393 protein-coding genes, 6 tRNA genes, 2 other RNA genes and 7 riboswitches (1 of these 408 cut by a window edge) are annotated in these 459,704 nt (G+C 62.7%); of the genes, 191 read left to right on the forward strand and 210 right to left on the reverse strand.

What is annotated here, in order from left to right; translation table 11 throughout:
* Positions 1-17 precede the first annotated feature (17 nt).
* Positions 18-1,703, reverse strand: a complete 1,686-nt coding sequence (locus tag L4X63_RS01035; protein ID WP_250676729.1) for a radical SAM protein — start codon at positions 1,701-1,703, stop codon at positions 18-20.
* Between the two features lie 271 nt (positions 1,704-1,974).
* Between L4X63_RS01035 and L4X63_RS01040 the strand changes: the two genes are divergently transcribed.
* Positions 1,975-3,285 carry an NCS2 family permease gene (locus L4X63_RS01040; RefSeq protein WP_250676730.1) on the forward strand — a complete coding sequence of 437 codons (1,311 nt, stop codon included), beginning with the start codon at positions 1,975-1,977 and terminating at the stop codon, positions 3,283-3,285.
* Here L4X63_RS01040 and L4X63_RS01045 read toward each other — a convergent pair.
* On the reverse strand, positions 3,282-4,172 hold the full coding sequence (locus L4X63_RS01045) for a DUF6599 family protein (protein ID WP_250676731.1): 891 nt from the start codon (positions 4,170-4,172) through the stop codon (positions 3,282-3,284). The two genes, L4X63_RS01040 and L4X63_RS01045, sit on opposite strands and share 4 nt — an antisense overlap.
* Positions 4,173-4,281: 109 nt before the next feature.
* On the opposite strand from L4X63_RS01045, the gene L4X63_RS23825 reads away from it, so the two are divergent.
* Together L4X63_RS23825 and L4X63_RS01050 are read left to right on the forward strand one after the other, a co-directional pair.
* Positions 4,282-4,470, forward strand: coding sequence for a type II toxin-antitoxin system HicA family toxin (locus L4X63_RS23825; RefSeq protein ID WP_350339155.1), 189 nt, complete (start codon positions 4,282-4,284; stop codon positions 4,468-4,470).
* 2 nt (positions 4,471-4,472) lie between these two features.
* Entirely contained in the window at positions 4,473-4,874 is a 402-nt protein-coding gene (locus L4X63_RS01050) for a type II toxin-antitoxin system HicB family antitoxin (protein WP_250676732.1), read from the forward strand.
* 3 nt (positions 4,875-4,877) lie between these two features.
* Here L4X63_RS01050 and L4X63_RS01055 read toward each other — a convergent pair whose 3' ends face one another.
* The gene (locus L4X63_RS01055; protein WP_250676733.1) at positions 4,878-6,056 is read right to left on the reverse strand and encodes an aldo/keto reductase; all 1,179 of its coding nucleotides are present in this window, start codon (positions 6,054-6,056) and stop codon (positions 4,878-4,880) included.
* A gap of 271 nt (positions 6,057-6,327) precedes the next feature.
* Between L4X63_RS01055 and L4X63_RS01060 the strand changes: the two genes are divergently transcribed.
* The 3 genes from L4X63_RS01060 to L4X63_RS01070 all read left to right on the forward strand — a co-directional run bounded on the left by L4X63_RS01060 (position 6,328) and on the right by L4X63_RS01070 (position 8,631).
* A complete protein-coding gene (locus L4X63_RS01060) occupies positions 6,328-6,651 on the forward strand; it encodes a YkgJ family cysteine cluster protein (RefSeq protein WP_250676734.1) in 324 nt (107 codons plus the stop codon).
* Between the two features lie 124 nt (positions 6,652-6,775).
* A complete protein-coding gene (locus L4X63_RS01065) occupies positions 6,776-7,813 on the forward strand; it encodes an aldo/keto reductase (RefSeq protein WP_250676735.1) in 1,038 nt (345 codons plus the stop codon).
* A gap of 47 nt (positions 7,814-7,860) precedes the next feature.
* Complete coding sequence (locus L4X63_RS01070; protein WP_250676736.1) at positions 7,861-8,631, forward strand: TIGR01458 family HAD-type hydrolase; 771 nt, start codon at positions 7,861-7,863, stop codon at positions 8,629-8,631.
* Between the two features lie 190 nt (positions 8,632-8,821).
* Here L4X63_RS01070 and L4X63_RS01075 read toward each other — a convergent pair whose 3' ends face one another.
* Complete coding sequence (locus L4X63_RS01075) at positions 8,822-9,658, reverse strand: hypothetical protein (protein WP_250676737.1); 837 nt, start codon at positions 9,656-9,658, stop codon at positions 8,822-8,824.
* A gap of 299 nt (positions 9,659-9,957) precedes the next feature.
* Here L4X63_RS01075 and L4X63_RS01080 point away from each other — a divergent pair, with 299 nt between their 5' ends.
* On the forward strand, positions 9,958-10,395 hold the full coding sequence (locus tag L4X63_RS01080) for a bacteriohemerythrin (protein ID WP_250676738.1): 438 nt from the start codon (positions 9,958-9,960) through the stop codon (positions 10,393-10,395).
* Positions 10,396-10,643: 248 nt separating this feature from the next.
* Here L4X63_RS01080 and L4X63_RS01085 read toward each other — a convergent pair whose 3' ends face one another.
* A complete protein-coding gene (locus L4X63_RS01085; protein ID WP_250676739.1) occupies positions 10,644-11,681 on the reverse strand; it encodes a hypothetical protein in 1,038 nt (345 codons plus the stop codon).
* A gap of 283 nt (positions 11,682-11,964) precedes the next feature.
* Between L4X63_RS01085 and L4X63_RS01090 the strand changes: the two genes are divergently transcribed.
* The 3 genes from L4X63_RS01090 to L4X63_RS01100 all read left to right on the forward strand — a co-directional run bounded on the left by L4X63_RS01090 (position 11,965) and on the right by L4X63_RS01100 (position 14,973).
* On the forward strand, positions 11,965-12,996 hold the full coding sequence (locus L4X63_RS01090) for a hypothetical protein (protein ID WP_250676740.1): 1,032 nt from the start codon (positions 11,965-11,967) through the stop codon (positions 12,994-12,996).
* Between the two features lie 42 nt (positions 12,997-13,038).
* Positions 13,039-14,325, forward strand: a complete 1,287-nt coding sequence (locus tag L4X63_RS01095) for an OmpA family protein (RefSeq protein WP_250676741.1) — start codon at positions 13,039-13,041, stop codon at positions 14,323-14,325.
* 273 nt (positions 14,326-14,598) lie between these two features.
* Positions 14,599-14,973, forward strand: coding sequence for a pyridoxamine 5'-phosphate oxidase family protein (locus L4X63_RS01100; RefSeq protein WP_284694434.1), 375 nt, complete (start codon positions 14,599-14,601; stop codon positions 14,971-14,973).
* Between the two features lie 38 nt (positions 14,974-15,011).
* On the opposite strand, the gene L4X63_RS01105 is transcribed toward L4X63_RS01100, so the two are convergent.
* From L4X63_RS01105 to L4X63_RS01120, 4 genes are all read right to left on the reverse strand, one after another.
* Positions 15,012-15,746: a DUF2459 domain-containing protein gene (locus L4X63_RS01105; RefSeq protein ID WP_350339156.1), complete on the reverse strand. Its 735-nt coding sequence runs from the start codon at positions 15,744-15,746 to the stop codon at positions 15,012-15,014.
* Between the two features lie 99 nt (positions 15,747-15,845).
* On the reverse strand, positions 15,846-19,304 hold the full coding sequence (locus tag L4X63_RS01110; RefSeq protein WP_250676743.1) for an SbcC/MukB-like Walker B domain-containing protein: 3,459 nt from the start codon (positions 19,302-19,304) through the stop codon (positions 15,846-15,848).
* Positions 19,291-19,926 carry a DUF4194 domain-containing protein gene (locus tag L4X63_RS01115; protein ID WP_250676744.1) on the reverse strand — a complete coding sequence of 212 codons (636 nt, stop codon included), beginning with the start codon at positions 19,924-19,926 and terminating at the stop codon, positions 19,291-19,293. Before L4X63_RS01115 ends, L4X63_RS01110 begins: the two co-directional genes overlap by 14 nt.
* Positions 19,927-20,363: 437 nt before the next feature.
* Positions 20,364-21,785, reverse strand: a complete 1,422-nt coding sequence (locus tag L4X63_RS01120) for a Wadjet anti-phage system protein JetA family protein (protein WP_250676745.1) — start codon at positions 21,783-21,785, stop codon at positions 20,364-20,366.
* 275 nt (positions 21,786-22,060) lie between these two features.
* Here L4X63_RS01120 and L4X63_RS23555 point away from each other — a divergent pair, with 275 nt between their 5' ends.
* Together L4X63_RS23555 and L4X63_RS01130 are read left to right on the forward strand one after the other, a co-directional pair.
* Complete coding sequence (locus L4X63_RS23555) at positions 22,061-23,284, forward strand: hypothetical protein (protein WP_284694435.1); 1,224 nt, start codon at positions 22,061-22,063, stop codon at positions 23,282-23,284.
* Between the two features lie 150 nt (positions 23,285-23,434).
* A complete protein-coding gene (locus tag L4X63_RS01130) occupies positions 23,435-24,106 on the forward strand; it encodes a fibronectin type III domain-containing protein (protein WP_250676746.1) in 672 nt (223 codons plus the stop codon).
* Between the two features lie 809 nt (positions 24,107-24,915).
* On the opposite strand, the gene L4X63_RS01135 is transcribed toward L4X63_RS01130, so the two are convergent.
* The 8 genes from L4X63_RS01135 to L4X63_RS01170 form a co-directional block, all read right to left on the reverse strand.
* Positions 24,916-26,097 (reverse strand): iron-containing alcohol dehydrogenase, encoded by a 1,182-nt coding sequence (locus L4X63_RS01135; protein WP_250676747.1) that lies wholly within the window; start codon positions 26,095-26,097, stop codon positions 24,916-24,918.
* A gap of 168 nt (positions 26,098-26,265) precedes the next feature.
* Positions 26,266-27,162, reverse strand: a complete 897-nt coding sequence (locus L4X63_RS01140; protein WP_250676748.1) for an AraC family transcriptional regulator — start codon at positions 27,160-27,162, stop codon at positions 26,266-26,268.
* A 179-nt stretch (positions 27,163-27,341) separates the two neighbouring features.
* Entirely contained in the window at positions 27,342-28,256 is a 915-nt protein-coding gene (locus L4X63_RS01145; RefSeq protein WP_250676749.1) for an AlkA N-terminal domain-containing protein, read from the reverse strand.
* A 156-nt stretch (positions 28,257-28,412) separates the two neighbouring features.
* Entirely contained in the window at positions 28,413-28,766 is a 354-nt protein-coding gene (mazF, locus tag L4X63_RS01150) for an endoribonuclease MazF (RefSeq protein ID WP_250676750.1), read from the reverse strand.
* On the reverse strand, positions 28,760-28,999 hold the full coding sequence (locus L4X63_RS01155; protein WP_250676751.1) for an AbrB/MazE/SpoVT family DNA-binding domain-containing protein: 240 nt from the start codon (positions 28,997-28,999) through the stop codon (positions 28,760-28,762). The genes mazF and L4X63_RS01155 overlap by 7 nt, the downstream gene beginning before the upstream one ends.
* 925 nt (positions 29,000-29,924) lie before the next feature.
* Positions 29,925-30,098: a hypothetical protein gene (locus L4X63_RS01160; protein ID WP_250676752.1), complete on the reverse strand. Its 174-nt coding sequence runs from the start codon at positions 30,096-30,098 to the stop codon at positions 29,925-29,927.
* A gap of 151 nt (positions 30,099-30,249) precedes the next feature.
* Positions 30,250-30,987 (reverse strand): general stress protein, encoded by a 738-nt coding sequence (locus tag L4X63_RS01165; RefSeq protein ID WP_250676753.1) that lies wholly within the window; start codon positions 30,985-30,987, stop codon positions 30,250-30,252.
* Between the two features lie 1,024 nt (positions 30,988-32,011).
* Positions 32,012-33,550 (reverse strand): sigma 54-interacting transcriptional regulator, encoded by a 1,539-nt coding sequence (locus L4X63_RS01170; RefSeq protein WP_250676754.1) that lies wholly within the window; start codon positions 33,548-33,550, stop codon positions 32,012-32,014.
* A gap of 235 nt (positions 33,551-33,785) precedes the next feature.
* Here L4X63_RS01170 and L4X63_RS01175 point away from each other — a divergent pair, with 235 nt between their 5' ends.
* The 6 genes from L4X63_RS01175 (at position 33,786) to L4X63_RS01200 (ending at position 41,396) form a co-directional block, all read left to right on the forward strand.
* The gene (locus L4X63_RS01175; RefSeq protein WP_250676755.1) at positions 33,786-34,784 is read left to right on the forward strand and encodes a SphA family protein; all 999 of its coding nucleotides are present in this window, start codon (positions 33,786-33,788) and stop codon (positions 34,782-34,784) included.
* Positions 34,785-34,816: 32 nt separating this feature from the next.
* On the forward strand, positions 34,817-35,449 hold the full coding sequence (locus L4X63_RS01180; protein ID WP_250676756.1) for an FMN-dependent NADH-azoreductase: 633 nt from the start codon (positions 34,817-34,819) through the stop codon (positions 35,447-35,449).
* Positions 35,450-35,490: 41 nt separating this feature from the next.
* Positions 35,491-35,688, forward strand: coding sequence for a hypothetical protein (locus tag L4X63_RS01185; RefSeq protein WP_250676757.1), 198 nt, complete (start codon positions 35,491-35,493; stop codon positions 35,686-35,688).
* Positions 35,689-36,018: 330 nt separating this feature from the next.
* Positions 36,019-36,759: a transcriptional repressor LexA gene (lexA, locus tag L4X63_RS01190; protein ID WP_250676758.1), complete on the forward strand. Its 741-nt coding sequence runs from the start codon at positions 36,019-36,021 to the stop codon at positions 36,757-36,759.
* Complete coding sequence (locus L4X63_RS23830) at positions 36,735-37,988, forward strand: DNA polymerase Y family protein (RefSeq protein ID WP_250676759.1); 1,254 nt, start codon at positions 36,735-36,737, stop codon at positions 37,986-37,988. Before lexA ends, L4X63_RS23830 begins: the two co-directional genes overlap by 25 nt.
* A gap of 420 nt (positions 37,989-38,408) precedes the next feature.
* On the forward strand, positions 38,409-41,396 hold the full coding sequence (locus L4X63_RS01200) for a DNA polymerase III subunit alpha (RefSeq protein WP_250676760.1): 2,988 nt from the start codon (positions 38,409-38,411) through the stop codon (positions 41,394-41,396).
* Positions 41,397-41,416: 20 nt separating this feature from the next.
* Here L4X63_RS01200 and L4X63_RS01205 read toward each other — a convergent pair whose 3' ends face one another.
* From L4X63_RS01205 to L4X63_RS01325, 25 genes are all read right to left on the reverse strand, one after another.
* Entirely contained in the window at positions 41,417-42,223 is an 807-nt protein-coding gene (locus L4X63_RS01205; protein WP_250676761.1) for a tetratricopeptide repeat protein, read from the reverse strand.
* Positions 42,224-42,514: 291 nt separating this feature from the next.
* Positions 42,515-44,992 (reverse strand): hybrid sensor histidine kinase/response regulator, encoded by a 2,478-nt coding sequence (locus L4X63_RS01210; RefSeq protein ID WP_250676762.1) that lies wholly within the window; start codon positions 44,990-44,992, stop codon positions 42,515-42,517.
* A 225-nt stretch (positions 44,993-45,217) separates the two neighbouring features.
* Positions 45,218-46,375, reverse strand: a complete 1,158-nt coding sequence (ftsZ, locus tag L4X63_RS01215) for a cell division protein FtsZ (protein WP_250676763.1) — start codon at positions 46,373-46,375, stop codon at positions 45,218-45,220.
* A gap of 161 nt (positions 46,376-46,536) precedes the next feature.
* Positions 46,537-47,772, reverse strand: a complete 1,236-nt coding sequence (gene ftsA, locus L4X63_RS01220) for a cell division protein FtsA (RefSeq protein WP_250676764.1) — start codon at positions 47,770-47,772, stop codon at positions 46,537-46,539.
* A 9-nt stretch (positions 47,773-47,781) separates the two neighbouring features.
* Complete coding sequence (locus L4X63_RS01225) at positions 47,782-48,609, reverse strand: cell division protein FtsQ/DivIB (protein ID WP_250676765.1); 828 nt, start codon at positions 48,607-48,609, stop codon at positions 47,782-47,784.
* Between the two features lie 180 nt (positions 48,610-48,789).
* Entirely contained in the window at positions 48,790-49,707 is a 918-nt protein-coding gene (locus L4X63_RS01230; protein ID WP_250676766.1) for a D-alanine--D-alanine ligase, read from the reverse strand.
* 189 nt (positions 49,708-49,896) lie between these two features.
* Positions 49,897-50,796: a UDP-N-acetylmuramate dehydrogenase gene (gene murB, locus L4X63_RS01235; RefSeq protein ID WP_250677865.1), complete on the reverse strand. Its 900-nt coding sequence runs from the start codon at positions 50,794-50,796 to the stop codon at positions 49,897-49,899.
* An 8-nt stretch (positions 50,797-50,804) separates the two neighbouring features.
* The gene (murC, locus tag L4X63_RS01240) at positions 50,805-52,190 is read right to left on the reverse strand and encodes a UDP-N-acetylmuramate--L-alanine ligase (RefSeq protein WP_250676767.1); all 1,386 of its coding nucleotides are present in this window, start codon (positions 52,188-52,190) and stop codon (positions 50,805-50,807) included.
* Between the two features lie 177 nt (positions 52,191-52,367).
* Positions 52,368-53,465 (reverse strand): undecaprenyldiphospho-muramoylpentapeptide beta-N-acetylglucosaminyltransferase, encoded by a 1,098-nt coding sequence (gene murG / locus L4X63_RS01245; protein WP_250676768.1) that lies wholly within the window; start codon positions 53,463-53,465, stop codon positions 52,368-52,370.
* Entirely contained in the window at positions 53,462-54,529 is a 1,068-nt protein-coding gene (gene ftsW, locus L4X63_RS01250) for a putative lipid II flippase FtsW (RefSeq protein WP_250677866.1), read from the reverse strand. The genes murG and ftsW overlap by 4 nt, the downstream gene beginning before the upstream one ends.
* 32 nt (positions 54,530-54,561) lie before the next feature.
* The gene (gene murD / locus L4X63_RS01255; RefSeq protein ID WP_250676769.1) at positions 54,562-55,926 is read right to left on the reverse strand and encodes a UDP-N-acetylmuramoyl-L-alanine--D-glutamate ligase; all 1,365 of its coding nucleotides are present in this window, start codon (positions 55,924-55,926) and stop codon (positions 54,562-54,564) included.
* A 113-nt stretch (positions 55,927-56,039) separates the two neighbouring features.
* Positions 56,040-57,131, reverse strand: coding sequence for a phospho-N-acetylmuramoyl-pentapeptide-transferase (gene mraY, locus L4X63_RS01260; RefSeq protein ID WP_250676770.1), 1,092 nt, complete (start codon positions 57,129-57,131; stop codon positions 56,040-56,042).
* On the reverse strand, positions 57,131-58,543 hold the full coding sequence (locus L4X63_RS01265) for a UDP-N-acetylmuramoyl-tripeptide--D-alanyl-D-alanine ligase (RefSeq protein WP_250676771.1): 1,413 nt from the start codon (positions 58,541-58,543) through the stop codon (positions 57,131-57,133). Before L4X63_RS01265 ends, mraY begins: the two co-directional genes overlap by 1 nt.
* A 151-nt stretch (positions 58,544-58,694) precedes the next feature.
* Positions 58,695-60,209 (reverse strand): UDP-N-acetylmuramoyl-L-alanyl-D-glutamate--2,6-diaminopimelate ligase, encoded by a 1,515-nt coding sequence (locus tag L4X63_RS01270; RefSeq protein ID WP_250676772.1) that lies wholly within the window; start codon positions 60,207-60,209, stop codon positions 58,695-58,697.
* A gap of 15 nt (positions 60,210-60,224) precedes the next feature.
* On the reverse strand, positions 60,225-62,189 hold the full coding sequence (locus L4X63_RS01275; protein WP_250676773.1) for a PASTA domain-containing penicillin-binding protein: 1,965 nt from the start codon (positions 62,187-62,189) through the stop codon (positions 60,225-60,227).
* Positions 62,186-62,521, reverse strand: coding sequence for a cell division protein FtsL (ftsL, locus tag L4X63_RS01280; RefSeq protein ID WP_250676774.1), 336 nt, complete (start codon positions 62,519-62,521; stop codon positions 62,186-62,188). The genes L4X63_RS01275 and ftsL overlap by 4 nt, the downstream gene beginning before the upstream one ends.
* A gap of 12 nt (positions 62,522-62,533) precedes the next feature.
* On the reverse strand, positions 62,534-63,475 hold the full coding sequence (gene rsmH / locus L4X63_RS01285; RefSeq protein ID WP_250676775.1) for a 16S rRNA (cytosine(1402)-N(4))-methyltransferase RsmH: 942 nt from the start codon (positions 63,473-63,475) through the stop codon (positions 62,534-62,536).
* Complete coding sequence (gene mraZ, locus L4X63_RS01290; RefSeq protein WP_250676776.1) at positions 63,476-63,958, reverse strand: division/cell wall cluster transcriptional repressor MraZ; 483 nt, start codon at positions 63,956-63,958, stop codon at positions 63,476-63,478.
* A 431-nt stretch (positions 63,959-64,389) separates the two neighbouring features.
* Positions 64,390-64,713 (reverse strand): hypothetical protein, encoded by a 324-nt coding sequence (locus tag L4X63_RS01295; protein WP_250676777.1) that lies wholly within the window; start codon positions 64,711-64,713, stop codon positions 64,390-64,392.
* A gap of 34 nt (positions 64,714-64,747) precedes the next feature.
* Positions 64,748-65,251, reverse strand: a complete 504-nt coding sequence (locus L4X63_RS01300) for a hypothetical protein (protein WP_250676778.1) — start codon at positions 65,249-65,251, stop codon at positions 64,748-64,750.
* 87 nt (positions 65,252-65,338) lie between these two features.
* An RNA gene (gene rnpB, locus L4X63_RS01305) (RNase P RNA component class A) lies at positions 65,339-65,750 on the reverse strand.
* 38 nt (positions 65,751-65,788) lie between these two features.
* Entirely contained in the window at positions 65,789-66,505 is a 717-nt protein-coding gene (locus L4X63_RS01310; protein WP_250676779.1) for a zinc ribbon domain-containing protein, read from the reverse strand.
* 42 nt (positions 66,506-66,547) lie between these two features.
* Positions 66,548-67,666: a Nif3-like dinuclear metal center hexameric protein gene (locus L4X63_RS01315; protein WP_250676780.1), complete on the reverse strand. Its 1,119-nt coding sequence runs from the start codon at positions 67,664-67,666 to the stop codon at positions 66,548-66,550.
* Between the two features lie 121 nt (positions 67,667-67,787).
* Positions 67,788-67,864: transfer RNA gene (locus L4X63_RS01320), tRNA-Ile, on the reverse strand.
* A 167-nt stretch (positions 67,865-68,031) separates the two neighbouring features.
* Complete coding sequence (locus L4X63_RS01325) at positions 68,032-69,162, reverse strand: THUMP domain-containing class I SAM-dependent RNA methyltransferase (RefSeq protein WP_250676781.1); 1,131 nt, start codon at positions 69,160-69,162, stop codon at positions 68,032-68,034.
* A gap of 235 nt (positions 69,163-69,397) precedes the next feature.
* Here L4X63_RS01325 and sucC (L4X63_RS01330) point away from each other — a divergent pair, with 235 nt between their 5' ends.
* Both sucC (L4X63_RS01330) and sucD (L4X63_RS01335) read left to right on the forward strand, forming a co-directional pair.
* The gene (gene sucC / locus L4X63_RS01330; protein WP_250676782.1) at positions 69,398-70,558 is read left to right on the forward strand and encodes an ADP-forming succinate--CoA ligase subunit beta; all 1,161 of its coding nucleotides are present in this window, start codon (positions 69,398-69,400) and stop codon (positions 70,556-70,558) included.
* Between the two features lie 93 nt (positions 70,559-70,651).
* The gene (gene sucD / locus L4X63_RS01335; protein ID WP_250676783.1) at positions 70,652-71,536 is read left to right on the forward strand and encodes a succinate--CoA ligase subunit alpha; all 885 of its coding nucleotides are present in this window, start codon (positions 70,652-70,654) and stop codon (positions 71,534-71,536) included.
* Positions 71,537-71,671: 135 nt separating this feature from the next.
* Here the strand turns inward: sucD (L4X63_RS01335) and L4X63_RS01340 are convergent, their stop codons facing one another.
* A complete protein-coding gene (locus tag L4X63_RS01340) occupies positions 71,672-72,208 on the reverse strand; it encodes a DUF4337 domain-containing protein (protein WP_250676784.1) in 537 nt (178 codons plus the stop codon).
* Between the two features lie 268 nt (positions 72,209-72,476).
* Between L4X63_RS01340 and L4X63_RS01345 the strand changes: the two genes are divergently transcribed.
* Positions 72,477-73,790 carry a GGDEF domain-containing response regulator gene (locus L4X63_RS01345; protein ID WP_250676785.1) on the forward strand — a complete coding sequence of 438 codons (1,314 nt, stop codon included), beginning with the start codon at positions 72,477-72,479 and terminating at the stop codon, positions 73,788-73,790.
* 120 nt (positions 73,791-73,910) lie between these two features.
* Here L4X63_RS01345 and L4X63_RS01350 read toward each other — a convergent pair whose 3' ends face one another.
* The 5 genes from L4X63_RS01350 to L4X63_RS01370 form a co-directional block, all read right to left on the reverse strand.
* Positions 73,911-74,678, reverse strand: coding sequence for an outer membrane protein assembly factor BamD (locus L4X63_RS01350; RefSeq protein WP_250676786.1), 768 nt, complete (start codon positions 74,676-74,678; stop codon positions 73,911-73,913).
* A 33-nt stretch (positions 74,679-74,711) separates the two neighbouring features.
* Positions 74,712-76,517 carry a translational GTPase TypA gene (gene typA / locus L4X63_RS01355; protein ID WP_250676787.1) on the reverse strand — a complete coding sequence of 602 codons (1,806 nt, stop codon included), beginning with the start codon at positions 76,515-76,517 and terminating at the stop codon, positions 74,712-74,714.
* A gap of 102 nt (positions 76,518-76,619) precedes the next feature.
* On the reverse strand, positions 76,620-77,348 hold the full coding sequence (locus L4X63_RS01360) for a tetratricopeptide repeat protein (protein WP_250676788.1): 729 nt from the start codon (positions 77,346-77,348) through the stop codon (positions 76,620-76,622).
* A gap of 57 nt (positions 77,349-77,405) precedes the next feature.
* Entirely contained in the window at positions 77,406-78,866 is a 1,461-nt protein-coding gene (locus L4X63_RS01365) for a LysM peptidoglycan-binding domain-containing protein (protein ID WP_250676789.1), read from the reverse strand.
* A 414-nt stretch (positions 78,867-79,280) separates the two neighbouring features.
* Positions 79,281-80,408 (reverse strand): DUF362 domain-containing protein, encoded by a 1,128-nt coding sequence (locus L4X63_RS01370; RefSeq protein ID WP_250676790.1) that lies wholly within the window; start codon positions 80,406-80,408, stop codon positions 79,281-79,283.
* Between the two features lie 86 nt (positions 80,409-80,494).
* Here L4X63_RS01370 and xerC point away from each other — a divergent pair, with 86 nt between their 5' ends.
* On the forward strand, positions 80,495-81,364 hold the full coding sequence (gene xerC / locus L4X63_RS01375) for a tyrosine recombinase XerC (protein ID WP_250676791.1): 870 nt from the start codon (positions 80,495-80,497) through the stop codon (positions 81,362-81,364).
* Between the two features lie 153 nt (positions 81,365-81,517).
* Here the strand turns inward: xerC and L4X63_RS01380 are convergent, their stop codons facing one another.
* The 3 genes from L4X63_RS01380 to L4X63_RS01390 form a co-directional block, all read right to left on the reverse strand.
* The gene (locus L4X63_RS01380; protein ID WP_250676792.1) at positions 81,518-82,189 is read right to left on the reverse strand and encodes a fibronectin type III domain-containing protein; all 672 of its coding nucleotides are present in this window, start codon (positions 82,187-82,189) and stop codon (positions 81,518-81,520) included.
* An 875-nt stretch (positions 82,190-83,064) separates the two neighbouring features.
* The gene (scpC, locus tag L4X63_RS01385) at positions 83,065-84,660 is read right to left on the reverse strand and encodes a succinyl-CoA:acetate CoA-transferase ScpC (protein WP_250676793.1); all 1,596 of its coding nucleotides are present in this window, start codon (positions 84,658-84,660) and stop codon (positions 83,065-83,067) included.
* A 557-nt stretch (positions 84,661-85,217) separates the two neighbouring features.
* Positions 85,218-87,302, reverse strand: a complete 2,085-nt coding sequence (locus tag L4X63_RS01390) for a methyl-accepting chemotaxis protein (protein WP_350339157.1) — start codon at positions 87,300-87,302, stop codon at positions 85,218-85,220.
* A 238-nt stretch (positions 87,303-87,540) separates the two neighbouring features.
* Here L4X63_RS01390 and L4X63_RS01395 point away from each other — a divergent pair, with 238 nt between their 5' ends.
* Positions 87,541-87,981: a PAS domain-containing protein gene (locus tag L4X63_RS01395; RefSeq protein ID WP_250676795.1), complete on the forward strand. Its 441-nt coding sequence runs from the start codon at positions 87,541-87,543 to the stop codon at positions 87,979-87,981.
* Positions 87,982-88,043: 62 nt separating this feature from the next.
* On the opposite strand, the gene bfr is transcribed toward L4X63_RS01395, so the two are convergent.
* From bfr to L4X63_RS01440, 9 genes are all read right to left on the reverse strand, one after another.
* Positions 88,044-88,508 carry a bacterioferritin gene (gene bfr, locus L4X63_RS01400; RefSeq protein ID WP_250676796.1) on the reverse strand — a complete coding sequence of 155 codons (465 nt, stop codon included), beginning with the start codon at positions 88,506-88,508 and terminating at the stop codon, positions 88,044-88,046.
* 454 nt (positions 88,509-88,962) lie between these two features.
* Entirely contained in the window at positions 88,963-89,814 is an 852-nt protein-coding gene (locus L4X63_RS01405) for a rhomboid family intramembrane serine protease (protein WP_250676797.1), read from the reverse strand.
* A 29-nt stretch (positions 89,815-89,843) separates the two neighbouring features.
* Positions 89,844-91,130 (reverse strand): dihydrolipoamide acetyltransferase family protein, encoded by a 1,287-nt coding sequence (locus L4X63_RS01410; RefSeq protein ID WP_250676798.1) that lies wholly within the window; start codon positions 91,128-91,130, stop codon positions 89,844-89,846.
* Positions 91,131-91,237: 107 nt separating this feature from the next.
* Positions 91,238-92,200, reverse strand: a complete 963-nt coding sequence (locus tag L4X63_RS01415; protein ID WP_250676799.1) for an alpha-ketoacid dehydrogenase subunit beta — start codon at positions 92,198-92,200, stop codon at positions 91,238-91,240.
* Between the two features lies 1 nt (position 92,201).
* Positions 92,202-93,257 carry a pyruvate dehydrogenase (acetyl-transferring) E1 component subunit alpha gene (gene pdhA, locus L4X63_RS01420; protein WP_250676800.1) on the reverse strand — a complete coding sequence of 352 codons (1,056 nt, stop codon included), beginning with the start codon at positions 93,255-93,257 and terminating at the stop codon, positions 92,202-92,204.
* A gap of 130 nt (positions 93,258-93,387) precedes the next feature.
* Positions 93,388-94,071 carry a TVP38/TMEM64 family protein gene (locus tag L4X63_RS01425; RefSeq protein ID WP_250676801.1) on the reverse strand — a complete coding sequence of 228 codons (684 nt, stop codon included), beginning with the start codon at positions 94,069-94,071 and terminating at the stop codon, positions 93,388-93,390.
* A 13-nt stretch (positions 94,072-94,084) separates the two neighbouring features.
* The gene (locus tag L4X63_RS01430) at positions 94,085-95,599 is read right to left on the reverse strand and encodes a mercuric reductase (protein WP_250676802.1); all 1,515 of its coding nucleotides are present in this window, start codon (positions 95,597-95,599) and stop codon (positions 94,085-94,087) included.
* A gap of 364 nt (positions 95,600-95,963) precedes the next feature.
* Positions 95,964-96,539: a hypothetical protein gene (locus tag L4X63_RS01435; RefSeq protein ID WP_250676803.1), complete on the reverse strand. Its 576-nt coding sequence runs from the start codon at positions 96,537-96,539 to the stop codon at positions 95,964-95,966.
* A 21-nt stretch (positions 96,540-96,560) separates the two neighbouring features.
* Positions 96,561-97,256, reverse strand: coding sequence for an outer membrane protein (locus tag L4X63_RS01440; RefSeq protein ID WP_250676804.1), 696 nt, complete (start codon positions 97,254-97,256; stop codon positions 96,561-96,563).
* A 719-nt stretch (positions 97,257-97,975) separates the two neighbouring features.
* On the opposite strand from L4X63_RS01440, the gene L4X63_RS01445 reads away from it, so the two are divergent.
* Positions 97,976-100,462, forward strand: coding sequence for a sensor domain-containing protein (locus tag L4X63_RS01445; protein ID WP_250676805.1), 2,487 nt, complete (start codon positions 97,976-97,978; stop codon positions 100,460-100,462).
* A 189-nt stretch (positions 100,463-100,651) separates the two neighbouring features.
* On the opposite strand, the gene L4X63_RS01450 is transcribed toward L4X63_RS01445, so the two are convergent.
* The 4 genes from L4X63_RS01450 to L4X63_RS01465 form a co-directional block, all read right to left on the reverse strand.
* On the reverse strand, positions 100,652-101,557 hold the full coding sequence (locus L4X63_RS01450) for a hypothetical protein (RefSeq protein WP_250676806.1): 906 nt from the start codon (positions 101,555-101,557) through the stop codon (positions 100,652-100,654).
* A gap of 116 nt (positions 101,558-101,673) precedes the next feature.
* Entirely contained in the window at positions 101,674-101,823 is a 150-nt protein-coding gene (locus L4X63_RS01455) for a lmo0937 family membrane protein (protein WP_250676807.1), read from the reverse strand.
* Positions 101,824-101,941: 118 nt separating this feature from the next.
* The gene (locus L4X63_RS01460; RefSeq protein ID WP_250676808.1) at positions 101,942-102,133 is read right to left on the reverse strand and encodes a Thivi_2564 family membrane protein; all 192 of its coding nucleotides are present in this window, start codon (positions 102,131-102,133) and stop codon (positions 101,942-101,944) included.
* Positions 102,134-102,282: 149 nt separating this feature from the next.
* Positions 102,283-102,480 carry a CsbD family protein gene (locus L4X63_RS01465; protein ID WP_284694438.1) on the reverse strand — a complete coding sequence of 66 codons (198 nt, stop codon included), beginning with the start codon at positions 102,478-102,480 and terminating at the stop codon, positions 102,283-102,285.
* A 293-nt stretch (positions 102,481-102,773) separates the two neighbouring features.
* On the opposite strand from L4X63_RS01465, the gene L4X63_RS01470 reads away from it, so the two are divergent.
* Positions 102,774-102,989 (forward strand): hypothetical protein, encoded by a 216-nt coding sequence (locus L4X63_RS01470; RefSeq protein WP_250676810.1) that lies wholly within the window; start codon positions 102,774-102,776, stop codon positions 102,987-102,989.
* Between the two features lie 139 nt (positions 102,990-103,128).
* On the opposite strand, the gene L4X63_RS01475 is transcribed toward L4X63_RS01470, so the two are convergent.
* The 3 genes from L4X63_RS01475 to L4X63_RS01485 form a co-directional block, all read right to left on the reverse strand.
* Positions 103,129-104,379, reverse strand: a complete 1,251-nt coding sequence (locus tag L4X63_RS01475) for a diguanylate cyclase (protein ID WP_250676811.1) — start codon at positions 104,377-104,379, stop codon at positions 103,129-103,131.
* A 114-nt stretch (positions 104,380-104,493) separates the two neighbouring features.
* Positions 104,494-104,575, reverse strand: a riboswitch (cyclic di-GMP riboswitch).
* A 276-nt stretch (positions 104,576-104,851) separates the two neighbouring features.
* Positions 104,852-105,415 (reverse strand): outer membrane protein assembly factor BamD, encoded by a 564-nt coding sequence (locus tag L4X63_RS01480; RefSeq protein WP_250676812.1) that lies wholly within the window; start codon positions 105,413-105,415, stop codon positions 104,852-104,854.
* 90 nt (positions 105,416-105,505) lie between these two features.
* Entirely contained in the window at positions 105,506-106,408 is a 903-nt protein-coding gene (locus L4X63_RS01485) for a DMT family transporter (RefSeq protein ID WP_250676813.1), read from the reverse strand.
* A 394-nt stretch (positions 106,409-106,802) separates the two neighbouring features.
* On the opposite strand from L4X63_RS01485, the gene L4X63_RS01490 reads away from it, so the two are divergent.
* The 6 genes from L4X63_RS01490 (at position 106,803) to L4X63_RS01515 (ending at position 112,299) form a co-directional block, all read left to right on the forward strand.
* Positions 106,803-107,543, forward strand: coding sequence for a basic amino acid ABC transporter substrate-binding protein (locus tag L4X63_RS01490; RefSeq protein WP_250676814.1), 741 nt, complete (start codon positions 106,803-106,805; stop codon positions 107,541-107,543).
* A gap of 124 nt (positions 107,544-107,667) precedes the next feature.
* Positions 107,668-108,453, forward strand: a complete 786-nt coding sequence (locus L4X63_RS01495; RefSeq protein WP_250676815.1) for an amino acid ABC transporter permease — start codon at positions 107,668-107,670, stop codon at positions 108,451-108,453.
* Positions 108,440-109,186: an amino acid ABC transporter ATP-binding protein gene (locus tag L4X63_RS01500; RefSeq protein WP_284694439.1), complete on the forward strand. Its 747-nt coding sequence runs from the start codon at positions 108,440-108,442 to the stop codon at positions 109,184-109,186. Before L4X63_RS01495 ends, L4X63_RS01500 begins: the two co-directional genes overlap by 14 nt.
* Positions 109,187-109,248: 62 nt before the next feature.
* Positions 109,249-110,688, forward strand: a complete 1,440-nt coding sequence (locus tag L4X63_RS01505) for a hypothetical protein (protein WP_250676816.1) — start codon at positions 109,249-109,251, stop codon at positions 110,686-110,688.
* Positions 110,689-110,749: 61 nt separating this feature from the next.
* Positions 110,750-111,043 (forward strand): coiled-coil domain-containing protein, encoded by a 294-nt coding sequence (locus L4X63_RS01510; protein WP_250676817.1) that lies wholly within the window; start codon positions 110,750-110,752, stop codon positions 111,041-111,043.
* Between the two features lie 80 nt (positions 111,044-111,123).
* Positions 111,124-112,299, forward strand: a complete 1,176-nt coding sequence (locus L4X63_RS01515) for an ABC transporter substrate-binding protein (protein WP_250676818.1) — start codon at positions 111,124-111,126, stop codon at positions 112,297-112,299.
* Between the two features lie 238 nt (positions 112,300-112,537).
* Here L4X63_RS01515 and L4X63_RS01520 read toward each other — a convergent pair whose 3' ends face one another.
* Entirely contained in the window at positions 112,538-113,254 is a 717-nt protein-coding gene (locus L4X63_RS01520) for a FadR/GntR family transcriptional regulator (protein WP_250676819.1), read from the reverse strand.
* Positions 113,255-113,435: 181 nt separating this feature from the next.
* Here L4X63_RS01520 and pruA point away from each other — a divergent pair, with 181 nt between their 5' ends.
* The 10 genes from pruA to L4X63_RS01570 all read left to right on the forward strand — a co-directional run bounded on the left by pruA (position 113,436) and on the right by L4X63_RS01570 (position 124,835).
* On the forward strand, positions 113,436-116,429 hold the full coding sequence (pruA, locus tag L4X63_RS01525; RefSeq protein ID WP_250676820.1) for an L-glutamate gamma-semialdehyde dehydrogenase: 2,994 nt from the start codon (positions 113,436-113,438) through the stop codon (positions 116,427-116,429).
* A 260-nt stretch (positions 116,430-116,689) separates the two neighbouring features.
* On the forward strand, positions 116,690-117,481 hold the full coding sequence (locus L4X63_RS01530; RefSeq protein ID WP_250676821.1) for an amino acid ABC transporter substrate-binding protein: 792 nt from the start codon (positions 116,690-116,692) through the stop codon (positions 117,479-117,481).
* A gap of 82 nt (positions 117,482-117,563) precedes the next feature.
* Positions 117,564-118,595, forward strand: coding sequence for an amino acid ABC transporter permease (locus L4X63_RS01535; protein WP_250676822.1), 1,032 nt, complete (start codon positions 117,564-117,566; stop codon positions 118,593-118,595).
* Positions 118,582-119,358 (forward strand): amino acid ABC transporter ATP-binding protein, encoded by a 777-nt coding sequence (locus L4X63_RS01540; RefSeq protein WP_250676823.1) that lies wholly within the window; start codon positions 118,582-118,584, stop codon positions 119,356-119,358. Before L4X63_RS01535 ends, L4X63_RS01540 begins: the two co-directional genes overlap by 14 nt.
* Before the next feature lie 417 nt (positions 119,359-119,775).
* Positions 119,776-120,651 (forward strand): branched-chain amino acid ABC transporter permease, encoded by an 876-nt coding sequence (locus L4X63_RS01545; RefSeq protein WP_250676824.1) that lies wholly within the window; start codon positions 119,776-119,778, stop codon positions 120,649-120,651.
* Positions 120,652-120,656: 5 nt separating this feature from the next.
* On the forward strand, positions 120,657-121,586 hold the full coding sequence (locus tag L4X63_RS01550) for a branched-chain amino acid ABC transporter permease (protein ID WP_250676825.1): 930 nt from the start codon (positions 120,657-120,659) through the stop codon (positions 121,584-121,586).
* 39 nt (positions 121,587-121,625) lie between these two features.
* On the forward strand, positions 121,626-122,399 hold the full coding sequence (locus L4X63_RS01555) for an ABC transporter ATP-binding protein (RefSeq protein ID WP_250676826.1): 774 nt from the start codon (positions 121,626-121,628) through the stop codon (positions 122,397-122,399).
* A 195-nt stretch (positions 122,400-122,594) separates the two neighbouring features.
* Positions 122,595-123,299: an ABC transporter ATP-binding protein gene (locus tag L4X63_RS01560; protein WP_250676827.1), complete on the forward strand. Its 705-nt coding sequence runs from the start codon at positions 122,595-122,597 to the stop codon at positions 123,297-123,299.
* The gene (locus tag L4X63_RS01565) at positions 123,292-124,233 is read left to right on the forward strand and encodes a DMT family transporter (protein ID WP_250676828.1); all 942 of its coding nucleotides are present in this window, start codon (positions 123,292-123,294) and stop codon (positions 124,231-124,233) included. Before L4X63_RS01560 ends, L4X63_RS01565 begins: the two co-directional genes overlap by 8 nt.
* Positions 124,230-124,835 carry a MarC family protein gene (locus L4X63_RS01570; RefSeq protein ID WP_250676829.1) on the forward strand — a complete coding sequence of 202 codons (606 nt, stop codon included), beginning with the start codon at positions 124,230-124,232 and terminating at the stop codon, positions 124,833-124,835. Before L4X63_RS01565 ends, L4X63_RS01570 begins: the two co-directional genes overlap by 4 nt.
* A gap of 164 nt (positions 124,836-124,999) precedes the next feature.
* On the opposite strand, the gene L4X63_RS01575 is transcribed toward L4X63_RS01570, so the two are convergent.
* Positions 125,000-126,442, reverse strand: a complete 1,443-nt coding sequence (locus L4X63_RS01575) for an aminotransferase-like domain-containing protein (protein ID WP_250676830.1) — start codon at positions 126,440-126,442, stop codon at positions 125,000-125,002.
* Positions 126,443-126,643: 201 nt separating this feature from the next.
* Between L4X63_RS01575 and L4X63_RS01580 the strand changes: the two genes are divergently transcribed.
* Genes L4X63_RS01580 through L4X63_RS01600 form a run of 5 tightly spaced genes read left to right on the forward strand, consistent with a single transcriptional unit; the run spans position 126,644 to position 129,442 of the window.
* Positions 126,644-126,916, forward strand: a complete 273-nt coding sequence (locus L4X63_RS01580) for a DUF2917 domain-containing protein (RefSeq protein ID WP_250676831.1) — start codon at positions 126,644-126,646, stop codon at positions 126,914-126,916.
* Between the two features lie 43 nt (positions 126,917-126,959).
* Positions 126,960-127,448: a YbaK/EbsC family protein gene (locus L4X63_RS01585; RefSeq protein ID WP_250676832.1), complete on the forward strand. Its 489-nt coding sequence runs from the start codon at positions 126,960-126,962 to the stop codon at positions 127,446-127,448.
* On the forward strand, positions 127,445-128,392 hold the full coding sequence (gene rarD, locus L4X63_RS01590; protein WP_250676833.1) for an EamA family transporter RarD: 948 nt from the start codon (positions 127,445-127,447) through the stop codon (positions 128,390-128,392). The genes L4X63_RS01585 and rarD overlap by 4 nt, the downstream gene beginning before the upstream one ends.
* Complete coding sequence (locus L4X63_RS01595; protein ID WP_250676834.1) at positions 128,389-129,126, forward strand: AzlC family ABC transporter permease; 738 nt, start codon at positions 128,389-128,391, stop codon at positions 129,124-129,126. The genes rarD and L4X63_RS01595 overlap by 4 nt, the downstream gene beginning before the upstream one ends.
* Entirely contained in the window at positions 129,119-129,442 is a 324-nt protein-coding gene (locus tag L4X63_RS01600; protein WP_250676835.1) for an AzlD domain-containing protein, read from the forward strand. Before L4X63_RS01595 ends, L4X63_RS01600 begins: the two co-directional genes overlap by 8 nt.
* A gap of 92 nt (positions 129,443-129,534) precedes the next feature.
* On the opposite strand, the gene L4X63_RS01605 is transcribed toward L4X63_RS01600, so the two are convergent.
* The 3 genes from L4X63_RS01605 to L4X63_RS01615 form a co-directional block, all read right to left on the reverse strand.
* Positions 129,535-130,335, reverse strand: a complete 801-nt coding sequence (locus L4X63_RS01605) for an ABC transporter ATP-binding protein (RefSeq protein ID WP_250676836.1) — start codon at positions 130,333-130,335, stop codon at positions 129,535-129,537.
* Positions 130,328-131,236, reverse strand: a complete 909-nt coding sequence (locus L4X63_RS01610; RefSeq protein ID WP_250676837.1) for an ABC transporter permease — start codon at positions 131,234-131,236, stop codon at positions 130,328-130,330. The genes L4X63_RS01605 and L4X63_RS01610 overlap by 8 nt, the downstream gene beginning before the upstream one ends.
* 91 nt (positions 131,237-131,327) lie before the next feature.
* Positions 131,328-132,317, reverse strand: a complete 990-nt coding sequence (locus L4X63_RS01615; protein WP_250676838.1) for an ABC transporter substrate-binding protein — start codon at positions 132,315-132,317, stop codon at positions 131,328-131,330.
* Positions 132,318-132,680: 363 nt separating this feature from the next.
* Here L4X63_RS01615 and L4X63_RS01620 point away from each other — a divergent pair, with 363 nt between their 5' ends.
* Positions 132,681-133,055, forward strand: a complete 375-nt coding sequence (locus L4X63_RS01620) for a hypothetical protein (RefSeq protein ID WP_250676839.1) — start codon at positions 132,681-132,683, stop codon at positions 133,053-133,055.
* Between the two features lie 996 nt (positions 133,056-134,051).
* Here the strand turns inward: L4X63_RS01620 and L4X63_RS01625 are convergent.
* The 8 genes from L4X63_RS01625 to L4X63_RS01660 form a co-directional block, all read right to left on the reverse strand.
* Positions 134,052-134,146: transfer RNA gene (locus L4X63_RS01625), tRNA-Ser, on the reverse strand.
* Positions 134,147-134,236: 90 nt separating this feature from the next.
* Positions 134,237-134,470: a CDGSH iron-sulfur domain-containing protein gene (locus tag L4X63_RS01630; protein WP_250676840.1), complete on the reverse strand. Its 234-nt coding sequence runs from the start codon at positions 134,468-134,470 to the stop codon at positions 134,237-134,239.
* 82 nt (positions 134,471-134,552) lie between these two features.
* Positions 134,553-134,720, reverse strand: coding sequence for a hypothetical protein (locus L4X63_RS01635; RefSeq protein ID WP_250676841.1), 168 nt, complete (start codon positions 134,718-134,720; stop codon positions 134,553-134,555).
* A 53-nt stretch (positions 134,721-134,773) separates the two neighbouring features.
* Positions 134,774-135,817 (reverse strand): 2-oxoacid:ferredoxin oxidoreductase subunit beta, encoded by a 1,044-nt coding sequence (locus tag L4X63_RS01640; RefSeq protein ID WP_250676842.1) that lies wholly within the window; start codon positions 135,815-135,817, stop codon positions 134,774-134,776.
* Positions 135,814-137,661 (reverse strand): 2-oxoacid:acceptor oxidoreductase subunit alpha, encoded by a 1,848-nt coding sequence (locus tag L4X63_RS01645; RefSeq protein ID WP_250676843.1) that lies wholly within the window; start codon positions 137,659-137,661, stop codon positions 135,814-135,816. Before L4X63_RS01645 ends, L4X63_RS01640 begins: the two co-directional genes overlap by 4 nt.
* An 88-nt stretch (positions 137,662-137,749) precedes the next feature.
* Complete coding sequence (locus L4X63_RS01650; RefSeq protein WP_250676844.1) at positions 137,750-138,352, reverse strand: nitroreductase family protein; 603 nt, start codon at positions 138,350-138,352, stop codon at positions 137,750-137,752.
* Positions 138,353-138,393: 41 nt separating this feature from the next.
* A complete protein-coding gene (locus L4X63_RS01655) occupies positions 138,394-139,017 on the reverse strand; it encodes a YceI family protein (protein ID WP_250676845.1) in 624 nt (207 codons plus the stop codon).
* Between the two features lie 43 nt (positions 139,018-139,060).
* On the reverse strand, positions 139,061-139,762 hold the full coding sequence (locus tag L4X63_RS01660; protein WP_250676846.1) for an FMN-dependent NADH-azoreductase: 702 nt from the start codon (positions 139,760-139,762) through the stop codon (positions 139,061-139,063).
* 165 nt (positions 139,763-139,927) lie between these two features.
* Between L4X63_RS01660 and L4X63_RS01665 the strand changes: the two genes are divergently transcribed.
* Positions 139,928-141,457: a sigma-54-dependent Fis family transcriptional regulator gene (locus L4X63_RS01665; RefSeq protein ID WP_250676847.1), complete on the forward strand. Its 1,530-nt coding sequence runs from the start codon at positions 139,928-139,930 to the stop codon at positions 141,455-141,457.
* 246 nt (positions 141,458-141,703) lie between these two features.
* On the opposite strand, the gene L4X63_RS01670 is transcribed toward L4X63_RS01665, so the two are convergent.
* Both L4X63_RS01670 and L4X63_RS01675 read right to left on the reverse strand, forming a co-directional pair.
* Positions 141,704-141,779 (reverse strand) — tRNA-Phe (locus tag L4X63_RS01670).
* Between the two features lie 197 nt (positions 141,780-141,976).
* On the reverse strand, positions 141,977-142,540 hold the full coding sequence (locus L4X63_RS01675; RefSeq protein WP_250676848.1) for an elongation factor P: 564 nt from the start codon (positions 142,538-142,540) through the stop codon (positions 141,977-141,979).
* Positions 142,541-142,624: 84 nt separating this feature from the next.
* Here L4X63_RS01675 and L4X63_RS01680 point away from each other — a divergent pair, with 84 nt between their 5' ends.
* Positions 142,625-142,822, forward strand: a complete 198-nt coding sequence (locus L4X63_RS01680; RefSeq protein ID WP_250676849.1) for an RNA-binding S4 domain-containing protein — start codon at positions 142,625-142,627, stop codon at positions 142,820-142,822.
* Between the two features lie 2 nt (positions 142,823-142,824).
* Here L4X63_RS01680 and L4X63_RS01685 read toward each other — a convergent pair whose 3' ends face one another.
* Complete coding sequence (locus tag L4X63_RS01685) at positions 142,825-143,193, reverse strand: translation initiation factor Sui1 (protein WP_250676850.1); 369 nt, start codon at positions 143,191-143,193, stop codon at positions 142,825-142,827.
* A gap of 263 nt (positions 143,194-143,456) precedes the next feature.
* A complete protein-coding gene (locus L4X63_RS01690; protein ID WP_250676851.1) occupies positions 143,457-144,548 on the reverse strand; it encodes a ribonuclease Z in 1,092 nt (363 codons plus the stop codon).
* Between the two features lie 100 nt (positions 144,549-144,648).
* On the opposite strand from L4X63_RS01690, the gene L4X63_RS01695 reads away from it, so the two are divergent.
* On the forward strand, positions 144,649-144,981 hold the full coding sequence (locus tag L4X63_RS01695) for a cupin domain-containing protein (protein WP_250676852.1): 333 nt from the start codon (positions 144,649-144,651) through the stop codon (positions 144,979-144,981).
* 143 nt (positions 144,982-145,124) lie between these two features.
* Here the strand turns inward: L4X63_RS01695 and hemB are convergent, their stop codons facing one another.
* From hemB to L4X63_RS01725, 6 genes are all read right to left on the reverse strand, one after another.
* A complete protein-coding gene (gene hemB, locus L4X63_RS01700) occupies positions 145,125-146,144 on the reverse strand; it encodes a porphobilinogen synthase (RefSeq protein ID WP_250676853.1) in 1,020 nt (339 codons plus the stop codon).
* Positions 146,145-146,375: 231 nt separating this feature from the next.
* Positions 146,376-147,920, reverse strand: coding sequence for a uroporphyrinogen-III C-methyltransferase (cobA, locus tag L4X63_RS01705; protein WP_250676854.1), 1,545 nt, complete (start codon positions 147,918-147,920; stop codon positions 146,376-146,378).
* A 275-nt stretch (positions 147,921-148,195) separates the two neighbouring features.
* Positions 148,196-149,152, reverse strand: coding sequence for a hydroxymethylbilane synthase (gene hemC / locus L4X63_RS01710; RefSeq protein ID WP_250677868.1), 957 nt, complete (start codon positions 149,150-149,152; stop codon positions 148,196-148,198).
* 51 nt (positions 149,153-149,203) lie between these two features.
* Positions 149,204-150,505, reverse strand: a complete 1,302-nt coding sequence (gene hemA, locus L4X63_RS01715; protein ID WP_250676855.1) for a glutamyl-tRNA reductase — start codon at positions 150,503-150,505, stop codon at positions 149,204-149,206.
* 55 nt (positions 150,506-150,560) lie between these two features.
* Entirely contained in the window at positions 150,561-151,376 is an 816-nt protein-coding gene (ccsB, locus tag L4X63_RS01720; RefSeq protein ID WP_250676856.1) for a c-type cytochrome biogenesis protein CcsB, read from the reverse strand.
* Positions 151,373-152,047, reverse strand: a complete 675-nt coding sequence (locus tag L4X63_RS01725; protein ID WP_250676857.1) for a precorrin-2 dehydrogenase/sirohydrochlorin ferrochelatase family protein — start codon at positions 152,045-152,047, stop codon at positions 151,373-151,375. Before L4X63_RS01725 ends, ccsB begins: the two co-directional genes overlap by 4 nt.
* Positions 152,048-152,394: 347 nt before the next feature.
* Between L4X63_RS01725 and trxA the strand changes: the two genes are divergently transcribed.
* Both trxA and L4X63_RS01735 read left to right on the forward strand, forming a co-directional pair.
* Entirely contained in the window at positions 152,395-152,724 is a 330-nt protein-coding gene (gene trxA, locus L4X63_RS01730; protein WP_250676858.1) for a thioredoxin, read from the forward strand.
* 1 nt (position 152,725) lies between these two features.
* Positions 152,726-153,253 carry a TlpA family protein disulfide reductase gene (locus L4X63_RS01735; protein WP_250676859.1) on the forward strand — a complete coding sequence of 176 codons (528 nt, stop codon included), beginning with the start codon at positions 152,726-152,728 and terminating at the stop codon, positions 153,251-153,253.
* A 127-nt stretch (positions 153,254-153,380) separates the two neighbouring features.
* Here L4X63_RS01735 and lipA read toward each other — a convergent pair whose 3' ends face one another.
* The 7 genes from lipA to gcvT all read right to left on the reverse strand — a co-directional run bounded on the left by lipA (position 153,381) and on the right by gcvT (position 160,229).
* On the reverse strand, positions 153,381-154,262 hold the full coding sequence (gene lipA / locus L4X63_RS01740) for a lipoyl synthase (protein ID WP_284694440.1): 882 nt from the start codon (positions 154,260-154,262) through the stop codon (positions 153,381-153,383).
* 6 nt (positions 154,263-154,268) lie between these two features.
* Positions 154,269-154,883 (reverse strand): hypothetical protein, encoded by a 615-nt coding sequence (locus L4X63_RS01745; protein ID WP_250676860.1) that lies wholly within the window; start codon positions 154,881-154,883, stop codon positions 154,269-154,271.
* Positions 154,880-155,722 carry a lipoate--protein ligase family protein gene (locus tag L4X63_RS01750; RefSeq protein WP_350339158.1) on the reverse strand — a complete coding sequence of 281 codons (843 nt, stop codon included), beginning with the start codon at positions 155,720-155,722 and terminating at the stop codon, positions 154,880-154,882. Before L4X63_RS01750 ends, L4X63_RS01745 begins: the two co-directional genes overlap by 4 nt.
* Positions 155,723-155,897: 175 nt before the next feature.
* Positions 155,898-157,337, reverse strand: a complete 1,440-nt coding sequence (gcvPB, locus tag L4X63_RS01755) for an aminomethyl-transferring glycine dehydrogenase subunit GcvPB (RefSeq protein WP_250676861.1) — start codon at positions 157,335-157,337, stop codon at positions 155,898-155,900.
* Positions 157,328-158,665: an aminomethyl-transferring glycine dehydrogenase subunit GcvPA gene (gene gcvPA, locus L4X63_RS01760; RefSeq protein ID WP_250676862.1), complete on the reverse strand. Its 1,338-nt coding sequence runs from the start codon at positions 158,663-158,665 to the stop codon at positions 157,328-157,330. Before gcvPA ends, gcvPB begins: the two co-directional genes overlap by 10 nt.
* A complete protein-coding gene (gcvH, locus tag L4X63_RS01765) occupies positions 158,665-159,039 on the reverse strand; it encodes a glycine cleavage system protein GcvH (RefSeq protein WP_250676863.1) in 375 nt (124 codons plus the stop codon). The genes gcvPA and gcvH overlap by 1 nt, the downstream gene beginning before the upstream one ends.
* Positions 159,040-159,137: 98 nt before the next feature.
* Positions 159,138-160,229: a glycine cleavage system aminomethyltransferase GcvT gene (gene gcvT, locus L4X63_RS01770; RefSeq protein WP_250676864.1), complete on the reverse strand. Its 1,092-nt coding sequence runs from the start codon at positions 160,227-160,229 to the stop codon at positions 159,138-159,140.
* Between the two features lie 172 nt (positions 160,230-160,401).
* On the opposite strand from gcvT, the gene L4X63_RS01775 reads away from it, so the two are divergent.
* The 5 genes from L4X63_RS01775 to L4X63_RS01795 all read left to right on the forward strand — a co-directional run bounded on the left by L4X63_RS01775 (position 160,402) and on the right by L4X63_RS01795 (position 163,604).
* On the forward strand, positions 160,402-160,740 hold the full coding sequence (locus L4X63_RS01775) for a hypothetical protein (RefSeq protein WP_250676865.1): 339 nt from the start codon (positions 160,402-160,404) through the stop codon (positions 160,738-160,740).
* Positions 160,741-160,747: 7 nt separating this feature from the next.
* Positions 160,748-161,731 carry a 2-hydroxyacyl-CoA dehydratase family protein gene (locus L4X63_RS01780; protein WP_250676866.1) on the forward strand — a complete coding sequence of 328 codons (984 nt, stop codon included), beginning with the start codon at positions 160,748-160,750 and terminating at the stop codon, positions 161,729-161,731.
* Positions 161,732-161,848: 117 nt separating this feature from the next.
* Positions 161,849-162,619, forward strand: a complete 771-nt coding sequence (locus L4X63_RS01785; protein ID WP_250676867.1) for an acyl-CoA dehydratase activase — start codon at positions 161,849-161,851, stop codon at positions 162,617-162,619.
* A 100-nt stretch (positions 162,620-162,719) separates the two neighbouring features.
* On the forward strand, positions 162,720-163,016 hold the full coding sequence (locus L4X63_RS01790; protein WP_250676868.1) for a cytochrome C: 297 nt from the start codon (positions 162,720-162,722) through the stop codon (positions 163,014-163,016).
* A gap of 3 nt (positions 163,017-163,019) precedes the next feature.
* Positions 163,020-163,604: a putative metallopeptidase gene (locus L4X63_RS01795; protein WP_250676869.1), complete on the forward strand. Its 585-nt coding sequence runs from the start codon at positions 163,020-163,022 to the stop codon at positions 163,602-163,604.
* Between the two features lie 176 nt (positions 163,605-163,780).
* Here L4X63_RS01795 and mobB read toward each other — a convergent pair whose 3' ends face one another.
* Both mobB and L4X63_RS01805 read right to left on the reverse strand, forming a co-directional pair.
* The gene (mobB, locus tag L4X63_RS01800) at positions 163,781-164,281 is read right to left on the reverse strand and encodes a molybdopterin-guanine dinucleotide biosynthesis protein B (RefSeq protein ID WP_250676870.1); all 501 of its coding nucleotides are present in this window, start codon (positions 164,279-164,281) and stop codon (positions 163,781-163,783) included.
* A gap of 38 nt (positions 164,282-164,319) precedes the next feature.
* Positions 164,320-164,973, reverse strand: coding sequence for a cation efflux transmembrane domain-containing protein (locus L4X63_RS01805; protein ID WP_250676871.1), 654 nt, complete (start codon positions 164,971-164,973; stop codon positions 164,320-164,322).
* Between the two features lie 189 nt (positions 164,974-165,162).
* On the opposite strand from L4X63_RS01805, the gene L4X63_RS01810 reads away from it, so the two are divergent.
* Both L4X63_RS01810 and L4X63_RS01815 read left to right on the forward strand, forming a co-directional pair.
* A tRNA-Asn gene (locus L4X63_RS01810) sits at positions 165,163-165,238 on the forward strand.
* 69 nt (positions 165,239-165,307) lie between these two features.
* Positions 165,308-165,384 (forward strand) — tRNA-Arg (locus L4X63_RS01815).
* Positions 165,385-165,452: 68 nt separating this feature from the next.
* Here the strand turns inward: L4X63_RS01815 and L4X63_RS01820 are convergent.
* Positions 165,453-165,698: a hypothetical protein gene (locus L4X63_RS01820; RefSeq protein ID WP_250676872.1), complete on the reverse strand. Its 246-nt coding sequence runs from the start codon at positions 165,696-165,698 to the stop codon at positions 165,453-165,455.
* A gap of 358 nt (positions 165,699-166,056) precedes the next feature.
* Between L4X63_RS01820 and L4X63_RS01825 the strand changes: the two genes are divergently transcribed.
* Both L4X63_RS01825 and L4X63_RS01830 read left to right on the forward strand, forming a co-directional pair.
* The gene (locus L4X63_RS01825) at positions 166,057-166,866 is read left to right on the forward strand and encodes a ParB/RepB/Spo0J family partition protein (RefSeq protein WP_250676873.1); all 810 of its coding nucleotides are present in this window, start codon (positions 166,057-166,059) and stop codon (positions 166,864-166,866) included.
* Positions 166,867-167,193: 327 nt separating this feature from the next.
* A complete protein-coding gene (locus tag L4X63_RS01830; protein ID WP_250676874.1) occupies positions 167,194-169,158 on the forward strand; it encodes a GNAT family N-acetyltransferase in 1,965 nt (654 codons plus the stop codon).
* A gap of 178 nt (positions 169,159-169,336) precedes the next feature.
* Here the strand turns inward: L4X63_RS01830 and L4X63_RS01835 are convergent, their stop codons facing one another.
* On the reverse strand, positions 169,337-171,547 hold the full coding sequence (locus tag L4X63_RS01835; protein ID WP_250676875.1) for a hypothetical protein: 2,211 nt from the start codon (positions 171,545-171,547) through the stop codon (positions 169,337-169,339).
* Positions 171,548-171,582: 35 nt separating this feature from the next.
* Positions 171,583-172,308, reverse strand: a complete 726-nt coding sequence (locus L4X63_RS01840) for a hypothetical protein (RefSeq protein WP_250676876.1) — start codon at positions 172,306-172,308, stop codon at positions 171,583-171,585.
* A gap of 187 nt (positions 172,309-172,495) precedes the next feature.
* On the opposite strand from L4X63_RS01840, the gene L4X63_RS01845 reads away from it, so the two are divergent.
* Positions 172,496-172,978, forward strand: a complete 483-nt coding sequence (locus tag L4X63_RS01845; RefSeq protein ID WP_250676877.1) for a nucleoside 2-deoxyribosyltransferase — start codon at positions 172,496-172,498, stop codon at positions 172,976-172,978.
* 30 nt (positions 172,979-173,008) lie between these two features.
* Here the strand turns inward: L4X63_RS01845 and L4X63_RS01850 are convergent, their stop codons facing one another.
* The 4 genes from L4X63_RS01850 to L4X63_RS01865 all read right to left on the reverse strand — a co-directional run bounded on the left by L4X63_RS01850 (position 173,009) and on the right by L4X63_RS01865 (position 180,109).
* A complete protein-coding gene (locus L4X63_RS01850; RefSeq protein WP_250676878.1) occupies positions 173,009-173,875 on the reverse strand; it encodes a laminin B domain-containing protein in 867 nt (288 codons plus the stop codon).
* A gap of 270 nt (positions 173,876-174,145) precedes the next feature.
* The gene (locus tag L4X63_RS01855) at positions 174,146-175,549 is read right to left on the reverse strand and encodes an alginate export family protein (RefSeq protein WP_250676879.1); all 1,404 of its coding nucleotides are present in this window, start codon (positions 175,547-175,549) and stop codon (positions 174,146-174,148) included.
* Between the two features lie 193 nt (positions 175,550-175,742).
* Positions 175,743-179,117 carry an acyl-[ACP]--phospholipid O-acyltransferase gene (locus L4X63_RS01860; protein ID WP_250676880.1) on the reverse strand — a complete coding sequence of 1,125 codons (3,375 nt, stop codon included), beginning with the start codon at positions 179,115-179,117 and terminating at the stop codon, positions 175,743-175,745.
* Complete coding sequence (locus L4X63_RS01865) at positions 179,114-180,109, reverse strand: amidohydrolase family protein (RefSeq protein WP_250676881.1); 996 nt, start codon at positions 180,107-180,109, stop codon at positions 179,114-179,116. The genes L4X63_RS01860 and L4X63_RS01865 overlap by 4 nt, the downstream gene beginning before the upstream one ends.
* 214 nt (positions 180,110-180,323) lie before the next feature.
* On the opposite strand from L4X63_RS01865, the gene L4X63_RS01870 reads away from it, so the two are divergent.
* Positions 180,324-181,775: a sigma 54-interacting transcriptional regulator gene (locus L4X63_RS01870; protein ID WP_250676882.1), complete on the forward strand. Its 1,452-nt coding sequence runs from the start codon at positions 180,324-180,326 to the stop codon at positions 181,773-181,775.
* Positions 181,776-181,831: 56 nt separating this feature from the next.
* Here L4X63_RS01870 and L4X63_RS01875 read toward each other — a convergent pair whose 3' ends face one another.
* The 4 genes from L4X63_RS01875 to L4X63_RS01890 form a co-directional block, all read right to left on the reverse strand.
* On the reverse strand, positions 181,832-183,157 hold the full coding sequence (locus L4X63_RS01875) for a PDC sensor domain-containing protein (protein ID WP_250676883.1): 1,326 nt from the start codon (positions 183,155-183,157) through the stop codon (positions 181,832-181,834).
* Between the two features lie 242 nt (positions 183,158-183,399).
* Entirely contained in the window at positions 183,400-183,579 is a 180-nt protein-coding gene (locus L4X63_RS01880; RefSeq protein WP_250676884.1) for a hypothetical protein, read from the reverse strand.
* 92 nt (positions 183,580-183,671) lie between these two features.
* Complete coding sequence (locus L4X63_RS01885; protein ID WP_250676885.1) at positions 183,672-185,768, reverse strand: methyl-accepting chemotaxis protein; 2,097 nt, start codon at positions 185,766-185,768, stop codon at positions 183,672-183,674.
* A 340-nt stretch (positions 185,769-186,108) separates the two neighbouring features.
* Positions 186,109-187,116: an aldo/keto reductase gene (locus L4X63_RS01890; protein WP_250676886.1), complete on the reverse strand. Its 1,008-nt coding sequence runs from the start codon at positions 187,114-187,116 to the stop codon at positions 186,109-186,111.
* Between the two features lie 415 nt (positions 187,117-187,531).
* On the opposite strand from L4X63_RS01890, the gene ric reads away from it, so the two are divergent.
* Both ric and L4X63_RS01900 read left to right on the forward strand, forming a co-directional pair.
* Positions 187,532-188,251 (forward strand): iron-sulfur cluster repair di-iron protein, encoded by a 720-nt coding sequence (gene ric, locus L4X63_RS01895; protein WP_250676887.1) that lies wholly within the window; start codon positions 187,532-187,534, stop codon positions 188,249-188,251.
* 393 nt (positions 188,252-188,644) lie between these two features.
* A complete protein-coding gene (locus L4X63_RS01900; protein ID WP_250676888.1) occupies positions 188,645-189,682 on the forward strand; it encodes a cytochrome-c peroxidase in 1,038 nt (345 codons plus the stop codon).
* 440 nt (positions 189,683-190,122) lie between these two features.
* On the opposite strand, the gene L4X63_RS01905 is transcribed toward L4X63_RS01900, so the two are convergent.
* Entirely contained in the window at positions 190,123-193,005 is a 2,883-nt protein-coding gene (locus L4X63_RS01905; RefSeq protein WP_250676889.1) for a PAS domain S-box protein, read from the reverse strand.
* A 381-nt stretch (positions 193,006-193,386) separates the two neighbouring features.
* On the opposite strand from L4X63_RS01905, the gene dacB reads away from it, so the two are divergent.
* From dacB to L4X63_RS01925, 4 genes are all read left to right on the forward strand, one after another.
* Positions 193,387-194,844, forward strand: a complete 1,458-nt coding sequence (gene dacB / locus L4X63_RS01910; RefSeq protein WP_250676890.1) for a D-alanyl-D-alanine carboxypeptidase/D-alanyl-D-alanine endopeptidase — start codon at positions 193,387-193,389, stop codon at positions 194,842-194,844.
* A gap of 130 nt (positions 194,845-194,974) precedes the next feature.
* Positions 194,975-195,199 carry a hypothetical protein gene (locus tag L4X63_RS01915; RefSeq protein ID WP_250676891.1) on the forward strand — a complete coding sequence of 75 codons (225 nt, stop codon included), beginning with the start codon at positions 194,975-194,977 and terminating at the stop codon, positions 195,197-195,199.
* Between the two features lie 112 nt (positions 195,200-195,311).
* Positions 195,312-196,079 carry a hypothetical protein gene (locus L4X63_RS01920; protein ID WP_250676892.1) on the forward strand — a complete coding sequence of 256 codons (768 nt, stop codon included), beginning with the start codon at positions 195,312-195,314 and terminating at the stop codon, positions 196,077-196,079.
* A gap of 383 nt (positions 196,080-196,462) precedes the next feature.
* Positions 196,463-198,922, forward strand: coding sequence for a hybrid sensor histidine kinase/response regulator family protein (locus tag L4X63_RS01925; protein WP_250676893.1), 2,460 nt, complete (start codon positions 196,463-196,465; stop codon positions 198,920-198,922).
* 135 nt (positions 198,923-199,057) lie between these two features.
* Here the strand turns inward: L4X63_RS01925 and L4X63_RS01930 are convergent, their stop codons facing one another.
* Positions 199,058-199,276 carry a dodecin gene (locus tag L4X63_RS01930; RefSeq protein WP_250676894.1) on the reverse strand — a complete coding sequence of 73 codons (219 nt, stop codon included), beginning with the start codon at positions 199,274-199,276 and terminating at the stop codon, positions 199,058-199,060.
* A gap of 433 nt (positions 199,277-199,709) precedes the next feature.
* On the opposite strand from L4X63_RS01930, the gene L4X63_RS01935 reads away from it, so the two are divergent.
* A complete protein-coding gene (locus L4X63_RS01935; protein ID WP_250676895.1) occupies positions 199,710-199,898 on the forward strand; it encodes a hypothetical protein in 189 nt (62 codons plus the stop codon).
* 52 nt (positions 199,899-199,950) lie between these two features.
* On the opposite strand, the gene L4X63_RS01940 is transcribed toward L4X63_RS01935, so the two are convergent.
* Positions 199,951-202,236, reverse strand: a complete 2,286-nt coding sequence (locus L4X63_RS01940) for a GAF domain-containing protein (protein ID WP_250676896.1) — start codon at positions 202,234-202,236, stop codon at positions 199,951-199,953.
* A 101-nt stretch (positions 202,237-202,337) separates the two neighbouring features.
* On the reverse strand, positions 202,338-202,682 hold the full coding sequence (locus tag L4X63_RS01945; RefSeq protein WP_250676897.1) for a GlpM family protein: 345 nt from the start codon (positions 202,680-202,682) through the stop codon (positions 202,338-202,340).
* Positions 202,683-202,940: 258 nt separating this feature from the next.
* On the opposite strand from L4X63_RS01945, the gene L4X63_RS01950 reads away from it, so the two are divergent.
* The 3 genes from L4X63_RS01950 to L4X63_RS01960 all read left to right on the forward strand — a co-directional run bounded on the left by L4X63_RS01950 (position 202,941) and on the right by L4X63_RS01960 (position 204,836).
* Positions 202,941-204,080 (forward strand): OmpA family protein, encoded by a 1,140-nt coding sequence (locus L4X63_RS01950; RefSeq protein WP_250676898.1) that lies wholly within the window; start codon positions 202,941-202,943, stop codon positions 204,078-204,080.
* 160 nt (positions 204,081-204,240) lie between these two features.
* Positions 204,241-204,519, forward strand: coding sequence for a type II toxin-antitoxin system RelE/ParE family toxin (locus L4X63_RS01955; RefSeq protein WP_250676899.1), 279 nt, complete (start codon positions 204,241-204,243; stop codon positions 204,517-204,519).
* An 11-nt stretch (positions 204,520-204,530) separates the two neighbouring features.
* Positions 204,531-204,836, forward strand: a complete 306-nt coding sequence (locus tag L4X63_RS01960) for a HigA family addiction module antitoxin (protein ID WP_250676900.1) — start codon at positions 204,531-204,533, stop codon at positions 204,834-204,836.
* A gap of 171 nt (positions 204,837-205,007) precedes the next feature.
* Here the strand turns inward: L4X63_RS01960 and L4X63_RS01965 are convergent, their stop codons facing one another.
* Complete coding sequence (locus tag L4X63_RS01965; RefSeq protein ID WP_250676901.1) at positions 205,008-205,988, reverse strand: DUF4382 domain-containing protein; 981 nt, start codon at positions 205,986-205,988, stop codon at positions 205,008-205,010.
* A 402-nt stretch (positions 205,989-206,390) separates the two neighbouring features.
* On the opposite strand from L4X63_RS01965, the gene L4X63_RS01970 reads away from it, so the two are divergent.
* Complete coding sequence (locus L4X63_RS01970) at positions 206,391-207,431, forward strand: lysozyme inhibitor LprI family protein (RefSeq protein WP_250676902.1); 1,041 nt, start codon at positions 206,391-206,393, stop codon at positions 207,429-207,431.
* A 96-nt stretch (positions 207,432-207,527) separates the two neighbouring features.
* Here L4X63_RS01970 and L4X63_RS01975 read toward each other — a convergent pair whose 3' ends face one another.
* Entirely contained in the window at positions 207,528-208,256 is a 729-nt protein-coding gene (locus L4X63_RS01975; RefSeq protein ID WP_250676903.1) for a PilZ domain-containing protein, read from the reverse strand.
* Positions 208,257-208,294: 38 nt separating this feature from the next.
* Entirely contained in the window at positions 208,295-208,690 is a 396-nt protein-coding gene (locus tag L4X63_RS01980) for a response regulator (protein WP_250676904.1), read from the reverse strand.
* A gap of 368 nt (positions 208,691-209,058) precedes the next feature.
* Here L4X63_RS01980 and L4X63_RS01985 point away from each other — a divergent pair, with 368 nt between their 5' ends.
* Positions 209,059-209,355: an MTH1187 family thiamine-binding protein gene (locus L4X63_RS01985; RefSeq protein ID WP_250676905.1), complete on the forward strand. Its 297-nt coding sequence runs from the start codon at positions 209,059-209,061 to the stop codon at positions 209,353-209,355.
* 16 nt (positions 209,356-209,371) lie between these two features.
* On the opposite strand, the gene L4X63_RS01990 is transcribed toward L4X63_RS01985, so the two are convergent.
* From L4X63_RS01990 to L4X63_RS02000, 3 genes are all read right to left on the reverse strand, one after another.
* Positions 209,372-209,767: an FKBP-type peptidyl-prolyl cis-trans isomerase gene (locus L4X63_RS01990; RefSeq protein WP_250676906.1), complete on the reverse strand. Its 396-nt coding sequence runs from the start codon at positions 209,765-209,767 to the stop codon at positions 209,372-209,374.
* A gap of 119 nt (positions 209,768-209,886) precedes the next feature.
* Positions 209,887-210,792, reverse strand: a complete 906-nt coding sequence (locus L4X63_RS01995) for an ROK family protein (RefSeq protein ID WP_250676907.1) — start codon at positions 210,790-210,792, stop codon at positions 209,887-209,889.
* Positions 210,793-210,833: 41 nt separating this feature from the next.
* On the reverse strand, positions 210,834-211,607 hold the full coding sequence (locus tag L4X63_RS02000) for a Smr/MutS family protein (protein WP_250676908.1): 774 nt from the start codon (positions 211,605-211,607) through the stop codon (positions 210,834-210,836).
* Positions 211,608-211,738: 131 nt separating this feature from the next.
* Here L4X63_RS02000 and L4X63_RS02005 point away from each other — a divergent pair, with 131 nt between their 5' ends.
* On the forward strand, positions 211,739-213,652 hold the full coding sequence (locus L4X63_RS02005) for a GspE/PulE family protein (protein ID WP_250676909.1): 1,914 nt from the start codon (positions 211,739-211,741) through the stop codon (positions 213,650-213,652).
* 38 nt (positions 213,653-213,690) lie between these two features.
* Positions 213,691-214,542, forward strand: coding sequence for an HDOD domain-containing protein (locus L4X63_RS02010; RefSeq protein ID WP_250676910.1), 852 nt, complete (start codon positions 213,691-213,693; stop codon positions 214,540-214,542).
* A gap of 60 nt (positions 214,543-214,602) precedes the next feature.
* On the opposite strand, the gene L4X63_RS02015 is transcribed toward L4X63_RS02010, so the two are convergent.
* From L4X63_RS02015 to L4X63_RS02025, 3 genes are all read right to left on the reverse strand, one after another.
* Positions 214,603-215,583 carry a PilZ-like domain-containing protein gene (locus L4X63_RS02015; RefSeq protein ID WP_250676911.1) on the reverse strand — a complete coding sequence of 327 codons (981 nt, stop codon included), beginning with the start codon at positions 215,581-215,583 and terminating at the stop codon, positions 214,603-214,605.
* Between the two features lie 382 nt (positions 215,584-215,965).
* A complete protein-coding gene (gene polA, locus L4X63_RS02020; protein WP_250676912.1) occupies positions 215,966-218,644 on the reverse strand; it encodes a DNA polymerase I in 2,679 nt (892 codons plus the stop codon).
* Entirely contained in the window at positions 218,641-218,817 is a 177-nt protein-coding gene (locus tag L4X63_RS02025) for a DUF4177 domain-containing protein (protein ID WP_250676913.1), read from the reverse strand. The genes polA and L4X63_RS02025 overlap by 4 nt, the downstream gene beginning before the upstream one ends.
* Before the next feature lie 183 nt (positions 218,818-219,000).
* On the opposite strand from L4X63_RS02025, the gene L4X63_RS02030 reads away from it, so the two are divergent.
* A complete protein-coding gene (locus tag L4X63_RS02030) occupies positions 219,001-219,174 on the forward strand; it encodes a hypothetical protein (protein WP_250676914.1) in 174 nt (57 codons plus the stop codon).
* Positions 219,175-219,268: 94 nt separating this feature from the next.
* Positions 219,269-219,679, forward strand: a complete 411-nt coding sequence (locus L4X63_RS02035; RefSeq protein ID WP_250677871.1) for an Hsp20/alpha crystallin family protein — start codon at positions 219,269-219,271, stop codon at positions 219,677-219,679.
* A 13-nt stretch (positions 219,680-219,692) separates the two neighbouring features.
* Here the strand turns inward: L4X63_RS02035 and larE are convergent, their stop codons facing one another.
* The 3 genes from larE to L4X63_RS02050 form a co-directional block, all read right to left on the reverse strand.
* On the reverse strand, positions 219,693-220,499 hold the full coding sequence (gene larE, locus L4X63_RS02040) for an ATP-dependent sacrificial sulfur transferase LarE (RefSeq protein WP_250676915.1): 807 nt from the start codon (positions 220,497-220,499) through the stop codon (positions 219,693-219,695).
* Between the two features lie 183 nt (positions 220,500-220,682).
* On the reverse strand, positions 220,683-221,141 hold the full coding sequence (locus L4X63_RS02045; protein ID WP_250676916.1) for an RrF2 family transcriptional regulator: 459 nt from the start codon (positions 221,139-221,141) through the stop codon (positions 220,683-220,685).
* 117 nt (positions 221,142-221,258) lie between these two features.
* Positions 221,259-221,468 (reverse strand): hypothetical protein, encoded by a 210-nt coding sequence (locus L4X63_RS02050; protein WP_250676917.1) that lies wholly within the window; start codon positions 221,466-221,468, stop codon positions 221,259-221,261.
* Positions 221,469-221,606: 138 nt separating this feature from the next.
* Here L4X63_RS02050 and dapF point away from each other — a divergent pair, with 138 nt between their 5' ends.
* From dapF to metX, 9 genes are all read left to right on the forward strand, one after another.
* On the forward strand, positions 221,607-222,443 hold the full coding sequence (gene dapF, locus L4X63_RS02055; RefSeq protein WP_250676918.1) for a diaminopimelate epimerase: 837 nt from the start codon (positions 221,607-221,609) through the stop codon (positions 222,441-222,443).
* Positions 222,444-222,525: 82 nt separating this feature from the next.
* On the forward strand, positions 222,526-222,942 hold the full coding sequence (locus L4X63_RS02060; RefSeq protein ID WP_250676919.1) for an HIT family protein: 417 nt from the start codon (positions 222,526-222,528) through the stop codon (positions 222,940-222,942).
* Positions 222,943-222,947: 5 nt separating this feature from the next.
* Positions 222,948-223,793, forward strand: a complete 846-nt coding sequence (locus tag L4X63_RS02065) for a deoxyribonuclease IV (protein ID WP_250676920.1) — start codon at positions 222,948-222,950, stop codon at positions 223,791-223,793.
* A gap of 25 nt (positions 223,794-223,818) precedes the next feature.
* Entirely contained in the window at positions 223,819-224,337 is a 519-nt protein-coding gene (locus L4X63_RS02070; RefSeq protein WP_250676921.1) for an O-acetyl-ADP-ribose deacetylase, read from the forward strand.
* Positions 224,334-224,795, forward strand: a complete 462-nt coding sequence (gene dtd / locus L4X63_RS02075) for a D-aminoacyl-tRNA deacylase (RefSeq protein ID WP_250676922.1) — start codon at positions 224,334-224,336, stop codon at positions 224,793-224,795. The genes L4X63_RS02070 and dtd overlap by 4 nt, the downstream gene beginning before the upstream one ends.
* Before the next feature lie 35 nt (positions 224,796-224,830).
* Positions 224,831-225,685, forward strand: coding sequence for a TIGR02757 family protein (locus L4X63_RS02080; RefSeq protein WP_250676923.1), 855 nt, complete (start codon positions 224,831-224,833; stop codon positions 225,683-225,685).
* A 154-nt stretch (positions 225,686-225,839) separates the two neighbouring features.
* Complete coding sequence (locus L4X63_RS02085) at positions 225,840-226,703, forward strand: NAD(P)-dependent oxidoreductase (RefSeq protein ID WP_250676924.1); 864 nt, start codon at positions 225,840-225,842, stop codon at positions 226,701-226,703.
* Positions 226,700-226,870, forward strand: coding sequence for a hypothetical protein (locus tag L4X63_RS02090; RefSeq protein ID WP_250676925.1), 171 nt, complete (start codon positions 226,700-226,702; stop codon positions 226,868-226,870). Before L4X63_RS02085 ends, L4X63_RS02090 begins: the two co-directional genes overlap by 4 nt.
* A gap of 73 nt (positions 226,871-226,943) precedes the next feature.
* Positions 226,944-227,045, forward strand: a riboswitch (SAM riboswitch).
* A 138-nt stretch (positions 227,046-227,183) separates the two neighbouring features.
* A complete protein-coding gene (metX, locus tag L4X63_RS02095; protein WP_250676926.1) occupies positions 227,184-228,287 on the forward strand; it encodes a homoserine O-acetyltransferase MetX in 1,104 nt (367 codons plus the stop codon).
* A 99-nt stretch (positions 228,288-228,386) separates the two neighbouring features.
* Here the strand turns inward: metX and L4X63_RS02100 are convergent, their stop codons facing one another.
* Positions 228,387-229,598 carry an acetate kinase gene (locus L4X63_RS02100; RefSeq protein ID WP_250676927.1) on the reverse strand — a complete coding sequence of 404 codons (1,212 nt, stop codon included), beginning with the start codon at positions 229,596-229,598 and terminating at the stop codon, positions 228,387-228,389.
* An 88-nt stretch (positions 229,599-229,686) separates the two neighbouring features.
* Positions 229,687-230,616 carry a polysaccharide deacetylase family protein gene (locus L4X63_RS02105; protein ID WP_250676928.1) on the reverse strand — a complete coding sequence of 310 codons (930 nt, stop codon included), beginning with the start codon at positions 230,614-230,616 and terminating at the stop codon, positions 229,687-229,689.
* Positions 230,617-230,875: 259 nt separating this feature from the next.
* Here L4X63_RS02105 and L4X63_RS02110 point away from each other — a divergent pair, with 259 nt between their 5' ends.
* Together L4X63_RS02110 and L4X63_RS02115 are read left to right on the forward strand one after the other, a co-directional pair.
* On the forward strand, positions 230,876-231,679 hold the full coding sequence (locus tag L4X63_RS02110) for an alpha/beta fold hydrolase (protein ID WP_250676929.1): 804 nt from the start codon (positions 230,876-230,878) through the stop codon (positions 231,677-231,679).
* On the forward strand, positions 231,676-232,971 hold the full coding sequence (locus tag L4X63_RS02115) for a DNA recombination protein RmuC (RefSeq protein WP_250676930.1): 1,296 nt from the start codon (positions 231,676-231,678) through the stop codon (positions 232,969-232,971). Before L4X63_RS02110 ends, L4X63_RS02115 begins: the two co-directional genes overlap by 4 nt.
* Before the next feature lie 47 nt (positions 232,972-233,018).
* Here L4X63_RS02115 and L4X63_RS02120 read toward each other — a convergent pair whose 3' ends face one another.
* Complete coding sequence (locus tag L4X63_RS02120; protein ID WP_250676931.1) at positions 233,019-234,035, reverse strand: GPMC system family 4 glycosyltransferase; 1,017 nt, start codon at positions 234,033-234,035, stop codon at positions 233,019-233,021.
* A 190-nt stretch (positions 234,036-234,225) separates the two neighbouring features.
* On the opposite strand from L4X63_RS02120, the gene L4X63_RS02125 reads away from it, so the two are divergent.
* The 3 genes from L4X63_RS02125 (at position 234,226) to L4X63_RS02135 (ending at position 239,963) form a co-directional block, all read left to right on the forward strand.
* Positions 234,226-234,981, forward strand: coding sequence for a GPMC system MBL fold metallohydrolase (locus L4X63_RS02125; RefSeq protein WP_250676932.1), 756 nt, complete (start codon positions 234,226-234,228; stop codon positions 234,979-234,981).
* Positions 234,982-235,031: 50 nt separating this feature from the next.
* Positions 235,032-236,876, forward strand: coding sequence for a TIGR04442 family protein (locus L4X63_RS02130; RefSeq protein ID WP_250676933.1), 1,845 nt, complete (start codon positions 235,032-235,034; stop codon positions 236,874-236,876).
* Between the two features lie 300 nt (positions 236,877-237,176).
* Positions 237,177-239,963, forward strand: coding sequence for a GPMC system transcriptional regulator (locus L4X63_RS02135; RefSeq protein WP_250676934.1), 2,787 nt, complete (start codon positions 237,177-237,179; stop codon positions 239,961-239,963).
* Between the two features lie 18 nt (positions 239,964-239,981).
* Here L4X63_RS02135 and L4X63_RS02140 read toward each other — a convergent pair whose 3' ends face one another.
* The 4 genes from L4X63_RS02140 to L4X63_RS02155 form a co-directional block, all read right to left on the reverse strand.
* Entirely contained in the window at positions 239,982-240,635 is a 654-nt protein-coding gene (locus L4X63_RS02140; RefSeq protein WP_250676935.1) for a dihydrofolate reductase family protein, read from the reverse strand.
* 156 nt (positions 240,636-240,791) lie between these two features.
* On the reverse strand, positions 240,792-242,039 hold the full coding sequence (locus L4X63_RS02145) for a M23 family metallopeptidase (RefSeq protein WP_250676936.1): 1,248 nt from the start codon (positions 242,037-242,039) through the stop codon (positions 240,792-240,794).
* 46 nt (positions 242,040-242,085) lie between these two features.
* A complete protein-coding gene (locus L4X63_RS02150) occupies positions 242,086-242,538 on the reverse strand; it encodes a hypothetical protein (protein ID WP_250676937.1) in 453 nt (150 codons plus the stop codon).
* Between the two features lie 169 nt (positions 242,539-242,707).
* Positions 242,708-244,057 (reverse strand): serpin family protein, encoded by a 1,350-nt coding sequence (locus tag L4X63_RS02155; protein WP_250676938.1) that lies wholly within the window; start codon positions 244,055-244,057, stop codon positions 242,708-242,710.
* Between the two features lie 485 nt (positions 244,058-244,542).
* On the opposite strand from L4X63_RS02155, the gene L4X63_RS02160 reads away from it, so the two are divergent.
* The 3 genes from L4X63_RS02160 (at position 244,543) to L4X63_RS02170 (ending at position 248,548) form a co-directional block, all read left to right on the forward strand.
* Positions 244,543-246,039 carry a FlgO family outer membrane protein gene (locus L4X63_RS02160; protein WP_250676939.1) on the forward strand — a complete coding sequence of 499 codons (1,497 nt, stop codon included), beginning with the start codon at positions 244,543-244,545 and terminating at the stop codon, positions 246,037-246,039.
* Between the two features lie 482 nt (positions 246,040-246,521).
* On the forward strand, positions 246,522-247,730 hold the full coding sequence (locus tag L4X63_RS02165; protein WP_284694441.1) for a FlgO family outer membrane protein: 1,209 nt from the start codon (positions 246,522-246,524) through the stop codon (positions 247,728-247,730).
* An 86-nt stretch (positions 247,731-247,816) separates the two neighbouring features.
* On the forward strand, positions 247,817-248,548 hold the full coding sequence (locus L4X63_RS02170) for a hypothetical protein (protein ID WP_250676941.1): 732 nt from the start codon (positions 247,817-247,819) through the stop codon (positions 248,546-248,548).
* An 84-nt stretch (positions 248,549-248,632) separates the two neighbouring features.
* On the opposite strand, the gene L4X63_RS02175 is transcribed toward L4X63_RS02170, so the two are convergent.
* Positions 248,633-249,391: a response regulator gene (locus L4X63_RS02175; protein ID WP_250676942.1), complete on the reverse strand. Its 759-nt coding sequence runs from the start codon at positions 249,389-249,391 to the stop codon at positions 248,633-248,635.
* 117 nt (positions 249,392-249,508) lie between these two features.
* Between L4X63_RS02175 and L4X63_RS02180 the strand changes: the two genes are divergently transcribed.
* Entirely contained in the window at positions 249,509-250,615 is a 1,107-nt protein-coding gene (locus tag L4X63_RS02180; RefSeq protein WP_250676943.1) for a DUF362 domain-containing protein, read from the forward strand.
* Between the two features lie 501 nt (positions 250,616-251,116).
* Here the strand turns inward: L4X63_RS02180 and L4X63_RS02185 are convergent.
* The 9 genes from L4X63_RS02185 to murI all read right to left on the reverse strand — a co-directional run bounded on the left by L4X63_RS02185 (position 251,117) and on the right by murI (position 261,457).
* Complete coding sequence (locus L4X63_RS02185) at positions 251,117-252,487, reverse strand: sigma-54-dependent transcriptional regulator (protein ID WP_250676944.1); 1,371 nt, start codon at positions 252,485-252,487, stop codon at positions 251,117-251,119.
* A 24-nt stretch (positions 252,488-252,511) separates the two neighbouring features.
* Complete coding sequence (locus L4X63_RS02190) at positions 252,512-254,050, reverse strand: sensor histidine kinase (protein ID WP_250676945.1); 1,539 nt, start codon at positions 254,048-254,050, stop codon at positions 252,512-252,514.
* A gap of 101 nt (positions 254,051-254,151) precedes the next feature.
* On the reverse strand, positions 254,152-254,832 hold the full coding sequence (locus L4X63_RS02195; RefSeq protein ID WP_250676946.1) for a type II secretion system protein: 681 nt from the start codon (positions 254,830-254,832) through the stop codon (positions 254,152-254,154).
* Positions 254,829-255,761, reverse strand: coding sequence for a transketolase family protein (locus L4X63_RS02200; RefSeq protein WP_250676947.1), 933 nt, complete (start codon positions 255,759-255,761; stop codon positions 254,829-254,831). Before L4X63_RS02200 ends, L4X63_RS02195 begins: the two co-directional genes overlap by 4 nt.
* A gap of 17 nt (positions 255,762-255,778) precedes the next feature.
* Positions 255,779-256,603, reverse strand: a complete 825-nt coding sequence (locus L4X63_RS02205) for a transketolase (RefSeq protein ID WP_250676948.1) — start codon at positions 256,601-256,603, stop codon at positions 255,779-255,781.
* Between the two features lie 22 nt (positions 256,604-256,625).
* A complete protein-coding gene (locus L4X63_RS24005) occupies positions 256,626-257,243 on the reverse strand; it encodes a RomY N-terminal domain-containing regulatory protein (RefSeq protein WP_250676949.1) in 618 nt (205 codons plus the stop codon).
* A gap of 111 nt (positions 257,244-257,354) precedes the next feature.
* The gene (locus L4X63_RS02215) at positions 257,355-259,760 is read right to left on the reverse strand and encodes a homocysteine S-methyltransferase family protein (RefSeq protein WP_284694492.1); all 2,406 of its coding nucleotides are present in this window, start codon (positions 259,758-259,760) and stop codon (positions 257,355-257,357) included.
* 316 nt (positions 259,761-260,076) lie between these two features.
* Positions 260,077-260,634, reverse strand: coding sequence for a GerMN domain-containing protein (locus tag L4X63_RS02220; RefSeq protein WP_250676951.1), 558 nt, complete (start codon positions 260,632-260,634; stop codon positions 260,077-260,079).
* Positions 260,618-261,457 carry a glutamate racemase gene (murI, locus tag L4X63_RS02225; protein ID WP_250676952.1) on the reverse strand — a complete coding sequence of 280 codons (840 nt, stop codon included), beginning with the start codon at positions 261,455-261,457 and terminating at the stop codon, positions 260,618-260,620. The genes L4X63_RS02220 and murI overlap by 17 nt, the downstream gene beginning before the upstream one ends.
* A gap of 493 nt (positions 261,458-261,950) precedes the next feature.
* Between murI and L4X63_RS02230 the strand changes: the two genes are divergently transcribed.
* Positions 261,951-265,397 (forward strand): pyruvate carboxylase, encoded by a 3,447-nt coding sequence (locus L4X63_RS02230; RefSeq protein ID WP_250676953.1) that lies wholly within the window; start codon positions 261,951-261,953, stop codon positions 265,395-265,397.
* Positions 265,398-266,002: 605 nt separating this feature from the next.
* Here L4X63_RS02230 and L4X63_RS02235 read toward each other — a convergent pair.
* A complete protein-coding gene (locus tag L4X63_RS02235) occupies positions 266,003-267,301 on the reverse strand; it encodes a nitrite/sulfite reductase (protein WP_250676954.1) in 1,299 nt (432 codons plus the stop codon).
* A 214-nt stretch (positions 267,302-267,515) separates the two neighbouring features.
* Here L4X63_RS02235 and L4X63_RS02240 point away from each other — a divergent pair, with 214 nt between their 5' ends.
* The 5 genes from L4X63_RS02240 to L4X63_RS02260 all read left to right on the forward strand — a co-directional run bounded on the left by L4X63_RS02240 (position 267,516) and on the right by L4X63_RS02260 (position 274,357).
* A complete protein-coding gene (locus L4X63_RS02240) occupies positions 267,516-268,769 on the forward strand; it encodes a sensor histidine kinase (RefSeq protein ID WP_250676955.1) in 1,254 nt (417 codons plus the stop codon).
* 104 nt (positions 268,770-268,873) lie between these two features.
* A complete protein-coding gene (locus L4X63_RS02245; protein ID WP_250676956.1) occupies positions 268,874-271,342 on the forward strand; it encodes a PAS domain S-box protein in 2,469 nt (822 codons plus the stop codon).
* On the forward strand, positions 271,339-272,106 hold the full coding sequence (locus L4X63_RS02250; protein ID WP_250676957.1) for a response regulator: 768 nt from the start codon (positions 271,339-271,341) through the stop codon (positions 272,104-272,106). Before L4X63_RS02245 ends, L4X63_RS02250 begins: the two co-directional genes overlap by 4 nt.
* On the forward strand, positions 272,103-273,656 hold the full coding sequence (nosR, locus tag L4X63_RS02255; protein ID WP_250676958.1) for a response regulator c-di-GMP phosphodiesterase, NosR family: 1,554 nt from the start codon (positions 272,103-272,105) through the stop codon (positions 273,654-273,656). The genes L4X63_RS02250 and nosR overlap by 4 nt, the downstream gene beginning before the upstream one ends.
* Before the next feature lie 128 nt (positions 273,657-273,784).
* Positions 273,785-274,357: a response regulator gene (locus tag L4X63_RS02260; RefSeq protein ID WP_250676959.1), complete on the forward strand. Its 573-nt coding sequence runs from the start codon at positions 273,785-273,787 to the stop codon at positions 274,355-274,357.
* A gap of 13 nt (positions 274,358-274,370) precedes the next feature.
* Here the strand turns inward: L4X63_RS02260 and L4X63_RS02265 are convergent, their stop codons facing one another.
* A complete protein-coding gene (locus L4X63_RS02265; RefSeq protein WP_250676960.1) occupies positions 274,371-275,339 on the reverse strand; it encodes a CopD family protein in 969 nt (322 codons plus the stop codon).
* 213 nt (positions 275,340-275,552) lie between these two features.
* Between L4X63_RS02265 and pepN the strand changes: the two genes are divergently transcribed.
* Positions 275,553-278,198 (forward strand): aminopeptidase N, encoded by a 2,646-nt coding sequence (pepN, locus tag L4X63_RS02270; RefSeq protein WP_250676961.1) that lies wholly within the window; start codon positions 275,553-275,555, stop codon positions 278,196-278,198.
* A 172-nt stretch (positions 278,199-278,370) separates the two neighbouring features.
* Here pepN and L4X63_RS02275 read toward each other — a convergent pair whose 3' ends face one another.
* A complete protein-coding gene (locus L4X63_RS02275) occupies positions 278,371-278,511 on the reverse strand; it encodes a hypothetical protein (protein ID WP_250676962.1) in 141 nt (46 codons plus the stop codon).
* Between the two features lie 882 nt (positions 278,512-279,393).
* On the opposite strand from L4X63_RS02275, the gene L4X63_RS02280 reads away from it, so the two are divergent.
* Positions 279,394-280,068 carry a hypothetical protein gene (locus tag L4X63_RS02280; RefSeq protein WP_250676963.1) on the forward strand — a complete coding sequence of 225 codons (675 nt, stop codon included), beginning with the start codon at positions 279,394-279,396 and terminating at the stop codon, positions 280,066-280,068.
* Between the two features lie 66 nt (positions 280,069-280,134).
* Here L4X63_RS02280 and L4X63_RS02285 read toward each other — a convergent pair whose 3' ends face one another.
* From L4X63_RS02285 to L4X63_RS02305, 5 genes are all read right to left on the reverse strand, one after another.
* Entirely contained in the window at positions 280,135-280,638 is a 504-nt protein-coding gene (locus tag L4X63_RS02285; RefSeq protein WP_250676964.1) for an EVE domain-containing protein, read from the reverse strand.
* The gene (polX, locus tag L4X63_RS02290) at positions 280,635-282,359 is read right to left on the reverse strand and encodes a DNA polymerase/3'-5' exonuclease PolX (protein WP_250676965.1); all 1,725 of its coding nucleotides are present in this window, start codon (positions 282,357-282,359) and stop codon (positions 280,635-280,637) included. The genes L4X63_RS02285 and polX overlap by 4 nt, the downstream gene beginning before the upstream one ends.
* A 21-nt stretch (positions 282,360-282,380) precedes the next feature.
* Positions 282,381-283,007 carry a peptide-methionine (S)-S-oxide reductase MsrA gene (gene msrA, locus L4X63_RS02295; RefSeq protein WP_250676966.1) on the reverse strand — a complete coding sequence of 209 codons (627 nt, stop codon included), beginning with the start codon at positions 283,005-283,007 and terminating at the stop codon, positions 282,381-282,383.
* A gap of 138 nt (positions 283,008-283,145) precedes the next feature.
* Positions 283,146-283,700: a peptide-methionine (R)-S-oxide reductase MsrB gene (msrB, locus tag L4X63_RS02300; protein WP_250676967.1), complete on the reverse strand. Its 555-nt coding sequence runs from the start codon at positions 283,698-283,700 to the stop codon at positions 283,146-283,148.
* A gap of 53 nt (positions 283,701-283,753) precedes the next feature.
* Positions 283,754-284,203 (reverse strand): hypothetical protein, encoded by a 450-nt coding sequence (locus tag L4X63_RS02305; protein WP_250676968.1) that lies wholly within the window; start codon positions 284,201-284,203, stop codon positions 283,754-283,756.
* A 233-nt stretch (positions 284,204-284,436) separates the two neighbouring features.
* On the opposite strand from L4X63_RS02305, the gene L4X63_RS02310 reads away from it, so the two are divergent.
* Both L4X63_RS02310 and L4X63_RS02315 read left to right on the forward strand, forming a co-directional pair.
* Positions 284,437-284,883: a hypothetical protein gene (locus L4X63_RS02310; RefSeq protein WP_250676969.1), complete on the forward strand. Its 447-nt coding sequence runs from the start codon at positions 284,437-284,439 to the stop codon at positions 284,881-284,883.
* Positions 284,884-284,906: 23 nt separating this feature from the next.
* Positions 284,907-285,239, forward strand: a complete 333-nt coding sequence (locus L4X63_RS02315) for a hypothetical protein (protein WP_250676970.1) — start codon at positions 284,907-284,909, stop codon at positions 285,237-285,239.
* A 101-nt stretch (positions 285,240-285,340) separates the two neighbouring features.
* Here the strand turns inward: L4X63_RS02315 and L4X63_RS02320 are convergent, their stop codons facing one another.
* Positions 285,341-286,966 (reverse strand): methyl-accepting chemotaxis protein, encoded by a 1,626-nt coding sequence (locus tag L4X63_RS02320; protein WP_250676971.1) that lies wholly within the window; start codon positions 286,964-286,966, stop codon positions 285,341-285,343.
* A 363-nt stretch (positions 286,967-287,329) separates the two neighbouring features.
* Between L4X63_RS02320 and L4X63_RS02325 the strand changes: the two genes are divergently transcribed.
* The 12 genes from L4X63_RS02325 (at position 287,330) to L4X63_RS02380 (ending at position 302,758) form a co-directional block, all read left to right on the forward strand.
* Positions 287,330-289,153 carry a transporter substrate-binding domain-containing protein gene (locus L4X63_RS02325; protein WP_250676972.1) on the forward strand — a complete coding sequence of 608 codons (1,824 nt, stop codon included), beginning with the start codon at positions 287,330-287,332 and terminating at the stop codon, positions 289,151-289,153.
* Positions 289,150-290,547, forward strand: coding sequence for a sigma-54-dependent transcriptional regulator (locus L4X63_RS02330; RefSeq protein ID WP_250676973.1), 1,398 nt, complete (start codon positions 289,150-289,152; stop codon positions 290,545-290,547). Before L4X63_RS02325 ends, L4X63_RS02330 begins: the two co-directional genes overlap by 4 nt.
* 675 nt (positions 290,548-291,222) lie before the next feature.
* Positions 291,223-291,576, forward strand: a complete 354-nt coding sequence (locus L4X63_RS02335; protein WP_250676974.1) for a hypothetical protein — start codon at positions 291,223-291,225, stop codon at positions 291,574-291,576.
* 192 nt (positions 291,577-291,768) lie between these two features.
* Positions 291,769-292,704 carry a protein translocase subunit SecF gene (secF, locus tag L4X63_RS02340; protein WP_250676975.1) on the forward strand — a complete coding sequence of 312 codons (936 nt, stop codon included), beginning with the start codon at positions 291,769-291,771 and terminating at the stop codon, positions 292,702-292,704.
* A gap of 114 nt (positions 292,705-292,818) precedes the next feature.
* On the forward strand, positions 292,819-292,971 hold the full coding sequence (locus tag L4X63_RS02345) for a hypothetical protein (RefSeq protein WP_250676976.1): 153 nt from the start codon (positions 292,819-292,821) through the stop codon (positions 292,969-292,971).
* 123 nt (positions 292,972-293,094) lie between these two features.
* The gene (locus L4X63_RS02350) at positions 293,095-293,889 is read left to right on the forward strand and encodes a rod shape-determining protein (protein ID WP_250676977.1); all 795 of its coding nucleotides are present in this window, start codon (positions 293,095-293,097) and stop codon (positions 293,887-293,889) included.
* Positions 293,890-294,167: 278 nt separating this feature from the next.
* Positions 294,168-295,637, forward strand: coding sequence for a C4-dicarboxylate transporter DctA (gene dctA, locus L4X63_RS02355; RefSeq protein WP_284694442.1), 1,470 nt, complete (start codon positions 294,168-294,170; stop codon positions 295,635-295,637).
* 534 nt (positions 295,638-296,171) lie between these two features.
* Entirely contained in the window at positions 296,172-297,482 is a 1,311-nt protein-coding gene (locus L4X63_RS02360; protein ID WP_250676978.1) for a dicarboxylate/amino acid:cation symporter, read from the forward strand.
* A gap of 312 nt (positions 297,483-297,794) precedes the next feature.
* Positions 297,795-298,964, forward strand: a complete 1,170-nt coding sequence (gene sucC, locus L4X63_RS02365; protein ID WP_250676979.1) for an ADP-forming succinate--CoA ligase subunit beta — start codon at positions 297,795-297,797, stop codon at positions 298,962-298,964.
* 10 nt (positions 298,965-298,974) lie between these two features.
* Positions 298,975-299,850 carry a succinate--CoA ligase subunit alpha gene (sucD, locus tag L4X63_RS02370; RefSeq protein ID WP_250676980.1) on the forward strand — a complete coding sequence of 292 codons (876 nt, stop codon included), beginning with the start codon at positions 298,975-298,977 and terminating at the stop codon, positions 299,848-299,850.
* 395 nt (positions 299,851-300,245) lie between these two features.
* The gene (locus L4X63_RS02375) at positions 300,246-300,401 is read left to right on the forward strand and encodes a DUF6290 family protein (protein ID WP_250676981.1); all 156 of its coding nucleotides are present in this window, start codon (positions 300,246-300,248) and stop codon (positions 300,399-300,401) included.
* Between the two features lie 350 nt (positions 300,402-300,751).
* Positions 300,752-302,758, forward strand: coding sequence for a methyl-accepting chemotaxis protein (locus L4X63_RS02380; protein ID WP_250676982.1), 2,007 nt, complete (start codon positions 300,752-300,754; stop codon positions 302,756-302,758).
* Between the two features lie 69 nt (positions 302,759-302,827).
* Here L4X63_RS02380 and L4X63_RS02385 read toward each other — a convergent pair whose 3' ends face one another.
* The 8 genes from L4X63_RS02385 to L4X63_RS02415 all read right to left on the reverse strand — a co-directional run bounded on the left by L4X63_RS02385 (position 302,828) and on the right by L4X63_RS02415 (position 313,465).
* Positions 302,828-304,141 (reverse strand): DUF4403 family protein, encoded by a 1,314-nt coding sequence (locus L4X63_RS02385; protein ID WP_250676983.1) that lies wholly within the window; start codon positions 304,139-304,141, stop codon positions 302,828-302,830.
* Positions 304,142-304,383: 242 nt separating this feature from the next.
* A complete protein-coding gene (locus L4X63_RS23570; RefSeq protein ID WP_284694443.1) occupies positions 304,384-304,512 on the reverse strand; it encodes a hypothetical protein in 129 nt (42 codons plus the stop codon).
* 129 nt (positions 304,513-304,641) lie between these two features.
* On the reverse strand, positions 304,642-304,851 hold the full coding sequence (locus L4X63_RS02390; RefSeq protein WP_250676984.1) for a hypothetical protein: 210 nt from the start codon (positions 304,849-304,851) through the stop codon (positions 304,642-304,644).
* A 72-nt stretch (positions 304,852-304,923) separates the two neighbouring features.
* A complete protein-coding gene (locus tag L4X63_RS02395; protein ID WP_250676985.1) occupies positions 304,924-305,748 on the reverse strand; it encodes an epoxyqueuosine reductase in 825 nt (274 codons plus the stop codon).
* A gap of 209 nt (positions 305,749-305,957) precedes the next feature.
* Positions 305,958-308,252, reverse strand: a complete 2,295-nt coding sequence (locus L4X63_RS02400) for a serine protein kinase PrkA (protein ID WP_250676986.1) — start codon at positions 308,250-308,252, stop codon at positions 305,958-305,960.
* Between the two features lie 14 nt (positions 308,253-308,266).
* Complete coding sequence (locus tag L4X63_RS02405) at positions 308,267-309,886, reverse strand: SpoVR family protein (RefSeq protein ID WP_250676987.1); 1,620 nt, start codon at positions 309,884-309,886, stop codon at positions 308,267-308,269.
* 141 nt (positions 309,887-310,027) lie between these two features.
* A complete protein-coding gene (locus tag L4X63_RS02410) occupies positions 310,028-311,392 on the reverse strand; it encodes a DUF444 family protein (RefSeq protein ID WP_250676988.1) in 1,365 nt (454 codons plus the stop codon).
* Between the two features lie 15 nt (positions 311,393-311,407).
* Complete coding sequence (locus tag L4X63_RS02415; RefSeq protein WP_250676989.1) at positions 311,408-313,465, reverse strand: serine protein kinase PrkA; 2,058 nt, start codon at positions 313,463-313,465, stop codon at positions 311,408-311,410.
* A gap of 313 nt (positions 313,466-313,778) precedes the next feature.
* Here L4X63_RS02415 and L4X63_RS02420 point away from each other — a divergent pair, with 313 nt between their 5' ends.
* Complete coding sequence (locus L4X63_RS02420) at positions 313,779-314,411, forward strand: hypothetical protein (RefSeq protein ID WP_250676990.1); 633 nt, start codon at positions 313,779-313,781, stop codon at positions 314,409-314,411.
* A 2-nt stretch (positions 314,412-314,413) separates the two neighbouring features.
* On the opposite strand, the gene L4X63_RS02425 is transcribed toward L4X63_RS02420, so the two are convergent.
* The 6 genes from L4X63_RS02425 to L4X63_RS02450 form a co-directional block, all read right to left on the reverse strand.
* Positions 314,414-315,847: an HD-GYP domain-containing protein gene (locus L4X63_RS02425; RefSeq protein WP_250676991.1), complete on the reverse strand. Its 1,434-nt coding sequence runs from the start codon at positions 315,845-315,847 to the stop codon at positions 314,414-314,416.
* A complete protein-coding gene (locus L4X63_RS02430; RefSeq protein WP_250676992.1) occupies positions 315,848-317,578 on the reverse strand; it encodes a HEAT repeat domain-containing protein in 1,731 nt (576 codons plus the stop codon).
* A 264-nt stretch (positions 317,579-317,842) separates the two neighbouring features.
* Complete coding sequence (gene groL / locus L4X63_RS02435) at positions 317,843-319,486, reverse strand: chaperonin GroEL (protein ID WP_250676993.1); 1,644 nt, start codon at positions 319,484-319,486, stop codon at positions 317,843-317,845.
* Between the two features lie 71 nt (positions 319,487-319,557).
* Complete coding sequence (gene groES, locus L4X63_RS02440) at positions 319,558-319,845, reverse strand: co-chaperone GroES (RefSeq protein WP_250676994.1); 288 nt, start codon at positions 319,843-319,845, stop codon at positions 319,558-319,560.
* Positions 319,846-320,338: 493 nt separating this feature from the next.
* Positions 320,339-320,611, reverse strand: a complete 273-nt coding sequence (locus L4X63_RS02445; RefSeq protein ID WP_250676995.1) for a DUF507 family protein — start codon at positions 320,609-320,611, stop codon at positions 320,339-320,341.
* 79 nt (positions 320,612-320,690) lie between these two features.
* Entirely contained in the window at positions 320,691-320,975 is a 285-nt protein-coding gene (locus tag L4X63_RS02450) for a DUF507 family protein (protein WP_250676996.1), read from the reverse strand.
* Between the two features lie 193 nt (positions 320,976-321,168).
* Between L4X63_RS02450 and ssrS the strand changes: the two genes are divergently transcribed.
* The 7 genes from ssrS (at position 321,169) to L4X63_RS02480 (ending at position 326,801) form a co-directional block, all read left to right on the forward strand.
* A non-coding RNA gene (gene ssrS, locus L4X63_RS24010) (6S RNA) lies at positions 321,169-321,348 on the forward strand.
* Between the two features lie 136 nt (positions 321,349-321,484).
* Positions 321,485-321,850 (forward strand): hypothetical protein, encoded by a 366-nt coding sequence (locus tag L4X63_RS02455; protein WP_250676997.1) that lies wholly within the window; start codon positions 321,485-321,487, stop codon positions 321,848-321,850.
* 168 nt (positions 321,851-322,018) lie between these two features.
* Entirely contained in the window at positions 322,019-322,594 is a 576-nt protein-coding gene (locus tag L4X63_RS02460; protein ID WP_250676998.1) for a flavodoxin family protein, read from the forward strand.
* The gene (locus L4X63_RS02465) at positions 322,591-323,625 is read left to right on the forward strand and encodes a ribonuclease Z (RefSeq protein WP_250676999.1); all 1,035 of its coding nucleotides are present in this window, start codon (positions 322,591-322,593) and stop codon (positions 323,623-323,625) included. Before L4X63_RS02460 ends, L4X63_RS02465 begins: the two co-directional genes overlap by 4 nt.
* Before the next feature lie 150 nt (positions 323,626-323,775).
* Positions 323,776-323,894: riboswitch (molybdenum cofactor riboswitch) on the forward strand.
* A gap of 107 nt (positions 323,895-324,001) precedes the next feature.
* Positions 324,002-324,529, forward strand: coding sequence for a hypothetical protein (locus L4X63_RS02470; protein ID WP_250677000.1), 528 nt, complete (start codon positions 324,002-324,004; stop codon positions 324,527-324,529).
* Positions 324,530-324,648, forward strand: a riboswitch (molybdenum cofactor riboswitch).
* An 82-nt stretch (positions 324,649-324,730) separates the two neighbouring features.
* Positions 324,731-326,098, forward strand: a complete 1,368-nt coding sequence (locus L4X63_RS02475) for an ABC transporter ATP-binding protein (protein ID WP_250677001.1) — start codon at positions 324,731-324,733, stop codon at positions 326,096-326,098.
* Complete coding sequence (locus L4X63_RS02480) at positions 326,085-326,801, forward strand: energy-coupling factor transporter transmembrane component T family protein (protein ID WP_250677002.1); 717 nt, start codon at positions 326,085-326,087, stop codon at positions 326,799-326,801. Before L4X63_RS02475 ends, L4X63_RS02480 begins: the two co-directional genes overlap by 14 nt.
* 68 nt (positions 326,802-326,869) lie before the next feature.
* Here the strand turns inward: L4X63_RS02480 and L4X63_RS02485 are convergent, their stop codons facing one another.
* From L4X63_RS02485 to L4X63_RS02505, 5 genes are all read right to left on the reverse strand, one after another.
* Complete coding sequence (locus L4X63_RS02485) at positions 326,870-328,237, reverse strand: DegQ family serine endoprotease (protein WP_250677003.1); 1,368 nt, start codon at positions 328,235-328,237, stop codon at positions 326,870-326,872.
* A gap of 716 nt (positions 328,238-328,953) precedes the next feature.
* A complete protein-coding gene (locus tag L4X63_RS02490; RefSeq protein ID WP_250677004.1) occupies positions 328,954-329,643 on the reverse strand; it encodes a hypothetical protein in 690 nt (229 codons plus the stop codon).
* 272 nt (positions 329,644-329,915) lie between these two features.
* Positions 329,916-330,296: a hypothetical protein gene (locus L4X63_RS02495; RefSeq protein WP_250677005.1), complete on the reverse strand. Its 381-nt coding sequence runs from the start codon at positions 330,294-330,296 to the stop codon at positions 329,916-329,918.
* Positions 330,297-331,275: 979 nt separating this feature from the next.
* Positions 331,276-331,950, reverse strand: a complete 675-nt coding sequence (locus L4X63_RS02500; RefSeq protein WP_250677006.1) for a response regulator transcription factor — start codon at positions 331,948-331,950, stop codon at positions 331,276-331,278.
* Between the two features lie 50 nt (positions 331,951-332,000).
* Entirely contained in the window at positions 332,001-332,807 is an 807-nt protein-coding gene (locus L4X63_RS02505; RefSeq protein WP_250677007.1) for a pyruvate, water dikinase regulatory protein, read from the reverse strand.
* Positions 332,808-333,083: 276 nt separating this feature from the next.
* On the opposite strand from L4X63_RS02505, the gene prmA reads away from it, so the two are divergent.
* Positions 333,084-334,001, forward strand: coding sequence for a 50S ribosomal protein L11 methyltransferase (gene prmA / locus L4X63_RS02510; RefSeq protein ID WP_250677008.1), 918 nt, complete (start codon positions 333,084-333,086; stop codon positions 333,999-334,001).
* Position 334,002: 1 nt separating this feature from the next.
* Positions 334,003-334,746: a 16S rRNA (uracil(1498)-N(3))-methyltransferase gene (locus tag L4X63_RS02515; protein WP_250677009.1), complete on the forward strand. Its 744-nt coding sequence runs from the start codon at positions 334,003-334,005 to the stop codon at positions 334,744-334,746.
* Between the two features lie 76 nt (positions 334,747-334,822).
* Here L4X63_RS02515 and L4X63_RS02520 read toward each other — a convergent pair whose 3' ends face one another.
* The 8 genes from L4X63_RS02520 to L4X63_RS02555 form a co-directional block, all read right to left on the reverse strand.
* Positions 334,823-335,158: a hypothetical protein gene (locus tag L4X63_RS02520; RefSeq protein WP_250677010.1), complete on the reverse strand. Its 336-nt coding sequence runs from the start codon at positions 335,156-335,158 to the stop codon at positions 334,823-334,825.
* A 317-nt stretch (positions 335,159-335,475) separates the two neighbouring features.
* Positions 335,476-336,588: a ribonuclease D gene (locus tag L4X63_RS02525; RefSeq protein WP_250677873.1), complete on the reverse strand. Its 1,113-nt coding sequence runs from the start codon at positions 336,586-336,588 to the stop codon at positions 335,476-335,478.
* A 181-nt stretch (positions 336,589-336,769) separates the two neighbouring features.
* Positions 336,770-337,819, reverse strand: a complete 1,050-nt coding sequence (gene hisC, locus L4X63_RS02530) for a histidinol-phosphate transaminase (protein WP_250677011.1) — start codon at positions 337,817-337,819, stop codon at positions 336,770-336,772.
* Between the two features lie 235 nt (positions 337,820-338,054).
* Positions 338,055-339,119, reverse strand: coding sequence for a cyclic dehypoxanthinyl futalosine synthase (gene mqnC / locus L4X63_RS02535; protein WP_250677012.1), 1,065 nt, complete (start codon positions 339,117-339,119; stop codon positions 338,055-338,057).
* A 142-nt stretch (positions 339,120-339,261) separates the two neighbouring features.
* Positions 339,262-340,338 (reverse strand): aminofutalosine synthase MqnE, encoded by a 1,077-nt coding sequence (gene mqnE / locus L4X63_RS02540; RefSeq protein WP_250677013.1) that lies wholly within the window; start codon positions 340,336-340,338, stop codon positions 339,262-339,264.
* Between the two features lie 167 nt (positions 340,339-340,505).
* The gene (locus L4X63_RS02545) at positions 340,506-341,117 is read right to left on the reverse strand and encodes a UbiX family flavin prenyltransferase (RefSeq protein ID WP_250677014.1); all 612 of its coding nucleotides are present in this window, start codon (positions 341,115-341,117) and stop codon (positions 340,506-340,508) included.
* The gene (locus L4X63_RS02550) at positions 341,114-341,983 is read right to left on the reverse strand and encodes a 4-hydroxybenzoate octaprenyltransferase (RefSeq protein WP_250677015.1); all 870 of its coding nucleotides are present in this window, start codon (positions 341,981-341,983) and stop codon (positions 341,114-341,116) included. The genes L4X63_RS02545 and L4X63_RS02550 overlap by 4 nt, the downstream gene beginning before the upstream one ends.
* Positions 341,984-342,029: 46 nt before the next feature.
* Complete coding sequence (locus L4X63_RS02555; RefSeq protein ID WP_250677016.1) at positions 342,030-343,370, reverse strand: UbiD family decarboxylase; 1,341 nt, start codon at positions 343,368-343,370, stop codon at positions 342,030-342,032.
* 311 nt (positions 343,371-343,681) lie between these two features.
* On the opposite strand from L4X63_RS02555, the gene L4X63_RS02560 reads away from it, so the two are divergent.
* The 8 genes from L4X63_RS02560 to L4X63_RS02595 all read left to right on the forward strand — a co-directional run bounded on the left by L4X63_RS02560 (position 343,682) and on the right by L4X63_RS02595 (position 363,526).
* Positions 343,682-344,518: a c-type cytochrome gene (locus L4X63_RS02560; protein WP_250677017.1), complete on the forward strand. Its 837-nt coding sequence runs from the start codon at positions 343,682-343,684 to the stop codon at positions 344,516-344,518.
* A 617-nt stretch (positions 344,519-345,135) separates the two neighbouring features.
* Positions 345,136-345,213: riboswitch (cyclic di-GMP riboswitch) on the forward strand.
* A gap of 142 nt (positions 345,214-345,355) precedes the next feature.
* A complete protein-coding gene (locus L4X63_RS02565) occupies positions 345,356-346,822 on the forward strand; it encodes a hypothetical protein (RefSeq protein ID WP_250677018.1) in 1,467 nt (488 codons plus the stop codon).
* Between the two features lie 53 nt (positions 346,823-346,875).
* A complete protein-coding gene (locus L4X63_RS02570; protein WP_250677019.1) occupies positions 346,876-347,355 on the forward strand; it encodes a hypothetical protein in 480 nt (159 codons plus the stop codon).
* Positions 347,356-347,476: 121 nt separating this feature from the next.
* The gene (locus L4X63_RS02575; RefSeq protein ID WP_250677020.1) at positions 347,477-348,940 is read left to right on the forward strand and encodes a hypothetical protein; all 1,464 of its coding nucleotides are present in this window, start codon (positions 347,477-347,479) and stop codon (positions 348,938-348,940) included.
* A 164-nt stretch (positions 348,941-349,104) separates the two neighbouring features.
* The gene (locus tag L4X63_RS02580) at positions 349,105-350,406 is read left to right on the forward strand and encodes a hypothetical protein (protein WP_250677021.1); all 1,302 of its coding nucleotides are present in this window, start codon (positions 349,105-349,107) and stop codon (positions 350,404-350,406) included.
* Between the two features lie 18 nt (positions 350,407-350,424).
* Positions 350,425-357,006 (forward strand): OmpA family protein, encoded by a 6,582-nt coding sequence (locus L4X63_RS02585; protein WP_250677022.1) that lies wholly within the window; start codon positions 350,425-350,427, stop codon positions 357,004-357,006.
* Between the two features lie 67 nt (positions 357,007-357,073).
* Entirely contained in the window at positions 357,074-363,283 is a 6,210-nt protein-coding gene (locus tag L4X63_RS02590; protein ID WP_250677023.1) for a beta strand repeat-containing protein, read from the forward strand.
* 166 nt (positions 363,284-363,449) lie between these two features.
* Positions 363,450-363,526 (forward strand) — tRNA-Pro (locus L4X63_RS02595).
* A gap of 359 nt (positions 363,527-363,885) precedes the next feature.
* Here the strand turns inward: L4X63_RS02595 and L4X63_RS02600 are convergent.
* Entirely contained in the window at positions 363,886-364,203 is a 318-nt protein-coding gene (locus L4X63_RS02600; protein ID WP_250677024.1) for a winged helix-turn-helix transcriptional regulator, read from the reverse strand.
* 199 nt (positions 364,204-364,402) lie between these two features.
* Between L4X63_RS02600 and L4X63_RS02605 the strand changes: the two genes are divergently transcribed.
* The 13 genes from L4X63_RS02605 (at position 364,403) to L4X63_RS02665 (ending at position 375,791) form a co-directional block, all read left to right on the forward strand.
* The gene (locus L4X63_RS02605; RefSeq protein ID WP_250677025.1) at positions 364,403-364,720 is read left to right on the forward strand and encodes a hypothetical protein; all 318 of its coding nucleotides are present in this window, start codon (positions 364,403-364,405) and stop codon (positions 364,718-364,720) included.
* 154 nt (positions 364,721-364,874) lie between these two features.
* On the forward strand, positions 364,875-365,693 hold the full coding sequence (locus L4X63_RS02610) for a TIM barrel protein (RefSeq protein WP_250677026.1): 819 nt from the start codon (positions 364,875-364,877) through the stop codon (positions 365,691-365,693).
* Positions 365,694-366,085: 392 nt separating this feature from the next.
* A complete protein-coding gene (locus L4X63_RS02615) occupies positions 366,086-367,396 on the forward strand; it encodes a hypothetical protein (protein ID WP_250677027.1) in 1,311 nt (436 codons plus the stop codon).
* On the forward strand, positions 367,393-368,847 hold the full coding sequence (locus L4X63_RS02620) for a flagellar assembly protein T N-terminal domain-containing protein (RefSeq protein ID WP_250677028.1): 1,455 nt from the start codon (positions 367,393-367,395) through the stop codon (positions 368,845-368,847). Before L4X63_RS02615 ends, L4X63_RS02620 begins: the two co-directional genes overlap by 4 nt.
* A 76-nt stretch (positions 368,848-368,923) precedes the next feature.
* The gene (locus tag L4X63_RS02625) at positions 368,924-369,631 is read left to right on the forward strand and encodes a hypothetical protein (RefSeq protein WP_250677029.1); all 708 of its coding nucleotides are present in this window, start codon (positions 368,924-368,926) and stop codon (positions 369,629-369,631) included.
* Positions 369,632-369,682: 51 nt separating this feature from the next.
* Positions 369,683-370,315, forward strand: coding sequence for a hypothetical protein (locus L4X63_RS02630; protein WP_250677030.1), 633 nt, complete (start codon positions 369,683-369,685; stop codon positions 370,313-370,315).
* 60 nt (positions 370,316-370,375) lie between these two features.
* Positions 370,376-371,050 (forward strand): hypothetical protein, encoded by a 675-nt coding sequence (locus L4X63_RS02635; protein ID WP_250677031.1) that lies wholly within the window; start codon positions 370,376-370,378, stop codon positions 371,048-371,050.
* A 2-nt stretch (positions 371,051-371,052) separates the two neighbouring features.
* Positions 371,053-371,223: a hypothetical protein gene (locus tag L4X63_RS02640; RefSeq protein WP_250677032.1), complete on the forward strand. Its 171-nt coding sequence runs from the start codon at positions 371,053-371,055 to the stop codon at positions 371,221-371,223.
* Positions 371,224-371,258: 35 nt separating this feature from the next.
* A complete protein-coding gene (locus L4X63_RS02645) occupies positions 371,259-371,618 on the forward strand; it encodes a hypothetical protein (protein WP_250677033.1) in 360 nt (119 codons plus the stop codon).
* Positions 371,619-371,705: 87 nt separating this feature from the next.
* Complete coding sequence (locus L4X63_RS02650) at positions 371,706-372,251, forward strand: hypothetical protein (RefSeq protein WP_250677034.1); 546 nt, start codon at positions 371,706-371,708, stop codon at positions 372,249-372,251.
* 817 nt (positions 372,252-373,068) lie between these two features.
* Positions 373,069-374,085 (forward strand): GlxA family transcriptional regulator, encoded by a 1,017-nt coding sequence (locus L4X63_RS02655; RefSeq protein WP_250677035.1) that lies wholly within the window; start codon positions 373,069-373,071, stop codon positions 374,083-374,085.
* Complete coding sequence (locus L4X63_RS02660) at positions 374,082-374,354, forward strand: DUF2917 domain-containing protein (RefSeq protein WP_250677036.1); 273 nt, start codon at positions 374,082-374,084, stop codon at positions 374,352-374,354. The genes L4X63_RS02655 and L4X63_RS02660 overlap by 4 nt, the downstream gene beginning before the upstream one ends.
* A gap of 276 nt (positions 374,355-374,630) precedes the next feature.
* On the forward strand, positions 374,631-375,791 hold the full coding sequence (locus L4X63_RS02665) for a hypothetical protein (RefSeq protein ID WP_250677037.1): 1,161 nt from the start codon (positions 374,631-374,633) through the stop codon (positions 375,789-375,791).
* Between the two features lie 24 nt (positions 375,792-375,815).
* Here L4X63_RS02665 and pdxR read toward each other — a convergent pair whose 3' ends face one another.
* Positions 375,816-377,216 carry a MocR-like pyridoxine biosynthesis transcription factor PdxR gene (gene pdxR / locus L4X63_RS02670; RefSeq protein WP_250677038.1) on the reverse strand — a complete coding sequence of 467 codons (1,401 nt, stop codon included), beginning with the start codon at positions 377,214-377,216 and terminating at the stop codon, positions 375,816-375,818.
* Between the two features lie 271 nt (positions 377,217-377,487).
* On the opposite strand from pdxR, the gene L4X63_RS02675 reads away from it, so the two are divergent.
* The 5 genes from L4X63_RS02675 to L4X63_RS02695 all read left to right on the forward strand — a co-directional run bounded on the left by L4X63_RS02675 (position 377,488) and on the right by L4X63_RS02695 (position 381,234).
* The gene (locus L4X63_RS02675; protein WP_250677039.1) at positions 377,488-377,826 is read left to right on the forward strand and encodes a tRNA-binding protein; all 339 of its coding nucleotides are present in this window, start codon (positions 377,488-377,490) and stop codon (positions 377,824-377,826) included.
* Positions 377,827-377,912: 86 nt separating this feature from the next.
* A riboswitch (cyclic di-GMP riboswitch) is annotated at positions 377,913-377,989 on the forward strand.
* A gap of 122 nt (positions 377,990-378,111) precedes the next feature.
* Complete coding sequence (locus L4X63_RS02680; protein ID WP_250677040.1) at positions 378,112-378,702, forward strand: outer membrane beta-barrel protein; 591 nt, start codon at positions 378,112-378,114, stop codon at positions 378,700-378,702.
* Between the two features lie 18 nt (positions 378,703-378,720).
* Complete coding sequence (locus tag L4X63_RS02685; protein ID WP_250677041.1) at positions 378,721-379,035, forward strand: hypothetical protein; 315 nt, start codon at positions 378,721-378,723, stop codon at positions 379,033-379,035.
* Between the two features lie 455 nt (positions 379,036-379,490).
* A complete protein-coding gene (locus tag L4X63_RS02690; RefSeq protein WP_250677042.1) occupies positions 379,491-380,297 on the forward strand; it encodes a ParB/RepB/Spo0J family partition protein in 807 nt (268 codons plus the stop codon).
* A 172-nt stretch (positions 380,298-380,469) separates the two neighbouring features.
* Positions 380,470-381,234, forward strand: a complete 765-nt coding sequence (locus L4X63_RS02695; RefSeq protein WP_250677043.1) for a glycosyltransferase family 2 protein — start codon at positions 380,470-380,472, stop codon at positions 381,232-381,234.
* Between the two features lie 111 nt (positions 381,235-381,345).
* On the opposite strand, the gene L4X63_RS02700 is transcribed toward L4X63_RS02695, so the two are convergent.
* Together L4X63_RS02700 and L4X63_RS02705 are read right to left on the reverse strand one after the other, a co-directional pair.
* On the reverse strand, positions 381,346-384,555 hold the full coding sequence (locus L4X63_RS02700; protein ID WP_250677044.1) for a cache domain-containing protein: 3,210 nt from the start codon (positions 384,553-384,555) through the stop codon (positions 381,346-381,348).
* Positions 384,556-384,922: 367 nt separating this feature from the next.
* Positions 384,923-387,358 carry an Ig-like domain-containing protein gene (locus L4X63_RS02705; protein ID WP_250677045.1) on the reverse strand — a complete coding sequence of 812 codons (2,436 nt, stop codon included), beginning with the start codon at positions 387,356-387,358 and terminating at the stop codon, positions 384,923-384,925.
* Positions 387,359-387,459: 101 nt separating this feature from the next.
* Positions 387,460-387,592: riboswitch (cyclic di-GMP riboswitch) on the reverse strand.
* A 385-nt stretch (positions 387,593-387,977) separates the two neighbouring features.
* Here L4X63_RS02705 and L4X63_RS02710 point away from each other — a divergent pair.
* Positions 387,978-388,586, forward strand: a complete 609-nt coding sequence (locus L4X63_RS02710; RefSeq protein ID WP_250677046.1) for an OmpW/AlkL family protein — start codon at positions 387,978-387,980, stop codon at positions 388,584-388,586.
* A gap of 97 nt (positions 388,587-388,683) precedes the next feature.
* Here the strand turns inward: L4X63_RS02710 and L4X63_RS02715 are convergent, their stop codons facing one another.
* Entirely contained in the window at positions 388,684-389,322 is a 639-nt protein-coding gene (locus tag L4X63_RS02715) for a hypothetical protein (protein ID WP_250677047.1), read from the reverse strand.
* A 382-nt stretch (positions 389,323-389,704) separates the two neighbouring features.
* Here L4X63_RS02715 and L4X63_RS02720 point away from each other — a divergent pair, with 382 nt between their 5' ends.
* The 5 genes from L4X63_RS02720 (at position 389,705) to L4X63_RS02740 (ending at position 396,346) form a co-directional block, all read left to right on the forward strand.
* A complete protein-coding gene (locus L4X63_RS02720; protein WP_250677048.1) occupies positions 389,705-390,922 on the forward strand; it encodes a cache domain-containing protein in 1,218 nt (405 codons plus the stop codon).
* Positions 390,923-391,068: 146 nt separating this feature from the next.
* Entirely contained in the window at positions 391,069-391,929 is an 861-nt protein-coding gene (locus L4X63_RS02725; protein WP_250677049.1) for a phosphate/phosphite/phosphonate ABC transporter substrate-binding protein, read from the forward strand.
* A gap of 6 nt (positions 391,930-391,935) precedes the next feature.
* Positions 391,936-394,527, forward strand: a complete 2,592-nt coding sequence (locus L4X63_RS02730) for an ATP-binding protein (protein ID WP_250677050.1) — start codon at positions 391,936-391,938, stop codon at positions 394,525-394,527.
* 122 nt (positions 394,528-394,649) lie between these two features.
* Positions 394,650-395,123, forward strand: coding sequence for a hypothetical protein (locus L4X63_RS02735; RefSeq protein ID WP_250677051.1), 474 nt, complete (start codon positions 394,650-394,652; stop codon positions 395,121-395,123).
* 2 nt (positions 395,124-395,125) lie between these two features.
* Positions 395,126-396,346 (forward strand): YbfB/YjiJ family MFS transporter, encoded by a 1,221-nt coding sequence (locus L4X63_RS02740; protein ID WP_250677052.1) that lies wholly within the window; start codon positions 395,126-395,128, stop codon positions 396,344-396,346.
* A 147-nt stretch (positions 396,347-396,493) separates the two neighbouring features.
* Here L4X63_RS02740 and L4X63_RS02745 read toward each other — a convergent pair whose 3' ends face one another.
* On the reverse strand, positions 396,494-398,359 hold the full coding sequence (locus tag L4X63_RS02745; protein ID WP_250677053.1) for a PAS domain-containing sensor histidine kinase: 1,866 nt from the start codon (positions 398,357-398,359) through the stop codon (positions 396,494-396,496).
* A gap of 233 nt (positions 398,360-398,592) precedes the next feature.
* Here L4X63_RS02745 and L4X63_RS02750 point away from each other — a divergent pair, with 233 nt between their 5' ends.
* On the forward strand, positions 398,593-399,528 hold the full coding sequence (locus L4X63_RS02750; protein WP_250677054.1) for an HhH-GPD family protein: 936 nt from the start codon (positions 398,593-398,595) through the stop codon (positions 399,526-399,528).
* 92 nt (positions 399,529-399,620) lie between these two features.
* Here the strand turns inward: L4X63_RS02750 and L4X63_RS02755 are convergent, their stop codons facing one another.
* Positions 399,621-400,532 (reverse strand): GGDEF domain-containing protein, encoded by a 912-nt coding sequence (locus tag L4X63_RS02755; RefSeq protein WP_250677055.1) that lies wholly within the window; start codon positions 400,530-400,532, stop codon positions 399,621-399,623.
* Positions 400,533-400,811: 279 nt separating this feature from the next.
* Here L4X63_RS02755 and L4X63_RS02760 point away from each other — a divergent pair, with 279 nt between their 5' ends.
* Entirely contained in the window at positions 400,812-402,326 is a 1,515-nt protein-coding gene (locus tag L4X63_RS02760) for a sensor histidine kinase (RefSeq protein WP_250677056.1), read from the forward strand.
* Here the strand turns inward: L4X63_RS02760 and L4X63_RS02765 are convergent.
* Both L4X63_RS02765 and mscL read right to left on the reverse strand, forming a co-directional pair.
* On the reverse strand, positions 402,304-402,894 hold the full coding sequence (locus L4X63_RS02765) for an HD domain-containing protein (RefSeq protein ID WP_250677057.1): 591 nt from the start codon (positions 402,892-402,894) through the stop codon (positions 402,304-402,306). The genes L4X63_RS02760 and L4X63_RS02765 overlap by 23 nt on opposite strands.
* Positions 402,895-402,898: 4 nt before the next feature.
* On the reverse strand, positions 402,899-403,288 hold the full coding sequence (gene mscL, locus L4X63_RS02770) for a large-conductance mechanosensitive channel protein MscL (RefSeq protein WP_502799897.1): 390 nt from the start codon (positions 403,286-403,288) through the stop codon (positions 402,899-402,901).
* A gap of 266 nt (positions 403,289-403,554) precedes the next feature.
* Here mscL and L4X63_RS02775 point away from each other — a divergent pair, with 266 nt between their 5' ends.
* From L4X63_RS02775 to L4X63_RS02785, 3 genes are all read left to right on the forward strand, one after another.
* Complete coding sequence (locus tag L4X63_RS02775; protein WP_250677059.1) at positions 403,555-403,926, forward strand: VOC family protein; 372 nt, start codon at positions 403,555-403,557, stop codon at positions 403,924-403,926.
* A gap of 92 nt (positions 403,927-404,018) precedes the next feature.
* Positions 404,019-405,269: a BamA/TamA family outer membrane protein gene (locus L4X63_RS02780; protein ID WP_250677060.1), complete on the forward strand. Its 1,251-nt coding sequence runs from the start codon at positions 404,019-404,021 to the stop codon at positions 405,267-405,269.
* 235 nt (positions 405,270-405,504) lie between these two features.
* Positions 405,505-405,822 carry a hypothetical protein gene (locus L4X63_RS02785; protein ID WP_250677061.1) on the forward strand — a complete coding sequence of 106 codons (318 nt, stop codon included), beginning with the start codon at positions 405,505-405,507 and terminating at the stop codon, positions 405,820-405,822.
* 219 nt (positions 405,823-406,041) lie between these two features.
* Here the strand turns inward: L4X63_RS02785 and L4X63_RS02790 are convergent, their stop codons facing one another.
* The gene (locus L4X63_RS02790) at positions 406,042-407,670 is read right to left on the reverse strand and encodes a methyl-accepting chemotaxis protein (RefSeq protein ID WP_250677062.1); all 1,629 of its coding nucleotides are present in this window, start codon (positions 407,668-407,670) and stop codon (positions 406,042-406,044) included.
* A 214-nt stretch (positions 407,671-407,884) separates the two neighbouring features.
* Positions 407,885-409,393 (reverse strand): tetratricopeptide repeat protein, encoded by a 1,509-nt coding sequence (locus L4X63_RS02795; protein ID WP_250677063.1) that lies wholly within the window; start codon positions 409,391-409,393, stop codon positions 407,885-407,887.
* A gap of 228 nt (positions 409,394-409,621) precedes the next feature.
* Here L4X63_RS02795 and L4X63_RS02800 point away from each other — a divergent pair, with 228 nt between their 5' ends.
* From L4X63_RS02800 to L4X63_RS02820, 5 genes are all read left to right on the forward strand, one after another.
* Positions 409,622-410,581: an HD-GYP domain-containing protein gene (locus tag L4X63_RS02800; protein ID WP_250677064.1), complete on the forward strand. Its 960-nt coding sequence runs from the start codon at positions 409,622-409,624 to the stop codon at positions 410,579-410,581.
* Between the two features lie 225 nt (positions 410,582-410,806).
* A complete protein-coding gene (locus L4X63_RS02805; RefSeq protein WP_250677065.1) occupies positions 410,807-412,165 on the forward strand; it encodes a B12-binding domain-containing radical SAM protein in 1,359 nt (452 codons plus the stop codon).
* Positions 412,165-412,776: a TetR/AcrR family transcriptional regulator gene (locus L4X63_RS02810; RefSeq protein WP_250677066.1), complete on the forward strand. Its 612-nt coding sequence runs from the start codon at positions 412,165-412,167 to the stop codon at positions 412,774-412,776. Before L4X63_RS02805 ends, L4X63_RS02810 begins: the two co-directional genes overlap by 1 nt.
* Positions 412,777-413,117: 341 nt before the next feature.
* Positions 413,118-417,035, forward strand: a complete 3,918-nt coding sequence (locus tag L4X63_RS02815; RefSeq protein ID WP_250677067.1) for an ATP-binding protein — start codon at positions 413,118-413,120, stop codon at positions 417,033-417,035.
* A gap of 7 nt (positions 417,036-417,042) precedes the next feature.
* Positions 417,043-417,669, forward strand: coding sequence for a response regulator (locus tag L4X63_RS02820; RefSeq protein WP_250677068.1), 627 nt, complete (start codon positions 417,043-417,045; stop codon positions 417,667-417,669).
* A 29-nt stretch (positions 417,670-417,698) separates the two neighbouring features.
* Here L4X63_RS02820 and L4X63_RS02825 read toward each other — a convergent pair whose 3' ends face one another.
* Positions 417,699-418,457 carry a hypothetical protein gene (locus tag L4X63_RS02825; protein WP_250677069.1) on the reverse strand — a complete coding sequence of 253 codons (759 nt, stop codon included), beginning with the start codon at positions 418,455-418,457 and terminating at the stop codon, positions 417,699-417,701.
* Positions 418,458-419,163: 706 nt separating this feature from the next.
* Here L4X63_RS02825 and L4X63_RS02830 point away from each other — a divergent pair.
* From L4X63_RS02830 to L4X63_RS02845, 4 genes are read left to right on the forward strand one after another with little or no spacing between them, the layout of a single operon-like run.
* A complete protein-coding gene (locus L4X63_RS02830; protein WP_250677070.1) occupies positions 419,164-419,538 on the forward strand; it encodes a hypothetical protein in 375 nt (124 codons plus the stop codon).
* Positions 419,539-419,549: 11 nt separating this feature from the next.
* Entirely contained in the window at positions 419,550-420,617 is a 1,068-nt protein-coding gene (locus tag L4X63_RS02835; RefSeq protein WP_250677071.1) for a formylglycine-generating enzyme family protein, read from the forward strand.
* A gap of 9 nt (positions 420,618-420,626) precedes the next feature.
* Complete coding sequence (locus L4X63_RS02840) at positions 420,627-421,793, forward strand: caspase family protein (protein ID WP_250677072.1); 1,167 nt, start codon at positions 420,627-420,629, stop codon at positions 421,791-421,793.
* Positions 421,794-421,842: 49 nt separating this feature from the next.
* On the forward strand, positions 421,843-424,191 hold the full coding sequence (locus L4X63_RS02845; RefSeq protein ID WP_250677073.1) for an OmpA family protein: 2,349 nt from the start codon (positions 421,843-421,845) through the stop codon (positions 424,189-424,191).
* A 161-nt stretch (positions 424,192-424,352) separates the two neighbouring features.
* Here the strand turns inward: L4X63_RS02845 and L4X63_RS02850 are convergent, their stop codons facing one another.
* Positions 424,353-425,120, reverse strand: coding sequence for a hypothetical protein (locus L4X63_RS02850; protein ID WP_250677074.1), 768 nt, complete (start codon positions 425,118-425,120; stop codon positions 424,353-424,355).
* Between the two features lie 212 nt (positions 425,121-425,332).
* On the opposite strand from L4X63_RS02850, the gene L4X63_RS02855 reads away from it, so the two are divergent.
* Complete coding sequence (locus L4X63_RS02855; RefSeq protein WP_250677075.1) at positions 425,333-427,036, forward strand: methyl-accepting chemotaxis protein; 1,704 nt, start codon at positions 425,333-425,335, stop codon at positions 427,034-427,036.
* 222 nt (positions 427,037-427,258) lie between these two features.
* On the opposite strand, the gene L4X63_RS02860 is transcribed toward L4X63_RS02855, so the two are convergent.
* A complete protein-coding gene (locus L4X63_RS02860; protein ID WP_250677076.1) occupies positions 427,259-429,841 on the reverse strand; it encodes a sigma 54-interacting transcriptional regulator in 2,583 nt (860 codons plus the stop codon).
* A gap of 553 nt (positions 429,842-430,394) precedes the next feature.
* Between L4X63_RS02860 and L4X63_RS02865 the strand changes: the two genes are divergently transcribed.
* The 6 genes from L4X63_RS02865 to L4X63_RS02890 all read left to right on the forward strand — a co-directional run bounded on the left by L4X63_RS02865 (position 430,395) and on the right by L4X63_RS02890 (position 434,754).
* A complete protein-coding gene (locus L4X63_RS02865) occupies positions 430,395-430,925 on the forward strand; it encodes a DUF4870 family protein (protein ID WP_250677077.1) in 531 nt (176 codons plus the stop codon).
* A gap of 222 nt (positions 430,926-431,147) precedes the next feature.
* A complete protein-coding gene (locus L4X63_RS02870) occupies positions 431,148-432,701 on the forward strand; it encodes an acyl-CoA carboxylase subunit beta (RefSeq protein ID WP_250677078.1) in 1,554 nt (517 codons plus the stop codon).
* Positions 432,702-432,711: 10 nt separating this feature from the next.
* Complete coding sequence (locus L4X63_RS02875; protein WP_250677079.1) at positions 432,712-432,984, forward strand: OadG family protein; 273 nt, start codon at positions 432,712-432,714, stop codon at positions 432,982-432,984.
* Positions 432,985-433,002: 18 nt separating this feature from the next.
* Entirely contained in the window at positions 433,003-433,422 is a 420-nt protein-coding gene (locus L4X63_RS02880) for a biotin/lipoyl-containing protein (RefSeq protein WP_250677080.1), read from the forward strand.
* Positions 433,423-433,432: 10 nt separating this feature from the next.
* Positions 433,433-433,594, forward strand: a complete 162-nt coding sequence (locus L4X63_RS02885; RefSeq protein WP_250677081.1) for a hypothetical protein — start codon at positions 433,433-433,435, stop codon at positions 433,592-433,594.
* A gap of 29 nt (positions 433,595-433,623) precedes the next feature.
* Positions 433,624-434,754, forward strand: a complete 1,131-nt coding sequence (locus L4X63_RS02890; protein ID WP_250677082.1) for a sodium ion-translocating decarboxylase subunit beta — start codon at positions 433,624-433,626, stop codon at positions 434,752-434,754.
* Between the two features lie 64 nt (positions 434,755-434,818).
* Here the strand turns inward: L4X63_RS02890 and L4X63_RS02895 are convergent, their stop codons facing one another.
* Together L4X63_RS02895 and L4X63_RS02900 are read right to left on the reverse strand one after the other, a co-directional pair.
* Positions 434,819-435,037: a hypothetical protein gene (locus L4X63_RS02895; RefSeq protein WP_250677083.1), complete on the reverse strand. Its 219-nt coding sequence runs from the start codon at positions 435,035-435,037 to the stop codon at positions 434,819-434,821.
* A gap of 259 nt (positions 435,038-435,296) precedes the next feature.
* The gene (locus L4X63_RS02900) at positions 435,297-435,731 is read right to left on the reverse strand and encodes a hypothetical protein (RefSeq protein ID WP_250677084.1); all 435 of its coding nucleotides are present in this window, start codon (positions 435,729-435,731) and stop codon (positions 435,297-435,299) included.
* Between the two features lie 183 nt (positions 435,732-435,914).
* Here L4X63_RS02900 and L4X63_RS02905 point away from each other — a divergent pair, with 183 nt between their 5' ends.
* A complete protein-coding gene (locus L4X63_RS02905; RefSeq protein ID WP_250677085.1) occupies positions 435,915-436,079 on the forward strand; it encodes a hypothetical protein in 165 nt (54 codons plus the stop codon).
* The gene (gdhA, locus tag L4X63_RS02910) at positions 436,063-437,412 is read left to right on the forward strand and encodes an NADP-specific glutamate dehydrogenase (RefSeq protein WP_250677086.1); all 1,350 of its coding nucleotides are present in this window, start codon (positions 436,063-436,065) and stop codon (positions 437,410-437,412) included. Before L4X63_RS02905 ends, gdhA begins: the two co-directional genes overlap by 17 nt.
* A 98-nt stretch (positions 437,413-437,510) precedes the next feature.
* Here the strand turns inward: gdhA and L4X63_RS02915 are convergent, their stop codons facing one another.
* A complete protein-coding gene (locus L4X63_RS02915) occupies positions 437,511-438,479 on the reverse strand; it encodes a DMT family transporter (RefSeq protein ID WP_250677087.1) in 969 nt (322 codons plus the stop codon).
* Between the two features lie 137 nt (positions 438,480-438,616).
* The gene (locus tag L4X63_RS02920) at positions 438,617-439,744 is read right to left on the reverse strand and encodes an acyltransferase family protein (protein WP_250677088.1); all 1,128 of its coding nucleotides are present in this window, start codon (positions 439,742-439,744) and stop codon (positions 438,617-438,619) included.
* Positions 439,745-440,178: 434 nt separating this feature from the next.
* Between L4X63_RS02920 and L4X63_RS02925 the strand changes: the two genes are divergently transcribed.
* Positions 440,179-441,390 carry a radical SAM protein gene (locus L4X63_RS02925; protein WP_250677089.1) on the forward strand — a complete coding sequence of 404 codons (1,212 nt, stop codon included), beginning with the start codon at positions 440,179-440,181 and terminating at the stop codon, positions 441,388-441,390.
* 30 nt (positions 441,391-441,420) lie between these two features.
* The gene (locus L4X63_RS02930; protein ID WP_250677090.1) at positions 441,421-441,843 is read left to right on the forward strand and encodes a hypothetical protein; all 423 of its coding nucleotides are present in this window, start codon (positions 441,421-441,423) and stop codon (positions 441,841-441,843) included.
* 189 nt (positions 441,844-442,032) lie between these two features.
* On the opposite strand, the gene L4X63_RS02935 is transcribed toward L4X63_RS02930, so the two are convergent.
* The 3 genes from L4X63_RS02935 to L4X63_RS02945 all read right to left on the reverse strand — a co-directional run bounded on the left by L4X63_RS02935 (position 442,033) and on the right by L4X63_RS02945 (position 443,799).
* A complete protein-coding gene (locus tag L4X63_RS02935) occupies positions 442,033-442,293 on the reverse strand; it encodes a hypothetical protein (protein WP_250677091.1) in 261 nt (86 codons plus the stop codon).
* 116 nt (positions 442,294-442,409) lie between these two features.
* Complete coding sequence (locus L4X63_RS02940) at positions 442,410-443,225, reverse strand: hypothetical protein (RefSeq protein ID WP_250677092.1); 816 nt, start codon at positions 443,223-443,225, stop codon at positions 442,410-442,412.
* A complete protein-coding gene (locus L4X63_RS02945) occupies positions 443,218-443,799 on the reverse strand; it encodes an HDIG domain-containing metalloprotein (RefSeq protein WP_250677093.1) in 582 nt (193 codons plus the stop codon). The genes L4X63_RS02940 and L4X63_RS02945 overlap by 8 nt, the downstream gene beginning before the upstream one ends.
* 306 nt (positions 443,800-444,105) lie before the next feature.
* Between L4X63_RS02945 and L4X63_RS02950 the strand changes: the two genes are divergently transcribed.
* The gene (locus L4X63_RS02950; RefSeq protein WP_250677094.1) at positions 444,106-445,047 is read left to right on the forward strand and encodes a DUF1207 domain-containing protein; all 942 of its coding nucleotides are present in this window, start codon (positions 444,106-444,108) and stop codon (positions 445,045-445,047) included.
* Between the two features lie 79 nt (positions 445,048-445,126).
* On the opposite strand, the gene L4X63_RS02955 is transcribed toward L4X63_RS02950, so the two are convergent.
* The 3 genes from L4X63_RS02955 to L4X63_RS02965 are packed head-to-tail and all read right to left on the reverse strand — an operon-like array spanning position 445,127 to position 447,674.
* Positions 445,127-445,813 (reverse strand): response regulator transcription factor, encoded by a 687-nt coding sequence (locus tag L4X63_RS02955; RefSeq protein ID WP_250677095.1) that lies wholly within the window; start codon positions 445,811-445,813, stop codon positions 445,127-445,129.
* Positions 445,810-446,961 carry a sensor histidine kinase gene (locus L4X63_RS02960; RefSeq protein ID WP_250677096.1) on the reverse strand — a complete coding sequence of 384 codons (1,152 nt, stop codon included), beginning with the start codon at positions 446,959-446,961 and terminating at the stop codon, positions 445,810-445,812. Before L4X63_RS02960 ends, L4X63_RS02955 begins: the two co-directional genes overlap by 4 nt.
* A 50-nt stretch (positions 446,962-447,011) precedes the next feature.
* Positions 447,012-447,674: a hypothetical protein gene (locus L4X63_RS02965; protein WP_250677097.1), complete on the reverse strand. Its 663-nt coding sequence runs from the start codon at positions 447,672-447,674 to the stop codon at positions 447,012-447,014.
* 294 nt (positions 447,675-447,968) lie between these two features.
* On the opposite strand from L4X63_RS02965, the gene L4X63_RS02970 reads away from it, so the two are divergent.
* Entirely contained in the window at positions 447,969-448,430 is a 462-nt protein-coding gene (locus L4X63_RS02970; RefSeq protein ID WP_250677098.1) for a hypothetical protein, read from the forward strand.
* Here L4X63_RS02970 and L4X63_RS02975 read toward each other — a convergent pair.
* The 4 genes from L4X63_RS02975 to L4X63_RS02990 form a co-directional block, all read right to left on the reverse strand.
* Positions 448,427-448,897, reverse strand: coding sequence for a hypothetical protein (locus tag L4X63_RS02975; protein WP_250677099.1), 471 nt, complete (start codon positions 448,895-448,897; stop codon positions 448,427-448,429). The genes L4X63_RS02970 and L4X63_RS02975 overlap by 4 nt on opposite strands.
* Before the next feature lie 85 nt (positions 448,898-448,982).
* Positions 448,983-450,650, reverse strand: a complete 1,668-nt coding sequence (locus L4X63_RS02980) for a response regulator (RefSeq protein WP_250677100.1) — start codon at positions 450,648-450,650, stop codon at positions 448,983-448,985.
* A 73-nt stretch (positions 450,651-450,723) separates the two neighbouring features.
* On the reverse strand, positions 450,724-451,086 hold the full coding sequence (locus L4X63_RS02985; RefSeq protein WP_250677101.1) for a response regulator: 363 nt from the start codon (positions 451,084-451,086) through the stop codon (positions 450,724-450,726).
* Positions 451,087-451,089: 3 nt separating this feature from the next.
* A complete protein-coding gene (locus L4X63_RS02990) occupies positions 451,090-452,844 on the reverse strand; it encodes an ATP-binding protein (protein ID WP_250677102.1) in 1,755 nt (584 codons plus the stop codon).
* A 334-nt stretch (positions 452,845-453,178) separates the two neighbouring features.
* Here L4X63_RS02990 and L4X63_RS02995 point away from each other — a divergent pair, with 334 nt between their 5' ends.
* Complete coding sequence (locus tag L4X63_RS02995) at positions 453,179-453,943, forward strand: cytochrome C (RefSeq protein WP_250677103.1); 765 nt, start codon at positions 453,179-453,181, stop codon at positions 453,941-453,943.
* 91 nt (positions 453,944-454,034) lie between these two features.
* On the opposite strand, the gene L4X63_RS03000 is transcribed toward L4X63_RS02995, so the two are convergent.
* The 3 genes from L4X63_RS03000 to L4X63_RS03010 form a co-directional block, all read right to left on the reverse strand.
* Positions 454,035-454,547 (reverse strand): hypothetical protein, encoded by a 513-nt coding sequence (locus L4X63_RS03000; protein WP_250677104.1) that lies wholly within the window; start codon positions 454,545-454,547, stop codon positions 454,035-454,037.
* Positions 454,548-454,667: 120 nt separating this feature from the next.
* Complete coding sequence (locus L4X63_RS03005; protein WP_250677105.1) at positions 454,668-455,078, reverse strand: response regulator; 411 nt, start codon at positions 455,076-455,078, stop codon at positions 454,668-454,670.
* Between the two features lie 152 nt (positions 455,079-455,230).
* Entirely contained in the window at positions 455,231-456,874 is a 1,644-nt protein-coding gene (locus tag L4X63_RS03010; protein WP_250677106.1) for a methyl-accepting chemotaxis protein, read from the reverse strand.
* Between the two features lie 552 nt (positions 456,875-457,426).
* Between L4X63_RS03010 and L4X63_RS03015 the strand changes: the two genes are divergently transcribed.
* Together L4X63_RS03015 and L4X63_RS03020 are read left to right on the forward strand one after the other, a co-directional pair.
* Positions 457,427-457,906, forward strand: coding sequence for a 4Fe-4S dicluster domain-containing protein (locus L4X63_RS03015; protein WP_250677107.1), 480 nt, complete (start codon positions 457,427-457,429; stop codon positions 457,904-457,906).
* Position 457,907: 1 nt separating this feature from the next.
* Positions 457,908-459,704, forward strand: the 5' portion of a protein-coding gene (locus tag L4X63_RS03020; protein ID WP_250677108.1) for an aldehyde ferredoxin oxidoreductase family protein. It continues 9 nt past the right edge of the window; only the first 1,797 of its 1,806 coding nucleotides appear in the window; its start codon is at positions 457,908-457,910; the stop codon falls past the right edge of the window.

The following is a 459,704-nucleotide window of genomic DNA, read 5'->3' on the forward strand; positions in this document are numbered from 1 at the left end:
CACCAGGGCAGAGGTATCTACTGGATATTTTCTTCCGGAAGGCCGAAGGCGCGGCGGTACTCCCTTTCCAGCCTGCCTACGTCCCCCCCCTCGATGAAGCCCCACGGCAGCGGCTCATCCAGGGGGATGTCGCGGTACACCACACTGTCGGTGTCGATCCCCACCTCCCGGGCCGCCGCCTTCCAGTTCCCCAACCGGTCGGCCGCCACCAAAAGCGGGGCCAGCCTGCGGTCCCCACGCGACAGGAGCGCCTGCAGATAGGCTTCACGCGGGCTCTCGATCTGGAGCTTCACGTTGGAGAGCCGTCCGAGCGCCTTCTGCAGATACTTCCACTTCTTCTCCACCGACCTGATCTCTTCCATCCCGCACCACTGGAACGGCGTGAACGGCTTCGGGATGAAGGGATTGACGGAGAGCTGGATCTCGCCAAGCCGCTTGTTGGCTTTGGCGGCGGCCACCACCCGCTCCCGGATCCTGCCGACCAGAGCCACCAGTTCATCGAGGTCCTCCACCGTCTCGGTGGGAAGGCCGATGATGAAGTAGAGCTTCAGGTTCAGGATGTCGTGACCGGTCAATAGGTCGCAGGCGGCGAGGATCTGCTCCTCGTCGATTCCCTTCCTGATCAGGTCGCGAAGCCGCTGCGAGCCCCCCTCCGGGGCCAGGGCGACGCTCTTTTGGCCGCTGGCCTTCAGGGCCTCGATCATCCGGTGGTCGAGGTGGTCGATGCGGAACGAGGAGACGGAAAACTTCCCTCCCCCCTCCACGATCTCTACCGCGAGATCCCCGATCCCCTGGTAATCGGAGACGGCGGCGGCAACGAGACCGACCTTTCTTCCCTCCTCCACCCCCTTCATGACCTCAGCGCGGACCGACTCCTTGGACCGGGTGCGATAGGGGAGGTAGATGAACCCGGCCGCACAGAACCGGCAGCCTCGCGGGCAGCCGCGGGAGAGCTCCACCAGGTGCATGCCGGAAAACTCGGTGGCCTCGGTATGGATCTCGGTGACGGTGGGGCGGTCGTCAAGGTGCGCCTCCCAGACCCGGCTGACCGCCTTGGGGGCATCCGCTTCCGGGTTCATCGAGACAAGGGCGCTCCCCTGGTAGACGGGACGGTAGAGGGAGGGGACGTACACGCCGGGAATCCCGGCGGCCTGCCGCAGCAGTTCGTGACGCGACTCCGCCCCTTCTTTCATCAAATCGAGCAGCGCGGGGAGCATCGGTTCCGCCTCGCCGACGCATACCAGGTCGAGCAAGGGAGCCACCGGCTCGGGATTGAGGAAGAGGGCCGCCCCGCCGCCGATGATGAGCGGCTGCAACGGGGAACGATCCTCCGCCATGGGAGCCATACCGGACAGCCTGAAGATGGTGGGGATGGCGAGGTAATCGCTTTCGAAGGAGACCGAGAAGGCCAGGACGTCGAAGGAGGAGAGCGGACGCTGGGACTCGAGGGAGAGGAGGGTTCCGCCGGTACGGAGGAGCTCATCGAGCTCGTCGTGGTCCGGGAGAAACGCGCGGTCGCAGACTACCTCTGGGTAGTCGTTCATCATGGCGTAGACCGCCTGGAAGCCGAGGTTGCTCATGCCGGCGTGGTAGCGGTTGGGATAGACCAGGCAGCAGGAAAGCCTCCCGCCGCGGTTCCCCAGCCCGCCTCCGCTCTCGCCGGCCAGGATGGTGCGTCTTTTTTCTATGCTCTTGCGCGACATCGGGTGAGAGTACCATCTTTTGCCCGGCAGCGACAACCCAATCCTTTTCAGGATTTATCAGCGAGGTGACGACAGCCTGAGGTCTCCCCCTTTGCGAAGGGGGACAGGGGGGATTTTAGCCAGGACCGGCCTTTCATTGAAGGCGGACTTCCCCCACCCCCTACCCCCCTCCCTCAAGGGGAGGGGGAAGTGTTGGCTGCCTAATGGGTTGAAATCGCCGGCGGTGTCTGCTAGGTTGCTTCCGATGTCAGCAGGCAAAGAAGGAGGCTTCATGAACAGCATCGCGGCATTCTTCAAGTTCGACCATCACGGGACCACCTTCCGCCGTGAGACGGTGGCCGGCCTCACCACCTTCCTCACCATGGCCTACATCATCATCGTCAACCCGGCCATCCTCGAAAACGGCGGCATCCCCCGCGGCCCCTCCACCACGGCCACCATCCTCGCCTCCGTGTTCGGCACCGTCATCATGGCGCTCTTCGCCAACCGGCCGTTCGCCATCGCGCCCTACATGAGCGAGAACGCCTTCATCGCCTTCGTGGTGGTCAAGGTCATGGGGTATTCGTGGCAGACGGCGCTGGCGGCGGTCTTCTTCGCCGGGGTCATCTTCACCCTGCTCACCCTCTTGAAGGTGCGGAGCTGGCTCGCCGAGGCCATCCCCTTATCGCTAAAGTGCGCCTTCGCCACCGGCATCGGGCTCTTCCTCACCTTTATCGGCCTCAACGAGACCGGGATCGTCACCCTCGGCATCCCCGGCGCTCCCGTCAAGCTCGGAAGCCTCGCTCAACCTCCGGTGCTCCTGGCGGTGGCGGGGCTCCTCTTCACGGTGATCCTGATGTCCCGGCGCATCCCCGGCGCCATGATGATCGGGATCGTGGCGACCACCATCGGCTCCATCGCCCTCAAGGTCACCCCCCTTCCCAAGGCGTACGTGAGCCTCCCCCCCGATCTCTCCCCGATCCTGTTGAAGCTCGATCTCCACGGGGCGCTGCAGCCGGCCTTCTTCCCGATCGTGCTCACCATCTTCATCATGGCCTTCCTCGACACGGTGGGAACCCTCCTCGGGCTCTCCATGCGGGCCGACCTCTTGGACGAGAACGGCAACCTCCCGGAAATCGAGAAACCGATGATGGCGGACGCCCTGGCGACCATGGTGGCCCCGCTTCTGGGGACGACGACTACCGGCGCCTACATCGAGTCGGCGGCCGGCATCGAGGAAGGCGGGAGGACCGGCTTCGCCTCGCTGGTGACCGCCCTCTTCTTCCTGCTGGCGCTTTTCCTCGCCCCGCTCTTCACCCTGGTGCCGCCGCACGCCTACGGGATCGCCCTCATCGTCATCGGCTCCTTCATGCTGGAGCCGCTCACCAGGGTCGATTTCAACGACCTCACCGAGCTGATCCCCGCCTTTTTGACCATCGTGCTGATGGTCTTCACCTACAACATCGGGGTGGGAATGACCGCCGGTTTCATAAGCTATCCGCTGATGAAGGCGGCGACCGGCCGGGTGAGGGAAGTGAAGAGCGGCGTCTGGGTGCTGGCGCTCCTGTCGCTATCCTATTTCCTGTTCGGCGTGAAGAGTTAGCGGACGAGCCTCGCGCGGATTTTCCCCATCAGCGGGAATCCGGCGGCGGTTTTATTGAGCCTCACCAGGCCGAAGACATACGGGCCCCGCTGCTCGGCCAGCATGTTTCCGTAGAGGGGATCGGTCCCGGTCAGGGTCGCGCCGAAGCGGTCCTCCCCGTAGAGGACCATGCTGCCGCTGTTTCTCAGGTAGGCCCGGTAGTTGCCAAAGGCGGCAACCGCGTCGGTCACCGAGTCGGTCAGCACGATGTAGACCCGGGCCGGTTCTCCCCCGACCATGACGTCCGCGACCAGTCCCCTCGGGAAAAAGTCGTAGCCGAGAAGGCTCGTCGCCTTGTACTGAACGCTCCCCTTCACCACCTCGGGAAGATCGAGCAGCTTGGTTTCCTTGGGCGCCCCCGTAGCGGGGGGAAGCAGGCGGGAGACCTCCCTGGCGCAGGCCTCCAGCGGCCCCTTGCCGGTTTCGGGGGTACCGGTCGACTGGAGCCGGACAAAGTAGCGGTCCTGGTAGAAGAAGAGCTGGCTCTCGGTCACGGCCCCATCGCTGCCGGTCTTGACCGTCTCGGCCCCTTCCGGGCGGTATCCGGAGAACATCCCGAAGGCATCGAGCGCAGACCCCATCCTGTAGACGTCGACGTCGAAGCCCTGCTCCTTATTGACGTAGCGCCCGTAGGAAAGGAACTCGAATCCGTAAGGAAAGAAGATCTCAGCCTCGCCGTCGATGCGGTCGGAGAGCGTCTCCCGGCCGTAGACAGCCGGCCTCCCCTCCAGCGACCACCCCGCCCCGCAGGCAGGCTTCGGCAGAAGCCGCGCCGGGTCATCCGCAGCAAGTGCAACAGATGCCAGTAAATGTCCCGCCACGGCCACCACCATCAAGCGTCCTATCATACCAGTATCGACTTTCATACCTCTCCATCTGCGGTTATTACCTAGGGCATTCGCCAAAGCGTCGCGGTGCTCGTTGACAGCGTGTGTATCAGTGTGTATAAAATGGGTCATGACCAGCAAAGAACTTATCAGACGCCTTGAAGCCGAAGGCTGGTACTGCGTGGGCGGCAAGGGAGACCACCAAAAGTACAAACACCCGTCCAAGCCTGGTCATGTCGTAGTCCCGCACCCACGAAAAGAAATACCGACCGGAACCTTGCGGAACATTTACCGCCAAGCCGGTTGGGAGTGGAGGTAGCCATGTTGTATCCCGCGTATATCCACCTTGGTGATGAGGAACACGCCCACGGTGTCACCATCCCGGATTTCCCCGGTTGTTTTTCAGCAGCCGACGAGTGGGCCGACCTGCCACGGATGATCCAGGAGGCCGCGGAGGTTTATTTTGACGGTGAAGATATTCCCGTTCCCGCGCCAACCTCCTTGGAGAAGCTGGCCGCCAATCCCGATTACCAGGGGGGGGTCTGGCTTTTAGTTGATATCGACCTGGCTAAGCTAAAGGTCAAGGCAAGGCGGGTGAATATCACACTGTCGGAAAAATTGCTGTACGAAATCGACGAGTATGCAGAGCAGAACCATATGTCCCGTTCTGGGCTACTCGCGCAGGCGGCAGATCAATTTATTCACCGAAAACCCTTGGCATGAATCTCATCCTAAAAGTCCCCTCGCCCGTTCCATCTTGGCCGCAATGTCGAGCCCGTTGATGCAGCGCGCCTGGCAGCTGCCGCAGTCGAGGCAGGCGGCAGCATCGGCGCCGGGGCGGATCTCGCGGTAGGTCGACCGCGCCAGGTCGTGGTCGCCGTACCCCCCTTCCGCGTACATGAGCGCGCGGTTTACGTTACTGATCTCGACCCCGGCCGGGCACCCCGCCTGGCAGGAGCCGCACATGGTGCAGTAAATTCCCTCCACCGCCTCGGCGTAGCGCTCGAGCCGCCGCCTATCCGCGTAGGTGAACTTCATCCCCATCACCGCGATGTTCTCCCTCAGCTGGGCGAGATCCTTCATCCCGGGGATCGCCACCGAGACATCGGGGTTTTGCAGCACCCACTTGAGCGCCGCCTGGTGCGGAGTGATGCTGCCGAGGGAGGCGGTCCGGTAGCCTCCCGCCTGGGTCTTCATGGCGATGATGCCGATTCCCGCCTTGGCCGCCCGGGAAATGGCCAGCCCCACCTCGGGAGGGGTTTTGAAGTTGTAAGAAACCAGGCAGGTGTCGAAGAAACTCTCCCGGTCGTCCACCAGCGCGTTCAGCACCTCGGCCTGGTTGGTGTGGGTGGTCACTCCGCAAAACCTCACCTTCCCCTGCTTCTTCAGCTCCAGGAGCGCCTCCCGCGTTTCAGGAATGAAGATCCGCTGCTTGTTGGTCAGGTTGTGCAACTGGATGACGTCGATGTAGTCCGTTTTGAGCGCCCGGAGACTCGCCTCCACGTCCTGGATGATCCCCACCTTGGAGCGGGAGTCGGGGAGCGTCTTGGTGGCGAGGAAGATCTTGTCCCGCCGCCCCTTGATCGCCTTGGCCACGATGGCCTCGTTGTTCCCCCCCATGTACTTGCGGGCGGTATCGACGTAGTTGACGCCGTGCTCCAGGGCCACCCGGATCACCTCCGGCTCGGGCGTGAGCATGGCGCCGAAGCTGACCACGGTCACCTTGAGCCCGGTCCGGCCCAAGGTGCGGTAGACGGGAGCCGGAAACTCCGCGGGAGCGGTCCCGGCGTACTGCTGCACGACCTCGGCCAGCGCCTTGCCGCCCAAAAGCGCCGAGGTGGTCCCCACCATCCCCGCCGCGATGAAAGTCCTCCTGCCGATCCCCCTGCCGTTTCTGTCAGCCATGATAATGCCTCCTGTCATGCTCACACGGCGATAGCCGTCTCACATTGGAAAGATTACCTACTCCAACAGCGCGTCCGTCCGGCCAATCCTGATCAATGCTACGACCTTATAGCACGAATTCCAGCAGGCAAAGCCTTTTTTCTAAGCCATTCCTCGTGTGATTTCATTGAAAATTCCTCCCCTTTTGCAGTATAGTCCCCTCATCCTCCGATCCGCCCAGGTCACCGTGTTTCCCTGTCATTGAACGTGCTGTCATAGAGGGGGTGTGGCTATGTTATTTCCCAGGCGTGAGAAAGAAGTCCGGCATGGAATACTGCTGGAGAATCCGGTTGACGACCCAGCCTGTTGCCGCGGCTGCGACGGGATCTGCTGCCGCTCCTTCCCGAGCGTGGAGCTCACCTGGGAGGAATACGAGCAACTCCAGGCCCTGGGCGCCACCCGCCTCGAATTCGCCCTCTACGGCCCGCCGAGGCTCATGATCGAAAACGGCTGCGAATTCCAGGTGGGAAGCCGCTGCGGCATCTACCTCCACCGCCCCGCCATCTGCCGCCATTTCATCTGCCGGACCGATGGCGGCGGCGCCTCCTCAGCCTAACCATCCGGACCCAAGCACCCTTTTCGGCGCCGGGCTGCGGACGCCCTCCTGGCCGGTATACTTCCAGATGTGAAGCGAAACGGCCCTCTCCGGTGGATCGCCACCGGAAGAAAAGGAGGAGCGGATGCAATACAACAGACTGGGAAATACCGGCCTCATCGTGTCGCGGCTGGCGTTCGGCGCCATGACCTTCGGCTCGGCGGCCGAGGGGGACTTCAGGTCGGTCTACAAGGTGGAGCAGACCCTGGCCGATCACCTGGTGGGAACCTGCCTCGACGCCGGCATCAATTTCTTCGACACCGCCGACGCCTATGCGGGCGGGGACTCCGAGATCATCCTGGGCGCCGCCCTCGGCTCCCGCCGCAAGGAGGTGGTGATCTCGACCAAGGCGGGCTTCCGCAGCGGCGAAGCCCTCATCGACCAAGGTCTCTCCCGCCATCACCTGATGGCCTCCATCGAGGGGAGCCTCAAGCGGCTCGGCACCGACTACATCGACCTCTTCAGCGTCCATCGCATCGATCCCCACACACCTTTGGAAGAGACTATCGAGGCGCTGACCGACATCGTCCGGCAGGGGAAGGCGCGCTACACCGGCTTTTCCAACTGGCCTGCCTGGATGGCCGCCAAGGCGATCGGGCTGCAACAGGGGCGGGGATGGCCCCGTTTCCAGGCGGCACAGCTTTTCTATTCGCTGGTCGGTCGGGACGTCGAGCGGGAACTGGTCCCCCTTCTGGAGGATTGCCAGGTGGGGATGGTGGTCTGGAGCCCGCTGGCCGGGGGCTTCCTCTCCGGGAAGTACACCCGCGACAATCCGGGGGGCGGCGGGGGAAGGCTCTCCGGATTCGACATCATCCCCTTCGACCGCGATAAGGGGTACCAGCTGATCGACGTCCTGCGCGAGATCGCCGAGGCTCACCTGACCACGGTGGCCGCGGTCTCCCTGGCGTGGCTCCTCACCAAGCGCTGCGTGGCGAGTATCCTGGTGGGAGCGAGCAAGCTCGCCCAGTTGCACGAAAACCTGAAGGCCGCCTCGCTGGTCCTTTCCGCCGAGGAACTGGCCCGCCTGAACCAGCTCACCGAGATCCCCAAGGCCTACCCGGAGTGGATGATCCCGATCATGAGCGATGCGCGGGTTACCGGCGCTCTTGCGGGAGAAGGGTGACCCGGGCGGCCAGGCTGTTCAACCTAACGAGCCCACCGGAGGCAGACATGATAAAAGGAGTACTTCTCGATCTCAGCGGCACCATACACCTCGGCCCGAATCCCTTGCCGGGAGCGGTCGCTGCGGTAGGCTCCCTCGAAAAGCGGGGGATACCGGTCCGTTTCGTCACCAACACCTCCCGCAGGACACGCGACACCCTTTACCGCGATCTCAACGAAATGGGTTTCAACATCCCTCGCGAGCACATCTTCACCGCACCGCTCGCGGTCCGGCGCTACCTGGAGTTGCACAGCCTGCGCCCCTACCTGCTGGTCCACCCCAACCTCTTTGCCGATTTCCAGGGGATCCCCCGGGAGAACCCCAATGCCGTCGTGGTGGGGGATGCCGAGGACGATTTCAGCTATGAAAAGATGAACGAGGCCTTCCGGCTGCTCAAGCAGGGGGCCAAGCTCCTCGCGACCGGCCGCACCCGCTACTTCGAGGGAAAGGACGGGCTGGAGTTGGACGCCGGTCCCTACGTCGCGGCCCTGGAGTACGCCGCCCAGATGAGCGCGGTGGTCCTCGGCAAACCGTCCGCGGATTTCTTCCTGGAGGCGGCCGAAGAGCTGGGGCTTCACCCCTCGGAGTGCGTGATGATCGGGGACGATCCGGAAACGGACGTGGCCGCCGCGGTACGGGCGGGACTGCACGGGATACTGGTCAAGACGGGGAAATACCGGGAGGGGGATGAGAAGCTCGTAGGCGATGGCGGGATGGTGGCGAGGGACGTGGTCGCCGCCATCGAGTGGGTGCTGGATCGGGTCGGACGAAAACCTTAGAACGCGGATGACGCGGATTGAGCGGATTTACGCGGATAAGGCAAAAACTTTAAAGGGGGAACCCGAAAGCTTTATCCGCGGAGATCCGCGTCATACGCGAAAATCGGCGTTCAAACGGTCTTGACGTAAAAAAAGCCGCCCGGGGAGATTCCCATGGGCGGCTTTCCTTTTCACAGCTGCCGAATGCGGCCTAGAAGAGGTAGTAGAGCGAGAAGCCGAGGCGGACGCCGTCGACGTCCTTCACCTTGACACCGGTCTCCTTGTCGGAGGCATCGGTAGCCCAGACGTAAGCGACGCTCGGGATCAGGTAGAAGTTGTGAGCGACCTGGACGTAGGTGGCGGCTTCGAGGTCGAAGTCTTCGTTAGCGGTCACCTTGCTGGTGGCGGTGTTGAAGTTCGCATCGAACTTGGCGTCGAGGGTGAAGGTGTGGTTGATCTCCTTCTCCACGCCGAGGGTCAGGGTGTGGGTGTCCTGCTCACCGTTGTTCCTGATGGTGGCGCGGTAGATGGCGTACGGGGTGTGGTGGTGGTTCACCTTGCAGCTGGCGGCCAGGAACGGGCTCACGTCGGTGGTGCCGGTGCCGCCGGAACCCTTGCCGGCGGTGTCGAATTTCAGGCCGAGGCCGCCGACCACCGCGTAGCGCTCCTCCTCGCCGCCCAGCAGGTGGAACTTCCCTTCCAGGGCGAAGTCGCCGAAGCCGTCGCGCTGCTCCAGCTCGGGATTCAGGCCGGGCATCTCGACCTTGGCGCGCTCGTTGAAGAGGTAGGGAATGGAAGCGGACATTTCAAAGCCGGGGACGATGCCGACGCCGACGGAGTAGAGGGATTCGGTGGTGTTGTAGTAGACCTTGCCGGTCCCGTCTAAGGGGCTTGCGACGTTGCCTGCGGCATGGGTGTACTCGAGGGTTGCCTGAGCTTCCACCTGTTTAGGGTCGAGGATATCGGTTACCAGCAGCTTGTGTTCCGCGCGCGCGGCGGTAGCTGTCATCATCACGAGGCCGAAGACAGCAAGGAAAATCTTCTTCATTGAACTTTTTCCTCCAGGATTGAAATGGTGAAGCAAAGAGTTCATTAATACATCAAATTCACATTAAAGGCAACCCCGGATACCCTTCATGCTCACCCCGACCGGTAAAGAGATGTGGGGTTGTCGATGCGGAAGGCAGTCAGTTTCAGGAGTCCTTACCTTCAGACAGAAGAACGCTAACCAGCGGCAAAGAATGACATAACCAAGTGAAATTCCTACAGTGCCTTGACAAAGAGAGTGGCAGACGGCAACCTTTCAGGATAGAGCAGCATATCTTCATTCATTCGGCAGGGCCCGTCATGGCAATGATAAAGTGGAATTTTGCTTTCGTGGTTGGTATTGAAGAGGTCGACCGGCATCACCGGCATCTGGTGGACCTGCTGAACAAAGGGTATAGCCAGTTGAATGACGATGCTTCGCCGCCCGACCTTCGGCCACTCCTCATCGAGCTCGTTGACTACGCGAACTATCACTTCGCCTGTGAGGAGGGATGGATGGCGTCCGCCGGTTATCCCGACCTGCCAAGGCATAGAAAAGAGCACGCGCTCTTTACCGAGAGAGTACTGGCTCTCACGAGACGCCACCAGGAAGAAAAAGAGGTCACCCTTGAAACCCTGAACTTCATCCACAACTGGATCACCCACCACATCCTCGAGGTCGACGTAGAGTTCGCCGACTTCGTCAAAGTCTGGAACCTCACCAACAAGATACAGACCCATACCCTTACCGCCGGCTGACCCCAGCCTTTCGCCGCATCATACCGGCCGATGCAGCCCCAGATCACCTCCGCAGGGGAGTGGGGATGGGCGTACCCGGCCGCCCCCCCTCTCTTGGCCCACCTTACACGGCCTTTCTCCTTTCCGGCTCTTCCCCCTCCATGAACTTGGCAGTCGTCAACTCGCGGCAGCCGGTCAACTCGTTGAACAGGCTCCGCTAGTGGATCATCGCCTGCCGCAGGTCCTCGGTCGAGGCATTCCCCGGCCGCTCACCAAAGCGGCGGTACCGCCTGTTCCGTGAAGACGGGATCCGGTCCCTTCCTTCCGTTGCCGTCGCGGCTGGAGAGCGTGAGCAAGGAGAGGTACGGTCTGGCGGCCGGGTCGTAGACGACCGTGATCCTTCCCCCTTTTCCCGGGGCGCCGGGGAACCCGTCGCGGCCATCCCTGCCGTCCCTGCCGCTCGATCCGCTCGGCCATCCCGAGCCGCCGGAGCCTCCCCTGCCGCCACGCCCTCCGCGTCCTCCGGCACCTCCCGAGCCCCCTTCCGCCTTTACCGTCAGCGAGCCCCCCACCGGGTCGACCAGGAAATATTCGTCCCGCCCCTTCCCGCTGACCTCGGCCTGCAGCAGTGGATTGCCGCCGGACCTGAGGGTGAGGAGAACCCGTACCGGCCCGGCATCCTCGCCCGCGCCGCCGTCATCGCCGTCCCCGCCGTCGGTTCCGTCCGATCCGTCTCCCCCGGGGGAGGGATTCTCGAGATCGGTCGATCCGCTCATCCCGCTGGTGCCGTCAATGCCGTTGGAGCCGTCCATCCCGGACCGCCCATTCCTCCCCGAGAAATTGGCGGCGAAGTCGTGGTCATAGCGGAGAAAGACGTCCAGCTTGGTGAAAATCCAGGGATGGGAGGGGGCGGTCACCGTGAGAGACGGGAAGGCGGTATCGGTGACCCGGGGATCGGCCGGCATGGTGACCATCCCCTTCCGGTTCGCCGCCATGAGGGCTGGGGTGACGACGAGATCATCCCACAGGACCTTCCCGTTACCCGCCCCCTCGGTGAGGAGAATCTTCCCCGCAGTATCGGTGACCGCAACCACCAAAGGGGTGGTCTGGCCGGGATACATGGCCGGGCCCTGAGGGAGCCACGCCTCCATCCTCTCTACCGGGACCTTCTCCAGGCGGACCCGGCTCCCCATCCAGACCCGCAGGCTCGTGCAGCCGCCCAGCATCAGGACCAGCGCCGCAAGGAGCACCGCCCCGGCGGCGGCCGCCACCCTGTTCCACCCGGATCCCCTCACCCTTTCGTCCATGGCCCCCTCCCCCCAAAGCAGTATTAACATTCTCATACCGCCTGACTGTGCAGGCAGTGTGCATGAAATGTGGAATTACCAACGGCATGGGAATAGGTCAGCGCTATCGCCGACAGTAGCTTTCTTTGCCGCACCGGCATTGACATGTCACTTAGGCGAAGTAGATTAATAGAATCCATTCAGCAACTGGCTTTAACGGGGATCCAGATAGGATCCTGCGCAATCCAATGAGCAAGGGTGGCCTTACTGTCCGGCTCGCCACTCTGTGCGGTGGGATGATCCGATGGACCATACACTCCGGAGAGGAACCATCCTCCTCGTCTTTGTCTTTACCGTCGTGCTGCTGATACTGCCGCCCCTCCCGATACCGGTTGCGCAGGCCGGCGAGTTCACCTTCCTCACCGAACATCCCGGCAAGGCAACCGCGACGGTAACCGTGGCCAACCAGCCGCAAAAACTGCTGAGCCGTCAGGATGCCGCCGCCTACAAGCGGAACCTGGAAAGACTGCGGGATCTCATCCTCAAGCAGCCCGTATTCCAGCCCCCCCTCGGGGTGGAGGTGATCGGCTACTTCCGCCCCAACGACTCCCTTCCCGCCTCCACCAAACTTCCGGTTCCCGGCTTCGGCTACCTCCGTTTCCACTTCTACCACCTCGCCCCCAAGACGGGGAAACCGGTCCGCATCTGCTGCACCACCGACGAGATCTACGCCTCCATCAACGACCCCGGCCAGGGATTCGACGGCATCGGGGGGCAGAGCGGGTTCGCCACCAAGGCGATCTACGAGCCGCAAAAGGTGGGAGAGATGGCGGGCTTCCCGGTCTACCGGATGGACGGCGGCGACGAGCTCGTGCTCCTCACCCGCCAGGGGGTGGTCCCGTGGATACCGGTGACCCGGGAGGAGTACGTCTCGGTCTATCTCAAATACTGGCAGTCGATGGCCAAGGAGACCCCGCAGGAGACCGTGTTCCTCCCGCAGATCGTCGGCAGGCACCAGACCGCCCTGGACCGGATGACGCCGGAGGAGCGGAAGATGCAGGCGCGCCAGCTGACCTGGGACCCGTACGAGCCGACCCTCGCACCGGCAGGAAGCGAAGAGGGGCGGCCGCTGGTGCGGATCAACCCGGCCTGGTACGACCCGTCCCTGCCACGCTCCGCGTTCCAGCTGATCGCGCTCCGCTTCTGCTACAGCGGCAACCTCGACCACGACGCCCCCGGCAAGACCGTCCACGGCGATATCAGCCCCTTCCGGGTATGGCAGTCCCTGCACACCTCGGACTGGGGGGAGATCGGCAAGGCAGTGACCGGCAAATAACAAAAAACGGCCCAAGAACTAATTCAAGTAAGGGGGATAGCCATGAAACGACAGCTACTGCTGGGAGGAGTACTCCTGTTGGCCGGCGCGGGGATCTGCTATGCCGACTGGCTGAGCGACACGATCCAGGGGGCCGGGAAGAGACTCGGCAACCGTGCGGTGAACGACGCAGGCAACAGCGCCTACGACTCGGCCAAGGGGGCCGTAAAAGGGGACAAGAAGGGGACGGCGCCCAACGCCAAGCAACCCCAGCAGGGGGGGCAGCAGCAGATGCTCCAGCAGCAGGGGACGGCCGTTCCGCCGGGGGATCTCTCCATCGAAGAGGCGGAAAGGGTCCTCACCAAGTTCGACTTCGTCCCCGGTGACCAGATGATCTTCCACGACGACTTCGCCGAGACGGAGGTGGGCGAGTTCCCCCGCAAGTGGACGCTCGACGGGCCGAAGCAGGGGAACAACAACACGGTCGACGTCGTCGAGTACCAGGGGAAACATTTCCTCCGTTCGGTTCCCGGCACCGGCGGGATGCCCCCTGCGACCCAGTACCTGCGGCTGGACCAGAAGGGAGACTTCCCGGAGAAGTTCACCATCGAGTTCGACGCGGTCCTCTCGTCGGTCAACAACTCGCCGGTCTACTACGTCATGTACCGGGTCCTCTTCGTGCCCGCCGACAAGAAGATCGACCTCTGGAGACGGGGGAGCCCCGCCGCCATCCAGATCTCCGGCCAGGACAACGTCTCCGCCAACACCATGACCAAGGTAAAGCTCAACGACGGTAGGGTGCACCATGTCTCGATCAGCGTGAACGGCACCTTCGTCAAGGCCTACGTCGACAACCAGCGGGTGATCAACGACCCGGACGGGGTGAAGCGTCCCATCAAGCAGCTCGGCCTGCAGATGTCCACCCCCAACAATTTCAAGGCCGAGAACGTGATGTTCACCAATTTCAGGCTGGCGGCCGGCGGCAAGGAGATCAAGTCGGCGCTGGACACCGACGGCAGGATCGTCACCCACGGCATCCTGTTCGACACCGGCAAATCCTCCATCAAGGGTGAATCACTCCCGACCCTCAAGATGATCCTGGGGCTATTGAACGAGGATCCGGAGCTCAAGTTCTCCATCGAGGGGCACACCGACAACCAGGGGAACAAGAAGATCAACCAGCCGCTCTCCGAGGAGCGCGCAGCGGCGGTCAGGTCGTGGCTGGAAGGAAAGGGGATCGACTCCGGCCGCCTGAAGCACTCCGGCTTCGGCGACGGCAAGCCGATCGACAGCAACAAGAGCCCGGAAGGAAGGGCCAACAACCGGCGGGTCGAATTCGTGAAGTTCTGAGGCTGCCGCAAAGAAGGCCGCCCCCATCGCCGGGGCGGCCTTCTTCTTTTACCGTCCGGCACCGTTTAGCCTTGGCCGCCCCCTCTGCCCCCATATTTTATTTCGTAACTGTACCTTTTAATGGGGACACATCTCGTCTATGCTCAATGAGTGGCAAGCTGTCCCGAACGCACCTGACTCCCTACCGCGGAGGGAGTTGCCGCTAGAGGCGCTACACCGCCGTAGATCCGCGATGAACGAACCGGTCAACCGATGCAAAGAGAGAGGAGAAGTATGATGATTCCCGAGAAGCTGCTGGAAATTCTGAAACAGGATGGCATCGTCGCCATCGCGACCCTGGGGGAAGACGGGCCGCACATGGTCAACACCTGGAACAGCTACGTCAAGATCACCGAAGAGGGGCGGTTGCTGATCCCCGCCGGCTACATGAACCGCACCGAAGCGAACGTCGCCTCCAACCCCAACATTCTCATCACCCTCGGGAGCAGCAAAGTGCAGGGCCTGCACGGACCGGGCGCCGGGTTCCTCATCAAGGGGAAGGCGAGCTTCGAAACCTCCGGCCCGGACTTCGACCTCCTGAAGTCCAAGTTCAGCTGGGTCCGCGCCGCGCTGGCCATCGATCCCGACTCCATCACCCAGACCTGGTAGCCCCCCCTAGCGTGGGCACCAAGTGCCCACTCCATAACCTACGGACCGGGTTGTCCGAAAGCCGGTGAGTGATGCAAACTCACCGGCGGCCGCAACCGCAGGTACTCTTTCTTCGCCTCCCTGACTTGCCTCATCACCCCGGCGGCCCGCAGGGTGAAGCCAGTGTCCATCGGAACCCCTCCGCTCTGAAGCACCTTTGCCGTCCAGGTGTTGCAGGTGTCGAAGATCACGTAATATCCAAGCGCCTCGAAAAACCTCCCCGCCCCACGAGCGCCGTCCTTGAGGGGATACGGCCTGTTCCCCCCGTCCAGCTTGAAGCTCGCGCGCAACCTCTCCCTCATCCGCTCCAAACCGGTTTCCGACACGTTGAGCTCCACGATCTCGCTTCCGCTAAACGATTGAGCCGGAGAGACCGGAACGGTAAAGACATGCATGACGCTGGGATTCCGCCAGAATACCGTCTTCAAGAAGATCCACGTGGAGACCTTTTCCGCCTGGTAGAATTCCGCCTCGCCCCAGCCGAACTCGTAGTACCTCCCCGGCGACAGATACTCTTTCACGAAGCCGAGCTCCTGCCCCAGGTCATCCGCCGACACAACGATCCCCGTGTGCCATCCGTGCGCTACCACATAAATTGTGCGCTCCTGGGCCTTCGATGCCGGCAGATATTTCCACGTCTTACCGCCCGTGCACCCGGCGAACACCATCATCAAGGCGGCTGCCATCAGCACCCGCCATTTTTGCCGCAGCAAATCTTTTCGTGCAGTAACCATGGTCCGTGCCCCCGCGGCTTCCCAGGTGAGGTCCCAAGGTAAAAGAATGCCAGAAAGGGCGGATTTTTAAATCGCTTGCCTACGCCTCCCAATCCCGGCTTACCGGGCGGCGATCCCCACCGCCGACTCGGCCTCCCCGCCCGGGTAGCCGAGGGTTTCGGGCTGTTCCGCCTGCGGCACGAAGTAGGGGTTGTCCGACCTTAAAAGGCGCTGCCCCTCCTCGGTCGGGTACTCCACCTCGAGATCGACGTTACCCCCGTCACGGAAGATCCGGACGATGGTGCTCATGTTCTCCGACATGATGCCGTACTTCTCGTCGGGGGCGGCGAGGATCACCTGCAGGTGGATGTCCTTCAAGAACGTGAGGCAGTTGGAACAGTTCTCCAGGTCGAGCTTGTTGAAGGCCTCGTCGAAGAGCGCCAGCGCCACCCCTCCCCGCCCCTTCCCGGCCGCCGTGGACCCGATCCGGTAAGCGGAGGCGAGCGACGCCCCGATGGCCACGTAGAAGGGCGCCTGGTTCTCGCCGCCGGAGCCCTTCTGGATCCGCTGCTTGAGCGAAGTCTTCTGGGTCCCGTCCCTGTCGAACATGGTGAAGTCGAAGACCAGGTAGTTCCGGTAATCTTCCAGATGCTTGGAATGATTCTCGTCCTTGAGCGCCTCGGCGATATCCTCGATGGCCTCGCGGTGCGGCGAGGTGGGATCGTTGGCCAGATCGAAGAGTCCGCCCACGTTGGCCTGGCTGGCGGCGTCGAGCGATGCGATGTAGGAGAGGATCTTCTCGTACTGCGGATTGTTCTTCCATTTGAACTGGTAGATCTCGTCGTGGAAGGGGCGCTTCTTCAGATGGCGGTTAAGGTCGGTGACGAGCGACTTCACCTTTTCCAGCCGGGCGTTGAGGTTGACCACAAATTTGGCCCGGAAGGCAATCTCCGCCTCGTACAGTGCGCGCGAGGCTTTTTCCCGGTACTCCGCCAGCGACGTGTCTTCCAGGGACTTCTTCATCAGCCGCACGGCATGGGAGACTTCCTCGAAAGCACCGTCTCCCGCCGGAGGGAGATCCTCGGAGGTCTGCAGGTAGCGGTTGCAGTGCTCCCGGAACTGCCCCCGGGCCTTCTCCTCGGTGCGCCCGATACGGTCGGCAGCCTGTCGCGCCTCCTGCTCGGCATGATCGATCAGGGCGTTGTAGTCCCAAGCGAACTTCTCCCGCAGCCGGTCCATGACATCCATCGCCTCGGCGGCGGCGAAGTGGCGGCTGTGGCTGCAGTTGTCCCGCTCCTTGCCGAAATGATCGAGCATCCGTTCCTTGGCCTCGAGGTCGCTCTTGAGCTTGGCGACGGCATTTTGCAGCTCGACCGTCTTCCGCTTCAGCGCTTCGCGCCCCTTCTTGGTCTCCTCGATCGTCTTCTCCAGGGCGGCAATGGCCCCCTTGAGCCCCTTGTCCTCGTGCTGGGTAAGATCCTGGATCTCCTGCCTGAGCTGCTCCAGCAGCCCCTGCCCTTCGTCCCGCACCCGGGAGAGTTCCTGGAGGCTCAGGGGAAACTCCTTCAGCGCCTGCACCTTCCCCAGCGCCTGGCGCAGCCCGAAGAGGACCTCGACGTTCTTCTGGAGTGCTTCGCGGTCCAGGTTTTTCTCCCGCGCCTCCTCCTGGATCCGTTCCAGGAGCTGCTCCCTGGACTGGCGCCCGAGAATGGAATCGACCGGCCGCATGGCGGTGGTGGCCCCGCCGGTATAGAGCATGAGGTCGGCGGTGGCGGCGCGGTCGTGCTTGATGAGATCCTGCTCCGTCTCCACCCGCATCACGTTGCCCAAGTGACGGTTCACGTATGCCCGCGCATGGTCGTTATCGGTGGTCACCAGCTCCGCCAGCGAACCCGGCAGCGCCTTGTTGAGCCAGCGGGCACTCTTGGTGGTGTCGACCACCCGCTGTCCCTTGTTGAACTGCCGCCCTTCGCGCCGGTAGACCCGGATGGCATCGGTCGCCTGCGCAGGATCGACGATCAGCGCCTCGCGGTGCGCACCGAGACAGCTCTCGATCGCGTTTCGCCAGCGCGGGTCGGACACGTCCACCAGGTCGCACAGCGGCGTGGAGGGTATCTTGAACTCCGCCAAAAGATCGCAGAGGCTTTCCGTTTCGTCGCTGATCGCCTTGCCAACCTTCAGCTTGGCGGCCCGCTTGGCGAGTTCGGTCACCTGGCGGTCGATGTCGACCAGGCGGGAACCGAAGGCGCTGCTGGTCTTCTCCAGGGACGGCAGGTGCTCGTCGATGGCGGCCAGCAAAGAAGAGATCGCCGCATCCGCCGCTGCCGGATCCGGCGGCCACAGCGACTCCATGATCCCCTCTCCTGCATTGGCCAGAGCGTTGCCGTCACGGATGGCCCGGGCAAGCGGCGCCGGGGCGGCCTCGATAAGCTCCTTTCGCTCGGGAAGCGCCTTGAGCGTTTTCCGCACCCCGGCGAGCGCCTTGAGGGATTCCGCCGTCTCCCGCTCCGAGCGCTCCAGGTCGAGCTCGAGCTTCTTTTTGCGGTGCTCGATGTCGGAGTTGGCGAGCAGTGCCCTCTTCTCGGCCAGCGTGCCGATGCCGGCCTCGATCTTCTGGTCGAGGCGCTCCTCGTCCTGCGCGAGCTCCTCCAGTTGCGATTCGGCCGCCTCCAGCGACTCCTGCTGGGGCCCCATGAGGTCCATGATGCGGTCGACCTGGGCCGAGTGGCCGATCCAGGTGAAGGCCGCCTTGGCCTTGTGCGCCTTGATCGCAGCATCGCAGGTGGCGGTGATGGCGGAGAGATTCTCGATCCGGGCCCCCACCTCGTCGGCCTTGGTGCTCATGTCCCGGTAGTTCTTCAGCGCACGGCGCAGATCCCCCAGCTTGAGCGACTCGTCCTCCTCCAGGATGAACTTCCGGACGAATTCGGTGGTGTCGGTGATGGGGGAGAAGACGATGGCGTTTTTCAGGTTCTTGAGGATCGTCTCGTCGTCGTTGGGATACCCCTTGTCCTCGCTCAACTGGGCGAAGAGCTCCTTGGTGAAGCGCCCCGCCTGGGTCGGGAAGGAAACGGTGCCGGGAAAGCGCCTGCTGAAGGAGAGCTTCACCTCGCTCCAGGGGATGGTCTCCCGCCCCTGCGGCGTCGAGCGGACGAAGTCGCCGATACCGACCGACAGGCCGGGAACGATGAAGCGCCCGTCGACCCTCTCGTCGGGGTCGGAAAGGGTGGCGCTAAAGGCAAGCCCCACGCAGGTCTCTTCGCCGGTCTCCTCGTCGACAAACCCGAGGGCGAGGTAGGTGGTCGCCTGCTCGCGGGGACGGATCGAGGCGGAGAGGTTGGGATCGTCCACCACGCCGAGGCAGTACTCGCGGATGCTCCTCCGGCTCCGCTCGCCGGCTCCGGCGTTCAACATCACGCGGTTCTTGTTGGCGCCGGTCAAAACGGTCTGCACCGCGTCGAGGATGGAGGATTTGCCGGAGGCGTTGGGGCCGACGATCGCCATGTTCCCGCGCACCGGGATCTCCACCGCGGAAAGGAGATACCACTGCACCAGTACGATCTTGTTAAGCTTCTTCATCTGCGCTCTCCCCAGTTTCCTCGCTCTCCTCCCCGTCAGCCTCCGCTTCGCCCCCCGAGATCATCGACTCTAACTGCCCGATGTACCCTTCCGTGGTGACCAGGCGCACGGCGGGACGTATCTGCAGGGAGATCACCCGGTCCTGCTCGTCCTCGACCTCGATGATCCCGAAGCGGCAGAAGGTGCGCAGGATCTCGCGCAGGCGCACGAGCCCCGGGCGCTCGCGGCGGACCAGGGTCTGGTACCGGTTGAGGAGAGCCTCGGTCTCGGTGAACACCGAGCCCTGGCGCGCCTCGAACTTCTCCACCCCCTCCTCGTAGAGAAGGCGCAGGCAAAGGAGAAGCAGCGACTCTTCCTGGGCCAGTTGCACGACCCGCGCGCCGTCTTGCGGCAGTATCCCGACCAGCCCGTAATCCTGGTCGTACACGAGCCTGCGGTTGAGGGCATCGAAGAGGTTGGTGAAATAGGGTATGTGCCCGATCACCCGGTGGTAGTGCTTCTTGTCCCGGCTTTGATCGGCATAGAGAAACTGCCGTTCCAGAAGGACCGAGGCCGTCTGGCGCATGTCGGCCGCTTGCAGATCGGCCTCCGCATCCAACAGTCTCTTCAATTCGTTAAGCATCCCATCTCCTTGCACAACTACTGGGATTCGACAAGTGTCGAAACAAACACATCTGCTGCCGAGTCACAATCTGCCGCTCAGCCAACTTTCCGCCAGCCAAAACACTCCGCGCCGGGACTATGCCCGGCCCGGCGCCCCCCCCTTTGCGAAGGTTCTTCGAAGAATTCCGGGGGGAATCAGGTCCCCCCCTTGTCAAAGGGGGGGACAGGGGGGGATTTGCCGTTCAGATTCGAGAGGCAAATCCCCCTAAATCCCCCTTTAACAAGGGGGACTTTCACATCTCCCCGTAATTCTTCGATGCCCCCTTGCGCAAAGGCGGGCTTGTCCGCCGTAGCCTTGCGCGAAGGCGGAACAGGGGGGATTTTAGCCGCCGCTAGCCGCGGGGCGGTGGGCGCAGATTGCGGAGGGGCACCCAATTCGACAAAACTCGAAATGAATTATTTCCGCCTCCGCACCACGAAGCCGCCACATTCGAGCCACCGGTTGCGGCACGGCTCGCCGGTCGGGGCGACTTCGTACCGGGCCGCGAAGGCGAACCCTTTGCCGCCGAGCTTCGACAGATGTCTCACGTGGGTGAAGGCGACGTAATCCTCCACCGTCTCGATCTCCATCTCCTGCGCTTCCACCTGGTCCTTCGTTGCAAGGTGCCGCTCGAGGTAGGCGGCCACCTTCTCCGGCGTCACCCTCCGGCGGGCCATGTACAGGGTGAGCGCCCGGCTCTTGGCGATGACCTCCGCGGAGACCGCCGCCTCGCGCAGGACCTGCCCCGACAGCGGTGAACGGCGCCGCGCGACGAACCGGACACTGTTGGGGGAGAGGAGCGGGTGGCTCATCAGGGTCGGGGGTGAGGGGAACTCTGCATCCCAGCCGAGCCCTTTTTCTTCCGCCGCACCGACCGCTTCCAGGATGGCGGCGATCCGGTTGCGCATCCCCGGCGTCGTCTTGTCGAGGTAGCGCACCGTTTCGGCGACCCGGTCTTCGAGGCGGGCGCGGAACTGGTCGATCTTGGCCAGCCGCCGGTCCACCAGCTCGAACGAGCGCACGAGGTACTGGATGTCGTCCATCACCCGCATGAGCGACCTGGTATCGGTTTCGCCGTAGCGCTCGGCGTAGTGCTTCGCGATGGCCACCGCGGTATCGTACTTTCCCTGCAGCACGCGCAGGTGCTGGAGGATCCTCGTGCGGAAGCGGAAGGGATTGTTCTCCGACTGCAGGGTCTTGTAGTCGGCGATCAGGATATTGGTGACGAAGTCGTCGAAGAAGGTGGCGAAGATGTCGCGCGGCGAACGGCTGGCGATGATCTGGGACTGGATGTCCTTCAGCCCGTAGATGATGCTGGTCAGGTGGCTCGTGAACTTGCGGGTGTTGTCGACCGCCTCGATGAGGAGCTGCCCCATCTCTTCCGGGTTGCCGATGGCGGCCTCGATCTGGACGAGGATCCCGAGCACGGTGCCGCCGTAGCTCTTCTTCTCGTTGTGGGAGATGGAGATGAGCGCAGCAAGCAGCGAGCTGACGATGGGAGGCATGACCACCGTCTTGTTGTACCCTTCCTGGTCTTCCTCGAGCCAGCCGGTCCTGATCAGCCGGTGATAGAGATAGTCCGCGCAGCGCGGGACGGTAGGGAACTGTTCGATCTCCTCCGTATCCTCCGCGCTCTCCGCGACCCACTGCAGACGTTCGATCCGCCCAAGGGTTTCCTGTATCTCGGCGATCACGGCATCGCGGCGCGGAAAGAAATCCTCAGCCTCGTTCTCGTCGAAGAAAACGGGATACAAAGCCAGCAGCACATCCTCGTAGAGATGCCGGTTCGGGCCAGCCAGCGGTCTGAAAATGTCGTCGGGAAGTTTCTTGAAAAGCATCGGCCATTGACTCGGAGAAAAAGCGGATACGGCCGGCAAGACCGCGGTGTACAGCGGTTCACATTGACCTAACATCGCCTCAAAGTCAAGGCGTCAGAGATCTTTCAAGGGATAATCGGCCCAAGCTCACAACAAGTAAGGGCGCTGAGTCAGTTCCCGGTGTCAGAGCATTTCCATTGAGCCGCAATAGTGCCTGAAGTGATAAAATTGACATACACATAGAGTACGATCTGCGCCGATCCGGATATAAGAATCACAGCTCCGCGAGGTGATCCATGACAGAAGAAGAGACTATTCGTGACGAGCATACCGGCGCCCTCCTCCCGGCGGCCTTTCCACTCCAGGGAGCAAAGCGCTGGTACCTTATCTTCACTGCCGCCAAGGGCGTGCTCTTGGCGGCGCTTATCCTTTCCACCGTTTCCATCGTGGCCGTCCCGGCCCCATCGTTTGCCGAAGTGTCGGTGGGGATTTCGGTCAGCTTCGCACCGCCGGCGCTGCCGGTCTACGTCCAGCCACCCCCCCCCGCCCCGGACTACATCTGGGTTCCGGGATACTGGGCCTGGGATCCGGACTACGGCTACTACTGGGTGCCCGGCACCTGGGTACCCGCCCCCTACCCCGGCTGGCTATGGACTCCCGGCTACTGGGGGTGGGGCAACGGGATCTATATCTGGAACGAAGGGTATTGGGGCCCGGTGGTAGGCTACTACGGAGGGATCAACTACGGCTGCGGCTATAACGGGTATGGCTACTACGGTGGATACTGGCGGGGAAGACATTTCTACTATAACCGCGCCGTGAACAACGTAGGGTCGAACGTCACGACCGTCTACCGAAGCCCCGTCCAGCGCAGCACGGCCCGGCAGGTGAGCTTCAGCGGCGGCGAGCGGGGGGTGCATGTACGCCCGACATCGGCCCAGCTGGCGGCAGCCAGGGGGCGGGGCTCCGGCCCCATCACTCCGCAACGGGAGCACAGCCAGGCGGCCCGCCGCGATCCGGGGCTGCGTGCCTCGGCCAACCATGGCCGTCCCGGCATTGCCGCCACGGTGAGACCGGGTGCCCTGAGCGGTCCGGGAGTGGTCCCGGCGAAACGGGCAGGCGCGCCGTACCGGGCTCCCGCCGCACATCAACCCGGCGGACGGGAGAAAGTTCAGGGAGGAGCCCCGGCAGAACGGGCCCGCCACGAGCCCGCTCCGCCTAACCGCCAGCAGGCGGCGCCTCGCCACGAACGGCCGGGCGCAACGACATACCGCCCGCCGGCAGAACCGCGCCGCGAAGAGCGGGCCCCGCGGGAGTTCGCCCCACCACCGGTTCAGCGCCGGGAACCGCCGGCCGTCCGGGAATTCCGCCCTCCGGAACGCGCCCCCGCCCGGGAGATGCCGCGCATGGCTCCCCCGCCAATGGGCGGGCCCGCCGAACCGCGCGGGGCGCCTCGTGAAGCGCCTCCGGCACCGCACGGCGGAGGAGGCCCCCGCGAGGAGGGTGGTCACGTAAGATGATGGGAAGCTGAAGATGACACGACAGCCGCCGGGGCCCATTCCCCCACCGCAGGGAGGGCCCCGGGAACATTCTCACCATGGGGACTTGACAGCAGAACGGCAGCGATTATATTAGATTGCGTTAACCATCTCATCCAAAGGGGGTGTCGCATGCCGTTACCGATCAACCCGATCAGCGTCTTTGACACCAGTTTCCTCAACTACCCGCATCTCCAACTCGCTAGCCACATCATGGGTATCGGCGAGGCATTCTCGGTCCATAAGTATTATCAGGAGATGCCCCCGGGGGTTCCCCACGGAGCCGAAATCAAGGATATCGGCACCCGTTACCATGAACTGACCTACGCGGTAATGGCCGGTACTTTCGGCAGGAAAAGCGAGCGCGACGCGCTTCGCGTGAAAGCTGTGCTGGCCACCACGCTGGCGCTGAACTGGGCGGGGATGAGATACCTGATGGAAAAGGACTTCGAATACGTCAGTAACCTCGGGGTAGACCACAAGAAAGATCCCGCCCCGAGGAGCACCGCTCCTGTCATGCTGCCCGCTCCCTCCAAAGTCTCCCTGGAGCAGGACCCCATGACCGGTGCCTTGCGTTATCTGATCGGAAGGGTAAAAGGAGCCGCCGCCTACCACGTCCAGGCCTGCCTGGGGGACCCCAACGACGAGGCCGCGTGGACCCTGGAGTGGCAGTTCACCAAGATCAAAGGAGGGGTCAGCCTGAATGGGCTCGAGCCCGGGAAAGTCTACTACGTCCGCGTCAGGTGCCTCGGCCATGCCGGCCTCGGTCCCTGGTCCACCTATGTCCACCTCATGGTTACCTGAAACTGTTCTCCCCCCTCCCGTGCCAGGGGAGGGGGGAGCTGTTTCACCCGCGCCTGGATCTTTCCCTTCAACCTCCCCCCCCACCGTTACCACCGTAAGAACAGGTTCAGCCCAACACTATCCTATGATCGGTGCGTAAAATCGCCCTCCGCCGAAACAGTACGAACTTGCCAAAAGATCTTCGTTATCCCCCTCCACGCAACCACCCGTAATAACAGATTTGAAATGGGACAACGAAGATCCCGGAAGATTTTCGCTGTTCCTGCCGCCAATCGCTTATCGTTCCCCGGCATATTGCAGGCCCCGGCGGGATACCATTAAACCGGCGGGTGGACCGATCTCCGAGCTGGCAGATTGGCCAGAGTGCCCATCACGGTTCTTAGCTTTGGGGAGATGCGAAGAGAGGCGGGAAATTCCGATGGATGGGAAAATAATAGCTTTGGCTGTTCAGAAAGATGGGGGACTCAGGAGTTATCGGCATACGGCCGCAAGAAGTCCGTCGCGCGGGAAGGAAAAAACGCCAACGAGCCGGGAGATCCAGCATGATGCACCGCAAAGTCTCCACCGGAAGGTCGAAAAAGAATTGCGCCGCGGAATGGAAAACAGCGGTCTTGTCTCTCCCCAGGGAACCGGTCCCGGCTGTTTCAGGATTCGCGAACGGAGGACAGCTTCCTTGGTGCTCTTCCCCTGGGGGGAAACCTGTACCAGCCGCTTTCCGGCGGACCACCGGTGGTAGGTCTCCCGCTCGATTAACCGTTCCCCCCTGGACCAGGGGGGAACGGTTCGAAAGCTCGTCTTCCGGAGGATAATCAGAAAGCGGCCCGCAGAATCTGTAGGACCTCGTCTTTGCCGAGCGGCGTCAGTATGCCGACATTGCCGTCCTCCACGGCTTTTCCGGCGATGAGGTCGAGGTCTTCTTCCCTGACCCCGGCTTCGCGCAGGCTGGCCGGCATCTTGATGGCGCCGTAGAAAGCTTCCAGTTTCTGCACCCCTGCCTCCGCGGCCTTGGCATCGTCCTCCTCGCGGAGATCCATGACATTGCGGGCGAATCTCGCGAAGAGCGGCAGGTATGCGGGAGCCGAAGCCATGGTGTGGCGCATCCAGGCGGGGGTCAAAAGTGCCAGGGTTACGCCGTGGGTCATGTCGTACTTGCTGGAGAGCTCGTGCCCCATGCTGTGCAGCGGGAAGGCGGACATCGGCTTGCCGAGCAACAGCTGGAAGCCTGCCAGCGCCATCGAGCTTGCCCACATGATATTGGCACGGGCGTCATAGTCCTCCGGGTTCGCCAGGATCTTCGGGGCCTCCTCCAGCACCGACTTCATAAAGCCTTCGTTCATGCGGTCCTGGACGTTGGCGCCAGACTCGGGGGTGAAGTACTGCTCCATGAGATGGCAGAGGATGTCGGCGACGCCGGCCATCGAATGGTACTCGGGCACGGTATAGGTGTACTCCGGATCGAGGATGGAGAACTTCGGATTCACCAGCGGGTGCATGAGCACCTTTTTCTTGTGGTCCTTGCCGACGGTGATGACCGCCCCCATATCCATCTCCGAACCGGTCCCCGCCATAGTCAGCACGGTGGCCAAGGGGGCCGCGGCTTTGAGGTCTGCCCCCGGCCCGCCACGAAAGAGGTCGTTGACCGGGCCGTCATACTTCACCCCGGCGGCGATCACCTTGCAGGCATCCAGCGTCGATCCGCCTCCCACTGCCAGGATGAAATCGCAGCCGTTGGTGCGGTAGATCTCGATTCCTTCCTCCACGCTTTCGACCCGCGGGTTCGGCTGGATTCCGCTCAACTCCACGTGAGCGAGGCCGGCTTGGGCGAGCTGATCGAGGATGGCCCCGTAGATGCCGTTTTGCTTGATGCTGCCGCCGCCATAGGCGAGCAGCACCTTGGAGCCGCCATGGGCCTTGATGGTATCGCCGAGAATGTTGATCTGCCCCTTGCCGAAGTAGGCGGTGGTGGGAATGCTGTAAATGAAATTTTCCACGTTCGTGCTCCTTCACTGTTGTTGGTTTCGATGGTTGGAGCGTACACCCGGTGCAGAAAAAGGAGGTAGTTCGATCCTGCCTGATGTTTGCCTGATCCTCCGGAAGCTAAAAAGGGGACCGGCACCCGAGGTGCCGATCCCCTTTTGTCAGGGAGGTCCTACTGACGTTCAGGCGGCGGCAGATGTCTGGCGCAGCCTGTTGATATCTCTCAAGGGAGGGGCACCGAAGAGGCGGCCGTATTCGCGGCAAAACTGCGACGCGCTCTCGTAACCGACATTGAATGCCGCGGTAGTTGCATCGAGGCGTTCGGTCAGCATCAAGCGCCGCGCCTCGTTCAAACGCAGCATTTTCTGGTACTGCAACGGGCTCATGGCCGTCAGGGTCCGGAAGTGATGATGGAACGTGGAGGTGCTCATGTTGACTTTGGTCGCCAGGTCATCGATGCGCAGAGGCGAGGTGAAGTTCCCCTTCAGCCAATCGATCGCCCGCGCAATCTGGTTGCCCTGGCTTCCCGTCGAAGCTATCTGACGCAACCGGTCCCCCTGATCGCCTACCAGCAGACGGTAGATGATTTCCTTCTGGATGACCGGCGAAAGGATGGGGATATCCGTCTCGTCGTCGAGGAGGTCGATCAAGCGCTGGAAGGCATTGACCAACGGCCCGGTGACCTCCCCGGTTGCCATGCCACGGCTCGAGCGCTGGGCGCGTGGCTGGGGGAGGCTCGAGTCGAGCATCAGCTGGGAAACCTCGCGCAGATCGAGTGTCAACCGAAGACCCAGGTACGGCTTTTCCGGGCTCGCCTCGATGATCTGAACGAGAGTGGGGAGATGGACGGCCGTGATCAGGAAGTGGTTCGCGTCGTAGACGAACGAGTCGTCACCGAGTTGCACCCGTTTGGCCCCTTGCGCGACGAGGCAGACACTCGGCTCGTACATACCACTTATCGGCTCCGTCGGCTCCACCCGTCTGAAAAGGGAGAGCCCGGGGACCGCCGTTGACTGCAACTCCCCTTGTTCGGTCCATCGTGCAATGCTTTTCCCTAAAGCTTCCATCGCATTTTCCATGACACCCTTTCACTCCCCGCCAAATCCAGCAAGTTCGCGCCCTGCTTCTGCGTCACATCTTACTTGCCGCCATACACTCTTTCAACGGTTTATCAGGCTTTCGGAGTATCGGGCAAAAATTCCGCAGGATCGAGATATCCGCCCTCCTCTGCCCAGCCCACCTCGCTACATTGTGAGAGTTAGTGAGAGTTCCACAGATTTACCGTTGCATAACTTCGCCAGGGACGCCACGTTTCTGCCAGGGCCAGAATTTCTTTTGGTGTACGGGGCTCCAGCGCTTTGGTAACTCCGAAATCCGTATGAGGAAATGCGTCGGACCACCCCAGTGCCCGCATGGCGATGTACTGCGCTGTCCAGGGGCCGATGCCGGGGATTGCCATCAGTTTCTTTATCTCGGTTTCGGGCCGGGCACCGAAGCGAAGATCGACTTCTCTCCGGACAACCGCCTCGGCCAGCTTCAAGATCGTTCGCGCCCGTACTCCTGTGATGCCCAACGGTCCCAAACGATTTTCGATTGGGCCATCCAAAGCCATGATCGCTTCGGGCGACGGGAAGATGCGGGTGAGATGGTCTACTCCGGTATCAAATGGAGTGCCATAGGCGTCGACCAGCCTTGCTGCCAGTGTGCGAGCCGCTTTCACGGTGATTTGCTGTCCCAGAACTGCCCGCACCGCCATTTCGAAGGGATCGAAACAGCCGGGCAAGCGCGTGCCCAAGATGCAGAGGCCGGGGCGGATCGTGTTCATGGAGGCAAGAGCCTCATAGACCGCATATGGCTCGCAGTGCAAGTCGAACAGATGACGAATCCGGGCCAGCAACGGGGTCAATACCGGCAGTAAGGCGGGGCTACAAGATACGGATAGAACGTTACGTTGTTGCAGGAAACCTACTCGGACCCATCCGCGAACCGGCCGTTTCCCTCTGGTAGCCAAGGTTACCGTGCGAAGATATTCCCCATCCACGGCACTCTCCACCCCAGGTATGGCCCGCAGGGCAAGAAAGTTCAGCATCTGCTGCCACTGATACGGCGGGCGGTAGCTCAACTGAAGAGTTATAGGCGACTTCAGAATAATTTCGAGGTTTGTTTTTTCCACTGTCCCAGCCCCGCTCCCACAGTTACCTATTCCCTCCACCATTATGGCCTCATTTCCCATACAGCAAAGGCCGTTGTCCCACCGGGGGCAATGGCCTTTGATTTTCCTCGTTCAATCTGCCCACTCTGTTTGGATCACCCTGGACAGGGTGAATTTTCAGTGACCGTCCTCAAGAATTGCCACTATATTTCCGACGACCTCCTCCAAGGCTTCTAGCGAAGCAGATCCTTTTTTCTCGGCTCTTCTTATTCGCCAATCGAGGCTTTTCACCTGATCGGACAGTATCACGCCCTGAACGTTGACGGCCCCCTCGACAGCCACTTCGAATGGGTACCCTTTGACCTGGTTGGTTATTGGACAACAGAGCATCAGCCCCGTTATTGCATTGTAACGAGCCGGAGAAAGCACAAAGGCAGGTCGCCGGCCTGCCTGTTCATGACCGGCCTGAGGATCGAAATCCAGCCAGACCACGTCACCTTTCTCAGGGACATACGTTATTTTCTTCACCACCGCTCCCTCCCGACCGGTTGACCGGTTTCGACTTCTGAGTGGAGGTTATCTTCGGTAATGTTGGCCAGCAGGCTGTCCAGGGAAACTTTTTTCCTGACCGGCTTGATGACGATGCAGTTTTCTTCTCTGACGATCTCAATGGGAGAATTCGCTTCGATCCCGCATTCATCTGCCAATGCCTTCGGCAATCGTACCGCCAAACTGTTCCCCCATTTTTGAGCTTTAACCAGCATAGAAATGCCTCCTCATGCTTTGTTGCATAAACATTAGCATGGTATCGACAATGTATCAACTGACAGTATCATCGCATCCTTATCTTGTCCTACTACCGATTAACTCATATTTCGACAACACCATCATCACGGGGTAAAACACATACGCCGATCCAAGAGCCAATGATGAGAAATCGGGGGCTTAGCACCTCACGGTTTGGAATCCATACGGAGACGGGGACAGGGAAGGATACGGACTCAGCCTCAAAAGTTTACGTTTTCGGCTGTGTAGCCGGGGATCAGCGCTGGACGTGATTATCGCTGACCAACAATAGGAGGGACAATCAATGCGCCAAAAATTCATTCGCATCGCTGAAACGTGTACATTAGCAATTCTTACTGTCACCAGCCTTTTCAGTGCAGCTTGGGCCGGACCTCCTCCGCCTCCTGTTATTGCCGCTCAGATTCCAGCAACTCCGGTTGGTGGACCCGCAATTTCCATCGCTACAGCAGCAGGTATCGCAGCTTATGGCCTGTGGAGATCGCGTAGGTGATAGAAACCACAGAGGTTCTTACGACTTGTAAGTTCAAGGGCTCCGGGGTCAGGTTCCACATTCGGATACTCTTCTAGTTTTGAGAGAGAAATTTCGCTTGTTCAATAGTCCAAAAGTCGAACCTGACCCGAAGGATTACCCTGGTCCCACCGAACGGCCCTTCCCATGGGAGTTCCTCCTGTCCTTGCCATAGGTAATCCATTCGGGCTGGCCCATACCGTGCCCCAGGGGATAGTGAGGCTGCAATATGGTGAAATCGGTGGCAGCGCAACTGAAGGGAAAAGGGAAGGTCGTGCGGGGGGGAGTCACGATACAGTAGTGATCGATCCTAGAACGGTGCAGGCCGTCTCGGCCTGGCTCACTCCCCCCTGCAGTTCCTCACCTCTCGCATGCTAGAAAAGCATAAGGGCTAGAAGTACGGCAAAGGTTACCACTATCAGGGCAAGGTTTATCCGGTTGTCCATCTGCGCAGATAAGCCGGCGGGTCCGTTACCTATGGTGTGACTTTCATGGTCTTCCCTTTGCTGCTCCTGCTTTTCGTTGGGATTGTCGTAGATATTCAGCATAGTATCTCCAATGCGGCTAAGTGATACGCTCCCGCAGCCGCTACGCTCTCAGTGATGCCTCCGGGTTTTTATCCCCGCCAAAGCCCTCTCTGCCGCCCCTGGTTGAACGCTCGGGCTGGCGACGGCAGGCTCCGGTTTCAGGATGCTGTAATTACCGCTTCTGTAATTTGACATCCTGGAGTTCCCGCTGCTGGGCCTCGAATCGCAGGATGTCGCGCTCTCCGAAGATATTTGCCGAGGGCAGCGACACCTCTGTACCGACGAATTGCTGTACGTGCCTTCCTGCGAGGTCAGCTGCCACCTCCTCCCTATCTTTAAAAACTTCTGCGCGTTCCAATTGTTCACTCAAGGTATCATGTGCCAGCGGCTCGTATTCCGGAGAGACCCGCGGTCTTACCGACTGTTCAAGAGACCCCGCTTCTGCCGTCCGTCCCCGTCCAAACCCAAAAATACCGTGTCCGTCCTCGACGGCACCGTGGCGCTGGATGATCTCGGCGGTCTCTTCGGCCCGGTCGTTGTTAACTACCACGGTCAGCAGATAGCCGCCGCGACCGATCCTCTCTGAATAGTAGCGGGCGTCTGATTCAGATATACCTAGGTCAGTTAGTGCCGCTATATCCCCGCGGCCCACATGGACGCCGGTCTCGCGAGCATTCCCCCTCCCCACCAGACGCACCACATCCTGCTGGACGTTAACCTGTTCTTCATTCCCTTTTACTTTTTCGAAGTCTGTCTCCTCTTCTTCCGACCAAACGTGATGCTCAACGTTGCCAGACCTAAGGGTAATAGCGTCCTGTTGCACGCCACAGTTTATGAGGTCATTTATGGCAAACTGGGCTTCGTTTCTGGTTTTAAACAAGCCCACGACTGTTTTCATCCAGGTCTTCATAGTAGCCTCCTCTTTCACCGGGTCTCCATAAGGCTATCGGTGTTCACCGTACTTACCACTACGCCCGTGCCGTGCTCGTCATCGCGCCACCACCCGGAAAAGAGCAGCAGCAAAACGAATCCTTCACTTCACGGCTTAATTGCTTCCATATATAACTATATCATTTGCTGAATTTTCTTGCATTGGCAGCTTGAGATCGGGCAATTCCCCTGTTTGACCAAACTGAAGTTAGCGGATCAGCTTTCCACCCCAGAGGCCCCAGTGGCACGAGATCGCGTCCGACGCCTGATGCTGATCATGGGCATCGAGTCCTTGGCGCTGGGCATCAAAAAAGGGGGACAGGCTACTTTCTAAAAAAGCAGCCTGTCCCCCTTTCCGGCTCTACGCATCATTGATTGCAAGGGCAGCGTCACAGCCCCCAGATCCGCTCCGCCCACCATTCGCCCGAGGAGCAACTCAACGAACTCAACAACGTCCCCCTCCCCGTCCCCTGCTTGCCTTTTTCACTGTCCCAGTCCGCTCCTATGGTTAATTCATCCCTCCACCATTATGGCCTCATTTCCTATACAGCAAAGGCCATTGTCCCACCTGAGGGGCAATGGCCTTTGACATGGTTTGTTATTGAACGACAGAGCATCGGCTGTGCTTTCGAATCGTATTCCTCATCAACGCTCCTTCCCGACCGGTCGCACCGGAATTGACTTCAGAGTGGAGGTTATCCTCGGTAATGTTAGCCAGCAGATTGTCGAGAGAAACTATTTTCGAGACCGGCCTTATGACCATGCAGTTTTCTCCTCTGAAGATCTGATTGGCGAACGCCCTTCGATCCCGCATCCATCTGCCAGCGGAAGGCTGAAGGGGGCCGGGCTTAAAAACGGGCAACTCTACGCCCCAACTTGCAAACTTCAAAGCATGGCCCCATAGTCTCCCCCGCAAAATTGCGACGCACTCTCGTGGCCCACGTTGAACGCTGCCGTTGTTGCATCGACGCGCTCAGCCAGTCGTGGTTGTGCCCCCCCCCGCCTTACCCTTTTTTGCGCCCGTAATTAACTCCGAGTTTGTTCATTCGCGCCCTAAGCGTATTCGGGTTGATTCCGAGCAATTCCGCCGCGCCTCCAGGACCGTGTACCTTCCCCTTGGTCATTTCCAGAACCTTGGCAATGTGCAGCGACATCGCTTCATCAAGATCTAATGGGCCTCCGGTGCTCTCACCCATAACCGTTTCCACTTTGCCCCTACCTGTAATCGGCCCCATGGAATCGAACTTTAGTTGACCTCCCTGATGCCGGATCAGTTCCCTTTCCACCAGGTTTTCCAACTCCCGGACGTTCCCCGGCCAACTGTAGTTCACGAGCCTCTCCAAGGCGCCTGGCGCAATGGCTGGGGGGGTGGCAATCCCGAGCTCCCGGCTCTTGAGTGCAACGAAATGCCGGGTCAGTGCCGGGACGTCTTCCTTTCGCTGTCTCAAAGGAGGCACGATAATAGGAAAGACGTTCAGCCTGAACCACAAGTCTTCCCGAAACTGGTTTTCCGAGACCATGGTTTCGAGATTGCGGTGGGTGGCTGCAATTACCCGGATATCTACCGGTATCGGTTTGTCCCCGCCCACCCGTTCGACTTCCCGGTTCTGAAGCACACGCAATAGCCGGACTTGTGCCTGGGACGGCAGTTCACCAATCTCGTCGAGAAAGATGGTGCCTCCCGCGGCACGCTCGAAGCGCCCACGCTTTTCGGTTACCGCTCCGGTGAAAGCGCCCTTTTCGTGGCCGAACAACTCGCTGTCGATCAGGCTTTCCGGGATGGCACCGCAGTTCACCTTGATGAAGGGACCGTCCTTGCGCGGCGAAGCGAAATGGATCGCGTTGGCGATCACTTCCTTGCCGGTTCCCGTCTCCCCGAGCAGTAGCACGGTATTGGAAAGCGGCGCCACCTGCCGGACCATCTCCATGACGTTGCGCAGTCCCGAGTTCCCGCCGATCACCTCGTCCCCCGCCCGAGAGAGGAGCTCCCTATTCAAGAACTGGTTGTCGTCGAGGAGAATGTCCCGGTAACGGAGTACCTCTCGATAGGAGAGTGCGTTGGCCAGCGCCAGCGCAAAAGGCTCCGCCACCATCGAGAGCAGCTCGGCATGACTCTGCTCGTATTTACCTTCCCCGTACGCCCGCAAAACCAACATCCCCACCAGTTCGCCCTCGACCCGCAGCGGAAGGGCCAGGTCGGATTTCCCCCCCATCTTGACGAGCGAGACAATCGCTCCGGCAGGGCCGCTTGCCGTCCGGGCATCGATAATTTGGGGGCCGGTCAGGGTTCTTGCCCATTCCCACACCCCTTCCGGCAGCGGCACGATCTCTTCGGCACGCTCGCCATCGCTCTTGGCGAAATGCACGATGCGCCGGATCGCCCCGAGTTGGCTATCCAGAATGTCGAGGTACACCTCGTCCAGCGGGAAATGATCCTGCAGGTAGTCGGAAGCCCGTTTCACGGCAACCCCGATATCCAGACTGCTGCACACCTTGAGGGTTACCGTTCTGAAAAATTCATCCCTGTTCACATCCGTGACCATTTGCGCCTCGTCGTTGTATCGCGATATTTGGCAATTTACCACATTTAACAAACACATCGACAGCTATTTTGCGATATTTGGTGAATTTCAGCCACCCCCCTCACGCAACATACTGAATTTAATGCAATATAACCCTTGGCACGAATGTCGCTAATCATGGCACAGGAGGTCGTAGTGAGATTTCCGGTTGGCGCCCTCGAGGCTGCCTACGATTACGAAGAAAAGGGGTAGTTGTATGAAAAATGAAGCGAATAAGGAAATCAGCACGGCAGGAAAAACCTCTCGCAGGAAAAGCAGCCCCGCCACCGCGGTCAAGATGGTTTTCGCCGTCCTCGCCGGGATGGGGCTCCTTTTCTGCGCCGGCCCCGCGCCGGCAGCTGACGTCGTCTCGCTGCCGACGGTGAACCTGGGAGATACGAGCTTCCAAGACGGCATCGCTTTCCCTGGATGGCTCGTGGAAGAGACCATGAACTATTACCACGCAGGACAGATCAACGACCACGATGGCAACAAGCTTTCGGGCTCGAATAAGGTCACTGCCGTGAGTGCCACCACCCACATTGCCTATATTTCTAACTTGCAGCTGCTTGGCGGCTTCTATGGGGCCGAAGTCCTTCTCCCGTTAGCCGATGTGGATGTCGACACCAGCCTAGGAGCGAAGGACCGGAACCGGGGAATCGGAGACCTCATTGTCAGCCCCTTCATTCTGCAGTGGACCGACAACAAACTTTTCAGCATGCCGTACTTTCACAGATTTGTCTTCGACATCACGCTGCCGACCGGCGACTACGACCGCAACCGGGCCGTAAACATCGGGACCAACCTGGTCAGCATCGATCCCTACTATGCGTTCACAATCATGCCTACCGACAAGCTTGAGGTTAGCGCCCGCCTCCACTATCTCTGGAACTCGGAGAATGACAAGCCGTTTGCGGGGCTTGGTGCGGGGACCGTGCAACCGGGTCAGGCATTCCACGCCAACTACGCGGCATCGTACGAAATAGTCAAGGGAGTGCGGCTCGGGGTCAACGGCTACGTCCTGCAGCAGCTGACCGCGGACAAGGTCGACGGCCGCAGCCAGGCGAATTCCGAGGAACGGATTTTCGGCATCGGGCCGGGTCTCCAGTTGGCTGGTGACGGACTGTCGCTCTATCTCAACAGCTACTTTGAGACCGGAGCCGAAAATCGCCCGGAAGGGATCAAGGCCATATTCCGGCTTTCCAAGGCCTTTTAACAACGAGAACTCACCACAAAGAGGAGAACGTCATGGCAACCTTACTCTATGTCACCTGCAACCTGAAACCCGCAGAGGTCTCGCGCAGCCTCTCGGTCGGCAAGGAATTCCTGGACGAATACCTGAAACATAACCCCGATGACGAAGTGCATTTTCTCGACCTTTATCGTGACAACATACAGCGAATCGATGCCGACGTCTTAAGCGGCTGGGGGAAGATGCGCAACGGCGAAAGCTTCGCCTCACTCTCAGCCGACGAACAGCGCAAGATCAGCCGTATCACGAGACACGCGGATCAGTTCGTCGCCGCCGACAAGTACGTGTTCGTGACTCCCATGTTCAACCTGGGCTTTCCCGCCGAACTGAAAACGTACATCGACAACGTCTGTGTCGTCGGCAAGACCTTCGTCTATACGGAGGCAGGCGCACAGGGGCTCCTACGCGGCAGGGGGAAGAAGTGCCTGCACATCCACTCAAACGGTGGGTTTCATTTCGGCAAGGCGGAAGACCATTCGGTCCCGTATCTGCGAGAGATCATGAATTTCATGGGAATCGACGACTTTCATCCCATCGTCATCGAAGGGGTGGACGCCTTCCCGGACCGGGCGAACGAAATCCAGGAGCTCGCGAGGAACCAGGCGGTCGAACTGGCGAAGGACTTCTGACAGCGATACGACGCGGCAACCCGCGGCAAAAGGACAACCGGATGAACAGCGCATTGAAGAACGGAATCGTCGGCGGCATCATGGGGTTTGTCATGAGCTTCCTGCTCAACTACCTGGTCATCCCGTTTTCCGGGACCGAGATGGCCAATGCCGTCGGCAATGGGATGAGTGGTCTGATGAGCGGATTCATGGGGGGCTTCATCGCGATCCTGGTCCACGTAAGGACTGCAGGCCAGTGACTTATCCCTCTCGAGCAGGCAGATACGCAGGAACCACGGGGCGCCGACAAGGCGCCCCGAATTATCATGGAGCTACCACGGCAACAAGAGACAACAGGGCATGAAAATACTGGTATTTGTGACATTAATTAGCTGGTTTTGCATCGCTTTGATCGCTTTGTTTCACAAAAAGGAATGAACCGGGGCCGGATCATGGATGGGGAGAAGATTGCCACAAATCTGCTGTTCGGCATGAATGCTTTGTCCAATAACTCCTCCTTTAGGCCCTCTTGACTTACGACAAACTTACGAGTATTGTTGCCGGGCGAAGAAAGTTTGGCGGGAGGGAAGATGACGCCTAAGCAGAGGAAGGTGCTGGAGTTTATCCTGGAGTTTCAGCAGCGGCAGGGGTACCAGCCGTCTCAGCAGGAAATAGCCAAGGGGTGCGGGTTCGAGTCGCTGGGGACGGTGCAGCATTACCTGCGGATACTGGAGAGGGACGGGTTTCTTTCCCGACAGTGGAACGCGAAGAGGGGACTTAGGCTGACGGTGGCGGAAGGGCAAGAGGGAAATCCCCCCTGGCCCCCCTTTGCCAAAGGGGGGGAGTATGAGGCGGCCTTTAACAAGGGGGGGACGTCCGGGCACCGGGGGACGCTCGGGCCGGAGATCGAGATACTGCGGGCGGCGGCGCATACGGAGCTGCCGCTGATCGGGATCGTGGCGGCGGGGAGGCCGGTGGAGGCGTACCAGATGGCGGACGCCATCGAGGTGCCGTCGGCCATGGCGGGACCGGGGAACGTGGTGTACGAGGTCCGCGGCGATTCCATGGTGGAGATGGGAATCATGAACGGGGATTACGTGGCGGTCCACCCGCAGGCGGTGGCCGAAAACGGCCAGACGGTGATCGCGGAGGTCAACGGTTCGATCACCATCAAGACGTACTTCAGGAAGGGGGACGTGATCGAACTGCGCCCCGCCAACGTGGCGATGCAGCCAATCATCGTAACCGAGGTCGACGATTTCCGGATTCGAGGGGTGCTGGTCGGCTCCATGAGGTTTTACCGCAAGTGGACAGGGAAATCCTCCATATAACCATTCCCGCCTTCCCCATCGCGCTTGCGCGCGTCGTGCATTCCCACCTGCGCGGCCGGCCGGTGGCGGTCGCTCCGCTCAACTCGGAACGCGCGCTCATACAGTGTGCCTCGCATGAGGCTGTTTCCGACGGCGTCCATCCCGGCACCTCCATCTTCCAGGCCCGCAAGACGTGCCCCTCGCTCATCGTCATCGCGCCCGATCCGCACCTGAGCGCCAAAGGGAGCCAAGGGCTCATGGAACTGTCGTCGGAATACACCCCGGTGGTGGAACCGGGGGCCGGGAGGGTCTTCCTGGACGTCACCGCGTCGCGCAGGCTCTTCGGACCGGCACGGGACGTGGCGGCCAGGCTGGAGAAGTCGATCGCGTCGCGCCTTAGCCTGGAGGCGATGGCCGGGACCGGGATCAACAAGCTCGTATCGCGGGTGGCGGCGGACGTCATGGAGGAACCGGGGGTGTACGACGTCTTCCATGGGGCAGAGAGGTACTTCCTCGCTCCCTTCCCGGTGTCCGTCCTGCCGGGGGTGGGGGAGTCCCGCCAGGCGCTTCTGTTCCGGGACCTCAACCTTCAAGTGGTGGAACAGGTGGCGTCCCTCTCCGTTCCGCAACTGCGGCTGGCGGTGGGACCGTTCGCCCCCCTTCTTCACGATCGCGCCTGCGGGATCGACCGCTCTCCGGTGCAGCCCCCACGCATGAGTACGGAGATCGTGGAGGAAGGGCTTTTGGACCAGGAGGAGAACGACGACGCGGTGCTCTTGTGCGAACTGCTGCGACTGGTGGAAGGATGCGGGGTGAGGCTGCGGCGGATGGGTAAGGGGGCGAGGAAGATCGCCCTCTCGGTGATGTACGCCGACGGGGTGGCGGAGCAGGGAAAGAAGATCCTCCCCGAGCCGGTTTCGCTCGACCTGCTGCTTCTGCACGAGGTGGAGGAGCTGTTCTTCGCCACCTGCAAGAGGAGGCAGCGCGTGCGCGGGTTGCGGCTCACCTGCGATCAGGTTGCCGAGCAGGCGGGGCAGATGGATCTCTTCACGGCCATGACGCAGCAGAGTCTCTGCAAGAAGCAGTCGGACTTGCAGAGTACGCTGGATGCGTTGAGGGAGAAGCACGGAAACGAGATCGTCCGATGGGGGAAAGGGGTGGCCGCTCATAGGGAGAGGGTGACGCTGAGCGAGAAGATAGCGGCGTGGGACGCGGAAGCGAATAAATATATGACAGTGACCAAACAATAGAACGCGGATGACGCGGATTGGGCGGATTTTCGCGGATAAACCTTTTAAGGCAATGGAACACGGATGACACGGATTTTACGGATAAAGGCGGATCAAGCGGTAAGGCATAAGCTTTTTTAGGGGAAAGGCAAAAAGACCAGCGGCGAAATCCCCCCTGTCCCCCCTTCGCAAAGGGGGGGACGTTACCTCCGAAAATTGTCACGGGTTACGAACGGGTTTGGGGGTGGGGTTAACTTGAAAAGGCTTTATCTGTGTAAATCCGTTCAATCAGATTTGATCCGTGTTCTATTGCCTTGTTTTTGCCTTACCCCAAAAAGGTTGATCCGTGTTCCATGCCTTTGGTTGTTAAGGTTTTATCCGCGTTGATCCGCTCAATCCGCGTCATCCGCGTTCCATCGCCTTTGACTTGATAGGTTTTCCATGTTCGTCCACCTCCATGTCCATTCTTCTCTCTCTCCCAACTGGGGCATCCACCCTCCCGAGAGGCTCTGCGCGTCGGCGGCAGCGATGGGGTTTCCGGCCATCGCCATCACGGACCGCAACGGCCTCTACGGCGTGCCGCGCTTCATCGATGCTGCCCGGGAGGCTGGGATCTCTCCCATCATTGGCACGGAGGCGGTCACCACCGATAACCGGGCGGTGCTTCTCGCCCGCAACCAGGAGGGGTACGCGAACATCTCCCGGCTCATCTCGGAGCTTCACTGCCGGAAGGGGTTCGACCTCCCCTCGGCAATCGCCGAGTTCCGGCAGGGGATCGTCATCCTCTCGGACGATGCCAGGCTTCTCTCCTCGCTCAAGAAGGATTCCGCCGACGGCCTCTTCGTCGAGCTCTCCCCCGGGCACGCGCTCCACCGCGCGCTCTCGCTCTCCCGCGAAATGCGGCTGCCGCCGGTCGCTACTTCGCGCGCTCTCCTTCTGCGCAAGGATGACTTCCACCTGCACCGGGTGCTTCGCGCCATCGATCTCAACACCAAGCTCTCCCGGCTCGCGCCCGAGGCGACTGCCTGCGACTCCGACTACCTCTACCCGGCCGCCCGCATCGCCGAATTCTTCCCCCACTGCCCGGAGGCGGTATCCAACTCTCTCAAGGTGGCGGATCTCTGCCGCTACGACTGGGATTTCTCCAGCACCATCTTCCCCGCCTTCCGCGACTTCGCCAACGGCACGGCGTTCGACGAGCTGACCCGCCGCGCCCGCGCAGGGGCCCTCTGGCGTTACGGCGCCATCGACGAGAAGGTGGAGGGCCGGCTGGGCAAGGAGCTCTCCATCATCCGCGACAAGGGGTTCGCCCACTATTTCCTGGTGGTGGAGGAGATCTCCAAGCAGTCGCAGCGGACCTGCGGCCGGGGGAGCGCGGCGGCCTCGCTGGTCGCCTACTGCCTCGGCATCACCCACGTCGATCCGATCAAGCACAACCTCTTCTTCGAGCGCTTCCTCAACGAGGGGAGAAGCGATCCTCCCGACATCGACATGGACTTTCCGTGGGACGAACGGGACGACATCCTCGACTTCGCCTTCGCCCGCTACGGGGCCAAGCGCGCCGCCATGGTCTCCAATCACGTGGGATTCAAGGGGCGCTCGGCGCTGCGCGAGGTGGCCAAGGTCTACGGGCTCCCCGACTACGAGATCAAGGAGATGACGGAAAGGATCTCCAGCTTCTGGAAGGCCGAGCAGAGCGCCGCGGCCATCGGCGGCCATCCGCTGTTCAAGGATGAAAGGCTTTCGCAAGACTGGGTGGAGATCGTCGCCACCGCGCAAAGGCTGAGCGGGCAGCTTCGCCACCTCTCCCTGCACTGCGGCGGGCTGGTCATCGTCCCGGACGAGATCCGCAAGTATGTGCCGGTGGAGATCTCGCGCAAGGGGCTGCCGTTCATCCAGTGGGAGAAGGACCAGACCGAGGATGCGGGGCTCGTGAAGATCGACATCCTCGGCAACCGCTCTCTCGCGGTGGTGCGCGACGCCATGGCCGCAGCCAAGGTGAATTACGGTATCGAGATCGATTACCCGTCCTGGCGCCCGCTCGACGACGGGAAGACCTGCGAGCAGCTCCGCTCCGGGGGTACCATCGGCTGCTTCTACCTGGAATCCCCCTCCATCCGCCTGCTGATGCGCAAGATCTGGAGCCCGACGGCACCCGCAGCTACCTTCAATTACGACCTCTTCGAGGTGCTCGTGCAGGCCTCCTCCATCATCCGCCCCGCCGCCAACAGCTTCATCCAGGAGTACGTGGCGAGGATGCAGGGGAAATCGTGGGCGCACCTCCACCCGCTTTTGGAGAGCGTGCTCGGCGAAACGCTGGGAATCGCCATCTACCAGGAGCAGATTACCCAGATCGCCATGGAACTGGCCGGCTTCTCCGCCAGCGAAGGGGATCAGCTGCGGAAGGTGATCACCAAGAAGCACCGGGAGAAGAAGCTGGCCGATTTCCGGGCCAAGTTCTACTCGGGAGCGGCGGCCAAAGGGGTCGAACAGCTGGTACTCGAGGCGATCTGGGACCAGATCCTCTCCTTCTCGGGCTACTCGTTCTGCAAACCCCACTCGGCAAGCTACGCCCACTTGAGCGCCAAGGCCGCCTATCTCAAGGCCCACTTCCCGGCCGAGTTCATGGGGGCGGTCATTTCCAACCAAGGGGGGTACTACTCTCCCTTTGCCTACCTGTCGGAAAGCAGGCGCATGGGGATCGCCGTGCTTCCTCCCGACATCAATGCGAGCGAGCAGCGCTATACCGCGAAAGATATGAATCTGCGGATCGGGCTGATGCAGGTCGACGGGCTCACCACCGGCTGCGTCGAGAAGCTTTTGAAAGAGAGAGCGGAGCGGGGGGCATTCGCTTCGTTTGCGGATTTCCAGCGGCGGGTGGCGGCGGGGAGGAGCGATGTCGAGCGGCTGATCAAGGCGGGGTGTTTCGACTCGCTGGAGGGGATCGGGAGGCGGCCGGCGCTCATCTGGGAACTGCTGCACCACCAGCAGCAATCGACCGGCTTTCTCTTCGAGCAGAAGACCGAGCTGCCGCAGGCGCAGGCATACGACGAGAAGACGGTGCTGAGACAGGAGGTGGAGACCCTCGGCTTCCTGGTTTCCCGGCACCCGCTCACTCTCTACCGGGAACAGTGGCTGAAGCACCGGCCGGTCAAAGGCACGGATCTCATCCGCCACGCCGGTAAGTGGGTCACCATGGTCGGGTGGTGGATCACCACCAAGATGGTGGAGGACAAGCACGGCCGCCCCATGGAGTTCGTCTCCTTCGAGGACGTCACCGCCATCTACGACGCGACCTTCTTCCCGGACGTCTACGCAAGGTTCTGCCGTAAGCTCTCGCAGCGACGGCCATACCTATTGAAAGGGATCGTCGAGGAAGAGTTCGGGGTGGCGACGCTGAGGGTCAAGTGGGTAGGTTTCCTCGATTGACGCCGCACCCCGATCCTCCTTCACCGTGAATTCGCCCGCCAGCCGTGTTCCATCAGGAAGCGCTGGGCCGGGGTGTATTTCATCGCGGCGGCGGCCTTGATCAGGGCTTGCCCCAGGAACTCGGTCTCCGGTGTCTCGCCAAGGCGCGCTCCCTGCCAATAGAGGAACTTCGGATCCTGCGCGTCGGTACTCTTCATCGCCGCCTGAAGAAATCCTTCGGCGGTTTCGAGACAACGGGGAACTCCCTGCCCGACCGCATAGAGGCAGGCAAGCCGGATCTGGGACTTGAAGTGGCCGTACTCTGCGGCCCTGCGATACCAGTAGGCGGCTTCGAAGGGGTTGTGGTGCCCGGCATCGCGGTCGTAGATGTAGGCCAGGTAATACATAGCCGCCGTCTCGCCATCGAAAACGACCTCGTAGAGGAGATCCAAGGCACGCTCGATGTCTTTCTGGCAGTGCTCGCCGAAGATGAAGAGCTCGGCGAGCGCTATGACACTGGCGGCATGTCCACCCTGCCACGCGCTCTCGAGAAGCTCGACGGCCCGAGGGACGTCGTGGGGAACGCCTGTGCCCTGGAGGTGAAGCAGGCCCAGTTCGTGTTGCGCCCGCGCCCGTCCCGCTTTGGCGGCGGTGGCCAGATAACCTGCCGCCTTCTCCGGGTCCCACGCCCCCCCTTCACCCATCAGGTGCAGAAGTCCCAATGCCTCCGCCCGCTCCGCCTCGAGGTCGGATACGCCGGCGGAAGCCTTCTTGGACACGTGCTTTATGCGTAACTCCTTGGCTTTTTGCCTGAAGTCTATGACGTTATGTCTGGTAGCGTCTGTCATTTGAACACCCTCCGAAGCACAGATTGCCACCCTACTGTCAGTAAGGGTCGTGCCTCGAAAGGTTACAACTACCATGCCAGAGATCTAATAGGACTATCATGATCCTATAAGGCCGCAACCAGACATGAAATTGGAATTAGAGAGCAATTAGAGGGGGATCGGTGAGGCGGAAAGCGAGTGATGAAGGGGTGTCCCGAAAAGCGTCAGTTGTCCCGAAACGGGCCGGAAACGGATAAAAAGGTCAGCAGCATTGCTGCCGGAACGGGCAAAGCGTCAGGATCGGCAGGAGCTTCAGGCGGCCAGGACCTCCCGCACCTTCTTGAGCAGCTCCTGCGGTGTGCTCGGTTTGGGAAGGAAATTCCCCTTGGCGAAGGTCACCCCCTTCCGGTCCACATCGTTCGGGGTGTAACCGCTGGTGAAGAGGACTTTGGTCCGCGGGTTCTTCCTCGCGATGGCGGCGTAGGCGTCTTTGCCGTTCATCTTCGGCATGACCACGTCCATGATGATGAGATCGACGCTCTCCCGGTGCTCGAGGAAGCGGTTGACGGCATCCTCCCCGTCCACCGCCTCGATGACCCGGTAACCGTTACTGGACAAGACCTCCGAAGTCAGCCTGCGGACTTCCGGCGCGTCTTCGGCGACCAGCACCGTCTCGCTCCCCGTGTAGCGGACGTTATCGACGACATCGGCAACGGCCCGGTCTACGTCCTTGCTGAGAATGGGGAGGTAGACGTCGAAGATGGTACCGACTCCCGGCTCGCTCGTCACGTGGATGAAACCGTCGTGCTGCTGGACGATGCCGTACACGATGGCCATCCCGAGCCCGGTTCCCTTGCCGACCTCTTTGGTGGTGAAAAACGGCTCGAAGATGCGCGCTTTGGTGTCGGCGTCCATGCCGGCGCCGGTGTCCGCTACCGAGAGCATGGCATAGCGTCCCGCCTTGCCGGCGCCCCGTTTTTTGACCAGCTCCGGAGTCAGCTCGGCCACCGAGGTGCTGATGCTGAGCCGGCCGGATCCGGCGATGGCGTCCCGTGCGTTGGCGACCAGGTTCATCAGGACCTGCTCGATCTGTCCCGGGTCCGCCAGGATGGGGAGCCGTTGCCGGGAGAGTTCGATGTCCAGCTCGATCTCGGCGGTGATCAGCCGCCTCAGCAGCTTGTTGATGTTCTCGACCACGTGGTTGAGCTCGACCGCCCGGGGATCTTTCACCTGTTTCCGGCTGAAGGCCAGGAGCCCCTCGGTGAGGTTGGAGGCCCGGTCGGCTGCGAGCTGCACCTGCTCGAGATATTTCGCCGCGGGATGATCGGGGCCGACGCTCCCCTCTGAAAGGTTGGCAAAGCCGATGATGACGGTGAGGAGGTTGTTGAAATCGTGCGCGATCCCTCCCGCCAGCTGCCCCACGGCCTCCATCTTCTGGGAATGGCGCAGCTGCTCCGCCATCCGCCGCTCCCGCTCCACGTACATGGCGTTGCGGACGCTCATCCCGATCACCGGGGCGATCCCCATCAGAAGGTTCAGGTCGCTTTGCACGAGGAGCCGTTTTGTCCTCACGTTGTCCACCGCCAGCACGCCGAGGGATTCCCCCTCGTAGACGATGGGGCAGCAGATGAAGGACTGGGCCTCCATCATTTCGGTGAAGGCGGCGCTGCGGGCGGAGTGGTGGGCGCCGGTCTCGGCCAGGTCGTTGACCAGCACCGGACGCTGCTCCCGGAAGGTCCGGACGAGGACCCCGTTGGAAGCCGGATCGAGCTTGAAGGGAGTCTCCCGCAGGAGGTCGAGCTGGTCGCCGCGATAGCCGAAACCGGTCCGGAAGGTCAGCTCGGACTGGCTCTCGTCGGCCAGCAGGATGAGGCAGCGGTCGTAGCGGAGGCGGTTTTCCAGCGCCTTGATCACGCTCTCCAGTACCTCGTCGATATCGCTCTGCCTGCTGATCGCCTGGCCGACCTCGTTGACCATGCGGGCATTGTTGTAGTTGGACTCCACCTGCTCGACCAGGTGCTCCGACGATTCCCTCAACTCCAGCAGGGCCCCGGTCAATTCCCTCCTTTCCAGGAGTTCCGCGGCATAGGAAGCTCCCAGGAACGCCAGCACCAGCAATGAGGAAAGCGCCGCCACCATCTGGGTGGAGACGAAGAGGGGCGAAGCGGCGGCCGAGAACAGCAGCAGCGGCGTCAGGCGGTTTCTCACCGTGCGGATGCGCACGTAGGCCGGCTTGTTCCAGGTCACGATATAGCGGCAGCAGTCTCCCCCCCTGAACATGCACTCGGGGTGTTCGACCTTGGGGAGGCCGAAGTTGAAGACCAGCGGGACCGCCTCCAGGAAGCCGAGCCGGTTTTCGCACTGGTAGGCACGCTCCTGGACTCCCTTCACCGGTTGCGCGGTGATCTCGTAGGTGGTATCCGCCAGGCGCTGCGAGGTGTAGAGAGAGGAGCGGGTCAACTTGGGAACGGAGCGGGCGATGCCGTTGAAGACCACGGCGGGGCTGACCATGCCGAGGAGGCACTTGGCGCCCACGCCGAGGCAATCGAGCGAGGCTGCGAAGCGCCCGGCTTCCCGGGAGATGTCGTGGCCGATCAGCGTCTTCAGCTTCTCGTGGAAGAGGTCGATCTGGCGCTGGGTAAACCAGTGCCCTTCGTCGCCGACCTCGTGCGTGGTCATACCGGCGTAGCTCAACAGTTCTTCGACGTCAATGTACCGGTATTTACGCCTGATGAGCGTCACGAAGGTGTTGACGATCCTGCTGTTGTAGAGCTGCGGACTGGCTGGCATTAAAGAGGCGCTCCGTTTCGGTGCGGGGGACGGCACCTTCTGGTGCCTGTCTCCTTCCCTATCGGAGAAAATGGTCTCCTCTTTAATGGAAAAGCGGGAATTGAAGGACAGGGGGAGGGTATTCGGAGTACATGGCGGCGGAAAGGAAAGGGGAAGAGCCGAACTAAGAAAAGCCCGGCGCCGTTGACGGGCCGGGCTTTTCAGTGGGGGGCGGAAGGGGTACTGCTAGTCGACCGACTTCCTGAGGAAGGTCGGGATGTCGTACTGGTCCTCGTCGTCCATCAGGAAGGCGTTGCGCTGGGAACGGATCTGGGTGTCGCGCTGATGCTTCTCGCGGATGAAGGTCGGGATCTCGCGGTCGACCTCCCGCTGCTTGGCCACGGCGGAGACGTTCTTCAGCTCGTGACGCCCCTTCTCGAGGTCGAAACGGTCGCCGAAGCCGGTGGCGATGGCGGTGATCTTGATGGTCTCGCCGAGGCTTTCGTCGATGACCAGACCGATGATGATGTTGGCGTCCTCGTGGACCTTCTCGTGGATGATCTTGCTGGCGGCGTCGAACTCGTCCATGGTCATGGAGGCGGAGCCGGAGATGTTGACCAGCACGCCCTTGGCGCCGGAGATGTCGATGTCCTCGAGCAGCGGGCTGGAGATGGCGCGCACGGCGGCGTCGATGGCGCGGTTCTCGCCGTTGCCGAGACCGATACCCATCATGGCCATGCCGCGTTCGCTCATGATCGACTTCACGTCGGCGAAGTCGACGTTGATCAGGCCGGACTGGGTGATCAGGTCGGAGATGCCCTGGACCGCCTGACGGAGTACGTCGTCGGAGGGTTTGAAGGCGTCGAGGATGGACATGGACTTCCCGGCCAGGCCGAGCAGACGGTCGTTGGGGATGACGATCAGGGAGTCGACGTGCTTCTTGAGCTCCTTGATACCGTCCTCACCCTTGGTCAGACGCTGACGCCCCTCGCGGGTGAACGGCTTGGTCACCACGCCGACGGTCAGGGCACCCTGCTCGCGGGCCACTTCGGCGATGATCGGGGCGGCACCGGTACCGGTACCGCCGCCCATGCCGGCGGCGATGAAGATCATGTCGGCACCCTTGAGTGCCTCGGTAAGCTTGTCTTTGTCTTCAAGAGCGGCATCGCGCCCGACGTTCGGGTTGGCACCCGCGCCAAGGCCCTTGGTAAGCTCGGTCCCGATCTGGATTTTTACCTGCGCTTTCGACATCCTGAGTGCCTGGGCGTCGGTGTTGGCGACGATAAAATCGACGCCGGCGATGCCGACCGCCATCATGGTGTTGACCGCGTTTCCGCCGGATCCACCAACCCCGATTACCTTAATTTTCGCGCTTTGATCGATGCTCTCATCGAAGTGAAACATGTCGCCTCCCCCTCCTTTTTCGTGCCCCCCGGCCGAAGTTTAAATTAACCGCCTTTATACTACGTTTTGTTTTTCATTGGAAGCCGAAAATGCACTGAGAGATAACTTTTCGGCCTCCCGTTTCGCCAGTCATTCCGAGCTAGTGGCCCGGTTGGCGGCTTCTAGAAGAACTCGCCAAACCAGTCCTTCATTCGCCTACTTACCCGGCGGAAGACGGTTTCGTCGCTCTGCTGGGTGGGGAATTCATGTACCCCGACGTTCTTGCTGCCGTACACCACGAGCCCCACGCCGGTTGCATAGACCGGGGAGTTGACCACGTCCGTCAAACCGCCGATTTTCTGGGGGAGTCCGCGGCGGACCGGGAGGTTGAAAATCTGCTCCGCGAGCTCCGGCATCCCCTCGAGGATGGTGCTGCCGCCGGTGATGACCACGCCGGAGGCGATCATGTCCTCGAGGCCGCTCTTGACGATCTCGCGGTTGACCAGGGTGAAGATCTCCTCGACGCGCGGCTCGAGGATCTCGCACAAGAGCTGGCGGGAAAGGACCCGCGGCTTGCGGCCGCCGACGCTCGGGACCTCGATGGTCTCGTCTTTGCCGACCATGGTGGAGAGGCAGCAGCCGTACTTCTGCTTGATCCTTTCGGCCTCGGCCATCGGGGTGCGCAGCCCCACCGCGATGTCGTTGGTCAGGTGGTTCCCGCCAAGCGACAGGACCGAGGTGTGCTTGATGGCGCCGTCCACGAAGATGGCGATGTCGGTGGTGCCGCCGCCGATGTCGACCAGGGCCACGCCGAGCTCCTTCTCGTCGGCCGAGAGCACCGCCTCGGAGGAGGAGAGCTGCTCGAGGACGATGTCGGCCACCTCGAGGCCGGCCCGGTTGCAGGACTTGACGATGTTCTGGGCGCTCGCCACCGCGCCGGTGACGATGTGGACCTTGGCCTCCAGCCGGACGCCGCTCATCCCGAGCGGTTCGCGGATGCCGTCCTGGTCGTCGATGATGAATTCCTGGGGGAGGATATGGATGACCTCGCGGTCCATCGGGATGGCGATCGCCTTGGCGGCCTCGATGACCCTTTTCACGTCCTCGGGGGAGACTTCACGGTTCTTGATGGCGATGACACCCTGGGAATTGAACCCCTTGATGTGCCCTCCCGCGATGCCGGCGTAGACCGACTTGATCTCGCATCCGGCCATCAGCTCGGCCTCTTCGACCGCCTTCTTGATGGCCGACACCGTGCTCTCGATGTTGATGACCACCCCTTTGCGGAGCCCCTTGGAGGGGCTGGTGCCGATGCCGACGATGTCGAGACCGTCTTCGGTCAGGTTGCCCACGATGGCGCAAATCTTGGTGGTGCCGATGTCGAGTCCTACGATCAGGTTGTCTCTTCTGCCGGACATAACTCCCCCCTATACCTTTTTAACTATTATTTTGTCTGTGTAATCCAGATCGATGTAGTCGAGCGCCTGCATCTGGGGCTTCAGGTTCGCGTAGATGGTGGAGAAGCGGGCCAGCTTCTCGTCGAAGTCCCCTTTGCCCAGCTTGATGGGAATTCCCCCCGCCATGGTGAAGAGGGTGAACCCGTACCCCTTGTCGTAGTGGATCTCGGAAACGTCCTCCATCCCGAAGCCTTTCCCCTTTCTCAGGGTGTCGACCAGCTTGAGGGCGCTCGCGAACGCCTCGTGGCTTCCGGAGGGATCCTTCTCGAGATCCTCCTCGGCGACGCCGGTGATCAGCGGGTAATCGAGGCGGTCCCCCTCCGCCAGCTGCTTGAAAAGGTTACCCTTGGCATCCAGGTAATAGAGGCAGCCGACGTTGGCCACCGCAGCGGCGGAGCGCTCGGTAAGCGCGATGGAGATGGTGTGGGGGAAGTAGCGGCGGACCTGGACCCTCTCGATCCACGGGTTCTTGGAGAGCCGCTCCACGACCCCTTTGAGCCTGACCGCGAGCATGGAATCTCCCGGCTTGATCCCGGCCATGGCGACGACCTCGTCGCGGGAGAGTTTCTTGGTCGGCGAGACCTCGATGGTTTCCAGCCGGAAGGGGGTGATGCGCGAGACCGTCCGGTAGGCTTTCACCCCTCCGAAACCGAGCAGGCCGCAGATGGCCACGGCGCCGATCCCCCTGGAAAGCCAGGTGATGATCGGGCGCCAGTTGACCGGCTTGCGCTGCTTGGGCGCCTTCTTCACCCGGTTGTGGGCTACTTGGCGCGGCTTTTTTGTATGCAGATCACGCATCCGGACACCGTTCGAGGTTAACGATCAATACAGTTCAATGACTTCATTCAAAGCGGCTTTTGCCGCATAAAAACCAATCCGGTTTCCCGCTTGTTCCCCAGAGAGTGGGACCAGAGACCGGCCCCCGGGCCGACCCCCTCGGCCCTGCCTCCCTGGGGAGGCGGAAGGAGAAGCAAGGGGTTAGATTTTCAGCGAGGCCGACAGGACGATCTTCTCGACCAAATACTGAAAACTTATACCGGCCCCGCCGGCGATCTCCGGCAGCAGGCTCAGGTCGGTCATACCCGGCAGGGTGTTGACCTCAAGGATGTAGCAGTCGCCGCTCTCGGTGACCAGGAAGTCGCCCCTGCTGTAGCAGTCGCAGGCGAGGCAGGCGTGGGCCTTTTCTCCGGCCCTCAGTACCTTCTCGTAGGTCGCCTCGGGGAGCCGGGCGGGGAGAATGTGCTCGGCCATCCCGGCGGTGTACTTGGCCTCGAAATCGTAGAACTCCCGCTTGGGAACGATCTCGATGGCCCCCAGAGCCCTCCCGTCCAGGATCCCCACCTGGACCTCGCGCCCGGCGATGAACGTCTCGACCAGGATCTCGGAGTCGTACTTGAATGCCTCCTCGAGGGCGGCCGCCATCTGGGAGAGCTCCTTCACGATGCTGACCCCGACCGAGGAGCCTTCCTGGGAGGGTTTCACCACCACCGGGAGCGGGAAGCTCAGGTTGAGCGGCTCGCCCCGCCGGAGCACCTGGTACGGTGCGACGGAAAGCCCGGCTGCGGAGAAGACGGTCTTGGAGAAGATCTTGTTGATGGCGAGGGCGCTGGCCAGCACGCCGGAACCGGTGTAGGGAATGCCCATCAGCTCGAGGAGCCCCTGGACGGAGCCGTCCTCGCCGAAGCGGCCATGGAGGGCTATGAAGGCTATCTCGATCCCCTCGGCGGCCACCCGGCCCGCCAGGTCGCGGCCGACGTCGATGCCGACCGCACGGTACCCGAGCGAGTTCAGGGCCCTGAGCACCGCCTGCCCGCTCGAAAGCGAGACCTCGCGCTCGGCGGAAAGCCCACCCATCAATACACCGATCTTCTTATGTTTCATATCCTCGACGGTCATCGTCAGGCCCTTTCCCCTTTCACATTCATGGTCAAACTCGTTATCTGCCCCTTCATGGCATCCCCCTCCCCTTGAGGGAGGGGCAGGGGGGTGGGGGAAGTTGCCACATCGTGCCGAAGCCGACCTCCCCCCCACCCTACCCCTCCCCCTCAAGGGGGGAGGGAACTGGATGCGGAGGAATTGCCTTGGCTATCCTTCCCCGATAATGCGTACTTCCTCTTCCAGATCCACCCCCGACTGCTCCTTGACCCTCACCTTCACCAGGGCCGCCAGGGCCAGGAGATCGGCAGCCTTGGCGCCGCCGCGGTTCACGAGGAAGTTCGTGTGAACCTCGGAGACCTGGGCCCCTCCCACCGTGGTACCTCTAAGCCCCGCCTGCTCGATCAGCCGCCAGGCCTGGGTCCCCGGGGGATTCTTGAAGAAGGAACCGGCACTCGGGAAGCCGACCCGCTGCGACTTGCCCCGGATGTGGAGGTAGGAGGACATGGTTTCCTCGATCACCCTCCGTTCGGCCGGCTCCATCCTGAGCTTGGCGCCTACCACGATCTCCCGCGGGTCCAGCTTCAGGTAACGGTAGCCGAACTCCAGCTCACCAGCCTTCCTGACCTTGAGCTCCCCTTCGAGGAGGGTGGTCAGCGTCTCCACCCGCTGCAGGGTCTCCCATCCGTGCGCCCCGGCGTTCATGGCTACCGCCCCGCCGAAGGTGCCGGGGATGCCGCAGAGGAATTCCACCCCGGAGAGGCAGTGCTCGGCGGCGATCCGGCAGAGCATGGCGTTGAAGACCCCGGCCTCCACTTCGAGCCGGGCTCCCGGCATCGGTTTCACCGCGTCGAGCGCCTTGAGAGAGATCACGCATCCCCTGATACCGCCGTCGCGGACCAGCAGGTTGAACCCGGCACCCACCACCGTGTAGGGGATGGACGCCTCTTCCATCTTGGCCACCGCCCACCTGAGATCGGGAAGATCGGCCGGCTCGATGTAGAGATCGGCGGGGCCGCCGACCCGCAGGCCGGTATGCTGCGCCATCGGCTCATCCCAGCGGACCTCGCCGCGGAACTCGGCCGCGATGGCTTTGAGCTGTTCGCGCAGCACCAGGCCTATCCCTCGGCGCCGCCGGAGAGCCGCTTCAGCATGGTCTCCCCTACCTGCCAGACGTTACCGGCCCCAAGCGTCAGCAGGATGTCGCCCGGCTGCAGCATCTGCTCCAGGTGGTCGCAGAGCTGGTCGCGGTCGGAGATCCAGGAGACCTCGCGGTGACCGTGACGGCGGACTCTTCCGGCCAGGTTTTCGGCGTTGACCCCCTCGATCGGCGCCTCGCCGGCCGGGTAGATGTCGGTCAGGATCAGCACGTCGGCGTCGTGGAAGGCCTTCACGAACTCCTCGAAGAGCTCCTTGGTCCTCGTGTAACGATGCGGCTGGAAGACCACCACCAGCCGGCGCTCGCTCCATCCCGACTTGGCGGCGGCCAGGGTGGCGCGGATCTCGGTCGGGTGGTGACCGTAATCGTCCACCACCATGATGCCGTTGACCTCCCCCTTGAGGTGGAAGCGGCGCCCGACGCCGCCGAAGGACGCGAACCCTTCCCGGATCACGTCGAACGGGATGTCCAGCTCGCGGGCGACCGCGATGGAGGCCAGCGCATTGAGGACGTTGTGGGCTCCCGGCATGTGGAAGGTGATCTCGCCGAGCCGCACACCCTTGTGGTGGGCGACGAAGCTCGTGGTGAAACCGGAGAGTTTAACGTCGGTGGCGCGGTAATCGGCCTGGGCGGAGAGCCCGTAGCTCGTGAAGCGCTTCTTGACCCGCGGGAGGATGTCCGCCACGTTGCCGTTGTCCAGGCAGAGGACCGCCAGCCCGTAGAAGGGGATCTTGTTGATGAACTCGACGAAGGTGTCCTTGATCTCGTCGATCCCGCTGTAGAAGTCGAGGTGGTCGGCGTCGATGTTGGTCACGATGGCAATGGTCGGGGAAAGGAGGAGGAAGGAGCCGTCCGACTCGTCCGCCTCGGCGACCAGGAACTGCCCCTGCCCGAGCCGCGCGTTGGTCCCGAGCGAATTGAGCCGCCCGCCGATCACGATGGTCGGATCGATCCCCCCCTTGGAAAGGAGGGTAGCCACCAGGGAGGTGGTGGTGGTCTTACCGTGGGTGCCGGCGACCGCGATCCCGTACTTCATCCGCATCAGTTCGGCCAGCATCTCGGCGCGGGGGATGACCGGGATCAGCTTCTCGTGGGCCTCGATCACCTCGGGGTTGTCGTCATGGACGGCGCTGGAGATGACCACCACGTCGACGTTGGCGACGTTTTCGCGGGTGTGCCCGTAGAAGATCTCGCCCCCCAGCCCGGCCAGGCGCTCGGTGATCTCGGAGGAGCGGAGGTCGGAACCGGAGACCTTGTAGCCGAGGTTCAAAAGGACCTCGGCGATGCCGCTCATCCCGATCCCGCCGATCCCCACAAAATGTATTTTTTCGATTTTTCCGTACACGGAATATCCTTTCGTTTGCTCGTCTTTGCCCCGCAGCAGGTCCCCCCCTTTGCGAAGGGGGGACAGGGGGGATTTCACTATCCTCTACCAACTCTTCAAGCTGCCCGCCTTTTCCTACCGGCCGGCTTCCCCCACCCTCTCGCCCCCTCCCTCCGGGGGAGGGGGAAGGAGGGCAGGTTACTTCATCCGCTTCGCCAGGTTCACCTTCTCCATCATGGCAGCCACGATGGCCTGGGCGGCGTCCAGCTGGGCCAGCGAGCGGGCGTTACGCTCCACCTCGGCGAGCCCCTCCGGGTTCCCCATGTGGGAGACGATCTCCTTGGCCAGCACCTCGCCGGAGAGGTCTTCCTCCAGGATCATGAAGCCTGCGCCCCGGTTGATGAGCGACTCGGCATTCTTTCTCTGGTGGTCGTCCGCCGCGTGGGGGAACGGTATGAAGATGCAGGCCTTGCCGCAGGCGGTGACCTCGGCGATGGTGGTTGCCCCCGCCCGGCAGATTACCAGGTCCGCGGCGCCGTAGGCGGCCGACATGTCGTCGATGAAGGGGAGCACCTCGGCCTGGAAACCGGCCGCCTGGTACCCCGCCCGCACCTCCTCGACATCCTTTTGCCCGGTCTGGTGGACGATCTTCAGCCGCTCCTTCATCCCCGCCAGAAACGGCAGCGAGTCGATCAGGGTGGTGTTGATCCGGTGCGCCCCGGCGCTCCCGCCGAAGACCAGCAGGCTGAAGTGGTCCCCCTCGGCCGGGATCCGCTCGTGGAAGCTCCAGAGGATCTCCTTGCGGATCGGGTTGCCGGTCAAAAGCGTGCTCCCCTCGGGGAAGAAGGCCGCCGATTCCGGCATCGAGATGTAGATACCGTCGGCGATCCGCCCGAGCACCTTGTTGGTGATCCCCGGGAAGGCGTTCTGCTCGTGAATGAAACGGGGGATCCCCATCCCGCGGGCAGCCAGCACAAGCGGAGCCGAGGCATAGCCGCCGACGCCGAGCACGAGATCCGGACGGAACTCCTTCAGGATCTTGCGCGACTGCGCGTACCCGAAGAGAAGGCGTCCCGCGCTCAAGAGCTTCCTGGTGGTACCGAGCCCCTTCATCCCGCTGGCGCTGATGGTGGCGAGCGTGTACCCAAGCTTGGGAAGCATGCGCGCCTCGATGCCGTGGTTGGTCCCCACGAAGAGGACCTCGTTCTCCGGCGCCCGGGCCAGGAACTCCTCGGCCACCGCGATCCCCGGGAACAGATGCCCGCCGGTCCCTCCTCCCGCTACGATCAGTCTCATGCCTGCCCCCTCATGCTGGTTGATACGTTAAGGAGGATGCCGATCGCGCAGAGCGAGATGATGAGCGAGCTTCCGCCGTAGCTTAGGAAGGGGAGCGCCAGACCTTTGGTCGGGAGCATCCCGGTAACCACCGCCATGTTGATGAAGGCCTCCAGGCCGATCAGGATGGCGATCCCGAAGGCCAGGAAGCGCCCGAAGTTATCCTCGGCCGCGATGGCGACCCGGATCGAGCGCTGTACCAGCAACAGAAACATCGAGGCGATGACGATCACCCCGATGAAGCCCAGCTCCTCGCCGCAGACCGAGAGTATGAAGTCCGTGTGCGCCTCGGGAAGGTAGAAAAGCTTCTGCTTCCCTTCGCCCAGCCCCTGCCCGAAGATCCCTCCGGTTCCCAGGGCCAGCCAGGACTGGATGATCTGGAACCCGGTGTCGGTCGGATCGTTCCAGGGATTCATGAAGGCAGTGATCCTCCGCATCCGGTAGGCCTCGGTGAAGACCAGGTAGCAGATCCCCGGCAGGGCCACGAGCCCCATCCCGAGGATGTACTGGAGGCGGGTCCCGGCGGCGAAGAGCATCACGATGGCCACCGTCGCCATGGTCATGGCGGCCCCCATGTCGTGCTGCTTCAAGAGGACCGCGATGAAGATCCCCAGGATCAGGAGGTACGGGAAGAACCCGGAGGCGAACTGGCGTAGCTTCTCCTGCCGCTTGTCGAGCGAGTAGGCCATGTAGATGATGAGCGCCACCTTGGCGAGCTCGGAGGGCTGGAAGTTGAAGCCCGGGAGCCTGATCCAGCGCGAGGCACCTTTGGCGGCGCCGCCGATGCCGGGGACGAAGACCAAAAGGAGCAGGAAGAAGCAGCCGAAGAAAAGGGGCACCGCCCACTTCTTCCAGACGTGGTAGTCGATGTGCATGATCACGCCCATGGCGGTGAAGCCGACCGCGGCGTAGATGGACTGGCGCTTTAAGAAGTAGAAACCGTCGTGGTACTTCTTGGCCGCCATCACCGAGGAGGCGGAGTAGACCATGACGACCCCGAAGCAGGTGAGGATCACCACCATCATCAGCACAATGATGTCGTAACCCTCCAGACGCTTCACGCATCCTCCTTCTTGGGTGCCAGAGCGCGGACCGCGGCCTTGAAGCAGTTGGCGCGCTCCAGGTAGTCCTTGAACATGTCGAAGCTTGAGCAGGCGGGGGAGAAGAGCACCACGCCGCCGGGCTTGGTGAGCTTATGGGAGAGCTCGACCGCCTCCTCGAGGGTGGCGGCGAAACGGGTGTCGGTCAGGGAGCCGAGCGCCCCGCTCATCCTTTCCTTGGCCTCCCCGATCAGGATGAGGTGGCTCACCCGCTCTTTGACGAGCGGTGCGAGCGGCTCGTAGGAGCCCCCCTTGTCCTTGCCGCCGGCGATCAGGGTGATCCCTTTTGGGAAGCTCTCCAGCGACTTCACGACGCTCCCGACGTTGGTCCCCTTGCTGTCCTCGTAGTAGCCGACGCCGTCGACGGTGGTCACCAGCTCCATCCGGTGCGGGAGCCCCTTGAAGGTCTTGACCGCCTGGTAGGCGCAGTCGCCGTCGCAGCGCATGAGGAGCGTGGAGGCGAGGCTCGCCATGATGTTGTCGAGGTTGTGGACCCCTTTCAAGAGGAGCCCCTCGGTCCCGAAGGAGAGCGATTTCCCGTTATGGTTGAAGGTGATGAAGCCGTCGCGGCAGCTGATCCCTTCTTCGAGCTCCTGCTCGCGGCTCATCGGGAAGATGCGGGCCTTGAGCTTACCGGCGCAGGCGGCCACCAGCGGGTCGTCGATGTTGAGGACCGCGTAGTCGCTCTCCGTCTGGTTCTCGAAGATCCGAAGCTTCGCGTCGATGTACTCCTGGTAGCTGTGGTAGCGGTCCAGGTGGTCCTCGGTGATGTTGAGGAGCACGGCCACGTCGGGGCGTAAACTCTCGATCCCCTCCAGTTGGAAGGAGGAGAGCTCGACCACCACCCGCTCAACCTCCTGGCCGCTGGTGACCAGGTCGATGAGCGGGTCGCCGATGTTGCCGCCGACGTAGGTCTCGAAGCCGCAGGCGCGGAAGATCTCGCCGGTCAGGGTGGTCGTGGTGGTCTTGCCGTTGGTGCCGGTGATGGCGACCATGGGGGCCTTGATGAACCAGGAGGCGAGCTCCACCTCGCTCACCACCCGGCGCTTCTGCGAGCGGGCCATCTGGAGGGGCTTGATATCCATGGGGACGCCGGGGCTCACCACGATCAGGTCGGCCATCAGGAAGGAGTGCGGGACGTGGCGGCCGAGCTCCAGGTTGAGCTCAAGGTCCTCCAGTTCCGCCAGCACGCCGGCCAGCGCATCGTAATCGCGCATGTCGGTCACCGTGACCCGCGCCCCCTTTTCGGCCAGGAAACGGGTGACGGCGACGCCGGTGCGCGCCAGGCCGACTACCAGTATGTTCTTACCTGCGAGTTCCATCGTTGCCTTTCTTGCTGCTTTGCGGATTCTGAAACGGACCCGCCATGATACCCGAAAATGCCAGCCCTTTGCGTGAAAATTCACTCAGATTCAAACATTTATCGGCTATTCATTTACCTCATCTTAAGGGTGGAGATGGCCACCAGCGCGAGGATGATGGTGATGATCCAGAACCTCACGATGATCTTCGGCTCCGCCACCCCTTTCAGCTCGAAGTGGTGATGGATGGGGGCCATCCTGAAGATCCTCTTCCCGCGGTACTTGTAGGAGCCGACCTGGAAGATGACCGAGAGCGCCTCCACCACGAAGACGCCGCCGACGATCACCAGGAGGATCTCCTGCTTGGTCAGGACCGCCAGGGTCCCGAGCGTCCCCCCCAGGGAGAGGGAGCCGACGTCGCCCATGAAGACCTCGGCCGGGTACGAGTTGTACCAGAGGAACCCGATCCCCGCGCCGACCATGGCCCCGCAGAGGATGGCAAGCTCGCCCGAGCCGGGGACGTAGGGGATCTGCAGGTAGCCGGAAAGCTTGGCGTTACCGGCGATGTAGCCGAAGAGCATGTAGGTCGCCGCGTTGATCGCCACCGGGCCGATGGCCAGCCCGTCAAGGCCGTCGGTCAGGTTGACGGCGTTGGAGGCGCCGACGATGACCAGGGTCACGAACGGGATGAAGAGAATCCCCAGGTCCGGGTGCACCCGCTTGAAGAACGGGAGATACAGCTCGGTGGAGAAGCCGGTCACCTTGAAGTAGGGGAGGCAGTAGAGCACGATCCCCACGAGGCCGGCCAGGATGATCTGCCAGAACATCTTCTGCCGGGGGGAAAGCCCCTTCGGGTTCTTCTCGACCACCTTCTTGTAGTCGTCCACGAACCCCAGGACGCCGTAGCCGATGGTGATGAAGAGGGTGAGCCAGATGAAGTGGTTGGTGAGATCGGCCCAGAGCAGGGTCGGCAGCACGATGCAGACCAGGATCAGCACGCCCCCCATGGTGGGGGTTCCCTGTTTCTTGAGATGGGACTCGGGGCCGTCGGTGCGGATGACCTGGCGGGCCTGGAGCGTCTCGAGGCGGCGGATCACCCAGGGACCGACGATGAAGGACAGGACCAGCGCGGTGATCATGGCGTAGATGGTCCTGAAGGTCAGGTACTTGAAAACGTTGAAGAGCTTGACGCTCGAGGCGAGCGGAACCAGCAGATGGTACAGCATTAGTGACGTCCCCCTTTCGCCTCAGCCAGCAGGGCCTCTTTGGCCAGCTGGGCCGCCCGTTCCATGCGCATCCCGCGCGACCCCTTGAAGAGCACGCAGTCTCCCGGCTCCACCCAGGCGGCCACTTCGCGGGCCACCTCCTCGTGGTCCTTGCCGATCATTACCTGGCCGGCGGGAAGGCCGGCGTCGAGGGCCCCGCGGGCGACCTCGCCGGCCAGATCCCCCAGGAGATAGAGCCGGGCCACCGAGGCGGCGGCCAGCTTGCCGAGCTCGCGATGCGCCTCGACGGTGCCGGTGCCGAGCTCCAGCATGTCGCCCAGCACCGCCACGCAGCGCCCTCCCCCTTCCACCACTTCGTGGAGGGTCTTCAGAGCCGCCGCCATGGAGGCCGGATTGGCGTTGTAGCTGTCGTTGATGAGGATCACCCCGGCGGTCTCTTCGAGCTGGAACCTCTTGTCGTAGGGGGTGAACTCCTCGAGCCCCTGCCGGATGACCTCGCCGGAGATCCCGAGCGCCTGGGCTGCCGCGGCTGCGGCCAGGGCGTTGTAGATGTTGTGGCGGCCGTAGGCGCGGAGGTGGATAGGCTGCTCCTCGCCGGGAAGCCGCAGGACGAAGCTTTCGCCCGCCTTGCCGAGGCTCGTGATGTTGGCGCTACTGACCTCGGCCCCTCTGAGGCCGAAGGTGAGGCGGGTCACGTTCAGGTGGGTCGGGCACTTGGAGATGAGCGGATCGTCGACGTTGTAGACCGCGCTCGAGCCGGGCTTGAGCCTCAGGAAGAGCTCCCCTTTGGCCTTGGCGACCCCTTCCACGCTCCCCAGGGTCTCCAGGTGAGCCGGGAAGGCGTTGGTGATGATGCCGACGTCCGGGTCGGCGATCTCCGCCAGCCGGTCGATCTCGCCGAAGGCGCTCATGCCGAGCTCGACCACCGCCCAGCGCTCGCGCCCGGTCAGCCTAAGGAGGGTGAGCGGGAGGCCGATCAGGTTGTTGAGGTTTCCCTCGGTCTTGAGGCCCGGTCCGGTCTGGGAGAGGATACAGGAGAGCATTTCCTTGGTGGTGGTCTTACCGTTGGAGCCGGTCACCGCCACCATCTTGATCTTGAAGCGGCGGCGGTGGAAGGAGGCCAGATCCCCCAGCGCCCGCTCGGTGTTCTCGACCACCACCCCGGCAGCGCCCTCAGGGAGCTCGTTCTCCTTTTTCCAGTGGTTGTCGACGAGGAAGACGGAGACACCTTTCTCCGCCGCCCCTTTTACGAATTGGTGCCCATCGAAGCGATCCCCCCGGAGCGCGATAAAAAGTTCACCCGCCGCCACCGCGCGAGAGTCGGTGGAGACGCCGGCCACCGTGACAGCGGGGTCTCCCACCATGCTGCCGCCGGTCGCCTCGGCTATCTCTTTAAGGGTGAAACTTGCCATTGATCGGTACGTCCCTTCTTTTGTCTATTTTCTTAACATTCCCTCCCCCCCTGAGGGGGAGGGTCAGGGTGGGGGGGAGGCCGGCCACTGGACTCCGTGGATAATTCCCCCACCCCCCTACCCCCTCCCTCAAGGGGAGGGGGAGGTGAGGCTATTTGTTGGCCAGCGCCTTGGCGGCCTCTTCGCGGTCGTCGAAGTGGTGCTTCACCGTGCCGACGATCTGGTAATCCTCGTGCCCCTTGCCTGCCAGAAGAACGATGTCCCCGGCCTTGGCGATCCGGATGGCGAGCTCGATGGCGTCGTGGCGGCTCTCGATGGTGACGAATCCCTTTTCAGCGATCCCGCCTGCCAGCTCCTCCGGCCGGTACTCCCTGAGCCCGAGCGGCAGGATCCCCGCCTTCACGTCCTCGAGGATGGCGAAGGGGTCTTCGGTGCGCGGGTTGTCGGAGGTCACGATGGCCAGGTCGCTGTAGCGGGCGGCGATCTCGCCCATCACCGGGCGCTTCCCCTTGTCGCGGTCGCCGCCGCAGCCGAAGAGGGTAATGATCCTGCCGGCCTTCAGCTCGGCCACGGTGGCCAGCACGTTCTCCAGGGCATCTCCGGTGTGGGCGTAATCGACCAGTACCGTGAGTCCTTTGTCGTTCTCTACCCGCTCCAGGCGCCCGGGAACCTTCTTGTGCCCCTCGATCCCCGCCACGATGGCGGAATCCGGGAGGTCCAGCGCAATGCCGGCCCCGACCGCCGAGAGGATGTTGTACAGGTTGAAGCGCCCCAGGAGATCCGAAGAGAACTTCAGGCTCCCGCGCGGGGTCTTCAGCTGGCAGCAGATGCCGTGTACGGTGAACTGGACGTCCTGGACGGCGATGTCCCCTTCCTGGCCCGCCGAGTAGCCAAGGACGGGAGCGGCCGACTCTTCCTTGATCCGCCGCCCGTACGGGTCGTCCAGATTGACCACCGCGCAGCGCTTGGGTTTCTCGCCGTCGGGGGTGAGGAGATCGGTGAAGAGCCTCAGCTTGCTCCCGAAGTAGGATTCCATGTCCACGTGGTAGTCGAGATGGTCGCGGGTCAGGTTGCTGAAGACCGCCACGTCGAAGAGGCAGCCGTCGGCTCTGCGCTGTTCGAGGCTGTGGGAGGAGACTTCCATCACCACCCCCTTGGCCCCCTCGTCCACCAGCTGGCGCAGCGTCTGCTGCAGATCGACCGACTCCGGCGTCGTGTTGGGAGCGGGAATCGAGACATCGCCGAAACGGTAGCTGATGGTCCCGAGCACGGCCGGGGGATAGCCCGCCGCCGCCAGGATCCCTTCCACCAGGTAGGTGGTGGTGGTCTTTCCGTTGGTCCCGGTGATCCCCACGGTCGGCACTCCCGCCGTCGGGAGGCCGTAGAAAACGGCCGCCATCAACGACATGGCCCGCCGGGCGTCGGGGACCTCGACGAGGGTAGCCCCGGCAACGGCGCAGGGGCGGTCCGCCACAATGGCGACCGCCCCCCCCTTGACTGCAGCCTCGACGAACTGGCAACCGTCGGTCTTAACTCCTTGCAGGGCAAAGAAAATCCCGCCGGGTCCGACCTGTCGCGAGTCGTAGTAGAGTCCCCCGATCTCGATATCGGAGTTGCCGGTTACCCGGACGCCCTCTACACAGCTAAGCAGTTGTGTGAGTTTCATTGCTATCTCCTCGGGTCAGGCCGACGGCACGAACCGGACCCAGACTTCTTCCTCGGTGGTGATGGGGCTTCCCGGTGCCGGGTGCTGCTCCACGGCCCGTCCGCTTCCCTCCAGTTTCACGTTGAGCCCCCGTTTCTCCATGACTCTCAGCACCTGGCGCATGCTCATCCCGCGGAAGTTGGGCATGGCCCCGGCCGGGGTTCCTTCGACGCTCCCCCCTTCGGAGACCTGAGGGGGATCGGGATCCCGCACCTCCTTGGCCTCCACGGACACCGGCTTCTTCTTGAAACTCTTCTCCGGCGGCACCCCCAGGTAGCAAAGGCTCTGCTGGGCGATGGCGCTGAAGGCCGGGGCGGCCACCACGCCGCCGTACGGGCTGGTGGTCGGCTCATCCACTACCACGAGGATGGTGAGTTTCGGGTTGTCCACCGGCACGAACCCTACGAAGGAGGCGGTCCGTTTCTTGGCCGAGTAGGCGTGGGATGCGTGGTCAACCTTCTGGGCGGTACCGGTCTTCCCCGCCACCGAGTAGCCGTCGACCTGGGCGGCGGTGCCGGTCCCCCCCTCGTTGACGACCCCTTCGAGCATGTGGGCCACCGTCTTGGCCGTGGAGGGGGAGATCACCTTCCTCTTGAGCTGAGGTCCGAACTGTTTCAGTACCTCGCCGTCCTCGTTGGTGATCCGGTCCACCAGGTAGGGCTTCATCAGGTTGCCGCCGTTGGCCACCGCCGAAACCGCCGTGGTGATCTGCAGCGCGGTGGCGGTCACCCCCTGCCCGAAGGAGATGGTCGCCAGGTCGATCGGGTACCACTTGGCCTGCGGCCTTAACATCCCGGCCGCCTCGCCCGGAAGGTCGATTTCGCTCCGCTCGCCGAACCCGAAGGCGGTCAGTGCATCGTAGAGCCTCTGGGAGCCGAGCCGGCCGCCGATCTTGGCCGCCCCGATGTTACTCGAGAATTTGAGCACCTGCGCCACGCTGAGCGCGCCGTAGCTGTGGGTGTCGTGGATGGTCTTGCCGGCAAAGGCCCAGCTGCCGTTCTCGCAGTTGAAGGCGTCGCCCGCCCTGATCACGTGGCTTTCCAGCGCCGAGGCGACCAGGAAGATCTTGAAGGTGGAACCCGGCTCGAAGCTGTCCGAGATGGCCCGGTTTCTCAGTGCATCCTGGCCGTACTTGGAGAAGGCGTTCGGGTTGAAGGTCGGGTAGTTGGCCATCGCCAGCACCCGCCCGGTGTCCGGCTCCATCACGATGGCGATCCCCGATTTGGCGCCGTTCTTCTCGACCGCCTTGGTCAGCTCCTTCTCGGCTATGTACTGGATGTTCTTATCGAGGGTGAGGACGACGTTGCTCCCTTTGGAGCCCTGCTTCCCCTTCTTGAGATCGATGTCCCGCCCCAGCGCGTCCCGCTCGGTCACCAGGTAGCCGGTGTTCCCCAGGATGGTGGAATCGTACTTCTTCTCGATCCCCTCCAGTCCGGTCGGGTCGAGCCCCGTAAAGCCTACCACAGCCGCCGCCACCTCCGAGTTCGGGTAGTAGCGTTTGGTCTCCTTCACGAAACCGATGCCGTCGAGGTCGAGATCCCTGATCTTCTTCGCCTGCTCGGGCGGAATCCTGCGGGCCAGCCAGACGAAGTTGCGGCTCGCCTTGAGCTTCGCCTCCAGCTCCGGCTGGGGGATACCGAGGATGGGAGCCAGCTTGGCCGCCTCGTCCGGGAGGTTCTCCATCTCGCGGGTCTCGGCGTAGCAGGAATCCATCTCCAGGGAGACCGCCAGCGGTGCGTTATTCCTGTCAAAGATCGCCCCGCGTCCCGGGGTGAGTTGCACGATCCGCTGATGCTGCTTCTCCGCGAGCTTCACCAGCTTGTCCTTCTGCAACACCTGCAGAAAGAGGGCGCGCCCGGCGGTCAGTACGAAGAATACGACGAAAAGAGCGGCCACCGAGCGCATCCGCACCCTGGCCCATTTTTCGTGCTTCTCTATCACTTGACCACAACCACCTGCTGGTCGGTCGGGAGCGCCATGCCGAGCTGGCCCTTGGCGATTTCCTCGATCCTGGCAGGGGTCTTAAGGGAAGCGACTTCCACCTTCAACCGCTGGTTCTCCTGCTGCTGCTCCTTCAGGAGGCGGGCGGTATCGGAGATCTTCAGGTTGAGATCGATGACCTCGACCCTCGACCAGACGTGGAAGATGGAGACCAGGGTCAAAAGCACCATCACCCCGATGAGGTAGCGGAAACTGACCCAGTGGTCCCTGATTACGACCCCGGTTCTTACCGGTGCGGCTACTTTGCCGTATTCGACCTTGCTCTGTGCCATGGCTTAATCCCTCTATACGATCTTTTCAACAACCCTCAGCTTGGCGCTGCGGGACCTCGGATTTTCCTTAACTTCCTGTTCGCTGGCCATGAGCGGCTTGCCGGTTATCACCTTGCACTGCGGGACCTTCCCGCAGACGCAGATGGGAAGCTCTTTGGGGCAGGTGCAGCCGGTGGCGGCGGCCCGGAAGGACTCCTTGACGATGCGGTCTTCCAGCGAGTGGAAGGAGATCACCGCGCCGCGCCCCCCTTTTCTCAAAAGCTTCAGCAGGGCCGCGAGCCCATCCTCGAGGCTCTTCAGCTCCTCGTTGACCGCGATCCGCAACCCCTGGAAGGTCCTGGTCGCCGGGTGGAGCCGCTCTTCCCACTTGGCCTTGGGGATGGCCCCCTTGATGATGTCCACCAGCTGGAAGGTGGTCTCGATCGGCTGCTCGCTCCTCGCCTTCACGATGAAGGAGGCGACCCGCTTGGCCCAGCGCTCCTCCCCGTAGTCGGAGATGATGCGGGTGAGCTCCCCCTCGGAGAGCTCGTTGACCAGGTCGGCGGCGGTGGGGCCTTCCTCCCTGTTCATCCGCATGTCGAGCGGGGCGTCCTGCATGAAGCTGAATCCCCGTTCCTCGCGGTCCAGCTGGTGCGAGGAGACACCGAGGTCCAGCACGAAACCGTCGATGGCCTCGACCCCGATCCCGGCCAGGGTCTCGGCGATGTCGGCGAAGTTCCTCTGGAAGATCCGGGCCCGGGCGCCGAAGGGGGCGAGCCTCTCGGTGGCCGCCGCGATCGCCTCGGCGTCGCGGTCGAAGCCCAGGAGCACCCCCTCGGGGGAGCTCGCGGTCAGGATCAGCCCGGCGTGCCCGGCGCCCCCGAGCGTCCCGTCCACGTAGATCCCGCCGGAGCGGGGGGAGAGCGCCCTGAGGACCTCGTCGGGCATGACCGAGATGTGGTGGAAGTCCACCATCTAGAGCCCCAGCCCGGCCAAGGCCGCCGAGTCGGTCGGGAAGTTCTGCTCGTCCTGCTCGCAGACCTTGGTCCAGACGGACTGGCTGTAAACGTCGATCTTGGTCTGCATCCCGACGAAGTGGATGTCCCGCTCGAGCTGGGCGGTCTTCCGGAGATCCGAGGGGACCAGGAGCCTGCCGAGCTTGTCGGCGGTGCATTCGACGGCGGGGACCAGGATCATCCTCCTGACGGCAGCCAGCTCCGCGACGCTCAAGCCGAGCGAGGTGCCGTCTTTGAGCTTCTCCTCGATGGCAAGGAATTCATGGTACGGGTAGATGGCCAGACCATAGCAGACCTCCCCATTGCCAAGCCGGACCGGACTCGACTTGGTGAGGAAGAAACGCTCGTCGCCGAAGGTCTCCACCAGAACCTCGCGGAATTTCGCGGGAATGCTGGTGCGCCCCTTGGCGTCGATGGTCGTGTCGAACTTCCCTCTGAACATGTTTTCCCCGGCACTCATTGCCACTTTATACCACTTTATACCACCGTCGGCTGAACTATACGGGAGGGATAGAGTGATGTCAAGGCAAAATTGTCACGAAAAAGTGATCCTTTCCGAAGATTTTCCAAGGGTTTAAATGAGAGAACCGGAGGCGGGGAAGAAGGTGGTAAAGAGGGGCAAACGGGAGGCAGAACCGGCTCCGGAATGGATGGTCAGGGAGTTCGAACGACTGCTGCACGGGGAGGTCAGGCGGTGTGTGTCGGGGCGGGCCCCCTCCCCCGGTCGGGGGAAGGGACGGGTCCTGCAGAGGGAACTTCGTATGATTGGTCGCTATCTATCGGTGAAGAGCTCCTCCCTCCCCTTGAAAAGGGAGGTCCGGAGGGGGAATTTTTCCCCTTTTTGAAAGGGGGGCTTTCGCCGGGTAACGGGGGCTACTTCTTACGGTCGAAGAGGGAGACCACCTTGCCACCCTTTTTGGGAGCGTCGCCCCCTTTTTCGACCGGGGCTACCGGTGACGGGGGCTCGGGAGGGACCACCTTTTCCAGCATGATCGGGGTGTTCCCCATGGTGAAGGGGGCGCCGTTCACCTGGCTCTCGTCGAGGATCCAGGTATAGACCTGGAGCGGCACGGTGAGGACCAGCAGTTTGACCTTCCACCACCCCGGCTTGACGTCGGGCGAGATGTCCTCGATTCTGGCGTAGAAGGCGGGCTTGTTGTCGATGTGCGCGAGCACGAGATCGTTGATGGTTGCCATGAAGTTGGGTTTCCTCTCGAGTTGTCGTTGCCCGTCAGGGCTCCCCGCTGATGAGGGGACCGTCCATCGAAGTGGGCGGAAAGAGCGCGCGCAGTTCGGCGTAGACTCCCTTCAACTCCTGCTCGAGGCGGTAGAATTCGGTCACCGTCTCCTCGGGGAGCCGGTCCTCGATCACTTCGCAGTTGAAGGTGATGCAGTTGAACGGGCGGTATCCCGGTGGCATGAGACAGCCGGCGGTGGTGAGGTAGGGACAACGGGGACTTTCGAAGCGCGGAGTGAAGATCGGCTTGGCGGTCACCAGGTAGACCAGGAGATCGGCCTTGGCGAAGTGGAGCCTGCCGGTCACGCAGCAGGCGCCGTCACAGGCGGCACAGTGCGCTTCGGCATTGGCCCGGGAGGCGATATCCTGCAGCGCCTCCTTGCACTCGATCATCTCCTGGCACAGGTTACCCACCCGCTCCCGGTCCTGGATCGGGAGCATCACCCAGACCGCCGCCACGTTGCGGAGTCCGTCCTGCCATTGTTTCTGAAGGCTCATGGAGCCAGCCTCCTGTATATCTGCGCAAAAACGCCATCCAGGCCGCGAAGCCGTGATGGCGTCTTGTTGCCGTTTACTGCAAAAATTGGCCGAAGCAGCCCGTAAGCCGGGTTCTGTTCCCGCGGCAGGTTACCCCGCACGCGGGCGATGGTCATTCATCTAGGAGCGCCGTTACCGGCGCCCTCAAGCAACCAACCCGGAAGCACGGACGGGCCGCCCTTAACGCTTCCCTATTTGGTCTTGCTCCTGGTGGGGTTTACCTGGCATCCGGCGTCACCGCCGGACCCGGTGAGCTCTTACCTCACCCTTTCACCCTTACCCGCCTTCGCTGGACGCCGCGCGAGCGCGGCAGCTTTGGCGGGCGGACTTCTCTCTGTGGCACTATCCCTGGGGTTGCCCCCGCTGGACGTTATCCAGCACCCTGCCCTATGGAGCCCGGACTTTCCTCCCTCCCCCTTCGCACGAGGCTACGGGGGACGGCGGCCATCTGGTCTGCTTCGGCCAAAACGAAAAACTGCGTGAAGCGCCTTCTATGTTCTAACCGTCCAGCTCCTGCTTCATGATCAGGATCCGCTGGCAGTGCGGGCAGGTGATCACGTCGTCGGCGCGGAACAGGGTGTTGTAGAGCTGCGGCGGAAGGTGCATGTTGCACCCCATGCAGTTCCCTTCCCTCGCCTCGACCACGGCCACGCCGCGGCGCTGGTCGCGAAGCTTGGAGTAGCGCTTCATCACCGAGGCCGAGAGAATCTTGACGGCCTCCTCACGGGTCACGGCGTCGGCCGCGATGCCGGTCTCCAGCGCGGTGACCTTGGCCTGGAGCTCGGCCTGCTGGGTGGCCACGTTGGCCTCGAGCTCCTCAAGATCGGTCTCCTTCTTGGCGATGTCGGCAGCGATCTCTTCCAGGGCATTGATCTTCTGAAGGATCTGGTCCTCGAGCTCGGCGATCATCTTCTTGGCGCCGGAGATCTCCTTGGAGACCGCCTGGTACTCCTTCTGGGTCTTGATCTCTTTCTGGTGGGACTCCGACCGCACGATGTTCTCGTTCTCGGTAGCGAGGCTCGCGTCGAGCTCCGCCTTCTCCGCTGCCACCGTTTCGGACTCCTCGCGGCGGGCCGCGATCTGCTCCCGCGCCTCGGCGAGCTTGGCTTCCAGGGCCTGTGCCTCGGCAAGGAGCTGCCCTTTTTCGCTGTCCAGACCGTCGATCCTCAGATCGATCTCCTGCAATTCGTATAACGACTTCAGCTTGTTACGCAAAATCTGCCTCCCCAACACCTCTATTGTTGATGCCCGGCGGGTTTACCAGAAACTGAACGGCTCCCGCTCGTGCTTGTACTCGATCACTTCCGTCTCATACTTCCTTGCTGCCAGAACCTCCCGCAGGGTGGCAGCCAAACCTTCCACCATGGGATGCTCGGTGGCGAAATGCCCGGCGTCGAGGACGGCGATGCCGAGCGCCTCCGCCTCGCGCGCTTCGTGGTACTTAAGATCGCCCGTCACCAGGACGTCGGCCCCCTTGCGGGCCGCTTCGTGGACGAGGAACGCCCCGCTGCCGCCGCACAGGGCGACCTTCTTCACCGGACGGTCACTCCCCCCCACCAGCCGCACCCCGGCGGCGCCGAGCGCCTCCTTGACCCGGCAGGCGAAGACCCCGGCGGTCACCGGTTCGGCCAGCAGCCCGATCCTCCCGATCCCCCGCGCCGCGCCACGCGCCAGCACCGGGTAGAGGTCGAAGGCAGGCTCCTCGTACGGATGCACCTTCTTGAGCGCAGTCACGGCTGCCCCGGTGAGCTCCTTGGGAAGCAGGAACTCGAGCCGGCTCTCCTTCTCCTGGTGCAGCACACCGATCTCCCCGACAAAGGGGGAGGCGCCTTCCAGGGCCCGGAAACGGCCGACGCCGTCTCCCTGGAAGGAGCAGTCGCGGTAGTTGCCGATGGGGGCCATGAAACGCGAGAGCCCCTCGAGGACCTTCTCCTCGTAACCGTGGGGAACGAAGACGGCCATCTTCGCCAGTTCCTGGGAACCGGTGATCTTCAGGGGCGCCACCTCGGCCAGGCCGAGACGGCCGGCCAGGAGGTCGTTGACGCCGCCGGAGGCGATATCGTAGTTGGTGTGCAGGGAGATGATGGCCAGGTCGTTCTTGATGGCCGCTATGGTCAGCCGCCCGACTTCGTCGGCGGTGGAGATCTTCTTGAGGGGGGTGAAGATGAAGGGGTGGTGGGTGATCAGCAACTGGCAGCCGGCCTCTATCGCGGCCTCGACTGCGGGGGGGCCGGGATCCAGCGCCACCATGAGCCGGGAGACCTGCCGGACCGGGTCCCCGAGCTGCAGGCCCACGTTATCCCAGGACTCCGCATACTCCGCGGGAGCGATTTTGTTAGTTATTCCAAGTAGATCCGAAATTCTAGGAGTTATCATCGCGCACAAAAGAAAAAGAGTGCAACCGCTTGGTGTGCACTCTTTCTCTCCACTTTGAGTTTATTCTTTCGTCTGACCAGGTGCTTTAAGGGCATCCCCACATCATCCTAATTGTTGAGGGTGGTGGGCCCACCAGGACTCGAACCTGGGACCGACCGGTTATGAGCCGGTAGCTCTAACCAACTGAGCTATAGGCCCGAAAAGCGAAATTTAACTATAGGTTAAAAGATAAGCAGTGTCAAGGTCCTATTTTAATCTTCCCACCCGTACCGCCCGCGTACAGAGGCACAAAGGTGAGCCGGCGGCGGGAACGGCGCCGGCTCAACGTCCCCCCCTTTGCGAAGGGGGGACAGGGGGGATTTGCTTTAGTACATCTCGTACTTCAACAGCCGGCACTCGATCGGCCCGTTGAAGAGCACGATCCTCCGCGCCGCCTTCAGGCCCACCCCCTTGGCGAGCTCCAGGTTTCCGGTGAATATATAGGCCGTGTACCCTTTGCAGCGCTGCTTCAGGACGTCGCCGATCTCCTTGTAGAGGGGGCGGAGCGCCTCCTCCTCGCCGAGCCTCTTCCCGTAGGGGGGATTCATGACGATCACTCCCGGCCCCGGCGGCGGGATCAACTCCCCCACCGCACCCCGCCCGATGGTGACCGCCTCCCCCACCCCCGCCCGCCCGGCGTTCTCGTGCGCCATGGCGATAGCCGAGTGCGAGATGTCGGATGCCACCACCGGCGCCGGCAGCGCGGGGAGGATCCCCTGCCGCGCCTCCTTGGCGAGAGTAGTCCAGAGCGTGCGGTCGTAGCCGGGCCAGCGCTGGAAGCCGAACTTGGTCCGCAAAAGCCCCGGAGGGATGCGAAGCGCCTTCATGGCCGCTTCGATGGCGATGGTCCCGGTCCCGCACATGGGATCGACGAAGGGAACGCTCCCGTCCCAGCCGGTCATCTCCACCAGCGCGGCGGCCAGGTTCTCCTTGAGCGGCGCCTCGTGCTTGTCCAGCCGGTAGCCCCGCCGGTCCAGCGGCGTCCCCGAGCAGTCGAGGCTGAGAAAACAGCGGTTTCTGAAGAGCCGCACGTTGACCCTGAGATCGGGATCCCGCGTGTCCACGCTGGGGCGGCCCCCGAAGCGGTCCCGCATGGTGTCGACGATGGCGTCCTTGGTCTTCAAGGCCACGAACCCGGAATGGGTCATGGCGCAATCCCTCAGGGTGCAGTCGACCGCCAGGGTCATCTCGGTGGTGAGGTAGCGGGGCCAGGAAACGCTCCGCACCCCCTGGTAGAGCTGCTCGGGGGTCTCGCACGGGAACTCGGCGAGCGGCATCAGCACCCTGCTCGCGGTCCGCAGCCAAAGGTTGGCCTTATAGGCCGCCGGCATCCCGCCGCCGAAACGCACCCCGCCGCTTTCGATCGAAACATTCTCGATCCCCAGCCGGGTCAGTTCGGCAGCCAGCACCTCTTCCACCCCCTTGGCGGTGGTGGCGAAAAAATGATCGGTGGTCATAGAAAAATCCATAGAAGCTGATTAGCAAAGGGTTCTTGCCTTGCTCATGAGGACTATACACTCCCCCGGCCGGGACGCGCAACGCTAAAAGCCCCCCGCCCCCTTTCCGCGGGCCGCCGATCCGCCCCCCGAAAGCCCAGCAGTGACGCGAAAATTTCCCCCTCCCGTCACTTGATAACCATGCCGTTCATGATAAACATTGCAGTGGTGTAAACCCAGGTGAAGGGGAGCCGACATGAATATTCATGAGTACCAGGCCAAGGAGATCCTCCAGTCGTATTCCATTCCCGTCCCGCGCGGCCGGGTGGCGCTCACCTCCGACCAGGTGGAACGGGCGGCCAAGGAGCTCGGCGGCCATTGCGTGGTTAAGGCACAGATCTATGCCGGGGGCCGCGGCAAGGCGGGGGGGGTCAAGGTGGTTCACCACCCCGAGCAGGCCCAGGAGCTCGGCAAAGAGCTCTTCGGCAAGCGGCTGGTCACCCCGCAGACCGGCCCGGAGGGGCTCAAGGTCCGCAGGATCCTGGTCGAGGAGGCGGTGGACATCGCCCGCGAGTTCTACCTCTCCATCACCCTGGACCGGGCCACCTCCCGTTACTGCCTGATCGCCAGCGCCGAAGGGGGAGTCGAGATCGAGGAGGTCGCCCGCCGCAGCCCCGAAAAGATCAACATGTTCAACATCGACCCGGCCACCGGGCTTCGCCCCTACCAGGCGAGGAAACTGGCCCTGAAGCTCGGCCTGACCGGAAGCATCTGCGAGGACTGCGTCCAGCTCATGCTGAACCTGTACCGTCTCTGCCTGGAGAAGGACTGCTTCCTGGTGGAGATCAACCCCCTGGTGGTGACCCGGGCGGGCTGGCTGCTCGCGATGGACGCCAAGATCAGCTTCGACGACAACGCCATCTTCCGCCACCACGAGTACCCGGACATGATGGACTACTCGCAGCTCGACACCCTGGAGATCAACGCCGGCAAGTACGACCTATCTTATATAAAGCTGCAGGGGTCGATCGGTTGCATGGTGAACGGCGCGGGGCTTGCCATGGCGACCCTCGACGTTCTCAAGGAGTTCGGCGGCGAGCCGGCCAACTTCCTCGATGTAGGGGGGGGCGCCACCCGGGAGAAGGTCGCCGAGGCCTTCAAGATCATCCTGGAGGACAACGACGCCAAGGGGGTCTTCGTCAACATCTTCGGGGGGATCATGCGCTGCGACGTCATCGCCCAGGGGATCATCGAAGCGGCGGCCGAGATGAACTGCACCCTCCCGATCGTGGTCCGCATGGACGGAAGCCAGGTCGAGGAGGGAAAGAGACTTTTGGCCGAATCGGGGTTGAACGTGCAGACCGCCGATAACCTCGGCGACGGGGCCTCGAAGATCGTCGCCATGCTGGGGAGCTGACCGGATCAATCGCAGGCGCAAGCGCCCACAGGGTCCCCTCCCCTTCGAGGGGAAAGACAGGGTGAGGATGGGGTGTACCGCAAGGAGGGTTTAATGTCCATACTGCTCAGCAGCGAGTCGCGGGTGGTGGTCCAGGGGATCACCGGAAGAAGCGGCCTTTTCCATACCCAGCAGTGCCGCGACTACGGCACCAACATCGTGGCGGGGGTTACCCCGGGCAAGGGGGGGATCCACATCGAAGGGATCCCGGTCTTCAACACGGTGGAGGAGGCGGTCCGCTATACCAAGGCCGACGTCTCCATGATCTTCGTCCCTCCCCCGGGAGCGGCCGACGCCATCCTCGAAGCGTGCGACGCCGGGCTCGAGCTCGCGGTCTGCATCACCGAGGGGATCCCGGTCCGGGACATGGTGCTCGCCCGCCAGGTCCAGGAGAAGAGCAAGACGCTCCTGGTCGGGCCCAACTGCCCGGGAGTGATTACGCCGGGGCAGTGCAAGGTCGGCATCATGCCGGGCTACATACACAAGCCCGGGAGGATCGGCGTGGTCTCCCGCAGCGGCACCCTCACTTACGAGGCGGTCAAGCAGCTCTCCGATGTGGGGCTCGGGCAGTCGACCTGCGTGGGGATCGGGGGGGACCCGATCATCGGCATGAACTTCATCGACGTCCTCAAGCGGTTCAACGAAGACCCCAACACCGACGGGGTTTTCATGATCGGCGAGATCGGCGGGGGAGCGGAAGAGGAGGCGGCGTACTGGATCAAGAAGCACATGAAGAAGCCGGTGGCGGCCTTCATCGCCGGCGTCACGGCGCCTCCCGGCAAGAGGATGGGGCACGCCGGCGCGATCATCACCGGCGGCAAGGGTAAGGCCGAAGACAAGATACGGACCCTCACCGAGTGTGGCGTCGCGGTCTCCCCGAGCCCCACCAAGATGGGGACCACCATGCAGGAGCTCCTCAAAGGAGGCGCCCCCGCCTGAGAGCGGACCGCCCCCCTTCCGGAGCCGGCCGCCACCGCCTCCCGTAGGCTCCCAGTCGTGCCCATGTTCTCTGCGGGCTCCCCTCGGTTCCCTTAGGTCCCTTAGGTCCCTTAGGTCCCTTAGGTCGACTGGGTCCTACATGAACAGTAAGAAGCCGTTCGCGAACTGGACGATGCCGTAGGCGCCGATCGTGATACCGATCACCCAGACGTACTTCTTCTTGATAAGCGCGGCGATCGACGAGAGCAGGATGGCGATCTGCAGGAAAATGACGGCGACGCCGAAGACCTTGCCGTGCTTGGCGGCATCGTCCCTGATGGCCTCGAGCTTCTTGGCATCCGCCAGGATCTTGGCCTTCTCCCCTTCGTACTTGGAGATCTTGGCAGCATAGCCGTCGATCTTGCTTTGATACTGCTGGGCCAGCGCCGGAGGAACCTTCCCGCCCAGCATCTTCAACTGCATCTCCATCTGGTCCCTCTGCATCTCATAGAGGTACCCCTTGATGCTCTTAGACTGGTAAAAGGCCCACTGGTCGGAGGCCTGTGTCTGACTCAGCACGGAGCGGGTCGAGAAGCCTCCTCCTTTGAACGTTGCCAAGGTGGCACAGACAGCAAGGATGATAGTGGTCAATGCCATCCAGTTCAGCCACCGTTCTTTCTTTTCTTCCGTCATAGATACCTCCTCGTGAAAGTGTGCTGGATTATACACAAACTTCCGCCACCGGAAAAGACATTGCCCGGCTCAGAGAGTAAATGACTAGGGGGAAATTGCATCGATGTCCGTCCGTGATAATGTTATACCTCACCATCTCGTGATCCATGCACTCCTCCCGGAGCCTGAAGGGCGCCCAAGTGAGGAACGCGCTCAGGAACGCAGGCGGGTGGGAGACCGCCCATTGACCACGGCCGGAGAGAAGCACGCGGACAGGGAGAAAGTGGCAATGGAGACGCAGCTCAGGGTTCTGATCGTCGAGGACGACCCGGATGATGCCCGGCTGGTGGTGAGGGAGCTCGAACACGGCGGGTACCGGGTCAAACACGAAACGGTCTCCTCCGGCGAAGAGCTATCCCGCGCACTCCTCAGTTCCTGGGACCTCGTCGTCTGCGATTTCTCCCTCCCCGGTTTCAGCGGCATGGAGGCACTCCGCATGGTTCGCGAGCGGGGAGGCGACCAGCCGTTCATCATGGTCTCCGGCAAGGTCGGCGAGGAAGCGGTCGCCGACGCCATCCGTGCCGGTGCCGACGACTTCGTCCTCAAGGACCGCCTGGTCCGCCTGGTTCCCGTGGTCAAGAAGGAGCTCGCCGAGGCCGCCCGCCGCGAGGAGCACCGCCGCGCCGACAAAGAGCTCCGCGACAAGCTGGAGTTCATCCAGGTCCTGATCGATACCCTCCCCACCCCCATCTTCTACAACGATCCCAACGGCCATTACCTCGGGTGCAACCGCGCCTTCGAGGAGCAGCTCGGAGTGAAGCGCGGGGAGATCCTCAACAAGTCCGTCTACGAAATCCTCCCCCCCGACCTCGCCAAGCATTACTCACGCGGGGAGGTTAAAATGGAGGCCGGCGAGGGCCCGAAATCCTTCGAAGGAACCATCACCTGCGCGAGCGGCGAAAACCGCGACGTCATCTTCTACAGCGCCGTCTTCAACACCTCGGACAGTTCGGTGGGGGGAATGGTGGGAGCGCTGCTCGACATCTCGGAGCGCAAGCGTTCGGAGACCAGGCTTCGCTACCTGAGCACCCACGACATGCTGACCGGCATCTACAACCGAGCCTATTTCGACGAGGAGCTCGACCGGCTGAAGAAAGGGAGGAAATTCCCGGTCAGCATCGTGATGGCCGACGTGGACGGCCTGAAGGAAACCAACGACCAGCTGGGGCATGCGGCGGGGGATGAGCTCCTAAAGCAGACGGCCGAGGTGTTCAAGGGGGCCTTCCGGAAGGAGGATGTGGCGGCCAGGATCGGGGGGGACGAGTTTGCCGCCCTGCTCCCCAACACGGACGAAACGGCACTCAAGGAGGCGATGGAAAGGCTCCAGCAGCACCTCGCCTTAAGTAACGCCGAGCATGGCGGTCTCCCCTTAAACCTCTCCATCGGCGCCGCCACCGCCCACAGCGGCAACGAGCTGTCCACCGCCTGGCGGATAGCGGATCAGCGGATGTACCGGCAAAAGAAAGGGCGCCGAGGCAAAAATGCCGTTCCGCGCCCTCACGATCAACTCGAACTCAACACCGGCCACACCAGCCAGTCCTGATTCGTCCTTCCCTTTATTAACTCATCCCGCTATCACTTCGCCCCAGCCGTCCCCCTCTCGCTAGACGGGGAGGGCCGGCCTCCGATGCACCCTCCTCCCTGAAGGGGCGGGGGCGATCGCCTACTTTCCGTGCGAGGTGTAGCCGGCGAACTTAGCCGCGGTCTTGACCGCTTCCTTGTGGTACTCGCTGCCCGGGAACTGGGAGGCCAGCTGGGAGAAGACCAGGTCGGCCTGCTGACGGTTCCCCTCCTCCAGGTATCCCTTACCCAGAAGGTACAGGGTCCGGTCCAGCTTGGGAGACTTCGGGAAGTGCAGCACCGCGTCGGAGAGACGTTTTATCCCCGCGGCCGTCTTATCGGTCCGGAGATAGAAATTGCCGACGTAGGTCTCGTACTCGAGCTGCTTGTCCCGGCAGTCCGCGAGCTTCTCCCGCACCTCGGGAGCGTACTCGGAGCTCGGGTACTGCCTGAGGAAACTCTCGAGAGTGATCACCGCGTTTTTCACCGGCGTCTGATCGGTATCGATCCCGGTGATCTGGTGGTAGTGGCTCAGCGCCGCCCGGTACAGGGCGTAGGGAGCCTTCGGATTGGTCGGGTGGAGCTTGCGGAAATCCTCGTAGGCGGCCGCCGCCTCGATGTACGACTCGTTGGCGTAATGGGCGTCCGCGATCTTCAACTCCGCCTTGGCGGTCAACTCCGGCGAACTGTAGGCTTCCTTGACCTTCTTGTAGGCGGTAACGGCCTCTTCGTAGTTACGCCTGGCGTAGGCGGCCTCCGCCTCCTGATAGTACTGGTCGGCACTCTTCACCGGCTTGGGGGCCGACGAACAGGAGGCGAGAAGGGTTACCAGGGAGAAAAGTGCCAGGGAGCTCACGATTCGCAAGGACATGCTGGACTCCTATCGAAGTTGGTTCAGCCTGGGCTAGGCGCGCGAGGCGCGCTTACGCAGGATCGGGTCGAGCTCTTTTTTCCGCAGGCGGATCGACTGCGGGGTGACCTCGACCAGCTCGTCGTCGTCGATGAACTCGAGCGCCTGCTCCAGGGTCAAAAGGCGCGGCGGAGTAAGCTTGATGGCATCGTCGGAGCCGGAGGCGCGGACGTTGGTGAGCTTCTTCCCTTTGCAGGGGTTCACCTCGAGGTCGTTGTCCTTGGCGTGCTGGCCGATGATCATGCCGCCGTAGACCTCGACGCCCGGGCCCAGGAAGAGGACGCCGCGCGGCTGGAGCGCGTCCAGCGAGTAGGCGGTGGTCTCACCCTGCTCCATGGCGACCAGGACTCCGTTCTTCCTCCCCGGGATATCCCCCTTGAAGGGCGCATACTCGTGGAAGGTGTGGGTGATCACCGCGGTGCCGCGGCTCTCGGTGAGGAACTCGCCCCTGATGCCGATGAGGCCGCGGGCCGGCACGATGAACTCGAGACGAATGGTCTCACCCATCGGGGTCATGGAGACCATCTCACCCTTCCTCGGTCCCATCCGCTCGATGATGACCCCCTGGTACTCGGAGGGGACATCCACCACCAGGTACTCCATCGGCTCGTACTTCTTGCCGTCGACCTCCCGCATGATGACCTCGGGCTTGGAGACCGCCATCTCGAACCCTTCGCGGCGCATGTTCTCGATCAGGATGGAGAGGTGGAGCTCACCGCGGCCGGAGACCTGGAAGGTATCGGGGTTGCCGGTATCCTCGACCCTGAGCGACACGTTGGTGCGGAGTTCGCGATCGAGGCGCTCCCTGATGTTGCGGGAGGTGACCATTTTCCCCTCGCGCCCTGCGAAGGGGGAGGAGTTGACGATGAAGTTCATGGAGAGGGTCGGCTCGTCGATCGCCACGTAGGGGAGCGCGATCGGGTTGTCGGCGGCGGCCAGGGTCTCGCCGATGCCGACATCGGTGAAGCCGGCGATGGTCACGATGTCGCCGGTGAAGGCTTCCGGGATCTCCACCTGCTTCAGGCCGTCGTAGCCCAAAAGCTTGGTGACGCGCCCCTTGGAGATGCTTCCGTCGCGGCGGATCAGCGCCACGGTCTCGCCGGCGGTCACCTTGCCGTTGAAGATCTTACCGGTGGCGATGCGGCCGATGTAATCGTTGTAGTCGATGTTGGTGACCAGCAGCTGGAAGGGAGCGGCCACGTCCCCTTCGGGGGGATGGACGTTGTCCTTGATCAGCTGGAAGAGCGGCTCCATGTTGTCGGAGGCCTCGTCGAGCTCCCGCATGGCGTACCCTATCTTCGCGCTGGTGTAGCAGATGGCGAAGTCCAGCTGGGCGTCGGAGGCCTGCAGCTCGCAGAAGAGGTCGAAGACCATGTCGACCACTTCGCTCGGGCGGGCGCCGGGACGGTCGATCTTGTTGATGACCACGATGGGGCGCAGCCCCAGGTCGAGCGACTTCTTGAGGACGAAGCGGGTCTGCGGCATCGGGCCGTCGAGGGCGTCCACCAGGAGGAGCACGGAGTCGACCATCTTCAGGACGCGCTCCACCTCGCCGCCGAAGTCGGCGTGGCCCGGGGTGTCGACGATGTTGATCTTGAATCCGCCGTGGTGGATGCTCAGGTTCTTGGCGAGGATGGTGATGCCGCGCTCCTTCTCGAGATCGTTGGAATCCATCACGCGCTCGGTGATGGCTTCGTTCTCGCGGAACACTCCGGACTGCTTAAGCATAGCGTCGACCAGGGTGGTCTTGCCGTGGTCAACGTGGGCGATAATGGCGATGTTTCTGATCTTTTCCTGCATTTACGTACGACTCCTTGCGTATCAGCTCTGTCAAAATAAAAAGACGAGCATAACGCTCGTCTGAAGCGACTCAATATTGCATGTTCGGCGGCACTTTACAAGCTATTTTCTGATGATGCGGGGCCTTTTACCCATCTGGGCCATGGCCTGCTTCTGCAGAACGCCGATCGGCTCGAGGTGGAACTGGAGCCACATCTCGCCGTACCCCTTCATTTTCATCTTTTTACCTTCCCTCAAAAGCTCCAGGTTCTGCTTGATGTTCTCGTCGCCCGGAAGCTTGGACTGGGCCTTGGCCATGATCTCGCACGCCTTCACGTTCTCGCCGGTCTCGTTGAGGCAGTAGGCGTACAGACTGTAGAGGAGCGACTCCTTCGGGGAGGCCAGGATCGCCTTGTCGAAGGTCTCCTTCATCTTGTCGTGCTTGTTGCGCTTCATGTAGGTGACGCCGAGCATCCCCATGGTGACCCAGTTCTTGAAGAACCCTTTCTCGAGGTACGGGAAGGCGGTGGAGAACTCGCGCTTGACGAAGTAGACCATGCCGATGGCGGAGTTGATCTGGCTCTCGGTGTAGATCTGCCACTTGGCGTACTTGAGCCCCTCCTTGAGGTCGCGGATCCCCTTCTCGAAGCGCTGGGCCTGGATATCCTTCATGGCCGGCTCCATGATCGCCTCGAGCTTCTTGGTAACGGTGCGGGCGATGAGGAGGAAGATGCCGGCGAAGACGATGAGGGCGGCGAGGAGGGCGGCCCACCAGTAGCTGAAGCTGGAGGCGAGGCAGACAATGAAGAAGACGACCACTGCGGCAACGCCGGAGATTATGAAGTTATACATCGCTGTATCCTTTTGATCGATTGGATTAGGTACTTGGTTCCAGGGGAAGCTTCCGGATCACCCCGACTCTTTGCCCGGCTCTTTCCAGACGATGATGCGGCGCCCCGGGCGGAGAGCAACCCTCGACTTCAGGTTGTTCCAGGCGGAGAGAATCTTGGCGGTGACATTGAAGCGTTTGGCCAGCGAGAAGAGGGTGTCACCCTTTTTGACCGTGTAGTATTTGTGGGACGGCTTTTCCGCTTTGAGCTCCGCCTCGGCCACCACCGGCTGCTGGACGGGCTTCGGTTCCACTCCTGCGGCGACCTGGACGGGAATGATGAGGGTCTTCCCCTTGAGCTGCTTGGTCCTCTTCCCGAGGTTGTTCAGCTCGGCGAGGGTCTGCGGGGTGGTGTTGAAGCGCCGGGCGATGGAGACCAGGGTGTCCTTCTTCTTGGCGCGGTACTGGACGTGGCGGACCCGCTCGGTGTAGCGCTCGGTCTCGGGGATCTTGGCATAGGCCGCCTCGAAAAGCGCGGTGGTCCCCTTGGGGATCTTCAGTTCGTAGCCGGGATAATCGGGAGGGGTGGAGAGACGCCTCAACTCCGGGTTGAGCTCCCGGATGGTCTGGGTGCTCACCCCGCATGCCTTGGCCACCACCTCGAGATCGGTCCGGGCGGGGATCTTCACCACATCGAAGTCGACGGCCGGGAGGTAGGCCACGTCCGCGAAACCGTACTTGGCCGGCTCCTTGGCGATGATGGCGGCGGCGATCAGCTTGGGGACGTAATCCTTGGTCTCGCGCTTTAAGTACCCCCCCTTGGAGAGCTCCCAGAAGTCGCGGCTGTTGTACATGTTGATGGCGCGCAGGATCTTGTTCTCCCCCGCGTTGTAGCCGGCTGCGGCGAGGTACCAGTCCTTGTTGAAGAGCCCGTAGAGCTCCTTCAGGTAGAGTGCGGCCGCTACGGTCGACTTGAGGGGGTCGCGGCGCTCGTCGATCCAGGGATCGATCCTCAGCGCATAGTGCTTGCCGGTGCCCGACATGAACTGCCAGGGGCCGACCGCGCTCGCCACCGAGAGAGCCCGCGGCGAGAAACCGCTTTCGATCATCGCCAGGTAGACGAGGTCCTCGGGCATCCCCTCCTTTTTCAAGACACTCCGCATCATCGGGATGTAGCGCTCGCTCCGGGAGAGCCACTTGGCGAAGGAGGAGTGACCGGAATTCTGGAAGTAGCGGATGAAGTAATCGACCTTGCTGTTGAAGGTGAGGGGGATGTCGGACTCGGGGAGATCTTCTTCGGGAAGTTTCAGTTCGAACGCCAGGTCCTCGTCGGCGCCGGCGTCGATGTCCTCGACGTCGTTGCCCTGGACTCCCAGCGCCTTGGAGAGTCCCACCTCGGGAGAGGTCGACGCGAGCAGCACCCGGTCACCCCCCGAAGTGGCGTGCCGGTAATCGTGGTCGCTGGATCCTCCCGGCAGCTGGAAACCGAAGACGGTCGCCGGGGCAAAAAGCGCCAGTATGAAGAGAATCGATTTGGTCATTGGACTCCTTGTCGGCCTCGCACGGGGGACGTGGAGGCAGTGCAGGATAACGGAATCCGGCGCTTTTGTCAATGAGAGGGGGCGTTATCGAGTTCTAAGGGGGTTGCTGCACGACCTGCCCGGAAACAGAAAAAGGCCCCCCGCTTTTAAAACGGGAGGCCTTTTCAATTTTTAGGAAGCCCCCTGAGGTCAGGGGGGCTCTGGAACGCCCGCCGCCGGTGGCGACGGGCTAACTAGGGCAACCCTCTTTGCAGTGGGTTACGGGACGAATCGCGTACCAGGCAGTAAAGTTCATTACTGATCTCCTTATTCCCTGTTGGTGGATTTACATCCCTCGCTGTGTGCTTCCCGGAGGATGCTCTGATAATAATACTCACCCCCGGTATTGTCAATGTCGCCCCTATCATTAAAATGCTAACTCAGCTTTTTGATTACCGATAACAGAAGCCCGTCCTTCAGCTTCAGTGCCGCGTGGGGACAAAGCTCGCGGCAGCACATGCAGCGGATGCAGCGGTGGTAATCGAAGCGAAGGCGCCCTCCCTGGACGGCAATGGCCTTGGGAGGGCAGGCCCTCACGCAGACCTCGCAGAGACGGCAGACCTCCCCGGCGGCCTCCGGGCGGGAGGTAAGCTGGTTGCGGAGCCGGTTCTTGAGAAACTTGGGGAGCCCGAACTGCACGTCCGAGAGGTGCGGGAGTTTAAAGGGGGCGATACCGCCCTCCCGGGGGCTATCCCCCACACACTCGATCTCCTCACGATTGGCGCCGGGAAGTGCTAGGGAGCGGGCCGCACTTTCGACATAAAGAAGGTTGCGGGGGATGGAGGCGAGCTCCGCCGCGATGACGTCCACTGCCACCGCATTGCCCCCGGCCAAAAGGTAGCCGACCTGACGCGGATCGCCGCTTCCCGGCCCGTTCCCCTCCATGGCGGTTATGGCATCGACGATGTTGAGCTCCGGCATCCGCAGCCGGTAGACCTCGATGAGCATGCGGGCGAAGAGCTCCTTGTCGGCACCCGCCTTCAGGTGCCAGGCCGCCTTCTGCGTGCCGACCACCGCGCCGAAGAGGTTTTTCACTGCGCAGGTCATGGTCATCATCTCGTGGGTCTTCAGCTTGGGGAGGTTGATGAGCTTGTCCGCCTCCAGGTAAGGCCGGGCCAGCTCGAACTCCTTGAAGGTCCCCTCCCCTTTGACCGGCAGCGAGTCGAGGAAGGGAGCGAAGGCCGCCCCGGTCTCCTCGATGACCTTCAAAAGGCCGGACTTCTCGGCCACCCGGTGAGGGCTCCCGATGCCGGGGGAATCTCCCACGAGAGGGATCCCCCCCTCCCCTTTCACCAGCTCGATCACCGCCCGCAGCAGTTCCGGATGGGTGGTGACCGCCGCCTCCGGAGGCTTGGCCGCCAGCATGTTCGGCTTGATGAGGACCCGCTCCCCCGCCTTGACGAAGCGCCCCATCCCGCCGAGCGGCTCCAAAAGCCGCACCAGCCCCCCCATCACCTCGTCGCGGTCGTACGACGGCACCCTCTGCAAACTAACCCGATACATCGTCACCTCATTTTGTCCCAGGACAAAGGTCTCCCCAGCGATTCCCATGGCACGCCGCCCTAAATTTTGCTATAGAGGTTGATACCATGAACAGCGCCATCGAGCAATTCTGCAAGTACCTCGAAAGCGAACGTAATGTCTCGGCTCACACCGTGGCAGCCTACCGGAGCGACCTCGCTTTTTTCGCGAATTTCCTCGGCGGAGCGGCAAGCCCCGGCGAGGTCGACCACCTTGCCGTCCGGCGCTACCTGGCCTCCCTCCACAAAACCCACAAAAAAAGCTCCCTCGGAAGGAAGCTTTCCGCCATACGCGCCCTCTTTCGCTATCTCGTGCGGGAAGGGAAGGTGGACAAGAACCCCGCCGAGCTGGTCGCCACCCCCAAGAAGGAGAAGCGGCTCCCGTTCCACCTGAACATCGACCAGGTCACCGCACTGGTGGAAGCGCCTGCCGGCGCCGCCGGCCTTCCCCTCCGCGACCGGGCCATACTCGAGATCCTGTACTCGTGCGGGCTCCGTGTCAGCGAGCTCACCTCGATGAACGTGGGGGACCTCGATCTCCATGAGGGGTTGGCCCGGGTGATGGGGAAAGGGGGGAAAGAGCGGATCGTCCCGGTAGGAAGGCTAGCCCTCCAGGTGCTCGCCGGCTACCTCGAGGAGCGGGGGGCCCCGAAGCCGCCCGAACCGCTGATCCTGAACGCCCGCGGAGGCCGCCTTACCCGGCGCAGCGTCGCCCGTATCGTCGACGCCCACATGCTGCTGATCCCCACCATGCGCAAAGCCTCCCCCCATACCCTCCGGCACACCTTCGCCACCCACATGCTGGAAGGGGGTGCCGACCTGCGCGGTATCCAGGAGCTCCTCGGGCATGCATCCCTCTCCACTACCCAGAAGTACACCCACGTCAGTATCGACCGCCTCATGGAAGTCTACGACAAAGCCCATCCCAAGGCCCGCTGAAAGCCGGAGTGAAAAGCCGCGCCTTTTCGTGAGGCGGCTCCCAGCCGAGTAATGCTCATCGGCTTCCGCGAGACGGCCCTTCCCTGCCGGACGCACGAATGAAAGGCCTCCATTGCGGTAACCAATGGAGGCCTTGATGTCTGCCCGGATAAGCTAGAGAGCCCTGAGGCTCACCACGGCCGACCAAGGGCTCGCGCCCGCCGAGTTGAGTCCTCTGATCCTGAAGTAGTAGACCCTGCCGGACTCCAGACCGGCAATGACCATGCCGGTCGTCTTGAAATAGGTCTTGTAAAACCGCCAGGCCGATTCGTCGTTCGGGTCCCCGGCGTTTAACCACATCTCCCAGCTCCGCACCCCCGGCAGGACCCCAACCGAGCCGAGCATCTGTCCGAGATGATTTCCGTTGACTACTTCGAACAGGAAAGGAGAACTTCCCGGTGCGACGACCGCAGACTTCTTGCTCTGGGTGATGAACAAGGAATCCAGACCGATGTTGTGGAGAGCTTCGGGCTCCTTCCTCCCTTTCTTCTCCACGAAATGAACGAAGTCGTACAGGGCCTCGTCCACCCTTTCCACTACGAGATTCCTCTGGGGAATCATCGTGCGATTCCCAGCCTGCACCGCGAGTTGGACGTTGGATAACTCCAGCTCGCAGGTCTTCAGGTGCTCCCGGCTCGGGTCGGTCTGGCATTCCCGATATGAGGCGTGGCTCTCCAGGTTAGAGTTCACCCCCCTCAAAAGATCCAGACGTTCGGGAACCGTCCTCAAGTTCGGGTGCCGAAATACCTGTAACTGCATTTGAAACTTCCGTGGTGTTTTCACCATAGGGTCACCTCCTTTTGCACGTTTGCGGGCAGACAATGGGAAGTGTAGCGCAGGAATTTGCATTGAATAGAGGCTGAGGCGAATAAAAATTACTCTTTTTCGTGACCTCTCACATCATTTTTAATGTATTCAGTGGCAGAAGCATCCTTATCGACACGAACTATCTGTAATTATTTACAAACAGTAAACCGAATATTAATGTGTGTCGAACCTGAAGATGTTTATTAATTCGATATTCTTTTCTGGTTTCCAATTTAGGCAGGCGCCCCCACCCCTACTTACCATAGTTGCCGTTTTTTCCACAAGTCGCATTGTGTTCCTACCGGCTATGGGCGGGGCCTGTACAAACCGCGGGGCTTCTGCACAAACGGCAGGCGTCCCGTACAAACGGCAGGCGTCCCGTACAAACCGCAGGCGTCCTGTACAAACCGCAGGCGTCCTGTACAAACCGCAGGCGTCCTGTACAAACCGCAGGCGTCCTGTACAAACCGCAGGCGTCCCGTACAAACCGCAGGCGTCCCGTACAAACCGCAGGCCACCCGTACAAACCGTAGCCATCCCGTACAAACCGCAGCCATCCCGTACAAACCGCAGCCATCCCGTACAAACCGCAGGCCACCCGTACAAACCGCAGGCCACCCGTGCAAACCGTAGGGTTCCCGGACAAACCGCGGGTTTTCTGCACAAACGCCCGAGCCTCCCGACAAGCCACGGGGGGTTCCTAAAAGAGCCTGGTTGCAAGCACGGGCAGGAGTTACCGGATCGGCGGAAACGCCGTCGATGGCGCTTACGAGCTACCGCCCTGCCCGGCACACACGAAAAAAGGCCCCGCCGGATGGCGGGGCCTTTTTGTTGCCGCTATCGAAACCGTGCGATTACTCGCAGAGGTCGATCTTCACATCCCAGTTCTTGAGCTTCATGGTGCCGTTCTTCTCAAGGTTGAGGTGCATCTTGAAGGCACGATCCCACAGCTGCGGCTCGTGACCGACCTTGCGGGCGAGGCAGTCCTTGGAAGCCATCTCGAGATACTCGGTCAGCTGAGCCTTGTAGTCCGGGTGGGCGCACTTCTCGATGATGCGCTTGGCGCGATCCTTCGGAGCCAGACCGCGGAGGTCGGCCAGACCCTGCTCGGTGACCACGCAGTCGAGGTCGTGCTCGGTGTGGTCGATGTGGGAGCAGTGCGGGACCACGCAGGAGATACCGTTCGGGTCGGTCTTGGACGGACGGCTCGACGGGGTGTGCATGATCTTGAGGAAGCCGTTACGCAGGAAGTCGCCGGAACCGCCCAGGCCGTTGATCATACGGGTACCGCCGACCAGGGTCGAGTTGGCGTGTGCGTAGATGTCGATCTCGACCGGGGTGTTCATTGCGATGCAACCCAAACGGCGGATCGGCTCCGGTGCGTTGGAGATGGAGAGCGGACGCAGGGTGATCTTGTCGAAGTACTTGTCCATGTTCTCGAAGAAGCGCGGGAAGCCCGGGGTCGCGGAGAGCGACAGCGAGCAGGAGGACGCGTGGTCCAGCTTCCCGGAGTCGAACAGGTCGAGCATGGTGTCCTGCAGCACCTCGGTGTAGACGGTCAGGTTGCTGAAGGGCCCTTTGGCCAGGCCGCCGATGACGGCGTTGGCGATGGAACCGACGCCCGACTGCAGCGGCAGCAGGTTCTTCGGAAGACGGCCAGCCTTTACTTCCTGGGTGAAGAACTCGATGACGTGGCCGGCAATGGCCTCGGAGGTGTCGTCCTGCTCGGCAAAGGCGCGGCCCTGGTCGCGCAGCTTGGACTCGACCACGGCGATGATCTTGGAGGGATCGCAGGGGACGTAGGTGGTGCCGATCCTGGAGCTCGCGTGGGTGATATTCAGCACCTGGCGGTTCGGCGGATGGTTGCAGGAGATGTTGTCGTGGATCCCTTCGAAGGAGGGCTGTCCGGTGTTCACCTCGATAATCACCTTGTCGCAGATCATCAGGATCTCGGGGATGACGCCGCAGGAGGAGGTCGGAACCAGGCCGCCGTCCTCGGTGATGGCGGAAACCTCGATGATGGCCAGGTCAAGCTTGCCGGTCTCGGTGTCCTTGGTATAGAAGCCGTAGCCCAGGTCCTGAGCGAAGAGGGAGAGGTGCTTGTCGCCCATCCGGATGCGGCCGGCGTTGATGCCGGCGGCTATGTCCTTGCCGGTCTGGTAGGGCCAACGACGGTCGATCATGTCGTTCTGTGCCCAGCGGTTCTCGGTCTCGGCGCCGACGGAGGCGCCGATGAACAGGTTGAACTTCCACTTGCCCTGCAGGTTGTTCTTCTCGACGTGCTCGGCAACCGCGATGGGCACCACTTTGGGGTAACCGGCGGGGGTGAACCCGGACCAGCCGAGGTTCATGCCAGGCTTGAAGAACTGGATGGTCTGTTCCGGCGTCATCACCTTGCTGAGAAGCGACTTGCAACGTACCCGGTCTTGGAGCGTACCGTATTCGGACATCTTTTTCCTCCTGTTTGGTTTTGGTGTTTACAGACGCGAGCCTTTAAACACTGATAAGGACATGGCTTTGGTGTGCGGCTGGCTGCCGCCTCGCGCCTCAACATGAGGCGCCGCTAAGGGCAAAAGTAGAACCGGATTCTACTTAACGCCAGTCTCATAGTCAAGGGTAAATACGGCAGATTTATTGTTCGGCTGGCTGGACCAGGACGGCTCGTGTCGGTGCCGGACACGGCGACGGCAACACCCCGGAAGGAGGAGACGGGGGAGGTGTATACAGTATGCAATCTAATCTTATCCGCCGGCAACGTCAAGACAAAAACGGGTTTGATAAAAAGTTTCCGGCCCGGCGGGGGGCGTGCCGACATAAACCTTAGTCATCAAGATGATTTACGTTTCCGTAAATTCGCGGCGTTTTATTCTTAATGATAACAACCTCCCCCCGGCATCCCCCCGCACCCCGCCCCGGCCAGCTGGAAGGGAGCGGGTAAAACAAAGGCCGCCCCCGTCGGGGGGCGGCCTTAAAACGCCCTTTGAAATAATAGCGTCCTATCTAACCGTTATTCGAGCTTCAAACCGTAGTCCGCCTGGTACCCGATCCGGACCGCTCCCCAGTGCCGGTTCCTGATGTAGATGGGGGTGGAAAGGTCGTTGAGGATCTCGCCGGTATCCCGCTGGTAGGTCTGCAGCAGGAAAGGGTCGGTGTTGCGTGCGCTCTTCAGGCCGGTCTTGTCGTTGAAGATCCTCTTGGTACGGTTGTGGTTCTTGTCGTACTCGGCGTCCCCGGTCAACGGCTCGGTGTAGCGGAGGTTGTGGCAGGGAACGTAGCCGTTGTCGTCCACGCAGATGACAAACAGAAACGATTGCTGCCGCGCCAGGATCTCCTCCTGGACAGGGGAGACGAAGCGGTCGAAGTAGCTGTGGAAGGCGGTCTCGTACTTTTGCGGCGAGGTGTTGGGAACCGGCCGGTAGTTGCGGTCGAAGAGGTCGGCCTCGGTGATTTTGCCCTGGGCGATCGCCTCCTCGGCGAGGGCGATGACCCGGTCGCGCATCTCGGAGGCCATCCCCTTGATGATGTCGTGCCGGTTGCCGACGCTGAACTTGCCGACGGTCGAGAAGATCTTCTCCGCCACCTCGGTCAGCACGTTGAAGGCCTTGCCGCTTTCCTGCATGTCATGGTGCACGGTGGTGGCCGAAGTGGAGACGTTGTGGATCTTTTCCGAGATCTCGGAGGTGGTTGCGCTCTGCTCCTCGGTCGCGGAGGCGATCTGGTTGATGAGCTGCGCCGTCTCCCCTGCCAGGGAGAGGATCTTTTCGAGACACTCCCGGGCCTGGGTGGATTTCGTCACCCCCTCCTCGACCCGCTCCTGTTCTTCGCTGATGGAGCTCACCGCTTCGCGGCTCTCCTGCTGAATGGTGGTGATGATCCTGGCGATCTCCTTGGTCGAGGTGGCGGTCTTCTCCGAAAGGAGCTTCACCTCGTCGGCGACCACGGCGAAGCCGCGGCCGTGTTCTCCGGCCCGCGCCGCCTCGATGGCGGCATTGAGGGCCAGGAGCTTGGTCTGATCGGCGATGTCCTCGATGAGGTTGATGATGTCGCCGATCTGCCCGGAGGAGGTCTCCAGCTTACCGACCGTGTCGAGGGTCTTGGCGACGTTCCCCTTGACGAGCTCGATCGCCTGGCAGACACCATCGACGACTGCCATCCCGTCGTTGGCGGCCAGGTCGACCTCCACCGAGAAACCGGCCGCCTGGTGCGTGTTGCCGGCCACGACATTAAGGGTGGTGGCCATCTCCTCGGCCGCCACCGCCACCGTCTGGGAGCGTTCCTTCTGTTCCGCCGCCGAAATGAGGGTCCTGCCGGTCAGGTTGGAGACCTGGCAAAGGGAGATGGAAATGTTCTCCGCCAACTGGTAAAGAACGGTGATGGTTTCCCGCAGCTTCCCGATCAGCCGGTTGATCTGGTTGGCGAGCTGGCCAATCTCGTCGTCGGAGCGGACGGTGATCTCCTTGGTGAGGTCTCCCTCCCCCGCCACCAGGTCGTCGATCTTGGTGGAGAAGTCCATGATGTCGCGCACCACCGTCTTCTTGAAGAACAGGTACATGCTCCCGATCATGGCAAGGAAGAAGCAGCAACCGGCAACCAGCAGCATGGCCATCATCTTGAGCGCGCTCTGGTATCCGGCCTCCATGGAGGAGGTCAGCACCACCGCACCGCGGTACTTTTCGCCGGGGTCGTGACACTGCTTGCAGCGCTCCTCGTTGACCAGGGGGACCACCGCGCGCAGGGTGTGGGTGCCGTTTTCCACCAGGCGGGTCTCCAGGGTCTTGCCGGTGGAGAGCGCCTTCAGCACGTCGCCGCTCACCGCGCTCGACGGATTATTGGCGTCCTTTCCCTCCTTGTTGTAGATCTTCAGGTCGAAGCCGAAACGGTCCTTGGCGACCTTGGCGAGGTCGATGACCCCTTTGGTGTCGGCCTTCATCATGAACTCGTTGATCTCGTTGACGATGACGGCGGCAAGGGTCCGGCTGTTCTTCTCCTGCAGATCCATGCTGGCGCGGTACTGGAGGCCGAGGGATAGAAGCCCCAGCACCGAGACCCCCACGAACAGGGTAACCCCGATGATGAGCAGGATCTTTTTCATCAATTTATTCCGGAACATCGCGCCTCCCATGAGAAAAACACCGTTGTGATTCTTATTATCGGCACATCTTGTTTACACTTTAACCGGGCCGTTAACATAATCTTCACGGCGCCGCGCACCGGGCCCGCGAGGCGAAAAAGGCCGCAAGCGGCAGGAGGGAGAGAAACGGTACGCTGTTGACCTTGGTCAAAAAAAAGGAGCACGGGAGATGGTAGGCTTTAAGGCAGGAGGTGTAACCGTGAAAGAGATACCGTTTGATGAGCTCTATCGGCAACTGGTGCAGCATTGCGGCGACGCCGTCGTCTATTCCGACCGGGAAGGAAAGATCCGGCTCTGGAACGAGGCCGCCGAGAAGATGTTCGGCTTCAGCGCGGAGGAGGCGCTCGGGCAGTCGCTCGACATCTTCATCCCCGAAAACCAGCGGGCCAAGCACTGGGAGGGATACTTCCGGGTCATGGAGAGCGGGACCACCCGCTACGCGACCCAGCTGCTGGCGGCGCCGGCCATCCGCAAGGACGGGAGCCGGATCTCGACCGAATTCTCGATGACCATCGTGCGCGACGGCGAGGGAAAGGTCGCAGGGACCGCGGCCGTGGTGCGGGACGTGACTGCCAAGTGGCAAAAGGAAAAGGAGTTGAGGACGCGGCTGGCTGAGCTGGAGAAAATGTCACAGGGATAAGAGGTTAAAGATGGGGGATCGCCCCCTCCCGCCAGGGGAGGGGGAAATCGCTCCACCTCCCGTCAGGTTTGCTCCGAGAGATACAGCTGCACGCCCATCTGGGCGATCTGGTTGAGCTGGGCCTCGATGTCGTCGATGTGGGCCTCCTCGTGCTCCAGGATGGACTGCAATAGATCGCGGGTGCCGTTGTCGCCCATCTCGACCGCGACGCGGATGCTCTCATTGTAGCCGCGAATGGCGGTTTCCTCCGAGGCGTGGTCGAACTGGTGCATCTTCGGTACTTCGCCGCCGATGTGGATCGGATCCAGCCGGCTCACCACCGGCCTTCCCTCCAAAAAGAGAATCCGCTCGATGAGCTTTTCGGCGTGCTTCATCTCCACAATGGCCCGCTCGCGGATGAGGGACTGCAGCTTTTTGTAGCCCCAGTTCTCACACATCTCCGCATGCACCATGTACTGGTTGATCGCGGTCAGCTCTTCGGCCAGCCGCACGTTAAGCTGTTCGATCACCCTCTCGTTTCCCTTCATGAATGACCTCCTTGAAGTTGATGACCCTGCGGCCGCATTTTACGGCTCCCTCCACGTCATGCCGGTGCTTCAGACTCCCCTAAAGATAAAATTTTTTTAATTCATTATACCGTCGCCGCCCTTGTTGGCAAGGCGGGGCCCAACGAGATACCAGACGCCACCTGCGTGGACTGCGTGGACTGCGTGGACTGCGTGGACTGCGTGGACTGCGTGGACTGCGGGGGACTGCGTGGACTGCGGGGGACTGCGTGGACTGCGGGGGACTGCGGGGGGCCTGGGTGGACCTGCAGGAGTTGGCGTGGCTTGGTTTGGACCTGCTTGAAACTGGCGTGGCGGTGCGTGAAGGGACGTTGGTGAGGGGCGTGAGAGTGGAGTAGGGTGAGGGCGCGAAGCGCGGGCGGCACTTGCGGCGTTGGGCGGCTCTCCCTCCGGGAGGGAGAGCGCAGCCTGCCGTTTAGAAGGAATGCCCGTGGGGAGAGTAGGTGAGCGCCTGGAAAGCGGCCAGCCCCAGGATGGCAAGGGTCCCCAGCACGGTGATCACCATCAGGATGCGATGCACTGAGTTCTCTTTCCGTTGCTGCTGATAGCCGAGGAGCTTCCCGAGGACAACGCCCCCCAAAACGCCGCCGCCATGCCCCCAGTTGTTGATGCCGGGCATCACGAGCCCGAAGAGGACCAGGGAGATCAGCCACCCGTTGACCTCCTTGGAGACGGCCATCCCGTACCGCCCGCCGCTGCTCCTGCCGAAGTAGTAAAGGGCGCCGATCAGGCCGCAGATGGCAGCGGAGGCTCCGATGGTCAAGGGAACCCCGGCCAGGAAGGAGACGAGGTAACCCAACACGCCGCTTAAGGTGTAGATGACGAACATCCGGCTGGGGCCGTACTCCATCGCAACCCAGGGGCCGATCTGGCGCAGGGCCATCATGTTGAACAGCAGATGGAGGATACCGCCGTGGAGATAGCTCGCCGAAACGAGGGTCCAGTAGCCGCCGATTTCCATCGGGACGGTCCCGGTAGCCCCCAACACGAGGAGGCTTCGCTCCCCGGGAGAAAGGAAGCTGAAGGGGCTGAGGCTCATCCCCATGCCCCCCATCCTGTTATGGCTGATGACCAGGGAAAGGAGAAAGAAGATCACGTTGACGGTGATGATCGCCTTGACGAGCCCCTGGCCGTCGGGATCCACCCGGTTCAGGTCGCCCAGCGAGGCAAAGAGGCCGGGGCGGCGGGCTCCGCACCAGGGGCAGCGGTCATCCGAGCTTCCGATGAGCCGGCCGCAATGTGAACAGTAGATAGCACGTCTGGACATTTCGTTTCCTTCCTCGGCCTTTACGAAGATCAGGTCGCTTCGAGCAGTAATAAAGCCGGATCCTCCAGGTAGTGGAGTACCTTTCCGAGGAAGCGGGCGGCATAGGCGCCGTCGGTGGCGCGGTGGTCAAAGGTGAGCGAAAGGGGGAGGATCTTCCGGATGGCAATCTTCCCGTGGTGGACCCAGGGACGCTCGACGATCCGGCCGAAGCCCAGGATGGCGACGTCCGGCCAGTTGATGATGGGGGTCGCGAAGGTCCCCCCGAAGTGCCCGTAGTTGGTGATGGTGAAGCTCGAACCGCGCAGCTCGTCGAGGGCGATGGTCCGCTCCCGCGCCTTTTTACCCAACTCCTGCACCGCCTCCGCCAGTTCGATGATGCTCTTCTTGTCCACGTCCCGGATGACGGGTACCATGAGTCCCTCGGGGGTGTCAACTGCGATCCCGAAATGGTACTCCTTCTTGAGGCAGATCACCTCGGCCTCCTCGTCGATGGATGCGTTCAAAAGCGGGTACTCGCGCAGGGCGTGCTGGGCCGCCTTCATGAAGAAGGGGAGGAAGGTGAGGTGGGCGCCACGGGATTCGACCACTTCCTGCTCCCGCATCCTCATCTCCCAGATCTCGGTTATATCGGCCTCCTCCATACTGGTCACGAAGGCGGTCATCCGTTGCGAGGCAAGGACGTTGCGGGCGATGGTCTTTCTCAGCCCCCGTAGCGGGAGCCCCTCTCCGGGGCAGGCCGCCGGGACGGTAAGCGCTTCCGCCGCCTCTTCGCGGCGATGCCTTTCCCCTTTTGCTTCCAGATCCTCGGGCCGGATGCAGCCGCGCGGCCCGCTTCCCCGGACGGTCCGGAGATCGATCCCGCGTTCCCGCGCGATCCGGCGCACCATCGGGGTGGCCAGTCCTTCGAAGGAGCCAGCGGCGGCCCCTTCCCCACTCGGGGCGCCACTGGGCGAGGGAGCGGCACTACCCGCCCTCGGAGCTTCCGGAGTCGAGGGGGCGTGCTCCTCCGCCTCCGGAAGCGATCCAACAATCCCCACCGATGGCCGCCGGGGCGGCTCTCCCCCTTCCCTTGCAGCCTCACCCTCCTCGATGGAGAGTAGCGTTTCCCCAACCTTTACCGTCTCCCCCTCCTGGCGGTGGATCCGCACGATCCGGCCGGCACGCGGGGAAGGCACCTCGACCACGGCCTTGTCGGTCTCCACCTCGAGCACCGCCTGGTGCTGCGTCACCCGGTCTCCCTCGGAAACCAGCCACTTGCGCAGTTCCACCTCGGCGATACCTTCGCCCAGATCGGGGAGTTTGAAATCAAAGGCCATGGAATCTCCTGTCATCGCATATCGGGGGATATTCAGCGCCCGTTGTATAGGGACTGGGGTTTGTAAGGCCCTTCATCCGGGGGGGCGGGTGCCCGGATCGGGAGGGCCTAGTATTTGAGGACGTCCTCGACGGCGGCCTGGATCTGCTGTATCGAGGGGAGGTAGTGGTCGATCAGCTTGGCCAGGGGAACCGGGACGTCGGGGGCGGCCACCCGCTTGACCGGTCCCCGCAGAAAGAGGATCCCGTCGCAGGCCAAGGTCGCCGCGATCTCTGCCCCGACCCCGCAGGTCAGCGCCGCCTCGTGAACGATCACCGCCCGGCCGGTCTTCTTCACCGAGCCGAGTACGCACTCCATATCGAGGGGGTTCAAGGTCAGCATGTCGATGACTTCGGCATCGAACCCGGCAACCGCTTTCAGCACCCGCTCCAGCATGCTTCCCCAGGCGACAACGGTGACCTCGCGCCCCGGCCGCGCCACCCTGGCCCGGCCGAGCTCCACGAGGTATTCCCCCTCCGGCACCTCCTCCTTGATCATCCGGTAGAGCCGGGTCGGCTCCAGGAAGAGTACCGGGTCCGGGTCACGCAGGGAGGCGAGTAAAAGCCCCTTCGCGTTGTACGGGCCTGAGGGGACCACCACCTTGAGACCGGGGGCTTGGCAAAAAAGGGCCTCGGTGCTTTCTTCGTGGAGTTCGGGGGCCTTGATGCCGCCGCCGTAGGGGGTGCGGACCACCATGGGGCACCCGAAGCGCCCCCGGGAGCGGGAGCGAAGGCGCGCCCCATGGGCGAAGAGCTGCTCGAAAGCGGAGTAGGTGAACCCCATGAACTGGATCTCGGGGACCGGCCTCAGGCCACAGGCGGCCATGCCGATGGCGGCGCCCATGATCCCGGATTCGCTGAGCGGAGTGTCCAGCACCCGCTCCGGGCCGAAACGGTCCTGAAGCCCCTCGGTGACCCGGAAGACGCCGCCGTCGCGCCCGACATCCTCGCCGATGATCACCACCCGGTCGTCCCGCGCCATCTCCTGGGCCAGCGCCTGGTTGATGGCCTGTACCATGTTCAGCTGGGCCATATCAGCGCTCCTTCCTTTGCCGCTTTTGGCGGGGGGTGAGCTCGGCCAGGGCGCCCTCGAAAAGCTCGGCCGGTTCCGGGGGAGGGATTTCCTCCATTTCCCGTACCGCCTGATCGATGGCGGCGGTGGCCCACCCCCGGACCTCGCCGGCAGCCTCAGGCGTCCAGCGGCCACGCGATTCCAGGTACCGCTCCATTCTCAAGAGGGGGTCCCGGCTCCGCCAGTACTCCACCTCTTCGGGCGAGCGGTAGCGGCCGGCGTCGTCGGCGGTGGTATGATCGGCCATGCGGTAGGTCAGGCACTCGACCATGGCCGGTCCCTCACCGCGCCGCGCCTTCTCGAGCGCACCGGAAACCGCGGCATAGACCGCCAGCACGTCGTTGCCGTCCACCTGGATCCCCTCGAACCCGTACCCGACCGCCTTCTGGGCCAGGGTCGCCGAGGCGGTCTGCCCCTTCACCGGGACCGAGATGGCCCACTGGTTGTTCTGGCAGATGAAGACGATGGGGAGCCGGTAGACCCCGGCCATGTTCATCGCCTCGTGGAAGTCCCCCTTCGAGGTGGCGCCGTCGCCGAAGAAGACGGCCACCGCGGCCGGCTCGCGCCGGTACCGGACCGCCAGTGCCGCCCCCACCGCCTGGGGAAGCTGGCTTCCCACCGCCACGCAAAAAGGGAAGATCTTGAACTGTTCGGGGATCCGCTGGGCCCGTTCGTCGCCGGTCCAGTACTGGAGGAGCTGCGGGATCGGGAAGCCCAGGGTTAGGTGTACCCCCATCTCCCGGAAGGAGGGGAAGATCCAGTCTTCCTTGGTGAGGGCGAAGGCGCTTCCGACCTGGGTGGCCTCCTGCCCCTTCACCGGGGGATAGGTCCCCATCCGGCCTTCCCGCTGCAGGGAGACCGCACGCTCGTCGAAGACGCGGGTGAGTACCATGAAACGGTACATCTCCCAGAGTCGATCGTCGGATAGCTTCGGAAGGAGTGCCAGATCCACGTCGCCGGAGGGGTCGAGGATGGTGAGCTGGCGTACCTGGAACGTCGCGATTACCGTGTCTGGCATGGTCAGGGCTCTCAGGGGAGGTTGGTCGTGCTCTGCCAAAAAGTGTACCACACCGTCATCGATAGCAAAGAGAGTAATGATAACGCCCTGATAGAGTCCCGCCCATCCATTGAGGCCCGCAGAGCGCTCCCTATGGCTGACGCCGCTTGGCGGCGAACCGGGAATAAAGGGCGGGAACCAGTGCGAAGAGCCCCAAAAGGGCGAAAGAGCCAAGCACCCGCGGCGAAGCGACGTCGCCCAGGGAGTGGATGCCGGCCAGCCCCGCGCCGGCGTTCACGTAGACGAAGCCGCCGGGGATGATGCCGATCAGGGTTGCCGTGACGAAGGTCCCGAGCCTGATCCCGGTGAGCCCGGCGGCCAGGTTGATGAGGAAGAAGGGAAAGAGCGGCACCAGCCTCAGAAAGAGGAGGTAGTTGAAACCGCGGAGCTCCAGTTCCCTGTTAAGCCCCTCCAGGCGGGGGCCGAAGCGGCGGAGCACGGTGTCCCGCAACAGATAGCGGGCGACCAGAAAAGCGAGGGTGGCCCCGACGGTGGCGGCGGCGACCGCGTAGACGGTCCCAAGCCAGGAGCCGAAAAGGGCGCCGGCGGCAAGGGAAAGGATGGCGGCGCCGGGGAGGGAAAGGGCAGTCTGGAGGATGTAGATGGCAGTAAAGGCGGCCACGGTGAGGAGCGGGTGCATCTCGTTGTAGCGGGCGGCCGCCTCGCGGTTGGCCTTCAGCGACTCCAGGGTCAGGTAACGCCCGAGGTCGAAGTAGAAGAAGAGCCCCACCGCCAGCAGGGCGATGACGAGCAGGATGACTTTCTTTACCGGCAAGGATTACTCCTTTCTAGTGCCGCTGCCAGCGAAGCCAGGCAGTCAGCAGGTTCTTCAGCCGGGGGGTGAGCCGGCTGCGGTTGTAGAGGTCGGCCAGCTTGCGGATAGCCTCGGCCTGGGTGGGATAGGGATGAACGGTCCTCCCGATGGCGGAGAGACCGGCCCCGGAGCCGATCGCCAGCGACAGCTCGTTGAGCATCTCTCCTGCGTGACGTGCCACCAGGGTCGCCCCGAGAATGCGGTCGCTCCCCTTCTTCAGGTACACCCGGGCGAAGCCATCGGTCTCGCCGTCGAGGAGGGCACGGTCGACTTCGGCAAGCGGGACGGTCAGCGTGGAGGCCTCGACCCCGCGGGCCGCAGCCTCCTCCGGGTAGTTTCCGACGTGGGCTATTTCGGGATCGGTGTAAGTGCACCAGGGGACGGTCAGCCGCGAGTTGCGCTGGCGCCCGTGAAAAAGCGCGTTAGCAATCACGATCCTTGCCTGGGCGTCGGCCAAGTGGGTGAACTTCAGTCCCGGGCAGACGTCGCCCGCCGCGTACACCCGCCGGTTGGTGGTCCTCAAGAAATCATCCACCACGACGCCGCTCCGGCCGGAAGCGATTCCCGCGCTCTCCAATCCCAGCCCCTCCAGGTTGGGGATCCGGCCGGCCGCCACCAGGATGGCGTCGACCTCCAGCTCGACCCGTTCCCCTTCCCGCTCCAGCACCAGGGCCTTGCCCCCCTCCCCGGCCGAGACGGATGCGATGGCCGAGTGGAAGCGGACATCTATCCCCTCGCGGACGAAAGAGCGCAGCAGGAGCTCCCCGGCATCGGCGTCCTCCCGGGGAAGAAGCCGGCCGCCTCGCTCGAGGATGGTGACACGGCTCCCGAACCGGGCGAAGACCTGGGCGAGCTCGCAGCCGATGGGACCGGCACCGATCACCGCCAGCCGTGGGGGAAGCGAGGTGAGGGCGAAGACGGTCTCGTTGGTGAGATAGCCCGCTTCGGAAAGCCCCGGAATGCCGGGGGCGGCGGGGCGTCCTCCGGTGCAGAGCACGGCGCGGGCGAAGAGGAGGCGGCGCCCGTCCACCTCGATCTCGCCGGGGGCGGTGAAGCTCCCCTGGCCGAAGAAGACGTCCACCCCCAGCTCGTCCCGGAATCGCCGGGCGGAGTCGTGAGGGCTCAGCTCCGCGCGCAGGCGGCGCATCCGCTCGAGGGCTTTGCCGAAGGCGATTTCCCCCGCCCGCCGCTCCGGGAAAGCTCTCCCCTGCGATTCCCAAAACATCCGGGATGAGTGAATGAGCGCCTTGGAGGGGACACAGCCGACGTTCAGGCAGTCGCCCCCCAACAGGTGGCGCTCGACGAGGGCCACCTTGGCGCCAAGCCCCGCAGCCCCGGCGGCGCAGACCAGGCCGGCGGTTCCTCCGCCGACCACCACCAGGTTATAGCGCCCCGACGGGACCGGGTTGACCCAGCCGGAGGGGTGGAGGTTGGCGGCAAGGTTACGGTTGTCTTCGGTGTCCGGCTGGACGAGGATCGGGTCGCTCATGGGGGACCTCGGATACGCTGGGGACAATAACGCAGTGAAGATCGGTTAACAACTGGTTTCTTGTTTAATGATAGCACCCCATCCCCACCCGCCTAGGCAAAAGCCCCGGCTCGCACTCAGCGCCGAAGCGGCAGAAACAAGGAAGGCCGAGGAGCGGAGGGAATAGGCGGCAGTGGAGGGGAAGGGATAAAAAAAAGGACGGCCGTGAGGCCGTCCCGGAGAGGACATAAACATGGCAGCCGGTTTCGCGAGGCACTCGTGCCTTCTCAAAACCGCCCTCGCCCGCCCTTCGGGCCCCCCCTAAAGGGGCGAGGGTATCATCGCATGCTCAACGAAGAGTGGTGCGGCAGCCGGAGGGGGCGGATCAACTGGCCTTGAAGAGGGCGTAGGTACCCATGAGGCCGGCGGAGAAGCTGGCATCGCCGCTGGCGGTCACCGTGGCAGTGGCCAACTGGGTCCAGGTTCCCGTGGCGGCGTCGTACCGGCAGACGATGACCGCTTGGCCGGCGGTGGCCGGGCCGGCCGAAATGGTGACCGAAAGGGCGGGGAGGACGCTGCTGACGACTCCCGCCTCGACGGTCAGGTAGCTCAGGAACCCGGACGGGGCGGTCCCCCTCGCGGTGGCAGGAAGGTTGGTCTCGTCGGTGGAATAGCTCACCTTGGTGCCGGTGGTACCGGAAACGACCGCGTGGCCGGCATCCTCGAGGAGGGTGTGCCCGGCCAGCACCACCTGGTTCCCGGAAGGTGCCGGGACCGGCACCGCTCCGGCGCCGGTGTACCCCCAGGAGTCGCTGGCCAAGGTTCCGGTGGCCGCCACTATGGTGGTGGGCTGGGATGGAGGCACGGTCCCGGCCACGCCGCTGTTCCGATCCCCCACCCCGCAACCGGCAAGCCCAGCCACGACCAGGACCGCGAGAGCGAGTTTGATCCATTTCTTCATGTTGGTATCTCCCGGCCGCGGCTAGAACTTCAGCCTGAGCCCTACGGTGGCGTTGTGGCTGGCGAGCTTCAAGTCGGTGGAATTGGGCCAGTCCTTGCTAAGGCTGGCCCGGCTGGTCCCGAAGTAGCGATAGCCGACGTCCAGCGACAGCCTGCGGTTCAAGGCGAGGTCCATCCCGCCCCCCAGCTGGTAGGCGAAGGCCACCGCGTCGTCGGAGTTGAAGATGTGGTAGTTGAGGGCGCCGGTGTTGGCGTCCACCCCCTTGGCGGTGCTGACGCTCACCGAGGAGAATCCCATCCCGCCACCGAGGTAAGGGGTTACCGGGCTTTGGTTGTGGATGTCGAAGAAGCTGTTAAGCATAGCCGAGAAGGCGCCCACATGGCCGTCCACGTTGACGTAATGGGTGCCGTAGGTGGGCTCGGAGACGTTATTCATCTCCCCTTCCTTGTAGGAGAGCTCCCCTTCCACCCTCACGAAACCGAAATCGTACCCGGCGGTCCCCCCGATGTTGATGCCGGGATCGAACTGCACGAGGGCGGACTTGGTGGTTACCGGATTGTAGGCGGTGGTGCTGACGGTGGTGTCCTGCGGGGTGGATGAACCGGCAAAGAAGGAGATGTACCCGCCGGGGTCGGGGGCATTGGCGAAGCTGACGGCAGGTATAGCCGCCACCGCCACGAAAGCGCAGAGCGCCGCAAGTTTTCTGCTGATAATCATTGACCTTTCTCCTTGACTGGTTGAGGTTTGCCTCCCATCGCCCCACACCCGGAGGCGGACGGACGGGAGAACTGGCAGTATCTGAAGCGGACTCTGTTCCGGCAACACCGCCGGTGGAACCGGGGTGGGACGCCGGGCGCACTGCTCCCCATCGGGTGACGCCAAGGGCGCACCCTTCCCTTAATCCCGGACGGCAATCCGGGGGCAGATGGTCCTGGACCGGCCGCGAGGCCTGGCCCGGAGGGGAATGACGGGTGGGTGAGATCGGCTACTGCAATGGTCCTGCGTCTAGACCCGGAGAGGGGAGGAGGCCGAGGGGGCGGTGGTGCCGGGTGAGGGCTGGGTGCAAGAACTAATCGAATGGCAACGGAACAGAGAAGCCGACGGAAACGGGGAAAATTATAGTCATCTTCCGGCCACAATGGAACCATTTTTTTCGTAAAATCAATCAATTAGATTCGTAAAACAGTCATAAGAAAAAGGGGACCACTGTCATTATCCAACTTTAATATTAAAGAAGACACAAAGGGAAGGTCCCGGGATGAAGTTACCGTTGTATTGCGCTATCATTTTCAGCATCATAACCTTTAGAGGGTACGACTAAGCCTTTCGAGGTGATCATGAGAAGCCGTAAAGCTGTACCGGAACCCACGGCCACCAGACGCCTGACCCATGCGCAACTGCAACCGATGGCAGATGAGGCACGGAGGGGGTCGCCCGTGTGTGAGTCGTGCGAGGAGCTAACCAGGGCTCTCCAGCGCTATACGGATCTCTATGAGTTCGCCCCGGTCGGCTACTTCACCCTCGACCGCAGCGGTATCATCCGCGGCGCCAACATGGCCGCCGCCAGGCTGGCCGGCCGGGACCAGGGGACCCTGGTGGGGTGGAAGTTCGACCGCCTGGTCGCCGAGGAGACCCGGCCGGAGTTCGACTCCCTGCTGGAGGGTATCTCCCACGGGGAGGAGAGCGGCACCTGCGAAGTCTCCCTGCTTTCCAAAGATGAGAAGCCCCTCTTTGTCCGCATCGAGGCGACCAGCTGCGGTCAGGGGCACGAATTCCGGCTGGCGGTCCTCGACATCACCGGCCGCAGGCGCTCCGAGGATGCCCTGCTGGTCTCCGAGGCGCGCTACCGGCGCCTGTTCGAGACCGCCAAGGACGGCATCATGGTGGTCGACGCCGAGACCGGCGAGATCAACGAGGTTAACCCCTTCCTGGGCGAGATGCTGGCGATCCCGCGCGAGGAACTGCTCGGAAGAAAGCTCTGGGAGATCGAACACTTCTCCGGATTTGCCGGCTCCCGCGACCATTTCGAAGCCCTCCAGCACCGCGAGTATCTTCTCCATCAGGACCTCCCGATCCGGACCAGGGACGGCCGCCAGATCGTCGTCGAGGTGATGAGCACCAGCTACCAGGTGACCGATCACCGGGTGATCCAGTACAACATCCGCGACATCACCATCCGCAAACAAGCCGAGGATGCGCTGCTCAAGAGCGAGGAGCAGTGCCGCACCCTGATCAGCAACATCAACGAGTACGTCTACAGCGTCCGCTTCGAAAACGGCGACATCCGGTCGGTCTATCACAGCCCGAAGTGCCTGGACATCACCGGTTACACCCCCGAGGATTACTACCAGGACCCGTCGCTGTGGTTCACCATGATCCACCCGGACGACCGGGAGGTGGTGATCAACTTCCTCAACGAGATCTTCGCCGGCAACGACCACGATCCGATCCGGCACCGCATCATCCACAAAAACGGCAGCGAGCGGTGGATACTCAACAACTGCGCCGTGCAAAGAAGCAGCACCGATCCCCAGGCCATCGCGAGGCTGGACGGTTTCATCCTCGACATCACCGACATCAAGCAGGCGGAGGAGAACATCTTCTTCCTCGCCCACCACGACCCGCTCACCAAACTCCCCAACCGGAGCACCCTCTACGCCCGTATCGAACAGGTCCTCTCGGTGGCCCAGAAGGCGAGACGCAACGTCGCCCTCCTCTTCCTCGACATCGACGGGTTCAAGCAGATCAACGACACCATGGGGCACGACGTCGGCGACATGCTGTTGCAGTCGATCGCCCGCAGGCTGAGCGACTGCACGCGCTCGTGCGACGTGGTGGCGCGGCTTGGGGGGGACGAGTTCGTGATCGTACTGTGGGACTGCGGGGTTTCGGAGACCACCGTGGTGGCGGAGAAGATCATCGGCACCGGCTTTTCCCTGGAGGGGAGCCAGGCGGCGGTCAACACCAGCATCGGGATCAGCATCTATCCCGACGACGGTAACGACTACCTGGAGCTTTTGAAGTGCGCCGACATCGCCATGTACCACGCCAAGAAGACGGGGGGAAGCAACTTCGCCTTCTTCACGCCCAAGCTAAACCAGCAGGCCCACCAGCGCTTCGCGGTGGAAGTCGAGCTGCGGCGGGCCATCGAGCATGACGAGTTCGTGCTGCACTACCAGCCCAAGGTGGACCTCACCACCGGAAAGTTCAGCGGGATCGAGGCGCTGATCCGCTGGCAGCACCCGGTCAGGGGGCTGATCCACCCCGAGCAATTCATCCGCATCGCCGAGGAGAGCGGCCTTTTGACCCAGATCAGCAAATGGATCATCAAGACCGTCACCCGCCAGATCCAGCAGTGGCAGCAGCAGGGGATCCCTCCGGTATCGGTGGCGGTCAACCTTTCCGCCACCTTCTTCCAGCATCGCGACTTCGAGGACACCATCGAGCAGGCCCTTTTGGAGACCGGGATCCCACCCGAGTCGCTCGAGCTGGAGCTCACCGAGGCGACCATCATGAGCGATCCGCAAAAGGTGCTGGGGAGCATGGCGGCCATGAAGGCGCTCGGGCTGCTGCTTTCCATCGACGACTTCGGTACCGGCTACTCGAGCCTCAGCTATCTGAAGAAACTCCCGATCGACAAGCTGAAGATCGACCAGTCCTTCATCCACAACATAGCGAGCGACGCGGACAACGCGGCGGTGGTACGGGCGGTGATCAGCATAGGGCGGAGCATGCAGCTCAAGGTGATCGCCGAAGGGGTGGAAAACGCCTCGCAGCTGGCCTGGCTCCAGGCGGAGGGGAGCGAGGAAGCCCAAGGGTACTACTTCAGCCACCCCATTCCGGCCCCCGCGATCACCACCCTTCTCAAACAGAGGCCCAACTTCCTGCACAACCCGAGGGGTAGGATGCAGGGAAGGCATTAGGAGTTGCGGCACAGTTAACGAGCGGAGGGTGACTGACCGGCAAAAGAAAAGCCGGGCGGCGGCATGGCCTGCCCGGCTTTCTTCTGCTTTCTTCTGCTTTCTTCTGCTTTCTTCTGCTTTCTTCTGCTTTCTTCTGCTTTCTTCTGCTTTCTTCTGCTTTCTTCGGCTTTACCCGCTCTACGCCGCCGGCTACTCGTCGGCGCCTTCCATGTTCATGTCCCCCATCTCCATGTCACTGCCGGGGCCGCAGCCATGCTCCATCGCCCCCCCGTCCCCGTGGTGATGCTCCATGTGCGCCTTCTGCATCTTCTCCATCTGCCTGGTCATTTCGGCCCGCTGATGTACCATCCGGTCGACGATTTCCCCCAGCATGTCCACTTTCGCATCCCGCGGGGCACGTTTCATTTCCTCAACGCGCTTCATGAGATCGGCGTCCTGGGCCTCGAGCTTCTGGGTCATCTCCTGCATCATCTTCCGGTGTTCGGGCATCATGTCGTGACCTCCCCATTGGCTGCCGCAACGCTGTTCGTGCATGCAACCGCACCGCCCGTCTGTCATGCAGCCGTGCATGCCTTTGCCATGCATCCCTCTCCCGGCCATGCCACATCCCATCTCGTCGCACCCATGGAAGATGGCGTCGAGATGTCGGTTGACCTCCCCGGAAGGGACGTCGCCTTTAGCCGCCAGCTCATCGAGCTGGCGCAGATGGGTCTTCACGTCCACCAGGTGCTGGTCCATCATCTTCTGCCTGTCCGGCGTCCTCATCTCGGGCGGCATGGCGGCCATGGCACCGGCGCGATACTTCTCCATCTGCTCGGCGCCGCGCCTCATCTCACCCACCACGGTTCGCACAATGCCGGCCGGCACCATCTCACGCTGGCCCGCCATGCGCTGGAGGGTGCGCCCGAAGATCATGATCTCCTTGTGGTAGGCCATCATCAGCATCATCTGGGGATCGGACTTGCCCCCCATCACCATCGGGCCGCCTCCGCCCCCGGCACCGTACCCCCCTCCCCCCATGCCATAGCCGCCATCCGCGAAGCAGGACACCGCGCTGACGGCCAAAACCGCAATCACAAGCAGCAATCGTCTCATCGCTTCCCCCTTTGACCTGGAGTCTCGGTCCCTGGCGCCCCATCCCGTCCGCTGGCGGGGGGGACACCGGGTACCGGAACAAGTTTACCAGAAAGGCGGCCGCGGGCTTGCCGCGGTCACAACGGGCGCCGCCCCTGAATCAGGTTGACCACGATCAGGATGACGGCAAGTACCAGCAACAGGTGAATGAAGCCCCCCAGGGTGTAGCTGCTGACCAGCCCCAGGAGCCACAGGATCAGCAGGATTACCACGATGGTCCAAAGCATGATCTCCTCCTCACGGGCCTCGTTGACCCGTTGGACGTTTTGCCCGGCTGCCCCGGGAAGATTCCGGGGAGGGGCGGATGGAGTCAGGCGGACAGGCCGCCGGTGAAGGTTCCCCCTCTCATCGTCCCACCCGGAGCCGGGTGATAGTGTGCAAGATGCCAAAGACGTTCAGAAGCCACAGGACGACCACGATGACCACTACCGCATTGAGAATTGATTTGATGGAAGCCGCCATGGGGATGTAGGTGTTCACCAGCCACAGCAAGACTCCCACCACGATCAGCACGAGTATCACCTGGATCAAGGGCATGACAGGATTCCTCCTTGCCCTCCGTTCATAGCACCCCTCCCGCCTGGTTACCGGCTGCTCGCGCAGCAGGCAGAGCGATCGCAGCTACTGTCGCAAGATATCTCGCTGCCGCGCACGGAACCGATGCGCCGGCGCGGCAGCCAGGTCAGCTACCGCTCCTCGTCGAAGTCTCTCTCGACGTTTTTCTCAACCTTGCCGACGTTTTTCTGGATCTTCCCCGCGATCTTCTCCGCCGTTCCCTCGTTTTCCAGCGAAACGTTGCGGGTTATCCGGCCGGCACCTTCTTTCAGTTTACCTTTTGCTTCATGCAGCATTCCTTTCGTTGTGTCTTTCGTGCTGGATTTCATGATTGTTCCTCCCGGCTTGCGCCGCACTCTTCACGTTGGTGGCGACGACTGCCATCGCTCTGCCGGTCCAGGCTAACCAATGACACCATTAAAAAATTTTATTGTATGCTGATACCAGGGGCCTGCGCCCCTTCTGTTATGCATGGCCCCATTTTAGCACGCCGCGAGTTCGGTGGGAAAGGCGGCGCATGCAGGCGGCTGGGGTTGCGATCCAGGCAGGCACGGAAACAATCGGGGGGGGGGAAGACGGCGGCCACGGCCGGGATGGGCCGGTGGCCGGGTGGAGGTGCGGCATGGTGGAAGACGACATTGCCTACATCCGGATGGAACCGGTGGCGCCTGGCGGGCATTGCCGATTCGTCAAAAGCCCGCACTACAAATGCACCATCGAGTTCCGCGACGGCAGTACGGTGGTGAGATGCGGCACCACGGAGCAGCACGCCCTGGCGAATGCCATAGCCCGTTACAAAACGATGACGAAGCAGAGCGCGGAGCAGGCAGCCGGTTGACCGGGGGGGCGGCAGCCTGTCGCGGAGCGGAGGGCCGGGGCGGTTGGCGGACCGGGGGCCGGGCGGTTGGCGGCGGTGGCAAGGGGGGAACGATGGGAAAGGGGACGGCGAGGGGGCCTGGACGGCCCCGGTGGGCCTCTCAGACGAAGATGATCCTGTTCTTTCCTTCGGTCTTGGCTCGATACAGGCCGTCATCGGCCCGCTTCATCATGGACTCGCAGGTGTCTTCCGACCTGATCAAGGTGGCGCCGATACTGGCGGTGACCCGCACGATCTGATCCTCGTGCCGGAACTGGATGTTGGCGATGCTGCTGGCGACCCTCTCCGCCAGCGCCACCAGGTCCTCTTCCGAGATGAGGGGGATGAGGAAGGCGAATTCCTCGCCGCCGTACCTGGCCGCGACGTCGTAATCGCGCAGATTGGCGGCCAGCGCTTTGGCGGTAGTGGAAAGGACGAGGTCTCCGAAGGGATGCCCGCAGCCGTCGTTGATCAACTTGAAATCGTCCAGATCGATCATCATCAGCCCCAGACGCAGCCCGTCACGGCGCGAGCGGGAGACCTCCTCCTCGAAGCGGGAGATGAAGAAGCGGCGGTTGTGAAGGCCGGTCAGCTCGTCGGTGATGGCCGCCTCCTGCAGGCTCTTCTGCGCCAGGTCCAGCTTGATACCCAGCCGGTTCAGCATGAGGTAGGCCGAGCCAAGGAGCAGCAGCAGCGTGCCGACGGAAAGCGATACCAGCCAGACCCGGTTCACCACCAGGTTGTGCTGCGCCTCCTGGTAAGGGATGTTGATGCAGATGCCGCCCCGGATGTCCCCCAGCCGGTAGTTCATGCTGGCGTGACATTTAAGGCAGGGCTTCTCGATGATCAGGGGGGCCATGAAACGAAGGACGGGACCGGCGGAGCTCTTCTCCAGGGACCACGCCTCGGTCTCCCCGGCTTCGAACTTCTTCAGCGAGTCGTACTCGAAACGGTCGGGGGCGTTTTGCTGGTCGACCAGCCTGAGGCTGGTGATGTGATAGGAGATGCCGACGTCCTGGCTGGAGAGCTTGGAAATCTCGTAGGTCATCAGGAACGGGTTCTTCAGGGTCAGCACCCGGCCGTCGCGGGCGGTAAGTTCGGCGCCGACCCCCATCTCCTTCAGGAAGCGGTTGGTCCCGACGCCGTCCTTTTTCTCTACGTAGACACCGCCGTAGTTGGCGTTCCAACGGCGAACCTTGAGGATGAGGCTCAGATAGGCCCTGGCCTGCTGTTTGACCGCCGCTTCCAGCAGTGCGGCGTTTCGCACGTAGAAGCCCCCGTACAGCAGGATGATCACGAGCGAGATCAGAAAGCAGAGCTTTAGATAGAAGGCGGTAAAAGGGTTGCGGGTACCGATAGCATCGAAATTCATGAACATAGCCGCCACACTACAAAACAGTCACCCAAGACATTAAAACAGCACCAACGGCCAAAAAAAACAAAAGCCTACCGGCACGGGAGTGGGTAGGCTCAATGGTACTGCTCCTTCGGTAGCCCCTCGATCCATTCGTGCCAATGGACAGGTAGCTTTGCGTCACAGGGTTACCCCAGCTTTGCCGTTTCGGTAGCAACCTATTCAGTTGTCATTGTCCCTATACGCCGACTTTGGTGACAAGTCGATCTCTTTAATATTATAACATTCCAATCTGAGCGATACCGCACTGTTACCGGGCATTCTTCTTTCGTTCTCATGAGTGGCAACCGTTTCCAATGCTCCCCCGGGAGGAAACTCGCCCCCGCCACCGGGGCCTCCCTCCGGAGAAAAGAGTCTGGTCACGGAAAAAAGTAAGAAAAAGGGCCCGCCCCACGGGGGACGGGCCCTTTCCTGTTGGGGGAACAGCCGTCTACTTCAGCGCCTTCTCGTCGCAGCTGCCGGTGATTCCCAGCTCGAGACAGGCTTCGTTAAGCTTCTTCTGGATCTCCGCGCTCCCCATTCCCAGCTCCTGCTTGACCTTGGCCTCGGCGGCCTGGTCCCACTCCACCTCGTGCTCACGCAGCTCGCTGCGGTTGAAGCGGTGGTCGAAGCGGTTGAAGAAGGCGAGGGAAAGGCGGCGGCGCTCCTTGTCCCAGATCTCGGCGGCCCGGTTCTTGAGCTCCAGCAGTTCGCGTGCCTTCGCCTTGGGACCGCTCGCCACCGGTGCCGGCTTGGCCTGGACCGGGGCGGAATGGACGCGGTAAAGCTCCAGCAGCCGGTCGTTCGCCTTTACCGCCAGCTCACTGCTCGGAAAACGGTCGATGATCGCCTCGTAAAGCTCCCTCGCCTTGGCGGGCTGCTCCTGGCGTTCGGCCTTCCCCGCCTGGAGGTAGAGCGATTGGGCGGTTTCGGCCGCGGCCGGAGGGGTCTCCGCCAGCGCGGCCGTCGCGGTAAGAGTGATGAAAAGTAGGATTACTGCCATGCTGCGCTTCATTGGTCTCCCCTTTACGTTGTCGAAAGGCCCTGCCGCGGCCCCCTTCGGCTTGGAAGGAGCCACCAGGGCCGGTGAAGGTAACGGCACTATTTAATCGGTGCTCCCGCCGGCTCCCATGAGCGGCGCCTGCCCGGGGGCGGGCAAAAGTTCCGAGACGAGCATGCTCGCCACGATGAGACCGGCCCCGGCCATGCCGTACTCCCCCAGCACCTCGTTGCCGAAGCGGTAGGCGTAGAGCGCGGCAAAGACCGGCTCGCAGCAGAAGATGAGCGCCGTGTGGGCCGGGCTCAGCACGCGCTGCATCGAGGTCTGGACCAAAAAAGCGAAGACGGTGGCAAAGAGCGCGCAGATGGCGATGGCCCATCCGGTCCCGGGGACCAGCACGAGCACCGCTTTTCCGCGCCCGAGAGCCACCAGCAGGCTTAGAGCAAAGACGGTACCGATCTGGACGGCGGTCAGCCAGAAGACGTCGCTTCCCCCCTTGCGGGCGAACCGGCTGGTATAGAGGAGATGCAGGGCGACGCAAACGGCGCAGATGGCGGCCAAAAGATCCCCGGGGTTGAGGGTGAGCCCCTTGCCGCCGGTGCAGAGCAGAAAAAGTCCGGCGGCGGCGATCGTGACCCCAAGGCCGACGGGGAGGGTCACCTGCTGCCGGAAGAAGAGCGCCCCCAAAAGCGGAACCAGCACCACGTTGAGGCCGGTGAGAAACCCGGTGTTGGTGGCGCTGGTGTAGCAAAGGGCGACGGTCTGGAAGGCAAAGGCGAGGAAGAGAAGGAACCCGAGGACGGCGCCGTCTACCGCGGTGGCGCGGGTGAGAGCCCTTCTCTTTACCAGGCAGAGGAGGACCAGCAGCGCGAACCCCACGAAGAAGCGCTGGGCGAGGAAGACGAAGACGTCGGCCTTGGCAACCGCATCCTTGACCACCGTGAAGGTAACGCCCCAGAAGAAGGTGGTGACAAGCAGCAGCAACGCCGCCATCCCTTTTTTCAGCATGAATAAAACTCCGTACCCGCCCTGAAAATGGCCGGTTTTGATTTCCCGGAACCGGCTCCCGCAGAAGCTCCACCCGCCGATGCCCCCGGCCGCCGGCCGACTGCCATGCGGCCTAATGGCCTGACCGCTTTACGGAACCGGCACCGTTCTCCGGCAGCGCTCCCGCAGCGAAGTGAGCGATATCACGCCCCCGGGAAAGTTAACCCCGCCAACCACTGAATAAGAAAGGGGTGTCGGCGAAGTTTGCCACATTCTTATCATTTCCGCCTTCAAAAGCAAACAAAAAGCAAATGGTTGTACCAAAGCAATTGACATTACGGCAAAAGCTGTTTACAAGTAGTCCGTTCAAACAGCCAAAACAATTGTTTATTATCTCAAGATGGAGGTCGTGTCCATGAAGAAGTTACTTCTCCTGCTGTTGCCTGTGCTTGCTCTCACCCTGTCCGTCGTCTCTCCTGCCCTTGCCGCCCGCACCATTACCGTAGCTACCGATGCCACCTGGCCGCCCATGGAGATGGTCGACGCCAACAAGAACATCGTCGGCTACGACATTGACTTCCTCAACGCGGCCGCCAAGGAAGCAGGATTTAAGGTGGTCTTCAAGAACACCGCCTGGGACGGCATCTTCGCCGGTCTCGACTCCGGCCAGTACGACGCCGTCATCTCCTCGGTGACCATCACTCCGGAGCGCCAGAAGAAGTACGACTTCTCCCTCCCCTACATCGATGCCGGCCAGATCCTCGTGGTTCCCAAGAGCGAGCGCGCCACTAGGCTGGCCGATATGAAAGGGAAGAAGATCGGCGCCCAGATCGGCACCACCGGCGCCTTCGAGATCAAGAAGGTCAACGGCGTAGAGCTTAAGACCTACGACGAGATCGGCCTCGCCTTCGAGGACATGGCCGCCGGCCGCATCCAGGGGGTCGTCTGCGACGAGCCGACCGCCATCATCTACGCGCTGCAGAAAAAAGAGTACAAGGCCAAGTTCAAGATCGCCGGCAAGCCGTTCACCAAGGAAGCCTACGGCATCTGCGTGAAGAAGGGTAACAAGGAGCTGGTCTCCCTCCTCAACCGCGGCATCACCGCCGTCAAGAAAAAGAAGATCGACCAGCAGCTCAAGAAGAAGTGGCTGAAGTAGTCTTCGAGGAAGGCTCCGGGGATGGGGGATGCGCGGCAACCCTCCATCCCCGTCTCGTTTGAGAGGCGGGAACCGGAGAGCTGGCAGTGCCGGATACGCAAGAGCAGTGAAGGAATCGAAGCGAATGCACGAAAACGAAGCAAAGAAGCAGATCGAAGTGGGTGATGGCGCCGCCATTCCCACCAAAAAGGACCTCGGGCTATTCACCGCGTGGCGCATCGCCTTTTTCGGCGCCATCGCCGTCCTCGGCTGGCTTACCTATGCCAAGCCGGACCCCTACCTCACCATTCTCAAGTTCGTCCCCGACGGTATCGTGGTCACCTTCAAGGTTACCGTGGGAGCGATCCTCCTCGCGCTGGTCATCGGCCTCATCGCCGGATTGGGGCGGGTCGCCAACAACCGCCTCGCCAACGGGCTCGCCTCCCTCTACGTGGAGGTGATCCGCGGCATCCCGCTGCTGGTCCAGATCTTCTACATCTATTACGCCCTGGGGCGCTTCGTGAAGGTCCCCGACATGCTCTCCGCGATCATCGCCATGGCCGTCTGCTACGGCGCCTACATGGGAGAGGTCTTCCGGGCCGGGATCCAGTCGATTCCCAAGGGGCAGATGGAGGCGGCGCTCACCCTGGGGATGACCCGGAGCCAGGCCATGCGCCACGTCGTCGTCCCCCAGGCGTTCAAGGTGGTGCTGCCGCCGGTCGGCAACGAGTTCATCGCGCTATTGAAAGACTCCTCGCTGGTTTCCATCCTCGCGGTGGCCGACCTCTTGCGGCGCGGCCGCGAGTTCGCCTCCGAGTCCTTCACCTACTTCGAGACCTACACGGTGATCGCGTTGATCTACCTCATCATCACCCTGTTTTTCTCGAAGCTGATCGGAATCATGGAGGAGCGTATCAATGCCGGCAGGTAATACCCGCAAGATGGTGGAAGCACGCGAGGTCGTCAAGTACTACGGAAAGTTCAAGGCCCTCGACCGCGTCTCGGTCGACGTTGCCGAGGGGGAGAAGGTGGTCATCATAGGCCCCTCCGGCTCGGGGAAGAGCACCCTGCTGCGCGCCATGAACCGCCTGGAGGAGATCGATTCCGGGAGCATGATCGTCAACGGCGTCGACCTCTACGCCCCCAAGACCGACATCACCAAGGTGCGCGAGGAGGTCGGGATGGTCTTCCAGTCCTTCAATCTCTTCCCGCACAAGACCGTGATGGAGAACCTCACCCTCGCCCAGATGGTGGTGAGAAAGCGTCCCAAGGACGAGGCGGTCGAGCGGGCCTCGAAACTTTTGGCCAAGGTGGGGCTGACCGACAAGGCAAGCGCCTACCCGGGGCGCCTTTCGGGCGGGCAGCAGCAGCGGGTGGCGATCGCCCGCTCGCTCGCCATGGATCCCAAGATGATTCTGTTCGACGAGCCGACCTCGGCGCTCGACCCTGAGATGATCGGCGAGGTGCTCGAGGTCATGAAGGGCTTGGCCCGGGAAGGGATGACCATGGTGGTGGTGACCCACGAGATGGGCTTTGCGCGCGAGGTAGCCGACCGGGTGCTGTTCATGGACCGGGGCGCCGTCCTCGAGGCGGGGACGCCGGAGCACTTCTTCACCGCCCCGGCCCATCCCCGGACCCAGCTGTTTTTGAGTCAGATCCTGTAACTGTGCAGTTGCAACAAGGTGGCGGGCATTAGCCTCACCACCAAATTTTCAAGGAGGGCACCATGAAACCTAGCAGTAAACTCCTGGTCCTCGCGCTCGCCGGCGCGCTGACCGCCACCGCAGCTCCGGCTCTTGCGCTGGAGAACGAATTCCACGGGATGTTCCAGTTGCAGTTCGACGATTCGAACTTCAACGGCACCGGCAACCTCGACGCTGCCGGGGCCCGCTACACCCCGGACGGGAAGCCGTCCGACGCCCACAACGCGAACTTCTTCGAGCAGCGCGCACGTCTCGCCTACATCGCCAAGGCGAACCAGGACGTGAAGCTGATCACCAAGTTCGAGCTCGACTACTCCTACTGGGGTAACTCGAGCTACACCACCCATCGCAACCAGGGTGGTGCGCTGGGCGCCGACACCGTCAACATCGAGACCAAGAACATCTACCTTGATCTCAACAACGCTTCCCTCGCCACCAACGCCAAGGTTGGTATGCAGGGCGTCGACGATGCCTTCAAGGGGATCTTCTTCTCGGCCGACATGGCCGGCCTCCTCCTCACCCACGATTGCAAGCACCTTCCGGTCACCGCTTCGGTCGGTCTCTTCCGCTGGAACGACACCACCGGCAAGGTCAACCCGTTCACCTCGCTTGGCCACGACGCCCGCGACATGGCCCTGTTCGACGGCAAGTACAAGATCAATGACAACACCAAAGTGGGTCTCGCCTACTACTTCGTGAACGCCACCCACGTGGACATCATGGACGGCAACGGCAACCAGCTCATCGAGGACCTCACCGCCCACACCACCGGCCTCAACTTCCAGACCAACGTCGGCCCGGTCACCCTGGACGGCTTCGCCCTCTACCAGTTCGGCCACAACGGCAGCCTCAACCAGGACTTCTTCACCACCCCGGGTGTGAACAACGCCAGCAGGCACCGCAGTGCCTGGGCCGCCAACGTCGGCGCCCGCACCAAGGTCGGCACCGGCACCCTGAGAAGCGAGTTCCTCTACGTCTCCGGCGACAACGGCAACGGCCACACCACCAACGCCTTCTACACCCCGGCCAACTTCGGCTACAGCGAGTCCGGCTTCTGGAACAACGAGATGGTCATTCTGGGCCGCGACAAAAACGGTCTCACCAACGACTCCGCCATCGTGTTCGACGCCAACAACAAAAACCAAGGTGTATACTTTGGTTCGGTAGGGTACGACCATCCCTGCACCGACAAGATCACCGCCAGCGTGAACGCGGGCTTCGCCGCCATCGCGAAGGGCAACCAGTACACCTCGGTGAACGCCAAGACCGGTTCCGTGAACGCTACCAGCTACCTCGGCACCGAGCTCAACGCCGAGGCGAACTACAAGTTCAACGACTCGGTGACCTTCTCCGCCCGTGGCGGCTACGTCTTCCTGGGCGGCTACTACAACAGCGTGGCCCAGAACGGCGAAACCCCGGACAACCCGTGGGACGTCAAAATGCTCGTGAACTACACCTTCTAACCGCCCGCCGCCGGGGGTAGCCCCGGCGGCTCTTCCACCATCTTTTCTACAGGAGGCTGCCATGAAGAAACTTGTTGTGATGATACTGGCGGGTCTGATGCTCGCCGCCGCACCGGTCCACGCCCAGAGCTCCCCCGACAAGGACGAGTGCCTGCTGGCCGCTAAGGGTTGCGCAGGTGAGGTAGATTCCATCCAGAAACAAGTCAAGAAGCTGCAGAAAGAGATCAAGAAGGGGAACAAGGTCTACACCAAGGACGAGCTCCAGACGCTCAAGCGCAAGCTCGACGAGGTCTCCGCGCTCCTCAACGACCTCAACAAGCCCGGCGGAGCCGGCGGTGGCGGTGGCGGCCGGTAAAACCGCTGATTTTCCTTTGTGATTCGGCAAAAATACTTTAATGTTGCGCAGTCTGTATTCTCAACAAGGAGGGAGTGCTCATGACCATGAAGAAGTGCGCGGCTCTGTTGCTGGTCGGTCTGTTGGCCGCTGGCGGCTTCGGCTGCAAGAAGAAGGAAGAAGGGGGAGCCCCGGCCGCTAGCGGCAACACCGTGAAGATCGGCTTCCTGGGTGCATTGACCGGCGACGTCGCCATGTTCGGAAAACCGACCCTGGAAGGGATGAAGATGGCCGCCGACGAGATCAACGCGGCCGGCGGTGTCAACGGCAAGAAGATCGAGGTCGTCGAAGCCGACGACCGCGGCGACAAGCAGGAAGGCGCCTCGGTCACCCAGAAACTCATCACCCGCGACGGCGTAGCCGCCATCGTCGGCGACCCGACCACCGGCATCACCAAGGTGGCCGCCCCCATCGCCCAGAAAGCCCAGGTGGTCCTGCTCTCCGCCGGCGCCACCGGCCCGGGCGTGGTCGAAAACGGCGACTTCATCTACCGCGACACCCTGCTCGACTCCGTCGCCATCCCCGCCTGCATCGACTACTTCACCAAGGACCTCGGGTTCAAGAAAGTCGCCGTCATCACCTCCGACAACAACGACTACTCCGTCGGTCTGTCCCAGACCTTCCGCGATGCCGCCAAAGGGAAAGGGATCCAGATCGTGGCCGACGAGAAGGTCAAGGACGGCGACAAGGACTTCTCCGCCCAGATCACCAACATCAAGGCGAAGAACCCGGACGTCATCTTCTTCTCCGGCTACTACACCGAGGGCGCCCTCATCATGAAGGAAGCCCGCAAGCAGGGGCTCAAAGCCAACATGTTCGGCGGCGACGGCCTCTTCTCTCCGAAGTTCATCGAGCTCGGCGGCCCGGCCGTCGATGGCTCCATGTGCGCTCTGGGCTTCTCGCCTGAGCAGGCTTCCCCGACGACCGCCAAGTTCGTCGAGTCCTTCAAGAAGAAGTTCAACGGCCAGGAGCCGGGTCTGTTCGACGCCCAGGGCTACGACGCCGTCATGCTGCTTGCCGACGCCATGAAGCGCGCCCAGAGCAACGATCCGAAGGTCTTCAAGGCCGCTCTCGGCCAGACCAAGAACTTCGAAGGTGTCTCCGGCACCATCACCATCCGCGCCAACCGCGAGCCGATCAAGACTCCGCTTGCCCTGCTGGAAGTCAAAAAAGGCAAGTACGCCCTGAAGGCCAAGGTACCGGTCAAGATGGACTAGGCTGCAAAGAAGGGAATCTTCCCAATGAAAAGGCCCGGCAGAGCGATCTGCCGGGCCTTTTTTATTTCCGGGTGCCCCAACACCGCTTTACTTGGTTCTTCCCGCAATTACAGGGGGAACACAAAGGGGGGACAGGGGGGATTTGACTCACACAGATGGAGAAGCAAATCCCCCTAAATCCCCCTTTAACAAGGGGGACTTTTGGCCCCTAGGGATTTGCCTGCAGGGGGGCTTGATGCTACTTGACCTTCTGCTTCTCCATGTAGGCGCTGAAGCGGCGGACGTGCTCGCGGGCGATGCGGCGGGCTTCTTCGGAGTCGTGGGCCTCGATGGCGGCGATCAACTGCACCATGTCCTGGTGGTTCTCCTTCATGAGCTCCTCGTCCTTCGGGAGGAAGCTCTCGTAATAGGTGTGGATGTTCCAGGATAGGGACTCCAGCACCGAGATGAAGAGCGGGTTCCTAGTCGTTTCGGCGATCTTGAGATGAATCTGTTCGTCGGTGGTGATGAAGCTGTCCCAGTGGTCCGGGCCGTTGGCGAGATGATCGCCGGCGGCAGAGAGAAGCGCCTTCAGCTTGACCAGATCCTCCGTGTCGGCCCGGCGGGCGGCCAGCGCCGCGATATCGCCTTCGAGCCCGATACGGAACTCTGCCAGGTTCTGCAGGGAGACCTTCTTGTAGCGGATCAAAAGCCCGAGGCTGGCACTGACCTGCTCGGTCCCCACCCCTTTGACGATGGAGCCGCCGGCCACCCCGGTCCTGATCTCGATCAGTCCCTTCTGTTCGAGAACCCTGAGCGCCTCCCTGAGCGTCCCCCGGCTCACCTGAAACCTCTCCTTGAGATCCCTCTCGGCCGGGAGCTGGTCCCCGGTCTTCAGCTTCCCGGTGACGATCGCCTCCTGGATCTGCTCCACTACATCCTGGTACACCCTGCTCTGCTTTGCCTGACGGAACATCAAGAATCCTTTCGCTCGTGCGGTGATGGGGCTGCCGCTGGGCTTCCTGGCAACGGTACAACCTTTATATCAGGAGAGTATATCCATTGCAATATCGAACATCTAGGAAGCTGTTGACAAGCGCCTTCGCTTGAGGTATCTAATGGTCCAACCATTACTATCATTCTACAGGAGTCCTGCCATGCAAAGCGCGCTCAACGAGAAGATCGTCTCCCGGGGAAAAGAGTTTTTCAGCACCATCAGCGGTGAAAAACCGTCGCTGTTCGACAAAGGGGCCTGGATGGGGAAGGTCATGGACTGGAGCATGCAGAACGAGCAGTTCAAGGTCCAGATGTTCCGCTTCGTGGACGTTTTCCCTTCGTTGACCACCAGCCGGCTGCTGACCGACCACATCCGCGAGTATTTCGGCGAAGACAAGGACATGCCGGCGGTCCTCTCGTGGGGAGCCAAGGCGGCCGGGATGTTCGGCTCTTTGGGGGGCGCCGTGCTCAACAAGGTGCTCTCTTCGAACATCCAGGAGATGGCACGCCAGTTCATCGTGGGGGAGAACACCAAGGAGGCGGTGAAAAACCTCGAGAAGCTGAGAAAAGACGGCTTCGCCTTCGTGGTCGACGTCCTTGGGGAGGCCACCCTTTCCGAGGCCGAGGCGGAGGCCTACACCAACACCTACCTGGAGCTTCTCGACGCGCTGAAGAAGGAGCAGGCCGGATGGAAACCGCTCGGTAACGGCGGCGGCTCCCTCGACTGGGGTCACGCACCCAAGGTCAACGTCGCCGTCAAGCCGACCGCCCTCTTCTGCCTGGCCAACCCCCAGGATTTCGAGGGGTCGGTCACCGCCATCCTCGCCAGGCTGCGCCAGATCATGGTCAAGGTGGTGGACCTCAACGGCTTCATGTGCATCGACATGGAATCGTACCGCCACAAGGGGATCATCCTGGAGGCCTTCCGCCGGCTGAAGCTCGAATACCGCAGCTACCCGCACCTGGGGATCGTGCTGCAAGCCTACCTGAAGGATACCGACCGCGACCTGGACGAGCTCCTCGGCTGGGCGAGGAAGGAAGGGGTGCAGATTTCCGTCCGACTGGTGAAGGGGGCCTACTGGGACTACGAGACCGTAAAGGCCAAGCAGAACGACTGGGAGGTACCGGTCTGGACCATCAAGGCGGAAAGCGACGCCGCCTACGAGCGCCAGGCGAGGAAGATCCTCGAGAACCACGACATCTGCCACTTCGCCTGCGCCTCCCATAACATCCGCACCATCTCCTCCGTGATGGAGGCCGCCCGCCAGCTGGGGGTACCCGAGGAGCGCTACGAGTTCCAGGTCCTCTACGGGATGGCGGAGCCGGTGCGCCGCAGCATCCTCAAGGTTGCCGGCAGGATCCGCCTCTACTGCCCGTACGGCGACATGGTGCCGGGGATGGGATACCTGGTGCGCCGCCTGCTGGAAAATACCGCCAACGAGTCGTTCCTCCGTCAAAGCTTCGCCGGCGACGCCGAGATCGAGCGGCTCCTCGAGGATCCGGTCCTCACCGTGAGCAGGGAGAAGCAGGCGCGCCCGGTCGCGGCCTCCAAGGTATCCGAAGGCGTTCCCCCCTTTAAAAACGAGGCGATGGTGGACTTCACCCGTCCGGAGCACCGCGAGGCCTTCCCGAAGCAGATTGCGGCGGTGCGCGGCCAGCTCGGCAAGGTCTATCCCCTCTTCATCGACGGCAAAGAGGTCCGGATGGAGGAGGTGATCCCGACGGTGAACCCCAACCGCCCCTCGGAGGTGCTCGGAAGGGTCTGCCAGTCCGGAACCGCCGAGGTCGGCAAGGCGGTCGCCGCCGCCAAGGGGGCCTTCCCCGCCTGGCGTGACACCGCGCCGGAAAAGCGCGCCGAATACCTCCTCAAGGGGGCCGAGGCCGCCCGCAAGCGCGCCTTCGAGCTCGCCGCCTGGCAGGTGCTCGAGATCGGCAAACAGTGGGACCAGGCGTACGCCGACGTCACCGAGGCGATCGACTTCCTCGAGTACTACGCCCGCGAGATGATCCGCCTCGGCAAGCCCTCCCGCGTGGGGAACGCCCCGGGCGAGCTGAACCACTACTTCTACGAGCCCAAAGGGGTGGCAGCGGTCATCGCCCCCTGGAACTTCCCGCTCGCCATCAGCATGGGGATGGTCTCTGCCGCCATCGTGGCCGGCAACACCGTGGTCTTCAAGCCCTCCGCCCTCACCTCGATCATCGGCTGGCACCTGGTGGAGATCTTCCGCGAGGCGGGACTCCCCGCCGGCGTCTTCAACTTCACCCCGGGACGCGGCTCGGTGATGGGCGACTACCTGGTGGACCACCCGGACATCAGCCTGATCGCCTTCACCGGCTCCATGGAAGTGGGTCTCCGGATCATCGAGCGGGCGGCCAAGGTCTACCCGGGGCAGCAGAACGTGAAGAAGATCGTCTGCGAGATGGGGGGCAAGAACGCCATCATCATCGACGACGACGCCGATCTCGACGAGGCGGTCCCGCACGTCCTCTACTCCGCCTTCGGTTTCCAGGGGCAGAAGTGCTCGGCCTGCTCGCGGGTCATCGTGGTGGACGCAGTCTACGACAAGTTCATCGACCGGCTGGTATCCATGGCCAAGGCGACCCAGGTCGGCCCCTCCGAGGACCCGGCCTACTACATGGGGGCGGTATCCGACAGTAACGCCCAGCGGACCATCATGGAGTACGCCTCCATCGGGAAGAAGGAGGGGCACCTCCTTTACGAGAGCCCGGTCCCGCAGGGCGAAGGATACTACGTCCCGATGACCATCGTCGGCGGGATCCGCCCCGAGCACCGGATCGCCCAGGAAGAGATCTTCGGACCGGTGCTGGCCGTCATGCGGGTCAAGGACTTCGACCAGGCGATCGAGTGGGCCAACTCCACCCGCTTCGCCCTCACCGGCGGGGTCTTCAGCCGCAGCCCGGAGCACCTGGACAAGGCCCGCCGCGAGTTCCGGGTGGGGAACCTCTACCTGAACAGGAACAACACCGGCGCGCTGGTTGGGCGTCAGCCGTTCGGCGGCTCCCGGATGTCCGGGGTCGGGACCAAGGCGGGGGGCCACGACTACCTCCTGCACTTCATGGACCCGCGCGTCATCACCGAAAACACCATGCGCCGCGGCTTCGCACCAGTGGAAGCGGGGGATGACCTGCCGTAAGAAGGAAGCAAACCTGCAGTGAATAAAAGCGGATGGTGACGGGGCAGCCCGCCGCCATCCGCTTTTTTCGTGTACCCCGCTTCCGCACCCCGCCACTTCCCCCTCTCCCTAGCCTCCCCCTCCAAGGGGGAGGGAACCGCTTGTTTGACCACAGCAAAATCTGTTTACGGAAACCCTTGACGCAGCGGCTCCTTTCTGGAATAATGGCCCGCCGGTCTGACCAATAGACCTTAGCCAATGCTAATGATATCGGAGGGAAGATGAAAAAGTTAATCCTGCTTATCGCCGTCACCCTTATCGCCGCGCTTACCATCCCGGCCCTCGCCGCCGATGGCTCCTTCAACAAGGCCAAAAGCGCCGGCAAAATCGTCATTGGCCTCGATGACGCCTTCCCTCCCATGGGCTACCGCGATGACAAAGGGAAGCTGATCGGCTTCGACATCGACGCCGCCGAGGAAGTCGGCAAGCGTCTCGGGATCAAGATCGAGTGGCAGCCGACCGCCTGGGAAGGCGTGATCCACTCCCTCAACGCCAAGAAATTCGACTGCATCTGGAACGGCATGACCATCACCGACGAGCGCGCCAAAGAAGTGGCCTTCACCAAGCCGTACATCATGGACGGCCAGATCGCCGTGGTCCGCTTCAAGGACAAGCGCTTCAAGTCCCTCAAGGACCTCAAAAAGGTGAAGGTCGGCGCCCAGAAAGGCTCCTCCGCCCTGAGCGCCGTGAAGAAACTCCCCACCGCTCCGGTTGAGCTCAAAGAGTACGAGGACAACCCTAAGGCGCTCCTCGACCTGGAAGCCTCCCGCATCGACGTGGTGGTGATGGACAACGTCACCGGCCGCGACTTCATCGCCAAGCGCCCCGGCCAGTTCAAGGTCCTCCCCGGCTTCATCAGCAAGGAGCCGTTCGGGGTCGCCTTCCGCAAGGAAGACACCGCGCTGCGCACCAAGGTTCAGCAGGCCCTCGACAAGATGGTCAAGGACGGCACCATGGCGAAGATCTCCCGCAAGTGGTTCGCCGAGGACATCACCAACCCGAAGAAGTGGTAGCCGGAATCTCTCCGGTATGGTAGAAAGGGACCCGTACTCGACGGGTCCCGGCTTTTATTCCGCACTATGTGAAGGCAGTACTATGACTCTTTTCAGCAAACCATCCGGCAGGGTCGTCATCGCGACCCTGCTTTTTTTGTGGGCGCTCGCCCTTCCTTTCGCCGCCTGCGCCGCCCCTGTGGATCCCGACCAGGTTTTCAAAAATGCCAGCGACATCATGGCGCAGGGGGATCTCTCCGCCGCGGTCGCCGAGCTCCAGAAGATCCCCAAACCCGCCAAGGGGGAGGACGGCGAGGCGTACGCCCGGAGCCGGATGCAGATCGCTAGGCTCGAGTTCTCGCTGGGGGAGATGGAGAAGGCTAGCGCCGCCGCCAAAGACGTGCTCGCTCTCTACCCCGACAACAGCGAGGCGAAGAATTTCGCGGCCTCGGTGGCTGCCGCGCGCCAGCCCGGCTACGTCACCTTCTTCAAGGATTGCCTCCGGTTCCTCCCTTCCCTGCTGAAGGGGGCGGTGACCACCCTGCTCCTGGTGGTCGGCACCATGCTGATCTCCCCCCTGGGGGGCCTTTTGATCGCCCTCGGAAGGATCAGCGCCTTCCGCCCGGTCTCGGCCCTTTGCTGGTTCGTCATCTGGTTCTTCCGCGGCACGCCGCTTTTGCTCCAGCTCTTTTTCATCTACTACGGCCTCCCTTCGCTGGGGATCACCCTTCCCCCCGCCACCGCCGCCATCATCGGCCTCGGGCTCAACTATTCGGCCTACCTCGGTGAGATCATCCGCGGCGGGATCCAGAGCATCGACCACGGCCAGATGGAGGCCGCCAAGGCGATCGGGATGACCTACCGCCAGGCGATGCGGAGGGTCATCATCCCGCAGACCTACAAGAGACTCATGCCCCCCATCGGCAACGAGTTCATCGCCCTCATCAAGGACACCGCGCTCGTTTCCACCATCGCCATGGTGGAACTCATGCGCTCGGCCGACCAGCTCTTCAACACCTACTTCAACGTGACGGCCCTGGTGCTGGCTGCCCTGGTCTACCTCGCCTTCACCACCCTCTTCACCTTCATCTTCCAAAGGATCGAGTACCGTGCGGGGATTTATGAACACCGATAGGCAGCCGCTCATAGAGCTTCAGGGGATCGTCAAACGCTTCAAGAGCCTGACCGCCGTCAACGGGGTCTCCCTCTCCGTCTACCCCGGCGAAAAGCTCGTCATCATCGGCCCCTCCGGCTCGGGAAAATCGACCTTGCTCCGTTCGATCAACTTCCTGGAAGAGATCGACGAGGGGACGGTCCGCTTCGAGGGGCACGAGGTGGGGTACCACCGGCGCCACGGCAAGCTCCACCTCGACAAGCAGTCGGTGATCTGCCCCCTTAGGGCCGAGATCGGGATGGTCTTCCAGCACTTCCACCTCTTTCCCCATATGACCGTACTCGGCAACGTCATGGAGGGACCGCTCACCGTCCAGAAGAAGCCGGCCGCCGAGGCACGGCAGATCGCCCTCGACATGCTCGCCAAGGTGGGGCTCTCCGACAAGCAGGACGTCTACCCCGCCACCCTTTCGGGGGGGCAGAAGCAGCGGGTGGCCATCGCCAGGGCGCTCGCCATGCGCCCCAAGCTGATGCTCTTCGACGAACCGACCTCGGCCCTCGACCCGGAGCTCGTCGGGGAGGTCTTCGACACCATCCACACCCTGGCCGACGAGGGGATGACCATGATCATCGTCACCCACCACATGGGGTTCGCGCGCGAGCTCGCCGACCGGGTGATGTTCATGGAAAAGGGGGACTTCATTGCGCAGGGAACGCCGCAGGAGTTCTTCGACAACCAGGGTGGCAACGAGAGGATCAAGAGCTTTTTAAGCAGGCTGATCTAACCCCGCTACCCCCGCCCTTTTGGCGGAGAGGGACGGGGTGAGGAAGGGGAGCCGAAGGGTAGAGCCGGCCATCCCAGGCGGATTGCCGGACGAGGGAGAGTTTTGCGGGACAAAACTCCCCTGGCCTGCCGGGGTGAGGCAGCCTGGGCAGGGGCCTGACAAATGGTCCAAAAATGCTAAGCATGCGAACTATCAATATAATTAAGATTAGCTTATTTTGGTAAGACCAAATAATTGTCTTGCTCAGCGGCGCCAAAACGTGGTAGAAAGCCCCGTTTGTTTAAAAAGAGTATACAGTGCCGTCCGCGTCGTCATCTCTCTGTAATGTCGAGAGAAATTAGGTTGGGAACGGAAGGCGCTGGCGAGACAATTCAACTACCGGCCAGACCGGAGACCACTCCTGACAAAGGACCGTCAATGTTCCTACAGCAACTGATCAACGGGGTAGCCCTCGGGAGCACGTACGCGCTGATAGCTCTCGGCTACACCATGGTGTACGGCATCATCACCCTCATCAACTTTGCCCATGGCGAGATCTTCATGGTCGGCGCCTTCGTCGGGCTCCTCCTGATCACCTACTTCAAGCTCAACATCTTCGTGGCGATGTTCCTCTCGATGAGCTTCTGCATGATCCTCGGGGTGGTGATCGAGCTGGTCGCCTACCGCAGGCTGCGCCGCTCGTCGAGGCTCTCGGCGCTGATCTCCGCCATCGGGGTTTCGATCTTCCTCTCGTCGCTGGCGCTCATGATCTTCGGCGCCGACGCCAAGGCCTTCCCGGACGATGTGTTCCCGCTTCGGCAGATCAAGATCGGCAGCGCCGAGGTCTCCACCCTCCAGCTCTCCATCATCGGCATCTCGGCCCTGTTGATGCTCACCCTCGAGTTCATCGTCCAGAAGACCAAGATCGGCAAGGCAATGCGGGCCACTTCCGAGGACTACACCGCCGCCGCCCTGATGGGAATCAACGTCAACCGCGTCATCTCCTTCACCTTCGCCCTCGGTTCCGCCCTGGCCGCCGCCGGCGGCATGCTGGTGGGACTCCTTTTCAACGCCGTCACCTTCAACATGGGACTCATGGCCGGCCTTAAAGCCTTCGCAGCCGCCGTCCTGGGCGGGATCGGCTCCATCCCGGGCGCCATGCTCGGCGGGGTCCTCCTCGGGGTTACCGAGGTCTTCGGGGTCGCCATCGGCTATTCCTCGTACCGGGACGCCATCGCCTTCACCATTCTCGTCCTGGTGCTCCTGCTGAAGCCCACCGGCCTCCTCGGCCAGAAAATCCAGAAAAAGGTTTAATAGATATGGGTCACTTCCTTCAGAGCATCGTCGGGTCCGTCGACCCGTATACCCTCCAGATCATCGTCAACATCGGGATTGCCATCCCGCTTGCCCTCGGCCTCAACGTCATTACCGGCCTGACCGGGCAGCTCTCGCTGGGACACGCGGCGTTCATGAGCATCGGGGCGTTCATCGGTGCCATCCTCACCAACCGGCTCGGGCTCCCCTTCGAGCTGAACCTGATCCTGACCGGCCTGCTGACTGCGCTGATCGGCGTGCTGATCGGCTTCCCGATCCTGCGGCTGACCGGCGATTACCTGGCCATCTGCACCCTGGGCTTCGCCGAGATCGTCAAGGTCGTTTTCCTCAACCTGGACATCACCAACAAGGCGCTCGGCATGCAGGTAGTACCGGCCAAAACCTCGATCCCGATGCCGATCTACGTCTGGGTGGTGGCCATCATCTCCATCGTGTTCGTGACCTTCCTGCAGTCCTCCCGCCTGGGCCGCGCCCTGAAGGCGATCCGGGAAGACGAGATCGCTGCCGAGGCTATGGGGATCAACCTGGCGATCTACAAGGTCAAGTCCTTCGCCATCGGCACCTTCCTGGCCGGTATCGGCGGCTGCCTTTACGCCCACTTCATCAACTACATCAACCCTTCCGACTTCGGGTTCCTCAAGTCGGTCGATATCCTCAGCATGGTGGTGCTCGGCGGCCTGGGAAGCATCCCCGGCACCGTGTTCGGCGCCGCCGTCCTCTCCGCCGCCCCGGAGTTTCTCCGCTTCATGTCGCAGTACCGTATGCTCGTCTACGGCGCGCTTCTCGTCTGCCTCATGGTCTTCCGCCCCAACGGCCTTTTGGGCGGTGTCAACTTCACCGGGATGCTGATGAAGGCGCTGGGCCGCAGGGCAAGCGAAACCCTCGCCGCGGATCCGAAGCGGCGCGAGCTGTAAGGGCCTTCGAGGCCTCACCTTACCGAAGGAATTTTCCGCATGGCAAGCATACTGAAACTCGATAAAGTAACCATCCGCTTCGGCGGCCTCGTGGCGGTCGACAAGGTCGACCTCGCGGTCGAGGAGGGGAGCATCCAGGCGCTCATCGGCCCCAACGGCGCCGGCAAGAGCACCCTCTTCAACCTGATCACCGGGATCTACACCCCGACCGAAGGGGAGATCCGCTTCGGCGGAAACCTCATCAGCGGCAAGAAGACCCACCAGATCGCCGCCCAAGGGGTGGGGAGAACCTTCCAGAACATCCGTCTCTTCAACGAGCTGTCCGTCCTGGAAAACGTGCTGATCGGCGCCCACACCCAGGGGAACTGGGACCTCTTCGGCACCCTCATGGCGCCGACCCCCTGGATGAAAAAGAAGGAAGCCGAGCTGGTCGATCTTGCCATGGAGTGCCTCCATCGCGTGGAGCTGACCGGCAAGGCGGGCGAGCTGGCCAGTAACCTCTCCTACGGGCAGCAGCGCCGCCTGGAAATCGCCCGCGCCCTGGCACTTCGGCCGAAGATCATCCTCCTCGACGAGCCGGCCGCCGGCATGAACCCCTTCGAGAAACAGGCCCTCATGGATATCGTGAAGAAGATCAGGGCCACCGGCGTCACCGTTTTCCTGGTGGAACACGATATGAAGTTCGTCATGGGGATCTCCGACCGGATCGCGGTTCTCGACTATGGGATTAAAATCGCCGACGGGACGCCGGAAGAGGTACGCGCCAACCCGAAGGTTATCGAGGCCTACCTCGGCAAGGCGGCGAACCAGTAATACTGGTTCCAGGTTCTACGTTCCAGGTTCCACGTTACAAGTACCACTGATTTGGTGAAGCAGCATAGGCAGCATTTTGATAATTTAAGCATAGTACGCAGCTCTAGGTCGCGGTTCACGCCTCTACGCCATTTGGTCTCAACGTAGAACGTAGAACGTAGAACAGAGAACGTAGAACTGTTTCCAGAGGTTTTTATGCTCGTTGTCGAACAACTCTCCGTAAATTACAAGGCGATCAAGGCCCTCACCGAGGTGAACTGCGAGGTCAAGCATGGTGAGATCGTAGCCCTGATCGGTGCCAACGGCGCCGGGAAGACCACCATCCTCAACACCATCTCCGGTATCGTCCCCGCTGCCAGCGGGCGGATCACCTTCGAGGGTAAAGACATCACCCAGGTCCCGGCCCACGACATCGTGAAGCTCGGCATCTGCCAGGTCCCCGAGGGGCGCCGCGTCTTTTCGAAGATGAGCGTGCTGGAGAACCTGGAGATGGGTGCCTACTCCAAGAACGACAAGAAGATGATGCAGGAGGGGATCGAGCGCGCCTTCCAGATGTTCCCGCGCCTGGCCGAGCGCCGCAAGCAGCTCGCCAAGACCCTTTCCGGCGGAGAACAGCAGATGCTCGCCATGGGCCGCGCCCTGATGACCAACCCCCGCCTGCTCCTTCTCGACGAGCCGTCCATGGGCCTCGCCCCGATGCTGGTCGAGAAGATCTTCGAGGTGGTCACCGAGATCAACAAGGCCGGGACCACCATCATGCTGGTCGAGCAGAATGCCCACATGGCCCTCTCAATAGCCAACCGCGCCTACGTCCTGGAGACCGGCGAGGTGGTGCTGAAGGGCGACGCGAAGGAGCTGGCCGCCGACCCCGAGGTAAGGAAGGCGTACCTGGGTGAATAGGGTGCCGCGCCCCGCACATCAACCGCTGGTTAACCCCTACCTGGCTGTCCTGGTAGGGGTTTTTGCCGTCTCTTTCTCGGCGCTCTTCGTGCGGCTTTGCAGCGCTCCGCCGCTCGTCATCGCGAGCTACCGTCTCATCTTCACCTTTCTCCTGCTCCTCCCCGCCGGCCTCGCCAGCCGCTTCTCCGGCATCCGGGAGATGAATCGCCGTCAGTTCCTCCTCTCCGCGGGCAGCGGCGTCTTCCTGGCGCTCCACTTCGTCACCTGGTTCACCTCGCTCAAATACACCTCGATCGCCAGCTCGGTCGTGATCGTCACCACCCAGCCGGTCTTCGTGGTCCTGGGGTCGTGGCTGTTCTACAAGGAGAAGGTCCCCCGCAAGGCCGTGTACGGCGGGCTCTTGGCCATCTCGGGGAGCTTGGTGATCGGCGCCGGGGACTTCAGGATGGGGATGGAAGCCTTCCTTGGCGACCTGCTGGCGCTCGCGGCTGCCATCTTCATCTCCGGCTACATCCTCATCGGACGCAGGCTGCGCGGAAGCGTGGAGCTCTCCGGGTACACCCTGGTCACCTACGGCGCGAGCTCGCTGGTGCTGGCGGTAGGGACGCTGGCGGCCCGGGTTCCGTTCTACCCCTACCCTGCCACCGACTGGGCCCTCTTCTTCGGGCTGGCCGCCATCTGCACCGTCCTTGGCCACACCACCTTCAACTGGGCGCTCCGCTACGTGCAGGCGTCCGTGGTTTCGGTGAGCATCCTCGGCGAGCCGCTGGGGGCCATCGTCTGGGCCTCGATCTTCCTCAAGGAGTATCCGACCACCCGGCAGCTCCTCGGGGGCTCCATCATCTTCACGGGGCTTTTCATCTTCACCCGCGTCTCCGCCCGTTTCACCAAGAACCAAGGGGCGCTCACCGCGTCCGCGACGGAAGCATCATGAACGCCTATTTCAACTTCTTCATCAGTATCTGGATCAAATTCTTCTTCCTCCTCACCCCCTTCTTCGTTCTCTCGGTCTTTCTTTCCATGACCCAGGAGATGGGAGGGCGCGAACGGCGCAAGCTTGCCGTGCGGGTAACCCTGGCTGTGCTCCTTGCCTGCTTTACCCTTTACTTCTTCGGTAACCACCTCTTCTCGCTGTTCGGTATCACCCTGGACTCCTTCCGGATCGGCGCCGGGGTCCTTCTCTTCCTCTCCGCGGTTCAGATGGTGCAGGGAGAGGCGGTGGCGCCCGGCGAGCGGCAGGACGACATCTCGGTGGTCCCGCTGGCGATTCCCATCACGGTGGGGCCCGCGACCACCGGTGCGCTGATGGTCATGGGGGCGGATCTTCAGGAGAACTGGCAGGTCATTGCGGGGTGTGCCGCACTGGCGGCGGCGGTGGTCTGCATCGGGGTGATACTCTTCTGCGCCTCTGCCATCGAGCACGTCATCGGAAGAAAGGGGATCACCATCCTGAGCAAGCTGACCGGCTTGATGCTGGCCGCCATCGCTGCCCAGCTGGTCTTTTCCGGGATCAAGAACTTCCTGCACATCGTCTAAACGTACAAAGGGGACTGGCGCCACAGGTGCCAGTCCCCTTTCTTTTAGATGCACATTCCTCTCGTGAAGCCTCATCGGAGGTATTAGGGGGTTCAAAATCCCCCTTTGGAAAAGGGGGATTTAGGGGGATTTGCCTTGGCAGCCAATGCGAAATCCCCCCCCTTTTATTTCATCGCCGCCGCCAGCTCCCCGAGCGTCTGGATCGCCCGCTCCACCTCTTCCGACCAATAACCGGCGTTGAGACGTATGCAGTTTTGGTACTTCTGCCGTGGGCTGAAGGCCGGGCCGGGTGCGATGGTGATCCCCGCCTTCAGCGCCTGCTCATAGAGCACCAGGGAATCGACGTAGGAAGGGAACTCCACCCAGAGGACGAAGCCCCCCGCCGGGTTGGAGATCCGGGTCCCCTCCGGGAAGTAGCGCCCCACCGCCTGGGCCATCTGCATGGTCTGTCGGGCGTGGATGCGCCGGAGGCTCCGCAGGTGGTGATCGTAGCCGCCATTGGCCAGGAACTCGGCGATGGCGAGCTGCGGCGGCGTGGCGTCGGCGATGGTGATCACCCCCTTCAGCCGTTCGATCTCGGACTGATACCGTCCCGGCGCGATCCACCCGACGCGGTAGCCGGGGGCGAGCGTCTTGGAGAACGACGAGCAGAGCAGGACCGAGCCGTCCTTGTCGTAGGACTTGGCCACCCGCGGCCGCTCGGGTGAGAAACTCAGGTCCCCGTTCAGGTCGTCCTCGATGAGCGGCACCTGGTGCGATGAGAGCAGCTCCACCAGTTCCTTTTTCCTGTCATCCGGCATCAGGCACCCGAGGGGATTGGAAAAATTGGTAACGGCCAGGCAGGCGCTGATCCTGTTGTGCTCGAGGGCGTAGCGAAGGGCGTCGATGCTCATCCCGTCCCGGGGATGGGTCGGGATCTCCAGGGCCTTCAGGCCGTACAGCTCCAGTGCCTGGAGAAAGTTGTAGTAGGAGGGGGACTCGATGGCCACGGTGTCACCGGGACGGCAGGTCGCGAGGAGCGCCAGGTTCACGGCCTCCATGCATCCGCAGGTGGTGACGATCTGGTCGGGAGTGAGGGTACACCCGGCATAGACGAGGCGGCGGGCCACCTGTACCCGGAGCTTCTCGCACCCCGGGGGGCTCTCGTAGGAGACGCTCTGCTCCCGGTAGCGTCTCGCCTCGGTGGAGAGCATCCGGTTCAGGCGGTCGATGGGAAGATGTTCCGGGTTCGGGATGGCGGCCCCCAAAGGCACCAGCGAGCGGTCCCGCATGTCGCGCATGATCATGCTGGAGAGTTCCTTGATGCTCACCTTGGTTGGGAGGGAGCGGACAGTGGACATGGAGGGCTCGGCAGGGATGTTCCCCCGGCGCGCGAGCACGTAGTAGCCGGACTGGGGGCGGGCCTCGATGAGACGGCGGTCCTCCAAAAGGCCGTAGGCCTCCATCACGGTGTTGATGCTGACGCTCAGCTGCCGGCTCAGGGCGCGCACCGACGGAATACGGGAGCCGGGGCCGAAGGTCCCCTCCTCTATCAGGTGGGACACCTTGCCGGCCACCTCCTCATAGAGCGGCACTTTCGAGCTGTTAGACTGGATCATGGTCTCCATGGCGTGACATCCTATCGCGTACACTGACAGTGGAAAAGTAACAGTTGCGGTCATAATATACGGTTACAGTTTCCGCTTTGTCAAACTGTTACGGTAACAATTATAATTTAATGTATCTGTCACTCTCGACTCTCCTCCGCTATAGTTGTCATCATCACAATGAGGTGACGGCCGCATACAGCGGCGAAAAGGGGGAGAGCCATGGAAATCGTGCTCGATGACGGCGCGGTACTGGGAATTGACGGCAGGCACGGGCTCTGTGCCGTGCGATGTCTGGAAGGGGCGCTCTACGTGACCCGCACCGGCGACCCGAGGGATTACTGCCTCGGCCCCGGCGAGCAGATGGAGATCGGGAAGCGGGACCAGGTGGTGGTCGAGGCCTGGGGCGCAGCGCGCCTTAAATGCACCGCCGCCGATACCGCCGCCGCCCGTACCCGCGGCACCGAATCGTGGCACCTGGTCGGCTCGGCATAACCCACCCGGACCACGAAAACTACACCATCTTAAGGAGAGGTATATGGAAAAAAAGCTCAGCAAAAGCGCACAGAAAGTCCAGGACGCCCTGGCCGGCCTCGGCCTCTCCTGCCAGGTGGAGGAACGTTCCGCCAGCACCCGTAGCGCCGAAGAGGCTGCCCAGGTGGTCGGCTGCGACGTCGGCCAGATCGTGAAATCCCTCCTTTTCCGCGGTGAGGTGACCGGTCAGCCGCTCTTCGTGCTCGCCAGCGGACGCAACCGGGTCTGCGTCGACAAGCTCGCGGCCCTGGCCGGTGAGCCGATCGGCAAGGCCGATGCCTCCTTCGTCCGCGAGAAGACCGGGTTCGCCATCGGCGGCGTGGCTCCCTTGGGGCACCCCGAGAAACTCGCCACCATCGTCGACGAGGACCTGCTGCAGTACTCCGAGCTCTGGGCGGCGGCGGGAACCCCGGCGGCTCTCTTCCGGCTTACCCCGAAGGAGCTCACCGTCATCACTGACGGCCGGGTCGCTTCCGTGCGGGAGATGACATGACTACCGTTGCATCGCTCGATAGGGATTCATCCCGGGAGGCGAGGCTCGGCGTCATCTGCGGTCTCGCGGCCTACCTGGTCTGGGGCTTCTTTCCGATCTTCTTCAAGCTGGTCTCCCAGGTTCCGCCCCTGGAGGTCGTCGCCCACCGGGTCGTCTGGTCGATGGTCTTCCTGACGATCCTGGTCACCGTCAAGGGCCGCTGGGGAGACCTCCGTGCCGCCTTCGGGACCCACAAGACGCTGGCCACGCTCTGTGCCACCACCGTCCTCATTGCAACCAACTGGCTGGTCTTCATCTATGCCATCGGCAAGGGAGAGGTGCTCCAGTCGAGCCTCGGCTACTTCATGACCCCGCTGGTGAACATCGTGCTCGGCTTCGTCTTCCTTCACGAGCGGATGAAGCGCGGACAGGCTATCGGGGTCATGCTGGCCGTCGTTGGCCTCACCCTTTCAGCCCTCCGGCTGGGTACCATCCCCTGGATCGCGCTCGGCCTGGCGGCCACCTTCGGGCTCTACGGCCTTTTGCGAAAAACAGTGCCGGTCGACTCCCTGGTTGGGCTCTCAGTGGAGACCTTCCTGGCCGGACCCGCCGCTGCCATCTACCTGGGATACCTGGGTGCGACCGGGCAGGGCACCTTCCTGGCCGGCTCCCTGGGAGACAGCACGGTGCTCCTTCTCTCCGGGGTGGTCACCGCCATACCGCTTCTGATCTTCACCGCCGCGGCCAAGCGCCTGAGGCTCATGACCATCGGCTTTCTCCAGTACATCACCCCGAGCATCCACTTCCTTTTGGCGGTCTGCCTCTACGGGGAGGAGTTCAACGCGACCCACCTGGTCACCTTCCTCTGCGTCTGGAGCGGGCTGGCCGTCTATTCCTGGTCCGCCATCGCCTTTGCCCGCAAGCCTGCCGTTGCGAGCGCGCGCATGGAGACAGCCGCCGAATGAGCGACGCCATGGAGGAAGCAAGCTCCGGCGCGGCGGCTGCCGGGCGGACATCATGCCTCGCGGACGGGCTGAAGACCGCCTGGCCGATCTGTCTCGGCTTCATCCCGATCGGGCTCTCCTTCGGGGTGCTGGCGCAGAAGGCGGGGCTTGGGCCGGTACACGTGCTCCTGATGTCGACGGTGGTCTTCGCCGGGAGCTCCCAGTTCATCGCCGTCTCCATGCTGCAGGGTGGCGCCTCGGCCGCCGCCATCGTGGCGACCACCTTCGTCGTGAACCTGCGGCACCTCCTGATGAGCTCCGCCATGTCGGTACGCTTTCCCGGCGTCCGCAAGCGCTTCCTGGCCCTCTTCGCCTACGGGGTCACCGACGAGAGCTTCGCCGTCAACATGGCCTGCTTCCGGAAAGAGGGGTGGGACCGCTGGCGCGCGCTGGCGGTCAACCACATCACCAACCTCTGCTGGATCGTCAGCACCGTCGCCGGGGTCTACATCGGCGACATGGTCCCTGCCGGGGCCTTCGGAATCGATTTCGCCCTCCCCGCCATGTTCATCTGCCTCCTGATCTTCCAGTTCCGGGAACGGCTCCACATGGTGACCGCCGTCATCGCCGCCCTCCTGTCGGTCTCCTTCTCCCTGATCTTCACGGGGAACGGCCACGTCATCGCCGCCTCCTGCGGGGCGGCCACCATCGGCTTTCTCCTCAAGAGGCGGGCCAAGAGGAGGGGCGATGCCTGACACCGGTTACCTGCTGATCGTCTTCGGGATGGGGCTTGCCACCTACCTCCCGCGCATGCTCCCCCTGACCGTGCTGGCCAACCGCAAGCTTCCGCGCTGGCTGACCGACTGGCTCGATCTCATCCCGGTCTCCATCCTGAGCGCGCTCCTTGCGCCGGGGCTCGTGACCTCCGGGACGCCGCGGGTGCTCGACCTCTCCAAGCCCGACCTCTTGGCCGCCATCCCCACGCTGCTCTTTGCGCTGAAGACCCGGTCGCTGGTGGGAACGGTGATCGTGGGCATGGGACTTTACTGGGCGATATCGGTCTTGAGGTAAGAAGGGAAGGCCTGGAGTGAGGGGCAGACTTAAACGTAAAAAGACGCCGGGCATCTCTGCCGGGCGCCTTTTTGCGTACCGTCTTGGTAAATCTATTTGTCTTCGGCGAGCAGGGTGCGGTCGTTCTGGAAGCTCGTATGCCTGATCTCGTGGAACTTCTCGAGGAGGCGTTCCACGGTGAGCGCCTTCTTCTCTTCCCCTTCCACATCGAAGATGATCTCGCCCTTGTCCATCATCAGGAGCCGGTTGCCGAACTCGATGGCGTGGCTCATGTTGTGGGTGATCATCATGCCGGTGAGCTTGTACTCCTCGATGAACTTGTTGGTGAGCTCCAGCACGATCTCCGCGTTCTTCGGATCGAGGGCCGCGGTGTGCTCGTCCAGAAGGATCAGGTCCGGCTTGGAGAGTACCACCATGAGGAGCGTCAGCGCCTGCCGCTGGCCGCCCGAGAACATGGCGAGGTTCTCCTTCATCCGGTTCTCCAGCCCCATCTTGAGCTGGGTGAGCTCCTGCCTGAAGAGCTCGCGCTTCGCGTGGTTCAGGCTGCGCTTAAGCCACTTGAACCCCTTCCGGTAGGTGATCATCATATTGTCTTCCAGGCTCATGTTGGAGGCGGTCCCCAACAGGGGATTCTGGAAGATCCTGCCGATATGCCTGGCCCGCTTGTACTCGGGCTCCCGGGTGACGTTTTTGTCGTTGAGGAAGATGCTGCCTATCGTCGGGGTGATGGTCCCGGCGATCAGGTTGAAGAGGGTTGACTTGCCGGCGCCGTTGGAACCGATGACGGTGATGAAATCACCTTCCTTGACCTTGAGATTGATATTGGAGATGGCCACGTTCTCGTTGACCGTCCCCTGGCCGAAGATCATGCGTACGTCTTTTAACTCAATCATTTTTCACCACTGCCTTAGAGGGCCTCTTCAGTTTCCTGCTCTGGGTCAGGACCAGGAGCACGATAATCAGGATACCCTTGATAAGATTCAGATCGTTCGGCGTCATGTTGATGAGGTAGCCGTAGTAGCGCCCCACGTAGAGAACGCCGTGGAAGCAGACGGAACCGAGCAGCGCGCATAACGTGAGGACGCTGATCCGGTTGCTCTTCATGATCAGGAATTCGCCGATCATGACCGAGGCGAGGCCGGAGATGATGATCCCCTGGCCGAGGCCTACGTCGGCGAAACCCAGATACTGCGCGGCGAAGGCGCCGGAAAGGGCCACCAGACCGTTGGAGAGCCCGAGGCCGATCGCCTTGAGCGTCTTCGGGTTCACCCCCTGGGAAACGACCATCTGCTCGTTGTTCCCCATCGCCCCGATGGTGAGCCCCAGGTCGGTGCGGAAGAAGAGGTCGAGGAGGAACTTGAGGAGGAGCGCCACCAGCACGAAGAAGACCAGCGACTTGTAGTCGTCCGGCACGATCCCATCCAGCTTGTCGTTGACGACGGTGAGAACGGTGTCGACGTTGAGAAGCGGCACGTTGGCGCGGTTGCCGAGCACCCGGATGTTGACCGAGTAGAGCATGGTCATGGTCAGGATACCGGCCAGGAGGTTCGGCACCTTGAGGTGGTTGTGGATGAGAGCCGTGACGTACCCGGCGATGACGCCGCCCGCGAAGGCGAGCAGGAGAGCCAGCCAGAGGTTGACCCCGGCCAGGATGCAGGTGGCCATGATCGCCGCGCCGAGCGGGAACGAGCCGTCCACCGTGAGGTCGGGGAAGTCGAGCACCCGGAAGGAGATGAAGACCCCGAGCACCATGATTCCGTAAATGAGTCCTTCTACGAAGATACCTTCAATCATGACGACGCTGTTTCCTTGTTCTTTTATCAGAGCGAAACCCCGTGACCTCCATTTTGCGGAAGGACACGGGGCCTCTTGGACTACGTGATGATTACTTCTTTACGAGCTTGCCGTTCTGGACGATCTTGTTCGCGGTCTTGACCAGGTTGGGCGGAACGCTCAGCCCCAGCTTTTTCGCCACGTCCAGGTTGATGAGGAGGTCGACGTCCGAGGCCTTGGTCATGAAGCGGGTCGGCATCTGGTCGGGGCGCTTTCCTTTGAGGATCTCGGCCACCATCCTGCCGGTGACCCGTCCCATCTTGTAGTAGTCGAAGCCCCAGGCGGCCAGCACCGGGAATTTCTCGGCGGAGCTCGGGTCGGCCGACATGACCGGCACCTTGTTCTTCATCGCGACGTCGGTCACCGCGGAGAGTGCCGAGACCACGGTGTTGTCGGTGGAGATGTAGATGGCGTCGACCCTCCTGATGATCGCCTGTACGGCCTCCTTCACCTCAGAGGACTTGGAGACGGTGGTCTCGACGTACTCGATGTGGAGATCCTTGCAGGCCTGCTTGACGACGCCGGCCAGCACCACCGCGTTCTCCTCGGAGCTGGTGTAGATGTGGCCAAGGCGCTTCACCTTTTTCATCTTGAGGAGCAGTTCGATCTGCTGTTTGACCGGGGTCATGTCGGAGACGCCGGTCACATAGCGGGGGCTCTTGGTGAGCGACCTGACCAGCCCGGCCTTGACCGGGTCGGTGACGGCGGAGAAGATCACCGGGGTGGTCTTCAGGGTGTTGACCAGGGCCTGGGCGGTGGGAGTGGCGATGCCGACCGCTACGGCGACCTTTTCGGACTTGAACTTGTTGGCGATGGAAGCGGCGGTATTGGAGTCGCCGTTGGCATTCTGGAGGTCGTACTGGACGTTAACCTTCTCGGCAGCCAGCTCGTCCTGGATCCCTTTCTCGACGGCGTCGAGGGCGGGATGGGAAACTATCTTCGAGACCCCGATCAGAGCCTTGCCGGCGGGGGCGGCAACGGCCGAAGAAACAGAGAGGGCGACTGCAAGTACGGCGGATGCCAGAGTAACTAGTTTTCTCACGGGTCAACTCCTATTCCATTGTATTTTCCAGCCAGCGATCCAAAAGGTCCTCTGGTCAGAATGTCATGCCAATCGCGAGAGAATACCACCGCACCAGATACTGCGTCAACGGCTTTATCAGCCACAACGAACAATTGGTTGCCGCGGCCAAATAGCACGAAACACAGGAAAATCCGCCGGGCTTCTATCGCAACCACGACAAGGTCCAGCACCGCACGCTGCCGTTCCGCGTTCGGCTCGATGCCGGGTCCCGTTCCATCCGCAACCAAAACTATAGGGGTTGCATTCGGAGAAACAAAAGTTAGTATTTGCTAATACGCCACAGTAAACGTCCGCCCGCGCGGCGGAAGGGGGTGACACCAAATGTCCATGCTATTCATCACAATCGACCTTACCGGAAAAGACGCCGTTTTCATCAGCAACTGCTATCGCTACCACAGCGGTTTGGCCAACTTAGCGTTGTACCGGAACCCGCCCGCCGGCCTCCCCAGCCTTGAACAGGCCAAGGAGAGAATCGACGCCTTGCAGGCAGCGTTCGAGGGTGGGACGACCGGAAATCGAGTGCATATCGAGCTACGCAAGATAGCCCGCCGCGATGTCACGGACATGTTCAAAAGGATCATCAGCTACTTACAGTCGGTGGCAACCGACGAGGATATCCCGGCACTCATTCAGTCGGGGTTTGGGGTACGGCGCTTCGGCGCTCGCAAGAAAGCTGCCCCCGCACCGGCCGTCTGAGATTCCGCCGCATCAGGTCGCCTGCCCACCCTTTGGGGAGGGCAGGCGCTCCCACCAATCACGTCTGCTCGCCCAGTCTACCGACATCTAACGTCAATATCCCCAATTGCCATTGCTACCAGACAGGTTACCGGCATCGGTCTCTAAATAGGCTTGCTTGAGCTGATAGGCAACCATTATTACGATGTCCGTCGCCCGGCTTGGTCGTTGGATGCTGAAGGCCGGTCTTGCGCCAGCGATGCGGCCCCTCTCCGCACCGATTTCAGGACTTGAGATGACGATGTTTGGTGGTGCATACCTGTTGGCAATTCCTCGGACACCACGTAGTACCCCGCCCCTCCAAGGTTAATCTAGCGACCTGCGATAACTTAGTCCCCCGATGATCATCATCAGTCCTGGGATACCCATAGGTAGTCCTAAGACGCCTATAGTAAGCGCTACGATACCTACGAGCCCCTTATCATCACCGTCACCGAGTCGAAGGATTGCGATCTGCATCTTGACCATTCCTTTTGTAGCACGAGAAATTCTCGTGTCTGGGGTTGTGAAGACCATCCACGTCATATCCAATGCTATCGTCAAGGTAAAGAGTGCGGGCGGAGGAGTAAGTAAGCCATCTAAGACCTCGCCGCCGCGACGGGTACCGCTTAAGGAGATGATTGTTGCGCTCGATAAATGGACAACCGGTGTGAGTAGAGGGGTCAACTCCGGCAATCGTTCTTCCCGAAAGAGCGGAGAAGGCGATCACAGGACTAACCAAACCTGTCGCAAGGACCAACCATGCCTATCGCAGGACCAAGCCCGCCATGCCACCGCCGACGAAGAGATGTGCTGACTTCTTAACCTACACTCAAGCAGACCTCAGGGCTGTATCTTCGTAGCGGGAAGGAGGACGGGCCACGTGGAGGGAAGGGGCATGGAGAGGGAATTTGCAATCAGAAAGAAGAAAAGGCACTTACGCGGTTATCGTAAGTGCCTTTTCTGTAGGTAGCTGTATGGTGCCCAGGACGGAATCGAACCGCCGACACGAGGATTTCCAATCCTGGGCACCGCGGGGTAACCGTTTGATAGCAAAAAGTGCTACGTGAAGCGTGACTACGCAGTCACTCCCCTTAAGAGCACCTCCCACACGCTCAGGATACCACCCGATCAGGTCTGCAACGGACGTGTGTAGGCGTCCGCTATTTTGCGTGGCTTCCGTCGCAGTACGGGCTATTGGCGGTTTTTCCGCAGTTGCACAGGTGAACCTCCCTCTTCTCCTTGACCTCGAAGGCGATCGGAGTAAGGCCGGTCCCGTGGTGGGCACCGCTGCAAAACGGCTGGTTGGTGGATTTGCCGCAGGCGCAGCGGTAGTAGGTTCCGGGCTCGAGTTCGATGGCAATGGGCTTGTTGGGGGTGATGACGACGTCGCTCATGTTTGGCTCCTTTTTGTTTGGTTGTTCTGCTGGTGATTGAGTCCTGTATCGGCTCAAACCCGCCAGACAGTTGAAATTCCGGTCACAGCGCCTGTGGCAGGCAGACGTTTTTGACCGAGTTCGCCACGCTTCCGCAGTTTTCACACCGGACGGTCGGATGGTCGGTGACCTGTCTGAGAATCTCCCACTCCTGCTGGCTTTCCAATTCGCACAGATGCCCTTGGTGTTCCTGTTGAGAGCAGCAACTCATAGATTATCTCCGATTGACCTGACGCCTCCTTGGGGGCGATGGCCAATTGTTCTTTACCTGTATTTGGCGTTGATCTTTTCCAGCGCCTCCTTCGAGGGGCGTAATTTTTCGTCCGGCAGCTTGACAAGCGGCGTGACAACGAGCATTTCGTGCTCGGCAAACGCTTGCCGCCCTTCGTTCACATACAGCAGCCCCGTAGTGAAGACCTTCCCGTTCCTCTCTTCCTCGAGCAACGTGACGGCTCCCATCCGGTCGGTCGGATCGTACTCCTTGCCAGTCTTCTTAAGGCGGATCACCGATCCGTCGTGCAACTCAACCTCCCTGACCGTCCCCGGTTCATAGTCGGCCCGGATCTCCTCGTGGTCCATGGGGAGAAAGTTGATCTCGTGCAGCGGCAGGTCGTGCTCCTTGCCCCAGGAATAACTTTTGGTGGAGCCTTCGCCATTATTGAAGGAGACACAGGGGCTGATGACGTTCAAAACGGCAGTGCCGCGGTGGGAGAACGCCGCTTTGAGAAGCTCCTGCAGCTGCCTCGGATCGCCTGCGAAGGAGCGGGCGACGAAGCCGCAGCCGGCCATGATCGCCTCCAGGCAGAGGTCCAGCGGCGGCAGTTCGTTCACCCCTTTATGCTTCAGCTTCTGCCCCAGATCTGCGGTCGCGGAGAGCTGCCCTTTCGTCAGGCCGTAGACTCCGTTGTTCATTATGATGTAGACCATGTCGACGTTGCGGCGCAGCAGGTGCTTGAACTGGCCGAGGCCGATGGAGCCGGTGTCCCCGTCCCCGCTGACGCCGATGGCGATGAGATCGCTGTTGACGGTGGTCGCGCCGGTGGCCAGCGACGGCATGCGCCCGTGCAGGCCGTTGATGCCATGCGAGCGGCCGAGGAAGTAGGTCGGGCTCTTGCTGGAACAGCCGATGCCGCTGAACTTGGCGACGCGGGTCATGTCCAGCGAGAGGTCGTAGGCGGCACCGACGATCACGTTGGCGATCGCGTTGTGGCCGCAGCCGTTACAGAAGGTGGATTTGGAACCGTTATAGTCGGCCCTGTTCAAGCCGGGTTGGTTGGCGGTGGCAGAACCCTTGGCAACGTCAGTCATGCTTTCTCCTTTGCCTCGTGCGCCAGGACCGATCCGCTGATCCAAGTAGCGGTCAGAGGGAGCCCGTCGCACTTCGCTATCGAGACGAGGCGGCCGGCCACGGCCGGGGCATGTAGTTGCACCAGTTGGTGCATCTGCCCGTCCAGGTTGTTCTCGACCACGTATACCCGCTCATGGTTGCCGATGAATTCCACCAGGCTCTGCTCCAGCGGGAGCGCGCGCACCCTCAGGTAGGAGGTCGGAACCCCCGTCCCCTCCAGAAGGGCCCGCGCCTCCTGTACGGCGAGGTCGTTGCTCCCGTAGGAGACGAGGCCCACCTCGGCGTGGGCGGTCAGTTCGGTGACCGGCCCCGGGACGATGCTGCGCGCGTGGTCGTGCTTTTTCGCCAGCCGGGCCAGGTTCGCCGCCCAGACCTCGGGGCGTTCGCTGTAGGCGGCCGCCTCGTCGTGGCCGGTCCCCCGGGTGAAGTACCCCGCCGCCGGATGGCCCGTGCCGGGAAGGGTACGGTAGCCGATGCCGTCTCCGTCGGCATCGGCGTAGCGCTGCCATGCCCCGTTCAAGCGGGTGAGATCTTCTGCGGAGAGGACTTTACCGCGATCGAGCGGTTTGTCGGGGTACTCGAAGGGGCGGGCCGGCCAGAGGTTGGTTCCCAGGTCCAGATCGCTCAGGACGATGACCAACGTCTGCAGGCGTTCCGCGAGATCGAGTGCGCTGCCGCCGAATTCGAAACATTCGGCGATCGATGCGGGGATCAGGCAGACATGCCGGCCGTCGCCGTGACCGAGGGTGTACGCGGCGAGCAGATCCCCCTGTGCCACCCGCGTCGGCAGGCCGGTGGCCGGCCCCATCCGCTGCACGTCCCAGATCACCGCAGGGATTTCCGCGAAATAGGAGTACCCCGCGAATTCCGCCATCAGCGAAAGGCCGGGTCCCGAGGTCGAGGTCATCGAACGCGCCCCTGCCCACCCCGCGCCGACCACCATGCCGATGGCCGCCAGTTCGTCTTCGGTCTGCACGATAGAATAGGTCGCCCTCCCCTCGCCATCGCAGCGCAGCTCCGGGAGGTACTCGCTCAGGTTATCCACTATGGAGGTCGCCGGCGTGATGGGATACCACCCCACGAACTGCACCCCTCCGAAGACCGCGCCGAGCGCTGCGGCGCTGTTGCCGGTGATCAGGAAGGTTCCCTCGGTCTTGTCCATCCGTTCGACACGGAAGGGGTCGGTCTTGGCCATCTGCGCGGCCGCCCGCTGGTAGGCGGCCTTGGCAACACCGAGATTCAGGGCGACCGCCTTCTCCTTGCCGTTCAGGTTGTAGGCCAGGGCCTCCTCGATCTCCGCCAAGCCGATGCCGAGCAGATACGCCAGCGTGCCGACGTACACCATGTTGGCGACGTACGGCCTGAGCCTGGTTTCGGCGCCGGACTGCTGGACCAGTTCGTTCACTGGCATCGGGTAGTAGGTCACGTCGTCGCGCCTTGCCACGGGCTCTTCCTCCCCCGGATAGAGGCAGATGCCACCAGGCTCCAGCGTCCTGACATCTTCCTGGATGGTCGCCCTGTTCATCGCCACCAGGATCCGGGTCTCGTCGCAGCGGGCGAGAAAACCGTCACGGTTCACCCGGATGGTGAACCAGGTGGGGAGCCCCTGGATGTTGGAGGGGAAGATGTTCTTGCCGCTGACCGGGACACCCATCTTGTGGATGGCCCGCAGCAGCGTGTTGTTGGCGGTCTGGCTCCCGGAGCCGTTCACGGTGGCCACGGTGATGGAGAAGTCGTTGACCACCCCCCCTCGACCGGGGCCGACGGTCGCGGGGGGATCGGCATTCGAGACGGCAACGCTCATACGGTAAACCTCGCTTTGACGTACTGGTTGATGAGGCTGAAAGCGGTGCCCCTTCCCTGAAGAGCCGCTTTCAGCCTCGCGGTGATCGCTATTTGAAGAGTTTCACCCGGCCCGCCAGAGGCTGGAATTCCTTCTCGGCAGGCTGACCGACCGGCTTACCGAAAGGCATCTGGGCGATCAGCCTCCAGGTGGCGGGGACGCCCCAGGCCTCTTTTACCGCCTCGTCGATGATCGGGTTGTAGTGCTGAAGCGTCGCTCCGAACCCCTCCTGTTCGAGGGCGGTCCAGATGGCGAACTGCAGCATGGCCGATGATTGGCTGGCCCAGACCGGAAAGTTCTCCCTGTACAGGGGAAACTTCTGCTGCAGCCCTTCGACCACGCTGGTATCCTCGAAATAGAGGATGGAGCCGTACCCGCTGCGGAACGCCCCGTCGATCTTGGCTTCGGTAGCCGGGAACCCCTCCGGCGCCACGATCTTCATCAGTTCCGCCTTGGTCAGGTCCCAGAGCCGGTCATGATGGTCGCCCAGGAGGATGACCACCCTCCCCCCCTGCGAATTGAACGATGACGGCACGTGCTTTACCGCCTCGCCGACGATCTCCTCGATCCGCTCGTCGGTGGCGACCGGGTCTTTGGAGAGAGCGTAGTAGGACCTCCGGCTCTTCACGGCCTCAAAAAATGATCTGCTCATAAAAGATTCCCCTTGATTGGCCTAGTGATCCCTGAGACCGCCTACTTCAACTGCTGAAGCAGGGCCGTGTTGTCCTTATCCTTGATCATCTCGATCTCCAGGATGATGACGATGTCGTTGCCGATCAGCACCCCGCCGGTCTCCAGGGTCTTGTTCCAGACCAGCCCGAAATCCTGGCGATTGATCCTGGTGGTGGCGGTGGCCCCGCGACGGAGGTTGCCCCACGGGTCCTTGCTCTCCCTGGTAGGCCCATCAACGGTGAGCACCACCTCCTTGGTCACGCCGTGCAGGGTCAGGTCCCCGGTGACTTTGAGTTTGCCCTTGCCCGCTTTGGCCACGGTTTTCGACACGAAGGTCATGGCCGGGTACTTGGCGACGTCGAAGAAGTCGGCGCTCCTCAGGTGTTCGTCACGCTTGGCAACGTTCGTGTTGATGGAGGCGGTATCTATGCTGATCTCCACCCGGGACTTGGTGATGTCCTTGTCGTTGATGGTCACGGTCCCGGTATGCTTCAGGAAGTTGCCGTTCACCGTGGAAACCATCATGTGTTTCACCTTGAAGCCGATGGTGGTGTGGTCCGGGTCGATGCTCCAGTTGGAAGCAAGGGCAATGGTCGGCATGACCAGTGCGAGGAATGTGGTGATGCTTGCGACGATGCGTTTCATACTCTCTCCTTTCGCTGTTTGCGCGGTTATCCTTCCCGTTCAGTCAGAATCGAGCGGCAGTCTCAAGGGCCTTCCGGACCGCCTCCCTCTTTAATTCTGCACCCTGCTCCGTAGGGAGCCCCCCTCCTTCCAGCACTATCGCCTCGAACTGCTCAACCCCCATGACCTCCATGACCGCCTTGAGGTAGGGTACCGAATGGTCCTCCTCCTTGCCGAAATGGAAACCGCCGCTCGCGTGGATATGCAGGCATTTCTTCCCTTTGCCTTTCAACAGCCCCTCCGGCCCGGTGGCGGTATCGCGCAAGGTCTTGCCGTACACGCAGATGGCATCGATGTACATCTTGAACTCGGCCGGGAAGCTCAGGTTCCACATGGGGGTGACGAAGACGTACTTGTCGGCGGCAATGAACTGGTCCGCAAGCCGGTAGATCCTTCCCAGCTTCCGCTGTTCCTCCTCCGCAAGGGCAACGAACTTTTGACCGCTTCGCAACTTGGCGACGCCGCTCAAAACATCGGCATCGAACCTCTGGATGTTGTCCCGGTAGAGGTCGAGAATGCGGACCTCATCCTCGGGATTGCGCCGTAGGTACCCGTCCAGAAAAGCCTTCCCGACCGTGAGGCTGTTAGATTGCTCCACGGGTTTGAGGTTGCAGGTTATGTAGAGCAGTGAGGCCATTTCATCGTCCTCGGTGGCGGCGGTGGTGGCGGTGGTGCCGTTGCTGGTTAACCGTTCCTCTAGCCACAACCGTGCCAGCGGAACATCCCCTTAAAAAGGCAGGTTACCGACTCAACGCGGCACCCGATTACAAAATAGCGTAATCGCTATTGCATTATATTGTAACAACTGGGATAATTACGAAATAATGTAACTCGTTGCGGTGGCGTGACGGAGAAAGCGGAGGAGGGTTACGTGAGGTTCAACCGAGACGTTTTTTTCAGACAGGCGACGCTCAGGATCTGCAGCAGCCTCAAGATAGATAACGCCCTTAAAAGCGCTTACGACTATCTGAACGAATTTTTTCCGATTGATGAGCTGTTCCTGGACATCCTTGATGCCGATCTTGGGGCGATACGAAGGATCGCACATATCAGGGGAGGGAAGGTTCTGGTCCCGGAACTGATCGTCCCGCTCCCGGAAAAGCTCAAGAACTGGCTGACCGGGAAAGATGTCCCCTTCATCATGGATCCGGCCGATCCGCATGCCCAGGCCATGACCCCGCTGGTCAAGCTGGTAGGAGTTTCGGACCTCGTGGTCCCGCTAAAAATCGAGGGACACCCCATCGGTTTCCTGGTGCTACGGGCACAGGGGCTCGGGAGGTACCGTGCTGAGCAGACCGAGATCCTGTCGGTGATCTCCGAGCCGTTCGCCATCGCCCTCGCCAACGCCTTGGCTCACGAGGCCGTGCTCAAGTACAGTGATCTGCTTCTTGACGACAACCGCTTCCTGCAAAAGGAGCTCTTTCCCCAGAAGGGGGACGAGATTATCGGGGGGAATTCCGGGCTGAGAAACGTTATGGAGACGATTCGGCAGGTAGCGGGACTTTCCAATACCGTGCTGCTTCTCGGGGAAACAGGTACCGGGAAGGAACTGATTGCCAACGCGATTCATTTCAGTTCCCGGCGCAAGGATGGCCCGTTCATCAAGGTGAACTGCGGCGCCATTCCGGAATCCCTCATCGACAGCGAGCTGTTCGGCCACGAAAAAGGGGCCTTCACCGGGGCCACGGTGGAAAAGCGGGGACGTTTCGAGCGGGCCAATGGAGGCACCATTTTCCTCGACGAGGTCGGTGAACTCTCCAGCCATGCGCAGGTCCGGCTGCTGCGTGTCCTTCAGAACCGGGAGATCGAACGGGTAGGGGGAACCAGGGCGATTCCGGTCGACATCCGGGTGATTGCCGCCACCCACCGCAACCTCGAGAACATGGTTGCCGAGAACCGGTTCCGGGAGGACCTCTGGTTCCGTCTCAACGTCTTTCCCATCATGGTCCCTCCCCTGCGCCAGAGAAAGGAAGACATCCCTGCCCTGACGAGGTACTTCGTCGAACTGAAAAGCAGGGAGCTCGGCATCGCCATCCCACCCGCCATCGCCCCGGGGGCGCTGGAGAGGCTCACGCAGTTCGACTGGCCCGGAAATGTCCGCGAGCTGGAAAACCTGACCGAAAGGGAGCTGATACGGCACAAAGGTGGGCAGCTTTTCTTCGATGGATTGCTCTCCCCCCAAAGGAAGGTGAGGGAGTCTCATCGCCGGGAGGAACGCGATTCAGCCCCCTCTCAGACCCTCGACGAAATGATTGCCAGCTACATCAGCAAGGTCTTGAAAGCGACCAACGGGAAAATCCACGGTCCCGGCGGGGCGGCAACGGTGCTCGGCATCAAGCCGACCACACTAAGGGCGCGTATGGACAGACTTGGAATTGCTTATGGCCGAAAAAAGTGCTGACTTATGCGCGACGGGGCAGCGCAAAGCCACGTTGAGCCGACACTGGAAGGGGAGCGGGTGATCCGGGAGGAAGCTGTCTTTTTGAGGCACGCAGCGTACCGGCAGGGACGAGGGCCAAAAGAGCGCAACGCGCTGAAAACAACCGGGCTGGAATCTGGGGACGAGACCTGCGCCCAGCATCTGCGTCAAAACGAAGAAAAGGCACTTACGCGGTTATCGTAAGTGCCTTTTCTGTAGGTAGCTGTATGGTGCCCAGGGACGGAATCGAACCGCCGACACGAGGATTTTCAATCCTCTGCTCTACCGACTGAGCTACCTGGGCAAGAGACCAACTTTATACTTTAATTATCCGGGGGAGTCAACCCTTTTTTAACCTAGTGAGCAATCAATTTCGTTGGCTCACGATACCCCATCCTCACCCCTACCCTCCCCTTGAAGGGGAGGGAGAGAGTGGTTGAAGCCGGAAGAAGTATCTGGGGGGATGCGGTGTCAGTCTAAGATAGGCCTACTTATCGTAGACTAGGCGCGGGAGATGAAGCGGCCGTCGCGGGTGTCGACCTTGATCTTCTCGCCGGTCTCCAGATAGGGAGGAACCTGGAGCTTGTGGCCGGTCTCCAGGGTCGCTTCCTTGGTCTGGGCGGTGGCGGTGGCATTCTTCAGCGCGGGGAGGGTCTCGGTGACCACCAACTCGACCACCATGGGCAGGTCGACGTTCACCATGCGCTCCTCGAAGATGCCGAGCTGGACCTCGGTCCCGTCCAGAAGAAACGGCGCGAGGGCGGAGAAGGAATCCTCTTCCATCTCGAACTGCTCGTAGGTCTCCAGGTCCATGAAGACCCCCTTGCCGCCGTCGGCATAGAGGAACTGCCCCTTGTGGCGCTCGAAATCGGCCTCGTCGACCTTATCGCCGGAACGGAAGGTCTTCTCAAGCACCTGGCCGGTAATCAGGTTCTTGTACTTGGTCTTGACCATGGTGTTGGCCCCGCGGGCGGAGGGGGACTGGAAACTGACGTCTACGATAACACAGGGGGCGTTGTCCTGCTGAATGACAAGGCCCTTTTTGAAGTCGTTGGTGGTGTACATGAAGATCTCCTTTGCGAAATTCTCTCTTATTTATCAGAAAAGCATGGTAACTTCAACAATTCGACAACTAAACCAGGAGGCACCATGAAGATAGATACCGAGTTCATCAAGCTGGACAGTTTCCTCAAGGCAGTCGATGCGGTCTGCTCGGGGGGCGAGGCCAAGATCATCATCTCGGAGGGAATGGTCACTGTCAACGGCGAGGTGGAACTGCGCCGGGGAAGGAAACTGCGTCCCGGCGACCGGGTCGAGCTGGGGGAAAACAGCTTCCTCGTTGAATAGGCTCACCCGCCCGCGCGCTTGGCCTTGTAGCCGCGCTTGGTCAATTCGGCGAGCAGCAGCTCGCCGTGGTCCCCCTGGATCTCGATGGTACCGTCCTTGGCGGTTCCACCGCAGCCACAGCGGCGCTTCAATTCTCCCGCCAGGTTGGTCAGCTCCGTTGCATCCAGAGGGAGACCGGTGATGACCATGACGTTTTTGCCGCCGCGCCCCTTGCTCTCCCTGCGAATCCGCACCACACCGTCTCCGGCGGGGGCTCCCGCATTCTTCCGGCAGACGCACTCCTTAGCCGGCTTTCCGCATCCCGGGCACATCCTTCCGAATTCGGTGGAGTAGACGACAGGGGCTTCGTTGTTGGAATGACTCTTTTTCATAGAGGTTTACATAGCAGAAAAGGAGGCGGGGAGGCAACGGCAAATGCCGTGGCTCATACACCAACAAAGAGAATTGCTTTCAGGAAACCTCTCACTCCCTTACAGATACAGGCCGGCGACTTTAGCGATGCCGGCATCTGGCTCACGGCACTGTGTGTACCCCCCCCCGGTCCCCCCTTTGACAAGGGGGGGGACCTAGTTTCGGCACTGGTCCCCGGAATTCCCCGACGAACCTTCGCAAAGGGGGGAACCAGCGGGCACCTTCACCGGTTGTTTGAGGGGAGCTCGAGCGGCTTGGGGACCTCGCTCTCCATGATCGGGCGGGGGGTGAGCCGGTCGGGGATCTTTAATACGGTCACCCCGGCGGGTGGCTCTATTTCCTCGTAGAGGGGAGCGCTCCCCCGCTGATAGGTTTTCGAGAAGTGCATGGGGAGCACGTAGGAAGGGCGCAGCTTGTCCAGCAGGAGATTGAGGTCCGGCGTGCAGAGGTGGCGGGAGAGCCTGGCTTTTTGACACTCCGAGGCAAGAAAGGCACATTCGCAGATGAGCAGCGTCACTCCCTGGTGGAGCCCCACCAGCTTGTCCATGTTCTCCTCCGAGTAGCCGATGTCGGTGAGGTAGCCGATGCTCGCCGGTGTCTCCTCTTTCGTGATCCGCCGGTATAGGGCGGCAGCGTCGGGCTCGGTCCGCTCTTCAATCGCCTCCCCTACCCTGGCCGGATACCATACCGCACTTCCCGCAAGGGTGCCGGTGTGAAAAAGCCTCTCGAGCGTCCTCAGCCACTCACCTTTCATCACCCCTTCGGCCGCCATCTTTGCATCGTCGACGACGAAAGCGTCCGCCTCGTCCACCCGGTAGGAGAGGACCGGAATCCGGTGCTCGCACTCCACGCTCCTTACCGATAGAAACCGGTTCCGGTAGAGCTCTCCCCCCCTCTTTCCCTCATCTCGCGGGGCGAATGCCTCAGGACCGCTGAAGAGGGTGCTGGCAATGCGCTCGCCCTCGATCTCGCTCACCCGGAAGTTACCCCAGAAGGTCTCGGCGAGATTCCAGTCGTAGCTGGAGAACTTGTTGGCCATCCGGCCCGCAAGACCGGGCGGGCCGAAGACTTCGATGGTTCGCGGGGAGGCATGACTGTGGCGGATGACGCTGTCCATCCCCATGAAATGGTCCATGTGGGCGTGGCTGATGAAGATGGCATCGATGGAGGTGTAAATCCGCTTGGCGAGGTGGTGCATCTTGCCGCAGTCGAAGAGGAGCGAGCGCCCGGTAGGACGGACCCGCACGAGCAGCAAGGGATCGTCGAAGAGCCCGGCAAAGAAGGTCGGTTCAAGGTAGCGAAATGGCTTCGGCATGGCCTCATTTTATCATTTCGTTGATCTCGATCAATGGACACCGCGCCGGAAAGGCTTAAAGTACAATTAAGAGAGAGCCATAACAGAAAAGGAGAGCATCATGGCACTGAAAAAAGGTGTAGAGCTTGGCGAGAAACTGAATCTGGCGAATCTGGCGGGGTATCAGGATGGGGCGGTTGTCAGCCGGACGGTGATTGACAAGCCGGTAGGAACCATTACCGCTTTCTCTTTCGACGCCGGCGAGGGGTTGAGCGAGCATACCGCTCCCTATGACGCGTTCGTGCAGATCCTCGACGGGGAGGCGGAGATCACCATCGAGGGGAAGGCGCAGACGGTTTCGGCTGGGGAGATCATCATCATGCCGGCCAACAAACCCCATTCGCTTAGGGGGGTGAAAAAGTTCAAGATGCTCTTGGTGATGATCAGGGCGTAACCTTTACCGTAGGATAAAAATGAAAATCCCCCGCGGGCCGATATGAGCACGCGGGGGATTTTTTATGTAACCCCCATCCTCACCCCTGCCCTCCGCTTAGAGGGGAGGGAGAGACTAGTGGGGTGCAGGGTGGCAACGAAAGACTAGCGGCAGCCGCAGGTGGTTCTTTCCTGGACGGCGGCCTCGTACCCCTTTTTCAGGAGCTTGGCGACTTCTTTGGAGTGGTAGGTGAGGATCAGGTCGGCGCCCGCCCTCTTGAAAGCCATCATGGTCTCCATCACCACCCTGTCCTCGTCGATCCAACCCATATTGGCCGCGGCCTTCACCATGCTGTACTCGCCGGAGACGTTGTAGACGGCGGTCGGGAGATTGAAGGCGTTTCTGACGTCCCGCACGATGTCGAGGTAGGGAAGGCCCGGCTTCACCATCAGGATGTCGGCCCCTTCCTCGACGTCCATGTTGGCTTCGCGGATCGCCTCGAGGCGGTTGGCGGGGTCCATCTGGTAGCTGCGGCGGTCGCCGAACTGCGGGGTGGACTCGGCAGCCTCGCGGAACGGTCCGTAGTAGCCGGAGGCGTACTTGACCGCGTAGCTCATGAGCGGGATGTCCTTGTAGCCGTTGTTGTCGAGCGCCTCGCGGATGGCGGCCACCCGGCCGTCCATCATGTCGGAGGGGGCGACCATGTCGGCGCCGGCCTGGGCGTGGGAGAGGGCTTCCTTGGCGAGCAGTTCCAGCGTCTCGTCGTTGTCGACGTCGCCGTTCTTGATCACGCCGCAGTGGCCGTGGTCGGTGTACTCGCAGAGGCAGACGTCGGTGATGACGGCGAGCTTGGGAACGCTCTTCTTGATGGCCCGGATGGTCTCCTGGATGATGCCGCACTCGGAGTAGGCGTCGCTCCCCATGGCGTCCTTCTGCTCGGGGATACCGAACAGGATGACCGCCGGAACGCCCAGTTCGTAAGCCTCCTGGGCCTCCTCGACGATGTTCTCGATGGACTGCTGGTAGATGCCCGGCATCGAGGAGATCTCTTTCTTGATCCCTTTACCGAAAGCGGAAAACATCGGGTAGATCAGGTCGTGGCTGGATACCGAGGTCTCCCTGACCATGCTCCTGAAGATTTCCTTACTCCGGATTCGTCTCGCTCTGTACACAGGGTAGTACATGTGCTCTCTCCTTTGCTGTTGATGCCGGCACCGGCCTGGCTATGGCAGGTATTCCCGTTGCCGCAGATAGGCGCATTCAATGAAGTGCTTGCGGCGGTGAAGTTAATTATAACGCTACCACTACTGCGAAGTCCCCAGGAAAGCCACCTTCCCTCCGGACTTCCGTCCCCTCCATCCTCACTGCCCTCCCCCTTGAAGGCCGAGAGCAGAAGATGAGACAGGGGAGGATTCCTACTGGCCGGGCGCCGAGAAGTGCTCGATCATCAGCGCGGTCAGCGCGTCCAGCGTGTACTCGTCCGGCTCCATGTGGATCTCCAGGCCAAGCTCCCGGCAGGTCTTGGAGGTCACCGGACCGATAGAGGCGATCCTGACTCCTTGCATCAGGTGCAGGAACCGGTTGTCGCCCAGGATGGCGGCCAGATTCTGGACAGTCGAGGAGGAAGTGAAGGTGGCACAGTCCACCCTCCCCTCTTCCAGCGCCCGGAGCGCGGCAGCCGGGATATCGGCGGGAGTGATGTTCGCGTAGGCTACCGGGGCGAGCACGTCGGCCCCCATCTCCCTCAGCTTTTCGGGGATCACTTCGCGCGCCCGGTCACCGCGGGGAAAGAGAACCCGTTTCCCGGCGATATCGAGATTCTTGAAGGCGGTGACGACACCTTCCGCCTTGTAATCTTCGGGGACCAGGTCGGCCCGCACTCCGTAGGGGAGCAAGGCAGCGGCGGTCTTCGGCCCGACCGCGCAGACGCGCGTGCAGCAAAGCGCCCGGGTGTCGAGTCCGAGGTCGCTGAGTCGTGCAAAGAAGTATTTCACCGCGTTGTAGGAGGTAAAGATCACCCAGTGGCAGCTCTCCAGCGCCTCGATGGCGGCGTCGAGCTCGGTGTAGGTCACCGGGGGAGTGATGTCGATGGTGGGGCAGCTGTAGACCCTCGCCCCCAGCCGCTCCAGCTTGGTCGCGAACTCGCCCGCCTGGTCGGCGCTCCTGGTGACCAGCACGCTGCGGCCGAAGAGCGGACGGTTGTCGAACCACCGCAGCGTCTCCCTCAGTTTCACCACCTCGCCGACCACGGTGATGGCGGGTGCCTTGAAGGAGGCCTGGCGGGCCTTCTGGGCGATATCGGCGAGGGTACCGGTGAGGACTTCCTGCTCGGGGCGGGTCCCCCAGCGGACGAGCGCCACCGGGGTCTCGGGCGAGCGGCCATGGGCCATGAGATTGGCGGCGATCTGGGGAAGATTCCGCACCCCCATGTAGAAGACCACGGTTCCGCTCCCCAGCGAGAGCCCTTCCCAGTCGATCTCCGAGCTCGCCTTCCCCGGATCTTCGTGCCCGGTCACGAAGGCGACCGAGGTGGTCACCTTGCGGTGGGTGAGCGGGATCCCGGCGTAGCTGGTAGCACCGACACCGGCGGTGATGCCGGGGACCACCTCAAAGGGTATCCCGGCGTCGACCAGCGCTTCGCACTCCTCACCGCCACGGCCGAAGATGAAGGAGTCGCCCCCTTTGAGGCGGGCCACCACCTTACCCGAGAGCGCCTTTTCCACCAGCAGCTCGTTGATCTGGCTCTGCTCGCGGTTGTGCTCGCCGCCGATCTTCCCGGCGTAGATGAGTTCGGCATCCTTGGGGGCGATCTTCAGAAGCTCGTCGTTGGCCAGGTAGTCGTAGAGGACCACCTCGGCCTTGGCAAGGCAATCGCGCCCCTTGACGGTGATCAGCCCGGGATCGCCGGGACCGGCACCGATGAGGTAGACGAAACCTTTTTTTGAATTGGAGTGTGTCATAGCCTCGGCTCTGTCGCCCCCCATGGGGCCTTACTCCCCCCTTGTTAAAGGAGGGCTGGGATTAGCTGCCAACTCAAAGGGCAAATCCCCCCTGCCACCCCCTTTACCGAGGGGGGAACGTTGGAGCGAGACATGCTCCGCTGTACGAGTGCCAAGAGCGTGGTGGCAAACATGCTAAAACAGCAAAAGGCTAAGGGATGTCCTTTAGCCTTTTGCCTCTATTGTCGGTCTCGGTCCGGTGCATCCGGCGCGGCTGCGGACAGCGGCCTTGCTCCTTAGACCGGGATCTCCTTCTCCTTGGAAACCTCGCGCTGGTACACCTCGGCGAGGATGGCGTGCCCCCCTTCGGCCAGAAGCTGCTCGGCGAGCTTCACGCCCAGCTTCTCGCAATCCACCGCCGGGCCGGTCACGCTCCCCTTGACGGATACCTTGCCGTCCACGGAGGCGATGAAGCCGGTCAGGTTCAGCTGGTCGCCGGACACCTCGCCATAGGCCGCGATCGGTACCTGGCAGCCACCCTCGCAGCGCCACAAGAGAGCGCGCTCGGCGCGGACGGCGTGGGCGGTGTCGGGGTGATTGAAGAAGGCGATGGCGTTCTTCACTTCTTCGTTGGAGAGGTTGCACTCGATGCCGAGCGCCCCCTGACCGATGGCCGGCAGCGACAGGTCGGTCGAGAGAAGCTCGGTGGCCTTGTCGGCGAAGCCGAGACGGTTCAGGCCGGCGGCGGCCAGGATGACAGCGTCGAGGTTCTCGGTCTCGAGCTTGTTGATCCTGGTCTCCACGTTGCCGCGGATGATGACCATCTCCAGGTCCGGGCGGACCTTGAGGAGCTGAGCCTGGCGGCGCAGCGCGGAGGTACCTATCTTGGCCCCCTGCGGCAGGTCGGCGAACTTCACCCCGCGGGAGATGAGGGCGTCACGCGGATCTTCGCGCTCGGTGATGCAGTAAAGGCCGAGACCTTCCGGGAACTCGGTCGGGACGTCCTTCATGCTGTGGACGGCGAGGTCGATCTCCCCCCTCAGCATGGCCTCCTCGATCTCCTTCACGAAGAGCCCCTTGCCGCCCACCTGGGCCAGCGGCACGTCGAGGATCTTGTCGCCGATGGTCTTGATCTTGACCAGGGTGACGGTCATGCCGGGGTAGCGTTTCTCCAGCTCGGACTTCACCCAGTTTGCCTGCCAAAGGGCCAACTGGCTCGCACGGGTCCCAATTCTCAGCTCTTTCAGCGCCATCATCTATCTCCTTTTCATCCGAATCGGTAGGGTTCTCAGCTTTGGTTGCCGCTAGTCCTCGAGCTCCATCAGCCCTTCCTGCGGGGCGCCGGTCTCGAGGTCGAAGAGGTGCCGCAGGGCGTCGACGTAGAGGTCGTTGCGGTTTCCTTGCTCGGTTTTCTTCAGCACGCTGGTCGGGTGGTGCAGCAGCTTGTTCATGTAGGCGTTGGTCAGGGCTTCGAGCTTCTTCTCGGCGTCGGGGGGGAGGTTCTTCCACCCGGCGAGGGTCTTGGCGAGCTCGCCCTTCCTGATCTCGTCGAAGTGGCTCCTGAGCGCCACGATGGTCGGGGTCACCTCCAGCGAGGAGAGCCACTTGAAGAACTGGCCGATCTCCTGCTCGACGATCGCCTCGGCCTTGGCCGCCTCGATCTTGCGCTGCTCGAGGTTGGTGGCCACCACGCCGTTGAGATCGTCCACCGTATAGAGGTAGATGTTCTCGACGTCGTTCACCTTGGGGTCGATATCCCTCGGAACGGCGATGTCGATGAAGAACATCGGCTTCATCTTCCGGCGGCGGAGCACCTCGTGCATGTCCTTCTCGCGGATGATGAAGTGGGGGGCGCCGGTCGAGGAGAGGATGATGTCCGCCTTGTGGAGCTGGTCGAACAGGTCCTCGAACTTGATCGGTTTGGCGTCGAATTCCTCGGCGAGCTTCTCGGCCCGCTCGTAGGTACGGTTGGTGACCATCACGCCACGGACGCCGACGTTGATGAAGTGCTTGGCGGCCAGCTCGCACATCTCGCCGGCGCCGATCAGCAGAACGGTCTTGTCGGAGAGGTCGCCGAAGATCTTCTTGGCGAGCTCCACCGCGGCGAAGGCGACCGAAACCGCCGAGGAGGCGATCTTGGTCTCGGTCCTCACCCTTTTGGCGACCGAGAAGGCCTTGTGGAGGAAGCGGTTGAGGATGATCCCCGAGCTCCTGTATTCGGCGGCGTAGCCGTAGGAGGTCTTGATCTGGCCGAGGATCTGCGGCTCGCCCACCACCATGGAGTCGAGGCTGGAGGCGACCCGGAAGACGTGACGGGTGGCGTCCTCGCCGTGGTAGCTGTAGAGATGGGGCTCGAGGGTCTCCAGCGGGAAATTGTGGTACTCGGCCAGAAAGCGCTTCAGCCGCGCCATCCCGCCGGCGACGTCGCGGGTGGTGGCGTAGATCTCGACACGGTTGCAGGTGGAAACGATGACCGCTTCGGTAATGTCGGGCAGATCCACCACCTGGTGCAGCGGCTTCTCCATCTGGGTAGGCGAAAAGGCCACCTTCTCCCGGATCTCGACCCCGGCTGTTTTGTGCGATAGCCCAACCACGATTATGTTCATAAGGTACTGTCCCTTCTCAAGAGTGGAGGCGCGGGGAACGCCGTCTCGATCATGCTCACTTGTAGCTGTGCAGCCCCGGCAGGAAGAGGTTCACTCCCAGGAAGGTGAATAGCATGATGACAAATCCGAAGATGGAAAGCATGGCGGCCTTCCTCCCGCGCCAGCCGGTGGTGAGCCGGCCGTGGAGAAGGGCTGCGTAGATGAACCAGGTGATGAGCGACCAGGTCTCCTTGGGGTCCCAGCTCCAGTAGGTCCCCCAGGCGGTCTCCGCCCAGATGGCCCCCGAGATGATGGCGAAGGTCAGAAGCGGAAAGCCCCAGGTCAGGCAGCGGTAGCTGATCTCGTCCAGGATGTCCAAAGGCGGAAGCTTCTGGAAGAGCGAACCCAGCCGGCGCTTCTTCAAAAAGTGCGACTGGATGAGGTACATGATGCTGGTGCCGAAGGAGATAGCGAAAGCGGCGTATCCCAGGAAGGCCATCACGGTGTGGACCACGAGCCACCGGCTCTTCAAGGCCGGGTTCAGGGGGGGGATCACCGAGGAAAAGGCGGCCGAGACGGCCAGGATGATCAGCGCCAGCGGTACCACGAAGGAACCGAGGATGGAGACCTTGTAGCGTCTTTCGCAGAGGATGAAAACTGCGACGACCGAAAGGCTGAAGAAGGAGAGCGCTTCGTGGAGGTTGGTGATCGGGGTGTGCCCCGCCTCGAGATAGCGGTTGGCGGTGAAGCCGAGGTGCAGGAGGAAGCCCAGGTAGAGCGACCACCGGGCCGCGCTCCCGAGCTGATCCTTGGGCTTTACCAGGAAACAGAGGTAGAGGATGGTGGCAACCGCATAGATGACAAAGGTGCTGTAGAAGAGCGTGGCGTTCATGACGGATCCTTTTTGTCAGCTCCATCGGTGACCGGGCCTGACCCGGAGCCGGAGAATTTCAGGAGTATCTGTTCTATCGCATCCCTCTGTCCGTTTCTGATCAGAGCGGGAAGGTCAAGAGCGGCAAGCTCGGCAAAAACCCGCTCATTGTATGCGCTCCCCCCCTTTTCAGTCAATCTCTTTTCACGGAGGGTGCCCAAAAGCGAAACGGCCTCGGCGTACTCTGGTCCAAAATGCTTCTCGAGCTCTTTGACGATCCGCTGTGCCAGTGCCGGACTGGCGCCGGAAGTCGAGACAGTGATCAGGAGGCCTCCCTGTTCCAGAACCGCCGGGGTGGTGAAGTCCCCCTGGGCCGGTTCGTCCACCCGGTCCACCGGGATCCCGTGTGCCCTCCCCTCCTCGGCGACCGCCCGGTTGACCTCGGCACGCCCGGTGGCGGCGAAGACGAGCGCGGCTCCGGCCAGGTCCCCCGGGACATAGACCCGGTCGAGATGGCGGAGCTCTCCCCGGGAGGCGAGCACGGTCAGCCGCTCGTCAAGACAGGGGGCGATCACGGTGACCCGGGCGCCGGAAGCGATGAGACGGGCAGCCTTGCGGGCGGCAACCGGACCGCCTCCCACGATGACGGCATCTTTTCCCTGCAGGTTGAGATTGATCGGATAGTAGCGCAACGCACCTCCCACGGAGGCGCCAAGATAGCGCGGGGAGCCGGCGGTGTCAATCGACAATGAATTTTAATGGCGGCTTTAAAAGAGACGCACGGCTGGCGGAAGTAGTATGATTAATGGGGAAACACCCCCTCCGGCGGGTGGAATATCCGGAGGGAAGCAGGGAGGCCCTACCGTAGGGAGCAGGTGGTACGAATGGCTGGGCCGCCCCGGTTTAAGGTTCCGATTTCAACGAGTTAGCAGGGTTTTTGTCCGCCAAAACCTCAAAATCACGGAGAAATTACCCCCTTGATTTTTTCGACCGCTCATTTATAGTAATACTCACTTTTTTTATTAAAGGAGACGGTTACATGGCCAGCGAAAACGTACTTACGTTCACCGACGACAACTTTGAAAAAGAGGTTCTCCAGTCCCCAATCCCCGTCCTGGTAGACTTCTGGGCCACCTGGTGCGCCCCCTGCAAAGCCATCGCGCCGCTCATCGACGCAGTAGCCTCCGAGTACGAAGGCCGCGTCAAGGTCGGAAAAGTCAACGTGGACGACAACCCGGCCACCCCCGGGAAGTACGGGGTGCGCGGCATCCCGACCGTGATCCTGATCAAGGACGGCAAAGTGCTTGACCAGGTAGTCGGTGCCATCCCGAAAACCCAGCTGGAGGCCCTGATCAAAAAGGCACTCTAAGATGAAGAAGCAGATCCCGTTTAGGAAGTTTTTCTGTAAGGTATTCCCGCTCGCGGTTGCCGGTCTGCTGATCTCCATCCAGCCGGCAGCCGCCATCCTCCAGAAGGGGGACAAGGCTCCCCAGATCAAGCTCTCCACCACCTCGGGTCAGGCGATCACTCTCAACAACTACCGGGGATACGTGCTGGTGATGGATTTCTTCGCCACCTGGTGCGTTCCCTGCCGGGAATCGATCCCGCACCTGATCGACCTGAACCGCAAGTACGGCCGGCAGGGGTTGCAGGTCCTCGGGGTGAGCGTGGACGAGGGAACCGACCGCGAGGTGAAAGATTTCATCGCCGCGCGCAGGATCAACTACCCCGTTGCCATGGGGGGGGAGGATATGCAGACCGATTACGGCCTGCGCTCCATCCCGACCATCTACGTGATCAACAAGCGCGGCATGGTGGCGGAGAAGTTTCAGGGGTATTCCGACCAGACCGCCAAGGCGATCGAGGATACCGTCAAGCGGCTGCTGGCCGAGCCTTAGCGGGCAAGGGAGAGTACGCTTTCCCGGTACGAGAAAAGAAAAGGGACCGGCCCACGTGGCGGTCCCTTTTCCTTTTCCGGCCTTTTGCACCCTCACCCGGCCTGCGCCCCGCCCTTCCCTAAAGGGGCTAAGGCCGATCGTACTGCTCCGCGTGGTAGGAGCTCCGCACGTACGGCCCGCTCTCCACATGCAGAAATCCCATCGCCAACGCCCGTTCCCGGTACCGGTCGAAAAGCTCCGGCTCCACGTACCGCTCGACCGGATGGTGCGCCCGGCTGGGCGCCAGGTACTGTCCCAGGCTCAGGTACGAGCATCCCGCCGCAACCAGCTCTTCCAGCACCGCGAAGAGTTCTTCCTCGCGCTCTCCCAACCCCAGCATCAACCCCGACTTGGTCTTGAGACCGGGGGCCAGCCGCCGCGCCTCGGCCAGCAGGTGAAGGGAGCGGCGATAGTCGGCCCCCGAGCGGATGTGGTACAGCCGCGGCACCGTCTCCACGTTGTGGGCCAGGATGTCCGGGGAAGATGCGAGCACCGTGGCCAGGGCGGCCTCGTTCCCGGCGAAATCGGGAATCAGGAGCTCGACCTTGGTTCCCGGAGCCCCCTCGCGGATGGCAGCTACCGTCGCGGCGTAGAGGGAGGCGCCTCCATCGGCCAGATCGTCCCGGGTGGGGCTGGTAATCACCACGTGGGAAAGCTTCAACCGGCGGATCGCTTCCACCACCTGGGCCGGTTCGCCGGGGTCGGGAGGGAAGGGGCGTTCCTTGCTGACGCTGCAGAAGGAGCAAAGCCGGGTGCAGATCCTGCCGAGGATGAGGAAGGTGGCTTGGCGGTTCTTGAAACACTCGCTGATGTTCGGGCAACGCGCCTGCTGGCAGACGGTGTTCAGACGAAGCTCGCTCAAGAGCCCCTCCATCTCGGCGTGGGCGGAGGGGGTCATCTTTTTCTGTAGCCAGGCGGGTTTGCGGAGGGGGTCCATCGGCTTACTGTTCTCCTCGTGGGGAAGTCTCATGCGGTATCAGCGGACGGTACGGAGAAAATAATACTCGAAGCAGGTCCGGCAAAAGGTGTGGGTGATGTTTTCGGGCATGCTGGCCACCCAGGCGGGAACCCAGTCCCAGCGCTCGGGATCGGCCCTTCTGTGGACGCGCCGGCAGTTGCTGCACTGGCTGATCAGCCCGTGTTCGTTGCAATAGAGGCCGGCCAGCGGCGGGTGCGGCGGACGTTCCGCGGCGTCGTGCGGCCTCTCTACCACCAGGCTGTTTACCACTACGAGACCGGCCTGTCCGGCGAGAGGATACACCGTCTGGTGGAAGGTGCGGAAGACCGCCTCGCTCGAGCACTCGTACTCGTGCCGCCACACCTGGCCACTCCGCAACGCGGTCTCGAAGCGCTCCAGGTAGAAGTCCTTGGCCTCTCCGGCAATGGCGCTCCCGATGTAACTCCCGAGGCCGAACCGTTCCGAGATGGCGGGTTCGCCATCGTTTTCGGCGGCGAACCGGAACCAGCCTGAATTGAGATAGCCGATGGTGAGGTCGGGAAAAAGACCGAACACCGAGCCCGCCTCCTCCTGAAGCGCTTCGAGGCTCAGCCCTCCCAGCAGCGGCGGAAATTCCGGAATGCACCTGCTCATGTCTTCTTCGGGCACCGTCCGCCCTCCTTCCCCCCCTCAAGAGTCCAGGGGCCGCCTCGATACTTCTCACGTTCCAGCCGCAAAGCCAGCTCCCGCTCCTCGCCGGTCAGCGCCCCCGGCACCAGGCGAGCCCCCATCGCGGCCTCGAAGGAGGCTGCCAGAATTTCCTTCAGCCGCCCCTCCCCGGGAGCTGCCCCGAGCTCGGCAAGGCTCACCGCGGTTTCGGCACCGGGGGCCGGTCCGGGCAGGAAGCGGACCCCATCCGCCACCCGGTTTTCCAGCGGAATCGAGCCGTGCTGCAGGATCGCCTCCCGCAACCGGCGCTGGGCGTTGCCGCCCACCTTGCGGCCGCCGACCAGGACGTCGTACTCTTCTTTTCCCGCGAAGCAAAAGGAGGTCCGCTCCCCCAGGCGCTCTCCATGGGGGGCACGGTCGACGGCGAAGCCGGCGTCCAGCCCGAGCCGGCGATATCCCTCGATGAGAAACGAGCAGAGCCGGCGGAAGCCGGCCTTGACGCCCCCCTCGCCGGCCTCGGCAGGGGAGCAGACGATGCTGTAGGTGAGCTCATCGGCGTGGTAGATAACCCCTCCGCCGGTCATCCTGCGGACGACCGGAATCCCCTCGGCCCGGCAGAGCCCGAGATCGAGGGACGCGGCCGCCTCCTGGTAGCGGCCCAGCGAGAGGGTGGGAGGAGCCCAGCCGTACAGCCTCAGCACCGGCAGGGATTCACCCGGCCTGAAGCAGGTGAGAAGTGCCTCGTCCACCGCCATGTTGGCTGCCCCCTCCAGCGGCCCGGTGTCCACCAGCCGCCAGAGGGGCGCAGTATCGTTACTCTTCACAGAAATCCCTTTGTAGGGTGGCCAACCCTCTGCCCACCGTTTCCCTGCCACCCCTCTCCCCGCCGCTTCCTGGCAGATCCGCGTGGGCACGGGGTCCCCGGCCCTCTCCATAGTCATCGCCCCCGGGAAGGGGAGGGACGAGGGATGGGAAAGGGTGGCGAAAAGGGAGTATGCCTCATTCGCAGCAGACCTGCAAGGCGCGGGCGGCCCTCGTCTCGTCGAGCCTGCCGACCGGGGTGGTGATGGGAGCGTCCTTCAGCTCCTGTGGCGACTCCTTGGCGCAGCGCGCCGCTTCGATCATCACCGCGATGAAGGAGTCGAGGGTCTGTTTGCTCTCCGTTTCGGTCGGCTCGATCATGATGGCCTCCTTGACGTTGAGCGGGAAGTACACCGTGGGGGGATGGAATCCCCGGTCGATCAGGTACTTCGCGATATCGATGGCGTGGATCCCTTCCTTGGCCTGGCGCGCCGCGGAGAAGACGCACTCGTGCATGCAGGTCTGGTCGAAGGGGAGGTCGTACTCCTCCTTGAGCCGCGCCATCAGGTAGTTGGCGTTCAGCACCGCCTGCTCGCTCACCTCGATGAGCCCCTCGCGCCCGAGGAGGGTGATGTACCCGAAGGCGCGGACCATGATACCGAAGTTGCCGAAGAAGTCGGAGACCCTGCCGATCCCCTCCGGATGGGCCTCCACCGCGAAGCTCCCGTCATCTTTCTTCACCACGCGCGGGGTGGGAAGGTAGGGGATGAGACCGGCGCGCACGCCGACCGGACCGCTCCCCGGGCCGCCCCCGCCGTGGGGAGTGCCGAAGGTCTTGTGGAGGTTGACGTGGATGACGTCGAAGCCGACGTCGCCGGGCCGGACCTTGCCAAGGATGGCGTTGAGATTGGCGCCGTCGTAGTAGGTGAGCGCGCCCGCCTCGTGGGCGATCCGGCAGATCTCGGCGATGTAGGGGTTGAAGAGGCCGAGGGTGTTCGGACAGGTCATCATGACCGCCGCCACCTGGTCGTTCATGGCGGCCCGGTAGGCGTCGAGGTCCATGTCCCCGTAGGGGGCGGTCGGGATGGTGACGATCTCGTAACCGGCCATGGCGGCGGAGGCCGGGTTGGTACCGTGGGAGGAGTCCGGCACGATCACGTACTTCCTTTTCTGGCCGCGCGCCTTGTGGTAGGCGGCGATCAGCATGATACCGGTCATCTCCCCATGCGCGCCCGCCAGCGGCTGGGTGGTTACCTCGTCCATCCCGGTGATCTCGGCGAGCTGCCGCTCCAGCTCCCAGACGAGCGACAGCGGCCCCTGGACGAGCTTTTCGCCGCCGGGAAGCAGCGCTACCACCGGATGGCAGCCGGCAAAGAGGGCGGCTGCGTTCTCCATGACCTTGGCGTTGTACTTCATGGTGCAGGAGCCGAGCGGATAGAAGTTGGTATCCACGGAGAAGTTGCGGCGGGAGAGGTTCGTGTAGTGGCGCACCAGGTCGAGCTCGCTCACCTCGGGGAAGGCGGCCGGCTCAAAGCGCCGGAGCCCGGCGGGAAAGCCTCCGGTCGTGCGGGGGATGTCGGCCACCGGGATGCGGACCCCAGTGCGGCCGGGGACCGATTTCTCGTAGATCAGCTCCATAGGGCCTCCTGCAGGAGAGAGGCCAGCCGGTCGATCTCCGTCTTGGTCCTCTTCTCGGTTACCGTCACCACCAGGGTGTTCTCCATCTCCGGATAGTAGCTGCCGAGCGGGAGTCCGGCGGCAACCCCAAAGGGGAGCAGCCGCTCGACCACCGGCGCGGCCGGCTTCGGGAGCGAGAGCACGAACTCGTTGAAGGTGGTTCCGGCGTTGATCACGCTCACCCCGTCGATGGCGGAAAGCACCCCCCGGGCGTACTCGGCCTTGTCGTAGTTGAGCGCCGCCAGTTCCTCGAACCCCTTCCTGCCGAGGGCGGCGGTAAAGATCATGCCGCGCAGGGCGCAGAGGCTCTGGTTGGAGCAGATGTTGGAGGTGGCCTTTTGCCTCTTGATGTGCTGCTCGCGGGCCTGCAAGGTGAGGACGTAGCCACGCTGGCCGTCCTTGTCGATGGTCTCTCCGACGATCCGCCCCGGGAGGTTTCTGATGTACTTCTTCAAGGTGGTGATGAACCCGAAGTAGGGGCCTCCGAAGGAGAGGTGGTTGCCGAGGCTTTGCCCCTCGCCGGCGGCGATGTCCGCCCCCATCTCGCCCGGGCTCTTGACGAGGCCGAGGGCGACCGGATAGCTGCAGACGATGAGGAGGGCGCCGTGCTGGTGCGCCTTCTCCGCCAGGGCGGCGAAGTCCTCGACGGTGCCGAAGAAGTTCGGGTTCTGCACGATGATGGCCGCGGTCTCGCCGGTGACCGTTCCGGAGAGCATGTCGAAATCGGAGCCGTACCCAAGGGGGGCGACCTCGACGACCTGCTCCGCGACGCTCGCCAGGTATCCCCGCACCACCTCGCGGTAGAAGGGATTGACCGATTCGTCCAGGACCACCTGGTGCCTCCCGGTGATGCGGAACGCCATCAGGGCCGCCTCGGCCACCGCGGTGCCGCCGTCGTAGAGGGAGGCGTTGGAGGCCTCCATCCCGGTCAGCCGGCAGATGGCGGTCTGGTATTCGAAGAGCGCCTGGAGGGTCCCCTGGGAACATTCCGGCTGGTACGGGGTGTAGGCCGTGTAAAACTCGGCACGGGAGGAGAGGTGGTCCACGGCCGCAGGGATGAAGTGATCGTAGAGGCCGCCACCGATGAAGGGGGTGATGCCGCACCCTCCGGTGGACGCCTTCTCCCGCATGATCCCCATCAGCTCGAACTCGGAGAGTCCGGGAGGGAGGTCGAAAGACTTGGCCCTCAACTCCCGGGGGATCGAGGAGAAGAGCTCCTCGACGCTCCCCGCCCCGATCGCCGCGAGCATTTCCCGGATCTCCTCCGGCGTGTTAGGAGAGTATCCCATCACACCAGTCCTTGCACGAATTCCTGGTAGGCCGCCTCGTCCATGAGGGCGCCGACCTCCCCGAGGTCACTCGCCTCCAGCTTGCAGATCCAGCCGGCATCCTCGGCGCTCTGGTTGACCAGCTCCGGCGCATCATCGAGACGGCTGTTGACCTCGATCACCTTGCCGGAGAGGGGTGAATAGATGTCGCTGGCCGCCTTGACCGATTCTATGGCGGCCAGGATGTCAAACTGTTTCACCGATTTCCCCGCCTGGGGAAGTTCGACGAAGGTGATGTCACCCAGCTCATGCGCCGCATGGTCGCTGATGCCGACCGTCGCCACCGTTCCGCTCACCGAAACCCACTCGTGCTCCCTGGTGTAGTGCTTTGCCATCTGGTAACCCTCCCCTTGGTACGCGAATCTCGCCGCGTCGATTGTGTATCGTGATGTGAGAGGGGCAAGCGGGCGGCTCCGGCCCCTCCGCTACCGGCTTACGACCTGAGCGATCCGCCCGGGTAGAAGGGAAGCTCCACCACCTCGGCCTCCATCTCGACCCGGTCCTGCTTGATGGTGAGCACGGTGCCTGGCTTGGCGGCCTCCGGTTTGACGAAGCCCAGGCCGATGCCGACCCCGAGCATGGGAGAAAAGGCACCGCTGGTGACCGTGCCGGCCTTGGCGCCGCCGTGGAAGATCTCGTAGTGGTGGCGGGGCGAGCGGCGGGAGTTTCCCTTGAAGGCGATCTTCACCATGTCCGCCCCCTTGCGCTGCTCCTCCAGGAGGGCCTCCTTCCCGACGAAGCTCTTGTCCAGGTTGACGAAGGCGGAGAGCCCGGCGGCGAGCGGCGTCGTGTTGTCGTCGAGGTCGTTTCCGTAGAGGGAGTATCCCACCTCCAGCCGCAGCAGGTCGCGGGCTCCAAGGCCGGCCGGTTTCACGCGCGGGTCCCTGAGGAGACGTTCCCAAAGTCCGGCGACCTTCTCGGCGGGGAGGAAGATCTCGTAGCCGAGCTCGCCGGTGTAGCCGGTGCGGCTCACCAGCGCGTCGGCACCGAGCACCTTGGTGCGGATGAACTTGAAGAAGGGGATACCGGCCACCTGGGGGCCGATGACTTCCACCAGCACGTCGCGGGAGAGCGGCCCCTGCAGGTCCACTTTCGCGGTGCGGGCCGAGATGTCGGTCAGCTGCGCGCCCGGCTTCAGGCGGGAGCGGATGACGGCGAGGTCGTTGCCGGTGGTGGCGGCATTGACCACGATCATCACCTCGTCCTCGGCCAGCCGGAAGACGATCAGGTCGTCGATCACCCCCCCCCGCTCGTTGAGGAGAAAGCCGTAGCGCGAGCGCCCGGCCGGAATACTTTTCACCGAGAAGGTGAAGACGTCCTCGAGCCCCTCCGCCACCAGGTCGCCCTTGAAAAGAAACTCGCCCATGTGGCAGATGTCGAAGAGGGCGGCCTGCTCGCGGCACCACTTATGCTCGGCAAGTATCCCCTCGTACTGGATCGGCATCAGCCATCCCCCGAAGGGAGCCATGAGCGCCTTGAGTCCCTCGTGGTGCATCCTTAACGGGGTTGCCTTTAGATCCTCCATGAGTAACCCTCCTTAACCGGCCGGATTGCCGGTCCGTGGAATAAGATGCCCTGCCGCCATCGATAAAAAAAGATGAGAGGGCCGGGAAAATAGTGTAACCTGCGGCATTCCAACAGTAGCGCTTGCCAATTACGCGATATCTTTATAATGTAATAAGGACGTGGAGGCCCGAATGGATCAAGCCGCTCTTATCGACAAAATCCGAACCATCCTCACCCCCTTCGAAACCGAAAACATGGTCAGGTCTTTGAAAACCCTGACGGTGAAGAGCGCCATCAGCAATCCCTGGTTTGTCGGGATCTTTTTGATCGTGGCGTTCTATGCGGTGGTGGTACGGTCGAAGTTCGTCCTGAGCCTCCTTTTTGCCAGCGCCTCCATCCTCATCCTTATCCGGTACACCATGCCCGCCGAAGGCGACAGCCTTTCGGTCTCCTCCACCCTCCCTTTCGCTTTCGGCGCCCTGGCCATCGGTGCGGTACTCATCTACCTCTTTTTCATCAAGTCGGAGTGACAGAACTTTGCAGAAGATAGGCTTTACGTCCACCATCCCGCTCGAGGTGCTGATAGCCGCGGGTGCACGTCCCGTCGACCTCAACAATATTTTCATCACCAATCCCGAAAGCATCTCCATGATCGACGAGGCGGAACTGGCAGGGCTTCCCCGCAACGTTTGCGCCTGGATCAAAGGGATCTACAGCGCGGTGCTCGCCAGCGGCATCAACGAGATGATCGGGGTGACCGAAGGCGACTGCAGCTATACCAAGGCGCTTATGGAGCTCCTCTCCCTTAAGGGGATCCGGGTCCACCCCTTCGCCTATCCCGCGGGAAGAGACGCCGCCAAGCTCAAGGGGGAGATCGAAAACCTGATGGCCCACCTGGGGGTCGGCTGGGAGGAGGTCAACGAGGCCAAGCGGCGCCTGGACGGGATCCGCGCCAAGGTCCACGAGATCGACCGCCTGAGCTGGGAGGAGGATCGCGTCACCGGCGAAGAGAACCACTACTTCCAGGTCTGCACCTCCGACATGAACGGAGACCCCGCGGCCTTCGAGGCCGAGGTCGACGGTTTTTTGGCCAAGGCCCGTCTCCGGCCTGCCCGCAAGGAGCGGATCCGCCTGGCGTACCTGGGAGTCCCCCCGATCGTCTCCGGCCTCTACCGCTTCCTCGAGGAGCACGACGCCCGGGTGGTGTTCAACGAGACCCAGCGCCAGTTCTCCATGCCGTACGGATTGAACGACATGGTGGAGCAGTACCGGGCCTACACCTACCCGTACGACATCTTTCACCGCATCGAGGACATCGCCCGGGAATTGAAACTGCGCCGGGTGGACGGCATCATCCACTATGTGCAATCGTTTTGTTTCCGGCAGATGGAGGATATGGTGTTGAGGCAAAGCATCCAGCTCCCGATCCTCACCCTGGAGGGGGACAAACCGAGCGAGGTGGATGCCAGGACCAAGATCCGTGTCGAAGGGTTCCTGGAGCTGCTGGAAGACCGCCTCTAGCATCCCCGTTAGCCCTTCTCAGCCACAAAAATGTTACATGGCACCCCTTGGTTAGGCAAGGCGGAGGCGAAAAATTTCCAAAGATTCCGCATCCATGGTGCAGGAGCAAACGACAACGTGACCAAGAATCTTAAGATAGGAATCGACCTCGGGAGCCGTAAGGCTAAGTTCGCGCTCCTCGACGGGCACGAGATAGTCCGGCTTGCGGACCAGGACACCATCTCCTTCTACAAGAGGTACGGGAGCATGGTGGGGGACGAGCTCTCGCTGGACCTGGCGGGAAGCGGAATCTTCACCCCCGAGGAACTGACCCGGGCCGAGATCACGGTGACCGGCTACGGACGAAACAGTATCAACCTCCACGGGGCGCGGGTGATCTCCGAGATCAAGGCTCACGTAACGGGCGCCAAGGCGCAGACCGGGCTGGCCGACTTTACCATGCTCGACATGGGGGGGCAGGACACCAAGGTGGCGCTGGTCTCCGGGGGAAGACTCCAGGATTTCGTGATGAACGACAAGTGCGCGGCCTCCAGCGGGCGCTACCTGGAGAACATGGCGGCCGTCCTTGAGGTGAGCCTCGACGAGCTTTCCTCACACTTCGAGGACCCCATCCCCCTGGACGCCACCTGCGGCATCTTCGGAGAGAGCGAGCTGATCGGCCAGATCCTGCGCGGGTACCCGCTCTCGCGCCTTTGTGCCGGGGTGAACCTCACCCTGGTCAAGCGGGTCATGCCGATGCTCAAGCGCTTCCCCTCCCCCAAGCTGGTCATCACCGGCGGCGTGGCGCTCAACGGCGCCATGATCAAGCTCCTCACCGCCGAGTGCGGGATGGAGATCGTGATTCCCGCCCACCCCCAGCACAACGGCGCCATCGGCTGCGCGTCCTAGGACGGCTCGCCCCCCGCGGCCGTCAGGACCCATTGTTTTACTTGAATTTTGGCCTCCGGCCGGGTATCCTCCCCCGGAGCTTAACTCCCGGAGGAATTCCATGAGCATCAGAAAGCAGGACTGGATCTTCATCGCCCTCGTCGTGGCCGTCATCATCATTTTCTACGCCATCTCCGGCGAAGAGAAAACCAAGCGCGTCCCGCTGGACGCCAATCATCAGGCCTCCTACGATATCTTCAAGAAGACCCAGAGCAAGATGGAAGCCGACAAAGGTTGCCCCGCCTGCCATTTCGTGGGCCCCGGCGGCGTCCCCTTCCCCGCCAAGCATCCGGTCAAGCCGAAGGACGGCCCGATGCGCTGCCTGTTTTGCCACAAGCTGAAACTAGCCGGAGTCTGATCTTTGGGTGGAACGCTGAACCTGACCGCCGAACTGGAGCGGCTGATCCGCGACGTCATCGCCCGCACCCCCGAATTTTCCCACATCGTCCCCGAACGTCTTTTGGTCTGTGTTTCCTCCGGCCGTCCCAGTGCCGGAGGAAGCCTCGCCAAGATCCATCCCCTCCGCTTCGAAGGGGGTGAGAAGTCGGTCCGCCGCCGGCGCGGCCGCCGGGCGGTGACCTGCACCATGCCGACCATCATCCACCAGGGGGAGGAGATCCTCTACGTGGTCTACTTCCTGATCCCCCGCTTCCTCGAACTGCCGCTGCGCGAGAAGCTGATCACCATCTTCCACGAGCTCTACCACATCTCTCCCGCCTTCGACGGCGACATCCGCCGCTTCCCGGGCAGAAACTACGCGCATGGCTCCTCGACCAAGAGCTACAACCACTACATGGGACAGCTCTCGGACGTCTACCTGGCCCAGCTTCCCGACCGCTCGCTCCTCTCTTTTCTAGAGGGAGATATGGCTGAGCTTCGCTCGCGGCACCGTTCCATCGTGGCCCGCCGCCTGCAGGCGCCCCGCATCAAGGTGACCCCCGCCTAGAAGAAGGCGGAACGGCTCGTGGGAGGGAGCGCCGGTACCGGCGCGGACGGCACCCAGCAAAAAAAGGGGACTGGCACCTTACGGAGCCAGTCCCCTGAATATTTTGGATGCTGGAAATTTTGGATTGCTAGCTGTTTCCGCCCGCCGGGAGGGGAGGACGCTTGGCGGCTCTTCGGCTAGCGGAGGAAGGTTTTCACCACGAAGTCGGCGACCTGGGCCGGGTCGTTCAGGTCGAGCACCGGAACGTCGAGATCCAGCGCCTCGTCGCTCGCCACCGCGATCAGGGTGTCGTCGTGCTGTTCACCGCGGCAGAGAAGGGTGGCGCTCCGCTCCTTGCGATGGACCTCGATCTTGGGCATCCCGCTCTTTTTGAACCCCTCGGTGAGGACGATGTCGACGTCGCCGAAGTAGGCCGCCACCAGCTCCTCGATGGGAGGTGACTCGCGGTGCTTCTTGACCACGGCGAGCTTCTCCGGAGAGGAGATCAGCATAGTGTCGGCACCGGCCGCGGTGAGACGATAGCTGTCCTTGCCGGGATGGTCGATGTCGAAGCGGTGGGCGTCGTGCTTGATGACCCCGACCCGGTAGCCGCGCCCCTTGATCTCCCCGATCACCTTTTCCAGCAGGGTCGTTTTCCCGGTCCCCGATTTTGCCACGAAAGAAACTGCCTTGGTCATGCGTCCCTCCTTCAGGCGGGCTTCCCTGCCCGCGCTGTCTAATTTTTGCAGCCGCAACTGCACGAGCAGGTAAGTCCCACAGCCTTTTCCAGTGCTTCTTTCCCTTCCTTATAGCAGAACCAGGAGATCCCGAGGGCACCTGCCGAGTCGAGCCAGCCGATCCCGGTGAAGCGGTACCCGACACTGAAGGCGAGCAGGATCCCCGAAAGGTAAAGGCAGACCCTGGTGCAGGCGGCATCGGCCATGATGGCCTTCGATTCCAGGGCCCTGCCGGCCTTCACCTTGTAGTGGATGAGGAGCCACATGGAGAGGATGGAAACGCAGGAGACGACGATCCCCCAGAAGGTAGTTTTGGGAGCGTGGCCGTGATAGATATCGTAGGCGCCCGAGACCAGGAGTCCGGCCGCCAAGAGATAGAAGCAGTAGCCGGTGATCCTCAGCGCGGTCCGCTCGAAGCGGTCCCGCTCCTCCTGCCGGTTCGACCGCTGGCGGCGGACCATGTGCCAGATGCCGGCGCCGGAGACCACCTCCACGAACGAGTCGAGGCCGAAGCCGAAGAGCGCGAGGGAGTCATCGTCGAAGCCGAACCAGGCGGAGACGATCCCCTCCACGAGATTGTACGCGACGGTGATGCAGGCCAGGGCCGAGGCGAGGCGGTAAAGCTCCTCTTTCGCCGATGCTTTGATATCCATGCCGTCCTTTCCGTGCGGGCAGTAAAGCATGAATATAGGCCCGGCGGGCGGTCGAAGTCAATCAGCACAAAAAAGGCGAACATAAAATGTTGACAACCCAAAATACCCTGTGCTATATAACGGTTCTCTTTGATGCACCGGTTCCGCCGGGGCATCAGGAGCTGCAAGGTTAACAACTTGCTGATCTATTCCCCAATAGCTCAGTTGGTAGAGCGGGTGACTGTTAATCACCATGTCCCTGGTTCGAGTCCGGGTTGGGGAGCCATCTAACACAGAAGGCTCACAGGAAACTGTGAGCCTTCTTTTTTCCCTTCTTCGCCACATCCAATAGAATGCGCCCGTAGCTCAGCTGGATAGAGCACAAGACTACGAATCTTGGGGCCGGGAGTTCGAATCTCTCCGGGCGCGCCAATAAAAAAAAGGGTTACGGCTTTAGCCGTAGCCCTTTTTTGTTTTCTGCATGACGAAGTCGGCTTGCGTCAGATGAAGGGGACGGCGGCCATTGCAATGCACGAGACTACCAACGCGATGGCATTGGAGATGAAGTACGGCACGACGCAAAGGGCGATGCCGGTCAGCGCCATCTTGAGGTTGCCGGTCTTCTTCCCGTACATGAGATAGGCGGACCCGATCAGCCCCGCCAGCAGGCTGATCATGATCGTGGTCATGTTCATCTGCCCGAGCAGCGACCCCATGTCCGTGCCGGATGCTGCTGAGCCAGTCATGCCGGCTTGGAGTTTCGAAGTGATATCGCCAAGGCCAGCCAGCCCTTGAGCATCGTCTGTCATAGACACCTCCCCTGATAGAGTTGGAATAACATACTCTACTCCTAATACCCCTCCGGATGCACCTTAAAGTACTCTTACGGTTTTACCACCCCTTCACCGGACGCCCTTGACTCGTTTGCTTCGATCTCCCGAAGAACCGTCCCCTTTTGCCGCATCGGCGTTTTTTGGCCTTCTCCCGGTGAGGCACAAACTCCGCGTCTACCGTTGACAGAAAAATATATTGGTATACGTTAATCTTGTCGCGAATAAAAAATGGCTGCCCGTGGTGACAGGGGTGGCCGAACTGGAGGCGCGTATGACACCAGTGAACAAATTCCGGAAAGGATCCATGCATGTCCTGAACGTAGGCGACTTGATGCAGGATCCTTTGCAGGCGAGGAAGTACTTCGACGAGGAGCCGTTGGCCGAGCTGACAGCGTCCATCAAGAAGCTGGGAGTGCTTGAGCCGATCCTGGTGAGAAAGGGCGAGGGGGAAAAGTTCCTGGTGGTAGCCGGACAGCGCCGGTTACAGGCCACCCTGTCAGCCGGGCTGAGCACTATCCCTGCGCTGATCACCGACGGAGATCCGGCAGAGATCTCGATCGTCGAAAACCTGCTGCGGGAGGAGCTAACTGCCATCGAAGAGGCGGAGGCGATCGAAAGTCTTAGGGCTTCACACAGCTACCAACTGAGCGACCTCTCGGGGGTCCTCGGAAAGAGCCCGTCGACACTCTCCGAGATTCTGTCGTTGAACAGGCTACCGCAGCCGATCAAGGACGAATGCCGCAACGACCACAACGCGTCCAGAGGTGTGCTCACGGAAATCGCCAAGGCGACTCCGGCCAAGGGGATGGTCCTTTACCAAAGGTACAAGGCGAGCGGACTCACCCGCAGCCAAGCACGGGCGAGCGCAGCCAAAGCGAAAAACGGGATAGTGGACGCACCTCAGGACCTATCCTTCGTGGACAACTTCCTGAAAAGGTTGGCCGCGCTCGATCTCGAAACCCTGGCCGAGAGTGAGCGGGTTACGCTGGCGGCAGGGCTGAAGGGGATTTGGAACGAGGTACGCAAGAAACTCAAGAAGCTGGCGCCGACTCAGGAAGCACCCCAGCAGCCCCAGCGCTGACTATGTCGGCACACCCCAAACTATGTCCAGCCCCTCATTTCGGCCGGCCGAAATAAGGGGTTAAACATTCGATATCGCACAAGTAATTCTCAAAAAGTGTACCTAAATTTAATTAAAAAATCCGTAAATCTGCCTCCTTTTTTCTTCCATAACTCCGCATACAAGACCGCAGCTTCTCGCGCCCGTCGACGAAGTCCGCCATCTGCCGTGTCTTGCCGGATCGAAGTTGAGCGGTGAGCGGCACCGGGCCGTTGTTGTTATACCGGCACCTCCATGATAAATTTGAGCGCCAGAGTGCGATTCTTACGATGGGAGGTGAGGGTGCAGGTGGAAACAACGACGGGCTCTCCGTACATCAAAAAGCTCACGCCGGAGCACGAGAAGGCTATCTGGCGGATGCCGCTTTTGAACATCGACTCGCTCTTGATCCCCTCCCCCTACATCCTCGACAAGGCGCTCGACCTCGATTACGACCACAGCCTCGTCTGGGAGGAGAAAGGGGAGCTCCTGGGCTACCTCCTGGTCTATACCACGCCGGACCGGAAGAAATTCCATCTCTACCGCCAGGTAACGAGCCCCTTCGGAAGGGGAAAGGGGATCGGCTCCGCCCTCGCCGGCCATCTGGCCAACTCCGTCCTCCCCGATGCCCAGATCTACCTCTTCGTCTGGGACAAGCTCATAAGCTCCATCGACTTCTTCAAAAGCAAAGGGTTTACCATCGACGAGACCATCGTCTTCCGGAAGATGAAGTTCCACCGGATGTCGATCACGGCGGAAACCCTGCGGGTGACCGCGGCCTCCACCAAGCGGCCGGAAACCTCCGCCAACGAGGAGCTCTCGAAGGTCCGCCACGACGTGAAGAAATCGCTCAGGGTGCTCTTCGACATGGCGGCCATGCTGTCGGTGGACAATTTCAACAAGATGGCCGAGGACATCACCCGCGAGAGCACCGCCCTCGTCAACACGCTTAACACCTACGAGGACACCGTTCACCTCTCCCAAAAGGTTTCCCTGAAGGAGCTGATAACCGACCGGGTGATCCCCTACCTGGAGGCGGTGGATAGCAGTTGCGAGGTGAAGGTCACCCTCAGGGGGAAGATCGAGCCGGTCAGCGGCAGCTATTCCGCCTTCAGCCGCGCTCTTATCAATATCGTCTCCAACGCGGTCGACGCCATCAAAACAACGGGAAGAGGGGGTCTCATCGAGTTCACTCTCGAGCAGCAGGAGGATACCGTCACCTTGGCCATCACCGACAACGGGACGGGGATCGAAAAGGAGCGGCTACAGCTCGGTGCGGACCGAGTGCCGCTCTTCGTCGGCAAGACCACCAAGGAAAACGGCGAGGGGATCGGCACCATCCAGGTCTTTTCCACCTTCGGGGCCGACCGGATCAGGGTCGAGAGCGCGGCGGGGGAATTCACCAGGTGGACCATTTCCCTCAGGGCCAACAGGTCCAAGGAAGCTATGCTTCTTACCGATCTGTGGTCCAAGTACATCAGGTTCATCAAATCGACCCGCAAGATCGGCATCGGCAAGGAGAGCAGCAGGACCGAGATCTCCGCCTTCATCTGGCAGCTGCGTCAGATGGAGCTCTTCAGCTTCGACCTCATCTACCATTTCAGCACTCACAACAACATCCGCGACATCTACCGGGGCATCCTCCACTACCGCGCCGGCACCCGTTCCTTCGATCTCCTCAAGGAGGAGCTGAGGGGCTGCCGCATCGAGCATCCCCAGATCAGGTCCTGGCTCCTCGGCATCACCAGGCGGATCGCCAGAAACGAGGCCTTCCTCAGGGAACAGGTCCCCTGTGACCAGTACCGCGATGTCCTTTTCCAAAGCTACGGCCAGGCCATCGGCCGCACGATGGTCTTCACCCTCGACCCCGAGACCGGCAATTTCTTCACCGCCGACCGCAGACTCGTCGAGCACCTCGACTTCCTCCCCTACCTGGGGAAGGACCGCGACGAGCTCCTTAGGGGAGAGCTGATCGGGGACGTCAGGAACGCCGGGAGCCCGATCTATCTGGGGGTGTGGTCCGTGAAGGACGAGGAGGATCTGCACCGGAAGCTGAAGCTGATCAGGAAGGGAGCTCGGCGGCTATTGGAAATGGGGCTTGCCAAGGAAAAGAGCATGGCCTTCTACAACACGACCTACAACAGCTGCGGTAGTGAGCTCGACACCTTCAAAACCGTCACCCTGGGAGAGATGGCTGCCCTGGAGGAGGCGGATTTTCCGCGCTTCATCCGTCAGGCAGACAACGAGTTGAGCGGGCTCATCTTCGCCAACTGACGGGTCGGCGAAGAGCCGGGCGGGGAAACGGGAGGAGAACGGCTCGCTGACCGCCAAGCCGAACTCCTCCTTGCCGTCGAAGAACGGTAGAAGGAGCCCTTCGGCGCCCCCGCCAGCTTGAGGACGGCATCGGCGCCGGTGGCGTTATACCCCTGGGTGGCGAAGTGCGCTTCGGGAGCTAGACGGCAGGGGCCGTATCCTCACCGGCGGCGGCGTCCTCACACGGCTCCTCCGACTGATCTCCCCCCTTGAAGCCGAGGTAGATCTGCTTGTGCAGCTTCAGGTGCCAGTCGGGATCTTCCTCCTCATTTTCCGGCGGCATGACCGCATCCTCCCATTCCAGTATCGTGAAGGTATCCGCGGTGATGTCCCGCAGCGTCAAGGTCCGGCTCTCCAGGCAATAGTCGTGGGTGTACCATTTCCTCGCCGGTTTGGTCCCCACCACACGCCCCACCGCGAAGGGGGCTGAGATCCGGTTGCCGATGAACTCGTACAGGGCGCATCTCGGCCCCACGCCAACCATCAAGGTGCTGTTGGCCGGGCACAGAGAGAGCTTTCGGTGGTTTTCGCTGAAAAAGAAGCAGCATCTGGATTCCAGGAACCTCTCGGTCTCGCCGAATTCGAGATCGGTCCTCTTCAGGATGGCGCGATCGAAGTAGTAGAGGTGCCGGTTCGCAAAGTCGATCGACCATATGTCGTCCGGGTGCATGTCAACCCGGTAGTCCGAAGTCAGGTTCTTCGCGCAAACCTTCAGGTGGTCCTTGCCACCGATGATGAACTTGTCGGGATGCCAGGAAAGCCGTCTCATGACGATTTCGGTAAGGTTGCCGATCTTGATGCTATCGCTGATCGGGCTGGCGCTGATGCCGACCCTTTTTCTCACCACCTTGGCCGGCCTGGTATCCTTGATGTCCCGGATAAGGGCATAGTAATCGGTGGAGCGTTCGGAGGAGAGGAAGAAGGCGATGGCGCAGTCGTCGGCCACCTCGCTAAACTCACGCATGTCGAAACAGGCGGTGAAGGCGCTTTTTTCCTCGCTCAGTTCCGCACGCCACCAGGTGAGGTGGGTTTTCATGTCCTTCAAAAGGAAGACGTCGTCCGGAGGGATGCAATCCAAGATGTAGAGGTCCTTGAAGTGCGGCGACGAGAACCTGGTCGCCGTCATCCTTTCCAGGTGCAGGATCACGATGGCATCGTCGGCTTCCCTGAAGAAGATGTGGCGGTCCGACGAACCGGCCCAAAACAGGGGGGGCTCACTAGTAAGGTCGACCTGAAGGGTATCCGACCATGCCAGCTGCACGGGGGACCTTTCGATGGCGAATTCACGGGCCAACTCGACATCGAACTCGTCGAGGGCGGCCTGGTCGGAGATATGGCTCCTGCATCTGGCAGCTTTCTCGGGGTTGCCGGCCCTGGCCGCGTACCGGTATTGCCGGATCAGCTCGTCCTCCGAGGGTGTTGGGGTCAATTCCGCGATGCGCGCCTCGATGGCGGTCAGGAATCCGGCGCTCTCCTCGGCGGGAAAGAGGGCCGCGGCCCTGCGGATCGTATTGAGAAAGTGGTGGGCCTGGCTCAGGGTAGTCTCCTCCCTGGATGCGGCAAGGAGAAGCGCCTCGATTTCCTCCCGGGCCTTTTCCCGCTCCGCCGCCAGAGCCGGCTGGTAGACCTCCCTGAATTGGTCGTATCTCTCGAAGTAGTGCCTTCCCCCCTCGAGGATCTCCAGGCACCCTTCCGGGCGGCCCGCCCGGACCGTTGCGGCGGCCTTCACGAAATCGAGCCAAAGCTGCCGGGTGCCTCTTTCGGAAACCTTGTCGAGCCTTCGGTTATCGCAGAGCACCGAAAGGTACGGCGAAAGGGAACAGGCCTGCCGGAAGCGGGACTCCCCCTTCTCCTGGCCCCGTAGCCACCACACGGTATCGAAGACCTCCGGCCATGCCCCCTCCGCCACCAGCGTAGGCAGGCGATCGAGACGCACCTGCACCGCCTGCTCCTTCTTCCTGTTCTTTTCCACCTCGACGAGTTCCAGGATCCTTTCGTGGTTTTGGCCGTCCCGTACCAGCAGTTTCTCCAGGAGATCCAGCCTCTCCTCGCACCCCTCCGCCTGGCCGAGTCTCTCCCAGAGCTCGCCGGCCTCGGCAGTGCGCCTGCCGGCATCGAGGCGTGCGAGGACCGTGCGCGCCCCCTTGTTCTCGGGCCACAACTGGAGCACCTGCCGCGCCCTAAGCTCCGCTTGGGCCCCCTGCCCCTCATCGAGGGCGGAAAAGGCGCGTGCGAGCAGCGGCTCGACCTCCGCCTGCATGGCCTCCTCGACCTCCTTCGTCAGGGCCTCCAGCCTCACCGTGTACCCCTCCGTTTCCTGGGCCGTCCTGACGAGCTCCCAAGCCAGCACCGGATTCCCGTCGCGGTAGGCGATTTCGGCGTAGGCTACCAGGGCTTCCTTGTCGAGTGCGCCCCTGGGTATGCTATCGAAAATAGCCGGGCTTCGGATACCGCACCGAGGAGGTGGTAGGTCCGGGCCAAGAGCACGCGAAGGGTCGCGTCACGCAGAAACTGCCCCTGCTGTCCCAGGAGCAATTCCACCGCCTGCGGATAGGCCCCCATTTCATCCACGAGCGCGCGGGCGGCCCGCTCTAAGATGGCGATCTCGTGGCGGGCCGAAATCCTGATACCGGCCAAAAGCTCCGCCGCCCCCTCGAAGTCGTATTCGGCAAGGCGCGCCAGTCCACACTTCAAGGCATCCGCGGGAGAGTCACCGGCCACAACTGGTCCTTTCTTCTTCTCCTTGCGCGGGGGCTTGCGCGCCGTGGCTGGTGAGGGTGTGTGGTGGACGGCAACGGAGTCGAGAGCCCGCCCCGAGAGCTCGACCAACTCGGTGTGACAGGCATCCACGGAGGGAAGGGTGGCATGCTTGATCAGGACAATTTTAGGGTTCAGAGGATGGGGGTCGAGGTAGAAGGCTTCCCCGTACTGTTCCAGGAGCAGATTCTGGAGCCTCGACTTCACCTCATAGCCGTACTCCCGTTCCGATTCCGACAGGCACAGGCTCGTTGGGTTCACCTTCTTGATCAGGGAAATGAGATCCTGCGAGGCGGGAACGAGGGGTGATTCCAGCGTCTTCTCGGCGTGTTCCATGGCGGCGTGCCAGCACATAGCTCAACCTCCCTTCGTCCAGAAAGATTTGGAAATTTCAATAGGCCACCTGAGCCTGTCAAAAAGAATCGCTACGGCCGGTTAGGCTCCAAGGTGATCCCTTTGCCGTGCATTAGGGATGGATTTCGTGTGGGTTCTCGGCTATCGTTCTCAGCCGGAACGGTACGTCCTAACAAACGGAGCTTTCATGCAGAAGAGAAAAACCATTTACCTCGCCTCGCCTTTGGGCTTCAGCCCGGAACTGTCTGGGTACCTGGAGAAGGTGAAGGCCAAGCTCGCCTCGCTCTCCTTCGATATCTTCGATCCTTGGGCGCAGGAGCAGTTCGCTGAGAAGATCGACCAGGCCCTCGCCATTGCGGACTACGGAAAAAGGATAGCGGCCTTGCAGCAGGTTGCGGGCGAGATCGGCCGCTGCAACGCCGAGGGGATCAGGGGAGCCGACATCGTGCTTGCCGTCCTCGACGGGGCCGAGGTCGATTCCGGAACCGCCAGCGAGATCGGCTTTGGCTGCGGTCTGGGGAAAACATGCTATGGGCTGAGGACCGACCGCCGCGACTCCGGCGACTTCGCCGGAATCCCGATCAATCTCCAGGTGCTCCACTTCATCGAATGCACCGGCGGCAGGCTCTTCCGGAGCATCGACGACATCGACATCCCCGCCGTGCCGTGACGCTCCGGAAGGCCCCCGATCCTTGACCCGCTACTTGAAGAGCCTCACGTTGTCCAATCCGCCGGTGTCGGGCCCGACCACGAACTCGCCCCGGATGGTCAGGGAGGTGACGGCGGCCAGCACGGTCTGGAAATCGGCCCTGGTCGCATCGGCAGTGCCGTTCTTCCAGCCGCTCTCGGTGAGCTGGATGTTGTAATGGGTCCAGGTGGTTTGCGGATGAGGAAGGGTGTCATAGGTGAGCGTGATCCCGCCGCCGACGAGGATGATGTCGTGGTCGGCGTACTGCGACTGGGTGGTGGATTGGCGCAGATCGAACTCCAGGGATTTGCCGTACGAGGAGGAATCGTCCCCCAGGAACTGGGCCGGCGCCACCCAGTACCAGGTGATACCGTCGGCGTTGTCCACCGCCTCGAGGTACCCGCCGGGGTTCCCGCCGGTGGCCCGGTAGGTCGGGAGCGTCGAGGTGCCCTGGGCGTCTCCGACAACTCTCCACCCCTCGTCGCCGGACGTAAACGAGCTCGCCACCACGTTGGCGGAGTCGGGGGTGGCGGTGAAATTCTGCCCGGTCAGGTCCCCCCCCTGCACGGTGACCGGGATGCTCGCCGGAGAGAAGAAGTAACCGGCTTTGGCCGGGGTGACGGCGTAACTGCCGTTGGAGAGCCCGGCGATGGTGTAGGCCCCGGAGCTGTCGGTGGTTACCGTGGCGCCGCTGGTGCCGATCGAAACGCCATCAAGACCGGCGCCATTGAGGGTGACAGCGCCCGAAACGTGGTAGCTAGCAGGGGTGTTGACATTGCCGCTGCCGTTGCCGTTACTCCCGCCTCCTCCGCACCCGCCCCAGACAAGCACCGTCATTGCCCCCATTATCACAAGCGCCTTTTTCCATGCCATTGTCATCTTCGACCTCCTGTACCGGACTCTCTATCAACAGCTCTCTGTTGGCGGCACCGGTAAGGTGCCAATGAGTGTCCGGCGTCACATTGTGGTGTCGGTTCCCGCATGATTAAACAAATTTAACATTGAGTTTAACTCAGAGCACCCTTATGGCAACCGCCGGGCGCGAAGATGCGGGAACTGTCCTAGCCGCAATACCGGAGAAGACCAGCGAGAGAGAGTCGATGGCGAAGGCTCACACTCTGCTGTGAGCCTTCTTTGTTTGGGGGGGAATCAGAACTTGTAGGTAACCCAGGTAGTGACGTAGTCGACGTCTTCTCCGGAGCCGGACTGGCGCAGGAAGGGACCCGCCAGGAAGTGGGCGTAGATGGCCACCAGCGAGATGTGGCGCTCCACATTCCATTCGCACTGCAGTTGCGGCTGGCTGCCGATGTACCGGGCGGAGGAACTTTTCCCCGACCTCACCAGCACGACGGCATTGTTGTAGAGGCCGTCGTGGGTGCTCTGCCGCCAGAAGAAGTCCCAATTGGCGGTGATGGTCAGGGCGCGGGGGAGGCGGAGCTCCACCGAGGGATTGAGGTTCATCAGGTTGACGGGCCCCACCAGGCCGTTTTCGCTGAAGTAGGCGCCCTTCGGGAAGAGGGGGTTGAAGGTCTGCAGATTGCGGTCGTTGGGATCGTGGTCGCCGCTGGCGATGTCGGCCTTGAGCCCGAGGCGCGGTGAGAACGGGAACGATTCCAGGCGGTAACCGGTGTCGGAGGCCGCGGTCCAGGCGCGGATGTCCCCCCCGTCGAAGCTTCCTCGCTGGTAGAGGAACTCAAAATTGTAATCGTAGGGCTTTTCGGTACGCCATATCCTGGTACCGAACGAATGCCGGGTCTCGCGGGCCCGCCCCTGGTCGAAGCCGGCGCTGCCGCGGTAGAGGCCGAGGTAATAGAGGTCGATGCTGGCCTTGGTGGCCGGGAGCGGGAAAACCGAGTAGACGCCCCACAGTGCCTGGTTATGGCTCGCGTAATCGTCGAAAACGTGGCGGTTGCTGAGGACGGGACGAGTGGCGATGCCGTCGATGGCGACCTCTCCCGCCCGGTACATGAGGCGGAAGCCGTCGAAGCTTTGGCGGACGTTGGGGCCTTCCCGCACCGAGACGATGCGCTGGGAGCCGTAGGCGAGCTCCTGGCGCCCCGACCGCAAGGTCAGCTCCCCATCCCCTCCCAGCGGAAGGCCGAGGTCGAGGAATCCCTGGTGAAGGTCGAGCTCGTTACGGTCGATCGACGGGCGCGGGCCTCCGCTTCTGCCGTTTTCGAGGCTGCTCTGCAACTGCCCGAAAATCCTGGCCTGCTCTCCCAGGTGGAGATCGCCATGGAGAAAGTAGCGTTGGAGGAAGTAGCCGTTGTCCCGCGGCAGCTCGTTCCAGTTGAAGTTGTCGAAGTACTCGTAGCGCTCCCGCGCCTCTCCGCCCAGGCTCAGGTACCAGTCGCCCCGGCCGTCCAGGGGGAGGTACTTGACCGGATCCCAGACGTCCGTTCTTTTCGTGGGATCGCGCAGGTAGCGGTAATCCTCGTCGGCGCGGTTGAGCTTGTAGCTTGGTACGGACGGCCCGGTTTCCAGGGGGAAGGCCGGGGCGGGCCAGGCCGCCAGCATGGCCGACATCGCCAGTATTGCCGATACGTATCTCATCTGTCCTCCCCCGGGTCCCGGAACCTTCCTGGCCGCCGTCACCACCTTCGCCTCTTCTCCACGGGCTTCCCTCACCTGCCCTCCGGCATTTCGCTTTCAAAGTCTACCATACCGGATCCGTTGCCCTCCCCCGGCAGGCCAGGCGCCGCGGCTCTTCACTGCTCCCTCCGTCCTAGCCGACCGGGCAGACCCCCTACCCCCTGGCGGCCAGGGCGAGCGCCCTCAACGCCCGCAGGTCGAGTTTGCCGGTACCGAGGACGGGGAGGCTGTCGACGGGGAGGTAGCAGTCCCGGGCAGGCTTCCAAAGGTTGGGGAGGGAGCTTTCCGCCAGGCAGCTCTGGAGCCTTTCGGCGTCGGCGGCATCCTTCACGTACAAGACCACGAGCTTTTCTCCTTTGCGGTCGTCGGGGACCGAGGTGACCGCGACGGTGCCGGGCTGGCCGGCGCAGGCGAGAAGCTCGTCCTCGACCGCGCCATGGGGGACCATCTCGCCGCCGATCTTGCTGAAGCGGGAGAGCCGGTCGGTAATCCGGACGAAGCCGTCGTCATCCATGGTTCCGATGTCCCCGGTGACATACCAGCCGTCCTTCACCGCCTCGGCGGTCTTGTCCTCCCGGCCGAGGTACCCGAGCATCACGTTGGGGCCCTTGACCAGGATGGCGCCCGCCTCGCCTGGCTTGAGCGGCGCCCCGCTCTCGAGGCCGACGACCTTGACGGCGACGCCGGGGAGAGGATGCCCGACACTCCCTTCCTTGGCCCCGTGCTGCCGCACGCCGTCGATCTCCACGTCCGGCACGTTCAGCGAGATGATCGGCGACAGCTCGGTTGCGCCGTATCCCTCCAGGGGGCGGATGGAGAACTTCTCCTCGAAGGCGTCGGCCAGCTTCCCCTTGAGCTTCTCGGCCCCGGTCATCACCAGCCTCAGGCTTGCGAAGTCCTCCTTCTTGGCCCGCCGCAGGTAGGCGAGGAGGAAGGTCGGGGTGGCCAGGAGCAGGGTCGATCTCTGCTCCCGCACGATCTCGGCGATCTTTTCCCCGTCCATCGGATTGGGATGGTAGGCGGCCGAGAAGCCGCTCAAAAGCGGAAACCAGAGGGTACCGGTGAAGCCCAGCGAATGGAAGAAGGGAAGCGCCGCACAGATGTTGTCGTTCAGGTTTACCCGGAAGACGGTCCTCAGTGCCTCGATGTTGGACATGATGTTGTGATGGGTCAGCATGACCCCCTTAGGATCGCCGGTGCTCCCGGAGGAGAAGATGATGGCGGCGACGCTGTCGGCATGGAAGGCTTGCCTGCGGCAGAGGAACCGCACCGGCAAAAGGCGCGCCTTGAGAAGGGAGAGGAGCTTCTCCCGGCCGGTGATGGCCGCGGCCACGTCCTCCAGGTAGACCGTCCCCGGCAGCACCGGCAGGGAAGGGAGCTTCTCCAGGAAGGCGCGCGAGGTGACCACGGTGGTGATGCCGCACTGGCTGACTGCCGAGCGCAGCGAGCCTTCGGCGGCGGTGTAGTTGAGATTGACCGGGACCTTCCCGAGGAGGGTAACGGCGAGGTTGGCGAGCGCGCCGCCGGTGCTCGGCGGAAGGAGCAGGCCGACCCGCTCCGCCTCACCGACCGTCCCTTCGAGCCGCCCGGCCAGGGCCAGGGCAGCGACGGCGGTGCGGCCATAGGTGAGCGACTTGCCGGAGCTGTCGGAAACGGCGCGGCGGTTCCAGTTCTTCTTCGCGGTGGCGAGAAAGCGTGCCTCCAGCGGGATGCGCTGCGCCTTCTTCGCATTGAAGTAATCGCAGGAGAGCTCGGCCACCGCCTGGCGCACCTCCACCGCGCTGCTCCCGGCAGGCATCGGGTTTCCGAACAGGATGGTTACCGGGTACGGGGAGAGGGCCGGCGGACGGGAGAGGAGCTTGCCGTTCGCGTAGCTCAGGATGCTCCCCCAGGCGCCTCCGATGTAGACCGGGATGATCGGGTGGCTCGAGTTCTTGACGATCCGCTCGAAGCCGCCGCGGAACTCGCGCAGCATGCCGTTGCGGGTTATTTCCCCCTCGGCGAAGATGCAGACGAGGTAGCCGTCGTCGAGCGCGGTGCGGGCACTTTTGATGAACTCGAGGATCTCCTTCCTGCCGTCCCCGGAGGAGACCGGGATCACCCCCATCAGCTTGAAGAGGCAGCGAAGCACCGGGGTGTTGTAGATCCGCCGCTCCAGCACGAAGCGGATGCGACGCTGGCAGGTGGCGTACAGGAGGAGGGCGTCCACCCAGGTGACGTGGTTGGGGATCAAAAGCGCCGCCCCCTCGACCGGGAGGTTATGGCCGCCGACGATGCGCAGGCGGTAGAAGGTCCGCATGGCGGCCAGAGCGATGAAGCGGAGCAGGAAGTCGGGGAGCACCCGGAAGGTGACCACGGTAAGGAGCAGGGTGAGCGCCCCGATCAGGCTGAAGGACTGCGCGGCGGAGAGCCCGAGCGGGCCGCTGAAGAGCCAGGTCACCCCGGAGGCGATCAGGATGGCGACCCAGTTGACGAAGGTGGAGGCCGCCAGCACCTCGCCGCGCCTGGCAGGCTCGGCCCGAAGCTGGATGAAGGTCTGCAGCGGAAGGCTGAAAAGTCCGGCGCTGACCCCGAAGAAGACGATGATCGAGAGCGACACCGGGAGGGTGGCCGGGGCCGCGTGCAAGAGGACCGGTGCCAGGGTGAGTCCGGCGGCCCCGATCGGGACGATGCCGAACTCGACGTCGCGGCCGGAGAGTTTGGCGGCGAGGAGCGAGCCTGCGCCGATGCCGAGGGCGGCGGCCAGGAAGAGGTAGCCGCTCTGGGCGCTGGTCAGGCCGAGGTGCTCCATGCCGTAGCTGATCAGGTTCAGCTGGGCGAAGGCGCCGATGAACATGAAGTAGGCGAGCCCCACGATGGCCAGGGGCAGGTCCCGGTCCCGGCGGATACCGGCGAGGGTGGCGAAGATGTGGCCGGGGAAGAGATCGATGCGATGGCCCGGGGCGCCCGCCTCGGTGGGAGGGATCCGTCCGGCGGACCACAGCCCGGCCGCCGCGATCGTCACGCAGGCGCAGGCGGCGAGCCAGGCCCGTCCGACGGCCAAACCGGTGAGCACCGAGGCAAGGGCGGTGCCGACGATGATGGCGACGAAGGTGCACGATTCCATCAGCCCGTTGGCCCGGGAAAGCTCGTCCTGGCTGACCAGTTCGGGAATGGCGCCGTACTTCGCGGGGGCGAAGATGGCGCTGTGGCTCCCCATGAGGAAGACGGCAGCGTAGATGCCGTATTCTGAGCCTGCCAGGAGGGCGGCGACCGCCAGCACGGTGACCGCCACCTCCACCTGCTTCACCGCGACGATGACGCGCGACTTGGCGAAGCGGTCGGCCAGGGAGCCCGCCGGTGCCGAGAAGAGGAGAAAGGGGAGCACGAAGGCGGCGCCGGTCATGGCGGTGATGGTCCCGGCGTTGGCGGCGCCCTTGCCGATCAGAAAGAAGACCATGACGAGCTTGAGGATGTTGTCGTTGAGCGCGCCGAGGAACTGGGTCAGGTTGAGCCACCCCAGGCCGGTGGATTTCTTGTGTTCTTTCATCTCGTACCTCCTTTGGATATGGAGAAGGGGTCGTTGGCGAGGATCCCGCCGGTGACGCCGAGCGCTTCCTTGAGGGCCACGTCGCGGTCCCAGGGATTGGCGATCCTGGAAATGGCGATGAGTTTGGCTGGCGGCAGCCGGAAGACGAAAGCCGGGGTCAGCACGATGGCGGTGTTGAGCAGAGGCATGTCGGTGCCGTAGAGCAGGCGGCTGTGCAGTTCGCGGTGTTTCAGGAGACGGGAGAGGTGCCCTAAGCGGTTGATCTGGGTCAGCGCCGAGATGTCGGCGTAGAGGTTCGGGAACTCGCCGCAAAGCCGCAGAAAACGGGGGTGGTTAGCTTCGCCGCCGTTACGGCCGTTACTCCCGGCGTGGGCCGCGATTACCTGCACCCCCTGCTGAAGCGGGAGCCGCAGCCGCTCCGGGTCTCCGAGCTCGTTGCGGGTCCAGGTGAAGGAGCTCTCCTCCCCGGTGTGGGTCAAAAGCGGCAGCCCCAGCTCCTCCATGCGCCGGTAGAAGGGGATGAGGCGCAGGTCGGCGGGGTCGATGCGCTGGATGGAGGGGAGCCACTTGATGAGCACCGCCCCGTCGGCCTTGGCGCGCTCGAGCCGCTCGATGGCGTCGCGGCGATAGGGATTGATGCTGGCCCCGAAAAGGAGGTTGGAATGGCGGGCGGTTTGGGCGGCGACGAACTCGTTGGGGATGTACATCTCCGTCCTCGCGCTGTCGAGCTCCCCGTTTTCGCCGGCGACCCCGTCCATGGCGAGGACGACCGCGGCGGCGACCCGCTTCGACTCGGCGAGGGTGGCGGAAAGCCGCTGTATGATCAGCTCGTCCCCGTCCCGCAGGATCTCCTTCTCAGTCACTCCGAAGGCTCGGAGATAGGTCCGGTACTTCCAGCTATCCCGCAGCTCCTTCGAGATGAAGCATCCGCTTCCGCCTGCGCCGATTCCGGCAGTGTGGCAATGGATGTCGATGATGTTTTTCTCTTCCACGGTGCGGCTCCTTGACGTGCGGTGCCTGATGGTTTTGCCGTTGTTACTCTCAGCTATTACAGCAACCGTGCCGACAATGGCAGCTATCCTCTAACAGTCTGTTTCGCCGAGACAATGCTGGAAGAGACAATGAAAGAGAGGATATTGACAGTGATTTGCGTTGACATATTTTGTACAGTTGCAGTACATAAAATGCATGACAACCGGGAGAGATATGACAGTATCGGATTGGGAGTTCCTGGAGCAGGTAGCGAAGGCGGCATTCTCCAACCCGTTCGGCAAGGCCCGCGGCGACCTCGACCTGGTCATCGGAGGAGCGGCCCCGGATGCCCCCGCCGAGACGGTCCTCGACGCGGTGGTGAAGAGCGTCGACGAGCGGGTGGCCGACCTGGTGAGCCAGGGAAAGGGAGACCTCCGCCGCTACCAGGGAAAACGGCGGGAGACGCTGCAGAATTTCTTCCTCTTCCACGTCTTCCATCGCTACGCGGAGGAGTTCGACCGGCTGATCCAGCTGCAGACGGAGGCGGGAGACACCCCGAGGAGGGTGACCTTTGCGGGAAAAGTCCTGGCCGAGCTGGCGCAGTTCGGATTTGCCAGCCAGGAGGCGGTACGCTTCTTCTCGATCTTCTACCAGCTTAGGCGTGCCTACTTTTTCATAAAGAACGGCCTGGTTGGGAGCTCGCCTTCCATGCGGGAGCTCAGGAAGCACCTGTGGGACTGCGTCTTCACCCACGACATCAGGTGGTTCGAGTCGCGCTTTTGGAACCGGATGGAGGACTTCTCGCTCCTTCTTTTGGGAGAGACCGGAACCGGCAAAGGAGCGGCGGCCGCGGCCATCGGACGCTCGGGGTTCATCCCCTACGATCCGGTCAAGGGGACCTTCACCGAGAGTTTCACCAGGAACTTCGTCTCCATCAACCTCTCCCAGTATTCGGAGGGGGTCCTGGAGTCGGAACTCTTCGGCCACCAGAAAGGTTCCTTCACCGGGGCCATCGAGAACCATGCCGGCCTCTTCAGCCGCTGCGCCCCCCACGGAGTCATCTTCCTCGACGAGATCGGCGACATCGGCGCCCCCATCCAGGTCAAGCTTTTGCAAGTCCTGCAGGAGAGGATCTTCTTCCCGGTCGGGAGCCATGAGCCGAAAAGGTTCAGCGGCCGGATCATCGCGGCGACCAACCGCTCCCTCAACGAGCTCTGCGGCAGCGGCACCTTCCGGGACGATCTCTACTACCGCCTCTGCTCGGACGAGATCACCCTTCCCCCCTTACGCCAGCGCCTGAACGAGGACACGGGCGAGCTCGACCTGCTCCTGTCGAGCATCCTGTCGCGGCTGGCGGGGGCCTTTTCCGAGCGGGAGCGGCACTTGGTGAAACGGGTGCTGGAGCGGGATCTCGGGCGGGATTATCCCTGGCCGGGGAACGTGCGCGAGCTGGAACAGGCGGCAAAACGGATCATCCTGACGGGACACTACCAGGGGAGAAAAACGGGGGAGAAAATTGATGAGGCCGGCCGGCTGGCCGCCGGGATAGCGGAGGGGAGCTACGACGCGGAAGGGCTATTGACTAACTACTGCACGATGCTTTACCGGCGTTTCGGGACCTACGAGGAGGTCGCCCGCCGCACCGGCCTCGACCGCCGGACCGTGAAAAAATATGTGACCGGGTGATCCCCGCCCCTTGAGGGGACTGGTGACCGGTGCCGGGATGGGCGGTGCCTGCCCCTCTACCCCTCCCCGTTTTCCTTACTCGTACCCCGGCCGCCATCCTCTCCTTCCGCACCCCGGCCACTCCGGTTCTCGAATCTCCCGAGGCTCTGGTGGAAAAGGCGGGTCTGCTCGGCGGAACAGGCCGGGCACATGCCGTGGCTGAAGGTGGCATCGGAGTTTTCGGTGATGTACTTCTCCACCTGCTCCCACGACTGCTCGTCCGTGCGGACCTTCTTGCAATAGGAACAGATGGAGATGATCCCCTCCAGCCGGCGCACGCGCGACAAGGCGGCGTTGAGCTCCTCGTTGCGCCGTTCCATCTCCTTACCGTAGCGGCTGGCCTGGGCACGCAGCATCTCGCTGATCTTACCCTGGCGCAGCGTCCGGGCCGCCACCACGGTGGCTATCATGAAGATTCCGAGCAAGGCTAGCTCGATGGCGGCTTCTTTGCGCCAGCGCGCGAGGTAATCGCTGGGGGAGGCGGTCGCGAAAACGTAGAAGGGATAGTTGGCGGCCTTGCGGAAGGTAACGGTCCGCTCCTGGTGGTCGCGGGCGAAGACCGTATTGTAGGTAGCGGTGACCGGGTGCAGCCTGATCATCTCGCGCGTCTTTTCCGAGATGACGTCGGAGCCGATCTGGCTTCCCGGCTCGATTCCTTTCGGCTTGAGGGCCACCAGGTTGAGATCGGAATCGCGGATGCCGATGGCGCCGTGGGGCCCAATATCGAGGTGGGCCAGCAGCTTCTCGAAGTAGCTCACGTCGAAAAGGCCCAGCACAACGCCGGCGAAGGAGCCGTCGGGCCGGTTGATCCGGGTAGCGAGCACCAGCACCCAGTTGCCGTACACCTTCCCCCTCAAAAGCCGGGACATGATCATCTCCCCGTGGGGAGCCTCACGCAGGCGCCGGAAGTATTCGCGATCGGCAACGGTGGTGGTGACTCCGAGCGGCGGATCCAGGCCGTAGCGGATGTCCCCCATGGCATCGGTGACCCGGATGCCGTACAACTCCGGAAGGAGCGGAAGCTCGCCTCCGATGTACCTGTTGAGGCGGCCCTGTTCGATCCCCCCCGCCGCGATCTCCTCCTCGGCCTCGTGGGCCACCCCAGCCAGCCCCACGTTGATCTTGTCGAGGATGTTGCAAAGGTTCCCTTCCATCCCGGCGGCCATGTTCTTGGTCGTGATGACGGCCAGGCTGCAGTGGTGACGATGGCTCCGCAGGAGTGCATAACCGACGATGACGGAGACCAGGAGATTGACGAAGATGGTGACGGCGACCAGCCGCCGGGAGAACCCTTCCGCCTCCCGTCCCACCAGGCCCGGCTCGTTTAATGGTGCCTGCTCCATAAGGTGCTCCACTTTTCCGAAACCGTTTTCCCTCATAGGAACATCGCCGTTAGACTAAGCCGGGGTAATGGACTGTATGAGGCAAATCGCCGTGGAAAACTTATACCGCATCATTGTGGTGGTGTCACGAGCAGCGGGAGAAGTTTCTCGATGACAAGGCAAAGAAAAACCGGGCCCTTTCGGGTATCCCGGTTGCTTCCTCCAGCAGGTGCCAGTGGAGTGTCTATTTCAGTCCAGCGTCCTTAGACAGAACGTCCTTTTCTGCCTGCCTGGATCTTACCGTGAGCGGTTATCACGTGGACGTTGTGGTTCGGTTCACGCCGCATCATCGTCTCGTGCTTTTGGGGAACGATCGGCGTAAAGGTGGCGTGTTCCGCCGTCAGTTTCTTCTTCGGTTCCGCCGGCATTTTCATCCCTTTCATGACAGTCACCTCCTCTCCTGATATTAAAAGTATATCATTTCACAAGGTAACTATCACAGAAGAATCCACGCCTAATCCTGCCGCTGCTACTTTTAAAGCTTGAACGCCCCGGTCCCCTCCTGGAGGACGTCGACCTGCCCGGTGAGGTGCTGGGCCCCCATCTCCAAAAGCGCCGCAGCCTGGAGGCATTTCTCGGCATCGGAGCCGATCTCGGCCACCGCCGCCGCGATCTGGAGGCTGCCCTGGGCCTGGGCCGCACAGGCCGACTCGATGGTCCTCGACATGGCGGAAACATCGACCATGGAATCGGCGATGGAACGGCCGACTTTGCTCTGTTCGCGGGTGGCGGCGCGGAACTGGGTGGCGAGGTCCTTCATGTTTTCCGAGGCCGAAAGGATCGCCTCCTTGGCCGCCGCCTGCTCATGGATGGCCCTCTCGATCTTCTCCGTCATATCGGTGACCCGGTCCATGGCCTGCCGGATCAGGGTGGTCCCTCGCGCCTGCTCCTCGGTGGCGGTGGCAATGCCGCTTATGTGGCTGCGGGCGCTCGACACCCCGGTGACGATCTTTTCCAGTGCCGCACTGGAGCGGGTGCTCAGGTCCTCGCCGGCCGCGATGCGGTGATCGGTCTCCTGGATCACCGCCACCGCCCGCTCGGTCTCCTTCTGGACCGCCGAGATGAGATCGGCGATCTCGCTGGTGGAGCGGGCGGTCCCGGCTGCCAGGGTCTTGATCTCGCCGGCTACCACCGCGAACCCTTTGCCGTGGACGCCTGCCTGGGCGGCGATGATGCTCGCGTTGAGGGCCAAGAGCGCGGTGCGGGTGGCGATGTCGTCGATCACCGACGAAATGGCGCCGATCTCCTTGGTCCGCGCGGTCAGGTTGGCGATCACCTCGTTGGTGACCTCGGAGGCGGTCCGGATGTCATGTATCCCCTGGCGCATGTCGGCCATCGCCTCGGCCCCCTTCTGGGCGTCCCGCTCGACGAAAGCGGCAATCTCCGCCGTCTGCAGGGCGTTGCCCCGGACGTGGTTGGTGGCCGCTTCCATCTCCATGATGGAGGAGGCGGTCGACAGAGAGGATTCCACCAGCGCCCGAGTATGTTTCCCGATGTCGCTGGTGGCGGAGGCGCTCTGCATGATGGCCGCGGTCACCTCCCCGACCAGCGAGGTGAGCTTCTCCGCGTTGAGGGCCACCTCTTCGGCGCTCGCCGTCATCTCGAGGATGGACGACGAGGACTCCGAGGCGGCCTGCGCGAGCCGTTCGGTCTCGGCGCCGATCTCCTTCGCCTTCCCGGCGATCTTTTCGACGTGGGCGGCGGTCTCCGCCACCTTGCTCTGCTGATGCTGGGCCGCCGCCAGGGCGTGATCGGCCTCGGAGGCCAGCCGGTCCGAGATGTCCTCGATGGCTCCGGTCGACCTGGTCACCCGGCCGATCATGCCGTAAAGCCCCGCCACCATGGTACGCAGCGATTCGAGGAGCTTCCCGGCCTCGTCCCGTCCCCCTTCCGGGATCGGCACGGTCAGGTCTCCCCGGGCCACCGCGCCGGTGACGGTTACCGCCTCGCCGAGCGGGGCGAGGGCCAGCCGGGCGAACCAGACCGCGATGCTGCTGGCGACCAGGGTGAAGGCGAGGGCAAGGGCGATGACCACCAGCCGCGTGTGCTCGAAGGATTCCAGGAAATCGGCCGTCTTCACCCCGACGTAGAGCGCACCGATGACGTTGCCGCCGGCGTCGCGGATCGGGTCGTAGGCGGTAAAGTAGGGGATGTTGAGGATGGGGGCGATGCCGCGGTACGATTCACCTTTGCGGAAGACCGCGTCGTAGGCGGGTCCTTTGAGCTTGGTCCCCACCGCGCGGCTGCCGTCTTCCTTGATCACGTTGGTGGCGATCCGCTCGTCGTTCATGAAGACGGTGGCGGTCCCGCCGCAGATCTTGGCCACCTTGTCGGGAAGCTCGTTATCGTCGTTGAGGACGTAGTCCCCGGCCAGCAGGCGGTTTCCGGCGATGTGCAGGGGCCCCTTCTGCCTGACCAGCTCCCAGAAGGTGTTGATCCTGCTTTCCTGCGAGGTGGTGGCGACCCGCACCATTTCCTGGCGCATCTTGGCAAGGGAAAGGTAGGTTGTAACAGTGACGGCAGTAACAACTATGCAGACGGTGAGTACCGTGATCTTTTTTACAATGGTCATTTCCACTACTGTTATTCACTCCGATACCGTGGCGATACATTGCTTTTCATCTGTACGTGCAATGAAAGATACTGTATACAGCACATGCCAATCAGTAACAGCTACATAGTGTATACGACATTTTTACACACTGATCAGGTGTATCTGCAAGGTACGCCAATATTAACTGCCAAATTCAAGGGCCAAAATGTATACCATATCACCATAAAATCACAAGTAATTATTTAACATCTCGTGAACAGCATTGCTGGTTTCAGCACGACAAGAAAAAGCCACCGGTCACATGACCGGTGGCTTTTTTGCGGGAAGAGGAGGCGGAAGAAGAAGGGTATCCGGTGGGCTAGCGGCCGGTCAGTTTCTCCATCTGTTCCGGGTAACGCTCCCCCTGGACGTGGATCGAGGACGCGGCCCGATCAATCTCGTTGAGGTCGTCGCCGGTCAGCTCCAGGGTCACCGCGCCGATGTTCTCTTCCAGACGATCGAGCTTCGTCGTGCCGGGGATCGGAACGATCCACGGCTTCTGAGCCAGAAGCCAGGCGAGCGCTACCTGTGCGGTGGTCGCCTTCTTGCGCTTGGCGATGGTGCCGAGGAGATCGACCAGCGCCTGGTTGGCCTGCCGGGCCTCGGGGGTGAAGCGCGGCAGTTTGGTCCGGAAATCCTCGCTGTCGAAGGTGGTGTCCGGGCCGATCTTGCCGGTGAGGAATCCCCTGCCGAGCGGGCTGTAGGGGACGAAGCCGATCCCCAGCTCCTCCAGGGCCGGCAGGATCTCCGCCTCGGGGCGCCGCCACCAGAGCGAGTATTCACTCTGGAGCGCGGCCACCGGCTGGACGGCGTGGGCGCGGCGGATGGTCTGGACGGCCGCCTCCGAGAGCCCGAAATGCTTCACCTTCCCTTCCCGGATGAGTTCCTTCACCGCCCCGGCGACCTCCTCGATGGGAACGTCGGGATCCACCCGGTGCTGATAGAAAAGGTCGATGCTGTCGGTCCGGAGCCGCTTGAGGGAGGCTTCGGCGACCGACCTGATATGCTCGGGGCGGCTGTTGAGCTTGGGACCGCCGGTCATGCCGCGGGGGTCGGAGGTGGGGCTTATGTCGAAGCCGAACTTGGTGGCGATCACCACCCGGTCACGCACGGGGGCGAGCGCTTCGCCGACCAGTTCCTCGTTGACGAAGGGGCCGTAGACCTCGGCGGTGTCGAAGAAGGTGATTCCCCGCTCCACCGCGCCCCTTAAAAGGGCGATCATCTCTTTCCTGTCCTTGGGAGGGCCGTAGGAGAAGCTCATCCCCATGCAGCCCAGCCCCAGCGCGGAAACCTCAAGCCCGCTGTTACCGAGTTTTCGTTTTTGCATTCTTGTTTCCTCCCTTGCTGAAATTCTAAGGCGGCATCCGGCCACCCTCCCCCTCCGGGTGCCCATATCCTCCCCCTGCCATGATTGCATCGTACTCCCGCAAAAACAGACAGCGGTATTCCAATCCTGTTCGATTATTGCCCGATCGTCCGAGGGAGCCGAATAGATCTTCTCACCTTCGTCCAGATCGTCAAGAAGACCGCGGAAAGAGGGGGCGCCGGGCTAAAACTTCCCTCACCCCCACGGTACCCTTGAAGGGACGAGGGGATCGGCCGAGCACATCGCGGAAGAAGGAGGGGTTCTTTGACCTGGATCATAATTTTTTTCTCCACTGGTGCTACCATGACCTCAGGAACAAAGGGATTGTTACCCTTCGAAAGGCGGCTGCCCAGCGGCGGCCAAGGAGCCAGACACCATGAAAGAGAATGCCGGAATTACCGAAACTGTGACGGTCGGCGAAATTGTCGCCAAAGATTTCAGAACGGCCGGGGTCTTTGAAAAATACGGGATAGATTTCTGCTGCGGTGGCAACATCGCGGTGGCAAAGCTCTGCCACGAAAAGGGGATCGACGCCCGCGAGCTTGGCCAGGAGCTCGAAAAGGCTTCGGCAGAACCGATCGAGCGTAGCCACAACTATAACGCGTGGGAGCTTCCCTTCCTCGCCGACTATATCGTCAACACCCACCACGCCTACCTCAAGGAAAGCATGGCGACCATCGAGGCCTACGCGGCCAAAATCGCCCAGGTTCACGGCGAGCGCCATCCCGAGGTGGTAAAGATCGCGGAAATCTTCTCCAAGATTGCCGCGGACATGACGCTTCACCTGCGCGAGGAGGAGGAAATCCTGTTCCCCGCCATCAAGAAGCTGTCGGACAAAAGGAAAGCGGGGGCGGCTCCCGACTCCGGCGATCTCGAATCCCTCAGGGGGACGCTGACGACGGTCACCCACGAGCACGACGAGATAGGCGAGGCGGTGCATGCCATCCGGGACCTTTCCGGCAATTACCGTGTGCCGGGCGACGTCTGCAACACCTTCATGGTCACCTACCAAAAACTCAAGGAGTTCGAGGACGACCTCCACAAGCATGTTCACCTGGAAAACAACATCCTCTTCCCCAAAGCGGCGAAGCTCTAGAAAGAAGGACCTGACCCATGACTATCATCGTACTTTCCGTAGCATTCCTCTGGACACTGACCGCCGCGGTATCGCTTTGCCCGTTCCGGCACCACGAGAGAGCCGAGGACAACTGACGCCGCCTTCGTCCCCCTCAACCCTGCCGAAGCCCCCGGGACTCTCTCCATAGAGGGTGCCCGGGGAATCCTCCCTACCCCACCTCCCGTAGCGCCACGCCCCCTGCTGGTCCTCCTAAAAACTTTTCTGCGGCACTCTCTTTGCGCATTCGCTCTGGACAGTCGCAGAGACCGATCTAGAATTGTCAGGTTGTCTCGAAGACACAAGTCTCAGTCAATGATCCGCCTGCACTGTGCGCGATACTGTCAGGCGAGAAACGACAGAAGGAGGAGTATTATGCGAAGGTTACTTCCCGGTTGTTTTCTGGTACTGATGCTCACCGCCCTGGCTTGGGGCGATGACGGCACCCTCAAAAAGGCGCGCGGGTATTTCTCGCCACTCCCCGCCTCCCCTCCAAAGATAGCGAAGATCCAGACGTCCCCCGTCAAGGTAGAGCTCGGCAAGATGCTCTACTTCGATCCCCGCCTCTCCGCATCGAACCTGATCAGCTGCGCATCCTGCCATAACCTCGGGCTGGGAGGGGTCGATCTCCAGGAAACCTCGGTCGGCCACGGCTGGCAAAAGGGTCCCCGCAATGCCCCGACCGTCCTCAACGCGGTCTTCAACGCCGCCCAGTTCTGGGACGGCAGGGCCAAGGACCTCGAGGCGCAGGCCAAGGGGCCGGTCCAGGCCGGGGTGGAAATGAACAACAAACCGGAGCGGGTGGTGGCGACACTGAAGAGCATCCCCGGGTATGCGCCCCTTTTCAAAAAGGCCTTCCCGGCCGATTCCGATCCGGTGACCTTCGATAACGTTGCCCGCGCCATCGAGGCGTTCGAGGCGACCCTGATCACCCCGGGAGCCCCCTTCGACCGCTACCTGAAGGGGGACCAGAAGGCACTGACCGCCAGCGAGAAGAGCGGGCTCAAGCTCTTCATGGACAAGGGATGCGCGGCGTGCCACGGCGGCGTCAACCTCGGCGGAGCCGGCTACTTCCCGTTCGGCGTCAAGGAGACCCCGGCCAGCGAAGTGCGCCCGGCATCGGACGTCGGGCGTTACGCGGTGACCAAAACGGAATCCGACCGCTACGTCTACAAGGCTCCTTCGCTGCGTAACATCGCCCTGACCGCCCCGTACTTCCACTCCGGAAAGGTCTGGGGGCTCGAACAGGCTGTCACCATCATGGGATCGTCCCAGCTCGGCATAAGCCTTAAGCCTGGCGAGGAGAAGGAGATCGTCGCCTTTCTCCGCACCTTGACCGGAAAGCAGCCGCGGGTCATGTTCCCGATCCTGCCGCCGAGCAGCGACTCCACGCCGAAACCTCTGCTCATGTGACAGGGCTGAGCATCTTTCAGTCACAGCTTCCGTCGTGGACTGTCTCAGCCGAAGCGGACACCCCTGCTCTGACTGTTGTAGTGTATAATGAGGGTCATGAGAGGTGGGATGTGCCACTTCGAGGAGGTGTACACGATGAAAGGAAGTTCGTCTCAAGGTCACAGCAAGATCTGTGCGATTGACAGCAGCAAGCTGATAAACAAGCTCTCTTCCGATGCCACCGTTTTCTGCAGCAAATGCGGCGCGAAAGCTCACGACCCGCAAAGTCTCTGCAGCCCCGTAACGCTCTCAGGCGGAGGCTGATCCAGAGCCCCCGGCAGCCTGAAACAGAAAAGGCCCCCCGTTCGCAATGGAATGGGGGGCCTTTTTCATGCCAGGTAACGGGTTATCTCATGCCGAGTGACTGATGATCCAATCCCGAAGCAGTCGTCCCATACCGGCTACGACTGATCGAGCACCTCGCGCAGCTTCTCCAGGAGCTTTCCCGGAGAGACCGGCTTCTGGAGAAAGTGCAGGCCCTTATCCGCCAGCCCGGCCTTGGTGACGATATCGTCGGTGTAGCCACTGATGAAGATGGCCCGGACGTCGCCGCGCAGTTTCTTGATCTCGTTGTAGGCCTCCCAGCCGTTCTTGCGCGGCATGATCACGTCGATCATGACCACATCGACCAGGGCCCCGCGTTCGTGGAATTTCACTACCCCGTCGGCGCCGTCGACCGCCTCGATCACGCGGTAGCCGTGACGAAGCAGCACCTCGCGGAACATCAGGCGGACCTCGGCGTCGTCCTCGACTAACAGCACGGTCTCCCCTTTGCCGTTGCGGACCTCCCCCTCCCCCCCGTTGCGATCCTGGGCTATTCCCGCCACCAGCGGGAGATATACCCAGAAGGTGGTTCCGACTCCGGGCTGGCTCACCACGTTGATGAACCCCTCGTGCTGCTTCACGATGCCGTAGGCGATGGAAAGACCGAGCCCGGTCCCCTTGCCGACCTCCTTGGTGGTGAAGAACGGCTCGAAGATCCGCTCCAGGGTGGACGCGTCGATCCCGGCCCCGGTGTCGGTGACGGTGAGGATGGCGTACTCCCCCTCGGTGCCGTACCCCTGCTCGTCGATGAAGCGCTCATCTATCGAAGCGGAGCCGGTGGCGATGGTGAGCCGCCCCACCCCGTCCATGGCGTCGCGCGCGTTGCCGACCAGATTGAAGAGCACCTGCTCCAGCTGGCCGCGGTCCGCCTTGATCATCGGGGTCTGCTTGGAAAGCTCGACGGAAAGCTCGATGTTCTCGCCGATGATGGAGGGGAAGAACTTCTCGGCCTGGGTGACCACGGTGTTGAGGGCGAGGAGCACCGGGTTGAGGTCCTGCTTGCGGCTGTAGGCGAGAAGCCCCTTGGTCAGCTCGGCGGAGCGTTCTGCGGAGGTGAGGAGCAGGTCCAGGTATTCCCGGCTTTGCTCCGCCAGCCCCTCGTCGGCGCCGACCAGGGTCCCGTACCCGATGATGGCGGTCAGCCGGTTGTTGAAGTCGTGGGCGATACCGCCGGTGAGGGTGCCGAGCGCCTCGACCTTCTGGGCGTTGCGCAGGTGCGTCTCGACCTTGCGCTGCATGGTGACGTCCCGGAAGTTGATGACGGTTCCGACCAGCCGGCCGTCCCGCAGGTACGGGCAGGAGACCCGCTCGATGACCCGCCCGTCGGTATACTCCATCAGCAGCGACCATTCCTGTTCCGGTTGCCCCATCATCTCCGACAGACGGCGGTCGAAAGTCTTCGGATCCTTCATCTGCCCGAGCACAGCCTCCACCATTGCACGGTAATCGCCGGATTCCATGACGGCCTGGGAAATGCCGACCATCAGGGGATACTTCCGGTTGTACAGGATGACCCGCTTCTGGAGATCCACCACCAGGATGCCGTCCACGATGGATTCCAGGGTGGCAGACAAAAGTGAGAGAGTTTCGCGGTTTTGTTCCTCAAAGAGGGTCCGCTCGGTGATGTCCCTCACGAAGCTGCAGACGAGCCCGCGGTCGTTGTACACGAGGTAGTTGGAGCTCACCTCGATCGGGATCGAGCGACCGTCGGGCGAGACCGCCGTAAGCTCGGCGGTCAAGGAACCTTTCTCCCGGAGCGTCGCCCAGCGCCCTGCCCACTTTTCCGGGTCGTACTCCTGGACAACATCGAAGACGTTGATCTCCTTCATCTCATCGAGGGTGTGGCCGAAGACCCTGCAGAGACTCTCGTTGGCGTAGATGAAGCGCCCCTTCTCGTCAATCCAGCCGATCCCGTCCCGGGAATACTCGACGCAGTACCTGGTGAATCGGAGTTCCTCGTCGGCAAGACGGCGCGCGGTGATATCGCGGGCAATCCCCGTCGTCCCGACGACCTTGCCGTGCTCGTTCAGGACGGGAGTCTTGATGGTCTCGATCCAGCGGGTACTGCCGTCGGGTCCGGCGATCTGCTCCTCGAACTGCCTGCTGATCCCGCTCTGCATGACGTCGAGGTCGTCGGCCCGGTAGGCCGCGGCGAACTCACGGGGCCAGATGTCGAGATCGTTCTTGCCGATCACCGATTCCGGGGTCTGGGAGCATGCCTTGGCAAAGGCGGCGTTCACCGCGACGAACCGCCCCTGCTCGTCCTTGATCCAGGCGAGATCGGGGATGACGTTCAGCATGGCCCTCATCTTCTGGTCGCGCCGTTCCAGCGCCCGGGTGGTCTGGCGTCCGAACTGCACCGCAAGCAGGGAAAAGAGGATCAGGAAGACGTTGAGGATGAGGCAGCCGACAACCACCTTTCCCTTCAGGTCGTCGTAAAGTCCCAGGAACTCGCCCTTGGTAACGCCGACGTAGATAGCGCCGATGACCTCCCCGTGGCTGTCCCTGATCGGATCGTAGGCGGCGAAGTACGGTACCCCGAGGATGGTGACCTCGCCCCGGTACTCCTTTCCGTACTTGAAGATGGCATCGTGGGCCGGACCCACCAGGCGGGTGCCGGTCGCGCGGCTGCCATCCGCGGCAATGACGTTGGTCGCCACCCGCAGGTCTCCCTGGAAGATGGTGGCGGTGCCGCCGAAGATGTCGCGGATGTGGTCGGGGAGGGTGTTGTTGCCGGTCAGGAGGTAGTTGCCGATCCAGAGCTTGCCGTCCCTGATCGCGAAGGTGTCGCCCTTTTCGTGCAAGAGGACCTTGAAGGCTTCGAGGCGCTCCCCCTGCTCGTGCGTGGCGTCGAGGATCGCCTGGGTCCGTAGTTCCGTGAGAAAGACCGCGGTCGCTGCGGTGAGCGCGATGGCTACCACAATGAGGTTGATGACAAGGTAACGGGTGCGAACCTGCATACGCCCTCCACTGGGAGGTGACCTCGGTCACGGGGAAACAAAGCGGCTGGCAACGGACACTCCCGCACTGAGATGGCGGGCGGAATACCGGGCGGATGGTACCGGTTTAAAGCAACAATCGTGACATTTTAGCCGTTCCTGTGTATTTTTGTATACAAATGTTTCGATTCCGGCAAACAAAATAACGAATCCATTAATGCATCAATAATAAGATACTGCTCATCGAAACTGATAGCCTCCGTTGCACTGGCTTATGCCCCCTTCGTCCGGGCATAGATAGTATCCGTGGCCGGTCGAGTAGCAGCCCAAAGAGAAAACGTTTAACTCCATCCCGCGAATGTGCTATCTCTCTCCAAAACATCACCGGCTGAAGGAGATCTCTTGAGGATATCCGCCCCTATCGCCGTTACCGTCGCCGCCCTGCTGGCCGTCTGCGTGCCCACCTTCCCTGCCCAGGCAAGCGGCCAGACTCCGCCTCCGCCCACCACTTCCCCGGCGCTCTCGCCGCTTCACCGGGAGCTGGACGGCATCGTCCGCGGCGAGCTTTCCCCCTACACCAACGCCGCCATCAAGGTCACCTCCCTGAAAACGGGAGAGACGCTCTACGAGCACAATCCCCGGCTCCTCGTCACCCCCGCGTCCAACCAGAAGCTCTTCACCGCCGCAACCGCACTCTCGGTCTTGGGAAAGGAGCGGGAGGTGATCACCACCGTCTCCGTCGACGACGCCCGGGGAACGATCTTCCTCAAGGGGTGCGGGGACAGCCTGCTGACCGCCCGCGACCTCGCCGGGCTGGCCACCGCCGCCTCGGAGAAGCTTGAGCGCAACCGGACGTACCGGGTGGTGGCGGACCTCGCCTGTTTCGATGACCTCTACTGGGGCAAGGGGTGGATGTGGGACGACGAGCCCGAATCGGACGAGATGTACATCGCCCCGCTGGCGATCGACCATAACACGGTGACGGTGACCGTCACCCCAGGGAAAAAGGCGAACGCCCCGGCGGAGGTAGCCCTGACGCCGGAAACCCCGCTGGTCACGGTGAAGAACTGGACGGTGACCGGTGGACGTGGAGACGAGGTGACCGTCAAGGCCACCCGGCGGCCCGGGGACCGGGAGAACGTCATCACGGTCTCCGGCGTGATTCCCGCCGGGGGGGACGCGGTGGTGAAGCACCTGTCGGTCTGGAAGCCGGAGCGGATCGCCCTCGCCATCTTCGCGGACGCCCTCCGGGCCCGCGGCATCGCCGTCACCGGGCTGGACACCAACTTCACGACGCCGCAGAGCCGGGTGATCGCAAGAAAGAAGCGGCCGCTCGGCGACTTGGTGGCCTTCGGGCTTAAGGAAAGCGACAACCTGTCGGCGGAGAGCCTGATCAAGCTCTTGGGGATGGTCTCCACCGGCCAGCCAGGCTCCGCCGAAGACGGCGCCTCCCGCATCCGGGTCTATCTCGACAAGCTCGGCATCCCCACGGACAAGCTGTTCGTCGCCGACGGCTCCGGAGTCTCGCGCTACAACCTCACCAACGTGGAGACCATCATCCGGCTCCTCGAAGCCATCTACCGCGACCAGCGGATCTACCCCACCGTGTACAACGCGCTGCCGGTCGCCGGCAGAGACGGCACACTGGCACATCGCATGGCGGGAACGCCCGCCGAAGGCAACGTGCGGGGAAAGACTGGCAACATGACCGGGGTCTCCTCTCTTTCGGGATACCTTCACACCGCCGACGGCGAACCGCTCGCCTTCTCCATGGTCATAGAGAACTTCGCCGGCCCCGCTAAGCCAGTGCTGGAAATCCAGGAGCGCATCTTGCTGATTCTCTGTAGCTTTCACAGATAATTAAATTTATCTTAATTTTTATTGAAAAACGATTACGGCATGTTACAGTTTTTCATCCCCAGAATAAGAACCCGTTGTTACCGGAGGCGTTGACAGAGCAGCTGTAAGGCACATTCACAGGGAGGTTCCGATGTCCTTCTCCATCCTCTTCGTCTGCCTTGGCGTCAGTTTTATCTGTGCCCTTTGTGTGGTAGCTACCGTTATGTTCTGTGCCGATCAGCCTGCCGCCACTCCGGCCAGTCCTTACCGGCGGGGCCGTCAGAATGCGGGAAGGGGCCACCTCGCCACTACCCGGGCCGGAGTAACCAAAGAGGAGATCGGGGAGCAGCTTACCGGCAGCGAAGCGCCGCACTGACTCCGGGGTCGCCGCTGCCGTCCCACACACTCACAGAGGGGGGTCTTGTCTTAACAGGCCCCCCTTTCGATATTCCCGCTATTGGACACTTCCATAAATCGAGTGAGGGAACATGAACAAGATTGTCTTATTTTCGGTCGAGCTGAAGAACCCGGAGGACTTCGCCTTCCATCCGGGAGCCAAGGCGTTCCAGGAGAAGTACCGCACCCACGAAGTCGAGGAGACCTACTTCGCCTTCAAGTTCGAGGAGGAACTCTGGAAGGAGGCGGAGAAGGGGCTCGAAAAGGCCGGGCTCCCCTACGAGAAGAGCTTCAACCTCGTGCTGGAGGATGGCGAGCTGGCCGCCCACCCGGTCCACTACCTGACGGTGCCCGCCCTCTACGACCTGGTAGCAGGGGACGAGGAGGAGCCGGAACTTTCCAGGGAGGTGGCGGATTTCCCGATCGCCCAGGATTTCCTGAGCGAGGTGGTGGTGGCCAGGGTCCAGCTCTTCGAGGAACTCGCCCGCCTCAACCCCGCCATCAAGCCGGCCGTCGACGAGGTCTTCACCGTGAAGAGGAAGGGGTACCGGATCCTGGACGGACTCCCCGAGCTCGAGGAGCCGATGCGGATCCCGCATGCCACCGGGGTGGCCGAGAACGAGGGGGACAGCGTCGGGACCTACTACGTGGAGGGGTGGGACGGCAGGAGCTCGCTCTCCGAGGAGGCGGTCGGCTTCGTCAAGGCCAACCACCTGGTCGCCGCCCGCGTCTTCGAGATAAAGGGGAAGAGCTACCGCCAAAATGCCCCCAACTACCTGGTTTCCGGCAAGTTCGCCGCATTCTTGCAGAAGAAGTTCAAGGATCTCCAGCTCACCCCCATGACGATGGGTATCCTGTGAGGCCCCACCACGCCAACGACATCGGCCGCAGGGAGTACCTCAAGGACGGGAGCGCCGTCTGAGAACGGGCCTCGTCACGGTTCTTCCCGACTGAACTAGCTCTCCCACCCGCACCGGTTGATCTCATCTCCGCTCCCATACCATGCTACCAGTTCCCACCAACGCAACCTCTCATAGTACTGCCTCCGTTTTCTGAGCTCTCAATCAGATCGTTCCTGACCGTCGTATAGGAATAAGGCACTGTTGCGCCGCGCCGAATAGCTTTGCATGTTCAGAAAATGGTGTGCTAAGGTAGGCAAGTTCAGTAAGCAAAGGCTCACTTTCCGCTGTTGCTTTCAGACCGGCCTCCTCTAAGGGCGGCCCAACCTCGAGGTCTCCTCCGCATGGTGTTCCCCGACTTCCTGAAGAGCTTCCTCAGCCGCAACCGCAACGGTCTTCATATCGCCGTCTTCGGCGCCATGGTCATCGTCGCCACCTGGGTGAACGTGGTGCAACGCGTCGACTACGAGCGCGCCGAGGAGATCAGCCGCTTCACCCGGGAAAACGCCGGTCGCGCCCGCGCCTTCGAGGAACACACCAGGCGCGTTCTGACCTCGGCCGACAGTGCGCTGCTGTACCTGCAGATGGAGTACCACGAGCACGGCAACATCACCCTGAGCATGCTGGACTTCATGCAGTGGGCCAAACGGGAGCCGGCCGTGAAGCAGCTGGCGGTCTTCGACGCCTCCGGCAATCTCGTGGAGAGCGTGCTCGATCTCCCCAAAGCGATCAACATCGCCGACCGCGAGCACTTCTGGATCCACCAGTTGCAGCCCGACCACGGGCTCTTCATCTCCAAGCCGAGCATTTCCAAGGGGACCGGGGCGGTCACCATCTTCTTGACCCGCCGCCTCACCAACCCGGACGGGACCTTCGGCGGCGTGGTCGGGATCGGGCTCAAGCCGACCTTCTTCTCCAGCTACTACGACACGCTGGGGCTGGGGAGCGACCGGAGCATCATGCTGGTGGGGCGGGACGACCGGATAGTCCGCTGCTGGCGCTTCAACGACCGGATCCTGGCAGGGATCGACATCTCTTCGAGCGCCATCTTCGACGAGGCCAAGCGCCGCCCAGCCGGGACCTACGAGGTCGACTCCATCATCGACGGCAAGAAGCGGCTGTCGAGCTACCGCGTCATGCAGGATTTCCCGCTCATCGTGGTGGTCGCCGAGCTGAAGGAGACCGCGCTGGCCCCCTTCGTCACCAGGGCGCACACCTACTACCTCACCGCCTCCCTCTTCACCCTCTTCGTAGCCGGGTTCTCGCTGGTAATGTTCCTCGCCGAACGGCGCACGCGGAGCCAGAACCAGCGGATCAAGGAGGAACTGGAGGAGCGCGAGAAGGTGGTCCGTGCCCTGAAGGAAAGCCAGAACCTCTTCTCCGAATTCCTCGACCACCTCCCCGCCATCGCCTTCGTGCAGGATCTCGGCAACGGCATCCTCTACTCCAATGCCGCCTACCACGGCTTTTCCGGCGATCTCGCCCCTCTCCAGGTCCAGCCCGGCCAGTACCAGCAGCACGGCCGCTCCGACTGCCGCTTCGACTCCTGCGAGGTTACCGTCACCGATGGAGAGGGCGGGCAGCGCACCTTCGATACCCGCAGGTTCCTGGTCGAGCGCGGAGGCGACGAACCGCTGATCGGGGTGATCGCGGTGGACATCAGCGGACGCCGCCACGCCCAGAAGCTGGAGGCCATCGGCACCCTGGCCGGCGGGGTCGCCCACGATTTCAACAATATCGTGACCGCCATCGTCGGCTTCGCCTCCCTCATGCAGATGAAGCTGGCGGAGGGGGATCCGCTCAGAAACTACATCGACAACATCCTCGCCGCCTCCAGCCGTGCTGCGCAGCTGACCCGCAGCTTGCTCGCCTTCGGCCGTAAGCAGGAAGCCAATCTCAAGGCGGTGGACCTGAATTCCATGTTCCTCGGGGTTGAGAAACTGCTGCGGCGCGTGGTGAGCGAGGATATCGAGTTCGTGACCGGCCTCGCCTCCCGGCCGCTGCCGGTGATGGCCGACAGCGTGCAGCTCGAGCAGGCGCTGATGAACCTGGTGGTCAACGCCCGCGATGCCATGCCCGCCGGGGGGACGCTGACGGTGCGCTCGGGATTCGTGCTCATGGATGACGAGTGGATCGAGGCGAAGCGGTTCGGGGCTGCGGGGGAATACGGGGTCATCTCGGTGGCGGACACCGGCACCGGGATGGATCCGCGGACCCTCCAGAGGATCTTCGAGCCCTTCTTCACCACCAAGGGGGTCGGCAAAGGGACCGGGCTCGGGCTCTCCATGGTGTACGGCATCGTGAAGGAGCACGGGGGGTACATCGACGCGGCAAGCGAACAGGGGGGAGGGACCGTCTTCCAAATCTTCCTGCCGCTCGTGAAGCAAGAGGAGATCGTGGACGAGAAGGTCGCTTCGGAGCAGGTCCGGGGAGGTGCGGAGACCATCCTGCTTGCGGAAGACGACTACCAGGTGAGGAGCATGACGCGCGAATTCCTGGAGAAGTTCGGCTACCGGGTGCTGGTGGCCGAGGACGGACAGCAGGCGGTGGAAAGGGTCCGGGAGAGCGCCGGGGTGATCGACCTGGTGGTCCTCGACATCATCATGCCGAGGAAAAACGGCAAGGAGGCTTACGACGAGATCAGGGCCCTGGCCCCCTCGGTCAAGGTGCTCTTCACCAGCGGGTATACCGCCGACGTGATCACCCGCAAGGGACTGGCGGCCGAGAACCTGCAGTTCGTCGCCAAGCCGGTGGCACCCGAGCTTTTGTTGAGGACCGTGCGGGACCTGCTCGACGCGGCCTGACAGGGTCCGCCAGCGCTGGTGGCACCGCGGGTGACGTCCCGAATGGCACAGCTGATGACACAGCTGATGACACAGCTGATGGCACCGCAACGGGCCCCGCAGTGGCGCCGCGGGGCCGTCGTTTCGGCGGGCGAGCTAATCCTTTAGCTGGAAGGAAACCTTGAGCGTCACTTGGTATTCGGCTACCGTGCCGTCCTCTCCTATGTGCCCGCGGATCTCCTCGACCTCGAACCAGGAGAGCTTGTCGATTGAGCTCTTTGCCTTGCCAAGCGCAGCCTCGATGGCCGCCTCGACACTCTTCGGCGAAACACCGATCACTTCCACCTTCTTATAGATCCGATCCTTACCGTACATGTCTCCCTCCTTTGACCAGCCGGATTCTCTCTCCCAACGACAACCCAGTAACGATATCCCGCGTGGTACCTATGTCAACCGGACGTCAGCCAGCGACGGGAAAAGGGGGAAAGGTGCTGTGACAGTGGGGGATCTCCCACACTGCATGATGAGCTTCGCGAAACGCGGGTGAGTATACGGGGGAAAAAAAAGATCAAGAAAAGCGGTGCCGTGTCGAGGAAGTAATCATGGAGTGAGCAGATTGCGGCAGGCAGTTTAAAAGTTGCACCCCTTCGGGGAGCTCGTCGCGGAGCCCGCACCGCTTTGGGCGGGAGGAACCGCCGCCATTTCGGGCCGTTATCCCGCCGGCACGGTCCGCGCCGCCGCTGGCATGAATATTGTTACCGGTAAACAAACGCTTGCAGGCAGCAGCTGTGACTGAGGAGGGACAATTATGGAACCGATAGTGATCGTCAGTGCAACAGTTGTCGGATACTACCTTGGAGTCGCCGTGCTGGACACCCTGAAGGATCTCCGCAGGGAAAAGGGACGGTGGTTTTTCTCAACGATGATCCCGGTAAAGGTTCGCTGCCGGGACCACGCCTACAACGAATCGCTCGCTCCCCCTAAGGAGCGGTGGTAACCAGGACGGGAGAGAGGATCCCGCACGAGCATGTACGGCCCCCTCTCTCCCGTCAGCTTCCCATGGCCAGTCCGCCATCCCCGTACTCGTAGCCGCGCCACCCATCCGTGAAGAAGAAGGTCGCCCCCTCCCCCGCCGCCCCCTGGGCCCAGATCCTGCCGCCATGCATGGCGATCACCCGCTGCACGGTCGCTAGCCCGATGCCGTTCCCCTCGTATTCTCCGATCTTGTGCAACCGCTCGAAGGGAAGAAAGATCTTGTCCGCGTAGGACATCTCGAAGCCGATGCCGTTGTCGCGCACGAAGTAGACGGTCTCCCGCCCATCGCTGTAACTTCCGAAGTGGACCTCCGGGTTGGCGATCTTCCCGGTGTACTTCCAAGCGTTACCGATCAGGTTCTGCAGGGCCAGGCTGGCGAGCGATGGGTCCCAGTGCCCTTCGACACCGCCGTCAATGGTGACCTTCACCTCCCGCTGGGGATAGTGAATCCTCAGGTTGCAGACCACCTCCTCGGCCAGTTCGCTCAGTTGCACCGTTTCGCGTTTGAGTTTCCGGCGGGTCACCCGGGAGAGCTTGAGGAGATCCTCCACCAGGTGCCCCATCCGCGAGGCGGCGGCCGAGATCTTGGTCAGGTAGTTCCTCCCCTCGTCGTCGAGGAGCTCCCCGTAATCCTCCATCAGGATGTGGCTGAACGAGTTCATCGCCCGCAGCGGCGCTCCCAGCTCGTGGGTCACCGAGTACGAGAAGGATTCCAGCTCGCGGTTGGAGGCCTGGAGCTCCACCGTCCGCTCCCGCACCCGCTGCTCGAGGGTGTCGTGGGCCAGGCGAAGCTCCTGCTCGAGCTGCTTGCGCTCGGTGATGTCGTAGTTGATCCCGATCATCCTTACCGCCTTGCCCTTACTCTCCTCGAGGACGTACCCCGCGCCGACCAGCCAGCGGACCTCCCCGTCGGCGCGGATCACCCGGAACTCGTGCTCCCAATGGTCGCGAAGATTCACCGCGCTCTGTATCGAGGTCTTGAGATGCTCCTGGTCTTCGGGATGGACATGGCGGAAAAAGACGTCCGAATCGCTTTCGCCATCGCCGGCCGGTAGGCCGAGGAGCTGGTACTCCATCGGGCTCCAGAAGGAGCGGTGGTTGGTGAAATCCCACTCCCACATCCCCATCTTCCCCCCCTCGAGGGCGGTCAGCAGCCGGAGCTCGCTGCCGCGCAGGGAGGCCTCGGCCCGCATGTGGATCAGGGCCTGGACGGTGGCGTCCGCCAGCCTGGTCATCGCCTCCAGGTCTTCTTCCCGGTACCCCCCTGCGCGGTTGGCAAGGGCGATGAGACCGATAGTCTTTTCACCGTGGATGAGCGGGACGCCCAGAAACGATTGCAAGGGGGGATGTCCCGGCGGCACTCCGGCGCAGGCGGGATGGCTGGCGGGGGTATTGGTAACGAGCGCCCTGCCGCTCACGATCACCTCGCCGTACAGTCCGTGCAACCTGAGGGGGGCGGGACGGCCGGGGTCCGCGGAGCCGTTCAGGGCGTAGGCATCCCCGACGGCACCCTCCGTCTCGATATCGTGTACCAGCCCGTCCTCCCGGAGCTCGCCGATGAAGCCGAGCCGGCTCCCGGTAACTTCCTCGGCCATCCGGAGGCAGACTGTGGCCAGCTCCTGTTCGCTCTTCGAGGTCAGCGCCGCGCGGAGGATGGCTCCTATGCCGTTGAGGAGCACGTTCTGCCGGAGGATCTTCTCGTCGGCCATCTTGCGTGCCCGCTCGAAGGAGGCTCGCTGGGTGATGTCGAGGTTGGTCGCCACCGCCCCCAGGAGATCTCCGGCACGGTCGAGGACCGGAGCTGCCGAGGCCAGCACGACCCCTTCGGTCCCGTCGAAGCGCCGGATCCGGTACTCGACCGGCTCGACCGGCTCTCCCGTGGCCAAGGCCATGGCGAGCGGGTACTCCTCCGGCTCGGTGGCTTTGCCGGTGGCGGCGTCCCAGGAAGGGTACTGCCGGTACTCCTCCTGGCTCTCCACCAGCGGCGCCGTACCGCACCAGATCCTGTCGGCCTCCTGGTTCTTTCCCACCAGGCACCCCTGCTTGTCCGCGATCCAGACACCGACCGGCAGGCTGCTCAGCACGGCTTCGAGGGTTCTTCGCTCCAGCTCCAGCGATCCGGCCAGCATCCGCTGCCGCTCCTCGCTCTCCCGCAAAAGGTGCAGCGAGACATCGCACTCGTTGCCGTCGACGGCGGCGAAGGCGGCAACGCAGGCGCGCCCCTCGGCCTCGATCAGCCTGGCGCGGAGGGCCTCTATTTCGGCGATCAGTTCGTCCCTGGTTCTGGTATCACATTCCATGGCATCCCCACTGTGCACGATGAAGACGACACCAATATAAAATTAGAATTAATTTGGCAAGACAAATGTGACCACTCGGCTCGTTTTTCTCCTCGAACGCCTCACCCGCTTTGCACCTTCGGCCAGACAACCAGCAGGACCGTGGCGGCACCGGTCCAGGCACAGGTGGCCAGCAGCAGCGTGGCGGCCAGCGAAGCGCGGACGCTCAGCCAGTAGACCACCAGCAGGTAGACCGCGTACGGGGCGAGCGACCACAACCCGAAAAGCGCCGTGGCCCGCAGATCGGCGGGGGGGCGCTCGCTGCCGACGATGCCGTGGGCGATCAGGGTGAAGGTGGGGAAAAGGGGAACCAGGCCGGCGATGAAAAAGTTCCGGCTACGGGAGAACAGTGCGATGACCAGCACTGCCAAGGCTCCTAAGACGCATTTGAGGATGAGACTGGGCATGGAGACCTCATAGGGAATGGGCTCTGTCTTTGCGGCGGTCACAGGCACACCGCCTCTCTGTCACTGGACATAGCACCAGGCAGGGACATCTGTCACGGACAAAATCGACTTTTGTGTGAGCATGCGGGTTGAGTCTAACTACGATAAGAGATATCATTATCATTATTGGCGAAAGAACCTTTTGTTTCGTCTTCTGACATGGGCCTGGGCTTACCGGATGCAATATGCGGGATGGCGCATACAAGAAGGAGGTACGCTATGAGATCACGATACATGCTCTATCTGTCCGGGCTGGCCGTCTTGATGATGGCTGGCTGCGCAAACTACGAGGTCAACAGCAAGCGAAACGCGGTACCGGGGCACCTGATCCGGACCGAAATGCAGGATTCCGATCGGGCCCTGGACGCGGCCCAGGCCGCCGGTAAAGACAAATCGAACCCCGAGGCCTTCCAGGCAGCCAAGAAGGCCCACGACGACGCCTACGACGTCTATCGCGCCTGCCACACCGAAGAAGGGGCGGCCATGGCTCGGGTAGCGACGGCCAAGGCGAAAGAACTGATGGCGATGGGCGAGCCGGGCACCAAGGCGGCAGCGGTGGCGCCTCAGTCCCAGCCGATGGCCGAGGCGGCCCCGATGGCGGTGCCGGTGGCAACGGCAGCACCTGCGGCCAACACCAAGAACTGCGTCGCTCTCAACATCCAGTTCGACATCGGCCAGGCTGAGATCAGGCCCGAATACCGGGACGAGGTCCGCAAAGTCGGGGCCTTCCTGCAACGCTTCCCGACCACCACGGCCGTCATCGCCGGCTACACCGACGAGGTGGGGAGCGACGACTTCAACCTCAAACTCTCCCAGGCACGCGCCGAGAGCGTCGTGAAGGAACTGGAAGACGACTACGGCATCGCCCCCGACCGACTCAGCGCGAAGGGGTACGGCAAGTCCTACCCGGTGGCCACCAACTCCACGGATCCGGGCCGGCAGCGTAACCGGCGGATCGACGCCATCATCGACTGCGCCTTCGACGTCACCGCCTTCATGGGTCCCCCCGAAACGCTCTGCATGACCCTCAACGCCCACTTCAACACCGGCAGCGCCGAGCTCCGCCCCGCCGATTTTGAGGCCGTCGACCGGGTCGGCGCCTACCTCAAGGAGCATCCCGCCGCCACCGCCGTCATCCAGGGGCACACCGACAATACCGGAACCACCGAAGAGAACATGAGGCTCTCCAAGGCGCGGGCCGAAAGCATCGTCAACTACCTCGCGGCCCATTTCTCCATCGATCCCAGCCGCCTGACCGCCGAAGGGTACGGCTCCAGCCACAACATCGCCTACAACGGCACCGCCAGCGGCCGGCAGATGAACCGGAGGATCAACGCCATCATCAACTGCGCGACCTGACCGGCCCAAGCCGGCACCATCAGAATAGGGCACGCCCCGGCGTGCCCTTTTTGTTGCTACTCCCACTGCTCCTCCCCTCGCCCCGCGATGGCACCCGTCAGCAGAGTGCGTCCGGACTTCCTAGCTTGACAGTACTATCGCCACCCGTTACTATCCATAAATGATCAGATCATTCGCCGACAAAGAGACGGAAAAGCTGTTTCGAGGGCGGTTTTCGGCGAAACTTCACCAAGACGTACAACGTTCCGCCCAACGAAAGCTCAAGCTACTCGACGCGGCGGCCACCATCGAGTTCTTGCGGATTCCCCCAGGCAACCGGCTGGAGCAACTATCTGGAAACCGTACGGGACAATGGAGCATCAGGATCAATGACCAGTGGCGGATATGCTTTTGCTGGGATGGCGACGCCTTCGACGTCGAGATTACCGATTACCACTGAAGAGGTGAACAATGACACCGCGTGACCTGCCTCCCGTGCATCCGGGGGAAATTTTATTGGAAGAGTTCCTCACCCCGATGAGGATTACCCGCTACCGGCTGGCAAAATCTATCTCGGTGCCACAGCGCCGCATTGACGAGATTTGTGCCGGGAAACGATCGATCACCGCCGACACCGCCTTGCGGCTGGCACGATTTTTCGGAACCGACGCTCAGAGTTGGATGAATCTGCAGGCGAGATACGATCTCGAATGTGCGGAGATCGCACTAGCGGAGCGAATCACGGTTGAAGTAAAACCCCTTAGAACGGCAGCCTGACAATCCTACCTGGCGATTCACCATTTCGTTCCCCCCTGAAGTCACCCGGCGGAGCTCAGACAAGCGAGCAGATGCCGGGTTTATGGCCCAAAAAAAGGGCGGCCCCTTGCTGAGACAGGGCCGCCCTTCTTGTTTCTTCGTCAGCGTCTACTGGTGGTTATCCCCCGCCCCTCACGGGGTGAGGAAGGCGTTGCCATCGGGCGGCAGCGTGGTGTCTTCGCCGGTCGCAATCGTGAACGCCGGAGAGGAGTAGAGCTTGAAGACGCCGTTTGCCGCCGCTCCGCTGCCATACCCCTGAATGAATACCTTGTACTGGGCGGAGGCCATGGCGGAACTGCCGTTGGGCGGCAGGAACGCCGAGAAGGAAGTCTTCCAGATCCCGGAACCGGCGCTGCTCAGGTTACTGAAGACGGTCATGCTGTTGACCACGGTGGAAGAGTCGGGGTTGCGGGGGACGACGGTGACCGTGGCGCTCGACCATTTGCTGAAGGCGGGAGACCTGATGGTCCCCACCACCGCCCCGGCATTGCTGAGCGAGCCGAAGATCTGCACCAGCTTGACCCCGGTCGGTTTGAGGATCACCTGTCCCGAGTTCCCCGCGTTGACGATAGCCGCGGCCGGGTTGAAGTCGATCAGCAGGGTGCTGGAAGAGCCTGCAGTGACGGTGAAGTTGCCGTTGATTTTGAGCCCGGTCTGCTGCGCGCTCGGGGTGGTGAGGGGAACCTTGGTCGGATCGCCGGTCCTCACCACGTAGTTCACCAGGTTAGGCTGCTGGTTGGCGGCGAGGATCAGGCGGATCTGGGTGTAGGTCCCGGCAGGGAGCGTGGCCGTCCCGAGGATCTGGGGGACGAAGTGGAAATCCATGAGGTCGACGTCGATACCGCTACTACCATTTGGGGTGGCCATAACCGGCAGGTTGGGGTCGGTGTCCATGAGGTTTTCCTGCCCCGCCCGCACGGCCACGACCTTGACCACTTTTACATGCACGCTGGAAAACGATCCGAAGGAGCGGGCATCGGTAAGGGCGGTGGTAACCGTCCCGGTACTGGCCCCGCCTCCGCTTCCGCCGCAGCCGGAAAGCTGGACCAGGGTAAGGGCGCCCAGTAACAGCAACGCCGTGCAAAGCATCGAAACCTTTGTTCTTTTCTCCATGACTATGGAACCTCCTTGCGCGTTTCAGTACGACAGTGGGGGAGTAAAATATCACTCCGCAATATTCGCAAGTGTAGCGAGGCTCCGCGAAAAGGCAAGAAAATTGTCTTTGCCCGCAGCGCACGGCTCATCCGTCCCCCCTTAACGCTTCGGCATTCTTACCGTAAATTTATCCTGGTGCCGAATCCTCCTTCTCCCGTTACCGCCCTTCTCCTTTGACAACGATAATGAACATCTATATATTCCACCCAATCCACGCCTGGCCTCATATGAGAAGCACCGCCACCATCCATGAAGCCGTTGATAATGTGGACCTCGCTTCCCCGCCGGTGAGGCTCGTGGTCGGCGCCGCTGGCCGGCCTCCTAAAGATCCCGTTGGGTTATCCCCTTATTGGAGAGTGAATGAATGACCTTCACAACAGCCGCCGGCACCGGCTTCTCGAAAAGATGACGAGGCAAGCATTCCTGTTCGTACTCTTCCTGGTGTGCATGGCACTCCCGATCCAAAGCTTTGGCGGCGACGATGGGTGGGAAGCTGTCTGCAAGGATGCGGAAAGGATACCGCTCCCGGCCAAAGATCGGCCCGACGCGAATAGCGCAAAAGCTCTCGCGGGGTGTGAGTCGGCGAACCTCTATTACGGCTTCGACATCACCCCCGATCCGGTGAAAGCGCGCCACTGTGCCTACCTCGAGATGGACCGGGGAGACGAGCACGTTTTCGGAGGATCGGCCATCCTCATGATGATCTACGCGAACGGGAAAGGGGTGAAGAAGAACCCCGATGCCGCCATCAAGTTCGCATGCAAGCTCGAGGGAGCTCCTGCCGAGATGAGGTACCGGATCCAGCATCTTGTCGATCTCAAAGAAGGAAGCGATGGTAAACCGTTCGATCTCTGCGACGACATCACGAGCGGCTACATGCAAGGACACTGCGCCGGACGCGAGCAACGGTTTGCGGACGCGAAACTCAAACGGAAAGTGGACGGCATCCTTGCCAAGTGGAGCGAGCGGGATAAGCAGGGGTTCGCCCTCCTCAGGCACTCCTTCGAAAAGTTTTCGGAAGCACGAATTAGGAACGAGGTCGATACGACAGGCACTGCCCGGGCGGCCCTTCAGATCGAGGAGGAATCGAAGCTTTCCAAGGATTTTGTGACCAGCATCATGCGGTTTGAGAAAGGAAAGCTCCCGCACTTCACCAATGCGGAGTTCACCAAGGCCGACAGGGAATTGAACGAGGTATATGGAAAGATCCAGGGGCAGAAAGATTTTCAATGGGGTAGCGTGACAAAGCCGGGCATCAAGCTCACCCAAAGGATCTGGCTCAAATACCGTGAGGCCTGGGTGACCTTCGGCCACCTGAGGTATCCCCAGGTTAGCGAAGAAAGCTGGCGGACCTGGCTCACCAAGAAGCGCATCGCCATGCTCAAAGAGTATCTGGATTAGTTACGGCATTGCGGAAGGCAGGAGGGACCGGGGGACCGGCGACTCGAAGGGGAAACGGTTGGGGAAATCGGCGGGAATTTTGCCGGTGGGGAGGTATCAGAGCTGGCTTTTCTCCTTGAGCTCGCGGATGAGCTCGACCTGACGCTGGAACATGAAGCGGGAGATGATGGACTCCCCCTGCACGTTGGGACTGACGATGAAACGACAGATGGTGGCATCGTCGACCTTGCTGGTCGCGACGTGCTTTCCTTCCACCTCCACCCGGCATACCGAATTCTGCAAGAGGTCCGGCAAGACCAGCCGCAGCTTGAGTTCGGCCCCGTCCTGGAACTCCTGCTCGTCGATCCGGATGGAGGCGCCCCCCACCGATACATCGAGGATCCGTCCCGGCAATGACTGGGTGCTGAGAAGAAGTTCCGCCTCCATGGGAGGCTCCAGCTCGAGCCGCAACGCGCTCCGCCGTTCGGCCATGATGTCGACGAACACGAAATTCCTGAGCGAGGCCGCCATCCTCCGGACGTTGACGTTCTGGACCTCGGCCAGGATCGCGCAATCGAAGCGATCGCACTTGATGAAGGTGAAGCCCGAATGTTCCAGGGCCACGGCCTGCTGCTGGTGGACGTCGACTTCGAGGGCGCCGCGGCTGACCTCCACCAGGGAGGCCGGGTAGTTGATGGGAAGCCCTTTGTAGTAGTTGACCAGCCGGAGGTCGACGCGCACCTTCGCCTTGATGAGCTCATGGAAGGCCTGGGCGATCTGCAGCCGGTCGTCGTCGATCGACTGCTTGATGCGGCTCCGGTAAAACCGGGAGAATTCCTCGTTCATGGGTCCTATCCTCAGTGAGGCAGGGGGCTTAGCGCCCCTCAGATCAGCCGGTACTTGGTCAGCACTCCCCGGATGTCGGCGCGCGATACCGGCTTCACCACGAAATCGTTGCAGTCGCCGTCCCAGAGAGCCTCTTCCATGGCTTCCGGGGTGGTGAGCGCGGTGGTCATGACGATGACCGCCTTCCCCTGCGCATCGATCCCCTGGTCGTGTTCCAGCTGGCGCATCTGTCTGAGCGCCTGCTGGCCGTCCATCTCCGGCATGAGAATGTCGAGCAGCACCAGGTCGAATGGCTTTTTCGCCGCGAGGGCGGAACCGAAAAGCTCGACCGCCTCTCTCCCGTCGGTCGCCGTCTCAACCTCGGCGTACTCGGCAAGGAAAAACTTCAACGTTTCACGGGCCAGATTCTCATCCTCTGCGATCAAGCATCTCATAGCGACTTCCTTTCCCCTGTCCCCGGCAGTCACCGGGCATCTCGTAACTGCGTCTCCCAACGGCTCCAAGGTTCAAGGCTTCAGCTCAAAGCGTAACCATCGGCGGTTCGAGATTCTTCACTCTTTTCGGCTAAATCGGCATTATCTTGAGAATTGTGAGAAAAAGGCGCCGGCTTGTCTTTTTTCTTTGAGGCGGAAAAGGATCTCGCGAGTTAGTAGTGAGAAGCGACGGCTCAGATAGAAGGAGTGAGAGAGGAGGAAAGAGCGGGACAGGTGGGGGTGGATGCTGTGTTTATGGCTTGAGCGGCGGCTTGGGGTGAAGTACTATTGCCCCTTGAAGAAAATTCCAGCTCAAAGGAGATACAGATATGAAGGTACTGGTCGATCTTTGCGTGGTTCCTCTCGGGGTCGGGGTCTCCCTCTCCCCCTACATCGCCGCCTGCCAGAAGGTGCTCGCGGAATCGGGACTGAAGACGGCGCTTCATTCTTACGGCACCAATATCGAAGGGGAGTGGGACGAGGTGTTCGCCGCGGTCAAGCGCTGCCACGAGGTGGTGCATGAGATGGGCGCGCCCCGGGTGACGACCACCATCAAGCTCGGCACCCGGACCGACCGCAACCAGACGATGGAGGACAAGATCCGGAGCGTTAAGGAAAAAATGTAGCAACAGGGCCGGGGGGCTACTTCTCCTCCGGCTCGTCTCTAGTCACCAGTTCGACCTCCAGGTACAGGTCGCTCCCCGGCGGCGTTGCCATGCGCGCCGCGCGGGGACGCCGCGGGATGAACTCGTCGACATCCCCCCCGTCCCCCGGGCCGAAATCGTAAGCGATCCCCGGAGGGGTCTCACGCACGATGGCCGGGACCAGCGGGTGGCTTCCCGCCTCCTCGGCCGGAATCCTCAGGGAGCGCCGCTCTCCTGGCCGCATTTCCGCCACCGCGCGCTCCAGCGACGGCGGGATGCTCCCCGCCCCGGACACGTAATCGGCCGTCTCCCACTCACCGGCCGGCTGCGCCTTCCCGTCGGCCGCCGTCAAACGATACAGGATTCTTACCTTTTTCCCCGGCTCGCTCAGCATAGATTCCTCCCCGGCTCCCGTGGTGATCCTCCCGCACAGCAATTCACAAAATATAGCAAAGGGATGGGGGTTTACAAACGAAGCGGGCCATAACCCTCTTCCCGGGGAGGGCCGCCGTTTCAGCTCGCGCCGATCCAGGCGGCGCCGAAGACTCCGGCGGAGTCGCCGAGCTTGTTTTTGAGGAGAGGGGTCTGCAGGCGATCGTGGAAGGCGTACTGCCGCACCCGCTCGAAACCGGTGCTGTAGAGCTCGTCGATGTTGGAGAGTCCCCCTCCCAGCACCACGGCGTCGGGATCGAGAATGGAGATCAGCCCTCCCAGGCATCTCCCGAAGTCGTCCAGGAAGGTGCCGAAGGCGGCATGGCAGCGGCTCTCTCCGCTACGCGCCCCTTCCACGATCTGGTCCATCCTCAGCCGTTCGCCGTACCGCTCGAAGAAGGCGCGCTCAACTCCCGAGCCGCTGATCTTGGTCTCCACGCAGCCGCGGTTGCCGCAGTAGCAGGGAGCCCCTAGCGGGTCGACGGAGACGTGCCCCCATTCGCCACAGATGCGATGGGGGCCTTCCCGCACCTCGCCGTCGAGATAGATGGCCCCGCCGCAGCCGGTCCCCATGATCACGCCGAAGACGAGTCGATACCCGGCGGCGGCCCCCATGCGGCACTCCGCCATAGTGAAGCAGTCGGCGTCGTTTCTCAACTTCACCGGCCGCCCGAGGAGCCCTTCCAGGTCGGCCTGCAGCGGGCGCCCGATGAGGCAGACCGAGTTGGCGTTGCGCACGAGCCCGTTCGCCGCATCCACCGAACCGGGGATGCCGATCCCGACCGTGTGCGGGCTCCCCGCGGGCACCTCCGCCGCGGCTTCGGCCACCATACCGGCCACCGACGAGACGATCGCGTGGTACCCATCCTCGAGCGGGGTCGCCCTCCGCTTGCGGAGGAGGACCGAGCCGTCCGGGGCGAGGAGGACCGATTCGGTCTTGGTGCCGCCGAGGTCGATGCCGATGCTGTAGCTATCCGGGGATTTCAAACGATGCCTCTTCCTGGAAGGGTTACTGCCGGCAGCCCCCCTTACTCGGGGGCCGGCTCATCCTCTTTCTTTTCCTTCAAAAAGACCACCACTGCGCCGCCTCCCCCCATGTCGTTGGGGGCCTGGACGAACTCGGAGACCATCCCCTTGCCGTTTTCCCTGAGCCACTTGGCGACCGCGGCCTTCAGCACCGGCTCACCGTCGGAGTTGTACCCCTTCCCGGTGATCACCAGTACCCCCTTCTGCCTCCGGTTGTAGGCGCCGCGCACGAAACGGTCCAGGTTCTCCAGCGCCTCGTCCTTGGTGAGCCCGTGAAGGTCGAGCTGCAGGTCGACCCGGATGGCTCCTCGCCGCAGCTGCCGCAGACGGTTGACCGGAGCAGGCCGGGGCGAGGGATCCTCGTCCGGGAACTGGTCGGAAAAGCGGACGTCCATCCTGAGGGCCTCGACGGCCTGCAGGAAGACCTTTGCGTCCTCCTCGTCCCGCCTGGTCTTGACCGGCGGCTGGAGCTTCGGCTTCCCCGGGGCGGGGTGGGGCTGGTCCATACGGCGTACGCCGTCCATGGCATCGAAGAAGAAAAGCTCGTCCTCCATCTCCTCGCGGCTCTTCACCACCGGCCGGGGCTCCTTCTGCTTGGCACCCTTGGCACCCTTGACCGGCTTCGCCGCGCTGGCCGGTGCCGAAGGCCTGGCTCCGCCCTTGGCCGCCTGCCCGTTGGGCTCGGCTTCCCCGGCGACGGCCACCCCTTTGAGGGCCTTGAACGGGGAGACCGAGAATTCCTTTTCCTTCTGCTGAGGAGTCTGTTTCTTTTTCATAGCAATAAAGCCTTCCGACTAACATTAAACAGCACCAATGAGGCATGGTATAATACCAAGGAATCCCAGCCCATGTCAATGAAGAGTCTCCCAGCCAGGGCGCGTCAACCGCCGTCGGCGAAGGAGTTTCCATGATTCAAGATGCCGGTACCGGTGGTACGGAGCGTAAGGACGGGGCGATCGACTCAGGGCTCGAGATCGCCGCACTGCTGGTGAAGTCGGGAGTCCTCGACCAGACGCGGCTGAAATACGCGCAGAGGGTCCGGGGGAAACTGGTCTCCCAGCGGACCCTTTTGGCCGTCATGCTCGAGCTCCGCTTCTTCTCCCGGGAACAGCTCCGGGAGACCCTCAGGAGCAACATCGTTTCGGTCAAGCTCGGCGCGCTGCTGGTGGAACTTGGCTACCTGAAGCAGGCCGAGCTGCAGGCGGCGCTCGCCATCCAGCAGGAGACCGAGAACGCCAGGATGCTCGGCGAGATCCTGGTCGAGCAGCGTTTCATCGAGGAATACACCCTGGCCGAGGCGCTCGCCTACCAGCTCGGGTTCCGCTACCTCGACGTCAATCCCGACGACGTCGACCGCACCCTCCTCGCCCGCGTCCCCCCCCATTTCATGGTCCAGCACTGCTTCATTCCGGTCCGGCAGGAGGAGGGGAAGATCGTCGTGGCGATCGCCGACCCCCTCAACATGGAGACCAGGAAGACGGCCGAGAAACTTTTCGGTGCCAACACCGTCTTCGCCATCGCCACCACCAAGGGGATCCGGGACGCCTTTACGACGCTAAAGCGGGGGAACCTGCAGGCGGAGGGGCCCGCCACCGACGAGCACACGGTGACCGGGATCGTGAACTCCATCTTCGAGGAGGCCCTCAGGGAGCGGGCCAGCGACATCCACATCGAGCCGATGCGCAACGTCCTCAGGGTCCGCTTCCGCCGCGACGGCATGCTCACCCTCTACAAGGACTTCGTTCGCGAACTGGCGCTTCCCCTCTGCAGCCGGATCAAAGTCATGGCCGAGGCGGACATCGCCGAGCGCCGGCGCCACCAGGACGGCCGGATCTGCTACGAAAGCGCCAAAAGCGGCATCACCCTCGACATGCGGGTCTCCTTCTACGTCACCATCTACGGCGAGAAGATCGTGCTGAGGCTCCTGAGCAAGAAAGGGGAGCAGCTTCTGGACCTCAAGGAGATCGGGATGCCCCCCCGCATGCTCGACCACTTCATCGACGACGCGGTCGACTGCCCAAGCGGCGTCTTGATCGTCACCGGCCCCACCGGCAGCGGAAAGACCTCCACCCTCTACAGCTGCGTCCACTACCTCAACAACCTCCACACGAGCATCGTCACCGCCGAGGAGCCGGTCGAGTACGTGATCGAGGGGATCGCCCAGTGCTCCATCAACCAGAAGATCGGGGTGACCTTCGAGGAGACACTCCGGCACATCGTCCGCCAGGACCCGGACGTGATCGTTTTGGGGGAGATCTGCGACAACTTCTCGGCCGAGACCGCCATCCAGGCCGCCCTCACCGGCCACAAGGTGCTGACCACCTTCCACAGCGAGGACAGCGTCGGCGGGCTGCTGCGGCTGATGAACATGAACATCGAGCCGTTCCTGATCGCCTCCACGGTGGTCTGCGTCCTCTCCCAAAGGCTCCTGCGCAGGGTCTGCCCGGCCTGCAGCGAGCCCTATCTTCCCACCCCCAACGAGTTGAGGAGGATCGGCTACAGCAACCTCGACATCCGCGGCGCCGAGTTCCTGATCGGGAAAGGGTGCGCCAAGTGCCGCTACAGCGGCTACCAGGGGAGGATCGGCGTCTTCGAGATGCTGATCCCCAACGAACTGGTGAAGGACGCCGTCCTCAGCAAGAAGACCTCCTACGAGGTGAGGAAGATCTCCACCGAAACCACCGGGATGGTGACCCTCCTGGAATCGGGACTTTCCCTGGCTTCCCGCGGTGCAGTCTCCCTGCAGGACACGGTCCGCCTGCTCCCGAGGATCGGGAAGCCGAGGCCGATCGCCGAGATCAGAAGGCTTTTGGGGGAATAGCGGAAAGCTTTCAGCACGCTGTTGCACCGGAGGAAGTCATGACGACGCGCCCGTTCGTAGAGGTGATCAAGGAGCAGCTTGAATCGGAGTCTCTCAACCTGCCGATGTTCCACCCCATCGCGGTGAAGCTGCAAGGGGTGCTCGCCACCAAGGAGTTCACCATCGAGCAGGTGGTCGGGCTGATCATCAAGGACCAGGCGCTCACCACCCAGATCCTGAGGCTCGCCAACTCGGCGCTCTTCAGCGGGCTCGCCAAGGTGACCACCATCACCGAGGCGGTGATCCGGCTGGGGGCCCAGGAGATCGCCAGCGTCGCCATGGTCGCCTCCCAGCAGAGTAGCTACCACAGCCTGACCGTCCCCGGCCTGAAGAGTCAGGCCCTGGTGCTCTGGCGGCACGCCATCGGCTCGGCGATGGGAATGAGATGGCTGAGCGACAAGATCGGCTACAAGCACATCGCCCAGGAGGCCTTCATCGCCGGACTTTTGCACGACATCGGGAACCTCCTCATCCTGAAGGTACTGGAGGGATTGTGGCTGGCCGAGCCGGAGAGTAAGGGGGTGTCGCGGGAGCTGACCGCGGAGATCATGAGCGCCATGCACACCGAGTCCGGCCATGCCCTCCTGCAGAAATGGAACCTTCCTGACCTGTACTGCAACATCGTGCGGGACCACCACAGGGAGGATGCCGATTTTTCGGACGTGCTCCTCTGCATGATCCGGCTTGTCGATCACACCTGCCGGAAAGTCGGTATCGGCGGGCCGCCCGACAATAGCCTCATGCTGGCAGCCACCGCAGAAGCCCAGGCGTTGGGGATCAAGGAGATACTGCTGGCGGAGCTTGAAATCATGATAGAGGATGCAATGGAGATGGTCAGCGGCGCTGCTTGAGGTAGTCGAATGATAGAGATGGTCAGTGGCGCTGCTTGAGGTAGTCGGCGATAGAGACAGTCAGTGGCGCTGCTTGAGGTAGTCGAAGATCCCCTGCTCGAAAACCTTTTCGATCACGTGCTTCTCCCCCCGCTCATGGGCGAGTATCGCCGCCCGGACCTGCCACCCGAGAAAGGAACCCAGCACCAGGAGGGCGAGAGCCACCCTCCCCCAGTAAGCCAGCCGGCTGAGCGGCTCGTCCTTTACCACCACGCCGCGGGGAGGTAGCTGCGAAAGCTGCCACAGCTGCAGGGCAGCCAGGTAACCGATGGCCCGGTCGCGGTCGGCCTCCTCGATGAAGCGGAAACGGAAGGCGGTGCCGAAGCCGCCGTCCACCGGCTTGACGTTCACCACCTCGCCGACCGTCTCCACCATCCGCCCCGGGTTGGGAAGATAGATCCCGATCTCGACCAGGGTGCCGAGCGGGATCGCCTCGGGCATGGTGAACCGGATGCCGCCTCCGCTCAGGTTGGCCCTGGTCTCGGTCGCCTCCCTGCGGTGCTTCAGTTGGGCCCGCAACTCGTGGCGGAGTTCGGCGACCTCCTCGGACTCGTCCAGTTCCGGCTCCTGAGCCGCGAACTCGAGGTTCCAGCGGGACTGCCGCCAGTGCTCCATCACCTCCTCGACCACCTGGGTGGGGGGGATCCGGTAATCGATCGGGAGTCTCACGTCCTGGCGGAAGAACTCCCGGGGCTCGAAGGGTGCCATGGCCCCGAACAGGCGCAGCATGAGCCCCTGCGAGGCGGACCACCCGTCGATGTTCCCGCGGCAGCCGAGCCCCTGCGGGTTGTCGAAGATCCCGACCTGGGCGCTTCTTCCCGGCTGCAGGGTGGCCAGTTGGGGGAGGAGGTCGCGGGATAGCTCGACCTCGACCAGGTCGTCATCAAGCGAGCGGACCCGTCCCCACTCCTGAAAGGAACGGCCATCCGCCAGGGGGACCCAGATCCTCACCCGCGTTCCCGGCTGGAAATAATCCTCGAACTCGGACGGTGTTGCCGACATAGAAGTTCTCCGTCTGCCTAAGTACCGGTGACGACGACCAGTTTACCGCAACGGCCCGGCCTGTAAACCGGAGCCATCTCACTCCTTATTAATCGGCTCTTCCCGTCTTTACTTAAGTATCGATGCAGTCTGAGGCTGTCCCCTCACTCGTTAGGGTGCCCGAGGGGGCAGGCAAGGGAGCTTTCACTCAGGCGCAGGGAGGCCACCCCGTGCCCGTGCTGATCGGGTTGACAGGTCCCGCCGATGGTCGGGAAGTCGACGTCAGGAAGGGAATGGTGGGCAGGGTCTGGCCACTAAACGATGTAGATCGGGGAAATACGGGGAGAGCGCCCCCAGGTACCCTCCCCTTCAAGGGGAGGGACAGGGTGAGGATGGGGTTGGATTAGTGTGCCTCGCTCCAGTTGGCCCCGAAGTTGAGATCCACCTTGAGCGGTACCGCCAGCTTGATCGCCCCCTCCATTTCGGTTCTGACCAGCTCCTCCATCAGGCTCCTTTCCGTCTCGGGTACCTCGAAGACCAGTTCGTCATGGACCTGCATTATGAGCCGGCTTTGCACCCCTTCCGCTTTCATACGTTCGGTGACCGCGATCATGGCCGCCTTGATGATGTCGGCGGCCGACCCCTGGATCGGGTAGTTGACGGCGTTTCGCTGCGCGAAGGCGCGGATATTGCCGTTTTTGCTCCCGATATCGGGAATGGAGAGCCTGCGCCCCAAGAGAGTGGTGACGAAGCCGCAGACCTCGGCCTCCTGGATGCAGCGGTCGAGGAAGGCGCGGGCCCCGGCGTGGCGTTCGAAGTAGCTGTCGATGAAGGCCTTGGCCTGCTTCGGGGTGACCCCGAGCTCCTTGGCGAGGCTGAAGGCACCCTGCCCGTAGATGACACCGAAGTTGATCACCTTGGCCTGCCGCCTCATCTCCCCGGTCACGAAGGCGGGATGGATGTCGAAGACCTCGCAGGCGGTACGGAGGTGGATGTCCTCGCCGTTGGCGAAGGCATCGCAGAGCACCGCGTCGCCGGAGAGGTGCGCGAGCACCCGGAGCTCGATCTGGGAGTAGTCGGCGGAGAGGATGACCGATCCCGGCTCGGCGACAAACGCCTTGCGGATGCCACGCCCCTCCTCGCCCCGCACCGGAATGTTCTGCAGGTTGGGATCGGAGGAGGAAAGCCTCCCAGTATTGGTAACCGCCTGGTTGTACGAGGTATGCACCCGGCCGCTCACCGGATCGACCATCTTCGGGAGGGCGTCGGTGTAGGTCGATTTCAGCTTGGAGACGCTGCGGTAGAGGAGGAGGAGCTTGGCAATCTCGTGCTCCTCGGCCAGCCGCTCCAGCTCCTCGACGTTGGTCGACCAGCCGGTCTTCCCCTTGGTCTTCTTGCCGGTGCTCAACTGCATGCGGACGAAGAGCATCTCGCCCAGCTGCTTCGGGGAGTTGATATTGAAGCTCCCCCCCGCCAGTTCGTGGATCCGCTTTTCCAGTTCGACCAGCTCCTTGCCGAACTTGGTGGAGAGCTCCTTCATCAGCTCGAGGTCGAGCTTCACGCCGGTCAGCTCCATCTCGGCGAGGATCTCCATGAGCGGCATCTCGGTCTCGAAGAGAAGCCGCTCCATCCCGAGTTCCTTCACCTTGGGAAGGAGGATCTCGTGCAAAAGGAAGGTGGCGTCGGCGTCCTCGCAGGCGTAGGGGCCGGCGCGGTCGAGGTCGACCTCGCAGAAGTTCATCTGCCCCTTACCCTTGCCGGCGACTTCCGGGTAGGAGATCATCCGGTGGTCGAGGTACTCCACCGAGAGGGCATCCAGCCCCTGGCTGCTCCGGGCCGGGTTCACCAGGTAGGCGGCCAGCATGGTGTCGCACCACATCCCCTCCATCTTCACCCCGGCCCGCCTGAGCACCTGGTAATCGTACTTGAGGTTCTGGCCGACCTTGCGAAGGGCGGGATCGGTGAGCAGCGGCCCCAAAAGCTCAAGCGCGCGCTCCAGGGAAAGCTGCTCCGGGGCCCCCAGGTAGCGGTGGCCGACCGGGACGTAGAAGGCCTCGTGGGGCTTTAAGGAGAGCGCGAACCCGCAGATGGAGGCCTCCATCGGGTTGAGGCTCGTGGTCTCCAGGTCGATGGCGAAGCAGGGAGCTTTCCGTAACCGCTCCACCAGCTCGACCAGCTCGGCGCCGGTCAGTACCACCCGGTACTGGTCGCAGGCAAGGGTCGGGGAGCTGGTGAGATCCTTCATCAGCGTGGTGAAGCCGTACTCCCGGAAAAGCTCTGTCAGCCGCCGGTTGTCCGGAGGCGAGATGGCAAAATCCTCGAAGCTGTACTCGATGGGGACATTGCAGTCGATGGTGGCCAGCGTGCGTGAGAGGCGCGCCTGGTCGGCGAATTCCTTCAGCCGTTCCCCGGTCTTCCCCTTCACCTCGCCGGCCCGCGCCAAAAGCTCGTCCAGGGAGCCGAACTCCGCCATGAGCTTCTTGGCGGTCACCTCGCCTACCCCCGGCACGCCGGGAATGTTGTCGGAGGTGTCCCCCCAAAGCCCGAGGACGTCGATCACCTTGCCGGGATCCACCCCGAACTTCTCGCGCACCTCCGGAATCCCGAAGCGCTTGTCCTTCATGGTGTCCAGAAGTGTCACGTGCTCGGTGACGACCTGCATCAGGTCCTTGTCGCCGGTCACCACCACGCAATCCATCCCCTGCGCCTCGCATTTCTTGGCGATGGTGCCGATGATGTCGTCCGCCTCGAACCCCGCCAGCTCCAGGGCCGGGATGTTGAAGGCGCGCACCATCTGCTTGATCGGCTCGATCTGGGGGGAGAGGTCGTCGGGCATGGCCGAACGGGTCGCCTTGTACTCCGGATAGATCTCGTGACGGAAGGTCGCCCGGCCGGCGTCGAAGATCACCGCCACGTGACCGGGCGCATGATCCTTCATCACCTTCAGGAGCATCTGGGTGAAGCCGTAGAGGGCGTTGGTGGGGAACCCCTTGGGGGAGCTTAAATGGCGGATGGCGAAATAGGCGCGGTAGATGTAGGAGGAGCCGTCCAGAAGGAAAAGGGTCTCGCGTTGCTCACTCACTCGGCCACCTCGCGGGTGAAGAGCACGAAGGCCATCGACGGGCGGCGCTGGGACTCGCGCATGGCGAACTGCATGCTGTCAAAACGCCATCCCTCGCGGGTGCATTCATTCAAGGTTTCCTCGATCATATCCTCGGTGACGCTGCCCAGCTCGACTACCTTGTACTGCAGCATAAACTCTCCTCACGATTGACATTCCCGCCATACTAGCCTAACCGGCGGCGGGCTTTCAAGGTAAATGATAGGGTTGCAAAACCAGCTGAAACTGCTATGATTTGGGAAACCAAAAAGGAGGTACGAGTAGGGCCAAACAGATAGAGTGCGTCGTCGTTAACAACAGGTTTAAGAGGAGTTAGCATGGCAAAGAACCAGGAAGAAACTATCGACAGATTGGCACAGCAGGTTGAGGCAGACCTCGAGATCAGTTACGAGAAGAAAGACCTGAAGGCGCAACGGGAACTGATCAAGCAGCAACTCTACGACGGCTCTAAGAAACTGAAACACACCGTACCCAAAGGAAAACGCATCTAAGGCCCGCAAGGCAAGGCAAGAAACAGGGAGGGGGCTGCACCGGCCCCCTCCCTTTCAATTTTCGGGGGACCGATTCCCCGTGACGGAGGCAATGATGGCGATCGTACGTTACAACCCGTTGAGCGAACTCCGGACCATGCAGGACAAGATGAACCGGCTTTTGGACATGGCCTGGACCAGGGAGGTGGGGGAGGAGCTCCGGGAAGGGGTCTGGCACCCGGCCGCCGACATCTACGAGGACGACGCCACGGTCACCATCAAGGTAGAGCTTCCGGACATGGAACTGAAGCAGATCGACATCAGGATCGACGACGGCGTGCTGACCGTGAAGGGGGAAAGGAAGCACACGGAGGAGATCAAGAAGGAGAACTTCCACCGGATCGAACGCTACTTCGGCCCTTTCCAGAGAAGCTTCGCACTGCAGGGGGGGCTCGATACCGATACCCTCAACGCCGGGTGCGAGTACGGCGTCCTCACCATCACAATCGCCAAGTTGCGGGAATAGCGGAGCTCCCCGCCTACGCCTCGTTCATGCTGCCGGTCCGGTACCCCTGCAGATCGAGCGAGACGTAGGTGAACCCGCAGGCTTTGAAGAAATCAACCACCCGGCGCCTGAGCGAAGGCTCCAGCATGCGAGGCAGCTCCTCCTCGGAGAGCTCGATCCGCGCGGTCTCCAGATGAAACCTCACCCGGTACACGGTAAACCCTTCCGCTTTGAGAAACTCCTCGCACTTCTCGACCTGCCCCAGCCGCTCCTCGGTGATCTCGGTCCCGTAGGGAAAGCGGCTGGCCAGGCAGGCGTAAGCCTGCTTGCTCCAGGTGGGAAGCCCCAGCCCTTTGCTCAATTCCCGGATCTCTCCCTTGGAAAGCCCCGCCTCCAGAAGCGGCGAGCGGACCTTCAGCTCGCAGGCCGCCGTGCGCCCCGGGCGGTAATCGCCGAGGTCGTCGGTGTTGCTGCCGTCTGCCACGAAGGCGAGCCCGAGCTCGCGGGCCTTGTCCGTGCAGATGCGGAAAAGCTCGCTCTTGCAGTGGTAGCAGCGGTCCTTGGGATTGTGGCTGAAACCGGGGATTTCCAGCTCGTTGGAGACCACCACCAGCTGGCGGGCACCCAGCGACCCGGCCAGCCGCTTCGCCTCGGCGAACTCGGACTCCGGGTAGGTGGGCGAGGTCGCGGTCACCGCGACGACGTTCTCGCTGCCGAGGGTATCGAGCGCCGCCTTCAGGAGAAAGGTCGAATCGACCCCTCCGGAGAAGGCGACCACCAGCGACCCCATCTCCGTGAGGATTACCTGCAGCTTGGCGTACTTATCGTTAACGGATTCCATGTGGCTCCTGGATGGCGGCATCGCCGGAAGGGTGCCGGCCCCTTGGTATAATCCCTCGCCCCCCTTGCGGGAGGGCCGGGTGAGGGCAAATCCTCCCGTCCCCCCCGGCGGAAGAGGGGGTGGGGGACGGGAGGGAAGGGGGCGATAGCTTTTCAGGGGGAAGATGAAACGGAAGTGAAGAGGCTAGATGAAGTACATGAAGCGGTGGTCCTGCTCCCGCTTGATCCCCATCGCCTCCCCCCGGTCGCAGAGGGTCTTGAGGGTGATGGAGTCGAAGAACTCATTGAGCTTCGCGTTGGACTCTTCCCAGACCGTCTGGGTGACGCAGCCGCCGTCGAAGGTACACTCGCGGTTCTTCTTACCGGCGCAGTCGACGATGAGGGTGTCCCCCTCGGTCGCCTCGATGACGGCACGCACGGTGATCTCCTCGGGAGGCTTGGCCAGGCAGTACCCCCCCTGCGGTCCGCGCTTGCTCTTCAGTATCCCGCTCTTCTTGAGCCCCTGGAAGATCTGTTCCAGGTACCTGGGCGAGATCTCCTGCCTGCGGGAGATGTCCTGGATCTGGGCCGGCTGGGTACCGGCGTTGTAGGCGATATCGAAAAGTGCCCGCAGGCCGTAGCGGCTTTTGGTGGAAAGTCTCATGTGGTATCCCCCGATCGTGGTAGATAAGCGAGCCTACAATACCACAGATACCATGTCAACAATATTGCAACACCTCAGGAGTCATTCTCCAGCGAGGGGCTGCGGCTTACCCGCAGGCTACCAGTACCGCTGCGGCGGCTCGATCCTCTCCAGGTGGACGATCTCGCCGTCGATGATCTGGAAGACATCGCCGTACTCGTTGGTCCACTTGTCCCCCTCTTCCAGTGGGGAGGGGACCTCGCGGGAGCCCAGGAAGACTTCGGCGTCCCCGATGTAGGCGAACCACTGAAGATTTCCGTTTATCCAGATTCTGTTTTTCAGTTCCATTGCGTCCTCCGTGGTCGTGTTTAGGGGGATCTTACTTAAAAGAGCCGGTGCCGGTCAAGCAGATCAGGTTTTTTTGTTGTTGCTGGAAGCGGTTTTTGCTATTAGAGAGGGATACTTATCCATTCGGGGGCACGATAAATGAAATTCACCAAGATGCAGGGTGCTGGCAACGACTATGTGTACGTGAACTGTTTTGAGGAGAAGGTGGAAGATCCGGCAGCGGTCGCCATCAAGGTCTCCAACCGCAACTTCGGGATCGGCTCCGACGGGCTGATCCTCATCATGCCGAGCGAGGTGGCCGACGTGAGGATGCGGATGTTCAACTCCGACGGTTCCGAGAGCGAGATGTGCGGCAACGGCATCCGCTGCGTCGCCAAGTACGCCTATGATCACGGCATCGTCAGCAAGAAGGAAATCACTGCCGAGACCGGCGCCGGCATCCTCACCCTCCAGCTCTTCACCGGGGCGGACAGCAAGGTGGAGAAGGTGCGTGTCAACATGGGACCGCCGAGGCTGACCAGGAAAGAGATCCCGATGACCGGCGAGGCCGGCGAGAAGGTGATCAGCCAGCCGCTCAACATCCTCCACTCCACCTTCATGATCACCTGCGCTTCCATGGGGAACCCGCACTGCGTGATCTTCGTCGAGGACGTCGAGAACTTCCAGGTCGAGAAGTACGGTCCGCTCATCGAAAACCACGAGCTCTTCCCGCGCCGCACCAACGTCGAGTTCGTGCAGATCATCTCCCGCACCGAAGTCCGCCAGCGGACCTGGGAGCGCGGCGCCGGCGAAACACTCGCCTGCGGGACCGGCTCGAGCGCCGTCACCGCCGCCTGTGTGCTGAACGGGCTGACCGACAAGAAGATCCTCAACCACCTCTCCGGTGGCGACCTCGAGATGGAGTGGGCCGAAGACGGGAACATCTACATGACCGGCCCCGCCGTGGAAGTCTTCAGCGGCGAGATCGCCCTCTAAGAGCTCGACACGCGTTCCCACCGAGTGGCCCCCTTCCCCGCGGAAGGGGGCCATTGTCATTGACGATGGCACGAGGAGCATTATGAGCTGCGTTATCTGCACCAAATGGCAGGAAGAACCCGAGCAGCGGATCATCGAGCTGGACCAGACCCTGGTTTCGCTCAACCGCGACCAGTTCTTCCCCGGCTACTGCTTCGTCTACACGAAAGAGCACGTGACCGAACTCTTCCACCTGGAGGAGGCGGTCCGCAACCAGGTGATGGCCGAGGTCACCGCCGTGGCCAAGGCGCTTTACAGCGCGTTCTCCCCCGATAAAATCAACTACGAGCTGTTGGGCAACATGGTCCCGCACATGCACTGGCACCTGGTCCCCCGCCGGGCGGGCGATCCCCTCTGGCCCCGCCCCCACTGGTGCGAGCCGCACAGCGAGCTGATCCTGACCGATCAGCAGTACCGGGAGCGGGTGGCACTGATCAGGGCACACCTCGCGAAAGGATAGATAGCATGGCCCTTCTGGGAGCACACGTTTCCATAGCGGGGGGAATCTTCAACGCCCCCGAGCGCGGCGCAGCCAGCGGCTGCAACGTCATCCAGGTATTCACCCAGAACTCCAACCAGTGGAAGGGGAAGGCGATCTCCGCCGAGGACACCCTTCTTTTCAAGCAAAAGCTCGTTCTCCACGGCATCCGGGAAGTGATCAGCCACGACATCTACCTGATCAACCTGGCGGCAGCCCCCGGCGACACCCAGGACAAGAGCATCGTCGCCTTCAAGGAGGAGATGGAGCGCTGCGCGGCGTTGGGGATCGGCAAGATCGTCATGCACCCGGGCTCTCACAACGGTGACGGCGAAGAGGTCGGCATCCGCCGCATCTGCGAGCACTTCGACCTCCTCTTTTCGATGGTCCCCCAGTACACGGGGAAGATCCTCCTGGAGAACACCGCCGGGCAGGGAAGTAACCTCGGCTACCGCTTCGAGCACCTCGCGGGGATCATCAACGGCTGCGCCCACCAGGATCGCTTCGGGGTCTGCTTCGACACCTGTCATGCCTTCGCCTCCGGCTATCCGATCAAGGAGCGGGAGGGGTACGAGAAGACCTTCGAAGAGTTCGACCGGATCGTCGGGATCGACAAACTGCAGGCCTTCCACTTCAACGACTCGAAGAAGGGGCTCAATTCCAAGGTGGACCGCCACGAGCACATCGGGGAAGGAACGCTCGGTCTCGACCCCTTCCGCTTCATCCTCAACGATCCCCGCTTCAATGAGGTCCCGAAAGTGATCGAAACCCCGAAGGAAGAGGACATGGACGTGGTTAACCTCAGAAAGCTCAGGGAGCTCATCGAGGAATAACAGCGGCAGCAGCCGGGGAGGACCCATGCGCGAGAAGGTGGAGATTGTCCAGGGCGACATCACGAAGCTCGCAGTCGATGGGATTGTGAACGCGGCCAACACATCCCTGCTGGGAGGTGGCGGTGTGGACGGCGCCATCCACCGCGCCGCCGGGCCCGAACTGCTTGCCGAGTGCCGGACGCTGAATGGCTGCCCGACCGGCGAGGCGAAGATCACCAAGGGATACCGTCTCCCGGCCCGCCATGTGATCCATACCGTGGGGCCGGTCTGGCACGGCGGGGGGAAGGGCGAGCGGGAACTGTTGAGAAACTGCTACCGCAACTCGTTCCAGGTCGCCGCGGCACATGACCTCTCAAGCATCGCCTTCCCCGCCATCAGCACCGGCGTCTACCGATACCCCCTGGAGGACGCCTGCCGGATCGCCATGGAAGAGGCCAAGGCGGCCCTCGAGCGGTATCCTCAAATTTCACGAGTAATTTTCGTGGCCTTCGCACCGGAGGCCAAGCTTGCGTACGAGCGGGCGGCTAAGGAGGTTTTCGGGTGAAGGCAGTCATCCAGCGGGTAAAGGAAGCGCGGGTCCGCGTAGACGGGAAGGTGGTCGGCGAAATCGGGATCGGCATGCTCGTCCTCTTGGGGGTCGAGACTGGCGACACCGTCAAGCAGGCCGACTGGATGGCGGACAAGATCGTCAACCTCCGGATCTTCGAGGACACCGAAGGGAAGATGAACCTGGCGCTTTCCGAGGTAGGGGGGGCGGTCCTTACCGTCTCCCAGTTCACCCTGGCGGGCAACTGCGACAAGGGGCGGCGCCCCTCCTTCGACGGTGCGGCCGCTCCCGACGAAGCCAACCGTCTCTATGAATACTTCATGGGGAAGGTCTGGGAACTGGGCATCCCGGTCCAGAGCGGAATCTTCCAGGCCGACATGGAGGTATCCCTCGTTAACGACGGACCGGTCACCTTCATCCTGCAAAGCCCGGAAAGGGCCGGTGCCAAAAGCTGAAGCTTTCTCCCCCCGAGACAAGGAAACGACTCCCCGTGGAGCTCAAAAAGATTCTCGACGCGCTCTATGAGACGCGCTCCCAGACCCATCTCGCCAACGACCCGCTCTCCTTCTGTCACCGCTACCGGGCTCCCGAGGACCGGGAGGTGGCCGGGCTGATCGCGGCCTTGTTCGCCTACGGCAACGTCAAGATCATCCTCAGGAACCTGGAGAAGATCTTCTCGGTGATGGGGCCCTCGCCTAGGCTCTACGTGGAGCGGTTCGATCCCGGCCGGGGGAGCAAGGATTTCACCGGTTTCAAGCACCGCTTCAACGACGGCCGCGACCTCTGCGCCCTTTTGCTGGCCTGCCAGACCATGCTCCGCGAGGAGGGATCGGTCGAGGGGTGGATGCTCCGCTTCCACGACGAAAAGCGGGAGGACGTGACGGAAACGCTGGCCGGGTTCTCGGACTCTCTCAAGGGGATGGATCTTGCCGCCGTCTTCGGTGCGGAGGGGGTGCCGGAGGATTCCTACTTCCCGTTCTTCTTCCCCTCCCCCGCCTCCGGGAGCGCCTGCAAGCGCCTCTGCATGTACCTGAGGTGGATGGTGCGCCCCGACGACGGTATCGACCTCGGCCTCTGGAAGGGGATCTCGCCAGCCAAGCTGGTCATCCCGGTCGACGCGCACATCCAGCGGATCGGCAAGTTCCTCGGGCTCACCACCCGCAAGCAGGCGGACTGGCGGATGGCCCGCGAGATCACCGCAAGCCTCAGACACCTGGATCCGGCCGACCCGGTCAAGTACGACTTCTCCATCTGCCACCTCGGGATCTCGGAGGGGTGCGACGGCAAGGACATCGCCAAATGCCTCGTCTGCCCGATCACCGATGTCTGCGCCAAATCTACCTAATCGCAATGCGCTGCGTTCCCCCCTTTGCGAAGGGGGGATAGGGGGGATTTTCCGCTGGGCCGGCCTCGGCACTTCGTGGAGCTTTCCCCCACCCCCTGGCCCCCTCCCTCAAGCGGAGGGGGAACTTTGCCAAACAATTCAAAAGGAGGCTTACATGGAACGATACGGATTCTTGGGGCTTGGTATCATGGGAACCGCCATGGCGAGGAACCTGCTGAAAGCCGGGTACCCGGTGACCATCTGGAACCGGTCGAAGGATAAGTGCGCCGAACTCGCCGGGATGGGAGCCGAGGTGGCCGGCTCCCCCAGCCAGGTTACCGCTTCCTGCGGCATCACCTTCGCCATGCTCGCCGACCCGGCCGCGGCCCACGCAGTCTGCTTCGGCCCCCAGGGGGCGCTGGAGGGGATCGGCGAGGGCCGCGGGTACGTCGACATGTCGACCGTCGACGCGGCCACCTCCCGCGAGATCGCCCAGGCCGTCACCGGCAAGGGGGGCCGTTACCTCGAGGCGCCGGTGTCCGGGAGCAAGAAACCGGCGGAGGATGGCACCCTCATCTTCCTGACCGGAGGCGACCGCAGCCTCTTCGACCAAGCCCTTCCCCTTTTGCAGAAGATGGGGAAAAAGCACCTCTTCCTCGGCGACGCCGGGCGCGGCGCGCAGATGAAGCTGATCGTCAACATGGTGATGGGAGTCATGATGAACACCCTCTGCGAAGGGCTCGCGCTGGCCGGCAAGGCGGGGCTCGCCGCCGAGGACCTGCTCGATGTGCTCGATTCCGGAGCCCTGGCCAACCCCATGTTCAAGCTCAAGGGGAGCCAGATCACCCAAAGCTCCTACCCGCCGGCCTTCCCGCTCAAGCATATGCAGAAGGACATGCGGCTCGCCGTCGCCCTCGGAGACGAGCTCGACCAGCCCCTGCACGCTGCCGCGGCGGCTAACGAGAACTTCAAGAAGGCCAAGGCGCTCGGCTTCTCCGACGAAGACTTCTGCGCGGTCTTCAAGGCAATCACCGCATGAAGAAGCTCCTTTCCTGGGGTGGCGTCGGGCTTTTGACCAGCGCACTCCTCGACCCGGTCATCTATGCGACCCTCGAGAAGCCAGTCCCTTGGGGGCGCGATGTCGCCATGGCGGTAGCCGGGATCGCCTGCCTCTACCTCCTGGTCAAGTACCGTAAGGAGTTGTAAACGGGGTGTCAGTTTGACGTTGACAAAGTCGGACGGCTCCCTTATTCTTCTGCAAAACTGAATATAGAGACCGAACTTATCGAGAGTGGTGGAGGGAAAGGCCCTGTGAAACCACAGCAACCGGTTCCGAAAGGAGCGCCAGGTGCTAAATCCTGCCGAAAGGCGAAGATGAGTGAGGGCTTTGAGCCTCTTTACCACCACAAAAGCCCCTTCTCATCACCGAGAAGGGGTTTTTTCGTTTCCGGCCCCTGCGGTTCCGCCACGTTACTGGTCCCTGCTCCCCCACGGGAGTTGCCACCTACGAGAGAGTTACATGTCCATCGGCATCGTCAAAGAACAGCTCGCTACCTTCGACACCGAACTCCGGCTGGAGAGCGGTCGAATCCTCGGCCCGATCGAAATCGCCTACGAGACCTACGGCACCCTCAACCAGGCGGCCGACAACGCCATCCTGGTCACCCACGCCTGGACCGGAAACGCCCACCTGGCGGGACGTCACAGCGAGGAGGAGAAGCGTGCCGGCTGGTGGGACGAGATCGTCGGCCCGGGAAAACTCCTCGACACCAACCGCTACTTCGTCATCTGCTCCAACGTGATAGGATCCTGCTTCGGCTCCACCGGCCCCACCTCGACCAACCCGAAGACCGGGAAGCGGTACAACCTCACCTTCCCGGTGATCACCGTGCGGGACATGGTGAAGGCCCAGGCACTCCTCATGGACCGGCTGGGGATCGAGCGCCTCTTCTGCGTGCTGGGGGGGAGCATGGGTGGGATGCAGGCGCTCGAGTGGGCCACCCAGTACCCGGAGCGGGTAGCTTCGGCGGTGGTACTGGCCACCACTCCGCGCCCCTCGGCGCAGGCCATCTCCTTGAACGCCGTCGCCCGCTGGGCCATCTTCAACGATCCGACCTGGAAGAAGGGTGAGTACCGCAAGAACCCCAAGGACGGCCTCGCGCTCGCCCGCGGCATCGGGCACATCACCTTCCTTTCGGACGAGTCGATGACCGCCAAGTTCGGCCGCCGGTTCTCCGCCCGCGACGGCCAGTTCGACTTCTTCGGCCAGTTCGAGGTGGAACGCTACCTAAGCTACAACGGGTACAACTTCGTCGACCGCTTCGACGCCAATTCCTTCCTCTACCTCGCCAAGGCGCTCGACCTCTACGACGTGGCCGCCGGCTTCGAGTCGGTGGACGAGGCCTTCGCCCCGGTCACCGCGTCGATCCAGTTCTTCGCCTTCACCTCGGATTGGCTCTACCCCCCCGCCCAGACCGAGGAGATGGTGGAATCGCTCAAACGGCTCGGCAAAGAGGTCGACTACCACCTGATCACCTCCGCCTACGGCCACGATGCCTTCCTGCTCGAGCACGAGACCTTCACGCCGATGGTGCAGGAGTTCCTGGAGAAGGTGAAGTACTAGCAGGCTCTCCAGCCGCAAAAAAGAAAAGGCCTCCGGTCATCGCCGGAGGCCTTTTCTTTTTTCGATCTACATCCTCGCCCCTCCAGGGGAGAGAGGCTACTAGCTGTTCCACCCGAGGATGCGGGCGACGTCTTCGTTCAAGACCATATCCTCGCCGGAGGGGATGGCGAAGACCTTGATGGCCGAATCGCCAGCGCTGATCTCGATCTCCTCCCGCCTGCGGACCGCCTCGAGGTCACGCGCCACATCTATCTTGATCCCGAAATGCTCCATCGCCTGGAGAGTCAGTCCACGGACCGGCCAATCCTCCCACCCTTCCCCATAGGTGAAGACGATGGCGTCCGGCTTGCCGACCACCGCAAGGTAGCCACCGAGGTATTTCCTGAGCCGGTAACATTCCATCTCGAGCGCCAGCCGGGAACGCTCGTCCCCGTGCTCCGCCTCCTCGACCACTTCGCGGCGCGACATCTTCCGCCCCGTGATCCCGGCCACCCCGCTCTTCTGGTTCATGAAGAGATCGAGCTCGGAGGCGGAGACGCCTGCCTCGTTCATCATGAAAGGAATGATGCCGGCGTCGATGTCGCCGCAGCGGGTCCCCATCATCACCCCCTCCAGCGGGGTCAACCCCATGCTGGTATCGACCGAGACACCGTTACGCAGGGCGCAGAGGGAAACCCCGTTACCGGTGTGGACGGTGATCATGTTGGCCATCCCCAACGGCACCCCGGCCAGCTCGGCGCCCCGCCGGGCCGCGTAGAGGTGCGACTGCCCGTGGAAACCGTAACGCCGAACACCGTGCTTCTTGTACCAGTCGTAGGGAATCGGGTACATGTAGGCCTCGGCCGGCATGGTCTGGTGGAAAGCGGTGTCGAAGATGGCTACCTGGGGGAGATCCGGGAGGAGTTCACCGGCGGCGCGGATGCCGGAGAGGTTTGGCGTGTTGTGGAGGGGGGCCAGGCTGGCCATGTCCCGGATGGCGTCGGTGACCGGCTGGGTGATGAGAGCCGACTGGGTGAATTTCTCGCCGCCGTGAACGACACGGTGGCCGACGGCGGCGATGCGGGAAACTTCCGGGATGACGCCGATCTGCGGGTCGGTGAGCACGTCGAGCACCAGCTTCAACGCGTCCCGGTGATCGGCACACTCCCGGTCGCGGTGCTGGGGATCGCTACCGGGAACCCGGTGGGTCACGAAGGAATCCCCCACCAAGATCCGTTCCACCTTCCCGTTGGCCAGTGAAACCCGCCTTCCCCAATCGTACAACTGGTACTGAAGCGAGAACCTGCGGCAATTGAGCGTCAGTATAAGCATGTTACCGTCCACCTCTGGCCCTATCGGCCGAAGCGGGCAATTTAGCACGCGTTTACAAAAAGTGCAATGCTATCGGGACCATCAGCATTCACCCCACCACCTGTTCCTTCCAGAATGCCGCCATCTCCCGCGGGAGCGGATGCCAGAATTCACCCTGGTATCGGGTCGTTAGGTGAGTGAGCAGCTCCCGGTAACGTTCGGCAGGGTATTCGTCGAAACACGGCGGGTGATCAAAGCTCATGTAGTCGGGATGGGTGATGAGGAGGGCCATCCCTCCCCACTCGGCGAGCCAGGCAAGCTTCCGTTTCCAGATTTCGATGTCCTGTTCGGCGAAGAGCACGAAGACGGTGAAGTCCTGCGGCAGGGTGTAGGGGAGCTCGACGTACCCCTCCCCGTCCGCCTGCCGGTGATAGAAGGGGTAGATGGTGGAGACACCGTCGGACTGCGGCTCGAAGGGATCGGTGTCGAAGGAGGACGCGTCATATTTTATCTCCAGCGCATGCAGCCAGTCGAAGTTGTGATACATGCAGGGGGACCGGAAGCCGACGGCGTTCCAGTCCGCCAGGCATCGGTTGATACCCCGGGCGTGCTCCGCGAAGGCCGCCGCCGACTCGTACAACTGGCGTCCATGCTCGAGCCCGTGTACTCCGACCTCGAACCCCTCGGCGGCCAGCCGCCGCCTGAAATCGGCGGGAAGGTAGTAATCCCTGGCGACGAAATTGAAGGAGGATCGGAAGCCCGCCTCCATCTCCAGTTCCATCAACGGCTGGCAGCGGGCCACCCCGCGGGCGGTATCGACGTCGTGAGTGAGCACCAGCGCGAAGCGCTTGCCGTCCGGCCACCCGAAAAAGCCGGGCGGGGCCGCTGCCGCGGTCTGGTCGATCGGCCAGTCGCCGCGGTGAGCGAAGCGCTTTTGCCGCGCCACCAGGCTACGCAACCCGAGTTGCACCCTGCGCGGGATGAACGGCTTCATGTGGTAGTAGAGCCTTGCCACCAGTTCCTCGTTCAGAAGTTCCATAGCGCACGCTCCATGCTGGTTCACCGGCCGGAGCGGCGGGCTGGGCGGGGAAAGCGGCCGCTCCGTGCGGGGAGAAAGGGATCGACAGTTGAGGTTTTTATATTAATATAACCTTATCATTAACCATTGCATAGCAACCCCGAGTCACCCTTTCACTTTGATTTTCCCCGCTTCTCCTCTATACTACCCCGCGCCGAGCCACCCCAAAGCGGCCAGGACGGGGCCGCGACACCAATTCACGCTCGGAGAGGACCTGACCATGAAACTGAGAATCGACGACCTAAACCTCGCCTACGACGATTGCGGCCATGGGCCGGCCGTCCTGCTGATCCACGGTTTTCCCCTCAACCGGCAGATGTGGCAGCCGCAACTGGAGCCCCTGGCCGCCGCCGGCTACCGGCTCCTTGCTCCCGACCTGAGAGGTTTCGGCGCCAGCGACGTCCCCTCCTCCGGCTACAGCATCGACCGCTTCGCCGACGACATCATCGCCCTGCTCGACTCGCTGGACATCGAGCAGGCGGCCATCGGGGGGATGTCCATGGGAGGGTACATCCTCTTGAACCTCCTGGAGCGCTACCCGGGACGGGTCCGCGCCGCCTGCTTCATCGCCACCAAGAGCGCCGACGATGACGAGGCCGGTCGCGCCCGCCGGACGGTGATGGCGGCCGAGGCCGAGCGGATGGGGGCCAACCCGATCACCAAGATCTTCGCCGAGCTCCTCTTCGCCCCCGGCACCTCCGAGGAGCATCCGGAGCTGATCGCCCAGGTCACCTCCTGGATGCGCGACACCAACCCGCAGGCCCTTGCCGGGGGACTCCTCGCCATGCGCGACCGCAAGGATTACACCCCCCTTCTCCCCAAGATCTCCCAGCCCTGCCTGGTGCTCTCCGGCCGCGAGGACCGCGCCGCCTCGCCCGACGCCGTCTCCATCTTCACGTCCCATCTCCCCGACTGTCAAAGCGTCGCCATGGAAAAGGCGGGGCACATGCTGAACCTCGAGCGCCCCGCCGAGTTCAACGCCATCCTGCTGAACTTCCTCAACGGCCTCAAGGAGCGTAGATGAGCCAGGAGTTCCCGCTGATCCTGCTCCTTACCTGTGGTGCCACCCTGGCCGTATCCGTCTGGACGCTCGTCAGCGCGCTACGCAACGCCGCCGGGCAGCGCCGCTTCGACGAACTGGAGAGATCGGTCGAAAGGCTGGAAAGGATGTTCCAGGCCGAACTGGGGAGAAACCGGGAGGAGCTCTCCGGCACCCTTCGCCAGTTCGGAGACGCGGTGCAGCGCGGGATGATGGACATCGCGTCATTGCAGAAGGGGCAGATGGAGGGATTCAGCCAGCAGCTGGGGACCCTCACCGCAAGCAACGAGCAGCGGCTCGACAAGCTGAGGGAAACGGTGGATCTCAGGCTCAAGTGGCTCCAGGAGGACAACGCCAAAAAGCTCGAGCAGATGCGGGCGACGGTGGACGAGAAACTCCACCAGACCCTGGAGAAGCGGCTCGGTGAATCCTTCAAGCAGGTGAGCGGGCAACTCGAGCAGGTCCACAAGGGGCTGGGGGAGATGCAGAACCTGGCCGCCGGGGTGGGGGACCTCAAGAAGGTGCTCTCCAACGTCAAGACCCGCGGGACCCTCGGCGAGGTCCAGCTCCACAACCTCCTCGAGCAGATCATGACCCCGGACCAGTTCGACGCCAACGTCGCCACCAAGCCGGGGAGCGACGCCCGGGTCGAGTTCGCCATCCGCCTCCCGGGGCGCGACGACAAGCCGCTCTGGCTCCCGATCGACGCCAAGTTCCCCCAGGAGGACTACCTGAGGCTCGTGGAGGCCCAGGAGCACGGCAACCAGCTTCAGATCCAGGAGGCCTCCCGCCAGTTGGAGAGGACGGTCGCGGGGATGGCCAAGCTGATCTGCGATAAATACATCTCGCCGCCGGACACCACCGACTTCGCCGTCATGTTCCTCGCCAACGAGGGAAGCTACGCCACCGTGCTCGGGCGCCCCGGGCTCTTCGACAGCATCCTGCGGGAGTACAAGGTAATCGTCGCCGGGCCCACAACCCTGGCCGCCCTCCTCTCCTCGCTGAGCCTCGGCTTTAGGACCCTCACCATCGAAAAGCGAAGCAGCGAGGTCTGGCGCCTGCTGGGTGCCATCAAGAGCGAGTTCGCCACCTTCGGCTCGCTGCTCGACAAGACCAGGAAGAAGCTCGACGAGGCATCCTCGAGCATCGACACCGCCGCGGCCAGGACCCGCCGCATCCAGAAGAAGATGCACGGCATCGAGCAGCTGCCGGAGCAGGAGGCGAAGGGGCTTTTGGGGCTTGAGAGCATTCAGCAGGAAGGGGAGCACGAGGGGTAGTACGAAGGGGTAGCACGAAGGGGGCGGCGGTCGTGGTGAGGAGAGCGCTACGGGTTCAGGATCCCCCGGTAGAGTTCCAGGTACGCCTGCGCTTCCGCCTCGGGCGAGTGCTTCTCGGCGATCAGTTCGCACGCGCTATTCCCCAGCTGCGCCCGCAGATGGGGGGCGTTGATAAGCCGCTCGGCCTTGTGACGGAACTCCGCCTCGTCGCGGTAGAGCAGGCCGGTCACTCCTTCCTTCACGATGGAGCGGCTCCCCTCGATGTCGGAGGCAAGCACCGCCTTCCCGCACGCCATCGCCTCCAGCAGGGCATTCGCCATCCCCCCCTCGAAGAACGAGCAATTGAGGACTACGTCGGCCCCCCGGTACAGCGCCGCCATCGAGGAGTGGCACACCTCGCCGAGGTAGCTGGCGAAGGGGTAGTTCTCGACGGCACTGAGCACCTCTTCCGCATACACGGGATCCATCACCGGGCCGACCAGCTGGAGCCGGATCTGGGGATAGACGGCATAGAGGACATTGAGAGGGGCCAGCGGGAAAATGACGTTCTTGACCGGGCGCAGTCCCGCGGGGAAGAGAAAGGTGAACGCATCTTCCTCACACTCGGCAGCACCCTGGCAGCCCTCCAAAAGGTCCACCCCCTGGGCGATCACCATGGTCTTCGGTTCGAGCGAGGGGAGGTGCTCGGCGAGCCTCCTCTTGATGGCGGCGTCGAAGACCACCAGCCGCTCGGCGCCCCGCAGGGCCAGGTGGGTTTCGTGACTGCGCTGGTCGATCAAGGTCTGGTAGACGTCGGTACCGGTAATGGTTACGAGGTACCTGATCCCCAGCTCCTCGGCCAGCGCGTGCGCAACCCGCCCCCCCGAGTACCCGTGGAAGGCATGCAGCAGCTGGGGCGCGAAATCCTTCACCCCCTGCAGCAGTTTCTCGGCGGTCAGCCGGTCGACGCCGAAGACCTTAACTTCGCAGCCAAGATCCCGCAGGTGGCGCTCCAGCCTGCTCACGGTCACGAAGTTCCCCGTTTTTCCCGATGTGTAGTTGGGGGCGATCATCGCTACCCGCATGGAATCCTCCATCTCCTCTTTCGTTTCGAACTGCCGACGATCGGGCACCGGTCGCCAATGAGAGCCCTACGGTTAAAAATGATACCAGATCGCGGCCGCATGATGGCCAAGATTCCCGCAGCAGTCAAGGGATAACCCTTGCCTCACCCGGTTGAATCATGCTAATTTACGCCATTCCGAGGTGCTACACATGAAAATTACCATCCTCGGCTCTGGTACCTCGACGGGCGTTCCGATGGTAGGTTGCCATTGCCAGGTCTGCGATTCAACCGACCCGCGCGATAAGCGAACCCGTGCCTCGATCCTGGTCGAGTGCGGAGGCAGCCGCATCCTGGTGGACACCTCGACCGACCTGCGCGAGCAGGCGCTCAGGGAAGCCATCCCGCGCATCGACGCGGTGCTGCTGACCCACACCCATGCCGACCACATTCACGGCATAGACGACCTGCGCGGCTTCTACTTCCTCCACCGCAAGGTCATCCCGTGCTACGGCAGCCCCGACACCATGGAGAAGGTGGCGGCGAGCTTCGGCTACATCTTCGAGGGGAGGCAGACCGACGGCTACGCCCCCCTGATGGAGCCTTTTTCCGTCGAGGAGGCGTTCGAGCTCTTCGGCTGCCGGATCGTCCCGATCCCGATGCGGCACGGCTCCTTCGCCACTACCGGCTACCGGTTCGGCGACGCGGCATACCTGACCGATTGCAGCAGCATTCCGGAGAGTTCGATGGCACTCCTTAAGGGGCTCGATCTGCTGATCATCGACGCCCTGCGCTACTCGCCGCACCCCAACCACTTCAACATCGAGGGGGCCCTGCAGGTGGTGCGGGAGCTCCAACCACGGCGGACCCTGCTCACCCACCTCACCCACGAGATACACCACAGAGACGGCGGAAAGCTCCCCGAAGGCGTGGAGCTGGCGTACGACGGCATGGCGGTGGAACTTTGATCGACGTGCCAAGCCAAGGGACAAGCCACCCGAGAAACGGACGGAACCTGATGTTCAGAGATATTCGACTGCACGGCTATGCCAACGACCACATCGAGTTTTATGCCATCACAGCCGGCAACGAGGCCTACAACCGCTACTTCTTCAACACCGACCACGCCGACTCCAACGAGATACGCTTCTTCTCCCCCGGCAACGAGTTCATCATAGGGCGCGACGGGATCAGCCACCGCGGCAACGGCGGCATCTTCTGCGAGTACATGTTCGGCGTCGATCAGCCGATCGCCGACCTCGCCAAGGAGGAGGTCTCCAACCGGCTGGTGGTCTACGGCACCCACTACGACCACAAATCCGGCACGCTCCGCTTCTCCGACCGCACCGACGGCTACCTGAGCTACGACAAGATCTTCTTCGACGGCAACGCCGTCTTCAACTACTTCTTCGCGCTGACCGGCGCCGACTTCACCGGCCTTCTCCACGAGCAGCAGGAGCGGATCGTCCGGTTGCTCGGCAAGGCGCTCAAGAGGAGCTTTGCGGTCGGCCAGGAGGACGACAACGCCATCATCCAGGAGGTCTTGAGCATCCTGGACGAGCCGACCGCCCACCTCTTCCTCTTCAAGCTGATCAACACCCGCCATCGCGAGTACTGCGAGATCTTCAGAAACCTCTACTTCAACAACAAGAAGATCACCGACGCCGACTTCCAGATGCTGGCCGTCCTCGCCGAGCGTTACGGCATCGACCGCTACCAGCAGGAACGGATCCGGATCGACGTGATGTACAAGCATCCGGACAACCGCAGGATCGTCGACGAGTACAAGAACATCCTGATCGCCTGCAACCGCAAGGGGGAGATCAACAAGCTCGAAAACGCCCGCCTGACCCGCCTGAAGACCCTCTCGGTCAGGAACAAGATCCCCGGCGCGCTCTTCTACACGCTCGACGAGATGCTCAAGAAGGACAAGAAGCTGGTCGACCTGGAGGAGAGCAACTACATCTCCGAGACCCGGCAGATCCTGGAAGGGATGTTCCTCTCCGAGCGGCACATCGAGAGCACCATCGACACCGAGGATATGCTGAAGCTCCTCTACGCCAAGAAGCAGGCCGCCGAAAACCGCGACCACGCCTTCGAGGAGATGCTTCTGGACGCCAGCAAGGCCTGCGACGAGAAGATCCGCGACGGCGCCGATATCTCGATTCTGGAAGGGTACTCCTACATCATCACCTACTTCGACCGCTACGACGCCACCTCCTCCGCCATCAACCGGCTCGCCTTCATGGAGAACGTCAAGGTGACCGAGGAGATGATCCGAAGCCTTTTGGGGAACAAGAGCGCCTTCGACATGCTGGCCCCCGACCTCTTCACCAAGCTCTTCCTCTCCGGGATCTTCGAGGACAAGTACCTGGGGATCTACGGCCGCAAGAAGGTCACCCACCTGGCCGAGGGGCTGAAGCTCATCGAGGAGAACCGGATGACCACCCACGCGCTCCTCGACCACCTGCAGAGGATCGACAGCGACGAGCGGATCTATCTCACCCTGCTCGAGCACGTGAAGGAAAGGATCAGGAACTTCTATTCGAAGTACACCACCAAGGCCGACCAGGAGGCCCTCAAGCAGGAGCTCACCGAGGAGCTGCAGCACAAGAAGCTCCTGGAAGGGGAGATCCCGCTTTACCTGTTCCACGAGGTGATCCTCACCATCAAGAAGGAGGCGGTCTACATCCACAACCTCCTCCCGCAGATCATCGCCGAGAAAGACGGCTCGCTGCGTGAAGACTTCCTGGAGAACTCCGGCCTCGACCGTTTCTACGTCGAGGAGCTGGAGCGCGAATTCTTCGAGTTGAACGGCCTCAACCTGGAAGAGCTCTACCAGATCCGCAAAGGGCTCAACTGATCTAGTGTAGGGGACTGGCTCCCAAGGTACCAGCCCCCTACTCGCCCCCAGGCTCCTCCTCACCTTCCGGCACCTCCTCACCTTCCGGCTACCTCACTTTCGTGGCCTCCTCCCCCCCTGCCCCACTTCCGTTCCGGCTATTTCCACTTCCATCCTTTCTCCTTGAGACGCCCCGCTCTCGGCTTCGATCCGCACTTCTACCGGCTCTTTCTTTCCCCCTCCCCTTCTACCCGTCCTTGACACTCCGCCCCTTTTTCTCTAATCTACCCTGGTGTGTAAATTTTGTACTCAGAGGGGCCGATGACCGCGATAACGGAGCAACTGGCAAGGATCAGCGACAAGATCGAGACGTTCGGCAAAGAGAACCTGGACGAAATGCTGCACCTGGTGGGACAGGGGACCCGGCTGGTCTCCTCCCAGGAGCGGGTGCGGATCTACCTTGAGGACCTCACCCGCGGTGCCCTCTCGTGCGCCTACTCCTGCGGCAGCTTCGCAGGCGAGATCCGCGAGGTGACCTTCCCGATCATCTCCCAGGAGAGCGGGGTCTCCATCGCCTTCCTCGGCCAAAGGATGGCGCAGTACCACCATCCAGCCGAGACCGGCCTCCCTTTGGACCGCGACTTTTCCCACCGCTTCCGGATCGACGGCACCACGCTCCTTCCCATTACCAGCTCCGGCAAGTCGATCGGGGTCGTCTGCGTGGACGGCGCCCTCCTCTCCCCGGCCCAGGTCGCCCGGCTTACCCCCTTCCTTGGCCGGGCGGGCGAGCGGGTCGACATGGCGCGCAAGTATCACCAGCAGCTCCTTCTAACCAGACGGGTCGAGCTCTATAAGAGGAGGGAGGCCGCCGGGTTCATGGTGCGCTCCGCGGTGCGGCTGATCGACGGTCTGACGCTCGCCTCGGTGCTGGTCCCCTCGAATGGCATCATGGAAGTGCTGGCGAGCCACGCGGCGGACCCGGACCTCAAGCGCCTGTACGACAACGTCGGGAGCGTCGACCTAAAGCAAGGGAGCTCCCTCGTCTCCCGCTACGTCAACGAGGCCGGGGTAATCGCCGACGACCGGCTCCTCTCCCCGATCTTCTTCGAAGACCTCGCGGAGCTGAACATCCAGCGGCGGGCACTCACCGAGGAGATGTCGCTGCGAAGCCTCTACATGGTCCCCCGCTACGAGCCCGACTCCCGCCGGCTCATCTGCCTCATCAACTATTTCACCCGCCAGGCCACCCGGTTCACCGAGTTCGAGATGGGGCTTTTGCAAACCCACGCCGAAATGGTGGAACGGGTCATCAACGAGGTCGGCGGCGAGCACCTCGAGATCCGGGTCCTCTCCGAGATCTCCGACCTGCTCCAGGAGAGAAACGAGGGGCTCCACCAGTTCCTCACCAAGGTCCTCTCAAAGGCGACCGAGCTGATCGGCGCCGACACCGGGAGCATCGCCATCGTGGAGGAGCGCGAGGGGGACAAGTGGCTGGTGGTCGAGGATGAGGAAGGGAACATCATCGGCGCCAAGAACAAGGAATGGATCAAGAAGAAGATCCCCCCTTTCAAGATCGGCGGGCCCGAGCTCCCTCCCGAGGAACGGAGCCTTACCGGGTACGTGGCGTGGGTGAAGGAGCCGAAGATCATCGGCCGGGTCGCGGACTACAGCCAGCACAGCGGCTTCCACCGCCCGATGAGCGAGCTGATCAAGAGCGAGATCGCGGTGCCGGTGGTGAGCGACGACGTGGTGATCGCCGTCATCTGCCTCAACTCGCTGCAGGAGGGGTACTTCACGCAGGAGCACAAACGGATCCTGCAGATCATCGACCGGCTGACCTCCCGGCACATCTCGGACATCCAGCGGATCGACCGCCTGCAGCACGAAGTCACCAGGCTCCAGAGCGACATCGCCTACAAGGACCCGAAGGTCTCCTCCTACCGCCTCGGCAACATCATCGGCAACAGCCGCAAATCCCAGGAGATCGTCGCCTTCATCAACACGGTTTCTCGCCCGCTCTCCAACCGGATCGCACTCTGGAGCAAGAACATCCTCCAGGAGGCCACCATCGGGCTCCCCTCCATCCTGGTGCTGGGGCCGACCGGCGCCGGCAAGGAGTTCTTCTTCAACAACCTGTACAACAAGCTGAACGAGCTCTACCGCCAGGAGGTCAATCCCGACGGCGAGCTGCCGGTGAAAAAGACCAACATCGCCGCCTACAGCGGGGAGCTCACCTACTCCGAGCTCTTCGGCCATACCAAGGGGGCCTTCACCGGCGCCTACAGCGACCGCCGCGGGATCATCGAGGAGGCCAGGGGAGGGATCGTCTTCCTCGACGAGATCGGGGACGCCGACCCGAAGACCCAGGTCCAGCTCCTCCGCTTCCTCGACAACGGCGGCTTCGTGAGGCTGGGGGAAAACCGGGAGCGGATCAGCCGCGTCCTGCTGGTGGCCGCCACCAACAAGGACCTCCAGAAGGAGATCGCGCTCGGGAACTTCCGCGAGGACCTCTACCACCGGCTTTCCGAGCTCTCCGTGATGGTCCCGTCTTTGAACGAGCGGCGCGAGGACATCCCCGACCTCTCCACCCACTTCCTCGGCAAGCTCTACCGGACCTACCGCAGCCGCGAGGAGGAGAGCCGCGACGACGCCCCCAGCCTCTCGAAGGAGGCCAAGGAGGCGTTGGTCAGCCACAACTACCAGGGGAACATCCGCGAACTGCGAAGCATCCTGTTGAGGGCGCTCTTTTTCCGGGCGGGGAAGGTGGTGACCGGCGAGGACATCAGACGGGCCATCCGGGACGGGATGCGGGGACAGGGCGCCCCTCCGGCCGAGCGGCTGGCGGACGAGGTGGCGGGCTCCATCATGAAGGAGATCGCCGGGGGGAAAGACTTTTGGGAAGCGGTGTACGAGCCGTACTCACAGAGTAGAATCTCGCGGGACGTGGTCTGCCTGGTGGTGGAGAAGAGCCGGCTGACCAACGGCAAGAGTATGCCGGAAATCGCCCGTCACCTGAAGGCGGTGACCGGCGATCCCCAAAACGACGAGGAAGAGCGCAAGCGCTTCTTCCGTTTCAAGAACTTCCTCTACAAGACGGTGAGGATATGACGGGGTGTGCCCCTCCCCTCAGGGCTCGTTCCGCTTGCGGAGGATGATGTGGGTCGCCCGCTCCCCGGCTACCAACTCGACACAGTCATAGCCGAGGGCCCGCATGTTGATGCCGTTCAACAGGTGCTCGCCCGCACCGAGGAGACTGGGGCCCATTGCCAGGTGGAGTTCGTCGACCAGGCCTCTCTGCAGATACTGGCGGACGGTGGCCACGCCGCCTCCCAGGCGGACATCGAGACCACCGGCCGCGACGGTCGCCTCCCGCAACGCGGCGTCGATCCCACCGGTGACGAATCTGAACTCGGTCCCGCCCTTCATCTTCAACGGCGCACGGGGGTGATGGGTCAGCACGAAGACCGGGACATGGTACGGCGGCTCCTCACCCCACCACCCTTTCCAGCTTTCATCCGGCCAGGGACCGCGGATGGGGCCGAACATGTTCCGGCCGAGGATCCAGGCACCTACCCCGGCGAACCCCTTCTCCACCATCCCGTTATCTACGCCGGTCTCTCCTCCGTCCAATCCTTGCATTTCCCGCCACACCCTGGTCTGAAAAAACCACTCCATAAGATCGACGCCGCCCACCCCCAGCGGGTTCTGTAGATCCTGATCCGGTCCGGCACCGTAACCATCGATGGAGATCGCAAAGCTATTAACGCGCAGTTTCGACATGGGAGGCCTCCTGTGTCTCCGAATGGGACGCACCCATTCCACGATTAACAGTGTAGCCTACCAGCCAGAAACCTGCTGAAGCGCTGGATCCACTTTAGCGGCCGCTGCGGCACATCTCTTTCGGCAAGCGGAGTGGCAAGTGCTGCCGCTTTCATCTTACCCGCGCTTTTTGTGTTTTTGCTTCTTGGGCGCCGGGATTGCCTGGTCGCTGGAAATGACCGAGCAGGGGCCTGATTCCGGGCAGAATTCCACGGGGAAGGAGACGCGTTCGAAGGTGGCTGAGTGCCTGCCGGAGCCGGGGGACGTGGAGTGCCTTGGCTCAGGGCGCCAGACGACGAAGTAGAGGTAGCCGGCTCCGGCAGCAACCGGCTTCACCACGCCGAGGAGGGCTTTGGCGGCAACCTCTTTGCCGAGCGTTACCCCTTTGGCCAACTTGCCGAGATGGGAGTAAGTGCCAATCGTGGAATCATCGTGCAGGAGATCGATACTTTCTTGCGAGATGCCGACAACCCTTCCCTTCCTGGCCGCCAGGATCTCGGTGCCGGCAGGGAGGTCGAAACTGATCGCGTGGAGGTCATAGGGGGAGGTGTGAGCCTTGTCGGCCACCGACGCATAGGCACGGACCTTGGGCCCGAATGGGAACCGGTATCCTTCGTGGCAGCGATGTTCAGCCGTGTACAGGCCGATACTCCACGAATAGGTATAGGAAAACCTCGAGCTGCCGCTCTTGTCCTTGGGACTTGAACGGACTATCACCTGGTCCGTGTTGGGGGGCACCGCTACATCCAGCGGCATTTGCTTGTCCAGCTCGACGTTCTCCGTCTTGTCCGGCAAGACGTCCATGGCAAGGGAAACGGGAGCAATACCGCGGTTGCACGCGGTGAGGTCATGGGAGGTGGTGGACGTCTCGTTCAGCAGGAAAGCTGGACGCTTGATTTCGACATCGCGGAGGGCGAAATCGTAGCCGTCCTTCGGTTCGGCGGGAATGGTGGCTGGCATGAGGTTCGGGGGGATCACGGCCGCGGAAGGTGCCGCGATTACAGGATCCGGCACGGTAGCCGGGGTCGAGGTCAAGACCGGGGTCGAGGCCTGGGCCGGAGCCTGGTCCTGCGCTGGGGCTGAGGCCGGGGCCGGAACCGGGGTCGAGATCTGGGCCGGTGGAACCTTATCCTCAGCCGGGACGAGGTTGAGAGCTTGTGCGTCGACCGGTTTCTCGGCCGCGGGAGCGTCTCCGAACTGAGCCACCCCCGTTCTGACCATGGCACGATTGCCGGTGCTCACCTTCGCAAAGTCCCCGCCCCGGTCCCATGGCAATTCCCCCTTTTCCAAAGGAGGCAGCGGCGCGCAGCCGGCGAGCGAGAGATAAGTGCCCACCAGCAGGATAAGGCTCTTGCCGCCAGTCACGGCCGTCCCGGCAAGTGAGGATGTTTTGCAGAGCCGCATGCCGAGGCTATTTCTCTACGAGCGACTGTTTGAGCTTTACCGCGTCGAGATACTTGGCCATTCCCTGCATGGCAACTCCCACTTCGGGGCTCGAAAAGAGCTCCCGACCGGCAACCTGGCCGAGCACGCCGAAGCTGCTCTCAAGGACCGATTTTCCTTCGAACTTGATCGCCTCGCGGGCCTGCGTGACGCAGGAGTCGGTGAGCAGCCGCATGACGATGTCGGCCACCTGCTTGTTGGCGTTGTCGAGCTGCTCGGGAGAGACGGCGGTGATGGACTTCACCGCCGGATGAAGGGAGCCCGCCGAGAAAAGCCAGACCACCAAGGCGCGGCGGTCCTCCACCGAGGTGGCCCCCACCATGCACCTGGCGAGATCGTCGGAATATACTCCCGCGAAACTCGTTACTTCGGTGACAAGCAGCAGCAACGCTCCCAGGACCGGTACAAGTACGTTTCTCACTTTCATAGAGGGCTCTCTCCGTCGTTTGTCTATCAACACCAGCTCGTCAATACCCGCATTCCTATCAAATGCCGGTTCAGAAAGCAAACGCGAAGATCCGGCGAGTGAAAAAAGAAAAGGCGGGGTAGCATTCCCGCCTTTTCCTGTTCCTGCCAATGGCTAAGTACCTCTACGAAAGAGACACCACCTTGCCGAGATAGAGAATGAGGCCGGTGGAGCGCTCCCGAATGAGGAAAATGAACGGGTGGTCGACCACCATGGTCTGGGTCAGGGAGACGCCGCCCCCGGACGGGAAGGCGGAGGGTGCGCTCGTGGTGCGGCTGGGGGGGAGCGTCCCGGTGGCGACGGCGGTCACCGTCCCCCCCTCCGAGACGGAGACGTAGGCCTGGTGGAAGATGTCGCCGAGGTAGAGGTCGGTGACACCGTCGATCTTGGAGAAGTCGGCCTGGCCGGAGGCAAACGCGCTGCTCATCCCCAGGCTCTGGAGGATGCTCTTCATGGCTGGCGACTGGCTGAAGGAGAACTTGGGGAGGGTAAGATCGACGGTGGTTGCGGAAAGTCCGCTAGTTATGCTGCTCAGCACCGCGGGGGTGAAGTTGTTCGCGAAGGTATCGAAGGTGCCGGCGGCAGGCTCGATGACCACCAGCGACAGGAGCCCCCCGGCGTAAGGGAGCTCGACCGCCTTATAGCCGGAGGTGCCGGTGTAGGGGAGCGACGAGAAGACCGTCTGCATCTGCGGCACCGAGGCGGTGGAACCGTTCCGGTTGTAAAAGGTTTTGTTGGCGGTGTTACTGGGGTTGAAGGGAGAGGCGAGGTCGGCCTCGAAAAGGGTGGCATTGGTGAGAACCATCCTGGTGGCCGCCGAGACCGAAGAGGCGGGAATCAGCCCCTGCACCAGGTTGTTGGTGTTTTGAGCCACCCAGTCGTTGATGATGGTACTGGCGTTGGAGGCAGCGAAGTTGAGCTGGTGTATCCCTTCCCCGAAGTTGACGGCCAGGGTGTCGAGATAAGCGGAAAGCACCTTGGTGGTGTTCTGGGTCCAGATGGCGTTGGCGGTGACCAGGCTCGGGGTATGGAGCCCGTTGGTCAGGGTCGTGCCGGAAGTCTCGCTGGCGATCAAAAGATCCAGCTTGTCGAAGGCGGGATAGAGCAGGTCCGGCGACTGCGAGAAGGAGAGAGCCTGCTGGATCCCGGTGAAGGTCATCCCGTTGGCGCCAGGTGCGAGCAGCAGGAAGTTTCCGGTAATCCCGTAAGGGGAGAAAAAGGTGTTGTGGTTGAGGTTCGAGTCGAGCAGCGGGAAAGCCCGCAGCGCGAACGTGGTAGTTCCCGCCACGGCTGTCGAATAATCGGTGGCAACCACGGCCGGGGCAGTGTTGCGGGCAAGAGTCGAAACCGCGTAACTGTCTTTGGTGAGCGGAACATTGGCAGTGGGGGAAGACCCGCCTGAACCGCCGCAGCTCGCTAACAGACAAAGGCTCACCATACTGACAAAACTCACCGCCCATTTCTTCCCGATCATGACACCAGCCTCCTTTACTTCTGCAACAATTTATCGCGTAACGTCGCGAGATTGGGCCGCACTGTACCACACACTCTCACAGGCGGTCCACGAAAGAATCTAATGCCGTTTCTTTCTTTGCACTATGACGCCCGCCCCCATTTTTCCGGACACCCGCGGGAGCCGGCTTTCATTACCCGCTTCTCCCTCAGACCGTTGGACCGGAGAGATCTCGGTACGGGGGACCGCCCCCTCTGTCCGTCATATCGAGCAGGTTGAGAACGACCAGCAACCCTCCAAAAACATTAAATTAATGAAGCCCGCTGCACCGGGCATGGCGCCCCTCCGGGGCTCAGACTGGTTGAGCTCCGGCGGTCCCGGCAAATGATATATCTCCAAGAGATATTACCCCCAACTTTTTCCTAGGAGAAATTCAGGAAATCGTTGACCTACGCTGACTTATATACTATATTCCCCAATATTTCACTCAAGATGCAGGTGCAGGCATGGCAACCGGAAAAACGATAAAACACATTTTGCTCACCGTGATGATCCTGCTGGTCGCATTGGTGGTTTCCAATGAGACCCAGGCCGCCGGATTCAGCAAACAAAAGCTCGCCGTGCTGGAGTTCGAGCAAAGCGGCAACCTTCCCAAGGACATCGGGAAGATGGTCGCCGAATGGCTCACCACCAGCCTGGTCGAGACCGGGCGCTTCGACACCATCGAGCGCAGCCTGCTCACCAAGCTGATCGAAGAACAGAAGATGAGCTCCTCGGGGCTCGTCGACCATAGCAGTGCCGCCCAGCTCGGCAAGATGTACGGCGTGAAAACCGTCGTCACCGGGACGGTCATGAGCTTCGACAACAAGATCGAGATCAACGCCCGCATCATCAGCGTGGAGACCGGCTCCATACTCGCCACCGAGAAGGTGATCGGCGGCTCGGTGAGCGACCTCCGTTCCAAGGTCGACGAAATCGCCGACATGATCAACCAGGCCTTCCCTCTCTACGGCTACATCGTCCGGCGCCAGGGGAAGACGGTGACCATTGACCTCGGGCGCATCCACGGCGTCAAGGTCGGGATGAAGATGCTCGTCTACATCAAAGGGGAGCCGATCAGGAGCAAGACCGGCGAGGTCATCGACGAGGAGATCATCGAGAAGGGACAGATCGTCATCAAGGAGGTCAAGGAAAAGGCCTCCATCGGCGAAGTCACCAACGAGAAGGAATACAACTGCGTAAACGAGCTCTGCCAGATCCGCGGCCTGAAGAAAGACGAGGACGAGCGGCTGGAGACCGAGAACCGGATCCAGGAGCAGGAGGAGCAAAAGCGCAGGGCCGAGGCGCTCAAGCAGGCCGAAATCGACAGGCGGCTTGCCGAGGAGGCCCGCAAGAAGAAGGAAGAGGAGCTGCGCGCCCGGGCGGCCGAAGAGGAACTGCACCGCAAGGAAGCCGCCATCAGGGCGGCCGAAGAGGAATCCGCCAGGAAGGCCGCCGAAGAGGCCCAGCGCCAGAAGGAGCTCGAGGAGACCAAGAAAGCGGCCCTCGAGGAGGCCCGCCGCAAGAGGGACGCGGAGCTTCTCAAGCGCAAGAAGACCGAAGAGGAGCTGCGCAAGGCCCGGGAGGAGAAGGAGCGCAAGGAACTCGACGACGCCATCACCGAACGCCGGCGGGCGCTCGCCAAGGAGCGCGAGGAACGTGAGGCCAAGGAACGCCAGGACGCCGAGCGGGCAGCAGCAGCCGAACGTGCCGATAAAGACCGGGCAGCCGCCGCCCAGCGTGCCGAAAAAGACCGCGCTGCCGCCGCCGAGAAGGCCGAGAAGGAGCGGGTCGCTGCGGCCGAGAAGACCGCCAGGGAGCGGAGAAAATCGGACGACGACTGGCGCGAAAGGCTGCGGAAGGCGAAGGAGCGCAAGGCCGAAGACGAGCGCAAGGCCGCCGAAGAAGAGAAGGCGAAAAACAAGGAAAACAACAACATGAACGTCATCGTGCCGAGCTTCTAAAGGTATCTTCCGCCCGGCGAGGATGCGGGGGACCATACCCGAAAGGCAGCGCCCGCAATGGACGCTGCCTTTTTTTCTGTCTCAACGATGCAACGTCCAGTCTCAAATCAGTGGACGCGTACTTTCTCCGGTATTACCGGTGGCGATCCACATATATGAAAAGCACACTGAGTCAGTATCAACCGGCGGTTAAGACTCCGGTGAAGAAAGCGGCGCAGTTGTCCGTCTAACATGGAACGGGAAACGAATAAAAATTTAGTATTTCGGCCTGCTTCTTTTTGACAAGCCCACTGTTTCGTAGTAATCTGCACGCCAAAATTGTACCGTATACAACATAATCCCTCATACGCCTTCCATCCCTTGACTCACCGCGATTGGGTGATACTTTCTTACCACAGGCGTCGCTGAATAAGGCTTTGCAATAGCAGGCACGAATAAGTGGAAATACTGCTATTGGCAACGACAATTAAGGAAGTGGCGCCATGAAAATCAAGACTCTCATCACTCTGGCAATAATTAGCATAGTCTCACTCCTGTCGACGGAAGCGCGCGCCGAATTCAAAAAGACAAAAATCGCCGTGCTCGAATTTCAGACCCAGGGGAGCACCGAATCGGCGGATATGGGAAGGATCGTCGCCGAATGGCTGGTGACCAGCATGGTGGAGACCGGCCGCTTCGACGTCATCGAGCGCCGGCTGTTGCAGAAGATCCTCGAGGAGAGGAAACTCGCCACCTCCGGCCTCGTCGACACCCAGAGCATCACCCAGCTCGGTAAGCTCCTCGGTGTCAAGACGGTCGTCACCGGGACGGTGCTCTATTTCGGCGGGGCCGTGGAGATCAACGCCCGGCTGATCAGCGTGGAGACCGGCTCCATCGTGGCCGCCGAGACAGTCAAGTCGGCCAACACCTCGAAACTCAACGAGCTCATCCCGCAGATCGCCGAGAAAATCGTGCAGGCCTTCCCGCTCGAAGGGTATGTGGTGCAAAGGACCAAGTCCAAGGTGGTGCTCGACCTGGGCAAGATGCATGGCCTCAAGCCGGGGATGAGGTTCCAGGTGTTCAAGGAAGGGGAGACCATCAGGCATCCCAAGACCGGCGAGGTACTCGAGGTCGAGACCATAAACATCGGGGAACTGCTGGTCACCGAGGTCAAGGAGAAGACCTCCTACGCGGAGATCACCCAGGAGGTCTCGCCCGGGGCCGTCTCTTACGGCCACATGGTCCGCGCCATGATCCGCAGCGACGGCAACGAGTTCGCCAACGCGCTGCAAAAGAGCAAGGAGGCCGACGAAAAGGCTCAAAAGGCCTCCCAGGAGAAGGAAGAGGCCGAGCGGCAGGCCGAGCAGTCGGCCAGGGGGAAGGAGGAGGCCGATCTCAAGGCGCAGCAGGCCGCCAAGGAGAAAGAGGAAGCCGAGCTGCGCGCGCAGCAGGCTGCCCAGGAGAAGGCCGAGGCCGAGCGCAAGGCCCAGCAGGCCAACCGGGAAAAGGCCGAGACCGAGCGGCTGTCCGCCGAGAGGGCGAGGAAGATGGATGCTGAGAAGCAGGCGCTGGAGAAGCACGCCGAACAGCAGCGGAGGGAGATGATGTTGCGGCTCGAAAAGCAAAGACGCGAGCTCGAGGATTACAAACGCTCCATTGAGGAAAAAGCGATCGAGAAGAAGGCCACCGACTTCATCCCCCCCTCCTTCTGATCTCGGCAGCACCTGTTATAGCCCGACGCCGCCTGGCGGTGTCGATTTGTTCACTGGGAAATAGTCACCAGCACAAGGAGGGAAACATGAAAAGCATGAAACTTGTCGTATCGTTAGCCGCACTGTTCGTCATGGCACTTGCCACCGTGGCCTCTGCCGAAGGGATGCCCCGTCTGCTGCCGGGCTCCGACCTCGCCGTCGTTCTCGGCTACAAGGCCTGGGTCGCCGACTGGAAGGACTCCGACGAAGCAGCCAACAACACCCAGTACAGCTCCGGCACCGAGGTAATCAACATCCCGGTGTTGAGTGTCAAGTACAAGGATTTCTTCGTAGGCGGCAGCTACCTCCCGGAAACCACCTTCAAGCTCGCCGACAACGCCGGCGGCACCCCGTTCGTCTTTAACGCCAAGCGCTCCGAGTGGGACGCCTCGGCCGGCTACTATGTGGTCCCCTCCGTCGCGGTGACCCTCGGCTACAAGAGCATCACCCAGGAGTTCCCGAACAGCAAGTACGAGTTCGGCGGCCCCACCCTTGGCCTCTCCGGCAAGGCTGACATCGCCTACGGCCTCGGCCTTTACAGCAACGCAGGCTTCGGTTACCTCTCCGCCGAGCGGAAGGCCGACGGCCTCAAGGGTCACTCCAACTACTTCCTGGGCGAGACCGGCCTTTCCTACAAGCCGGCTACCCTGCCGCTCTCCCTTCAGGTCGGCTACCGTATCCAGTACGTCGATACCAAGTACGACGCCAATAACACCGGCGCCACCGAGAACACCGACATCACCCGCGGCCTCGTCGCCGGCATCAACCTGATCTTCTAGACCGGCCCTGCCAGACACAAAAAGACCGGCCCTCCTCGATGGGGGGCCGGTCTTTTTTTTTGGTTCCGGGAATGGAGCGAAAGATCAGCTCCCGACCCGCTTGAAGTAGGAAAGAAACTCCTCGCCGGTCAGGTATTCCTTTCTGACCAGGTGCTCGACGTTGCGGGTCATGGCGGTCCGCTCGCCCGGCTTCATGGAATCCTTCAACAGCACGAAGAACGGGATGTTGCGGGTCTGCGGGTAGAGCAGGAGGCGGTGCATCAGGTCGAAAGCGGCCATATCGGCCAACTGCAGGGAGCAGAAGATCATGAACGGGTGGATGAGGGTCCCGATCGCCACCGCCTCCTTGCCGGTATAGGCGTTGACAACCTCGAAGCCGAGCCCCTCGACCGTTTTCTGGACCCCCTCCTCACCCCGCCTGGTGACGATCATCGTCTGGAGGTCGTAATCCTCCGACTCGTCGGCGAGCCCGTACTGACGGAGCTTCTTGGCGAGGTACCCTTCCTCGAGCGGGAGCATGAAGAATCCCGCCACCCTCAGCACCTCGCCGATCTCTCCCGCCTCGCTCAGATAGAGGGGAAGGACCGGGATATCACGGGTGGCCGGATTGGCCTTGAGGGAGAGGAGGACACTCCAGCCGTCGTCGGACCAGGGTGAGATGTCGAGGAGCACGGCGCGGGGGGTGCAGGCCCCGAGTTCCTCCGCTTTGGCTGAGCGGCAACGGATCCCCCCCTTGGCGAGGTAGCCGCAGACCACGGCCCCCCTCTCCGGACGGTCTCCCAGCCCCATTACCCAGAGCTCCCTCTCGTCACATTCGATTGTTTTCGCGCCTTGTGGTCTCATGAATTTAATAAATAACATATTTTCTGGACAGAGCAAGCAAAAGGTTAACCAGGTTGAAATGCGGCGCGAGATATGCTACCAATCCCAGATCGTCAATAATTTCAGCAGGAGAGAGCCATGTCCAGCAAGGTGTACTTCGCCGACATGCGGGCCGGAGCCCGCGAGAACCTTTTCGACAAGATCGGTAGGCTAATGAAAGAAGCGGGGCTCGCCTCCTGCATGCACGAGGGGGAGCTGGTGGCGGTCAAGGTCCACTTCGGGGAGAAGGGTAACCATACCTTCATCAGGCCGATTTTTCTGCGGCGGGTGGTGGACGAGATCAAGGGGTGCGGCGCCCTCCCCTTTCTGACCGACTCCTCGACCCTCTATCCGGGGCAGCGCAAGGAGGCGGTTTCGGCGCTCGCCTGCGCGGTCGAAAACGGCTTCGCCTACGCGGTGGTCGGGGCTCCGCTCATCATGTGCGACGGGCTCAAAGGGCACAACGCCCGCGACGTCGAGGTGAACGGCGAGATCCTGAAGAAGGTCAACATCGGCGCCGAAATCCTGGAGGCGGACGCCCTGGTGGCGGTCTCCCATTTCAAGTGCCACGAGCTGACCGGCTTCGGCGGGACCCTGAAGAACCTCGGGATGGGGTGTTCCAGCCGGACCGGAAAGATGCAGCAGCACTCGACGGTGGCCCCCAAGGTGGCCGAGAAATACTGCAACGGCTGCTCCGTCTGCCTCAAATCCTGCGCCCATGCCGCCATTTCCATCCTGGAGGGGAAGGCGAAGATTGATCCCGAGCTCTGCGTCGGGTGCAGCCGCTGCATCACCGCCTGCGTGAGGAAGGCAATCAACATCCAGTGGAACGAGAGCGCCTCGCTGGTGATGCGGAAGATGGCCGAGTACGCCGCCGGAGCCTTGCACGGCAAGAAGGGGAAGACCCTCTTCCTGAACTTCATCACCCAGGTTTCCCCCGCCTGCGACTGCTACGGGCACGCCGACGCCCCGATCGTCAACGACATCGGGATCTGCGCATCCACCGACCCGGTGGCGCTTGATCAGGCCTGTGCCGACCTGGTCAACAACGCCCGCGGCAACCAGGACACCGCCCTTTCAAGCGGGCACGAGCCAGGGGGGGACAAGTTCCGGGGGGTCCACCCCGAGATCGACTGGGAAGTGCAACTGGAGCACGCAGAAAAGATTGGAGTCGGGGTGAGGAAGTACGAGTTGGTGAAAATCTGAGGCGAAGAGCAATAGAACACGGATGACACGGATTGAACGGATAAAGGCGGATCAAACCTTAAAACCTAAATCTCTTGAACGCGGATGACGCGGATTGAGGCGGATTTTCGCGGATCAATCCTAGAGGCAAAGGCTTTTTAGGGGAAAGGCAAAAGCTCCGGCGAAATCCCCCCTGTCCCCCCTTCGCAAAGGGGGGGACGTAGTTCGAGCTTTCCTGGTAGTTCATCGCTTGCTGGAGCCGCTATAATAGCAAAGGCACCGACGTTAGAACGTTCGGTGCCTTTGTTGTTTCAGCTTATTCAGTGTTTAAAGCTTTTGCCTTTACTCTAAAACTTTTGTCTTCACCCCAGGGCTTCTGCCTTCACCCCAAAGTTTTGGCCTTCACCCAAGGGGCTTTTGGTTCGGCCTCTGACTTTGCCTTATCCGCGTAAATCCGTTCAATCCGTGTCATCCGCGTTCTATTGCATTTGACTCAGACTTTGATTCTATCCGCCTTGATCGTTACTTCAGAAAGCCGAACTTCTTCATCCGGTACCTGAACGCGTCGATGCCGAGGTTCAGCTTCTTGGCGGCCTTGGACTGATTCCAGTCGGTCATCTCCAGGGACTGCTTGATCAGCTCGCGCTCGACTTCCTCGATGTCGATCCCCTCCGGCGGAAGCTTGAAGGTCGCCATCGGGACGGTCACCTGCGACGCCTTGGCCACGATCTCCAGCGGGAGGTTCTCCAGCAGCAGGTTCTCGTCGTTGCCGAGGATGATCGCCCTCTCGATGACGTTTTTCAGCTCGCGGATGTTGCCGGGCCAGTTGTACTCGACCAGGAGCTTCTCCGCCATGCTGGAGATCCCCTTCACCTGTTTGTTGAACTCCCTGCCGAACACTTCGATGAAGTGGTTGGCAAGCACCAGGATGTCTTCCTTGCGCTCGCGCAGGGCCGGCAGGAAGATCGGAATGACCTGCAGACGGTAGTAGAGGTCGTTTCTGAAGCTCTTATCCTCGATCGCCTTCAGGAGGTCCTTGTTGGTCGCCGAGATGATCCTGACGTCCACCGGGATGCTCTTGGTCCCGCCGATCCTCCGGAAGGTCCTATCCTCCAAAAAGCGCAGGAGCTTGGCCTGCATCCCGATCTCCATGTCCCCGATCTCGTCGAGGAAAACGGTCCCGCCGTCGGCCAGCTCGAAGAGCCCCTTCTTGGAGCTCTTGGCATCGGTGAAGGCCCCCTTCTCATGGCCGAAGAGCTCGCTCTCCAAAAGGGTGGCCGGCACCGCGGCACAGTTGATCGCCACGAACGGCTTTTCGGAGCGGGCCGACTCGTAGTGGATCCACTTGGCCACCAGCTCCTTGCCGGTCCCCGACTCCCCCTGCACCAGCACGGTGGAGGCGTCGCTCTTGGCCACTTTGGCCATCATGTCGAGCACGTTGCGCATGTGCTTGGAGCTGCCGAGGATCCTCGGGGGGCCGAGCTTCTTGTGCTCACTGCGAAGCTGCACCACCTCGCGGCGCAGGTCCTGGGTCTCCAGGGCCTTCCTTATGACTATGGACATCTCGTCCAGGTTGAAGGGCTTGTTGATGTAGTCGTAGGCGCCGTGGCGCATGGTGTTCACCGCGGTCTCCAAGCCCCCCTGGGCGGTGACCATGATGACCACGATGTCCTCGTCGTACTCCTTCAGGCGCTGCAGCACCTCCAGCCCGTTGATCCCGGGGAGGTGGTAGTCGAGCAGCACCAGTTCCGGCTGCTCCTCGCGGGCGAGCCTCAGCGCGTCCTCGCCGGTTCCCGCCGTACAGACTTCATACCCCTGCTTCTTAAGATTTTGCTCCAACGACCACCGGATGAGGTGCTCGTCGTCAACTACCATGATCTTCGTCTTGCGCATTGATGCTCCTTGGCTTGATCTTGGTCAGGTTGGAGTCGTCGCCGAGGTATCGGGACGCCCGGCAATTGCCGGGTCGATGGCATCCTTCCCGGGGGGAAGCTCCTTGAGGGGTGGGATGCCGCACTTTCCTTCCGGGTGGAAGGCGGGAAGTTCTACGGTGAAGGTGGTCCCCTTGCCGTCCTCGCTCGCCACCGACAGGCGTCCGCCGTGCTGGTCGATCAGCCGGTGGCAGATCGGGAGGCCGAGCCCGGTCCCCTGCGCCTTGGTGGTGAAGAAGGGGGTGAAGATCTTTTCCAGGATCTGGGGAGGGATCCCCTGCCCGGTGTCGGTCACCAGGACCTGCACCATGTCGACGCCCCCCACCTGGGTGATCCCGCTCTTCACGGTCAAGGTGCCTCCCTGCTGCATCGCCTGCACCGCGTTGAGGAAGAGGTTCAGGAAGACCTGCTGCATCTGCTTGGGATCGACGTAGACCGGCGGGAGGCCGGGATCGAGCAGAAGCACCTTCTCGATGTTCTTTCCCCCGCGGTGCTGGGCGGCGAACACCAGGGTCTTCTGGATCGTGTGGTTGAGGTCGGTGCAGGACGGCTCAGGGGCGGTCGGCTTCCCGAAGAAGAGGAGGTCGTTGACCGTCTTGTCCAGCCGGGAGATCTGCTCCAGCACCTCGTTGATGATCATGGTCCGCGGGTCATCGGAGGTGAAGTCGTCCTTCAAGACCGTGATGGCGGCGGCGATCCCGGTCAGGGGGTTCTTGATCTCGTGGGCGATGCCGGCCGCCATCTCCCCCACCGAGGCGAGCCGGTCGGCGCGCTCCATCTGCTGGAAGTGGAAGGCCTCCAGCTCCTTCTTGGCGCTGTCGAGCCTCCCCACCATGGAGTCGAAGCTCTTGATCAGCTGGCCGATCTCGTCCTTGCCGTGGGAGGTCATGCGGACCGAGAGGTCCCCCGCTTCGACCTTGGCCATGTTGTCGCTCATCCGGACCAGCGGCCTTTTGATGAACTTCACCATGACGAAGGAGATGGCGAGCGAAAGGAAGGAGATGATGGCCAGGGTGGAGAGAATGAAGAGGTTGGTGAGCTCCACGATCCTCTTGCGGGTCTCCACCAGCGAGTAGTTGACGTTCAGAAGGCCGATGATACGGCTCTTGTCGCCGTGGCAGAGGTTGCACTGGCGGTCGTTGTAGATCGGCTTCACCATCCCGAGCACCTCACCGTGCCCGTCCAGGTTGAAGACCCCCTCCCGCTTGTTCTCGAGGAAGAGCTTGAAGTCCCGCTCGTCCACCATGCGCCCGACCTCGCCCGGCTGGGAGGACTTGAGGATCACCCCGTGGGGATGGAAGATGCGGACGCCGACCAGCTTCTCGTTCTGCCCCACCATCTCCAGGATCACCTGGACGTCCTCGGTGTTGCCGATCCGCATGGAGTTGTAGACGCTGCGCTCGATGGTGTTGAGGAGGAGTTCGCTGGACTCCCGCGCGGAGTTCAACAGCTGCCGCTGCTCACGCCGCAGGGTGAGAAAGGCGAAGGTGCTGATGCCGAAGACGAGCAGGCAGATCGATAGCACGATGACGCGAGTTGTCAGGCTCTTGAAGATCAGTGATGCCTCCGGAGAGAGTCTCGGGATGTCCGCGCGTCAGGCGGCATGAAAATGGCCGGTCCCGCCGGTCACGGTTTGTTCTGGGACCTGGGGGCGGGCGGGAGTTCGCTGTCGGGCGGCAGCCCGCCAGGACCGGTGGTGGAAAGCCCCTTGACCTGGCCGCCGGTGCCGATCGGCTTGGGCCAGTGGATACAGATAAACTCCCACTCGCTGTAGCTCTTCTTCCCCTCGAAGTCGGCGAAGTCGAAGTCGAGCCAAAAGTTCTCCCGCCCCTGCCTGATCGGCTTCTCTGCGGAGGTGCTCTTCACGCCGACGATGCGCTGATTGGCATCCTTGATGACGTCGAAGTCCTTGTCCTTCCCCGGAAACATCGGGTCCTTGTAGAGCTTCCGGATGCACGGCTTAGGCTTGAGGCCGGTTCCCTTCAGGAGATCCTTCAGGTCGGCCAGGCGCGGCGCATCGTTGGGGATGGTCTGGGGATAGACGGGATAGCCATTGTTGGGCGAGGCCCCCTGGGGCTGCCCGGCGGTGCCGGTCGGCGATGTCGGGACTCCGTTGGGCCAGTACCAGCGCCTGAGGGCCTCCATGTACTGGTGACCCCGCCACAAGAGCTCGGTCTCCCTTTCACGCTGCATCTGCGTCTTCCAGAGCATCGCCGTGCGGGACGCCATCAGCGCCAGGATCACGACCATGACCAAGGCGCCGATGTAGGTCACACCGGAAGAGGATGCCAGCGTACGCCGGATCATTTCTTCCTCGAAACGATCTCCCTGGCTTCCTCGACCAGCGTCTCGGCATTGAGGCCGAAGTACTTGAGGAGTTCGTCCGATTTGCCGGAGATGCCGAAACGGTCCTTGATGCCGACCCGCTTCATGAGGGTCGGGCACTCCTCGGCCAAAAGCTCGGCCACCGCGCCGCCCAGGCCACCCACCACGGAATGCTCCTCGGCGGTGACGATGGCGCCGGTCTCGCGGGCCGCCTTGAGGACGAGCTCCTTGTCGAGCGGCTTGATGGTGCCGATGTGTACCACGCGGGCGGAGATGCCGTCGGCCTGGAGCTTCTCGGCGGCGATCACCGCCTGGGCGGTCATAAGGCCGGTGGTCACGAAGGTGACGTCGCTGCCGTCGGCGAGCTGCACACCCTTGCCGATCTCGAAGGTATGGCCGGCCGGGAAGACGTTGGCGACTTTGTTGCGCCCGAGGCGGACGTAGACCGGCCCCTTGTACTGGGCGGCGGCCCGGATGGCCCCCTTGGTCTCCTCGCCGTCGGCCGGCACGATGACGGTCATGTTCGGGATGGCGCGCATGATGGCGACGTCCTCGACCGACTGGTGGGTCCCGCCGTCCTCGCCGACGGTGATGCCGCCGTGGGTGGCGACGATCTTAACGTTGGCCTTCGGGTAGCAGACCGCCTGGCGGATCTGCTCCCAGGCGCGGCCGGCCGCGAAGATGGCGAAGGTGGAGAGGAAGGGGATCTTGCCGACCGAGGCGAGCCCGGCGGCGGTCCCGACCATGTTGGCCTCGGCGATCCCCATCTGGAAGAAGCGGTTGGGAAATTTCTTGGCGAAGACCCCGGTCTTGGTGGAGCCGGAAAGGTCGGCGTCCAGTGCCACTATATTCTCGTTCTCGGCGCCCAGCTCCGCGAGAGCCTCGCCGTAAGCGTCCCTAGTTGCAATCATGTCGTCGTATCCTTTCTCTAGTCGAAGCAGCCAAGGCACTTCAGGGCCTCGGGAAGCTCTTCGTCGTTGGGGGTGACACCGTGGTAGGAGGCCTTGTTCTCGAAGAGATGGACGCCCTTGCCTTTGACGGTCTTGGCCACGATGGCGGTGGGGGCCCCTTTGAAGGCCTCGGCCTCGTCGAGGGCGGTGAGGATCTGCCCCATGTCGTGACCGTCGATCTCGATCACGTTCCAGCCGAAGGCGGCGAACTTGGCGGCGATGGATTCGACGTTCATCACCTTGGAGACCTGGCCGTCGATCTGCAGCCCGTTGGAGTCGATCAGGGCGCAGAGGTTGTCGCTGCCGTAGTGGGCGGCGGCCATGGCGGCCTCCCAGACCTGCCCTTCCTGGAGCTCGCCGTCGCCGAGCACCGCGTAGACGCGGTTGGCTTTGCCGTCCAGCTTAAGTCCCAGCGCCATGCCGTTGGCCATGGAGAGACCCTGCCCGAGCGAACCGGTGCAGACGTCGACCCCCGGGGTCCCCTTGGAGTCCGGGTGACCCTGGAGATGGCTCCCCAGGCGGCGGAGCATCATGAGGTCCTCGCTCGGGAAGTACCCGCACTCGGCCAGGGTGACGTAGAGGGCCGGGGCGGCGTGCCCCTTGGAGAGAACGAAGCGATCCCTGCCGTCCCAGGTGGGGTCGGCGGGGTTGTGGCGCATCTTGTGGAAATAGAGGGCGCACACCATGTCGATCGCGGAGAGCGATCCGCCGGTATGGCCGGACTGCGACTTGTGCAGGGTTTTCACGATGGCGACCCGCAGCCGCCTCGCCTTCTCTTCCAGCTCTGCAATCTTTTCTTTCACGAAGATTCCTTTCAGGATGGCTTTATTTTTCCTCGCCGGTGATCAGGTAATCGAGGATCACCTCATCGAGGCTACGTTTGGAGGGGGAAGACGAGGGAGTGGTCTGTTGAGGGGTTGCCGCCGTCCGGGCTCCGGCGGGCGGCTGGGAAGCGGCCGTCTGGCCCGGAGCGGCTCCCTGCCCGGCGGAAGGGGCGGGAGCGGATGCCGACCTGGTGAGGTGCGGCGCGTGATGGGCGTGGGGAGCGGCCTTATCCTGCGCTGCGGCCGGCTGGGCAGCGGATGCGGCCTCCGGCTTTGCGGCAGGAGCCTGGGCAGGGGCCTGACCGGCGGCAGGAGCCTCGGTGGCGGCCGGTGCCTCACCGGCATTTTGCGGTGCCTGGCCGAAGATGCGGGCATCGAACTCGCCGCTTTTCAGGCGGCGCATCATGTCCTTGTGCTGCTCCTTCATGATCGACTCGACCACGGTTTCCAGCTGGTCCACCTTGATGATGTCGGCATAGCTGGTTTTGGACGAGGCGATAATGGTCCCTTGGCGGTAAAGCAGGGTAATGATATGCGGGTTGGCCCTGCCACTGTCCTCGGTCTGGACGTGGAAAACCTCACCTTTGTAGCCGATGTTGTGGTTGAATCCTAACACCATCACTCTACCCTCTACGCCAAATGGCGTACCGAGCGCAAGTTAGCACAGCGTACGCGGTGTTGCAAGCGATATTACGTGTGGAAAACTTCGTTATCGGTTCCGCAAAACCGTTTATTTTGCCAGCAGTTTCTTGATCCGCTCCACCGCTTCCATGGCGTCCTTGGCATAGAGGTCGGCGCCGATCTCGTTGGCGTATTCCTGGGTGACGACGGCGCCACCCACCATGGTGAAGGTCTTCACTCCCTGCTCCCTCAGAAGCTTCACCACCACCTCCATCTGGGCCATGGTGGTGGTCATCAGGGCCGAAAGCCCGACCGCGTCCACCTGGTGCTTGAGAGCTTCCTCGAGGATCCTGGCGGAGGAGACGTTCTTGCCGAGGTCGATAACCTCGAAGCCATGGTTTTCCAGCAGGGTGCAGACGATGTTCTTGCCGATGTCGTGGATGTCCCCCTCAACGGTGGCCATGATGATCTTTCCGAGGCTCACCATCGAGCCGGTGTTCATCTCCTGCTTGAGTCTCGTGAAGGCGGTTTTCATGGTGTCGGCGGAAACCATCACCTGCGGGAGGAAGAAGATCCCGCTCCCGAAGCGGCGCCCGACCTCCTCGAGCCCCTTCAGGAGCCCTTCGGTGCTGATCTCCATGGCGGTGAGCCCCTCGGCCAGCGCCTCTTCCACCAGGGCGGTCACCCCTTCCTGCTCGCCCTGGATGATGGCGCGGGCAAGCCGTCCGCGAATCCCTTCCGGCTCGGGAGCGGCAGGCGCGGCGGCGGCCTGGCTCTGAACACCCTTGTAGGCGTCGATGTAGTTGACGGAGTTGACGTCCTTGCCCAGGAGCACCATGGCGCTTCGCCAGGCGGCCATCATCGCCTCCTCCTTCGGATTCACGATGGCGGCGGTAAGCCCGGAGAGCATGGCCATCGAGAAGAAGGTGGAGGAGATGAGCGGGCGGCAGGGAAGGCCGAAGGAGATGTTGCTGACCCCCAGCACGGTGTTGAGCCCCAGCTCCTCGCGTACGCGGCGGATTGCCTCCAGGGTCACCAGGGCTCCCTTCTGCTCGGCGCTCACGGTGAGGGTCAGGCAGTCGACCACCAGGTCGCTCTTGGGAATCCCGTACTCGGCCGCGCGGGCGGCGATCTTGGCGGCGATGGCCACCCTGCCGTCGGCGGTGGCGGGGATCCCCGACTCGTCCAGCGTCAGGCAGACCAGGGCGGCGCCATATTTCTTGGCGAGCGGCAAGACGGCGGAGAGGCTCTTCTCCTCGCCATTCACCGAGTTGATGAGGACCTTGCCGTCGGCGGCCTTAAGACCCGCCTCCAGGGCTACCGGCGAAGAGGAGTCGATCACGAGCGGAGTCTGGACGGCACCGGTGATGCAGAAGACCGCCCGCTCCATGCAGGCGGGCTCGTCCACACCCGGGGCGCCGACGTTGACGTCGAGAAGGGTCGCGCCCAGGGCGGTCTGTTCCTGGGCCTCACGGCGAATGTAGCTGATCTTCCCTTCCCTGAGCTCCTGGGAGTAGAGTTTCTTGCCGGTCGGATTGATTCTCTCCCCGATCACCGCCAGCGGAACGTCGCGCCCGATGGGGGCGAAGGAGCCGCGGCTGGAGATCCAGGTGGTGCCGTTTCCGGCGGCACGCTCGAAGCGCCCCTCCCGGCCCGAGAGCGCCTTTTTCATGGCGGCGATGTGGGCGGGAGTGGTGCCGCAGCAGCCGCCGATGATCCGCACGCCGAGCTCGACCAGCCGGCTGTGGTAGGCGGTCATTTCCTCCGGCGTGGCCGGGAAGACGGTGACGCCATCCTTGAGGATGGGAAGACCGGCGTTGGCCTGGCAGATGAGCGGCAGGGTGGATACCTTGCGCATGGCGGTCAGGATGTCGTACATCCCGTCGACGCCGAGGCCGCAGTTGGAGCCGATGATGGAGGCACCCGCCGCCTCCAGGGTGATGGCGGCCGCCTCCGGAGGGGAGCCGAGCACGCTTCTCCCCATCTCCTCGAAGGTGAGCATGGCGATGACCGGGATGTCGGCGTCGAGCTCGCGGATGGCGATGACCGCCGCGCGGATCTCCTTGATATCGAGGAAGGTCTCCAGCGTGATGGCGTCGCAGCCGGCCTCGATGAGGGCCGCAGCCTGCTCGCGGAAAATGGCGGCCATGGCGTCGAAGGAGAGATCCCCCACCGGCTCCACGAAGCGCCCGGTCGGTCCGATGGAGCCGGCCACGTAGGCTTTCTCCCCCGCCACCTCGCGGGCGAGCTTCACCGCGGCCTTGTTGATCTCCGCCACCCGGTCGCCCAGGCCGTAGTGCTCGAGCTTCGCCGAAGTGCCGCCGAAGGTGTTGGTCACGATGATGTCGGCGCCGGCGTCCAGGTAGGCCTGATGCACCCCGGCCACCACCTCCGGTGCGGTCAGGTTCATCTCTTCGGGAGACTGTCCCGGCTTCAGGCCGCGCGCCTGCAGCATGGTACCCATCGCCCCGTCCAGCACCAGCACCCGCTCTTCCAACGCCTTCATGAACGGCATCATCGAAAACCTCCTAAGAACCAGTTCTCGGTTCTATGTTCTTCGTTCTATGTTAAATGCAAAATGGAAATCTATCTGGTAGGTCGCGTTGAGGCACGAAACGCGACGTTTGACACCGGCCGGAATCGTAGCGTTTCACGGAGAAGCCGTTCAACGCAACCTACGCACCTCTGGACTCTCTATAAAGGAAAGCCGGCTCTCCTGCGTCAAGACGGGTACCCCGCCTTCACTAAAGAGGCCGGCATCTAAATATTCTTTTCAGTCCCTAGTTTCAACGTAGAACCTAGAACGTAGAACCTAAAACCGGTTTCCTCCCTTAAAACTGCTTCTGATAGTCCGGCGCCAGCGGCCCCTTCAGGTCGAGCTTGGCGACCCCGTCGAGCGGGGCCCCGTCGACCAGGATCTGCACCGTCTTCACCTGCGGGAAGTTGGCGGTCACCGAGTCGACCACCGAATAGATGGCGGGAAGCGCCTGCCCGGGCTGGGTCAGATACTCCTTCAGCTCGCCGGTGAAATCGATCTGGGCCACCGGCCCGTTCAGTTTCACCCCGATGATCCTCACGTTGGAGGGAAGCGTAGCGGAGAGCTCCCCCAGGGGACCGCTGATCAACTCGTCGACCACGCTCTCGATGCCGTCCTCAACCCCTTCCTCGATCTCGATCTCGCGCCCCTCGCGGACCAGGCTCTTGCCGTCCGGGGAGGCGAAGAAAAGGGTCACCACCACGCTGCCGGCAGGCTCCTCCTGGGCGGCGGCCGGTGCGGCGGTACGGGTGGTGGTCTGATACTTCCTGATCAGCAGCCCGCCGATCACCACCGCAAACAGCAGAAAGGAGATCAGCAGGATGCCCTTGGCTTTGCTAGTACGCTTCTTCAAGGCTGCCTCCGGACTGAAGATCCTTTTCCAAGTCGACCTGGTACACGTCGCCGAGATTTCCCCCCAGGAAGCGGTTGCCGACCCTGATGAAGCCGGCGGGGACGTCGGTGACGTAGTAGTGATGGTTTCCCAGCTCCCCTTTGGGGCGGAGGAGATCCTGCTCCCCGAGGATTCCCGCAACGGTCAGGGTGGTCTCTTCGGCGGAATCGACCAGGGTGACGCCGGGTCCCATGACCTCGGCGATCACCTTCTTGAGGATGGGATAGTGGGTGCAGCCGAGCACCAGGGTGTCCACCCCCTGCTCCCTGAGGTCGCCCAGGTAGATCCTGGCGGTCAGCCTCGCCACCTCGTTGTCCACCCACCCTTCCTCGGCCAGCGGCACGAAGAGCGGACAGGCGCGGGTCACCACCTCGATATCCGGGTTGATCCTCTTGATGGCCTTGGTGTAGGCGCTCGATCCGATGGTCCCCGCGGTGCCGATCACCCCGACCTTCCCGGTCCTGGTCGCCGCCACCGCCGCCTTCGCCCCCGGCTCGATCACCCCCACCACCGGGACCGGCAGCTCGGCGCTGAGCGAGCCGAGCGCCACCGCCGAGGCGGTGTTGCAGGCCACCACCAGGAGCTTGATGTCCTGGCTCTGCAGATAATGGGCGATCTGGTGCGAGTAACGGATCACGGTCTCGGGGGACTTGGTTCCGTAGGGGACCCGGGCGGTATCCCCAAGATAAATGGTATCCTCCTGGGGAAGGACCCGGACGATCTCCTTGAGAACCGTCAGCCCTCCCACGCCGGAGTCGAAAATGCCGATTGCTTTCCAGTTCAACGTGCTGCTCTCCCTGCTCCGTTTTCGGAACCAGATTGTTTCCGGCCCGGGACTTGACCCCGGCGCCAAAGAGGCTATGTTATTTGATGGCTAGTGGAATTGTCAAGGTTTCATCCCCTTAAAAGGGCGCTCGTTGCCGGGTTTTTCCACCCCCGCCTCCCCGGCGAGCCCACCCTTCCCCCCCGGCAAACCGAGCAATCCCCATCACAGTTCCCGGGCGGCCCGTCCCACGGCGGCCAAAACATGGTTTACCCTTACGAAAACCGCGGCAGGACGCCTAAAAAAGAGTAGTCAAATCAACGGTTTCCCATTGTCATTATAACACCATTGCAGGGTTGACAAATGAATGCGAACATGCTTTCATATAGCGCATTTTCTATAGTTTATAAGTATTCGATTTTACGATAGTTTTTCCTGTTCCAACTGTTTTACCTCTATCACGGCTGTTTTATTCTCACGAAAAAAGAAGTTCAATCTATCAAAGGGAGAGGCAATGGAGGCAAGGAAATTCAAGAAGGTCATGGCGGCCAACCGCGGGGAGATCGCAATCAGGATCTTCCGCGCCTGCACCGAGCTCGGCATCAGCACGGTAGCGATCTACTCGGAAGAGGACAAGCTCTCGCTGCACCGCTACAAGGCCGACGAGGCGTACCAGGTCGGCAAGGGTAAAAGCCCGATCGACGCCTACTTGGGGATCGACGAGATCATCGCGCTCGCCAAGAAGTCCGAGGTCGACGCCATCCACCCCGGCTACGGCTTTTTGGCCGAGAACGCCGAGTTCGCCGAGAAGTGCGAGGCTAACGGCATCGCCTTCATCGGACCCAACGCCACGATGCAGCGCGCCCTGGGCGACAAAGTCGCCGCCCGCAAGGTGGCCAAGGCCGCCGGCGTCCCGACTGTCCCCGGCACCGAAGAACCGATCCAGCACGAAGAGGACGCCCTGATCTTCGCCAAGAACCACGGCTATCCGATCATCATCAAGGCGGCCGCCGGCGGCGGCGGGCGCGGCATGAGGGTGGCCAACGACAAGAAGGAACTTCTCGAAGGTCTCCAGTCCGCCTCCTCCGAGGCGAAGGCCGCCTTCGGCGATGCCTCGGTCTTCCTCGAGCGCTACCTGAAAAACCCCAAGCACATCGAGGTGCAGGTCCTCGGCGACTCCTACGGGAACCTGGTCCACTTCTACGAGCGCGACTGCTCGATCCAGCGCCGTCACCAGAAGGTGGTCGAATTCGCCCCCTCGCTGGCACTCCACGGCGACACCCGCCGCGCCCTTTGCACCGACGCCCTCAAGATCGCCAAGCAGGTCGCCTACCGTAACGCCGGTACCGTCGAATTCCTCCTCGACGAGGAAGGTCGCTACTACTTCATCGAGATGAACCCGAGGATCCAGGTCGAGCACACGGTCACCGAGATGATTACCGGCAGAAACCTCGTCCAGGCCCAGATCCTGATCGCCGAAGGAAAGCGCCTCGCCGATCCGGAGATCAACATCCCCAACCAGGGCTCCATCGAGATGCGCGGCTACGCCATCCAGTGCCGCATCACCACCGAGGACCCGGGGAACAACTTCGCCCCCGACTTCGGCACCCTGAGCACCTATCGCTCCTCGGCAGGCTGCGGCGTCCGTCTCGACGCGGGCAACGCCTTCACCGGCGCCCAGATCACCCCGCACTACGACTCGCTGCTGGTCAAGGTGAGCTCCTGGGGGCTCTCCTTCCAGGCCGCGGCCCACGTCATGAACCGCGCCCTGCAGGAGTTCCGTATCCGCGGCGTGAAGACCAACATCGGCTTTTTGGAGAACGTGATCAACCACCCGGTCTTCGAGGCGGGCGAGTGCAACACCTCCTTCATCGACCAGCACCCGGAGCTCCTCGTCATCAAGGAGAAGAAGGACCGCGCCAACAAGGTGCTGAACTTCCTGGGCGAGGTCATCGTCAACGGCTCGCCCGGCGTCGCCGTCCCCCTGAAATCCTCCCAGCTGCTGGAGGCCCAGGTACCAGCGGGCGACTTCTCTTCCAACAAGCCGAAGGGGACCAAGGACATCCTGCGCGAGCAGGGCGCCGAGGGACTCGCCAAGTGGGTACTGGAGCAGAAGAAGCTTCTCATCACCGACACCACCATGCGCGATGCCCACCAGTCGCTCTTGGCCACCCGCGTGAGGAGCTACGACATCCTCAAGATCGCCGACGCTACCAGCCACCTGGGGAGCGACCTCTTCTCGCTGGAGTGCTGGGGCGGCGCCACCTTCGACGTCTCCATGCGCTTTTTGAAGGAAGATCCCTGGCAGAGGCTGCACGACCTCTCCGAGTCGGTCCCCAACGTCCTCTTCCAGATGCTCCTGAGGGGCGCCAACGCGGTCGGCTACACCAACTACCCGGATAACATCGTCGAGCGCTTCGTGGCCGAGGCGGCCGCTTCCGGCGTCGACGTCTTCCGCGTCTTCGACTCCCTCAACTGGACCCGCGGCATGACCACGGCCATGGACGCGGTGCGTAAATCGGGCAAGATCTGCGAAGCCGCCATCTGCTACACCGGCGACATCTCCGATCCGACCCGCACCAAGTATCCCCTCTCCTACTACGTCTCCATGGCGAAGGAGCTGGAGAAGATGGGTGCCCACATCCTCGCCATCAAGGACATGGCCGGCCTCTTGAAGCCGTACGCCGGCTACCAGCTGGTCAAGGCCTTGAAGGAAGAGATCGGCATTCCGATCCACCTGCACACCCACGACACCTCCGGCAACGGCGGGGCGCTGCTCCTGATGGCGGCCCAGGCCGGGGTCGATATCGTCGACGCGGCACTTTCCTCCATCTCCGGCCTCACCTCGCAGCCTAACCTCAACGGCCTGGTGGCGACCCTCAAGGGGACCGAGCGCGACCCGCTGGTCAACGAGCGCGGCCTCCAGCAGCTCGCCAACTACTGGGATTCCGTGCGCGACTACTACGCACCGTTCGAGTCGGGGCTGAAAAGCGGCACCGCCGAGGTCTACCACCACGAGATCCCGGGCGGCCAGTACTCCAACTTCAAGCCGCAGGTGGCGGGCTTGGGGCTCATCGACCGCTGGGAAGAGTGCAAGGAGATGTTCCACCAGGTGAACATGCTGTTCGGCGACCTGGTCAAGGTCACCCCCTCCTCCAAGATCGTGGGCGACATGGCCATGTTCATGGTGAAGAACAACCTCCAGCCGGAGGACCTCTTCGTCCCGGGCGCCGACTTCGCCTTCCCCGAGTCGGTCGTCGGCTTCTTCAAGGGGATGATCGGCCAGCCGTACCAGGGCTTCCCGCAGGAGCTGCAGAAGATCATCCTGAAGGGCGAGCAGCCGATCACCTGCCGTCCCGGCGAGCTCCTCGAGCCGGGCAATTTCGAGAAGGAGCGCGCCGCCGCGGCCGCCAAGGTCGGCCACCCGGTCAACGACAAGGACCTGATGTCCTACATCATGTACCCGAACGTCTACGTCGAGTTCGACAAGCACCGCCAGGAGTTCTCCGACATCTCGGTGATCCCGACCCCGATCTTCTTCTACGGCCTCGAGCCGGGGCAGGAGACCTCCATCGAGATCCAGCCGGGCAAGACCCTGATCGTGAAGCTGAACGCCATCGGCGGCATCCAGGCCGACGGCACCAGGAAGGTCTACTTCGAGCTCAACGGCAACGCCAGAAGCGTCACCGTCCGCGACCAGTCGGTCCAGAGCGACACCGCCTCCCGCGAGCGGGCCGACAAGAGCAACCCGAAGCAGGTCGGCGCCCCCATGCCGGGCAAGGTGCTCAAGGTGAACGTGAAGCCGGGCGACAACGTCAAGGCCGGCGACATCCTCGCCGTCACCGAGGCGATGAAGATGGAGACCAACATCAAGGCCAAGGAAGACGGCACCGTGGCCGAGGTCCGCTGCAAGGAAAACGAGAAGGTCGAGAAGGAAGACCTCCTCTTCGTGATGGCCTAGACCGGCCGGGGGGGCGGGCTCCTTTACCGGAACCCGCCCCCTTTTTTGAGCTTTCGACGGGGGACGCCAATATTGTGACGCCCCCCGTTTTTGCGTCCCACCAGCTGCCTAAAAAATAGGCGTTTTGCTAGAAAACCCCCTCGCAGGCGATAATTTTCCCGGTTACCCCGCCCTTTTCCACATGGTTATCCACAGCACCCGTGGATAGAAGCGCCTGCATTGGCTACCCTCTAGGACCATGCGGCCGCTAAACTTCCGATTTTGTCCACTTTTACCCCGCTCGAAGCCTGATCGACAATTTTGTGACGGTTTTCCTGACACTCCCTCCCCGCTGGTGGCAGAAAATCCCCCGCTCCGGCAAGCGGTTTAATGTGGACCAGACGGGAAGCACTCACATTAAAAGCGCGGCTCAGCGGTGGTTTCTTCCTGCGTCCCCGCCTTTCCAAGCGCTCCCCATCCTCACCCCGGCCCTCCCCTTGAAGGGGAGGGAGCAGTTGGAAGAGGGGATAAAAAAAAGGGCGGTACCCGTTGGGGGGCCGCCCTTTTTTGTTTGTTCCGGTTTCCTTCAGCCCCCCCTCACGGTGGCAGGGGTTGAGGGGCATCCGTTACCCGATGCGCCGGATCTCCTCCAATAGCTCGTTCAGGGTGAGCCCCTGCTGGACCGGGATGCCGAAGGGGCGGTCTCCCTTGCGGTAGAGGTCGAAACGCGGAGTCCGCCCGGCGGGGTCGTTCGCCAGCCGGGAGGCGATGATCCCCACCTCGGCCAGTTGCGGCTGGGCGCAGGAGTTGTGGCAGCCGGAGATGGCCCAGTTCAGGGAGGTTCCCGCCTCGGACATGGCGTCGGTGATGGCCCGGGCCACCTCGCGGGTGGGGGCGAGCCCCATCATGCACTCGTGGGTGCCGGGGCAGACCCGGATGACGACCCGTTCGCGGGGATCGGATCCGGCGAAGCCGGCGGCGGCCAGCGCCTGACGGGCCTCGTCGGGATCGCTCCCCGGGGCCACGTGCAGCACCACGTTCTGGTCGCCGGTGATCATGAGGACCCCGCCGCAGAACCGGGTGGCCACGTCGGCCAGAGCGGCCAGGGAGTCGGCCGGGAGCTCGCCGGAGAAGACGTGGGCCTCCAGGCGGCCGGCCGGCTGCTCGGGGGGACGGACCAGCGCGCCGGTCAGGCTCGGCACGGTGGGAAGGAGCTCGGCGGTGGCGGGATCTTCCAGTACCCGGCGGCGGAACTCCTCGACCCCGATCTCCCGGACCAGGTGCTTGAGACGTTTACCCGGCGGGGTGTTGGCCTCGTACACCCTGAGCACCGTCTCGACGAGCGGGATCAGGGAGTCCTCGGGAAGTGCCCTCGCCAGCAGGAACCCCGGCGACGGCTCGCGGCCGAGACCGCCGGCGGCCCAGACGTCGAAACGGGAGACCCCGTCGGCATCGGGCGCCGCCACGAAGCCCAGGTCCTGGATCAGGTGACGGCCGGTCGCGGTGTCGGCCTCGACAGCGATCTTGAACTTCTTGGGGAGCTTTTCGAAGCGGGGGTTGCCGGAGAAGTACCGGTGGATCTTTCTCACCAGCGACTCCAGGCGCGGAGCTCCGGCCGCTCCCAGGCTCCCGCAGACCACCCCGCGGACGGCGCCGCCGCAGGCGCCCCGGTTGACGAGCCCCACCCGGGCGAGCTGGGCCGCCACCGGGATCAGGTCGTCTTCGGTAAGCCAGTGGAGCTCGATGCTCCCGCGGGTGGTGAGGTGGACCATGCCGCGGGCTACGCGCCCGGCCACCTCCGCCACCGTGAGCGCCTGCTCGGCGGAGATGATACCGGCGGGGAGCTTGATCCGCTGCATGAAATGATCTTTCTGGCGCTGGGGGTAAATCCCTTCCAGGCGCAGGTTCTGCCTGTCGATCTGCATGAAGACTCCTTTGTGCAACCGGGGATCGGCCCGGCGGATACGATGGGTGGGAAGGCCGATATTACAATTAACTCGCCGCGGTGTCATCAATTAATGAGCCCCCTTCGCTTCCCTCAAAAAGTCCTTGAGCACCCTCCGGTTCCCGCCGATAGATAGTTAAGACCTCTTGGCCTCCTGCTTCATGAAACGCCCCCCGGGCGACTGCGGCTGACCGATGAATAAAGAAAACGACAAACCAACAGTGCTGGTGGTGGACGACAGCAGGTCGATCCGCAGCTATGTGAAGACGCTTTTGCGCGACGCCGGGTGCCGCGTGCTCGAGGCCGCCGACGGCAAGGCCTGTCTGAAGACGATCGAGAGCGAGAATCCGGACGTGGTGCTGCTCGACATGGAGATGCCGGGGATGTCGGGGCTCGAGGTGGTGAAGATCGCCGCGGCGAGCCCGCACCTCTTCTCGATCATCCTCTTCACCACCGGCACCTCGCAAAACGAGGTGGCCACCGGGCTGAACCTCGGGGCCGACGATTACATCACCAAGCCGATCACCGAGGTGGAGCTTTTGGCCAGGGTCCACGCGGCGGTCAGGAACGTGCAGCAAAAGCGCGCCCTTTCCCGGGCCCGCCACGAGACCGAGGCGGCCCTGGCCGAGCTGACCCACGCCCAGCAAAAGCTCGTCGAGCAGGAGACGGTGTCGGCGGTGGCGAGGCTTGCGGCCGGCGCCGCCCACCACATCAACAACCCCCTCGGGTTCGTGATGAGCAACATCTCGGCCCTCGAGCGGTACGTGGGGTCCCTCTTGAAGCACGCCGACGCGCTCTCCGCCGAGCTCCGCCAGGCGAGCCCGCACGCGGACGGCATCGTCGCCGAACTGGAGCGCGTCCACCGCTTCCGGCAGATCCGGGACGACCTCCCTTCCCTCGTCCAGGAGACCCGGGAAGGGGGGCAGCGGATCGCGCTGATCATCCAGCAGATGGCCCAGCTGGAGCTCGGGCTGGCCGGGCACCTCACCACCGACCTCGACCTCGTCCGGCTGCTGAAGCCGCTGGTGGAAATGCTGACGGTACTGGCACCTCCCGGCACCAAGGTACAGTGGAGAGCCCCGGACGAGCTGGTCATGGTACACGGCTCCCAGGTCCAGCTGAACACCGCGCTGGTAGCACTTTTGAAAAACGCCTGCGAGGCGCTCGGCACCGCCCCCGGGACCATCTCGGTGACCGTCGACTCCCACCCGCACACCGCCGAGATCACCATCGTCAACGACGGAGCCGGCATCCCGGCGGAGGATCTCCCCTCCCTGTTCGAGCCATTTTTCACCACCAAGACCCCCGAAAGCCACGTCGGCCTCGGCCTGACCATCGCCCAGCGGTTCATCGCGGCCCACGGCGGGCACCTCTCCCTGGCGAGCGGTGCCGGGGGGACCAAGGTGAAGGTGAGGCTCCCGCGGGAGCATTCCATGGTCGTGCAGTAGAGCCGTCACGGGATGCGGCCATAACCACAGGGCGCGTCCCTCAGGATTAAGGATCGGCCGCCGGGGCACCCGCCACCGGACCGGCCATAGCGGAGGAATACTACTTGTCCGTTCGACCAACGACAAGCATCACGGCGAAGATCGCCGTCCCGGTCCTCCTCGTGGTGGCGCTTTTGGCCCTGCTGGAGCTGGCCGAGTACCACTCCCTGGGCCACATCGTGGACACGGAGGTGGCGCCCAGCCGGGGTGCGGCCATCCTGAGTGGCGCCCGGATCTTCTTGGCGGTCAACATGGCCGCCCTTTTGGGGGTCTGGCTGCTGGTGGTCCGGCTCCTCCGCCGCGACGTCAGCGAACCGCTGCGCGAGCTGGCCGGGCGGGTGCTGGCCGAGACCGGGGGGGAGGATGAGCCCGGCGAGAGGACACCCGCAGCAAGGGGCGGCACTGCCCCGGCGGGGTGCGACTCCGGCGCCGGGGCCGAAATGGAGACGCTCAGGTGCGGGATGGAGCAGCTGGTGCACGAGGCCAAGCGCAAGGAGGAGCTCTGCAACGTCTACCGCACCCTCGACGACCAGCGCCGGCTCGCGGAAGCGATCCTGGAGAGCACCACCGCCCCGCTCTTCGCCATCGACCGCGAGCACCGGATCATCGCCTGGAACCGCGCCATGGCCGAACTGAGCGGACTCGGCGCCGAGGAGGTGATCGGGACCACCCGGCAGTGGGTGCCGTTTTACCCGAGCAGCCGCCCGACGCTCGCCGACCTGGTGATGGACGGCGAGCTCGCCAAGACGGGGAGCTACTACGACACCTTCACCGTCGACACCGCCAATGAGGGGATGGTGAGGGCGGAGGCCTGGTTCCAGGCCCTCAACGGCGAGAGCCGCTACCTCTTCTTCGACGCCGCCCCGGTGATCCGGAACGGGGAGCCGATCGCGGTGGTGGAGACCCTGCGCGACATCACCGAGCGGGTCCGGGCCCAGGATTCGCTCCGCCTCTTCTCCCGGGCGGTGGACCAAAGCTCCAGCTCGATCCTCATTACCGACCGGAGCGGGACCATCCAGTACGTGAACCGGAAGTTCTGCGAGGTGACCGGCTACACGGCGGAGGAGGTCCTCGGCCAGACCCCTAAAATCCTCAAGTCGGGGAGGCAGCCCTCGGAGGTCTACCAGGTACTGTGGGAGACCATCGCGGCGGGGCACGAGTGGCAGGGGGAATTCAACAACCGGCGCAAGGACGGGACGGTCTTCTGGGTCAACGCCCTCATCTCACCGATCTGCGACCAGGCGGGCAACGTCACCCACTTCCTCGGGATCACCGAAGACATCACCTCCCGCAAACAGGCCGAGCGCGAGCTGGTCAAGAAGCAGGCCGAGCTGGTGCTGCAACACGAGCAGCTCACCTCCCTCTTCAGGCAGATGGAACACGCCAAGCTGGAGTGGGAGCAGACCATGGACTGCATCGACGACATGCTCGCCCTGGCCGACAGCCGGGGGAGGATCAGGCGCTGCAACCGGGCCTTCGCCGCCCTGGCGGGGTGCGCCTACCCGGAGATCCTCAACCGCGACTGGCGCGTCCTTTTACGGGAGGGGGGGCTCGACCCGGAGGCGGTGGAAAGCGAATCGGGGGAGATCTACCACGAGGGGAGCCGGCGATGGCTGTCGCTCAAGAGCTACAGCTACGGAAACGGCAGCGGCGAGGTGATCACCCTGCACGACCTGACCAGCATCAGGGAGGTCTCCGACCAGTTGAGCGCCGCCTATCTGGAGCTCAAGGAGACCCACTCCCAGCTGCTGCACCAGGAGAAGATGGCCTCCATCGGCCAGCTGGCGGCGGGGGTCGCCCACGAGATCAACAACCCCATCGGGTTCATCTCCAGCAACCTCACCACCATGGGGAAATACCTCGGGCGGCTGGAGAATTTCCTCGCCTTGCAGTCCGCCGGGGTGGAGGAGTTCGCCCCCGCCGGGAAGCGGGAGGAGATGGCCCAGGCGAGGCGCGAGATGAAGATCGACTACGTCCTCAAAGACGCCCACAGCCTCATCGACGAGTCGCAGGACGGCACCGAGCGGGTCCGCACCATCGTGCAGAACCTGAAGAGCTTCTCCCGCATCGACGATTCCCAGGCGAGCTGGGTCGATCTCAACGAATGCCTGGAGAGCACCATCACCATCGCCTGGAACGAGCTCAAGTACAAGACGACCCTGAAGCGGGACTACGGGCAGCTGCCACAGGTGAAATGCCTCGCCCAGCAGCTCAACCAGGTCTTCCTGAACATCCTGGTCAACGCGGCACACGCCATCGAGAAACAGGGAGACATCACCGTCGCCACCCGTCACGAGGGGGACCAGGTCTCCATCGCCATCGGCGACACCGGCTGCGGGATCCCCCCCGAGGTCGTCAACCGGATCTTCGAGCCGTTTTTCACCACCAAGGAGATCGGCAAGGGGACCGGGCTCGGGCTGTCGATCAGCTACGACATCATCAAGAACCATAACGGTACCATCGAGGTGGAGAGCACCCCCGGGGTGGGGACCACCTTCACCATCAGGCTGCCGGTAGGAGGAGACAAACCATGAACAGGATCAGGATCCTGTGCGTCGACGACGAGCGGAACGTGCTCCGCGCCCTGGAAAGGATCTTCATGGACTACGACTACGAGATCCTCACCGCCTCCTCGGGGGAGGAGGCGCTCCAGCTCTTGGCGGAGGCACCCGTGGTGCGGGTGGTGATCTCGGACTACCGGATGCCGGGGATGAACGGGGTCGATTTCCTCAAAGAGGTCTGCGCGCAGCGCCCGGAGACCATCCGGATCGTGCTCTCCGGCTATGCCGACACCGCCGCCGTGGTGGCCGCCATCAACGAGGGGAAGATCTACAAGTTCATTCCCAAGCCATGGAACGACGACGAGTTGCGGCTCACGGTGGAGAAGGCGCTGGAGACCTTCGATATCCACCGCCACAACCAGGAGCTCGCCGAGGAACTCACGCGCAAGGACGAGGAACTGGCGCGGCTCAAGGGGGGGGCGGGGAGAAGCGCTCAGGCGCTGGACGATCTCCCGGTGGGGATCCTTTCGGTCGACCGGGAGGGGTGCGTGCGGGAGATCAACCGGGCGGCCGCGGCCATGCTCGGCGTCACCAGGGAGGAGGCCGCCACCTGCCGGCTGGCCACCCATTTCCCGTTCCTGCAGCCGCCTGGTGGGGCAACCGACCACTGGCGGACCGCGGTGGGAACCAACGAGCTCCTGGTAGGGCAGAGCGAGACGCTCCGGGACGGGGAGCCGATGGTGCTGATCGCCATGATGTGGGCGGACGAGGGCCGCGAAGGGAGTAAGAGCGCATGAGCAGCGAAATGTCCAAGGTCTTGCTGGTAGACGACGAGGAAAACATCGTCCGCGCAATCACCAGGCTGCTGCTCGGCGAGGAGAGCTCGCTGGAGGTGCTGACCGCCAACTCCGGCACGGAAGGGCTCCAGGTGCTCGAGTCGCACCCGGACGTGGCGCTCATCCTCTCCGACCAGAGGATGCCGGGGATGTCGGGGGCGGAGTTCCTGCAGAAGGCGCGGGAGATCGCACCGGAGGCGGTCCGGGTGGTGCTGACCGGCTACGCCGACGTGACCGCCACCATCGACGCCATCAACAAGGGGGGGGCTTCCCACTACCTCACCAAGCCGTGGGACGACGGACTGCTCCTGACCACCATCCGGGAAGGGGTCCGGCAGTTCAGGCTCATCCAGGAAAACCGGGAGCTGAACGCGCTGGTGGAGAAACAGAACCGGGAGCTGGCCGAGTGGAACGCCGGGCTCAAGGGGAGGGTCCTCGACCAGACGGCCACCATCCGGAGACAAAACGACGAGCTCAGGGAGAGAAACCGCCAGGTGAGCGAATCGTTCCGCCAGACCATCGTCGCCTTCTCCCGGCTGGTGGAGCTTCACTCGAGCACCCTCCAGGAGCATACGAGAAACGTCACCGAGCTCTGCGAGCGGGCCGCCGCCTCGCTGGGGCTGGAGGGCGAGGAGACCGAGACGCTCAAGACCGCCGCCCTGCTCCACGATATCGGGGTGATCGGGATCTCCCCCAAGATCGTCCAGAAACGGCTTGCCAACATGACCGCCGAGGAGCAGGAGATCTTCCTCCAGCACGCGGTGCGGGGACAGACCGCCATCGACGCGGTGGCGGAGCTCAGGAAGGCGGGGGGATTCATCAGGCACCACCACGAGCGCTTCGACGGAGCCGGGGTCCCGGACCGTCTCGCGGGCGGCGATATTCCGCTCGGCGCGCGCATCATCGCCTTCGCCGACTTCATCGACCGCGAGCTCGACGGTCAGCGGGGGGAAGCGCCGGTGGCGCGGGTCCTGGCCAAGGCGGCCGGCGCCCTGGGGAGGGAGCTCGACCCCGAGCTCTACCCGGTCATGGAGCCCCATGTCCGCGACCTCTACCTGGCCGGGACGGCGGCGTCCTCCTCCCCCGCGGAGGAGATGGAAGTCCGCCCCCGCCAGCTCATCGAGGGAATGGTGCTCACCCGGGCCGTCTACAGCGGCTCCGGACTGCTCTTGGTCGACGGGGGGACCGTGCTCGACGCCGGCAGCATCGCCGTCATCCAGCGCCACTACAAGGTCGATCCACCGGCCGGGGGCATCCACGTCGGGCTCCGCCTCGCCTCCGACGGGCGCGAGGAGAGCGGCGCCGGGACCGGCGAACGGGAGCTCCCCCCGGAAAGGCTCCGCGAGGGAATGCGGATCTCCCGCAGCCTCTACAGCGGCACCGGGCTGCTCCTCCTCACCGCCGGAACCGCCCTCGACACCGGGAGCATCGAGGCGGTCAAACGGTACTACCGGATCGATCCCCCCTCCGGCGGGGTCTATATCACCCCTTCGCAGGAACTCGCTTCCTGACGGAGCCATCCGGGGCAGACCGTCTGAGGCCGCTCCCCCTATGGTCCCTATGGTCCCTTTAGTCCCTATCTTCCCCGCCGGCCGCGAGCTACCCTCGTTGCCGGTACCGAATATCTGGAGGCAGCAAGATGAATGAAGAGAGTACCATCCTGATCGTCGACGACGAGCCGCGCGTCATCTCCGCGCTGGTGCGCGAGCTGGAAGAGGAACCGTACCAGTTGCAGGGTTCGGGAGGAGGAGCCGAGGCGCTCCGGCTCATGGAGCACCGCAGCTTCAAGGTGGTGATCTCGGACGAGATGATGCCGGGGATGGAGGGGGCGGAATTCCTCTCCCGGGTGAAGGAGCTCTACCCCGAGACGGTGAGGATCATGCTGACCGGGCACGCGAGCCTGCAGTCGGCCATGAGGGCGGTGAACAGCGGGGAGATCTACCGCTTCTTCACGAAGCCGTGGAACGAGGCGGAGCTGAAGATGTCCCTGAGGAGCGCGGTGGAGAAGTACGACCTCGAGGAGGAGAACCGCCGCCTATTGAAAACCGTGCGCCGGCAATCGCAGGAACTTAAGTACCTGGAGCGCTCCTACCCCGGGATCTCGACCATCAGAAGGGACGCCGACAACGCCATCCACCTCGATCTCGACATCGAACTGAACCTCTCGGACGAGGAGATAGCCGAGGTCATCGACCGCTGCAACCGCTACTGAAGCGTCCGCGCACCTATCCCCACCACCGCCAGAGCGCGATCACGAAGGTGATCAAAAAGACGATGGTGAGGTTCATGTAGGCCATGAAGAAGAAGACCCGCTCGTGCAGCGGCGCCTTGCCGCTCCCCTGGCGGACGAGAGTCCCCACCTCGGGAAGCGCCAGCACCTTTTCGGGCCCGTGCGGCGCCCCTTTGAGCGCCTCGGTCAGGTCCTGGCCGGCCTGGTGTCTCCCCATGTGAAGGCCCCCCTTCCAGAGACGGCTCGCGGTCGCCTCGTACACCTTCCCCTCTAAAGCGAAATAGGCGGGATGCCCCTCCTTGCCGTCGAAAAAGGCGAGCTCTTCGGCGCTCAGCTCTCCCCCGGAAGGACGTGGCGCGCCCCCCTGCTTCTTCCCCTTCAGCCGGGGCCCGATCACCAGCACCACCACCATGGCCGAGACCACCATCACCAGGTAGAGGATGATCTTGGTGAGGAGCAGGAGCCCGAAGCGGCTCTCGAACATCATCGAGGGGTGGCCGAGCCGGAACTTGGTGAGGATCACCCCGGTCACCCCCATCACCACCATGGACAAGAGGCCGACCCGGACCTCACCCTTGGGGAGCCCCCCGGCGGCATAGGCGGGTTTGAGCACCAGGTGGACGTAGAGGATGGTGCCGAACCAGAGGAAGGCGGTCAAAAGGTGGAGGTAGCCGGTCACCAGGTGGAGGACCCGCAGGGCTGGCGAGGGGGCGGCAGGCCCGGCTCCCTGAGGCGAGGCGGTCGCGGGCGCGGCCGCGGCACCCGGGGCGCCCGCAGCGGCCGGGAGCCGCTTGGTGACCGAGAACTCCTTGCCGGCCGCGGTCAACTCCCCGCCTCCGGCGGGATCGAGATGGCAGAAGGAGCAGTTCTTTCCCGTCTGCCTTGCGTACACCTCGGTGGCGCCGGAAACGGACGGGGAAAGGAACAGGGCGAGCAGGACCAGTAAAAGAGAGAGAGTTTTCATAACGGGGAGTTTATATCGTTACTTCCCGCCAAAGTCAATAATCCCGCGGATCTGCGGTTGGCATTCGGCAGCCGGCCCATTCTCCGCCCAAGACCTCATGAGAGATTGAAAATCGGCACGCCAGCCGGTACAATTGGCTCTTCTACAGAGTGCTGCGAGCTCCCACGCCCCGGCCCATTTTCTGTGGTCATTCCCCGATGAAAGGAAGAGCCCATGCCGGAAAATCTGCACCAGACGGTCTACCGAAAACAGTACGCCCCTCCCGATTACCTGATCGAGAGCGTGGATCTTACCTTCGATCTCGATCCCGACGAAACCCGGGTGGTATCCCGCCTGGCGGTCCGCCGCAACTACCCCGACAGCGAGGGATCGCTCCCGCTGGTTTTGGACGGCGAGGAGCTCACCCTCCTCTCGCTCAAGCTGGACGGCCAGGAGCTCCCTCCCGACCGCTTCCTGGCCGACAGCCGCCACCTCACCATTCCCTCGGTCCCGGCCGCCTTCACCCTCGAGATCGCTACCCGGATCAATCCGCGCACCAACACCTCCCTCTCCGGGCTCTACATCTCCGGTCCCATGCTCTGCACCCAGTGCGAGGCGGAGGGGTTCCGCAGGATCACCTACTTCCCGGACCGCCCCGACGTGATGGCGGTCTACACGGTGACCCTGAAGGGTGACCGCAGCAGCGCGCCGGTCCTTCTGGCCAACGGCAACCGGGTGGCCCAGGGGGCGCTCCCCGACGGGCGCCACTACGCCACCTGGCACGATCCCTTCAAGAAGCCGAGCTACCTCTTCGCGGTGGTGGCCGGCGACCTCGAGCACATCTCCGGCCGCTACACGACCATGAGCGGCCGCGAGGTCAACCTGGAGATCTACGTCGAGAAGAAGAACCTCGGGATGTGCCACCACGCGCTCCGTTCGCTTGGCGAGGCGATGCGCTGGGACGAGGAGACCTTCGGGAGGGAGTACGACCTCGACACCTACATGGTGGTGGCGGTCGACGCCTTCAACATGGGGGCCATGGAGAACAAGGGGCTCAACATCTTCAACTCCAAGTACGTGCTGGCGAGCCCCGAGACCGCCACCGACGACGATTACCAGGCCATCGAGGAGGTGATCGGGCACGAGTACTTCCACAACTGGACCGGCAACCGGATCACCTGCCGCGACTGGTTCCAGCTCTCCCTCAAGGAGGGGCTGACCATCTTCCGCGACCAGGAGTTCTCGGCCGACATGCAGTCCCGCCCGGTCAAGCGGATCGCCGACGTGAAGCTTTTGAGGTCCTCGCAGTTTCCCGAGGATGCCGGCCCCCTGGCCCACCCGGTACGCCCCGACTCCTACGTGGAGATCAACAACTTCTACAGCATGACCGTCTACCACAAGGGTGGCGAGGTGATCAGGATGCTGCAGACCATCCTCGGCAAGGAAGGGTTCCGGGCCGGGATGGATCTCTACTTCCAGCGCCACGATGGCCAAGCCGTGCGGGTCGACGAATTCGTGCAGGCGATGGCCGACGCCAACCACCGCGACTTCACCCAGTTCATGCGCTGGTACGACCAGGCAGGAACCCCGGTAATCGAGGTGGACGACGCCTACCTCGAGGAGAGCGGGGTGTACAAGCTGACGGTGAGCCAGAGCTGCCCGGCCACCCCGGGGCAGCCGGAGAAGGAGCCTTTCCACCTCCCGCTCGCCATGGGGCTCCTGGACCGCGCCGGCCGCGAGCTCCCGCTGCAGCTGGAAGGGGAACCCGCCCCGGTGGGGACCTCGCGCGTGCTGGAGATCACCGAGGCGGCCCAGACTTTCCGCTTCACCGGCCTCACCTCGCGGCCGGTACCGTCGCTTTTAAGAAACTTCTCGGCCCCGGTAAAGCTCGACTACCCGTACAGCGATGCCGACCTGATGCTGCTGATGACCCACGATAGCGATCCCTTCGTCAAGTGGGAGGCGGGGCAGGTCCAGGCGGTCAAGCTGATCATGGGACTGATCGGGGATTACCAGGAGGGAAGGGAACTGAAGATCGGCGAGGGGCTGATAGAATCCTTCCGGGCGCTCTTGTGGGACGACCGCCAGGATCGCGCCTTCCTGGCCGACATGCTGACCCTTCCCAGCGAGAGTTACCTGGCCGAGCAGATGGAGGTGATCGATCCCACCGCCATCCACGCCGCGCGGGAATTCGTCCGTGCCGAGGTGGGAAGGAGGCTGCGGGAGGAACTGGTGGCGGTGCGGGACGCCTGCGCGCCCACCGGCCCCTACGCCCCGGACGACGGGCTGGCCGGCTGCCGCAAGCTCAAGAACCTCTGCCTCGCCTACCTGATGGCGCCGGGAGACCGGGCGGCGATCGATCTGGCCATGGCCCAGTTCAGGGGGGCGGACAACATGACCGACACCCTCGGGGCACTGGGACCTTTGGCCGGCTGCGACTGTCCGGAGCGGGGGGAATCGCTGGAGTCCTTCTACCTGAAATGGCGGGAGGACCGCGGGGTGATCGACAAGTGGTTCACGCTGCAGGCCACCTCACGGCTGGAAGGAACCCTCTCCCGCGTGATGGAGCTCCTCGAGCATCCCGACTTCGACATCACCAATCCGAACCGGGTCCGCTCGCTGGTGGGAGCCTTCAGCCAGGCGAACCTGGTCCGCTTCCACGAGGCGGGAGGCGCCGGGTACCGTTTCCTCGCCGATCAGGTGCTGAGGCTCAACGCCATCAACCCGCAGATTGCCGCCCGCATGGTCACCCCGTTCAGCCGCTGGCGCCGCTTCGACAGCGGACGGCAGGAACTGATGAAAAAGGAGCTGAACCGGATCCTGGCCGCCCCCGGCTTGGCCCGGGACGTCTACGAGGTGGCGGCCAAGAGCCTCGCCTGACCAAACAGTACATCCGCAAAAACAAACGGCGGTCCCTAGGGGCCGCCGTTTCAATTACATGCCGTATCAAATTGATCACTACAATGAGACATTACAGACGGCGGATTGCATTACATGACAACATCTCTCACACGAGATGAGCTAAAGCATATAAAAAGCCGTCCGGAACCTGTTACGGCTCGGTGCAAATCTCGGGCGAGAGGGAAAGGGTGGCAGCCCCTTCCTTGTTGTCCTGGTACTCCAGGAAGCAGGAGAACTGATAAGCGACCACGGCGATGGTGACGACAGCGAAAGCGATAAAGAGCGTGAACATTTTGTTTTCCTCCAGTTCGGTTAAAGGTTGCCCTCAAAATCGTGCGTCTAATGAGACGTATTGCCCGTTTTGTGCCAGAATCGGCGTCGTCATCACTTTTTTAGCGACAAATCGGCCGACAAAACTGACGATTTAATGAAGGGTAGAGGAAGTTTTCACACCATGCTCCCCCTGTTCGGCGTGGAATCCCTCTATTTAACATGAAATTCCCGGGCTCGCCTCCGGTACCCCGCGTGCAGCGTTTCACCCCAAAAATTAAGGCAAGCGGGCGGAAAACAAGAGATTCCCTTAGAAGCTAGGCATGAGCCGCATCAAACCAGGGCGCCTTTCCGGCAGTGGCGGTTCCGTTAAATCACCGGTGGGAAAGGCCGCAGCCGGTGCGAAGCCGCCCCCGCAGCCACCGTGCAGCAGGGGAAGCGAAACCTCCATGCAAACGGCATCCGTCTGTGAAGCGGCCTACAGCGGGCCTTTACCGGCCTCCCACCGGTCCGGCAGCACATCCCCCGCCGCCCGTTTACGCACCATTTCGGTAAACAACGGCTTCGTTCCGTTAAAACACCACCGTCCCCTCCTCACCCCCGCCTCTCCCCGGGATAGCAGGTCCCCCCCTTTGAAAAAGGGGGGACAAGGGGGGGATTTGTGACGTTGGCAACAGGGGAAATCCCCGATGAACCTCTCGGAATGGGGGCCCCCTTCGGGGGACAGGGTGGCCGAAGGCCGGGTGAGGGCAGGTTTGTAATGCTCCATCGATTTTTTACTTCGAAAAACGCCCTTATCCTGCTACCTTGTGCAACCAAAACGAAGAAAGGGGCCGCCCCTTCCGGTTCGCCCCCTGCCAAATGTTCCCTATTCTATAAGAGACCCCCAAAAGGAGGGCGCCGGTTGACAACCACGAACACCGCACCGGGAACGACTCCCTCCCGGAACAAGATCCGCTGGCCCGCGCTTTTCGCGCTCCTGTCGCTCGGCGGGCTCTATGGCGCCCTTCCCCCGAGTCTTTTGATCGGCGGCTCCCGATGGCTCCCGCTGGTGGTAATCTGCGTGTTGCTGGTTCCCATCGTCGTCAGCTATATCAGGGGAGCCCATACCGCCAACCAGTTCTTCGGCTACGTGCTGAACGGCGTAGTGACCCTGGCGATGATCGCCTCGCTGGTACTTCTCATCAGGGCGCTCCCCCTGCACACCGAAAAGCCCGAAGAGCTGCTCCGGTCGGCCGCCGCACTCTGGCTCTCCAACATCCTCGTCTTCGCCTCCTGGTACTGGAGGCTCGACGCCGGCGGTCCGCACAAGCGCGCCCAGCGCGGGGACCACTCCCACGGCGCCTTCCTGTTTCCCCAGATGACCTTGCCGCCCGAGAAGCGTCACGCCGCCGGGCTGCACGAGTGGACGCCGAACTTCGTGGACTACCTGTTTCTGGCCTTCAACACCTCGACCGCCTTTTCGCCGACCGATGTCCCGGTCCTCTCGCGGTGGGCGAAGGTGCTGATGATGACCCAATCCATGATCTCCTTGCTGGTCATCGCCCTCCTCGCCGCCCGCGCCGTCAACATCCTGTAAATGAAGGGGGGCTGGCTCCCTCAGGTGCCAGCCCCTTTCTCCCGCGAACGTTCCCTCCCCCCCAGATCAACCGACCTCCGCCGTCCCCGACAGCCCCAGGATGATCTTCCACTCCTCTTCCCGCACCGGCTGGACCGACAGCCGTCCCCGGCTCAACAGCACCATCCCGTTCAGTTCCGCCATCCCCTTGAGCTCCGCCAGGGTGACCGGCCGCGCGAGCTCCCGCACGAAGCGCACGTCCACCATGTACCAGAGCGGCTTTTCAGGATTGCTCTTCGGATCGAAATACTTGCCTTGCGGATCGAACGCCGTGAAGTCCGGGTATCCCTCCCTCACCACCTCGACGATGCCGACGATGGCCGGTTCGGCGATATTCGAGTGGTAGAAGAACCCGAGATCCCCCACCTTCATCTCGTGCCGCATGAAGTTTCTGGCCTGGAAGTTCCGCACCCCGTCCCAATGCTCGGTAGCGTCCGGGCGCCCCTTGAGATCCTCCAGCGAAAAAGCCGACGGTTCGGTCTTGAAAAGCCAATAATTGCGTGTGGACATCTCCACCTCCTTCGATTTCATACCTTCCTCTTCTGCGCCAGCCGTTTCAGCAGCGCCGAAGCCTCCAGAGTATTCAGCACATCCTTCTTCTCCAGCCACCCCCGCTGCGCCACCGAAATGCCGTAGGAAAGCGTATCGAACTGGTTCTTCACGTGCGTGTCGCTGTCGATGGCGATCGCCACCCCGAGCTCCTTGGCCCGCCGCACGTACCGGTCAGCGAGATCCAGCCTCAACGGGTACGAATTGATCTCCAGCGCGGTCCCCGTCTCGGCCGCCACCTTCAACAACTCCTCCATATCCACCTGGTACGCCTCCCGTTCCCCGAGGATCCTCCCGGTCGGGTGGGCGATAATGGCGACGTAGGGATTCCGCATCGCGGCAGTGATGCGGGCGGTCATCTTGTCCTTGGGAAGCCCAAAGGCCGAGTGGACCGAGGCGACCACCAGGTCGAGCTCTTTGAGGACACTGTCCGGGAAGTCGAGCGATCCGTCCGGGAGGATGTCCATCTCGGTCCCGTGCAGCACCCGGAAATCCGCCAGTTCCTCGTTCACCGCGCGAACCTCGCGGGCCTGCTCGGCCAGCCGGTCCAGCGTGAGCCCGCGGGCACCCCCCAGGGTCTGCGAGTGGTCGGTCACCGCGAAGTAACTCAGTCCCGCCTGCCGGGCGGCCTCGGCCAGCTCCCTGATCGTGTGGCCGCCGTCGCTCCACTTCGAATGGACGTGAAGGTCCCCCTTGAGGTCCTCCAGGCAGACCAGGCGCGGCAGCGTCCCGGCGAGCGCCGCCTCGATCTCTCCCTGATCCTCGCGCAACACCGGCGGAATCACCGGGATCTTGAGGATGCGGTAGACATCCTCCTCGCTCTCGCCCCCCAGCCGCACGTTGTCGCTCTCCCTGAAGACACCATACTCGTTGATCTTCAGTCCGCGCTTGACCGCGATTTCCCTCAGGTGGACGTTATGCGGCTTGCTCCCCGTCAGGTGCCCGAGCAGCGCGCCGAAAGAGTCGGGCTCCACGATCCGGAGGTCCACCTGCACCCCATCGAGGATCACCACGCTGGCCCGCGTCCCCCCTTTCATCAACACCTCGCGAACCTGGGGAAGCTCCACGAAAGCATCCATGGCCTTGAGGGGATCCGGTGAAGTCGCCACCAGGTCGATATCCTTGACGGTGTCGCGGCGGCGGCGGATGCTGCCGGCGATCTCCAGGCGCCCGAACGGTGCCCGCGCCTTCAAGGCGGCCACCAGGTCCTGGGCGGCGGGCAGCATCTTCCCCAGCGGCTGGCGTTCGCGTCCCCGGCGGACCGAGTCGATCCCCTTGAGGATATGCTCCTCGCTCTTGGGGCCGATACCGCGGATCCCTGCCAGCCGGTGTTCGCGGGCGGCCTCCTCCAGCTCCTCGAGGCTGGTGATGCCTAAGGTGTCGTAGATATGCCGGGCGGTTTTGGGCCCGAGGTCGGGAACGGCGAGCAGCGAGAAGACCCCGGCCGGGATACTTTCCTTGAGGTGCTCGTACATGGCGACGGAGCCCGCGGAGAGGTATTCCTCGATGAGGGAAGCGAGATCCTTCCCCACCCCCGGGATCTCCAGGATCTCTTTGTGCGACATCTCGGCCAGGTCACGGTTCAGCCCCTCCAGGTTCAGGGAAGCCTTGCGGTAGGCCCTGACCTTGAAGGGATTCCCCTCCTGTACCTCCATGATGTTGGCGATGTCGGTAAAGATGCGGGCGATCTCCCTGTTCTTCATATCGCCTCTCCGATATGGAGGTTATTTCCCGGCCAGGTCACCCCACAAATCCTTCAGCCGCTGGTCCCTGCCGCAGGCGAAACGGTAGTAGTGATAGCGGATCGGGTTCTTCTTGTAGTAGTGCTGGTGGTACTCCTCGGCGGGGTAGAAAGGACCCGCCGGCACGATCTCGGTGACGATCGCCCCCTTGAACGGCCTGCTCTTTTCGAGATCCTGCTTGGACTTCACGGCCAGGCGGTGCTGCTCCTCGTTGTGAAAGAAGATCGCGCTCCGGTACTGGTGGCCGTGATCGCAGAACTCCGCATCCTTCGTGGTGGGATCGATGTTATGCCAGTAGCGGGTCAAAAGCTGCTGGTAGCTGATCTTGGAGGGATCGTAGAGCACCTCGACCGACTCCGCGTGGCCGGTGCCGCCGGCCGAAACCTCCTCGTAGGTGGGGTTCTTCGTTTCGCCGCCGGTGTAGCCCGAAGTAACCGAGACCACCCCGGGAAGCTCGTCAAAAGGATGCTCCATGCACCAGAAACAGCCCCCGGCAAAGGTGGCCTTCTGGAGTTGGCTTGCTGGTTTTGCGGTAGCGCTCCACCCCGTCCCCGCCCCCATCAGCACGACCACCAAGAGCGCCGCCAGCGATGTCCATACCCGTTTCATTCCGTACTCCTTCCCCCCCTCCCCTTGAGGGAGGGGGCCGGGGGGGTGGGGGAAGCTCCCACGCAAGAGCCAACTCCGGCCCCACCACCAACCCCCTCGGACTGGTAGGCAGCGGCTGCCCACCCTACGCCTGTACTCCTACTTGGTGGGGACGAACTCCAGCGCCGCCGAATTCATGCAATAGCGCAGTCCGGTCGGTTTCGGCCCGTCCTCGAAGACATGCCCCAAGTGGCCCCCGCAGCGCCGGCACATCACTTCCGTCCTGGTGGTAAAGAAGCTCCGGTCCACCACCGTCTTGACATTCTCCTTGGCGATGGGAGCCGTGAAGCTCGGCCAGCCGGTCCCGGACTCGAACTTGTCCTCGGAGCGGAAGAGATCGAGTCCGCACCCGGCGCAGCGGTAGATCCCGTGCTCGTGGTTATTGGCGTACTTGTTGGTGAAGGGGCGCTCCGTCCCCTTCTCGCGCAGCACGTGATACTGCTCGGGCGTCAGGGTTTTCTTCCACTCGTCCTTCGTCTTGACCACTTCCTGGCTCATCACGTACCCCTTTTTCTCGGCCGAATAGACCCTGATCCCGGCGGCGTCCGCCACCGACGTGACCTGCGGGCGCTCGCCCACCAAAAGTGCCCGAGCCGCCAGAGCCGAGACCACCGCTAACGACAAGACGACCACTGTCCACAACATCCTTTTCATGATCAAACTCCCCTACCGGATTCCCGCCGAGGGGAAGATACCGGTAGCCAGCCCTACTGGGGGATCGGGGTGTCGAAACTCTGGAAGGTCCGGAGATCCCCGCCTCCCTCGTCATTGCCCCCCTCCTCGCCGGTGTACTTGTAGGTGAACCTGAGCTTGTTGGCGGCGGCGTTCCTCGGCAGGCGAACGCTGAAGGGGGCCGACTCATCCTGCATCACGGTCCTCGGGATGATGAACGAAACCGAACGGGAGAGGACCTTCCCCGCCGGATCGACCGTTTCCACCCAGACTTCGATGTCGGTCATCTGGAAGTAGCGAAGGTTCTTGAAGACCCCGTCCACGATCAAGTCGTTGGGGTTCTTCTTGACCTCCCACCCGAGGGCGGCATCGAACTGGCGGTAATGGTCCGGGAAGTCCGCCACTTGAGGCTTCGCCACTTGCTGAGAAGCACACCCCGCCAGAAAGAACAGCAGGGCGGCCATTGCCATCCAGATCCTCTTCATAAGACTCTCCTCCTTGGTCAACTAATAAAATTTTACGCCCCGCACTGGAAGTTAGCAATTTCTTCAAGTGGTTAGACCATGCCCGGGCCGTATCTCCGCCGCCGGTTCTCCCTCCTCTCCGGCAGGAGAATTGGGATGAAACGGCCTCCGGCCGGGACCAGGTGTATTTTCGGGTTGATCGGGGGAGCGTTATCTTGAATAATGTCTGGTGGTTGAAAGGAGGAGGGGACGTGATGAAAAGATTGGTGGCATTGCTGCTGTTTTTGAGCGGGAGTTCTTCCGCTTTTGGCGAGACGCTCTTCACATGGCGCGATGGGCGGGGGACTGAACACTTCACCAACAGCATCAACGAGATTCCGGCCAGGTACCTGAAAAAGGCCAGGGTGCTCGACGTTGCCACCGGCAAGAAGGGGGGACTGGCCATCAATCAGCCGGCCCAGCCGCCGGCGGCCGGGAGTGCGAACGCTTCGGCTCCGTCACCGGTGCCGCTGGCCACCCCGGCCGCGCCGTTAGCCGTGCCCCCTCCCGCAGGCACGCCGGTGGCTCCCCCCCCCGCCGCACCCGTCGTGCAGCAGACGCTACCCTCCACTCCCGCGGTCGCCGCGCCTCCTGCGCGCCAACCGGGGCAATCCCGGAGAGGACGGCGCCACAGTGCGATCGGCGCCAGCCAGGAAGAGTAAAGATACCGCCAAGGGAGGCGCTTATGAGAAAAGTGAGCGTGGGGATGTTACTGGTGCTGGGTGCCGCCTGCTTCGCTTCCGGCGCGCAGGCCGATGAAGTCGTCTGCAAGGGAAGCATCACCAGCATTCAAGGTGAGGGTTTGGTAGCGAGGAGTCACCGCTTCGACGTCGACCGTGTGGTTGGCCAGGACGTGAACCAGATCCTGGAAAACTGCCGCCAGATTGCCCGCGACAAGCAGAACCGGGCCTCCCGCAGGAACCCGGGTGGGAACTTCAGAAAGAATTCGCAAGTGGCCCTTCAGTGCCAGCGGGGCGCGGAGAAGTTCGAGGTCAAGCGGACGATCGACACCCCCTGATCCCCCCCGTTTCTTCTGCCTTGGGCATCCCCCCGTGCGCACCCGGATCTCGATCCCTCCCCATCAAGGGGAGGGCCAGGGTGAGGATGGGGTGAAGCCGTCTACACCGCCACTTTAAACTTACGCACGCGCCCTTGCAGTTCCTCTGCAATCTTGGCAAGCTCCCTTGCCGCCTCGGCCGACTGCTGCACCCCTACCGTCGACTCCTCCACCGCACGGGTGATCTCCTGGACGATGCCGCTCACGTCGGTAGTGGTCGCCGACTGGGCCTCAGCCGCCTGAGCTATCGTGTTGATCTCCACCGAGATGGAGCCGATCTTGCCCAGGATCTCCTGGAGGGCCGCCCCGGACTTGGCCGCCTCGTCCGTCCCGTGCGCCGCCTCGGCGACCCCTTGGCCCATTCCGGCCACCACTTCTTGAATCCCGTTCTGGATGGCGCCGATCATCTCGCCGATATCCCTGGTGGCCTTGGTGGTCCGCGCCGCCAGGGCCCGTACCTCGTCGGCCACCACCGCGAACCCTTTCCCCTGCTCGCCCGCGCGGGCCGCCTCGATGGCCGCATTGAGCGCCAGGAGGTTGGTCTGGTCCGCGATCTCCTCGATGGTCCCGATGATCTCCCCGATCCGTTCCGACTGGCTTCCGAGCTTGGTCACGCTTTCGGCCGACTCCCTCACCCGGTCCGCGATCTGCCGCATCCCGGTCACCGTCCCCTCCAGGGTCCCCGAGCTTCCCCTGGCGGAGTCGTTCGCATCGGAGGAACTTTCGGCGGCGAGCACGCAGTTGCGGGCGATCTCTCCCGACTTCTCCGCCAGCTCCGAGCTCGCCCGGGCCACCGATACCGACTGCGCCGAGACCTCCTCCATGGTGCTCCTGATGTCGCCGGAACACGCTTCCAGTTCTGCCGCCGCCGAGGCGAGCCGGTGCGAGGCGCCGGCCACCGTGGAGAGGACGGCCGCCGTGTCGTCCACCATGTGATTGACCCTTCCGGCGAGGTACCCGATCTCATCCCGCGCGTCGTCAGCTACCTTGACGGTGAGATCGCCGGCGGCGACCTGGTCGATGACCCGTACCGCGTCCGCCAAGGGGCCCGTAATGCTCCTCGAAATCAAGAGAGCGACCAGCACCCCCAGCGCGAGGGTGAAGATCCCCATGATGGCGAAGGCCACCTCGAGGCGGTGAGCGCTCTTCACCGTCGAGTCCGCCAGTCCGTTCGCCTGAGCTATCTGGGCCAGGCGGAAATCCTTGACCCGCTCCGTGATCCGCTCCGAGCTCTTGTCGAAATCCTCCATGATGACGTTGCCCTGGGCGATCCCCTGGGTCATGTAGGTCTGGGCCATCTTCTTGCCGAGCTCGTAGTAGCGGTTGAAGTCATCCCGCATGGCGCGAACCGCCTGCAGGGTTTGCTCGTCCTTATCGCGGGTCGCCTTCTCCTCGAAGCGGGCGAGTCCCTCGGCGAACTCCTTCGCGGCCGCCTCGGCGTCCTTGTAGCCGTCGGGATTGTGGGTGGCGCTCACGTCGGTGAGGAACTGCTGCACCTGTACGGTATCGAAGGCCAGGCGGTCGGCGGTGACGGTATAGGGAAGCGCCTCATCCTTGATCAGCTGGGACCGCTCCACCATCTTTGCCATCATGAGCACCGTCACGGTCACCGCTACACCGACGACTATCAGGATGGAGCCGAAGCCCCACGACAGTCTGGTCTTGATTTTTAAATCCCGTATTCTCATTTCCCCTCCGTGAGGTCTCCGATTTGACTGCAGCCGACGGCAAATGCCGCGGAAAGCTGTGCCGATCTCTCTACCTGATCGGACGGCGACCGCTAACCTTTAGGCGCAAGGTGAAGGTTGGCAGGTGCTCGCCGCATTTTCCTCGTCCGGCTCCCCCTCCCCCACGAGAAGGCCGGGGTGAGGGAAGGTAACGTATTGGTGCGCTCTCTCCTGAAACTCATCAGTGCAGTGCCTGCGGCATCATTGGCGGGGGAGGAAGAATTCTCGTATTTCTTTTCCACCTCACGATATGGTATGGTGGAGCCGCACGACTCCCTCTGCCACCTGCCCAACCCTCGAACGGCAATAGGTTTTCAGTCCCCGATGACCCTCCGCATCCATGGCTACCGTTTCAGCATCCCCTCCGGGAGTCCCCGCTTCCCTGCCCTCGACCTCCACGCAGCCGCCCGGTGGGCGGTGGGATTTCTCTGGCTGACGGCGCTGCTCTTCGCCGTTCCGTCGTCCTGGGCCTCCGGGAGCGCACCGGCCGCCGCTCCGGCGAGCAGCAAGACCATTGTCGTGGGGGGAAACTGGGCCTATCCCCCCTACGAGTTCCTCGACGCCAAGGGAAAGCCGGCGGGGTATAACGTCGACCTCACCCGCGCCATCGCTGACGTGATGGGGATCAAGGTCGAATTCCGCTTCGACGACTGGTCGAAACTGCGGGCGGATCTGCCCGTCGGAAAGATCGACATCCTGCAGGGGGTCTCCTTCTCCGAGGAGCGGAGCCAGATCATCGACTTCTCCCCTCCCCATACCATCGTCCATCACTCCATCTTCGCCCGCAAAGGCACCCCGCCGGTTTCCAAGCTGGAGGATCTCCGCGGAAAGAAGGTCATTGTCTTCGCCGACGGGATCATGCACGACACCCTGCGCCGGCTCGGATTCGGGCCCAACCTGGTGCTGACCCGCTCCCCCGCCGACGAGCTTCGTCTGCTCGCCTCCGGCCAATGCGACTACGCCGTGGTGGCGACCCTGCCGGGGATGTTCCTCATCAACCAGCACCACCTGACCAACGTCGTGCAGGTGGCCAAAAACGTGGCGGCCGAGAAATACTGCTACGGGGTGGCCAAGGGGAACGCCGAGCTCATCACCCGTTTCAGCGAGGGGCTCGCCATTCTGAAGCAGAACGGGCAGTACGAAGCGATCTACGACCGCTGGCTGGGGATCAACGAGCAGCGGCTCACCCCCGACCGGGTAGCAAAGTACGGCGCCATGGTGCTCCTCCCCCTGCTCGCCATCCTGATCGCCACCGGGGTCTGGTCGCGGACCCTGCAGAAGCGGGTCGAAGAGCGGACCAACGAGCTCGCCCAGGAAGTCGCCGAGCGTAACCGCGCCCTGGAGGAGCTCCGGCTCCACCAGGACAAGCTGATCCAGGCCGACAAGATGGCGACCCTGGGGGTGCTGGTAGCCGGCGTGGCCCACGAGATCAACAACCCCAACGGCCTCATCCTCCTGAACCTCCCGATCCTGAAGGACGTCTACCACGACGCCACCGAAACCCTCGAGACTCGCTTCCAGCACGAGGGGGACTTCATGCTGGGGGGACTCAACTATTCAAGGATGCGCGACGAGGTCCCCCTGATGCTGGAGGACATGAGCGAAGGAGCGGCGCGCATCAAGAGGATCGTCGAGGACCTCAAGAACTACGCCCGCCAGGACAGCACGCCGAGGATGGAGCCGTTCGACCTGAACTCGGTGGTGCAGGCGGCAGTCCGCCTGATGGAAACCTCGATCAGGAAGTCGACCAACAACTTCGACTGCCGGTACGGCCGGGAGCTCCCGAAGGTGCTCGGCAGCCCGCAGCGGATCGAGCAGGTGGTGGTGAATCTCCTCATCAACGCCTGCCAGGCGCTCCCCTCCCCCGAGCAGGGAATCCGGATCGAGACAAGCGCCGACCGCGAGACGGGAGTGGTCCGCCTGACCGTCACCGACCAGGGGGTCGGTATCCCGCAGGAGTTCCTGCACCGCCTCACCGACCCCTTCTTCACCACCAAGAGGGAGAGCGGAGGGACCGGCCTCGGCCTCTCCATCTCCGCCGGCATCGTCCAGGAGCACGGCGGTACCCTCAGTTTCGACTCCGAGCCGGGGCACGGCACCACCGCCACCCTGACCCTTAACGCACAACAAGGAGCAGACGCAGCATGACCGCACCGGTACCCCATTTCTCGATCCTGCTGGTGGACGACGAGCCCGCCTGGATGCGTTCGGTAAGCCTCACCCTGGCCCGCGCCGGGATCAACAACATCAAGACCTGCTCGGACAGCCGCGAAGTCCCCGACATTCTCGCCCAGGGAAACGTCCGGCTCGTGCTGCTCGACCTCACCATGCCGCACCTGAGCGGCGAAGCGCTCCTCAGCCTGATCGGCGAGCGCCACCCCGACATCCTCACCATCGTGGTAAGCGGCATGAACCAGCTGGAGACCGCCGTCCGCTGCATGAAGCTCGGCGCCTTCGACTACTTCGTAAAGACGGTGGAGGAGGACCGGCTGGTGACCGGGGTGCTGCGCGCCATCCGCATGCTGGAGCTGGAAGGGGAGAACCAGGCCATCTCCGACCGCTTCCTGTCGGGCCAGCTTCGCCACCCCGAAGCCTTCGTCAACATCGTGACCGCCGACCGCGCCATGCTGGGGATCTTCAACTACATCGAGGCGGTGGCCAAGAGCCGGCAGCCCCTGCTCATCACCGGCGAGAGCGGGGTCGGCAAGGAACTGGTCGCCCGCGCAGTCCACACCCTGAGCGGCAACACCGGACCGCTGGTGGCGGTCAACGTAGCGGGGCTCGACGATACCGTCTTCGCCGATACCCTCTTCGGCCACATCCGTGGCGCCTACACCGGCGCCGACCAGGCCCGCCGCGGCATGATCGAGGAGGCCACCGACGGCACCCTCTTCCTGGACGAGATCGGCGATCTCAGCATCCCCTCCCAGGTGAAGCTACTGAGGCTTCTCCAGGAGGGGGAATACTTTCCCCTGGGAAGCGACCGCCCTAAGCGCCTCAAGGCCCGAATCATCGTGGCGACCCACCGCGACCTGCAAGGGAAGGAACAGGCCGGGCTTTTCCGCCGCGACCTCTACTACCGCCTGCGGACCCACCAGATCATGCTACCCGCATTGAGGGAGCGCCGGGGCGATATCCCGCTGCTCATCGATTACTTCCTGGCCGAGGCGGCCGAGTCGCTCGGCAAGAAGAAGCCGACCCCTCCCAAGGAGCTCGCGCAGTTGCTGGCCACCTATTCCTTCCCAGGGAATGTCAGGGAGCTCAGGTCCATGGTCTACGACGCCGTGAGCGTACACCGTGAGCGGATCCTTTCCCTGGAGACCTTCAAGAAAGCGATCGGTCCGGGAGTTCCCCGCGAGGCAGCCCCTGCGGCGCCCGGGCGAAACGTCTTTGCCGGCCTCGAGCGGCTCCCGACCTTCGGCGAGGCCGCCGATCTCCTGGTCGAGGAAGCCATGGCCCGCGCCGGCCACAACCAGACCATCGCCGCCCGTCTCCTGAGCATCTCCCAGCCCGCCCTGAGCAAGCGACTGAAGGGAAAGTAACTCTCTCCTTCTCTCCCGGCTGGCGGCCACTCCCGCTTGGCATGTCACTCTTCCCCCCTCTGCCAAGGAGATCCCGATCTCTCCTTGGCTAAGGATGCCGACGCTCCCCCCTTTGCGAAGGGGGGACAGGGGAGATCTACCCCCTCGAGAAACCTTCTTTCCCCACGGGAAAACTCTCCCGCCCTTTCTGGAGGAAGGCCGGAGCGAGGATGAAACCAATCCATCGTAACTCCCGCCAACTCCGCCGTGCCTTCTGTCAACCCCGCCATGCCTTCCGCCAACTCGGTCGTGACTCCAACCAACTCGGTCGTGACTTCCACCTACCCTGTCGTGCCTTCCGCCAACCCGGTCGAGGGTCATGTCAACTCCGCCGAGTTCATTAAACCAAAAAGCCCAACAATGCCGCGTAACTGCATCTCTAAAAAACAAGTCTGACCAAAGACCCGGCGAACCGGTCGTGCCCCTCATCCATCCGTGAGGCGATCCCGCCACCTCCGCCCCATCGGGAGCCCTACTCCTGTACCGATCCTGTGGCGGCATCCCGGGGCCGGGAAATCCAAATGGTCCGCTACGGCATTCGATGAAGGACACGCGGTACGTTTACCTTTTCTCTCGTGCCCCCTATGGCGGAGTTTAAGACTTGAAACTTGAGGTAAATTGCTATAAGCATGGAACATGGCTTTTGGGATCTCTCTTAAATACCGGACATATCTGCTGCCGTTACTGCTGACGGTCTCGATATTCTTCGTCTCCCAAGGGATCCACGTTCCTACCCTTTCCAGTTTCTACGAAGCGACCCTCTCAAAAGTCTCGATACCCAAGCCTCATTCAGTGGTCCTCGTCAAGGACCAGATAAAATCCCCCCAGACAAGGGTATTGAAAGCTGCGCCGCATGCCGATCTCGGCAGCGCGGTTGCCGTCATCCTGCGACCGGTGTTTTCCCTGCCGGCCCTTACCCTCGCATCCCATCCGGCCTTCCCAGTCTTCGATGCCGCAGTCCCCTCCAGGGCGCCACCCGCTTCCGTCTAACCCACCCGCATCCTAGCTCCACCACAAGCCGCAATCCTTGCCATCGCCACGCCGAGGGAGGATGAACGGCTGTTCTGCGTCATGCGCGAAACCGATCGACGGGATCAGGGGCCCTGCCCGCAAGACAGCGCCGATATGCTGCCCGGGCGTTCCGGCGGATTCGTCCAGCCCCCCGTCATCCAGGAGACATCAATGCAACTCATCAAGGCGACAACCATAGATTTCATCGGCAAGAGAAGAATCTCCTTCGCAATTTCAGCTATATTTGCGCTGATCGGCATCATCGGCCTGGTCCAAATCGCCAGAAACGAGGCGAACATGGGAATCGATTTTTCTGGCGGCACCTCCGTTCAGCTCGAATTCCGCCACCCCGTCTCTATCGAAAAGGCGCGGGAGGTCCTGGCCCGCAACCATCTCAAGGAGGCGAATCTCCAGGAGGTCAAGGAGGGGAACAAACTCCTCATCAAGGTCGGCAAGACCACGCTGGGCACCGGCAAGGTCGCCGAAACCATCGCGGAGCTCTTCAAAAGGGAGTTTCCCGACAACGCCTTCGTGGTGGAAAGCTCCTCCGAGGTCGGGCCGTCCATCGGAGAAAAACTGAAAAAAGACACCTTGGTCGCGGTCGGCATCTCCATGCTCGGGATCATCATCTACATAGCGTGGCGCTTCGATTTCAAGTTCGGCATCGGAGCCATGCTGGCCACCCTCCACGATGTGCTGGCCATGATCGCAGTGTTCTACGTCCTGGACAGGGAAATAAACCTTCTCTTCATAACCGCATTGCTGACGATCGCCGGGTACTCTTTGACCGACACCGTAGTGGTTTTCGACCGGATCAGGGAGAAGCTGCACAAGAACCTGAACGACCCGTTGGCGAAGGTATTTAACGAAGGCATCAACGATGTGCTGTCCCGGACGGTGATCACCTCGCTTACCACCTTCCTGGCGGCCACCTCTTTGCTGCTACTCGGCGGCGAGGTGATCCACGACTTTGCCCTGGCCCTGGTGGTCGGCATCGCCGTCGGCACCTATTCTTCCATTTTTGTCGCGAGTCCGATCGTGCTGGAGCTGGAAAACCGGTCTGGCAAGGGCGCCGCTTCCCCGGTAGGCCAGGGAAACGAGGCCTGACCCCATCTGCGCCTGGGAGGCGGCAAGCCTCCCAGGTTTGCGTACCGGAAGAAAAGGATTAACCTGATCAAGGGAAAGAACCAGGAGAAGAGCTCAACTCTCCGGGAGGAATCAATGAGTCAGTTCTTCAGCGCTATCGTCTATGCTGCGCTGCACCGGCGAATCGCCTGCAACCACTGCGGCTCATACGACCATCACAAGCGGATCGACCACCTCCATTTCCGCTGTAACAGCTGCCGCAGGGAATTCACGGTCACCCCGAAGTGATGCGGTGGCGCCACCGCATCGCCACCCTTAAGGAACGCAGCCATGCTCAAAGGTCTCCACGGACCGTGGCGGCAGCACGTCGCCCTGGATGTCGGCACCGCAACGATACGCATTGCCTCGGGAATGGCCCCATTTATGGAGCACCCGTCCCGGCTCGGCAGTAAACGGGGACTGCTCGCCGGAGTCGTCGTCGACAGTGAAACGGTCGTCGCAATACTGAAACCTCTCCTGGACCGTACCCGGATGTTCGGCGTCCTCAAGCCGCAGGTCCTGGCGTGCGCTCCCAGCGATGCCAAGAAGGAGGAGAGGCAGATCCTGATCGATTCCATCTTCAGGTCCGGGGCCGCCTCGCTTTCGGTGATCCCCGAACCGCTCGCCGCCGCCATCGGCTCAGGACTCGACGTTTCCTCGCCGTACGCTCAGATGGTAGTCGATATCGGCGAGGGGGTCACCGACTGCGCGGTGATTCGCGCGGGCCGGATCGCCGCTACCTGCGCGATCAGAACGGGCTGTGGCCGGATGCGCAACGCAATCGTCGTTGCGGTGCGCGACTCCGGGCGTCCGGCTTTGGCCGAAGCCGATGGAGACGCCTTGCTGTTTGGGTGCGGACTGATGCGCCCTCCCCACCACCCGGCAAACGTGATGGTGGCTGCCGCGTTGGGACCGGTGGCGGAAGAAATCGCCGATACCGTCGACGCCTTTCTGCGTGACCTGCCTGATGACATCGGATGCGAGATCATTGACAGCGGGATCTGTCTTACGGGTGGGGGAGCGCTCGTTCCCGGCATTCGTGGTTACCTGGAGCAACGGACCGGCATCGGCGTGAAGACCGCCCGTGCCCCCCTGGCCTCCGTGGTGGAGGGGGCACGGGCCATCATGCCGGTCGTCACCGCGCTCAATGAATGGACCACGTTTTGAGAACTTGAGGAGGGGAGGGGCTTACAGCTCCTGCAACATATTCCCTTTCCGGATAGCGGGTGGAAGGAGGGGTGGCGGGGCGATGGTTTAGGCATAACTTTCATTATAATTATAACCTTCGGCATAATTCCCTATTTAGCTGTTTTTGCTACTCATTAACACCCACCCGGCCGTCCCGGGCAGCGGAGCGGTTATAACCTTTCACGATCCCGCCTCCCTCCTTTATCCCATTTTGTATACGGTTTTCGGGACGTTACCCACTTCGGCATCCTTGGTACATGGCTTGCCACCTTCTCTTGGCCCTTGAGCAACCTTTCGGCCCCATGGCGATAACCGCCGGCCGCGTCAAGGGAATTACATGGATCGTGAAGGAGGAAGTGATGTCGAGCAGCATCGGTGTGGTGCAAGCAGGTTCAATCAGCAAGAAACGCGCGTTCTTTGGCTCCCTGCTGTTCAGGGTGAGCGTCGGTATGGTCATCGGCGTCCTGATCGGCTACCTGGCTCCGGAGAGCGCCAAGGCACTCAGGCCGCTCGGCACCGGCTTCATAAAGATGATCCGCTTCGTCATCGCCCCCATCGTCTTCGGAACGGTGGTGGTCGGCATCGCCAAGATGGGTGACATGAAGAAAGTCGGCCGGGTCGGCGTCAAGGCCCTCCTGTACTTCGAATTACTCACCACCTTCGCCATGCTCATCGGCCTGGCCATGGTCAACTGGCTCCAGCCGGGCACCGGCATCAACGCCGACCCCAAAACCCTCGATGTCGGCCAGATCGCTAAGTTCACCGAGGGGGCCAAGCACCTGAGCACCTCCGACTTCCTCATGAACATCATCCCGGAGACGGTCTTCGACGCCTTCACCAAGGGCGACATCCTGCAGGTCCTCTTCTTTGCCGTCCTCTTCGGCGCCGCCATGGCGGCCCTCGGCGAGAAAGGGAAGCGGGTGGTCGAGCTGATCGACGATGTCACCCAGGGCTTCTTCAAATGCATCCACTACATCATGCAGCTCGCCCCGATCGGCGCCGGCGCCGCCATCGCCTTCGCGGTGGCCAAGTTCGGCACCAGCACCCTCTCCGGCCTCGGTGAGCTCCTGCTCGGCGTCTGGGGGACCGCCCTCCTCTTCGTGGTGATAATCCTCGGCATCGTCAGCAAGCTGGCCGGCTTCAGCCTCTGGAGACTCTTCAAGTACATAAGCGAAGAGTTCTTCATCGTAATGGGGACCTCCTCTTCGGAGACCGTGCTGCCGCGCCTGATGACGAAGCTGGAGAACCTCGGCATCGAGTCCGGAGTCGTCGGGCTGGTGATCCCGACCGGGTACTCCTTCAACTTGGACGGCACCTCCATCTATCTCACCATGGCAGCGGTCTTCATCGCCCAGGCTTTCAACATCAAGCTCAGCATCGGCGAGCAGCTGACCATCCTGCTGGTGCTCCTTTTGACCTCCAAAGGGGCCGCCGCGGTTGCCGGTGGCGGCTTTATCTGCCTGGCCGCCACGCTCTCCTCTCTGCACACCCTGCCGGTCTCCGGCCTGGTTCTCCTCCTCGGTGTCGACTGGTTCATGGCTACCTGCCGGGCCCTCACCAACATGATCGGCAACGCGGTGGCCTGCGTGGTGGTCGCCAAGTGGGAAAAATCGGTGGACAACGACAGATTACGGGCGGTCCTCGCCGGGCAGTACATTGCTCCAGCTGCAGCAATCGAGGAGGACGACGACGATACCGAGGGAATAGCATCCCCTACCCCGGCCTGATCTACTCGCTGCCATGTAATACCATCGTCAAGGGCGCCCGAAACGGCGCCCTTTCTTTTTGCCCACGCTTGAACGATCCCCCCATCCTCTCCTCACACGTATCTATACCCTCGCTCCTTTGGGGGGAGAGTGTGGCCGAAGGCCGGGTGAGGGTAGATTTTACAGCTGAGAAATAAACCGGCGTCTTGTGCTTCCCTGCCCCCAAAGCACCCCTTCCGGCCCAATGGCTATAACCAGGGTTATAACGATAACCATGGTTATAGACGCCATATACTCCATATTTACCCATCATCTGCATATGCTCCCCCTACCAGCCACTTAACGCAGGTTATACCCATTCGGCCCCATCCATGCGGGGCACTGTATACGGCAACGCCCTGCCCTCCCCGCATCACCTGCCGCCGCCTCCCCTTGGTATGTTAGTTGCTAACATTGTTCTAAATATTAAAACGGCCGGGAGCTATGGCCGGCATCATCACGCTGATCCGGTGACGTTATTGCTGTCGCTAACCATACGCTGAAAAGGAGATCACCATGAAAGGTAAGAAGTTTTATCAGCATCTGTACGTGCAGGTACTGACTGCCATTGCAATCGGCGTCGCCTTGGGGAATTTCTACCCCGAGGCCGGGGTCGCCATGAAGCCGCTCGGCGAGGCCTTCATCAAGCTGATCAAGATGATCATCACCCCGGTCATCTTCTGCACCGTGGTAACCGGGATCGCCGGCATGGACGACATGAAGAAGGTCGGGCGCGTCGGCGCCAAGGCCCTTCTCTACTTCGAAATCGTCTCCTCGCTGGCCCTCGCCATCGGTCTTTCGGTGGTCACCTTCCTGCAGCCGGGGGTCGGCTTCAACGCCGACGTGAGCAAGATCGACACCAAGGCGCTGGCCACCATCACCACCCAGGCCAAATCCACCAACACCGTGGAATTCCTGATGAACATCATCCCCTCCTCGGTGGTGGACGCTTTCGCCAAGGGTGACATCCTCCAGGTGCTCCTCTTCGCGCTCCTCTTCGGCTTCGCCCTCTCCGCCATGGGCGAGAAAGGGAAGCCCGTTTACCAGTTCATCGACCGGACCGCCCACGCCTTCTTCGGGGTGGTCAACTACATCATGAAAGCCGCCCCGATCGGCGCCTTCGGTGCCATGGCCTTCACCATCGGCAAGTTCGGCGTCGGCTCCCTCTCCAAGCTCGGGGCCTTCATGGGGTGCTTCTACCTCACCTGCCTCCTGTTCATCTTCGTGGTGCTCGGGATCATCGCCAGGATCTGCGGCTTCAACATCTTCAAGTTCATCGCCTACATCAAGGAAGAGCTCCTCATCGTGCTCGGCACCTCCTCCTCCGAATCGGCACTGCCCCGCATGATGGCCAAGCTCGAGAACCTCGGCTGCACCAAGTCGGTGGTAGGCCTCGTCATCCCGACCGGCTACTCCTTCAACCTGGACGGTACCTCCATCTACCTGACCATGGCCGCCGTCTTCGTGGCCCAGGCCACCAACACCCACCTCACCGTTACCCAGACCGTCACCATCCTGGCCGTGCTGATGCTGACCTCCAAAGGGGCCGCCGGCGTGACCGGTAGCGGCTTCGTCACCCTGGCCGCCACCTTCACCGCCATCCCGAGCATTCCGGTCGCCGGCCTTGCCCTCATCCTCGGCATCGACCGCTTCATGTCCGAGGCCCGCGCCCTGACCAACCTGGTCGGCAACGGGGTCGCCACCGTGGTGGTCTCCCGCTGGGAGAAAGAGCTCGACATGGACCGTATGAAGGCCTGCCTGAACGGCAAGCTTACGGCCGAGGTTGCCGAACCCGTCGTCGGACTGGAGCCGCAGGAAGAATACTGATCCCGTACCGCGGGAATGCAGTGAAAGGGGCGTCACGGGAAACCGTGACGCCCCTTTTTTGTGTTCTATTCCGGCGCGCACTTTCTCCCGTTTGGAACAATGTTCTCTTTTTATGTTTTAAAATGGCTTAAACATGCACGGCAACCCCCGCCAAAGCCCGCCTCCAATAAAACATCACAAAAGAAAATATCGCCAAAAACCATCAGACAACCTAAAATTACTTGATACTACACGTTTTTTGCTGTATACGTCACTTTCAAACAAGCGTTCTCTCATTATTGTCGACGATTTGATGATCACCAGGAGGGGGAGATGAATATTCACGAGTACCAGGCCAAGGCGATTCTGAGGAAATTCGGCGTGCCGGTCCCGGACGGGCACGTCTGCTACAACGGGGCGAGCGCTCGCGAGTGGGCCAAGCGGCTCGGGGAAGGGCCATGGGTGGTCAAGGCCCAGATCCACGCCGGCGGCCGCGGCAAGGGGGGGGGCGTAAAGCTCGCGCGGACTCCGGACGAGGTGCAGCTGATCGCCCGCGACATGCTGGGGATGACGCTCAGGACCCACCAGACAGGCCCGGAGGGGAAGGTCGTCCACCGGGTGCTGATCGAGAACGGCTGCAACATCGGCCGCGAGCTCTATGTGAGCCTCTTGGTCGACCGCGCTACCTCCAAGGTGACCGTGATGGCCTCCACCGAGGGAGGGATGGACATCGAGGAGGTGGCCGCCAAGACGCCGGAAAAGATCTTCATGGAGACGGTCGATCCCTTGGCGGGCCTCACTCCGTTCCAGTGCAGGAAACTCGCCTTCAGCCTCGGCCTCACCGGGAAGCTCCTCACCAAAACGGTCAAGCTCCTCCAATCGCTCTACACGACCTTCATCGCCTGCGACTGCTCGCTTCTGGAGATCAACCCGCTGGTGGTCACCAAGGAAGACGAACTGCTGGCGCTGGACGCCAAGTTCGGCTTCGACGATAACGCGATGTTCCGCCATCTGCAGATAGGGGACATGCGCGACTTCGACGAGGAGGACGCCAACGAGGTGGAAGCCTCCCAGCACGACCTCTCCTACATCTCCCTGAACGGCAACATCGGCTGCCTGGTCAACGGGGCCGGTCTCGCCATGGCGACCATGGACATCATCAAGCACTACGGCGGCGATCCCGCCAACTTCCTCGACGTCGGGGGCGGGGCGACCATCGAGCGGGTCACCGAGGCTTTCAAGATCATCCTTTCCGACAAAAACGTGAAGGGTATCCTGGTGAACATCTTCGGCGGGATCATGAAGTGCGACGTGATCGCCACCGGGGTCATCGAGGCGGCCAAGCAGGTCGAGATCAAGGTGCCGCTGGTGGTCCGGCTGGAGGGGACCAACGTGGACCAGGGGAAGCGCCTCTTGAAGGAAAGCGGCCTCAACATCGTCGCCGCCGACGGCATGGCCGACGGCGCCAAGAAAATCGTCCAGGCCGTAGCCGCGGCCACTTAGGAGGGGGACCATGAGCATCCTGATCGACAAGAACACCAGAGTCATCACCCAGGGGATCACCGGCGCCACCGGCCTCTTCCACGCCCAGGGAGCCCGCGAGTACGGTACCAGTATGGTGGGAGGTGTCACCCCGGGCAAAGGGGGAACCACCATCGACGGCTTCCCGGTCTTCGACACGGTGACCGACGCCGTAGCCGCCACCGGCGCCACCGCCTCCGTCATCTACGTACCGCCACCGTTCGCTGCCGATTCCATCATGGAAGCGGTGGATGCCGGAATCGAGCTCGTCTGCTGCATCACCGAGGGGATCCCGGTCCTCGACATGGTCAAGGTCAAGCAGTACCTGAAAGGAAGAAATACCCGCCTGGTGGGGCCGAACTGCCCCGGCGTGATCACCCCCGGCCAGTGTAAGATCGGCATCATGCCCGGCTACATCCACAAGCCGGGCAAGGTCGGCGTGGTCTCCCGTTCCGGCACCCTCACCTACGAGGCGGTCTGGCAGCTCACCAACGTGGGGCTCGGCCAGTCCACCTGCGTCGGGATCGGCGGCGACCCGGTCAACGGCACCAGCCACATCGACTGCCTGAGGCTCTTCGAGGAGGACCCGGATACCGAAGCGGTCATCATGATCGGCGAGATCGGGGGGAACGCCGAGGAGGAAGCCGCCCGGTTCGTGAAGGAGCATATGAAGAAGCCGGTGGCGGCTTACATCGCAGGGGTCACCGCCCCCCCGGGAAAGAGGATGGGGCATGCGGGCGCCATCATCTCCGGCGGCAAGGGGACCGCTACCGAGAAGGTGGCGGTGCTCAAGGAATGCGGCATCAGCGTGGCCGCCACCCCGGCCGAAATGGCCGAGGCGCTGTTGAAGGTGTACCGGCCGAGTTGAGGGCGTCCCCCCATCCTCACGCCGTCCCTCCCCTTGAAGGGAGGGAACCATCGCCCCTCCCCCTCCCCTTGAGGGAGGGGGCCAGGGGGTGGGGACGCTTGCCACAAGGGACGGATACGCCGTCGGAAATTTAAAACAACGAGGGCCAGGAAAAGCGGGGCTTAGCGGGCGTGGGCGTCTCAGACACAGGTGAACCTGGGTGGCAGGTCGCTGTTTTATCGCGCATTTAGCGCAGTGCGCAGATTTTCACCTGTCGCTCCAATTAACTTGATCTATCTTGAGTTTTAAAGTATACATTTTTTTAAAACAAGTTCCTGTTCATCCTGTATACTCAAAAAGTTGTACGGGGCGGATTTTGACAACGGCGGTCAGAGTGCCAGCAGAGAGCTTATCGAATGGCTAAAAGCAAAAAGCATCCTCGATACAATGTGGTATCCGTCCGCGTCAGTGACGAGGAACGGCAGATGCTCGAAAAACTTTCCGCTGAGGAAAACAAGAAGGTCTCCGAACTGATCCGGGAGGCCCTGCAGACCATGGCGCCTCCTAAGTAGCAGCCTGCCCGTCCAAGCGGTAGCCAATCCACCCCCACTCCCTCTTCCCCACTCCCTCTTCGCCACTCCCTCTTCGCCACTCCCTCTTCGCCACTCCGTCTTCGCCACTCCGTCTTCGCCACTCCGTCTTCGCCACTCCGTCTTCGCCACTCCGTCTTCACCACTCCGTCTTCACCACTCCGTCTTCACCACTCCCGCACTTTTCCTCCAACGACCTCTCCCAAGCCAATCACAGGTAACACACCACTTTACCTCGGGTTTTCTCCTACCTTGCATGAGTCAACTTTTGTCCTTAAGTTCATTGAAATCCTGTCGATCAGTAAGGCGGCAACAACTGACGTGGAGGTAGCATGAAAGATTTAAGGATCGGGACCAAACTCGCCATGGGCTTCGGGTTCATGGTGTTCCTCCTCATGATCATCGCCCTGCTGGGACTGTACCGGATGTCACAGGTCCAGGAGCAGGTGGACCACGTGGTGAAGAGTAACTTCGTCAAGCTGAACACCTCCCTGGAGGCGTACGAAGCGATTCAAAACGTCACCGGCACCGTGAACAGGATCACCATCCTCGAGGACGCGGCCGCCCGCGAAGCCGAGCGCGCGAAGCTCGACGGCTACCGGGGGATCTACCGGGAATGCATCGCCAAACTCGACGAGATGGAGAGCCTGCCGGAGGGGAAGGCGATCATCGGCCGGATGAAGAGCTCGACCAAGGAAGCGACCGAGGTCAACAACCGGGTGCTCGATCTCGCCATGCAGGGAAGATTGCCGCAGGCGCGCGAGATCCTGATCAAGGAGGCACCCAAGCGTAACCAGGAGATGCTGGAGAGCTTTGCCGCCATGCAGCAGTTCCAGAAACAACGGGTGGATTACCGGTACACCGAGGCGGTGACCCTTTACCATACGGCCAGGACGGGATTGCTGCTCTCCCTGGTATTTGCCGTCATCCTCGGCTCCTTCTCAGCGTTCATGGCCTCAAGGAGCATCACGAAGCCGCTGAAGAGCCTCATCGGGATGCTGCGCGGGATCGCCCAGGGGGAGGGAGACCTGACCCAGCGTCTGGAGGAGCATTCCAAGGACGAGCTCGGCCAGCTCGCCCACTGGTTCAACGTCTTCATGAAGGTGGTGCACGACATGGTGCAGACGGTGACCAGGGACGGGATCCAGGTGGTGATCGGTTCCGACCAGGTACACGCCGAGTCGGCGGCCATCACTGCCAGCGCCGAGCAATTGGCGGTCAGGGCGGCCTCGATCGCCACCGCCAGCGAAGAGATGTCCTGCACCTCGAGCGAGATCGCCCAAAGCTGCGGACAGGCGGCGCAGGCCGGCACCCAGGCCAACGAGATCGCCGCCAGCGGTGCGCGAGTGGTGCGGGAAACGGTGCAGGGCATGGACCGCATCGCGGAACGGGTACGGGCCGTGGCGGACTCGGTGGGACGGCTGGGGGAGAGATCGAAGGAGATCGGCGAGATCGTGGGAACCATCGAGGATATCGCCGACCAGACCAATCTTTTGGCCCTCAATGCGGCAATCGAGGCGGCGCGGGCCGGGGAGCAGGGGCGCGGCTTCGCGGTGGTGGCCGACGAGGTCAGGGCGCTGGCGGTCCGCACCACCAAGGCAACCAGCGAGATCGGCGCCATGATCCGCTCCATCCAGTCGGAAACCTCGGCCGCCGTCGAATCGATGGAATCGGGCGTGCGTGAAGTACACAAGGGGTCCGAGGACGCCGAGCGTTCGGGTGCCGCGCTGGACCTGATCATGGGACAGATCGAGGCGGTGACCATGCAGGTAAGCCAGATCGCCACCGCCGCCGAAGAGCAGACGGCAACCACCAACGAGATCGCCGGCAACATTCAGCAGGTGACGGCTACCGCCGAGGTGGCCTCGGAAGGGTCGCGGGGGAGCATGGCGACCTCTCACCAACTGATGGAGCGGGCCAAGGAACTGATGGCGATGCTGGCCAAGTTCAAAGTGGAGGAGGACGTTTCCCTCTCCATCAACAAGGGGAAGGCAGCGCACCTCGTCTTCGTGGGCAACATCAAGGCGCACCTGGACGGCGCGAAAAGGGTCGACGCCGAGGCGCTCCCCACCCATCTCACCTGCGCCTTCGGAAAGTGGGCCCAGGGCACCGGACGGGAGCGCTGCACCCATTCCGGCCATTTCCGGCGCATCGACGGGCCGCACGCCCGGGTCCACGAGCTCGGCAAGCTGGCGATCCAGGCCTTCGACGCGGGAGACCGCAGAAAGGCGGAGGGGTACTGCGAGGAGATGGTGCAGCAGTCGCGGGAGCTGATCGGGATACTCGGGGAGCTGGAGAGGGAGTGCGGAAAAGAGACAGCCGCGAGGGCGCAAGGATGACGAAAACTGGCGTCACCCGGCCTTCGCCTCCCCCTCCCCCGAAGGGGCGAGGGGGCGAGAAGGTGTGGATCAGTGGAAGATGATGCCGCTTTCGCCTTCCATGAGTAACTGGAGGGAGAGGCGGTCCTGCTGGACCAGTAGATCGTTGAGTCTCAACGCGTTCAGCTTACCGGACAGGTAGACGTTGTCGGCCAGCTTTACCCTGTCCAGCGATTTTCCCGCCAGTTCGCGGGCCTGCTCCAGGCGCAGGGTCAGATCCATGGAGAGCTTCTCCTCGATGGTGCGCCTGAAGGTGCCGTGCAGCAGCCAGTCGGCGGACCGCACCAGGAGACTCTTGGTCTGCAGGTCGAAGTCGACGTCCTCCATCGCAAACCGGTTGGTCTCCGCCTTGAAAACCGGCCTCCCCGTCAGATAGAAGGTCCCCTCCACCGTTCCCGTCATCTCCACCTTGACCTGCAGGTGGTCTCCATTACCGCTGACGTCGATCGACTTCAGGATGACGCTCTTGCCGTCCTGGCCAAGCTCCTTGCCGATCAGCAGCGGACCAGCCGCCTTGGCGAGGTCGTGGTAAAAAAGGTCGGTGGCAAGAGAGATCTTGAAGGAACGGTCGCTCCCGCCGGCCAGCTTCAGCGGGGGGAGCGGAACCGGCCGTGCCGCCGCCGGACGGGGACCGACAACCACCCGGGCCAGGGAGGTAACCCCCACCGCCACCTTCATCCGGTCCCTCTGCAGGGAGAGCGGATAGAGCACCACCTCCCGGGGAGCCATCACCAGCCATGCGCCGTAGCGGCTGTCGAGCAGCAGCGGCTGCTGGGCATCCGTCCAGACCTTCGCCACCTTTCCTTTCAGATCGAACTTCTCGTTCAACTTGGTAGTCGCCAGCTTGGAGAGGGTCCCCTGCAGCGGGCGCGTCATGTCGCTCACCAGGCTCTTGGGCTTCACCGAGAAGGGGCCCACCCGAAGCTCCTCCGGCAGGGCCTCGGAGAGCCCCAGGAAGCGGACCTCCGCCGTCACCTTCCAGTCCGGGGTCACCCGGGCTCCCACCTCGAACCTCAGCCTGATGGAGAGGGGCGGGGTCTGGATGATGCCGTAGCCGAGCGAGATACCGGCCGGGATGGTCACCTGGCAACGGTTATCGGCCAGGGTGACGGCGATGGGCCCCTTGCGGGTCACCGCGAAGGGAAGGTCGGTGGAGGTGGATCCCCGGTAAAGCTCGTGGGGGACCACCCGGTTCAGGGTGTCGGCCAGTTCGGCGGCCGACATCTCCACGCCGACGTTAACGGTGGAAGGGTCTTGCTTCACCTCCGTCCGGAACGCCTCCTGCCGCGGCATCTCGGCGGTCAGCCGCTGGGAAGGAGCGACACCGGCGCAGGCGGCCAGCATTGAAAGGACTAGGACAGGAATAACAGAGCGAAAAATCCGGATAACAGTCTGCATGGGGCAGCCTCGTAGCTCAGCGCCTCCACCCCATACGTCAGTGGGACGGGTAGCACGGGCTGAGCGGGAAAATTTGTCGTAAAGGAAAAGGGCAGTCGAGAGATCTCACAAGAACAGACGCTGGAGGGATGAGTGTAATGACTTGCGGGTGACAACTCAACCATTAAGTGGTCCGGGCTCCCCCTTCATCAGGTATTCCCTCCCAGCTCCCTGATCCGCTCCTTCAATTCAACCATCCGCAGTTCCCGGCCGACGAAGAGTTTATTGAACTCTTCCAGCTCCCGGTTCTTTTGCTCCAGCTCGTCGCTCTTTGCCACCAGCTCTGCCGTGCGCTCCCGCACCAGTGTTTCCAGATGTTCGCGGTAGCGCTCCTGGCTGAGCAGGCCGGCAGAAGGAACTTCTCTATCGGTCAGGATGACTTGGCGATTGCGCCGTAGAGCCAGAAGTTATTCACCGGAACCGGCTTTTCTGACTACCGCGGCGTACGCCGAACGCTCCTTCATGATAGTTTCGGCAGACTGCAGAATCTGCGAGCGGTCAAAGTTCCAGAGCGGAATGGCGAGAGAACCGTTCGCCTGTTCGGCGAGCACGACGGTAAGGGCACGCAACTGCGATCGCTCATGGGTACTGAACAGCGAATACCCCACCACACCCATGGCGGACAGAATGGTTACGGTAATCGCCGTGCCCTCCCCTTGAGGGGGAGGGCGAGTTTGGGCAAATGTGGATTACGGGATCCGGCTTTCGCAGGGGACTTTGGTTTGGCAGAGGCCGCAGCCGGTGGCGGTTACGCCGTACTCCTTGGCGACGGCCTCGGGGGCAGTGCCGTAGACGTGCTGGCCGCAGATGTTCTTGTCGTGGCCGTCCTTGTTCAGCGCGCCAACGGGGCAGCGGGTGATGCAGGCGCCGCAGGTGCCGTTACGGTAGTAGAGACAGTTGTGCGTGTGGTTGGGATACGGCCTCGCGGAGGGCTCGAGCTCCAAATCGGTGACGACGCTCCCCAAGCGATGGGCGATGCCGCGGGGGGTGATCACCGCGTCGTTGAGACTGAAGGTGCCAAGTCCCGCGGCATACGCGGCATGGCGCTCGGACCAGGAGGAGGCGACGCCGACCGGGGTGTCCGCGTATTCCTTCCAGGCGGGATGAAACTGGGGAGCGAAGGCGCGGTGGCCACGGGCGGTGAGGAAGGCAACCAGGTGACGACGAAGTGCGCCGTTGAACGCCTCGCCGAAGTTGCGGGTCTGGGCCCAGGCGCGCGAGGGGAAACGCTCTTCGCGGCGGTTGGTTTCGCGGGTGGCGGCGGTGATCGGGAGGACCCAGGTGATTACCGTCTTCGGCTCCCATCCCCCGTCCTCCGGGAGACGCTCGGCCAACTCGGCGGGGGTGAAGTGGAAGTCGCCGATGACGGTCTTGTATTCGGTGAAGAGGGGGTCGGCCGCGGCGGTGAAGCCAACGAGGGGCTCGTCGAAGTAGGGAGCTTGACCGTCGGGAAAGCGGTTGCCGGCGTCGTCGCGGACAAAGCGGCGGATCTCGCCGCAAATCAGTTCTCTCATGCTTACCTCTTGCTGATGCAAACGGAAAAGGGAAAGAAAGAGTGCCAACTGAAGCGGGGATGGCTTTTGGCGGCGTAGGTTAGCATGAGTCGCGGGAAGGGGATAGAAAAATTAAGGTGAAGATGGGAGGGAAAAAGGGGGACGGACACCTGACGGAGCCCGAAGGCCCCCCCCCCGGCCCCCCTTTGACAAGGGGGGAGAGAGGGAAATTAGACGTGGAATTTGCGGGCGAGGTCGTTGTCGATCACGTAGACGCAGATCTCTTTGGCGGCCTGCTTGGTGTACTTGAACTTCTCGGAGCTCAGGTTGTTGATCAGGAAGGTCACGTCGTCCCGGATCCGCTTGTCGTAGGTCTTGAAGGCCTCGGTGTCGTAGTCCTTGATCGCCCGCCGGAAGTTGGAGTTCTCCAGGAAAGGCTCCAGCACCTTCTCTTTCAGGTTGTACACGTAACGGTCGTGCAGCGACTGGAAGAGCTGGGTCTCCTGCGGCGGCTTCCCTTCCACCATGATCTCCTGGGTCAGCGTCTTGCCGGTGTACTCGTGCTGGACCTCCTGGCGGAAGGTGAGCCGCGACTGGGTCTCGGCCTTGGCCGCCCCCAGAAGCCTCCCCTCGATGCCGGAGAGGAGCTCCTCGGTCACCTCGAGCTTGTCGCCGGTGAAGGTGCAGATCTGCACCGCGCCGGGCTCGAAGTTCACCGCGAACATGTAGTTCAGGATGTCGCGCTCGATCTGGGCCTCGTTGTAGTAGTAGAGCGCCTCCTTCACCTCCTGGAGCACCAGGTAGTCGTAGTTGTGGATGAGCGACTCCATGAACCCCTCGGGGATGGCTTCCTTCAGCTCCTTGTGCCAGCGGGTGAAGAAGGTGGAGAGGTGCGACATGGTGATCATCTTGTCTTTTCTCGCGTAGGCCGAGTAGAAGTCGGAGAAGATCTTGATGGACTCCCTCCCGGAGAAGCCGTGGTCCCCTTCGTGCTCGCTCTCGGCGATGATTTTCTTGCGCCTTTTCGCGTTCAGCCTTTTCCGGTCCTCTTCGGTGAGCCAGTCGGGGATGTGCCCGGTGTAGATCTCCATCTTGAGGATCTGCAGGTGCTCGTCGCAGTACAGGCGGTACTTTTCGGGGTCGCCGATCCATTCCAACAGCGCATCGGACTTGATGTTCATCCTGGTCGAGATGATGACCCGGGCGAAGTTGTGCAATACCCGCGGCAGGAAGCTCTCGTCGATGTGCTTGCCGAAGATGTTCCGGTAGATCTCCACCTCGGTGTTCAGGTCCATGACGTAAGGGATGTTGATGAACTCGATACGGTCGGTGAAGGACTGCACCCCCTCGATGCTCCGCTCGTCCTCCGGGTTCATGAGGGCGATGAAGAGCGAGCGGACGTTCTCCTCGACCTCCTCGACCTTGTGGATCCCCTCGGAGATGATGTTGTGGAGTTCCAGAAGCCTTTCGGCGTTGTGGGACTTCACGTCCATCAGCGCGTAGATCCCGTTGTTGGTCTTGGCGAAGTTGGAGAAGATGTACTTCACCTCGTTGGAATCGCCCAGAAGGAGATCGATCTTCCGCTGCAACAGCTCGTTGGAGTGGATGTTGACCTTGGTCGAGCGGTCGCCCGGGTTGTAGACGGTGATCCCCTCCCCCAGCCGCCGGTTGAACCGGTAGGGGCGGACCTGGATCATCTTGAAGAGATCGGCCGGGTCCTCGAGCCGCGCGCAGAGCGCCTGGAAGAGCGACGTGCAGATGGTGCAGGGGGAATCGCTGAAGACCCAGTCGTACTCCTTGTCGGTGAAAAGGCGCCACTTGAACGAGTCGTTCTCGAGGAGGTCGTCGAAGAAGGCGCGCCGCTGCGATTTGTCGATCATCAAAAGCGGATGGTCGTGGGACGGGCAGGGGACCTCCACCACGTCGCCGCCGCGCAGAAGCGCCGCCTTGGCCTCGGAGAGGTCGGAGGGATCGAGCTCGTACTCGTCGAGGAGATGGGAGAGCCTATCCATGAAGGAGGCCACCTGGTGCTCCTTGAAGCGCCCGAGCACGTAGCGGTCGAGGTGCCAGACCACCTCGTAGCGGCGGCCGGCCTCGGTGTTGGCGTACTCCTCGAACTTCATCAAGAGGTTGTTCAGGAAGGTGCTCTTCCCGGAGCCCGGCGGCCCCTCGAAGATGTAGATCTTGTTCTGGCGCGCCCCGGTCTTCATGGCCGCCACGTGGCTCATGAAGCGGTTGGCGAACAGGCGGTCGGCGAAGAAGGGATGGTCGGAGTTCTCGACGAACAGCCGCCTCGTGTCGTAGTTGACGAAGTTGATGGACTCGGGGTCGTCCGGGTACTCGTCCACCCCTTCCGAGACATAGTTCTTGATCATGTCGTGGAACAGCTGGAAGATGTTGCGCATCATCATCTCCGGCTGCTGCGACACGAGCTGCATGTACTCCTGGAACGAGAAGGTCATCGACTTCTCCCGTTCCACGATGGTACGGCTCAGTTGTTTCAGTACGGTATCGAGTTCCGGCATAGTTTTCCCGCCTGTCACAGCGCTTTCCTTTCCAGTACCTTGTCCTTCATGGTGTAGACCACCCGCTGCCAGGTTATCTCGGGCTCTTCGCCCCCGTCGCGGTTGCCGCGCGGGGACTGCACCACCGCCTCGCTGGTCTCCAGCTGGACCGGGGCTCCCCAGAGGTACTCGATCCCCACCATGGTGTTGGCGATGTAGTCCTGGACCAGCTGTTTTCCCTCGAAGTGGTGGACGAGGTAGAGGGAACCGTGCTCGCCCCGCTCGGGGGCGATCTCGATGAACGGCGGGTGGTAGAGCGAGGCGAGCACCATGTCCCGGTACTGCCGGGCGTCCCTGCTCTTAACGTAGTACTGCCAGACCATCCGCTGGGGATCGAGCCGTTTGCCGGTCACGAAGAGGTCGAAGCGGTCGGTGAAATCCTGGTCGACGAAGTCTTTTATGAAAAGGTAGTCGCAGTAGTTGGAGCGGACCCGGAAGAGGAACTCGTCCCCCTTCCCCGCCTCGCTGTCATACTTCTTCCTCATCTCGGCATCGGTCAGCCGGTGGAAGTCGTATCCCGTCCTCCCTTTGTCGGCGACCTCCTTCAATTGGTACATGAGCCTCATCCCCAGCGCGTAGGGGTTCATCCCGACCCGCGGCATGGAGGTGACGCCGGCGTGGACGCGGGCGAAATCGACCTCGTGCCCCTTGATGCGGTCGTCCTCGAGGAAGAGTTTCTCGTGCCAGTAGCTCGCCCATCCCTCGTTCATGATCTTGGTCCGGATCTGGGGCTGGAAGAAGATGGAGGTCTTCCTGACCACCTCGAGCACCGAGCGCATCCAGACGTTCTCGTCCTTGGCCAGGAACTCGGAGTTCTCGATCAGGAATCTCAGAAGGTCGTAGCGCTCGACCCGCTTCACCGTCAGCTGCTTCTGGTAGTGGGCCTCCATCTCCGGATACTTCCTGGTCACCTCGATGAAGAAGACCCGCTCGCCGTCGTCGCCGAAGGCCTCGATGTTCTCGTTGTAGCGGGCGATCTCCTTCAGGTACTCGCTGACCGCGGCCTTCTTCTCCACCTGGAGGAAGACGTCGAAGTAGTAGTTGAGGCGGCTGGAGCAGGCCCGTTCCGGGGAGGCGAAAAGCGGCGAGAGCTCGGCGTGGTAGCCGACCAGGTTGTCGAGGGAGCGGGCGAACTCGAGGATGTAGTCCACCCAGCGCCCCTTCTCGGCCCTGAGCTTCGCGATCACCCGCTTGTCGGAGAGCGCCTGCCCGGTGAAGTCGTACTCCCAGGTGTGCCGGAAGTAGAGGTTGTTCTGGAAGAAGTCGATGTGGCCGAGCACGTGGTAGAAGATCATCACGTTCAGCCAGTCGGGGTTGTTGTCGTTGTAGAAGGAGATCGGCGGCCGGGTGTTGATGACCGTCTCGTAGGGGTTGTGCGGGTAGAGCTCGTATTCGCCGCGCCCGCGCAAGACCTCGACGTCGTGGACCCAGTAGTCGTAGAGGGTCGGGATCATCACCTTGGGGGAGAGCTCGATCAGGTCCCGGTTGGTGACGATGTACTCCAGGCTCTCGTCGGTGAAGGAGAGCCCCGCCGCCCGCGCCCGGACCTTGCACCCTTCCATGATCTCCTTGGTATGTTGATTGATGAGTTCCATACGCGGTCACATCCCGTTTCTAATAATTCGAACGTTCGAATTTTTCCTGCAGCCTCTCGTGATCACACGCGAATTCCGATTTTTTTTGCGCGACCCGGTCTCCTTTTCCCGCCGTTTCCCCGTCTTCGGGGACCATCGCTGCTAGCTGATCAGCCGCTTGATCCCTTCGATCACCCTCGCTTCCTCGGCATCCTCGGCCATCACGTCCATCCGTAAGAGGTGCGGCTTGTCGCGTAAAAGCCCCGAGTTCTCCAGGTAGCGCGCCACCTCGGTCCACTGGGTGCCGCTGTGCTCGGCGATGGTGACCCCCATCCGGCTCACGTAGGAGAGGATCTTGATCAGCTCGGGGATCGACTTGTCGCCGCCGGTGTCCCAGTCGTCGCCGTCGGTGCCGTGGAAGACGTAGATGTTGTAATCGGCCGCCAGGTTCTCCTTCTCGACGATCTCGTTCACGAGCTTGTAGGCGCTCGCCACCTCGGTCCCCCCCGCCACCCGCGAGTTGTAGTAGGTGTGGAAGTCGGGGACCTCCTTGGCCTCGGTGTCGTGGAGGATGAAGCGCGATTCCACCTGCCCCGCGTACTGGTACAAGAGCCAGGAGTAGATCATCACGTGCTGGGTCGCCACCAGCTCGGTCACCTTGCCGGCCATCGATCCGGAGTAGTCCCTCAGGAAGAAGACCATGGCCTGCGGCTCGTAGTCCTTCTCCTCGGAGAAGATCCGGTACACCTTGTCGCGGGGAGAGATCAGGAACCGGGTCGGGTCGAGGTCGGAGGGGTCGGTGATGTTCCCCAGCGAGATGTTGGTCTCCATGATCTTTCTGAGGGTCGCCTTCTTGTCGAGCACCTGGCCGGAGCCGCGGTTGCGGTCGGTGAGGTCGTAGATGTAGCGGGTGAAGGAGCGCTTCTTCCCTTTCTCCTTGAGGTTCGGGAGCTGGAACTGCTCGGTGAGCACCTTGCCGAGTTCGTAGGCGGAGGCGCCGACTTCGTGGGCCTCGCCCTCCCCCTGCCCCGGTCCCTGCCCCGGCTCCTCGCCGGTCTCGCGGACCTTCTGCTCGCCGATGACCTCCCCTTCTTCCCCCTTGCCGCTGCCGCCGGTGGCGCCACCCTCACCGGGAGGGCGGACCGACGGGTCGTGGACGAACTTCTCCTCCTCGGTGGAGGGGACCACCACGACCTTCCCCTTGCCTCCTACCTTCCCCGGCTTGATGAGACGTCCCACCCGGATCTTCCTGGGAAAGCCGTCCTTCTCGCGCTGGCGGTCCCGCTCCAGGAGGTCGTCCAGGGACTTCATCTCCAGCCCGAAGGGGTTTTGCACCGGCTCGCGCCCCTCCAAAGCCGCCATGTCGTGCCAGGCGTAGAGGCTTTTCGCGAAGTCGGGGAAGGGGCCGCCGCGGTTGGAGGTAGTGAACGCACGGCGGGCGGCCAGCTCGTCCTTAAAGCGCGCGTAGCGCTCGGGGTCGAGCCCCCTGGCCTTCAGTTCTTCGAGGTATCGTTCGGGATCTCTCATGGCGTCGACCGCTCGCTAGCTCTCGTCCTCTTGCGTGCAGAAATACTCGATGGTCTTTTGCGAGCAGGTGCGGCAGTAGCCGAGCTTGCTCAGCATGGTCACGATCATCCGGTCGTAGAGCTTCTGGTTCTCCTCGTTGGTCCGGTTGGCGAGGGCGCCGATCAGGCTCCCGGCCCCGGCGATGTCCGATTTGAGCCGGACGTCGGTGACCGCCTTGACGAGCTCGAGGTTGTCCATGAAGTCGTAGTTCGGATCCACGGAGATCTTCTGGCCGTAGATCTTCCTGATCGAGGTCCTGAAGGAGGAGCGCTGCTCCTCGGTCTTCAGGCCGATCCGCTCCTCGACGCTCTTCACGTACCGCTCGTCGATCTTCAGGGCCTTCAGCTCGCCCGACTGGGGATCCTTGTACTTCCACATCCGGTCCGGGCCGAGATTTTCGGCGTCGATGCCGATGATCATGTTGACATAGTTCTGAACGTCCTTCTTAATGGCGAACGGCTCGTCCATGTAGGCGTTGAACATCTCGGTCATGATCCGCTCGCGGTAGAGCTTCTTGGCCGTCTTCAGATCCTCGAGATACTTGGCCCGCTCGTTGGTCTCCACCACGTAGTCGAGCACCACCCGTTCCAGCGCCTTGAAGACGTCGTAGGCGACCATGCAGCACCCCTCGTTGGTCTCCGAGCTCTCCTTGAGGATCTGGATGCTGCGGCCGAGGCTCCTGTGCCCAAGCCCCCGCTGGCCGAAACGCTTGGTGATGTCCGGTTCCTGGCCGAGGGTGTCGATCACCTCGGCGAGCGCCTTGATGCTCTTCTCGCCGGCCACCTCGCCCGCGGCGAGCTTCATGGTCTCGATCGGGGTGAGCTTCTCGCTCCTCGGGAGCCTGGTCAGCACCACGCCGACCGAGGCCGCGTAGTTCAGGTTCGGGTCCTGGTGCAGGGTCTCCTTGGTGAGGGTGGTCTTGGACTCGCTGCCGATCGCGTAGGCGGTCAGCCCTTCCTGCATCCGGTAGTTGGTGTTGTGCGAGACGTAACAGATGCGGCAGCGGTCGACGATCGGCGCCTCCTCCTTCTCGGAGAGGAACCGGTTGAACTCGGAGTTGTTGCTGGTGGCGATGATCATGGAGTCGATCGGCCACTTGTAGCCGTCGATCTCGATGGCGCGGTTCTGGATCACCCCGAGGTAGACCTGAACCAGGTCCTTCTTGTTCTTGAAGATCTCGTCGGAGAAGTGGATGCCGCCCCCCGCCACCCGGGCCAGCGCGCCGCGGCGCAGGTCGAAGCGGTACGGGTTGTTGGTGTCCGTCAGATGCAAAAGGCGCTGGATCGACTCCTCGCCCAGGAGGTCGACCGCCGAGGAGGTGATCTTGTCCTTGGCCGGGTACTTGCCGGTCAGGGTCCCCAGGCTCTCGCTCATCGGGACCGGGACCACCAGGACCGAGTCGAGCATCTTCTCGAGGTCGTAGTCGTGGAAGTTCCTGATGTCGTTCCAGATGTAACCGCTGCAGGCGCCCAGCGGGCGGTAGTTGCGGTAGAGGTTGTCGACCTCCTCCTCGGTGAACCCCTGCTCGGCGATGAACTTCCGGTTCTCCTCCTGGTCGTCGAAGAGGTTCATCGCCAGGATCATCGGGTCCTCGTAGGTCTGCGAGTCGATCTCGCGGATCCTGCCGTAGCTCCCGATCTTGTCGACGTCGAGGAAGCGGAAGCTGTACTTGCGGTTGCGGTCCCGGGAGAGGAAATTGCGGTACTTGCCGCAGAGGAACTCCACGAAGAACGTCTTGCCGTTACCGGGCTCTCCCACCAGGACGAAGGCCATCTCCTTGCTGGAGCCCCCCTCCGCGGCATCCTTGACGAAGGAGACGAAGCTGTTGATCTCGTCGTACATGCCGATGGTGTGCTTGCGGCCGGTCCGGAAGATGTTGAAGTCGTAGGTGGTCTTCCCGTTGACGGTGACCTTCTCGAATCCGGGTTCCAGGATCATCCTGATGATTCCCTGGAAGGCGTTCTCGAACACCCGTTCGCCCGCTTTGACGGCTGCCAGGTGTTGACGGAGCGTCTGGTTCTTCTGCGCAGTCATGGTTCCCTCCGCACTAGCGTTTTCGTTCCATTTATTGGCCCCGAGGGTTCCGGGTTCTCATTGGTTTAGGCGTCAAGACAAAGTATACGCCTTACCCCTGCATTGTGCAAAATACGGCACGGCGGCTTTTTGCAGGGCGGGCCCGGCCGGCCGGGAGGGCGGGCGGAGTCCAGAAAGGGCAAGCATTTCAAGGGAGACACTGAATTGTACCGGGGAGGATCGTTTCCGCAAGGAGAGGGGAGATCTTTGAATCGGGTGGCTATTTGGTACTATCTAACATCATCGGACACGCAAGAATCAAAAGGAGGGAGTCATGAAAGGGAAGCTGTGGGCAATACTTTTGCTGCTGGTGGCGGTAACGCTGGCGGGGTGCGGAGGAGGCGGCAACGACCATCCCGCCATCGTGCAGGATATTCTCAGTAACGACAACGTCGACGGTTACGTGGTGGAGGACACCGCCGGCAACCGTTCGGTGGGGCTCGTGGTCCGCGACGGGCTGAACACGGTACCGGCCGGCATCGACCCGGTCACCGATTCCGAGTACCGGGCCTTCCTCGACTTCCCGCTGACCAGCATCCCGGTGCGGGCCTCGGTGATCGACGCCACCCTCGACCTCACCATCCGCGACTACAACTCGACGGCCTTGTCCATTCCGCTGCGCATCGATCTCGTCAGCTTCGGCACCACGTTAACCACCGGCGACTTCGACCGCGCCCTGCTGATCCCGCTCGACACCCGGACGGTCAACATCTTCCCGAGCGATCTGAACCATCACGTGGTGATCGACGTGACCGATCTCATGCTGACCGCCCAGAGGCTCAGCCTGGCCGACTTCCAGATCCGGGTCATGGAGGATCTGGGGACGGTGGTCCCGGGGAGGATCGCCATCGACGACTCGACCAACACCACGGTGGCGCCGCTTCTGACCGTCAACTACGTCAATTAGGATCACAGCAGGTAGCGGTTCACCTCGAACCCGAGGAGACTCGGGTCCACGGTGGCCACGATAGCCCGGGGCGGGCGGGCCCGCCCCGGGACGAACACGTCCCCGTCCGTCTCCCGCCCGGCGGCGTCGGCGATGACCCGCACCCGCGGCTCGGCCGCCTCCACCGGATCGGGGTTGGTCTCCACCACCACCGCCAACTCGCCGCTGTCCAGAAGCACCAGCGATCCCAAACCGTGCAGACCGACGCAGCTCACCAGCACCTTCAAAAGCGGCGCGTCGAACTCCTGGCCGGCCCGGCTCAGGAGGTAGCGGATCGCCTTGTCCGGGGAGACCGCCGTCCGGCCGTGTACCCGCGACGAGGTCAGGGTGTCGTAGTTGTCCGCGAGGCTGACGATCCTCCCGAACAGGGTGATCCTGCCGTAGGGAAGCCGGGGGTAGCCGGAGAAATCGGCCATCAGGTGGTGCTCGAAGACGCCGGAGATGATCCGGGAGGTCATCTTGTCGAGCCCCTTCAGCATGGCGAGCGAGCTCACCCCCTTGAGGGGATGGGTTTCGAAGCGGGCCTGCTCCTCGGGCGTCAGCTCGCTCTCCTTGTCGAGGAGAGCGGCGGGAAGGTGGGCCTTGCCGAGATCGTGGAAAAGGGCGGCCATACCCAGCTCGCAGAGGTGGAACTTGGAAAGGCCCAGCCGCTTCCCCATGGCGAGCGACAGCAGGCAGACGTTGGCCGCGTGCATCTCGCCGTAGGAGGTGTGGCAGCGGTTGGCGGTCAGCCCCAACAGGCACGATTCGTGGCTGTAGAGATGGTCGATCAGGTGCTGGACCACCCGCTTGCACTCGCGGAAGCGGATCGGCTGCCCCGCCGCGGTGCTGGCCATCACGTTCTCCATGGCGGAGACCGCCTTCTTGTAGAGAAGCCTCGCCTTCAGCCGGTCGTCGCTCAGCTTGTCGGCGTCGACGTCGGCCGCCTCCATCCCCTCCACCAGCATCTCCACTTCGATATGGACGATCCTCCTCGCCTGCATACGCTCGAGCATCCGGCTGTAGGGATCGGGTGCCGCCTCGTCGGCCTCCTTGAGGGCATAGACGAAGCTTCTGAGATCGGCGGCGGTCACCTCGGCGGTGAAGGTCACCTGCCCGACCTGCCGGCTCTTCAGCTCGTGGGAGAGGAAACGCGAGGCCTCGTAGCCGGCGGCATCCGGGCGGAGGCGGTGGTCGCCCAGGTAGAGATGGTTCCCCTTGATCCGCAGGGTCGCCTCCTCCCGCTGCTGAATCTCCCTGATCCCCTCCAGCACCTTGGCCACCGGGAGCTGCACCGCCGCGTGCCCCTCGCTGTAGTGGGCCGACGTCTTCAAAAGCACGAACAGCTGGGCCACCAGGGCCTTGCCGAGCTTGACCATCTCGGCATGCATGCTGTCACGGAAGATCTCGGGGGCCATCTATACCTCCTCCCCTTCCAGGGAATCGCCGCCGCCTGCCGGTAGGGAGGAGAGCGCCTCGGCGATCAGCTCCCGCACCTCGGGATCCCGGCTGTGCTTTCCCTCCTCCAAAAGCTCCAGCGCACCCGGGCTCCTCATCTTGCTCAACCCCGCCACCGCCAGGAGGGCGTTCTCCCGCTGGGCGGCCTTCTGGAACCAGCGCTTCCTGAGGAGCATCTCGCGGAAGATCGGGAGCAGGGAATCGTTGCCGAGCTCGCCGATCAGCCCGTAGACCGCCTTCTTCTCGTCGAGGGGGCGCAGCTTGAAATCTTCGCTCTGGGTGAGGGCGATGGCGGGCTTGAGGGCGAAGGTGAGCCGCTCGCGGGCCATGATCTTGAGGGCGCGGATCCTCAGGGCGGCCGAGTCGTCCCTCAGGTACTTGAGGAGATAATGCTTCGCCTTGGGGTCGGATGAGCGCTCGAGGAAACCCAGCACCTCGCGGCGGATCCGGGGCTCCTTGTTGGAGATCAGCCCCACGATCATCGCCAGCGCCTTCGGGGTCCCGACCAGCGAGAGGACCAGCACCAGGTTTCTCACCAGGTACCAGCGCGGGTCGTTGAGGTGGGGGGCGAAGACCTCAGGGCGCGCCCGCCCGAGCTCGACCAGCACCTCGACGATCAGTTTGCGCATCTTGAGCTTTTCCACCCGCCCCAAAAGATCGCAGATCCCCCCCAAGGACGGCACCCCCAGCATCATCAAAAGATCCCGCACCTCGTCGTACCCAACCGTGCTGCCGGCGGCATCGATGGCCTCCTGGAGCGCCGCCACCGTGGTGTCGGAGAGGACGCCGTCGATGACGGCCCGGACCCGGTCGCGCAGGGGGGGGGTGAGCTTCGGGTCGCCGGCCAGGTGATCCAGGAAGCGGATCATCTTGAGGGCGCGCCCGATCTCCGCGTGGAGGAAGAGATTGCCGAGGAGCTTGGACGAGATGGAGAGGAAGTCGCCGAAGATCTCGGGGTCGCGGTTCCCCCCGAGGACGGCAAACAGGATGGTGAAGACGTCGTCGAGCGGGTCGCGGGTCACCTCGAGCTGGCGCGCCTTCCGGAGCCAGGCGGCGTCGTCGCGGGTGAGGGCCAGCAAGTTCTTCGGGATGGGACGGGGGGGAAGGACCGGCTCTTTCTTGAGGTGGGCGAGCGCGCGGGAGATCCCTCCCTGCTGGGGCCCCTCGGAGAGGGTCCCCCCTTCGATCGCCATCTCGACCAGGTCCTCCTCGAGCAGGTAGCCGATGTGGGGGAGGTTCCGCTCCCAGAGTTGGGTGACGATGTCGTCGTCGGCCTGGGTTGCCTGCTCGAAGGCGACGATGGAGAGGAAGGTCTGCAGCTCCCGCTCCTCGAGCCCGGGGGCGACGGAGAGGAGGCGGATGCCGTCGGAATGGATGCGGAAGGCGAGGCTGTCCTTGGGGTCGGGATTGTCGTAGACCACCGCGCCGCGGTAGCGCATGATGAACGGCTCGATCTCCAGGCGGTAGTCGCCGAACTGCGAGAGGTGCTTGGCCATGCGGGCGTTCAGGTCGTTCATGAACCTGATCAGGACCGGGTTGTTGGGGAGGTAGATACGGATCCCCTTGGCCGCCTTGACCATGGCCTGGATGACCTCCTGCGCGGAAGCGACCTCCCTTTGATCGGTGGCCGCGGTCTCCCGGCCGGTGTCGAACCCCTGCTCCCTCATGCGTCCCTGGACTCCCATGCTCATTAAGGCTACGCCGCCCGGCTCTCAATGTAAAGCGGCACATGTGCGGGAGGCAGCCTCCCCTCTCATCTCTTCGGCAGACTCCCGGAAAGATCCAGCGGTTTCTGCGGCTTAACCCCGCCGATGCGGCAAAAAAAGGAGCCGGCACGAAGGCCGTCTCCTGTGGAGGCATTGACGCAATTGCGAAACGCCTGCTGAAAATGAGAAAAGGGAGCCGGCCCCAAGGCCGGCTCCCTTCCTTTTTACGAGCGAAAGCGGTGGGACGGATTACATCATGCCGCCCATGCCACCCATGCCGCCCATACCGCCCGGCATGGCCGGCATAGCGCCTTCCTCTCTCGGCTTGTCGGCGATCATGGCTTCGGTGGTCATCATGAGACCGGCAACCGAGGCGGCGTTCTGCAGCGCGGAACGGGAAACCTTGGTCGGGTCGATGATGCCGGCTTCGATCATGTCGACATAGACGTCGTCGGCTGCGTTGTAGCCGAAGGCGCCCTTGCCGTTTTTCACCTTGTCGACCACGATGGAGCCGTCGACGCCGGCGTTCTGGGCGATCTGACGGATCGGCTCCTCGATGGCGCGCTTGATCACGTTGACGCCGAACTGCTGCTCGGTCGGGAGGTCGAGCTTCTCGAGGACGGCCATGGCGCGCAGGTAAGCGACCCCGCCTCCCGGGACGATCCCCTCGTCGACGGCGGCGCGGGTGGCGTGCAGGGCGTCTTCCACGCGGGCCTTCTTCTCTTTCATCTCGACTTCGGTGGCGGCACCGACCTTGATGACGGCAACACCGCCGACCAGCTTGGCCAGGCGCTCCTGCAGTTTTTCGCGGTCGTAGTCGGAGGAGGTCTCTTCGATCTGGGCACGGATCATCTTCACGCGGCCGGCGATGTCGGCCTCGGAGCCGTTGCCGTCGATGATGGTGGTGTTGTCCTTGTCGATGGTGACCTTCTTGGCGGAGCCGAGCATGTCGTAGGTGGTGTTCTCAAGTTTGAAGCCCACTTCCTCGGAGATCACCTTGCCGCCGGTCAGGATGGCGATGTCTTCCAGCATGGCCTTGCGGCGGTCGCCGAAGCCCGGAGCCTTGACTGCGGAGACGTTCAGCACGCCGCGGAGCTTGTTGACCACCAGGGTGGCCAGCGCCTCGCCTTCGATGTCCTCGGCGATGATCAAAAGCGGACGGCCGCTCTTGGCGGTCTGCTCGAGGATCGGGAGGAGGTCCTTCATGTTGGCGATCTTCTTGTCGTGGATCAGGATGGCGACGTTGTCCATGTTGGCTTCCATCCGCTCCGGATCGGTGACGAAGTAGGGGGAGAGGTAGCCGCGGTCGAACTGCATACCTTCCACGGTCTCCAGGGTGGTCTCCATCGCCTTGGCTTCCTCGACGGTGATGACCCCTTCCTTGCCGACCTTCTCCATGGCCTGGGCGATGATGTCGCCGATGGTCTTGTCGTTGTTGGCGGAGATGGTGCCGACCTGGGCGATCTCTTTGTGGTCCTTGATCGGCTTGGAGATGGCTTTCAGCTCGTTGACGAGGGCCTCGACGGCCTGATCGAGACCGCGCTTGATCTCCATCGGGTTGTGGCCGGCGGCGACCAGCTTGGAACCCTGACGGTAGATGGCCTGGGCCAGCACGGTAGCGGTGGTGGTGCCGTCACCGGCGACGTCGGAGGTCTTGGAGGCGACTTCCTTCACCAGCTGGGCGCCCATGTTCTCGAACTTGTCCTCGAGCTCGATTTCCTTGGCGACGGTCACGCCGTCCTTGGTGATGAGCGGAGCGCCGAAGGACTTCTCGATGACGACGTTGCGGCCTTTGGGGCCGAGGGTCACCTTGACGGCGTCGGCGAGGGTATTGACACCTTTAAGGATGCAGTTGCGGGCATCCTGGTCGAATTTAATGATCTTTGCTGCCATGTGAACGTTCCTCCTGTGATGGGTAAGTATGAATATGTCGACCGGAGCGGCCTGGCCACTCCGCCGGTTGGCTACTTCTCGATAACGCCGAGGATGTCGTCCTCGCGCATGATCAGGTAGTCCTCACCGTCGAGCTTCACGTCGCTCCCCGCGTATTTACCGAACAGCACCTTGTCGCCGATCTGGACGTCGAGCGGATAAACCTTGCCGTCCTCGCCACGCTTGCCTTTGCCGATGGCGACAACCTCGCCCTGCTGCGGCTTCTCCTTGGCGGTCTCCGGGATGTAGAGCCCCCCGGCGGTCATGGTCTGCTCCTCAACCCTCTTCACGATGATGCGGTCTTGCAGCGGTCTAATCATACTTGTCTCTCCTTTCCATTGAGATTCGGGATCTCTCGTAGTAGAAAAAATGTTAGCACTCGTCAGTGCTGAGTGCTAAGAACTCCGTAAATATAAACAGCGTCCCGTGAAAAATCAAGGGGAGAGGGGAAAATTAATTTCGAGGGGAAGACAGGGAGAAAAAGTGGAGTGATGACGATGAGATAAAGGCCCAAAGGGAGATCAAAGGCGATGGAACACGGATGACACGGATCGAACGGATCTACACGGATACGGCAAAACCGGAATTATCAATGTAAAGGCAAAAGCAGGAAAGGCAAAGGCAATGGAACGCGGATGACGCGGATTGAGCGGATTTACGCGGATACACCAAAAACAAATTCTTTGAGGTAACGGCAAAAGCAAACCTACCTGCGAAAGGCGAATAAGGTCCCCCCCTTTGCGAAGGGGGGACAGGGGGGATTTTAACCGTGCGAAACCACGCCGCCGTCGCTGGCGTTAGGGGACGCCCGCCCTACCACTTCCTCTTGGCAAGCTCCTCGGCATAGAACTTCTGGTAGAGGATCTCCCAATCGCGGCTGCCCGGGACCTTGGACTGGCTGTAGGAGGCAAGCTTTTCGCGGACCGCCTGATCGATCAGCCCTACCACGGAGAAGAACGCCTCGATGGATCCCTTGATGGAGTCGAGCGCGCGCCGCTCGTCCGGGAAGTCGGCCAGGTCGTCGCGGTAGAGCTTGTCGAAGATCTTGTGGGCGATGTGGGAAATCCGGTCTTCGGAAATATGCATGGTTTCCTCCTCGGCGGCACCGGGGCTGGTTGAGGATCAAGGGGAAAGGGGGACACAGGCACCGTGCGGAGCCGGGCCCCTAGAGGACGATCTTTCTCTCTTTGGCCAGGCGATCCTTGATCATCTTGAGCATCTTGTGGCGGTCGATGCCGGCGCCGCCCCCCATGCTCTTCAGGGTCTGCTCCAGGAGCGCCTCGGCGTCATGCTCCAGGGCCTCCTCCTGCTTGATGTCGGCGGCGATAGCCGCCCGCGCAGCGGCCAGCAGCGCTCCCCGCTCGGCCTTCGCGGTGACGAGCCCCCCCTTCTCAAGGTCTCCCAGCACTCTCTCAGCCAAACGCGCGATCTGATCATCCTTGAGATGCATACATCCTCCCGCTTACCCGTGGTCCGCGGCATTGTACGTTAATCACCTGAAAAAGCAACCTGGTTTTCCGGCATTTCGGGCCATTACTCATAGAGCATTCTTAATCAATCAAATTTATGTCAAACCCTGCAAGAAATAAGAGAAAACGTCTTGATTTCTGTCTTAGCCAAAGATAGAATACAGCCACTAGACGCTCTCTCTGCCGTGACCGTAAGGCCTTAACGCCCCTGCGGAATAATTTTTGAACGGGCGACTGTCTGTGATCGTGGTGTGCTGCCCCATTGCGCGGGAATTGCCTGAAGCGATCTACAGGAGCCCACCTATCAGGGAACTCGCTGTGAGGCTCCCGGGCCCACGACACGGTGGAGAGAGTACTCATAAAAAGGGAATCGGATCAGTCCGATTCCCTTTTTTGTTGTGCAGTGGCAGGTTAAACGCTATATATGAAGTTTCGCAGGTAATAGCGACCGGCCGATTGTCCTTTGGGCATCTCCGGTGGAGCAGGTTTCATGACGAAGGGTCCAACCTCACTCCCCGTTTTTTCCACCCTCAGCACCGGGCTTTTGGCGGTAGCCGGCATCGGGGTCCTCGACTTCCTGACCGGCGAATACTCCCTGCTGATCTTCTACGCCTTGCCGGTCGGGGTGGTCGGATGGCGGCTGGGGCGCTGGGGGGTGGTGGCCACCTCGTTCGCGTCCGGGGTCGCCCGCTGGATTTCCGACTACCTGAGCCATTCCGGCGCCCCGGTCTCCGCCGCGGGATACTGGAACTTGCTGCAGGACGTGGTATTTCTTCTCCTGTTCGGCCTCCTCCTGGTGCTGGCCAAGACGCTGATGAGCGAGGACGGGAGAAAGGAAGAAGACAAAGAGGAGTAGGAGCGGAAGGAGGTCTCCCCCTTTGCGAGGGTGGACAGCGGGGATTTCAGCGCTGCGGGCCCACGGCAGGAAACGTCGCGTTTCGTTCCTCAACGTGACCTACGACTGACATCGGCTCCGGTTTCGGATATTCAATCTGGCACAAAGAACGGGTGCAAGGAGCAGGGCATGAAGGTGGTCGGCTTCAACGGTAGCGGACGGAGTAACGGGAACACTGCGATGCTCCTGCGGAGAGTCTTCGCCGAACTGGAGAACGAGGGGATCGGGACCGAACTGGTCGAGCTGGCGGGCAAACCGTTCCGCGGCTGCACCGCCTGTTACGGCTGCTTCCGGAACCAGGACCGGCGCTGCGTCATGAACGACGACTTCGTCAACGACGCCATCGAGAAGATGGATGCCGCCGATGGCATCCTGATCGCCTCCCCGACCTACTTCGCCGACATCACCAGCGAGACCAAGGCGCTCATCGACCGAAGCGGCATGGTGGCCCGCGCCAACGGCTTCATGTTCCAGCGCAAGGTCGGCGCCGCCGTGGTCGCGGTCCGCCGTGCCGGTGCCATCCACGCCTTCGACAGCATCAACCACTTCTTCCTGATCGGTCAGATGATCGTCCCGGGCTCCAGCTACTGGAACATCGGCTTCGGCCGCGAGATCGGCGAGGTCGAAACGGATACCGAGGGAATCTCCACCATGGAAACCCTCGGGAAAAACATGGCATGGCTCCTTAAAAAGCTTCGGCCATGACGCCCCACTTCCTTCCCATCCTGGTCAATCCTGCCTTCGGCGATCCGGGACTCTACGTCGACTTTCAATTCGCCCACCGCGCCATCCTTTTCGACCTGGGCGACACCGCCCCCCTCTCCCACCGCAAACTGCTGCGGATCAGCGACGTTTTCATCTCCCACACCCACATCGATCACTTCATAGGGTTCGACCGCCTGCTGCGCGTTCTTTTGGGGCGCGACAAGGCGCTGCACATCTACGGTCCTCCCGGCATCCTGCGCCAGGTCGAGAATCGCCTCGGCTCCTACAGCTGGAACCTGATTCAGAGCTACCCGACCACCTTCACCGTGACGGTGACCGAGCTCCATCCCGACGGGCGCACCCTCCGGGCCTCCTTTTCATCCCGAACCGCCTTCGCCCGCGAAGGAGAGGAAACCTTCGTCCGCAGCGGAGACACGATCATGGAAGAGGAGAACCTCCGGGTGCGGGTCGCCTTTCTCGAGCACAGCATCCCCTGCCTCGCCTTTGCCTTCGAAGAGATGCTCCACGTGAACTTCAAGAAGAACAAGCTGGAGGAGCTGGACGCGCCGGTCGGTCCCTGGCTCTCTTGGGTGAAGCGGGCGGTGCTGACCGGCGAGCCGGACGAGACGACCGTCGCCGTGCCGGTGCGGGACGGCGGGGAACGGCTCATGAGCCTGCGCGAGCTCAAGGAGCAGGTGCTGACCGTGGTGCCGGGCGAGAGAATCGCCTACGTCACCGACACCGCCTACACTCCGCAGAACCGGGAGCGGATCATCCGGCTGGCCCGGGGAGCCGACTACTTCTTCATCGAGGCGGTCTTTCTCGACCTCGATCACGAGCGGGCAGCCGAGCGGGCGCACCTGACCGCGCGCCAGGCGGGATCGCTCGCCCGCGAGGCGGGTGCCGCCCGGGTCTTCCCCTTCCACTTCTCACCCCGCCACCTCGGCCAGGAGCAGGCCCTGCGGCAGGAGGTGAAGGATGCCTTCGAGGGAAGGCTCCCGCGGCACGATAAAGATTGCCCATCCAGGTGACAAAACATGAGCCGCCACCTGCAAAAGATAACGTATACACGCTCCCGTCCCTAAACTTCTTGACACTGCAAGCCATTTATCATATCGATCCCTGTCACTCAAAAAGTAAATCCCCTCTTCGGCCTTGTCGAAGGGGAGCCGTGCACAACTAAAGTTACCGATCTCCGAGCCGCAGTGCCTACCGGGTCTGTCCCCATGGTGCCCGGCCTGTGGGTTCTGCTGGAAACGGCAGCGCCCTCCTTTTGAAAAGGAGATTCCGCAGGCCGCTCGGTCCACGCCCGGGTTACGCCTTAAGGGATCCTTTATCCGAAGGGTCCCTTTTTTGTTGCCGGCGCCGTGCGCACGCGAGCGACGGCCAACCGAGGAGAATGCAGCGATGCGCATCTTGGTAAGCATCGGCGACACCGACAACCTGGACAGCCGCGGAACCGGCGAGCTCGCCACCCTCATTGCGGCAGAGCTGGAGAGCCGGGGATGGGGGCGGGCCGGGTTCGTGACCCGCCACCAGTTGCTGGTCCATCCCGACATCCCGTACACCTCCCATAACAGCGCGATGTGTTTCGAGGCGGAGATCGCCGAAAACGCCCTGGACGCGGTCATCGCCTACGCGAGCGATTTCCTCGCACGGGAGAGCGCGGAGGGATCCGATCCTGGCCTCTGCGTCGCCGCCATCGAGGCCGTTGCCTCGCCCGAGCAGCTCATCGTCTTCGGCGAGCGGGCGAAGGATTCGGTCCTCGACAAGGACACGGCGTACACGCTCGCGGAAATGCTGGGGGTGCACCTGTCGGAGCACGGCGGAAGCGGCCAAGGGGTGATCGGCGCCCTCGCCGGTGCCGGTCTGCGGCTGGGAGGAAACGACGAAGGCTCAAGGGGAGCATCAAGGTCCCCCGGTACAACCGAATAGGTTTCACTGTTTCTTCGAGCTGCAGCGCCTAAAGGGATCGTCCCCATGGCGCCCGGCCATTGGGTGTTGCGGGAAACGGCAGCGCCTTCCCCCTGAGAAGGAGAACAGCCCAGACGGAGCCCGAGCCCTGTACCGCTCGAATTCCGTTCAAGGCCCTTCTCCACCCCGAGAAGGGCTTTTTTCGTTCATGGGCGGTGCGTTATGAATCTCTCGATCACCTCGTTAAGTTACCGGTACCCCGGCGCAACGGAACCGGCACTGGCCGATATTTCCTGCGAAGTCGGAGCCGGCGAATGCGTCTGCTTCACCGGGGACTCCGGCTGCGGCAAGTCGACCCTGCTCTTGGCCATCAAGGGGGCGCTGCGCGGCGGCAGCCGGGTGGGAAGCATTGAAATCCCCCCCCACGCCGGTGACGGGCGTATCCCCGTCGGGATCGTTTTCCAGAACGCCGAATCCCAGATCGTCTGCACGACGGCCGGCGAAGAGGTCGCCTTCGCGCCGGAGAATCTCTGCATCCCCCGCGAGGAGATAGCCGAACGGGTGGCCCTCGCGCTGCGGGCCGTGGGGCTGGAGGGGTGCCAGAAGCGGAACGTGGATCGCTTCTCGGCCGGGCAGAAGCAGCGCCTTGCCATTGCCTCCGTGCTGTCGGCCAATCCGGGCATCCTCCTCCTCGACGAGCCAAGCTCCCAGCTCGACCGGCGGAGCAAAGAGGAACTTCGCGACACCCTGGGATGGCTGAAGCGGGAGGGATACATCATCGTGCTCGCCGAACACGACATCCTCCCCTTCGCCGGGATCATCGACCGCTACTTCGTGATGGAACGGGGGAAGATCGTTTCGGTACTGTCGATGCCCCCCGCTCCCCGCGCCGCTAATCGCTCCTTTCCGGCTCGCCTCGAGCACGGCGGCGCCCCCGTGCTGACCGTCCGCGGCCTCCACCTCGGCTATCCCGAAACCGGCGCAGTTCTCAACGGGGTCGATCTTACCGTCGGGGAGGGGGAACGGGTCCACCTGCTCGGGGATAACGGGGCAGGGAAATCGACACTCTTCCGCGCCCTCTGCGGGCTTGCCCGCCCGGACCTCGGGACCGTCGAGCTGGCCGGGATCGGGAAGCCGGTGCCGGAGCGGCTGGCGGGAAAGGTGGGGGTGCTCTTCCAGAACCCGACACGGCAGCTCTTCGCGGAGAGCGTCCAGGAGGAGGTCTCCTTCACCCTCAAGAGGGAAGGACGTCCCCTCCGGGAGATAGACGGGCTGGTCGCGGAGGCGCTCGCCCACTGCCGGATCGCCCACCTGGCCGGCCGGACCCCGCTGACCTTGAGTTTCGGGGAGCAGCACCGGGTGGCGCTCGCCTCGGTCCTCGCGGGCCGTCCCCGGCTCCTGCTGCTGGACGAGCCGTTTGCCGGTCTGGACATGGCACAGCGTGGCGAACTGCTGGAGATTCTCGGCGAGCTCCCGGCCCGTTTCGGGACCAGCGTGCTGATCGCGAGCCATGATCGTCTGCCGGTGCCCGGATGGGCCGACCGCGAACTGATTCTGAAGGACGGGAGGGTCACCGATGCGCGCGGCTGAGATGAATATCCGGCGGTTTCGAACGAGCGACTACGCCTGTCAGTTCATGACGCACGACTCGCCTATCCACCGGCTGGGACCGGGGACCAAGCTTGCCGCCGGGACCGCGTTGAGCGCCTGCGCGATCGCCGTCCGCACCCCGGAACAGCTCCTGGTCCTCCTCGCGGTCGCGCTCGGCTGCTTCTTCCTGGCCCGGCTGACTCCGTACGACCTCTGGCGGGACACCCGGGTGCTGGTCTTCCTGGGGGTAGCGGTGACCGCGGCCTACTGCGCCCTGCACGGCGCCAGCGACTTTTGGCCCGGCGTCCGGACCTCGACTCAGATCATCCTCTTCTATCTCCCCGGTGCGGTCTTTCTGCGCACCACCCGGACCTCGGAGGTGATGACGGGCTTCAGCCGGGTGATCCCGTACCGGATATCGTTCCTCCTCTTCGTGAGCGTGCGCTTCGTGCCGTTCTTCCTGCGGGAGCTGGAGGAAATTTCGGCGGCGCAGCGGCTGCGGGGGGCGAAGATCCGGCTACGGGACCAGGCCGATCCCCGCAACTGGTGCGATCTCTTTCACTGCCTGGTGGTGCCGCTCATGGTAAGGGCGCTGAAAACCGCGGAGGAGCTGTCGAGGTCCGCCGAGTCGCGCGGGTTCGGAGAATGCGAACAACGAAGCTACGCCGGCATCGCGGGCCTCCGGGTCGCGGCGAAACGCTGAGGCCGATCCATCAAAAAAAAGGGGGCCGGTAAGCCCCCTTTCCTCTCTTCCAATTTCCCATCGTCTCCCTACTCGACCCTCATGGCCGTGAAGAGCGAGCTGTTCCCCCGTTTGAGGAGCACCTTCAGGTAGCCACCCTTCTTCACGGTGGCGATCACCTTACTGTAGTCGCTCACGCTGGCGATGCGCTTGCCGTTGATTTCGTGGATCACGTCTCCCTCCACGATCCCCGCCCGGTCGGCCAGACCGTCCGGCTGCACCTCGGCGACCAGCACGCCGCGTTCCCCGCGGTTTTGAGGGGCCCGCTCCGGAGTGAGCTCGGCTACCTTGAGCCCCAGCTTGTCGCCGGTGGTCGCCACATCCTCCTCGTCCCCATCCTTCATCTTCTCGATGGTGACCGGGACCTCCTTCTGCTTGCCGTCGCGCAGGATCACCACCTTCACCGCCTTGCCGACCGGGGTGGCCGCCACCATGCGCGGGAGCTCGCTCATCTCGTGGATGGTCCGGCCGTCGAACTGCAGGATGATGTCGCCCCCCTGCAGCCCTGCCTTGTCGGCGGGACTGTCCTTGGTGACCTCCGAGACGAGGGCTCCCTTCTCACCCTCCAGACCGAAGGACTGCGCGAGGTCGGCGGTCACCATCTGCACCGACACCCCGAGCCACCCACGAGTCACCTTGCCGCTCTGCTTGAGCTGCTCGATGACCGCCTTGGCCATGTTGATCGGGATCGCGAAGCCGATCCCCTGGCCGCCGGAAAGTATTGCGGTGTTGATGCCGATCACCTCCCCCTTCGAGTTGAAGAGGGGACCGCCGGAGTTGCCGGGGTTGATGGAGGCATCGGTCTGGATGAAATCGTCGTAGGGGCCGGAGCCGATCACCCGCCCCTGCGCGCTGATGATCCCCGCGGTCACCGTCTGGGCCAGGCCGAAGGGATTGCCGATCGCCATCACCCACTCGCCCACTTCGGCCTTGTCGCTGTCGCCGAGCGGTGCCACCGGAAGATGCCCCTTGGCGTCGATCTTCACCAGGGCGAGGTCGAGCTTTTCGTCACGCCCCTTGATCTCTCCCTTGAACTCGCGGCCGTCGGAGAGCTTGACCTTGATCTCGTCGGCGCCGGCAACGACGTGGTTGTTGGTAAGGATGTAACCGTCGTCGCTGATGATGAAACCCGATCCGAGGTTCTGCTGCTTGTGGGGATGCTGACGGGGTGTATCGAAGAACTTCTCGAAGTAATCCTGGAAGGGGTCGTTACCATACAGGTGCCGCTTCTGCACGGTAACAGTTTTGGAGGTACTGATATTGACGACGGCGGGTTTGAGTTGCTTTGCCAGTTTCACGAAGTCGGGACTCACTGCCGAGCCCCAGGCTCCGGTGGCAATGAGTGAGGAGAAAAGCAGGGTGAGTGTCAAAAGAATCGCCTGAAACGTTGCCCGCATGGCTACCTCCTAGAATTTGGTAGCGTAAAGCTAATACCCGCATGGCGCTTTGTCAAGGGAGCCAGGAGTATACGGCGCGCACGACTGCGGTCCAGTCCGGGCAATCCGGAAGACTCAATGGAGCTTCAGACTAAACGCTATTGCGGCTACGAAGGCGGCGATGATCGCGACGGTCACCGGAGGTGATACGGAAGTTCTCCAGTTGTCGAAGGGAATGGCAACCGAAATATGTACCCGTTTCGACGGTCCTGGAGGGGCAGATCATGGACCCGGCGGCCTCTTGGCGATGACAAATTACGATGCAATTCCGGGGAAATAGCCGCAGTCACACCATTTGCTCCCGCTCCGGCGGTCCACCGGCGAGGGGTGATGATATTTCAGGTAATCCTCTGCGATTCCAGCTGGTTACGCCATTTCTTTCTAGGTTCTAGAAAAAGTGCCTTTTTCCCCCTCAGGTTTGGCAGAAGCCATGGACCGTGCCCAATCGATCGCCGTTCATGGGGTAATGGAGCCGATCGTGTCTAAGTAGAGAACCAGGACCAGCATCGGTATCTTGCTCATTCTGAAGTTCAAAGCCACGCCTGTATCTTTCAAAGTTGCAGCATCGTGCGCTATCGAGTCACAAGCCTAAATACATTAACCAAACAGGCTTATCCAGATCTTTTCCCTGTATTAGATGCGGCCCTTCGTGAGCGCTTTTCGCCCGAGTTGCCGGTTTAGTGTTCGGATCCAGCTTTGGCCAGGGAGCTGACAAGATTTCCGTTGGCTTCTTTGAGTGAAAGATTGGCTTTGGAGTAGCAACTCCACCCATAGGCATCTGCGATGTCAGTCCCTTCTATATGGCCGATTACGTCACCGCTCCAGACGACCGTATTGTCTTTGAGTCTGATCAGCTTTACCTCTTCGAATGCGGTAGTTCCCTCATAGGCATTTTTGTTGGCAACGTTGACAAGGGCACCCAAAAGGCCGAACTGGGAGGCAACGGCTGCAGCCGTGCTCTGCTCCTTTAAGCCGTCGAACTTGGACACGTTCCCGGTCATTAGGTAATCGGCACCGGCCGGCACGGTGTCGACGACCAAGACCTCTTTGAAAAGACCAGATTGCCGGAGGTGAGCGGCCATCATGCTGGAGATTTCTGTGGTGACGCCACTGTCATAGTTGTTGTCACAGTTGTAGAAAAACGCCTTATCATCCTTAGTGATTTGCGCAACAGTCCCTTCGGAGCAGGTGTTTGTCAAAGGCTTTCTGTGGTCCTGGAACGGTCTTACCACCAGAATTGCCTTTTCAAAAGGACTGCCTTGCAAAGCCGTCACGTCGTCAAGCGGGTACTTAATAGTCTGCCGCGGCATACATGCCGCCAGCAACAGTCCGAGAACAGAAGCGAGCACCAAACCATTCCACCGCATAGCATCCTCCATTTAATTGCACGGCCAACTGAGCGTATTTATTTCATCCGGGGCGGCAGCGAACTGATCATTGTGTTGGCCGATGGCGAAAAGGTATCTAGTCTCGGGATATCAAAGCCGCCATCAGGCTCGCACAGAACCTCAAAACAGCAGCGGACAGAAGCCCGACCGGCGAAAGTCAGGTCGTGGCGCGGGTTGGACATCGCTCTATCGATAGTCACATCTGTCTTTATTTTCCCCGTTTCTGTTCTTTGGTTTCCTATATTCCCTGATTATTCTGGCCTTACGAATCCAATTACTTCGGTCTCTGGCGTCTTCAGTATTGCAGAGGGGCCACCTTTCGGATCTCTTGCAATGCTCAGAGGAGCATTATTCTTTATCCCTAAAAGCCCAAGTGCTTGCTGTTTGTCCATAGGTCGAAATTTCAGGATGCCCCCCTCTGAAGTTGTCAGAGTGATCGACTTCACCGGTCCGAGAAATGTTTCGACATTTGTTGCGCAGCAAGGTTTGAACTCTGCTTTCTCATTTCTTATTCTGTTTGCCCCTCGAAGGGCGCGCATGTCAACAGTAGTCCAAACAGCCGCACCAACTGCTACTATTGCCATTGCGAAAAATTTCAATACCGGGTAATCGTCAAGCATGTTGTAGGACATTCGAAGGCTTCCAATTTTATTTGGCTTTTTATTTACAGTCCAACGATTGGGTGACCGGCGGAGCGCTCAAGCTCTCATCAGCATCCATCCACTTATCTACCAAGCCGAGACCGCGTCCACCCTGCTGGTTGAAATTTATCTTTTAAAGTTACAACCTACCAATAACAGGTCCCACCACCTTAGTTTACACTCGAATACACACCCACAATTCTCATCTTCTATCTATGGGTGGACTGGTCCTTTGAGTAACACGTAAACTAGACCTCCTGTCATTGCAGTGGTAAGAATTATGAAACCTACTAACACCGACCAGCAAGTCTTCGGATATTTTGCTCTGATGATTGATGACCCGCTTATTGATATTTCTTTATCCTGCACAGATTCAAGAATTATAAAAAGTAAAGATAGATCTAAGCAAACATACATCAGCTTGCCGCCCGCAGCTTTAGATATGAGACCAAACTTCACCAGTGGGAACAAGGTCAAAACTATCGCGATTATAGGCACCCTTAACTTGTTATATTGCATCAATGCCTGCCTCATTCTTCCAGTCCAACTATGTAATTGATCCCAATTGGGCATACCCCACGACTCGCGCGGTGCGGGAGGGGTAAATCTTTGGCGGGGAGATAAGGTGCTGATTCCCCTCGGTGCCGAGGCTGATAAATGTTCCACTTGGGGGTGATCGGAATTGGGATCATCCCGTGGCCAGCATTCTTGAACCGGGGTTGGAGACGGCTGACCAGAAGGCTCATGAGGGAATGCAATAGCATCCTCAAATTAGGGGGGACTATATAGGATTACCGGAGGCGTTGTCAAAGGGGATGCCTCCGGGATAAAAAAAGCCCCCGGGCCGATTGGGCCGGAGGCTTTTTGAGTGTGATACCGGGTGCTTCTCCCGCCATCCTCACCCCTGCCCTCCCCTTGAAGGGGAGGGAGAGTGGGGTTGAAGGGGGAGGAAGAGAACATACTCTTCCGGTTACTCCTCTTCTTTGAGGATGTAGCCCACGCCGCGGACGGTGTGGATGAGCTTCTTGTCGGCTTCGCGATCGATCTTCTTACGCAGGTAGTTCACGTAGACGTCGATGATGTTGGTGAAGCTGTCGAAGGTGTAATCCCAGACGTGCTCGGCGATCATGGTACGGGTCAGCACCTGGTGCGGGTTGCGCATGAAGTACTCGAGCAGGCCGTACTCCTTGGCGGTGAGATCGATCTCCTTGTCCTTTCTCCAGACCTTGTGGGTAACCGGGTCGAGACGGAGATCGGCGAAACGGATCTCGGCACCGCGGTCGAGCTCGCTCCTTCTCATCAGGGCCCGGACCCTGGCCAAAAGCTCGGCGAAGGCGAACGGCTTGGTGAGGTAGTCGTCGGAGCCGGAGTCCAGACCGGCGACGATGTCTTCGACGGAATCCTTGGCGGTCAGCATCAGGATCGGGGTGACGTTTTTCCTCTCCCTGAGCTCCTTCAGTACGGAGAGACCGTCCTTTTTCGGGAGCATCCAGTCCAGGACGATCAGGTCGAACTGCTTCTCGAGGGCGAGCTTCAGCCCCTCTTCCCCGTCAGCCGCGGTATGGACCTCATACTGCTCCTCTTCAAGACCACGCTTGATGAAGCTCGCTACCTTCTTCTCGTCTTCTACCACCAGGATTCTCATTGTGATTTCCTCTCTCTGTTAATATGTACGCCGTCTAATCGTGCCGTAATTCACCGTAATTCACCGTGAAGCCTGCTGAGGATCTCGGCTGCCGATTCCTCAACGGATTTGTTGGTAACGTCAATTACCAGCCAGGAGGGGTGCGAGCGGTAGAAGCGGCGGCAGTGGGCCAGCTCCTCTTCAACCTGCTCGTAGGCCGCGTAGCTCCCCCGGGGACTCTGCCTCAGGTTCCTGAGCCGCGCGCTCCTGATATCCACCAGCCGCTGGGTCGAGATGATGAGTCCCACCACCCGCCCCGGCTCGACTTTCTCCAGCTCCGGCGGCGGATCGATCCCCGGGACGATGGGGACGTTGGCCACCTTGTACCCCTTGTGGGCCAGGTACATGGAAAGCGGCGTCTTCGACGAGCGGGAAACCCCGACCAGCACGATGTCCGCCTTGTGCAGGTTGCGCGGCTCCTGGCCGTCGTCCTGCTTGACCGTGAAATCCACCGCCTCCATGCGGCGGTAGTAGTCTGAGTTCATCTCGTACTGCAGGCCGGGAAGCTTCTGAGGACGCATCTTCAGGAAGTCGGCCAGCTTGAAGAGCAGCGGGGTGATGAGGTCCACCGCCTCGATCTGCCGGGCCTCCGCCTGGTCCTTGACGAACTGGGCCAGCTCGGAGTTGACCAGGGTGTAGAAGACGATCCCCGGCTCGGCGCTTACCTCGTCCAGGGCGCGGAGGATGTCCTCATCGTTCCGGATCTGCCCCACCTTGTGCAGGCGGACGTCCACGTCCTTGAACTGGGTCAGGGCCGCGCGGGCCACCCTTTCAACTGTTTCACCGGTGGCGTCCGAGAGGAGGTAAACATGTCTCATTGGTAATTTGTCCCAAAAAACCTAACAATTCCGGGCGATTCAGACGTTAATCCTAGTCACTCATTAGATATATACCATGTTTTTAACAATACTGCAAAACTAAAATTTAATTGGAAAAAGTTCTGCAGTAAAAACAAAGTTTGATTTTACCTTTCCCCGCCCTTTCCTGCTCCCCGGCGCACCGCCCGCCCGCCGTTTTCATTGGCGCTCGCCTCGATTTTCTGCTACTTTGATCCGCTGCAAAACCTTATCAACCTTTAGGAGCAACGAGCACTTATGCAAACCGATTGGGCGGAAATCGTCTGCGAGGTCCCGGCCGAGATGGTCGATTCCCTGGCGGACTTCCTGGTGGAACTGACCGGCAACGGCGTCGGGATCGATAACCTTCATCTGGACACCTTTTCCCTCGACAGCGTCGAGGATACTCCCATTAAGAGCGTCAAGGGGTACGTCCCCGCGGACGCCGGCCTCGAAGAGGTCCGCATCCGGGTCGAGGAGTACCTGAGAACCAGCGGTCCCTCCTTCGCCGGCTTCGTCTACCGTCAACCGGTGGTCAACGTGGTCCGCAACGAGGACTGGGCCAACAACTGGAAAGAGCACTTCAAGCCGGTCAGAATCGGGCAGCGGATGGTGATCAAGCCGACCTGGGAGGAGTACCAGGAGCAACCGGGCGACCTGGTGATCAAGATCGATCCCGGCATGGCGTTCGGCACCGGCGCTCACCCGACCACCCGGATGTGCCTCGAGTCCATGGAACGGATCTGCTTCGACCACCTGGGCGGCAAACTTCCGCCGCACCTTCTGGACGTCGGAACCGGCTCGGGGGTCCTCTCCATCGCCGGTGCCCTCATGGGAGCCACCGGGATCGTCGCGGTCGACATCGACCCGGATGCCGTGCGGGTGACCGAGGAAAACCTGGAGCTCAACGAGGTAACCGTGGTGGAAGCCTCGACCACCCCGCTTGACCGCATCCCCGGCGACTTCGGCGTCGTGGTGGCCAACATCCTCGCCGAAGAGCTGGTACGGCTCTCCGCGCAACTGATCGACCGGGTCGCTCCCGGCGGCTGGCTGATCCTCTCCGGCATCCTGACCGAAAAGGAGCAGCTGGTCGTCGACGGCTTCCCCGGTCTCGCCCTCATCGAAATCACTCATGATGCCGAATGGAGCTGCATCACCATGAGGAAGGCGGCCTGACGTGCGGACCTTCTTCCTGGGAGACAACGCGGTAAACGGCGACCTGGTCACCGTCACCGGGGAGCTCTACCGGCACATGGCCCGCGTGCTGCGGCTCAAGGCCGGCGACGAGGTCGCTCTCACCGCCCAGGACGGCTCCCGGCTCTTCGGAGCCATCGAAGAGGTCGCCGCCAAGGAGCTGATAATACGTATCGGCACACGGGAGCATTTTCATGAGGGAGATAATGCAATAAAAGTTGTTCTCTACCAGGGGCTTCCCAAGGGGGACAAGTTCGAGCTCATCGTGCAGAAGTGTACCGAGCTCGGCGTGGCCGAGGTGGTGGCCTTCGAAGGGGAGCGGTCGGTGGTGAAGCTCACCAGGGAGCGGGGCGCCTCGAAACAGGAGCGATTCCAGAAGATTGCCCAGGAAGCGGCCCGCCAGTCGGGGCGGACCTCGGTGCCGGCGGTACGGATCGAGGGGAAACTCGGCGAGGTGCTGCGGGGGGCGGACCAGGCGGTGAAACTGATTCTCTGGGAGGAGGAACAGGGAAACCGGCTGAAGGAGGCCTTCGAAGCCGTTCATGAAATTCCCGGCAGCGTGGCGGTGGTGGTTGGCCCGGAGGGGGGATTGAGTCTCGAGGAGGTGGAGGCCGCCAAGGCGTGCGGATTCATCCCGGTCTCGCTCGGCAAGCGGATCCTCCGCACCGAGACCGCCGGGCTCGCCATGCTGGCCATTCTGCAGTACCAGTGGGGGGATATGGGATAAGGAGGGGCAGGAGGTTTCCCTCCGGCTTCCCCCACCCCCTCGCCCCCTCCCTCAAGAGGGGGAACAGAAATGAAAGTCAGCGGGAGAGGACGATGATCAGCGAGGTACCGGCGGCGATCAGCGCGAGGACGCCCACGGCGATCATCAGCTTGAGCCGCGCGGAGAGTACCTCCAGGGCCTTTTCCAGTGCGGCCACCCGCGCCGAGCTCTCCAGTAGCGCGTCAGCCAGCTTCAGCTGCTCTTCCCGCATCGCCTCCAGCTCGTCGGCGAGCTCGTGGGAATGCCCCGCCCCCAGCCGCTCCCGCACCCTTTCCACCAGATCCACCACCACCGGCGCGTTCTGAACCAGAGCCCTCCACGGGATGTTGGTGGCCGCCGTCTTCAGCAGTTTCAGTATGACTCCGCTCGGCATAGTTCCCTCCCAGGAAAATGGAATAGATGGCAGCCTACCATCCGGTGGTGTCCGCGCCGGCACGCGGGTGGTTCGGCACGAGCTCTTGGGGTATTGCAACCGGGGCTAAAATCCCCCCTGTCCCCCCTTCGTAAAGGGGGGGAAGGGAAAGTTTTGGCGGTATCCGCGTTGATCCGCTCAATCCGCGTCATCCGCGTTCCAATGTTTTCCCGGTTGGTTAAAAAGAAAAGGCGGCAACCAGCTTACACGGGTTCCGCCTTTTGTTTTTGCTGCTGCCGCAACTGGCAGTGCTTTCCGCTCGGGCCCGAGGGCCCGCCCTAGATCAGGGTGGCAAGCTCGTCGCCGAAGGCCTCTTTCTGCCAGCGCTTCAGGAGGGTGAGCTGCGGCGAGGAGGGATCTGCCAGGGCCTCCAGCAGCGCATTGTTGGCCACCAGCCCCACGCCGAGGCCAAGCTGGGCCGACTTCGCTTCCCGCCAGACCTTGAGCTTCTTGACCCGCTCGTCCTGCAGCTTGTCGAGCATCGGCCGCCGTCCCCCCTGGACCTGGGGAAGCTTGTCCTGCGGGACCGCGAGCCCGGTGGCAACCGCCTGCAAAAGGCCGCGCCCCAGCCGCTCGATCAGTTTCGACGACAGCGCGGGGATCCCCACCAGCTCGAAGTTGTTGCGAGGCTGCTTCTCGGACAGCTCGCGCAAAAGATCGTTGCTGAGGATCCGGAAGGGGGGGAGATCCGCCAGCCGGGCCTTCTCGTCCCGGAACTTCAAAAGCTCCTCCAGGACCGCCAGCTCGCGCGGCTTCATCTTGTTGGCCCCCTTGAAGCGCAGGCACATGAATTCGCCGTCGCGGGAGGAGTAACGGACCCCGGCCACCAGTTCGGACTCCTCTTCGACCCAGGCGAGCCTCCCCTTGGCGACCAGCTCCGCCTCGAGCTGGCGGTAGAGGTCGATCAGGAGCGAGGTGTCCTTCATGGCGTACTCCATCATCTCCGGGGAGAGGGGACGCCGGCTCCAGTCGGCCTTCTGGTACCGCTTGTCGAGCTCGACGCCGAACCGCTTCTTCAGGAGCGCGGCCAGGCCGAACTCGCTCTCTCCGAGGAACTGGCTGGCGATCATGGTGTCGAACAGGTTCACCACCTCGATCTCGAAGTCCCGGTAGAGGGAGCGCATGTCGTAGTCGGCGCCGTGGAAGACCTTCTTGATGGCGGGGTTGGAGAAGATGGGGGCCAGCGCCCTGATGTCCAGCTGAGCGAGGGGGTCGATCAGCTTGGTCTCGGATTGTGAGGAGACCTGGATCAGGCAGACCTTCTCGGTGTAGTGATGAAGGGAGTCGGCCTCCAGGTCGAAGGCAAGTACCGTCTCCCGCGAAAGCCGCTCCACCAGTTGGTCCAGGGTCGTTTGATCGGTGACCAGGCTGGCCGCCGAGGGGGTGTTCATTCCCTTGTTATTCGTCTGCAAAAGTTGCCATCCGTTTCCGCACTTGCATGCTGGGCTGAGGTTTCCGGGGCTACCCGGTGAACGCCACCGTTTCGGGGCGAGCCAAAGAACGTTACAGTATTTTCATAATCATCGCAAGGGGCGGCCGCTCATTTATTCGGCCGCCCCCTGCTGCTTTTTTTCAGGGTGCCGCCAGCTCGGTCATCGCCCGGACCGTCCGCTCCATCTCCTCGCGGGTCCCGATAGTGATGCGCATCCCGTGCTTCAGGACCGGGTCGGAGAAGTGGCGCACCAGGATCTTACGGTCGTAGAGCCCCTGGTAGAGCCTCGCGCCGTCGCCGTCGGGAGGGGAGGCGAAGACGAAGTTGCCGCTGGAGGGGATGACGTGGTAGCCGGCCTTCACCAGCTCTTCCGTGAACCAGGCGCGGGTTTCCTTGATCTTGGCGACGCATCCCTTGAGGTACTCCTGATCGGAAAGTGCTGCGGTGGCGGCCACGTGGGCCAGCCGGTCGACGTTGTAGTGGTCGCGGATCTTGTTGAGGGCGGCGATCACTTCCGGCCGGGCGATGGCGAGACCGAGCCGCATCCCGGCGAGCGAGTAGCTTTTCGAGAAGGTGCGGGTCACCACTACGTTGTCGAGGGTACGCACCAGGTCGAGGGAGTTCTCTTCGGCAAAGTCGACGTACGCCTCGTCTACCACCAGGACGCCGGTGATCCGCCCCGCGAGCTCCTCGATGAAGCTCCGCGAGTAAGTGAAGCCCAAGGGGGCGTTGGGGTTGGTGAGGAAGAAGAGACGGCAGTCGTACTTCTCCGGCAGCCCCACGATCTCGAACTCGGGCGACAGCCCGAAGTAGCGCATCCTCGCCCCCTGGATCTCGGCCAGGGTCCCGTAGTAGGAGTAGGAAGGATGTACGCAGGCGATCTCCTCCCCCTCGTTGGCGAAGGCACGGATCAGGTTGTTCAGCACCTCGTCGGATCCGTTGGCCAGGACGATCCAGGAGGGATCGAAACCGTAGACCCTTCCCGCTTCCTCCCGGGCCAGCCGGCTCGCGGCATCGGGATAGCGGCGAAGCCCCTCCCCTACCTCTTTGGCGATCGCCTCCAGCACACGGGGAGACGGGGGATACGGGTTCTCGTTGGTGTTCAGCTTGATATAGGTTTCTGCGTCGGGGGGCTGGAAACCGGGAACGTACCCGGCCATCTCCTCGATGTTCTTACGCAGCTTGATCATGGACTACTCCTTTGGTTGGCGGAAACGGTGGAGCCGTTCCGGCCGGTTGCACCAAAACTTGACGACTATACCGAAAGAGGGCCGACAAAGTAAAGAGGCCAAAAGACAATTCGCCCAATTGCGTAGGTCGCGTTGAACAGATTTATCCTGAAACGCGACGATTGCCATGTCCGCCGGGGGTCGCGTTTCGTTCCTCAACGCGACTTACGAGACGGAAGCTCCAGGCAAGGAAGGGCTAGTAGCGCTCCAGCTCCTTGTAGAGGGTGGTCCTCCGGACCGGGGTGAAACCGGCCCCCCTGATGAGGGAGATCATCTCGTCGCGGGACATCCGGAAGCAACAACCGGCCGCGGCCACCACGTTCTCCTCGAGCATGGTCCCGCCCAGGTCGTTGGCGCCGAAGAAGAGCGCCACCTGGGCCATCTTGGCCCCCTGGGTGACCCAGCTCGCCTGGATGTTCTGGACGTTGTCGAGCACGATCCGGGAGAGGGCCAGCACCTTGAGGTACTCCACCCCCGAGGCGGTCCCCCCTCCGAGCTCGGTGTTGCCGGGCTGGTAGGTCCAGGGGATGAAGGCGGTGAAGCTCCCCCCCGCGGCCTGCAGCTCGCGCACCCTGAAGAGGTGCTCGACGATGTCCTCCGGCTTCTCTTTGGAGCCGAACATCATGGTGGCGGTGGTGGAGAGCCCCTGGCGGGCAGCCTCGGACATCACCGCCGCCCACCCCTTCCAGCCGATCTTCTTGGGAGAGATCTCCGCACGCACGCTGTCCACCAGGATCTCGGCGCCTCCGCCGGGGATCGAATCGAGCCCCGCCTCCTTGAGCCGGGAGATGGCCTGGGGGATGGTGAGCCCCGACAGTCCGGCGACGTGGGTGATCTCGGCGGGGGAGAGCGAATGATTCTGCAGGTTCGGGAAGCGGCTCTTGATTTCGCGGAAGAGCCGTTCGAAGTAGCCGATATCCAAGCCGGGATGAAGCCCCCCCTGCATGAGGAGCTGGGTCCCCCCCTGCTCGACCAGCTCCTCGATCTTCTTGATGATCGCGGAGTTGGGGAGGAGGTAGGCGTCGTCGTCGGTCAGGTTGCGGTAGAACGCGCAGAACTTGCACTTGGACTCGCAGACGTTCGTGTAGTTGACGTTGCGGTCGACGACGAAGGAGACCAGGCGCTCCGGGTGCTTGCGGCGGCGGATGGAGTCGGCGAGTTTGCCGGCCGCCAGCAGATCGCCTTCGGTCAGGCACCAGAGGGCCTCTTCGCGGGTAAGCCCTTCTCCCGCAGTGACTTTTCGCTTAATGGTATCGATCATGGGATAAAACCCTTTCTCTCGTAATCCTCCCCCCTCCCCTTGAGGGAGGGGGCCGGGGGGTGGGGGAAGTCTCCACGGAGTACCGAAGCCGGCCTCCCCCCCACCCTCGCCCTCCCCCTCCAGGGGGGAGGGGATTAACTGGCTAGTAGCTCCGGATCTCGCGGTACAGCGTGTCGCGTTCCACCGGGATGCGGCCGGCCTTCTTGATCATGGTGACGATGGCATCGCGGCTCATCGCCTGCGGCGAGTCCGCCCCCGCTTCGTGGCCGATCCGCTCTTCCACCACGGTGCCGTCCAGGTCGTTGACCCCGAAGGAGAGGGAAACCTGGGCGATCTTTTCGCCGAGCATCACCCAGTACGCCTTGACGTTGGCGAAGTTGTCGAGATAGATCCTGCCGACCGCCAGGGTCCTCAGGTCGTCCACCCCCATGGTGCCGGAGCCGGAGAGCTTCAACTGGCTGTGCTCGGGCTGGAAGGCGAGCGGGATGAAGACCTGGAAGCCGCCGGTCCGGTCCTGCAGCTCGCGCAGCTGCCGCATATGGTCGACCCGGTCCTCAAGGCTCTCGAGATGGCCATAGAGCATGGTGGCGTTGGATTTCAGCCCCGCCTGATGCACCTTTTCCATGATGGAGAGCCATTCGGCGCCGGAGATCTTTTCCGGGCAGAGCTGGTTTCTCACCTCGGGGGCGAAGATCTCCGCTCCCCCGCCGGGAAGCGATCCCAGCCCCGCCTCCTTCAGCTTCTCCAGGGTCTCCGGAATCGGAAGGCCGGCCAGCTTGGCTAAGTAGGCGATCTCCACCGCGGTGAATGCCTTCACGTGGAGATCCGGCGAGACGCCCTTGATGGTGGCGATCATCTCCAGGTAGAAGGAGAACGGGAGATCGGGATGGAGTCCGCCGACCACGTGGATCTCGGTCGCCCCCTGGGCGAGCGCCTCTTCGGCCCGGCTGCGGATCTCGTCGAGGGTCATCAGATAGGCACCCGGCTGATCGGCGCTCCGGAAGAAGGCGCAGAACCGGCAGCGGTTCACGCAGATGTTGGTGTGGTTGATGTGGCGGTTGACGTTGAAGAAGACCCGCCGGCCGTTACGCCGCTCGTTGACCGCCTGGGCGAGCTCTCCCAGGGCCAGGAGATCTTCGTGCTGAAAGAGGCAGAGTGCCTCGGCCTCGTCGATCCGGCCGCCGGCCAGGACCTTTTCCGCTATGGTTTGAAAGTTCATCTTGTTCCAATCTTCATCGTTTAGTTTCGCAAAGGTTCATCCGGGAATCCTGGATGGTTGCCGAAGCGAGGTCCCCCCCCTTTGCAAAAGGGGGGGTTAGGGGGGATTTCGGTGGTGGCAGCAGGGAAAATCCCCCTAAGTCCCCCTTTTTCAAAGGGGGACTTGAACTACTCGCTCCCCCACCTCTTGAAGAGCCGATGTTCGACCCCGATGGCGTCCAGCACCTTGCCGACCACGAAGTCGACCATCTCCTCCACGGTGGTGGGATGATGGTAGAAGCCGGGCATGGCCGGGATCATCCGCACCCCCAGCCGGGAAAGCTTCAGCATGTTCTCCAGGTGGATGGCGTTCAAGGGGGTCTCCCGTGGCACCAGCACCAGCGGGCGCCCCTCCTTGAGCATGACGTCCGCCGCCCGTTCCAGCAGGTTGCCCGAGTTCCCGCAGGCGATCCGGGAAAGGGTTCCCATCGAACAGGGGGCGACGATCATGGCGTCGGGGGCTGCCGAGCCGGAGGCGATGGGGGAGAAGAGGTCATCCACCGGGTGATAGGCGATCCGGCCGGGGAGCCCCTCGAAATAGGCGTCCAGGGCGGCCCGAACCCGCTCCGGCTCTCCTTCCCACCTAAGCCCGCACTCCTCGCCGAGCACCGCGAAACCGGCGGCGCTTACCGTGAGGCTCACCCGGTGGCCGCCCCGCAAAAGTTCCTCGGCAAGCCTCACCCCGTACACCGCACCGGAGGCGCCGGTTATGGCCAGGGCGAAGTGACGTGACGGGATCATGCGGCGCCCCGGGTCAGGGTGTCGAGCAGGGTGGCGGCCAGGATGGTGACGGAGATGTAGCCGTTCATGTTGAAGAAAGCGGCGTCCAGCTTCTCGAGGTTCCCTCCCCTGAGGAGCCAGTGCTCGTACGAAAGCATCGCGCAGGTGGCGACGCATCCCAGGAGGAAGAAGGGCCCGAGCTGCAGGGTAAAGTAGAGGGCCAATAGCAGCACGCAGGAGATGAAGTGGAAGATGCGGGCGGTCCAAAGCGAGCCGTTCACCCCGAGCCGGACCGGGATGGAGTGCAGGCCGCGACTGCGGTCGAACTCGAGGTCCTGCAGAGCGTAACAGATGTCGAAGCCGGCCACCCAGAAGAGGACCGCGAAGGCCAGCAGGAAAGCCGGGACCGGCGCCTCGCCGCTGATGGCGATCCAGGCGCCCAGGGGAGCACCGGCGAGGCAGATGCCGAGCACCACATGGGCGAGCGAGGTGAAGCGCTTGCAGTAGGAGTAGAGAAAGAGAAAGCCCAAGGCCACCGGTGAGAGGTAGAGGCAGAGCGGGTTCAGCATGCGGGCGGCGAAGAGCATGAGCATGATGGAGAGGGCGATGAAGACCATCACCGGCCCCTTCCCGAGGAGCCCCGCCGGAATGGCGCGGGTGGCGGTGCGGGGATTCTTCGCGTCGATCTCGGCGTCGATCACCCGGTTGAGCCCCATGGCGGCGGTGCGCGCACCCACCATGGCCAAGACGATCCATCCCGCCTGGGAGAGGGCCGGCAGCCCGCGGGCGGCCAACAGCGCGCCGGTGAAGGCGAAGGGAAGCGCAAAAATGGTGTGGGCGAACTTGATCATCTCAAGGAAGACCCGCACCCGGTCGAACATGGTCATCTCTACTCCTGCCTTGCCGTACATCCCGGCATCTACCTCCGTTTTGCTAGAAACCGTACTCGCGCCAGCGGCGCTCCACCAAGCGGGCGACCGCGGGATCGGCAACGAGCCCGGGCGCCCCGTCGCCACCTTCGGCGGGGAGCTTGCGGGTGGCATCCACCCCTAAAACTCCCTCCCCGGCGACGAGATCGTCCGGGAAGCGGACCCCGTTCAAGGCCCGCCAGAAGAGCTCGGCCCAGGTGGCCTCCCGCTCGCCGGCGTCGACCACCACGAGGAGTTTGCCGCGCCTAAGCCAGCTCCCCTCCCGTAGCGATTCCAGCACCTTGCGCCCCTGCCCGGGGAAGGTCTTCCGGATGGAGACCACCGCGCAGCCGTGGAAGATCCCCTCCATCGGCATCAGTATGTCAACCACCTCGGGACAGAGCCGGGTAACCAGGGGAAGGAGGATCCGTTCCGCGGCCCGGGCCATCCAGCAGTCCTCCATGGGAGGGGCTCCCACCACGGTCGCCTGCAGGATCGGGTCCTTCCGATGGGTGATCCTCTCCACCCGCAACATCGGGACCTGTTCACCCGGATGATAGCTCCCGGTGTGGTTCCCGAAAGGTCCTTCGGCGGCGAACGCCCCCGGCTCCAGGTATCCCTCGATGACCAGCTCCGCCCGGGCCGGAACGCTCAGTCCCGGGAAAAGGGAGGGGGTAATCTCGACCGGCTCGCCCCGCAGGTAACCGGCGAAGGAAAGCTCGTCGAAGGAATCCGGCAGGGGGAGCGAGGCAGCCAGGGTCAAGACCGGGTCGGCACCGAGCGCGATGGCCACCGGCATGGGGACCCCGGCCTCGGCATAGCCGCGGTAATGGGCAAAGCCGCCGGAGCCCGGTTTCCAGCGCAGACCGGCGGTGGCATCGTCGAAGATCCTCACCCGGTACATGCCGCAGTTCACCTCTCCGGTGGCGAGGTCCCTGGTGAAGACCAGCGGCAGGGTGATGAAGCGGCCCTCTTCGCCGGGCCAGCTCTTTAAAAAGGGGAAGCGGCCGAGCCCTCCCCGCTCGATCGTTACCTCGCGGCAGGGAGCGGCCGGGACGGACACCGGGGGGACAGCCAGGGCGGGGGAGGCAAAAAGGGGTGCCGACCGGCCGGTCAGTTCGCCGAGACCGGCGACTCCCAGGGCCAGGGCCATCCGGGCGGCGGAGCCGAAGAGGTTGGTGGCCACCGGGACCGCGCTGCCCCGGACCCGCTCGAAGAGGAGGGCACGCCCGCCGCCGGGCGCCTTGCAGTGGCGGCCGGTGACCGCGGCGATCTCCAGCTCGGGATCCACCTCGGCCGCGACCCGGTGCAGTTCACCGGCGGCGTCGAGTGCGGCGAGAAAGCCGCGTAAGTCCCTGAAGGCCATAGCTACCCCGGAAAATTTCTAAGCGTCAACTCTTACCACCTTCCACCCTGCACTGACAACGTTTTTCTTCCCCACCGGCGCCGGCCGGCCCCCGCGCCGTTCGACTCGCGCAGAGCTTCCTGAACATACCCCCCCTGCCCCAAGTTCAAACTTTGCACACGCCCTTTTTGAACAGGACTTTCAAAACCGCCGCTTTGCACGCCGATTTATCGCGCATATTCGGCCACTTTCAAGTTTTATACGGAACCGGGGAGTTCTGGCACTTCATGTGTAACAGCAAGGGCAACAAGGAAGCAAAAGGAGGCGAGGCCATGAAAACGCCGGCAGCCAATTCGATCGATACATGGGGAAGACGGGGTTTGAAAGGGGCGATGGTCGCCCTGGCACTGACGCTGGCCGCCTGCGGCGGCGGAGGCGGTGGCGGGAACTCTCCGGCGGCCGTCAACAACGCGAGCAGCCAGCCGGTGCAGAGCGCCGCGGCAGCCAACGGCTCCTTCCTCTTCACCACCGATAACTACGGGATGGAAAACGCCAACTTCGTCTGCGCCACCAGCTCCAACCTCGGCCTCGTGCTGAGAGCGGCGGTGGCCACCGGGGTCACCGATCCCAACTTCCGGACCGTGGCCCGCATCGACGTGGCCACCCCCGGCCAGCTCGCCACCGGCACCTCCTACTCGCTCGATCCCGCGGCCTCCTCCTACCAGTTCCCGGGCGCGGTCTACTTCTTCAACGGCCACCAGTCGACCCTTTTGAAGACGGTGGGGGGAACCATCTCCTTCACCTCGCTCGGGACCGCCTCCGGCCAGGCCATCTCCGGCACCTTCGACGCCCAGGTCGAGGACGACAGCGATCCTGCCAAACCGGTCTACCGCGTGGCCGCCAGCTTCAGCTTCGCGAGCGAAGGGGCAGGCGCCATCCTCCCCGCCCCGGCCCCGGTCCCGGCCATCGCCGCCTCGACCTACAACGCCAACTGCGCCGCCTGCCATACGCTCGGGTCGCTCGACTCCACCCAGGGAAGCGGCCCCGACCTCGCCCTCAAGGGGGGCAAGCTCACCCCGCTCTTCCCGGCCAACGCCACCGGTCATAACGGGGTCAACCTCTCCGCCGCCGAAGTCTCCGCCCTCAAAGTCTTCCTCAACGTCAATTGATTCAATCTCTGGGAGATATTTCAGCCCCCCTGTAGTATCTCCCAGGTTAACCCTCCCCGCGCAATCCCCCTTCCGTTTCGCCCGCCTCTTCCCGTCAAAACGCCAACCGCCATTCCCGAAAGGGCCGCCACCCGGCTAGCCGTTACTTTTCAAGCGTTTACACTATTTAGCCCGCCGCACAATCAAGGCAAAAAACTGTCATTGGATCAGGTACGAAAGGTGCACTGACTGAGTTTCGCAGCCTCTCTTCAAAGGGAAATTCCCGAATCACCAATGAGAGCGCTGTGATCTCCTTGTGACAGATACTCCATTTTTTAGTGAGTTAAGCAATGATTTCAGTGCAAATTCCCTTTTTATTTACTGCAAGATTTGCTATTGTGCCACAATTGCTGACCCTACCCTCTGCCGCCAAATGGCCGGATCGGGAAACAGCCAAATGCCGGAAAATGCGTCGAAATGTGACAATCCAGACCGGTGATACAAAAATATCATTAGAAGCTAGTAGAAATCGGCCTCAGACCGTACAGCCGTCCACCAGGAGGAAAACGAGAACCCGCAAGCCGTATCCCGGCCGCTACGGGTGACATAAAACCTTTACAAGTCCACAAGATACCTAACTCCGATAAAGGCAAAGCCGGAGCAATCCGGTGACGCAAAGCCACGGGTCCACGCGAGTGGATAGCCGGGCTACCGAAGAGCATCAGGAGCTAGGCGCCTGGCCATCCGTGAAATGGCCAGGCGGAAACACGCCCGGCTCCTTTGGAAGCCGGGCTTTTTTTGTTTTTGCCACGAGTAATTCGGTTCAGTTAACCGCTCACGTCACAAGGAGGAAGATCAATGAAACTGCAGCAGTCATGGAAGCTCCCGGGTAAGGGATGGGGCGCGGCAATCGCGGCCCTGGTAGTTGGCTCGGCGCTGGCCGCCGGTCAGGCCGAGGCGGCGCTCCCCGGCACCGCCGGCAACGCCATCGTCAGGAACACCATCACCGTCAACTACGCCGACGCCAAGGGCAACGGCCAGCCGACGGTGAGCTCGTCGGTGGACGTCACCGTCAACACGGTGGCCGCCACCCCGACCATCATCTCCCCCATCGCCGGTTCGCCGGGGAGCACCGACGGCACCGGCGCCACCGCCCCGTACACCTTCTCGGTGCGGACCAACTCCAACGGACCGGGAACCGTCGCCCTCTCGGTGGGCGACTGCACCGCCACCGCGAACAACTGCATCGCGCCCTCCAACATGTCGGTTTCGACCACCACGCCGACCGAGCAGTATGCGAGCTTCTACCTGGGGGCCACCACCTTCGACCCCAACGGAAACGGCAGCATCCTCGGGGCCGCCCAGAACATCGCGGCCAACGGGACCATCACCATCGCGGTCCCCGCCGACGGCGGCATCGCCGGGACCAGCGACACCGGCGGGACCCACTCGCTCCCCGACACCACCACCATCAACGGCCTGACCGTCAACGACACCGTCTACATCACCGACGGGACCACCGCCTACGGCCCCTTCATCGTCCAGGCCGTCAGCGACCCGGCCGTACCGGCCACCACCACCAACAACGCCGTGCCGGCCGGCTCCCTCACCCTGAAAAACGCGAGCAGCACCACGGCCATCCCCACCTTCACCCCGCAGGTCGGCTGGCAGATCGTGGAGTCCAAGACCGTCAACGTGACCACCTACCAGGGGATCATCCCGGTGGCCTCGGCCAACGGCACCGGCACCTGGTACACCCAGCTGACCGCCGCCATGGCCGGCGCTACTGCCGCCAACTCCCCCATCGCCCAGGCCACCGCGCACCTCGGCAGGATCTCCATCAGCAAGTACGTCCGTAACGTCACCCACAGCGCCATGACCGGGAGCAACCCCATCGCGGTCACCTTCAACTCCACCTCCAACACCTACTACGGGACCGGCGTGACCGGTAACCCGGGCGACGTGCTGGAGTACCTGGCCGTACTTAGCGACGACGGGACCGGCAACTCGCAGGCGGTCTACGCCACCGACGTGGCCCCGACCTACTCGGCGCTGGTCACCGGGTCGAGCTACGGCACCGGGAGCGGCAACGTCTTCGCGATGGCCAAGATCGGGACCGCCACCACCGGCACCGAGGTATCGCTCTCCACGACCGGCTCCGGGCAGGCCAACATCGCCTACGGCAAGACCACTACCAGCGGCAGCACCACCACCATGTACTACAACTTCGGCACCGGCGCCTCCAACACCTTCCCCACCGGCGGGGGAGGGACCCTGACCCCGGGGCAGACCGGCTACGTCATCTACCAGGTGAAGATCAACTAAGAGAACCCAAGGGAATTTTCCAGCTCAGCTGAACCAGCGAAAAGGAGAGATCAATGTTGAAGCAGGCAAAGATAGTCATACTCGCCATGGCCGTCGTGCTGATGGCAACCGCGGCGTTCGCGGCACCCAAGGTCGAGATCAAGATCAGGGCCGAGAAAGCCAAGATCACCGTCGCCAAGGACGGGACCAAGAGCACCAAGATGGTGCTCGCCAAGAATTTCGCCCCCGGGGAAGTGATCCACTACATCGTGCTCTACCGCAACACCGGCAGCGAGGACGCCACCAACGCGGTGATCAGCGACCCGATCCCGCAGGGAACCGTCTACATCCCGGGGAGCGCCAGCGAGACCGGCGAGGTCAGCTTCTCGATCGACGGCGGGAAGAGCTTCAACCGGCCGGCCCTTTTGACCTACCAGACCAGGGGGGAGAAACGGGTCGCCTCGCCGGAGGAGTACACCAACATCCGCTGGGTGATCAACCGCATCCCCGCCGGGGCCCAGGGGAAAGTCAGCTTCCAGGTGAAAGTCAAGTAACCGTTACCCATAACCTGCATATCCGCTAACCCGAAAAAAGGAGATCGACGTGAACAGGAACCGTGGACGGCCGGCAGCGCATCCAACCATGTAATCGATGCAGAACCTTGAAATGACTTCAATGAAAAGGAGAATCACCATGCAGCACACCTTCAGCATCCGCAGCACCGGACGCGCCGCAGCGGGCGTCCTGGCGCTCGGCGCGCTCCTCGCGGTCAGCCAGCCGCAGGAGGCCGCCGCAAGCACCACTGCCAACACCAAGCTCTTGAACGTGGTAACCGTCAGCTACAAGGACGCGAGCAACAACAACACCTTCTCGGCCAACGCCTCCACCCAGGTCACCGTGAACCTGGTCAAGGCGGGCTTGAACGCCATCGCCGCCCCGACCGGCCCCACCGGCCCCTGGGGCCTTAGCTGCCTCCCGGCCGTCAACACCCCGTCCGGCGGGACCATCACCACCCTCTACGCGATGGTCGCCAACGCCAACGGCTCCGACACCTACAACTTCGGCCTGTCCGCCGCCTCGGGGACCAACACCAACGGGGCGCTGGCCACCAACGTCACCTCCCACTTCCAGTTCCTGAAGTACGACGGGACCGCCGACGGCGCCCAGGACGCCGGCACCCACACCTTCGCCAGCGGCATCGGCGTCGGCCTGGCCACCGGGACCAGCGATACCCTCCTCTTCCCGGGCGGCTCGCTCGACTCCAACACCTTCGCCCCCAACAAGATCGTGGTGGTGACCTACCTGGACGGCAAGAAGCAGGCCTTCCTGGTCTCCGGCGTCTCCGGCGGCTCCGCAGCCACCATCACCGGCAACAACACCGGCGGTGCCTACTCGAACCTGGCATCGACCGCCGGCGAGACCCAGGGTCAGCTCAAGCTGGCCGCCCTCCCCACCACCGCCATCGACGGGCTCAACGTAGGTGCTAACGCCGCCCCCGACTTCGACACCCACGCGGTCGACTTCTCGGTACCGGTCGCCGAATTGGCCCTCGTGCAGGTCAGCGTCACCGCCAGCGTGGCCCAGACCAACACCGACGCCACCGTCAACTTCACCCTGGCCGGCTCCACCCAGGGCCCCACCCCGGTAACCGCCACTGTCGCCTGCACCGACGGCACCTGGGTCGCTCCCCAGCTGACCATCAGCAAGCTGGTGAGAAACGTCAGCAAGAGCGGGAGCTTCGTCGGTAACCTCGGCACCGCCAGCGCGGACCCCAACGACACCCTCGAGTACCAGGTCACCGTTACCAACACCGGCGGCGACGCCAACAAGGTGGCGGTAACCGACGCGGTCCCGGCCTACACCACCCTGGTGGCGGGTAGCACCTACGGCACCAGCGCCGCCACCCCGACCGGTTCCAGCATCTTCGCCCAGGTAACCAAGAACGGCGGCACCGCCATCAACATCGACATGGGGACCTCGGCCGTGGAGAGCGCCAACGTGGCCGCCGGCGACGCCACCAGCACCGCCGCCAAGAGCCCCATCAACTTCTACCTTGGCACCAGCGCCAGCACTTCCGCCGGCGGCACCGTGAAAGCCGGCGAGACCTTCGTGATCATCTATCAGGTGAAGGTCAACTAGCCGGCCGGGAGCGCTCCGTAGCGGGCGCTTCTCCATGGCGGGAGACGGTCCTCCCGCCGGACCATGGATTCGGGTTCCCCGCGGCGTCAGGGGAAAAGACCGGGCAACAGCCCCGGCCGCGGGACCCAGCACTTTTGAATGATGTATGACAAGGAGATAGCAGTATGAACAAGATCAGGACCTCGCTCTCCCTGCTCGCGCTGGCGCTGGTGACTGCGGCAAGCAGCAACGCCTGGGCATCCACGGCGGCCAACACCCAGATCGTCAACACCGCAACCCTTACCTTCAACGGCGGCAAGAAAGACGCCTCGGTCACCGTCGGCGTCAACCTGGTGGCCGCCGCCCCGACCCTGGTGCTCAACAACGGCACCGGCAGCTACATCACCACCGACAACCAGGCGCTGACCGACTCCCTGGTGCTCACCTCCAACGCCAACGGCCCGGCTACCTACCACGTGACGGTCGCCATGGGGAGCTCCGGCGCCCAGGCGGTGGTCAACACCACCAACCCGTCGGTCTCCGACGGCAACTCCGGGCTCGGCTTCGACGTCGTGCTGGGCGCCTCGGTCACCACCGTGGGGGCCTCCAACGCCTCCGGCGCCAACACCCTGGTCATCCCGGCCCCCGACGCCGCCCACGTGACCGGTTCCGGCACGACCCTCCAGGTCAACGGCATCGGCATCGGCTCGGTGATCACCTTCTCCAGCTACACCCGCAACGTGACCGCCATCGCCGTCAATGCCGACGGCACCTACACCCTCACCTTCGACGGCACCGCCCTCGGCACCCCGATCGCGGCCGGTACCCCGGTCTACGAGCAGAAGACCGTCAACAACATCACCGTCAAGCCCGGTACCGTCATCCAGCTCGGCACCGCCATCAACGTCTACGCCCAGGCCAACGTCACCACCGGCGGGGTCTCCGGCAGCACCCCCAGTAACTGGGCGCTCAACACCTGGACCAGCGGCTCCCCGAAGGTCGACATCACCAAGTACGTCCGCAACGTCACCACCGCGAGCTCCAACAGCACCGGCTCCGGGGCAACCTCCTTCGCCATTAACGGGGCGGCCAGCACCAACTACTACACGAGCGGCGTGACCGCCAAATCCGGCGACGTCCTCGAGTACGTGATCAGGGCCGGCAACAACTCGGGCACCGACGACATCACCGGAGCCGCCCTCTCCGACGCCGTCCCGACCAGCTACGTCGTCCTCCAGTACGGCGCCTTCGGCGGCTCGGGCGCCGACGTCTTCTACTCCCCGGCCGGCGACGGCACCGGCTCCGCCCTGGCGCTGGGAACTTCCGCCGCCACCAACCAGGCCTACACCGCCGCAACCAACAGCGCCACCACCACCCTGACCGTCAACGTCGGGACCGGCGCCGGCGTCAACACCCTCGGTACCATCGCCAAGAACAGCGGCACCGAGAACTTCGTGATGATCGTCTACCGCGTAAAAGTGAACTAGGCGGAGATTGTCACGCGAATGACCCGAAGCCTGATTAACAGCCTCCGCGGCATGTTTGCCGGCCTTGTGCCCGGCAAGAGTGCCGGCGGCCTCACCGGCCGCCACGAAGGCCATGGTGCGCCCGCGCCACGGTCCACGGCGGAGCTGCGTCCGGCTTCCGGGTCGCCCGGCAAACGCACCTTCCAGGCAGGGCTCCCGCTCGCAGGGGCCCTGCTCTGGATGGTCGTTTCCCTCCTGTCCGCCGCCACCGTGTCGGCCCAGGAGAGCATCGTCAACACGGTCCAGCTTCAGAGCAACTCGATGGCCCTGGCGGAAAGCCGGGTGACGGTCGTAAAGGCCGCCGTCTCCGGCGCCCCGGTCCTCGAGTTCCTCAAGTACGCACCGCTTCTTTCCACCGCCGAGCAGGTGGTGGTCTCCCCGACCTACTACAGCACCACCGGCAACTCGAAGGCCTCCTTCTCGATGATGCCGCCGCCGGTGCCGGCCGGGTCGACCGCGCCGATCGATCTCACCAAACCGGTACCGCTCATCCCGACCACCATCTTCCACCAGTGCGAGCCGATCTTCGTCCGGCTGACCGACGAGGGGAGCAACCTCGACCCCGCGGTGGCCGACAGCGCGGTGGTCACCCTGACCGATCCGGCCACCGGCGACGTGGAGGTGCTCCGCCTGAACGAGACCGGGGCCGACACCGGGGTCTTCACCGGCTACATCCAGTCCTCGGGGAGCGCCTGCCAGGTCAACCCCGCCCCGGGGACCTACTCCGGCTACCTCCCGGTCACCGACGGGAGCAAGATCACCGCGGTCTACACGACCACCGACGGCACCGAGACGGTCAACAGCGTGGCCATCGTCGACCCCTACGGCATCCTCTTCAACAGCATCACCGGCAAGCCGGTGGACGGGGTCACCATCACCCTGATCGACCAGGCGACCGGCCAGCCGGCCCAGGTGTTCGGCGACAACGGGGTATCCACCTTCCCGGCCACCATCGTGACCGGCGGCACCCCGACCGACACCACCGGCAGGCGCTACGATTACCCGCCGGGGCAGTTCCGCTACCCGTTCGTCAAGCCGGGGTCCTACCGCTTCCAGATCACCACGCCCCCCGGCTACTCGCTCCCGTCGACCGTCTCCGATGCCCAGCTGCAGGCGCTTCCGACCGGCCCCTTCTCGCTCACCACCGGGTCGAGGCTGGAGCCGTTCGTGGTGAACCCGGGGCCGTCGGTGCACATCGACATCCCGATCGATCCGCTCCCGGCTTCGCTTTGGCTGTTGAAGAGCGCCGGGAAGGGGATGGCCGCCATCGGCGACTTCGTTCCCTACCAGCTCGACCTCACCAACAACGACGCCGCGGCGACCGCGTTCAACGTGTCGATCACCGACACGCTCCCCACCGGGTTCCGCTACCGCCCCGGCTCGGCGACCGCCAACGGCGCACACATCGGAGACCCGGCCATCGCCCCGGACGGGCGGACCATGGTCTTCAGCCTGGCCGACCTGGCCCCCAAGGCGAGCGTCAGCATCCGCTACGTGGTCGAGGTGGCGGCCGGTGCCCATGACGGCGCGGCGATCAACTACGCCACCGCGAAAAGCTACGGCGCGGCCTCCAACACCGCCCAGGCGACCGTGGTGGTCCACTCCGACTTCATGAACAGCAAGAGCCTGATCATGGGGAGGGTCGAGCGCGGCCCCTGCGGCCTCGACTGGGACGAAGGGGTGGAGGGGATCCGGATCTACCTGGAAGACGGCACCTTCGTGAACACCGACAAGCGCGGGATGTTCCACTTCGAAGGGGTGAAGCCGGGGACTCACGTGATCCAGCTCGACCTCGACTCGCTCCCCGAGGGGTACCAGGTCTACAGCTGCAGCGACAACACCCGCTTCGCCGGCCGCTCCTTCTCCCAGTTCGTGGATGCCCAGGGGGGAACCATGTGGCGGGCGGACTTCCGGGTGGGAAGGCCGGACGACGTGGCGCTGTACCGGAAGCGGGCCACCGAAAAGGCCGAGGCGGACAAGAAGAAGGCCGACGAAGCGGCCATGAAGATCACCGAGGCAAGGCTCGCCGAGCTCAAGAAGAGCGCCGAGGCCGCGGCGTCGGCCAAGGCGGAGGCCGAAGAGGTCGAGCCTCCCAAGGACGACTGGGCCCCCGAGCAGGCAGGGAGCGAGCCGGAGCCCGAGGCCGAGCAGACCGCCAAGGACGACTGGAGCGATCCGCAGCCGGAGGCGGCTCCAGCCCCGGTGGCCGGGAATTCCGCTCCCGACGCCATTGCCCTCGAGTTGAGAAGCCAGCTCGAGGAGGGAAGGGTCATCCTCACCCCGGCCGTCGAGCTCTCGCGCCTCCCGGCCCGCACCCGGGCCCTCGAGATCGAACTCCCCGCCGGGCTCCGCTACCGGGCCGGAAGCGCCACCCGCGGCGGCAAGCCGGTCCCCGATCCGGCCGTCTCCGGCCGCGTGCTGAGCTTCCCCCTCGAGAACGGCGGGGCAGGCGAGCGGGTCGCCCTGCGGCTGGCCGCCGACTTCACCCCCGAGGCCCCCTCCGGCGAGTTCATCACCCGCGCCACGGTGGCCTACGGCGGCGAGAGCGGGAAGACCGAGCACACGGTGTCGGTCGAGAACGTGGTGGTCAGGATCAAGGAGCAGGAGGCGGGCTCGCTGCCGAGCCTGGTGGTGCGGCCTACCTTCGAGGTGTTCGAGGCGGCGCTCTCCCCCGATGACAAGAAGACCCTGGACGCCACCGCCGAGACCATCCGGAACTTCACCGCCAAGGGCCTCATGCGCGTGCGGCAGCTGCTGGTGGTCGGCCACACCGACTGGACCCGGATCGCACCGAGAAGCCGGAAGGTGTACCGCGACAACGCCGCCCTCTCCCAGGCGCGCGCCCGCAGCGTCGCCCTCTATCTTAAAGAGAAGCTCGGGCTGACCCCGGCCCAGATCTCCGCCTCCGGCAAAGGGCAGAGCGTCCCGATAGCGAGCAACAAGACCGCGGAAGGGCGCTCCCTCAACCGCCGCGTCGAGGTGACCATCCTCACCGAGCAGGTGGTCGAGCGGGTATCCACCAAGATCACCAAGGACGCCGACCGCGCCACCCGGAACATCCCGGGCCAGGGCTCGGCCAGCGCGGTTCCCGGCAGCGGCCCGGCGGCATCGGTGGTGGTAAACGGCGCGGCCGATGCCAAAGCGGCCGGTGCCAAGGGAACCACTGTCCCGGCCAACGATGAGAACGAAGAGAGCGAAGGTACCGAAGCGGCCGGGTCCGTGACGGGCAGCACCGGGCCCGCCGCCACGGGCGCGGCATCCTCGGTCTCCGGATCGCTCCTCCCCGGCTTCCCCGCCGCCAGGGGGCTCGCCGGCTACCCGATGCTGGCCGCCAACCTCGCGGCCCCGGCCACCGCCGCGGTAAGCGGCTACCCGTTGCCGCTCGTCTCCGAGACCGGCGCCGCCATGATGAGCATGCCCGCTTCCGGAAGCGAATCCGAGGTCTGCTATCTCGCGACGGCAGCGGCGGGGGATTCCCCCAAGGAAACGGCGAAGAGCCCGAGGCTGACCGAGGTGGGGATCATGTCCCCGGCCGACGGCTTCCTCCTCCCCGACCCGATCTCGGCAGTCAGGGTGGTGATCGATTCCCAGCTCACCCCGCACCTTCTGGTGGACGGCTCCGAGATCGGCTCCGACCGGATCGGCTTCACGCTCAAGGACAACAGCACCGAGAAGACCCTCTACAGCTACATCGGCGTCAACTTCGGCGAACCCGGCCAGCACACCATCGTACTGCGCGGTACCGACACCTTCGGCAACGTCCGCTTCGAAAAGATCGCCAAGGTGACCCGCGTAGGCGCCATCGCCACCATCCGGGTGGCGGGAACCGACGGCAACATGGCCGACGGCAAGAGCCCGGTCAAGGTCCGGCTGGAACTCTTCGACGCCGCCGGTACCCCCTTCCGCTCCGCCACCCAGCTGAGCGTGCAGGAAGGGAACCTGAAGCCGTACCGCCAGGAGACCATGTTCAAGGATCCGGCCGACAAAGGGGACAAGGTGACGGTCGACGCCGAGGGATGGGCGCTCTTCCAGCCGGTCAACGCCTCCGGCCCCTACCGCGCGGTGCTCGCCTCCGGCAAGACCACCGTGGAGGTGGAGACCTACGTGCAGCCCAAGATGCGCGACTGGATCCTGGTCGGCCTGGGCGAGGGGACGGTGGGATACAACACGGTCGCCGGGCACATGGAGAACTTCAAGGCCTCCGGCGAGGACAACAACCTCTACGAAGACGGCCGGGTCGCCTTCTACGGGAAGGGAACCATCCAGGGGAAATGGCTCCTCACCATGGCCTACGACAGCGCCAAGCAGAACCCGCAGGCCTCCAACAGCCTGTTCCAGACCATCAACCCGGAGACCTACTACACCCTCTATGGCGACGCGTCGCAGCAGCAGTACGACGCCGCCAGCGCGAGGAAGGTCTACCTGAAGATCGAGCGCGAGCAGTTCTACGCCCTGTTCGGCGACTTCGACACCGGCCTCACGGTGACCGAGCTCTCCCGCTACTCGCGGCGCCTGAACGGTGTGAAGGCTGAATGGCAAGGGAAGAAGTTCGAGGCCAACGTCTTCGGGACCAACACCGCCCAGGCCTACGCCCGCGACGAGATCCAGGGCGACGGCACCTCCGGCCTCTACCACCTGAGCCGCAAGCCGATCGTGCTCAACTCGGACAAGGTGACCATCCAGGTACGCGACCGCTTCCGGAGCGAGATCATCGTGAGCAGCCAGGACATGGCCCGCTACACCGACTACACGATCGACTACGACGCCGGGACCATCTTCTTCAAGCAGCCGATCCCCTCCCGCGACGAGAACTTCAACCCGATCTTCATCGTGGCGGAGTACGAGGTCAACAACCAGGGGACCGAGGCGCTCACCTACGGCGGCCGGGTCGGGGCCAAGCTTCTGGACAACAAGCTGAAGACCGGCTTCACCTATCTCCACGAGGGGCAGATCACCGGCTCCGCCAACAGCTACGGCGTGGACGCCACCGCGAGACTCTCCACCGGCACCACGCTGAAAGGCGAGGCCGCCCATACCGACACCGACTACGCGGGCGATCACCGCCACGGCGACGCCTTCCTGGCCGAGGTGCAGCAGCAGTCGAAGAGCTTCGTGGGGAGGGCCTACTTCCGCGAGGAGGAGAACGGCTTCGGGCTCGGGCAGCAAAACGGGAGCGAGAACGGGACCCGCAAGTTCGGGGCCGAGGGGAACTACAAGCTCTCCGACAGCTTCTCGGTCGGCGGCCAGGCCTACCGCCAGTACAACCTCGCCGCCGGCGGCTACCAGGACATCGTGGAGGAGAGGAACACCTACACGCAGGGCCCCTACTCCGCCCACGTCGGGGCGCGCTACGCCAACGACACCCAGGGGGACGGCACCACCAAGGAGTCCGATCAGCTGAACGTCGGGGGGAGCTGGCTCACCCTCAACAAGCGGCTCACCCTGAGGGCGGACCACGACCAGTCGATCAGCGGCAACGCCAACGCCACCTTCCCGACCAGGACCGTGCTCGGCGCCGACCTCAAGCTGACCGAGAAGGTCACCCTGACCGCCGACCAGGAGTTCACCAGCGGCGACGGCGCCAACACCAACAACACCCGGGTGGGCTTGAAGTCGCTGCCGTGGAGCGGCGGGTCGCTGAACAGCAGCATGGAGCGGGACACCAACGACAACGGGGAGCGGATGTTCGCCCTCTTCGGTCTCAAGCAGACCTGGAAGGTGACCGACAAGTGGAGCGTGGACGGCAGCCTCGACCGGAGCCAGACCATGGCCAAGTCCAGCAACTACACGCTGAACACGAACGTCCCGGCCGCCTCCGGCTCCAGCGAAGACTTCACCGCCGTTTCGCTCGGGACCAACTACACCGAGAAGAACTGGAACACCAGCAACCGGGTCGAGTACCGCACCTCCACCTCGGAGGACAAGTGGGGGATCATCTCCTCCTTCATCGGGGAGCCCAAGGAGGGATGGGGCTGGTCGGCGAGGCTGCAGCTCTACGACAGCAAGTCGATCACCGGCGGGACCAGCATCAACGACGACCTGAGGCTCGGCCTGGTCTACCGCCCGCGGCAGACCAGCTGGATCATCCTCGACCGGCTCGACGTCATCTACTCTAACACCGACGCCCCCGGCTCCATCAGCCAGGAGAGCCGCCGGCTGGTCAACAACCTGAATGCCAACCTGAGGCTCACGAGGAGCGAGCTTTCCCTTCAGTACGGCGCCAAGTACGCGCTGGAGACCATCGACAGCATGCGCTACAGCGGGTACACCGACCTGGTCGGGATCGAAGGGCGCTACGATCTCGCCAAGGATTGGGACCTCGGGCTCCGCGGGAGCGTGCTGCACTCCTGGGGGGCCGGCCAGGTCGACTACTCCACCGGCGTATCGGTCGGCTACAACATCGTCCAAAACGCCTGGCTCTCGCTGGGCTACAACCTGATGGGCTTCACCGACAAGGACTTCTCGGTCTCCGACTACACCGCCCAGGGCCCCTATCTCAAGTTCCGCTTCAAGTTCGACCAGAGCTCGGTGAAAGACGCCGCCAAGTGGCTCAACCGGTAGCCGCCGCGGTCCGCTGCATTTCTGCCGGCCCAGCTCCCGGGCCGCGCCATGAGGAAACAACCGTCACATGAATGCAAGCAATCCCCGCCGGACCGGCCGCTCTCTCCTTCGGGGGAAGGGCCCCCTTTCCGTCACCCGTTTCCTGCTTCCACTATTTATATATATAGCGGCGCTGCCGCTCGTCCCCTGCCGCACCGCATCCGCCCTGGTCTGCTCGGTCCCGGGGCAGGACGGACCGGCGAACGTCTCCGGCATCGTCAATACCTATTACGCCGGCCGCTCCAACACCTCGGTCCCGGCAGGCTCCACCGCCGTCCCGGTCGGGAGCATCGACACCTCGGGCGGCGGGGCCTCCACCCCGTTTGCCGCCGGCGACCTCGCGCTGGTGATCCAGATGCAGGACGCCGACATCAGCTCCTCCAACGACTCCACCTACGGCGGGAGCGGCGGGGGGGCCGGTTACACCTCGCTCAACTCCACCGGACTCTACGAGTACGTGGTCGCCTCCGGCCCGGTCACCCTCGGCTCGCTCCCGATCACCTCGGCGCTCGTCAACAGCTACCGGAGCGCCGACGCCAGCGGACTCTCCGGCCAGCGCCGCTACCAGGTGATCAGGATCCCCCAGTACTCCTCGGCGACCCTGGCCGGGCAGGTCAACGCCGCCGCCTGGAACGGGACGACCGGCGGCGTGGTGGCCTTCGACGTGGCCGGCCAGCTCAACTGGAACGGCAGGGTAGTGAACGCCAGCGGCCGCGGCTTCCGCGGGGGGGCCGGGCTGACCGCCATGGGGGACGCCTCCCAGCCGACCACCACCGTCCCCCCCGACACGGCGCCCAACGTCTATGCATCCCCAGCTCCGGCGGTGGGGGCGGTGCCGTCTACCGCACAATGCACCAACTGCTACGACGGCGGAAAGGGAGAGGGGATCGCCGGAACTCCGCGTTTTCTCTACATCCCGGCCGTCCCCGAGAACGGAGTCCGCTACGACTCGGGGAACAACTACCTCTCCAACTTCGCCGACGGTTATCCCGGCGGGAGCTACAGCCGGGGCGCCCCGGGGAACGCCGGCGGCGGCGGCTCCGATGGCAACCTCAACGACAACGACGAGAACACCGGCGGTGGCGGGGGGGGAGCCTACAGCTCCGGGGGGATGGGAGGATACGGCTGGACCCCCAACACCCCACCCGGCGCCCAGACCGGAGGGATCGGAGGCTATGCGGTCCCGCTCGCCCCGGGACGGCTGACCATGGGCGGCGGCGGCGGGGCAGGCACCAGCAACAACGGCACCGGGCCGCTCACCGGCGGGCTCACCTCATCGGGAGCCCCCGGCGGCGGCATCGTGCTGATCAGGACCGCCACCGCCATCGGCAACGCCACCATCAACGCCAACGGCGCCCCCGGCGCCTGGGACCCCAACGGGAACGTCCCCAGCTCCGGCTATTCCCCCCGCATCGTCTGCAACGACGCAGCCGGCGGAGGAGGGGGCGGCGGGAGCGTGCTGATCTTCGCCTCCAACTCGAACGTGGGAACCCTCACCATCAACGCGTCGGGGGGTAACGGCGGCAACAACACCGGCACCGCCGGTTGCGGCGTCTGCACGGCGACCAACTGTCCGCACGGACCGGGGGGCGGCGGCAGCGGCGGCTTCGTGGCGCTCACCACCAGCACCGGGGTGACCGTCAACGTGTCGGGTGGGGCAAGCGGCCTCTCCTCGGGGAGCCCCACCTCCACCCCACCTTACGGCTCCTCCTCCTCGTCGGGCGGGTTCCAGGTCTACACCATCCCTCCGGTCTCCATGCCGGGGGCGAGCGTGGACGCCATGTGCTACCCCTCGCTTACCGTCTCCAAGGTGACCGGGCAGGCCAATGCCGTGCGCGGCGGGACCACCACCTACACCATCACGGTCACCAACCAGACCGGCTACGGGACCGCCACCGGGGTGACCGTCAACGACACCCTGCCGGGCGCCCCCTCCCCCTTCACCTACGCATCGACCGGGACGGTGACGCTCGCCGGGGGAGCCACCCGCACCTCGACCAGCAACCCCGCCGCCGGCGCGACCGCACCGTCGTGGGGAAAATTCAGCATCCCCGGCGGGGGCTCGGTTTCGGTGACCTTCACGGTCAACATCCCGGCAGGGACCAACCTGGCGACCTACCAGAACTCCGCCACGGTCACCTACGACGACCCGACCCGCACCACGGCAGGGCAGACCGTCACCCCGGGCGGCACCTACGCGGCAGGGGGGACGGTGGCCGGGAGCAACTACAGCTCCGCCTCCTCCACCCAGGAAGACGTTACGGTCTGGATGCCTGCCACGGTGACCAAGAGCTTCACCCCCGCCGCCATCGAGGCGGGAGGGAGCTCGGTCTTGAGCATCTCCATCGCCAACCCGAACTCGACCGCAGTCAGTAACGCCTCCTTCACCGACAGCTATCCGGGCGGCCTCAGCAACGCGGCCTCCCCGGGCGCCGCCTTCACCGCCGCATCGATCTCGGCCGGCTGCTCCGGCACCCTGACCGCCCTCCCCGGCGGCGGCAGCCTGGCGCTTTCGCTGGGTGCCGTCCCGGCGGGTGCCACCTGCACCGTCACGGTCAACGTCACCTTCACCACCGCCACGAGCTACACCAATACGCTCCCCGCCCTGGGATTTGCGAACAACCTGAACGTGACCAACCTGACGGCGGCCTCGGCCACCCTTTTGGCCAAGCCGATCATCGTCAAGAGCTTCTCCCCGGTCGCGGTCAACACGGGGGTGAATTCCACCCTCTCCTTCGCGGTCACCAATCCCAATACCACCGGCAACGACCTGCACGCGGCAGGCTTCTCGGACAGCTTCCCGAGCGGTCTCCTCGGCGGGGCACCCAACGGCGGCCAGCTGGTGGCCACCGGCGGCGCCATCACGGTGACCGGCACCGGCTGCAGCGGCTTCTCCCCCACCACCATCGCCGCCAACGCCACGAGCCTCACCGTGAGCGGGGGTACCGTGCCGGCGGCGACCACCTGCACCATCTCCTTCCCGGTGAAAAGCGCCACCACCGGATACTATCCCAACACGGTGACCGGCGTCGCCACCACCGAGACCGGTGCGGCGGGGAGCGGCTCGTCGGCCGCCCTGGGAGTAGGTGTCATCACGGTGGGCGAGGCCTTCTCCCCGGCCACCATCAAGAGCGGGGCAACCTCGACCCTGACCTTCACCCTCTCCAACCCGACCGGGGTAGCCCAGACCGCGGGCGCCTTCACCGACACCCTGGCCAACATGCAGGTGGCCGCCAACCAGACGGTGGGGGGGAGCTGCACCTTTTCCCCTTCCGCCCCGACGCTGACCGCGGGGCAGACCGGCCTCAGCTTCTCGGGCATCAAAATCCCGACCGCCGGATGCACCATCACCCTCACGGTGACGAGCTCCAGCGCCGGGGTGCAGAGTAACGCCACCAGTTCCGGGGTATCCACCGCGCTCCTCCCGGCCGGCCCGCTCTCCTCGCCGGCCAGCCTCACGGTGATTGCCCCCGCGGTCATCGCCAAGAGCTTCTCCCCTTCCACCATCGAGACCGGGCAGAGCTCAACCGTAACCTTCACCATCACCAACCCGAACTCGGTCCCCCTGACCGGCGCCTCCTTCTCCGACACGCTTACCAGCATGCAGGTCTACGCGGCGGGCGCGGCGGGAGGAAGCTGCGCCGGGGCCGCGGGGAACTCCTTCACCGCCGGGCAGACCGGCACCCTGAACTTTAGCGGCCTCACCATCCCCACCGGGGGGGCGGGGTGCACGGTGACGGTCAACGTGACGGCGGCGGCTCCGAGCCCGCTCTCCACCGGCTATCCCAACACCGCCTCCGGCGTCGCGAGCAACGAGGCCAACACCGGCTCCCCCTCCAATTCGGCTTCCCTGGTGGTCGCGGCCCCCGCCGCCATCGCCAAGAGTTTCGGTACCAGCCCGGTCGTGCCTGGAGGGACCAGCGTCATCACCTTCACCCTCGACAACCCGAGCGCCATCCCGCTCACCGGGGCCTCCTTCAGCGACACCCTGACGGGAATGCAGGCGAGCGCCGCCGGCCCCGCCGGGGGGAGCTGCACCGGCGCGGGGAGCAACAACTTCGTCGCCGGCCAGACGGGAACCATCACCTTCTCCGGGCTCACGGTACCGGCATCCCCGGCCACCTGCACCGTCACCCTGACCGTGACGGCCCCCTCGGCCGGGAGCTATCCCAATACCGCCGGCGGGGTGAGCGCCAACGAGACCCCGGCCGCCGGGGCAGGCTCCAACACCGCCACCCTCACCGTCCTGTACCCGCCCCAGATCGGCAACGCCTTCTCCCCCGGCTCGATCCAGATCGGCACCGGGCAGTATTCCACGGTCACCCTGACCCTCACCAATCCCAACGCGGGGAACGCGCTCTCCAGCGTCGCCTTCACCGATACGCTCACCAACCTCCAGATCGCCTCCACCGGCGCGGCGGGGGGGACCTGCACCGGGGCGGGCGGCAACTCTTTCACCGCCGGGCAGACCGGAGCGCTCAGCTTCTCCGGAATCGGCATCCCGGCCGGGTCGAGCTGCACGGTGACCTTCAGGGTGACCGGCACCACCATCAGCCCCGCGGCGGGATACCCGAATGCCACCTCCGGCGCCACCAGCGTCTCCGGTACGCTCACGCTGCCGGCCGGCTCTCCGTCGAACACCGCGTATCTGACCACCCTGCAGGCTCCCACCATCACCAAGAGCTTCAACCCGGGGGCCTTGACCGGCACCGGCAACTCGGTGATCACCTTCACCCTGACTAACCCCAACCCGACCCCGCTCACCGGGGCGGAATTCTCCGACCCGCTCCCGGCCAACATGTCCATACCGGCGGGATCCACCACGCCGCAGAACTACATCGCCTCCTGCAGCGCCACCGGGGCGCCCGCCGGAACCGGCACCTGCACCGGCACCATCCCCTGCGGGAACCCCAACACCAACGGCACCGCGCAGACCGGCACCATCACCTGGAGCGGAACCACCATTCCGGCCAGCTCGAGCTGCACCATTACGGTGACCGTGCGGGCCAGCACCAACAACACCAACTACACGAACACGGTGGGAGGGATCACCACCGACCAGACCTCGGTGGCCGGGCCCGGCTGGACCGACACCCTGTCGGTGACCACCGTCGACACGGTAAAGTCATTCGCCTCGGCGAATGTCCTCACCAACCAGACGGTGAACGCCAACTTCACCCTCACCAACAACAGCGGCACTTCCCGTAACGGCACGGTCACCTTCGTGGACACCTTCCCGGCCGGGATGACCTTGGCGGCACTCCCCGCCGCCACCCCCTGCGGCACCGGTAGCTACTTCAAGGACCAGTCGGGGGGGACCCTGGCGGTGGGCGATGGGGGCTTCACCCTGGTGGCCGGCACCCTGGCCAGAAACGGCGGGACCTGCAGCTTCTCGATCCCGGTCAAGATGAGCAATAACGGCACCTACTACAACACGACGGGAAGCATCTACTCCGGGACCACCCTGATCGGCCCAACCAGCAACACGGCCTCGGTCACCGCCCAGGACCAGGTCGTCCTCACCAAGAGCTTCAACGCGTCGAGCATCGACCTCTACGACACCTCGACCATCACCTACACGCTGACCAATCCCAACACCTTTGCCCTGACCGGCGCCACCTTCACCGACACCTTCGCCAAGAACCCGACCTCGCTGGCGGCCGGTTACACGGTGGCAGCCGCCGCCTACGGCGGAACCTGCGCCGGGGTCACCGGGGTCCCCGCGGTGGGGGCCTCCGCCGTCTCCCCGACCGTGCCGACCCTTTTGCCGGGAAGCTGCACCATAACCGTCCCGGTGACCAGCACCGAGCAGACCGGCCCCTTCCCGATCGCCTACGGGAGCGCCTCGCTCACCGGCGTGACGGTGAACCTGGGAGCGGGGCAGACGCCGGGGGCGGCACCGGCCACCATCCCTACCCTCACCGTCAACAAGCTGCCGATCACGGTGGTGAAGACAGCCAACACGGCCAACTCGAACCCGGGAGGGGCGGTCGGGTACACCATCAGCTACGCCAACCCCAACAACTCCATGAGCCTGACCAACCTGGTCTTTACCGACGTGGTGCCGACCTACTCCTCCTTCCAGTCGGCTTCCTGCGGCCCGCTCCCCGCCTCGCTCACCACCTGCAACATTTCCGCCCCTCCGGTAGGAGGCAAAGGGACGGTGACCTGGACCCTCGGGGGGGCGCTCAACCCGGGCTCCAGCGGGAACCTCTACATCAACGTGAAGGTGGATTAGCTGCGGAGGGCCGAAGGGATGGTGGGCAGGGAGCGAGGGGGCCGGGAGCGGGCACGGAAGCCTTTATTAAGTAACGCGCGCGCGGGGAGAGTTCCCGCCAATTATGTTTTTTTGGTTGACATCCAAAACGAAAAAGGTTAAAAACTGAGCTTCCCGAGAGACGCATCGGAATGTAGCGCAGCCTGGTAGCGCACCTGCTTCGGGAGCAGGGGGTCGGAGGTTCGAATCCTCTCATTCCGACCATTAATACGAAAAAGCCCTTGGCACCTGCCAAGGGCTTTTTTCGTTGGTGCTCCGGTCCCCCTCCGGTCCGGAGAGAACCGAACCTCTACCCATTCATCAAGCGCAGCTCCCTCCCTCACTCTCTTTGATAGCAGACGCGGCAAAAAGACACCACGCCGGTCGTTTCCTTCTCTGTGATGGCACAGAGAGCCGTCGAGAGGCGATCAAAGGACATACACGCCCGCCAGCACAAACCTCCTTGTTGCTCTTCCCTCTGAACTGCCTTTCGTCTCGCCATGCCAAGAGCCCTGAGCGGCCCCCGGCCACTGCTGGGGCCCGATCTCGGCATCCAGTCGCACTTCGGTCAGCGGTCCGGCTTCTCAGACGCCGCGCTGCTCCAGATAGCTGGTGCCCCAATTATGCATTGCCTCGAAGATGGGCCTAAGGGTATGGCCGAATTCCGTGAGAGAGTATTCGACGCGGGGGGGGACCTCAGGGTAGATCTTCCTGGTGACCAGCCCGTCAGACTCCAACTGGCGGAGCTGCTGCGTCAACATCTTCTGGGTCACGCCGCTGATTCCCCTGTTGAGTTCGCCGAATCGTTGCGTCCCTCTCAGGAGCAAATTTCTCACAATCAGGACCTTCCACTTGTCACCCAGCAGATTGACTGTTACCTCAATTGGACATGCCATCGCCATAACTCCCTGTAATCACACATTGGTTACTTCGGAGTGAGTATATGACTTTATAGTGCTTACTTGCAATAAGTTCGTTGCCGTCTTAATCTACCTTCAAAAAACAGGAATTGACAAGGCGTCGGTAGAAAATGGAGGCAATCGCAACATCCGGCGGTTACTGCTTTTCAACAGACTGCAACAGATGGAGGAGGAAAAAGACATGGTAGATAGCACGGTAATCGACGCATTCCACATGATGTGGGGAACTTTCCCGGAACCGGTACGGTTGATTCAAAAGGACCGAAGGGTGCTGGCAGTCAATGAAATTGCCGCGAGCAGGGGAATGGAGGTTGGGGTCTACTGTTATTCAGTCGGCAATCCCGAGTTACACAAAGTATGCTGTGCCAATGAGGCGCTCGTCTCGAATAAGGGGCAACGAATGGATGCACCCGACGGAAGAATCAGATTCTGGAGTCCTGTCAGCAACTGTCCGGGTGTCTTTATCCACTTCGTCATTTTCAGAGAAACGGACCAATGACAGAGCCCCCCCCCCCACGAGAAGAACCATCCGGTCTACAACTCATTCGCCGCAGAACTTGAGGTTTGCTTCATCGAAAACCTGCTTTCGCTCGAAGATGGAAGCATAGACTACATGCCGGCCAGAATGCTGACCGAAGGTAAAGAGGTATAACGTGTCGGGCAGACTGTTGTTTGGTATATCCGGGCTGCCGCTTGGAGTCGGGCAGAAAGTCAACTATGCTTCTGCGATTCCTTATCTTAAGGCGTTCGGGCTGGATGCCATGGAGCTGTTATTCGTTCGGACGGTAAACGTGTCGGACGCGAACAAGGACACAATCCTGCACAACAAGCTGGCGAACGATTTTTATCTGTCGGCTCACGGCTCTCATTACATCAATCTAAACGCCGATGCATCGGAGAAACGGAAAGCATCCATCGAAAGGATTCTGGACGGAGTGGACGCACTTCTCAAAGTCCAAGGGCGAAGCCTGATCTTTCATCCAGGTTACTACCTGGGAAGTTCAAAGGAGGGAAGCTACACTGCAATAAAGGAGAGCCTGTGCAGACTTCCGCACAAGGGAATTGATTACCGTCTGGAGACTACCGGAAAGGGCACTGCGTTTGGTACGCTTGAAGAACTGGTCTCGCTATGCAAGGAGATCCCCTCGTGCAAGCTCTGTATCGACTTTGCCCACATCCATGCAAGGAACAACGGCAGCCTGAAAAACTACGACGACTTTGCCGGGATACTGCAGTACGTATCGGGTCAACTGGGGCAGGCTGCCCTAGATGATCTTCATATCCACATGGGGGGAGTCGAATACGGCGTTAAGGGCGAGAGGAATCACCTCCCCTTGCAGGAAAGTGATTTCAACTACGTCGCCTGTTTGAAGGCTCTGAAAGAGTTCGAGGTAAGGGGGTGTGTGATATGTGAAGGTCCCCGAGTTGAGTATGATTCGTTGCTGCTGAAAAGGACTTATCAGGACCTTTGAGAGGTGCCGGACGTTCCCCTTGGGGGGAGGCCTAGGGGTCACTAGGGGTCTGATCAGGGGTTACCAGAAAACCGGATATTTGTCTTCAATCAGTGCAAAGCTTTTTGTCCCATCCTTCCTCACAAGAACCTCCCCGGATTTCGACTCTACAATATATTTTTCGAAAAACTTAAGTACTACCCTCCAAAACACCTCAAGTATACAAGCGCATACTCCGATAGAGTCTAGGTCATTGACTGATGCAGTTATGCTATCACCGGCAGCGATGACATCTATTCACTGAGTTCCATTCGACTACCTACTGAGCAACAACACCTACCCGCTTAGTAAGTCCATAGCTATTGCCATCCTTGTTCTTTGGTTGATCACTGCCGTAACGGCTGGGGGGGGACATGTCTCGCATCACCATTTTCACCTGCTTCACTCTCCTTGTCTGCCTGCTGGTCCCGGCCGGCACCCTTCAGGCCGCGCCTGAACCTCCGGCCGTCGCCTACACCGGCGTTTTCCTCATGGGAGACACCCACGCCGTCTCCCGATTCCCCGTGTACCGCAGAAACAGGGACAAGCTCAACGATGCGCTGCGGGTCCTCATGAAGCAGGCCGACCAGCACGGAAAGCTCCCCTTTCCCCTGATATTCGACAGCGACATCGAGGATGCCAAGCTCAGTATCGGCAGCACCCTTTCGCTGGCGTTCGTCGTGGTACGCGACGACGTGGTGGCGGAATCCTTCACCACCACCGCCGCCACCATCAACAAGAGGATCGTCAACGTCGGCTTGGTGGCAATCCTCTACGACTCCCGCGAAGAGGAAGGAAAGGAGCGCAACACCGTCCTCTTCAGCTTTCCCCTGGTGGGGTACGCCCAGCGTCTCGAGGGGGACCAGCCGGCCAGTGAGCAGGAGATCGACCGGCTCTTCGTGGAAACCGCCGTGCAAACCGTGCGGGACAACCTGGTCAAGCGCCTGTCGGCGGTCTCGGTGGAAGAAATCGACGGGGAGGTCATCGATACCGATGGCGGCGCCGCCGTCATTACCATCGGCTCCCTCAAGGGGATTGAGGAAGGGCAGAACGTCGGCTTCCTGGTGAATGGCGCCAAGGCCGCCACCGGCCGCATCGTGCAACTCGACAAGGAGCGGGCCACGGTGGCGCTGCCGAAGGATTTTTCCGCCACCAAGGGGATGCAGGTGCGTGCCACCAACATGCGGGCATCCTCCGATGAAACGTTCCAGGTGGTGGCGGTAAAGGTATCTTCCAAGCAGGCTGCCAAACTCTTCGCACCGGAGGTTATCGCTCCCCAGCTCGCCCAATGGTACTCCAACTTCCTGAGCGAGCGAGGCGGCAAGGTCGTGCTGCCGTCCCGGGTCGGCGGCTCCTGGGACGACCGGGCCGCGGCGGAAACCTTCAGCATTCTAGACCGCAGGGGAAACGAGGTCCGCATCGAGCTTCCCAGACCGAAGTACCCGGTTACCCTCGACCTGACCGGGGTTGCCAGCAAAGTCGCCGCCAGCAACGACGTGAACGACGTCTGCCTCTACAAGGCCTGGATCAAACTGACCCTTCCGGGGAAAAGATACGAAAAGACCTTCGACCTGGTGAGCTCGAAGTCCCTCATCAAGGGGGTGCAGAGCTTTGCAGAGAAGGACGAACTGTACGACCTGCTCTACCAATTGACGGCGAAAATCGCCAAGGAGGCCGATATATGAGAGCTCTTTTCCTGAGAATCCTGGTGCTGTGCGGCCTTTTGGCCGTTGCCGCATCCGCTTGGGCCGGACAGTCCGTCACCGTCGTGGGGCGGGCCGAGATCGCCGGCGGCAACGTGGACGCCGCCCGCAACAATGCCCTGGCCGCCGCTTTCCGCGAGGCGGTGGAAAAAGGAATCGGCGTCTGGGTGCAGAGCCAGACCGAGGTAAAGGATTCCGCACTGGTGCGGGACCAGATCCTGACCCACTCCCAGGGGTACGTGACCGATCACGAGGTGATCAAGGAAAAGGTGGAAGGGAGCACGCTGTCGCTGACGGTCAAGGCCGAGGTGGCGGTGGACAAGATCGGGGCCGACATCCGCTCGATGGTCGGCAGGCTCAGTACGCAGATGGGGAACCCGTCGATCACCTTCGTGCTGACCACCTGGGAAAAGCGCGGGCTGAAAGGCTCGGCGAGCAGCACCGACACAACTGACGTCTCGGTCCGCTCCACCGCAAAGATGAAATACGACACCGCGGAGGAGGACGACGCCAGCGAGAACGGCAAGGCGGCGGTCGCGGGGAAAGGCAACTACCAGGAAGGGCCGGACGGCATTTCGCTGTCAGGTTCCGCCGAGGCGTCGGCCTCCGAGCATGCGGCGAGGCGCGCCAAGGGCCGCCACGAGGCCACGGCGGATTCGGATACCGGGGTGAAGGTCGCCAAGGCGCGGAGCTATTTCGAGATCAACGAGGAGCTCTACAAGAAAATCCCGGACATGACCATCATCACCTCCTTCCAAAGGGAGTTTTTGGACAAGAACTTCAACGTGATGGCCGCCGACAAGGCCCGCAGCATCGCGGTCGCCGAGTCGCTCGCCCAGACCTCGGTGAATCCCAATGACCGGCAGGCCGTCCGCGAGATGGCCGCCAAGCAGGGGGCCAACTTCGTGGCACGCGGGGAGGTCACCATTCTCGGCATAGGGGTCTCCGAGGCGACCGGCAACCAGGAGGTGAAGACCAAGATCGACGTCGAAATCATCGACGTCAACTCCGACGACGTGGTCGGCTCCTACACGAATACCACCAAGGCTTCCAGTTCGGAGGTGGGCGAGGCGCGGACCCAGGCGATCATGAAAAACGCCGTGCAGGCAGCGCGCAAGCTCGCTTCCCAGACCGTGGACGTCTGGCAAAAGCGCGCGCTCAACGGCCGGCTGTACACCGTCGAAGTCCGCAAGATAAAAAGCCAGCGCGGCCAGCAAAGGCCGATCGTCCTGGCCCTGAAGGACATCGCCCAGATAGTCAGCCAGACCAACCCGGATCCGGGCGTCCTCCTGGTCAAGCTCAACTACAAGGGGAACAAGGAGGATCTGGAAAACGCCCTCCTCGACTCCCTCGGCAACAAACCCGGCTTTTCCGCGTCCGAATTCGACGGCCCCGTCTACGAGAATGGCAGCATGGTCTTCACCTTCAAATAACATGCAAACTGCACCGGCACCGGCATGAAACAACCCGCACCGGGGGTGCCGCTAATACCACACAGGAGGAAACAACATGAGGAAAGTAATCGGTTTGATGGCGATGGTTCTGATGCTCAGCAGCACCCAGTCGTTCGGGGGGATGTTCGACATGATCGGCGGCGCCAAGAAGGACAGCGGCCAGAAGGTCGACGTGAAGGCGCTGACTGCCCGCGAGGCTACCATCAAGCTCCGTGTCAACGCCGCGACGGTGACCCTGGCCGGCAGCGTCGCCCAAGTCCAGAAGGCTTGCGGCATGGCCGCCGAGGCAGCCAAGCTGGAGGCCACCATCGAGGAGGCGAAGAAAAATCCGCAGGATATGGAAAAAACCAAGGTGCTCTGCAGCGCGGTAAACAACGCGGGTTCCGCCATCAACAAGCTCAACCTGGCCTCCTCCATCAACCTTGCCGACGCCCGCACCTCGCTCGGGAAGTCGCTTCTGCTCCTGGGCGCGGGATCGCTGCTGGACCTTCAGGCGGTCAATGACGCCAAGGGGCTCACCAGCGACATCTCCAAGGGCATCAACGATGTGAAGTCCTCTCCCACCACCTACGGTTTCTCAGCCGTCAAAGACCTCACCTCCGGCCTGAGCACGGCGAAGTTCGTCGCCGAAACCATCCCCGGCCAGCTCGGCACCATTACGGATCTCTCCAAGGGGCTGGTCAAATACGCCCAGGCCAACAAGATTCCGCTCCCGACCGAGAAGGAAAAAAGCCAGCTGGCGGATGACCTGCAGCCGAAGTAATCCCGGCGGCCGTCACCGGAGACCAGCCGTTTCACTAAAGGAAGGTAGCGTATGCGAAGATCATTTCTGATCGTGGCCGCGATAATGCTCTTGGGAGTTCCTCTTCCGGTCCTTGCCGATAATTTCGGGGACGACGACCAGCCGGATGCGCCTTCGGGGGACACCTTCCGGTACGACAACACCCAGAAGCTCCAGCACAATCGCCTGCTCGGGAACACCAACAGCAGCGTCAACATCACCATCAACTCTCCGTGGACGTCGCCACCCCCCTCTCAGGACGCCCCCAAGCGGAAAGCGAAACCGAAGAGGAGCGCTTCCGGCGAGGGGGGTGGTTTTCCGACCAAGCACTCCGAAAACGGAGACTACGACGTTACCCTCAAGGGGTGCACCAAGACGGACGACGTGGCCAGGTGCCAGGTTTCCATCACCAATGACGGCAGGGTGCGGACCTTTCATCTCTACGGTCCCCATTCCGCACGCGACAACTTCGGAAACGAATACCGCGGGTCGGTGGCCAAAAGGCACAAGAGCAACATGGAGATCGAGTCGGCAGCGACCGGCTCCACCGCCATCGAGTTTACCGTGACACCCAACGCCGGCACTCTCGCCACGCTCAAGCTAGGGATTCACTGCGGCGACACCGAGTATTTCACCTTTACCCAGGTACAACTGGAAACGAGGTAGCCAGGTCCCCGCGAGCGTGGAACCTGGCTACCCATACTTCCGTACCACCGAGGAGATTTCATGAAGTCACTACTATCCGCCGTACTCATCGTCATTTCCTTTGCCTGTGCCGCGATGGCGGCCGATTACGTCGACGGAGCGGGCCAGAAGGTCGCCCTTCCTCCGGCCGATTACGTCAATGGCCCCACCGGGGCATCGGTCACCTTTAACGACGACGGGAGCATCAAGTCGGTATATGCGGTTGGCGAGGCTGAGCTCACCTTTGGCGACCGCAAGGACGAGCGTCTGGCTATGCAGAAAGCCACCATGAGGGCCAAGGCAAACCTGGCCAAGTTCTTCAACGAGAGCATCGCCAGCCAGGAAACCATGGAAGAGATGGTGAAAGAATCGGGGACCGCCTCCGCCAAACACGACGGCCCGACCGAGACCTCCGCGGTAAGGGAGACCTTGGGAGGCCAGCTCGAATCGATCAGGAACAGCGCCTCGTCCATCCTCAAAGGGGTCATCACCCTCGGCTCGCAGATAGACCGGCCGGGAAAGATCGTCAGGGTAGCCATCGGCACCAACGAAAAATTGATGAAGTACGCGGACAACATGGCCGCGAAGACCAAGCAGGACCTGTCCGATCCCCCCGCCGGAGCGGCTAAAGGGAACGCCGGCGGAAGCCTCGCTACCGGGGCGGGCAGCGCGCCTGCCGGTATGGAAACAAGAAGCAACTCCGTGAGGGACTTCTAGCCATGAGATGGTTAATCGCCGCCGCGGTCCTTGCCGGGCTGGTGGGTTGCGCCGATACGGGTTCGCTCCACCGGCCGGATGGCTTACCGGGCGCGTCCCCGGACGCCAACAGGGTGAGTGCCGGTCCGCCCCCCGTCGAACGCAGGGTGAACCCGGCCGTGAAGGATTTCTAGCGATGAGATCCTTTCCGGTCCTGATAGTACTGTTTATGACGATGACCGGTTGCGGCCCAACCGGTCATCTCCCTCCGGCGGCAATATACAGGGATGACCTGGCCAGGTTTGGCAATGATCACTGTAAGATCGATGCCGTGACCGTAGTCGACTACCACCATGTTCCATCCTTCTGCGTAGCATCGCAGGATCCCAACCTCTTCAAAGACAGTGATCCAGTCATAGTTCGCAAGCTCACCCTGAAGAACAAGAAGCTGCTGTTCGATTACCTCAACAAAGACAATCCAAAACCAAGGAGGGTGACACTGTCTGGCTGGCAGTCATCCAAGCCGGCAACGATCGACGGTTACGCGGTTGTCTATGGGGTGGTTCCCGTTGCGTCGGTGCACCCGTAGCCCCCTCTTGTAAAGCTGAAGCCGGAACCAGGTGCCACCGCATCACGCGTCCGCCAAGGACCAGGTCGACTCAGGGACTCCTAGAACATGAGAATTTCACTATCGAACCCGCCCCCAAGAATTGGCAGCGGGAGGCGCTGCCTCTGGCTGGCATGGCTTTTCGTGTTCATCGTTATCAACCATCCCTTCACTCAAACCTGCCACGCCGGGGAGCATCCGCTTCTGGATACCGCCAGACGTCACGGGGTCACCGCTCCTCCCAGCGAGGTTTTCATCGTCGAGCGGGAGGGAGGGACCTTTCTGGTGGGAATCGGCCAATGCGCGCTGAACGAGGGTTCACCGCGCGCGGCCTTGGTGGCAAGAACGGTGGCGAGGGCGCTCGCGCAGAAAGCACTCACCAACTTCATCCACCGTGTAACGGTGAACGTGAAAGAAACCCTGACGGAGGAAAGGAGAAGGGTGGTGGTCGAGCGCCCCGGCCAGCCCCCCCAGGTGGTGGAAACCTCCCGCTCGAAGTACGAGGAACTGATATCGGAAAGGGGCGAGGGGCTTCTCAGGGGTTTCGACGAAGTTGGGGAGTGGATGGGGGACGACGGGCAGGATTTCTTCTATTGCCTGGCAGTTAAACTGTAACGCTTCACCTCCTCCCGCCTCCCGGTCCAGTGGCAGGATCTGCTTGTTTGTTGTCATTGAACTCACCGCGGCAGATTCCCTGAACCAGAGCGGTGCAATGTTGCACTGAACTGCCGGAAACACACTTCCAGCCATATAATTTTTATTGCATAACTCTTTACTCGTGGTTTAATAACAGCAACGTGTGGACATACGCCTGTATCTGGGCAAAAAAGTCCAACGAATTACATTACCTGGAGGTCATTGTGAAAAGTGTTCTGCTTACGATGTTGTTTGTTCTTGCCGCATCCTCTGCTGCACAAGCATGGAGTGTTCAAAGCGTTGGAAGTTGTGACGGAAACCGTAGGAATTACACCTTAGTGTGTAGCAGTGGTTCCAATGCTTGGGTATATGAGTTTAGTGATAACTCCGTCAGTCCTTTTTTCGTAAACAGTCCGTCCACCAAGGGATTCAGTACCCTTGATGAGGCCGCTAGGTACACCTGCGGAGAATAAGAAAGGCTTGTCAGGTAGGTGCCGGCTTTGAGGCAGGAGCGTTGCATTCGTCTTAAGCGCCTGGTTGAAGTTTGAGTTACTGCACCTGCTTCGGGAGCAGCGGTTCGGAGATTCAAACCTCTCATTCCGACCGATAATTGGAAAAGCCCTTGGCCCCGCCAAGGGCTTTTTTGTTTCAGCTCCAGTCATCCAAGGCCGACGGTGCAATGTCGCGTTTCGTTCCTCAACGCGACCTACAGTTACCCACCGACTCCTGATCCGATGGCAGGATCTGCTTGTTTGTTGTCATTGAACTCGCCGCGCCCGTGTGCAATGATGCCGCCATGAAACCTACCGCTCACCAAAATTCCAAGCCGAATCCGATCTGGCGCACCGTCGCGGTCGCGGCCTACGAAGGGGCCGAACTGCTCGACATCACCGGGCCGATCGAGGTCTTCACCATGCTCAACCGGTGCCTGGACGACCAGGCCGGGTACCGGATCGTGCTGCTCGCGGAGGCTCCGGGCTCCTTTCCCTCATCCTCCGGGGTACGCCTGGTGGCCGACGCCGCGTGGGGGGACCAGTTGGAGGAGATCGACACCATCGTCGTACCCGGGAGCCCCGACGATGCCTTGGATCGGGCGCTTAAAAACGACCGGCTGATCGGCTGGCTCAGGGGGGCAGACCGGAAGGCGCGCCGGATCGTCTCGGTCTGCACCGGCGCCTTCCTGCTGGCTGAGGCCGGTCTGCTGGACGGCAGGCAGGTGACCACCCACTGGATGGACCTGGACCGGCTGGCGGCATGCTATCCGCAGCTGACGGTCGAGAGGGACGCCATCTACGTGCGGCAGGGGAACATCGCCACCTCGGCCGGGGTGAGCGCCGGGATCGACCTGGCCCTGGCACTGGTCGAGGAGGACTTCGGCCGCCATACCGCGCTGGCCGTGGCGCGCCGGCTGGTCGTGTACCTTAAGCGTCCCGGCGGGCAGGCCCAGTTCAGCACCCAGCTGCGGGCCCAGATGGTGGACGGCGGCCCCCTGGCGCCGCTCCTTTCCCGGCTGAGAGAGAATCCGGCCGCCCGGTACACCGTCGAAAGCCTCGCCGATCTCTGCGCCATGAGCCCGCGCAACTTCGCCCGGATCTTCCGGAAGGAAACCGGCACCACGCCGGCCCGCTACCTCGACCAGCTGCGCCTTGAGAAGGCGGTCGGCATGCTGGAGGAGGGGACCCTCCCGGTCGCCCAGGTGGCGAGAGAATGCGGTTTTACCTGCCCGGAGCAGTTACGGCGCACCTTTATCAGACAGGCCGGGATCAGTCCCATCGGCTATCGCAAGCGGTTCTCCCGCGGGGAGGGTGCATGAATTATCAGTTGAGGAAGGGTGAAGTGGTAACGGTGCTGGCGAGCCGGGCGGTGGCGGCAGTCTGGGTGCTGTCGGGGCGGGTCTGGATCACCAGGGACGGCGACCCGAGGGATTACTGCATCGAGGCGGGGACGTGCTTTCCTTCGCCGCAGGCGGGACGCCTGGTGATCGAGGCGCTCGAGGAGGTCTCGCTCTCGGTCGTCGTGCAGCAGCCAGCCTCGACGGCGGCGCGGGTCATCCTGTCGCTAACGTGCCAGCCGCACCGCTAGGCCCTTGGCAACCGCCAAGGGCCTTTTTTGTTGCCTCTAGTCGGGGGCATCGATGAAAAGAAGCGGCCGCCGGTCTGCCCCCGCGAAGATAATAAAAACTGCACCTGTACAGGGAGGCAGCCGGAGCCTATGCTTCGGCTCATCCGGCCGGCGGAGAAGAAAAGATCGTAACGGAAAGGGTGCTGCGGCGTACGCAGGGTGGTTGTTCTCAAAGAAAAGGAGAATCCAGTGCTTGAACAATTGAAATTAAGGGTGGCGTGCTTTTCATCGTTTATCGTGCTCGTTTCCATGGGCACCGCCGCTTTGGCCGAAGATCTAACCTTCCCGCAGGGAACGGCAACGCCGTCGGAGACCTGCGGAGAATGCCACGGCGCCATCTACCGCGAGTACCTCTTGGGGGTCGGTAGCGATACCCATAGTGCGCATACCCGGGGCAAGGAGGGATGCGCAATCTCCCTCCCCGCCAAGGTCAGTTCCTCGCCGACCGCCCACGCCTCCTCCCTTACCGAAACCCGTGGCGTCAACGTCAAGGACTTCCACTGCAGCAGCTGCCACTTCCCCGATCCTTTCAGCTTCAAAAACGGCGGAGCGAACCCCAAGGTCGAGCCCAAAACGGCGGCGGCCTCCAACGGCGGGCTCACCTGTGCAAGCTGCCATTTGACGCCGGAGGGGTCGATCCGTGCGTCCCACGCCGTCAAGGCTCCGCACCGGACCGTGGTGGAATCCGCCCTCCAGAGTTCCACCATGTGCGGGCACTGTCACGGGTACGCGGCTCCTGAAAAGCGGGTGGTCGGGAAGATGTTCCAGACTTTCCTGGAGTGGCAGGAGGACTACTACAAGCCCGGCCTCGGCAACCAGCAATGCCAGGACTGCCACATGCCGCGCACCCTGCGTAAGACGGCGGAAGATTTCGATGTCCCGCCCCGCGCGGTGGCCCGCCATCTCTGGACCGGTGCGCACTCCCGGCAGCGTCACCTGGGCTCCCTGAGCCTCACCGTCATTCAGCCGGACGAAGGGAAGCGCCTGCTCAACTTCGAGGTGGCCAACATCGGGGCGGCGCACTCGATACCGACCGGCGAGCCGTCCCGGGCAGTCTTTTTGCGGGTGGAGGTGGTGGATAAGAAGGGGGCCGGCAAGGCCCGTAAGGAGTGGATGTTTGCACCGAGCTACGGCAACCGCCCGGACGACAAGGCGTTCGTGGAGGAGGACAAGAAACGTTCCAATGATGAAGCTGCGCGGGCGGACGCGCAAGGGCCGCACGAATCGTCACTGCGTGCGGGTGAGGAGCGGGTGCTTTCCTGGGAGCCCGTTCTGCAGCCGGGAGAGTACACGGTGAAGGCGGAGTTGCTCTACACCATCGACCGTTTCCAGGAGAAGCCGCTCAAAGAGGGTGAGCCGGAGATAACGAGCGCTACCCTTGCCATAACCACCAAATAAGCCTGACGGGGACCTGGTACTGCGCTATCCGCAGTACCAGGCCTTGCAGAGAAGCTCGATTCCCCTCCCGATATCGCCTATCCCCACCCCGCCAAAGCCGAGCAGAAACTTCAACGAATCGGGTTCCCCTGCGGCGTGGGTCATCGAAAACGGGAGGAGCCCGACTCCCGCCTCCCGGGCCCGGCCGATCAGCTCGCCTTCGCTCAGCGCGTGACCGTTGAGCTGCAACACCACGTGCAACCCCGCCCCCTGCCCGAGTACCGCGGCGCGGGCGCCGAAATGGTGCTCCACGGCATTCAAGACGGCGTCATGTTTCTTCTTGTAGAGAGCCCGCATCCTCCGGATGTGGCGGTCCCAGTGCCCCTGTTCCATGAATTCCGCCAGGGTCCTCTGTTCCAGCAGGGAGACCGAGGAGAAGTAATCCCGGAAGACCTTCCGGTAGGCGTCCAGCAGCGAGTGGGGCAAGATCAGGTAGCTCACGCGCAGAGCCGGCGACAACACCTTGGAAAAGGTGCCCGAGTAGACGATGTTGCCGCCGGGATGAAGCCCCTGCAGGGAAGGGATCGGTTTGCCGTGGTAACGGAGTTCGCTGTCGTAATCGTCCTCGATGATCAGCCTGCCGCCCGTCTTCGCCCACTCGATCAATTTCAGCCGGTTGGCGATGGGCATCACGCACCCCATCGGGAACTGGTGCGAGGGGGTGACGTAGGCGATGGTACTGCGGCTCGAGGCCAAGAGGTCCAGGTCCATCCCGGTGGCATTGACCGGGATGGGGGCCAGCTCGAAGGAGTGGTTCCGGAAAACGGACCTTGGCAGGTGGTAGCCGGGGCTCTCGACCGCCACTAACGGCCGGCGCTCCCTCATAAGCTGGGCGACAATGTCGAGGCCGTTTTGGAGACCTGAGCAGATGACGACCTGCTCCGGCTGGCAGATCACGCCGCGGGAGCGCTCGAGGTATTGCTGGATGTGGCAGCGCAATCCCCATTCCCCCTGGGGATCGCGGTAGTCGATCAGCTCGCTGGAGCTTCGCCGCAGGCACTCCAGCAGACACTTGCGCCAAAGCGGTACCGGAAACGCGTTGCGGTCGAGCCGTGCGGGGTGGAAATCGATCTCGAAGCGCGGCGCTGCCGCCGGAAGAGGAGCGGCCACGCGCCCCTTGGGCGGTTGCGGGGAGAGGAGGCCGTCCGGGGCGAGCGCCGACACGAAATACCCGCTGCGCGGCCTGCTGTAGATGTACCCTTCCGAGAAGAGCTCCTGGTAGGAGGTATCGACCGTGTTGCGGCTGATGGAGAGCTCGGAAGCCAGGTCCCTGACCGACGGGAGCCGGGTATCGGAGGGGAGCTTCCCCGAGAGGATGTCGTCTTTGATGGCGTTATAGAGCTGGGTGTACAGCGGGACCGGACCGTCGTGATCGAGGACGAACATGGCACCCCCCTTGTCGAAGTTACCGAATCGTACCCCATCCGCCGCACCAGCGTCAAAGCGAAACTGCCCCCACCGCAGCCGGGCATTTATCCGCAAGAGGAAGGGGCAGGCGGGCGGGCGGAAAACGGATTCCGCTCTTCCGGCCGCTATCGAGTCTCTCCACCCGGCCAGGTGACCTTCCTCTGGAAATACCGAAGGGACACGTGGTAGATTGCCCGGGCGGGCGGGCTTAGGTTCGTGCTCGCGTCCATTCCATCGTCTAGGAGAAGGTATGAAGACCATCACATGGAGCGATTTCGAACGAGTCGAGCTACGGGCAGGAACCATCGTCGAAGTCGAAGAGTTCCCCGAGGCGCGCAAGCCCGCCTACAAGATAACCGCCGACTTCGGCCCCGGGATCGGCACCAGGCGTTCCAGCGCCCAGGTGACCGATCTCTACGGCAAGGACGAGCTCATCGGCCGCCAGATCATCGGGGTGGTAAACTTTCCGGCCAAGCAGATCGGGCCGATGAAGTCCGAGTTCCTGGTCTGCGGCTTCTATCGTGAAAACGGTGCTGTCGTGCTGGCGGTACCAGAGCAGGCGGTACCCAACGGGGCGAAACTCGGTTAGCAGGACCGGCGGCACCAAGTTTTTCATCTTGACATGTCATCGCCCGTGAGCTATTAAGCCCCCTATATAACTGAAGCAGTATCGATAGACGATAATACTAAACCATCCGCGAGGATGGGACGGAAAGCCTACAGGGTCTCACCGAGACAGCCGGGTCGCCGAAATATCATTCAGGATATTGAAGCCCCGGCTTTTTTGCGTCCAGGGACTGGCATAAGTCCTGCGACTGCCAGTGGTTCCGGCCATCCAGCCACCACTGAGCCTTACCATCAAAAGGAGGAAGACATGAAGAAGCTGATCATCGCATGCCTGGCGGCCGCCCTAACCTTGCCGGCAGCCACCGCAGGAGCGGAGAGCATCAGCGGCAGAGTTGGCCTCACCGGCCGCGTCGGGTTCCAGATTCCGGCCGACAACGAGTCCGATTTTTTCCACAACAGCACTGACACCGGCATCGTCGGGGGAGGCGGCATCATCTACGGCATCGACAGCCGTTTCGCCGTGGAGGCGGAGGTCACCCGCAGCGGATTCGGTTCCGAGACCGGGGACTTCGGGGTCACCAACGTCTCGTTCGGCGGCCAGTACCGCTTCGCCAACCTCGACCGCAGATTCGTCCCCTACTTAGGCGCCGGGCTCGACATCCTGATGACCGACTACTACCCCTACGGCGGGGGCATCCGTGACGTCGATACCACGGTCGGCGTTCACCTCTCCGGCGGCCTCGACTACTTCATCCAGAGGCAGCTGGCCTTCACCGCCGAGCTCAAAGGGGTCCTGGCCCCCGACACCGATATCAACGACCGCACCGGAACCCACGTCGGCAATTTCGACCCGTCGAGCGTCTCCGGCACCTTCGGGCTCCGCTACTTCTTCAACTAACCACCACGAGGATTGTACATGAAGAAAACTACCATCTCGCTCGGCCTGACCGTCGCCGCGCTTACGCTTGCCGCATCCAGCGCCCTGGCATCCGCCTCGGTCAACATCAATCTCAACGGCTACCTCCCCGCGCCCCCCGGCGTGACCGTCTTGGTGCAGGACGGCCGCCCCTACTACCGGGAGCACGGCCGGGTCGTCTACCTGGAGAGGGACGAGCGGTACAAGGAGCGCCACCACAAGAAGAAGCACGGCCACGCCTACGGGCACCGCGACCACGACCGGGACCGCGACGAGCGCGGCGAGCACGGCGAGCGCGGGCACCACAAGCACTAGCCCCACCCTGTCTTCCCTTCGCGCCGGTTCTCCCCTCCCCCCCGGGAGAGGGTGAACCGGCGTATCCCGCTTCCCCTACCGCCGTTCCCCTCACCAACCGGCAGGCAATCCCCCAAATCCTCCTTTGTCATGGGGGACTTCGGCCCCCTTCCGCCACGCCGTGGGGGTAGGCTCCGGCTCCCCATTTTTTCCCGCCGCATGCAGGGATTTTGCTTATTCGTCATTTTGCGTGACCGAGGTTCGGCATGCCGAACCTCACTTATCGCCAGGGAATCCTTGGACAATACCGCATTCTGAATGCAACTTTCAATTTTCCGGTACCCCCCTTACCCGGCCACCGCTTCCTCCCGTTTGACATGGGCAGCATTTTTATTAACATTTTCACATGCAAAACCGCCATCCCCTTACACAGCCAGCTTCACTCCTGACATCACCTCATAACAAGGAGGTCCACTATGAGCGGAAGAGCACCGAGGTACCGGATGCAACGGCTGTATCAGGTCCCGCTGGCCAATCTCAAGCCTGACCCGCAACAGCCCCGCAAGTACTTCGACCCAGTAGCACTGGCAGACCTCGGGAGGTCGATCACCACCCATGGTATTCTCCAGCCGATCCTGGCCTGCAAGGCGGGGGACGGAGGGTTGACGGTGGTCTCCGGGGAGAGGAGGTACCAGGCCGCCCTTCAGGCCGGGCTGACCGAGGTCCCGGTGATCGTGACGGCAGGAAACGCGGTGGAGATCGCCCTGGTGGAGAACCTGCTGCGGGAGGACCTCACCGCCATCGAGGAGGCGGAGGCGATCGAACGGCTCAAGGGGGAGCACAGCTACACCCTGGCCGATCTCTCCGGCATTCTCGGCAAGGCGGAGTCGACCCTTTCCGAAATACTCTCGCTCAACCGGCTTCCCGAAACCGTCAAGAACGACTGCCGCAACGACCCGAAGGTCGCGCGCGGAATCCTCCAGGAGATCGTCAAGGCGGGCACCGCCGGGAGGATGTCGGCGCTTTACCAGAAGTACAAGGAGAGGGGGCTCACCCGCGGCGAGATCCGCATCAGGAAACGGGCCATAAAGCAAAAGGAAGCGCAGGACGAGCCTACGTTCGTCGCGCTCTTTCTCCAGAGGCTGGAGGCGCTCGACCTCGACCAGCTAGCGCAGGCGGAGGTGGTCCGGATGTTCGGGGAGCTGAGCCGGCTTCGCCAGGCGGCACAGACCAAATTGAACCTGTTGAAGAAGAAACTGCCGGCCGGGGAAAATGGCGGGTGAAGGGCGGGGGTCCGTTAGGGAGGAGATCCGCTGAAGGCGGGGTAGCAAGAATTGGCCTTGCCTGGAGAAAGGAATTATTCTAGATTGTCGGCGGTCCTCGCCCATTCCGGGACGGGGGCCGCCGGCCTCGCGGAATTACGGCCGCCCGATTTTGTTATGAAAGTGGAATGTTATGATCAATGGCAAGAAAGTTGTAGTGGTCCTTCCCGCCTATAACGCGGAGAAGACCCTGGAGATGACCTACCGGGAAATTCCCTTCGAGTTCGTGGACGACGTGGTCCTCGTCGATGACGCCAGCCGCGACAACACCGCGGGGCTTGCCCAAAAGCTCGCCATCCACACCGTCATCCATCCCGAAAACCGCGGCTACGGGGGCAACCAGAAGACCTGCTACCGGACCGCTCTCGGCCTCGGTGCCGACATCGTGGTCATGCTGCACCCCGACTACCAGTACACCCCCAAACTGATCGCCGCCATGTGCGCGATGATCGCCTACGGCGAGTTCGACGCGGTGCTCGCCTCCCGCATCCTCGGCGTTGGTGCGCTCAAGGGGGGGATGCCGCTGTACAAGTACGTCGCCAACCGCTTCCTCACCCTGGTGGAAAACCTCCTGCTGGGGCAAAAACTCTCCGAGTACCACACCGGCTACCGCGCGTTCTCGCGCGAGCTGCTGGAAAACCTCCCGCTGGACAGCAACTCCGAGGATTTCGTCTTCGACAACCAGATGATCGCCCAGATGGTGTGGGCCGGCTTCCGGATCGGCGAGGTCTCCTGCCCGACCAAGTACTTCGAGGAAGCCTCCTCCATCAACTTCCGCCGCAGCGTCATCTACGGCCTGGGCGTTCTCAAGACCGCCGTCGAGTTCAGGCTTTGCAGGATGGGGCTTTCCGCCAGCGCCATCTTCCCCCGCAACGCAGGCAAGCGCTCGTCCCGGTAACCCCATCCGCCGGGCTTCCCTTTTTCACCCCATCCTCCCGCCGGGCCTCCCCTTTTTTATCCCATCCTCACCCCTACCCTCCCCTTGAAGGGGAGGGAGTTGAACAGCGGGTCAGTAACGCTCGTAGGCGTCGTCGGCATACGGCTCGTCGCTCAGGTCGATACTGTGGCCGGCTTCCTTGCCGGCGGCAAAGGTCTTCGGCCGCTTGGGGGCCTTCCTGGCGGCAGGCGCCGGAGGCCGGACGGGCGCCTTGCGGGCGGGCTGCGCCCCTTCGGCGAGCTTGAAGAATCCCACGGTGTCCTGGAGCTGGGCTGCCTGGCTCGATAGCTCCTCCGCAGTGGAGGAAATCTCCTCGGCGGCCGAGGCGTTTTGCTGGATCACCTGGTCCAGTTGCTGGATCGCCTTGTTGATCTGCTCGGCACCGGTGTCCTGTTCCCGGCAGGCGGCGCTGATCTCCTGGACGAGCTCGGCGGTCTTCTGGATGTTCGGGACCATGGTGCTCAGCATCGCCCCGGCCTTCTCCGCCACGTCGACGCTGGTGGCGGAGAGCTCCGAGATCTCGGCGGCCGCCCGCTGGCTCCGCTCGGCAAGCTTTCTCACTTCGGAGGCCACCACCGCAAACCCTTTGCCGTGTTCGCCTGCCCGGGCCGCCTCGATGGCGGCGTTGAGGGCCAGGAGGTTCGTCTGGCGGGAGATCTCCTCGATGATGGAGATCTTGCCCGCGATCTCCTTCATGGCGGTTACCGTCTGCTGTACCGCCCGCCCCCCCTCCTGGGCATCCTGGGACGACTTGGCGGCGATCTTCTCGGTCTGCATGGCGTTGTCGGCGTTTTGCCTGATATTGGAGGACATCTCCTCCATGGAGGAGGAAGCCTCCTCGGCGGAAGCGGCCTGCTCGCTCGCCCCCTGGGACATGGTCTCCGAGCTCCCCGACAGCTCCTGGCTCCCGGCAGCCACGTTGCCGGCTGCCGATTTCACCTCGCTCACCACGCTGCTCAACTTCTCCACCATGGCCGCCAGGGCCTGCATCAGCTCGTCCTCGGGGGAGCGCTCCGTGATCTGCACGGTCAGGTCCCCCTGGGCAATCTGCTGGGCCGCCTGGGTGATCCTCCGGTTGGCATCCACCGAGCTCTTGACCGCCGCGGCCAGGGTGTCGAAGGTCCCCTTGACCTCCGTGGTATCGGCATCGGCCGCCTCGGTCGCGAGCTGCACGGCAAGATCCCCCTTGGCCAGCCTTTCGAGCCCTTCCACCAGCTTGCGAGTCTCGTGGTTCTGGTAGTCGGCCACCTTCTGCGCCTTGCGGGCGGCCTGTTTCACCGCGGTCAGGTCGGTAACCACCTCGAAGGCTCCGATCACCGTCCCGGCGTGGCCGCGGATGGGGACCCCGGTATAGGCGATGTCGAGATCCAGTCCCGCCGCGGGGTGGGCCTCCGTCTCGCTGGTGGCATCCTGGGCGGTGGTCATGGCACGGTGGCAGGCGCAGTTGGGGGTATTGCAATCGCCGGTCTTGAAGTGGTCGTAGCACTTGGTACCCGCCACCTGCGCGGCGGTCTTCCCTCCCACCCGTGCCCCGAGCTCGTTCATGTACAGGACGTTGAAATCCTTGTCGATGATCATGGCGGGAGCGGGCATCTTGTCCAAAAGGGCCACCAGCCGGTCGATGGTGGCGTTCACCCCCTCGACGATGTCGCGGTAGGCCCCCTGGTGCCTCGTGGCATCGGCCCGCACGCCGAGGCGCCCCTCGGTGGCCGCCGCCGACAGCATGGTGGCGTCCGCACTGAGGGACGACACCACGTCGATGCAGCTGTTGAGGGCGGAGGCGATGGTCTCGAAGGTCTCCTGCACTCCCCTGGTATCGTCGTCGGCAGGTGCCGTCGCGATGGCGAATCCCAACTCTCCGGCGGCCAGTTTGGAAAGCCCGTCCACCACCTTCCTGGTTTCCGCATCCTGGTAATCCGCGACCTTCCGGGCGGTCCTGGCCGCCTTGACTATGGCGGTCTGGTCGGAGACCACCTCGAAAGCACCGATCACCTCCCCGTCATCAGAGCGCAGCGGGACCGCGGCGTAGGCGATGTCGAGATCCACCCCGGCGGCGGGATGGGCATCGGTCTCGCCGTTGCACGAGACCCCCGTGAGCATGGCGCGGCCGCAGGCACACTTCTCGGTGCGGCAGTCGGCGGTCTTGAAATGGTCGTAGCACTTGGTCCCCACCACCTGGGACGGCTGTTTCCCCCCCACCTTGGCTCCCAGCTCGTTCATGTAGAGGATGGTGTAGTCGCGGTCGATGATCATGGCCGGAGTCGGCATGCCGTCCACCAGCCCTACCAGCCGGTCGATGAGGCGGTTGATCCCTTCCACGGCCAGGCGGAATCTCCCCTGGTGGCCGGAGGCGTCGGCCCGCGTGGTCAGTCTTCCCTCCACCGCCGCCTTGGTCAAAAGCTCCAGGTCGGTGGTGACCGCCCTGACCGCCTCGGCGGTCTTGCCGAGGTTGGCCAAGAGGAGGTTGTCACGGTTGGCGGAGACGTCGATGTCGAGATCACCGGCCGCCATCCGCTCGGCCATCCCCGCCGCTTCGACGATGTTGGCGGCCATGTTCTTCATGGCCCCGGCAAGCTTCCCGGTCTCGTCCCCGGAATCGACCACGATCTCGAAGGAGACGCTCCCCTTGGCGAGCTCGTCGGCAGCGGAGATAAGCCTGCCGATCCGGCGCCCCAGCCGGGAGGAAACCAGGTAGGCCAGGATCAGGACGAGGGCGACGATGACAAGCGTTGCCGCCGCCACCTTCATGCGGACGGCCATGATCTCCTTGTCCAGGGTGTCGACATACAGGCCGGTCCCGATGACCCACCCCCACGGCCGGTAGCTCTTCACGTAGGAAAGCTTCCTGACCGGCGCGGTCTGCCCGGGCTTGGGCCACCGGTATTCGACGATTCCCTCCCCCTTGGTCCTTCCCACCTCGGCGAACTCGCTGAAGATGGCCTTGCCGTCGGGGTCTTTAAGGGCGCTCTGGTCCTTGTTCTCCATGTCGGGCTTGATGGGATGCATGACCATGCGGGCGTTGAAATCGTTGATCCAGAAGTACTCGTTGCCGGCATAGCGTAGCGACCTGATCCGCTCGAGCGCACGTTTCTGCGCCTCGGCCACCGGGAACTCCCCCTTGGCCACCCGTTCCTGGTAATCGGCCACCAGGGCCACCGGGATGTCGATCACCGACTTCAGGGTCGCCTCCCTTTCGGCCACCACCTTCTCCTCGAAAGTGGGGAGCAGGTAGAGGAAATTCAGCAGGGTGATCAGCAGTACGGAGACCATGGATATACCCATGATCTTTGCGGAAATGCTCCAATCTCTCAATCTGACGTACCGCATGTCTCGGCCTCCGGCGCGTTCTTTTGATGGTAGTCCAGCTCGTGCTCTCTCAAGCTCCCTGAAAGATGAGGGTGAGTCTGTATAAACAGGCACGGCAAGGAAACTTTCTCCACTGGCAGAGTAATTAGATCGGTATTAGGAAGAACGATATTGAGTATTTTTTAGGAAAGGTTATTCACGACAACTTACGCGGCAATCACTGAGACACCGCAAGATAATTCCTGACAACTGGCGAGAGTATCGCTACTGCCCTCCGGCATGAGCGGCCGGACGCTTCGCTGCGCCCCCCCGGTCCGGCCGGAGGGCGCAGCAAACGGGTAGATCAGCGCCGGGGGCGGGTGGCGAGGGGACGGGGGAGTGCGGAGCGGGCAAGCGAGAGGATGGTCCCCCCCCGGCCGGCGAGCAGGATGCGGTCTCCCGTGCAGCTCACCGAAGCGAGATAATCGCCGGTTCCGGCCTGCCACGCGCTCCAGGTGGTGCCGTCTTGGGAGGTGGCCACCCGGCCGTCGGTGCCGGCGGCCAGAAAGCTCGCGCCGCACCAGGCGACGTCGGAGGCGTGCCAGGAGGTGCCGAAGGGGGTCTCGCTATCGCTCCAGGCGATACCGTCGGCGGAGGTGTGGACCGGGTAAGGGTAGAGATCGGCCCCCCCGGGAAGGCCGGACAGTGCCACGAAGACGGCGCCGTTCCAGGCGATCCTCCCGTTGGGGGCGCCGCCATGGACGGTCCAGGAGGTGCCATCCGCCGATGTCAGGCCGGTACCGTTGGCCCCGGTGACCACCAGCCGGCTTCCCGACCAGGCCACCCCATAGAGGGGGCTCGTGGTTCCCGAGGGGCGGCGGGTCCAGGTTCCCCCGTCCGGCGAGGTGGCGATGGTCCCCTCCGCCCCCACTGCGACGAAGGCGCTCCCGGCCCAGGCCACCGCGTAGAGGTCGCGGGAGGTCCCCGGCTCTTGGCGGGTCCAGATCCCCCCGTCCGGAGAGGTGAGGATGGTTCCCTCCCCCCCCACCGCGACGAAACTGTTCCCGGACCAGGCGATGTCGTAGAGCGGGGCGGAGACGCCGGAACTCCTGGTCTCGAACCCCACCCCGTCGGAGGAGGTGACGACGGTCCCCCGGGCACCGACCGCGGCATAGCGCGAGCCCGACCAGGCTACCCGGTAAAGGTCGGCCGTTGTGGAGGAGTAGGCGAGGCTCCAGGGGGTGACGGTGAGCGGGAGGGAGGCGGCGAGCGACCCGGCGGAGGCGGTGATGGTGGTGACGCCGCTTCCCAGGGCGGCCACGATTCCCTTAGCCCCCTGCTGGTCGCTCACGGTGGCCACCGAATGGTCCGACGATCTCCAGCCGACGAGGGTAGTTGCGTCGCGCGGGACGTGGTCGGAGAAAGTCGCGATGGCTTTCATCTGGCCGGTCATACCGATGGCGAGCACCGGGTCCCCGGCAGCAAGGGGCCCCTGGAGCTCGAGGGAGAGTAGCGACGCCGAGATAACCGACATGACTGCGGCGCCGGAAAGGTCGCCGATGGTGGCGGTGATGGTGGTGGAGCCAAGCCCCACGGTGGAGGCGCACCCCCAGGCGATGCAGGCGCTGTAGGCGACGTCGGTGGAGGAGACCAGCGCCACCGACGGGGCGGAGGACGACCAATCCGCCATGGCGGTCAGGTCACGGGTGGTGTGGTCAGCCAGGGAGGCGGCCGCGGTGAACTGCTGGGTCATCCCGACCGGAACGCTGGTGGTGCCGGGCGACACGACGACGGACTGAAAGGGGGCACCGGAGAGGTTGTCCCAGAGGTAGCGTTCGGTCGCTTCCGGGAGAGTGTCCCCGTCCCGGTCCACCTCGATCCTGACTCCGTAGCTCAGGGGGGTGATGAGCGCGCGGCCGCTGCCGCCGCCGGAGACGACGATAGGTCCGCCGTGGCAGGGAGTGCTCCCCAGCGGGGCGAAGGAGTAGGGGCAGTCGGTGGAAATATCGAAGTAGCCGTATTTTTCCAGGTAGACGCGCCCGGAGTAGGCGACGTCGACGTAGGGGGGGGATGCGAAGCGGTAGCAGATGGCGAGATCCTGGAACCTGAACGTGCCGCCGGAACCGCTGTCTTGGCCGTCCAGGTTGATGGTGACCGTTTCCGCGCTCTCCGGCAGCGAAATGCGCATCCGGAGCGAGCCGTTGAGCATGAGGTTGCAGCCGGCTCCGCAGATCGACCAGGAGGAGAAGCTCATGGTCCAGCCGGTGATCACTCCCAGTTCTGCGTTGACGGCGCAGACCTGCAGGGTCGCGGACCCGTCGTTGGTGTAGCCGTCGCCGTCGTTGTAGCCGGAAAAGACAACGGCAATGGTCCCGGTACCGGCACCGTCGTCGAGGGTCCCCTTCAGCGTCATGGTGCCGCTGACGCCACCGGCGATGGTCTGGTCGATGGCGATGGCCTCGCGAGCCGCCGCCGCGTGACCATTGGCGGAGACGAGCTTCCGGTATTCGCCGCTAAGATGGCGGGCCAGCCGCCGGGCAGCGGCGAGCTGGCCGTGGCGCCCCGGCACCGCCTTGGCGACCGCCGCCGTCGAGAAGACGCTCCCGAGCGCGCTCCCCCCGTCCCAGATAAGGGCGAACAACTCCCGCGCGGCCCCCGCCGTGACCGGAGCCGGGGCGGTCGATCCCGTGTAAACGACCCCGCTCCCCTCCCGGGTGACGGCCCCTCCGCCTCCTCCACCGCAGGCCGCCACCAAGGCAGCCAGCGAGAACGCCCACCAAAGCCCTACGACGCGTCTCATGGTCACGCCTCTCCCCTCCGACCGGTCCTCTGACTTCCGAGTACCGGACACCGGACAACAAAAGGCCGAACTGCCGAGCGGCGTCCGTAACGGTGGTCGCATCCGGCAATTCGGCCAACTTGATCGTCCGGCCGGGGGAACAGCAGTCAAAAAGCAACCGCCGGCTCGAGTGGGAATGAATCAAGTCCCGTCATTTTCCGCCCCCTGATCACTCAGGGTTTGGCTTTTATGAATATGTAATTTTTAATGTTAGTTATCGAAGGAATTTTACTTTGCTCTATGACACTGTCAAGTCACAGCGGCGGCAAAGCCACGGTCACAGCTAAAGATAAGATAGTCACAGCCGCCGGTGACGCAGTCACAGCCAGGATTCATTTGTGCCCAGTTTCAGAGAAATATGCGGAATCAGTATCCCTTTCCCAGTACCACGCCAGCGCGGCCCAGCCGTCAGGGTACCCCTTAACACCGGCAAGATTTTCTCTTACAAAAAATGTATTTTCTTGACTTAGGTCAAGGACCGGGTTATTTATGCGGCACCAAATGGATCTTTTTGATCCCATTTGTCTTGTTGCCATTGAGAGGAATTGCCCTCTCAAAATACAAAGCAGGGGAGAAAAAGATGAGAAAAATGGTAGGGGTGTTGGGTCTGGTGCTTGCTCTGTCGCTGGGTATTTCTGCTATCGCAGCCGCCGCTGACGATTACCAGAAGGTTGGCATCCGCATGAGGGCGGTCTACGTGCTGCCCGACGAGGATTTTGACGGCCAGTTGAGCACGCTGACCCCGAAAGTCAGTGCCGACATCATCCCCGAGGTCGACTTCGAGTACTTCTTCATGAAGAACATCTCCGTCGAAGCCATCGCCGGCGTGACCCGCAACGACATCAAGCTCGGCGGGAAATTCGAAGGCACCACCTGGCTGCTCCCCCCGACCATCACCGTGAAGTACCACCCGCTGGCAGGCAGCACCGTCAGCCCGTACCTCGGCGCCGGCTTCAACGTCATCTTCCCCTTCAAATCCCGCCTCAACGACGTGAGCGACTTCTCCATCGACAACTCGGTCGGCTACGCCCTCCAGGCCGGCATCGACTTCAAGATGACCAACAACCTCTACTTCAACGTCGACTACAAGTACCTGAACGCCGACACCAAGGCCACCATCGCCGGCGTCAAATACAAGCTCGACCTCAACCCGAACCTGATCGGTGTCGGTGTGGGCTACCGCTTCTAGTCGCTCTTCCGCGGTAGCATACTCTCCCACCAAAAAACACCCGCCGTCCGCAAAGGATGACGGGTGTTTTTTTATGCCCGGGGCCGGCGGTCCGCCGCTAGCCGTTGGGTTCCTTCAGTTTTTTCAGTGCGCAGTAGTTGACCACCTTCCTCGCCATCGGCCGGCCGCCGGTCTCTCCCTCCTGGAAGATCCGCACCTCGGCGGCGCAGGGGCTCAGCGGGCGGCTGGACATGGAAACCGGGTGCAGTATGTCGTAGTAGATCAAGACGGAGTCGATGCTTCCGGCCATGGAAGCGTCCCGCAGCACCGCCCTCTCGAAGTCGGCATCCACCAGGAACTCGCGGACCCGGTCGGAACGGGCGGCGATCTTTCCACCCGCCACCACGAACCGGGTGAAGGTCCGGAGGCCGAGCCAGTTGCCGTCGTCACCCTTCTCGACCGCGTACACGTAGGAGAACCACCGGTCCTGCGTGATGAAGATCACCTCGGCGTTCCCAGCCTCGCGGTTCTTGCGGTCGGCCGCCACCTGCACCGCCGCCTGTTCGGCGGCATCTTCGGGCTCTTCCAGCTGGGTGTAGACGTGCCAGCCGCCGCCTCCGCCGAGGCCGGGCTGGAAGCTCACGAGCTTCCAGTTGCCGGCGCAGCCGGTGAGGGAGATCAGCAGGGCCAGTGCGGTGAGGGTTGCCGGTATCGAAGCCCGGATCGGGAACTTGAAATCTATCGCTATCGTTTTCATGGTCAGCTCCGTGGCCGGAGGGATGAACATCTTTGCGATAACGATTTTCAATATTCATTCCCGAAGCGGCCAGCGGAGTCCGCGGCACATAACGTACTGTTTTATCGTATGTTAGCACTGTCAGAACTCCAACCCCAGCACGAACAAAGCGCCCGGAAATCTGTTCAGCCGGCGCACAGCTGTTCAGGAAGGGCAATACCGGGAGTACCCGCACTGGTTCAGTCAGAGGGGCGGGGGGAGAATAGAGCGGCATCGTGACATAGCTGGCGGGTAACGATTGACTAACGAAAAGATGAAGACTATCTCTTCCGTTTCGTGTAGAATCCGCCCCATATCGTACAGTCCGGGACAAGCTCTACACTGTGTCAGGCGGAGGCTCTCCTTGAGGCACGCGGCCTTTCTCAGAAACCTCATCCTTGCGGTGACCCTGCTCAACCTGCTGGTGGCGGCCACCATCTGCTATGCGCTCTGGAGAAGCCACTCCCATTACGCGCACCGCGCCGTGGTGGGGACCCAGAACATCTCGCAGGTCATGGACGAGAGTCTCTCCGGTCTTTTCTCCAAGATCGACCTGGGCCTCCAGGCGGTGACCGACGAAGCGGAGCGCCAGCTCGAAGAGGGTGGGATCGCTCCGGCCAAGCTCGACGCCTTCCTGGTCCGCGAGCACCGGCGGATGCCCGAGCTGGTGGCGCTCCGGGCGACCGATCCCCAAGGCGAGGCCGTCTACGGCCCCCAGCAGATCAAGCCGAAGACCACCATCAGCGTCGCCCACCGCGACTATTTCGCCACCCTCAGGGACCGCCCGGAAGCCGGGATGGTCATCTCCGCGCCGCTCGTGGGAGGGATCACCGGGAAATGGATGGTGGTCCTCGCCCGCCGCATCAACCGCCCCGACGGAAGCTTCGGCGGCCTGGTCTACGCCGGGCTCGACCTCGATTACCTTTCCCGTCAGTTCTCCCGGATCAACAACGGCAAGCAGGGGCTGGTTGCCCTCCTCGACGACGGCCTCCGGCTGATCGCGCGCTATCCCCAGGTGGAAACCATCGGCCAAAAACCGGGCAACCGCATCAGCGCCCCGGTCTTAGCCGCCCTGCTCGCCGACAAAAGAACCACCGGCAGCTACCGCTCCCGCAGCAGGATGGACGGCGTGGAGAGGACCTATTCGTTCCGGCGCCTGGCGCTCCCCCAGCCCTACTACCTCGTGGTGGGACGCGCGGATTCGGAGGCGCTCGTGGAGTGGTACCGGGAGGTGCAGACCATGAGCTCCCTGATGTCCTCCTTCCTGCTGATGAGCGTGGTGGCGGTCTTCTTGATCTACCGGGAGTGGAAGCGCAACGAGGAGGAGGTCGCCAAGCGCCATGAGGCGCAGCAGCTCCTCGTGCAGCAAAACGAGGCGCTGGATGCGACCCTCGCGAGGACCAAGCGGCTGGAAGGGATCATCTCCATCTGCATGTACTGCAAGAAGATCCACAACAACAAGGAGTCGTGGGAACAGCTGGAGACCTACATCACCATGAACTCCGATGCCCAATTCAGCCACGGGCTCTGCCCCGACTGCGCCGAGCAGTTCCTCAAGGAAACCACCACGGAAAAGAGTTGATCCCACCCCCTCACGGCACCTTTTCAGACACCGGCCCCCGCCACTCTGGCATAGCTACAGCAACTTCAGTGGATCGGCTGAACCTCTCTGGACATCGAAGTAATTGTGACTATAGTTGATGTTGTCGTCTCAAGCCGGAGGGTGTCATGACCAAGGGTTGCGGGTTCGCTATGACTGTCATAGCCGTGTTCCTGTTACTGTTCCTGGTAGCCGGGTCTCCCCTCCTATCCACTCCCGCGGCGGCCGCCACCTACACTATCGGCATCGTTCCCCAGTTCGAGCAGAGAAAGCTCCACGCCATCTGGCGCCCGGTCGTCGACGAGCTCCAGCGCCGCACCGGCCTCACCTTCAGGCTGGTCACCACCCTGCAGATCCAGGATTTCGACAAGGAGATCAGCAAGGGGAGCTTCGACTTCATCTACGTCAATCCCTACTACATCGTGCAGGCCAGGAAGAGCCAGGGGTACATCCCGCTGGTGAGCGACCGTACCAGGATCCACGGGGTGCTGGTGGTCAAGAAGGACTCCCCCTACCAGGACGCCGCCTCCCTCGAGGGGAAGGTCATCGCCCTCCCCTCCCCCAACGCGCTCGGGGCCTCCCTGATGATACGGGCCGACCTGGAGCAGCGCTTCCATGTCACCATGGAGCCCCTCTACGTGAAGACCCACAGCTCGGTCTATCTCCACGTCGTCCAGGGGCTCGCGGCGGCGGGGGGCGGGATCGACAAGACCCTCAAGGAGCAGCCCGCCTCCGTCCGCGACCTTTTGCGGGTCATCTACACCACCCGGCCGATCCCCTCCCACCCCGTGGCGGCCCACCGCCGGGTCCCCAAAGCCGATGCGGAAAAGGTGCGCCAGGCCCTGTTGGCCATGGGGCAGGACCCGGCGGGCCGAGCGCTCCTCGCCAAGGTCCCCTTCAGGGAGATCGGCCCGACCACCCTCAAGGAGTACCTGCAGATGGTCGACTGGGGACTGGAGCGGTACTGGCAGCCGGTCGCTGGGGAGTGATCCCCTATGAGGCTTCGTTGGAAGGTCCTGCTCCCTCTTACTGTCTTCAGTTTTCTCCTGGCCTGCTACCTCTGGGGATCGTACCTGCCGCGCAGTCTGGAAACCATCGAGGACACCTACCAGCAGGCGACCGAGCGCCACCTCGACAGCGTCATCGAGGGGCTGATTCCCCTCATCCTCGGACACAACCTCGACACCATCTTCGAGAACCTCGACGCCCTCAAGGAGAAGAACGGCGACTGGATCAGCATCGAGCTGACCGACACCGACGGGCGCCGGCTCTATCCCCTGCAAGCCCCCCCTCCGCACACCTCCCGCAACGACGATGTCCGCACCCTCACCAGGAAGATGAGCCACGGCGGCACCGAGCTCGGCACGCTCAGCGTGAAGGTCGACTTCGCTCCTCTCCTGCGGCAGCCCCGCCGGCGCAACCTCGAGCTTTTGACCGTCATGCTTGCCCTCATGGGGCTCTTCATCGCCGGAGCCGCCTGGGTTTTGGAGGGGGTGGTGATCCGGCCGGTCAGAGAACTTTCGCTCGCCGCCAAGCAGCTCGCCCGCGGCAACTTCGACGTCCCCCTCAAGAAAGGGAAAGCGGACGAGGTGGGGGAACTGGTCGACCGCTTCGCCGCCATGCGCGACGCCATCCTCGGCTACCAGACCGAGCTTCTGGAGCGGAGCCGGGTGCTGATGAGAAACGAGCGCAATCTCGCCGAGGCCCAGCGGATGGCCCACCTGGGATCCTTCGAGCTCGACTTCGCCACCGGCCACCTCCTCTGGTCTGAGGAGTGCTACCGCATCTTCGGGATGGAGCAGGGAAAGGAACAGCTCACCCTGGATAGGTTCATGGAGATCGTCCACCCCGACGACCGCGATTCCCTCGAGAGCCGCTACCGGCAGTCGGTTAAGGAGAAGCAGTGCTGCGACATCCTGCACCGGGTCGTGCGACAAACCGACGGCGCCATCCGCCATATCCACGAGCACGTCGAACAGCTTTTCGATGCCGGAGGCGAGGTGATTGCCTCGCGCGGCACCGCTCACGACGTCACCGAGATCACCCGGGCCGAAGAGGAGCTCCGGGTCAAGAACGTCCTCCTCTCCACCCAGCAGGAGACCTCGCTGGACGGCATCCTGGCGGTGGACGAGCGGGGGAGGATCATCTCCTCCAACGGCAGGTTCGCCGAGATCTGGGGAGTTCCCGGCCAGGTGCTGGAGTCGGGGAGCTACGAGACCCTCCTGCGGCACCTGACCGGAAAGATCAAGGAGCCCGAGCTGTTCCTGGCGACCCTCGACCACCTGGCGAGCCACCGGGACGAGAAGAGCCGCTGCGAGCTGGGGCTCAAGGACGGCCGCATCCTGGACCAGTACTCCTCGGCCATGGTGGACCAGAACGGGAAAAGCCTCGGGAGGGTCTGGTACTTCCGGGACGTAAGCGAGCGCCACCGGCTGGAGGAGCAGCTGAGGCAGTCGCAGAAGATGGAGTCGATCGGCACCTTCGCCGGCGGCATCGCCCACGATTTCAACAACATCCTGACCGCCATCGTCGGCTACGGCACCATCGCCCTCATGAAGAGCGCGCCGGACGACCCGCGCAGGAGCGACATCGAGCAGATGCTGGAGGCGACCGAGAAGGCGGCGCACCTGACCAAGGACCTGCTCCTCTTCTGCCGCAAGCAGGTGAGCGAGAAGAAGATCGTGGACATGAACGAGATCATCAGGGGAACGGAAAAATTCCTGCAGCGGGTGATCGGGGAGGACATCCAGTGCCGGGCCGAGCTCGCCCCGGAGGCGCTCCCGGTCATGGGGGACCCCCACCAGCTCGAACAGGTGCTGATGAATTTCGCGACCAACGCCCGGGACGCCATGGAGGGGGGCGGGCTCTTCACCATCGGGACCGGGCGGGTCCACTTCGACGAGGAATTCGTCGCCGCCCACGGCTACGGAAGGCCCGGGGAGTACGTGCTGGTGACGGTCTCCGACACGGGGCGCGGGATGGACCGGGAGACCCGCGAGCAGATCTTCGATCCCTTCTTCACCACCAAGGAGGTCGGCAAGGGGACCGGCCTGGGGCTCGCCGTGGTGTACGGGATCCTCCGGGATCACGACGGCTTCGTTAACGTCTACAGCGAGCCGGGGCGGGGGACCACCTTCCGGCTCTACCTCCCCTTCCTGGTGGCGCCCGTCCAGGAGAAGCAGCCGCCGGCCGAGCAGGTCGAGGTCCGCGGCAGCGAGACGGTCCTTTTGGCCGAGGACGACGAGACGGTACGGACGCTCACCCGCAGCGTGCTGGAGGAGTTCGGCTACCGGGTGATCGTGGCGAACGACGGGCAGGAGGCGGTCGAGCTCTACCGGGAGAACCGCGACCGCATTTCGCTGTTGCTGTTCGACCTGGTGATGCCGAGGAAGACGGGGAAGGACGCCTACGACGAGATCAGGGAGCTCGACCCCGGCGTCAGGGTGCTTTTTTCCAGCGGCTACGCGCCCGACATGGTACGGCAGAAGATGCTGATCGACGAGAAGGTCCCCGTGGTGATCAAGCCGGTATCGCCGCTCGATCTCTTGAAGAAGGTGCGCGAAACGCTCGACCGGGACTCGGCGTGAATAAGCGGAAGGGGCAAGGTAAGCGAAATTATTGGTTGCCTTAGCCTTGGCGCCGTTTTAAAGTGCGTCCATTGCGCCCTTCGCCGGGCCTACGTGGGATTTTCACAGTTAAAGGAGGCAGCATGAAACGGTTGGTCATTGGCACCCTCACCATCGCCCTCTTCCTCTTCGCTCCGCTCGCGGCCTTCGCGAGCCTGGACGATTTCCTCTCGCGGGTCAACATCGAGGCACGCGCCGACATGAACGGCTTCTCCGCCAAGATCAGCACCCAGTTCGGAGTTGCCCTTCCCCAGGTGCAGGCGGTGATCCGCTCGGTCTCCGAACCGGCCGACGCCTTCATGGTCTTCCAGCTCGGCCAGATGGCCTCCAGGCCCCCCGAGAGGGTGCTGGCGGTCTACAAACCGAACAAGAAAAAAGGGTGGGGCGCCATCGCGAAGGAGCTCGGAATCAAGCCCGGCTCCGCCGAGTTCCACGCCCTCAAAGCGGGTAACCTTTCCTTCACCGGGAGACCGGGCGGGGATGACGACGCCGGCCCCGGCAGGGGGAAGGGTAAAGGGAAAGGGCACGGCAAAGGTCACGGCAGAGGAAACGACTAGCGGTGGTTAAGCCGGCGGCACGCTTTCACTACGGCTGGGTGATCGTCGCCGTCGGCTTCCTGATCATCTTCTCCTGCATCGGTCTCGCGCGCTACGCATACACGATGCTCATCCCCTCCATGCAGGCCGGACTCGGCCTTTCCTACGACCGGATGGGGTTCATCAGCACCGGGAACTTCTGCGGATACCTCCTCTCGGTGCTGGTGGCCCCCGCGCTCATCAAGAGGCTGGGGGCGAGGCGGGTCATCTGCCTCGGGCTCGCCCCCATCACCCTCGCCCTTCTCCTCATGGGACGCGCCAGCGGTTTCTGGACGCCGCTCCTTCTCTACTTCGCCACCGGGGTTGGGACCGGCTTCGCCAACATCCCCACCATGGTGCTCATCAGCCACTGGTTCCACAGCGACCGGCGCGGGACGGCGGCCGGGCTGATGATCGCCGGCAACGGCGCCGCCATCATGCTGGCCGGTTTCCTGGTCCCCTTCCTGAACCGCAGCCAGGGGGCTGACGGTTGGCGAAGCGCCTGGCTCGTCGTGGGGGTCATCTCGCTGACGGTGAGCGCCATCGCGGCCTGGGCCATCCGCGACCGCCCGGCCGACCTGGGGCTTGAGCCGTCCGGCACCAGCCGTCCTCCGGCTCCCGAGCAGCTGGTTCCCCACGAGCACCGGGGGGACGGGATGCTCCTGGTCAGGCTGGGGATCCTCTACTTCGCCTTCGGCGCCACCTTCATGGTCTACGGGACCTTCATCGTCACCTCCATGGTGCGCGAGTACGGCTTTTCCGAGGCCAAGGCGGGACTTTACTGGTCGTGGGTGGGATTCTTCAGCTTCTTCTCGGGGATACTGTTCGGGGTGCTCTCCGACCGGATCGGGAGGCGCTACGGCCTCGCGCTGGTCTTTGCCGTGCAGACCGCCGCCTACCTTCTTGCGGGCCTCAAGCCGGGGGCGGGGGTGCTCGCGGTCTCCCTCATTCTCTACGGCCTCGCCCTCTTCGCCACTCCCGCCATCATGGCCGCCGCCGTCGGCGACTACCTCGGCTTCACCCGCGCGGCCGGCGCCTTCTCCACCATCACCATCTTCTTCGCCGCCGGACAGACGCTGGGCCCCTCGGTGGCAGGCATGATCGCCCGCTCCACCGGAAGCTTCTCAGGCGCCTACCTCCTCGCCGCCGCCATGACCGCTACCGCCATGGTGCTGGCCATCCTGCTCCCCAAGCCGGAGAACTGAGAGCGGTTCCTGGTACGCGAATGATGGAAGGATAGGTGGAGGGGTGGCCGGAGGCCGGGTGAGGGAGGTTATGCCCCACCGGTGGGGCGGGGGGTAGATGAAAGAGTGGCCGCGGAAGGAGTTGTCCGGTCTGCTGCCTGTTTGCCGTCAGCCGTAGGTGGCGAGGGTGAAGAAGAAGGCGGCTCCCTGGCCGACCGCGCCTTCGCCCCAGATCTTCCCGCCGTGGCGCTCAATGATCCTCTTGGCGGAGGCGAGACCGATCCCGGCCCCTTCGAATTCGGAGCCGTGCAGCCGCTCGAAGGGGGTGAAAAGCTTCTCCGCGTAGGACTGGTCGAACCCCACCCCGTTGTCCTTGACGAAGTAGATCCGCTGATCCCCCTCGTACTCGGTCCCGAACCGGATCCGCCCCACCTCCTGGTGTGCGGTGTATTTCCAGGCGTTGCCGACCAGGTTCTGGACCAGCAGATTCAAGAGATGGGCGTCGCCGTCCACCAGCACACACTGCTCCACCTCGGTCTCCACCCGCCTGCCCGGCTCGGTCTCCGCGAACATGGTGAGGGTCGTTTCCACCAGAGCGCTCAGGTCGATGGTCTTGCGGCGGAGGTCGGTCCGGGCGACCCGGGAAAGCTCCAAAAGGTGATCGATGAGGTTCCCCATCACGCGGGAGGAACTCCTGATCCTGGCGAGGTACTCGCGCGCCTCGGGGGGGAGATGCTCCTGGTAATCTTCGGCGAGGATGGCGCTGTAGCTGTTGATGTGGCGAAGGGGTGCCCTGAGGTCGTGGGATACCGAGTAGCTGAAGGATTCGTGATCGCGGATGGCCTGGGTCAGCTCGGCGGTCCTCTTCGACACCCGGCTCTCCAGCTCCGCATTCAAAAGGGCCAGCTCCTCCTCGGCCCTCTTGCGGTCGGTGATGTCCCGCAGCACCGCCATCACCGCCGGACGGCCGTTGAAGACGATCGGCATCCCGACCGCCTCCACGTAGAGCACGCTCCCGTCCACTCGTACCACCCGCATCTCGGTGAGCGGGGATTCGTCCCCATCCTCGTAGACGTCGCGGATCCGGTGACTGATCGCCCCCCGGCAATCGGGGTGGATGAAGGAGAGCACCGGCTTCCCCAGCACCTCGTCGCCGGAACAGGCACCCAAAAGCGCAACCGCCGCCCTGTTGACGTAGACATAGTTTCCGTCGATGTGGACGACGACCGCGTCGGGGGTCCCCTCCACCAGCGAGCGGTAGCGCCCCTCGCTCTCCCGAAGCGCGATCTCGGCCTTCTTGCGGTCGGTGATGTCGACGAAGAGGGCCTGCTTCGAGACCGTGCCGTCGGCGTTGTGGATGGGGCTGTTGGTGAGGTCGTACCAGCGGCCGTCGCGCTGGCTGAGAATCTCCACCCGCACCGTATCCCCGGCGAAGACCTCGTCGTTGCGGCACCAGGGGCACGGGTGGTCGAGTCCGTTGAGGACCTTGTAGCAGTGGTGACCAAGGGCGTCGAAACCGATGCGGCGCTTCATCGCCTCGTTGAGGTATTCGATCCTGCACTCCGGGGAGCAGATGTACATGTAGCCGTCGAAGGCGTCCACCATGGCCCGGTAGCGGACCTGGCCCGCCCGTAGCGCCTCCTCGGCCGCCTTGCGGTGGGTGATGTCGAGGATGGTCCCGACCATGCGGGTTCCCCTCCCCCGGGCGTCCCGGGCAACGACCCGGGCCCGCGCCTCCACCCAGATGATCCTGCCGTCCCGGCACACCATCCGGTGATCGACCACGGGCTCGGCTTGGCGCCCTTCGATACGATCCTCGATGCTGCCCAGCACCCGGGCGCGGTCCTCGGGATGGATGAGGGTGCCGAGGAAGGCGCGATTGAAGACGGTATTCTGCGGGTGGTACCCGATGAGGTCGCAGTACTTGTCGCTCAGATAGGCGATATCGTTTTCAAGGTCCCAGTTCCAGAACCCCTCGGCGGCGACCTCCAGGATCTCCCGCCATTGCTCGGCACCCGCGCGCTCGTTCCCCATCCGATCCTCCTTGCCCCATGGGCGTCGACGGGAAGCAATATCATAAAATAAACTAATTTACAAAATTTATTGTTATTAGGCCCGGTTAGCGCGGCAGGCGAGCTCCCTTTTTCCGCTTGCCGGCCGGGGCAAAATGGCTACAATCGGTGCGGCTCGACAGAATGCGCGACAGGCCGGCTCGATAGGCGGCGGCACGACCGGCAAGGGAAAAGGTGCAAGGCAGGGGGACGATAGTGAAGGGGAAAAACGGACACGGGGATCATGCCCGGAAGAGTAATGACAGGGAGTCGGAGGCCGCGGCCGGGAAGGGGGGAGGAAAGCGGGGAAAGGCGGCCAGCGGCGCGAACGCCGCCGCCTTGAGCGAAGAGGAGGCGAGTGCCTTCCGGGAGCGCATCCTCGCCTACTACCGCGCCCACGGGCGCTCGCTCCCCTGGCGGGAGACCCGCGACCCCTATGCCATCCTGGTCTCGGAGATCATGCTCCAGCAGACCCAGGTGGACCGGGTCCGGGAGAAGTACCGGGCGTTTCTGGCGGTCTTCCCCGGGTTCGAGGAGCTGGCCCGGGCTCCGCTGGCCGACGTCCTCTCCCTCTGGCAGGGGCTTGGGTACAACCGCCGGGCCATCTCGCTCAAGCTCTGCGCGGAGGCGGTGGTCGAGCGGTGCGGGGGAAGGCTTCCGGGCGGGATCCCCGAGCTCGAGGCGCTGCCGGGAATCGGCCCCTACACCGCGCGGGCGGTGGCACTCTTCGCCTTCGGGGAACCGACCCCGTTCATCGAGACCAACATACGCTCCGTCTATCTCCACCACTTTTTCCCCGGCGAAGAGAAGGTTTCCGACGCCCTCATCCTCCCGCTGGTGGAGGCCACCATGGACCGGGAAGATCCGCGCGAGTGGTACTACGCGCTGATGGACTACGGCTCGCAGCTGAAGAGGACCGGGGAGAACCCGAGCCGCCGCAGCGCCCACCACACCCGGCAGTCACCCTTCCGGGGCTCGAACCGCGAGCAGCGGAGCCTGATCCTGAAGGCGATCCTCGCCAACCCCGGCATCACCGGCCAAGAGCTCCGGGGGGCAGTGCCGGAGGCGGCCGCCTCGCTGGAAAAGAACCTGCTCCAGCTCGAGCGGGAAGGGTTCATCTGCCGGGAGGAGGACGGCTACCGGGTCCGCTGATCGGCAGTCGGACCAGTCGGACCAGTCGGACAAGTCGGACAAGTCGGACAGGTCGGACTAGGCGGGCTCAGCGGACTGGACGGGCCTGCCGCTCACTGCGGGGGCCAGTCCATGGTCACCCGGTTCCTCCCGCCATTCTTGCTCCGGTACATAAGCTCGTCGGCCCGGTGCACCACCGACTCCAGGTCGTCGTCCGACCGGGCCACCGTGGCCCCGATGGAAACGGTGACACTCACCCGCTCGCCGTTGACCATCACGAAGCTCTTCTCTACCACCGCGCGCACCCGCTCCGCCACCATGGCCAGCACCTCGCCGGCCGCGCCGGGGAGGATCGCCACGAACTCCTCGCCACCCCAGCGGGCGACCACGTCGACCTTGCGAAGGCAAAGGGCGACCGAGCGGGCCACCATGGTCAGAAGCTGGTCGCCGGTCCGGTGGCCGAACTCGTCGTTGAACCGCTTGAAATGGTCGATGTCCATGAAAAGGACGGAGAAGGGGAATCCGTTGGTGGCAAGGTTGAAGAGCCGGTTGACCAGGGTCATCTCCCCGTACCGGCGGTTCCCCACTCCGGTCAACTGGTCGAGATAGACTTCCTTTTTGAGCTTCTCGTACTCCTGGAGTATCTGCATCGAGGAGGAGTTGTCGCTGAAGACCTCGACGGCCCCCACGACGTTCCCCTCCGCGTCGCGCACCGGCGAGGTGCGGACCAGGATCGGCACCCGGTGGCCGAGCTTGTGGCGGAGAAAGACCCGGCTCTCGCGCTGTTGCCCGTCCTCCATGGTGGCCGCCAGCGGGCAGCCGTTGAGACAAAGCTCGGTCCCCTCCCCGCTGATGTGGCAAAGGAGATTGTCCGCACAGCACGAGCCAATCACCTCGGCGCGGGAGAATCCGGCTATCCTCTCCGCCCCGGCATTCCAGAAGGCGATCTGGCGTTCCTTGTCGACGAAGTAGACCCCCTCAAAGAGACATTCGAGGAGCATATCCGGAGACACAGTGCTCAGCATTATCCCACCCCCTTGTGACTGTTCGAGGAGCACGATACTCATACACTTTGCGCCACTTCATCTTTTCGTCATCATTGGCCGCGATCTGAAGAGAAATCTCGACGTCGAACAATACAAGAGCTCAAAGCTCTGTACCGGAGAAAATCGCATTCCATCCACATGGAAATCCTTTCATTCTGATCGGGCATTGTGCTAGTATCCCCAACGGCCTTTGCCTCCGTATGAGAGGCCGATCAAACTCCTCTGACAGTACCGAGATTCCTTTGCCCCCCATCTTCAATGCCTTCACTGCCCCGAGACAGGAACCGGAGCGCCATGGACGACGACCCCAACAAGTACCCCGTCACAATCGGCGACATGGCCCGGGGAGCCTTCTGCCTGGAAACTGACGCCACCGTGGCGGAGGTCAAGGCCGCCGCCCTCGAGAGCCTTGGCCTCAGCCGCGACCAATTCCTTGCGCAAATCGCCCGCCCTGCCAATGCGTGGAAGGCCGGCCTCGAGACCCTGCACGATATCTCCCAGCTCAAACAGATGAACGAGGTCCACCTCGCCCGGATCAGGCTGATGCGCTTCGCCGCCAGCCACACGCTGGAGGAGCTCCTCGTCGAGGCGCTCGACGAGGTGGAGCGGCTGACCGGGAGCCGGATCGGCTTCTACCACTTCTTCGACGAGGATTCTAGCTTCGTCACCTTGAAGGCCTGGTCCACCAGGACCACCGAGACCTTCTGCAAAAGGGAGCGGGAGGGGGGACACTACGGCGTGGAACAGGCCGGGGTCTGGGTGGACTGCCTGCGGGACGGTCTCCCCTCCATCCACAACGACTACGCCACCCTGCCGCACCGCCGCGGACTCCCGGCCGGGCACGCGCCGGTGGTGAGGGAAATGGTGGTCCCGGTGTACCGCAACGGGAGGATCGTCGCTGTCTTGGGGACCGGTAACAAGCCGGCGGACTACGTGGCGGCCGATCTGCGGACGGTTTCGCTCTTCGCGGATCTTACCTGGGACATAGCCGAGCAGATGCTTATGCAGAGGGAGTTACTGGCGAGCAGGGAGGAGTTGAGGCTGGCCAACGAGCTTTTGGAGCAGCGGGTGAGCGAGAGGACCGCTGACCTGCGGGTGGCGATCCGGGAGCAGGAATCCTTCAGCTACTCGGTCTCCCACGACCTCAGGGCGCCGCTTCGCCACATCAACAGTTACGGCTCGCTGCTCATGGAGGAGTTCGGGGAGGAGATCCCGGCCGGGGCCCGCGAGTATTTATCCCGGATGACCGCCGCCTCCAGCAGGATGGGATCGCTCATCGACCACCTGCTGGAGCTTTCCCGGGTGGCGAGGGTGGAGCTCAAGCCGGTCCCGGTGGACCTGAGCCAGGTGGCGGCCGACGTGCTCGGGATGCTCAGGGAGACCGAGCCAAGCCGGCGGGTGGACGCGGCCATCGAGCCGGGGGTCGTCGTGCAGGGGGACCAGCACCTGTTGAGCCAGCTCATGGTGAACCTTTTGGAGAACGCCTGGAAGTATACCTCCCGCACCGAGACGCCCCGCATCGAGTTCGGCCGCGGGGTGCTCGACGGCGAGCCGGTCTGCTACGTGAGGGACAACGGCGCCGGCTTCGACATGAGCTACCGCTCCAACCTCTTCAAGCCCTTCGAGCGGCTGCACGGCGCCGAGTTCGAGGGGGAGGGGATCGGGCTCGCCACCGCCCACCGGATCATCGAGCGCCACGGCGGCCGGATCTGGGCCGAGGGGGCCGAGGGGAAGGGGGCAACCTTCTCCTTCACCCTTGAGCGGGCGTCGTGAACCACCCCTTTTCCCGCTCCTTCGCGAGCCTCGCCTCCAGGTAATCCCAGAGGGCCGGGCACCCCCTCCGGATCGGGGGACCGATCCGGTTGACGACCTGCTCGTAGCCGATGCCGTTTTCGCACCAGCTCTGGCCGTTTTGGGCCAGGTTCAAGAGGGCCGGCATGGCCCGGTCGGCCGCGTGGGCGAAGACCGCCTCGGGAGTCGCCTCCTCGTCGAACTCGAGCCAGAGCCCCAGGAAGTGGGAGCGGTGCGGCTCGTCGAGGAGGCCGAAGATCCGCTCCACCGCCCGCCGTTCCGCCTCCTTGCGCTCCTCCCATCCCCCCACCGCGTAGACGATGACGTCGCCGGTGTCGATCTCACCGATGTCGTGGACCAGGAGCATGCCGATCACCCGGCGGATGTCGACCGGCTCGGCCGCGTACTGCTCCAGCGACCAGGCGAGCATGGCAATCTGCCAGCTGTGCTCCGCCGAGTTCTCGAAACGCGAAAGCCCAAGGGGCTTGTTCTTCCTGGTCACCCCCTTGAGCTTGTCCAACTCCAGTATGAAATCGACCACCTGCTGCACGCCGTCATCTCCTCTCTTTCAATAGATCCCTGATCTCGGTCAGGAGCTCCTGGTCCTTGGTGGGGCCGGGAGGCGGGGGAGACTCCTGCCTTCTGAGCCGGTTGAACCCCTTGACCGCCAGGAATACCACGAAAGCGATGACGACGAAATCGATAATCGTGTTGATGAACTTGCCGTAGCTGATCAGGACCGGCGGCTTGGCCCCCACCCCCTCCTTGATTACCACCGCGAGGTGGGTGAAATCGACCCCGCCGAGGAGCACCCCGACGGGCGGCATCACCACGTCGGCCACGAGCGACGAAACGATCTTGCCGAAGGCGGCCCCGATGATGACACCGACGGCCAGGTCAACTACGTTCCCCTTGACGGCGAATTCCTTGAACTCCTTCATCATCCCCATACTTCCTCCTTTCACAGCCGGGCATGGCACTGTCTCAGGCGCTCCCGGTGAAGTCACCGGCGCGCCGTTACCTGGATCAGGCATTCTATGGATTGATTGATCTTCTGAATTGTACACCACAATGAGCGGGTTTTCCGGTGCGGGAGGAACGTAGACGGGATTATCGGGCGAGCTTGAGGCAATGCCGTTGCGGCACCAGCTATCTGGGCTATGCTTTTGAACGGGACTTTCCACTACTGAAATAGATAAAGGAGCATGTCATGAGGAATCCTGCGGGATGGTTCGAGATATACGTTCAGGACATGGAGCGGGCCAAGAGGTTCTACGGCACGGTTTTCCAGGTGGAATTCCAGGAGCTCGGCCCCATGCCCGGCCTGGAGCTTTGGTCCTTCCCGAGCGACATGACCAGTTACGGGGCGGGGGGTGCGCTGGTCAAGATGCCGGGGGTCTCCTCCGGGGGGAACTCGACCATCGTCTACTTCAGCTGTGAGGACTGCTCGGTCGAAGAGGGGCGGGTGGCCGGCGCCGGCGGCAAGGTCGAGAAGCCGAAGATGTCGATCGGCAAGTACGGTTTCATCTCCCTCGTCTATGACAGCGAAGGGAACATGATCGGCCTCCACTCCCTGAAATAGAGGTCATCGTGGAGCCCCCCCGGCCACCAGCGCTCCTGTGTACGCCAGCGCAACCAGGTCCCCTCCCCTTCAAGGGGAGGGACAGGGTGAGGATGGGGCTAATATCCCTCTTCGCCCTCCTCCCCCTCCTGGCCGGCGCCGCCCCCGCCCATGCCGACACCTCCCCCGAGCCCTACCGCACCCCGCTGGCCGGGGAGCAGTGCGACATCGAGTGCTTAGGCAAACACTACCTGGTCGCCACCCGCAACCGCGACAACACCCTGGCGGCTGTGCTCGGGGGCTCGTTCTTCGTTCCGGATCTCGGCGGCCACGAATTCATACCGATCGGCGCCTTCTACTTGAAGCACCGCTGGAACGACACCCGCCTGAGGGGAACCTTCAGCGGGTTCGTCAACGACGTCGACCTCTCCCAAAGCAAGGGCGAGCTGCAGTTTCTCTGGCACGTCGACAACACCACCATCCCCTTCACCCGCATGGAAATCGACAACGGCCGCGAGGTGGCGGGGAGCGCCCTGGAGTGGGGGAACTTCGGCGGGCGGATGGGGGTCGGGCTCCGGCTCCCGGTATCCCCCTCCCAGATCGACAACGACCTCCGCCTGCAGTTCTTCTACCAGGTGCAATACCTCTACAACCGGAGGGTGGACGAGACCGCGCCGGAGGTGAAGCTCCCCCCCGACACCGTGGTCCACGGCCCCCTGGTGCGGGTCCGTTACGACGGCATGCGCAGAAACCTGATGGAGCTCCCCCACGAAGGGATGGCCGGGGGGCTCGACGTGGAAATCGCCCAGCGGGCACACTGGTCGGATGCCTCCTATGGCGGGCCGGTGCTCTCCGCCAACGATACCCGCCAGTACCTCAAGCTCTCCGGCTACCTCACCGTCGCCACCGGCCTCCCCGGCCTCTCCGAAAAGAACCGGCTGCTGGCGAGCTTCAACGGCGGCTTCACCCCCTACGGCACCCTCGACCGCTTCTCCGCCTACCGGATCGGCGGCGGTCCCATCCCCTCCGAGGCCGACGACCTCGACCGGCTCGTGTATCCCGGTGCCGTCTTCGGGCAGTATCCCGCCTCCGATTACCTCATCGGCGCCCTGGAATACCGGCGCGAAATCTTCTCCTTCCTCTATCTCCACCTGCGCGGCACCCATGCCTGGGTCCGGCGCGAGCTCTTCTCCGACCCGTCGCGCAACTTCGACGAGGGGGAAGGGAATGCCGTCTCGGCCGGCGTCACCAGCGGGTTCCTGTTTCAATCGGAGCTCCACCTGGAATACGCCTACGACTCGGGAATGCTGAGGCACGGCACGAGCGGTGGCAGCGCCCTCGTGCTCTGGTCAAAGTCCTTCTGACCTCTGTCATAGCGCTCCCATGGCAAGGCACGGCATCCCCGCCCACAGTCAAAAGGCCAGAAGCGAACCCTCACAGCGCTAGCTCCGGTATAAATTTTTCTCACAAATACGGCACAACAGACTGATCTACAAAGCATATCACTATGATAATAATTTTCACTTGCATCAAAGCGCAGGGGGGCTATACTTCTAGTATGCCGATACCACTTCCTATTGACACAATGGAGGTCACCCCATGAAACCCATAGCCAAGAAAATTGCCATTTTCACCGCCACGACGCTCCTCTCTGCCTTGCCGGCCTTCGCCGGTGACATGGGATGGTCGGGGACGGACCAGGGGACCAGCGGCAACGGCGTCCAGAAAAACGAATGCCTGCTGGTAGCCCATAACTGCAACGGCACGATCTACGACCTGCCGCAGCGGATCGAGAAACTGCAGCGCGAGATCAACAAGGGGACCGCGGTGTACACCCCGGCGGAACTGAACTACCTCAAACGGGAGCTCAAAGAAGACACCGATATGTTCAGCAACATGACGGAAGGGGGAGCCTAAGCGGCCGCGCCTAGAGTTGTCTGCCCCTGAGTGAGGGGATTGTGGACGCGGGGGGCTTGCCAATCAGCCCCCCCTTTTTGTGGGAACATTTTGGGTAAGACGGAGACGGCGGGTCGATCCTTAGTTGGTTCGGCCCGCCGTCTCGTTTTTCAAGGAGGGAGCGTCCGGGAGGCCCGCCGTGCGGAACCTCCCCTTTTTCTTGCCGTGCGGAACGGATCTTTACAGCCTGAAGTGGACCATGAGCCCCTTCATGTCGTCGCTTAAACGGGTGAGGGTCGCGGAGGCGCCCGCGGTCTCCTGCGCGCCGCGCGAGGTCTCCTGGGTCGCCTCCGAAATCCGGAGGATGTTCCCGGAGATGTCGTTGGTGGTGGCCGTCTGTTCTTCGATGGCGCAGGCGATCTGGTTCACCTGGCCGGTCACCGCCTGGACCTGGTCCAGGATGTCTTTCAGGCTCCGCTCGAGAAGCTCGGCCTCGGCCGCCTCGTGCTCGGTACCCCGCACCCCCTCCTCCATGGAGGCGATGGCCTGCCGGGTCTCCTGCTGGATCCCCTTGATCATCTCGCCGATCTCGCGGGTGGCGCGGGTGGTCCGCTCGGCCAGCGCCCGCACCTCGTCGGCCACCACGGCGAACCCGCGTCCCTGCTCGCCGGCCCGGGCCGCCTCGATGGCCGCATTCAAGGCCAGGAGGTTCGTCTGATCGGCGATGTCCTCGATGGTGGAGACGATGTCGCCGATCTTGTCGGAACGCTCGCCCAGCGAAGAGATCGCCTCCGCGCTCTTCCTGGTCAGCCCGCCCCGCGCCTTGATCCCTTCCACCGTGTGGCGCACGGTCTCGAACCCTCTCTCGGTAAGCGAAGCGGCCTCCTTGGCGCTGGTGGCCGCCATGTGGCAGTTGTTGGCGATCTCCATGCTGGTCGCCGCCATCTCCTCGCTGGCGTTGGCCACGCTGGTGGCTTCCCCGGCTACCTGCTCCGAGCTCCCCGCCACCTTCTCGGAGGCGTTGTTGAGCTGATGGGCGGCCTGGGTGAGCGACGCGGTGGTCTCCTGCACCGCCGAGACGGTACGGGCGATCTTCTCGATGAACTCGTTGAGGGCGGCGGCGGTATCGGCGAACTCGTCGGATCCCTCTACCGCAAGCCTTTTGCTCAGGTCTCCCTCGCCTGAGGAGATGTCGCGCAGCCGGGAGAGGAGCTGCTTCATCGGCTTATCGATGACCTTCATGAGGATGAAGAGCAGCAGGTTGGCGACCAGCAGCGAGAGCACCAGCGCCACCACGGTGACGGTGAAGTTTGAACGGGTGAACTTGTTGAGGGCAATCTTCTGCTGCTGGAGGTTCTGCTTGGAGGTGTCCTGCAGGGCCTGGATGATGTCCTTTATCCCGCGCCAGCTCGGGGTCTCCTTGCTCTTCAGCTCCTCCACAGCCGCCGGGACCTGCCCGCCCCGCGCGAGGGCGATGATGGACTTCTGCAGCGCGGTATGCTGCTCATACTGCCCCTGCAGCTTCTCCATGAGCGCCGGAATCCCCTCCATTCCCGCCGAGAGCTTCACGGTCTCCGCCTCCAGGGTCTGGAGGTCCGCCACCGCCTTCTGGTAATTGGCCATCGCCTTGTCGTCGGCCGGGTTGAGTACGACATTGCGGATCGCCTGCTCGGCCTGGAGCCCCTGAGCCTGGATCTTGAAAAGCGTCTGCCCTACCCCCTGGTACTTTTCGGTGTACTCGGAAAACCGCCGCTCGCTCCCTTTTAGTCCGCTGTACGAGATCCCGAGAAGTACCAGCATGATGGCTGAAACGAGGGCAGCGAAAACGGAGAACTTCGAGAACAGGCGAAGATTCAAAAAGATTGACATAGCTGTACCCCTTTGTACCTAAAAGATCCTACTTATTGCCGCAATTACTTGGTCGAAGGATTCGCCGACACAGGGTAAACGAGTGGATAAGTCACTCGCCTGCTCTTCTGCTGACAGTTATCGGTATGGAATGTGGCAACCTTAAGAGAAAAAACGGGAGGCGGGAAGCGATGCTATGACAGGCGGATTAGCGGAGCGGGGAATGAAGTCGTACTTAACGGCGGCCGTCGACGGAGGCCCGTCCCGTTGGCACTGCTGGCCGGGACTGCAGTTTGGGTGAAGGGGCGGGGCCGGGGCCATAGAGATCCAGCGGGGGCACGGTCTCCTGGAGGAGGGCGATGGTCTCCGGGGACTCGGCCAGGTTCAGCCCGAGATCGGCCTCTTCGCGCAGCTCCGCCTCCCTTCCCGCCGGCGGTTTCGGCAGCACCACCCACTGGGCGGCCAGCGCCGCCGCCTCCTCGACTTCGACCGAGTTGAGCGTCGACTCCATCTCCCCCTTCAGTCTGGCGGCGGTGGCGTTCCCCTTGGCCGCGGCGATAGTCAGCCACTTGAGGCCCTCCACGTCGTTGCGCTCCATGTAGCGGCCGCGGGAGTTGGAGATTCCCAGCCAGACCTGGGCATGGTCGTAGCCGTAGTCGGCCGCCCGGTGTATCCATTTGAGCCCCAGGGTGGTGTCCTTGCCGGTCCCGGTTCCCTCCAGGTACATGAACGCTACCTCGGGAAAGGAGTCGAGATCGCCGTTTTCCGCCGCCGCGAGGTACCAGCGGAAGGCGTCCTGGGGACTTCTGGCCACGCCCACGCCGGTGCGGTAGAGGACGGCAAGATTCCGCTGGGCCAGGGGATCGTTCTGCCGCGCGCTCAACTGGAACCAGGCGGCGGCCTCCCGCGGGTTTCTTTCCATCCCGCTCCCTTTGAGAAACATGAGGCCGAGAAGCCGCTGCGCGCGGCCGTCGCCCTGGTCGGCGGCCAAGTGGAGGTAGCGGTAGGCGTCCTCGTACCTTTGGCAGAGCAGGAGAAAGCTTCCCAGGTAGAGCTGGGAGGAGACCCTCCCCCGCTCGGCGGTCAGGGTGTAGTACCTAAGCACCGAGTAGCGGATGATCTGGGCGTAGGGCTTGAGCTCCCGGGCCGGTTGCTGTTCCCCCGCCAGCCGGTACAGCCGTATCGCCTCGGACGGGTCCCGGACGACGCCCCCTTCGCCGCTCTCGTAGAGGAGGGCGAGCCCGCATTGCCCCCCCGGGTTCCCCTGATCGGCCGCCTGTTTGAACCAGCGGAAGGCTTCCGCGACGTTGCGGGGGCCGGCGAGCCCGAGGTAGTTGATGGCACCGAGGTAGAACTGGCCGTCGGCGTTCCCTCTGGTGGCGGAGGCAGCGAGGAGCTCGATGGCCTTCTTGAGGTCCCGGTGGGGGGGCTTGGCCTTCAGGTAGGGAACCGCGGCCTGGAATTTTTCCCGCGCGATCACCGCTGCGGTATCGCCGGCGGCGGCCGGGGCAGTGGACGAAGCCGGGGCAGAGGATGAAGCCGACGCGGAGTCCTTCCCGGCGGGAGCGCCATCTCCCTGCACCTTTCCGTATTTCTCCAGCACCGCGGGAGGGACCTCGCGGGGATCGGTCACAGCATGAGAGCCGCGCTCGTCCTCCCACACGTAGATCTCGGCGAGCGAACGGGACGCCATAGCCACCAGCAACCAGGCCGCCAATACCGGAATTGCCGCTCCCTTCACCATGGATCGAGTACCTCACCCCTTAGTCAGTCACACCGTCACGCAGCCGTTATAAATACAAAATGGTGGCTGAAGCAAGACCAAAGTCACTACCTCCCTCCGGCGCGCCCCGGCGGCGTATCTTTGAAACCGATTCAAGATTTCCCGAGAATGTGCCGATAGGAGTATCCGGTTCCCCGTGAGCCAGTCCGCAGAGTCGATCAGCCGATCTCCTGCGCGATAGGAGGTCGAATGACATTCCCTGAGAGAAAACTTGATTCGGTACTGTTCGTAGACGACGAAAAGAGCTACCTGACCTACACGAGCGAACTCTTCTCCGGCCGGGGGATCGAGGTGCTGACCGCCTCGTCGGCGCTGGAGGCACTCGACCTCATCCGGGCGCACCAGGTGGCCGTGGTGGTCTCGGACAACGAGATGCCCGGGATGCAGGGGATCGAGCTGCTGGCGGAGATCAAGAAACTCTCCCCCGACACGGTGAAGATCATGGTGACCGGCCACGCGAGCCTCGCCACCGCCCTGGCCGCCATCAACAGCGGCGAGGTCTTCCGCTTCGTCCTCAAGCCGTGGAAGAAGGGGGATATGCTGCGCGCGGTGAAGGAGGGGCTCAGGAGGTTCCGGGTCCAGCAGTCCCTGAAGCGCGAGGACGAGTTTATCCTCCACTCGCTCGCCCAGACCATCGAGTTGAAGGACGCCAGCACCAAGGGGCATTGCGACCGGGTCGCTACCCTGGCGCTGAAGCTCTCCGAGGCCCTCGGGATCCCGGACGACGTCCGCCGCCAGATCAGGTACGGGAGCTGGCTCCACGACTGCGGCAAGATCGGCGTCCCCGAGCATATCCTCAACGCCGAGCGGAGTCTCACCGAGGAGGAACAGACCGTCATCCGCAAGCACCCCGAATGGGGTTGCGACGTGGTCAAGAAAGCCAACCTCTCCCAGACCGTCCAGGAGATCGTGCTCTACCACCACGAGCGCTTCGACGGCAAGGGATACCCGGCGGGACTGCAGTCGAAGTCGATCCCCATCGAAGCGCAGATCGTCTCCGCCGCCGACATCTGCGACGCCCTCACCATGGACCGCCCCTACCGCAAAGGATTCACCCTCCCCGAGGCCAAGGCCATCATCCGCTCCATGTCCGGCAGCAATCTCGACCCCTTCCTGGTCGGCAAGCTCATGAAAGTCCTGGACAACTGAGCGCAACACTCCCTTTCCTCACTCCTGAGCGCAGAGCCCGCACCACCCGCACCACCCGCGCCCTGTCCCATCGGACCGATCCGTCCGATCCGTCCGATCCGTCCGATCAGTCCTATCAGTCCGATCCGTGGCTAAGAGGAGCCTCCCCGGATTTTCCCCCTTGACCTTTTAGTGCAAAGAGTCTAAATAGAGCTTCAACACTAAAACCAACAGGAGGGACAGGCGATGAAAGTGCTCTTGATTCAGCCGTACAGTTCGTCGGAGCTGATGGACCGGGTATACCTTTTCGAGCCGTTGGCACTCGAGTACCTGGGGGCGGGGGCGCGCGCGGACGGCCACACCGTCCTCCTGCTCGACGCCCGCATCGAGCGCACCTTCGACGAGACCCTCGCCTCCTTCCATCCCGACATCGTCGGCATCACCGGGTTCACCAGCCACCTGAACATCGTCAAGGAGATCGCCCGGCAGGCGCGCCAACACGCCCCGCAGGCGACCGTCATCGCCGGCGGCCACCACGCCACCGTGCGCCCCGCCGATTTCAACGTGCCCGAGATCGACCTGGTGGTGATCGGGGAAGGGGTCGGCACCCTGCGGGAGACCCTCTCCGCCCTGGCTGACGGGAGGGCGCTCAGCTCGGTCGCCGGGCTCGGCATACCGTCTCCGGAAGGGATGCTCTTCACCGAGCCAAAGCCGTACACGCCGCTCGACGAGCTCCCCTTCCCCGACCGCACGCTTACCGAGCGGTACCGCAACCACTATTTCAGCGAGTGGTTCAAGCCGCTCGCCTCCATCAGGACTTCGCTCGGGTGTACCGCCCGCTGCAGCTTCTGCGCCCTCTGGGGGCTGACCGGCGGCAAGTACCTCCGACGCGACCCGGAGCTGGTGGTGCGGGAACTGAAGGGGATCGCCGAGGAGAACGTCTTCTTCTGCGACGACGAGTCGATGTGCGACACGCGCCGGATGGAGCGCCTGGCCGGATTGATCGAGGAGGCGGGGATCAGGAAGAAGTACTTTCTCTACGCCCGGGTGGACACCATCGTCGATCATCCCGAGCTCTTCGAGAAATGGGCCCGGATCGGGCTCGCCCAGGTTTTCGTAGGGATGGAGGACTTCTCGGACGCCCGTTTGAAGGCGATGAAGAAGGGGGTAACCGTGGCCCAGCAGGAGCAGGCGGCCGCCATCCTCGACCGGCTCGGGGTGATGATGTACGCCTCCTTCATGGTGGACCCCGATTACGGCAGGGAAGACTTCGTCTCCCTCAAGGAGTACGTGAGAAAGCTCAAGCTCAAGTACGCCACCTTCACGGTGATGACCCCGCTGCCGGGGACCGAGCTGCACGAATCGGAGAAGGAGCACCTCTTGACCGAGCGCCCGGAGATGTACGACATGCTCCACGCCCTCATCCCCACCCGGCTCCCGCTGGCCGAGTTTTACGAGGAGATGGCAAAGCTTTACACCGAGGCCGTTCCGTTGTACCGTTCGCTTCCGGCCCTCATGAAGTTCGGGCTTCACGGCATGCTGTTGAGGATCAGGCTCTTCGGGACCTTCCTCAAGAGGGTGCGGCAGTTCCACCTGGAGTACTGATGACCAAAGCGGAAAAGACCAAGGCCAGGATCGTCGAGACGGCCATCGAGCTCTTCAACGAGAGGGGGACCAAGGCGGTCACCACCAACCACATCGCCGCCGCCATGGGGATCAGCTCCGGGAACCTCTACTACCACTTCCGGAACAAGGAGGAGATCATCCGGGCCATCTTCGCCCAGATGCACGAGGTGGGGCTCCGTGAGTACCAGGAGATCAACGACGGTCCCGGCCCCGGGACGGCGGCCTCCATGGAAGAGACCTTCCTGATGATCCAGCGCTTCAACTGGCGCTACCGGTTCTTCAAGCGGGAGCTGGCCGCCCTCGTCCAGAGCGACCCCGAGCTGAAGGAGATGTTCGTGGTCTCCCACCGGCTCAACCTGGCGGTGGTGCGGGGAGCGCTGGATCTGAGCATGGCCCAGGGATTCTTGCGCCAGATGCCGCCGGAGCAGCGGGACCTGCTGGCCGAGCAGATCTGGATGATGGCCCTTTTCTGGCTGAACTACCTGGAGGTGGGGGGCGAGGAAGTTGACGAGGCGGCGCTCAGGCGCGGCAGCGAGATCCTCAGGAACATGCTCCTCCCCTACCTCGCCACTCCCCCCTCCCCCGCTTAAAATCCGGAATCTGCGCTCACCAGCGAATCCGCCCTCGCCTTATCCCCCCTTCCGCCGTGTCCGCCCTCGTCTTGAATCCGCCCTCGCCCGCCTCAATCCGCCCTCACCCGTTTGAACCACCCTGACGTCTCCATCGGCCACCCTCTCCCCCGAAAGCGCGAGGGTATTCATACGGCTCCCACTGACTGAGCCCCGCAGCCATACTCTCAGGATAAAATGTTAATCCTCATAGGGAATTCTCTCACACTGGATTACTTGAAGTTCATTCAGACACTGTTATAAGTGAGGATGTTGGAATAGACAGGATTGCGCGGAGATCCGAGGCATGCATGGGAGGATTGATGGATTCTACCAGGCTGAAGGATGCCGGCAGACTCGTATTCCTGACCATGCTCGGGATCGCCGGGAACTATTTTCGCTACCCGATCTTCTACGGCATCGACTTCCTGTTCGGAAGCATCTTTACCATGCTCGCCCTGCAGATGCTGGGGGGGCGCTCCGGGGTCATCGCCGCCTTCGTCGCCGGGAGCTATACCTACGTCCTCTGGAACCACCCCTATGCCGCGGTTATCCTGGTGCTCGAGGCCGCGGCCGTCGCCTTCCTCACCTCCGGCCGCAGGCTGCACTTCGTGATCGCCGATGGCCTCTTCTGGAGCGTCATCGGCATCCCGCTGGTCTTTCTCTTCTACTCCGTGGTGATGCATCTGCCGTCGAGCACCGTCGAGGTCGCCGCGCTAAAACAGGCGGTCAACGGCGTCACCAACGCCCTTCTCTCCCGCTTCGCCTTCATCGCCATCTCCTACTTCTCCCGCCGCAGCTTCTTCCCGATGCGGGAGATGATCTTCAACACCCTGGTCCTGTTCGTCCTCCTTCCCTTCCTGGTGATCATGGCCTTCAACAGCAGGAGGGACCAGGCGGAGATCGACCGCCGGATCCGCAAGGCCACCCTGGTCAGCAGCGTCCGCACCGTTTCCCACCTTGACCACTGGCTCAACAGCGCCATGACGGAGGTGACCTTCCTCGCGGAACTGTCCTCCCGCTACCCGGTCGCCAAAGTCCAGCAGGCTCTCGAAGAGACCTTGGCCTCCAACAACGAATTCCTCCGCGTGGGTCTGCAGGACCGCAACGCGATATCGGTCGCCTTTGCCCCGACCGCGGACGAGCTGGGACAGTCCAACATCGGCAGAAGCTTCGCCGGCCGCCCGTACCTCCCGCTCCTCAAAAAGCAGATGACCCCGCTGGTCGGCGAAGTGGTGATGGCCAGGATCGGACGTCCCAAGCCGATGGTCCCGCTACTGGCGCCGGTCATTAAAGACGGCAACTACCAAGGCTACATCTCCGGGATCGTCGACCTCGCCACCTTGCAGAGTTTCGTAGAGATCGATATCAAGAACCAGAGCCTCCCCAACCTCCGCTACATCCTGGTGGACAAGAACAACAAGGTGGTGATCTCCAACGCCCCGGAACTGCGGATCATGAAGCCGTTCGAGCGCAAGCCGGGGACCATGAAAACGCTTCAGGAGGGGTTCTACCAGTGGATGCCGCAGGCGAGGAAGAACATCTCGGTGGCCGACCAGTGGAAGGACGCGGTGTACGTCGCCGAGACCGCGGTGGGGATGCTCTCGGAATGGCGCCTCATCCTGGAGGTCCCGGTCGGGCCGTTCCAGCAGCAGATGTTCACCGACTACTCCCGCTCGCTCACCGACCTCCTGGTGGTCCTCCTTTTGGCCATGGGACTCGCCCACGTCTTCAGCAACCGGCTCATCTCCTCCTTCCAGCATCTGCGCTCGGTCACCGCCGACCTTCCGGCCAAGATCGGCCAGCGGGAGCCCCTTCGCTGGGACCGGAGCATCATCGAGGAGGCCAACCTCCTGATGGAGAACTTCCGGGACATGTCCGACGCCCTCCGCCAGCGCTTCGAGGAGATCAACAACCTCAACGCGAGCCTGGAGGCCAAGGTCGAGGAGCGGACCGGGGAGCTTCTGAAGAGCGAGCACAAGCTCCGCACCATCATCGACGTCACGCCGGTTCCCTACGCCCTCAACGACGGCAAGAACCGGATCACCTTCATCAACGAATCCTTCGTCACCACCTTCGGCTACTCCCACGCCGAGATCCCCACCGTCGATGCGTGGCGGGAGCGGGCCTACCCGGATCCCGTCTACCGCGAGGCGGTCTCCGCCCAGTGGGATGCCCACCTGCAAAAGGCCCGGGAGCGGCACGAGCCGTTCGAACCGATCGAGCTCCTGATCCGCTGCAAGGACGGGACGGTCAAGACCGTGGTGGCCACCGCCGCCCCCCTCGGCGGCGAGTTCGCCGGAGAATTCCTGGTCATGATGCACGACCTCACCGAACGGGTCCGGGCCGAGCAGGCGATCAAGAGCTCGCAGGCCTTCCTCGAAGGGATCATCGAGAAGAGCCCGGTCAACATGTGGATCTCAGACCGCGACGGAACGCTGCTGCGGGCCAACGAGGCCCTGAAGGAGTGTCTCAAGGTGACCGACGAGGAAATCGTCGGCCGCTACAACATACTGACCGACCCCCAGGTTCGGGAGCAGGGGTTCCTGCCGCTGGTGCGAGAGGTCTTCACCAAGGGGGAAACGGTCCGCTTCACCATCTGTTACGACACCACCCGTAGCGGCGTCGAGGTACACGAGCCGACCCGGAAGATGCTGGAGGTGACCATGTCGCCGGTGATCAGCGACGGCGTGGTGACCAACGTGGTGGTCCAGCACCTCGACATCAGCAATTTGAAAAAGATCGAGAGCGAGCTGGTGGTGGCCAAGGAGGCGGCTGAGAAGGCGAACCGCGCAAAGAGCGAGTTTCTGGCCAACATGAGCCACGAGATCCGCACCCCCATGAATGGCATCCTCGGGATGGCCCAGCTCCTCAGGGCGACCAAGCTCGACGGCCAGCAGAAGGATTGCCTGGACACCGTCGACTCGGCGGCCACCAACCTGATGGCCCTTTTGAACGACATCCTCGACCTCTCCAAGATCGAGTCCGGCCACCTGGAGGTGGAAACCCACCGCTTCAGTTTCCGCGACAGCATCCGGGACGTGGTGAACAACCAGCTGCCGCTCATCCAGCAGAAGGGGCTCGCGATATCCATCGAGATCGCCGGCGAGGTGCCGGAGCGGGTGGCGGGGGACCAGCTGAGGCTCAAGCAGATCGTCCTCAACTTCCTCTCCAATGCCGTCAAGTTCACCCACGCCGGGGGGATCACCGTCTCCGCCGCGCTGGCCCCCTTGGCTGCCGCCGCCGAGCCCTCCCCATCCCTTCAGCAAGAGGCAAACGGCATGGGGGGCGCCGTCCCGCCGGACGGGGAGCGGAAAGGCGAGGTGATGGTGAGGGTCTCGGTCTCCGACACCGGGATCGGGATCAATCCCGAGGACCTCTCCCGCATCTTCGATCCCTTCAGCCAGGCGGACAGCTCCACCACCCGCAAATACGGCGGATCCGGGCTCGGACTCGCCATCTGCGGCAAGCTTGCCCGCCTCATGAGAGGGACCATCACGGTCGAGAGCCGCGAAGGGGTGGGGAGCACCTTCACCGTGCAGGTTCCGCTGTTGCGCGACCCCGCCTGGGAGGAGGAAGGCGAAGCACCGCCGCCCCCCGTGGAGCAGCGCAAACTGCGGGTGCTTTTGGCCGAGGACGACCCGATCAACGTGAAGGTCGAGGAGGGGATGCTGACCCGGATGGACCACATGGTGGAGGTGGCGAGCGACGGGCGCGAAGCGGTGGAGAAGTGGGAGGCGGGGGATTTCGACCTGATCCTGATGGACGTCAGCATGCCGGGAATGGACGGCGTGCAGGCGACCCGCGTGATCCGCGAGCGGGAACGGGAGAGCGGGCGGCACATCCCGGTGGTGGCGGTGACCGCCCATGCCCTCCAGGAGAGGATCGACAAGCTGCGCGACGAGGGATTCGACGCGGTGGTGACCAAGCCGGTCCGGCAGCAGGAGCTCGCGGCGACGATAGCGGGGTTCTTCAGTGCGGCAGCCGAGGAGACCGGCGCCGTCCGGGAGGAAGCGCCCATCGACATCGAGAAGGTCGCCTCGTACCTGGCCCGCATAGCTTCCCTTTTGGAAAGCAACAACATGCAGGTGATCGACCTGCTCGCCGAGGTAAATGGCTCATTGTACCCGTCCGCGGAATGGGACGGGTTCAGGCGGTCGGTGAAGCGGTGCGATTTTGCCTCGGCGCTGAAACAGCTCGGGGGGGTGTACCGGCGGTACGGCATCCCCTCCGGCGAGTGAGGACTTGATGGCAGACAAGAAGCTTCTCCTGGTGGACGATGCACCCGAAAACCTACAGCTTCTCTATCAGACCCTGAAGGGGGAGTACGAGATCTTTTCGGCGACCTCGGGGAGCGAAGCGCTCCGGCTGGCGGAGGTCCTCCTTCCGGACCTGATCCTTCTGGACATCATGATGCCGGAGATGGACGGCTACCAGGTCTGCGAGGCGCTCAAGCGCGACCAACGGCTGAGCGGCATACCGGTCATCTTCCTCACCGCGCTGCACGAAGAGGCGGACGAGGTGAGGGGGTTCGAGATGGGGGCGGTCGACTTCATCGTCAAACCGTTCAAGGCGGTGGTGGTGAGGCGGCGGGTGGCGACCCACCTGGAGCTGCAGCAGAAAAGGAACCAGCTCGAGGCGGCCAACCGCGAGTTGCAGGAGGCGCTGGACCGGATCAAGGTGCTTTCGGGGCTATTGCCGATCTGCATGAGCTGCAAGAAGATCAGGAGCGACGACGGGAACTGGACCCAGCTGGAGACCTACATAAGCCAGCACTCCGACGCGCTCTTCAGCCACGGCTACTGTCCGGAGTGCGGCGTAAAGATGCGGGAAGAACTGGCGAGCTCCCTCGCCCCCCGCAACGGGCGGAGGTGAGGGGCCTGGTTTACCGGGGATGAGCCCTGCTATTTCGCCTCTTGATTGACGGCGGGAGCCTGGGCGGTGTCGAAGAGGGCAATGATGCGGGTGTTCTGGTAGCGCTGGTGCTCCTTCCAGGTGATCCCCTTCGGGCTGTAGAGGTCCCCGGTCCCGTACACCTTGTGGAACTCGTGGGGGACGTTGACCAGGTACTTGTCGATCACCTCGAGCGGCGCTTCCGACCGCTTCTTGGCGAGGCTCAGGTTTTTCTTCTTGTTGCCGAGCGAGGAGGCGCTCCCGATGGAGAGGAAGATGACCTTGCGCCCCTTGGCCTCGCGGGAAAGGTAATCGACGTACTGGACCAGGCGCTGGAATTCGAGGGAGTTCGGCACCAGGGTGGCGGAGCCCATCGGGTAGAAGACGGTTATTTCCCCGGTCCCCTGCCGCTTGGAGGTCTCCTCGATGGCCTGGAGGGTGCGCTGGGCGGTCTCCAGCAGCTGGCGCTCGGTCGCCTTGACCTCCGCGACGTCGCTCTGGGTCTGGCGGGTGGTCTCCTTCACCTCTCCGAGCTGCCCCTGGATGTCGCGGGCCGCTTTCTTGATCTCGCCCAGCTCGGCCAGGGTCTGCTGGTTGGCGTTCTCGTGAGCCCCGACAAAAGACTGCACCATTTCCTTCGAGCTCTTCACTTCCTGCTGGTGCACACTCTCAGCGGGGGCAACGGTCCCTTCCTGGACCTTCTCCCCGGTAGTAGCGCATCCGGCAGACAGTACCAGGGCGGTCATGACCACCGCGATTTTCCCTTTCATACAGCCCCTCCTACATTGAAGTGCAGCCCCGCCCGCCGGTTCGACAGGTTATGACTGCCAGAATTAGCAGAAATTACCAGAAAAGCGTCAGGTGGGGCAACCATATTAAAAGAAAAAACATCTCCGCCGTTTCGTCCATCGAAGCAAGCTCCCCGCCGCCGTCGAACGACCTGCCGTCCGCTCACTCATTCCCCCGCAACGAATGCCGGCGGCACGGGTATGTCCTCCTGACAGGAAAGCTCCTGTCTATGACAGCACCGCGCTACCTGCCACGCTTCATTCTGCACCATCGCGTAACTGTATCCGGTGAAGCTTCACTATCTGGCATGAGACCCCTGACAAGAGCTGAGACAAGACACATTAAATGGCTTGTATAGTCATTTCCTTCATGCTAGTTTTTGCGGCTCGAAGAAGTAACGACTGTCAAGGGAACGCCGGGGGTACGCAATACCTCCACGGTGAAAGGTTTCGAGCCAGTCAAGAAAGATAAAGAATGGATCAAGACGCGGAGTCGAACTTCCGATAAAGGAACCACCGGACAGATCAAAGCAAGCTGGATCCTCTTCGTACCGGAAACGGCGGCTCCCCATCACGCCCACCGGAAAACCGGAACTCACCGGCGAGGGGTGGCGCAGATTGTGTCCGTCTAATGGTAGGTCGCCGCCCCCCTTGTAGGAACCATTCCACGCCAGGAAGAAAACACACTATGGGTAAAGCATCAGCTCTACTACTGGTCCTCTTGTTGCTGCTGGCTGCGGGCGCACCCGCGCAGGCGGCCGAGCGCGGGCGGATGGTCAAGATGACCTTCGAGTTCGTGGACGCCTGCGACGACGGCTACAGCCCGGAGATCGACTTCTACCTGAAGGAGAATCCCAGCCGCTACTGGGGCACCTTTTGGCTCAGGTACTACAACGAGCCCTTGAGCACCACCCTTTCCTGCGAAGCGGGCAAAGAGATCTGTTTCGGCTCCTGGCTGAAAAACGCCAGCTGGGGATGCGGGAAAAAGTGCACTGAGCCCACCAAGGGGGCCTGCTTCGTTTGCCAGGAGGCGACGGTCTCCATCGGGCTCCAATGTCAATGAAGGCGCAGCTTATGACATATTCCAGGATCTTTTTGATAGCGGCGGCCGCCCTCTCTCTGGCAGTGCCGGTCCGTGCCGCCGAAGTGAAGAATCTCCGCAGCGGCCAGCAGGGGAACAAGGCGTTCGCCGTCTACGACCTGGCCGGAAAACCGGGCGAGCTCGACGCGGAAGTGAAGGTCGTCATCGAGGTGGGGGGCGAGAAGTACACCGCCGACCGGCTCACCCTGCGCGGGGACCTCGGCAAAGGGGTCAAGGTAGGGGTCGGGAAGAGGATCGAATGGGAACTTCTCAAGGACATGCCGGCCGGCTTCGACGGCGAGGTCACTTGGGACGTCGACGCGGTAGCGCCCAAGGCCCCCGCCGCCCCGGGAATAGCGGGGGAGATCACCGATCCCTGGACCGGCATCGCCCTGCTACCGGTCCCCGGCGGCTGCTTCGCCATGGGGGACGGCTCGGGAGACGGTGACGGCGACGAAAAACCGGTCCACCAGGTCTGCCTCGACCCCTTCCACCTCGGCAAGTTCGAGGTCACCCAGGCACAGTGGCACACGGTGATGGGGAACAATCCCTCCTATTTCAAGCAGTGCGGCAAGAACTGCCCGGTGGAGAGCGTCTCCTGGAACGACGTCCAGTCCTTCCTGGAGAAGCTCAACAAGAGGACCGGGAAAGGGTACCGGCTCCCGACCGAGGCGGAGTGGGAATACGCGGCAGGAGGCGGCGAGCGCCACTCCACCTACCCCGGCACCGGCAACCGTCCCTCCGAATTCGCCTGGGAGATGACCAATTCCGGCGGGAAGGTCCACCCCGCCGGGCTGAAAAAGCCCAACGCATACGGCATCCACGACCTCTCCGGCAACGTCGCCGAATGGGTCCAGGACTTCAAGGACGACTACCAGGCCGCCGCCCAAACCGCCCCCAAGGGGCCCGAGAGCGGGAGGAACCGGGTGCTCCGCGGTGGCTCCTGGCTGAGCCCGGCCGGGGAGCTCCGCACCAGCGCACGCAGCGAACTTAACCCCTCGGTCAAGTCCAGCACCATCGGTTTCCGGGTGCTCCTCCCCGACGCACCGGACGGGAAATAGGAGAAAGAGATGCTTCGCTCACTACTTTTGGCCGTCGTCATCCTCCTCGCCGTCACCGCCACCCGCTCGGAGGCGGTCCGCTCCACCTCCAGGCTGCTGATCGTTCCCCAGTCGGGGGAGTCCGGCCCCGTCGCTCCGGTTATCGTCCTCAGCTCGCCTCAGGTGACCCGCGGGGTCAAGGTGGTGACCAGGGAAGCCAAGCTGACGGTGACCGGCCGCGCCACCCATCCGAAGGGGATCGCCACGGTGACCGTCAACGGCGTCGCCGCCCGCCTCAACGACAAGGGGGATTTCTCCGCGGATATCCTCCTCAAGCCAGGGAGCAACGACATCGTCGTGGTGGCGGTCGATACCGCAGGCAACGAGGGATTCGAGAAGTTCACCATGAGCAGGCAGGGAGACGAGGTGGCGCCCGCGGTGGCCGCCTTGGCCGGCGATGCGGCAAACGGCAAACGGTACGCCCTGGTGATCGGGATCAACGCCTACCGCCAGATCCCGCAACTGCGGACTGCCGCCGGGGACGCCAAAGAGGTCGCCAAGGTGCTGGAGGAGGAATACGGCTTCCAGACCACCGTGCTCCTGGACGAGAAGGCCACCCGCGCCGCCATCATCAAGGAGCTCAACGCCCTGAAGAACCGGGTCAACCCGGGCGACAGCCTCCTCGTTTACTACGCCGGGCACGGATTCCTCGACAAGGAGACCGAGACCTCGTACTGGCTCCCGGTCGATGCCGACAAGGGGGATCCCAGTAACTGGCTGGAGGCCAAGACGGTCACTGACCAGCTCAAGCGCGCCCCGGCCCGCCAGGTCCTGGTGGTGGCGGATTCCTGCTACTCCGGCACCATCAGCCGCGCCTTCGAGCCGTCGCTGGCCGCCGAGGGGGGGAACCGGGAGGGTTACCTGAAGCGCCTGACCTCGCGGCGGTCGCGGATCCTGATCGCCTCCGGCGGCAACGAGCCGGTGAGCGACTCGGGCGGAACCGGGCATTCCATCTTCGCCGACATCTTCCTCAAGGCTCTCAGGAATCCCTTCGAGCGCCGATTCACCGCCGAGGAGCTGATGACCCGCCATCTCAAGGAGGCGGTGGCAGGCCAGAGCGCCCAGACTCCGGAGTACAAGGTAATCCGGGACTCCGGCCACGACAGCGGCGATTTCGTGTTCAGCAAGCTGAGATAAGCCCCCGGCAACCGGGGGTGCAGGTATCTACCGAGGGAGGGACGACCGTATGCTCCAGAAACCAGCCAGAGTCGCCATTGCCGCAGCCTTGATCTGCTCAATCACCGCCTGTTCCACCAGCACGAGGCTCTCCAGCGAGCGGGTGGCCGGGGACGAGCTCTCCCGTAAAGTGATCGGGAAGACGGTGACCGACAAGCGGTACCACCTGAAGGAGATCGACCGCTACAGCGCAGGCACCGAGGTCACCACCTGCACCGTCAACACGGTTCAGGCGGAATATGCCGCCATCGAAAGGACCGAGTACCAGGTCAAAGGCCCCACCAGCGGACAAGTGGTGAAGACGACCTTCATCTACTATCCGATGGTCACCCTGGCGAGCATGGGGATCTATCCCCTCTTCGACATCTTGTCCGGGTTCAAGCTCACCAGGGAGGTCATGGAGAAGGAGTGGGGCACCCGCAAGGAGGTCCGGAGGGAAAAGGGGGAAGGGACCATCACCCGGGAATTCCCCGACCAGGGGAGCAAGACCTGCAGCACCGGTCCGGCCACCACGGAGAAGGTGAAGGTGGCCTTCAACGGTGAGAGCATCGAGCTGACCCCGTCGAGCGACGGCGTGGTGAAGCTCCCCGCCGACTTGGTCGGGAGCCTGGAGCGCCGGGAGAAAATGACCCATCTCGCCTGGGACCTCGAAGGGAGCAAACTGAGGACCACCTCCGACTACACGCCTCCCAAGCCCAAGCCGGTTACCGTCAACAGCGTCTTCGGAGAGCTGAGCAAAGAAAACAAGCTGAACCTGCAACTCACCGACCGCAGCGGTTTCTTCCACAACGAGAACAAGCTGCTGGACAAGCTTCGCAACGAACTCCCCAAATACTACCGGCTCGAAAAGGTCGCCAACCTCCCCCCGGGCCGCGAGGGGAACCGGGTCGCCCAAGATGACCACTCTGCGAACCGCCTCGACCGGGAGAATGCCGCGGCCCAGAGGGAAAATGCCCCTAACGCCTTGGCCGCCGAGGAAAACCATTCAGCCAACAGGCTGGACCGCGAGAACGTTGCTGCCCAGAGGGAAAACGCCGCCAACGCTTTGGCCGCCGAGGAGAACCGTTCGGCCAACAAGCTCGACCGGGAGAATGCCGCGGCCCAGAGGGAAAACGCCGCCAACGCTTTGGCTGCCGAGGAAAACCATTCCGCCAACAGGCTCGACCGCGAGAACGTTGCTGCCCAGAGGGATAACGCCGCCAACACCTTGGCCGCCGAAGAGAACCACTCCGCCAACAGGCTCGACCGCGAGGACGCCACCGCCCAGAGGGGAAGCGACGCCAACGAGGTTTCGGCGCAGGAGAGCGCGATGAACCGGCTGGCTGAGCAAAAAGAGGCCTCACTGGCGGCGGAACAGTCCGGCTACCGGCTGGTCCCGATCCAGAAGACCATCTTCTTCAAGTCCGGCGACTTCACCGGCAACGTGGAGCTGCCGGTCATCGACCCCAGCGGCGATAAGCCGGTCGAGCTGAAATCCAACATCCTCTCCCGCAAGGTGAAATCACTCCTCCCGGCCTACGAGAACGAGGACCGGAATCTGCGGGTCTCGTTGAACGACGGCAAGATGAGCATCACCAACAAGAGCGACCGTACCCTCCAGTTGAAGCAGATGTCGCTCTACTACAACGGCAAGTTCGTGGACAACATCCTCGACCACCAGATGGAGCTCGCCCCCGGCGAGACCGTCAAGGACATCTCCCTCACCGGCGTCATGGACAGGGAGCTCGGCCTGATGGCGAAGTACAACAACCTGACCGCGGAGCAGGCCCAGCGGATGAAGATCAACTTCGGCCTCGGTGCCTCCTACCTCGATCCGGAGAGCGGGAAGCCGGCCCTGATGAACAGGGTGAACAGCTACGACGTCTTCGAGATGGTGAACAACATGCCGGAGACCGCCCGTCTCGAGGAGCACATGCTTTCCATCATCGACGAGAAAGCGATGCCCTCCTCGGAGGTGCGCGAGATGCTCGCCAGCGCGCTACAGCCGAGCGAGGCGGTCGACCCGACCGAGCTGCAGTTCGACATGAAGGTGGAATTCGACACCGGCAAGGCCAACATCAGGCCGGAATTCATGGACAACCTGAACAAGATCGGCATCGCCATGCAGAAATTCCCCAAGCTGCACGGGGTGATCGAAGGGCATACCGACAGCGTGGGTAGCGAGCAGACAAACCAGCGGCTCTCCGAACGGCGCGCCCTCTCCGTGAAGCAGTACCTGGTCGAGAAATTTGGCGTGGAACCGGCGCGGATCCAGACCGAAGGATTCGGCTCCTCCCGCCCGGTGGCCGACAACAAGACCGCCCTCGGCCGGGCCCAGAACCGCCGTATCCAGGGCCGGATCACCGAAGCCGGCGTCTAAAAAAGGAAGGGCCTTCGGCCGCCGCCGAAGGCCCTTCTCTTCCCGCTCTCTTCCCGCTCTCTTCCCGCTCTCTTCCCGCTCTCTTCCCGCTCTCTTCCCGCTCTCTTCCCGCTCTCTTCTGCTCTCTTCTGCTCTCTTTCTCTCTCCTGCTATATCCCTTGCTATCTCCTGCTACTCCCAGCCGATCCGGAGGTCCCCGCCAGCCCTGATTTCGCTGCCGCCGGGGTGGTCACTGCCGGTCCCGGTTTTCCTGTAGCCGCCGTTGCCCCTGCCTTGGTTCCCTTTTCCGGCGAATCGCTCAACCACTTCATCATGATGCTGGCGGGAGCCGACTGCTTGGTGCGGAACTCGCTCTTCACCAGCCCCATCACCGCGGTGACGCGGTCCTCGAACTGCGCCCATTTCTGCTTGATCTCCCCATCCCGCTGGACATTCTCTGCGTCCTCGCGGCGGCGCGCGTATCCCAATCCTTCTAAACCTTCAAGAGCGGCGTCCTTCTCCTTCAAGAAGCCCTCCACCTGGTGGCAGAAATCCTCGGCGAGGTGAAGGCTCTGCTTGTGGTAGGTATCGGAAAAGGTGCTGCAGCTGTCCCGCAACTGGGCCATTTTATGCTGCCCCACCATCACGTCCCCCTTCACGAGGTTCGGGGTCAGCTCCCGGCCGAACCGCAACATGTCGATCAGGCTCGCGTACAGACGCGCCAGCGCATCGGATCGGTTCTCCTGGTTGACGATCTGCTCGCACAGGCGCTCCCGGAAAAGCTGCAAGGCGATATCCGACTCCCGGTTGATCCGCTCGCGAAACTGGTGGTAGCTGTGTTCGGTAAATTGTCTAATGAAAAAGTTGACCGACCAATAGCAAAGGCCGATGAGGAGGATGCATCCCACCAGCCCTCCCACCAGGTAAAAGCCGATTGTCGCAGAGGTCATATTGGTACTCCCTTTGGCCCGTCATCGCTTCCCGCGGGCTGGAGATATGGGGCGCCCACCAAAAAGCGGGTGCCCCTTTACTTCTGTCGGCAGATCCGGCGATTTGGTGAGTATTTTTTTGTAATATCCCTGAGCCGGTTGCGGCTTACCCCATTGACGGAAGATGGCGATTATGAGAGTATTCAGATTTCAAAATTAATCGAGGGCGCCTCATGTTTCTACGCAAATACCTGTCGACCCTGCGCGGCACCTACCTGTTCATGGTCTGTTTCGGCCTGATGATGGGAGTGATCTTCCCGTTTTACTCCTGGCTCTTCTTCGGCGCCCGCGCCTTCGCCCCGCTGTACGCCTGCGGATGCGTAGCGGCAGGGCTGATCGTCGGGACGTTTTGTTACCGGGTTATCCGCGAGGCGCTCAAGATGTACGTCGAGCGCCAGCTCTCGGTGCTGCAAGCCATCACCGGGGAGGGAATCAACCTCACCGCCGGAGGGGGCGACGAGCTCCAGCAGTTGATGGAGTGCAACGAGGCCCTCATGAACAAGGTGCTGGTCATGGTGGACAACGTCTCCCGCCTGACCGCCGACATCAGCCAGCGCCACGGGAGGCTGACCGGCGAGTTCGCCGCCATGGTCAGCAGCAACGAGGGGCAGGCCAAGCGCGGCAAGCAATCGCTTGAAGCGGTCGGCCAGATGAACGACTTCTTCTCGGAAGTGATCCGCGAGATCGAGGATATCGCCGCCCGCACCGCCCAGCGCGCCTCGATCTCGACCGAAATGAGCTCCGCCACCGACGAGATCGACCGCAACGTCCAGGAATACTCCACCCTCCTCCTCGACACCTCCAACGCCATCGACCGCATGGCGCGGAGCATCCGCGAAACGACCGCCAACGCCCGCGACCTTAACGACTCCACCGAGCAGACTTACCACTCCATCATCACCATCTCCAATTCCCTGGTCGAGGTGCGCGATCGAACCCAGCGGACCTCTGCCTCGTCCGAAAAGGTCATGCGCGAGGCCGAACAGGGGATGGGCTCCATGACCGCCACCATCGCCACCATGAGAGAGATCGAGGGGAAAAGCGACCAGCTGGTCGACGCCATCACCCGCCTTTCCCAGCACACCTCGCGGGTCGGCGCCTTCCTCGACGTCATCAAGGAGGTGGTGGCCCAGACCGCCCTCCTCTCCCTCAACGCCTCGATCATCGCCGCCCAGGCCGGGGAGCAGGGACGCGCCTTCGCCGTGGTCGCCGAGGAGGTACGGGGGCTCGCGAAGAGGACCGCCTCCTCCACCGAGGAGATCGAGGATCTGGTGAGGAACATCCAGGAAGAAACGGTGGCTGCGGAAGAAGCCGCCCGCCAGGGGAAGGAGAAGGTCTCCCAGGGGGTCAGGGTCTCGGAGAGCGCCAGCGCCGCCCTGGAGCGGATCAAGGAGAGCGCCGACGAAGCGTCCAGCATGGTGCAGGAGATCGCCCGGGCCACCGAACAGCAGGCGTCGGGAAGCCGGGTCATTACCGAAGAGGCCGAGAAGAACCTGGAGCGGATGAAGCGGGTGACGGCCGCGGTGACCGGGGAAGAGAACGAAGCGCGGATGATCGTGAAGAGCCTCGAGCAGATGCGCGGATCGGCCAAGCGGATTGCGAACTCCACCGAGGAGCAGGCGCGCGGAAACCGCCTCTACATGAAGAGCGTCCAGGACGACAACGACAAGGTCAGGATGCTGAACGGCACCTGCGTAGAACAGATCACCAGGGGAGACCGGCTCCGTAACGACATCAACGAGGTAGGCCGCCTGATGGAGGTGAACGCCCAGGAAGCTCGGCGCATCATGGGCGAGATTGAGCAGATCAACCGCACCCTGGGTGCCATCCAGGGCGAGATGGCCGTCTTCCGCCCCACCCTCCCGTCTCCGGAATAGCCACCGGAATAGCCTCCGCCGACTAGCCACCACCCCAGAATAGCCGCCTCCCCGGAACAGGTCGTAGCGGGATACCGGGGACAGTTGCCGGAACCGGGTCCCCCCCTTTGAAAAAGGGGGGACAGGGGGGATTTGTGGCGCTGGTAACAGGAAAAATCCCCCTAAATCCCCCTTTTTCAAAGGGGGACTTCGAATCCGAAATTTCCCAAAGAAACCGTTGAGCTACAGGATAGCGACCAGCCCCGCCGTCGCCGCCGCCATGAGCAGGCGGTGCCGGCGAAGGGAGCCTTCTCCCACCCCGTCCCGACGCTGGAGCCTCCCGAGCACCATCCACGAAAAGAGCCCCGCCATCACGATGACCGGATAGATGACCAGCCGCAGGGTCCCAAGCTCCGGTGTGAGCGCCGCGGGATCCACCACCCGGTCAAGCCCCACCGCAGCGAGGAGCAGCGGAACCAGCCGCGCCCCCCCTTCCACGAAAGCCCTGAAGAAGATCATGAACAGCCCCGCGGTCGCCAGCGGAAGATAGCAAAGCCCGCTGGTAGCGAAGGAGTGCCGCCACCGGGACCGCCCGACTCCCATGGAAGCGGCGACCGCCAGCCCGGTAAATCCGGCAATGACCGCCACTGCGATGAGCCAGTCTACTCCGGTCCAGAGGGTGTGAGGAAAGACCTCCGGCTTCCTGCCGGCTAAAAGCGGTGTTCCCTTGGCGGCCAGCACGGCGCCCAGCAGGACCACGCTGAAGAAGGCGTCGCGCACCCCCCGGCGCGACTTGTGGCAGAGGCTCGCGGCCGGATTGCGGAGATCGAGCTGCATGGAGTGATGGGGGCAGCTCCTGACACAGTCCAGGCAGAGAACGCAGTGGTCGGAGCTGTCGATCGCCGACGGGTGAAGCCCCATCGGGCACCCCTTCTCTTTCACACAATCGTCCACCCGGCAGCGGCTCAGGCATACGTTGCGGTTACTGTGCATCTCCAGCGGCGAGATCCTGGAGATCATGCTGACGATCCTTCCCAGCGGGCAGAGAAACTTGCACCAGCCGCGGCGCCCTATCACCAGGTCCGCGCTAATGGTGGCGAGGAGTATCCCGCAAAGAAGAAGTCCCGTGGCCGGAGCATAGGAGAACATCCCGGAGGCCTGTTCTAAGAGCAGGATGAAGACGAGGGCCACCAGGCTGACCGAGGGTCCCCATTTCTTGAGCCAGGGGGCCGGGTCGCGGACCACGCCGCTGGTGACGCCGAGGGATTCGCCGATGGCCTCCATGGGGCAGAAACTGCACCACCCCCGCGCGAACAGGAAGGCGGTCACCACCAGGCTCGGCCACCCTACGGTCCACGCTGCCAGGTTGGCCGCGTTGCCGGTCGGGGAACCGCTGAGGGTTGCGATGGCGATGGTGAGGAACAGGGGGACCGTCACCCACCTGAGCAGGCGCGGGAAGCGCCGGTCCCTGGCGAGCCGCTCGACGGCGGGAAGGGTGAGCAGGTTCAGCCGGCCATCTCCGAAAGGGTGCTCCTGCAGGGAGATGTCCTCCGGCTGGATGGTGTCGCCGTTGCAGACCACCACCGCCCGGCTCACTACCTGGTACAGCTCGGTGGCGTTGAGCGGCCAGTCGTGATCGACCAGCAGATTGAGGGCATCCTGCGAGAGGCGGCGCACGTTCTTGTGGTGCTTGGCGTTGAGGGATTTCAAGAGGCTCCGGGCGGTGACCGCAACGTCCTTCTTCCGCTCCCTGAGCGGGGTGAGTTCCACCGTCTCACCAGCCAGCCACCGGTAGAGGAGCGGGTTGAACTTCCCCGCTTCCACCAGGGGAGAGAGGGGCTTCCCGCTGGTCGCGATAATGCGGACCACCGCGGTCCTCAGCTTCCGTTCCCCCCGCCGGGTGAATTGCCCGCTCTCCAGGAATTCGACCAGCTCCTCCTGGACCGGACGGGTGAGGGAGTCCACGTTACGCAGGATCATGTCGCCGCCGGCGGCCAGCTCGATCATCCCCCTCCGGACCCGCCGCGCATAGGCCGAACCTTCGGGCGCGTGACCGAAGAGGGCCGCCTCCTGCGCGAGGCCGAGCAGGGTCGGGGTCTCCGTTCCGGAGTCGCTGGCGGCGGCAACCTCCTGGAGCACCGGTGGAGGAGCGGCGCAGTCGAGGAAAAGGACCGGTCTGTCGTCTTCGCTGTGGAAATGGATGAGGCGGGCGGCGAGGTCCTTCCAGGTACCCGGCTCGCCCAGGATGAGGACGTGGCTGCGGCTTTTCGCCAGGAGCTCCAGCCGCTCGTTCAGCTGGCGCACCCAACTGGTGGCGCCGGGAAACTCGCCGAACTCCGGGAGGAGCTGCCATCCGATGATGTTGGTGATCACCTCGCGGTGCTCGCTCTCCTCCCGCTGGTGGCGGTGCGCCCAGCTGCCGAGCTGGGTGGCGAGGATCCGGCAGAGGTTGGCGTAGAGGCGGGGGACGCGATCGAGCAGCTCTTCGAACTCTTGGCGGTCAAGCCTCGCTGCCTGCACGGCGGTGATGGCGCGGACATCGCTCGAGCGGCGCTGGTCCGTGATGATGGCGCGCTCTCCGATGACGCTCCCCCGGCCGAGCTCGGTGAGGTTGAGGATCTGTCCGGAGCGATCGAGGAGCTCCACCCTGACCTTCCCCGAGAGGATGACGTAGAGCTCACATGGCGCCTGGTTTCTCTCCAGGAGAAGCGTTTCCGGGTCAAAGGTGCGAAGTTCGAGGCGCGCGGCGATGCGATCGAGGTCGTCGCCGTCGAGACCGCCGAAGAGGGTGATGCCGGAAAGGGTGTCGCAGGTGATGGCCGCCATGGCGCAATCCTAGCCCCAAACCCTAACGATATCCAACACGTATACGGCTTAACGCCCTGCCGCGCGTATACGTCGAGGTCAATGGATCCCCCCTCCCTGTAGGCCGCCGGTTTCCGAAAGCCGTACCCATTTTCGTGTTCCAGCGAGGGCAAACCGCCCCCCAGGCGCACCGGCGCCGAAGCCATATTATGATGTTATTCCCGCTAGATACCCGCAACCACCCTATCCCCCCCTGCTCCTGGCCTCTGCGCCGGCGGGCAGAGGGTTTTTCCTGGAATCTCCTGTGATACCGGAATCTTAAGTAACTTTTCTCTGGTTCCGATAAAAAATGTCAAAAACGGCAGCCCGTAGCCCGTAGGTCGCGTTGAGGAAACGAAACGCGACATCCCCTCCGAAACCTGGTGGCAAAGATCGTCGCGTCTCGTCCCTCTTCGACGTTCATCCAAGTACCGCTGGAACCAAGCCCCCCCTTGTCAAAGGGTGGCCAGGGGTGGCATTGGCGGGGCTGCATGCTATCATTTGTAAAATTTAATCCAAGCCAAAGGGAGGTCCCATGGACGGTGTAGTGCTCGGCTACGACGCCGAAGAAGGGATCATCAGGGGAAGCGAAGGAGCGCGCTACCGCTTCACCCGCACCGACTGGAAATCCTCACCCGCACCCGCCGCAGGCCTCAAGGTCGACTTCGTTGCGGTGGAAGACCGCGCCACCGAGATCTACGTGATAAACCCCGCCACCGGAGCCGTCTTTAGCACCGTCAGCACCATCGAGCGCTCCGAAAAGATCATGCCCACCGTCGTCTATCTCTGCTACCTCGCCTCCTTTCTTTACGGCTTCACCATGGTGATCGGGGTCTTCATCGCCTTCTACTGCCGCGACCGTGCCGCGGGGACCTGGTATCAGAGCCATTTCGACTACCAGATCGCCATCTTCTGGAAATCCTTCGCCGGCTTCCTCTTCGGCCTCGCCCTCACCTTCGTCTTCGGGCTCGGCATCATCATCCTTCTCTTCACCTATGCCTGGGTGATCTTCAAGATCATCAAGGGATGGAAGTATCTCACCGAAGGCATCCCCGTCCCCGCTTGAACCCCGCAAGAGCTGCCCCGGCGCGCCATGTGGTGCCGGGGCAGCGTTATCACCGCCCCTTGGCCGATCTTCTGGCGGGGCTGGCCGGCGGCCGCTTTAATCCCGCCGGCATTTCACTGTACCGGCGGCCTTCCAGCCGTCATTCGCACTGCTTGTTACTGGCGAAGTTAGCAGTATAGTTGTGTCTGGCTACCGATCTTCTGTCATTTCGAGGGGTACTTCATGGCAATCAGGAGAGAACTGCTTGATGAACTTCGCAAGCGGCGTGAGGCAGCACTGGCTGGCGGTGGCAAGGATAAGATCGAAAAGAGGCATACGGAAGGACGGTTGAGCGCACGCGAGCGGGTCGAGACATTATTCGACGGCGGCTCATTCAGTGAATTCGGCATGCATGTCAACCATGCCTGCCATATGCCAGGGTTCGTCAACAAGTTCATGCCGGGCGACGCGGTGGTGACCGGCACCGGCAACGTCGACGGCCGCCCGGTCGCGGTCTTCAGCCAGGACTTCACCGTCGGCGGCGGCGCGCTCGGCCACATGCATGCACGGAAGATCTGCGACATCATGAACATCGCCTGCGAGACCGGGATCCCGATCGTCGGCATCAACGACTCCGGCGGCGCCCGCATCCAGGAGGGTATCCACAGCCTCTCCGGGTACGGCCAGGTCTTCTACCGCAACGTCGCCGCCTCCGGGGTGGTCCCCCAGATCGCCATCATCGCCGGACCCTGCGCCGGGGGGGCCGCCTACAGCCCCGCGCTCATGGACTTCCTGATCCAGACCCGCACCCATTCCAGCATGTTCATCTGCGGCCCCGAGGTGATCAAGAAGGCCACCGGCCAGGTCGCCCCCATCGAAGAATTCGGCTCGGCCGAGGCCCATGCCACCGTGAGCGGTAACATCCATTTCGTGGCCGAGGACGACCGCGACGCCATCGCCATCGCCCAGCAGCTTCTAAGCTTCCTCCCGCTCAACAACATGCAGGACCCGCCCCACATGATCCCCGACGAGATCGACCTCGCTCCCGACGAAGCCATCAACGAGCTGCTCCCGGACGATTCCCGCTCCTCCTTCGACATCTACCAGGTCATCGCCCGCCTGGTCGATCCGGGAGAGTGGCTCGAGGTCCAAAGCGGCTTCGCCCGCAACATCGTGGTCGGCTTCGCCCGCATCTACGGCATGGTGGTGGGGATCGTCGCCAACCAGCCCGCCTACAAGGCCGGGTGCCTCGACATCGACAGCTCCGACAAGGCCGCCCGCTTCATCCGGTTTTGCAACGCCTTCAACGTGCCGCTCGTGAACCTGGTGGACGTCCCGGGATTCATGCCGGGGCTGGCCCAGGAGCGGGGAGGGATCATCCGCCACGGCGCCAAGATGCTCTTCGCCTACGCGGCCGCCACCGTCCCCAAGATCACCGTCATCCTGCGGAAAGCCTACGGCGGTGCCTATCTCGCCATGTGCTCGAAAGACATGGGGGCCGATTTCGTCTTCGCCTGGCCGACTGCCGAGATCGCCGTCATGGGAGCGGAGAGTGCCGCCCGCATCATCTACAAGAAGGAGATCGCGGAGGCGGAAGACCAGCCGACCAAGGAAGCCGAGCTCGTCAAGTCGTACCGGGAGAAGTTCGCCACCCCCTACCAAGCCGCCTCCCGCGACATGGTGACCGACGTCATCGAGCCCTCCGAGACCCGCGCGCGGGTGGCGCTGTCGCTGCGGATTTCGCTCACCAAGCGGGTATCGCGCCCGCCCAAGAAACACGGCCTGATCCCGCTGTAAGGAGAGCGCGATGCCCAAGTTTTTTTCCCGCCTGGGAGAAGTCTTCCGCCACCACCCCAAAGAGCCCGAGCCGGAGGTCACGACGCCTACCGAACCGGAGGCCCCGGCGACCATCCACCCGGGGCTGACCGACCAGCAACTGGTGGCGATCCTGACCGCCGCCGCGTGCGAGGTCCTGCAGGCCCCCGTGCGGATCGGGAAGGTCCACGCCCTGCCGCCGAGAAACTGGAGCTGGGTTGCGCAGGGACGCATGGATCTCCACTCTCATCGCCCACGAAAATAGAGGAATCGTCCAATGACCATGAAAATGCTTCGGATCACGCTGGAAGGGAAGAGCTACGAAGTCGGGGTGGAGGTGCTGGACCAGGGAGCTCCCGGGGGCGTTGCGCTGCAGGCGGGTGTGTCCACCGCGGCACCGGCGGCACCGGCCGCTCCGGCCGCGCCAGTGGCGCCCGCACCGCCGGCCGCAGCCTCCCGGGCCGTGCCGGTCGATCAAAGCGGCGGGAGAGTAGTGACCAGCCCGATGGCGGGACTGGTTTTCAAGTGTCTGGTCAAGCGGGGAGACGTGGTGAGCGTGAACCAGGTGGTAGTCGTGCTCGATGCCATGAAGATGGAGACTCCGGTGGTCACCCCCTATGCCGGCACGGTCCGTGACGTGCTGGCCCGCGAAGGCGACGCCGTTGAAGAAGGCTACCCCCTGGTCCAGATCGAGGAAAGCTAAGAGGTCCCCCATGCCCATTCAAGACAACGTCAACGGAGCCCTTCTCATCAGCGCGATCGACTTCGTGCTGAGCTTCGTCATCATCGGCGGGATCGGCGTCCTGCTCGCCCTTTTCCCCCTGCTCAACAGGCTCGGGAAGGTCGACGACGAAACCCTGAAGAAGTCCCACTGACGCCAGCGCCCGTCATAAGCGGAGTCCCTATGTTTGCGCAATTCGTCGGACTGTTGAACGTGCTGAAGGACCAGACCGGCCTCGCCCAGCTGACTGGGGGGAACGTCGTCATGATGGCGGTCGGCGCCGCCATGATCTACCTCGCCCTGGCCAAGAAGTACGAGCCCTTCCTCCTGATCGGGATCGGCTTCGCCTGCATCGTCGCCAACGTTCCCGGCTCCGGCCTGACCCAGCCGGGGGGGCTCTTCCATTACGCCTACCAGGGGGTGGCGCTCCTCATCGTGCCGCCGCTCATCTTCCTCGGGGTCGGCGCCATGACCGACTTCGGGCCGATGATCGCGAGCCCCTGGCTGGTCATCTTGGGGGCCGCCGCCCACCTCGGGATCTTCGTGGCCCTGATCGGCGCGAAGCTCTTAGGCTTCACCCTCCCCGAGGCGGGCGCCATCGGGATCATCGGCGGCGCCGACGGTCCGATGGCCATCTTCGTCACCATGAAACTCGCCCCGCACCTCTTGCCCCAGATCTCGGTGGCCGCCTATTCCTACATGGCGCTCATGCCGCTGATCCAGCCCCCGGTGATGAAGCTTCTGACCACCAAGAAGGAACGCGACATCATCATGGACAAGCCGCGGCAGGTCACCCGCCTCGAAAAGATCGCCTTCCCGATCATCATCGCCATCGTGGTCAACCTCTTCTTCCCCCCCATCGCGCCGCTCATCACCATGCTCATGCTGGGGAACCTGTTCAGGGAGTGCCTGCTGGTCGACCGGCTGGCCAAGACCGCGGCCAACGAGATCATGAACGTGATCACCATCGTGCTGACCGTGGCGATCGGCTCCACCATGAACGCCGAGCAGTTCCTCACCCTGAAGACGCTGGAGATCGTAGCCCTTGGCCTCGTCGCCTTCATCTTCGGCACCGCTTCCGGGGTGGTGGCGGCCAAGATCATGAACGTGGTGAGCGGCGGGAAGGTCAACCCCCTGGTCGGCTCGGCCGGTATCGCCTCGGTCCCCATCGCCGCCCGCGTTTCCCACATGGTGGGCATCCGGGAGAATCCCCAGGTCTACCTGATCATGCATGCCATGGGGCCAAACCTTGCCGGCGTTTTCGGCACCGCCATCTCCGGCGGCATCCTGCTCGCCCTTCTGGGTGTGAAATAGACAAAAAAAAGGGGACGTCTCAATCACGTCCCCTCGTTTGTCATTGCCGCGACAATCGGTTGTATTATTCCACGTCGAAGGCTTTCGAGAGCGAACCGGTGAAGGCCTTAGCCGCAGCACGCAGTTCGTGGCAACTGTTACGAGTGACCGCCGAATCGAGACATGCTTTCACGTTGGAAGGAATCTCGCTCCCTTTGACCGAGACCTCGATACCGTTCCCTTTGGTGATATGCAGCGAGTCGGCATAGTCGACTTTGAAATCGTCTTTGTAGTCGCATCTCATACGTTCTCACCTCGCTTTACTCCTTCATTTTCTCACACCTCCCCAGATTAATACAATGCGCCTTCCTCCCTCATCCTTCCCCTTCGTGCGCGTAAGGGTTCCGGTCATAGCCTTGAGCCGGAACTAAAAAACCCGCCGGACATGCCGGCGGGCCTTTGCGATCACACGATGTTTTTTGCCCGTGCCCCTCCATCACGGTCGTCTGAGGGTCACTAGGGCGCGTTGACAGACGCCACTAAGGCATCGGTACCGCCAATGATCAGGGAACCGATTCGAAGTTGCCGGTGAAGTGATCCCCCCCTTCGCCGACGTTGAATTCGTACCTGAATTTAATCTTTTGCAGCTGCTGCGCCTCCGTTTGCGGGAAATCAAGGCCGAACTGCTGCGTTCCCGTCAGGGGTCCCGGATAAAACAGGAAAACCTTCTTGGCGAAGGCCTTGCCGCTGGCATCCAGAAGTGACGCTGTCAGTTCGAAACCATTGTACGAGGTGTCATAGCGGGGATTGGTTACTGTTCCTTTGATTCGCAGATCGGGGCCGGCTTGCTCACTCTTCCAATCAACTTTCAGATCGTGGGCCGCATAGTGGTGTTCAGAGTAGGCGAGGTTCGAATCTTGAGTGGTGCGTGTCTCGATGGTAGTGCATGCCGACAAGAGGAAGATGACCGCTGCGCAGAAGGTACCCTTTGCTATCATAGTTCACCTCCATTGACCGTGATCTTCTTAGTGTATCAGCTGCCGTTGAGAGTGCAAAGTCATTGAGTTATAAGACATTTTGCGCCGTGATCGGGAAAAACCTCCGGTTCAGCTGCAGGCTTATTCAGGCAGAGGAGCTTTGGCCCCCAGGCAGCGTCTCAGCCGGCAGGAGGCATTGCCCATTTGTCAGGCATCGTGCACACTTTATGGGCATTTATGCTTGCTTTTTATGCAGTAACTGTATATAAACCGGTCATTGATTACAATTTTTTGACAATTGCAGTTGTGCCGGTGAATTTTTTTGCCGCATTTTTAATCAAAGGAGGCGTGCATGAGCCCGCAGATTGACGAGAAGATCGAACCGATTTACCAAGAGGTGTTGAGGCGCAACCCCGGCGAGGTGGAGTTTCACCAAGCCGTACGCGAGGTTCTCGAGTCGCTGGGACCGGTGCTGGTGAAGCATCCGGAGTACTGCGAGCGGAAGATCATCCAGCGGATCAGCGAGCCGGAGCGCCAGATCATCTTCCGGGTGCCCTGGCAGGACGACAGCGGCGAGGTCCAGATCAACCGGGGCTTCCGGGTCGAGTTCAACAGCTCGCTGGGACCGTACAAGGGGGGACTCCGCTTCCACCCGTCGGTCTACCTCGGCATCATCAAGTTCCTGGGCTTCGAGCAGATCTTCAAGAACTCGCTGACCGGGCTTCCCATCGGCGGCGGCAAGGGGGGATCGGACTTCGATCCCAAGGGGAAATCGGACAACGAGATCATGCGTTTTTGCCAGAGTTTCATGACCGAACTGTACCGGCACCTCGGGGAGCACACCGACGTCCCCGCCGGCGACATCGGTGTCGGGGGGAGAGAGATCGGCTACATGTTCGGCCAGTACAAGCGGATCACCAACCGCTACGAACCGGGCGTTTTGACCGGTAAGGGGCTCGACTGGGGCGGATCGCTCGTGCGTACCGAAGCGACCGGTTACGGCGCCACCTTCTTCGTCGATGCCATGCTCAAGGTGCGCAAGGATTCCTTCGACGGCAAGACCTGCACCGTCTCGGGTTCCGGCAACGTCGCCATCTACACCATCGAGAAGATCCACCAGCTGGGGGGCAAATGCGTCGCCTGCTCCGACTCGAGCGGGATCATCTATCACGAGAAGGGGCTGGACGTCGAGCTGATCAAGGAGCTCAAGGAGGTCAAGCGGGCGCGGATAGCGGAGTACGCCTCCTACCACAAGGACGCGCGGTACACCCCGGGGGGTAACATCTGGGAGATCCCCTGCCAGGTGGCGATGCCTTCCGCGACCCAGAACGAGATCAACGGCAAGGACGCCGCCAAACTGGTAAGAAACGGGTGCATCGCCGTCGGCGAAGGGGCCAACATGCCGACCACCCCCGAAGGGGTCAAGGTCTTCCTCGAATCGAAGATCGCCTACGGCCCCGGCAAGGCGGCCAACGCGGGCGGGGTGGCAACCTCGGCGCTGGAGATGCAGCAAAACGCCTGCCGCGACACCTGGACCTTCGACTACACCGAAAAGCGCCTGGCCGAGATCATGAAGAACATCCACGATCTCTGCTACGAAACCGCCGAGGAGTACGGCACCCCCGGCAACTACGTGAACGGCGCCAACATCGCCGGCTTCATCAAGGTCGCCAAGGCGATGGTAGCCCACGGCCTGATCTAGGCACCCCGCAGCGCAATGAAAAGGCCCGTCCGGTGAATACCGGCGGGCCTTTTTTCGTAGGTTCTTGGCGGAATGTTGGGGATAAGGTCCCCCCCTTGTCACAGGGGGGACAGGGGGGATTTGCCGTCCTCCAGCTCGCTCAAGGGGCAGACATCTTCGGCCACCCGTCCCGCCGTAGAGCCGCGCAGACTGACCAGGGTGATCCCCATGAGGACCAGGATGGCGCCCGCGGCGAAGAAGCCGTCCAGCGGCTCGTGCAAAAGGAGCACGCCGAAGCTCACCCCGAAGAGCGGGGTCATGAAGGAGAACGCGGAAAGCCGCGAGGCGAGGTAGCGCCTGAGGAGCCAGAACCAGGCCAGGTAGCTCGCGAAGGAGACCACGACCGCCTGGAAGAGGAGGCTCCCCCAGGCCGCGCCGGTCATGGCGGCCACACCGAACTGCCCGGTGAGGAGGGCGTAGGTGAGCAGGGCGGTGCAGGCGACCGCCAACTGGTAAAGGAGGGTCTTGGCCGAGGCCGCCTCGGAAAGGGCCGAGCAGCGGATGACCACGGTGGTGGTCCCCCAGGAGGCGCCGGCCAGAATGCCGAAGCAGTCCCCCAAAAGCATCTGCGGGGTGATGCCGCCGTGCAGCAGCCCTCCGGCAAAGGCGGTGACGGTACCGCAGAAGGCGATGCCGATGCCGCCCCACTGGCGCGCGGAGAGCCTTTCGGCGGGAAGCCTCAGGTGGAGCCCCAGCGCGGTGAAGATGGGGGAGGTGTAGAGAAAGACCGCCATGTGGGACGCGGTGGTCAGGGTGAGCCCCTTGGCGACGAAGAGAAACTCGGCGGCGAAGAGGAGCCCGGCCACGAGGCCCGGGGCCAGGGTGCCGTCGGAGAGGGAGAAGCGCTCCTTGCGCGCCACCATGACCGCACCGACCAGCAGGGCGCTCAGCCCCGACCGGAACCCGACCTGCATGAGGGGGGAGAGGTCGTGAGCGACCGCCTTGATGGCAACCTGCTGCAATCCCCAGATCATGCAGAGAAGCAGCATCAACCCAACGCCGAAACCATCCAGATTCTTACGAACCAACCCCTTCCTCCTTGCATCCTCTCACTGCTTTACCCGCCGGGCTTTGCAGCTCCAGGTTTCCGGCCACACCATTCCCGGCCTGCCCCGGCTCACCCACCGCTCTTCGCGCAGATCGTACCGCCGCCTCACCGAGGTTCTTACGATGCCGCCGCCTTTTGCGCATCGAATTCCTCGGTCCGGCTGGCCGTCTGCTGGTACGGGAAGTACCTCTTCAACCGGTTGATCGGCGCCTCGAAGAGATGCCAGGACGCCGCCGCCATCACCACCGTCAGCAGCACGTTGGCCGCAATGGTGGCGCCGGGGGAGAGCTGGATGCCGGCGCGGGTGAGGAGATCCCTGGTGACCAGCGGGGTGAACAGGTGGATTACGTAGAGGCCGTAGCTGATCCTCCCGAGGTAGCGTACCGGGGCGAGGTTGAGGAAGGCACCGGCCAGGCCGGAGTAGCCGCGGGCCGCCTTCCAGACCACGCTGACCGAGATGAGCGCGATCGCCGTGTCGAGGAGGAGGAACGTCGCGGACTGCCCCACGCCGTGGCGCTCCTGGAACAGGATGGAGAGCCCGATCAGCAGGGCCAGCAGGACGCTTCCCGCCGCCCCGGCCACGCGGGTGTAGGCCGAGAGCTTCGCCGCCTCCATCTTCGCGGCAAACGCGATGGCCAGCAGGGCTCCGGCGGCGAGGCAGTCGAAATTGGCCGGCAGGAGATAGATGGTCTGGTCGGAGAGCCCGCTCACCAGGCAGTAGCCGCGGAAAAGGATGGAGAGCGGGATCAGCCCCAGCACCCACCGCCCGAGGCTCTCCTTCGGCACGAAGAAGAGGAGAAACGGCCAGAAGAGGTAGAACTGCTCCTCGACGCACAGAGACCAGAAATGGCAGGCCGCGACGATCTTCCCGATGGCCGCCATGTAGATGTTGCTGGTGTAGGTCAGGTGGTAGGGGAGCGAATCCCCGAGCCGGTGGAGGTAGGCCTGGGTCGCCAGCACGAAATAGTACAGGGGAAAGATCCTCAGGAACCTGCGGGCATAGAACTGCTTGAGGTAGAAGCCGCTGGAGCCGCCGCCGTCGATGGCGGACCTGCATTTGAGGAGGATCCCGGTGATGAGGAAGCCGCTGATGGTAAAGAAGAGCTGGACCCCGGCGTGGCCGTAACCGAAGTACTTGCCGATCCCCACCGGGAGGTAGTGGGAGAAGATGGCGGCGAAGACCGCTATCGTTCTCAGCCCGTCAAGCTGGGGCATGTCCTGGATGGGACGGTTGTTTTTCTCCATGGTCGACCCTTACTGCAAAATGCCAAGGGTTTAACACACCGCGCCCATTCGGGCAAACGATTTTTCCCGGACACCTCCATCCCCCCCCCTTTCAAGGGTCATCGGGGATACTGGGGATAAAAGGTCCCCCCCTTTGAAAAAGGGGGGACAGGGGGGATTTGTGACGTTGGCAGCAGGGAAAATCCCCCTAAGTCCCCCTTTTCCAAAGGGGGACTTGAGCTTCCCCGAAATTTCCCGATGAACCTTTTTCGAGGGTGGCCTTGTTCCCATCCGGCGCACCACGCCCCGTCTCTTTTCCCTCCTGAAGCCCGCCTTGACAGTGCGGCCTCCCGCGATATCGTTAAAAGGTTTTAATTTTACAATTTCCGATCCCCTCGGCGTGGAGCAGGTCCAGCGAGGTGCAATGGCAATAATTTCAACATGGAGGGATGAGCATGACTACCGGCAACGCTGCACTGGCGAAATTCTTTCACTCTGTTTCCAACGTTTCCATGCTGCTGACTGACCGCTGCAACCTGAGGTGCTCGTACTGCTTCATCGACTGCACCCCCGCCAACGATTCAACGATGCCGCTTGAGACGGCAAAACAGATCGCCCATCTCCTCATCGAGAACTCCGGCTACCCGCAGGTCGCTCTCCACCTTTACGGCGGCGAGCCGCTGCTCATGGACGACTCCTGGATCGCCGATTTCGTCGCCTACGCAAGAGCGCTGGGCGAAAAGCACGGCAAGGAGGTGATCTTCCCCCTGAGCACCAACGGCACCCTTTTGGACGAGGAGCGCCTGGTCAGGCTGCACGAGATGGGGATCGGCTTCTCGCTCAGCTGCGACGGCCCGCCCGCGCTCCACAACGCATGCCGCGAACGGGGCGAGCAGCTTCACGAGTTGCTGCAGAGCGCCAAGAAGCGGGGCATTCCGGTCGGGGTGGTGGTCACCATCAACCGGCACAACGCCGGGAGGATGGGTGAGGTGATGGAGTACCTCCGGGAGCAGGGGGTTGCGGGAATGATCTCGAACTTCGTGGTTGCCCAGGGGCGCGGCGATGCCGAGCAGCTCTCCGCCGAGCAGATGTTCACGAGCACCGTGGACGAGATCGGCCACATGCTGAAGAGCGGGATGTCGGTGGACGACATGAGGGTCGGGAGAATGGCCTACCAGTACCTTGCCGCGACCGGCAACCGCAACGGTTCGCAGCCACAGTGGAACCGCTCCTGCGATTCGGCCGCCGACAAGATCGGCATAGATGGCGAGGGAAACATCTTCGTCTGCGGAGGAACCAGGAACAAAGAGTACCTCCTCGGACGCCTGGACGAGATCGACGAGAAACACGTACAGAGGTTGCGCGACAACTTCCCGAAGAAAGGGACCTGGTACATACGCTGCTTTGACTGCGCGGCCAATCGCTTCTGCACGCATGGCTGTCCCATCTCCTGCGACCTTTCCGAGAGCTTCCGGGACAACCACTGCCGGTTCACCAAGCTCATGTGGAACTACTTCAACGAGCAGCCGGATACGGCGCGCAGGGTTCACGAGATGACCATGCAAAAGATGCAACAGCAGATGAAGCCCCACCCTACCGGCAATGCCGGCGAGCGATGCTGTCGGGAAGCCGGAGCAAAAGGAGGTGACCAAGGCGGTACGGCGTGACGAGACTCAACAACGAAAAAGGAGGATGACATGATCGCAAGAGGATTAGACGGTACCTTCTACGAGATCCCCGATGACATGGCCGACCAGTACAAAGTTCCTCCCGAAGAGGTCCAGGCCAAGATGGGACAGTGCTGCGGCGGGATGGCCAACACACAGATGGGCGGCATGGGGCAGGAAATGATGGGAGGCGGTGGCAGTCCGCAAGGGGTGGTCATCAACGTCATGAACCCCACGGCGGTCCAGAACCCGATGATGGGGGGGATGCCGCAGGGTGGCCAACAGCAGCAGGGGGGCCAGTCGTTTCTCCAGGGAGCCCAGGAAGGGGCCCAGGCCGCCGGAGCCCAAGCCTCCTGCTACAGCTGCTACAGTTGCTACAGCTGCTATAGCTGCTACTGCTACCATTGCTACTGCTACCGCACCTGCTATAGCTGCTACGTCCAGCCGGTGTAGCTACATTCTAAAGATTCCCCTCCCCACTTGAGGGGGAGGGTCAGGGTGGGGGGGGAGGCCGGCTTCGGCACTCCGTGGCAACCTCCCCCACCCCCTCACCCCCTCCCTCAAGGGGAGGGGGAATGGAATAGAAAAGGGCCAACTGTCACCAGTTGGCCCTTCTTACTGCCGGTAGTGGAGCACCCACCGTTATTTCTTGTAATTCTCCGCCAGGTACTTCACCAGGGTCTTTTTCTCCTCGGCATTCAGCTTGGCGCCCTTCTTCATCATGTTGGAGACGATTCCGTCCCACTGGGCGGGGGTCCTCTTCAGGACCTTCGCCTTGGAAGAGGGATGGCAGACGGCGCAACGGCTTTCCAAAAGGCTCTGCCCGTTGGAGAACACTCCCCCCAGGGCAGCTCCGGACACCATAAGGCTCAGGGCAACAGTAGTAACAGCAACTTTCTTCACACTTCCTCCTTGGGCAGGCATACAGCCTGCTGTTCATGCTATCTCACCGGAAAGTAATAGCACAAAACTTGTCCTATTCAAGAAGGGTGGGAAATTACTTCTATCCGCTGCCGCTGTCACCACCTCACTGACAGTCCAACCTCCGGCCCTTTGAGAGTGACGTTCTCGCTCATAAACCACCGGTAGCCGAGCTTCAACGAACAGGGCCCCGCCCCCATCAGCACGGCCATATCGTAGTCCTCGATGGTATTTCCGTTCAGGTCCGACCAGCTCGGCCGGAACTCCAGCCCGAAGTTCGGGGAGGGATGAATGAGGACCGGCATGGTGAAGGAAAAGCCGCTGGTGGTCTGCTTCCCGTCGAGCACCAGCGCGCCGAAGCCGAGATCGGTCTCGAAGTGGGAGCCGAACGACATCCGGTACAGCGCGTGCACCTGGGTCTGGGACATGGTGTCAGAGGTGGGTCCCTCCCAGTAGGACGTGTGCCGCACCTGTGCCGCGACCGGCCCGTAGCCGACCTGGGCTAAGACATCGAGGGCGTCGACATGGTGCTCGACCGGCTGGTAGGCGAGATCGACGCGCAGGATCGGGATGAGCGCGCTGCCGATGGGGCGCGGCTCGGGAGGGCTGACGTTCCCGTGCGTTTCAGGAGCAGTGCCGGTCGCGCGATACCAGCTTTCCATGCCGCCGTAGACGAAGCCCCCCAACAAGACCGCCACGATGGCCTCCGCCACCTCGCTCCCGTCGCTGTCACTGCTGGAGCTGCTGGAGTCGTCATCGTGGTGGCCGTGCTTGTGGCGGCTTGATTGCTCCGTCTGATCGTCCTTGGTGGCGTCCTTCTCGAAATCCCCCAAGACCCCGGCGAAGGCGGTCTGGGCGAGGAGGAAAAAAGCGGCCGCCAGCGAAACGGCCCGGGACACTCTCGATTTAAGCACCCGGATTCCCCTTCAGCCCGATGGCCTCCGCCTGGGTCCTCATCCCCTCGATGCAATCCTCGATCAGCTCGGCGAGCTCCATCCCGAGCATGGCGGCCCCCTTCTCGATGACCGAGCGGTCGGCTCCGGCGGCGAACGCCTTGTCCTTCCATTTTTTCGTCACGCTCTTCACCGGGAGATCGAGCACGCTCTTGGAGGGACGCACCAGGGCGGCCGCAGCCACGAGGCCGGTCAGCTCGTCGATGGTATAGAGGACCTTCTCCGCCGCGGTGAGCGGCTCGACATCGCTGCAGATCCCCCATCCGTGGGAAACCACCGCGCGGATCATCTCCTCCGGCCACCCGTGTTCCCGCAGGATCGCCGGGGCCTTTTTGCAGTGCTCCTCCGGATAGCGCTCGTAATCGATATCGTGGACCAGGCCGATGAGGCCCCATGTCTCCTCATCCTCGCCCCGTTTGCGGGCCATGTAACGCATCACCGCCTCGACGGCCAGCGCGTGACGCTGCAAGTTGTCGCTCGGCACATATTCGGTCAGCAGTTTCCATGCTTCTTCTCGAACCGGTGTGGCTGACATAGTTGCTCCTTTTGGTGGATGGTCTTCTGTTACAGACAGGGCCTTATTCATACATCCAACGAGCCAACTTTGCAAGATCACCTTCTCTTTGCAGTCATGACTGTGGCGTTGACAGTGCAGAAACTTCCGGTATTGAAAGAGCCGCTATTGAATACTTTAAAATTCCTGACACACTGAATGTGTCGATATCACCGGCGTCCCCGGCACTATCCTCTTGCTGCTCCAACCGGCTACCCCTCCGTGCCGGATGCCCGCGACCTGGCGCCATGGCAGCTCGTTGCACCGAACCCGGTGTGGAGGGGAATCTTGACCCGGCCTCTCGCAGTCATCTGCTTCTGCCTTCTTTCCTGCCTCGCAACCGGCCAGGGTGCGAGCGCCGCGGACGATCCCGGGCGAGGGGAAACCTCCGCCGGCGGCCCGGCCTCCGGCCAAGAGCCCTGGCAGGGCCCCACCTTTTCCTGCGGGGACGGCTGCCTCGGCCACTTCTTCCCGGGAGGAAGCCCCTACCCGCCGCACCTGGCCGACCCGCACCGCCCGGGCTTCGGCATGGAGCACCTGTCCTACACCAAGACCGCCATCCCCGATGCCAGCGCCGAGAGGCTCAACGTGAAGGTGGGAGGGATCTTCGGGCTGGTCGGCATCTCCTCCTCCGAACATAGCGGCCGGCTGCTGCAGCTCGGCTTCATCGGCGCCTATGACGGCCTCTACGACGTCCGCAAACAACTCGACGCCATCGGCTGGGATGGGGATTACGGCCTGGAGCTGAGCGGCAGGTGGTCGCAGGCCCTCGGCGGGATGCTGAGCCTGCACCACCGCTCGAGCCACCTCGGCGACGAATACATCCAGCGGACCGGGCGCAAGAGGATCGGCTATACCAGGGAGGAGATCTCCGGCGGCGTCAGCGTCGCCCCCTTCGAGGGATGGCACCTCTACGGCGAGGCGGGGTGGGGAGCGTGGCTGGGGAATCGCTCGGTCATGAAGCCGTGGCGGCTGGAGGGAGGGGTGGAGTGCCAGAGCCCGCAGAAATACCTCGGGAACCGGGTCGGCTACTACGCGGCCTTCGACACCACCTCGATGGAAGAGCGGGACTGGAGGGGGGACCTCGCGCTGCAGGCGGGACTCTACATGCGCTCCTTCGGCCGCCTGTGGCGGCTGGGGGGCGGGTTCTACCACGGCAGGCCCACGGTGGACGAATTCTTCACCGCCACCGAGGAGTACCTCAACGTGGGGTTCTGGATGGAGTGGTGACCGGGAGCTCCCGGAGGATTCTGGAAGAAGTAGCGACCGGGAGCTACCGGAGGATTCCGGATGGAGTGGTAAAAGGGAGCTACGGGAGGAAGCGGTAGCCGGTACCCCAGATGGTCTCGATGTAGACCGGCTCCACCGGATCGGCCTCAATCTTCTTGCGGATCTTGTGGATATGGACGGCGATGGTCGCGGTGTCGCCGTAGTACTCGTTTCCCCAGACCGCATCCAAAAGTCTTTCCTTGGTGAAGACGATGTTGGGATGGGAGGCGAGGAAGACGAGGATCTCGTACTCCTTGGTGGTGAGCTGCACCTCCTTGCCGTTCACCAGCACCTGATGCGACGCCGTGTTGATCTCCAGCCCCTTGTTGAGGATGACCTCCTGTCCCGGCGCGTTCCCCTTGAGCCGTTCGTACCGCTTCAGGTGCGACTTGATCCGCGCCACGAACTCGGCCGGGCTGAACGGCTTCGTGAGGTAGTCGTCCGCCCCAATGTCGAGCCCCCTGATCTTGTCGATGTCCTCGTTCTTGGCGGAGACCACGATGACCGGGATCTCCTGGTTCTTCCGGATCTCCCGGATGATGTCGTACCCCCCCACCCCGGGAAGCATGAGGTCCACCACCACGATGTCGTAGCGCCCGGAGGTGGCGAGCTTGAGCCCGGCCCCACCCTCCTGGACGATGTCGGTGTGGTAGCCGTTCAGTTGCAGGTAATCCCGCTCCAGCTCGGCGATATCGAGATCGTCCTCGATCAAGAGCACCTTTTTCATCTATTCTCCTCCGCCCCCTGGCACTGGGGGAGCTGCACGGTGAAGCAGGTCCCCTCCCCCACCGAGCTCGCCACCGAGATTTCCCCGCCGTGCGCCTGGATCAACTCCCTGGTGATGGCGAGCCCCAGCCCCGTGCTCTCGAAATTCTTGCGGCGCTCGTGATCGATCCGGTAGAAGCGGTCGAAGATGAGCGGCAGCTGGTCCTCGGCGATCCCCGGGCCGTTGTCCTTGATGTCGATGGCGATCCGGCCGCCGCTATGGTAGAGCGCCACCTCGAGCGTCAGCCCCTGCTCCGGCCCGTGCCCGACCGCGTTTCTCACGATGTTGTTGATCGCCTGGTACATGCGTTTGCCGTCCATCCTGAGGGAGGGCTCGCCGGTCAGCCGGTCGGCGAAGGCAAGGGTGATCTGCCGCGGCTCCAGCTCGAGGCGGTAATCCTCCATGAGATCGGCCAGGTAGCGCCGGATCGGGACCTCCTCCAGCTTGAGCTCCAGCTTCTGCATGTCGAGCTTGGAGAAGAGGAAGAGGTCGTCCACCAGGTGGTTCAGGTAGGAGACGTTGTGGTGGATGGTCTTCAGGTAGCGCTCCCGCTTTTCGGGATCCACATCGCGCTCGAGGAGCATCTCGATGTACCCCTGCACCGAGGTGATCGGGGTCTTCAGGTCGTGGGAGATGTTGGCCACCAGGCTCTTGCGGTTCTCCTCGTACTCGGCCTGGACCTGTTCGGACAACAACAGCTGGTACGCCATGTCGTTGAAGGAGGCGGTCAAAAGCCCCAGGTCGTTGGGAACGTTGCACTCCACCCGGACGTCGTAGTTCCCCCGGGCGATCTCCTCCACCCCGCGCCGCAGCTCCTGGATCGGGAAGATGATCCGCTTCTCCAGCCGCATCAGGAAGATGAAGACCGCGATTTCCTTGATGGCGATCAGTGCCGCGAAGAAGATCCCGACCGCCTTGATGCCCGCCCACCGGAAGAGCAGCACCAGGATGACCAGGTTGAAGAGGAGCACCACCGGCCGGGCGTAGCGGAAGATGCGGTGGTAGCGCAGGAATTCGTGGTGGTGGTGATGCAGATGGCTGCGCAACCTCGAGAACCGGTCGCAGCAGGCATCCTCCCGGCGTCTGCTCCAGGTGTCGTCGTAATTCATCTCTTCTCCAGCAGGCGCAGGAGCCTTCATAGCCCCTGCGCCCCTTTCCGTTACCAGGCGAAAGCCACTTCGCCGCTTGCCGTTACCTCGTGTACACCCTCGTCCCGGCCGCTCATGCTGCCGTCGAGGCCGACCACGATCTTCTCGATCTTCCGCTCACGGTCGACCTCCACCGTGACCTGCCCGTGGACCGCTTCCACCTGGCAGCCGGCCAGGCTCCCGTGGTGGCAGCAGTGCTCCGCCTTGTGGCGCAGCTTCTCCAAGAGCCCGGCTTTCAGCTCCTCGGGAAGCGCGTCCAGGTTCAGGGTGAGGCGCGCCCCGCCGTCTTCGCGCTCCTCCGCCTCGATCCCGTTGAGAATCCCGAAAGCGGCGGAGAGTTTGCCGAAGACGCCGCGCACCCCGCAGCAGCGATCCCCCTCCCCCTTGCCGTGGAACATCCGGCGCAGCATCCCCGGGCCGTGTCCGTGTCCGTGTCCGCAGCAGCCGGAGAGCTCGAACTCGGTGGTGCTCTCGCGCTTCACGTGGCGGCCGTCGAGGTTGAGCTCCGCCGACACGGTGGTCTTGGCCTGGCCGGTGGTGGCCTTCTCGAACTCGTTACGCAGGGTGAAGACCTCGTCCTGGTCCTTGCGGACCCTGACTCCCAAGACTCCGGCGATCTTATCGGACTTCTTCATGGTGGTGGCGATGTCGTACAGCAGCTTGATCTTGTTCATGCAGCATCCTCCTTGGTTGTGATGCTGCTACTGTACGAAACCATTTTTAACTGGTCCTGAAGGAGTTCTTAAATTTCTATAAAGATCGCTAAAACTTTTATAAACTCCTCCCTTTGAGGATGGGATCCCGGGAAAGTGTAGCGCGCATCGTGCTCCCGGCACAATACCATTCACTATGCCGCCGCTCTTTTGTACTCAACCCGCGTAATCTATTGCCACGGCTCAATGGATATGTTATGGGATTTTTAATTTCAATCGAAGTACGGGGAGGATGCTTTGCGGGATCTACAGGTAGTGACCAGACTCTTTGCCGTCCTTATCTTTACCACGGTCCTTTCCGGCTGTTCCATTTACTATGCGGCAACCGCGCCCGCACCGGTCCAGCTCCAGAACGTCCGGGTCGGCGCCCACCGCGATAGCGTGGTCGGCACCCTCGGCGTACCGGTGGTGACCGAGAAACGCAACAGCGACCGGGTCGACGTCTACGAGTTCGTCAACGGCTCCCCTTCCGAAAGCAAGGTCCGCATCCTCGTCTACATCGCGGGAGACCTCTTCACCCTCGGCCTGACCGAACTCGCCTTCTGGCCTTTGGAGCTCGCCGCCGGGCAAGGGACCCAGGGGAGAGCCATCGTCTCCTACGGCACCGACGATCTCGCCAACGCGGTGATGCTCACCCGCAGGGACGGGGCGCCCTGGGAAACCGCGCCGCCCCGCGCCGCCAGCCCCACCGAAGCGATGGTGGTACCGAGCTACTAAGGTGCCGGGGGTGACGGCGGCTGCTTCTGCGGCGGCTTGCACAGATTGCCGAGCTTCGTGAAAAGCGCGAACAGCTTTTTGGAACCTTCCCGGTTCGCCGCCCCGATCACCACCGTACTCACCTCGCGGTTGAAGGTCCCCGTCATGGGGAACTTGCCGTTAAAACTCAACACGATGAAGCTGGAATAGTCTTCGCCTTCCCGCGAGTCGTTGATGTCGAGCTTGGCAAAGTCGATGTTGTCGTATTTGTAGGTGTACTCGTTACCGACCACCGTTCCGGACACGCTGTATCTCATCACGCAGTTGTGGAACTCGATGTAACCGTAACTTTCCTCTCTGAAGGTCGAGGTGTTGCTCCCCATCAGATCGACGATCTCCCTGGTCAGCTGGTCGATGGACGGTTCGCTCGCCCCCTGGCAGGCAGCTGGCATGGCCAGCAAAAGCCAGCCGAGCGCCATCGTCAGCAATGCCGCCCCCCTTGCCCGCCCGGAGTGCCCTCCCCGCCAGACTGACGGCCGCCCCCGCCACAAGATCTTCCTACCGCTCGAACATTCAAGATATGTCATGGTCAAGTACCTCCCGAACCTTAAGGGCCAGCTCCGTCGGAGTCGACGGTTTGGTGATCATCGCCGCCTCCGCCATCGCCAGGTCGCTGCAGGCATCCTGCGCATACCCGGTGATGAAGAGGATCTTGGCGTCCGTTTTGATGTTCCTGATGGCGACCGCGGCGTCGCGCCCGCTTTTCTTCGGCATGACCATGTCCATCACCACCAGGTCGATCTCGTCCTTCTTCTCGCGGAACTTCCGCACGACGTCTATACCGTCCACGGCCAGGTACACCTTGTACCCCATCCCGGAAAGGAAGAGGTCGAGGTATTCCCGGATCGCCGCCTCGTTGTCCACGACCAGGATCGTCTCGCTCCCCCCCGGCGGGAGGGCCTGCGAAGATTCCGGGGAGGCGGCCAGCGGAACGGTTTCCACCAGGGGGAACAGTACGTGGAACACCGTCCCGCGTCCCGGCTCGCTGAGGACCCGGATGTGCCCGTTGTGCTGCTTGACGATGCCGTAGACGATCGACAGCCCGAGCCCGGTCCCGCTGCAGCTCTCCTTGGTGGTGAAAAACGGCTCGAAGATCTGCTGGCAGGTGGCAGCGTCCATCCCGACGCCGGTGTCGGTGACCGAGAGCAGGGCATAGCGCCCCGGGGCGCCCACGCCGTGGAGACGGGTGTAGGCCTCGTCGATTTCGATTTCCGAGGTCTCGATGGAAAGGGTCCCGCCGTCGGGCATGGCGTCCCTCGCGTTGGCCGCCAGGTTCATGAGCACCTGCTCGATGTGCCCCTTGTCGGCCAGGATCATGAGCGGCTGCGAGGTGGTGGAGATGGAGAGGGTGACGTCCTCGCCGATCACCCGGCGCAGGAATACCTCCACCCCCTTCAGGGTCCGGTTGAAATCCTGGTTCTGCAGCTTGGGGGTGGTCTTTCTGCTGAAGGTGAGGAGGCTGTCGGCGAGGCTGCGCGCCCGCTCCCCCGCCGCCAGGATTACCTCCAGCTTCTCGCGCACCCCCTCGCCGATATCCTTCGACATCCTGAGGATGCCGCCGTAGCCGAGGATGACAGTCAGAATGTTGTTGAAATCGTGGGCGATCCCGGCCGAGAAGCGGCCGACCGCCTCCATCTTCTGGGCCTGGCGCAGCTGCCCTTCCAGCCGCTGCTGTTCCTCCATCCTCTGGTGCAGCTCACGGTTGGCCTGCTCCAGATCGGCCATCTTCTTTTCCAGCTTGCGAAAGAGCGCCTCGTTGTACTGCTTGTCGAGCCCCGCCTCGTTGCGCCCCACCGCTTCCCGGCCGTTCGGGTGCCCCGCCATGGTCTCCCGGATGCAGGCCATCAGCAGCGCGGGTTCCATCGGCTTGATCAGGAAGCGGTCGGCCCCCATCCCCAGGGCGAGCTCCTCGTCTTTCTTCCCGGTGAAGGTGGCCGTGTAGAAGATGAAGGGGATCGCCTTTAGCCGCTCGTCGGCACGCCACTCCCGGCAGAGGGCGTATCCGTCCATCACCGGCATCAGGATGTCGCTGACGACGAGATCGGGAGGAGCCTGCCGGGCGAACTCCAGTGCCTGGGCGCCGTTGACGGCGGAAGTGACCTCGAATCCGTTCCCCTTGAGGAGCACCTCGAGTAAATAGAGGTTCTCCTCGACGTCGTCCACAATCAGTACCCGCTGCATGGCATCCTCCCCGGCACCGTTTCCCCTACCGGTCCGGCTCCGTTTCGTGACCGGCCTCCCCCATCGCCCCCGGCTACAGGTGCTGCTCGATCTGCTTCATGAAGGTGTCCGGGTTGATCGGCTTTTCGATGTATCCCGAGCAGCCGGCACCGAGCGCCTTCTCGCGGTCGCCCGCCATGGCGTACGAGGTGACGGCCACGATGGGGACCCGGGCCAGCGCCGCATTGCTCCGCAGGATGCGGGCGACGGCGTAGCCGTCCATGCGCGGCAGCTGGATGTCGAGCAGGATCAGGTCGGGAGCGCTCTTCACCGCAAGATCGATCCCCTGCGGCCCGTCGGTGGCCGAAAGAACCTGGTAGCCGTGCTTTTCCAGGATGAACTTGACGAGGTAGAGGTTCTGCTCGTTGTCCTCGATGTACAGGATCTTCTTGGGCATCCGTCACGTCCTTTCAGCCGGCAAGAGGAAGCTGAACGTGCTCCCCTCTCCCTGGCGGCTTTCCACCTGTATGCTCCCCCCCATCAGCTCCACCAGCCGCTTGCTGATGGAAAGGCCGAGCCCGGTCCCCTCATACTTCCGGCTGAGCCCGGTGTCCACCTGGTGGAAAGGCTGGAAAAGCCGCTCCATCTGCTCGGGGGAGATACCGATCCCGGTATCGGTCACGCTGGTGACGCAGAAGTCCCCTTCCCTGCCGCAGCGGACCGAGATCCCCCCCTGTTCGGTGAACTTGATGGCGTTACTCAGGAGGTTCAGGAGGATCTGCTCCACCCGGCGGACGTCCGCGGTCAGCGGGGGGAGCTCCCCCACCTCCACCGAGAGCTCAAGCCCCTTCTTCTCGGCCAGCGGCCGTACCGTCTGCACCACCTTCCGGATCGATTCCTCCAGGGCAAGCGGCTCCCGGTCCACCTGCAGCTCGCCGGCCTCGATCTTGGAGATGTCGAGGATGTCGCTGATCAGGGAGAGGAGGTGCTCGGCGCTCTTACGCACCATCACGAGCTGCTTTCCCTGCTCCCCGTTGACCGGCCCGCTCAGCCCCTGCTGCAGGATGCCGGTGAAGCCGATGATCGAGTTGAGCGGGGTGCGGAGCTCGTGGGACATGGTGGCGAGAAAGGCCGACTTCGACCGGTCCGCCGCCTCGGCGCGCTCCTTGGCGTCGGCCAGGTCCTCCAGCGTCGCCTGCAGCCGCTCGTTGGTCTCCTTGAGGGTCTGGGTCCGCTCCTCGACCCGGCGCTCCATCTCCTGGTTCACCTGCTTGAGCTCCGCCGTGCGGGCCTGCACCTGGTGCTTCAGGACGAAGCTTCCGGCGAGGCTCGCGATGAGGGCGCCTCCGAGCAGCAGGGCGGCGACCTGGAGCCAAATCGGCAGCTGGAAATGCACCTCCTCCGAGGTCCACTTCTTCATGGCCTGGTAGTAGGGAGAGTGCGGCTCCTGCTTCTCCTTGGCGAGGTGGCGGTCGATGGCCGCCAGGAGGCCGGGCGGGGCGTTTTTGGGGGCCGCGAAGAAGAAGGGGTCCGGGTCGAACATGATGGGGGTATCTTCCAGCCCCGCCTTGCGCGCGAACATGAGCCCGTAGAAGCGGTTGGTCAGCCCGGCGTCGGCCTTCCCTGCGGCCACCATGGCGAACTCGGTCTTGTAGTCCGGGACCGGGATGAGGGTGAAGTTCAGCCCGAAACTCTTGGTGATCCGGGTGAAGGTCTCCAGCTGGACGGTCTTCTCCAGGGCCGCGATCCTCTTCCCGTTGAGGTCCAGTATGGTCTGGATGCCGCTCCCCTTGCGGGCGTAGACCTGGGACCAGACCGTGAGGACCGGGATCTTGTGGAAGGCGTAGAGCCCCTCGCGCTCGGTCGTGTACGCCACGTCCGGCATCAGGTCGATCTCCCCCTTGGCGAGGCGATCCAGGCCTTGGGCCCAGGTTCCCGGGAGGTACCGCAGCGACCACCCCTCGGACCTGGCGATATCTTCGAGGATGTCGACGAAGATGCCGGACGGCTTGCCGGATTCGGAGGTGAATATCTTGGGAGGGTTTTCGTACACCCCTACCTTGACAACGCGATGGGCGGCGAGAGCGTCAGGGGCGGCGTTACCGGCAGAGATCGAAGCAAAGAGTATAACAAATACTAACAGGGATAGACGACGGAGGGGAGCGTGCCGTTGCAGAAGGGGAAGACTCTTGAAGAAGTTGGAGTCGAACAACACGCGGAACCTCTTTTCCGGGCGTTTGCAACCAAAGCCCAGGGTTGAGACAGTAACCAGCGATGCCGATACAGCGTCAACTACTCATTCTTAACCGTTAGTAACATGTCAAGAAGCATTTTGCGAGCAGTAATTCTACCGTACCCCTTCGCTATGTCACGAGATCCCAACTAAAGCACCAGCCGCCACTCATTATCTACCTGAATTTATTAGTCAGATTTTGCCGCATAAAAATCACTATTGCACATCAATTATCACCTATGTTATACAACTCGCCAATCTTGGGCAGCATTTGCATTTCACAGTGATATTTAATTCAGGCAGTGACGCATCGATCATGGCAGTAACCGTACGCACAAACAGCACCCGCTTCTATCTCCGCACCATTCTCCTGGCAGCATCCATCGTCTCGAACCTCTTGCCCGGTGCCGGAGGCCCTGCCTTCGCCGGCCAGGCCCCCGGCACCGGGACGGTCGGGTCGGTGCATGACATGAACACCTTCGCTTTCGTCTTCAACGATTCGATGGGAAGGGTATGCGCCTTTTGCCATGTCCCCCACCACGCCAACTCCGAGGCGGGGACCCTTTGGGCGAAGCCGCTTGACCAGCAGGCGTCCGGCCTCCGCCCCTACACCTGGACCGCCCCGGAGAATCTCAGGATCAGCCAGGAACTGGATCCCTTGGTCGGGCCGAGCAGGCTCTGCATGACCTGCCACGACGGCGCCATCGCCATCGACCCGCACGGCACCAAGATGCCCGCGGAAAAAACCATCTCCACCGACCTCAACATCACCCACCCGATCGGCTTCAGCTACGACGAGGCGGTGACCGCCAGGGGGAGCAACGAGCTCGCCGACAAGAACGAACAGTACGCCACCGCGGTAACTCCCAGCGAAACTCCCGGGGTCTACAACCAGGTCACCCGGGAGGCGAAGATCCGCATCGTGGACCTGCTCTATCAGGGGGAGATCCTCACCTGCGTCAGCTGCCACGACGTCCACAACAAGAACAACGTCTCCCCCGACCCCGGCCACAACTACAACTTCCTGCTCTGGGCCAAGGAAGAAAACTCCCTCATCTGCCTGAGTTGCCACAAGAAGTAGCCTGCACCCTTTCGGCGGCGGCAAAATAAAAAGGCCCGCCGGCTTTGAGCCGGTGGGCCTTTCTTCGTTGGTTTCGTGGCGCTCTTCTGCCCTAATCTTCCATCAGGCTCTTCTTCTCGGCCAGGTCGATCTCCTTGATCCCCGGGAGATAGCTTTTGAGGTCGATGACGACGTGGGAGCGATCGGCATTCCAGACGGTGCCGTTCTCGAAGCGGACGGCGTCCACCCAGACGAAGGAGGAGCCGTACTTCTTGAAGAAGGAGGCGTAGGGAGCCTCGTCGGTGAACTTGATCTTGTTCTTCTCCCCAACCTTGGCGTCTTCCAGCGAGTAGCCGACGAAGCTTCCGACCAGCTCGTTGTAGTCGTTGCACTCGACGAACCCGAACCGGGCCGACAGGACCTTCTGCTTCGAGACGTTCTGGTATTTCACCAGGTGCCTGATCCTGGGCTTGCTGTCCTTGGTGTCGAAATCGTTTTCGTAGAGGAAAATCTCGAGAGGGGCGTCGGGCTGCAGGACCGCGACCGCCTTTTCGGCGTGGGCCAAGCCGTGACCGAAGATCACCAGCGAGAGGGAGACGACGAGGGCACGGAACACTTTGTTCATGGAGACTCCATCGAAAAAGTAATCATAACACGGCACGGCAACTGACTACGGCAGCCGGAACATAGAACAAATATCCGTTCCCGTCAAGGAGGGGGAGTATCTGCTCCCTGCTCATCCTTTCTACCCGAGGTATCTATCGATCGTTTCCTGGATCTGCGACCGGTTGAACGGTTTGCAGATATAGCCGTTCGCCCCGCAGAGCTCGACCGACATCTCTATCTGTTCCGGCTGGTTCGAGGCGGAAACCATGACGATGGGAACGGGATGCTCCACCTTCATGCGGGTCTCATGCTCGCGGATGCAGCGTACCGCCTGGTTGCCGTTCAAAAGGCCGAACATGTTTACGTCCATCAGGATCAGGTCGTAGGGCCACTTGTCCATGAGCGCGCTGGCGTGCAGGGAGATGGCTTCCTCCCCCCTTTCCGCGCAGTCCACGTGCCCCTTTCCCGAGACGAGCTGTGACAACAGGGCCCGTGCAATCTCCTGGTCATCCACCACCATGATCCGCTTTATCTTATGCGTACTGTCCATTTTCCCTCCGCGCGGCTAGATTGCCCGCCTTGCCTTACCATCGGCAATCCGGCAAATAACTTGAACCGCCTCCCGCAGAAAGAGAAAACCCGCCCGGTTACGACGGACAGCATTCCCTCCGCGAGCGGGGCCCGGGAGGGGATTCGCGGGGATCAGGCGAGGCGGAACTGGCGCACGAGATCGTGGAGGTCGTTGGCCAGGCCGGCCAGCTCGCCGGCGGCGTTGGCGGACTGGTGGGCACCGCGTGAGGTACCCTGGACGATCTCGGTGATCTGCTGGATGTTGTTGGTGATCTCGCAGGTGGTGGCGGTCTGCTCCTCGGCAGCGGTAGCGATCTGGTTCACCTGGAGGGTCACGTCGCCGATCTGCTGGAGGATCGCCCTGAGCGCCTCCCCCGACCTGGCCGCCTCGGCGGTCCCCAGCTCCACTTCCCGCACTCCGGTCTCCATGGCGGCCACCGCACTCCTGGTCTCGGACTGGATGGACTTGATCATCTCGGATATCTCGCGGGTGGCGCGGGTGGTACGCTCGGCCAGAGCCCGCACCTCGTCGGCCACCACCGCAAATCCGCGCCCCTGCTCCCCGGCACGCGCCGCCTCGATAGCGGCGTTCAGGGCGAGGAGGTTGGTCTGGTCGGCGATGTCCTCGATGGTCCCGATGATCTCCCCGATCTGGTCGCTGCGGGCTCCCAGCCCGGCCACCGTCTGGGCGGAGGCGGTTACCTGTCCCGCGATGGATCCCATTACCTCGACGGTCTTTTCGACCACCGACACCCCCGCCATGGCGGCATCGTTGGCCTGCTCGCTCCCCGACGCCGCGTGGTGGCAGCTCTGGGCGATCCCCGACGAGGTGGCCATCATCTCTTCGCTGGCCGTCGCCACGGTGCTGGTGTTGAAAGCGACCTCCTCGGCCCCCGTGGCGATCTTTTCCGACACGGTGTTGAGCTCGTTGGCGGCAGCGGTTACCCTTTCGCTGCTCACGACCACCTTACCCAGGGTACCGAGGAGCTTCTCGGTCATCATGTTGACCTCGGCCGCCAGCATCCCCATTTCGTCCCGGCTGCAGACCGACGAGCGGGCCGTGAGATCTCCCGCCGCGACCTCGGCCAGCGTGTTGTACACCATCTGCAGGGGCCGCACGATGGAACTGGTAATGAGGAAGCCGATGCCCGCCATGAAGAGGCTAGCAGCCACGCTCACCGCGATCAGGATCGCCACCGACTTCCTGTATCCTGCCAGGTCGTGCTGGTAGCTCTCCGCCGCCTCGGCCACGTTGAGGCTCACGAGATCGTCGATCGCCTTGGCCGGTTTCACATGGAGCGGCGCCACGGTACCGACGGCAAAATTCACCGCGTCGGCCCTCCCCTGGGGGTTGCCGATGCTCGCCACCGACATCTGCTCCAGCCGGTCCCCCTTTTCGACGTACGCCTCGTACCCCTCGCGGAACGCATCTACGAGCGCCTTCTCCTTCGGCTCCAGGTCGTATTTCTGGAAGGCCGCCAGCCCGTCCTTGATACGCCCCTTGCGGAGCACGATATCCTGGGATTTCTCCGCGGCCGTTTGCCGGTCGTTGAGCGACAGGAGATAGACGAGGTCGAGGCGTATACCCTGCAGGTCGTTTTTGAGATTGTTCAGGAGCGAGACGTGGGTGACCGCGGTGCTGATATCCTCTTCGTCTTTCGCCATTTTCCCCATCTTGGAGAGCCCCACCCAGACGACGAGGGCGAGGGTCAAAACGGCAATGGAGACCAGCGTCATCAACTTACCCTTAACCTTTAAATCGGCCCAAAATTGCATCTTTCCTCCCTGCGACTGCGGAACGATTGTTTTAATGAAGCCCCTTATCGGCCCACTCAGGGAAAAACTTGAAAGCTATTCTCCAATGCCGGAAACCGCGGGAGAAATCCCTTACGGCCGACCCGGCGGAACGCACCATGATGCAGCGTTGCCCAGCCGGGACCTGGTCTACCGGCAGCACGATCTTCCTCCCCTCGGGGTTCCCGGAAAAAGGCAAGCTCCCTCCTTGTCAAAGGGGACTTCCAATCGTCCCCTGTTAGCAGGTCCCCCCCTTTGACAAGGGGGACTTACCATAGCTGAAGATCGTCTTTTCCCCGTTCATCCCATTTGCTGTCATTGCAAAGCACCACTTAATCAAAACATTCATTTTTTTGGGTTGACCATGCTCGAAAACATGGATAATTATACGAGCTCCAACCTGACCGTATCCCGCCACAATCAATCAGTACAGGAAGTGTTGTCATAGGCTGCCGCTTGATACAGTCGTACATTCACCTGTTCCCCATCCTCTCCGATTGCCTTCAGGGGACATTCACTCAGGGAGGTCGCACCATGCAGAAGTTGATTCGCATCGAACCGTCAAAGTGTATCGGATGCAAATCCTGCGAGATGGCCTGCTCGTTCAGGCACCGCGGGGAGTTCGCACCCAGCAAGTCGCGCATCGTCAACGAAGTCTTCATGGAGGAGGCCCAGTTCATCACGGTCACCTGCATGCAGTGCAACGACCCGTGGTGCCTGAAAGCCTGCCCGAAAGGGGCGATCTCCAAGGACCTCACCTCCGGCATCGTCGAGGTGGACGAGCTCAAATGCGTCGGCTGCCGGACCTGCGTAAGCGCCTGCCCGTTCGGGATGATCAAGTACCTCGACGAGTCCGGAAAGGCAGACAAGTGCAACCTCTGCGGCACCGATTTTCCCGAGTGCGTGACCTTCTGCCCGACCCACTGCCTGAAGTACTCCGAGGAGGACCTCCCGCTGAGGGAAAAGGTGTTGCGATTCGCCAGAACCATGAAAGACGGCCAAGGGGAGGTGTGAGATGGGAAACGGCTGGCACGGTAAACTGCTGCGGGTGAATCTGACCGCCAAGAGCTGCACGACTGAACCTCTCAACATGGAATGGGCCGCGGCCTTTGTCGGCGGGCGGGGCCTGGCATCCAGGTACCTCGTCAACGAGATCGACCCCGCGGTGGATCCGTTGAGCTCCGCCAACAAGCTCATCCTAGCCACCGGCCCCCTTACCGGGACCTACGGGGCCGCCAACGGCCGCTACATGGTGGTGACCAAGTCGCCGCTGACCGGGACCATCGCCTGCTCCAACTCCGGCGGCTATTTCCCGTGCGAACTGAAATACGCAGGCTACGACCTGGTGATCATCGAGGGGAAGGCCGATCGGCCCCTCTACCTGAAGATCCACAACCAGCAGGCCGAGCTTGCCGACGCCTCCCATCTCTGGGGCAAGACCACCGGCGAGACCGAGGACCTCATCCGCGCCGAGTTCCACGGAGACGCCAAGGTCGCGAGCATCGGCCCGGCCGGGGAGCAGATGGTCCGCTTCGCCTGCATCGTGAACGACAAGCACCGGGCGGCCGGCCGGAGCGGCGTCGGTGCGGTGATGGGGAGCAAGAACCTCAAAGCCGTGGCCGTGCGGGGGACCGGAGGGGTCGCCGCCGCCAACAAGGAGGCCTTCCGCGATACCGCCCGCGAGACGCTGAAGCTTTTGCGCGAGCACCCGGTGACCGCCGAGGGGCTTCCCGCCCTGGGGACCGCCATCCTCGTCAACATCATCAACCAAAGCGGGGCCCTGCCGACCCGCAACTCCCAATGCGGAACCTTCGAGGCGGCCGAGGAGATCTCCGGGGAGCGCCTGGTCCAGACCTTCCTCAAGCGCAACAAAGGGTGCATGGGGTGCGTGATCGCCTGCGGGCGGGTGACCAGGCTCGCGGACCCGCGCTTCAGCGGGAGCGGCGAAGGTCCCGAATACGAATCCCTCTGGTCCCTGGGAGCCGCCTGCGGCGTCTCCGACCTGGCCGCCATCGTCAAGGCCAATTACCTCTGCGACGAGTACGGGATGGATACCATCACCATGGGCTCCACCGTGGCGTGCGCGATGGAATTGTACGAGCGGGGGATCCTCACCGAGGCCGAGGCCGGCATGCCGCTGAAATTCGGCGACGGCAACGCCGTGGTGAAGCTCGTGGAAATGACCGGCAAGGGAGAGGGATTCGGCTGTCAGGCGGGGCTCGGCTCCTACCGCCTGGCGGAAAAGTACGGTGCGCCGGAGCTGTCGATGAGTGTCAAGAAGCAGGAATTCCCCGCCTACGACGGGAGGGCGATCCAGGGGATGGGGCTCGAGTACGCGACCAGCAACCGCGGCGGGTGCCACGTGCGCGGCTACCTGGTCTCCCCCGAGATCCTCGGCGTTCCCGAAAAGCTCGATCCGCAGGTCATCGAGGGGAAGGCAGCCTGGGCCAAGGCGTTCCAGGATGTGACCGCCGTGGTCGACTCCGCCGGCGTCTGTCTCTTCACCACCTTCGGCATCGGCATTCCGCAGGTGACCAAGCTGATCAACGCCGCGACCGGAAGCGCCTTCAGCGAGGAGGAGATGATGGTGGCCGGTGACCGGATCTACAACCTGGAGCGGCTTTTCAACCTGAAAGCCGGGATCGACCCGTCCCAGGACACCCTGCCGAAGCGCATTCTGGGCGAGCCGCTCCCCGACGGCCCGATGAAAGGGAGCGTGTCGCGCCTGCCGGAAATGCTCCCCGAGTACTATGCCGCCCGCGGCTGGGACCCCAAAGGCATCCCGACCCCGGAAAAGACCAGCTCCCTCGGC

Origin of the sequence: Geomonas sp. Red32 (genome assembly GCF_023652955.1) — a bacterium.
Classification (GTDB): domain Bacteria; phylum Desulfobacterota; class Desulfuromonadia; order Geobacterales; family Geobacteraceae; genus Geomonas.

Bases quoted from the DNA above. Each gene is read 5' to 3' on its own strand.
- pdxR (WP_250677038.1), bottom strand. From the start codon at position 377,216: ATGTTCGTCCTCGATCACGACGGTCCGGTCCCGCTGTACACCCAGCTC.
- L4X63_RS01460 (WP_250676808.1), bottom strand. From the start codon at position 102,133: ATGCCCTTGATCCAGGTGATACTCGTGCTGATCGTGGTGGGAGTCTTG.
- cobA (WP_250676854.1), bottom strand. From the start codon at position 147,920: ATGACACACTCCAATTCAAAAAAAGGTTTCGTCTACCTCATCGGTGCC.
- L4X63_RS02240 (WP_250676955.1), top strand. From the start codon at position 267,516: ATGAATAAAGAAAACGACAAACCAACAGTGCTGGTGGTGGACGACAGC.
- L4X63_RS02545 (WP_250677014.1), bottom strand. From the start codon at position 341,117: ATGATCCCGTCACGTCACTTCGCCCTGGCCATAACCGGCGCCTCCGGT.
- L4X63_RS02780 (WP_250677060.1), top strand. From the start codon at position 404,019: ATGGGGCTAATATCCCTCTTCGCCCTCCTCCCCCTCCTGGCCGGCGCC.
- L4X63_RS02625 (WP_250677029.1), top strand. From the start codon at position 368,924: ATGAGGAAAGTAATCGGTTTGATGGCGATGGTTCTGATGCTCAGCAGC.
- L4X63_RS01210 (WP_250676762.1), bottom strand. From the start codon at position 44,992: ATGCCAGCCAGTCCGCAGCTCTACAACAGCAGGATCGTCAACACCTTC.
- hemB (WP_250676853.1), bottom strand. From the start codon at position 146,144: ATGTACTACCCTGTGTACAGAGCGAGACGAATCCGGAGTAAGGAAATC.
- L4X63_RS01530 (WP_250676821.1), top strand. From the start codon at position 116,690: ATGAAAAAGTTAATCCTGCTTATCGCCGTCACCCTTATCGCCGCGCTT.
- L4X63_RS02690 (WP_250677042.1), top strand. From the start codon at position 379,491: ATGAGCGGAAGAGCACCGAGGTACCGGATGCAACGGCTGTATCAGGTC.
- L4X63_RS01940 (WP_250676896.1), bottom strand. From the start codon at position 202,236: ATGGAATGTGATACCAGAACCAGGGACGAACTGATCGCCGAAATAGAG.
- L4X63_RS01155 (WP_250676751.1), bottom strand. From the start codon at position 28,999: ATGCTGGTTAAAGCTCAAAAATGGGGGAACAGTTTGGCGGTACGATTG.
- L4X63_RS01480 (WP_250676812.1), bottom strand. From the start codon at position 105,415: ATGAAGCGCAGCATGGCAGTAATCCTACTTTTCATCACTCTTACCGCG.
- L4X63_RS01475 (WP_250676811.1), bottom strand. From the start codon at position 104,379: ATGAATTTCGATGCTATCGGTACCCGCAACCCTTTTACCGCCTTCTAT.
- L4X63_RS01745 (WP_250676860.1), bottom strand. From the start codon at position 154,883: ATGAGCAGGTGCATTCCGGAATTTCCGCCGCTGCTGGGAGGGCTGAGC.
- L4X63_RS01870 (WP_250676882.1), top strand. From the start codon at position 180,324: ATGACAGTATCGGATTGGGAGTTCCTGGAGCAGGTAGCGAAGGCGGCA.
- L4X63_RS01180 (WP_250676756.1), top strand. From the start codon at position 34,817: ATGGCAACCTTACTCTATGTCACCTGCAACCTGAAACCCGCAGAGGTC.
- L4X63_RS01645 (WP_250676843.1), bottom strand. From the start codon at position 137,661: ATGAGCGTTGCCGTCTCGAATGCCGATCCCCCCGCGACCGTCGGCCCC.
- L4X63_RS01070 (WP_250676736.1), top strand. From the start codon at position 7,861: ATGATAAAAGGAGTACTTCTCGATCTCAGCGGCACCATACACCTCGGC.
- L4X63_RS01735 (WP_250676859.1), top strand. From the start codon at position 152,726: ATGAAGAAGCAGATCCCGTTTAGGAAGTTTTTCTGTAAGGTATTCCCG.
- L4X63_RS01790 (WP_250676868.1), top strand. From the start codon at position 162,720: ATGAGCATCAGAAAGCAGGACTGGATCTTCATCGCCCTCGTCGTGGCC.
- L4X63_RS02800 (WP_250677064.1), top strand. From the start codon at position 409,622: ATGACATTCCCTGAGAGAAAACTTGATTCGGTACTGTTCGTAGACGAC.
- L4X63_RS02470 (WP_250677000.1), top strand. From the start codon at position 324,002: ATGCGCATCTTGGTAAGCATCGGCGACACCGACAACCTGGACAGCCGC.
- L4X63_RS02430 (WP_250676992.1), bottom strand. From the start codon at position 317,578: ATGAGCATGGGAGTCCAGGGACGCATGAGGGAGCAGGGGTTCGACACC.
- L4X63_RS02925 (WP_250677089.1), top strand. From the start codon at position 440,179: ATGACTACCGGCAACGCTGCACTGGCGAAATTCTTTCACTCTGTTTCC.
- hemA (WP_250676855.1), bottom strand. From the start codon at position 150,505: ATGAACATAATCGTGGTTGGGCTATCGCACAAAACAGCCGGGGTCGAG.
- pruA (WP_250676820.1), top strand. From the start codon at position 113,436: ATGCAAAGCGCGCTCAACGAGAAGATCGTCTCCCGGGGAAAAGAGTTT.
- L4X63_RS02675 (WP_250677039.1), top strand. From the start codon at position 377,488: ATGAAGACCATCACATGGAGCGATTTCGAACGAGTCGAGCTACGGGCA.
- sucD (WP_250676783.1), top strand. From the start codon at position 70,652: ATGTCCATACTGCTCAGCAGCGAGTCGCGGGTGGTGGTCCAGGGGATC.
- L4X63_RS01095 (WP_250676741.1), top strand. From the start codon at position 13,039: ATGAAACGACAGCTACTGCTGGGAGGAGTACTCCTGTTGGCCGGCGCG.
- L4X63_RS01605 (WP_250676836.1), bottom strand. From the start codon at position 130,335: ATGATTGAGTTAAAAGACGTACGCATGATCTTCGGCCAGGGGACGGTC.
- L4X63_RS02790 (WP_250677062.1), bottom strand. From the start codon at position 407,670: ATGTCAATCTTTTTGAATCTTCGCCTGTTCTCGAAGTTCTCCGTTTTC.
- L4X63_RS02845 (WP_250677073.1), top strand. From the start codon at position 421,843: ATGCTCCAGAAACCAGCCAGAGTCGCCATTGCCGCAGCCTTGATCTGC.
- L4X63_RS02745 (WP_250677053.1), bottom strand. From the start codon at position 398,359: ATGGGGAACGAGCGCGCGGGTGCCGAGCAATGGCGGGAGATCCTGGAG.
- L4X63_RS01860 (WP_250676880.1), bottom strand. From the start codon at position 179,117: ATGAAAGAACACAAGAAATCCACCGGCCTGGGGTGGCTCAACCTGACC.
- L4X63_RS01060 (WP_250676734.1), top strand. From the start codon at position 6,328: ATGTTATTTCCCAGGCGTGAGAAAGAAGTCCGGCATGGAATACTGCTG.
- L4X63_RS01610 (WP_250676837.1), bottom strand. From the start codon at position 131,236: ATGATTGAAGGTATCTTCGTAGAAGGACTCATTTACGGAATCATGGTG.
- L4X63_RS02065 (WP_250676920.1), top strand. From the start codon at position 222,948: ATGGCCCTTCTGGGAGCACACGTTTCCATAGCGGGGGGAATCTTCAAC.
- L4X63_RS01500 (WP_284694439.1), top strand. From the start codon at position 108,440: ATGCCGGCAGGTAATACCCGCAAGATGGTGGAAGCACGCGAGGTCGTC.
- L4X63_RS02850 (WP_250677074.1), bottom strand. From the start codon at position 425,120: ATGACCTCTGCGACAATCGGCTTTTACCTGGTGGGAGGGCTGGTGGGA.
- gcvT (WP_250676864.1), bottom strand. From the start codon at position 160,229: ATGGAGGATCTAAAGGCAACCCCGTTAAGGATGCACCACGAGGGACTC.
- L4X63_RS01035 (WP_250676729.1), bottom strand. From the start codon at position 1,703: ATGTCGCGCAAGAGCATAGAAAAAAGACGCACCATCCTGGCCGGCGAG.
- L4X63_RS01230 (WP_250676766.1), bottom strand. From the start codon at position 49,707: ATGACCGTCGAGGATATGAAACATAAGAAGATCGGTGTATTGATGGGT.
- lexA (WP_250676758.1), top strand. From the start codon at position 36,019: ATGACGCCTAAGCAGAGGAAGGTGCTGGAGTTTATCCTGGAGTTTCAG.
- L4X63_RS02100 (WP_250676927.1), bottom strand. From the start codon at position 229,598: ATGCTTATACTGACGCTCAATTGCCGCAGGTTCTCGCTTCAGTACCAG.
- L4X63_RS02265 (WP_250676960.1), bottom strand. From the start codon at position 275,339: ATGAAAACTCTCTCTCTTTTACTGGTCCTGCTCGCCCTGTTCCTTTCC.
- L4X63_RS01090 (WP_250676740.1), top strand. From the start codon at position 11,965: ATGGACCATACACTCCGGAGAGGAACCATCCTCCTCGTCTTTGTCTTT.
- L4X63_RS02895 (WP_250677083.1), bottom strand. From the start codon at position 435,037: ATGAGATGCGACTACAAAGACGATTTCAAAGTCGACTATGCCGACTCG.
- L4X63_RS01520 (WP_250676819.1), bottom strand. From the start codon at position 113,254: ATGTTCCGTCAGGCAAAGCAGAGCAGGGTGTACCAGGATGTAGTGGAG.
- L4X63_RS01300 (WP_250676778.1), bottom strand. From the start codon at position 65,251: ATGAGCCTTCAGAAACAATGGCAGGACGGACTCCGCAACGTGGCGGCG.
- L4X63_RS01350 (WP_250676786.1), bottom strand. From the start codon at position 74,678: ATGTCCTTGCGAATCGTGAGCTCCCTGGCACTTTTCTCCCTGGTAACC.
- L4X63_RS02575 (WP_250677020.1), top strand. From the start codon at position 347,477: ATGAAAAGGAGAATCACCATGCAGCACACCTTCAGCATCCGCAGCACC.
- gcvPB (WP_250676861.1), bottom strand. From the start codon at position 157,337: ATGGAGCTGATCTACGAGAAATCGGTCCCCGGCCGCACTGGGGTCCGC.
- L4X63_RS02170 (WP_250676941.1), top strand. From the start codon at position 247,817: ATGAAAAGCATGAAACTTGTCGTATCGTTAGCCGCACTGTTCGTCATG.
- L4X63_RS02305 (WP_250676968.1), bottom strand. From the start codon at position 284,203: ATGAAGAGGATCTGGATGGCAATGGCCGCCCTGCTGTTCTTTCTGGCG.
- L4X63_RS02735 (WP_250677051.1), top strand. From the start codon at position 394,650: ATGAAACGGTTGGTCATTGGCACCCTCACCATCGCCCTCTTCCTCTTC.
- L4X63_RS02420 (WP_250676990.1), top strand. From the start codon at position 313,779: ATGAAAGGGAAGCTGTGGGCAATACTTTTGCTGCTGGTGGCGGTAACG.
- L4X63_RS02130 (WP_250676933.1), top strand. From the start codon at position 235,032: ATGTTCAGAGATATTCGACTGCACGGCTATGCCAACGACCACATCGAG.
- L4X63_RS01160 (WP_250676752.1), bottom strand. From the start codon at position 30,098: ATGCTGAATATCTACGACAATCCCAACGAAAAGCAGGAGCAGCAAAGG.
- L4X63_RS01105 (WP_350339156.1), bottom strand. From the start codon at position 15,746: ATGGTTACTGCACGAAAAGATTTGCTGCGGCAAAAATGGCGGGTGCTG.
- L4X63_RS02090 (WP_250676925.1), top strand. From the start codon at position 226,700: ATGAAGAAGCTCCTTTCCTGGGGTGGCGTCGGGCTTTTGACCAGCGCA.
- L4X63_RS02880 (WP_250677080.1), top strand. From the start codon at position 433,003: ATGAAAATGCTTCGGATCACGCTGGAAGGGAAGAGCTACGAAGTCGGG.
- L4X63_RS02945 (WP_250677093.1), bottom strand. From the start codon at position 443,799: ATGTCAGCCACACCGGTTCGAGAAGAAGCATGGAAACTGCTGACCGAA.
- ftsW (WP_250677866.1), bottom strand. From the start codon at position 54,529: ATGATGGTGGTGATCCTCACCTGCTTCGGGGTCGTCATGGTCTACTCC.
- L4X63_RS24005 (WP_250676949.1), bottom strand. From the start codon at position 257,243: ATGGTGTTAGGATTCAACCACAACATCGGCTACAAAGGTGAGGTTTTC.
- L4X63_RS02160 (WP_250676939.1), top strand. From the start codon at position 244,543: ATGGCAACCGGAAAAACGATAAAACACATTTTGCTCACCGTGATGATC.
- L4X63_RS02820 (WP_250677068.1), top strand. From the start codon at position 417,043: ATGGCAGACAAGAAGCTTCTCCTGGTGGACGATGCACCCGAAAACCTA.
- L4X63_RS02715 (WP_250677047.1), bottom strand. From the start codon at position 389,322: ATGAAAACGATAGCGATAGATTTCAAGTTCCCGATCCGGGCTTCGATA.
- L4X63_RS02005 (WP_250676909.1), top strand. From the start codon at position 211,739: ATGATTCAAGATGCCGGTACCGGTGGTACGGAGCGTAAGGACGGGGCG.
- polX (WP_250676965.1), bottom strand. From the start codon at position 282,359: ATGAAGAACAGGGAGATCGCCCGCATCTTTACCGACATCGCCAACATC.
- L4X63_RS02325 (WP_250676972.1), top strand. From the start codon at position 287,330: ATGACCCTCCGCATCCATGGCTACCGTTTCAGCATCCCCTCCGGGAGT.
- L4X63_RS02070 (WP_250676921.1), top strand. From the start codon at position 223,819: ATGCGCGAGAAGGTGGAGATTGTCCAGGGCGACATCACGAAGCTCGCA.
- L4X63_RS01430 (WP_250676802.1), bottom strand. From the start codon at position 95,599: ATGAGCGACCCGATCCTCGTCCAGCCGGACACCGAAGACAACCGTAAC.
- lipA (WP_284694440.1), bottom strand. From the start codon at position 154,262: ATGAGACTTCCCCACGAGGAGAACAGTAAGCCGATGGACCCCCTCCGC.
- L4X63_RS02865 (WP_250677077.1), top strand. From the start codon at position 430,395: ATGGACGGTGTAGTGCTCGGCTACGACGCCGAAGAAGGGATCATCAGG.
- L4X63_RS01325 (WP_250676781.1), bottom strand. From the start codon at position 69,162: ATGACCACCGATCATTTTTTCGCCACCACCGCCAAGGGGGTGGAAGAG.
- groL (WP_250676993.1), bottom strand. From the start codon at position 319,486: ATGGCAGCAAAGATCATTAAATTCGACCAGGATGCCCGCAACTGCATC.
- L4X63_RS01950 (WP_250676898.1), top strand. From the start codon at position 202,941: ATGAGATCACGATACATGCTCTATCTGTCCGGGCTGGCCGTCTTGATG.
- L4X63_RS02175 (WP_250676942.1), bottom strand. From the start codon at position 249,391: ATGAGACCACAAGGCGCGAAAACAATCGAATGTGACGAGAGGGAGCTC.
- L4X63_RS02335 (WP_250676974.1), top strand. From the start codon at position 291,223: ATGGCTTTTGGGATCTCTCTTAAATACCGGACATATCTGCTGCCGTTA.
- L4X63_RS02415 (WP_250676989.1), bottom strand. From the start codon at position 313,465: ATGACTGCGCAGAAGAACCAGACGCTCCGTCAACACCTGGCAGCCGTC.
- L4X63_RS01600 (WP_250676835.1), top strand. From the start codon at position 129,119: ATGCCTGACACCGGTTACCTGCTGATCGTCTTCGGGATGGGGCTTGCC.
- L4X63_RS02700 (WP_250677044.1), bottom strand. From the start codon at position 384,555: ATGGGTATATCCATGGTCTCCGTACTGCTGATCACCCTGCTGAATTTC.
- L4X63_RS01170 (WP_250676754.1), bottom strand. From the start codon at position 33,550: ATGGTCACGGATGTGAACAGGGATGAATTTTTCAGAACGGTAACCCTC.
- L4X63_RS02630 (WP_250677030.1), top strand. From the start codon at position 369,683: ATGCGAAGATCATTTCTGATCGTGGCCGCGATAATGCTCTTGGGAGTT.
- L4X63_RS01380 (WP_250676792.1), bottom strand. From the start codon at position 82,189: ATGGTGAAAACACCACGGAAGTTTCAAATGCAGTTACAGGTATTTCGG.
- sucC (WP_250676979.1), top strand. From the start codon at position 297,795: ATGAATATTCACGAGTACCAGGCCAAGGCGATTCTGAGGAAATTCGGC.
- L4X63_RS02785 (WP_250677061.1), top strand. From the start codon at position 405,505: ATGAAACCCATAGCCAAGAAAATTGCCATTTTCACCGCCACGACGCTC.
- mscL (WP_502799897.1), bottom strand. From the start codon at position 403,288: ATGATGAAGGAGTTCAAGGAATTCGCCGTCAAGGGGAACGTAGTTGAC.
- bfr (WP_250676796.1), bottom strand. From the start codon at position 88,508: ATGAAGGGAAACGAGAGGGTGATCGAACAGCTTAACGTGCGGCTGGCC.
- L4X63_RS02085 (WP_250676924.1), top strand. From the start codon at position 225,840: ATGGAACGATACGGATTCTTGGGGCTTGGTATCATGGGAACCGCCATG.
- L4X63_RS02310 (WP_250676969.1), top strand. From the start codon at position 284,437: ATGAAAAGATTGGTGGCATTGCTGCTGTTTTTGAGCGGGAGTTCTTCC.
- L4X63_RS01185 (WP_250676757.1), top strand. From the start codon at position 35,491: ATGAACAGCGCATTGAAGAACGGAATCGTCGGCGGCATCATGGGGTTT.
- L4X63_RS02010 (WP_250676910.1), top strand. From the start codon at position 213,691: ATGACGACGCGCCCGTTCGTAGAGGTGATCAAGGAGCAGCTTGAATCG.
- L4X63_RS01115 (WP_250676744.1), bottom strand. From the start codon at position 19,926: ATGCTTAACGAATTGAAGAGACTGTTGGATGCGGAGGCCGATCTGCAA.
- L4X63_RS01915 (WP_250676891.1), top strand. From the start codon at position 194,975: ATGTCCTTCTCCATCCTCTTCGTCTGCCTTGGCGTCAGTTTTATCTGT.
- L4X63_RS01485 (WP_250676813.1), bottom strand. From the start codon at position 106,408: ATGCTGAAAAAAGGGATGGCGGCGTTGCTGCTGCTTGTCACCACCTTC.
- L4X63_RS02980 (WP_250677100.1), bottom strand. From the start codon at position 450,650: ATGCAGCGGGTACTGATTGTGGACGACGTCGAGGAGAACCTCTATTTA.
- L4X63_RS02455 (WP_250676997.1), top strand. From the start codon at position 321,485: ATGACGAAGGGTCCAACCTCACTCCCCGTTTTTTCCACCCTCAGCACC.
- L4X63_RS02920 (WP_250677088.1), bottom strand. From the start codon at position 439,744: ATGGAGAAAAACAACCGTCCCATCCAGGACATGCCCCAGCTTGACGGG.
- L4X63_RS02490 (WP_250677004.1), bottom strand. From the start codon at position 329,643: ATGCGGTGGAATGGTTTGGTGCTCGCTTCTGTTCTCGGACTGTTGCTG.
- mraY (WP_250676770.1), bottom strand. From the start codon at position 57,131: ATGCTGTACCATCTGCTGGTTCCGCTCGCCTCGAGCGTCAAGCTCTTC.
- L4X63_RS02555 (WP_250677016.1), bottom strand. From the start codon at position 343,370: ATGGCCTTCAGGGACTTACGCGGCTTTCTCGCCGCACTCGACGCCGCC.
- L4X63_RS02320 (WP_250676971.1), bottom strand. From the start codon at position 286,966: ATGAGAATACGGGATTTAAAAATCAAGACCAGACTGTCGTGGGGCTTC.
- L4X63_RS01900 (WP_250676888.1), top strand. From the start codon at position 188,645: ATGCGAAGGTTACTTCCCGGTTGTTTTCTGGTACTGATGCTCACCGCC.
- L4X63_RS01575 (WP_250676830.1), bottom strand. From the start codon at position 126,442: ATGGAGACCATGATCCAGTCTAACAGCTCGAAAGTGCCGCTCTATGAG.
- L4X63_RS01840 (WP_250676876.1), bottom strand. From the start codon at position 172,308: ATGTGCTGGCACGCCGCCATGGAACACGCCGAGAAGACGCTGGAATCA.
- L4X63_RS01450 (WP_250676806.1), bottom strand. From the start codon at position 101,557: ATGAGACGATTGCTGCTTGTGATTGCGGTTTTGGCCGTCAGCGCGGTG.
- L4X63_RS02045 (WP_250676916.1), bottom strand. From the start codon at position 221,141: ATGAGACTTTCCACCAAAAGCCGCTACGGCCTGCGGGCACTTTTCGAT.
- L4X63_RS01935 (WP_250676895.1), top strand. From the start codon at position 199,710: ATGGAACCGATAGTGATCGTCAGTGCAACAGTTGTCGGATACTACCTT.
- L4X63_RS02685 (WP_250677041.1), top strand. From the start codon at position 378,721: ATGAAGAAAACTACCATCTCGCTCGGCCTGACCGTCGCCGCGCTTACG.
- L4X63_RS01140 (WP_250676748.1), bottom strand. From the start codon at position 27,162: ATGGAAAATGCGATGGAAGCTTTAGGGAAAAGCATTGCACGATGGACC.
- pepN (WP_250676961.1), top strand. From the start codon at position 275,553: ATGCCGGAAAATCTGCACCAGACGGTCTACCGAAAACAGTACGCCCCT.
- L4X63_RS01675 (WP_250676848.1), bottom strand. From the start codon at position 142,540: ATGTACACCACCAACGACTTCAAAAAGGGCCTTGTCATTCAGCAGGAC.
- L4X63_RS03010 (WP_250677106.1), bottom strand. From the start codon at position 456,874: ATGCAATTTTGGGCCGATTTAAAGGTTAAGGGTAAGTTGATGACGCTG.
- L4X63_RS02285 (WP_250676964.1), bottom strand. From the start codon at position 280,638: ATGAAATCGAAGGAGGTGGAGATGTCCACACGCAATTATTGGCTTTTC.
- L4X63_RS02635 (WP_250677031.1), top strand. From the start codon at position 370,376: ATGAAGTCACTACTATCCGCCGTACTCATCGTCATTTCCTTTGCCTGT.
- L4X63_RS01985 (WP_250676905.1), top strand. From the start codon at position 209,059: ATGAAGGTACTGGTCGATCTTTGCGTGGTTCCTCTCGGGGTCGGGGTC.
- L4X63_RS01990 (WP_250676906.1), bottom strand. From the start codon at position 209,767: ATGCTGAGCGAGCCGGGGAAAAAGGTAAGAATCCTGTATCGTTTGACG.
- L4X63_RS01650 (WP_250676844.1), bottom strand. From the start codon at position 138,352: ATGAGCAGATCATTTTTTGAGGCCGTGAAGAGCCGGAGGTCCTACTAC.
- L4X63_RS02350 (WP_250676977.1), top strand. From the start codon at position 293,095: ATGGCCCCATTTATGGAGCACCCGTCCCGGCTCGGCAGTAAACGGGGA.
- L4X63_RS02425 (WP_250676991.1), bottom strand. From the start codon at position 315,847: ATGGCCCCCGAGATCTTCCGTGACAGCATGCATGCCGAGATGGTCAAG.
- L4X63_RS02380 (WP_250676982.1), top strand. From the start codon at position 300,752: ATGAAAGATTTAAGGATCGGGACCAAACTCGCCATGGGCTTCGGGTTC.
- L4X63_RS02830 (WP_250677070.1), top strand. From the start codon at position 419,164: ATGGGTAAAGCATCAGCTCTACTACTGGTCCTCTTGTTGCTGCTGGCT.
- L4X63_RS02105 (WP_250676928.1), bottom strand. From the start codon at position 230,616: ATGGAACTTCTGAACGAGGAACTGGTGGCAAGGCTCTACTACCACATG.
- L4X63_RS02755 (WP_250677055.1), bottom strand. From the start codon at position 400,532: ATGCTGAGCACTGTGTCTCCGGATATGCTCCTCGAATGTCTCTTTGAG.
- L4X63_RS02835 (WP_250677071.1), top strand. From the start codon at position 419,550: ATGACATATTCCAGGATCTTTTTGATAGCGGCGGCCGCCCTCTCTCTG.
- L4X63_RS01200 (WP_250676760.1), top strand. From the start codon at position 38,409: ATGTTCGTCCACCTCCATGTCCATTCTTCTCTCTCTCCCAACTGGGGC.
- L4X63_RS01535 (WP_250676822.1), top strand. From the start codon at position 117,564: ATGACTCTTTTCAGCAAACCATCCGGCAGGGTCGTCATCGCGACCCTG.
- L4X63_RS01875 (WP_250676883.1), bottom strand. From the start codon at position 183,157: ATGGAGCAGGCACCATTAAACGAGCCGGGCCTGGTGGGACGGGAGGCG.
- L4X63_RS02525 (WP_250677873.1), bottom strand. From the start codon at position 336,588: ATGAACACCCCCTCGGCGGCCAGCCTGGTCACCGATCAAACGACCCTG.
- L4X63_RS01635 (WP_250676841.1), bottom strand. From the start codon at position 134,720: ATGAGTTGCTGCTCTCAACAGGAACACCAAGGGCATCTGTGCGAATTG.
- L4X63_RS02960 (WP_250677096.1), bottom strand. From the start codon at position 446,961: ATGAATTACGACGACACCTGGAGCAGACGCCGGGAGGATGCCTGCTGC.
- L4X63_RS01085 (WP_250676739.1), bottom strand. From the start codon at position 11,681: ATGGACGAAAGGGTGAGGGGATCCGGGTGGAACAGGGTGGCGGCCGCC.
- L4X63_RS02660 (WP_250677036.1), top strand. From the start codon at position 374,082: ATGAATTATCAGTTGAGGAAGGGTGAAGTGGTAACGGTGCTGGCGAGC.
- ftsL (WP_250676774.1), bottom strand. From the start codon at position 62,521: ATGGCACAGAGCAAGGTCGAATACGGCAAAGTAGCCGCACCGGTAAGA.
- sucC (WP_250676782.1), top strand. From the start codon at position 69,398: ATGAATATTCATGAGTACCAGGCCAAGGAGATCCTCCAGTCGTATTCC.
- L4X63_RS02840 (WP_250677072.1), top strand. From the start codon at position 420,627: ATGCTTCGCTCACTACTTTTGGCCGTCGTCATCCTCCTCGCCGTCACC.
- L4X63_RS02620 (WP_250677028.1), top strand. From the start codon at position 367,393: ATGAGAGCTCTTTTCCTGAGAATCCTGGTGCTGTGCGGCCTTTTGGCC.
- L4X63_RS02965 (WP_250677097.1), bottom strand. From the start codon at position 447,674: ATGAACAAGATCAAGCTGCTGTACGACATCGCCACCACCATGAAGAAG.
- rarD (WP_250676833.1), top strand. From the start codon at position 127,445: ATGACTACCGTTGCATCGCTCGATAGGGATTCATCCCGGGAGGCGAGG.
- L4X63_RS01630 (WP_250676840.1), bottom strand. From the start codon at position 134,470: ATGAGCGACGTCGTCATCACCCCCAACAAGCCCATTGCCATCGAACTC.
- L4X63_RS01345 (WP_250676785.1), top strand. From the start codon at position 72,477: ATGGAGACGCAGCTCAGGGTTCTGATCGTCGAGGACGACCCGGATGAT.
- L4X63_RS02590 (WP_250677023.1), top strand. From the start codon at position 357,074: ATGAATGCAAGCAATCCCCGCCGGACCGGCCGCTCTCTCCTTCGGGGG.
- L4X63_RS01415 (WP_250676799.1), bottom strand. From the start codon at position 92,200: ATGGCCCAGCTGAACATGGTACAGGCCATCAACCAGGCGCTGGCCCAG.
- mobB (WP_250676870.1), bottom strand. From the start codon at position 164,281: ATGACCAAGGCAGTTTCTTTCGTGGCAAAATCGGGGACCGGGAAAACG.
- L4X63_RS02730 (WP_250677050.1), top strand. From the start codon at position 391,936: ATGAGGCTTCGTTGGAAGGTCCTGCTCCCTCTTACTGTCTTCAGTTTT.
- L4X63_RS02605 (WP_250677025.1), top strand. From the start codon at position 364,403: ATGGTAGATAGCACGGTAATCGACGCATTCCACATGATGTGGGGAACT.
- L4X63_RS02135 (WP_250676934.1), top strand. From the start codon at position 237,177: ATGACCGCGATAACGGAGCAACTGGCAAGGATCAGCGACAAGATCGAG.
- L4X63_RS02450 (WP_250676996.1), bottom strand. From the start codon at position 320,975: ATGCATCTCAAGGATGATCAGATCGCGCGTTTGGCTGAGAGAGTGCTG.
- msrA (WP_250676966.1), bottom strand. From the start codon at position 283,007: ATGAAACGGGTATGGACATCGCTGGCGGCGCTCTTGGTGGTCGTGCTG.
- L4X63_RS02345 (WP_250676976.1), top strand. From the start codon at position 292,819: ATGAGTCAGTTCTTCAGCGCTATCGTCTATGCTGCGCTGCACCGGCGA.
- L4X63_RS01440 (WP_250676804.1), bottom strand. From the start codon at position 97,256: ATGATTATCAGCAGAAAACTTGCGGCGCTCTGCGCTTTCGTGGCGGTG.
- L4X63_RS01295 (WP_250676777.1), bottom strand. From the start codon at position 64,713: ATGGCAACCATCAACGATCTCGTGCTCGCGCACATCGACAACAAGCCC.
- L4X63_RS02035 (WP_250677871.1), top strand. From the start codon at position 219,269: ATGGCGATCGTACGTTACAACCCGTTGAGCGAACTCCGGACCATGCAG.
- L4X63_RS01955 (WP_250676899.1), top strand. From the start codon at position 204,241: ATGATCAGATCATTCGCCGACAAAGAGACGGAAAAGCTGTTTCGAGGG.
- L4X63_RS01100 (WP_284694434.1), top strand. From the start codon at position 14,599: ATGATGATTCCCGAGAAGCTGCTGGAAATTCTGAAACAGGATGGCATC.
- L4X63_RS01340 (WP_250676784.1), bottom strand. From the start codon at position 72,208: ATGACGGAAGAAAAGAAAGAACGGTGGCTGAACTGGATGGCATTGACC.
- nosR (WP_250676958.1), top strand. From the start codon at position 272,103: ATGAGCAGCGAAATGTCCAAGGTCTTGCTGGTAGACGACGAGGAAAAC.
- L4X63_RS02050 (WP_250676917.1), bottom strand. From the start codon at position 221,468: ATGGAACTGAAAAACAGAATCTGGATAAACGGAAATCTTCAGTGGTTC.
- L4X63_RS02985 (WP_250677101.1), bottom strand. From the start codon at position 451,086: ATGCCCAAGAAGATCCTGTACATCGAGGACAACGAGCAGAACCTCTAC.
- mraZ (WP_250676776.1), bottom strand. From the start codon at position 63,958: ATGTTCAGAGGGAAGTTCGACACGACCATCGACGCCAAGGGGCGCACC.
- rsmH (WP_250676775.1), bottom strand. From the start codon at position 63,475: ATGGTGGACTTCCACCACATCTCGGTCATGCCCGACGAGGTCCTCAGG.
- murG (WP_250676768.1), bottom strand. From the start codon at position 53,465: ATGAGACTGATCGTAGCGGGAGGAGGGACCGGCGGGCATCTGTTCCCG.
- L4X63_RS02505 (WP_250677007.1), bottom strand. From the start codon at position 332,807: ATGAGACATGTTTACCTCCTCTCGGACGCCACCGGTGAAACAGTTGAA.
- L4X63_RS02250 (WP_250676957.1), top strand. From the start codon at position 271,339: ATGAACAGGATCAGGATCCTGTGCGTCGACGACGAGCGGAACGTGCTC.
- metX (WP_250676926.1), top strand. From the start codon at position 227,184: ATGTCCATCGGCATCGTCAAAGAACAGCTCGCTACCTTCGACACCGAA.
- L4X63_RS02330 (WP_250676973.1), top strand. From the start codon at position 289,150: ATGACCGCACCGGTACCCCATTTCTCGATCCTGCTGGTGGACGACGAG.
- secF (WP_250676975.1), top strand. From the start codon at position 291,769: ATGCAACTCATCAAGGCGACAACCATAGATTTCATCGGCAAGAGAAGA.
- L4X63_RS01265 (WP_250676771.1), bottom strand. From the start codon at position 58,543: ATGGCAAGTTTCACCCTTAAAGAGATAGCCGAGGCGACCGGCGGCAGC.
- L4X63_RS02000 (WP_250676908.1), bottom strand. From the start codon at position 211,607: ATGAAAAAGAAACAGACTCCTCAGCAGAAGGAAAAGGAATTCTCGGTC.
- L4X63_RS01360 (WP_250676788.1), bottom strand. From the start codon at position 77,348: ATGTATAACTTCATAATCTCCGGCGTTGCCGCAGTGGTCGTCTTCTTC.
- typA (WP_250676787.1), bottom strand. From the start codon at position 76,517: ATGCAGGAAAAGATCAGAAACATCGCCATTATCGCCCACGTTGACCAC.
- L4X63_RS02520 (WP_250677010.1), bottom strand. From the start codon at position 335,158: ATGCCGAGCGGAGTCATACTGAAACTGCTGAAGACGGCGGCCACCAAC.
- L4X63_RS02215 (WP_284694492.1), bottom strand. From the start codon at position 259,760: ATGCCGTTCATGAAGGCGTTGGAAGAGCGGGTGCTGGTGCTGGACGGG.
- L4X63_RS01165 (WP_250676753.1), bottom strand. From the start codon at position 30,987: ATGAAGACCTGGATGAAAACAGTCGTGGGCTTGTTTAAAACCAGAAAC.
- L4X63_RS01130 (WP_250676746.1), top strand. From the start codon at position 23,435: ATGCCGTTACCGATCAACCCGATCAGCGTCTTTGACACCAGTTTCCTC.
- ftsA (WP_250676764.1), bottom strand. From the start codon at position 47,772: ATGTCCGGCAGAAGAGACAACCTGATCGTAGGACTCGACATCGGCACC.
- L4X63_RS02115 (WP_250676930.1), top strand. From the start codon at position 231,676: ATGAGCCAGGAGTTCCCGCTGATCCTGCTCCTTACCTGTGGTGCCACC.
- L4X63_RS02645 (WP_250677033.1), top strand. From the start codon at position 371,259: ATGACGATGACCGGTTGCGGCCCAACCGGTCATCTCCCTCCGGCGGCA.
- L4X63_RS01905 (WP_250676889.1), bottom strand. From the start codon at position 193,005: ATGCAGGTTCGCACCCGTTACCTTGTCATCAACCTCATTGTGGTAGCC.
- L4X63_RS02760 (WP_250677056.1), top strand. From the start codon at position 400,812: ATGCCTTCACTGCCCCGAGACAGGAACCGGAGCGCCATGGACGACGAC.
- L4X63_RS02955 (WP_250677095.1), bottom strand. From the start codon at position 445,813: ATGAAAAAGGTGCTCTTGATCGAGGACGATCTCGATATCGCCGAGCTG.
- L4X63_RS01050 (WP_250676732.1), top strand. From the start codon at position 4,473: ATGTTGTATCCCGCGTATATCCACCTTGGTGATGAGGAACACGCCCAC.
- L4X63_RS01205 (WP_250676761.1), bottom strand. From the start codon at position 42,223: ATGACAGACGCTACCAGACATAACGTCATAGACTTCAGGCAAAAAGCC.
- L4X63_RS02870 (WP_250677078.1), top strand. From the start codon at position 431,148: ATGGCAATCAGGAGAGAACTGCTTGATGAACTTCGCAAGCGGCGTGAG.
- L4X63_RS01495 (WP_250676815.1), top strand. From the start codon at position 107,668: ATGCACGAAAACGAAGCAAAGAAGCAGATCGAAGTGGGTGATGGCGCC.
- L4X63_RS02015 (WP_250676911.1), bottom strand. From the start codon at position 215,583: ATGTCGGCAACACCGTCCGAGTTCGAGGATTATTTCCAGCCGGGAACG.
- L4X63_RS02375 (WP_250676981.1), top strand. From the start codon at position 300,246: ATGGCTAAAAGCAAAAAGCATCCTCGATACAATGTGGTATCCGTCCGC.
- L4X63_RS01435 (WP_250676803.1), bottom strand. From the start codon at position 96,539: ATGAAGAAATGGATCAAACTCGCTCTCGCGGTCCTGGTCGTGGCTGGG.
- L4X63_RS01805 (WP_250676871.1), bottom strand. From the start codon at position 164,973: ATGGATATCAAAGCATCGGCGAAAGAGGAGCTTTACCGCCTCGCCTCG.
- L4X63_RS01410 (WP_250676798.1), bottom strand. From the start codon at position 91,130: ATGGCCTTTGATTTCAAACTCCCCGATCTGGGCGAAGGTATCGCCGAG.
- L4X63_RS02795 (WP_250677063.1), bottom strand. From the start codon at position 409,393: ATGGTGAAGGGAGCGGCAATTCCGGTATTGGCGGCCTGGTTGCTGGTG.
- L4X63_RS01390 (WP_350339157.1), bottom strand. From the start codon at position 87,302: ATGAAAAAGATCCTGCTCATCATCGGGGTTACCCTGTTCGTGGGGGTC.
- pdhA (WP_250676800.1), bottom strand. From the start codon at position 93,257: ATGCCAGACACGGTAATCGCGACGTTCCAGGTACGCCAGCTCACCATC.
- L4X63_RS01365 (WP_250676789.1), bottom strand. From the start codon at position 78,866: ATGACCAAATCGATTCTCTTCATACTGGCGCTTTTTGCCCCGGCGACC.
- L4X63_RS01965 (WP_250676901.1), bottom strand. From the start codon at position 205,988: ATGGAGAAAAGAACAAAGGTTTCGATGCTTTGCACGGCGTTGCTGTTA.
- L4X63_RS01580 (WP_250676831.1), top strand. From the start codon at position 126,644: ATGGAAATCGTGCTCGATGACGGCGCGGTACTGGGAATTGACGGCAGG.
- L4X63_RS01820 (WP_250676872.1), bottom strand. From the start codon at position 165,698: ATGACTGGCTCAGCAGCATCCGGCACGGACATGGGGTCGCTGCTCGGG.
- L4X63_RS02815 (WP_250677067.1), top strand. From the start codon at position 413,118: ATGGATTCTACCAGGCTGAAGGATGCCGGCAGACTCGTATTCCTGACC.
- L4X63_RS02230 (WP_250676953.1), top strand. From the start codon at position 261,951: ATGGAGGCAAGGAAATTCAAGAAGGTCATGGCGGCCAACCGCGGGGAG.
- msrB (WP_250676967.1), bottom strand. From the start codon at position 283,700: ATGAAAAGGATGTTGTGGACAGTGGTCGTCTTGTCGTTAGCGGTGGTC.
- L4X63_RS02200 (WP_250676947.1), bottom strand. From the start codon at position 255,761: ATGATTGCAACTAGGGACGCTTACGGCGAGGCTCTCGCGGAGCTGGGC.
- L4X63_RS01120 (WP_250676745.1), bottom strand. From the start codon at position 21,785: ATGCTTTTCAAGAAACTTCCCGACGACATTTTCAGACCGCTGGCTGGC.
- L4X63_RS02900 (WP_250677084.1), bottom strand. From the start codon at position 435,731: ATGATAGCAAAGGGTACCTTCTGCGCAGCGGTCATCTTCCTCTTGTCG.
- L4X63_RS02560 (WP_250677017.1), top strand. From the start codon at position 343,682: ATGAAAACGCCGGCAGCCAATTCGATCGATACATGGGGAAGACGGGGT.
- L4X63_RS02600 (WP_250677024.1), bottom strand. From the start codon at position 364,203: ATGGCGATGGCATGTCCAATTGAGGTAACAGTCAATCTGCTGGGTGAC.
- L4X63_RS01620 (WP_250676839.1), top strand. From the start codon at position 132,681: ATGTCCATGCTATTCATCACAATCGACCTTACCGGAAAAGACGCCGTT.
- L4X63_RS01890 (WP_250676886.1), bottom strand. From the start codon at position 187,116: ATGCAAAAACGAAAACTCGGTAACAGCGGGCTTGAGGTTTCCGCGCTG.
- L4X63_RS01825 (WP_250676873.1), top strand. From the start codon at position 166,057: ATGACACCAGTGAACAAATTCCGGAAAGGATCCATGCATGTCCTGAAC.
- L4X63_RS01925 (WP_250676893.1), top strand. From the start codon at position 196,463: ATGGTGTTCCCCGACTTCCTGAAGAGCTTCCTCAGCCGCAACCGCAAC.
- L4X63_RS01845 (WP_250676877.1), top strand. From the start codon at position 172,496: ATGCAGAAGAGAAAAACCATTTACCTCGCCTCGCCTTTGGGCTTCAGC.
- L4X63_RS02400 (WP_250676986.1), bottom strand. From the start codon at position 308,252: ATGCCGGAACTCGATACCGTACTGAAACAACTGAGCCGTACCATCGTG.
- L4X63_RS02165 (WP_284694441.1), top strand. From the start codon at position 246,522: ATGAAAATCAAGACTCTCATCACTCTGGCAATAATTAGCATAGTCTCA.
- L4X63_RS01555 (WP_250676826.1), top strand. From the start codon at position 121,626: ATGGCAAGCATACTGAAACTCGATAAAGTAACCATCCGCTTCGGCGGC.
- L4X63_RS01560 (WP_250676827.1), top strand. From the start codon at position 122,595: ATGCTCGTTGTCGAACAACTCTCCGTAAATTACAAGGCGATCAAGGCC.
- L4X63_RS01270 (WP_250676772.1), bottom strand. From the start codon at position 60,209: ATGAAACTCACACAACTGCTTAGCTGTGTAGAGGGCGTCCGGGTAACC.
- L4X63_RS01045 (WP_250676731.1), bottom strand. From the start codon at position 4,172: ATGATAGGACGCTTGATGGTGGTGGCCGTGGCGGGACATTTACTGGCA.
- L4X63_RS01855 (WP_250676879.1), bottom strand. From the start codon at position 175,549: ATGAGATACGTATCGGCAATACTGGCGATGTCGGCCATGCTGGCGGCC.
- L4X63_RS02025 (WP_250676913.1), bottom strand. From the start codon at position 218,817: ATGCTGCAGTACAAGGTAGTCGAGCTGGGCAGCGTCACCGAGGATATG.
- L4X63_RS02615 (WP_250677027.1), top strand. From the start codon at position 366,086: ATGTCTCGCATCACCATTTTCACCTGCTTCACTCTCCTTGTCTGCCTG.
- L4X63_RS02585 (WP_250677022.1), top strand. From the start codon at position 350,425: ATGACCCGAAGCCTGATTAACAGCCTCCGCGGCATGTTTGCCGGCCTT.
- prmA (WP_250677008.1), top strand. From the start codon at position 333,084: ATGCAAACCGATTGGGCGGAAATCGTCTGCGAGGTCCCGGCCGAGATG.
- L4X63_RS02580 (WP_250677021.1), top strand. From the start codon at position 349,105: ATGAACAAGATCAGGACCTCGCTCTCCCTGCTCGCGCTGGCGCTGGTG.
- L4X63_RS02550 (WP_250677015.1), bottom strand. From the start codon at position 341,983: ATGACCATGTTCGACCGGGTGCGGGTCTTCCTTGAGATGATCAAGTTC.
- groES (WP_250676994.1), bottom strand. From the start codon at position 319,845: ATGATTAGACCGCTGCAAGACCGCATCATCGTGAAGAGGGTTGAGGAG.
- L4X63_RS01550 (WP_250676825.1), top strand. From the start codon at position 120,657: ATGGGTCACTTCCTTCAGAGCATCGTCGGGTCCGTCGACCCGTATACC.
- L4X63_RS02805 (WP_250677065.1), top strand. From the start codon at position 410,807: ATGAAAGTGCTCTTGATTCAGCCGTACAGTTCGTCGGAGCTGATGGAC.
- L4X63_RS02495 (WP_250677005.1), bottom strand. From the start codon at position 330,296: ATGTCCTACAACATGCTTGACGATTACCCGGTATTGAAATTTTTCGCA.
- L4X63_RS01055 (WP_250676733.1), bottom strand. From the start codon at position 6,056: ATGGCTGACAGAAACGGCAGGGGGATCGGCAGGAGGACTTTCATCGCG.
- L4X63_RS01595 (WP_250676834.1), top strand. From the start codon at position 128,389: ATGAGCGACGCCATGGAGGAAGCAAGCTCCGGCGCGGCGGCTGCCGGG.
- L4X63_RS02890 (WP_250677082.1), top strand. From the start codon at position 433,624: ATGTTTGCGCAATTCGTCGGACTGTTGAACGTGCTGAAGGACCAGACC.
- L4X63_RS01655 (WP_250676845.1), bottom strand. From the start codon at position 139,017: ATGAAACGCATCGTCGCAAGCATCACCACATTCCTCGCACTGGTCATG.
- sucD (WP_250676980.1), top strand. From the start codon at position 298,975: ATGAGCATCCTGATCGACAAGAACACCAGAGTCATCACCCAGGGGATC.
- L4X63_RS02710 (WP_250677046.1), top strand. From the start codon at position 387,978: ATGAGAAAAATGGTAGGGGTGTTGGGTCTGGTGCTTGCTCTGTCGCTG.
- L4X63_RS02405 (WP_250676987.1), bottom strand. From the start codon at position 309,886: ATGGAACTCATCAATCAACATACCAAGGAGATCATGGAAGGGTGCAAG.
- L4X63_RS02385 (WP_250676983.1), bottom strand. From the start codon at position 304,141: ATGCTGGCCGCCTGCGCCGGTGTCGCTCCTTCCCAGCGGCTGACCGCC.
- L4X63_RS01515 (WP_250676818.1), top strand. From the start codon at position 111,124: ATGACCATGAAGAAGTGCGCGGCTCTGTTGCTGGTCGGTCTGTTGGCC.
- L4X63_RS01040 (WP_250676730.1), top strand. From the start codon at position 1,975: ATGAACAGCATCGCGGCATTCTTCAAGTTCGACCATCACGGGACCACC.
- ftsZ (WP_250676763.1), bottom strand. From the start codon at position 46,375: ATGTTTCACTTCGATGAGAGCATCGATCAAAGCGCGAAAATTAAGGTA.
- L4X63_RS02570 (WP_250677019.1), top strand. From the start codon at position 346,876: ATGTTGAAGCAGGCAAAGATAGTCATACTCGCCATGGCCGTCGTGCTG.
- L4X63_RS03000 (WP_250677104.1), bottom strand. From the start codon at position 454,547: ATGAACAAAGTGTTCCGTGCCCTCGTCGTCTCCCTCTCGCTGGTGATC.
- L4X63_RS02155 (WP_250676938.1), bottom strand. From the start codon at position 244,057: ATGATCGGGAAGAAATGGGCGGTGAGTTTTGTCAGTATGGTGAGCCTT.
- L4X63_RS01510 (WP_250676817.1), top strand. From the start codon at position 110,750: ATGAAGAAACTTGTTGTGATGATACTGGCGGGTCTGATGCTCGCCGCC.
- L4X63_RS02860 (WP_250677076.1), bottom strand. From the start codon at position 429,841: ATGGCGGCCATCACCTGCGACACCCTTTCCGGCATCACCCTCTTCGGC.
- L4X63_RS02775 (WP_250677059.1), top strand. From the start codon at position 403,555: ATGAGGAATCCTGCGGGATGGTTCGAGATATACGTTCAGGACATGGAG.
- L4X63_RS02995 (WP_250677103.1), top strand. From the start codon at position 453,179: ATGGCAGTAACCGTACGCACAAACAGCACCCGCTTCTATCTCCGCACC.
- L4X63_RS02480 (WP_250677002.1), top strand. From the start codon at position 326,085: ATGCGCGCGGCTGAGATGAATATCCGGCGGTTTCGAACGAGCGACTAC.
- L4X63_RS01405 (WP_250676797.1), bottom strand. From the start codon at position 89,814: ATGTCCAGACGTGCTATCTACTGTTCACATTGCGGCCGGCTCATCGGA.
- L4X63_RS02110 (WP_250676929.1), top strand. From the start codon at position 230,876: ATGAAACTGAGAATCGACGACCTAAACCTCGCCTACGACGATTGCGGC.
- L4X63_RS02185 (WP_250676944.1), bottom strand. From the start codon at position 252,487: ATGCGCAAGACGAAGATCATGGTAGTTGACGACGAGCACCTCATCCGG.
- dctA (WP_284694442.1), top strand. From the start codon at position 294,168: ATGGCTTGCCACCTTCTCTTGGCCCTTGAGCAACCTTTCGGCCCCATG.
- L4X63_RS02855 (WP_250677075.1), top strand. From the start codon at position 425,333: ATGTTTCTACGCAAATACCTGTCGACCCTGCGCGGCACCTACCTGTTC.
- L4X63_RS02725 (WP_250677049.1), top strand. From the start codon at position 391,069: ATGACCAAGGGTTGCGGGTTCGCTATGACTGTCATAGCCGTGTTCCTG.
- L4X63_RS02695 (WP_250677043.1), top strand. From the start codon at position 380,470: ATGATCAATGGCAAGAAAGTTGTAGTGGTCCTTCCCGCCTATAACGCG.
- L4X63_RS02825 (WP_250677069.1), bottom strand. From the start codon at position 418,457: ATGAAAGGGAAAATCGCGGTGGTCATGACCGCCCTGGTACTGTCTGCC.
- L4X63_RS01315 (WP_250676780.1), bottom strand. From the start codon at position 67,666: ATGATAACTCCTAGAATTTCGGATCTACTTGGAATAACTAACAAAATC.
- mqnC (WP_250677012.1), bottom strand. From the start codon at position 339,119: ATGATCGATACCATTAAGCGAAAAGTCACTGCGGGAGAAGGGCTTACC.
- L4X63_RS01685 (WP_250676850.1), bottom strand. From the start codon at position 143,193: ATGAAAAAGAGTCATTCCAACAACGAAGCCCCTGTCGTCTACTCCACC.
- L4X63_RS02140 (WP_250676935.1), bottom strand. From the start codon at position 240,635: ATGTCGAAACTGCGCGTTAATAGCTTTGCGATCTCCATCGATGGTTAC.
- L4X63_RS01695 (WP_250676852.1), top strand. From the start codon at position 144,649: ATGGCACTGAAAAAAGGTGTAGAGCTTGGCGAGAAACTGAATCTGGCG.
- L4X63_RS03015 (WP_250677107.1), top strand. From the start codon at position 457,427: ATGCAGAAGTTGATTCGCATCGAACCGTCAAAGTGTATCGGATGCAAA.
- L4X63_RS01945 (WP_250676897.1), bottom strand. From the start codon at position 202,682: ATGCCCAGTCTCATCCTCAAATGCGTCTTAGGAGCCTTGGCAGTGCTG.
- L4X63_RS02640 (WP_250677032.1), top strand. From the start codon at position 371,053: ATGAGATGGTTAATCGCCGCCGCGGTCCTTGCCGGGCTGGTGGGTTGC.
- L4X63_RS01455 (WP_250676807.1), bottom strand. From the start codon at position 101,823: ATGCTTTGGACCATCGTGGTAATCCTGCTGATCCTGTGGCTCCTGGGG.
- L4X63_RS01080 (WP_250676738.1), top strand. From the start codon at position 9,958: ATGGCAATGATAAAGTGGAATTTTGCTTTCGTGGTTGGTATTGAAGAG.
- L4X63_RS02810 (WP_250677066.1), top strand. From the start codon at position 412,165: ATGACCAAAGCGGAAAAGACCAAGGCCAGGATCGTCGAGACGGCCATC.
- L4X63_RS02410 (WP_250676988.1), bottom strand. From the start codon at position 311,392: ATGAGAGATCCCGAACGATACCTCGAAGAACTGAAGGCCAGGGGGCTC.
- L4X63_RS01640 (WP_250676842.1), bottom strand. From the start codon at position 135,817: ATGACTGACGTTGCCAAGGGTTCTGCCACCGCCAACCAACCCGGCTTG.
- L4X63_RS02125 (WP_250676932.1), top strand. From the start codon at position 234,226: ATGAAAATTACCATCCTCGGCTCTGGTACCTCGACGGGCGTTCCGATG.
- L4X63_RS01885 (WP_250676885.1), bottom strand. From the start codon at position 185,768: ATGACCATTGTAAAAAAGATCACGGTACTCACCGTCTGCATAGTTGTT.
- L4X63_RS01075 (WP_250676737.1), bottom strand. From the start codon at position 9,658: ATGAAGAAGATTTTCCTTGCTGTCTTCGGCCTCGTGATGATGACAGCT.
- L4X63_RS01690 (WP_250676851.1), bottom strand. From the start codon at position 144,548: ATGCCGAAGCCATTTCGCTACCTTGAACCGACCTTCTTTGCCGGGCTC.
- L4X63_RS02680 (WP_250677040.1), top strand. From the start codon at position 378,112: ATGAAGAAGCTGATCATCGCATGCCTGGCGGCCGCCCTAACCTTGCCG.
- L4X63_RS02180 (WP_250676943.1), top strand. From the start codon at position 249,509: ATGTCCAGCAAGGTGTACTTCGCCGACATGCGGGCCGGAGCCCGCGAG.
- L4X63_RS02390 (WP_250676984.1), bottom strand. From the start codon at position 304,851: ATGGGTGTGGTGGGGTATTCGCTGTTCAGTACCCATGAGCGATCGCAG.
- L4X63_RS02650 (WP_250677034.1), top strand. From the start codon at position 371,706: ATGAGAATTTCACTATCGAACCCGCCCCCAAGAATTGGCAGCGGGAGG.
- gcvPA (WP_250676862.1), bottom strand. From the start codon at position 158,665: ATGGGATACTCTCCTAACACGCCGGAGGAGATCCGGGAAATGCTCGCG.
- hisC (WP_250677011.1), bottom strand. From the start codon at position 337,819: ATGATCAAGCTGCGTAAGAACATCGAGGAGATGGCCGGGTACGTTCCC.
- hemC (WP_250677868.1), bottom strand. From the start codon at position 149,152: ATGGCGCTGAAAGAGCTGAGAATTGGGACCCGTGCGAGCCAGTTGGCC.
- L4X63_RS01880 (WP_250676884.1), bottom strand. From the start codon at position 183,579: ATGAAAGGGATGAAAATGCCGGCGGAACCGAAGAAGAAACTGACGGCG.
- L4X63_RS02475 (WP_250677001.1), top strand. From the start codon at position 324,731: ATGAATCTCTCGATCACCTCGTTAAGTTACCGGTACCCCGGCGCAACG.
- L4X63_RS02120 (WP_250676931.1), bottom strand. From the start codon at position 234,035: ATGCGGGTAGCGATGATCGCCCCCAACTACACATCGGGAAAAACGGGG.
- L4X63_RS01370 (WP_250676790.1), bottom strand. From the start codon at position 80,408: ATGTATCGGGTTAGTTTGCAGAGGGTGCCGTCGTACGACCGCGACGAG.
- L4X63_RS02260 (WP_250676959.1), top strand. From the start codon at position 273,785: ATGAATGAAGAGAGTACCATCCTGATCGTCGACGACGAGCCGCGCGTC.
- L4X63_RS23555 (WP_284694435.1), top strand. From the start codon at position 22,061: ATGACAGAAGAAGAGACTATTCGTGACGAGCATACCGGCGCCCTCCTC.
- L4X63_RS02565 (WP_250677018.1), top strand. From the start codon at position 345,356: ATGAAACTGCAGCAGTCATGGAAGCTCCCGGGTAAGGGATGGGGCGCG.
- L4X63_RS02060 (WP_250676919.1), top strand. From the start codon at position 222,526: ATGAGCTGCGTTATCTGCACCAAATGGCAGGAAGAACCCGAGCAGCGG.
- larE (WP_250676915.1), bottom strand. From the start codon at position 220,499: ATGGAATCCGTTAACGATAAGTACGCCAAGCTGCAGGTAATCCTCACG.
- L4X63_RS01970 (WP_250676902.1), top strand. From the start codon at position 206,391: ATGAATGACCTTCACAACAGCCGCCGGCACCGGCTTCTCGAAAAGATG.
- gdhA (WP_250677086.1), top strand. From the start codon at position 436,063: ATGAGCCCGCAGATTGACGAGAAGATCGAACCGATTTACCAAGAGGTG.
- L4X63_RS02445 (WP_250676995.1), bottom strand. From the start codon at position 320,611: ATGCATATTTCCGAAGACCGGATTTCCCACATCGCCCACAAGATCTTC.
- trxA (WP_250676858.1), top strand. From the start codon at position 152,395: ATGGCCAGCGAAAACGTACTTACGTTCACCGACGACAACTTTGAAAAA.
- xerC (WP_250676791.1), top strand. From the start codon at position 80,495: ATGAACAGCGCCATCGAGCAATTCTGCAAGTACCTCGAAAGCGAACGT.
- L4X63_RS01920 (WP_250676892.1), top strand. From the start codon at position 195,312: ATGAACAAGATTGTCTTATTTTCGGTCGAGCTGAAGAACCCGGAGGAC.
- L4X63_RS01960 (WP_250676900.1), top strand. From the start codon at position 204,531: ATGACACCGCGTGACCTGCCTCCCGTGCATCCGGGGGAAATTTTATTG.
- L4X63_RS02875 (WP_250677079.1), top strand. From the start codon at position 432,712: ATGCCCAAGTTTTTTTCCCGCCTGGGAGAAGTCTTCCGCCACCACCCC.
- L4X63_RS01175 (WP_250676755.1), top strand. From the start codon at position 33,786: ATGAAAAATGAAGCGAATAAGGAAATCAGCACGGCAGGAAAAACCTCT.
- L4X63_RS03005 (WP_250677105.1), bottom strand. From the start codon at position 455,078: ATGGACAGTACGCATAAGATAAAGCGGATCATGGTGGTGGATGACCAG.
- L4X63_RS01465 (WP_284694438.1), bottom strand. From the start codon at position 102,480: ATGAAATCCAGCACGAAAGACACAACGAAAGGAATGCTGCATGAAGCA.
- L4X63_RS01980 (WP_250676904.1), bottom strand. From the start codon at position 208,690: ATGAGATGCTTGATCGCAGAGGATGAGAATCTGGCCCGTGAAACGTTG.
- L4X63_RS02275 (WP_250676962.1), bottom strand. From the start codon at position 278,511: ATGTTCACGCTCTTTATCGCTTTCGCTGTCGTCACCATCGCCGTGGTC.
- L4X63_RS01490 (WP_250676814.1), top strand. From the start codon at position 106,803: ATGAAGAAGTTACTTCTCCTGCTGTTGCCTGTGCTTGCTCTCACCCTG.
- L4X63_RS02030 (WP_250676914.1), top strand. From the start codon at position 219,001: ATGGCAAAGAACCAGGAAGAAACTATCGACAGATTGGCACAGCAGGTT.
- L4X63_RS01065 (WP_250676735.1), top strand. From the start codon at position 6,776: ATGCAATACAACAGACTGGGAAATACCGGCCTCATCGTGTCGCGGCTG.
- L4X63_RS02465 (WP_250676999.1), top strand. From the start codon at position 322,591: ATGACGCCCCACTTCCTTCCCATCCTGGTCAATCCTGCCTTCGGCGAT.
- L4X63_RS02885 (WP_250677081.1), top strand. From the start codon at position 433,433: ATGCCCATTCAAGACAACGTCAACGGAGCCCTTCTCATCAGCGCGATC.
- scpC (WP_250676793.1), bottom strand. From the start codon at position 84,660: ATGTCCGAATACGGTACGCTCCAAGACCGGGTACGTTGCAAGTCGCTT.
- L4X63_RS01225 (WP_250676765.1), bottom strand. From the start codon at position 48,609: ATGCGTGATCTGCATACAAAAAAGCCGCGCCAAGTAGCCCACAACCGG.
- L4X63_RS01850 (WP_250676878.1), bottom strand. From the start codon at position 173,875: ATGACAATGGCATGGAAAAAGGCGCTTGTGATAATGGGGGCAATGACG.
- L4X63_RS01545 (WP_250676824.1), top strand. From the start codon at position 119,776: ATGTTCCTACAGCAACTGATCAACGGGGTAGCCCTCGGGAGCACGTAC.
- L4X63_RS02460 (WP_250676998.1), top strand. From the start codon at position 322,019: ATGAAGGTGGTCGGCTTCAACGGTAGCGGACGGAGTAACGGGAACACT.
- L4X63_RS01585 (WP_250676832.1), top strand. From the start codon at position 126,960: ATGGAAAAAAAGCTCAGCAAAAGCGCACAGAAAGTCCAGGACGCCCTG.
- L4X63_RS01775 (WP_250676865.1), top strand. From the start codon at position 160,402: ATGGATCAAGCCGCTCTTATCGACAAAATCCGAACCATCCTCACCCCC.
- L4X63_RS01505 (WP_250676816.1), top strand. From the start codon at position 109,249: ATGAAACCTAGCAGTAAACTCCTGGTCCTCGCGCTCGCCGGCGCGCTG.
- L4X63_RS01570 (WP_250676829.1), top strand. From the start codon at position 124,230: ATGAACGCCTATTTCAACTTCTTCATCAGTATCTGGATCAAATTCTTC.
- L4X63_RS02395 (WP_250676985.1), bottom strand. From the start codon at position 305,748: ATGAGAGAACTGATTTGCGGCGAGATCCGCCGCTTTGTCCGCGACGAC.
- L4X63_RS02705 (WP_250677045.1), bottom strand. From the start codon at position 387,358: ATGAGACGCGTCGTAGGGCTTTGGTGGGCGTTCTCGCTGGCTGCCTTG.
- ccsB (WP_250676856.1), bottom strand. From the start codon at position 151,376: ATGAACGCCACGCTCTTCTACAGCACCTTTGTCATCTATGCGGTTGCC.
- L4X63_RS02930 (WP_250677090.1), top strand. From the start codon at position 441,421: ATGATCGCAAGAGGATTAGACGGTACCTTCTACGAGATCCCCGATGAC.
- L4X63_RS02235 (WP_250676954.1), bottom strand. From the start codon at position 267,301: ATGCAGATCGACAGGCAGAACCTGCGCCTGGAAGGGATTTACCCCCAG.
- L4X63_RS01110 (WP_250676743.1), bottom strand. From the start codon at position 19,304: ATGAAGAAGCTTAACAAGATCGTACTGGTGCAGTGGTATCTCCTTTCC.
- L4X63_RS01975 (WP_250676903.1), bottom strand. From the start codon at position 208,256: ATGAACGAGGAATTCTCCCGGTTTTACCGGAGCCGCATCAAGCAGTCG.
- L4X63_RS01470 (WP_250676810.1), top strand. From the start codon at position 102,774: ATGGTGGAAGACGACATTGCCTACATCCGGATGGAACCGGTGGCGCCT.
- L4X63_RS02655 (WP_250677035.1), top strand. From the start codon at position 373,069: ATGAAACCTACCGCTCACCAAAATTCCAAGCCGAATCCGATCTGGCGC.
- L4X63_RS01540 (WP_250676823.1), top strand. From the start codon at position 118,582: ATGAACACCGATAGGCAGCCGCTCATAGAGCTTCAGGGGATCGTCAAA.
- L4X63_RS23825 (WP_350339155.1), top strand. From the start codon at position 4,282: ATGACCAGCAAAGAACTTATCAGACGCCTTGAAGCCGAAGGCTGGTAC.
- L4X63_RS02360 (WP_250676978.1), top strand. From the start codon at position 296,172: ATGAAAGGTAAGAAGTTTTATCAGCATCTGTACGTGCAGGTACTGACT.
- L4X63_RS01930 (WP_250676894.1), bottom strand. From the start codon at position 199,276: ATGTACGGTAAGGATCGGATCTATAAGAAGGTGGAAGTGATCGGTGTT.
- L4X63_RS02315 (WP_250676970.1), top strand. From the start codon at position 284,907: ATGAGAAAAGTGAGCGTGGGGATGTTACTGGTGCTGGGTGCCGCCTGC.
- dapF (WP_250676918.1), top strand. From the start codon at position 221,607: ATGAAATTCACCAAGATGCAGGGTGCTGGCAACGACTATGTGTACGTG.
- L4X63_RS02500 (WP_250677006.1), bottom strand. From the start codon at position 331,950: ATGAGAATCCTGGTGGTAGAAGACGAGAAGAAGGTAGCGAGCTTCATC.
- L4X63_RS01680 (WP_250676849.1), top strand. From the start codon at position 142,625: ATGAAGATAGATACCGAGTTCATCAAGCTGGACAGTTTCCTCAAGGCA.
- murD (WP_250676769.1), bottom strand. From the start codon at position 55,926: ATGGAACTCGCAGGTAAGAACATACTGGTAGTCGGCCTGGCGCGCACC.
- gcvH (WP_250676863.1), bottom strand. From the start codon at position 159,039: ATGGCAAAGCACTACACCAGGGAGCACGAGTGGGTTTCGGTGAGCGGA.
- L4X63_RS02195 (WP_250676946.1), bottom strand. From the start codon at position 254,832: ATGATCCGGCGTACGCTGGCATCCTCTTCCGGTGTGACCTACATCGGC.
- ric (WP_250676887.1), top strand. From the start codon at position 187,532: ATGAAAGAGAATGCCGGAATTACCGAAACTGTGACGGTCGGCGAAATT.
- mqnE (WP_250677013.1), bottom strand. From the start codon at position 340,338: ATGAACTTTCAAACCATAGCGGAAAAGGTCCTGGCCGGCGGCCGGATC.
- L4X63_RS02485 (WP_250677003.1), bottom strand. From the start codon at position 328,237: ATGCGGGCAACGTTTCAGGCGATTCTTTTGACACTCACCCTGCTTTTC.